393 protein-coding genes, 8 tRNA genes, 3 rRNA genes, 1 pseudogene and 2 riboswitches (2 of these 407 cut by a window edge) are annotated in these 457511 nt (G+C 73.5%); of the genes and pseudogenes, 238 read left to right on the forward strand and 167 right to left on the reverse strand.

Going from position 1 to position 457511, the window contains the following annotated elements; genetic code table 11:
• The 7 genes in view from pknB to ACZ2G1_RS15505 are tightly spaced (at most 3 nt apart) and all read right to left on the reverse strand, a layout consistent with a single transcriptional unit that may run on beyond the window.
• On the reverse strand, positions 1-1145 hold the 5' portion of the coding sequence (pknB, locus tag ACZ2G1_RS15475; protein ID WP_035930253.1) for a Stk1 family PASTA domain-containing Ser/Thr kinase. It extends 898 nt beyond the left edge of the window; the window shows 1145 of its 2043 coding nt (coding positions 1-1145); it begins with the start codon at positions 1143-1145; its stop codon lies off the left edge, out of view.
• A gap of 3 nt (positions 1146-1148) precedes the next feature.
• A complete protein-coding gene (locus ACZ2G1_RS15480; protein WP_035930249.1) occupies positions 1149-2906 on the reverse strand; it encodes a protein kinase domain-containing protein in 1758 nt (585 codons plus the stop codon).
• Positions 2903-4348, reverse strand: a complete 1446-nt coding sequence (locus tag ACZ2G1_RS15485; RefSeq protein WP_017834093.1) for a peptidoglycan D,D-transpeptidase FtsI family protein — start codon at positions 4346-4348, stop codon at positions 2903-2905. Before ACZ2G1_RS15485 ends, ACZ2G1_RS15480 begins: the two co-directional genes overlap by 4 nt.
• Entirely contained in the window at positions 4345-6105 is a 1761-nt protein-coding gene (locus tag ACZ2G1_RS15490) for an FtsW/RodA/SpoVE family cell cycle protein (protein ID WP_109243679.1), read from the reverse strand. The genes ACZ2G1_RS15485 and ACZ2G1_RS15490 overlap by 4 nt, the downstream gene beginning before the upstream one ends.
• Positions 6102-7598 (reverse strand): PP2C family protein-serine/threonine phosphatase, encoded by a 1497-nt coding sequence (locus tag ACZ2G1_RS15495; protein WP_017834091.1) that lies wholly within the window; start codon positions 7596-7598, stop codon positions 6102-6104. The genes ACZ2G1_RS15490 and ACZ2G1_RS15495 overlap by 4 nt, the downstream gene beginning before the upstream one ends.
• A 3-nt stretch (positions 7599-7601) precedes the next feature.
• Positions 7602-8099 (reverse strand): FHA domain-containing protein FhaB/FipA, encoded by a 498-nt coding sequence (locus ACZ2G1_RS15500; protein WP_017834090.1) that lies wholly within the window; start codon positions 8097-8099, stop codon positions 7602-7604.
• On the reverse strand, positions 8100-8876 hold the full coding sequence (locus ACZ2G1_RS15505) for an FhaA domain-containing protein (protein ID WP_176337969.1): 777 nt from the start codon (positions 8874-8876) through the stop codon (positions 8100-8102).
• A 172-nt stretch (positions 8877-9048) separates the two neighbouring features.
• On the opposite strand from ACZ2G1_RS15505, the gene ACZ2G1_RS15510 reads away from it, so the two are divergent.
• From ACZ2G1_RS15510 to rraA, 3 genes are read left to right on the forward strand one after another with little or no spacing between them, the layout of a single operon-like run.
• Positions 9049-9777, forward strand: coding sequence for a PepSY domain-containing protein (locus ACZ2G1_RS15510; protein ID WP_017834088.1), 729 nt, complete (start codon positions 9049-9051; stop codon positions 9775-9777).
• A gap of 4 nt (positions 9778-9781) precedes the next feature.
• Complete coding sequence (locus ACZ2G1_RS15515; RefSeq protein ID WP_368828362.1) at positions 9782-11344, forward strand: MDR family MFS transporter; 1563 nt, start codon at positions 9782-9784, stop codon at positions 11342-11344.
• A gap of 41 nt (positions 11345-11385) precedes the next feature.
• Entirely contained in the window at positions 11386-11865 is a 480-nt protein-coding gene (gene rraA, locus ACZ2G1_RS15520) for a ribonuclease E activity regulator RraA (protein ID WP_017834086.1), read from the forward strand.
• Between the two features lie 26 nt (positions 11866-11891).
• On the opposite strand, the gene ACZ2G1_RS15525 is transcribed toward rraA, so the two are convergent.
• The 4 genes from ACZ2G1_RS15525 to ACZ2G1_RS15540 all read right to left on the reverse strand — a co-directional run bounded on the left by ACZ2G1_RS15525 (position 11892) and on the right by ACZ2G1_RS15540 (position 16557).
• Positions 11892-13520, reverse strand: coding sequence for an amidohydrolase (locus ACZ2G1_RS15525; protein ID WP_470377118.1), 1629 nt, complete (start codon positions 13518-13520; stop codon positions 11892-11894).
• Positions 13521-13645: 125 nt separating this feature from the next.
• Positions 13646-15682: an NADPH-dependent 2,4-dienoyl-CoA reductase gene (locus tag ACZ2G1_RS15530; protein WP_017834084.1), complete on the reverse strand. Its 2037-nt coding sequence runs from the start codon at positions 15680-15682 to the stop codon at positions 13646-13648.
• 72 nt (positions 15683-15754) lie between these two features.
• Entirely contained in the window at positions 15755-16303 is a 549-nt protein-coding gene (locus ACZ2G1_RS15535; protein WP_470377119.1) for a hypothetical protein, read from the reverse strand.
• A gap of 29 nt (positions 16304-16332) precedes the next feature.
• Complete coding sequence (locus ACZ2G1_RS15540) at positions 16333-16557, reverse strand: hypothetical protein (protein ID WP_017834082.1); 225 nt, start codon at positions 16555-16557, stop codon at positions 16333-16335.
• Between the two features lie 225 nt (positions 16558-16782).
• On the opposite strand from ACZ2G1_RS15540, the gene ACZ2G1_RS15545 reads away from it, so the two are divergent.
• From ACZ2G1_RS15545 to ACZ2G1_RS15560, 4 genes are all read left to right on the forward strand, one after another.
• Entirely contained in the window at positions 16783-17346 is a 564-nt protein-coding gene (locus ACZ2G1_RS15545; protein ID WP_176337966.1) for a Dps family protein, read from the forward strand.
• A gap of 14 nt (positions 17347-17360) precedes the next feature.
• Positions 17361-18197, forward strand: a complete 837-nt coding sequence (locus ACZ2G1_RS15550; protein WP_470377120.1) for an endonuclease/exonuclease/phosphatase family protein — start codon at positions 17361-17363, stop codon at positions 18195-18197.
• Between the two features lie 307 nt (positions 18198-18504).
• Positions 18505-19230 (forward strand): DUF1028 domain-containing protein, encoded by a 726-nt coding sequence (locus tag ACZ2G1_RS15555; protein WP_017834079.1) that lies wholly within the window; start codon positions 18505-18507, stop codon positions 19228-19230.
• Positions 19231-19277: 47 nt separating this feature from the next.
• Positions 19278-20477 carry a CapA family protein gene (locus ACZ2G1_RS15560; RefSeq protein WP_368828373.1) on the forward strand — a complete coding sequence of 400 codons (1200 nt, stop codon included), beginning with the start codon at positions 19278-19280 and terminating at the stop codon, positions 20475-20477.
• A 3-nt stretch (positions 20478-20480) separates the two neighbouring features.
• Here ACZ2G1_RS15560 and ACZ2G1_RS15565 read toward each other — a convergent pair whose 3' ends face one another.
• The 3 genes from ACZ2G1_RS15565 to serA form a co-directional block, all read right to left on the reverse strand.
• Entirely contained in the window at positions 20481-21368 is an 888-nt protein-coding gene (locus ACZ2G1_RS15565) for an endonuclease/exonuclease/phosphatase family protein (RefSeq protein WP_017834077.1), read from the reverse strand.
• 157 nt (positions 21369-21525) lie between these two features.
• Positions 21526-24537, reverse strand: coding sequence for a glycosyl hydrolase family 65 domain-containing protein (locus ACZ2G1_RS15570; protein ID WP_470377121.1), 3012 nt, complete (start codon positions 24535-24537; stop codon positions 21526-21528).
• A 50-nt stretch (positions 24538-24587) separates the two neighbouring features.
• On the reverse strand, positions 24588-25784 hold the full coding sequence (gene serA / locus ACZ2G1_RS15575; RefSeq protein WP_017834075.1) for a phosphoglycerate dehydrogenase: 1197 nt from the start codon (positions 25782-25784) through the stop codon (positions 24588-24590).
• A gap of 271 nt (positions 25785-26055) precedes the next feature.
• On the opposite strand from serA, the gene ACZ2G1_RS15580 reads away from it, so the two are divergent.
• On the forward strand, positions 26056-27246 hold the full coding sequence (locus ACZ2G1_RS15580; protein WP_470377122.1) for a M14 family zinc carboxypeptidase: 1191 nt from the start codon (positions 26056-26058) through the stop codon (positions 27244-27246).
• 93 nt (positions 27247-27339) lie between these two features.
• Here ACZ2G1_RS15580 and ACZ2G1_RS15585 read toward each other — a convergent pair.
• Positions 27340-27426: transfer RNA gene (locus ACZ2G1_RS15585), tRNA-Leu, on the reverse strand.
• 147 nt (positions 27427-27573) lie between these two features.
• On the opposite strand from ACZ2G1_RS15585, the gene ACZ2G1_RS15590 reads away from it, so the two are divergent.
• The gene (locus ACZ2G1_RS15590; RefSeq protein WP_470377123.1) at positions 27574-28431 is read left to right on the forward strand and encodes a formate/nitrite transporter family protein; all 858 of its coding nucleotides are present in this window, start codon (positions 27574-27576) and stop codon (positions 28429-28431) included.
• 3 nt (positions 28432-28434) lie between these two features.
• Here the strand turns inward: ACZ2G1_RS15590 and ACZ2G1_RS15595 are convergent, their stop codons facing one another.
• Positions 28435-29217, reverse strand: coding sequence for a metal-dependent hydrolase (locus ACZ2G1_RS15595; RefSeq protein ID WP_017834072.1), 783 nt, complete (start codon positions 29215-29217; stop codon positions 28435-28437).
• Between the two features lie 181 nt (positions 29218-29398).
• Between ACZ2G1_RS15595 and ACZ2G1_RS15600 the strand changes: the two genes are divergently transcribed.
• Entirely contained in the window at positions 29399-29989 is a 591-nt protein-coding gene (locus ACZ2G1_RS15600; protein ID WP_109268591.1) for an alpha/beta fold hydrolase, read from the forward strand.
• Positions 29990-30014: 25 nt separating this feature from the next.
• Here the strand turns inward: ACZ2G1_RS15600 and ACZ2G1_RS15605 are convergent, their stop codons facing one another.
• Both ACZ2G1_RS15605 and ACZ2G1_RS15610 read right to left on the reverse strand, forming a co-directional pair.
• Positions 30015-30302, reverse strand: coding sequence for a hypothetical protein (locus ACZ2G1_RS15605; RefSeq protein WP_035925795.1), 288 nt, complete (start codon positions 30300-30302; stop codon positions 30015-30017).
• Between the two features lie 77 nt (positions 30303-30379).
• Positions 30380-31027 carry a YdcF family protein gene (locus tag ACZ2G1_RS15610; protein WP_115162264.1) on the reverse strand — a complete coding sequence of 216 codons (648 nt, stop codon included), beginning with the start codon at positions 31025-31027 and terminating at the stop codon, positions 30380-30382.
• Between the two features lie 211 nt (positions 31028-31238).
• Here ACZ2G1_RS15610 and ACZ2G1_RS15615 point away from each other — a divergent pair, with 211 nt between their 5' ends.
• A complete protein-coding gene (locus ACZ2G1_RS15615) occupies positions 31239-31712 on the forward strand; it encodes an acyl-CoA thioesterase (RefSeq protein ID WP_109222271.1) in 474 nt (157 codons plus the stop codon).
• A gap of 24 nt (positions 31713-31736) precedes the next feature.
• Here the strand turns inward: ACZ2G1_RS15615 and ACZ2G1_RS15620 are convergent, their stop codons facing one another.
• Together ACZ2G1_RS15620 and ACZ2G1_RS15625 are read right to left on the reverse strand one after the other, a co-directional pair.
• Positions 31737-33602 carry a bifunctional sugar phosphate isomerase/epimerase/4-hydroxyphenylpyruvate dioxygenase family protein gene (locus ACZ2G1_RS15620; RefSeq protein ID WP_426120783.1) on the reverse strand — a complete coding sequence of 622 codons (1866 nt, stop codon included), beginning with the start codon at positions 33600-33602 and terminating at the stop codon, positions 31737-31739.
• Positions 33602-35044 (reverse strand): MFS transporter, encoded by a 1443-nt coding sequence (locus ACZ2G1_RS15625; protein ID WP_470377124.1) that lies wholly within the window; start codon positions 35042-35044, stop codon positions 33602-33604. Before ACZ2G1_RS15625 ends, ACZ2G1_RS15620 begins: the two co-directional genes overlap by 1 nt.
• A 172-nt stretch (positions 35045-35216) precedes the next feature.
• Here ACZ2G1_RS15625 and ACZ2G1_RS15630 point away from each other — a divergent pair, with 172 nt between their 5' ends.
• Complete coding sequence (locus tag ACZ2G1_RS15630; protein ID WP_126349817.1) at positions 35217-35987, forward strand: IclR family transcriptional regulator; 771 nt, start codon at positions 35217-35219, stop codon at positions 35985-35987.
• 15 nt (positions 35988-36002) lie between these two features.
• On the opposite strand, the gene ACZ2G1_RS15635 is transcribed toward ACZ2G1_RS15630, so the two are convergent.
• From ACZ2G1_RS15635 to ACZ2G1_RS15645, 3 genes are read right to left on the reverse strand one after another with little or no spacing between them, the layout of a single operon-like run.
• Positions 36003-36959, reverse strand: coding sequence for an aldo/keto reductase (locus ACZ2G1_RS15635; protein WP_109222268.1), 957 nt, complete (start codon positions 36957-36959; stop codon positions 36003-36005).
• Complete coding sequence (locus ACZ2G1_RS15640) at positions 36956-37639, reverse strand: tetratricopeptide repeat protein (RefSeq protein WP_109222267.1); 684 nt, start codon at positions 37637-37639, stop codon at positions 36956-36958. The genes ACZ2G1_RS15635 and ACZ2G1_RS15640 overlap by 4 nt, the downstream gene beginning before the upstream one ends.
• Before the next feature lie 43 nt (positions 37640-37682).
• Entirely contained in the window at positions 37683-37946 is a 264-nt protein-coding gene (locus ACZ2G1_RS15645) for a PLDc N-terminal domain-containing protein (protein WP_035925812.1), read from the reverse strand.
• A 146-nt stretch (positions 37947-38092) separates the two neighbouring features.
• Here ACZ2G1_RS15645 and ACZ2G1_RS15650 point away from each other — a divergent pair, with 146 nt between their 5' ends.
• Positions 38093-39133 (forward strand): YsnF/AvaK domain-containing protein, encoded by a 1041-nt coding sequence (locus ACZ2G1_RS15650; RefSeq protein ID WP_207307502.1) that lies wholly within the window; start codon positions 38093-38095, stop codon positions 39131-39133.
• Between the two features lie 280 nt (positions 39134-39413).
• Positions 39414-41609: a catalase gene (locus tag ACZ2G1_RS15655; protein ID WP_470377125.1), complete on the forward strand. Its 2196-nt coding sequence runs from the start codon at positions 39414-39416 to the stop codon at positions 41607-41609.
• Between the two features lie 110 nt (positions 41610-41719).
• Here the strand turns inward: ACZ2G1_RS15655 and ACZ2G1_RS15660 are convergent, their stop codons facing one another.
• Positions 41720-43102, reverse strand: coding sequence for a TIGR01777 family oxidoreductase (locus ACZ2G1_RS15660; protein ID WP_017834386.1), 1383 nt, complete (start codon positions 43100-43102; stop codon positions 41720-41722).
• Positions 43103-43279: 177 nt separating this feature from the next.
• Between ACZ2G1_RS15660 and ACZ2G1_RS15665 the strand changes: the two genes are divergently transcribed.
• The 3 genes from ACZ2G1_RS15665 to ACZ2G1_RS15675 all read left to right on the forward strand — a co-directional run bounded on the left by ACZ2G1_RS15665 (position 43280) and on the right by ACZ2G1_RS15675 (position 50366).
• Positions 43280-43858, forward strand: a complete 579-nt coding sequence (locus tag ACZ2G1_RS15665; protein WP_017834387.1) for a histidine phosphatase family protein — start codon at positions 43280-43282, stop codon at positions 43856-43858.
• Between the two features lie 134 nt (positions 43859-43992).
• Positions 43993-48915 (forward strand): NAD-glutamate dehydrogenase, encoded by a 4923-nt coding sequence (locus tag ACZ2G1_RS15670; RefSeq protein ID WP_017834388.1) that lies wholly within the window; start codon positions 43993-43995, stop codon positions 48913-48915.
• Between the two features lie 8 nt (positions 48916-48923).
• Positions 48924-50366: a phytoene desaturase family protein gene (locus ACZ2G1_RS15675; protein ID WP_470377126.1), complete on the forward strand. Its 1443-nt coding sequence runs from the start codon at positions 48924-48926 to the stop codon at positions 50364-50366.
• Positions 50367-50373: 7 nt separating this feature from the next.
• Here the strand turns inward: ACZ2G1_RS15675 and ACZ2G1_RS15680 are convergent, their stop codons facing one another.
• Together ACZ2G1_RS15680 and ACZ2G1_RS15685 are read right to left on the reverse strand one after the other, a co-directional pair.
• Positions 50374-50982: a lytic transglycosylase domain-containing protein gene (locus ACZ2G1_RS15680; RefSeq protein WP_035925826.1), complete on the reverse strand. Its 609-nt coding sequence runs from the start codon at positions 50980-50982 to the stop codon at positions 50374-50376.
• Positions 50983-51067: 85 nt separating this feature from the next.
• Positions 51068-53704 (reverse strand): multicopper oxidase domain-containing protein, encoded by a 2637-nt coding sequence (locus tag ACZ2G1_RS15685; protein ID WP_470377127.1) that lies wholly within the window; start codon positions 53702-53704, stop codon positions 51068-51070.
• Positions 53705-53860: 156 nt separating this feature from the next.
• On the opposite strand from ACZ2G1_RS15685, the gene ACZ2G1_RS15690 reads away from it, so the two are divergent.
• Complete coding sequence (locus ACZ2G1_RS15690; protein ID WP_368828381.1) at positions 53861-54361, forward strand: DUF456 domain-containing protein; 501 nt, start codon at positions 53861-53863, stop codon at positions 54359-54361.
• A 70-nt stretch (positions 54362-54431) separates the two neighbouring features.
• On the opposite strand, the gene ACZ2G1_RS15695 is transcribed toward ACZ2G1_RS15690, so the two are convergent.
• The 6 genes from ACZ2G1_RS15695 to ACZ2G1_RS15720 form a co-directional block, all read right to left on the reverse strand.
• Complete coding sequence (locus ACZ2G1_RS15695; RefSeq protein WP_470377128.1) at positions 54432-55799, reverse strand: molybdopterin molybdotransferase MoeA; 1368 nt, start codon at positions 55797-55799, stop codon at positions 54432-54434.
• Positions 55799-56095: a DUF6457 domain-containing protein gene (locus tag ACZ2G1_RS15700; protein WP_109268599.1), complete on the reverse strand. Its 297-nt coding sequence runs from the start codon at positions 56093-56095 to the stop codon at positions 55799-55801. Before ACZ2G1_RS15700 ends, ACZ2G1_RS15695 begins: the two co-directional genes overlap by 1 nt.
• Before the next feature lie 39 nt (positions 56096-56134).
• Positions 56135-56728: a molybdenum cofactor guanylyltransferase gene (mobA, locus tag ACZ2G1_RS15705; protein ID WP_470377129.1), complete on the reverse strand. Its 594-nt coding sequence runs from the start codon at positions 56726-56728 to the stop codon at positions 56135-56137.
• A 4-nt stretch (positions 56729-56732) separates the two neighbouring features.
• A complete protein-coding gene (locus ACZ2G1_RS15710) occupies positions 56733-57002 on the reverse strand; it encodes a MoaD/ThiS family protein (protein WP_017834396.1) in 270 nt (89 codons plus the stop codon).
• A gap of 6 nt (positions 57003-57008) precedes the next feature.
• Positions 57009-58187: a GTP 3',8-cyclase MoaA gene (gene moaA, locus ACZ2G1_RS15715; RefSeq protein ID WP_470377130.1), complete on the reverse strand. Its 1179-nt coding sequence runs from the start codon at positions 58185-58187 to the stop codon at positions 57009-57011.
• A 112-nt stretch (positions 58188-58299) separates the two neighbouring features.
• Positions 58300-58629 (reverse strand): hypothetical protein, encoded by a 330-nt coding sequence (locus tag ACZ2G1_RS15720; protein WP_035925846.1) that lies wholly within the window; start codon positions 58627-58629, stop codon positions 58300-58302.
• 49 nt (positions 58630-58678) lie between these two features.
• On the opposite strand from ACZ2G1_RS15720, the gene ACZ2G1_RS15725 reads away from it, so the two are divergent.
• Together ACZ2G1_RS15725 and ACZ2G1_RS15730 are read left to right on the forward strand one after the other, a co-directional pair.
• A complete protein-coding gene (locus ACZ2G1_RS15725) occupies positions 58679-59911 on the forward strand; it encodes a molybdopterin molybdotransferase MoeA (RefSeq protein WP_035925850.1) in 1233 nt (410 codons plus the stop codon).
• Positions 59912-60073: 162 nt separating this feature from the next.
• Complete coding sequence (locus ACZ2G1_RS15730; RefSeq protein WP_017834534.1) at positions 60074-60460, forward strand: hypothetical protein; 387 nt, start codon at positions 60074-60076, stop codon at positions 60458-60460.
• Positions 60461-60464: 4 nt separating this feature from the next.
• Here the strand turns inward: ACZ2G1_RS15730 and ACZ2G1_RS15735 are convergent, their stop codons facing one another.
• Positions 60465-61310: an alpha/beta fold hydrolase gene (locus tag ACZ2G1_RS15735; RefSeq protein ID WP_035925853.1), complete on the reverse strand. Its 846-nt coding sequence runs from the start codon at positions 61308-61310 to the stop codon at positions 60465-60467.
• A 209-nt stretch (positions 61311-61519) separates the two neighbouring features.
• On the opposite strand from ACZ2G1_RS15735, the gene ACZ2G1_RS15740 reads away from it, so the two are divergent.
• From ACZ2G1_RS15740 to ACZ2G1_RS15760, 5 genes are read left to right on the forward strand one after another with little or no spacing between them, the layout of a single operon-like run.
• Positions 61520-65245, forward strand: a complete 3726-nt coding sequence (locus tag ACZ2G1_RS15740; RefSeq protein ID WP_470377131.1) for a nitrate reductase subunit alpha — start codon at positions 61520-61522, stop codon at positions 65243-65245.
• Positions 65245-66918: a nitrate reductase subunit beta gene (gene narH / locus ACZ2G1_RS15745; RefSeq protein WP_470377132.1), complete on the forward strand. Its 1674-nt coding sequence runs from the start codon at positions 65245-65247 to the stop codon at positions 66916-66918. The genes ACZ2G1_RS15740 and narH overlap by 1 nt, the downstream gene beginning before the upstream one ends.
• A complete protein-coding gene (narJ, locus tag ACZ2G1_RS15750) occupies positions 66915-67607 on the forward strand; it encodes a nitrate reductase molybdenum cofactor assembly chaperone (RefSeq protein ID WP_095651028.1) in 693 nt (230 codons plus the stop codon). The genes narH and narJ overlap by 4 nt, the downstream gene beginning before the upstream one ends.
• A complete protein-coding gene (gene narI, locus ACZ2G1_RS15755) occupies positions 67604-68464 on the forward strand; it encodes a respiratory nitrate reductase subunit gamma (RefSeq protein ID WP_017832127.1) in 861 nt (286 codons plus the stop codon). Before narJ ends, narI begins: the two co-directional genes overlap by 4 nt.
• A gap of 24 nt (positions 68465-68488) precedes the next feature.
• Complete coding sequence (locus tag ACZ2G1_RS15760; protein WP_470377133.1) at positions 68489-69736, forward strand: MFS transporter; 1248 nt, start codon at positions 68489-68491, stop codon at positions 69734-69736.
• A 95-nt stretch (positions 69737-69831) separates the two neighbouring features.
• Here ACZ2G1_RS15760 and ACZ2G1_RS15765 read toward each other — a convergent pair whose 3' ends face one another.
• Both ACZ2G1_RS15765 and ACZ2G1_RS15770 read right to left on the reverse strand, forming a co-directional pair.
• Entirely contained in the window at positions 69832-70299 is a 468-nt protein-coding gene (locus tag ACZ2G1_RS15765) for a pyridoxamine 5'-phosphate oxidase family protein (RefSeq protein WP_017832125.1), read from the reverse strand.
• Positions 70300-70381: 82 nt separating this feature from the next.
• Complete coding sequence (locus tag ACZ2G1_RS15770) at positions 70382-71590, reverse strand: globin domain-containing protein (RefSeq protein ID WP_035925871.1); 1209 nt, start codon at positions 71588-71590, stop codon at positions 70382-70384.
• Positions 71591-71760: 170 nt separating this feature from the next.
• Here ACZ2G1_RS15770 and moaC point away from each other — a divergent pair, with 170 nt between their 5' ends.
• The 8 genes from moaC to ACZ2G1_RS15810 all read left to right on the forward strand — a co-directional run bounded on the left by moaC (position 71761) and on the right by ACZ2G1_RS15810 (position 78230).
• A complete protein-coding gene (gene moaC, locus ACZ2G1_RS15775; RefSeq protein ID WP_017832123.1) occupies positions 71761-72258 on the forward strand; it encodes a cyclic pyranopterin monophosphate synthase MoaC in 498 nt (165 codons plus the stop codon).
• Positions 72255-72794, forward strand: coding sequence for a MogA/MoaB family molybdenum cofactor biosynthesis protein (locus ACZ2G1_RS15780; RefSeq protein ID WP_035925874.1), 540 nt, complete (start codon positions 72255-72257; stop codon positions 72792-72794). The genes moaC and ACZ2G1_RS15780 overlap by 4 nt, the downstream gene beginning before the upstream one ends.
• Complete coding sequence (locus tag ACZ2G1_RS15785) at positions 72791-73243, forward strand: molybdenum cofactor biosynthesis protein MoaE (protein WP_035925876.1); 453 nt, start codon at positions 72791-72793, stop codon at positions 73241-73243. The genes ACZ2G1_RS15780 and ACZ2G1_RS15785 overlap by 4 nt, the downstream gene beginning before the upstream one ends.
• A 5-nt stretch (positions 73244-73248) precedes the next feature.
• Positions 73249-74421, forward strand: coding sequence for a molybdopterin-synthase adenylyltransferase MoeB (gene moeB / locus ACZ2G1_RS15790; RefSeq protein WP_470377134.1), 1173 nt, complete (start codon positions 73249-73251; stop codon positions 74419-74421).
• A gap of 120 nt (positions 74422-74541) precedes the next feature.
• Positions 74542-75603 carry an acyl-CoA dehydrogenase family protein gene (locus ACZ2G1_RS15795; protein ID WP_470377135.1) on the forward strand — a complete coding sequence of 354 codons (1062 nt, stop codon included), beginning with the start codon at positions 74542-74544 and terminating at the stop codon, positions 75601-75603.
• A complete protein-coding gene (locus ACZ2G1_RS15800) occupies positions 75600-76958 on the forward strand; it encodes a bifunctional PIG-L family deacetylase/class I SAM-dependent methyltransferase (RefSeq protein WP_260987148.1) in 1359 nt (452 codons plus the stop codon). The genes ACZ2G1_RS15795 and ACZ2G1_RS15800 overlap by 4 nt, the downstream gene beginning before the upstream one ends.
• Positions 76952-77665 carry a glycosyltransferase gene (locus ACZ2G1_RS15805; RefSeq protein ID WP_035925884.1) on the forward strand — a complete coding sequence of 238 codons (714 nt, stop codon included), beginning with the start codon at positions 76952-76954 and terminating at the stop codon, positions 77663-77665. Before ACZ2G1_RS15800 ends, ACZ2G1_RS15805 begins: the two co-directional genes overlap by 7 nt.
• 106 nt (positions 77666-77771) lie before the next feature.
• Positions 77772-78230, forward strand: coding sequence for an SRPBCC family protein (locus ACZ2G1_RS15810; RefSeq protein ID WP_017832116.1), 459 nt, complete (start codon positions 77772-77774; stop codon positions 78228-78230).
• 68 nt (positions 78231-78298) lie between these two features.
• Here ACZ2G1_RS15810 and ACZ2G1_RS15815 read toward each other — a convergent pair whose 3' ends face one another.
• Positions 78299-78718, reverse strand: a complete 420-nt coding sequence (locus ACZ2G1_RS15815; protein ID WP_035925887.1) for a VOC family protein — start codon at positions 78716-78718, stop codon at positions 78299-78301.
• Positions 78719-78891: 173 nt separating this feature from the next.
• On the opposite strand from ACZ2G1_RS15815, the gene ACZ2G1_RS15820 reads away from it, so the two are divergent.
• Entirely contained in the window at positions 78892-79821 is a 930-nt protein-coding gene (locus ACZ2G1_RS15820) for an NADP-dependent oxidoreductase (RefSeq protein WP_017832114.1), read from the forward strand.
• Positions 79822-79845: 24 nt separating this feature from the next.
• Here the strand turns inward: ACZ2G1_RS15820 and ACZ2G1_RS15825 are convergent, their stop codons facing one another.
• Positions 79846-80517 (reverse strand): hypothetical protein, encoded by a 672-nt coding sequence (locus ACZ2G1_RS15825; protein ID WP_241975668.1) that lies wholly within the window; start codon positions 80515-80517, stop codon positions 79846-79848.
• 173 nt (positions 80518-80690) lie between these two features.
• On the opposite strand from ACZ2G1_RS15825, the gene ACZ2G1_RS15830 reads away from it, so the two are divergent.
• On the forward strand, positions 80691-81500 hold the full coding sequence (locus ACZ2G1_RS15830; RefSeq protein WP_109222255.1) for an SDR family oxidoreductase: 810 nt from the start codon (positions 80691-80693) through the stop codon (positions 81498-81500).
• A 66-nt stretch (positions 81501-81566) separates the two neighbouring features.
• Here ACZ2G1_RS15830 and ACZ2G1_RS15835 read toward each other — a convergent pair whose 3' ends face one another.
• Together ACZ2G1_RS15835 and ACZ2G1_RS15840 are read right to left on the reverse strand one after the other, a co-directional pair.
• Positions 81567-82301 (reverse strand): GAF and ANTAR domain-containing protein, encoded by a 735-nt coding sequence (locus ACZ2G1_RS15835; protein ID WP_017832111.1) that lies wholly within the window; start codon positions 82299-82301, stop codon positions 81567-81569.
• A 162-nt stretch (positions 82302-82463) separates the two neighbouring features.
• Complete coding sequence (locus ACZ2G1_RS15840) at positions 82464-83690, reverse strand: IS110 family RNA-guided transposase (protein ID WP_058857733.1); 1227 nt, start codon at positions 83688-83690, stop codon at positions 82464-82466.
• Between the two features lie 350 nt (positions 83691-84040).
• Here ACZ2G1_RS15840 and ACZ2G1_RS15845 point away from each other — a divergent pair, with 350 nt between their 5' ends.
• Both ACZ2G1_RS15845 and ACZ2G1_RS15850 read left to right on the forward strand, forming a co-directional pair.
• Positions 84041-85324 carry a glycosyltransferase 87 family protein gene (locus ACZ2G1_RS15845; RefSeq protein ID WP_272027118.1) on the forward strand — a complete coding sequence of 428 codons (1284 nt, stop codon included), beginning with the start codon at positions 84041-84043 and terminating at the stop codon, positions 85322-85324.
• Complete coding sequence (locus ACZ2G1_RS15850) at positions 85317-86531, forward strand: MFS transporter (protein WP_017832109.1); 1215 nt, start codon at positions 85317-85319, stop codon at positions 86529-86531. The genes ACZ2G1_RS15845 and ACZ2G1_RS15850 overlap by 8 nt, the downstream gene beginning before the upstream one ends.
• Positions 86532-86556: 25 nt before the next feature.
• Here ACZ2G1_RS15850 and ACZ2G1_RS15855 read toward each other — a convergent pair whose 3' ends face one another.
• From ACZ2G1_RS15855 to ACZ2G1_RS15875, 5 genes are all read right to left on the reverse strand, one after another.
• On the reverse strand, positions 86557-87309 hold the full coding sequence (locus ACZ2G1_RS15855; RefSeq protein ID WP_017832108.1) for a PIG-L deacetylase family protein: 753 nt from the start codon (positions 87307-87309) through the stop codon (positions 86557-86559).
• Positions 87310-87409: 100 nt separating this feature from the next.
• Complete coding sequence (locus ACZ2G1_RS15860; protein ID WP_470377136.1) at positions 87410-88102, reverse strand: signal peptidase I; 693 nt, start codon at positions 88100-88102, stop codon at positions 87410-87412.
• On the reverse strand, positions 88099-89082 hold the full coding sequence (locus ACZ2G1_RS15865; RefSeq protein WP_115162277.1) for a hypothetical protein: 984 nt from the start codon (positions 89080-89082) through the stop codon (positions 88099-88101). Before ACZ2G1_RS15865 ends, ACZ2G1_RS15860 begins: the two co-directional genes overlap by 4 nt.
• Before the next feature lie 23 nt (positions 89083-89105).
• A complete protein-coding gene (locus ACZ2G1_RS15870; protein WP_181821056.1) occupies positions 89106-89693 on the reverse strand; it encodes a hypothetical protein in 588 nt (195 codons plus the stop codon).
• A 98-nt stretch (positions 89694-89791) separates the two neighbouring features.
• Positions 89792-90397: an alternate-type signal peptide domain-containing protein gene (locus ACZ2G1_RS15875; protein ID WP_470377137.1), complete on the reverse strand. Its 606-nt coding sequence runs from the start codon at positions 90395-90397 to the stop codon at positions 89792-89794.
• 397 nt (positions 90398-90794) lie between these two features.
• On the opposite strand from ACZ2G1_RS15875, the gene fdhD reads away from it, so the two are divergent.
• The 10 genes from fdhD to ACZ2G1_RS15925 all read left to right on the forward strand — a co-directional run bounded on the left by fdhD (position 90795) and on the right by ACZ2G1_RS15925 (position 102148).
• Complete coding sequence (gene fdhD / locus ACZ2G1_RS15880) at positions 90795-91646, forward strand: formate dehydrogenase accessory sulfurtransferase FdhD (protein ID WP_470377138.1); 852 nt, start codon at positions 90795-90797, stop codon at positions 91644-91646.
• Positions 91647-91686: 40 nt separating this feature from the next.
• Positions 91687-92421, forward strand: a complete 735-nt coding sequence (locus tag ACZ2G1_RS15885) for a glutamine amidotransferase (protein ID WP_470377139.1) — start codon at positions 91687-91689, stop codon at positions 92419-92421.
• A 196-nt stretch (positions 92422-92617) separates the two neighbouring features.
• Positions 92618-93910: an ABC transporter substrate-binding protein gene (locus ACZ2G1_RS15890; protein ID WP_470377736.1), complete on the forward strand. Its 1293-nt coding sequence runs from the start codon at positions 92618-92620 to the stop codon at positions 93908-93910.
• A 64-nt stretch (positions 93911-93974) separates the two neighbouring features.
• Positions 93975-95096, forward strand: a complete 1122-nt coding sequence (locus ACZ2G1_RS15895) for a carbohydrate ABC transporter permease (protein ID WP_017832100.1) — start codon at positions 93975-93977, stop codon at positions 95094-95096.
• Complete coding sequence (locus ACZ2G1_RS15900) at positions 95093-95989, forward strand: carbohydrate ABC transporter permease (protein WP_017832099.1); 897 nt, start codon at positions 95093-95095, stop codon at positions 95987-95989. Before ACZ2G1_RS15895 ends, ACZ2G1_RS15900 begins: the two co-directional genes overlap by 4 nt.
• On the forward strand, positions 95989-97443 hold the full coding sequence (locus ACZ2G1_RS15905) for a GH1 family beta-glucosidase (protein ID WP_470377140.1): 1455 nt from the start codon (positions 95989-95991) through the stop codon (positions 97441-97443). Before ACZ2G1_RS15900 ends, ACZ2G1_RS15905 begins: the two co-directional genes overlap by 1 nt.
• Before the next feature lie 41 nt (positions 97444-97484).
• Positions 97485-98504 carry a LacI family DNA-binding transcriptional regulator gene (locus ACZ2G1_RS15910; RefSeq protein WP_081994343.1) on the forward strand — a complete coding sequence of 340 codons (1020 nt, stop codon included), beginning with the start codon at positions 97485-97487 and terminating at the stop codon, positions 98502-98504.
• Between the two features lie 73 nt (positions 98505-98577).
• The gene (locus tag ACZ2G1_RS15915; RefSeq protein WP_470377141.1) at positions 98578-99639 is read left to right on the forward strand and encodes a Gfo/Idh/MocA family protein; all 1062 of its coding nucleotides are present in this window, start codon (positions 98578-98580) and stop codon (positions 99637-99639) included.
• Between the two features lie 76 nt (positions 99640-99715).
• Positions 99716-100819 carry a lysostaphin resistance A-like protein gene (locus ACZ2G1_RS15920; protein WP_470377142.1) on the forward strand — a complete coding sequence of 368 codons (1104 nt, stop codon included), beginning with the start codon at positions 99716-99718 and terminating at the stop codon, positions 100817-100819.
• A 9-nt stretch (positions 100820-100828) separates the two neighbouring features.
• On the forward strand, positions 100829-102148 hold the full coding sequence (locus ACZ2G1_RS15925) for a M18 family aminopeptidase (protein ID WP_470377143.1): 1320 nt from the start codon (positions 100829-100831) through the stop codon (positions 102146-102148).
• 119 nt (positions 102149-102267) lie between these two features.
• Here the strand turns inward: ACZ2G1_RS15925 and ACZ2G1_RS15930 are convergent, their stop codons facing one another.
• Positions 102268-103725 carry a glyceraldehyde-3-phosphate dehydrogenase gene (locus ACZ2G1_RS15930; protein WP_470377144.1) on the reverse strand — a complete coding sequence of 486 codons (1458 nt, stop codon included), beginning with the start codon at positions 103723-103725 and terminating at the stop codon, positions 102268-102270.
• A 210-nt stretch (positions 103726-103935) separates the two neighbouring features.
• On the opposite strand from ACZ2G1_RS15930, the gene ACZ2G1_RS15935 reads away from it, so the two are divergent.
• From ACZ2G1_RS15935 to ACZ2G1_RS15955, 5 genes are read left to right on the forward strand one after another with little or no spacing between them, the layout of a single operon-like run.
• Positions 103936-104865, forward strand: coding sequence for a carbohydrate kinase family protein (locus ACZ2G1_RS15935; RefSeq protein WP_035925929.1), 930 nt, complete (start codon positions 103936-103938; stop codon positions 104863-104865).
• A 43-nt stretch (positions 104866-104908) separates the two neighbouring features.
• Positions 104909-105427 (forward strand): YbhB/YbcL family Raf kinase inhibitor-like protein, encoded by a 519-nt coding sequence (locus ACZ2G1_RS15940; RefSeq protein ID WP_035925930.1) that lies wholly within the window; start codon positions 104909-104911, stop codon positions 105425-105427.
• 14 nt (positions 105428-105441) lie between these two features.
• A complete protein-coding gene (locus ACZ2G1_RS15945) occupies positions 105442-106320 on the forward strand; it encodes an HAD family hydrolase (RefSeq protein WP_242630419.1) in 879 nt (292 codons plus the stop codon).
• Between the two features lie 10 nt (positions 106321-106330).
• Positions 106331-107155: a glycerophosphodiester phosphodiesterase family protein gene (locus ACZ2G1_RS15950; RefSeq protein ID WP_035925932.1), complete on the forward strand. Its 825-nt coding sequence runs from the start codon at positions 106331-106333 to the stop codon at positions 107153-107155.
• Between the two features lie 40 nt (positions 107156-107195).
• On the forward strand, positions 107196-108242 hold the full coding sequence (locus tag ACZ2G1_RS15955) for an enoyl-CoA hydratase/isomerase family protein (protein ID WP_035925933.1): 1047 nt from the start codon (positions 107196-107198) through the stop codon (positions 108240-108242).
• Positions 108243-108266: 24 nt separating this feature from the next.
• On the opposite strand, the gene ACZ2G1_RS15960 is transcribed toward ACZ2G1_RS15955, so the two are convergent.
• Positions 108267-108845 carry a hypothetical protein gene (locus ACZ2G1_RS15960; RefSeq protein WP_115162283.1) on the reverse strand — a complete coding sequence of 193 codons (579 nt, stop codon included), beginning with the start codon at positions 108843-108845 and terminating at the stop codon, positions 108267-108269.
• A gap of 271 nt (positions 108846-109116) precedes the next feature.
• On the opposite strand from ACZ2G1_RS15960, the gene ACZ2G1_RS15965 reads away from it, so the two are divergent.
• The gene (locus ACZ2G1_RS15965) at positions 109117-110472 is read left to right on the forward strand and encodes a phosphoribosyltransferase (protein WP_031282285.1); all 1356 of its coding nucleotides are present in this window, start codon (positions 109117-109119) and stop codon (positions 110470-110472) included.
• The gene (locus ACZ2G1_RS15970) at positions 110469-111794 is read left to right on the forward strand and encodes an erythromycin esterase family protein (RefSeq protein WP_470377145.1); all 1326 of its coding nucleotides are present in this window, start codon (positions 110469-110471) and stop codon (positions 111792-111794) included. Before ACZ2G1_RS15965 ends, ACZ2G1_RS15970 begins: the two co-directional genes overlap by 4 nt.
• Before the next feature lie 20 nt (positions 111795-111814).
• Here the strand turns inward: ACZ2G1_RS15970 and ACZ2G1_RS15975 are convergent, their stop codons facing one another.
• The gene (locus tag ACZ2G1_RS15975) at positions 111815-112333 is read right to left on the reverse strand and encodes a hypothetical protein (protein ID WP_147284769.1); all 519 of its coding nucleotides are present in this window, start codon (positions 112331-112333) and stop codon (positions 111815-111817) included.
• A 284-nt stretch (positions 112334-112617) separates the two neighbouring features.
• Here ACZ2G1_RS15975 and ACZ2G1_RS15980 point away from each other — a divergent pair, with 284 nt between their 5' ends.
• The 4 genes from ACZ2G1_RS15980 to ACZ2G1_RS15995 all read left to right on the forward strand — a co-directional run bounded on the left by ACZ2G1_RS15980 (position 112618) and on the right by ACZ2G1_RS15995 (position 114649).
• The gene (locus tag ACZ2G1_RS15980) at positions 112618-113034 is read left to right on the forward strand and encodes an Hsp20/alpha crystallin family protein (RefSeq protein WP_031282283.1); all 417 of its coding nucleotides are present in this window, start codon (positions 112618-112620) and stop codon (positions 113032-113034) included.
• A 163-nt stretch (positions 113035-113197) separates the two neighbouring features.
• The gene (locus tag ACZ2G1_RS15985) at positions 113198-113629 is read left to right on the forward strand and encodes a universal stress protein (RefSeq protein ID WP_035925940.1); all 432 of its coding nucleotides are present in this window, start codon (positions 113198-113200) and stop codon (positions 113627-113629) included.
• A gap of 76 nt (positions 113630-113705) precedes the next feature.
• Positions 113706-114134 carry a universal stress protein gene (locus ACZ2G1_RS15990; protein ID WP_017832081.1) on the forward strand — a complete coding sequence of 143 codons (429 nt, stop codon included), beginning with the start codon at positions 113706-113708 and terminating at the stop codon, positions 114132-114134.
• Positions 114135-114220: 86 nt separating this feature from the next.
• Entirely contained in the window at positions 114221-114649 is a 429-nt protein-coding gene (locus ACZ2G1_RS15995) for a universal stress protein (RefSeq protein ID WP_017832080.1), read from the forward strand.
• 9 nt (positions 114650-114658) lie between these two features.
• Here the strand turns inward: ACZ2G1_RS15995 and ACZ2G1_RS16000 are convergent, their stop codons facing one another.
• The 5 genes from ACZ2G1_RS16000 to ACZ2G1_RS16020 form a co-directional block, all read right to left on the reverse strand.
• On the reverse strand, positions 114659-116548 hold the full coding sequence (locus ACZ2G1_RS16000) for a heavy metal translocating P-type ATPase (RefSeq protein WP_470377146.1): 1890 nt from the start codon (positions 116546-116548) through the stop codon (positions 114659-114661).
• The gene (ppsA, locus tag ACZ2G1_RS16005) at positions 116545-118962 is read right to left on the reverse strand and encodes a phosphoenolpyruvate synthase (protein WP_336649961.1); all 2418 of its coding nucleotides are present in this window, start codon (positions 118960-118962) and stop codon (positions 116545-116547) included. Before ppsA ends, ACZ2G1_RS16000 begins: the two co-directional genes overlap by 4 nt.
• A 1-nt stretch (position 118963) precedes the next feature.
• Entirely contained in the window at positions 118964-119389 is a 426-nt protein-coding gene (locus tag ACZ2G1_RS16010; RefSeq protein ID WP_109222240.1) for a four-helix bundle copper-binding protein, read from the reverse strand.
• Between the two features lie 37 nt (positions 119390-119426).
• On the reverse strand, positions 119427-119828 hold the full coding sequence (locus ACZ2G1_RS16015; RefSeq protein ID WP_017832076.1) for a hypothetical protein: 402 nt from the start codon (positions 119826-119828) through the stop codon (positions 119427-119429).
• 149 nt (positions 119829-119977) lie between these two features.
• Positions 119978-121336, reverse strand: a complete 1359-nt coding sequence (locus ACZ2G1_RS16020; protein ID WP_017832075.1) for a uracil-xanthine permease family protein — start codon at positions 121334-121336, stop codon at positions 119978-119980.
• 182 nt (positions 121337-121518) lie between these two features.
• Between ACZ2G1_RS16020 and ACZ2G1_RS16025 the strand changes: the two genes are divergently transcribed.
• Together ACZ2G1_RS16025 and ACZ2G1_RS16030 are read left to right on the forward strand one after the other, a co-directional pair.
• A complete protein-coding gene (locus ACZ2G1_RS16025; RefSeq protein ID WP_470377147.1) occupies positions 121519-122580 on the forward strand; it encodes an iron-containing redox enzyme family protein in 1062 nt (353 codons plus the stop codon).
• A complete protein-coding gene (locus ACZ2G1_RS16030) occupies positions 122577-122894 on the forward strand; it encodes a CDGSH iron-sulfur domain-containing protein (RefSeq protein ID WP_470377148.1) in 318 nt (105 codons plus the stop codon). Before ACZ2G1_RS16025 ends, ACZ2G1_RS16030 begins: the two co-directional genes overlap by 4 nt.
• Before the next feature lie 3 nt (positions 122895-122897).
• Here the strand turns inward: ACZ2G1_RS16030 and ACZ2G1_RS16035 are convergent, their stop codons facing one another.
• From ACZ2G1_RS16035 to ACZ2G1_RS16055, 5 genes are all read right to left on the reverse strand, one after another.
• The gene (locus tag ACZ2G1_RS16035; protein WP_081994338.1) at positions 122898-123782 is read right to left on the reverse strand and encodes an ABC transporter permease; all 885 of its coding nucleotides are present in this window, start codon (positions 123780-123782) and stop codon (positions 122898-122900) included.
• The gene (locus ACZ2G1_RS16040; protein WP_115162291.1) at positions 123779-124960 is read right to left on the reverse strand and encodes an ABC transporter substrate-binding protein; all 1182 of its coding nucleotides are present in this window, start codon (positions 124958-124960) and stop codon (positions 123779-123781) included. Before ACZ2G1_RS16040 ends, ACZ2G1_RS16035 begins: the two co-directional genes overlap by 4 nt.
• Positions 124957-125688 (reverse strand): ABC transporter ATP-binding protein, encoded by a 732-nt coding sequence (locus ACZ2G1_RS16045; RefSeq protein ID WP_241482848.1) that lies wholly within the window; start codon positions 125686-125688, stop codon positions 124957-124959. The genes ACZ2G1_RS16040 and ACZ2G1_RS16045 overlap by 4 nt, the downstream gene beginning before the upstream one ends.
• Positions 125685-126776: an acyl-CoA dehydrogenase family protein gene (locus tag ACZ2G1_RS16050; RefSeq protein ID WP_052132862.1), complete on the reverse strand. Its 1092-nt coding sequence runs from the start codon at positions 126774-126776 to the stop codon at positions 125685-125687. Before ACZ2G1_RS16050 ends, ACZ2G1_RS16045 begins: the two co-directional genes overlap by 4 nt.
• 125 nt (positions 126777-126901) lie before the next feature.
• The gene (locus ACZ2G1_RS16055; protein ID WP_017832068.1) at positions 126902-127435 is read right to left on the reverse strand and encodes a DUF4242 domain-containing protein; all 534 of its coding nucleotides are present in this window, start codon (positions 127433-127435) and stop codon (positions 126902-126904) included.
• A 226-nt stretch (positions 127436-127661) separates the two neighbouring features.
• Here ACZ2G1_RS16055 and ACZ2G1_RS16060 point away from each other — a divergent pair, with 226 nt between their 5' ends.
• On the forward strand, positions 127662-128360 hold the full coding sequence (locus tag ACZ2G1_RS16060; RefSeq protein WP_052132863.1) for a metal-dependent transcriptional regulator: 699 nt from the start codon (positions 127662-127664) through the stop codon (positions 128358-128360).
• Here the strand turns inward: ACZ2G1_RS16060 and pgm are convergent.
• A complete protein-coding gene (gene pgm / locus ACZ2G1_RS16065) occupies positions 128350-129984 on the reverse strand; it encodes a phosphoglucomutase (alpha-D-glucose-1,6-bisphosphate-dependent) (protein ID WP_115162292.1) in 1635 nt (544 codons plus the stop codon). The genes ACZ2G1_RS16060 and pgm overlap by 11 nt on opposite strands.
• A gap of 174 nt (positions 129985-130158) precedes the next feature.
• On the opposite strand from pgm, the gene ACZ2G1_RS16070 reads away from it, so the two are divergent.
• On the forward strand, positions 130159-130350 hold the full coding sequence (locus ACZ2G1_RS16070; protein WP_017832065.1) for a hypothetical protein: 192 nt from the start codon (positions 130159-130161) through the stop codon (positions 130348-130350).
• Here the strand turns inward: ACZ2G1_RS16070 and ACZ2G1_RS16075 are convergent.
• Positions 130347-131858, reverse strand: coding sequence for an amidase (locus ACZ2G1_RS16075; RefSeq protein ID WP_272027109.1), 1512 nt, complete (start codon positions 131856-131858; stop codon positions 130347-130349). The genes ACZ2G1_RS16070 and ACZ2G1_RS16075 overlap by 4 nt on opposite strands.
• Positions 131859-131997: 139 nt before the next feature.
• Between ACZ2G1_RS16075 and ACZ2G1_RS16080 the strand changes: the two genes are divergently transcribed.
• The 3 genes from ACZ2G1_RS16080 (at position 131998) to ACZ2G1_RS16090 (ending at position 134909) form a co-directional block, all read left to right on the forward strand.
• Positions 131998-132420, forward strand: coding sequence for a hypothetical protein (locus tag ACZ2G1_RS16080; RefSeq protein ID WP_470377149.1), 423 nt, complete (start codon positions 131998-132000; stop codon positions 132418-132420).
• Between the two features lie 269 nt (positions 132421-132689).
• Positions 132690-133643: a hypothetical protein gene (locus ACZ2G1_RS16085; RefSeq protein ID WP_470377150.1), complete on the forward strand. Its 954-nt coding sequence runs from the start codon at positions 132690-132692 to the stop codon at positions 133641-133643.
• A 270-nt stretch (positions 133644-133913) separates the two neighbouring features.
• Positions 133914-134909, forward strand: a complete 996-nt coding sequence (locus tag ACZ2G1_RS16090) for an IS481 family transposase (protein WP_109222098.1) — start codon at positions 133914-133916, stop codon at positions 134907-134909.
• Here the strand turns inward: ACZ2G1_RS16090 and gabT are convergent.
• The 4 genes from gabT to ACZ2G1_RS16110 all read right to left on the reverse strand — a co-directional run bounded on the left by gabT (position 134906) and on the right by ACZ2G1_RS16110 (position 141312).
• Positions 134906-136249 carry a 4-aminobutyrate--2-oxoglutarate transaminase gene (gene gabT, locus ACZ2G1_RS16095; protein WP_336649958.1) on the reverse strand — a complete coding sequence of 448 codons (1344 nt, stop codon included), beginning with the start codon at positions 136247-136249 and terminating at the stop codon, positions 134906-134908. The two genes, ACZ2G1_RS16090 and gabT, sit on opposite strands and share 4 nt — an antisense overlap.
• A gap of 162 nt (positions 136250-136411) precedes the next feature.
• The gene (locus tag ACZ2G1_RS16100; protein ID WP_255250935.1) at positions 136412-137950 is read right to left on the reverse strand and encodes an NAD-dependent succinate-semialdehyde dehydrogenase; all 1539 of its coding nucleotides are present in this window, start codon (positions 137948-137950) and stop codon (positions 136412-136414) included.
• Positions 137951-138246: 296 nt separating this feature from the next.
• Positions 138247-139788 carry a PucR family transcriptional regulator gene (locus ACZ2G1_RS16105; RefSeq protein WP_470377151.1) on the reverse strand — a complete coding sequence of 514 codons (1542 nt, stop codon included), beginning with the start codon at positions 139786-139788 and terminating at the stop codon, positions 138247-138249.
• Positions 139789-139842: 54 nt separating this feature from the next.
• Positions 139843-141312: an APC family permease gene (locus ACZ2G1_RS16110; RefSeq protein WP_126349840.1), complete on the reverse strand. Its 1470-nt coding sequence runs from the start codon at positions 141310-141312 to the stop codon at positions 139843-139845.
• Between the two features lie 201 nt (positions 141313-141513).
• Here ACZ2G1_RS16110 and ACZ2G1_RS16115 point away from each other — a divergent pair, with 201 nt between their 5' ends.
• The 4 genes from ACZ2G1_RS16115 to ACZ2G1_RS16130 all read left to right on the forward strand — a co-directional run bounded on the left by ACZ2G1_RS16115 (position 141514) and on the right by ACZ2G1_RS16130 (position 144470).
• Positions 141514-142623, forward strand: coding sequence for an NYN domain-containing protein (locus tag ACZ2G1_RS16115; protein ID WP_272027103.1), 1110 nt, complete (start codon positions 141514-141516; stop codon positions 142621-142623).
• 42 nt (positions 142624-142665) lie between these two features.
• On the forward strand, positions 142666-143001 hold the full coding sequence (locus ACZ2G1_RS16120) for a rhodanese-like domain-containing protein (RefSeq protein WP_017832057.1): 336 nt from the start codon (positions 142666-142668) through the stop codon (positions 142999-143001).
• Complete coding sequence (gene pheA / locus ACZ2G1_RS16125) at positions 142998-143999, forward strand: prephenate dehydratase (RefSeq protein ID WP_426120579.1); 1002 nt, start codon at positions 142998-143000, stop codon at positions 143997-143999. The genes ACZ2G1_RS16120 and pheA overlap by 4 nt, the downstream gene beginning before the upstream one ends.
• 144 nt (positions 144000-144143) lie before the next feature.
• Positions 144144-144470, forward strand: a complete 327-nt coding sequence (locus ACZ2G1_RS16130) for a hypothetical protein (protein ID WP_017832055.1) — start codon at positions 144144-144146, stop codon at positions 144468-144470.
• 27 nt (positions 144471-144497) lie between these two features.
• Here the strand turns inward: ACZ2G1_RS16130 and ACZ2G1_RS16135 are convergent, their stop codons facing one another.
• Positions 144498-145439 carry a diacylglycerol/lipid kinase family protein gene (locus ACZ2G1_RS16135; protein ID WP_035925994.1) on the reverse strand — a complete coding sequence of 314 codons (942 nt, stop codon included), beginning with the start codon at positions 145437-145439 and terminating at the stop codon, positions 144498-144500.
• Positions 145440-145599: 160 nt separating this feature from the next.
• Between ACZ2G1_RS16135 and serS the strand changes: the two genes are divergently transcribed.
• Positions 145600-146904, forward strand: coding sequence for a serine--tRNA ligase (gene serS / locus ACZ2G1_RS16140; RefSeq protein ID WP_470377152.1), 1305 nt, complete (start codon positions 145600-145602; stop codon positions 146902-146904).
• A gap of 74 nt (positions 146905-146978) precedes the next feature.
• Positions 146979-147980, forward strand: coding sequence for an HAD family hydrolase (locus tag ACZ2G1_RS16145; RefSeq protein WP_017832052.1), 1002 nt, complete (start codon positions 146979-146981; stop codon positions 147978-147980).
• 10 nt (positions 147981-147990) lie between these two features.
• Here the strand turns inward: ACZ2G1_RS16145 and ACZ2G1_RS16150 are convergent, their stop codons facing one another.
• Entirely contained in the window at positions 147991-149415 is a 1425-nt protein-coding gene (locus tag ACZ2G1_RS16150; RefSeq protein WP_336649950.1) for a dihydrolipoyl dehydrogenase family protein, read from the reverse strand.
• A 149-nt stretch (positions 149416-149564) separates the two neighbouring features.
• Here ACZ2G1_RS16150 and ACZ2G1_RS16155 point away from each other — a divergent pair, with 149 nt between their 5' ends.
• Genes ACZ2G1_RS16155 through ACZ2G1_RS16170 form a run of 4 tightly spaced genes read left to right on the forward strand, consistent with a single transcriptional unit; the run spans position 149565 to position 153226 of the window.
• Positions 149565-150206 carry an ABC transporter permease gene (locus tag ACZ2G1_RS16155; protein ID WP_017832050.1) on the forward strand — a complete coding sequence of 214 codons (642 nt, stop codon included), beginning with the start codon at positions 149565-149567 and terminating at the stop codon, positions 150204-150206.
• 4 nt (positions 150207-150210) lie between these two features.
• Positions 150211-151440: an ABC transporter ATP-binding protein gene (locus tag ACZ2G1_RS16160; protein WP_095651067.1), complete on the forward strand. Its 1230-nt coding sequence runs from the start codon at positions 150211-150213 to the stop codon at positions 151438-151440.
• The gene (locus ACZ2G1_RS16165) at positions 151437-152249 is read left to right on the forward strand and encodes an ABC transporter permease (protein ID WP_229588695.1); all 813 of its coding nucleotides are present in this window, start codon (positions 151437-151439) and stop codon (positions 152247-152249) included. Before ACZ2G1_RS16160 ends, ACZ2G1_RS16165 begins: the two co-directional genes overlap by 4 nt.
• Positions 152246-153226 carry a glycine betaine ABC transporter substrate-binding protein gene (locus ACZ2G1_RS16170; RefSeq protein ID WP_017832047.1) on the forward strand — a complete coding sequence of 327 codons (981 nt, stop codon included), beginning with the start codon at positions 152246-152248 and terminating at the stop codon, positions 153224-153226. Before ACZ2G1_RS16165 ends, ACZ2G1_RS16170 begins: the two co-directional genes overlap by 4 nt.
• Here the strand turns inward: ACZ2G1_RS16170 and ACZ2G1_RS16175 are convergent.
• The 4 genes from ACZ2G1_RS16175 to ACZ2G1_RS16190 all read right to left on the reverse strand — a co-directional run bounded on the left by ACZ2G1_RS16175 (position 153184) and on the right by ACZ2G1_RS16190 (position 159171).
• The gene (locus tag ACZ2G1_RS16175) at positions 153184-153846 is read right to left on the reverse strand and encodes a hypothetical protein (RefSeq protein ID WP_470377153.1); all 663 of its coding nucleotides are present in this window, start codon (positions 153844-153846) and stop codon (positions 153184-153186) included. The two genes, ACZ2G1_RS16170 and ACZ2G1_RS16175, sit on opposite strands and share 43 nt — an antisense overlap.
• Positions 153847-153898: 52 nt before the next feature.
• Positions 153899-154561, reverse strand: coding sequence for a hypothetical protein (locus ACZ2G1_RS16180; protein ID WP_126349843.1), 663 nt, complete (start codon positions 154559-154561; stop codon positions 153899-153901).
• Positions 154558-158187, reverse strand: coding sequence for a TM0106 family RecB-like putative nuclease (locus tag ACZ2G1_RS16185; protein ID WP_470377154.1), 3630 nt, complete (start codon positions 158185-158187; stop codon positions 154558-154560). Before ACZ2G1_RS16185 ends, ACZ2G1_RS16180 begins: the two co-directional genes overlap by 4 nt.
• 456 nt (positions 158188-158643) lie before the next feature.
• Positions 158644-159171, reverse strand: a complete 528-nt coding sequence (locus ACZ2G1_RS16190; protein ID WP_017832043.1) for an inorganic diphosphatase — start codon at positions 159169-159171, stop codon at positions 158644-158646.
• A gap of 236 nt (positions 159172-159407) precedes the next feature.
• Between ACZ2G1_RS16190 and dacB the strand changes: the two genes are divergently transcribed.
• The 20 genes from dacB to ACZ2G1_RS16290 all read left to right on the forward strand — a co-directional run bounded on the left by dacB (position 159408) and on the right by ACZ2G1_RS16290 (position 179816).
• The gene (dacB, locus tag ACZ2G1_RS16195; protein ID WP_152609245.1) at positions 159408-160862 is read left to right on the forward strand and encodes a D-alanyl-D-alanine carboxypeptidase/D-alanyl-D-alanine endopeptidase; all 1455 of its coding nucleotides are present in this window, start codon (positions 159408-159410) and stop codon (positions 160860-160862) included.
• A 45-nt stretch (positions 160863-160907) separates the two neighbouring features.
• Positions 160908-162089, forward strand: a complete 1182-nt coding sequence (locus ACZ2G1_RS16200; protein ID WP_176337922.1) for a zinc-dependent metalloprotease — start codon at positions 160908-160910, stop codon at positions 162087-162089.
• 126 nt (positions 162090-162215) lie between these two features.
• Positions 162216-162695 carry a hypothetical protein gene (locus ACZ2G1_RS16205; RefSeq protein WP_017832040.1) on the forward strand — a complete coding sequence of 160 codons (480 nt, stop codon included), beginning with the start codon at positions 162216-162218 and terminating at the stop codon, positions 162693-162695.
• Positions 162692-163807 carry a tRNA lysidine(34) synthetase TilS gene (tilS, locus tag ACZ2G1_RS16210; RefSeq protein WP_095650868.1) on the forward strand — a complete coding sequence of 372 codons (1116 nt, stop codon included), beginning with the start codon at positions 162692-162694 and terminating at the stop codon, positions 163805-163807. The genes ACZ2G1_RS16205 and tilS overlap by 4 nt, the downstream gene beginning before the upstream one ends.
• Positions 163797-164348, forward strand: a complete 552-nt coding sequence (hpt, locus tag ACZ2G1_RS16215; protein WP_017832038.1) for a hypoxanthine phosphoribosyltransferase — start codon at positions 163797-163799, stop codon at positions 164346-164348. Before tilS ends, hpt begins: the two co-directional genes overlap by 11 nt.
• Before the next feature lie 194 nt (positions 164349-164542).
• Positions 164543-166663, forward strand: coding sequence for an ATP-dependent zinc metalloprotease FtsH (gene ftsH / locus ACZ2G1_RS16220; protein ID WP_035926025.1), 2121 nt, complete (start codon positions 164543-164545; stop codon positions 166661-166663).
• Positions 166664-166675: 12 nt separating this feature from the next.
• A complete protein-coding gene (gene folE, locus ACZ2G1_RS16225; protein WP_095650869.1) occupies positions 166676-167431 on the forward strand; it encodes a GTP cyclohydrolase I FolE in 756 nt (251 codons plus the stop codon).
• A gap of 4 nt (positions 167432-167435) precedes the next feature.
• Complete coding sequence (folP, locus tag ACZ2G1_RS16230) at positions 167436-168380, forward strand: dihydropteroate synthase (RefSeq protein WP_095650870.1); 945 nt, start codon at positions 167436-167438, stop codon at positions 168378-168380.
• The gene (gene folB, locus ACZ2G1_RS16235; protein WP_017832034.1) at positions 168377-168838 is read left to right on the forward strand and encodes a dihydroneopterin aldolase; all 462 of its coding nucleotides are present in this window, start codon (positions 168377-168379) and stop codon (positions 168836-168838) included. Before folP ends, folB begins: the two co-directional genes overlap by 4 nt.
• Position 168839: 1 nt before the next feature.
• Positions 168840-169370 carry a 2-amino-4-hydroxy-6-hydroxymethyldihydropteridine diphosphokinase gene (gene folK, locus ACZ2G1_RS16240; RefSeq protein ID WP_017832033.1) on the forward strand — a complete coding sequence of 177 codons (531 nt, stop codon included), beginning with the start codon at positions 168840-168842 and terminating at the stop codon, positions 169368-169370.
• Between the two features lie 12 nt (positions 169371-169382).
• On the forward strand, positions 169383-169952 hold the full coding sequence (locus ACZ2G1_RS16245) for a DUF3180 domain-containing protein (RefSeq protein WP_052132870.1): 570 nt from the start codon (positions 169383-169385) through the stop codon (positions 169950-169952).
• A 10-nt stretch (positions 169953-169962) separates the two neighbouring features.
• A complete protein-coding gene (locus ACZ2G1_RS16250; RefSeq protein WP_031282261.1) occupies positions 169963-170475 on the forward strand; it encodes a PH domain-containing protein in 513 nt (170 codons plus the stop codon).
• On the forward strand, positions 170472-171998 hold the full coding sequence (locus ACZ2G1_RS16255; protein WP_470377155.1) for a PH domain-containing protein: 1527 nt from the start codon (positions 170472-170474) through the stop codon (positions 171996-171998). The genes ACZ2G1_RS16250 and ACZ2G1_RS16255 overlap by 4 nt, the downstream gene beginning before the upstream one ends.
• On the forward strand, positions 171995-172951 hold the full coding sequence (locus ACZ2G1_RS16260) for a Rossmann-like and DUF2520 domain-containing protein (protein ID WP_017832029.1): 957 nt from the start codon (positions 171995-171997) through the stop codon (positions 172949-172951). The genes ACZ2G1_RS16255 and ACZ2G1_RS16260 overlap by 4 nt, the downstream gene beginning before the upstream one ends.
• Positions 172948-173835 carry a pantoate--beta-alanine ligase gene (gene panC, locus ACZ2G1_RS16265; protein WP_035926035.1) on the forward strand — a complete coding sequence of 296 codons (888 nt, stop codon included), beginning with the start codon at positions 172948-172950 and terminating at the stop codon, positions 173833-173835. Before ACZ2G1_RS16260 ends, panC begins: the two co-directional genes overlap by 4 nt.
• 44 nt (positions 173836-173879) lie before the next feature.
• Positions 173880-175403 (forward strand): lysine--tRNA ligase, encoded by a 1524-nt coding sequence (gene lysS, locus ACZ2G1_RS16270; protein ID WP_470377156.1) that lies wholly within the window; start codon positions 173880-173882, stop codon positions 175401-175403.
• Positions 175404-175478: 75 nt separating this feature from the next.
• Complete coding sequence (locus ACZ2G1_RS16275; protein WP_017832026.1) at positions 175479-175694, forward strand: hypothetical protein; 216 nt, start codon at positions 175479-175481, stop codon at positions 175692-175694.
• A gap of 260 nt (positions 175695-175954) precedes the next feature.
• Positions 175955-176287, forward strand: a complete 333-nt coding sequence (locus ACZ2G1_RS16280; protein WP_017832025.1) for a histone-like nucleoid-structuring protein Lsr2 — start codon at positions 175955-175957, stop codon at positions 176285-176287.
• 304 nt (positions 176288-176591) lie between these two features.
• Positions 176592-179156, forward strand: coding sequence for an ATP-dependent Clp protease ATP-binding subunit (locus tag ACZ2G1_RS16285; RefSeq protein ID WP_035926045.1), 2565 nt, complete (start codon positions 176592-176594; stop codon positions 179154-179156).
• 132 nt (positions 179157-179288) lie between these two features.
• A complete protein-coding gene (locus tag ACZ2G1_RS16290) occupies positions 179289-179816 on the forward strand; it encodes an amino-acid N-acetyltransferase (RefSeq protein ID WP_035926048.1) in 528 nt (175 codons plus the stop codon).
• Here ACZ2G1_RS16290 and ACZ2G1_RS16295 read toward each other — a convergent pair.
• Entirely contained in the window at positions 179800-180777 is a 978-nt protein-coding gene (locus tag ACZ2G1_RS16295) for an HhH-GPD family protein (RefSeq protein ID WP_470377157.1), read from the reverse strand. The two genes, ACZ2G1_RS16290 and ACZ2G1_RS16295, sit on opposite strands and share 17 nt — an antisense overlap.
• Before the next feature lie 120 nt (positions 180778-180897).
• Between ACZ2G1_RS16295 and ACZ2G1_RS16300 the strand changes: the two genes are divergently transcribed.
• Positions 180898-181569: a hypothetical protein gene (locus tag ACZ2G1_RS16300; RefSeq protein WP_470377158.1), complete on the forward strand. Its 672-nt coding sequence runs from the start codon at positions 180898-180900 to the stop codon at positions 181567-181569.
• Between the two features lie 16 nt (positions 181570-181585).
• Here ACZ2G1_RS16300 and disA read toward each other — a convergent pair whose 3' ends face one another.
• From disA to ACZ2G1_RS16315, 3 genes are read right to left on the reverse strand one after another with little or no spacing between them, the layout of a single operon-like run.
• Positions 181586-182662: a DNA integrity scanning diadenylate cyclase DisA gene (gene disA / locus ACZ2G1_RS16305; protein WP_470377159.1), complete on the reverse strand. Its 1077-nt coding sequence runs from the start codon at positions 182660-182662 to the stop codon at positions 181586-181588.
• Between the two features lie 7 nt (positions 182663-182669).
• The gene (gene radA, locus ACZ2G1_RS16310; protein WP_035926054.1) at positions 182670-184097 is read right to left on the reverse strand and encodes a DNA repair protein RadA; all 1428 of its coding nucleotides are present in this window, start codon (positions 184095-184097) and stop codon (positions 182670-182672) included.
• A 49-nt stretch (positions 184098-184146) separates the two neighbouring features.
• Positions 184147-184533, reverse strand: coding sequence for an ArsR/SmtB family transcription factor (locus ACZ2G1_RS16315; RefSeq protein WP_017832018.1), 387 nt, complete (start codon positions 184531-184533; stop codon positions 184147-184149).
• 84 nt (positions 184534-184617) lie between these two features.
• Here ACZ2G1_RS16315 and arsB point away from each other — a divergent pair, with 84 nt between their 5' ends.
• The 3 genes and pseudogenes from arsB to ACZ2G1_RS16330 all read left to right on the forward strand — a co-directional run bounded on the left by arsB (position 184618) and on the right by ACZ2G1_RS16330 (position 186571).
• Entirely contained in the window at positions 184618-185709 is a 1092-nt protein-coding gene (gene arsB / locus ACZ2G1_RS16320) for an ACR3 family arsenite efflux transporter (RefSeq protein WP_095650877.1), read from the forward strand.
• Positions 185687-186124 (forward strand): annotated as a pseudogene (locus ACZ2G1_RS16325) (arsenate-mycothiol transferase ArsC); the annotation flags it as partial. The gene arsB and the pseudogene ACZ2G1_RS16325, both read left to right, overlap by 23 nt.
• A gap of 18 nt (positions 186125-186142) precedes the next feature.
• Entirely contained in the window at positions 186143-186571 is a 429-nt protein-coding gene (locus ACZ2G1_RS16330; RefSeq protein ID WP_255219573.1) for an arsenate reductase ArsC, read from the forward strand.
• A 28-nt stretch (positions 186572-186599) separates the two neighbouring features.
• Here ACZ2G1_RS16330 and ACZ2G1_RS16335 read toward each other — a convergent pair whose 3' ends face one another.
• Positions 186600-187748, reverse strand: a complete 1149-nt coding sequence (locus ACZ2G1_RS16335; protein WP_368796919.1) for an aromatic acid exporter family protein — start codon at positions 187746-187748, stop codon at positions 186600-186602.
• Positions 187749-188051: 303 nt separating this feature from the next.
• Here ACZ2G1_RS16335 and pstS (ACZ2G1_RS16340) point away from each other — a divergent pair, with 303 nt between their 5' ends.
• The 4 genes from pstS (ACZ2G1_RS16340) to pstB all read left to right on the forward strand — a co-directional run bounded on the left by pstS (ACZ2G1_RS16340) (position 188052) and on the right by pstB (position 192248).
• On the forward strand, positions 188052-189167 hold the full coding sequence (pstS, locus tag ACZ2G1_RS16340; protein WP_470377160.1) for a phosphate ABC transporter substrate-binding protein PstS: 1116 nt from the start codon (positions 188052-188054) through the stop codon (positions 189165-189167).
• 175 nt (positions 189168-189342) lie between these two features.
• Entirely contained in the window at positions 189343-190278 is a 936-nt protein-coding gene (pstC, locus tag ACZ2G1_RS16345) for a phosphate ABC transporter permease subunit PstC (protein ID WP_017832013.1), read from the forward strand.
• Positions 190278-191411 (forward strand): phosphate ABC transporter permease PstA, encoded by a 1134-nt coding sequence (gene pstA / locus ACZ2G1_RS16350; RefSeq protein WP_017832012.1) that lies wholly within the window; start codon positions 190278-190280, stop codon positions 191409-191411. The genes pstC and pstA overlap by 1 nt, the downstream gene beginning before the upstream one ends.
• Positions 191412-191468: 57 nt before the next feature.
• Positions 191469-192248: a phosphate ABC transporter ATP-binding protein PstB gene (gene pstB / locus ACZ2G1_RS16355; protein WP_095650878.1), complete on the forward strand. Its 780-nt coding sequence runs from the start codon at positions 191469-191471 to the stop codon at positions 192246-192248.
• Between the two features lie 139 nt (positions 192249-192387).
• Here pstB and ACZ2G1_RS16360 read toward each other — a convergent pair whose 3' ends face one another.
• The 4 genes from ACZ2G1_RS16360 to glsA form a co-directional block, all read right to left on the reverse strand.
• Entirely contained in the window at positions 192388-193404 is a 1017-nt protein-coding gene (locus ACZ2G1_RS16360) for an inorganic phosphate transporter (protein WP_035926070.1), read from the reverse strand.
• 4 nt (positions 193405-193408) lie between these two features.
• Positions 193409-194023, reverse strand: a complete 615-nt coding sequence (locus ACZ2G1_RS16365; RefSeq protein WP_095650880.1) for a DUF47 domain-containing protein — start codon at positions 194021-194023, stop codon at positions 193409-193411.
• A gap of 291 nt (positions 194024-194314) precedes the next feature.
• Positions 194315-194959 carry a hypothetical protein gene (locus ACZ2G1_RS16370; RefSeq protein WP_017832008.1) on the reverse strand — a complete coding sequence of 215 codons (645 nt, stop codon included), beginning with the start codon at positions 194957-194959 and terminating at the stop codon, positions 194315-194317.
• 43 nt (positions 194960-195002) lie between these two features.
• Entirely contained in the window at positions 195003-196874 is a 1872-nt protein-coding gene (gene glsA, locus ACZ2G1_RS16375; protein WP_017832007.1) for a glutaminase A, read from the reverse strand.
• Positions 196875-197008: 134 nt separating this feature from the next.
• On the opposite strand from glsA, the gene ACZ2G1_RS16380 reads away from it, so the two are divergent.
• Positions 197009-197081, forward strand: a tRNA-Lys gene (locus tag ACZ2G1_RS16380).
• Positions 197082-197189: 108 nt separating this feature from the next.
• Here the strand turns inward: ACZ2G1_RS16380 and ACZ2G1_RS16385 are convergent.
• Together ACZ2G1_RS16385 and ACZ2G1_RS16390 are read right to left on the reverse strand one after the other, a co-directional pair.
• The gene (locus ACZ2G1_RS16385) at positions 197190-197474 is read right to left on the reverse strand and encodes a hypothetical protein (RefSeq protein ID WP_035926082.1); all 285 of its coding nucleotides are present in this window, start codon (positions 197472-197474) and stop codon (positions 197190-197192) included.
• Positions 197475-197639: 165 nt separating this feature from the next.
• Positions 197640-197894 carry a hypothetical protein gene (locus ACZ2G1_RS16390; protein ID WP_035926085.1) on the reverse strand — a complete coding sequence of 85 codons (255 nt, stop codon included), beginning with the start codon at positions 197892-197894 and terminating at the stop codon, positions 197640-197642.
• A 162-nt stretch (positions 197895-198056) separates the two neighbouring features.
• On the opposite strand from ACZ2G1_RS16390, the gene ACZ2G1_RS16395 reads away from it, so the two are divergent.
• Positions 198057-198281, forward strand: coding sequence for a hypothetical protein (locus tag ACZ2G1_RS16395; RefSeq protein ID WP_017832004.1), 225 nt, complete (start codon positions 198057-198059; stop codon positions 198279-198281).
• Here the strand turns inward: ACZ2G1_RS16395 and ACZ2G1_RS16400 are convergent.
• Positions 198278-199360, reverse strand: coding sequence for an ArsO family NAD(P)H-dependent flavin-containing monooxygenase (locus ACZ2G1_RS16400; protein WP_272027086.1), 1083 nt, complete (start codon positions 199358-199360; stop codon positions 198278-198280). The two genes, ACZ2G1_RS16395 and ACZ2G1_RS16400, sit on opposite strands and share 4 nt — an antisense overlap.
• A 23-nt stretch (positions 199361-199383) precedes the next feature.
• Positions 199384-200544 carry a phosphate ABC transporter substrate-binding protein PstS gene (pstS, locus tag ACZ2G1_RS16405; RefSeq protein WP_470377161.1) on the reverse strand — a complete coding sequence of 387 codons (1161 nt, stop codon included), beginning with the start codon at positions 200542-200544 and terminating at the stop codon, positions 199384-199386.
• A 120-nt stretch (positions 200545-200664) separates the two neighbouring features.
• On the opposite strand from pstS (ACZ2G1_RS16405), the gene ACZ2G1_RS16410 reads away from it, so the two are divergent.
• Complete coding sequence (locus tag ACZ2G1_RS16410) at positions 200665-201957, forward strand: DUF2254 domain-containing protein (protein ID WP_470377162.1); 1293 nt, start codon at positions 200665-200667, stop codon at positions 201955-201957.
• A 9-nt stretch (positions 201958-201966) separates the two neighbouring features.
• Here ACZ2G1_RS16410 and ACZ2G1_RS16415 read toward each other — a convergent pair whose 3' ends face one another.
• Positions 201967-203493 carry an MFS transporter gene (locus tag ACZ2G1_RS16415; protein WP_109222210.1) on the reverse strand — a complete coding sequence of 509 codons (1527 nt, stop codon included), beginning with the start codon at positions 203491-203493 and terminating at the stop codon, positions 201967-201969.
• A gap of 160 nt (positions 203494-203653) precedes the next feature.
• Between ACZ2G1_RS16415 and ACZ2G1_RS16420 the strand changes: the two genes are divergently transcribed.
• The 4 genes from ACZ2G1_RS16420 (at position 203654) to ACZ2G1_RS16435 (ending at position 211531) form a co-directional block, all read left to right on the forward strand.
• Positions 203654-205450 (forward strand): AMP-binding protein, encoded by a 1797-nt coding sequence (locus tag ACZ2G1_RS16420; protein ID WP_470377163.1) that lies wholly within the window; start codon positions 203654-203656, stop codon positions 205448-205450.
• Between the two features lie 579 nt (positions 205451-206029).
• On the forward strand, positions 206030-208216 hold the full coding sequence (locus tag ACZ2G1_RS16425) for a RecQ family ATP-dependent DNA helicase (RefSeq protein ID WP_470377164.1): 2187 nt from the start codon (positions 206030-206032) through the stop codon (positions 208214-208216).
• 54 nt (positions 208217-208270) lie between these two features.
• Positions 208271-209365, forward strand: a complete 1095-nt coding sequence (locus ACZ2G1_RS16430) for a glycosyltransferase (RefSeq protein WP_470377165.1) — start codon at positions 208271-208273, stop codon at positions 209363-209365.
• A 75-nt stretch (positions 209366-209440) separates the two neighbouring features.
• Positions 209441-211531, forward strand: a complete 2091-nt coding sequence (locus tag ACZ2G1_RS16435; protein WP_126349857.1) for an acyltransferase family protein — start codon at positions 209441-209443, stop codon at positions 211529-211531.
• Positions 211532-211559: 28 nt separating this feature from the next.
• Here the strand turns inward: ACZ2G1_RS16435 and ACZ2G1_RS16440 are convergent, their stop codons facing one another.
• The gene (locus tag ACZ2G1_RS16440; protein WP_017831995.1) at positions 211560-213026 is read right to left on the reverse strand and encodes a lipopolysaccharide biosynthesis protein; all 1467 of its coding nucleotides are present in this window, start codon (positions 213024-213026) and stop codon (positions 211560-211562) included.
• Between the two features lie 229 nt (positions 213027-213255).
• On the opposite strand from ACZ2G1_RS16440, the gene ACZ2G1_RS16445 reads away from it, so the two are divergent.
• The 4 genes from ACZ2G1_RS16445 (at position 213256) to ACZ2G1_RS16460 (ending at position 215524) form a co-directional block, all read left to right on the forward strand.
• Entirely contained in the window at positions 213256-214356 is a 1101-nt protein-coding gene (locus ACZ2G1_RS16445) for a glycosyltransferase (protein ID WP_470377166.1), read from the forward strand.
• Between the two features lie 62 nt (positions 214357-214418).
• A tRNA-Ser gene (locus tag ACZ2G1_RS16450) sits at positions 214419-214507 on the forward strand.
• 171 nt (positions 214508-214678) lie between these two features.
• Positions 214679-215101, forward strand: a complete 423-nt coding sequence (locus tag ACZ2G1_RS16455) for a spore germination protein GerW family protein (RefSeq protein WP_017831992.1) — start codon at positions 214679-214681, stop codon at positions 215099-215101.
• Between the two features lie 12 nt (positions 215102-215113).
• On the forward strand, positions 215114-215524 hold the full coding sequence (locus ACZ2G1_RS16460) for a phage holin family protein (RefSeq protein ID WP_017831991.1): 411 nt from the start codon (positions 215114-215116) through the stop codon (positions 215522-215524).
• Positions 215525-215537: 13 nt separating this feature from the next.
• On the opposite strand, the gene ACZ2G1_RS16465 is transcribed toward ACZ2G1_RS16460, so the two are convergent.
• Positions 215538-217655, reverse strand: coding sequence for a prolyl oligopeptidase family serine peptidase (locus ACZ2G1_RS16465; protein WP_470377167.1), 2118 nt, complete (start codon positions 217653-217655; stop codon positions 215538-215540).
• 64 nt (positions 217656-217719) lie between these two features.
• Here ACZ2G1_RS16465 and ACZ2G1_RS16470 point away from each other — a divergent pair, with 64 nt between their 5' ends.
• Positions 217720-219684, forward strand: coding sequence for an FAD/NAD(P)-binding protein (locus tag ACZ2G1_RS16470; RefSeq protein ID WP_170122823.1), 1965 nt, complete (start codon positions 217720-217722; stop codon positions 219682-219684).
• A 40-nt stretch (positions 219685-219724) separates the two neighbouring features.
• On the opposite strand, the gene ACZ2G1_RS16475 is transcribed toward ACZ2G1_RS16470, so the two are convergent.
• The 3 genes from ACZ2G1_RS16475 to ACZ2G1_RS16485 form a co-directional block, all read right to left on the reverse strand.
• Complete coding sequence (locus ACZ2G1_RS16475) at positions 219725-222352, reverse strand: ExeM/NucH family extracellular endonuclease (protein WP_470377168.1); 2628 nt, start codon at positions 222350-222352, stop codon at positions 219725-219727.
• Positions 222353-222407: 55 nt separating this feature from the next.
• The gene (locus ACZ2G1_RS16480; RefSeq protein WP_470377169.1) at positions 222408-224534 is read right to left on the reverse strand and encodes a bifunctional metallophosphatase/5'-nucleotidase; all 2127 of its coding nucleotides are present in this window, start codon (positions 224532-224534) and stop codon (positions 222408-222410) included.
• Positions 224535-224682: 148 nt separating this feature from the next.
• Positions 224683-224770 (reverse strand) — tRNA-Ser (locus ACZ2G1_RS16485).
• 95 nt (positions 224771-224865) lie between these two features.
• On the opposite strand from ACZ2G1_RS16485, the gene ACZ2G1_RS16490 reads away from it, so the two are divergent.
• From ACZ2G1_RS16490 to ACZ2G1_RS16505, 4 genes are all read left to right on the forward strand, one after another.
• Positions 224866-226302 (forward strand): cryptochrome/photolyase family protein, encoded by a 1437-nt coding sequence (locus tag ACZ2G1_RS16490; RefSeq protein ID WP_251355937.1) that lies wholly within the window; start codon positions 224866-224868, stop codon positions 226300-226302.
• 108 nt (positions 226303-226410) lie between these two features.
• Complete coding sequence (locus ACZ2G1_RS16495; RefSeq protein ID WP_136341124.1) at positions 226411-227394, forward strand: NAD(P)H-quinone oxidoreductase; 984 nt, start codon at positions 226411-226413, stop codon at positions 227392-227394.
• 129 nt (positions 227395-227523) lie between these two features.
• On the forward strand, positions 227524-227988 hold the full coding sequence (locus tag ACZ2G1_RS16500; RefSeq protein WP_470377170.1) for a hypothetical protein: 465 nt from the start codon (positions 227524-227526) through the stop codon (positions 227986-227988).
• A gap of 59 nt (positions 227989-228047) precedes the next feature.
• Entirely contained in the window at positions 228048-228368 is a 321-nt protein-coding gene (locus ACZ2G1_RS16505) for a hypothetical protein (protein WP_470377171.1), read from the forward strand.
• A gap of 25 nt (positions 228369-228393) precedes the next feature.
• Here the strand turns inward: ACZ2G1_RS16505 and ACZ2G1_RS16510 are convergent, their stop codons facing one another.
• The 5 genes from ACZ2G1_RS16510 to ACZ2G1_RS16530 form a co-directional block, all read right to left on the reverse strand.
• Positions 228394-229032 (reverse strand): glycosyltransferase family 2 protein, encoded by a 639-nt coding sequence (locus tag ACZ2G1_RS16510; protein WP_470377172.1) that lies wholly within the window; start codon positions 229030-229032, stop codon positions 228394-228396.
• A 220-nt stretch (positions 229033-229252) separates the two neighbouring features.
• On the reverse strand, positions 229253-229684 hold the full coding sequence (locus ACZ2G1_RS16515; RefSeq protein ID WP_017831981.1) for an ATP-binding protein: 432 nt from the start codon (positions 229682-229684) through the stop codon (positions 229253-229255).
• Positions 229677-230009, reverse strand: a complete 333-nt coding sequence (locus ACZ2G1_RS16520; protein WP_017831980.1) for an STAS domain-containing protein — start codon at positions 230007-230009, stop codon at positions 229677-229679. The genes ACZ2G1_RS16515 and ACZ2G1_RS16520 overlap by 8 nt, the downstream gene beginning before the upstream one ends.
• A complete protein-coding gene (locus ACZ2G1_RS16525; RefSeq protein WP_017831979.1) occupies positions 229993-231948 on the reverse strand; it encodes a glycosyltransferase family 2 protein in 1956 nt (651 codons plus the stop codon). Before ACZ2G1_RS16525 ends, ACZ2G1_RS16520 begins: the two co-directional genes overlap by 17 nt.
• A complete protein-coding gene (locus tag ACZ2G1_RS16530; RefSeq protein WP_017831978.1) occupies positions 231945-233042 on the reverse strand; it encodes a PP2C family protein-serine/threonine phosphatase in 1098 nt (365 codons plus the stop codon). The genes ACZ2G1_RS16525 and ACZ2G1_RS16530 overlap by 4 nt, the downstream gene beginning before the upstream one ends.
• Positions 233043-233121: 79 nt before the next feature.
• Between ACZ2G1_RS16530 and ACZ2G1_RS16535 the strand changes: the two genes are divergently transcribed.
• Positions 233122-234939 carry a sensor histidine kinase gene (locus ACZ2G1_RS16535; protein ID WP_470377173.1) on the forward strand — a complete coding sequence of 606 codons (1818 nt, stop codon included), beginning with the start codon at positions 233122-233124 and terminating at the stop codon, positions 234937-234939.
• Between the two features lie 758 nt (positions 234940-235697).
• On the opposite strand, the gene ACZ2G1_RS16540 is transcribed toward ACZ2G1_RS16535, so the two are convergent.
• Positions 235698-236384, reverse strand: a complete 687-nt coding sequence (locus ACZ2G1_RS16540) for a hypothetical protein (protein WP_426120605.1) — start codon at positions 236382-236384, stop codon at positions 235698-235700.
• Between the two features lie 386 nt (positions 236385-236770).
• Positions 236771-236843, reverse strand: a tRNA-Thr gene (locus ACZ2G1_RS16545).
• Between the two features lie 221 nt (positions 236844-237064).
• On the opposite strand from ACZ2G1_RS16545, the gene ACZ2G1_RS16550 reads away from it, so the two are divergent.
• A complete protein-coding gene (locus tag ACZ2G1_RS16550) occupies positions 237065-237784 on the forward strand; it encodes an HAD-IA family hydrolase (RefSeq protein WP_017831974.1) in 720 nt (239 codons plus the stop codon).
• A gap of 40 nt (positions 237785-237824) precedes the next feature.
• Here ACZ2G1_RS16550 and ACZ2G1_RS16555 read toward each other — a convergent pair whose 3' ends face one another.
• The 3 genes from ACZ2G1_RS16555 to tmk are packed head-to-tail and all read right to left on the reverse strand — an operon-like array spanning position 237825 to position 241313.
• Positions 237825-239414: an alpha/beta hydrolase gene (locus tag ACZ2G1_RS16555; protein WP_109243831.1), complete on the reverse strand. Its 1590-nt coding sequence runs from the start codon at positions 239412-239414 to the stop codon at positions 237825-237827.
• Positions 239415-239457: 43 nt separating this feature from the next.
• Positions 239458-240597: a DNA polymerase III subunit delta' gene (locus tag ACZ2G1_RS16560; protein WP_470377174.1), complete on the reverse strand. Its 1140-nt coding sequence runs from the start codon at positions 240595-240597 to the stop codon at positions 239458-239460.
• Complete coding sequence (tmk, locus tag ACZ2G1_RS16565) at positions 240594-241313, reverse strand: dTMP kinase (protein WP_035926139.1); 720 nt, start codon at positions 241311-241313, stop codon at positions 240594-240596. Before tmk ends, ACZ2G1_RS16560 begins: the two co-directional genes overlap by 4 nt.
• An 81-nt stretch (positions 241314-241394) precedes the next feature.
• On the opposite strand from tmk, the gene ACZ2G1_RS16570 reads away from it, so the two are divergent.
• The 3 genes from ACZ2G1_RS16570 (at position 241395) to ACZ2G1_RS16580 (ending at position 243738) form a co-directional block, all read left to right on the forward strand.
• Positions 241395-242564 (forward strand): trans-sulfuration enzyme family protein, encoded by a 1170-nt coding sequence (locus tag ACZ2G1_RS16570; RefSeq protein WP_109222194.1) that lies wholly within the window; start codon positions 241395-241397, stop codon positions 242562-242564.
• A gap of 10 nt (positions 242565-242574) precedes the next feature.
• The gene (locus ACZ2G1_RS16575) at positions 242575-242889 is read left to right on the forward strand and encodes a DUF2516 family protein (RefSeq protein WP_229587767.1); all 315 of its coding nucleotides are present in this window, start codon (positions 242575-242577) and stop codon (positions 242887-242889) included.
• 90 nt (positions 242890-242979) lie between these two features.
• Positions 242980-243738, forward strand: coding sequence for a phosphoglyceromutase (locus ACZ2G1_RS16580; RefSeq protein WP_017831968.1), 759 nt, complete (start codon positions 242980-242982; stop codon positions 243736-243738).
• Positions 243739-243843: 105 nt separating this feature from the next.
• On the opposite strand, the gene phoU is transcribed toward ACZ2G1_RS16580, so the two are convergent.
• Complete coding sequence (gene phoU / locus ACZ2G1_RS16585) at positions 243844-244542, reverse strand: phosphate signaling complex protein PhoU (protein ID WP_017831967.1); 699 nt, start codon at positions 244540-244542, stop codon at positions 243844-243846.
• Between the two features lie 220 nt (positions 244543-244762).
• On the opposite strand from phoU, the gene ACZ2G1_RS16590 reads away from it, so the two are divergent.
• Both ACZ2G1_RS16590 and ACZ2G1_RS16595 read left to right on the forward strand, forming a co-directional pair.
• Positions 244763-246031 (forward strand): sensor histidine kinase, encoded by a 1269-nt coding sequence (locus ACZ2G1_RS16590; protein WP_095650905.1) that lies wholly within the window; start codon positions 244763-244765, stop codon positions 246029-246031.
• Positions 246028-246708 (forward strand): response regulator transcription factor, encoded by a 681-nt coding sequence (locus tag ACZ2G1_RS16595; protein WP_017831965.1) that lies wholly within the window; start codon positions 246028-246030, stop codon positions 246706-246708. Before ACZ2G1_RS16590 ends, ACZ2G1_RS16595 begins: the two co-directional genes overlap by 4 nt.
• An 80-nt stretch (positions 246709-246788) precedes the next feature.
• Here the strand turns inward: ACZ2G1_RS16595 and ACZ2G1_RS16600 are convergent, their stop codons facing one another.
• The gene (locus ACZ2G1_RS16600) at positions 246789-247340 is read right to left on the reverse strand and encodes a hypothetical protein (RefSeq protein ID WP_017831964.1); all 552 of its coding nucleotides are present in this window, start codon (positions 247338-247340) and stop codon (positions 246789-246791) included.
• A gap of 155 nt (positions 247341-247495) precedes the next feature.
• On the opposite strand from ACZ2G1_RS16600, the gene ACZ2G1_RS16605 reads away from it, so the two are divergent.
• Genes ACZ2G1_RS16605 through glgX form a run of 6 tightly spaced genes read left to right on the forward strand, consistent with a single transcriptional unit; the run spans position 247496 to position 253996 of the window.
• Positions 247496-247978, forward strand: coding sequence for a CarD family transcriptional regulator (locus tag ACZ2G1_RS16605; protein ID WP_017831963.1), 483 nt, complete (start codon positions 247496-247498; stop codon positions 247976-247978).
• Positions 247979-247985: 7 nt separating this feature from the next.
• Complete coding sequence (ispD, locus tag ACZ2G1_RS16610; protein ID WP_426120609.1) at positions 247986-248816, forward strand: 2-C-methyl-D-erythritol 4-phosphate cytidylyltransferase; 831 nt, start codon at positions 247986-247988, stop codon at positions 248814-248816.
• 3 nt (positions 248817-248819) lie between these two features.
• The gene (ispF, locus tag ACZ2G1_RS16615; RefSeq protein ID WP_017831961.1) at positions 248820-249311 is read left to right on the forward strand and encodes a 2-C-methyl-D-erythritol 2,4-cyclodiphosphate synthase; all 492 of its coding nucleotides are present in this window, start codon (positions 248820-248822) and stop codon (positions 249309-249311) included.
• A 35-nt stretch (positions 249312-249346) separates the two neighbouring features.
• Complete coding sequence (gene cysS / locus ACZ2G1_RS16620) at positions 249347-250777, forward strand: cysteine--tRNA ligase (RefSeq protein ID WP_017831960.1); 1431 nt, start codon at positions 249347-249349, stop codon at positions 250775-250777.
• 35 nt (positions 250778-250812) lie between these two features.
• Positions 250813-251790 (forward strand): 23S rRNA (guanosine(2251)-2'-O)-methyltransferase RlmB, encoded by a 978-nt coding sequence (gene rlmB / locus ACZ2G1_RS16625; protein ID WP_095650907.1) that lies wholly within the window; start codon positions 250813-250815, stop codon positions 251788-251790.
• Positions 251777-253996 (forward strand): glycogen debranching protein GlgX, encoded by a 2220-nt coding sequence (gene glgX / locus ACZ2G1_RS16630; protein ID WP_470377175.1) that lies wholly within the window; start codon positions 251777-251779, stop codon positions 253994-253996. The genes rlmB and glgX overlap by 14 nt, the downstream gene beginning before the upstream one ends.
• Before the next feature lie 165 nt (positions 253997-254161).
• Here the strand turns inward: glgX and glgP are convergent, their stop codons facing one another.
• Positions 254162-256759, reverse strand: coding sequence for an alpha-glucan family phosphorylase (gene glgP, locus ACZ2G1_RS16635; RefSeq protein ID WP_031282231.1), 2598 nt, complete (start codon positions 256757-256759; stop codon positions 254162-254164).
• A 157-nt stretch (positions 256760-256916) separates the two neighbouring features.
• Here glgP and ACZ2G1_RS16640 point away from each other — a divergent pair, with 157 nt between their 5' ends.
• The 6 genes from ACZ2G1_RS16640 (at position 256917) to rrf (ending at position 271375) form a co-directional block, all read left to right on the forward strand.
• Positions 256917-259370 (forward strand): alpha-1,4-glucan--maltose-1-phosphate maltosyltransferase, encoded by a 2454-nt coding sequence (locus ACZ2G1_RS16640; protein ID WP_115162329.1) that lies wholly within the window; start codon positions 256917-256919, stop codon positions 259368-259370.
• A 109-nt stretch (positions 259371-259479) separates the two neighbouring features.
• Positions 259480-261246: a maltose alpha-D-glucosyltransferase gene (gene treS, locus ACZ2G1_RS16645; RefSeq protein WP_017831955.1), complete on the forward strand. Its 1767-nt coding sequence runs from the start codon at positions 259480-259482 to the stop codon at positions 261244-261246.
• A 53-nt stretch (positions 261247-261299) separates the two neighbouring features.
• Positions 261300-265238, forward strand: a complete 3939-nt coding sequence (gene glgB, locus ACZ2G1_RS16650; RefSeq protein ID WP_109269388.1) for a 1,4-alpha-glucan branching protein GlgB — start codon at positions 261300-261302, stop codon at positions 265236-265238.
• Positions 265239-265813: 575 nt separating this feature from the next.
• Positions 265814-267339, forward strand: a 16S ribosomal RNA gene (locus ACZ2G1_RS16655).
• A 586-nt stretch (positions 267340-267925) separates the two neighbouring features.
• Positions 267926-271054: ribosomal RNA gene (locus ACZ2G1_RS16660) — 23S ribosomal RNA — on the forward strand.
• A 204-nt stretch (positions 271055-271258) separates the two neighbouring features.
• Positions 271259-271375, forward strand: a 5S ribosomal RNA gene (gene rrf / locus ACZ2G1_RS16665).
• The 16S, 23S and 5S rRNA genes sit together here, the layout of an rRNA operon.
• 130 nt (positions 271376-271505) lie before the next feature.
• On the opposite strand, the gene ACZ2G1_RS16670 is transcribed toward rrf, so the two are convergent.
• Genes ACZ2G1_RS16670 through ACZ2G1_RS16680 form a run of 3 tightly spaced genes read right to left on the reverse strand, consistent with a single transcriptional unit; the run spans position 271506 to position 274790 of the window.
• Positions 271506-273179 (reverse strand): FAD-binding oxidoreductase, encoded by a 1674-nt coding sequence (locus ACZ2G1_RS16670; RefSeq protein ID WP_035930276.1) that lies wholly within the window; start codon positions 273177-273179, stop codon positions 271506-271508.
• A 40-nt stretch (positions 273180-273219) separates the two neighbouring features.
• Complete coding sequence (locus ACZ2G1_RS16675; protein WP_017832787.1) at positions 273220-274005, reverse strand: lysophospholipid acyltransferase family protein; 786 nt, start codon at positions 274003-274005, stop codon at positions 273220-273222.
• Positions 274002-274790 carry an SDR family NAD(P)-dependent oxidoreductase gene (locus tag ACZ2G1_RS16680; protein ID WP_035930281.1) on the reverse strand — a complete coding sequence of 263 codons (789 nt, stop codon included), beginning with the start codon at positions 274788-274790 and terminating at the stop codon, positions 274002-274004. Before ACZ2G1_RS16680 ends, ACZ2G1_RS16675 begins: the two co-directional genes overlap by 4 nt.
• 148 nt (positions 274791-274938) lie before the next feature.
• Between ACZ2G1_RS16680 and ACZ2G1_RS16685 the strand changes: the two genes are divergently transcribed.
• Positions 274939-277197 carry an HAD-IB family phosphatase gene (locus tag ACZ2G1_RS16685; RefSeq protein ID WP_470377176.1) on the forward strand — a complete coding sequence of 753 codons (2259 nt, stop codon included), beginning with the start codon at positions 274939-274941 and terminating at the stop codon, positions 277195-277197.
• 36 nt (positions 277198-277233) lie between these two features.
• On the forward strand, positions 277234-277809 hold the full coding sequence (locus ACZ2G1_RS16690) for a TetR/AcrR family transcriptional regulator (protein ID WP_095650814.1): 576 nt from the start codon (positions 277234-277236) through the stop codon (positions 277807-277809).
• A 22-nt stretch (positions 277810-277831) separates the two neighbouring features.
• Here ACZ2G1_RS16690 and ACZ2G1_RS16695 read toward each other — a convergent pair whose 3' ends face one another.
• Entirely contained in the window at positions 277832-279034 is a 1203-nt protein-coding gene (locus tag ACZ2G1_RS16695) for a DUF4032 domain-containing protein (RefSeq protein ID WP_095650815.1), read from the reverse strand.
• Between the two features lie 161 nt (positions 279035-279195).
• Between ACZ2G1_RS16695 and ACZ2G1_RS16700 the strand changes: the two genes are divergently transcribed.
• The gene (locus ACZ2G1_RS16700) at positions 279196-280017 is read left to right on the forward strand and encodes a MurR/RpiR family transcriptional regulator (protein WP_017832782.1); all 822 of its coding nucleotides are present in this window, start codon (positions 279196-279198) and stop codon (positions 280015-280017) included.
• A gap of 168 nt (positions 280018-280185) precedes the next feature.
• Entirely contained in the window at positions 280186-280389 is a 204-nt protein-coding gene (locus tag ACZ2G1_RS16705) for a hypothetical protein (protein ID WP_035930283.1), read from the forward strand.
• 80 nt (positions 280390-280469) lie between these two features.
• Here ACZ2G1_RS16705 and ACZ2G1_RS16710 read toward each other — a convergent pair whose 3' ends face one another.
• From ACZ2G1_RS16710 to ACZ2G1_RS16720, 3 genes are all read right to left on the reverse strand, one after another.
• A complete protein-coding gene (locus tag ACZ2G1_RS16710; protein WP_109222497.1) occupies positions 280470-281609 on the reverse strand; it encodes an ABC transporter ATP-binding protein in 1140 nt (379 codons plus the stop codon).
• A gap of 135 nt (positions 281610-281744) precedes the next feature.
• Complete coding sequence (gene otsB, locus ACZ2G1_RS16715) at positions 281745-282551, reverse strand: trehalose-phosphatase (RefSeq protein ID WP_470377177.1); 807 nt, start codon at positions 282549-282551, stop codon at positions 281745-281747.
• A complete protein-coding gene (locus tag ACZ2G1_RS16720) occupies positions 282551-284053 on the reverse strand; it encodes an alpha,alpha-trehalose-phosphate synthase (UDP-forming) (protein ID WP_017832778.1) in 1503 nt (500 codons plus the stop codon). The genes otsB and ACZ2G1_RS16720 overlap by 1 nt, the downstream gene beginning before the upstream one ends.
• A 165-nt stretch (positions 284054-284218) precedes the next feature.
• Here ACZ2G1_RS16720 and ACZ2G1_RS16725 point away from each other — a divergent pair, with 165 nt between their 5' ends.
• From ACZ2G1_RS16725 to ACZ2G1_RS16755, 7 genes are all read left to right on the forward strand, one after another.
• A complete protein-coding gene (locus ACZ2G1_RS16725; protein ID WP_109243225.1) occupies positions 284219-285082 on the forward strand; it encodes a DsbA family protein in 864 nt (287 codons plus the stop codon).
• Between the two features lie 175 nt (positions 285083-285257).
• Positions 285258-285334, forward strand: a tRNA-Thr gene (locus tag ACZ2G1_RS16730).
• Positions 285335-285778: 444 nt separating this feature from the next.
• Entirely contained in the window at positions 285779-286444 is a 666-nt protein-coding gene (locus tag ACZ2G1_RS16735) for a hypothetical protein (protein WP_251355611.1), read from the forward strand.
• A gap of 338 nt (positions 286445-286782) precedes the next feature.
• Positions 286783-289167, forward strand: coding sequence for an OpgC domain-containing protein (gene opgC, locus ACZ2G1_RS16740; protein ID WP_470377178.1), 2385 nt, complete (start codon positions 286783-286785; stop codon positions 289165-289167).
• Positions 289168-289399: 232 nt separating this feature from the next.
• The gene (locus ACZ2G1_RS16745; RefSeq protein WP_336650688.1) at positions 289400-290455 is read left to right on the forward strand and encodes a glycoside hydrolase family 26 protein; all 1056 of its coding nucleotides are present in this window, start codon (positions 289400-289402) and stop codon (positions 290453-290455) included.
• Positions 290456-290611: 156 nt separating this feature from the next.
• The gene (locus ACZ2G1_RS16750) at positions 290612-291259 is read left to right on the forward strand and encodes an RAD23 family protein (protein WP_095650820.1); all 648 of its coding nucleotides are present in this window, start codon (positions 290612-290614) and stop codon (positions 291257-291259) included.
• Between the two features lie 20 nt (positions 291260-291279).
• Positions 291280-293472, forward strand: coding sequence for a L,D-transpeptidase family protein (locus tag ACZ2G1_RS16755; RefSeq protein ID WP_109222501.1), 2193 nt, complete (start codon positions 291280-291282; stop codon positions 293470-293472).
• Between the two features lie 70 nt (positions 293473-293542).
• Here ACZ2G1_RS16755 and ACZ2G1_RS16760 read toward each other — a convergent pair whose 3' ends face one another.
• The 4 genes from ACZ2G1_RS16760 to ACZ2G1_RS16775 all read right to left on the reverse strand — a co-directional run bounded on the left by ACZ2G1_RS16760 (position 293543) and on the right by ACZ2G1_RS16775 (position 298381).
• Complete coding sequence (locus ACZ2G1_RS16760) at positions 293543-294145, reverse strand: TIGR03085 family metal-binding protein (protein WP_017832772.1); 603 nt, start codon at positions 294143-294145, stop codon at positions 293543-293545.
• A 102-nt stretch (positions 294146-294247) separates the two neighbouring features.
• Complete coding sequence (locus ACZ2G1_RS16765) at positions 294248-294703, reverse strand: DUF3817 domain-containing protein (protein ID WP_035926853.1); 456 nt, start codon at positions 294701-294703, stop codon at positions 294248-294250.
• The gene (locus ACZ2G1_RS16770) at positions 294690-296648 is read right to left on the reverse strand and encodes an ABC transporter ATP-binding protein (protein WP_115162338.1); all 1959 of its coding nucleotides are present in this window, start codon (positions 296646-296648) and stop codon (positions 294690-294692) included. Before ACZ2G1_RS16770 ends, ACZ2G1_RS16765 begins: the two co-directional genes overlap by 14 nt.
• Entirely contained in the window at positions 296648-298381 is a 1734-nt protein-coding gene (locus tag ACZ2G1_RS16775) for an ABC transporter ATP-binding protein (protein WP_470377179.1), read from the reverse strand. The genes ACZ2G1_RS16770 and ACZ2G1_RS16775 overlap by 1 nt, the downstream gene beginning before the upstream one ends.
• Before the next feature lie 227 nt (positions 298382-298608).
• Between ACZ2G1_RS16775 and ACZ2G1_RS16780 the strand changes: the two genes are divergently transcribed.
• The 6 genes from ACZ2G1_RS16780 to ACZ2G1_RS16805 all read left to right on the forward strand — a co-directional run bounded on the left by ACZ2G1_RS16780 (position 298609) and on the right by ACZ2G1_RS16805 (position 306038).
• Positions 298609-299400 carry a DeoR/GlpR family DNA-binding transcription regulator gene (locus tag ACZ2G1_RS16780; RefSeq protein ID WP_017832768.1) on the forward strand — a complete coding sequence of 264 codons (792 nt, stop codon included), beginning with the start codon at positions 298609-298611 and terminating at the stop codon, positions 299398-299400.
• A complete protein-coding gene (locus ACZ2G1_RS16785; RefSeq protein WP_017832767.1) occupies positions 299397-300371 on the forward strand; it encodes a 1-phosphofructokinase family hexose kinase in 975 nt (324 codons plus the stop codon). The genes ACZ2G1_RS16780 and ACZ2G1_RS16785 overlap by 4 nt, the downstream gene beginning before the upstream one ends.
• A 69-nt stretch (positions 300372-300440) precedes the next feature.
• On the forward strand, positions 300441-302564 hold the full coding sequence (locus ACZ2G1_RS16790) for a PTS fructose transporter subunit IIABC (RefSeq protein WP_095650825.1): 2124 nt from the start codon (positions 300441-300443) through the stop codon (positions 302562-302564).
• A 69-nt stretch (positions 302565-302633) separates the two neighbouring features.
• Positions 302634-304334, forward strand: a complete 1701-nt coding sequence (gene ptsP / locus ACZ2G1_RS16795; RefSeq protein WP_031282639.1) for a phosphoenolpyruvate--protein phosphotransferase — start codon at positions 302634-302636, stop codon at positions 304332-304334.
• An 81-nt stretch (positions 304335-304415) separates the two neighbouring features.
• Positions 304416-304694 carry an HPr family phosphocarrier protein gene (locus ACZ2G1_RS16800; protein ID WP_017832764.1) on the forward strand — a complete coding sequence of 93 codons (279 nt, stop codon included), beginning with the start codon at positions 304416-304418 and terminating at the stop codon, positions 304692-304694.
• A gap of 141 nt (positions 304695-304835) precedes the next feature.
• Positions 304836-306038, forward strand: a complete 1203-nt coding sequence (locus ACZ2G1_RS16805; RefSeq protein WP_109243236.1) for an ATP-grasp domain-containing protein — start codon at positions 304836-304838, stop codon at positions 306036-306038.
• Between the two features lie 12 nt (positions 306039-306050).
• Here the strand turns inward: ACZ2G1_RS16805 and murJ are convergent, their stop codons facing one another.
• Positions 306051-307601, reverse strand: a complete 1551-nt coding sequence (gene murJ / locus ACZ2G1_RS16810) for a murein biosynthesis integral membrane protein MurJ (RefSeq protein ID WP_035926867.1) — start codon at positions 307599-307601, stop codon at positions 306051-306053.
• Between the two features lie 303 nt (positions 307602-307904).
• On the opposite strand from murJ, the gene ACZ2G1_RS16815 reads away from it, so the two are divergent.
• Both ACZ2G1_RS16815 and ACZ2G1_RS16820 read left to right on the forward strand, forming a co-directional pair.
• A complete protein-coding gene (locus ACZ2G1_RS16815) occupies positions 307905-308987 on the forward strand; it encodes a lipid II:glycine glycyltransferase FemX (RefSeq protein WP_109222507.1) in 1083 nt (360 codons plus the stop codon).
• A 64-nt stretch (positions 308988-309051) separates the two neighbouring features.
• A complete protein-coding gene (locus ACZ2G1_RS16820; RefSeq protein ID WP_109222508.1) occupies positions 309052-311010 on the forward strand; it encodes a threonine/serine exporter family protein in 1959 nt (652 codons plus the stop codon).
• A 99-nt stretch (positions 311011-311109) separates the two neighbouring features.
• Here ACZ2G1_RS16820 and ACZ2G1_RS16825 read toward each other — a convergent pair whose 3' ends face one another.
• From ACZ2G1_RS16825 to ACZ2G1_RS16840, 4 genes are all read right to left on the reverse strand, one after another.
• A complete protein-coding gene (locus tag ACZ2G1_RS16825; protein WP_430888245.1) occupies positions 311110-312915 on the reverse strand; it encodes an HNH endonuclease signature motif containing protein in 1806 nt (601 codons plus the stop codon).
• Between the two features lie 214 nt (positions 312916-313129).
• A complete protein-coding gene (locus ACZ2G1_RS16830; RefSeq protein WP_109222564.1) occupies positions 313130-314080 on the reverse strand; it encodes a siderophore-interacting protein in 951 nt (316 codons plus the stop codon).
• A 30-nt stretch (positions 314081-314110) separates the two neighbouring features.
• Positions 314111-314788: a uracil-DNA glycosylase gene (locus ACZ2G1_RS16835; RefSeq protein WP_336650261.1), complete on the reverse strand. Its 678-nt coding sequence runs from the start codon at positions 314786-314788 to the stop codon at positions 314111-314113.
• Positions 314789-314902: 114 nt separating this feature from the next.
• A complete protein-coding gene (locus ACZ2G1_RS16840) occupies positions 314903-316012 on the reverse strand; it encodes a YihY/virulence factor BrkB family protein (protein ID WP_470377180.1) in 1110 nt (369 codons plus the stop codon).
• A 110-nt stretch (positions 316013-316122) separates the two neighbouring features.
• Here ACZ2G1_RS16840 and ACZ2G1_RS16845 point away from each other — a divergent pair, with 110 nt between their 5' ends.
• From ACZ2G1_RS16845 to ACZ2G1_RS16875, 7 genes are all read left to right on the forward strand, one after another.
• Entirely contained in the window at positions 316123-316830 is a 708-nt protein-coding gene (locus ACZ2G1_RS16845; protein ID WP_017832753.1) for an SDR family oxidoreductase, read from the forward strand.
• A gap of 14 nt (positions 316831-316844) precedes the next feature.
• A complete protein-coding gene (locus ACZ2G1_RS16850; protein WP_095650864.1) occupies positions 316845-317174 on the forward strand; it encodes a DUF3263 domain-containing protein in 330 nt (109 codons plus the stop codon).
• Positions 317171-317389 (forward strand): hypothetical protein, encoded by a 219-nt coding sequence (locus ACZ2G1_RS16855; RefSeq protein ID WP_017832751.1) that lies wholly within the window; start codon positions 317171-317173, stop codon positions 317387-317389. Before ACZ2G1_RS16850 ends, ACZ2G1_RS16855 begins: the two co-directional genes overlap by 4 nt.
• A 127-nt stretch (positions 317390-317516) precedes the next feature.
• Entirely contained in the window at positions 317517-318116 is a 600-nt protein-coding gene (locus tag ACZ2G1_RS16860; protein WP_095650833.1) for a GNAT family N-acetyltransferase, read from the forward strand.
• A 250-nt stretch (positions 318117-318366) separates the two neighbouring features.
• Complete coding sequence (gene groL / locus ACZ2G1_RS16865; protein WP_035926880.1) at positions 318367-319998, forward strand: chaperonin GroEL; 1632 nt, start codon at positions 318367-318369, stop codon at positions 319996-319998.
• A gap of 150 nt (positions 319999-320148) precedes the next feature.
• Positions 320149-320856, forward strand: coding sequence for an MgtC/SapB family protein (locus ACZ2G1_RS16870; RefSeq protein WP_232035338.1), 708 nt, complete (start codon positions 320149-320151; stop codon positions 320854-320856).
• Positions 320857-320916: 60 nt separating this feature from the next.
• Positions 320917-321939 (forward strand): RNase H family protein, encoded by a 1023-nt coding sequence (locus ACZ2G1_RS16875; RefSeq protein WP_095650834.1) that lies wholly within the window; start codon positions 320917-320919, stop codon positions 321937-321939.
• A 9-nt stretch (positions 321940-321948) separates the two neighbouring features.
• Here the strand turns inward: ACZ2G1_RS16875 and ACZ2G1_RS16880 are convergent, their stop codons facing one another.
• The 5 genes from ACZ2G1_RS16880 to ACZ2G1_RS16900 are packed head-to-tail and all read right to left on the reverse strand — an operon-like array spanning position 321949 to position 328247.
• A complete protein-coding gene (locus ACZ2G1_RS16880; protein WP_017832746.1) occupies positions 321949-323415 on the reverse strand; it encodes a sensor histidine kinase in 1467 nt (488 codons plus the stop codon).
• Positions 323416-323427: 12 nt separating this feature from the next.
• Positions 323428-324150, reverse strand: a complete 723-nt coding sequence (locus ACZ2G1_RS16885) for a response regulator transcription factor (protein ID WP_017832745.1) — start codon at positions 324148-324150, stop codon at positions 323428-323430.
• A gap of 36 nt (positions 324151-324186) precedes the next feature.
• On the reverse strand, positions 324187-325863 hold the full coding sequence (locus ACZ2G1_RS16890) for a DNA repair helicase XPB (RefSeq protein ID WP_470377181.1): 1677 nt from the start codon (positions 325861-325863) through the stop codon (positions 324187-324189).
• Positions 325851-327992 carry a helicase-associated domain-containing protein gene (locus tag ACZ2G1_RS16895; RefSeq protein ID WP_470377182.1) on the reverse strand — a complete coding sequence of 714 codons (2142 nt, stop codon included), beginning with the start codon at positions 327990-327992 and terminating at the stop codon, positions 325851-325853. The genes ACZ2G1_RS16890 and ACZ2G1_RS16895 overlap by 13 nt, the downstream gene beginning before the upstream one ends.
• Before the next feature lie 3 nt (positions 327993-327995).
• A complete protein-coding gene (locus ACZ2G1_RS16900) occupies positions 327996-328247 on the reverse strand; it encodes a hypothetical protein (RefSeq protein WP_081615734.1) in 252 nt (83 codons plus the stop codon).
• Positions 328248-328401: 154 nt separating this feature from the next.
• Here ACZ2G1_RS16900 and ACZ2G1_RS16905 point away from each other — a divergent pair, with 154 nt between their 5' ends.
• From ACZ2G1_RS16905 to ACZ2G1_RS16915, 3 genes are all read left to right on the forward strand, one after another.
• Positions 328402-328785 carry a cold-shock protein gene (locus tag ACZ2G1_RS16905; protein ID WP_017832742.1) on the forward strand — a complete coding sequence of 128 codons (384 nt, stop codon included), beginning with the start codon at positions 328402-328404 and terminating at the stop codon, positions 328783-328785.
• Between the two features lie 81 nt (positions 328786-328866).
• Positions 328867-329424 (forward strand): DUF3027 domain-containing protein, encoded by a 558-nt coding sequence (locus ACZ2G1_RS16910; protein WP_470377183.1) that lies wholly within the window; start codon positions 328867-328869, stop codon positions 329422-329424.
• Positions 329425-329477: 53 nt separating this feature from the next.
• Positions 329478-330698 (forward strand): MFS transporter, encoded by a 1221-nt coding sequence (locus tag ACZ2G1_RS16915; RefSeq protein WP_017832740.1) that lies wholly within the window; start codon positions 329478-329480, stop codon positions 330696-330698.
• On the opposite strand, the gene serC is transcribed toward ACZ2G1_RS16915, so the two are convergent.
• Complete coding sequence (serC, locus tag ACZ2G1_RS16920; protein ID WP_284562641.1) at positions 330695-331834, reverse strand: phosphoserine transaminase; 1140 nt, start codon at positions 331832-331834, stop codon at positions 330695-330697. The two genes, ACZ2G1_RS16915 and serC, sit on opposite strands and share 4 nt — an antisense overlap.
• A gap of 234 nt (positions 331835-332068) precedes the next feature.
• Between serC and ACZ2G1_RS16925 the strand changes: the two genes are divergently transcribed.
• The 4 genes from ACZ2G1_RS16925 to ACZ2G1_RS16940 all read left to right on the forward strand — a co-directional run bounded on the left by ACZ2G1_RS16925 (position 332069) and on the right by ACZ2G1_RS16940 (position 335510).
• Positions 332069-332755, forward strand: a complete 687-nt coding sequence (locus ACZ2G1_RS16925) for a metal-dependent transcriptional regulator (protein WP_017832738.1) — start codon at positions 332069-332071, stop codon at positions 332753-332755.
• Between the two features lie 358 nt (positions 332756-333113).
• A riboswitch (cyclic di-AMP (ydaO/yuaA leader) is annotated at positions 333114-333263 on the forward strand.
• Positions 333264-333268: 5 nt separating this feature from the next.
• A complete protein-coding gene (locus ACZ2G1_RS16930) occupies positions 333269-333934 on the forward strand; it encodes a C40 family peptidase (RefSeq protein ID WP_035926910.1) in 666 nt (221 codons plus the stop codon).
• Between the two features lie 272 nt (positions 333935-334206).
• Positions 334207-335112: a C40 family peptidase gene (locus ACZ2G1_RS16935; protein WP_144836492.1), complete on the forward strand. Its 906-nt coding sequence runs from the start codon at positions 334207-334209 to the stop codon at positions 335110-335112.
• A gap of 131 nt (positions 335113-335243) precedes the next feature.
• Complete coding sequence (locus ACZ2G1_RS16940) at positions 335244-335510, forward strand: hypothetical protein (protein ID WP_035926916.1); 267 nt, start codon at positions 335244-335246, stop codon at positions 335508-335510.
• Here the strand turns inward: ACZ2G1_RS16940 and ACZ2G1_RS16945 are convergent.
• Entirely contained in the window at positions 335428-336819 is a 1392-nt protein-coding gene (locus ACZ2G1_RS16945; protein ID WP_470377184.1) for a DUF4031 domain-containing protein, read from the reverse strand. The two genes, ACZ2G1_RS16940 and ACZ2G1_RS16945, sit on opposite strands and share 83 nt — an antisense overlap.
• 62 nt (positions 336820-336881) lie before the next feature.
• Between ACZ2G1_RS16945 and ACZ2G1_RS16950 the strand changes: the two genes are divergently transcribed.
• A tRNA-Arg gene (locus tag ACZ2G1_RS16950) sits at positions 336882-336954 on the forward strand.
• 95 nt (positions 336955-337049) lie between these two features.
• Here the strand turns inward: ACZ2G1_RS16950 and ACZ2G1_RS16955 are convergent.
• Positions 337050-337724, reverse strand: coding sequence for a hypothetical protein (locus ACZ2G1_RS16955; RefSeq protein WP_109222520.1), 675 nt, complete (start codon positions 337722-337724; stop codon positions 337050-337052).
• Positions 337725-337875: 151 nt separating this feature from the next.
• Between ACZ2G1_RS16955 and ACZ2G1_RS16960 the strand changes: the two genes are divergently transcribed.
• Together ACZ2G1_RS16960 and pcrA are read left to right on the forward strand one after the other, a co-directional pair.
• Positions 337876-338604 carry an NHL repeat-containing protein gene (locus tag ACZ2G1_RS16960; protein ID WP_109222567.1) on the forward strand — a complete coding sequence of 243 codons (729 nt, stop codon included), beginning with the start codon at positions 337876-337878 and terminating at the stop codon, positions 338602-338604.
• Positions 338605-338659: 55 nt separating this feature from the next.
• Positions 338660-341131, forward strand: a complete 2472-nt coding sequence (gene pcrA / locus ACZ2G1_RS16965; RefSeq protein WP_470377185.1) for a DNA helicase PcrA — start codon at positions 338660-338662, stop codon at positions 341129-341131.
• A 185-nt stretch (positions 341132-341316) separates the two neighbouring features.
• Here pcrA and ACZ2G1_RS16970 read toward each other — a convergent pair whose 3' ends face one another.
• Both ACZ2G1_RS16970 and ACZ2G1_RS16975 read right to left on the reverse strand, forming a co-directional pair.
• Entirely contained in the window at positions 341317-342765 is a 1449-nt protein-coding gene (locus tag ACZ2G1_RS16970) for a sugar porter family MFS transporter (RefSeq protein WP_426120336.1), read from the reverse strand.
• A 236-nt stretch (positions 342766-343001) separates the two neighbouring features.
• Entirely contained in the window at positions 343002-343751 is a 750-nt protein-coding gene (locus ACZ2G1_RS16975; protein ID WP_426120337.1) for a hypothetical protein, read from the reverse strand.
• 262 nt (positions 343752-344013) lie between these two features.
• On the opposite strand from ACZ2G1_RS16975, the gene sucC reads away from it, so the two are divergent.
• Both sucC and sucD read left to right on the forward strand, forming a co-directional pair.
• On the forward strand, positions 344014-345183 hold the full coding sequence (gene sucC / locus ACZ2G1_RS16980; RefSeq protein WP_470377737.1) for an ADP-forming succinate--CoA ligase subunit beta: 1170 nt from the start codon (positions 344014-344016) through the stop codon (positions 345181-345183).
• A gap of 39 nt (positions 345184-345222) precedes the next feature.
• A complete protein-coding gene (sucD, locus tag ACZ2G1_RS16985; protein WP_126349893.1) occupies positions 345223-346140 on the forward strand; it encodes a succinate--CoA ligase subunit alpha in 918 nt (305 codons plus the stop codon).
• A gap of 98 nt (positions 346141-346238) precedes the next feature.
• Here sucD and ACZ2G1_RS16990 read toward each other — a convergent pair whose 3' ends face one another.
• A complete protein-coding gene (locus ACZ2G1_RS16990) occupies positions 346239-346631 on the reverse strand; it encodes a tautomerase family protein (RefSeq protein WP_368796561.1) in 393 nt (130 codons plus the stop codon).
• A gap of 277 nt (positions 346632-346908) precedes the next feature.
• On the opposite strand from ACZ2G1_RS16990, the gene ACZ2G1_RS16995 reads away from it, so the two are divergent.
• From ACZ2G1_RS16995 to ACZ2G1_RS17025, 7 genes are all read left to right on the forward strand, one after another.
• Positions 346909-347868, forward strand: a complete 960-nt coding sequence (locus tag ACZ2G1_RS16995; RefSeq protein ID WP_017832725.1) for a sugar phosphate isomerase/epimerase family protein — start codon at positions 346909-346911, stop codon at positions 347866-347868.
• Between the two features lie 34 nt (positions 347869-347902).
• Positions 347903-348829, forward strand: coding sequence for a sugar phosphate isomerase/epimerase family protein (locus ACZ2G1_RS17000; protein ID WP_470377186.1), 927 nt, complete (start codon positions 347903-347905; stop codon positions 348827-348829).
• On the forward strand, positions 348826-349812 hold the full coding sequence (gene iolC / locus ACZ2G1_RS17005) for a 5-dehydro-2-deoxygluconokinase (RefSeq protein ID WP_035926933.1): 987 nt from the start codon (positions 348826-348828) through the stop codon (positions 349810-349812). The genes ACZ2G1_RS17000 and iolC overlap by 4 nt, the downstream gene beginning before the upstream one ends.
• Positions 349809-350747: a Cgl0159 family (beta/alpha)8-fold protein gene (locus tag ACZ2G1_RS17010; protein ID WP_109222525.1), complete on the forward strand. Its 939-nt coding sequence runs from the start codon at positions 349809-349811 to the stop codon at positions 350745-350747. The genes iolC and ACZ2G1_RS17010 overlap by 4 nt, the downstream gene beginning before the upstream one ends.
• On the forward strand, positions 350744-352699 hold the full coding sequence (iolD, locus tag ACZ2G1_RS17015; RefSeq protein WP_470377187.1) for a 3D-(3,5/4)-trihydroxycyclohexane-1,2-dione acylhydrolase (decyclizing): 1956 nt from the start codon (positions 350744-350746) through the stop codon (positions 352697-352699). Before ACZ2G1_RS17010 ends, iolD begins: the two co-directional genes overlap by 4 nt.
• Before the next feature lie 12 nt (positions 352700-352711).
• Positions 352712-354247 (forward strand): CoA-acylating methylmalonate-semialdehyde dehydrogenase, encoded by a 1536-nt coding sequence (locus tag ACZ2G1_RS17020; RefSeq protein WP_136340941.1) that lies wholly within the window; start codon positions 352712-352714, stop codon positions 354245-354247.
• 89 nt (positions 354248-354336) lie between these two features.
• Positions 354337-355374 carry a Gfo/Idh/MocA family protein gene (locus tag ACZ2G1_RS17025; protein WP_430888238.1) on the forward strand — a complete coding sequence of 346 codons (1038 nt, stop codon included), beginning with the start codon at positions 354337-354339 and terminating at the stop codon, positions 355372-355374.
• 102 nt (positions 355375-355476) lie between these two features.
• Here ACZ2G1_RS17025 and ACZ2G1_RS17030 read toward each other — a convergent pair whose 3' ends face one another.
• The gene (locus tag ACZ2G1_RS17030) at positions 355477-356484 is read right to left on the reverse strand and encodes a LacI family DNA-binding transcriptional regulator (protein WP_470377738.1); all 1008 of its coding nucleotides are present in this window, start codon (positions 356482-356484) and stop codon (positions 355477-355479) included.
• A gap of 195 nt (positions 356485-356679) precedes the next feature.
• Between ACZ2G1_RS17030 and ACZ2G1_RS17035 the strand changes: the two genes are divergently transcribed.
• Both ACZ2G1_RS17035 and ACZ2G1_RS17040 read left to right on the forward strand, forming a co-directional pair.
• A complete protein-coding gene (locus ACZ2G1_RS17035; RefSeq protein WP_336650252.1) occupies positions 356680-357858 on the forward strand; it encodes a Gfo/Idh/MocA family protein in 1179 nt (392 codons plus the stop codon).
• Complete coding sequence (locus ACZ2G1_RS17040; protein ID WP_426120341.1) at positions 357855-358862, forward strand: sugar phosphate isomerase/epimerase family protein; 1008 nt, start codon at positions 357855-357857, stop codon at positions 358860-358862. Before ACZ2G1_RS17035 ends, ACZ2G1_RS17040 begins: the two co-directional genes overlap by 4 nt.
• A 360-nt stretch (positions 358863-359222) precedes the next feature.
• Here ACZ2G1_RS17040 and ACZ2G1_RS17045 read toward each other — a convergent pair whose 3' ends face one another.
• From ACZ2G1_RS17045 to ACZ2G1_RS17055, 3 genes are all read right to left on the reverse strand, one after another.
• Positions 359223-360710 carry an MFS transporter gene (locus ACZ2G1_RS17045; protein ID WP_426120342.1) on the reverse strand — a complete coding sequence of 496 codons (1488 nt, stop codon included), beginning with the start codon at positions 360708-360710 and terminating at the stop codon, positions 359223-359225.
• Positions 360711-360718: 8 nt separating this feature from the next.
• A complete protein-coding gene (gene iolB / locus ACZ2G1_RS17050; protein WP_426120343.1) occupies positions 360719-361636 on the reverse strand; it encodes a 5-deoxy-glucuronate isomerase in 918 nt (305 codons plus the stop codon).
• 64 nt (positions 361637-361700) lie between these two features.
• Positions 361701-362441 carry a GntR family transcriptional regulator gene (locus ACZ2G1_RS17055; RefSeq protein ID WP_470377188.1) on the reverse strand — a complete coding sequence of 247 codons (741 nt, stop codon included), beginning with the start codon at positions 362439-362441 and terminating at the stop codon, positions 361701-361703.
• Between the two features lie 192 nt (positions 362442-362633).
• Here ACZ2G1_RS17055 and ACZ2G1_RS17060 point away from each other — a divergent pair, with 192 nt between their 5' ends.
• The 4 genes from ACZ2G1_RS17060 to ACZ2G1_RS17075 all read left to right on the forward strand — a co-directional run bounded on the left by ACZ2G1_RS17060 (position 362634) and on the right by ACZ2G1_RS17075 (position 366829).
• Positions 362634-363662, forward strand: a complete 1029-nt coding sequence (locus ACZ2G1_RS17060; RefSeq protein ID WP_426120345.1) for a substrate-binding domain-containing protein — start codon at positions 362634-362636, stop codon at positions 363660-363662.
• A 29-nt stretch (positions 363663-363691) separates the two neighbouring features.
• Positions 363692-364792 carry an ABC transporter permease gene (locus ACZ2G1_RS17065; protein ID WP_426120346.1) on the forward strand — a complete coding sequence of 367 codons (1101 nt, stop codon included), beginning with the start codon at positions 363692-363694 and terminating at the stop codon, positions 364790-364792.
• 9 nt (positions 364793-364801) lie between these two features.
• Positions 364802-365680, forward strand: a complete 879-nt coding sequence (locus ACZ2G1_RS17070) for an ATP-binding cassette domain-containing protein (protein ID WP_470377739.1) — start codon at positions 364802-364804, stop codon at positions 365678-365680.
• Positions 365681-365764: 84 nt separating this feature from the next.
• Positions 365765-366829 (forward strand): Gfo/Idh/MocA family oxidoreductase, encoded by a 1065-nt coding sequence (locus tag ACZ2G1_RS17075; protein ID WP_284562632.1) that lies wholly within the window; start codon positions 365765-365767, stop codon positions 366827-366829.
• A gap of 34 nt (positions 366830-366863) precedes the next feature.
• On the opposite strand, the gene purU is transcribed toward ACZ2G1_RS17075, so the two are convergent.
• The 5 genes from purU to ACZ2G1_RS17100 all read right to left on the reverse strand — a co-directional run bounded on the left by purU (position 366864) and on the right by ACZ2G1_RS17100 (position 376158).
• Complete coding sequence (purU, locus tag ACZ2G1_RS17080) at positions 366864-367730, reverse strand: formyltetrahydrofolate deformylase (protein ID WP_368796546.1); 867 nt, start codon at positions 367728-367730, stop codon at positions 366864-366866.
• 619 nt (positions 367731-368349) lie between these two features.
• Positions 368350-369495 carry a VIT1/CCC1 transporter family protein gene (locus ACZ2G1_RS17085; protein WP_035926957.1) on the reverse strand — a complete coding sequence of 382 codons (1146 nt, stop codon included), beginning with the start codon at positions 369493-369495 and terminating at the stop codon, positions 368350-368352.
• Positions 369496-369747: 252 nt separating this feature from the next.
• A complete protein-coding gene (locus tag ACZ2G1_RS17090; RefSeq protein ID WP_095650855.1) occupies positions 369748-370986 on the reverse strand; it encodes a benzoate/H(+) symporter BenE family transporter in 1239 nt (412 codons plus the stop codon).
• Positions 370987-371174: 188 nt separating this feature from the next.
• Positions 371175-372587 carry a TY-Chap domain-containing protein gene (locus ACZ2G1_RS17095; protein ID WP_470377189.1) on the reverse strand — a complete coding sequence of 471 codons (1413 nt, stop codon included), beginning with the start codon at positions 372585-372587 and terminating at the stop codon, positions 371175-371177.
• A gap of 208 nt (positions 372588-372795) precedes the next feature.
• Positions 372796-376158, reverse strand: a complete 3363-nt coding sequence (locus ACZ2G1_RS17100) for a DEAD/DEAH box helicase (protein ID WP_470377190.1) — start codon at positions 376156-376158, stop codon at positions 372796-372798.
• Positions 376159-376285: 127 nt separating this feature from the next.
• Between ACZ2G1_RS17100 and ACZ2G1_RS17105 the strand changes: the two genes are divergently transcribed.
• The gene (locus tag ACZ2G1_RS17105) at positions 376286-379411 is read left to right on the forward strand and encodes a hypothetical protein (RefSeq protein WP_470377191.1); all 3126 of its coding nucleotides are present in this window, start codon (positions 376286-376288) and stop codon (positions 379409-379411) included.
• A gap of 93 nt (positions 379412-379504) precedes the next feature.
• Here the strand turns inward: ACZ2G1_RS17105 and ACZ2G1_RS17110 are convergent, their stop codons facing one another.
• The 3 genes from ACZ2G1_RS17110 to betT all read right to left on the reverse strand — a co-directional run bounded on the left by ACZ2G1_RS17110 (position 379505) and on the right by betT (position 384827).
• On the reverse strand, positions 379505-381091 hold the full coding sequence (locus ACZ2G1_RS17110) for a GMC family oxidoreductase (RefSeq protein WP_095650858.1): 1587 nt from the start codon (positions 381089-381091) through the stop codon (positions 379505-379507).
• A 104-nt stretch (positions 381092-381195) separates the two neighbouring features.
• Positions 381196-382689, reverse strand: coding sequence for an aldehyde dehydrogenase family protein (locus tag ACZ2G1_RS17115; RefSeq protein WP_109222538.1), 1494 nt, complete (start codon positions 382687-382689; stop codon positions 381196-381198).
• Positions 382686-384827 (reverse strand): choline BCCT transporter BetT, encoded by a 2142-nt coding sequence (gene betT / locus ACZ2G1_RS17120; RefSeq protein ID WP_470377192.1) that lies wholly within the window; start codon positions 384825-384827, stop codon positions 382686-382688. The genes ACZ2G1_RS17115 and betT overlap by 4 nt, the downstream gene beginning before the upstream one ends.
• Before the next feature lie 176 nt (positions 384828-385003).
• On the opposite strand from betT, the gene ACZ2G1_RS17125 reads away from it, so the two are divergent.
• The 5 genes from ACZ2G1_RS17125 (at position 385004) to ACZ2G1_RS17145 (ending at position 386933) form a co-directional block, all read left to right on the forward strand.
• Complete coding sequence (locus ACZ2G1_RS17125) at positions 385004-385534, forward strand: TetR/AcrR family transcriptional regulator (RefSeq protein WP_035926976.1); 531 nt, start codon at positions 385004-385006, stop codon at positions 385532-385534.
• 3 nt (positions 385535-385537) lie between these two features.
• Positions 385538-385885: a DMT family transporter gene (locus tag ACZ2G1_RS17130; protein WP_017832153.1), complete on the forward strand. Its 348-nt coding sequence runs from the start codon at positions 385538-385540 to the stop codon at positions 385883-385885.
• Positions 385885-386208 carry a DMT family transporter gene (locus ACZ2G1_RS17135; protein WP_017832154.1) on the forward strand — a complete coding sequence of 108 codons (324 nt, stop codon included), beginning with the start codon at positions 385885-385887 and terminating at the stop codon, positions 386206-386208. Before ACZ2G1_RS17130 ends, ACZ2G1_RS17135 begins: the two co-directional genes overlap by 1 nt.
• A gap of 222 nt (positions 386209-386430) precedes the next feature.
• Entirely contained in the window at positions 386431-386637 is a 207-nt protein-coding gene (gene cspE, locus ACZ2G1_RS17140; RefSeq protein WP_017832155.1) for a transcription antiterminator/RNA stability regulator CspE, read from the forward strand.
• A 107-nt stretch (positions 386638-386744) separates the two neighbouring features.
• Positions 386745-386933 carry a hypothetical protein gene (locus ACZ2G1_RS17145; protein WP_017832156.1) on the forward strand — a complete coding sequence of 63 codons (189 nt, stop codon included), beginning with the start codon at positions 386745-386747 and terminating at the stop codon, positions 386931-386933.
• A gap of 102 nt (positions 386934-387035) precedes the next feature.
• Here ACZ2G1_RS17145 and ACZ2G1_RS17150 read toward each other — a convergent pair whose 3' ends face one another.
• Complete coding sequence (locus ACZ2G1_RS17150; protein WP_017832157.1) at positions 387036-387332, reverse strand: hypothetical protein; 297 nt, start codon at positions 387330-387332, stop codon at positions 387036-387038.
• Between the two features lie 417 nt (positions 387333-387749).
• Positions 387750-387875, forward strand: a riboswitch (SAM riboswitch).
• Between the two features lie 13 nt (positions 387876-387888).
• Between ACZ2G1_RS17150 and ACZ2G1_RS17155 the strand changes: the two genes are divergently transcribed.
• Together ACZ2G1_RS17155 and ACZ2G1_RS17160 are read left to right on the forward strand one after the other, a co-directional pair.
• A complete protein-coding gene (locus ACZ2G1_RS17155; RefSeq protein ID WP_095650861.1) occupies positions 387889-388116 on the forward strand; it encodes a hypothetical protein in 228 nt (75 codons plus the stop codon).
• Between the two features lie 11 nt (positions 388117-388127).
• Positions 388128-388511, forward strand: coding sequence for a PIN domain-containing protein (locus ACZ2G1_RS17160; RefSeq protein ID WP_017832159.1), 384 nt, complete (start codon positions 388128-388130; stop codon positions 388509-388511).
• Positions 388512-388514: 3 nt separating this feature from the next.
• On the opposite strand, the gene ACZ2G1_RS17165 is transcribed toward ACZ2G1_RS17160, so the two are convergent.
• Positions 388515-389690 (reverse strand): glycosyltransferase family 4 protein, encoded by a 1176-nt coding sequence (locus ACZ2G1_RS17165; protein WP_161976658.1) that lies wholly within the window; start codon positions 389688-389690, stop codon positions 388515-388517.
• A 115-nt stretch (positions 389691-389805) separates the two neighbouring features.
• On the opposite strand from ACZ2G1_RS17165, the gene ACZ2G1_RS17170 reads away from it, so the two are divergent.
• Positions 389806-391458 carry a cell division protein PerM gene (locus ACZ2G1_RS17170; protein WP_232035337.1) on the forward strand — a complete coding sequence of 551 codons (1653 nt, stop codon included), beginning with the start codon at positions 389806-389808 and terminating at the stop codon, positions 391456-391458.
• On the opposite strand, the gene ACZ2G1_RS17175 is transcribed toward ACZ2G1_RS17170, so the two are convergent.
• Positions 391347-391853: a hypothetical protein gene (locus ACZ2G1_RS17175; RefSeq protein WP_017832162.1), complete on the reverse strand. Its 507-nt coding sequence runs from the start codon at positions 391851-391853 to the stop codon at positions 391347-391349. The two genes, ACZ2G1_RS17170 and ACZ2G1_RS17175, sit on opposite strands and share 112 nt — an antisense overlap.
• A 60-nt stretch (positions 391854-391913) precedes the next feature.
• On the opposite strand from ACZ2G1_RS17175, the gene purN reads away from it, so the two are divergent.
• Together purN and purH are read left to right on the forward strand one after the other, a co-directional pair.
• Positions 391914-392495 carry a phosphoribosylglycinamide formyltransferase gene (gene purN / locus ACZ2G1_RS17180; protein ID WP_017832163.1) on the forward strand — a complete coding sequence of 194 codons (582 nt, stop codon included), beginning with the start codon at positions 391914-391916 and terminating at the stop codon, positions 392493-392495.
• A gap of 79 nt (positions 392496-392574) precedes the next feature.
• Positions 392575-394185 (forward strand): bifunctional phosphoribosylaminoimidazolecarboxamide formyltransferase/IMP cyclohydrolase, encoded by a 1611-nt coding sequence (gene purH, locus ACZ2G1_RS17185; RefSeq protein WP_109243268.1) that lies wholly within the window; start codon positions 392575-392577, stop codon positions 394183-394185.
• A 143-nt stretch (positions 394186-394328) separates the two neighbouring features.
• On the opposite strand, the gene ACZ2G1_RS17190 is transcribed toward purH, so the two are convergent.
• The 3 genes from ACZ2G1_RS17190 to ACZ2G1_RS17200 all read right to left on the reverse strand — a co-directional run bounded on the left by ACZ2G1_RS17190 (position 394329) and on the right by ACZ2G1_RS17200 (position 398498).
• Positions 394329-396551, reverse strand: coding sequence for an NADP-dependent isocitrate dehydrogenase (locus ACZ2G1_RS17190; RefSeq protein ID WP_109268812.1), 2223 nt, complete (start codon positions 396549-396551; stop codon positions 394329-394331).
• A 210-nt stretch (positions 396552-396761) separates the two neighbouring features.
• Complete coding sequence (locus ACZ2G1_RS17195) at positions 396762-397274, reverse strand: Hsp20/alpha crystallin family protein (protein ID WP_470377193.1); 513 nt, start codon at positions 397272-397274, stop codon at positions 396762-396764.
• A gap of 129 nt (positions 397275-397403) precedes the next feature.
• Entirely contained in the window at positions 397404-398498 is a 1095-nt protein-coding gene (locus tag ACZ2G1_RS17200) for a Gfo/Idh/MocA family protein (protein WP_470377194.1), read from the reverse strand.
• Positions 398499-398582: 84 nt separating this feature from the next.
• On the opposite strand from ACZ2G1_RS17200, the gene ACZ2G1_RS17205 reads away from it, so the two are divergent.
• A complete protein-coding gene (locus tag ACZ2G1_RS17205; protein ID WP_336650244.1) occupies positions 398583-399164 on the forward strand; it encodes a TetR/AcrR family transcriptional regulator in 582 nt (193 codons plus the stop codon).
• An 18-nt stretch (positions 399165-399182) separates the two neighbouring features.
• Here ACZ2G1_RS17205 and ACZ2G1_RS17210 read toward each other — a convergent pair whose 3' ends face one another.
• The 4 genes from ACZ2G1_RS17210 to ACZ2G1_RS17225 form a co-directional block, all read right to left on the reverse strand.
• Positions 399183-399719, reverse strand: coding sequence for a gamma carbonic anhydrase family protein (locus tag ACZ2G1_RS17210; RefSeq protein ID WP_017832169.1), 537 nt, complete (start codon positions 399717-399719; stop codon positions 399183-399185).
• A 35-nt stretch (positions 399720-399754) separates the two neighbouring features.
• Positions 399755-403078, reverse strand: coding sequence for a beta-phosphoglucomutase family hydrolase (locus ACZ2G1_RS17215; RefSeq protein ID WP_470377195.1), 3324 nt, complete (start codon positions 403076-403078; stop codon positions 399755-399757).
• A 196-nt stretch (positions 403079-403274) separates the two neighbouring features.
• On the reverse strand, positions 403275-404885 hold the full coding sequence (locus ACZ2G1_RS17220) for a sensor histidine kinase (protein WP_109243271.1): 1611 nt from the start codon (positions 404883-404885) through the stop codon (positions 403275-403277).
• A gap of 25 nt (positions 404886-404910) precedes the next feature.
• Positions 404911-405657: a response regulator transcription factor gene (locus tag ACZ2G1_RS17225; protein WP_017832172.1), complete on the reverse strand. Its 747-nt coding sequence runs from the start codon at positions 405655-405657 to the stop codon at positions 404911-404913.
• Positions 405658-405895: 238 nt separating this feature from the next.
• Here ACZ2G1_RS17225 and ACZ2G1_RS17230 point away from each other — a divergent pair, with 238 nt between their 5' ends.
• From ACZ2G1_RS17230 to ACZ2G1_RS17265, 8 genes are all read left to right on the forward strand, one after another.
• Positions 405896-407122: a heparan-alpha-glucosaminide N-acetyltransferase domain-containing protein gene (locus tag ACZ2G1_RS17230; RefSeq protein WP_470377196.1), complete on the forward strand. Its 1227-nt coding sequence runs from the start codon at positions 405896-405898 to the stop codon at positions 407120-407122.
• Between the two features lie 34 nt (positions 407123-407156).
• Positions 407157-408443: a serine hydroxymethyltransferase gene (glyA, locus tag ACZ2G1_RS17235; protein WP_470377197.1), complete on the forward strand. Its 1287-nt coding sequence runs from the start codon at positions 407157-407159 to the stop codon at positions 408441-408443.
• 2 nt (positions 408444-408445) lie between these two features.
• Positions 408446-409333 (forward strand): bifunctional methylenetetrahydrofolate dehydrogenase/methenyltetrahydrofolate cyclohydrolase, encoded by an 888-nt coding sequence (locus tag ACZ2G1_RS17240; RefSeq protein ID WP_031282328.1) that lies wholly within the window; start codon positions 408446-408448, stop codon positions 409331-409333.
• 125 nt (positions 409334-409458) lie between these two features.
• Entirely contained in the window at positions 409459-409986 is a 528-nt protein-coding gene (locus ACZ2G1_RS17245) for a hypothetical protein (protein WP_031282329.1), read from the forward strand.
• Between the two features lie 75 nt (positions 409987-410061).
• A complete protein-coding gene (locus tag ACZ2G1_RS17250; protein ID WP_017832177.1) occupies positions 410062-410898 on the forward strand; it encodes an exodeoxyribonuclease III in 837 nt (278 codons plus the stop codon).
• A gap of 57 nt (positions 410899-410955) precedes the next feature.
• Positions 410956-412020 (forward strand): tryptophan--tRNA ligase, encoded by a 1065-nt coding sequence (trpS, locus tag ACZ2G1_RS17255; RefSeq protein WP_470377198.1) that lies wholly within the window; start codon positions 410956-410958, stop codon positions 412018-412020.
• Between the two features lie 28 nt (positions 412021-412048).
• The gene (locus ACZ2G1_RS17260) at positions 412049-412612 is read left to right on the forward strand and encodes a 2'-5' RNA ligase family protein (RefSeq protein ID WP_017832179.1); all 564 of its coding nucleotides are present in this window, start codon (positions 412049-412051) and stop codon (positions 412610-412612) included.
• An 11-nt stretch (positions 412613-412623) separates the two neighbouring features.
• Positions 412624-413730, forward strand: a complete 1107-nt coding sequence (locus tag ACZ2G1_RS17265) for a YihY/virulence factor BrkB family protein (RefSeq protein WP_470377199.1) — start codon at positions 412624-412626, stop codon at positions 413728-413730.
• Positions 413731-413805: 75 nt separating this feature from the next.
• Here the strand turns inward: ACZ2G1_RS17265 and ACZ2G1_RS17270 are convergent, their stop codons facing one another.
• The 4 genes from ACZ2G1_RS17270 to sdhC all read right to left on the reverse strand — a co-directional run bounded on the left by ACZ2G1_RS17270 (position 413806) and on the right by sdhC (position 417511).
• Positions 413806-414777 carry a succinate dehydrogenase iron-sulfur subunit gene (locus ACZ2G1_RS17270; RefSeq protein WP_017832181.1) on the reverse strand — a complete coding sequence of 324 codons (972 nt, stop codon included), beginning with the start codon at positions 414775-414777 and terminating at the stop codon, positions 413806-413808.
• Positions 414777-416528 carry a succinate dehydrogenase flavoprotein subunit gene (sdhA, locus tag ACZ2G1_RS17275; RefSeq protein ID WP_017832182.1) on the reverse strand — a complete coding sequence of 584 codons (1752 nt, stop codon included), beginning with the start codon at positions 416526-416528 and terminating at the stop codon, positions 414777-414779. The genes ACZ2G1_RS17270 and sdhA overlap by 1 nt, the downstream gene beginning before the upstream one ends.
• A 108-nt stretch (positions 416529-416636) precedes the next feature.
• Positions 416637-417125, reverse strand: a complete 489-nt coding sequence (locus tag ACZ2G1_RS17280) for a succinate dehydrogenase hydrophobic membrane anchor subunit (protein ID WP_017832183.1) — start codon at positions 417123-417125, stop codon at positions 416637-416639.
• Positions 417126-417130: 5 nt separating this feature from the next.
• On the reverse strand, positions 417131-417511 hold the full coding sequence (gene sdhC, locus ACZ2G1_RS17285) for a succinate dehydrogenase, cytochrome b556 subunit (protein ID WP_017832184.1): 381 nt from the start codon (positions 417509-417511) through the stop codon (positions 417131-417133).
• A 224-nt stretch (positions 417512-417735) separates the two neighbouring features.
• On the opposite strand from sdhC, the gene ACZ2G1_RS17290 reads away from it, so the two are divergent.
• From ACZ2G1_RS17290 to ACZ2G1_RS17370, 17 genes are all read left to right on the forward strand, one after another.
• Positions 417736-418863, forward strand: coding sequence for a mannose-1-phosphate guanylyltransferase (locus ACZ2G1_RS17290; RefSeq protein WP_017832185.1), 1128 nt, complete (start codon positions 417736-417738; stop codon positions 418861-418863).
• Between the two features lie 39 nt (positions 418864-418902).
• Complete coding sequence (locus ACZ2G1_RS17295) at positions 418903-420150, forward strand: amidohydrolase (protein ID WP_017832186.1); 1248 nt, start codon at positions 418903-418905, stop codon at positions 420148-420150.
• 107 nt (positions 420151-420257) lie between these two features.
• The gene (locus ACZ2G1_RS17300) at positions 420258-421367 is read left to right on the forward strand and encodes a BMP family lipoprotein (RefSeq protein ID WP_470377200.1); all 1110 of its coding nucleotides are present in this window, start codon (positions 420258-420260) and stop codon (positions 421365-421367) included.
• Between the two features lie 118 nt (positions 421368-421485).
• Entirely contained in the window at positions 421486-423132 is a 1647-nt protein-coding gene (locus tag ACZ2G1_RS17305; RefSeq protein ID WP_095650476.1) for an ABC transporter ATP-binding protein, read from the forward strand.
• Positions 423129-424397, forward strand: coding sequence for an ABC transporter permease (locus ACZ2G1_RS17310; protein WP_336650239.1), 1269 nt, complete (start codon positions 423129-423131; stop codon positions 424395-424397). The genes ACZ2G1_RS17305 and ACZ2G1_RS17310 overlap by 4 nt, the downstream gene beginning before the upstream one ends.
• Entirely contained in the window at positions 424394-425782 is a 1389-nt protein-coding gene (locus ACZ2G1_RS17315; protein ID WP_336650238.1) for an ABC transporter permease, read from the forward strand. Before ACZ2G1_RS17310 ends, ACZ2G1_RS17315 begins: the two co-directional genes overlap by 4 nt.
• 7 nt (positions 425783-425789) lie before the next feature.
• Complete coding sequence (locus ACZ2G1_RS17320) at positions 425790-426218, forward strand: cytidine deaminase (RefSeq protein WP_109222556.1); 429 nt, start codon at positions 425790-425792, stop codon at positions 426216-426218.
• Positions 426219-426236: 18 nt separating this feature from the next.
• The gene (locus ACZ2G1_RS17325; RefSeq protein ID WP_017832192.1) at positions 426237-427544 is read left to right on the forward strand and encodes a thymidine phosphorylase; all 1308 of its coding nucleotides are present in this window, start codon (positions 426237-426239) and stop codon (positions 427542-427544) included.
• An 83-nt stretch (positions 427545-427627) separates the two neighbouring features.
• Complete coding sequence (locus tag ACZ2G1_RS17330) at positions 427628-429337, forward strand: hypothetical protein (RefSeq protein ID WP_470377201.1); 1710 nt, start codon at positions 427628-427630, stop codon at positions 429335-429337.
• Between the two features lie 32 nt (positions 429338-429369).
• Positions 429370-430494, forward strand: coding sequence for an adenosine deaminase (locus tag ACZ2G1_RS17335; protein ID WP_017832193.1), 1125 nt, complete (start codon positions 429370-429372; stop codon positions 430492-430494).
• The gene (locus tag ACZ2G1_RS17340) at positions 430491-431225 is read left to right on the forward strand and encodes a nucleoside triphosphate pyrophosphohydrolase (protein ID WP_017832194.1); all 735 of its coding nucleotides are present in this window, start codon (positions 430491-430493) and stop codon (positions 431223-431225) included. The genes ACZ2G1_RS17335 and ACZ2G1_RS17340 overlap by 4 nt, the downstream gene beginning before the upstream one ends.
• A gap of 185 nt (positions 431226-431410) precedes the next feature.
• Complete coding sequence (eno, locus tag ACZ2G1_RS17345; protein ID WP_017832195.1) at positions 431411-432694, forward strand: phosphopyruvate hydratase; 1284 nt, start codon at positions 431411-431413, stop codon at positions 432692-432694.
• A 124-nt stretch (positions 432695-432818) separates the two neighbouring features.
• Positions 432819-433655 carry an FtsB family cell division protein gene (locus tag ACZ2G1_RS17350; RefSeq protein ID WP_470377202.1) on the forward strand — a complete coding sequence of 279 codons (837 nt, stop codon included), beginning with the start codon at positions 432819-432821 and terminating at the stop codon, positions 433653-433655.
• 8 nt (positions 433656-433663) lie between these two features.
• Complete coding sequence (locus tag ACZ2G1_RS17355) at positions 433664-434266, forward strand: DUF501 domain-containing protein (RefSeq protein WP_017832197.1); 603 nt, start codon at positions 433664-433666, stop codon at positions 434264-434266.
• Between the two features lie 35 nt (positions 434267-434301).
• Positions 434302-435252: a Ppx/GppA phosphatase family protein gene (locus tag ACZ2G1_RS17360; protein ID WP_109222560.1), complete on the forward strand. Its 951-nt coding sequence runs from the start codon at positions 434302-434304 to the stop codon at positions 435250-435252.
• Between the two features lie 31 nt (positions 435253-435283).
• The gene (locus ACZ2G1_RS17365; protein ID WP_470377203.1) at positions 435284-436747 is read left to right on the forward strand and encodes a S8 family serine peptidase; all 1464 of its coding nucleotides are present in this window, start codon (positions 435284-435286) and stop codon (positions 436745-436747) included.
• Between the two features lie 75 nt (positions 436748-436822).
• Entirely contained in the window at positions 436823-438232 is a 1410-nt protein-coding gene (locus ACZ2G1_RS17370; RefSeq protein WP_035927034.1) for an NAD(P)/FAD-dependent oxidoreductase, read from the forward strand.
• Between the two features lie 131 nt (positions 438233-438363).
• Here ACZ2G1_RS17370 and ACZ2G1_RS17375 read toward each other — a convergent pair whose 3' ends face one another.
• Positions 438364-438609 (reverse strand): hypothetical protein, encoded by a 246-nt coding sequence (locus ACZ2G1_RS17375; protein WP_017832201.1) that lies wholly within the window; start codon positions 438607-438609, stop codon positions 438364-438366.
• 288 nt (positions 438610-438897) lie between these two features.
• On the opposite strand from ACZ2G1_RS17375, the gene ACZ2G1_RS17380 reads away from it, so the two are divergent.
• The 3 genes from ACZ2G1_RS17380 to ACZ2G1_RS17390 all read left to right on the forward strand — a co-directional run bounded on the left by ACZ2G1_RS17380 (position 438898) and on the right by ACZ2G1_RS17390 (position 440276).
• Positions 438898-438971 (forward strand) — tRNA-Leu (locus ACZ2G1_RS17380).
• 36 nt (positions 438972-439007) lie between these two features.
• Entirely contained in the window at positions 439008-439280 is a 273-nt protein-coding gene (locus ACZ2G1_RS17385; protein ID WP_035927039.1) for a hypothetical protein, read from the forward strand.
• Positions 439281-439470: 190 nt separating this feature from the next.
• A protein-coding gene (locus tag ACZ2G1_RS17390; protein ID WP_470376661.1) for an IS5 family transposase occupies positions 439471-440276 on the forward strand; the annotation gives its coding sequence in 2 pieces (ribosomal slippage) (positions 439471-439810 and positions 439810-440276; 807 coding nt in all).
• An 85-nt stretch (positions 440277-440361) separates the two neighbouring features.
• Here ACZ2G1_RS17390 and ACZ2G1_RS17395 read toward each other — a convergent pair.
• The 3 genes from ACZ2G1_RS17395 to ACZ2G1_RS17405 all read right to left on the reverse strand — a co-directional run bounded on the left by ACZ2G1_RS17395 (position 440362) and on the right by ACZ2G1_RS17405 (position 441713).
• Positions 440362-440706 carry a hypothetical protein gene (locus ACZ2G1_RS17395; RefSeq protein WP_035927044.1) on the reverse strand — a complete coding sequence of 115 codons (345 nt, stop codon included), beginning with the start codon at positions 440704-440706 and terminating at the stop codon, positions 440362-440364.
• A complete protein-coding gene (locus tag ACZ2G1_RS17400) occupies positions 440703-441272 on the reverse strand; it encodes a hypothetical protein (protein ID WP_470377204.1) in 570 nt (189 codons plus the stop codon). The genes ACZ2G1_RS17395 and ACZ2G1_RS17400 overlap by 4 nt, the downstream gene beginning before the upstream one ends.
• A 183-nt stretch (positions 441273-441455) precedes the next feature.
• Positions 441456-441713, reverse strand: coding sequence for a hypothetical protein (locus ACZ2G1_RS17405; protein ID WP_470377205.1), 258 nt, complete (start codon positions 441711-441713; stop codon positions 441456-441458).
• 183 nt (positions 441714-441896) lie between these two features.
• Here ACZ2G1_RS17405 and ACZ2G1_RS17410 point away from each other — a divergent pair, with 183 nt between their 5' ends.
• From ACZ2G1_RS17410 to ACZ2G1_RS17425, 4 genes are all read left to right on the forward strand, one after another.
• Complete coding sequence (locus ACZ2G1_RS17410) at positions 441897-442301, forward strand: hypothetical protein (protein WP_141246785.1); 405 nt, start codon at positions 441897-441899, stop codon at positions 442299-442301.
• 112 nt (positions 442302-442413) lie between these two features.
• Positions 442414-442926: a hypothetical protein gene (locus ACZ2G1_RS17415; RefSeq protein WP_470377206.1), complete on the forward strand. Its 513-nt coding sequence runs from the start codon at positions 442414-442416 to the stop codon at positions 442924-442926.
• 39 nt (positions 442927-442965) lie between these two features.
• On the forward strand, positions 442966-443535 hold the full coding sequence (locus ACZ2G1_RS17420) for a dihydrofolate reductase family protein (protein WP_470377207.1): 570 nt from the start codon (positions 442966-442968) through the stop codon (positions 443533-443535).
• A gap of 73 nt (positions 443536-443608) precedes the next feature.
• Complete coding sequence (locus tag ACZ2G1_RS17425; protein WP_272027254.1) at positions 443609-444040, forward strand: hypothetical protein; 432 nt, start codon at positions 443609-443611, stop codon at positions 444038-444040.
• A gap of 379 nt (positions 444041-444419) precedes the next feature.
• Here the strand turns inward: ACZ2G1_RS17425 and ACZ2G1_RS17430 are convergent, their stop codons facing one another.
• Positions 444420-444956 carry a hypothetical protein gene (locus ACZ2G1_RS17430; protein WP_035927081.1) on the reverse strand — a complete coding sequence of 179 codons (537 nt, stop codon included), beginning with the start codon at positions 444954-444956 and terminating at the stop codon, positions 444420-444422.
• A gap of 80 nt (positions 444957-445036) precedes the next feature.
• Complete coding sequence (locus ACZ2G1_RS17435; RefSeq protein WP_109243283.1) at positions 445037-445870, reverse strand: hypothetical protein; 834 nt, start codon at positions 445868-445870, stop codon at positions 445037-445039.
• A 274-nt stretch (positions 445871-446144) separates the two neighbouring features.
• On the opposite strand from ACZ2G1_RS17435, the gene ACZ2G1_RS17440 reads away from it, so the two are divergent.
• Entirely contained in the window at positions 446145-446576 is a 432-nt protein-coding gene (locus ACZ2G1_RS17440) for a DUF3592 domain-containing protein (RefSeq protein WP_470377208.1), read from the forward strand.
• Positions 446577-446745: 169 nt separating this feature from the next.
• The gene (locus tag ACZ2G1_RS17445) at positions 446746-447159 is read left to right on the forward strand and encodes a hypothetical protein (protein WP_470377209.1); all 414 of its coding nucleotides are present in this window, start codon (positions 446746-446748) and stop codon (positions 447157-447159) included.
• A gap of 89 nt (positions 447160-447248) precedes the next feature.
• On the opposite strand, the gene ACZ2G1_RS17450 is transcribed toward ACZ2G1_RS17445, so the two are convergent.
• The 6 genes from ACZ2G1_RS17450 to ACZ2G1_RS17475 all read right to left on the reverse strand — a co-directional run bounded on the left by ACZ2G1_RS17450 (position 447249) and on the right by ACZ2G1_RS17475 (position 452849).
• Positions 447249-448007, reverse strand: a complete 759-nt coding sequence (locus ACZ2G1_RS17450; RefSeq protein ID WP_470377210.1) for an MBL fold metallo-hydrolase — start codon at positions 448005-448007, stop codon at positions 447249-447251.
• A gap of 266 nt (positions 448008-448273) precedes the next feature.
• Positions 448274-448459, reverse strand: coding sequence for a hypothetical protein (locus ACZ2G1_RS17455; RefSeq protein ID WP_017832214.1), 186 nt, complete (start codon positions 448457-448459; stop codon positions 448274-448276).
• 290 nt (positions 448460-448749) lie between these two features.
• Positions 448750-449583 (reverse strand): hypothetical protein, encoded by an 834-nt coding sequence (locus tag ACZ2G1_RS17460; RefSeq protein WP_470377211.1) that lies wholly within the window; start codon positions 449581-449583, stop codon positions 448750-448752.
• Positions 449584-449743: 160 nt separating this feature from the next.
• A complete protein-coding gene (locus tag ACZ2G1_RS17465; protein WP_470377212.1) occupies positions 449744-452167 on the reverse strand; it encodes a S8 family serine peptidase in 2424 nt (807 codons plus the stop codon).
• Between the two features lie 139 nt (positions 452168-452306).
• The gene (locus tag ACZ2G1_RS17470) at positions 452307-452567 is read right to left on the reverse strand and encodes a hypothetical protein (RefSeq protein ID WP_035927104.1); all 261 of its coding nucleotides are present in this window, start codon (positions 452565-452567) and stop codon (positions 452307-452309) included.
• Between the two features lie 15 nt (positions 452568-452582).
• Positions 452583-452849 carry a hypothetical protein gene (locus tag ACZ2G1_RS17475; protein ID WP_470377213.1) on the reverse strand — a complete coding sequence of 89 codons (267 nt, stop codon included), beginning with the start codon at positions 452847-452849 and terminating at the stop codon, positions 452583-452585.
• Between the two features lie 213 nt (positions 452850-453062).
• On the opposite strand from ACZ2G1_RS17475, the gene ACZ2G1_RS17480 reads away from it, so the two are divergent.
• Positions 453063-453938 (forward strand): Bax inhibitor-1/YccA family protein, encoded by an 876-nt coding sequence (locus ACZ2G1_RS17480; protein WP_115162386.1) that lies wholly within the window; start codon positions 453063-453065, stop codon positions 453936-453938.
• A 103-nt stretch (positions 453939-454041) separates the two neighbouring features.
• Here the strand turns inward: ACZ2G1_RS17480 and ACZ2G1_RS17485 are convergent, their stop codons facing one another.
• Positions 454042-454644: a nitroreductase family protein gene (locus ACZ2G1_RS17485; RefSeq protein WP_470377214.1), complete on the reverse strand. Its 603-nt coding sequence runs from the start codon at positions 454642-454644 to the stop codon at positions 454042-454044.
• Between the two features lie 112 nt (positions 454645-454756).
• On the opposite strand from ACZ2G1_RS17485, the gene ACZ2G1_RS17490 reads away from it, so the two are divergent.
• Both ACZ2G1_RS17490 and ilvA read left to right on the forward strand, forming a co-directional pair.
• Positions 454757-456169 (forward strand): AI-2E family transporter, encoded by a 1413-nt coding sequence (locus ACZ2G1_RS17490; RefSeq protein ID WP_095650455.1) that lies wholly within the window; start codon positions 454757-454759, stop codon positions 456167-456169.
• Positions 456170-456271: 102 nt separating this feature from the next.
• Positions 456272-457511 carry the 5' portion of a threonine ammonia-lyase gene (ilvA, locus tag ACZ2G1_RS17495; RefSeq protein ID WP_017832418.1) on the forward strand. It continues 8 nt past the right edge of the window, so 1240 of the gene's 1248 nt are visible here — the first part of the coding sequence; the start codon lies at positions 456272-456274; its stop codon lies off the right edge, out of view.

Below are 457511 nucleotides of genomic sequence, written 5' to 3' on the forward strand. Positions count from 1 at the left end.
CGCTGGTCCTGGACCCACTGGAGGGCCACGACCCCGAGGACGGCGAGGACCGCGAGGGCGAGCAGGCCGATCAGCGCCGCGCGCAGCGGTCGCCGTCGGCGGTCCCGCGCAGGGGTCGAGCCGCTGCCGGGGTCGTCCGCCGGCACCGGCGCCGCGGCGACCGCCGTGCCCGCCGCCGTCGGCGGAGCGGCCGCCCCGGCGGGCACGGGGACGGGCGGGAGGGTCTTGGTGTCCTCGTCCCGCTGCCGCACCGCGTGCAGGGGCTGGGTGGCCTCCAGGTCCCCCGGCACCGCGGGGCGCAGCTCCCGCAGCGCCCGGCGCATCTGCCCGGCGTCCTGGAAGCGGGCGGAGCGGTCCTTGGCGAGGGCCTTCGCCAGGAAGTCGTCGACGCGCCCGCCGAGCCGCGGGTCCAGCTCGGAGGGCGCGGGGGGATGGTCCCGGACGTGCTGGGCGGCGATGTCCACCGAGGACCCGCCCACGAACGGCGCCCGGCCCGTGAGCATCTCGAAGAGCACGCACGCGGCGGAGTAGAGGTCGGAGCGGGCGTCCACGGACTCGCCCCGGGCCTGCTCCGGGGACAGGTACTGCGCGGTGCCGAGGACGGCCTGGGCCTGGGTCAGGGCCGGCGAGGTGTCCTCCACGGCCCGGGCGATGCCGAAGTCCATGACCTTGATCTGCCGCTCGGGGGTGACGATCACGTTGGCGGGCTTGATGTCCCGGTGGACGATGCCGGCCCGGTGGCTGTACTCCAGGGCGTCGAGGATGCCCAGGGTGATGTCCACGGCCTCCTGGGGCGTCACGGCGTTCTCGTGGATCAGCTCCCGCAGGGTCCGGCCGGGCACGTACTCCATCACGATGAACGGCCGGTCCACGCCCTCGTCGGTCGTCGCGAGGATCTCGCCCGTGTCGTAGACCGAGACGATCGAGTGGTGGTTCAGGGCGGCCACGGACTGGGCCTCGCGCTTGAACCGCTCGTGGAAGGTGCCGTCCCGGGCCAGTTCGGGGCGCAGCACCTTGATGGCCACCCGCCGGCCCAGCCGCAGGTCCCGCCCCAGGTGGACGGTGGCCATCCCGCCGCGGCCGATGGTCTCGCCCACCTCGTAGCGGTCGTTGATGAGGGAGGGGACGGGGTTCCGGCCCGGCACGGCTCAGCCCTCCTGGCCGGGCCCGGTCGGTGTCGCGGTGGGCGAGGGCGATCCGGTGGTGGGGGCGGTGGTGGTCTCGGGCGCCGCGGCGACCCACATCTCGATGGTGTCGCCGGGGCGGACGGTGGACCCGCCCAGGGGCTGGGTGCGCAGCACGGTCCCGGGCTCGGCGTCCTCGGTGGTCTCGTCGTAGCGGATGATGTTCACGCCCAGGAGCCGGATCTCGTCGATCAGCGGGTCGGCCGGGCGGCCGACCATCCCGGAGGGCAGCTCCACGGTGTCCGGGCCGGTCGAGTAGACCACCGTGATGGTGGTGCTCCGCGCCACCTGGCCCACGGGGTTCAGGGACAGGACGGTGTTCTGCTCCTCGTCCGCGGTGCGGCCCTGCCGCTCCACGGGGAAGCCCAGGTCGGAGAGCTCCTGCACCACCTCGTCCACCGGCCGGCCCTCGTAGCGGGCGGCGAGGACCTCCACGGTGTCCGCGCCGGGCTGCTCCGCCGCCGGGGGCGTCGGCTCGCCGGGCACCGTCGAGGTCGAGACGGTGCCCGTGGGGGAGGGCTCCTGGCTCACGGGCGCCGGCTCGCGCAGCAGGAAGAACCACAGCAGCCCCGCCACGAGGAGCAGCACCAGGAGCACCGGCAGCAGCCAGGCCCACACCGAGCGGCGCTCCCGGCGCTCCTCGGGACGGGCCGGACCGGTGCCGGGGTCCTCCCCGGGGCCCTCCCCGGGGCCCTCCGGGCCGTCGACGACGTCCAGCTCGGCGGTGATGGGCCGTGGCCCGCCGGCGGCGGCGGCTCCGGTCGCCGCGGCGGCCGCGGTGCGGTCCCGGTCCAGCACCTGCGTCGGCTCGTCGCGCACGGGCTCGAACGCCTGGGTGGCGTCGTCGTCGGGCAGGTCGAGGAAGGGGCGCATCCCCGGGACGGCCGCGACCGCCGCGTCCTCGTCCCCGCGGCGGATGGCGTCCACGGCGGTGGCCAGGGCGCCGGCCGTGGCCGGGCGGTCCTTGGGGTCCTTCGCCAGCATCGACATCAGCAGCGCCCGCACGGTCTCGGGCACGCTGTCCTTCAGCGGCGGCGGCGGGTCGTTGACCTGCGCGAGGGCGATCGCGATCTGCGACTCACCGGTGAACGGGCGGCGCCCGGCCAGGCACTCGTAGCCGATGATGCCCAGCGAGTAGATGTCCGAGGACCCCGTGGCGGTCTGACCCGTGGCCTGCTCGGGCGCGAGGTACTGGGCGGTGCCCATGACCTGCCCGGTGGCCGTGAGGGGCACCTGGTCCGCCAGGCGGGCGATGCCGAAGTCCGTGACCTTCACCCGGTTGTCCGGGGTGATGATGAGGTTGCCGGGCTTCACGTCGCGGTGCACCAGGCCCTGGGCGTGCGCGGCCGCCAGCGCCCGTGCGGTCTGCCCGATGTAGTTGAGCACGGTGTCCGGGGCGAGCGTCTTCTGCCGCTCGATGATGTTGGACAGCGGCTCGCCCGGGACCAGCTCCATCACGAGGAAGGCGGAGCCCTCCTCCTCGCCGTAGTCGAAGACGTTGGCCACCCCGGGGTGGTTCAGGAGCGCGGTGTGCCGGGCCTCGGCGCGGAAGCGCTGCAGGAAGTTCGGGTCCCCGTTGTACTCCTCCTTGAGGATCTTCACGGCCACGATCCGGCCCAGGACCCGGTCCTTGGCCTTCCACACCTCACCCATGCCGCCGATCGCGATCCGATCGGTCAGTGCGTAGCGCCCGCCCAGGACGGTGCTCGACGATGGTCTCACTTGTTCAACACCGCCTCGAAGAGTCGCTTGGCACCGGGACTGGTCAGGGAGGCGCCCGTCGCCACGTCCACGTCCTCGAAGACGACGGCGAGGGCCACCTGGGGGTCGTCGGCCGGCGCGAAGCCCGTGAACCAGGAGTCGTTGAGGCCTTCGTCCGAGCCGATCTCGGCGGTGCCCGTCTTCCCGGCCACCTCGACCCCCGGGACGGCCGCGCCGCGGGCGATGCCGTCCTCGACGACCTGCACCATCAGGTCCGAGACGGTCCCGGCGACGTCCGCGCTCGTGGAACGGCGCAGCTGCTCCGGGTTGAGCTCCTCGATCACGGACAGGTCGGCGGAGCGCACGGTGCGCACGAGCTGGGGCTTCATCTGCACGCCGTTGTTGGCGATCGTGGCGCTCATCATGGCCACCTGCAGGGGCGTGGTGCGCACGTCGTACTGGCCGATCGAGGACAGCGCGAGCTGGGCCTCGTTGAGCTCCTCGGGGAACACCGACGGGGTCACCTTGAGCGGCACCGAGAGGGGCTCCCCGTAGCCGAAGTTCCGGGCGGTCTCCCGGATCGCGTCCTCCCCGAGGTCCAGGGCGATCGAGGCGAACGGCGTGTTGCAGGACTGCTCGAGCGCGAACTCCAGGTCCGCCTCCGCACGGGCGGTGCAGCCGCCGCCCACGTAGTTGGGCAGGGTCACGTCGGTGGCGGGCAGGGGCAGCTCCTGGGGGTTCGGGATCAGGGTCTCCGTGGTGTAGTCCCCGGACTCGAGGGCGGCCACGGTGTCGATGATCTTGAACGTCGAGGCGGGGGCGTAGAGGTCACCGGCGACGGCCCGGTTGACGAGGGGCGCGTCGGGGTCCGCGTTGAGCCGTTCCGCGGCGGCGATCACGGAGCCCGAGTCGTGCGAGGCCAGCTCGTTGGGGTCGTAGCCCGGGGTGGAGACCATGGCGAGGATCGCGCCCGTCTCCGGGTCGAGGGCCACGATCGAGCCCTTCCGGCCCTCGAGCACCTCGGCCGCGGTCTGCTGCAGCACCGGGTCGATGGTGAGCTCGACCGACGCGCCCGTGGGCTGGTTCCCGGAGAACATGGAGACCACGCGGTCGTAGAACTGCTCGTCGGAGGCGCCGGAGAGCTCCTCGCCGAGGGCCGCCTCGAGCCCGGTGGCGCCGTAGACGAGGGAGAAGTAGCCCGTGAGGTGCCCGTACGTCAGCGGGTCCGCGTAGACGCGCTGGTACTCGAAGTCGTCCTCCGAGGGCACGGAGGACGCCTTCGGGTCCCCGTCCACGAGGATCGCCCCGCGGTCCGCGCCGAACTGGTCGTAGAGGCTGCGGTTGTTCCACGGGTGCGCCTCGAGGGTGCGCGCCGCGACGAACTGCACGTAGGTCAGCGCGAGGAGCAGCACGGTGAAGATCGCCACGCCGGCCACCCAGGTGTGTCGGATCGCCCGGTTCACGATGCTCCTCCGTTCTCGGTGCTCCGGGACCCGCCGGGGCCCCTGCGGTCCTTGTCGGTGAGGCGGGACATCGCCTCGGTGGGGGTGCCGCCGTGGTGGTCCGCGTCCTCGGCGTCCCGGTGCCCGTCGAGGCCCGCAGCGGCGATCGGCTCGGTGGCGGCGGTGTCGGCGGGCACCGCCGGGCCGCGGGCCGTGTCGGCCCCGGTGCCCCGCCCTCCGGCGGCGCGGTCCACCCCGTCCGCCTGCCCCGCGTCCTGCTCGGGCCCGTCCGGATCCGTCCCGGGACGGCGGTCCCGGCGGCGTCCCGGGCGCTCGGCGCGCTCCTGCTCGTCGCGCCGCGCCGCCTCGCGCAGCGCGGCCTCGTGGGCGGCGATCTCGGCGAGGTCGGCCTCGGTGGCCGGACCGGTGACCACGGGCCGGCGGGCCGTGTGGGAGATCGCCAGGATGATCGCCGCGATGATCCAGTTGGACAGCAGCGAGGAGCCGCCCGCGGACATGAACGGGGTGGTCAGCCCGGTCAGGGGGATGAGCCGGGTGACCCCGCCCACCACCACGAACAGCTGCAGCACGATGACCGCGGACAGCCCCGCCGCCAGCAGCTTGCCGAAGGAGTCACGGGTGCCCAGGGCGGCCCGGAAGCCCCGGGTGACGAACAGGAAGAACAGCACGAGCACGGCGCTCAGGCCGATGAGCCCCAGCTCCTCGCCGAACGCGGTCATGATCATGTCCGAGTTGGCGTAGGAGACGAGGTCCGGCCGGCCCTGGCCGAGCCCCTGCCCGAAGAGCCCGCCGGAGGAGAGCCCGAACAGGCCCTGGACGATCTGCCCGGAGCCGCCCGGGGCCCGGTTGTACACCTCCGGGTCGAACGCGTTGAGCCAGGAGTCCAGGCGTGCCGCCACGTGGCCGAAGGTCTGGCTCGCGAAGAACCCTCCGACGGCCACGAGCAGCAGCCCGATGACGATCCAGCTGAGCCGGCTCGTGGCGAGGTAGATCATGGCCAGGAAGAGGCCGAAGAACAGGATCGCGGAGCCGAGGTCCCGCTGGAACACCAGCACGCCGATCGCGATGATCCACGCCGCGAACATCGGCGCCATGTCCCGGAACCGCGGCAGGCGCACGGGGCCGATCTTCTTGCCGGCCAGCAGGATGAGGTCCCGGTTGGTCGAGAGGTAGCCGGCGAAGAAGACGGCCAGGGTGATCTTGGCGACCTCCCCGGGCTGGAAGGTGCGCCCGCCCACGGAGATCCAGATCCGGGCGCCGTTGAGCTCCAGGCCGAGACCGGGCAGGAGGGGCAGGAGCAGCAGCAGCCCGCTGAGCACCAGGCAGATGTAGGTGATCCGCCGCAGCACCCGGTGGTCCTTGAGGAACCAGAGCACCAGGCAAGCGGCGGTCATGGCGAAGGCCGTCCACACCACCTGGGAGCCCGCGGCCGTCTGGTCCGTGGTGAGGTCGATCCGGTGGATCATGGCGATGCCCAGCCCGTTGAGGGCCACCACGATCGGCAGGACATAGGGGTCCGCGTACTTGGCCCGCAGCCGCAGCACCACGTGCAGGACCAGCGCGCCGATGCCCAGGACCAGCCCGGAGACGAGGAGGTGCGGGTCCCCCGAGCCCACCTGGTCGGGGTCCACGAGGACGTTCGCGCCCACTCCGATGCCCACGGCGAGCACGAGCAGGAGCAGCTCGGTGAGCCGCCGCGGCTTCTGGCGGGGCTCGGCCTGCTCCTCCCGGGGGGAGGTCGCGGCGGGGGCGCTCATCCGTCACCCCCGGGAGAGGCCGCGGGCGAGGGGGTGGGCGAGGCGGTGGGGGAGGCGGTGGCCCGCTGGACGGTGCCCGTCGGGCGCGGCTCCGGGCCGGGCGTCTCCTCGGGCACGGACTCGCGCAGCTCGCCCACGATCCGCTCCGCCTCCTCGAGGCTGCCGGCGGGGATGGCGTTGCGGACCCGTTCCTGGGCGAAGCCCGGGAGGTCCTCGACCCGCAGGTCCGTGGCGCGCTCGAGGTCGCTGAGGCTCACGGGCCCCAGCGACTGCGAGACGCCGTTGTAGATCGCCACGTTGCCCTGCTGCTCGCCGACGTAGTACTGCGAGCTGATCCAGCCGCTCGTCAGCCAGCCCCCGGCCACGAGCAGCAGCCCTGCCGTGGCCAGCGCGAGCACGGCCACGGCGCGCCGGTGGCGGCGCCGGCGCGGGGACGGGACGGTGGCGTCGGCCCGGTGCAGCGCCGACTCGACGTCCCGCGGATCGGCCAGCGTGTCCGGGGCGGAGGTCTGCAGGAGGGTCGCGCGGCGCTCCAGGACGCTGTCGCTCACGGTGGGGATGCGCCCGGTCTGGGTGGCGTTGGCGGCGGCGCCCACCAACAGGTGGGGGCGCGCGGCGAGGTCGCGGCGCAGCGCGGCCGCCGAGGACTCGGCCTCGGCGGTCCCCTGCGTCCCGGCGTCCCCGGTGATCTCGTCCGAGGTGCGGGCGAACTCCGGGTCCGGGACGGCGCCGCGGGCCTCGCCGGCCTGCGGCACGGGGGCGGTGTCGTCGGTCTCGAAGACCTGGACGACCACCACGGTCACGTTGTCGGGGGCCCCGCGGTCCAGGGTCAGCTCCACGAGCGTGTCCACAATCTGGTTGAGGTCGTCGGTGGAGCCCAGCACCGAGTGGATGGTCTCCGGGCGGACCACGGCGTTGAGCCCGTCGGAGCACAGCAGCCAGCGCTCGCCGCGCTCCGGGCGGAGGGTCTCCACGTCGATCTCGGGGGAGGCGTCGACGTCCCCGAGCACGCGCATGAGGACGTTCTTGTGCGGGTGGGACTCGGCCTCGTCCGGGCGCAGCCGGCCCTCGTCGATGAGCCGCTGGACGAAGGTGTGGTCCTTGGTGACCTGGCGGAACTCGTCGCCCCGCAGCCGGTACGCGCGGGAGTCCCCGATGTGGGCCACGACGAGCTCGTCCTGGTCCGCGAGCAGGGCCGTGACGGTGGTGCCCATGCCGCCCAGGCGGGCGTTGCCCAGGACCAGCTTGGCGAGGTTCTGGTTGGCGTTCTGGATCTCGTCCGTGAGCACGGTGGCGCCGTCGCCGTGGTGGTCCGGGCGGTCGAGGCTCGTGAGGTCCATGACCGCGGAGGCCGAGGCGACGTCCCCGCCCACGTGCCCGCCCATGCCGTCGGCGACCACGGCGAGGTGACGGCCCGCGTAGGCGGAGTCGTCGTTCTTCGAGCGGACCCGGCCCACGTCGGAGCGCGCCGCGTAGCGGAAGGCGATCGCCATGCGTCAGGACCTCAGTTCCAGGACGGTCTTGCCCACCCGGAACGGGGTCCCGGGGTCGAGCGGCACGGCCCGGGAGAGGCGCTGCTGGCCGACGAAGGTGCCGTTGGTGGAACCGAGGTCCTCGAGGAACCAGCGGGAGCCCTGCGGGAACAGCCGGGCGTGGCGCCCCGAGGCGTAGTCGTCGCCGAGGGGCACGGTGGCCTCGGGGGAGCGGCCCAGCAGCACCGGGGCGTTGCCCAGCGGGTAGCTGCGGCCGCGGAGCGGGCCGTCGAGGACGACCAGGGTCTGAGGGCGGGAGCGCTGCCCGGTGCTGGGGCCCGCGGCGGGCGGCACCGGGTCCTCCACGGCGCCCCGGCGCTCGGCGCGGGACCTCGTGAGCACCGCCGGGAGCTTCCCGCCGACCGCCAGGTCACGCCCCTGGCTGGCGACGATGCTGAAGATGAAGATCCAGAGCAGCGCCAGGAAGCCGAAGCGGAGCAGGGTGACGGTGAGTTCGGACATTCAGCGGTTCCCCTTCGGGGTCAGGAGGCGGAACGTGATCCTGGTCCGACCCATGGTGATCACGGAGCCGTTGACCAGCTCGGTGCGGCCGATCACCCGCTCCCCGTCCACGTAGGAACCGTTGGTGGAGCCGAGGTCCACGGCCACGAAGTGCTCGCCCTGCCGCCGGATCTCGAGGTGCTTGCGGGACACGCCGGTGTCCTCCACGGTGATGTCCGCCTCGGCGGAGCGGCCCAGCACGATCGAGTCCGCGTTGAGGGAGTAGCGCGCGCCGTCGACGTCGAGCACCGGGATCCAGTGCGGCGCGGGCACGGAGCGCGTCGGCTCCCCCTCGTCCTCCTCCCGGCGGTGGCCGCGGGCGATCCGCTGCCCGCTCGGGGTGGCGGGGGTGTTGGGGGACTCGGCGGTGCGCTGGGCCGAGGAGTGGACGCGGAACTCGCCGGCCTCCACCTCCGGGTTGCGGGTGAAGGACACCTTCACCGCCCCCTGGAGCGTGTAGGCCTGGCTGCGGGCGTGCTTGATGACGACGTCGCACAGCTCCTCCGCGAGCGGCGTGCCCCAGTCCTGGGCGCGCGGGAAGTCCTCGTCCGAGAACTCCACGACGAAGACGTTGGGGGCCATGGTGCGGCCGGCGGAGATCGTGAACGCCTCCTGGTCGAGCTCCCGCCGGAGGGCACTGGCGATCTCGACGGCCTCCACCCGCTTCCGGGAGCCGGTGGAGAAGGTGGCGCGGACGGCCTTCTCGATGTTCTTCTCGAGGCTCTCGAGGAATCCCATGCCGCCTCCTTCCTGGCGTCGATCACGGTGCGCATGCACCCGGTCCCGGGTCAGGCGTTCTCCAGGATAGTAGACGCGACGCCTGTGAGCCCGGTGGGGGGTCCGCGCCGGGCGGGTCAGCGCCCCGGTCACGTCCTTGCCAGGGGGTCCGCAGGGGAGAAGAATCCCGGGTATGAAGCACACTGACCGAAGGCACCTGTCCCTGGCGGCGCTCGCCCTCTCCGCCCTGCTCCTCACGGGCTGCGGCGGCGACGGGGGTGACGGCGGCGCCGGAGGGGACGGCACCACCGCCCCGGCGGAGACCGGCGCCCCGGCCGACACCGCCACCCCCGACGACAGCGCGAGCCCGGACGACACCGCCACCCCGGACGACAGCGCGAGCCCCGACGACAGCGCGAGCCCCGACGACGACGGCACCGCCACGGCCTCCGGCTCGGCCTCGCCCTCGGAGAGCCCCGGCGACGACGCCACCGGCGGGTCCGGCGGCGAGGCGGCCGTCGTGGCCTCCGCGGTCGCCGCGGCCGAGGACGCGGTGGGCGGTGACGCCCAGGCCTTCGAGATCGGACGGGAGGACAGCCCGGCCAGCTGGGAGATCACCGTCGCCGCCGACGACCGCGAGCACCAGGTGTACGTCTCGCAGGACGGCGAGGACGTGATCAGCCAGGAGGAGGAGGGCGGCCTCGACAGCGACGACGGCGAGAAGCTCGCCCAGGTCCGGGTGCCCCTCGACGAGGGGCTGGCCACGGCGCTGGAGACGGTCAACGGCACGGTCGACGAGGCGCAGCTCGAGACGGAGGACGGCACGACCGTGTGGGAGGTCGAGATCGACGAGCCGGACGGCAACTCCGTGGACGTGTTCGTCAACGTCGAGGACGGCTCCGTGCTGAAGATCGACCGCTGACCCCGTGGTCGCGGACCCCGGCCGCACGGAGCGCCGCCGGCTGCGGCTGACGTTCCTGGGCCTGCTCATGGCGGTCCTGCTGGCCGCCCTCGACCAGACGATCGTGGCCACGGCGCTGCCCTCGATCGTCGGGGACCTGGACGGGCTCGACCGGATCTCCTGGGTGGTCACGGCGTACGTGCTCGCCGCCACCGTGGGCCTGCCGGTCTACGGGAAGCTGGGCGACCTCTACGGGCGCAAGCGGATCTTCCTGCTGGCCGTCGTGGTCTTCCTGCTCGGCTCCGTGCTCTCGGGCGCCGCCCAGGACATGACGCAGCTCATCGTCCTCCGCGCGCTGCAGGGCCTGGGCGGCGGCGGCCTCCTGATCGGGGCGCAGGCGATCATCGCGGACCTCGTGCCGGCCCGCGAGCGCGGCCGGTACATGGGCGTGATCGGGGCGGCCTTCGGTCTCGCCTCGGTGAGCGGGCCGCTGGTCGGGGGGTTCCTCACGGACCTCGTGAGCTGGCGGTGGGTGTTCTACATCAACCTGCCGCTGGGCCTGGTGACGCTCCTGTTCATCCCCCGCTTCCTGCACCTGCCGCACGTCCCCCGGGGACGGGTGCGCCTCGACGTGCTGGGCACGGCGCTGCTGGCGCTGGGCAGCGTGGCGTTCGTGCTCCTCACCACGTGGGCCGGCACGGCGTACGCGTGGTCGAGCCCGCGGATCCTCGGCCTCGCCGGGGCGGTCCTGGTGCTCGGCGTGCTGTTCGTGCTGGTGGAGCGCCGCGCCGCGGAGCCGATCATCCCGCTGCACCTGTTCCGCGTGCGCAACTTCGTGGTGCCCACCGCGGCGGCCGTCGGCATGGGCGTGATCATGTTCGCGACCATCACCTACCTGCCCACCTACCTGCAGATGGTCGACGGCGCCTCGGCCACCACCGCCGGCCTGATGATGATCCCCGTGACGGCCGGGATGCTCGTCGGCACGATCGGCACCGGCCGCCGCATCGCACGCACGGGGCGCTACAAGCACTGGCCCGTGCTGGGCTCCGCGGTGATGGCCGCCGGGCTCGCGCTGCTCTCGCTGATCGACGAGTCCACCCCGTACGCCCTGACGGCCGCGGGGATGGCCGTCACCGGTCTCGGCATCGGCTGCCTCATGCAGAACCTCGTCCTGATCGTGCAGAACGCGGTGCCGCCCGCGGAGCTGGGGGCCGCGACGTCGTCGTCGAACTTCTTCCGCCAGATCGGGGCGTCCTTCGGGATCGCCGTGTTCGGCTCCGTCTTCGTCGCCCGGCTCGACGACGCGCTCGGGGGCCGCGCCGTGCCCGCCCTCGACCTCGACGCCCTGAGCCCCCAGGTGCTCGCGGGACTGCCCGCCCCGGTGCAGGAGGCCGTCGCGCAGGCCTTCGCCCAGGCGCTGCCGCCGATCTTCCTGTGGGGTCTCCCGGTCGCGGCGGCGTGCCTCGTGCTGTCCCTGCTCATCGAGGAGATCCCGCTGGGCACGACCGTGCCCGCCGCGCGGGAGGAGGCGCCGGGGCCGGCCGCGGCGCCCGCCGGGGCCGAGCGCGGCGGTTCCGCTGGCTAGGCTGGTGCCGGAACCACCACCGGATGCCTCAGGAGCAGCTCATGACCGATCCGCGCCCGTTCACCACCGCCGACCTCTACGACGAGCGCGGGGAGCAGCTGATGTCCTGCCCGCGCCAGTTCCTCGACCTGGGCGGGACGGCCGCGTTCACCGGGCCGGTGCGCACGGTCCGCTGCTTCCAGGACAACGGCCTGGTGAAGGCCGTGCTCAACTCCCCGGGGGAGGGCGCGGTCCTCGTCGTGGACGGCCACGGCTCCATGGGCACCGCGCTCATGGGGGACATGATCGCCGAGTCCGCGGTGCGCAACGGGTGGGCCGGGGTCATCATCAACGGCCCCGTGCGGGACCGGGTCGCCCTGGCCGGGCTGCCCCTCGGGGTCAAGGCCCTGGGCTCCAACCCGCGCAAGTCCGCCAAGGACGGCGTCGGGGAGCAGGACGTGCCGGTCGTCATCGAGGGCGTGACCTTCCGCCCGGGCCGGACGGTGTGGGCCGACGAGGACGGGATCCTCGTGGAGGGCTGAGCGCTGTCCGCTCCGTCCGGCGCCGTTCAGCCGGCGCGGTGGGTGAGCCGGCCGCCGCGGTAGGTCGCGCGCACGCCGATGTGCTCCACCGACCCGCCCCGCCGGTGCACCTCGAGGGGGTTCTCCTCCAGCACCACCAGGTCCGCGAGCTTGCCCGGGGCGAGCGAGCCGATCCGGTCGAACATCCCCAGCGCCTTCGCGGCCTCGGACGTGTAGGCGGCGAGGGCCTGCAGCACGTCGAGCCGTTCCCCGGCGGGCCCGAAGCGCCGTCCGTCACCGTCGAGGCGGTCGGTCCAGGCCTGGACCGAGCGCAGCACGTCGCCGTCGGCGACCGGCCGGTCGGAGCTGCCCGCCAGCCGCACCCCGGCGTCCAGGAAGCTGCGGCCCCGGTAGGTCCAGTCCGTGCGCTCGGGGCCCAGGAGCCGGCGGAACTGGGCGGCCATGGGGCGCAGGAAGCCGATCTGCGGGGTCACCAAGATCCCCGCGGCCGCGAGCCGCGGCAGCTGGTCCGGGCGGGTGATGCTCGCGTGCTCGATCCGGTTGGGCAGCCGGTGGCGCCCGTGCTGGTCCTGGCAGCGGGTGATCACATCGATCGCGAAGTCGATGGCCCGGTCCCCGATCGCGTGGGCGGCCACCGACCAGCCCGCGCGGTACGCCGCGTGGATCGCCTCGGCCATCTGCTCGGGGTTCTCCTGGAAGTAGCCCGTCGAGTGGCCTCCGCAGAACGCCTCGGTCACGGCGGCGGTCTCCCCGAGCAGCGAGCCGTCCACGAACACCTTGACCGGTCCGAGCCTGAGCTCGTCGTCGCCGAAGCCGGTGCGCAGCCCGAGGTCGAGCCCGCGCTCGGAGCCGTCCCCGAGGCCGCTGATCCCGTGCAGGACGTCCAGCACGGGCATCACCTGGGCCCGGGCGTGCAGGACGCCGGCGTCCCGGGCCTGCTGGTAGGCCTGCAGCTCGGAGGGGTTGTGCCCGATCCACCCGGCGCCCACCCCCGCCTCGGCGAACGTGGTGATGCCCTCGGCGGCGTAGCGGGCGGTGGCGCGGTCGAGCGCCGCCACGATCCGGTCCACCGGGTAGGGGCGGAACAGCTCCTGCACCACGGCCTGGGCGGTCTCCTCGACCAGGCCCGTGGCGCGGCCGGTGTCGTCCCGCGCCACCCGCCCGCCCACCGGGTCCGGGGTCCCCGGGGTGAAGATCTCCGCCCGCCGCAGCGCCTCGGAGTTCACCACCGCCGCGTGGCCGGACGTGTGCCGGACGAACAGCGGCGTGCGGCCCGTGATGCGGTCGAGGACGTCGATGTCGGGCAGCGACCCGCCCACGGTGGCGGGGAGGAAGCCGGTGGCCATGAGCCACTCCTCGTCCCGCGGCTTCGCGGCCATGCCGCGCTCCAGGGCCGCGTACAGCTCGTCCAGGGATGTGCAGCCGGAGAGGTCCACCTCCGCCAGGCCGAGCCCGAACCACGCGGTGTGGCAGTGCGCGTCCACGAACCCCGGCAGCACGGTGGCCCCGCCGAGGTCCACGGTCTCGGCCGCCGGCACGTCCGGGTCGTCGAGGACCACGATCCGCCCGCCGTGCACGCCGAGGCTCGACGCCGTCGGGCGGTCCGGGTCCATGGTCAGGACCGTGGCGTTGACGAGCAGGAGGTCGAGCTGCATGGGGATCCTTTCCGCGGGAGTGACCCCATCGTGGCACCCGGGGCCCGGTCCCGCACATCGCCGCACGGCGCGGCCCGCTCCTGGCCCGGCCCTGCCCCGCCAGGCCGGGCCCGGGCCGGGAGCGGTCAGCCCAGGGCGGCGACGAGCTCCGTGGCCTGCCGGATCGCCCGCTTGGCGTCCAGCTCGGCCGCCACGTCCGCCCCGCCGATGAGGTGCACCGGTACGGCGCCGGTGTCGTGGCCGGTCCCCAGCAGCGTGTCGTGCAGCCGCCGCAGCGGCTCCTGGCCCGTGCACAGCACCACGGTGTCGACCGGCAGCACCTGCTCGACCGGCTCCGTGCCGTCGGGTCCCGGCGCGGTGAGGTGCAGCCCGTCGTCGTCGATCCGCCGGTACACGACCCCGCTCAGGGTGCGGACGCCGCCGGCCCGGAGCGAGGTCCGGTGGATCCAGCCGGTCGTGCGGCCCAGGCCGGCCCCGAGCTTGCCGGGGGAGCGCTGCAGCAGCGTCACCTCGCGCGCCGGGCGCCCGGGCCGGGGCTCGACCAGCCCGCCCCGGGCGGACAGCGTCGTGTCGACGCCCCACGCGCGGTAGAAGTCCGTGCCGGCGGAGTGCAGGAGGAACTCGGCGACGTCGAAGCCGATGCCCCCGGCGCCCAGGACCGCGACCCGGCGTCCCACGGGCGCCCCGTGCTGCAGGACGTCCCGGTAGCCCACGACCGAGGGGTGCTCCACCCCCTCGATCGCGGGCACGCGCGGTTCCACGCCGGTGGCGAGCACGAGCCGGTCGAAGCCGCGCAGGTGCCCGGGCCCGGCCTCCGTCCCGAGCCGCACCTCCACCCCCAGTTCGGCGAGCCGCACCCCGTAGTAGCGCAGCGTCTCCGCGTACTCCTCCTTGCCGGGGATGCGCAGCGCCATCAGGAACTGCCCGCCGATCCGGTCCGCCGCCTCGAAGAGGGTGACGGCGTGCCCGGCCTCCGCGGCGCCGACGGCGAAGGCCAGCCCCGCGGGGCCCGCGCCGACCACGCCGATCCGCTCGGCCCGGCGGGTGGGGCCGAGGCGCAGCAGGGTCTCGTGCCCGGCCCGCGGGTTGACCAGGCAGGACGCCGTGCGGCCCGCGAAGGTGTGGTCCAGGCACGCCTGGTTGCACGCGATGCACGTGTTGATGGTGTCCGCCCGGCCGCGCGCGGCCTTGACCACGAAGTCCGGGTCCGCGAGCAGGGGCCGGGCCAGGGACACCATGTCGGCGTCCCCGTCCGCCAGGATCCGCTCCGCGGTCTCCGGGGTGTTGATCCGGTTCACGGCGACCAGCGGGATCCCGACCTCGCCCTTGAGCCGGCGCGTCACCCAGGAGAAGCCGCCGCGGGGGACGACCGTGGCGATCGTGGGGATGCGCGCCTCGTGCCAGCCGATGCCGGTGTTGAGCAGGGTGGCGCCGGCGGCCTCGACCGCCCGGGCCAGTGCCACGACCTCCTCGAGCGTGGAGCCGCCGGGGACCAGGTCCAGCATGGAGAGCCGGTAGATGAGGACGAAGTCCGGGCCGGTGCGCTCGCGGACGCGGCGGACGATCTCCACGGGCAGGCGCATCCGGTTCGGGTAGCACCCTCCCCACTCGTCGGTGCGGTGGTTGGTCTCGGCGGCGACGAACTCGTTGATGAGGTAGCCCTCGGAGCCCATGATCTCCACGCCGTCGTAGCCGGCCTCCCGGGCGAGCGCGGCGGTGCGGGCGAAGTCCTCGATGGTCCGCTCGATCTCCTCCGCGGTGAGCTCGTGCGGCACCACGGGGCTGATGGGGGCACGCAGGGAGCTCGGGGCCACGGCGGCCGGGGCCTTGGCGTAGCGGCCGGAGTGCAGGATCTGCAGGGCGATCCTGCCGCCCTCGGCGTGCACGGCGCCGGTCACCAGGCGGTGCCGGGCCACCTCCTCGGGGGTGCGCAGGAGAGCACCCCCGGCCCGGGTGGCGCCCTCGGGGTTCGGCCCCACGCCGCCCGTGACGATGAGTCCCACCCCGCCCCGCACCCGCTCCGCGTAGAACTCCGCGAGCCGCTCGAACCCTCCGGGCAGCTCCTCGAGACCGGTGTGCATCGATCCCATGAGCACCCGGTTGGGCAGGGTGGTGAAGCCCAGGTCCAGGGGTGCGAGCAGGCGCGGATAGGGCACGGTCATCTGATACTCCTCGTCTCAGGTACTTGGTCACCGTAGGCGAGGAGTGAGCCGCCTCACAAGCGCGGCACGGGCTCAGAGCGCGGCCAGCAGGTCCTTCCAGGCCGCGCGCCACCGCACGACGTCCTCCGCGGAGGCCAGGCCGGTGTGCGCGAGGGCCACCGTGGCGCGGCCACCGGCCTTGGCGCCGATGTTCGCGGAGACCCTGGACCCGTCGGCGAGGCGAGCCCGCCAGTAGCGCCACTTCGCGGTGGCGGCGGTGGTGGGCGGCTGCTGGAACGGGACGCCGCCGACCTCCGTGCGGCCGGCCATGAGCGCGCTCCACCGGGCGAGCGCCTCCTCCGGGGTGCCGGTCACGGTGCGGCTCGCGCTCGCCCCGAAGGTGCCGTCCCCGGCCTGACCGGGCCGGCGGGCGCCCGTGTGCTGCTCGTGGGCCACCGCGACGGCCTGCGCCCACCACTCGTGGTTGTCGACGGCGCCCTCGAGCTGCTCGGCCACTCGGCGGGCGAGCTCGGCGTGGCCCATCGTCCGGGCGCCGAGCTCGTCGAGCCGGGCCGTCCAGGTCTCCCACGGGACGCCGGTGGCCCGCGCGATCCCGGCGGTGCTGGTGCTGCGGGTGCTCATGGGACCCAGGGCAGCGGCGGCGCGCCGGGTCAGTCCCCGGCCGTGGGGCCGGGGCCGCCTGCCCCCGCGCCGAAGTCCGGGTCGGCGGGGTCCGCGGCGTCCCCCGCGCTCGGCACGCGCTGGCCGGCGTTGGTCTGGCCCAGGGGGTCCGGGGCCGTCTCGAGGTCGCGCGCCGGGGTGTCGGGGACGCCGACGTCGTCGGCCAGGTGCGGGTCGTCGGGGAGCTGGTCGCCGGAGGCGGGAGTCGTGTCCATGGGCCCCAGCCAATCAGTGGCTCCGCGTCCTGGCAAGGCCCCGATCAGGCGTCCTGCGGCGGGCGCGCATCCCCTGGATATCGCGGACAGCGAAGCGAATGGACAGGGTGCTGACAGTGGGTGGGAGGCGTGCCATAGTGGGGGCAGAGGCCCGTCCCGCGGGCCGCCCGCAGTTGTCGAGCCAGGCCGCCGCCCCGCGGCGGCCGGAAACACGGAGACGAACTCATGGCCACCCCGAACCAGCGCACCGCCCCCTACACCGTGCCCGGCCTGTCCACCGAGAACGGTCACGAGGTCGCCCAGACGCTCCAGCAGCGCCTGCACGCCCTCAACGACCTCCAGCTCACGCTCAAGCACGCCCACTGGAACGTGGTGGGCCCCAACTTCATCTCGGTCCACGAGATGCTGGACCCGCAGATCGAGCTCGTGCGCGGCTTCGTCGACGAGCTCGCCGAGCGCATGGCCACCCTGGGCGTGGGCCCCTCCGGGCTGCCGGGCGATCTCGTCCAGGCCCGCACCTGGGACGACTACTCGGTCCACCGCGCCACCGGCGTGGAGCACCTCGCCGCCCTCGACATCGTCTACAACGGCGTGATCGAGGACCACCGCGACGCGATCCAGAAGGTCGGCGAGCTCGACCCCGTCACGGAGGACATGCTCATCGGCCACGTCAAGGAGCTCGAGCTCTTCCAGTGGTTCATGCGCGCCCACCTCGAGAACAGCGGCGGCGACCTCCAGCACGGCGGCGCCCGCACGGAGCAGGGCGCGGCGGAGTCCGCCGCCCAGTAGTCCGCCCCGCGACCGTGGCAGCCCACGCCCGCCCCGGCCCCGCCGACCCCCGTGGTCCGCGGGGCCGGGGCGCGTTCACGGCCATGACCTTCAACGTCCGGCGTCCCCTGCCGAAGTACGGCCGGACGGCGCCGGACGCGTGGTTCACCCGGGCCCCCGCCGTGCAGGCCGTGCTCCGGGCCCACCGGCCGGAGCTGGTCGCCCTCCAGGAGGTCCTCCCGGAGCAGCTGCACCACGTCCGGCAGGCCCTGGGGCCGGACCACGTCCTCCTGGGCGGGGGCCGGGACGCCGACGGCGGCGGCGAGCGGTGCCTGCTGGCCGTGGACACCGCCCGCTTCCGGATCGAGCGCTGGCAGCAGCGGTGGCTGTCCGCGCTGCCGGAGGTCCCGGGGTCGAAGGTGCCGGGGGACCTCTTCCCCCGCACCCTGGTGCTGGCCGACCTCACGGACCGGCGCACGGGAGTGGCCTGGCGGGTGGGCGCCACCCACCTCGACCCGTGGCCGGAGCGGGCGCGACTGCGCCAGCTGGCCGCGCTCCAGGGCCTCCTCCTCGGGTGGGACGGCCCCCTGGTGCTCCTCGGGGACATGAACGCGGCTGCCGGCCGCTCCCGCACCTGGGACGCCGCGCTCGCCGGCGGGCTGCGGGACACCCTGCCCCCGGACGCCGCGGGGACCTTCCCCCGCTACCGGGAGCCCGGGGCCAGGACGGCGCGCCTGGACTGGATCCTGTACGGCGGCCCGGTCCGCGTGCTCGACGCCCGGGTCCTGGCCGAGCGTCCGCGCGGGGTGTGGGCCTCGGACCACTTCCCGGTGCGGGCCGAGCTCGAGCACGACGGCGGCCCCGCCTCCTGAGGCCGGGACCGCCGTGCCCGGCACGCGGCGCTCCCCAGGGCGGCGATCCGTGCTCCGCGTGCCATCCGCCGCCTCCCGGTGGTAGGAATGAGCCGTCCGCCCGGGAGCACCCGGCAGGTGCTCCGTGCGGCCGCCCTGCCGGTGCGCACCCGGTCGTGGGTGTCGTCCCACCCTGTGCACCCGGGACGGCCCGCCACCAGCACCGCGGGCCCGGCGTGCCGGGGTGGAGGACGTCCCGCCCCGGTCCGCGCGGGGCATCCATCGACAACGAACCGGCCGGCACGGACGTGCCGGCCAGGAGGTGCTCGTGACCTACACCGTGATCGCCCGGAGCGCGGACTCCCGCCTGCTCGGCGCCGCCACGGCGAGCTGCTCGCTCGCCGTGGGCAACGCCGTGCCGGCCCTCGTGCCCACCGCCGGGGTGGTCGCCTCCCAGGCGTGGACCAACCGGCGGCTGCGCTTCGAGATGCTCCGCACCCTGCACCACGGGGGCACGGCCGAGGAGGCGATCGCGGCCCTGACCGACGCCGACCCGGACCTGGCGCTGCGCCAGGTGGCCGTCCTGCCCGTGGCGGGGCCCGGCGCCCACCTCACCGGCAGCCTGTGCACGCCCTGGGCGGGGGGCGTGGCCGGGGCCGACTTCGTGGTGATCGGCAACTACCTGACCGGCCCGGAGGTCGTCGAGTCGATGCGCGCCGCGATGGACGAGGCGCTCACGGGGTCCGGGCCGACCAGCACCGAGATGGCCGGCGCGCTCCTGGCCTGCCTGCGCGCGGGCCGGGACGCGGGTGGGGACAGCCGGGGGCAGCAGAGCGCCGCGGTGCTCGTGGCCGACACGCTCGCGGGCTTCCAGTACCCCGTGCTGCTCGACGTCGACCTGCGGGCCGACAACTCGCCCACCCCGCTGGAGGACCTGGAGGAGATGCTCGCGCTGAAGGGCAGGGCCCACCCGGCGCCGGCCGAGGTGGTGCCCAGCACCGAGGTCCCGCACCGTCCCGAGGACGAGGGGCTCTGGTCGACGGTCCTGTCCTGACCTCCCTCGGGTGGGCGGCCCCCGCCGGGGTGGCCTACCCTCGGTCCATGAGTTCTCGTCGTGTCCTCCCGCCGGTGCGCTACGGCCCCGCGGCGGGCCTGACCGCGGTCCTCCTGGCGGGGGCGACGGTCCTCGCCGGCTGCTCCCCGGAGCCGGCCGGGCCGCCGGCGAGCGCTCCGGACGGGACCGGGGCGGCGTCGTCGGCCCCCGCAGCGCCGGAGGCGGCCCCGGACCGGCTGGAGGTCGTGGTCACCGGCGACGTCCTGCTCCACCCGGGGCTGTGGGCGCAGGCCGAGGCGGACGGGGACGGGGAGCTGGACTTCGGCCCGCTCGTGGAGGGCCTGCGCCCGTTCACGGAGGACGCCGGCCTCGCCGTCTGCAACATGGAGACCCCGTTCGCCGCGGCCGAGGGCCCCTTCTCCGGGTACCCCTCGTTCGAGGTGCCGCCGCAGATCGTCCCGGCGCTGGCGGACCTCGGCTACGACGCGTGCACCACGGCCTCGAACCATGCGGTGGACGCCGGCCCGGAGGGCCTCGAACGGACCCTCGACGTCCTGGCGGACGCCGGGATCGCGACCACCGGCACGTACCGCGCCGCCGAGGACGCGCGGGAGCCGCTGGTCCTGGACGCGGACGGCGTGCGGGTGGGCCTGGTGACCGGCACCTACGGGCTCAACGGCAACGTCCCGGACGCCGCGTGGCGCGTGGACCTGCTGGACGTCCCCGAGATGGTCCGCAAGGCGCGCGCGGCCCGGGCGGCGGGGGCGGAGATCGTGCTGGCCGCGGTGCACGCCGGCGAGGAGTACTCCTCGGCGCCCGACCGGCAGCAGTTCGAGGTCACGCACGCGCTCGCCGACAGCGGGGAGTTCGACTTCGTCTACGGCCACCACACGCACTCGGTGCTGCCGATCGAGAAGCGCGGGGACACCTGGATCGTGCACGGCCTGGGCAACAGCGTCTCGGAGCACGCCACCCGGGTGCCGGTCAACAACGAGGGCCTGACGGTCAGCATGTCCTTCGCGCGCGAGGACGGGGAGTGGGTGGCCGGGGACCCGGTGTGGACCCCGCACATCCTCACCCTGGACCCGATCCGGTGGTGCGCGCTGCCGGCCGAGGACGTCTGCCGCTCCCGCGAGGAGGACGCGGCGTCCCTGGCGCGCACCGCGCGGACCGTGGGGTCGATGGGGGCGGAGGCCGACGGCGCCCGCCCGTGGCGCCCGCTCGCCCTCGGTCCCGCAGGGGAGTAGCGCTCAGTCCCGGTCGAGGGTGACGAGCGCCTGCACCGGGGCGTGGTCGCTGGGGTGGCCCCCCGCGAAGCGGGCGGTGTTGATCGCGGCGCGGCGCACCCGGACGCCGGGGCCGGCCAGCACCCAGTCGATCCGCTCCTCGCCCTCCACGGCCTCGCCGTAGTCCGGGAAGGTGCCCCACGCGGGGGTGAGCCGTTCCTCGGCGGCCGTCCAGGTGTCGGCGAGCACCCCGGAGCCCACGAGCGTCTCGTAAGCCCCGGAGTCCCCCGCCTCCGCGTTGAAGTCCCCGGTGACCAGGGTGGGGGTGTGCGGGTGGAAGCTGTGCACGAGCTCGACCAGGGCCTCCGCGCTGCGGTCCCGGGCGGTCTCGGAGTCGTGGTCGAAGTGGGTGTTGACGAGCACGAGGTCGGTGCCGGTGCCGCGGTCCAGGAAGCGGCCCCAGGTGACGATGCGCGGGATGTCGTTGCCCCAGGTGGTGGAGCCGATGAGCTCCGGGGTGCCGGAGAGCCAGAACTGGTCCCACTCCACCAGCTCCAGGCGCCGGGCGTCGTAGAAGATCGCGGAGTACTCGCCCTTGCTGCCCCCGGCGCGCCCGTAGCCGACCATCCGGTAGCCGGCGGGCAGCGCCCGCTCCACCGCCGGCAGCTGGTGGTGGAGGGCCTCCTGCACCCCGAGCAGCGTGGGCTGCTCGAGCTGCAGCAGCCGCGCCAGCCGGGGCGCGCGGTCGGGCCAGTGGTCCGGGTTCCCGGCGTGCGTGCCGCTGTGGTGGAAGCGGATGTTGTAGCTCATCACGTGCAGGGCGCGGCCCGTGGCGGGACCGATGAGCGGCACCGCGGGATCGGCGACGCCGGGGGTCGTGGAACGGTCGAGAAGGACGGTGTCTGAGGACATCACTGCTCCAGGGTGGGGGAGTGCGGGGGCGTCGTCGTCCCATGGTGGACCGGGCGGCCCGACCACGGTGCCACCGAGGGGGAACCCCCGGTGATCATCCGGTGAACTCGTGGGGTCCTCCACGGGGACCGCGGCCCCGTGGCCGGCGGTGCACGGCTCAGGCATCGGTCACCGCCACGGGGAAGTGCCGGATCTGCCCGGCGGCGAGCTCGTGGACCTCGCCGTCGACGTTCACGCGCACGGGCTCGGCGGGGCCGGGGGCGAGGTAGAGCCGCAGCCCGGCGCGGGTGACCTCGACCTGGATGGGCTGGTCCCGGTAGCTGATCGAGAAGGACACCTTGGGCAGCTGCGGGGGGATCGCCGGGTGCAGCCACAGCATGTCGTCCCGGACCTCCAGGCCCGTGTAGCAGCGGGTGAGGATGTCCACGGAGCCGGCCATGGCCCCCAGGTGCACCCCTTCGCGGACCGTGTCCCCCTGGGCATCCACGAGGTCGCTGTTGAGCGCCCGGGTGAGGAAGGACCAGGAGCTGGGGCGGTCCCGGCGGGCCTCGACCCAGGAGTGCACCACGTTGGAGAGCGTGGACCCGTGCGAGGAGCGGTCGCAGTAGAAGGCGACGGTGGCCCGGACCGCCTCCGCCGGGAAGTCGTAGCCCATCTGCCCCAGCAGCTCCCGCAGCTCCTCCGCGGAGAACAGGTACAGCAGCATCAGGACGTCGGCCTGCTTGGCCAGCCGGTAGTCGTTCGTGGAGCGCCCCTCGGCGTCGAGGATGAGGTCGAGGCGCCCGATGTAGCCGTAGCGGGTCCGGTAGTCCTCCCAGGCGAGCTCCGGCAGCTCCTCGTAGCCCTCGAACTGGGCGAGGACGCCGCCGGCCAGGAACGGCACCCGCAGCCGGGTGCGGACCCGCTCCCAGCGGGCCACCTCGTCCTCCCGCAGGCCCAGGCGCCGCCACAGGGGCCCGCCGTAGTCCTGGCCGAGACGCTCGACCATCTCGACCGCCCGCGCGAGCAGCCACGCCGTCATGACGTTGGTGTAGGCGTTGTTGCGCAGCCCCGAGCCCGGCGCGCCCGGGGCGCCGTCGTGGAATTCGTCCGGGCCCATCACCCCCGTGATCACGTACCGGTCGTCCTCGGGGTCGTGCACCGCGAGGCTCGAGAAGAACCGGGCGATCTCCACCACGAGCTCGGCGCCCTGCTCGATCAGGAAGCGGGTGTCGCCCGTGGCCTGGTAGTACTGCCACACGCTGTGCGCGACCGCCAGCCCCACGTGGCGCTGCAGCCGCGAGTGGTCCGGGATCCACCGGCCGGTGCGGGGGTTGAACAGCGCCCGCGGGGTCTCCTCGCGGCCGTCGCTGCCGCTCTGCCACGGGAACATGGCTCCCTCGTGGCCGGCCGCGCGGGCCGCCGCCCGCGCCTCGGGCAGGCGCCGGTACCGGTAGGCCAGCAGCGCCCGGGTCCACTCGGGCCGGCGGAGGGTGAGCATGGGGTAGACGAACATCTCGTCCCAGAACACGTGGCCGCGGTAGCCCTCGCCGTGCAGCCCGCGGGGCGGGACGCCGGCGTCCAGGTCCGGGTGCGCGGCCGCCACCGACTGCAGGACGTGGAAGGTGTTGAGGTTCACGGCCAGGCCCTGCTGGCCGCCGGCGTCGGTGGCCACGGCGAAGGCGGACCACAGGGCCTGCCACGCGACCACGTGGGCGGAGAGCAGCTCGTCGAAGCCGCCCGCCCGCTCCAGCAGCGTGGACGCGGCGTGCGCGGGCGTGGCGATCGCCCGGTCCTGCGAGGTCACGAGGGCGACGACCTTCTCGACCCGCACGGCCCGCCCCGGGTCCATCCGCAGCCGCAGCTCGTGGCCCACCACGCCGGGCGCGGGCCGGGACGGGACCCGGGAGAGCAGCCGGTCCTCCGTGCCGCTGCGGAGCACCCGGGTGCGGGCGGCCACGGCGATCCGGACGCCGGACCAGGACGTGGCCACCTCGACCCGTGCGGTCCCGTGGCCCAGGTCCTCGAGCCGGGCGTCGGCCAGGTGCCGGCCGGCCAGGGCGGCGTGCTCCGCGACGTTGCGGTTGCGGACGTCGGCGTCCACGAGGCTGCGCACGGTCAGGGTCCCGCTCCAGTCCTCGGCCTCGAAGACCGTCTCCTGCCCCGCCAGATGGCGCTGGTCCTGGGAGACGAACCGGCGGGTGGTCACGCGGGTGGTGCGCCCGGCCTCGTCCCGGAAGCGCAGGGTGCGGGTCAGCACCCCGGTGCGCAGGTCGAGGTCCTGGTGGTGCTCCAGCACGTTGTCCGGGGTGGGCTCGAACCAGTAGCCGTCCTGGACGCGGTACTGCACCAGCAGCCAGTTGGGGGCGTTCACGAGGTCCTCGTGCTCCAGGACGAGACCGGCGGCCTCGGAGCGCAGCCGGTTGTAGACGCCCGCGAGGTAGGTGCCGGGGTAGTGCGTGCCGTCGGCCCGGGACTCGCTCGCGGCGCCGCGCACGGCCATGTACCCGTTGCCGAGGGTGCACAGCGACTCCCGCATCCCCTCGCGCGGCGGGTCGAGGTCGGCGTAGGTCAGGTTCCACGGGCTGCCCCCGCCGCAGCCGCCGGCCCAGTCGGAATCCCCCGGGGCGGTGGCGACCGGGATGTCGAGGTCCGTGAGGTCGTCCACCACGAGGTGGGCGCCGGCGGCGAGCAGCCGGCCCCGCCGGCCCGCGCCGTCGAGCCCCACGACGAGCCCGAAGCCGTGGGTCACGGCGGTCCGCACCAGGCGGTCGCTGTCGCTGACCACCACGATGTGCTCGGGCTCCACCGCCAGCCGGCGGGAGGCGAGCAGCAGGGAGGCGGCCGGCGGGTGCGGGTCCGGCCCGTCCCGCCCCGCGGTGCCGTCCCGCGGCGGATCGGCCGCGACCACGATGTCCGCCGGCGGTCCCGCGCCCAGCTCCGGGTGGGTGGTGACCAGGGCCGTGAGCACGCCCTCGGCGCGCAGGCGGGCGAAGAGCTCGGCGGCCCCCGCCTCGTGGCGCGGGTGCAGGACTCCGCCGGTGGGGCGTATCGGGACCGGGGCGGCGTCGTCGCCGGCGCGGGCGGTGTCGGCGGGGCCCGGTGCGGCCCCCGCCGGTGCGAGGGCGAGCACCACCGCTCCGTAGGTGCTCCTGCCGTGGACGGCAGGCTGCTCCAGGACGCCGCTCATGCGGTCATTGTGCCACCTGCCTCCGTCAGGAGCCGGAGGCGGGCGGTGCGTCAGTTGATGGTGCTGAGACGGATGGTCTCGGGCAGCCCCAGGATCTGCTCGATGACCTCCCGGGTCACGCCGTTGCCGGCGTCCGTGACGAGGTAGCCGGTGTCCCCGCGGGTGGACAGCTGCTGGCGGTCGATGTTGATGCCGTGGTCGCCGAGCACGCTGTTGACGGTCGCCAGCACGCCCGGGACGTTGCGGTGCAGGTGCAGGATGCGGGTGCCGTTGACGGCGGTGTCCAGCTGGACCTGCGGCATGTTCACCGACAGGGTCGTGGAGCCCGAGGTCGCGAAGGACGAGAGCTTCCCGGCCACGAACCGTCCGATGTCCACCTGCGCCTCCTGCGTGGAGCCGCCGATGTGCGGGGTGAGGATCACGTTGGGCAGGCCCTGCAGCACCGAGGTGAACGGGTCCCCGGCCACCTTGGGCTCGTTGGGGAAGACGTCCACCGAGGCGCCGGCGATGTGCCCGCTGACCAGGGCGTCGCGCAGCGCGTTGTAGTCGACCACCATGCCGCGGCACAGGTTCAGGAACAGGGACCGGGGGCGCATCCGCTCGAACTGCTCCCGGCCGAAGAGGTTGTTGTTGCTGGTGCGCCCGTCCACGTGCAGCGAGACGGTCTCGACCCGTTCCAGCAGCTCCTCCAGCGTGTCGCAGCGCTGGGCGTTGCCCAGGGGCAGGCGGTCCACCACGTCGTAGTAGTAGACCCGCATGCCGAGGGTCTCGGCGAGCACGGACAGCTGGGAGCCGATGTTGCCGTAGCCCACGATGCCGAGGGTGCGGCCGCGGACCTCGTGGGCGCCCTCGGCGGACTTGTCCCACACGCCCTCGTGCATGCCCTTGTTCTTGTCCGTGAGGTGCCGGGCCATCGAGATGATCTCGGCGATCGCGAGCTCCACCACGGACCGGGTGTTGGAGTAGGGGGCGTTGAAGCACGTCACGGCGTGCTCGGTGGCGGCCGCCAGGTCGATCTGGTTCGTGCCGATGCAGAAGGCGCCCACGGACAGCAGCTGCGGGTGGGCCTCGAACACCTCCCGGGTCACGTGGGTCTTCGACCGGATGCCGAGCAGCTCGACGCCCTCGAGGGCGTCGACGAGCTCTCCGGTGTCGAGGGCGCCCTTGCGGGTCTCGACCTCGATGCCCTTCTCGGACAGGATGCGTTCGGCCTCGGGGTGGACGTTCTCCAGGAGCAGTGCTTTCACAGTCGCCCAGTCTATGGCTACGGCGCAGGGGATCGCGACGCCGGGCGTCACCCCGCGGCCGATGTGGTCCGGATCACCGGGCTCCGCGGGGGGCCGTCCCGCGCGGAGCCCGTGGACGTTCCGCCGGCGGACGCAGGCCTACCGAGCAGTACTTCCACTGTTGCGGGCCGGCCGGTGACGGACGTGTGCCATCGCGAATAGCATCGCGAGCACCCCCTCAGGCGCGGCCCCGGGCCGCACCGGCAGCCCCATCCCCCAGGAGGACCAGCACATGATCCCTCAGCACCGAGACCCCGCGACCGCACGCTCCTCGGGCCGCCCGCGCCGCCGGCGCCGGACCGCGGCGGCGCTCGCGCTCGCCGTCGCCCTTCCCCTCGGTGCGGCCGCACCTGCCGCCGCGGACGCGAACTTCCCCGCCACGGAGGGGAGGACCAGCATCTCGAGCATCCTGACCCCCGACGACGTGGAGCGGGAGCTGCAGAAGCTGGAGCGGACCAGCCGCCACGGTGTCGACGCCTTCACCCTGGCCGAGGCCGGCATGGAGGTGAGCACCTCCGAGCAGGGCCGGGACCTGTGGGTCGCGACCGTCGGCTCGGGGACGGAGCACGTGTGGCTCCAGGGCCGGATCCACGGCAACGAGCCCTACGGCACCGACGCCCTGCTGAGCCTGCTCAAGGAGCTCGGCACCGACGGCTCGTCCGAGTACGAGCTGCTGCGCTCGAGGTTCACCTTCCACATCATCCCCATGTACAACCCGGACGGCGCCGAGGCCAACATCCGGCACACCGTCCTGTGGGACCAGGTCTCCGGCGCGCCGGAGGGCGGGACGCCGCAGCGCATCGACCTCAACCGCGACTGGACGGCCGAGGGCTTCGCGGCCGACGAGTCCCGCGCCTTCTACGAGTACTGGACGACGGTCGACCCGGCCTGGGGCGTGGACATCCACCACCAGGGCCTCAAGACGCAGTACGGGACCGGCGACGACGTCACCCTGTCCCTGGGCATCTCCCTCGCTCCCGGCGGACCGACCCTGCCGGGGCTCGAGGGCGGCGCCTACGACCGGCTCACCCGGCAGATGAACGTGCACGTCTACGACGAGCTATCGAAGTACGGCTCCATCAACATCGACCGCTACCAGGTGGGCGGCAGCTACGAGATCGACATCAAGGGCGGTGTCGTCTCGGCGATGATGCTCGGCCTGGACCACGGCGGGCTCAACCCCGAGGGGCACTCCCACCCGGTGGTGTTCTTCGAGACCTCGGGCAACTCCTCGGACGGCAGCCTCGGCCAGAAGGCCCGCGGCAAGAGCGTGCGGCAGAACGTGCTCGCCGTGAAGGAGCTGCTGCTCGGCCTGGCCACCGGGGAGGTCCAGCAGGAGGACCCGGAGCGCTGGGACGAGATCCCGCACGCCCCGGTCACCGGCTACCAGACCGACTACGCCGGGGTGATCCCGGTCGGCTGAGCCCGGCCGCCGGGGCCCGGCTGCTCCGGCCGGTCCGGGTGCATCATAAAGAGACGAAGCGGGACATCCGTCGGATGTCCCGCTTCGCCTGTGTGGTGCGCGAGGGGGGAGTTGAACCCCCACGCCCTTTCGGGCACACGGACCTGAACCGTGCGCGTCTGCCTATTCCGCCACTCGCGCTGATGGATCACAGCGGCGGACCGCTGTGGGCAACGACGACAATCCTACCCACAGTCGCCCCCGTTGGCCAATCGTGGTCTCCGGCCTGCCGTCAGTAGGCTTGCCGCATCCCGGTCAGGGGTCGACGAGGGCACACAGGGGGCACGGATGGAACCCGACAGGGAGAATCTTGAGGAGAAGCGCAAGGAGCTGGGCAGGACGGACGAGCCGCTCGAGGACGAGCTGGTCGAGGAGTTCGAGAACACGGTCACCGAGGGCGCGGAACGCCTGACCCGCACGTGGCGGGCGATGACCATCACCGGACTCTTCGGGGGCATCGACGTGGGGGTGGGCATCCTCGCCTACCTGGCGGTCAAGGAGGCCACCGGATCGGACCTGCTGGCCGGCGCGGCGTTCGGCTTCGGGCTGCTCGCGCTCCAGCTCGCCCACTCGGAGCTGTTCACGGAGAACTTCCTGGTGCCCATCTACGCCGTCGTCTCCCGGCACAGCACCTGGTGGCAGCTGGCGCGCTTCTGGACGGTGACCCTGCTGACCAACCTCCTGGGCGGATGGCTGTTCACCTGGTTGATCGTGGCGGGGTTCCCGCAGTTCCACGACGTCCTTGAGGAGTCGGCGACCAAGTACCTCGAGGGGGGCCTCACCGTGGAGTCGGCCGCTCTGGCGCTGCTGGCCGGCAGCACCATCACGCTCGGGACGCGGATGAGCCAGGGATCCAGCAACGAGGTGGTGCACACCGCCATCGCGCTCATCGACGGCCTGCTGGTCGTCGGGCTGGGCATGCTGCACGGCGCACTGAACTCGGCGGTCATCTTCGGGGCGATGCACGCGGGCGCCGACATCTCCTACACGGAGTGGCTGGTGTGGATGCTGTGGGTCATCCCGCTGAACATGGTGGGCGGGCTCGTCATCATCACGATGCCGCGGCTCATCCGCACGCTCGAGCTGATCATGAAGGAGCGCGGGCAGCAGGTGCGCGAGCACGCCGCCGACGGGCGGGTGGTCTGAGGCTCAGGCGACCACGAGCCCGGTGGTCAGGGCGAAGGCCCCCCACAGGCCCGTCAGGGCGAAGAGGGTGATCGGGGCGAGCAGCGCGATCTCCGCGGCCGAGCCGGCGTTGCCGATCAGCGGCACCGTGAGGAAGGACCGGTTCTTGTACACCGACCGGGGCAGGGGCAGCGGCATCCGCAGCGGGTAGAGCAGGTGGATCCCGCGCGTGGTCACCAGGTCCCCGGCCAGGTGGGCGACCACCCCCGTGGCCACGGCCGCGGCGAACCACCACTCGTGGGCGGGCGGGTGCAGCCCCACCAGGACGCCCAGCCCGATCCCCACGACCCAGTTGAGCTTCGCGACCCGGTCCGGCACGAAGGCGAGCACCTGCACCGCGAAGGCGATGAGGAGCACGGACATCACCGCGGCGAGCGGCCACACCCAGCCGAGGCCCTCGACCGGGATCCCGATCTTCTGCGCCGCGGCGGCCAGGCCGGTGAACACCGCCACGCCCAGCACGGAGTGGGTGCCGCGCCGGTGCCCGCCGGAGAGCCGGCAGATCCCGCGGGCCAGCCAGGTGGACAGCGGGCGCAGGGACCGGGCCACGGTCCCGTCCGGGTGGTCGAGGTCCGGCAGCAGGGCCGCCCCGGCGGTGACGAGCGCCCCGGTGAGCACACCGGCGTCGCCGACGTCCAGGACGCCCCAGCCGATCGGGACGGTGAGGTCCTGGAGGTGCAGCTGGTAGTCGGCGGTCAGCGCCACCCATGCGGCCGCCCCGCAGGCCGCATGGCTCGGTCCCATCATGAGAGTGATGTCCTCCTCGGATTTTCGGTGCGGTGGGGTCAGGGCGACCTCACCAGCGGAAACACTAGGGTCCCGGCCGGACAGCACAGCGCCGGGGACTGCCCGACGGGCGCCCGGTGACACCGGATCCCCCGGGTCCGTAGGCTGACGGCCAGGACTCCGCCGACGGAAGGACAGCGCCGTGCTCCGATCCGATCGCTCCGGTTCGGGGGCGCCCACCCTGCTGCTGCTCCCGGGGCTGCTGTGCACCCAGCGGCTGTGGGACCGGGCGCGGCCGCTGCTCGAGGCCTTCCACGACGTGCTCACGGTGGACCTGCCGGGCGTCGGCGGCGGCGACCTCCCGGAGGGAGCCGCCGACCTGGAGGCGTACGCGGACCGGGTGTGCGAGGTGCTCGACGCCGTGCGGGAGCACGGCGTCGCCGCCTACGCGGACCGGCAGATGCCCCGGACGTTCCGGGAGGACGCCCGCGAGGAGGACGTCGAGGCCGCGCTCCGGCAGGCCCGGGACTGGCCGGAGGACGCCGTGGTCCGGGCCCTGGAGGCCATGCGGGACCGGCCGGACCGCACACCCCTGCTGCTCGAGCACACCGAGCTGCCGGTGCTGCTCATCCAGGGGGACGACGACCCCGCGATCGACGCGCTCGACCCGGAGGAGGGCCATGTCACGCGGATCGTCACGGACACCGCGCACATGGGCGTGCTCACCGACCCGCACACCTTCGCGGGCATCGTGCACGGCTGGGTGGCCGACGAGCTCGAGCGCTCTGCCTGAGCGGGCCTCGTCGGGGAGCGGGGCGTCAGGGGGCTGCCACGGACCGCCACCCCGCGGAGTCCACCTCGACGACGACGGGTGCCCGGCCGCGCACGCTCCGCCGCCGCAGCGCCGCCTCGATGTCACCCGCGGGGGCGGCGACCACGAAGGTCTCGCCGCGGAACAGGTCGGCCGAGTCCTCGACGAGCGAGACCAGCTCCTCGGCGCCGCGGGCCGTGAACCGCTCGGCCACGCGCAGGCGCGCGGTCCACGGCGGGGGAGGGACGGCGTCGTCGAGGAGGACGGCCGTGGCCGGGCACTGCAGGTCGGTCATGACCTCAGTCTTCCCCTCGCGCCGCGGCGGGGGAAGGCGGGAGCCGCAGAGCACGGCCACCGGTCCCGGCCGACCGCTCAGTCCAGGGACTTGGGCCGCCACGGCAGCTGCTGGTCGCAGCCGGGGGTGAGCCAGGCCTTCACGAAGCCGCCGGACTGGTAGATGAACTCCCGCAGGTGACCCCGCGGCACGGCCGGGTAGTCGAAGGAGAGCACGTCCAGCTCCCCGGCGTAGCAGCGTTCCAGCAGCAGGCGGGAGCGGGCGACGTGCTGACGGTAGGTGAGGGCGCTGACGTGCTCCCACCCTCGCTGCTCGCTGAGTGCGCGCAGCTCCATGGCCTCGCCCTGGGTGGTCGAGGGGTCGGGGCGGAAGCAGATCACCTCGTAGTCCTGCTCGCCGCCCCCCGCGCAGGTCTGCGCGGCCCGCGTGTAGTACACCCGGCCCGAGGCGTCGCCGAGGTCGCCGGTGCCGGGGTTCGCCACGACCAGCACGGGCGCCACCCCGGCGTCCATGAGCCGCAGCGCCTCGGCCATGCGGGTCCGGTCCGGCGGGCCCAGCACGAGCAGGGCGTCCGAGCGCGCCGGGACGTCGGTCCGGGGGTGCTGGAACGCCGTCCAGCCGGCGACCAGCCAGACCAGGAGCAGCGCGAGCACCGGGACGAGCACCCAGGTCGCCCGGGCAGAGCAGTGGACGGGGCGGCGGGTGGTGCGGGCACTGCGGGGCATCGGGGCCGCTCCTCGCCGGTCGTGGGGACGGAGTCCGGATCAGCCGACATTGTCGCACCCGCCGCTGGGCGCGGCCGCCGTGTGACGGGCCGAGACCGCCCGGGCGGGCCGGTGCGGGCCTACGATGTAGCACGCCGGTGCGGTGCGCGCGGGCGTGCCGCGCGGACGTGCCGTGCGCACGGCAGGTCGAGGACCGAGGAGGACGGACCGCATGACGGTGGAGGACGAGACCGGGGTGCTGTGCCGGGTGCCCATGCGCTGGGGCGACATGGACCCGTACGGGCACGTGAACAACGTGGAGGTCGTGCGGCTGCTCGAGGAGTCGCGGATCGCGGCCCTGGGCGTGCCCGTGGGCACCGGCGACCAGGTGGAGCCCCCGCTGATCCCGTTCTTCTCCGCGCTGCCGGAGGGCACCCAGGCGCTGATCACCGAGAACCGGATCAGGTACCTCCGCCCCCTCGAGTACCGCAACACGCCGGTGGAGGTCCGGGTGTGGGTCGTCTCCGCCCGCGGCGGGTCGCTGACGCTGGGCTTCGAGATCACCGACGTGGTCTCGCGCCGGGCGTGCGTGCGGGCCGAGACCCAGCTGGCGTTCTTCGTGCCCGCCACGGGGACGGTGCTGCGCATCTCGGCGGAGCAGCAGGAGCTCCTCGCCCCGCACGCGGGCCCGCGCGTCTTCCGCTGACCCGCGCGCCCCGCGGCGGGGTGCTCAGGCCTCCGTGCGCGCCCGGTGGGCCGCCTGCGAGCGCCGGTACTGCGCCGCGAGCCGGACCGGGGCGTTGGGCGCGCCGAAGCCGGAGTACCCGTTGCGGCGCTCGACCACCTCGAAGAACACCGTGCCCAGGGTCTCCGTGTAGAAGTGCAGGAACTCGCCCTCGGCGTCCCGGTCGTAGAGCAGGTGCAGCTCCTGCAGGGACGCCAGGAACCCGGCGTCGAGGTCGAAGCGGGCGTCGAGGTCCTCGTAGTAGTTCTGCGGCACGGGCAGGAACCGCAGCCCGCGCCGGCGGGCGCGCCGGGCCGCGGCGAAGACGTCCGTGCAGGACAGCGCCACGTGCTCGGGGTAGGCCGCGCCCACGAAGGAGCCCTGCTCCGCGGCGGCCGGGGCCACGTTGAGCGGCATCCGCACCGCCCCGTTGGCCGAGCGCATCACCTGGCTGCGCACCAGCCCCGAGGGGCCGGGGACGTCCTGGGCGGCCTGCGCCTCCAGCGCCAGCACCGAGGTGTAGAACAGCACGGCCTCGTCGTAGTGCTGCCACGGCTGGGCCATGTTGACGTGGTCCACCCCGGTGACCAGGGCCCCCGTGTCGAGCTCTTCGTCCGCGCCGAACTCGCCCAGCCACCCCGGGACCCCGTCCGCCGTGCGCTCGCAGAAGAAGATCTCCGTGCCGTCCGGGGCGAACACCCCGCGCAGGACCTGCTCGTCGTCGCGCTGGGAGCGGGGCACGGGCAGGGCCTTGAGCCGGGCGGCCCGGTCGACGGCGGCGTCCGGGTCGGCGACGTCGAAGCCGAGCGCGGCGACCTCGGTGGGGGAGCCGTCCGGGACCGCGTCGTTGACGACGACCCGCACCGGTCCCTGCACCCACACCTGCACGTTCTCCTTGGACTGGTGGTGCCCGCCCAGGGCGAAGCCGAGCTGGTGCAGGAGCCGGGTGGTCTCGCCGAGCCGCCCGGTGCGGATCTCCACGAAGTCGTGGCCGGCCGGCTCCTCGACCGCGGGCAGCGGCTGGAGCTCGAGCGTGTCCCGGGTCCGCTCCCCGGCCAGGGCCCGTCGGGTCTGGTCCTCGAGCCAGCGCAGGGAGCGCAGCCCGTCCACCGCCGTGCGGTTGACGTCGGCCTGGCGGAAGGCGTCGTTGAAGATCTCCAGGGACACGGGGCCGTCGTAGCCGGCGCGGACCAGGTGGGACATGAAGCCGACCATGTCGAAGTCGCCCTGCCCGGGGAACACCCGGTGGTGGCGGGACCAGGACAGGACGTCCAGGTGCAGGAGCGGGGCGTCGGCCAGCTGCACGAAGAAGATCTTCTCCGCCGCGATGTCCTCGATCGGGGCCGGGTTCCAGGCGCGGGAGAGGATGTGGAAGCTGTCGAGGCAGGTCCCCACGCTCGGGTGGTCGGCGAGGTCCACGATCCGCTGGGCGCGCTCGAAGTCGTTGACGAACCTCCCCCAGGCCAGTGCCTCGTAGGCCAGGCGCACGCCGTGGCGCGCGGCGAGCTCGCCGAGCCGGTGCAGCTGCCCCGCCATGACCTCGTCGTCGTCGATCTCGGCCGTGGCCACGTTGGAGCACACGAGCAGGGTCTGCGTGCCGAGCCGGTCCATCAGCCGGAACTTGGCCTCGGCGCGCCGCAGGTTCGCGGCCAGCCGCTCGGGGCCCACAGCGTCGAAGTCCCGGAAGGGCTGGTAGAGGTCCAGGCTCAGGCCCAGCTGCGCGGCGAGCTCCCGGATCTGCTCGGGGGAGGAGGGGGAGACGACCAGGTCCTGCTCGAAGACCTCGATCCCGTCGAACCCGGCGGCCGCGGCGGCGTGCATCTTCTCCTCGAGGGTGCCCGAGAGGCAGACCGTGGCGATCGAGGTGCGCATCAGCGTGCCGCCCCGGCGGCGGCCGGCTCCGCGGCGCCCTCGTTCTCGGCGCCCCGGCCCCGGGCCTCGAGGGCGCGCAGCTCGGCGGCCTCGGTGCGCGAGGTGTGCAGCGCGTCGATCTCGTCGAGGGACTTCCGCGCCGTCTCCTTCGCGGTGAGCGCGGCGCCGCCGGAGATCAGGCACGCGACCGTGACGAACACGGCCACGCCCAGCCAGTTGTCGCCGGCGGGACCGGCCACGGCGGAGGCGAGGACGGGCGCGAAGCCGCCCGAGACGGCGAAGCCGATCTGGGTGCCCAGGGCCAGGCCGGTGACCCGGACCCGCAGCGGCAGCATCTCGGCGTAGAACGAGGGCCAGATGCTGTTGGCCATCGAGTAGAAGCACCCGGACATGACGGCGCCGAGCACGAAGATGAGCGGCCAGTTCCCGGCGTGGACCGCCGAGAGGTAGGGGTACATCAGCACGGCGGGGCCGAGGACCCCCGCGAGGAAGACGGGCTTGCGGCCGATGCGGTCGGCGAGCACGGCCACGACCGGGATCACGAACAGGGCGACGGCGTTGGCCAGCACGGAGACCCACAGCATGGTGGAGCGCTCGAGGCCGACCACGGAGGTGGCGAAGGAGAGCGACCACACCGTGAACACCACGTTGACGGTGTTGATCATGGCGGCAGCGGCGATCCGGACCACGGCGGCCCGGTGGTGCCGCAGGAGCACGCGCAGCGGGGACTCCGGCTGCTCGGCGGGGGTCTCGGCGCGGGCCTCCCGGAAGGCCGGGGGCTCCTCCAGGTGGCGGCGGATCAGGTAGGCCACCACCACGACGACGGCGGAGAGCCAGAACGGCACGCGCCAGCCCCAGCTGAACAGCGCCTCCTCCGGCAGGAGGCTGAACGGGATGAACACGGCGGTGGCGAGCAGGGTCCCGAACTGGGTGCCCTGCAGGGTCCAGCTGGTGGTGTACGCGCGGCGGTCCTCGTCGGAGTGCTCGAGCGACATGGAGATGGCGCTGGCCTGCTCGCCCGCGGCGGACAGCCCCTGGACCACGCGGCACAGCACGAGCAGCACCGGGGCCAGCATCCCCACCTGGTCGTAGGTCGGGAGGCAGCCGACGGCGAAGGTCGCCCCGCCGATCATGAACAGGGTCAGCATGAGCACGAACTTGCGGCCGAACCGGTCGGCCAGCGGACCCATGACCAGGGCCCCCAGCGGGCGGACGACGTACGCCACGCCCACGGTGCCCATGGCGAAGAGGATGGCCACGCCGGGGGACGTCTCGGCGGGGAAGAAGAGGTGGTTGAGCACCAGGGCGGCGGCGGTGCCGTAGACCGCGAAGTCGTAGTACTCGAGGGCGCTGCCGATCCAGCTGGCCAGCGCGGCCTTGCGGGGCGTCCGGCCGGAGGGCGGCGGGGCCGTGGTCCCGGCGGTCGTCGCTGCTGAGCTCATGGAGGTCCTTCGGGTCGGTCCACAACGCCATCTGGTTCTCATATTGTGGAAGTCACTGCTACTGTGTGATCATGATCTCTGTGAGCTGGTCCACATGTCAACCGCAGGACGAACGGAGCGCTGCTGTGCGAACGTCGATCAGAACCGCCTTCCCCGGCGCCAGGGGCCCCCGGTGACGGCCCCGGAGCCGGCGGGGGCCGCCCGCCAGGACATGGTGGGCAAGGCCCTCCGGCTGCTCGAGCTGCTGGGGGAGCACCCGGACGGGCTGACCGCGGCCGAGGCCACCAAGATCTGCGGCTACCCCTTCAGCACCACCTACCGGCTGCTCAACGCGCTCGTCCGGGACGGCTTCGCCGAGCTGCAGGAGGACAGGCGCTACGTCCTGGGGCTGAAGATCTTCCACGCCGCCCACAGCGTGGCCCAGCGCCTCGGGATCACGGGGACGGTCGTGCCCGTGCTCCGGCGGATGGTCGAGCGCACGGGGGAGTCCTGCCTCTTCGCCGTCCTGGACGGCGACCGCTTCCACACCCTCGCCAAGGAGGACGGGCCGGACTTCCGGGTCACCTCCGACCCCGGCTACCGCGGCGCGCTGCACTCCTCGGCCCTCGGGCTGTGCCTGCTCGCGTTCGCCCCGGAGGACGTGCGCGAGCACCTGCTCGGCACCATCGAGCTCGAGGCCCGCACCCCGGCCACGCTCACGGACCGGGACGAGCTGCGCCGGCGGGTCGAGCGGATCCGGCGGGAGGGCTGGGCCACCCAGGACCAGGAGCACGACGTGGGGATGGTCGCCGTCGCGGTGCCCGTCCTGCGGCCGGGCGGGGGCTGCATCGGCTCGCTCGCGCTGTCCGCGCCGGTGTTCCGGCACCGGCTGGAGGACCTCGTGGACATGGTGCCCGCCCTCCGGGAGGCGGCCGGCGAGCTGGGTGCGCGGCTCACGGGCTGAGCGGCCGGGGCGGGCTCAGGGGACGGACTGGCCCCGCGCCGCCGTGAGCAGCGCGTACCAGTCCTCGTGGCCGAGCCGGGACGCGAGCTCCTCCGCCGCGGCGCACGCGGCGATCCGCTCCGGGTCGGTGGTCCCCAGCACCGGGCGGATCCCGCCGGGGTGCTTCATGAGCCACGCGAGGACCACCGCCTCGCCGGGGACGCCGTGCGCCGAGGCGATCCGGTGGACCGTCTCGGCGGTGGCCGCGGCGTGCTGGTCCTCGGGCGGGATCGGCGCACCGGTGTACAGGCCGCGGGCCAGGGCGCCCCACGCCTGCACCTCGATGCCGTCGGCCGCACAGTACTCCAGGAGCCCCTCCGGGAAGGAGTGCTCCGCGCCCTCGGGGTGGTTGGCCAGGATCTGCTGCTCCACGAAGCTCCGGTGCCGCAGGCTCAGCTCGAGCTGCACCGCGGTGACGGGCGTGCTGAGCACCTGCTGGTAGCGGGACACCTGGCGGGTCGACATGTTGGACAGGCCCACGGAGCGGATCAGCCCCTCCTTGCGCAGCTCGTCCAGGGTCCCCGCGACCTCCCGGGGATCGGCCAGGGGGTCCGGCCGGTGCAGCATGAAGCGCTCCACGGAGTCCACGCGGAGCCGGCGGAGGGACCCCTCGAGGCCGCGCCGGATCGTGTCCCGGTCCAGCCGGTAGTGGGTCGGCGCGCCGGGTGCCGCGGTGTTGCCCGGCAGGCGCACCCCGCACTTGGTCTGGAGGCGCACCCTCCGGCGCAGCTCCGGGTCCTCCGCGAGGAGCTCGCCGAAGACCTCCTCGGACTTGCCGTGGGCGTAGATGTCGGCGTGGTCGAAGTCGGTGATGCCGGCGTCCAGCGCCGCGTGCACCGCGGCCCGGGCACGGTCCACGGTCCCTGCGCTCGGCGGGGCGTCGTCCCACGACCCCCCGATGGTCATGCAGCCGTAGATCAGGCGCGAGCTCATGAACGGTCCTCTCCGTCGGGCACCCCGGCGTCCCGGGCGGGGCTCTGCTGCTCCAGGCGCTGCTGCTCGGCGGACCAGCGCAGGCGGGCGGCCGCCGCGTAGGCGGCCCCGGACTCCTTCATCCGGCCCGCGCGCTCGTAGAGCCGGCCCAGGGCGGTGAAGCACTCCGCCTGGTCCGTGGCCGTGGCCTCGGTCTCCTGGTAGAAGTCCAGCGCCCGGTTGTAGGCCGTGATGGCCTGGGTGTGGCGCTCGCCCAGCTCGTACACCCGTCCCAGGTTGACGTGGCACTGCGCCTGGTCCTGCGCCTCGTGCGGGGCGTCGAGGTACTGGCCCAGGGCGTCGAGGAGGTGCTCCTCCGCGTCGTGGGCGCGGTCCAGCTCGAGCAGCAGGCTGCCCAGGATCAGGTGCGTGCGGGCCAGGTGCTTGCCGCTGCCGGGGATGCGGCAGAACAGCCCGAGGGCGCTCTCGTAGGCGGTGACGGCCCGGCCGGGGCGGTTCATCCCCAGGTAGAGATGGCCCAGGTTGTAGTGGCAGGCGGCCTGCTCCTGGAGGGAGTCGCCCTCCTCCTCGAAGAGCACGATGGCCTGCTGGTAGGCGGTCTCGGCCTCGTCGAGCCGTCCGCGGTCCTCGGCGTCCAGGGCCCGGGTGAAGAACCCGTGCCCGTCCTGGGTGTAGCTCATGCGGAGTCCTTTCTCGGCCGGGTCCTGCGGGGGTGTCGGCGGGCTACGCGGGGTGCGGGTCCTGCGGGCGCGGGGCCCGGCGGCCCAGCGCGAACCACAGTCCCGCGCCGGCGACGGGGAACGCGAGGATCACGAGCAGCCACAGCAGGCGCAGCACGGGATCCAGGGCCGGGCTGCGCAGCAGGGAGACCGTGGCGGCCACCATCAGCACGACGACGACCGCTCCGGCCACCGTCGCACCGCTCTCCCACGCCCCCGTCCGCACGGCCTCGGCGCCGCCGGCCGCGAGGGCGGTCCAGGTGCTCATGCATCGATCCTCGCACCGTGGGCCCGGGCGGACAAGGGCGGGCGACCCGGCGCGCCGGTCCCCGGTCCCCCGTAGAGTGGAATGCGCCACAGCTCAGCACGCTGATAAAATGTGGCTGTCGACTGCAACCCCGAGGAGAGTCCACGATGTCCACCTCCGACGACCGCCCGTACGACCAGGAGTCCGCCCACGAGGAGCCCACCGCCGGGCGCGCCGGCGGGCGGGACGCGGACGACACCGGGGTGGAGCGCCACCCGCCCAGCTCGGCGACCGAGCTCTGGGACCACAACGCCTACGGGCGGGAGGACGGCGACATCGGCGGCTCCGCGACCTCGGGTGCCACCGACACCCGCGACCCGCGCGGCGGGGCTCCCGCCTACAACATCGACGCCGGGGACGACGACGCCGTCCGTCACGGCGACGACTCAGGCCGCGACGACGGCTCGCCCGTGCGCGGGACCGGCGAGTCGCTGACCGGGGCGGACGCCACGGCCGGCCACGACCGCGAGAGCGTGGGCGACGATCGGTCTGACGACCGGCGCGACCACGGCCGGCGCGACGAGCCGTCCGGCGCCGGCGGAGGGGCCTTCGACCAGGAGGCGACCGGCCGGGACGCCACCGGCCGGGACGCCACCGGCCGGGACGTCACCGGCCCGGACACCGCCGACCTGGACACCGTGGAGCGGGACGCCACCGGCCCGGACACCACGACCCGGGACACCACGGACCGGGACACCACGACCCGGGCCGGGGCGGAGCGCGGTGCCGGCCGCCACGCCGCCGGGGACGCGACCGGTGACCTCGGGGGCGGTGGTCGCCCCGGCGAGACCCCCTCCGTGGTCCGGCACGAGGAGCGGCTGCAGGTCGGGACCGAGCGCGTCGAGTCCGGGCGGGCCCGGCTGCGCAAGTACGTGGTGGAGGAGCCGGTGCGCGCGGAGCAGACCCTGGCGTCCGAGGACGTCGAGGAGGTCCGCACCCCCGTCACCGAGGAGGAGCGCGAGGCGTTCCTCGCCGGCCGGGAGCTGCCGGTGGGGGAGGACGAGGTCATCCTCTACCGGGAGGTGCCCGTGGTGCAGACGGTGCGCGTGCCCTACGAGCGGGTGCGCCTGGTGGTGCGCCGCACGGAGCGCACGGAGGTGGTCGAGGAGACCGTGCGCCAGGAGCGGGTCGACGTCGAGGAGGACTGAGCCCCTCCGTCCCGGACCCCCTCGGCCACGGCGCCGAGGGGGTCCGTTCCGCTCCGTCCGGGGAGTCCGCCCGGGGCGCGGTCGGCTGTTCACCCAGCGCGGAGGCGGGTCCGGTGACTTGTGCCCTGCCTCACGGGAGTGCACTAATGGTAAGTGAGCTGGTCGTTCCCGTCCGTCCGGACCGGGACCGGCCGGTGTCGACCGCACTTCGACGACCGGGAGGTCCATCATGCGCAAGAGGCTGAACAGGAAGAGGCAGAGGACCGAGGGGCAGGCGCCCATGGCTCCCGGCGTCCCCGGCAGCGAGACCGCCCCGCTCGCGGAGCCCACCACGCCCCGCCCGCCGCTGCCGCCCAAGCCGGACCAGGGCACGCCGGAGCCGGTGAGCCCCACGGGCCAGGACACCGGGATCGACCCGACCCTCAACGCCCAGGGCGGCGAGCACCTGACCACCGCCCACGGCTCCCGGCGCGCCGACACCGACCACTCCCTGAAGGCGGGCCGGCGCGGTCCCGTGCTCCTGCAGGACCACCACTTCCGGGAGAAGATCAGCCACTTCGACCACGAGCGCATCCCGGAGCGCGTGGTGCACGCCCGCGGCGCCGGCGCCCACGGCGTGTTCCGCTCCTACGGCACCGCGAGCAGGATCTCCTCCGCCGCCGTGTTCGGCAAGGACGTCGAGACCCCGGTCTTCGTGCGCTTCTCCACCGTCCTCGGCTCGCGCGGGTCCGCCGACCTCGCCCGGGACACCCGCGGCTTCGCCACGAAGTTCTACACCTCCGAGGGCACGTGGGACCTCGTGGGCAACAACATCCCCGTGTTCTTCATCCAGGACGCCATCAAGTTCCCGGACGTCATCCACGCGGGCAAGCCCCACCCGGACCGGGAGATCCCGCAGGCGCAGTCCGCCCACGACACCTTCTGGGACTTCGTCTCCCTGCACACCGAGGCGCAGCACCACACGATCTGGAACATGTCGGACCGCGGCATCCCCCGGTCCTACCGCACCATGGAGGGCTTCGGCGTCCACACGTTCCGGCTCGTCGACGACGCCGGCCGCAGCGTGCTCGTGAAGTTCCACTGGAAGCCGAAGCTCGGCGTGCACTCGGTGCTGTGGGAGGAGGCGCAGATCGCGATGGGCATGGACCCGGACGTGCACCGCCGGGACCTCGCGGACGCCATCGAGGCAGGCGCCCACCCCGAGTGGGAGCTCGGGGTGCAGGTCTTCGAGGACAACGAGGAGCAGGTCTTCGAGGGCATCGACCTGCTCGACCCCACGAAGATCGTCCCGGAGGAGCTCGCGCCCGTGGAGCCGGTCGGGCTGATGACGCTCAACCGCAACCCGTCCAACTACTTCGCCGAGACCGAGCAGGTCGCCTTCAACCCGAACAACCTGGTCCGCGGCATCGACGTCACCAACGACCCCCTGCTGCAGGGCCGGCTGTTCTCCTACCTGGACACCCAGCTCAGCCGGCTGGGCGGGCCCAACTGGACCCAGCTGCCGATCAACCGCCCGCACGCCCCGGTCAACGACATGCTCCGGGACGGGATGCACCAGACGGCCGTGCACAGCGGGGTGGCGCCCTACCACCCGAACTCGCTGGACGGGAACAACCCCTTCCCCGCCGACGAGCCGGCCCACCCCTTCATCGACCACCCGGCCCCGGTCGCGGAGTCGGTCAAGGAGCGCGGGAACCCCGTGACCTTCGAGGACCACTACACCCAGACCCGCCTGTTCTGGCTGTCGATGAGCGACGTCGAGAAGGAGCACATCGCGCAGGCGTACACCTTCGAGCTCGGCAAGTGCTGGGAGCAGGCGGTCAAGGAGCGCCAGCTGCAGGCCCTGGCCAACATCGACGAGAAGCTGTGCGCCGTGGTCGCCCAGGGCCTGGGCCTTCCGGCGCCGAAGCCGACCGTCAAGCACGGGAGGATCAAGCCCAGCCCCGCCCTGTCCCAGGTCGGCGGGCAGTGGCCCCTCGACGGCCGGCAGGTCGGGATCGTGGTGGGCCCCGACCCCGACGAGAACGACCTCCTGGCCGTGGTCTCCGCGATCGACGACGCCGGGATGGTGCCGCTGGTCATCGCCCCGCACGGCGGGCCGGTCGGGCGCGGCGGGAAGGTCGTGGCCCACCGGACCTACCTCACGGCGCGCTCCGTCGAGTTCGACTCGGTGCTGGTGGCCGGCGCCGTCCCGCCGGCCCCGGACGCCCGGCAGGGCCTCGACGCGAAGGCCGGAGCCGTCGCCCCCGGCGGCGTGGACCCGCGCGTGCACCTGCTGCTCGGCGAGGTGTTCCGCCAGGCCAAGGCCATCGGCACCTGGGGCGCCAAGGGCCAGGTGCTCGCCGCGGCCGGCCTGCCCGAGGGCGCGCCCGGGGTGGTCTCCGGCAAGGACGCCGCCGCCGTGGTCGAGCAGGTGGTCACGCTCATGAAGAGCCACCGCGCCTGGGAGCGGTTCCCGGTCTCCGGCCGCCTCTGACGGCCGTCCTGCCGCTGACCCACCACGTCGGCCCGGGCACCCCGCGGATCCGCGGGGTGCCCGGGCCGACGTGGTGGTCCCGGCGGTGGCGGCGGGCGGGCCGGGGCGGGTCAGAAGCGGCCCAGCTCCTCCCGCAGCGCCGAGCCGAGGTCGGGGTGGCGGAACCGGTAGCCGCGGTCGATGGCCCGGTCCGCCGAGACCCGCTGGTCCGCGAGCGCCATCAGCTCGGCGCCCTCGGAGCCGAGCACGAGCTTCGGCCCGAACCCCGGGGTGGGCAGCAGGGCCGGCCGGCCGAGGACCTTGCCGAGGGTCCGGGCGTAGTCGCGGCCCGTCACCGGCATCGGGGCCACGGCGTTGACGGGCCCGTGCAGGCCGGGGGAGAGCACCGCGTGGGCGAACAGACCCACCGTGTCGTCCAGCGAGATCCAGCTCAGCCACTGGTCCCCGGAGCCGAGCCGTCCCCCCAGCCCCGCGAGGAACAGGGGCAGCTGGGCCTTGAGGGCGCCGCCGGCGGGGCTCTGCACCACCCCGGTGCGCACCGTGACCACGCGGGTGCCGATGGCCTCGGCCTCCTGGGCGGCACGCTCCCACGCCGTGCAGACCTCGGCGAGGAAGTCGTCGCCCGGCGGGGACTTCTCCGTGACGCTCTCCCCGTGCGTGTCCGCCCCGTAGTATCCGATCGCGGAGCCGTTGACCAGCGCGGCGGGGGCCTCGTCGCCGAGCGCGACGAAGGCGCGGACGAGCAGCCGGGTGCCGAGCACCCGCGAGTCGTGGATCTGCTCCTTCGCGGCGTCCGTGAGCCGCCCCCCGATGCTGCGCCCGGCGAGGTTCACCACGACGTCCACCCCCCGCAGCGCGGCGGGGTCCAGCTCCCCGGCCGCCGGGTCCCACGAGATCTCGAGGGGGGTGCGCGCCTCGCGGCGCACGAAGCGCAGGACCGTGTGGCCTCCGGTGCTCAGCAGCGCGGCCAGCTGCACGCCGATGGTGCCCGAGGCCCCCGTGACGGCGACGGTCAGGGGCCGGCCGGGATAGCGGCTGTGGAGCTCGAGGTCGGCGGCCAGCCGCCGGGCGCGGGCCTCGAACTGGCGGCCCAGCGCCGGGCTCATCAGCCGGTCCCCGAACGCCCTGCTGCCCGGCAGCGCCGCGTACTCCACGGTGTCCGTGACCACGGTCCCGCCGTGCCCGTCGTCGTCGAACCGGTGGTGGTGCTCCCACGAGGCGAGCGGGCCCTTCACCATCCGGTCCCGGAACTCCCGGCCGGGGACGAAGCCGTGGTGCTCCGCGGTCCAGGGCACCGAGGCCAGCCCGTAGGAGCCCGGCACGGCCACCCGCAGCCGGGACCGCGTCCCGTCCTGCAGCGGGGGCGAGGACTCCTCCACCACGGAGCCCGTCCACGCGGGCGTGAGCCGGGTGAGCGCCCCCGGGCGGGCGTGCCAGGCGAAGACGTCCTCGACGGGGTGGGGCACGCGGGAGCTGAACGTGAAGGTGGTCATGCGTGCCACTCAACCCGCATTGCCCCGGTTCGTCCAGGACCTCGGGCCGCGGGCCGTCCGTGTCCTGGCCCGGAGGGCCGGCGGCGGCCGGGTGCGGTGCGGTGCCCGGGCCCCCGCGGACCGGGATTCCCGCCGTCCCGCTTGCCCCCCGGCGGGCCGTCGCCCAGAGTGGGGGACGTGAACACCCCCGGACGCATCGTGCTCATCCGCCACGGCCAGACCGACTGGAACCTCGAGGAGAGGCTCCAGGGCGCCACGGACGTCCCGCTCAACGACGCCGGGCGGGAGCAGGCCCGGGTCGTCGCCCGCCACCTGCACGCCGAGGCCCTCGGCTGGGACGTCCTGGTCTCCTCGCCGCTCGGCCGTGCCGTGGAGACCGCCCGGATCATCGGCGAGGCCCTGGGCCTCGAGCTGGCGGCGACCTACGACGAGCTCGTGGAGCGCAGCTTCGGCCCGCTCGAGGGCTCGCGCCTGGCGGGTCTCGAGGGCGCCGCGCGGGAGCAGGTGCTCTCCGCCGGGGAGCCGCCGGAGGCGGTCGTCCGCCGCGGTCTGGCGGCGCTGCGCCGGATCCGCGCCGACCACCCCGGGCGCCGCGTGCTGGTGGTGGCGCACGGCTCGCTCATCCGCCTGACGGTCTCCGAGCTCAACGGGGAGGCCCATCCCCGGGTCGGCAACTGCGAGGTGGTCCCCGTGCGGACGGAGGCCCTCGGCGCCGCGCGCCTGCGAGATGACGCGTCGGAGTCCACCGCACCCTGACAGTCCCGGCTTCGTTCAATAAGCTGGGACCACCAGGGACGGTCCCACGAGGTGCCGTCCACCCCCTGGGGCGGCGAGGGCGGCGCACGGACCGTGCCCCCTGCCGTCCACGGCGACGAAGGCGTGATGCGGCTGTGGCCTCTGACCAGTACACGATCCCCGACGAGGACCGGACCGAGGCGCTGCAGGTGATCCCGCGGGCCCCCGAGTGGTCCGGGGACCGGGCGTGGATCAACGAGTACTACCGCCACGTGCCCCAGGAGGACCTGCTCGCGCGCACCGAGGACCAGCTGCGCGAGCGGGCCGACCACCACCACGAGGTGGGCCGGGTCCGCGCGCCCCGGGAGATCGCCGTGGGCGTGCGCCAGGAGGACTCGACCTCCGTGGTCTTCGTGGTCACCGAGGACGTCCCCTACCTCGTGAGCACCGTGTCCGCGGAGATCGCCGCCAAGTGGGGCGGCGCCCGTCTGCTCATCCACCCCGTGCTCGTCGCCGCCCGGGACGCCGGGACGCACGAGCTGCGCGAGCTCCAGCAGGTCCCGGACTTCTCGGCCACCTCCAGCGGCGACACCACCGCGCTGCCCAGCCTGGCCGGGTTCCGCTCGGACGGGGGCACCACGCACGTGGTGGAGTCCTGGATCTCCGTGGAGCTCTCCCGGCAGATCTCGGACGAGACCGCCCAGGAGCTGGTGCACCGGCTCACGAGCCTGCTCGAGGACGTCCAGCGGGTCGACGACGACCAGGTGGAGCTCAAGGAGCGCGTCGGACGGCTCGCGGACGAGCTCGACCGGCTGCGGCGGCTGGACCTGCCCGAGGGCGGGCACCCGCCGCTGGTCGGACCGTCCCAGGAGTTCCTGCGCTGGCTGGTCCGGGGCAACTTCATCCTCATGGGCTTCAAGGAGTACGACCTCGAGGACTCCGGCGACGGCCTCTCCCTGGTCAGCCGTCCCGGGACCGGTCTGGGCCTGCTCGTGGAGCACGACCGCAAGCCGCACCGGCAGGTCCTGACCGGGCTGGGCCGGGAGCACGCGCGCGAGGCCGGCACGCTGTTCATCACGAAGGCCAACCGCCGCTCCTCGATCCACCGCAGGGAGTACCTCGACTACATCGGCGTCGCGAAGTACGACGACGAGGGCCGGATCGTGGGCGAGTACCTCGTGCTGGGGCTGTTCACCCGCCGCGCCTACAACACCCCGGCCCGCGAGACGCCGCTGATCAAGGACAAGATGGCCGAGGTCGCCGAGCGGTTCGGCTTCCTCGAGGACTCGCACTCGGCCCGGGACCTGATGGGCAACATCGAGGACTACCCGCGCGACGAGCTGTTCCACATGACCGCGGACGAGCTCTACGACATCATGCGCGGCGTCATGGGCCTGGACGAGCGGCGGCAGACCCGGCTGTTCCTGCGCCAGGACCACTTCGGGCGGTTCATGTCCGCGGTCGTCTTCCTGCCCCGCGACCGGTACAACACGTCGGTGCGCGGGCGGATCGAGGCCGAGCTGAAGCGCACCTTCGACGCCGAGTCCATCGACTTCGACGCCCGGCTCACCTCCTCGACGCTCGCCCGCCTGTTCTTCCGCATCCGGCTGCCCTACACCGGTCAGGTGCAGTCCTTCGACCGCTCGGGCCTGGAGGCGCGGCTGCGGGCCGCGGTGCGGTCCTGGTCCGAGGCGCTGGCGCGCGCGATCCACCGGGACTTCTCGGAGGAGCTCGCGCGGACGCACGCCGAGAACTGGGCGGAGGCGTTCCCGGACGCCTACCGGGCGGACTACGAGATCGAGGAGGCGGTCGAGGACCTCCAGCGCTGCGAGGAGCTGTGGGGACGGGACCCGGACCTGCCCGCGGAGGTGCGCGTCGTCGACGACCCCGGGGGCGTGCGGCTGAACATCTACCTCACCCGCTCCCTGTCCCTGACCGAGCTGCTGCCGATGCTGCAGAACCTCGGCCTGACGGTCCTGGACCAGAAGCCGTACGAGGTCACCCCCGCCGACGGCCGCCACTTCCAGCTCTACGACTTCGGGGTGCGGCTGCCGGAGGGCGTGGACGCGACCGGCCCGGAGGACGCCAAGACCGAGGACCTCATCGAGGACACCCTGTGCGCGGTGCTGTCCGGACGCTCCGAGTCCGACTCCCTGAACCGGCTGGTCCTGACGGAGCGCATGACGTGGCGGACCGTGGCCGTGCTGCGCTCCTACGTCCGGTACCTCCTGCAGCTGGGGCACCCCAACTCCTTCGACTACATCGCGGACACGCTCCTGGGCTTCCCGCGGGTCACCCGGGCGCTGGTCGAGTTCTTCGACGCGAGCTTCAACCCGGCGCTCGACGACGCCGTGCGCGGCTCCCAGCGCGACGCCGCGCAGGGGCGGCTCACCGAGGCCCTGGACGAGGTCCCCACCCTGGACGCCGACAAGCTGCTGCGGGCGCTGGCCGAGTGCATGGCCGCCACGCTGCGCACCAACGTGTACCGGCACCGCCCCACCATGGCGTTCAAGCTGGACCCGCGGCGGATCAGCACGGCCCCGCTGCCGCACCCCATGTTCGAGGTCTGGGTGTGGTCCCCGCGGGTCGAGGGCACGCACCTGCGCTTCGGGCCCGTGGCCCGCGGCGGCCTGCGCTGGTCGGACCGCCGGGAGGACTTCCGCACCGAGGTCCTGGGCCTGGTGAAGGCGCAGATGGTGAAGAACTCGGTGATCGTCCCCAACGGGGCGAAGGGCGGGTTCTACCCCAAGCAGCTGCCCGAGCCGGCCGCGGACCGGGACGCCTGGGTGGCGGAGGGCCGGGAGGCGTACAAGCTGTTCATCGCCTCCCTGCTGGACATCACCGACAACCTCGTCCGCGACGCGTCCGGCCAGGACGTCGTCGTGCACCCCGAGAACGTGGTGCGCCGCGACGGCCAGGACTCCTACCTGGTGGTGGCCGCGGACAAGGGGACGGCGTCCTTCTCGGACACCGCCAACGCGATCTCCGCGGAGTACGGGTTCTGGCTCGGGGACGCCTTCGCCTCGGGCGGCTCGGTGGGCTACGACCACAAGGCCATGGGCATCACGGCCCGGGGGGCGTGGGAGTCGGTGAAGCGGCACTTCTTCGCGCTGGGCGTCGACACCCAGGCGGAGGACTTCACCGTGGTGGGCGTGGGGGACATGTCCGGCGACGTGTTCGGCAACGGCATGCTGCTGTCCGAGCACATCCGGCTGCTGGCCGCGTTCGACCACCGCGACATCTTCCTCGACCCCGACCCGGACCCGGCCGTCTCCTACGCCGAGCGCGAGCGGCTGTTCGGCCGCCCGCGCTCCTCGTGGCAGGACTACGACCCGGAGAAGATCTCGGCCGGCGGCGGCGTGTACTCGCGCACCGCGAAGTCCGTGCCGATCTCCCCGCAGGTCCGCGAGGCCCTCGACCTCGACGACGGCGTCGAGGAGCTCTCCCCGATCGAGCTGATGCGGGCGATCCTGACGGCGCCCGCCGACCTCCTGTACAACGGCGGGATCGGCACGTACGTGAAGTCGGCGCAGGAGACCTCCACGGACGTGGGGGACAAGGCCAACGACCCGATCCGCGTCGACGGCGGGGACCTCCGGGCCAAGGTCGTCGGCGAGGGCGGCAACCTGGGCTGCACCCAGCTCGGCCGCGTGGAGGCCGCGCTGAACGGGGTGCTGATCAACACGGATGCGATCGACAACTCCGGCGGCGTGGAGTCCTCCGACCGCGAGGTCAACATCAAGATCCTCGTGGACCGCATGGTCGTGGCGGGCGAGCTCTCCGCGGCGGAGCGCGCCGGCTTCATCGAGGCCATGACCGACGAGGTCGCCGGACTGGTGCTCGAGACGAACGTGGCGCAGAACGTGCTGCTCACCACGGAGCGCTCGCGCGTGCGGGCCCTCAACGAGGCCTACATCCGGTTCCTGCACTGGCTCGAGGACGAGGCCGACCTCGACCGGGGCATCGAGTTCCTGCCCTCCGACGAGCAGCTGCGCGAGCGGGTCCGCACCGGCCACGGGCTCACGTCCCCGGAGCTGTCCGTGCTGGCGGCCTACGCCAAGATCCAGCTCTCGGAGGCGCTGGTCGAGGGCGGTCTCGCCGAGGACCCGTGGTTCGGGGAGGTCCTGGAGGCCTACTTCCCGGAGCAGATCACCCAGCGCTTCGGCGAGCTCGTCGGCACCCACCCCCTGCGCGCCGAGATCATCTGCACGATGGTGGCCAACCAGATGGTCAACTACGGCGGCATCCCGTTCGTCTACCGCGTGATGGAGGAGACCGGGTGCGGGCCCGTGGAGGTGGCCCGGGCCTTCGTGGCGGCCGTGCAGATCTACGAGATCGACCGCTACGCCCACCAGCACCGGGAGCTGCCCGCGGAGGTGCCCACCGAGGTGTGGGACCGGATGTTCCTGGACATGCGGCGCCTGCTGGACCGCGTGGTGCGCTGGCTCATCAACCGGGAGGAGACGGCCAACCCGGTGGCCGAGGTCATCGACCGCTACAAGCCCACCGTGGACATCCGGTTCCTCGAGGACCGGCTGCTCGGGGAGGACTCCCGGCAGCGGGTCGACTCGCGGGCGGAGGCCGCCGCGCGGCAGGGCGTCCCCGGGGCGCTGGCCACGGAGTGGTCGCAGCTGCTGGACGCGTTCGCGCTGCTCGACGTCGCCCGGCTCGCCCACGCCTCCGGCGAGGCGATCGCCGAGGACGGCGGCCTCGACGAGGAGCAGATCAAGACCATCGCCAAGGTCTACTTCCGGCTCTACGACCGCTACCGCATCGAGAGCCTGCTCAACCGCATCACCGGCCTGCCGCAGACCACCCGCTGGGAGAACCTCGCGCGGATGTCCATGCGGGAGGACGTGTACGCGACCCTGGTGGCCCTCGCCGACCAGGCGCTCGAGGCCCCCGGCCGGGACGCGCGGGAGAAGGTGGAGTCCTGGGAGTCCAGCAACGAGTCCCGCCTGGGCCGGCTGCGCGAGGTGCTGGGGGAGATCGAGGCCGAGGACACGGGCGAGGCCTCCGCGGAGCTCGCGTCCCTGTCCGTGGCGCTGCGGACCATGCGCAGCGCCCTGGTCGGCTAGGACGGCCCGTGCAGGGGACGGCCGCGGTCGTCGGCTCGGGGCCCAACGGGCTCGCCGCGGCCGTGGTGCTGGCCCGCGCGGGCCTCGACGTCACGGTCCACGAGGCGGCGGGCTCGGCCGGCGGCGCGGCCCGCTCCGCGGCCGTGCTCGGCCCCGGCACGGTGGTGGACCTCGGCTCCGCCGTCCACCCCTTCGGCGTGGCCAGCCCGCTGTTCGCGCAGCTGGGCCTGCACCGGCACGGCCTGGAGTGGCTGCACCCGCCGGTCGTGGCCGCGCACCCGCTCGACGACGGCCCGCCGGGCCTGCTGCACCGCTCGCTCGAGCGCACGGCGGCGGGGCTGGGCGCGGACGGCCGGGCGTGGTCCCTGCTGCACCGCGGCGTGGTGGAGCGCTGGGAGGAGACGGTCGAGTCGGTGCTGGGCCCGCTCGTGCGCGTGCCCGAGCACCCGCGGGCACTGGCGTCATTCGGTCTGCGCGCGCCGTGGCCCGCCGCGGCCACGGCGCGGGCGCTGTTCCGCACCGAGCAGGCCCGGGGGCTCTTCGCCGGGTCCGCCGCCCATGCGGTGCTGCCCCCGCGGCACGCGCTGACCTCCGCCTTCGGGACGCTGTTCGGCGCCGCCGCCCACGCCACGGGGTGGCCGGTGGCCCGCGGCGGCACCCAGGCCGTCGTCGACGCCCTGGTGGCCGATCTCGAGGAGCACGGCGGGCGGGTGCTCGTCCACTCCCCGGTGACGGACCTCGCCCAGGTGCGGCCGGCCGACGTCGTCCTGCTGGACCTCACGCCCCGGCAGGTGCTGGGCCTGCGCGGGCTCGAGCTGCCGGACCGGTACCGGCGGGCGCTCGCCCGGTGGCGCTACGGCACGGCCTCCTACAAGGTGGACCTGCTGCTGGACGGCCCCGTGCCGTGGCGGGACCCGCGCGTGGCGGAGGCCGGGACCGTGCACGTGGGCGGGACGCTCGCCGAGATCGGCGCCGCGGAGCAGCAGGCGCGGGCGGGCCGGCTGCCGGAGCGCCCGTTCGTGCTCGTGGTCCAGCAGGGGGCCGCCGACCCGTCCCGGGCGCCCGCGGGCCGGCAGGTGCTGTGGGCCTACGCCCACGTCCCCCACGGGTGCGACGACCCCCGGGCGGGGGAGCAGGTGCTCCGGCAGCTCGAGCGCTTCGCCCCCGGGGTGCGCGACCGGATCCGCGAGCGCGTGGACACCTCCCCGGCCGGGCTGGAGGCGTGGAACGCGAACCTCGTGGGCGGGGACATCGGCGGCGGCTCCCTGGACGGGCTGCAGCAGGTGTTCCGGCCGGCCGTGCAGGCCGACCCCTACGCCACCGGCGTGCCGGGGGTCTGGCTGTGCTCGTCGTCGACGCCCCCGGGCGGCGGGGTGCACGGCATGGCCGGGTACCACGCCGCCCGCAGGGCGCTGCGGGGCCTCGCGAGGAGCCGGCGGCCCGCCGGCTGACGAGCGCTCAGGCGCCGACCCCGGCGTACGTCGTGGCCGCGAGCTCGCGGATCTGCGCCACGTAGCCGCGGGTCTCCGCGAACGGGGGGATCCCGCCGTGCCGCAGGACCGCCGTGGGCCCGGCGTTGTAGGCGGCCAGCACGAGGTCGATCTCCTCCCGGGCCGAGGCGGGCGCCAGTCCCCGCACCATGCGCCGCAGGTCCTTGAGGTAGAGGCCCTGGGCCCGGATGGCGGCCCGCGGGTCGAACGGGTCGCCCCGGCCGTAGCGCTTCCACGTGTCCGGCATGAACTGGGCGAGGCCCTGCGCCCCGGCGGGGCTGACGGCCCGGGGGTCCCAGCGGCTCTCGACGTCCAGCTGGGCGGCGACGATCTCGGGCGGGAGCCCCGAGAGCTCGGCGGCGGCCAGGACGTCATCGCCCCACGGCTCCGGGACGGGCGCGGTGCGGATCGGCTCCTCGCCGAGGGACGCCCCGCAGCACCCGGGGGCGTTGGCGTGGAAGAGCCCGCCGGTGCCGATCAGGAGCAGCACCACGGAGGCCAGCAGGAACCACCGGGAACCGCGCGGGGCGAGTTCCTCGGTGCCGGGGCGCGCGGGGTCCAGGACGGTGGTGGCCATTTGTCCCAGGCTAGGGCGGCCCGCCCGCCCCGGTCTGCGGCCTCTTGGGGGGACAGCCTCCACGCCCGCCCGGTGGACGGGAGGGTCAGCCGGTGACCTCGATCAGGCCGCGGGCTCCTCGCTCGGCCTCCACGAGGGAGTGGTTCACGAAGGGATAGGTGCCGGGCTCGGAGAACTCCAGCTCCACGAAGCCGCCCTGGGCAGGGGCGAGGTCGAGGGCCTGGGCCCCGCCGGATCCCGCGCCGCCGCGCTCCAGGAGGTAGGCGCCCTCCTTGTGCACGGTGTCGAACTGAGCGCCGACCACGTGGAAGCTCAGCCCCGTGGACGGCCCGGCCGCGAGGACCCGGATCCGCACCCGCTCCCCGGCGCGGGCGGTCAGCGGCTCGTGCAGGTACTGGGTGGCGTGGCCGTTGAAGACCGTGAAGCTGGGGACCCCGCCCGGGATCCTGGCCGGGTCCACGGCGGCGTCCACCCCCGTCCCGTCGCCGGCGTCCTCCCCGGGCGGGCCCAGGTACGTCTCGTTCTGCACGAGGAGGTAGTCGCGGTCCACCTCCGGGAGCCCCGGCGGGTCTATCACCACGGCGCCGAACATGCCGGCCGCCACATGCGTGCTCATCGGCGCGGTGGAGCAGTGGTAGAGCCAGATGCCGGAGCGCACCGCCTCGAAGCGGTAGACGAGGGAGTCCCCCGGGGCAAGGGTGCGCATGTTCTCGTCGGGCGCCACCGTGCCCGCGTGGAAGTCCACCGAGTGGCCCATCGTTGCGCCGTTGGTCAGCGTGATCTCGAAGACGTCGCCGACCTCCCCGTGCAGCGTGGGCCCCATGTAGCGGCCGTTGTACGTCCACGCCCGCATGCGGACGCCGGGGGCGATCTCGTGCTCGCCCTCCGAGACGTCGAGGTCCACCCGGTGCACCCGCCGGCCGTCCTCCTGCACGCCCGCGCCGACGGGCTCGAGCACGGGGGAGCGGACCTCGACGCCCTCTCCCGGGGCGGCCCCGAGGTCCGCGCCGTCGGCCGGATCGGTGCCGGCGGGGACCACGCCGGGCGCCCCGCGCCGCTGGCCGGCCGCGGAGGGCGCGTCGAGGGGAGCGCCGTCCGCGCCGACGGCGACGACGTCGAGGGTCATCCCCATGCTGCGGTGCCCGACGATCGAGCACCACGCCTCCAGGGGTCCGTCGACCACACCCGCCTCCACGGTCACCGTCTGTCCGGGGCCGACGCGCCCGGAGCTCGTGCCGGAGGCCAGGACGAGGTCGTGCACGTTGGTCGGGTCGTCGTTCGTGAGCTCGATCACGAGCTCGTCGCCCAGCGGGACCTCCACGACGGAGGGCTCGAACCGCATCCCCTCCCGGGCACTGACCTGCACGGTGGTCGTCCCGCCCGTGGCCGGGGCCCCGGAGCCGCCGCCGCGCAGGTCGAACCCCGCCGCGGCGGGGTTCACGGCGATGCCCGCCGCGACGCCCAGGGCCACCACGAGCACCCCCGCCAGCGCCTCGCGGGCCGGCCGCGGAGGCGCGGCGGGGGCGACGGCCTCCGGCATGGGCACCGGCTCCCCGGCCCGGCGGGCCATGGCCGCCCGGCGCCCCGCCAGCGAGGTCCGGGCGGCGGAGACCATGAGCGGGACGAACGCGAAGAGCGCCGCCGCGCCCAGGACGGAGACCACGGCCCGGACCCAGGAGGGCACCGCGCCCGGTGGGAGCGCGAAGAGCAGCACGCACAGGTTGACGACCACCACGCGGAACGTCCCGGCGCGGTTGATGGCCCGGTGGGCCGCCCGCACGGTCGCCGGCCCTCCCCCCATGGTCACCGGCAGGAGGTAGGTCATGGCCCCCAGCAGCACCTGCACCAGGAAGCCGGCCACGAACGGGACGGTCAGCTGTCCCAGCGCCGCCGCGTCGAAGCAGTGCAGGGCCACCACGAGGACGGCGGCCACCACGGTGACCGTCCACCACAGGACGCCGGCGGCCACGGACCAGCCCGCGTAGTCGGAGGGACGGGCCCGCACCGCGGTCCGGGCCATGACCGCGACCACGGCACCCAGCCCCGCGGCGTAGACCGCCAGGCCCGCCGCGGCGAGCACGGGGGACCCGGCCAGTGCCGCCGTCCCGGTGAGCACCAGCCCCCCGGTCAGCACGGGCAGCGCCGCGGTGCTGACCCGGGTGGAGAGCTCCGGCATGCGCGTGCGCAGGATCGTGGGCCACAGGGTGAGCGCGGTCCCGGCGACGGTCAGGCCCACGAAGCCCAGGACGTTGGTGACCTCGTGGGCGAGGAGCAGGCGCGCGTGCCAGGCGCCGGCGGGGCCGGTGGTCAGGAGCGCGCCGAGGACCGCGCCCACCGGCAGCAGGAAGGCCGCGACCACGTAGTAGCGCACGGTCACGGCGAACCGGGACGGCAGCGCCGTGCGCAGCTGCCGGAGCAGGGCCGCCCCGTGCCAGGCCACCGCGGCGCCCACGGCGGTCGAGGCGACGAGCACCAGCACGTACCAGCCGGTGAGGAGTCCCACGACGAGCAGCACGGTGCCGGCGTTGAGCAGCCCGATCCGGGCCAGCTGCCGACCCCGGGCGTCGTCGGGCACCCGGTTCTTCAGCAGGGAGTCGGTGAAGTGCTGTGACCACACCAGGACCGAGTTGGTCACGAGCCCCAGGGTGACGAGGTGCACCAGCAGCCACCGCGTCTCCGGGAGCCAGCGGTGGAAGAGCACGACGAGGAGCAGGGCCGCCATCCACAGACGGACCGGTCTGCCGGCCCGGCGGTGCCAGGACGTCCGTCCCCGGGGGCGTGCGGATGCGTGCACGGAGCTCACCTGCCCATTTAATTTGCGTATCAGATACTAGTATACGGTGCGGCTGTCACCGGGTGTGCCGCCTACGATGAGGGCGTGACTGCCGAGATCATCGCGACCCTCATCACCGCCGCCCTGCTCGTCGTCGGGTGCCTCGGCATCATCGTGCCGGTGCTGCCGGGCTCGATCCTGATCGTGGTCGGCCTCCTCGTCTGGGCCCTCACGGTCCAGGCGGTCGAGGGCTGGACCGTGCTGGGGATCGGCTCCGCGCTGGCGATCGCCGGGATGGCCGCGAGCGCCGTGCTCACCGGCACCCGGCTCAAGCGCCGGCGGATCCCCAACCGCTCCCTCCTCTACGCCGCGGCCGGCGCCGTGGTGGGCCTGTTCGTGATCCCGGTGGTCGGGATCTTCGTGGGGTTCTTCGTGGGCCTGCTGCTGAGCGAGACCGCCCGCCAGCGGGACCTCCGGGCGGCGCTGGACTCCAGCTGGGCGGGTCTCAAGGCGGCGGGCCTGGGGATCGTCGTGGAGTTCGCGTGCGCGCTCGCCGCCTCCACGGTCTTCGTGCTGGGCGCGCTGGTCCTCTTCACGACCGCCTGAGCCCGCGAAGCCGGGGACGCCGAGGGCCCGGACACCAGCGGTGTCCGGGCCCTCGGCGTCCCACGGCGCGTCAGCGCCAGGGCAGGGGGACCACCTCGACGTCCTGCCCGGCGGCCACGCCGCCCGGCGGGACCACGGCGATGACGTCCGCGTGGGCGAGCCCGCGGAGCATGTTCGCGCCGACCCGGTCCCGGGGGGCGACCGTCCCGTCCCGGAGGTAGGCGGGCACCAGGGCGGTGACCTTCTGGCCCGGCAGGTCCTCGGCCGCCGGCAGGGTGCGCGTGGCCGGGGGCCGGTCGCTGTGCAGCTTGGCGAGCAGCGGCTGGGCCACCGTGAAGATGCTGGTCATCGCCGCCAGCGGATTGCCGGGCAGGCCCACCACGAAGGGGCCGTCCTCGGGCAGCCGTGCCAGGAACGTGGGGTGGCCCGGGCGCTGGGCGAGGCCGTCGAGCAGGAAGACCGCCCCGAGCTCCTGGAGCGCCGACCGGACGTGGTCGGCGTCGGAGTGCCCGGTCCCGCCGGTGGTGATGACCACCTCGGTGCGGGCGTCGAGCACCGACGCCATGCCGGAGGGCGCCTCGGTCAGGGCGGAGAGCATCGCCTTCGCGGTGTCCTCGACGCGCCGGAGCTGGTCCACGGACCCGCCCAGCATCTCCACGAACGTGGGCAGCTGGGGGCCGAAGGCGTCCCGGACCTGGCCCGGCTCGGGGATCCCGTCCTCGACCACCTCGCTGCCGGTGAGCAGGATCGTCACGCGCGGACGGCGGCGGACCGGGAGCATGTCGTGGCCGCTGACGGCGGCGAAGGCGATGTGCGCCGGGTTGAGCAGGCAGTCGGCGTGCAGGATGACGTCCCCGGCCGCGACCTCCTCGCCGGTGCGGCGGATGTTCTGCCCGTAGGGGATGTCCTCGGCCGAGGGGGCGTGGGCCGCGATCGTGAGCACGGTGCCCTCCTCGGACAGCTGCGCGTACTCGTCCCGCAGCACGGCCCGGGCCCCGGCGGGGACGAGTCCGCCGGTGACGATGCGGGTGGCCTCGCCGGGCTCCAGGTTGAGCACCGGGCGGTAGAGCTCCCGCGGCGGGATGGTCAGCATCTTGCGGGGGTCGGTCTCCACAGGCTCGGGGAAGACCACCGTCCACGGCTGGGGGCCGGCCACGGCGTAGCCGTCCATGGCGGAGGAGGCGTAGTGCGGGACCGGGATCGGGGCGGTGACGTCCTCGGCGAGGACCTCGCCGAGCGCCTCCTGCAGGGGCAGCCAGTGGCTGGGCAGCGCGGTGGCGATGTCGTAGGAGAACTGCCGGGCCCGGTGCCAGTCGGCCTCGTGGACGGTCTCGACCTCCTCGGGGGCGCTCTCGGGCGTGCCGCTGTCGTCCTCGATGACGGGCAGCGCGTGCGTGTAGGGGCTGTTGGTGTCGTGGGGCAGGGGCAGTCCGGACATCAGTTCTCCTCGGGGGTTCGGCGGGCGGCGGGGACGAGACCGTCGACGGTCTGCAGCGCGCGGTCCAGGACGCGGTGCTCGTCCTCGCCCGCGGCCGCGGCGCGGCCCACGTGGTAGCCGAGCAGGTAGGCGGTGGGCGGGACGGCGGGGCGCACGGTGCCGTGGGCGATCCTGCCGGTGAGTCCCAGCACGGCGTCCAGGGGGAGGCCGGCGTCGGGCACGTCCAGGGCCGCCCGCACGGCCTCGACCCACCGCTCCAGGATCTCGTGCTCGGACGGGCTCAGGTCCTTGGGCATGCGCCGCTCCTCCCGGGCGGTGGGGCCGCCCGCTCGTGGTCAGGTCAGGTGGTGCCTGTGCACATCGTCCCACGTATCGACGTCCGCGGTGGCGTCCTCGGGCACGGTGACGTCCCGGAGCGGGAGCTCGCGCACGAACGAGAACACGGACCGGTCCGCGGCGTCCTGCCCCGCGAAGGCCCGGCGCAGCACGGCGCTGCGGTAGAGGGCGGCGAGGGGCTGGCGGTGGCCGTCGGGCGGGACCGACACGTAGCCGGCGGCGCCGTCACCGGTCCGGGCCGCCTCCAGCAGGAGGGGCACGGCCCGCGACACCCCGGGCATGTCGCACGCCAGGGTCAGGGTCCACTGCGCGGCGGGCAGGGCGTCGAGGGCGCGCAGCCCGGCGGCGATGCCCGCGGCCGGGCCGGAGAACGGCGGGTCCTCCCGGGTGCGCAGCACGTGCGCGGGGACGGCCGGGTCCGCCGGGCCGACGACGACGACGCCCGCCGCCTCCCGGACCGCGTCCAGCGTGAGCTCCAGCAGGGTGCGCCCGGCTCGCCGCAGACCGGCCTTGGGCCGGCCGCCCAGGCGGGCGGAGCGGCCGCCCGCCAGGACCACGGCGTGGAAGACCGGGGCCGGTCCCGGGGCGCTCACGCGCTCATCCGCCGGAGAAGGGCGGCAGGACGTCGAGCACCGCCCCGGACGGGACCGGGGTGTCGGGATCGGGGCAGGCCACGCCGTCGAGCAGGAAGCTGGACCGGGCCAGCACCTGCGCCAGCGGAGGCTGTCCCGGCGGCGGCTCGGGGTGGGCCCGGGCCAGCAGGTTCTCCACGTCCCGGCGCGTGCAGGGCCGGTCGTCGGGGACCTCCAGGGTCTCGGCGTCGGTGCCGGCCGCAGCGCGGGCGGCGGCGAAGTAGCGGATCAGCATCCCGGCTCAGCCTCCGATCGCGCTCATCGGGCGTTCCGGCTGGACGTAGTCGGAGGAGTCCAGGCCTACGTGGTCCATGCCGTGGGCGGCCGGTTTCGCCCACATCGCCGCCCGCCAGCGCTCGGCCAGCTGTCCGTCGGTGGCACCGGCCCGCAGAAGCGGCAGCAGCTCGACCTCCTCGTGGGAGAACAGGCAGGACCGGATCCTGCCCTCGGCGGTGATCCGGGTCCGCTTGCAGTCGGCGCAGAATGGCTCCGTCACGGAGGCGATGACCCCCACCGTGCCCAGCGGCGGGTCCTGGGCGCCGGGGCGCAGGGCGGAGGACGCGGCGGGGGGCGCCGCGGACGTCGCGTCCGAGGTCGCGCCGGAGTCCACGAGGGCGGCGCTGGCCGTGCGGGCGTGCACGTCCCAGAGTTCGGCCGGGGCGCCCTCGCGCGGGCCCGGGTGCGGGGCCAGCCGGAACCGGCCGGCGAGCCGGTGGCGGATCTCGGCGGCGGTGACCATCTCCGCCCGGGTCCAGCCGTGGTCGGCGTCCAGGGGCATCTGCTCGATGAACCGCAGGGCGAAGCCGCGCGCCAGCGCCCACGCGAGCAGCTCCGGGGCCTCGTGGTCGTTGACCCCGCGCATCAGCACCGCGTTGATCTTCACCGGGGTCAGCCCGGCCGCGGCCGCCGCCTCCGCCCCGGCCAGCACGTCGGTCAGCCGGTCCCGGCGGGCCAGGGTGCGGAAGGTCGCCGCGTCCAGGGAGTCCAGGGAGATGTTGATCCGGCTCAGCCCGGCCTCGGCCAGGCCCTGGGCGCGGGCGGCCAGACCGATGCCGTTGGTGGTGAGCGAGACCGGCAGGTCCGGGTGGGCGGCACGGATCCCGGCCACGATCTCCTCGAGGTCGGCCCGCACCAGGGGCTCCCCGCCGGTCAGGCGCAGCTCGGTGACCCCGAGCTGCTCGACGCCCACGCGCACGATGCGGGTGATCTCGGCGGGGGTCATCAGCTGGGCGGCGGGCAACCAGGGCAGGCCTCCGGCGGGCATGCAGTAGGTGCAGCGCAGATTGCACTTGTCGATCACCGACAGGCGCAGGTCGGTGGCGCGGCGGCCGTGGCGGTCCATCAGCCCGGCCCCGGACGGGGCGCCGCTGGGGCCCGGACCGGTGTCGCGGAGCCGCGGCAGTCCCAGGGAAACGCTCATGTCACCGCCTCGGTGGTCGTCCCCGGCCCGCACGGTGCTCGGCGTGCCGGGATGGTCCGCCCAGTGTAATCAGTCCCCAGCATGCCGAGAACGCCCCGGGCGCCGTACGGCGTCACGCCGGCTCCGGCGGGGCCTGCTCGTCCAGCCGCGCGAGAGCATCCGTCCACCGGGCCTCCTGCTCGGCGGGCGACTGCTCCCACCACGGCGTGCCGCGCTCACCGAGGCCCAGCTTGGCGATCCCCACCCGGTCCCGCACGGCCCGCAGCTCCTCCTCCGTGCCGTCCCGCCGCACCGTGCGGACGGCCGCCCGGGCCCGGCCCAGGTGGGACGTCAGCCGGGCCGCGACGTCCTCGGGCAGCCCGGGATCCTGGCGGCGCCACCGCCGGCCGTCCACCACGATCCACCGGCCGTCCGGCGTGTGCTCCACATCCCGTTGCGTCATGGCCCCGATCCTGCCAGGACGGGCGCGCCCCGGCACCTACGCTGGAGGAATGAGCAGGCACGCGCAGCACCCGGTCCGCAGCGTCGACGAGCACCGCCGCGCGGTCACGGAGGCCCTGCGGGGCGTCCGCGCCCGGACGGAGACCGTGCCGCTGGCGGCCGCGGCGGGCCGGGTCCTGGCCGAGGACCTCGTGGCGCCCCTGAGCCTGCAGCCCTTCGACAACTCCCAGATGGACGGTTTCGCGATCCGTGCCGCCGACAGCCGGACGGCGCCCGGGGAGGACGGGCGCACCCCGTTCGTCGTCGTCGCCCCCGTGCCCGCCGGCCACGTCCCCGGCCCGCTCGGTCCCGGGGAGGCGGCCCCTGTCATGACCGGCGCGCCCCTGCCGCCCGGCGCGGACGCCGTGGTGCCCGTCGAGGAGTCGCTGCCGGGGGGCTTCCCGGCACCCGGGACGCACCTCCGGCTCCCGGCGGGCCAGCCGGCCGGGAGGTTCGTCCGCCGGGCGGGCGAGGACGTCGTCGCCGGGGACACGGCGCTGGTCGCGGGGCAGCGGCTCACCCCCGCCCGGATCGGGCTCGCGGCCGCGCTGGGGTGCGCGGAGCTGACCGTGCGCGCCCGCCCCCGGGCCGTGCTCTACACGACGGGCGACGAGGTCGTGGCGCCCGGCGCCGCGCGCGGCCCGGCCCAGATCTTCGACGCGAACGCGGCGATCCTGCGCGCCCAGCTCGCGGAGGCGGGCGTGGAGGTGGTCGGCGCCCACCTGCTCTCCGACGACGCCGGCGCCTTCGCGGCACGCCTGGCGGAGGACACCGCGCGGAGGCCCGACTTCTTCGTCTCCTCCGGCGGGGTCAGCGAGGGCGCCTACGAGGTCGTCCGGCAGGTGCTCGCGCCCCACGGCGAGTTCGTGCACGTCGCGATGCAGCCCGGGGGGCCGCAGGGCCTCGCGGCACCGGGCGGCGTTCCCTTCGTCTGCCTGCCCGGCAACCCCGTCAGCACCCTCGTGTCCTTCGAGATGTTCCTCCGCCCCGCCCTGACCGGGACCGTGGGCGCCCCGGCGCCGCGGGCCCGCCGCACGGGGCCCCTCGCGGAGGCCGTCCGGCCGCTGCCCGGGCGGACCCAGGTGCGCCGCGCCGTCTGGGACGGCGCCACGGTGCGGATGGCGGGCGGGCCCGGCTCCCACCTGCTGGCCGCCGCGGCCCGGGCCAACGCCCTCGCGCTCGTGCCGGCGGGCGGGGCCGAGCTGCCGGCGGGGACCCCGGTGGAGCTGCTGCTGCTCGACTGACCCGGTGCGCGCCCGGCCCGCGGGACCGCAGGGCCGCACCACCGCAGGACCCCACCACCGCCGGGGCGGCTCCGGCCGGGCCCGGGGCGCCGCGGCGGTGTCCCCGCCGCTCGCTAGACTGGTCCGCGCCCCCGCCCGGACGATCGCACAGAACAGGTCCCCATGACGTCCCTGCTCGCCCCGCTGCTCCTCGCCGCCACCGCCGTGATCCAGGCGCTCGGCCGCTACGAGTACCACCAGAACGGCATCACCGTGGTGGGCCAGATGCTCTTCCCGATCTTCTTCGCCGTCCTGGCGCTCTTCCTCGCCCGCCGCGGCGAGCGGGGCGCCTTCGGTACCGCGCACCTCGGGCTGCTCGTGCTCGGCGGCATCCTGTTCGTGCTCACCCTGGTGGGCTGGAACGGCACCGTCCCCCAGCTCTACCCCTCCGTGGGGATCTACTACGCGGCGTTCGCGCTGCTGGCGGTCCAGGCCGCGCTGCGCATCGCGGGGACCCCCCGGCGCCGGCGCGAGGACGCGCCGTCCGAGGGACCCTCCCCGCGGGGCTGAGCCGCTACGGGGTGTTCGCGGTCCCGCCGACGCGCTCGAGCACCAGTCCCGCCAGCTCCTCGGCACGGGTCTCCGGCAGCCAGTGGCCGGCGTCCAGCTCCACGAACCGGTAGGGCCCCCGCACGTGCTCGGCCGTGAGCTCCGCGGCCCGCCGGCCCAGGGCGGGGTCCCGGGCGCCCCACGCGTACGTGGTCGGAACGTCCACCGGTCCGGTGCGCAGCCGGGACAGCGGCAGGGCGCGGTACCAGTTCAGGGCGCCGGTGAGCGCGCCGGGCTCCCGCATCCGGGCCGCGTAGCGGGCGGCCTCCGCCGCGGGCAGGCCGGAGCGGCGCAGGAGCTGCTCGAGGCGCGGACCGAGCAGCGCCTCCGGGAGCCGGGGCAGCTGGAAGGCCCCGACGTAGGCCGAGCGCAGCGCCTGCGGCGAGCGGGTCAGGGAGCGGGCGAGCGCCCGGGGGTGCGGGACCGAGGCCACCGTCAGGGACGCCGTCCGCTCCGGCCGGTGGGCCGCGAGGGTCCACGCCACGATCCCGCCCCAGTCGTGGCCGACGACGTGGGCGCGCTCCAGCCCGGCGGCGTCCAGCAGCGCCACGGCGTCCTGGACGAGCAGCTCGAGCCGGTAGGCGCGGCGACCCCGGGGCCTGGTGCCGGGGGAGTAGCCGCGCTGATCGGGCACCAGCGTGCGCAGGCCGGCGCGCCGCAGCACGGGCGCGACCCCGGACCAGCTCGTGCCGTCCTGGGGGAAGCCGTGCAGCAGCAGGACGGGCTCCCCGTCCGGGGGCCCGTCGTCGCGCACGTCGAGGCGCACGCCGGGGCGGAGGTCACCGGGAGGGCGGAGGGTCGGTCGGTCCATCCGGCCAGGCTAGTCCCGGCCGGCGCCCGTCCGCGCGAGAGCCGGGGCTCGGTCATCCCCTTTCCGCCGAGAAAAACAAGGGTGCCGGAATTCTTGACGGAAAATGAATTCTGAAATTGATGTGTCATGAATTCTTTTCCACCGAATTGCCGTTCATTGGTCCACAAGAAAATCCTAATTCAGAATGCCGAATTCGATAGGTTGGCACCATGGTTGCCAGCTCCGTTCCGCCGGGCACCGATGGCCCCGCGTCCCACGCCCTGCTCAAGCTCGGGAAGTTCTTCACCCGCTGGGAGGAGTCCCCGGACGGCCGCGCGGTCTACCGCGAGGGCGGGCGGGCCGGTGACGCGTTCTACCGGAACCGGTGGAGCCACGACAAGGTGGTCCGCTCCACGCACGGGGTGAACTGCACGGGCTCGTGCTCCTGGAAGGTCTACGTCAAGGACGGGATCATCACCTGGGAGGCGCAGGAGACCGACTACCCCTCGGTGGGCCCGGACCGCCCGGAGTACGAGCCGCGCGGCTGTCCCCGCGGCGCCGCCTTCTCCTGGTACACCTACTCGCCCACCCGGGTCCGCTACCCGTACGTCCGCGGGGTGCTGCTGGAGATGTACCGCGCGGCCAAGGAACAGGTGGGCGGGGACCCCGTGCTGGCGTGGCAGGCGGTGGTCGGCGACCCGGAGAAGCGCCGGGCCTTCCAGCAGGCCCGCGGCAAGGGCGGCCTGGTGCGCTCGAGCTGGCAGGAGGCCCTCGAGATGACCGCCGCCGCCCACGTGCACACCGTGAAGACCTACGGCCCCGACCGGTGCACCGGCTTCTCCCCGATCCCCGCGATGTCCATGGTCTCCCACGCCGCGGGGGCCCGGTTCATCAACCTCATCGGCGGTGTGATGAACAGCTTCTACGACTGGTACGCGGACCTGCCCGTGGCCAGCCCCCAGGTCTTCGGCGACCAGACCGACGTCCCGGAGTCCGGCGACTGGTGGGACGCCACCTACCTCATGATGTGGGGCTCGAACGTCCCGGTCACGCGCACCCCGGACGCGCACTGGATGGTGGAGGCCCGCTACCGCGGCACGAAGGTCGTCTCGGTCAGCCCCGACTACGCGGACAACACGAAGTTCGCCGACGAGTGGCTGCCGGCCCAGGCCGGCACGGACGCCGCGCTCGCCATGGCGATGGGCCACGTGATCCTGCGGGAGAACTTCGTGGAGCGGCGGGTGCCGTTCTTCGAGGACTACGTCCTGCAGTACACCGACCTGCCCATGCTCGTCACCCTCGACGAGCGCGAGGACGGCACCGTGGTGCCCGGCAAGTTCGTCACCGCCGCGGACCTGGGCGGGGGCGAGGCGACGGCCTCCGACGCGGCGTTCAAGACCGTGCTGATCGACCGCGACGCCGGCACGCCGGTGGTCCCGAACGGGTCCATGGGCTTCCGCTACAACGAGCAGGACGAGGGGAAGTGGAACCTCGACCTGCAGGGCGTGCGCCCGGCGCTCTCGCTCGCGGACGCCTCCTCCTACGAGGGCTCGGTGAGCGCGGTGCACCTGCCCGCCTTCACCGACGCCACGGGGGAGGGCTCGGTGCTGCGCCGCGGCGTGCCCGTCACCGAGGTCGCCGGACGGACGGTCACCACGGTCTTCGACCTGATGCTCGCCCAGTACGGCGTGGGCCGCGAGGGCCTGCCGGGGGACTGGGCGGCCGGGCTCGACGACGTCGCGACCCCCTACACCCCGGCGTGGCAGGAGGAGATCACCTCGGTCCCGGCCCGGGCCGTGATCCGCACAGCCCGCGAGTTCGCGGCCAACGCGGAGAAGTCCGGCGGCCGGTCGATGATCATCCTGGGGGCCGGCATCTGCCAGTGGTACCACGGGGACGTCACCTACCGGGCGATCCTCGCGATGCTCATGCTGTGCGGGTGCCAGGGCCGCAACGGCGGCGGGTGGGCGCACTACGTGGGCCAGGAGAAGGCCCGCCCCATCACGGGCTGGGCCGCGATGGCCGCGGCCACCGACTGGACCCGCCCGCCGCGCTTCATGATCGGCACCGCGTTCTGGTACATGCACACCGACCAGTGGCGCTCCGACGGCTACTCGTCCGACTCCCTCCAGTCGCCCCTGGCGGAGGGCCACCTGAAGGGCATGCACACCGCGGACGTGGTCGCGAAGTCCACCCGGATGGGCTGGATGCCGTTCTACCCGCAGTTCGACCGCAACTCCCTCGACGTCGCGGACCTCGCCGCCGAGGGCGTGGCCCGGGGGGAGGCCCCCGACGAGGCCCGGTGGGTCGCGGACCGGCTGAAGTCGGGGCAGCTGCGCTTCGCCGTCGAGGACGTCGACGCCCCCGAGAACTGGGCCCGCACCCTGGTGCTGTGGCGCTCCAACCTGCTGGGGTCCTCCGCGAAGGGCGAGGAGTACTTCCTCCGGCACCTCCTCGGCACGCACCACAACGTCATGGGGCAGGACCACTCCGCGTCCCGGCCGCGGGACGTGACCTGGCACGAGCAGGCGCCCGAGGGCAAGCTCGACCTGCTGGTCTCCGCGGACTTCCGGATGACGAGCTCCACCCTGCTCTCCGACGTCGTCCTCCCCGCGGCCACCTGGTACGAGAAGCACGACCTGTCCTCCACGGACATGCACCCGTACGTGCACGCGTTCACCCCGGCGATCGACCCGCCGTGGGAGGCCAAGACCGACTACGAGCTGTTCCGGCTGCTCGCCGAGGAGTTCTCCCGCCAGGCGCGGACCCACCTGGGGGTGCGCAAGGACCTGGTGGCCACCGCGCTCACCCACGACACCCCGGGGGAGATCGCCCAGCCCGGCGGGCACGCGCCCGACTGGAAGCACACCGACCTGCCGGCCGTGCCCGGGAAGAACCTGCCCAACCTCGCGGTCGTGGAGCGGGACTACACCGCGGTCGGGGAGAAGTTCTCGGCGGTGGGGCCCCTGGCCGAGCGGCTGGGCTTCACCACGAAGCACATCACCTACGACGTCTCCCACCAGGTGGACCAGCTGGCGCGCCTGCACGGGGTCTTCGACTCCGGGGCCGCGGCGGGCCGCCCGGCCGTGGACACCGACGCGCGGATGGCGGAGGCGATCCTGCTCTTCTCCGGGACCACCAACGGGGAGCTGGCCGTGCAGGGCTTCGAAACCCTCGAGAAGCGCACGGGGGTGGAGCTCGCGGACCTCGCCCGCGGCTCCGAGGAGAAGCGGATCAGCTTCGCCGACACCCAGGCCGCCCCGGTCCCGGTGATCACGTCCCCGGAGTGGTCCGGCTCCGAGACCGGGGGACGGCGCTACGCCCCGTTCACCATCAACATCGAACGGCTCAAGCCCTTCCACACCCTCACCGGGCGGATGCACTTCTTCCTGGACCACGACTGGCTCAAGGACATGGGTGAGTCCCTGCCGATCTACCGCCCGCCCCTGGACATGCACCGCCTGTTCGGGGAACCCAAGCTCGGGCAGCGCGGGGAGCTGTCGATCGCCGTGCGGTACCTGACGCCGCACAACAAGTGGTCGATCCACTCGGAGTACCAGGACAACCTGTTCATGCTCTCCCTGGCCCGCGGGGGCACCACGGTGTGGATGAGCCCCCAGGACGCCGCACTGATCGAGGTCTCCGACAACGAGTGGGTCGAGTGCGTCAACACCAACGGCGTCTACGTGGGCCGGGCCATCGTGAGCCACCGCATGCCCGCCGGCGTCGTCTACGTCCACCACGCCCAGGAGCGCACCATCGACGTGCCGAAGTCCGAGGCGACCGGCCGCCGCGGCGGGATCCACAACTCGGTCACGCGCATCCTCGTCAAACCCACCCACATGATCGGCGGCTACGCGCAGCTGTCCTGGGCCTTCAACTACCTCGGGCCCACCGGCAACCAGCGCGACATCGTCTCCGTGGTCCGCAAGCGCTCCCAGGAGGTCCAGTACTGATGCGAGTCATGGCCCAGGTCGCCATGGTGATGGCCCTCGACAAGTGCATCGGGTGCCACACCTGTTCGGTGACGTGCAAGCAGGCGTGGACGAACCGCGCCGGCACGGAGTACGTGTGGTTCAACAACGTGGAGACCCGTCCCGGGCAGGGCTATCCCCGCCGGTACGAGGACCAGGAGAAGTGGAAGGGCGGCTGGGAGCTCAACCGCCGCGGCAACCTCAAGCTGAAGTCGGGCGGGCGCTGGGCGAAGCTCGCGGGCCTGTTCGCCAGCCCCGTCCAGCCGGAGCTCGACGACTACTACGAGCCGTGGACCTACGACTACGAGACCCTCACCAACGCCCCCGCCGGCACCGACTTCCCCGTGGCCCGCCCCAAGTCCCTGATCACGGGGAAGGACACCAAGATCGAGTGGTCCGCCAACTGGGACGACAACCTCGGCGGCGTCACCGAGGCCGGCCACCTGGACCCGATCGTGGAGAAGGTGCGCCGCGAGTCCGAGGACAGGATCAAGTTCGAGTTCGAGCAGACCTTCGCGTTCTACCTCCCGCGCATCTGCGAGCACTGCCTGAACCCCTCCTGCATGGCCTCCTGCCCCTCGGGGGCGATCTACAAGCGCACCGAGGACGGGATCGTGCTGGTGGACCAGGACCGCTGCCGCGGCTGGCGGCAGTGCGTCACCGGCTGCCCGTACAAGAAGATGTACTACAACCACAAGTCCGGCAAGGCCGAGAAGTGCACGTTCTGCTATCCCCGGATCGAGGTGGGCATCCCCACGGTCTGCGCGGAGACGTGCGTCGGCCGGCTGCGCTACATCGGCATCTTCCTGTACGACGCGGACCGGGTCACCGAAGCCGCCGCGACCCCGGACGAGCGGGACCTCTACGAGGCCCAGCTGGACCTGATGCTCGACCCGCACGACCCGGGGGTGGTCGCCGCGGCCCGCGCCGAGGGCGTCCCGGAGGACTGGCTCGACGCCGCGCGCCGGTCCCCCGTCTACACCCTGGCCAAGGAGCTGCGGGTGGCGCTGCCGTTGCACCCGGAGTACCGGACGATGCCGATGGTCTGGTACGTCCCGCCGCTGTCCCCGGTGGTGGACCTGCTCAAGGACCAGGGGCACGACGGCGAGGACGCGGGCAACCTGTTCGGCGCCATCGACTCGCTGCGCATCCCGGTGGAGTACCTCGCCGAGCTGTTCACGGCCGGGGACACGCAGATCGTCACGGACGTGCTGCGCAAGCTCGCGGCCATGCGCTCCTACATGCGGGACATCGCCCTCGGGGACGCCCCGGACGAGTCGATCGCCGAGGGCGTCGGGATGACCGGCTCCGAGATCCAGAAGATGTACCGGCTCATGGCCATCGCCAAGTACGACGAGCGCTACGTCATCCCCTCCGCCCATCTGGAGGACGCCCACAACCTCGAGGAGATCGGCTGCTCCCTCGACGTGGACGGAGGGCCCGGGATGGGCCAGACCGGCGTCTTCGGCGAGGCCTCCGGGCGCCCCACGCCCGTGGCCGTGGAGAACTTCAACGCCCTGCTGGCGCGACAGACCGGCGAGTCCGCCACCTCGGAGCAGCAGATGGCCGGGCGCGTGAACCTGCTCAACTGGGACGGCCGAGGGGCGCCCGCGGGGCTGTTCCCGCCGCGCTCCGAGGACGGGGACCGGCCGTGAGCCTGCTGGAGAGGCTGCTGGGCAAGGCCGGCAGGGGAACTCTCGACCCCGGGCGCTGCACGGACCGGCACCCGCGGCGCAGCGCGGTGGCCCGGCAGGCCGCCGCCGTGCTGCTCGGCTATCCCGACCACGAGCTCCTGGTCATGCTGCCCGTCCTGCGGGAAGCCCTCGAGGAGGTGGGCGCGCCCGTGCCCGAGGACCTCCTCGACTGGCTGCGCGCCCGCCCGCTCGACCAGGTGCAGGCCGACTACGTCCAGGAGTTCGACCTCTCCCGGCGGCACAGCCTGCACCTGACCTACTGGACCGACGGGGACACCCGGCGGCGGGGCGAGGCGCTCGCCGCCTTCAAGGAGGTCTACCGCTCCCACGGCGCGCAGCTGGACGGGGCCGAGCTGCCGGACTACCTGCCGCTCGTGCTCGAGTTCGCCGCGAAGGTCTCCCCTGAGGACGGCTACGAGCTGCTCCAGCGCTACCGGCCGTCCCTCGAGCTGCTGCGGCTGGCGCTGCGCGACGACGGCCTGCCGTACCACGGCGTCGTCGCCCTCGTGTGCTCCACCCTGCCCGGGGTCTCCCCGGAGGACCGGGACGCCGCCCTGCGGATGGCCGGCTACGGTCCGCCCACGGAGTCCGTGGGCCTCGACCCGTACGACCCCCGGCTGCTGCCCGTCACCGAAAGGAACAGCGCATGACCGCCACCGCCGCGAGCCTGCTCGCGCCCGGGACCTCCCTCCCCCTCGAGGCGGCGGCCCCGGCCGCCGCCTCCGTGGGGGTCGGCGACATCCTGCTCTGGGGCGTGCTGCCCTACGTCGTGCTGGCGGTCGTGATCGGCGGCACCGTCTGGCGGTACCGGTACGACCAGTTCGGGTGGACCACCCGGTCCTCGCAGCTCTACGAGTCCCGCATCCTGCGCATCGCCTCCCCGCTGTTCCACTTCGGCATCCTCGCCGTGCTCGCGGGCCACGTCATGGGTCTGATCATCCCGAAGACCTGGACCGAGGCCGTGGGGGTCACCGAGGGGATGTACCACTTCCTGGCCCTGAGCATCGGGCTCGTGGCCGGCGTGGGCACGCTGCTCGGGATCATCATGCTCATCTGGCGCCGGCGCACCACCGGACCCGTGTTCATGGCGACCACCAAGAACGACAAGTTCATGTACGTCATGCTCGTGGCCGCGCTGCTCACGGGGCTGGGCACCACCCTCATCTCGGTGTTCGACCACTCCGTGCCCGACTACCGCCAGACGGTCTCCCCGTGGTTCCGCTCGATCTGGATCCTGCAGCCGGACGTCGCCGCGATGACGGCCGCCGGGATCTCCTTCAAGGTGCACGCCCTGTGGGCCATGGGGCTCTTCGCCGTCTGGCCGTTCACCCGCCTGGTGCACGCGTTCACCGCCCCCGTGCACTACCTGTTCCGGCCGTACATCGTCTACCGCTCCCGGGACCACCGGTCCACCGGGTCCGTGCCGGTGCGCCGCGGCTGGGACCCCGTCGGGACCCAGGACCGGGACAGGAGCGCCCACCGCAACCGCGCCGGCACCCGCCGCTGACCAGCCCCATCTGCGAGGACCGCCATGTCATCTTCGTCGTCGTCCGCCGCCTCCCCGGGCACCGCGGCCCCGGACCTGCGCTCCGGCCAGCTGCGGAACCTGCTCCTCGCCACGCTGGCGTCCACCGCGGGCTTCTGGGCCTGGACCATCGTGGGCCCGCTGTCCAGGCGCTACGCGGAGCAGATGGAGCTCAGCTCCTCGCAGACCGCGTTGCTCGTGGCGATGCCGATCTTCGTCGGCTCCATCGCCCGGGTGCCCGTCGGCGCCCTGACGGACCGCCTCGGCGGGCGGGTGATGTTCACGGCGATCCTCGCCCTGACCGCCCCGCTGGTGCTGCTCACCGCCCTCGTGGGCCAGCTGGGCAGCTTCGGGCTCCTGCTGGTCGTCGCGTTCTTCCTCGGCATCGCCGGCACGGTCTTCGCCATCGGCATCCCGTTCTGCTCCGCGTGGTACGAGTCCCACCGCAAGGGCTTCGCCACCGGCGTGTTCGGCGCGGGCATGGCCGGCACCGCGGTCTCCGCGTTCGTCACCCCGCGCCTGGTCGCGGGCATCGGGTACCTGGGCGCCCACGCGGTCATCGCCGCGATCGTCGCGGCCATGGCCGTGGTCTGCTGGCTCGGGCTGCGCGAGTCCCCGGTCCGCGCCGGCGCCGTGCCGCAGCCGGTGCTGCCCCGGATCAGGCACGCCTTCACCCTGCGGGTGACCTGGCAGCTGTGCTTCCTCTACGGCGTGGTCTTCGGCGCGTTCGTGGCGTTCTCCAACTACCTGCCCACCTACCTGAACACCGTCTACGGCTTCGACGCCACCGCGGCCGGGACCCGCACCGCCGGCTTCGCCCTCGCCGCGGTGGTCGCCCGCCCGGTCGGCGGGATCCTCGCCGACCGCCTCGGCCCGAAGATCGTCACGATCACCTCGCTCGTCGGCACGGCGGTCCTCGCGATGGTCGTGGCGCTGCAGCCGATCCAGGAGGTGGCCTACGGCGCCACGTTCCTGGCCATGGCGGTGTTCCTCGGCCTGGGCACCGGCGGCGTGTTCGGGTGGGTGGGACGCGCCGCCCCGGCGAAGGACGTGGGCACGATCGGCGGCATCATCGCGGCCGCCGGCGGCCTGGGCGGCTACTTCCCGCCGCTCGTGATGGGCGCCACCTACGACGCCGAGAACAACAGCTACTTCGTGGGGCTGACCCTGCTGGCCGTGTTCGCGGTGACCGCCCTGGTGCTCACCTTCACCGTGCGCAACGGGGGCAAGGACGACGAGCGGGCCCGGACCTGACCGCCGTCCGGGCGCCGGACGCGCAGCCCGGACCGCAGCCGGCGGTCAGCTCGGGAGCGGGGCGGCCCGGCGGAGGAGCACGTCCCTGCGCAGGCTCACTCGTCGGGGGAGCGCCGCACCCCCGACAGCGGGGTGCGCCACACCTCCGGGTCCGCGACCGGGAACCGGCGGCCGGTCACGAGGGACGGCACGACCCGGACGAAGATGCCCTTGCGCCCCGCCTGCCACGGGAACAGCGGGAGGTCGAGGGTGTCCGTGAGCTCCTGGACCTGCTGGATGCGCTCGGCGCGGCCCTTGACCACCACGCTCCACGCCTTCCCGGCGGGCTCGTCGTACCCGTCGATCTCCACCGCCACGGGGACGTCGGTGAGGGCCCCGGCGACCTTCGTCCCCTCGGCCGAGCGGAAGACGAGGGTCCCATGGTCCACCACGAAGTTGATCGGGAAGATGTCCGGGTGGTCCTCCACCCACACGGCGAGGCGGCCGACGCCCGCGTCCCGGAGCAGGTCCCAGCAGCTGTTGACCGCCAGCTCCTCCACGTGGTTGCCGTGCGTGTCCGTCATCGTGTCCTCCGTCGTCGTCGTCCGGCCCTCGGGCCGTGTCCTGGTCCTGCCCCGGTCGTTCTCCCGGGGCCTGCACGGCCGGTCACTCGAAGTCGGCGAGCCAGAGGTCCGGGCCGAACACCTCGTACTGGATGTCCCGGGGCGGGACTCCGCGGGCGACGAGCGCGCTGCGCACGGCCTGCATGAAGGGGAGCGGCCCGCACAGGTAGTACTGCGCGTCGTGCGGCAGCTCCACGGCGCGCAGGTCCATGAACCCCTCGTACTCGTTCTCGGCGCGCTCGCCGGCCGCCCGCGGCTGCTCGAACCAGGCCTTCAGGGAGCCGTCCTCCAGGGCGGCGAGGTCCTCCTCGATCTGCCCGCGCAGCGCGAACGTCTCCGGGGAGGCGTCCGCGTGCAGGAACTGCACGGTGCGCTGGGAGCCGTCCTTCACCAGGTGCGAGAGCATGCCCGCCATCGGCGTGACGCCGATGCCCGCGCTGGCCAGCACCAGCGGCCGGTCCGAGTACTCCAGGACCACGTCGCCGGAGGGCACCGAGAGCACCACCTCGTCCCCCACCTGCACCGTCTCGTGCAGGAGGGTGGACATCTCGCCGGCCGGCGTGCCGTTGCCGCGCACCCGCTTCACCGCGAAGCGCCGGTGCTGTCCGTCGTCGGCGCGGGTCAGGCTGTACTGCCGGGGCTGCAGCACGCCGTCGGGCATCTCCATCCTGAGGGTCACGTACTGGCCGGGCAGGGACCGCTTCACCTCCCGCTCGTCGACGCGCTCCACCACGAAGGTCGTGACGTCCTCGGTCTCCGGGATCTTCTCGACCACCCGCCAGGTCCGCCAGACGGTCTCGGGGGAGAGCCGGACCGCCTCGTAGAGGCCGCGCTCCTGGTTGATGAGCACGTTGGCCATCAGCCAGTAGACCTCGTCCCAGGCCGCGGCGACCTCCGGGGTCACAGCGTCGCCCAGGACGTCCACGATGGCCCACATGAGGTTGTCGTGCACGATCTGGTACTGGTCCGGGTGCAGCCCCAGGGACACGTGCTTGTGCGCGATGCGGGACAGCAGGTGGTCCGGGAGCTCGGTCGGCTTGTTCACCAGGTAGCCGGCGAAGGCGGCCACGGACCCGGCCAGCGCCTGCTGCTGCCGGCCGTCCGCCTGGTTGCCGCGGTTGAACAGCCCGTCCAGCAGCTCGGGGTGCTCGCCGAACATGTGCGCGTAGAAACGCCGGGCGATCTCCTGGATGTTCTCCCCGACCACGGGCAGCGTGGCCTTGACGACGGGGTACGAGGTGTCTGACAGCACGGTGGCTCCTTCCGAGTGCCGGCGGCGTCGACGGCGCTCTGGTCGCGTTCCGTCAAGCTAGCACCGCGCCCCGGCACGGGACCAGACATGACGCGGCGGTGCGCGGCGCGGGGGTGGGCCAGAATGGGAGGGACGCACCATCCGGGAGAGCCGAAGGGGACCGAACCGACATGACCGAGCAGCAGCAGAGCCTCACGCACGTCCGGGCGGACGGGTCCGCGCACATGGTGGACGTCTCCGACAAGGCCGTGACCACCCGCGAGGCCACCGCGACGGCCACGCTGCGCACCCGCCCCGACGTCGTCGAGCAGGTCTTCGCCGCGGACCTCCCCAAGGGGGACGCCCTGCCGGTGGCCCGGGTGGCCGGCATCATGGCGGCCAAGCGGACCCCGGAGCTCGTCCCGCTGTGCCACCCGCTGCCGATCAGCAAGGTGACCGTGGACTTCGAGCGGCTGGCGGACGGCGTGCGGATCACCGCGACGGTGCGCACGCGCGGGGTGACCGGCGTGGAGATGGAGGCGCTGACCGCGGCCTCGGTGGCCGCCCTGACCCTCTACGACATGATCAAGGCCGTGGACAAGCTGGCCGAGATCGACCGGGTCAGGGTGCTCGCGAAGTCCGGCGGCAAGTCCGGGGACTGGGCGCGGACCGACGGGGACGCCGCATGAGGAGCGCCGCCGTCATCGTCGCCTCCACCCGCGCCGCCGCCGGGGTCTACCAGGACCGGAGCGGGCGGATCGCCGCCGACTGGTTCGGCTCCCACGGCTTCGAGGTCGAAGGTCCGTTCGTGGTGGCCGACGGCGAGGACGTGCGCGCCGAGCTGGAGCGGCTGCTCGTGACCCGGGCCCCCGCGGACCGCCCCCGGGTGGTCGTCACCAGCGGCGGGACCGGCCTCGGCCCGGACGACCTCACCCCCGAGATGACCCGGCCCTTCCTCGACCGCGAGCTGCCCGGCATCATGGAGGCACTGTGGGCGGAGGGCCGGAGGACCACCCCCCTGGCGGTGCTCAGCCGCGGGCACGCCGGGGTCAGCGGCGCCACCTTCGTGGTCAACCTCCCCGGCTCCACCGGCGGGGTCTGGGACGGGCTGAAGGTCCTCGAGCCGATCCTCGACCACGTCTGCGACCAGCTCGAGGGCCACCGCGACCGCGGGCACGACGGCCCCCGCCACGACCCCCGACCGCACGAGGAGACCGACCGATGAGCACACCCGGACCGATCCAGGCGGAGACCGCCGTGGTCGGCGCCTTCGTCACCGAGGAGCCCCTGGACCACGCCCGGGCCGTCGAGGCCGTGCAGGACGAGCGCACCGGCGCCGTGGTCTCCTTCAGCGGTGTCATCCGCGACCACGACGGCGGCCGCCCCGTCACCAGCCTCGACTACACCTGCCACCCCGGCGCGGACCGGGCCGTCCAGGACGTGGCCCGCCGGGTCGCCGAGGAGTTCCCCGGGGTGCGGATCTGGGCCGCCCACCGGGTCGGCCACCTGCGCGTGGGGGACTCCGCCCTGGAGGCCGCCGTGGCCGCCGCCCACCGCAAGCTCGCGTTCGCCGCCTGCGACGCGCTCGTGGACCGGATCAAGACCGAGGTGCCCATCTGGAAGGAGCAGCGGTTCGCGGACGGCTCCACCGAGTGGGTCGGACTGGACGCCTGAGCGCCGTGGACCTCTCCCCGCTCGTCGAGCCCGCCGCGGAGCTCACCGACGCCGAGCTGCGCCGCTACGCCCGCCACCTGACCGTCCCCGAGATCGGCGAGGAGGGCCAGCGGCGGCTCAAGAACGCCCGGGTGCTGTGCGTGGGCGCGGGCGGCCTCGGCTCCCCGGCCCTGCTCTACCTCGCCGCCGCGGGCGTCGGGACCCTCGGCGTCGTCGACGACGACGACGTGGACGCCTCCAACCTGCAGCGCCAGGTGATCCACGGCGAGGGGACCCTCGGGGCGCCCAAGACCGCCTCGGCCGCCGCGCGGATCGCCGACCTCAACCCGCTGGTGCGCGTCGTGGAGCACCGCGAGCGGCTCACCGCGGACAGCGCGGAGGAGGTCCTCGCCGGGTACGACCTCGTCCTGGACGGCACGGACAACTTCGAGACCCGCTACCTCGTCTCCGACGCGTGCGAGCTGGCCGGTGTCCCGCACGTGTGGGGCTCGATCCTGCGCTTCGACGGCCAGTACTCGGTGTTCTGGGGCGCGCACGGGCCCACCTACCGCGACCTCTACCCCGTGCCCCCGGCGCCGGGCACGGTGCCCAGCTGCGCCGAGGCCGGGGTGCTCGGCGTGCTGCCGGGACTGCTGGGCACCGCCATGGCGGTCGAGGCCGTCAAGCTGGTCACCGGGATCGGCACCACGATGCTCGGCCGGGTCGCCACCTACGACGCCCTCTCGGCGCGCTGGTGGGAGATCCCGCTGGTGCCCACGCCGGGCCGCGCGCCCGTGACCACCCTGACGGCGGCCGGCGGGGCCGCCCCCGCCTGCCCGGCGCCCGGCCCGCAGCCGGGAGGCGTCCCCACCGTGACGGCCCCCGAGCTCGCGGAGCTGCTGGCGGCACGGGAGCGCGGCGCCGCGGACTTCGAGCTCGTCGACGTCCGGGAGCCCTACGAGGCCCGGCTCGCGGCGATCCCCGGGGCACGGCTGCTCCCGCTGGAACAGTTCGAGTCCGGGGAGGCCCTCGCCCGGATCGCCCCGGGCCGCCGGGTGCTGCTGCACTGCAAGGCCGGGGCGCGCTCCGAACGGGCCCTGCACCTCCTGCGCGCCGCGGGCCGCACCGACGTCGCGCACCTCGAGGGCGGGGTGCTGGCGTGGATCGAGCAGGTGGACCCGTCCCAGCAGGCCTACTGACCCGGTCCGCCGAGGCCTGCTCGCGGGTCCTCGCCGGAGCGCTGCGGAGGGGGGCGCGAGCGGGCCCGGCGGGCAGGACGTAGGCTGATCGTCTCCCTGCCGCCGACCGATGGACACCGCATGCCCCCGCCGCACCCCCGACCCGCCGCCGGCCCCGGACGCGCCGAGGAGGCCGCGGCGGCCCTGCGCGCCGGCACCCCGGGCGCCCTGGACCGGGCCCTGGGCGTGGCCCGGGCGCTCGGCGCGGAGCTCCCCCTGCCCGGCGCCGGCCGCACCGGACAGCTGTGGCGGCGGCTCGCCGAGCTCGCCCGGCTCGACCTGTCCCTCGCCCGCGTGGTCGAGCCGCACCTGGACGCCCTCGCGATCCTGCACCAGGCGGGACTCGAGGAGCTCGCCGGTCCGCCCGCCGCCTGGGGCGTCTGGGCCGCCGAGGCCCCCGGTCACGAGCTCGTGGCCCGCCACGGGACCGGCGGATGGGAGCTCACGGGCACCAAGGCGTGGTGCTCGCTCGCCGCGCACCTCGACCGGGCCGTGGTCACCGCGAGCACCGGCGGAGGCCGCCGCCGGGCCTTCGCCGTGGACCTCGCCCACCCCGGGGTCGTCCCCGGGAGCACCGAGGACTGGCGGCCGGCCGGGCTGCGGGACGTGCCGACCGGCGCCGTGCGGTGCACGGCGGTGCCGGCCGTGCCGGTCGGCGAGGACGGGTGGTACCTGGAGCGCCCCGGCTTCGCCTGGGGCGGGATCGGCGTGGCCGCGTGCTGGTACGGCGGCGCGGCCGGGGTGGCCGACGTCCTGTGGGGAGACGCCGTGCGGCGCCGGGCCCCGGACGTGCGGCCGCTGGACCAGGTGGGGCACGCGGCGCTCGGCGTCGTCGACACCCTCCTGCACTCCGCCCGCACGGCCCTGCGCTCGGCGGCGGAGCAGGTCGACGCCGGCCGGGCCGGCGGGGAGCGCGGCGCGGTCCTGGCCCTGCGCACCCGCCGCGTCGTCGCCCGGACGGCGGAGGCCGTGACCGCGGAGGTCTCGGCCGCCACCGGGCCGGGCCCGCTCACCGGCGCCCCCGAGCACGTCCGCCGGGTGAGCGCCCTGCAGGTGTACGTCCGGCAGGAGCACGCGCAGCGGGACGCCGCGGCACTGGGCCGGGCCCTGCTCGAGGGCGCGGCGGGGGACCGCCCGTGGTGACGTTCGACCACCGGGACCCCGGCACCCCCGAGGCGGTGTGGGCGCGGGCGCCGCGCCTGCACGCCGCGCGCCCGCTCGAGCTCGACGGGATCGACCGCCTCGTGGTCCTCGCCGCCCACCCGGACGACGAGAGCCTCGGCGCGGGCGGCCTGATCTCCCTCGCGGCCCGGGCAGGCGCCCGGGTGCGGGTGGTCGTGGCGACCCTGGGCGAGCAGTCGCACCCGCGCTCGCCGACCCGGACCCCCGCCGACCTCGCCCGGGTGCGCCGGGCCGAGGCCTCCGCCGCCACGGACCGGCTCGCCGACGGCGTGGTCCCCGAGCTCCTGGGGCTGCCCGACGGGGCCCTGGCGTCGGCGGGGGAGGCGCTGCGCGCCCCCGTGGCCGAGGCCGCGGCGTGGGCCGCCGCGGGGCGGCGTGGCGTGCTGGCCGCCCCGTGGGGCGACGACGGGCACGTCGACCACGAGGTGCTGGGCCGGGCCGCCCGGGCGGCCGCCTCCGTCCACGGCGTCGAGTGTCTCGAGTACCCCGTCTGGCTGTGGCACTGGGGCGGGCCCGAGGACCTGCCCCCGCACGGGATCCGGGTCCTCGCCCTGGACGCCCCCGCGTGCGCGGCCAAGGAGCAGGCCCTGGCCGCGCACGCCTCGCAGGTCCTGCCGCTGTCCCCGGCCCCGGGCGACGAGGCCCTCCTGGGCCCCCACGTGCTGGCCCGGTTCCGCCGCCCGGCCGAGCACTTCTTCGTGCTCCCGCCCGCAGGACAGGCCCCGGACGCCGCCGCCGTGTTCGACGACGTCCACCGCGGCGCCGAGGACCCCTGGGACGTCGACTCATCCTGGTACGAGCGGCGCAAGCGCGCCGTGACCCTCGCCGCGCTGCCGCGACCCCGGTACCGCCGGGTCCTGGAGGCGGGGTGCTCCCTCGGCGCCCTCACCGCCGAGCTCGCGGACCGGGCGGAGTCCGTGCTGGCCGTGGACGCGAGCGGGGTGGCGGTCGAGCGCGCCCGGCAGCGGCTGGCGGAGCTCCCCGGCGTGCAGGTGGAGCAGCGCAGGCTGCCCGGGCAGTGGCCGCCCGGGCGGTTCGACCTCGTGGTGGTCTCCGAGACCGGCTACTTCCTCGACGCCGCGCAGCTGGGCGGGCTCCTCGACCGCGTGGCCGGGTCCCTCGAGCCGGACGGCCACCTCCTGCTGTGCCACTGGCGCCACCCGATCGAGGGCTGGCCCCTCGACGGGGCCGACGTGCACGCCGCCGTGCACGCGGACGCCCGCTTCGGGCCCCTGCTGCGCCACACGGAGCGCGACTTCCTGCTGGAGGTCTTCGAGCCCGTGGGGCCGCGGACCGCCGGCGCGGGCACGTGCTGACCGGGGTGGAGCGGGTGGTCGTGGTGGTGCCGGTCCGGAACGAGGAGCGGCTGCTCGGCCGGTGCCTGGCCACGGTGCAGCACGCCGCCGCCCGGGCGCGGGCGGCCCGGCCCCCGGTGCAGGTGGACGTCGTCGTGGCCCTGGACCGCTGCACCGACGGCAGCGCCCGGATCGCCGCGGCGGCGGGGGCGGACGCCGTCGCCGGGTCCTGGGGCACCGCGGGGGCGGCCCGGGCCGCCGCGGTGGCCGCCGCGGGAGCCGCCGGGGCGCGCACCTGGATCGTGTCGACCGACGCCGACAGCGCGGTGCCCGCGCACTGGCTCACCGGCCACCTGGACGCGGCCGGGCGCGGGGCGGAGCTGCTCCTGGGCACCGTGGAGCCCGACCCCGGGGACCTGGCCGCGGGTCTCCTGGCGCGCTGGCACGCCCGGCACCGGCTGGAGGAGGGGCACCCCCACGTGCACGCGGCGAACCTGGGCGTGCGCGCCGACGTGTACGCCGCGTGCGGGGGCTTCCCGGCCCTGCCGCACGGCGAGGACGTCGGGCTGGCTGAGGCGGCGCGGGCGCGCGGGCACCGGGTGCTCGCCACGGACCGGGTGCGGGTGCTGACCTCGGGCCGGAGCACCGGCCGGGTCGACCGGGGATTCGCCGGCTATCTGCGGGCGCTGGCGGGGGAGCCGCAGGGCCTCGGCGCGGGGCAGGGCTGAGCGCACGGGCCGGACCCGGCTACGCGGGGAGCGGACAGCCCTGGCCAGGGACCGGCCCCGTCTGCCTACGGTGGGGCCGTACCGTTGCCGACGAGAGGAACCACCCGTGTCCGAGAACAGCCTGTCCGCCAGCCGCGTCATCGACGCCCCCGCCGACGCCATCTTCGACGTCCTCAGCCTGCCCTCGCGCCACCGGCAGATCGACGGCTCCGGCACGGTCGTCTCCGGCGACGACCAGCGCATCCAGAAGGTCGGCCAGGTGTTCGTGATGAACATGAACGGCGAGCACATGGGCGGCGACTACGTCATGGAGAACACCGTCTCCGGCTACGACGAGAACAAGCTCCTCGCCTGGAAGCCCAAGCCGCAGGGCGCCGAGCTGGAGGGCTGGGAGTGGATCTGGGAGCTCGAGCCCCAGGGCCCCGGCGCCACGCTGGTCACCGAGACCTACTCGTGGGAGCACGCGACCCCGGAGGCCAAGAAGGCCGTGTCCTTCCCGCTCTTCGAGGAGGGCGCCCTGGAGCACTCCCTCGAGCGGCTCGCGGCGGCCGTCTCCGAGAAGTGAGCACCTGAGCCGCCGAGACGGGACGGAGCCCGGTCACCCGTGGTGACCGGGCTCCGCCGTGCCCGCGGTCACCGCCGGCGGGCGGCGCGGACGGAGGCCGCCGCGGGATCGACCCACAGGATCTCCCACTGGTGGCCGTCGGGGTCCCGGAAGCAGCGCGAGCGCAGGAAGCCGTAGTCCTGGGCGTCGCCCTCGGTCCCGCCGGCGCGGACGGCGCGGTCGACGATGACGTCGATCTCGTCCGGGGAGTCGACGCTGAGCGCGTTGACCACGGAGGCGTCGGCCGGGGTGCCGGGGGTCCCGGGCCCCACCAGGCGCAGGTGGCGGTCCTCGCTCAGGACCATGACGTGCTCGTCCTCGCGGATCTCGACGGTCCCGGCGCCGGTGCCCTCGAACGCGGGGTGCAGCCGCCAGCCGAGACAGGAGTAGAACCGTTTCGATCGCTCCAGGTCCGAGACGGGAAGGGTGATGAAGTCTGTCGGTGCCATGGTGCTCCCCTTCGTGGTGCGGCGGGACCCGCCCTCAGCATGGCCCCGGACCGGCGGGGCCGCAACGGTGTGACGGGATCCTCGCCCGCATGTCAGGACGGCATCGGAACGGCATCGTCACGGCATCGGCGCGGGGCCGGAATGGGCGCGGGCGCCCCGGGGTTGGAACGGGCATGCGAGTCATCGGAGTCGAGACGTTCGGAGGGCCCGAGGTCCTCGCCGTCCACGAGGTGCCGGACCCCCACCCCGGCCCCGGAGAGGTGCGGATCCGGGTCAGGGCGGCCGCCGTCAGCCCCACGGACACCCTGCTGCGCGCGGGCGGTCAGCCCGTGGAGCACCTGCGGCCGCCGTACGTGCCGGGGATGGACGCGGCCGGGGTCGTCGACGAGGTGGGGGAGGGCAGCGCCTGGCGGGTGGGGGACGCGGTCATGGCCATCGCCCTGCCGCGCGGGGAGCACGGGGGCGCCTACGCGGAGCTCCTGGTCGCCCCCGACGACTCGATCGCCCGCCTCCCGGCGGACACGGACTTCGCCACGGCCGCCACGCTGCCCATGAACGGGCTCACGGCCCTGCAGGTCCTCGAGGTGCTGGACCTCCAGCCCGAGCAGACCCTGGCCGTCACCGGGGCCGCCGGGACCCTCGGCAACTACGTGGTGGAGCTCGCCAAGCACGAGGGCCTCACCGTGATCGCGGACGCCGCGGAGCAGGATCTGGAGCTCGTCGACAGTCTCGGCGCCGACCACGTGGTGGCGCGCGGGGACGACGTCGCCGAGCGGATCCGGGAGTTCTTCCCCGACGGGGTCGACGCCCTCGTGGACGCCGCCGTGCTGAGCGAGAAGGCGGCCCCTGCCGTCCGGGACGGCGGAGGGTTCGCGACCGTGCGGCACTGGACGGGGGACCCGGGCCGGGGGATCACCGTGCACCGGATCAGCGTGCCCCAGGAGTACCACTCGGGCGCGAAGCTGGACCGGCTGCGCCGGTACGTGGAGGAGGGGGTGCTCTCCCTGCGCGTGGCCGCCGTCCTGCCCGCCGCGGACGCCGCCGAGGCGCACCGCCGGCTCGAGGCCGGGGGCGTGCGGGGGCGGCTCGTCCTCGAGTTCTGACCCGCCCCGGTCCCGGAAGCGGTCCTAGAAGTGCGAGCGGTACTGGTGGTCGATGCCGACCTGGTCCACCTTCCGGTGGAAGCGCATCCCGGCCAGGCCGCCGAGGACCGCCGCGAGCAGCGGGATCAGGACGGCGACCACCAGGGCGATGATGCCGCCCGTGGTCAGGGCGCCCTCGCCGATGGGGATGCGGGGGAAGCTGTTGAGCTCGCGCAGCACGTTGAACTGCTCGCCCGCCACCGCGCCCAGGACCGCCAGGACGATCGCGATGAGGACCGCCCACACCCACACGGCGACCCCCTGCTTGGCGCCGTCGAACCGGGCCATCCGCCCGGCCACGTAGCCCCCGGCGAAGTAGGCGACGAAGAGGACCAGGGCCAGGGCGATGCCGCTGACGAGGCCCACGGTGCCGGCGTCCTGCGCCACCTGCTCCGCGATCTCGCCCGGGTCCGAGCTGGTCGCCACCCCCACGCCCGCGCCGATCGCACCGAGCAGGGCGGTGAGCAGCACGGCGATGCCCGTGGCGGTCATCCAGCCGAAGAACGCGGAGCCGAACTTCACGCCCCCGAACTCCCGCTTCTCCGCGGCGACCACCTCCTGCCGCCGCCCCCGCGGGGTGGAGGCGCCCGGCCGGTCCTTTCCGCGCTCCCGGGGATCCTCCGGGACGGTCGATCCTGACGGGTCCTGGTGTGCCATGACGCTCTCCTCGTCTCCGACCATCAGCTTGCTCAAGAGCTTCCTCTCCTCGGTCGCGGTCCGCAACGGCTCCGGCCGGGGGGTGTGCGCCGCGTCACCGCCGGGAATAGGCTGGTGCCCCCGGGCCGTCCCGCACGGCGGTCCGCGCTCTGCACGGAGGGAAGGCGACGACCATGGAGCACGCTCCCGACTTCGAGCCCCGCACGGCCGTGGTGACCGGCTCCGACTCCGGCATCGGGCGTGCGACCGCCGTGGCGCTCGCGGCGGCCGGCATGGACGTGGGGATCACCTGGCACCGGGACGAGGAGGGTGCCGAGCGGACGGCGGAGGAGGTCCGGTCCTACGACCGCCGGGCCGTGGTGGCGCGGCTGGACACCACGGAGCTGGAGCGCTGCGGCGCCGTCGTCGATGGCCTCGTGCAGCGGCTGGGCGGCCTGGACGTGTTCGTGCACAACTCGGGCACGGGGGCGAACGTCCCGTTCCTGGAGACGTCCCTGGGCACGTGGCGCAAGGTGCTCGCCACCGATCTCGACGGCGCGTTCGTGTGCCTCCAGGCAGCGGCGCGGCATCTGGTGGCCGCCGGACGGGGCGGGCGGCTGATCGCCGTCACGAGCGTCCACGAGCACGTGCCCCGGGTCGGCTCGAGCGCCTACGACGCCGCCAAGCACGGCCTCGGAGGACTCGTGAAGACCATCGCGCTCGAGCTGGGGGAGCACGGGATCACCGCGAACTCGGTGGCCCCGGGGGAGATCGCCACCCCCATGACGGGGCAGGAGGACGAGAACCCGAGGGCCGCCCACCGTCCCGGCGTGCCGCTGGGCCGGCCCGGGGACGCCCGCGAGGTCGCCGCGGTCATCGCGTTCCTCGCGTCCCCGGCCTCCGCCTACGTCACCGGGGCGTCCTGGGTCGTCGACGGCGGCATGGTGCAGATGGGACCGCAGGCGGGCTCGCACCTGACGAGCGACGAGTGGCGGAAGGGGTAGCCGCTCCCGCACGCACGCGGCCCCGGTCCCTCCGCGGGAGCGGAGCAGTGCCCGCCGGAGGGGCCCTCAGCGGTCGAAGTGGGTGGTGGCCGGGCCCTGTCCGACGGTGGCGACCAGCTCCGCGGCCAGGTCGCGCAGCTTGACGTTGCGGTGGCTGGAGGCGGACCGGAGGATGTCGAAGGCCTGCTCCTGGGTGCAGCGGTTCTGGCCCATGACGATGCCCACGGCGAGATCGATGGTGGTGCGCGAGGCCATGGCCGCCTTCAGGTCCGCCTCGGCGTCCCGGTGCTTCTCCATCCGCACGGCCAGGCGCAGCGCGCTGGAGGCGGAGGCCACCTCGCGCTGGATGACCTCGATCGTCGCCCGGTCGAACTTGTGCGGACGGTCGGCGTAGACGTCCAGGGCCGCCGAGGCTTCGCCGGCGAGGTCCAGGGGCACCCCCAGGGCGGAGAGGATGCCGTGGGCGGCGGCGGCCCGGCCGTACTCGGGCCACCGGGGATCGGAACGGGTGTCCGGGACGTGGACCAGCCGGTTCTCGCGGGACGCCGTGAGGCACGGCCCGTCGCCGTAGTGGTACTGGATCTCGTCCAGGGCCTCGGCCGCGGGGCTCGAGGAGGCCACGGTGGAGGACCGCTTCGGCCGGAGCAGGGTGACCGCGCACCACACCTCGTCCCCGTCGGTGGACAGGGCCTGGGCGATGCGGCCCGAGAGGGCGTCGAGGAAGGACGCGATGTCCTCGCTCTCGAGCAGCAGCTCGTGCGGGGACGCCCCCGCCGGGCCGCCCGTCTGGTGCTCCGTCATGGTTCTCCTCCGGTGCTCGCGGCAGGCACGCGGTCCCGGTTGCCCGGGGGCCGTGCCGTCGCGGTGTCTCCGACGTGTCAGGGTCCATCATGCCGTGTTCCCGGGCCGTCGGTCCCGGCCCCGGGCCGACCGGGACGGGGGGGGGTGCCTCTATGGTTTCCGTCAAGCGGCCAGGGCCACCGGTGACGTGTTCTGGGGCTCGGTGGGGTCTTGGTAGAGGGTGCCGTCGCGCAGCATGGCGAACAGGACGTCGGTCCGTCGGCGGGCCAGGGCGATGATCGCCTGGTTGTGGCGTTTGCCCTGGGCGCGTTTCCGGTCGTAGTAGGCCCTCGAGGGTGGGTGGTTGAGTGAGGCGAAGGCCGAGAGGAACAGTGCCCGCTTCAGGCGTTTGTTGCCGCCCTTGGCGGCGTGCTCGCCGCGGATCGAGGTTCCCGACCTTCGGGTGACCGGGGCGATCCCGGCGTAGGAGGCCAAATGCCCGGCATCTCGGAAGTCCTTGCCGACGACCTCGGTGAGGATTCTCGCGGCGGTCCTGACCCCTATCCCGGGCATCGAGGTCAGGACCGGGCAAAGAGGGTGGGCCTCCACGAGGGCCTCGACCTGGGCGGCCACCGTGGCCCGTTGGTGGATCAGGCCGGCCAGCTGCCCGGCCAGGATCGGCACGACGGTGGCGGCGGCCTCGGTGCCGGCCACGACCACGGTCTGCTGCCCCAGAGCGTCGAAGATTTCCTCGGTGAGGGTCTCGGCCAGCCGGGGTGCGTGCTTCTTGAGCCTTGCCCGCACGTGGCCCCTGCCGGCCGCGGCGAGCTTGGCCGGGGTCGGGTAGCGGCTGAGCAGATCGGCGACCGCCGGGTGGGTCACCCGCGATCCCAGGACCCGTTCCAGGGCGGGGTGGATCTGGGTGAGCATGCCCCGTAGGCGGTTGGAGGTGGCGGTGATCTGGGTGGCGAGGTCGTCGTCGAAGCCGGCCAGCACGGCCAGTTCGGCGATCTGGGCCTCATCGACCTGGATGTCACGCAGGGTGTGCGGCATGGTCCGGGCGGCCTCGGCGATGATCAGTGCGTCGCGGGCGTCGGTCTTGGCCGTGCCCGGGTGCAGATCGGCGATCCGGCGCATCGCCAGCCCGGGCAGGTAGGCCACCTGTACGCCATCGGTGCCTTCGGCGACGGCCACCGGCAACGCCCCGATCGTGGCCGGCTGGTCCACGACCATCAGCACCGGCCCATGGGCCGCGGCCAGGTCGGTGAGGATGGCCCGCAGCCGGGTCTCGTCGTTAGGCAGGGCCTTGTCGTAGACCGTCTTCCCCGCAGCCGTCACCGCCACGGCGTGGTGGTCGGACTTGCCGACGTCGAGGCCGACGAACACCGCCGGTTGTGGTTGCTCTGACATGGCCGGGCCCCTTCTCATCCGCTGCTGTACGAGCATGCTGGCCGGCCGGATGGTGATCACGCTCGGCATCCACGTTACGAAGGCCCTAATCCAGCGGGCCCTGCCTCTATTAGCGATCCGCGATCACCGGACCGGTCCTCGGTGACTACACCCCCCGGATCATGGATGACTGGGGGCAAACGATCATGCCGAGGACCGGCCGGTCAGCACCCCTCCATCCTGTCGGACCGAGGAGTTGGGAAGAAGGTAACGGGGGGGGGGGGGGGCGGGACCGGGCGGGCTTAGAGTGGGTGCCGCAACCTCCGCCTGCGTCCGCTCCGGCACGCACCGACCCGAGAACTGAGGCCCTGGTGAGCGTTCCGTCCGCCGCCGTCGCGTCCCGCACCGGACGCTCGACGGCGCTGACCGGCCTGGTGTGGCTGCTGCTGGCGGGCGTGCTGGTGCGGTCCGTGTGGCTGGTCCTCGACAGCAGCATCGACCTGGACGTCTACCGGCTCGGCGGGATGGCCGTGGTGGACCGGCACGGCTTCGACGACGAGCTCTACGGCCCCGGGCTCAGCCCGGACGGCGACGGCGGGCTGCCGTTCACCTACCCGCCGTTCGCGGCGCTGCTGTTCGTGCCGCTCGCCTTCCTCCCCGAGCGGCTCACCGAGCTCGCCCTGGGGCTCGCCTCGATGGGCGTCGCCGCGGTCCTCTCGGCCGTGCTCCTGCGCCGGGCGGCCGCCCGCGGCCGGCCGCTGCCCCTGCAGGCCCTGCTGGGCCCCGCCACCGCCGTGGCCGCCGGCACCGCCGTGCTGCTGTGGTCGGGGCCGTGGATGCGCAACGTGGGTCTCGGGCAGATCAACGCGCTGCTCATGGCCCTGGCGCTCTACGACCTGCTGCGCACCCGCGACGACACCCTGCTGGGCCGGATCCCGCGCGGGTTCTGGATCGGCCTGGCCGCCGGCATCAAGCTGACCCCCCTCGCGTTCGGGCTGGTGTTCCTCGTGCGCGGACAGCTGCGGCCGATCCTCACGATGGGCCTCACCTTCGCCGCGACCGTGGTGATCGGGTTCCTGGCGCTGCCGCGGGACGCGGTCGTGTTCTGGACCGAGGCCGTGCTCAGCGACGAGCGCGTCGGCGACACCGCGTACGTCGACAACACCTCGCTGCAGGGGGTGCTCCTCCACCTCGGCGTCCCCGGGGGGCCGGAGCCCCTGCTGCGCGGGGTCCTGCTCCTCGCCGCGGTCGTGGGCGTCGCCCTGCTGATCCGGGTCCTCGCCGCCCGGGGGATGATCCTCTCCGTGGTGGCGGTCAACGCCCTCCTCATGCTCTACCTGTCCCCGGTCACCTGGTCCCACCACCACGTGTGGTGGGGGCTCGTGTGCACGGCGCTGTGGGTCGAGGCGTGGCCGGCGTTCCTCCGGGACGGTCCGCGCCGGCTCGCCCTGGTGCTGGGCGGGGTCGCGCTGGTGGGCCTGTACGTCGGGCCGATCCGCTGGGACGCGTGGCTGAGGCCGGTGGGGGTCCCCGGGCCGGCGATCGACGCCGTGGCCGCGCTGCCCTATCTCGCCCTGTTCCTGCTCCTGGGCCTGTGGGTGGTCACCGGGCTGCGGGCCGGGGCCCGGGAGAACCGCGGGGCCGGTCGTGGCTGAGCCCGGCGGCTGGACCGGCTACGACCGCGGCAGCCGGGGCTACCGCCGGGTGCTGCTGGCGCTGCTGTGCGCCGGCGTGGCGACGTTCGCCCAGCTCTACTCCGTGCAGGGCGTGCTGCCCCTCCTGGCCGCGGACCTCGGGATCGACGCCGCGCGGGCCTCCCTGGGCGTCTCCGCCGCGACCTTCGGCCTCGCCGTGGGCGTCCTGCCGTGGTCCGTGGTCTCCGACCGGTGGGGCCGGCTGCGGACCATGGTCATGGCCGTCGTCTCCGCCACGGTCCTGGGGCTCGTCATGCCCCTGGCGCCGAGCTTCGAGGCCGTGGTGGCGCTGCGCTTCGCGGAGGGCATCGCCCTGGGCGGGATCCCCGCCGTGGCCATGGCCTACCTCGCGGAGGAGCTCGACCGCCGGCACGCCGCCGTGGCCGCCGGCACCTACGTGGCGGGCACCAGCCTGGGCGGCCTCGCCGGGCGCATCATCGCCGCACCCGTGGGCGACGCGTTCGGCTGGCGGACCGGCACGATCACCGTGAGCGTGCTCGCCGCGCTCGCCGCCGTGGTCTTCGTCCTCATCGCCCCGCGCCAGCGCGGGTTCGTGCGCCAGACCGTCCGGCTCACCGGGCCGGCCGGGCTGCTCGGGCGGCTGGGGGCGAATCTGGCGGACCGCGGTCTGCTGGTGCTCTACCTGCAGGGCTTTCTGCTCATGGGCGGGTTCGTGGCGATCTACAACTACCTGGGCTTCCACCTCGGCGAGGAGCCGTTCGGGGTGTCCCAGACCGTGGTGAGCCTCCTGTTCCTCGCCTACCTCTCGGGCACCTGGTCCTCCGGGACGGCCGGCCGGATCGCGGCGGCCCACGGGCGCCGGGTGGTCCTCGCGAGCAGCGGGACCGTGATGCTCGCCGGGCTGCTGGCCACGCTGGTCCCGTCGATCCCCGTGATCGTCGTGGGGCTGCTGCTGTTCACCGCGGGCTTCTTCGCCGCGCACGCCGTGGCGTCCGGGTGGGTCCCGGTGCGCTCCCGCACCGGCAAGGCGCAGGCCTCGTCCCTCTACACGCTCTTCTACTACGCGGGCTCGTCCGTGCTGGGCACGGCCGGCGGGGTCTTCTACACGGTCACCGGCTGGGCCGGGGCCGTCGGCTTCGTGGCGGCCCTCGTGGTCCTCGCCGTGCTGCTGGTGCTCCTGGTCCTCCGGGAGCCCGAGCCGGCCTGAGCGCTCCGCGCCGGCGGAGCCGGGCTCAGTCCTCCGTGCCGCCCCACCGCAGGGGGAGCACCTCGAAGGAGCTCGCGAGCGGCACCCCGAGCCGCTCGCCCACGGCGGCGGCGTTGCCCCGCAGGAAGGCGTCCGGGTCGAAGTCGGTCCAGCCCAGGCCCTCGAGGTAGGCGCCGTGCGCGCGCAGGGACTCCACGCCGGCGTCGAAGGTCTCCGTGACGTCCGCCGCGTGCCGGGAGTCGGGCGAGGCCGCCGCCCACACCGCCAGCACGTCGGGCCACGGCTGCAGGCCCGCCTCGACCTGCTCCGGGAAGACCCACCGGTTGCCGGCGTCCCGCACGGCGTCCAGGGTGGCCCGGCCCGTGGCGATGTGGTCGGCCTGGTTCAGGTTGGTGGCGCCGTCCCAGGTGTCGCGGAAGTTGTTGGTGATGACCACGTCCGGGCGGTGCCGGCGGACCACCTCCGCGATCCGGCGCCGCAGCGCCACCCCGTACTCGAGCACCCCGTCCGGCAGGTGCAGGAACTCCACCTGCTCCACGCCCACGACCCGGCAGGACTCCCGCTGCTCCGCCTCCCGCAGCGGACCGCACTGCTGCGGCTCGAGGCCGTCGATGCCGGCCTCGCCGCTGGTGACGAGGCAGTACACCACGTCCTTGCCCTGTCCGGTCCAGCGGGCCACGGCCGCGGCGGCGCCGAACTCCATGTCGTCCGGGTGCGCCACCACCACCAGGGCGCGCTGCCAGTTCTCGTCGACGTGCGTGAGCGGGGTCTCGGTCATGGTCCCCATCATGGCCCCGCCGCCGGGGACCGGCAACGGCGGCTCGCCCGGCGTCGACGGTCCGGCAGGCCGCCCCGGCCCCGGGCGAGCGCTGCGCCGCTCAGCGGCCGGCGGCGGCGGGCACCAGCGGCAGCGCCTCCGTCGGGGCCTCCGCCGGGGACGTCTGCTCCCCGGCCGGGAACTGCTCCGCCACGCCGCCGGCGCCGTGGTCCCGCTCCGCGTCCCTGTCCGCGTCCGTGCTCTCGTCCGCGCTCTCGTCCGTGGGCCGGGCGCGGTCCCGGACGGCGCCCACGAGCTGCCACAGCGCGTAGCCGAACAGCGCCGCGGCGACCAGCACGATCCCGCTGCGCTTCTGCTCCGCGTCCAGGAGGGTGGCGGCGTAGCCGGCCCAGGGCACGTGGTACTTCACCAGGCCGCGCAGCTGGGTGGCGGTGACCGGCTCCGCGTCCGGGGCGGCGTTGGCGTCGCCCTGCGTCGTGAAGCTGCGCCGCCCCTCGCCGTCCACCGCGACGCCCACGATCCGGTGGGTCACGAGGGTCGGGTCGTCCGGACGGGGCATGAACGTCACGACGTCCCCGGTGCTCAGTCCCGCGGCGTCGTCCTCGCCCTCGAGCGGGGCGACCACGACCTGGCTGCCGGTCGGGACGGTCGGCTCCATCGAGCCGGAGAGCACCGTCAGGGGCACCCAGCCGAGCGCGAGCGGGAGGACGACGACGGCGAGCAGCAGCGCGGCCACCGCGGCCAGGGCGAGCACGAGCAGCGGGTGGAGGGTCTTGCGGAGCACGGTGGTCATGACGGGAGTCCTTCACAGTTGATGTTGTGGCTTGCGCCGGCCGTCCTGACCGTCCACGCATAGGCGCTGTCCACGTGGGGGATGGCTCCGCCCGTGAGCACGGCCCGGACGAGGACGTCGTAATCCTGATTCTTCTCGTGGCCCGCGACACTTCGGAGCTCGTCGGTGGACAGCCGGATCTCCCGTGCGGAGCCGTCGGTCAGCCGCTTCACCGGCGTGGGCGCCACGGTGCTGCCCCTCGGGCGGACCAGGAGGTGCCACTCCGCCACGGTCGGAGCGCCGGTCCAGGACCACCGGAGCTGTGCGGCGCTGGTGTCCGCACCGCAGCGCGCCGCGTCCTGGGCCGTCGGGCGGTCGGGCGCGGTCACGGGGGGCTGCTCCACGGGAGGCGCCTCCACGGTGAACGGCGCCGTCCAGGAGCGGGTCGTCGACCAGGTGCCGGCCCCGAGGGTGCTGGCCTCCACCACGGTGACGACCTGCAGCACCTGCCCGTCGAGCGCACGGAGCGCGTCCTCGGCGACGGCGTCGGTCGAGACGGTCAGGCACAGCCCGGCAGGCCGGTCGTGCTCCAGGGACGCCCGCGTCCCGCCGTCGACGCGGGCCGGGGCGGATCCTCCGGGTGCGGTGGCGGTCCACTCGGCCGGCGCCGCGCCGTCGTCGCAGGCCGCGCCGGTGCGGTACGCGAAGCGCATGCCCGCCGGCGCGGCCACGGACCGCCCGGCGGAGTCCACCAGGGAGACCTGCACCGGCCGGTACCGGACGTCGAAGCCGGACGTGCTGGTCAGGGTCGCGGCGCCTCCGGCGCCCTCGACCGCGGTGATCTCGAAGCCGATCCGGCCCGTGGTCATGGTGGGCACCTCGGCGAGGGCGGTGGCGGACCAGCGGGCGTGGGTCCCGCCGTTCGGGGTCGTGAGCACGATGACGGCGAGCAGGACGAGGACGCCGAGCACGTAGGCCGTGGGAGTGCGGTACTGGCTCATGGGAGCTCCTGGGGGAGGGGGGGTCAGTGCTGGGTGAGGGCGACCGTGAGCGGGCCCGGCGTGACGGTCGTGCCCTGGGCGGCGGGGTCCGGGGACACCTCGTAGGAGACGGTGACGTCGTAGACCGCGCCGTCGTGGGCCGAGGTCACCGTCCAGGAGGACGGCCCGGGCTGCGGCGGCGCGCCGGAGACCGGCACCAGCTCGACGCGGGGGACGACCGCGCCGCCGGCCGGCACGCCGGGATCGACCGTGAGGGTCGCGGCGATGTTCGCGCCCTCGACGTCGAGGACCGCGCGGGTCGTGACGACGACCGTGTCGCCGGGGGCCAGTGCGGACAGGGCGTCCGCCGCTCCGGTGAGGTCGGTGGATCCGCGCCGGAGGGCACCGGTCGTGGGATCGACGTCGGTGCGGTGGAGGGTCGCCCGCGCGGGCTCCAGCGCCACGTCGAGGGCGCCGGTGCTGACGGCCTGCGTCTCGAGCGGTGCCGTGTCGGACCAGCGGGCGGCCGTTCCGAGGCTGTTGCCCAGCAGGGTCAGTGCCAGGAGCGCGGCCGCGGCGGCGGCGAGGGCGCGGCCGGCGGTCGAGGGGCGGGAGCGGGAAGTGCGCGTCATGGGGGCCTCTGGGGGTGAGACGGAGCGAGACGGGGACGGGGCACCCCGGTGCGACATCGTCGCTACACCGGGGTGCCGTGGGGCCGGTCGGCCCCGCGTCACACGTTCTGCACGAGCGTGAGCTTCATGGCGTCCAGGGCGAAGTTCTCGTCCTGCATCGTCTGCCCGTTAGTGAGCTGCTCCGGCCAGGTGATCTTCGCCGTCACTGTGATCGGCTGACCGTTGTCCGCCGGCGTGACCCGGTACTTGCCGTCGCCGTCCGTGTCCTGGTCGGCCAGACCCGTGATCGTGACGTCGTAGCCCAGGGCGCCGTGGGCCAGCATCTGCTGGATGCCGGTCGGCAGCTCGGAGGTGTCCACGGAGAGGGTGCCGGTGACGTTCTTGCCCTCGGCGACCACGGAGCTGCCGACGGTGTAGGACAGCGAGTCGCCGGGGACCATTTCGAAGGAACCGAAGTCCTCGAGCACGCCGTGCTGATCGGACCACTGGGTCGTGGTGATCTTGCCGAGATGGAGCTTGCCGGTGGACACCGAGGTGCCGGCGGCGAAGATGTCCTTGTCGTCGGACCACTTGGAGAAGGTGCCGCCGCCGGCGGCGAGGAGGCCGACGGCCACGGCGCCGGCCAGGACGGCCTTGCCGGCGCGCCGGTTCCGGCCGGCCTTCGCGGTGGACTCGGACAGGGGGGTCTGCGCTGCAGTGTTCATGGTTCCGCCTTCGAGCGAGAGAGGGGTGAGAGGAGAGGCCGCGCGGGATCGGTGCGCGTGTGGTGCCGGGCATCCGGTGGGGTGTCCGCGGAGGCGGCGTGCACCCGGTCCCCCCGGATCACGGGGGACGGGGTGCTCGCTGCGACGGCCGCGCCTCGGCGCGCCGGCCCGTGGAACCGCAGTGGATCGCCCGGAGGATCCGCCGGCAGCCCTGCCGCCGAATTCCCTTGACACGTCAACTCTAGACAAAAGTCTATGAATAAGAACAGAACTTGCCTGTCCCCACTTCGCCCGACGTTACTGTTCGGTAATGCGGCTGCTTCGGCCGCCACGGGCCGCGCCCATAGGATGCCGGGGGAGGGCTCCCACCCGGTGGAGCCGGGACCGGAGGACCGCCATGACCCGAGCTTCCCAGCGGCGCCGCGTGCACCGGTACACCGCCGACGGCGGCGGGACCGGACGCGCGGACACCCTGGCCGGTGAGGAGCCCCTGGAGATCCGGCTCGACGGCAGGCCGTTCACCGTCACGATGCGCACCCCGGGTCACGACTTCGACCTCGTGGCCGGGTTCCTCGTCTCCGAGGGCGTGGTGCGCGCGCCGGCCGAGATCGTGCAGATGGACTACCGCAGCGGCATCGGTCCGGACGGGCAGCGGACCTACAACGTGGTGGAGGTGCGGCTCGCGCCGGGGGTCGCCCTGCCGGACACCTCCATGGAGCGGCACGTCTACACGTCGTCGTCGTGCGGGGTCTGCGGCACGGCGTCCATCGAGGCCGTCACCAAGGTCTCCTCGTTCGACCCCGCCGCGGACCGGACCGGGCTCCCCGTGCCCGCGCTGCTCGCCCTGCCGGACCGGCTGCGCACCGGGCAGAAGCTGTTCGCCACGACCGGCGGCGTCCACGCCGCGGGGCTCTTCCGCTTCCCGGACGGCCCCGGCGGCGACGGCGAGCCCGAGCTGCTGTGCGTGCGGGAGGACGTGGGGCGGCACAACGCCGTGGACAAGGTCGTGGGCTGGGCCCTGCGCGAGGACCTCCTGCCCCTGGGCTCCACGGTGCTGCAGGTCTCGGGCCGCGCCTCGTTCGAGCTGGTGCAGAAGGCGTACATGGCCGGCGTCCCGGCGCTCGCGGCTGTCTCGGCGCCCTCGGCCCTCGCCGTGGACCTCGCGGAGCAGACGGGCGTCACCCTGCTCGGCTTCAGCCGCGGCACCTCCTTCAACGCCTATGCGCACCGGGAGCGCCTCGTCCCCTGAGCGGTCGGGGGAGCGCTCCGCCGCTGGCTACGATGGGGTCATGAAGCCCTTCCTGCTGCTCGCCACCCGCGCCGAGGACGACGTCGCGGACGAGGAGTACGAGACCATCTGCCGCTTCAGCGGCCTGCAGGAGAGCCACCTCCACCGGGTCCGGCTGGAGGCCGGGCCCATGCCGCCGATCGACCTCGAGCGCTACTCCGGGGTCGTCATCGGCGGGTCCCCGTTCAACTCCTCCGACCCGCCGCAGCAGAAGTCCGAGGTGCAGCGACGGGCCGAGTCCGAGATGCGGGACCTGCTCGACGAGGTCGTCGCCCGGGACTTCCCGTTCCTCGGCGCCTGCTACGGCGTCGGCACCCTGGGCACGCACCAGGGCGGGATCGTGGACCGCACCCGCGGCGAGGAGATCGGCGTCATCGAGGTCACCCTGACCGAGGAGGGGCTGCGGGACCCGCTGCTCCGGGAGTTCCCGCCGGCGTTCCACGGGTTCGTGGGGCACAAGGAGGGCACGCGCACCCTGGCGCCCGCAGCCGTCCTGCTCGCGACCGGCGCGGACTGCCCCGTCCAGATGTTCCGGATCAAGCAGAACCTCTACGCGACCCAGTTCCATCCCGAGCTCGACGCCCCCGCCCTGCTCCGCCGGATCGAGGCGTACAAGGAGCACGGGTACTTCCCGCCCGCCGAGGCCGAGGACGTCAAGAACCGCATCCGCACGGGGCCGCCCGTGACCCAGCCCGAGAAGATCCTCGCCGCGTTCGTGGACCGCTACGCCCGCTGACGCGCCGCGGACGGGCCCGTCCCGTCGTCACCGCGCGACGCGGAGCGACTTCTCCGCGGTCTGAGAGAGCGCTCTCTTGACGGTGTGACCCGGGGCACATACAGTCGTGGCACAGCAGAGAGAGCGCTCTCTGGACAGCAGCTCCTCTCCAGCCCTTCACAAAGGAGTGACCGTGGGACACACGCGACTCAAGAGAATGACAGCCCTGGCGGGTGCGGCGGCACTGGCAGCCGTCGCCACGGGGTGCGGCGGGGGCGGAGGCGAGCCGGCCAGCGCCGACAACCCCGTGGAGCTCACCGTCACCACCTTCGGGACCTTCGGCTACGACGACCTCTACGGCGAGTACGAGGAGCTGAACCCGGGCGTGACCATCAAGGCCACGAACATCGACCGCGGCTCGAACGCCCGCACGGACGCCTTCACCAAGATCGCCGCCGGGTCCGGGCTCAGCGACGTCACCGCCATCGAGGAGGGCTGGCTCGGCTCGATCATGGAGGTCTCCGACCAGTTCGTCGACCTCAACGAGCACGGCGCCGCCGACATCAAGGACAACTGGGTGCCGTGGAAGTTCGAGCAGGGGACCGACCCGGAGGGCCGCGTCATCGGGTACGGCACCGACATCGGTCCCCAGGGCCTCTGCTACAACGGAAAGCTCTTCGAGGAGGCCGGTCTGCCCAGCGACCGCGAGGAGGTCGCGGAGCTCTTCGGCGGCGACGACGCCACCTGGGAGACCTACTTCGAGCTCGGCCGCGAGTACCAGGAGACCACGGGCAAGGCCTGGTACGACCAGTCCGGCTTCGTGTGGAACTCGATGGTCAACCAGCTCGACGAGGGCTACTACACCGCCGACGGCGAGCTGAACGTGGAGGGCAACGAGCAGCTGCGCGAGCGCTTCGACCTGCTCGCCGCGGGCACACTGGACGGCCTCTCCGCCAACCAGACCCAGTTCGACTGGGGCAACGGCCAGGCCTTCGTGGACGGCTCCTTCGCGACCTTCGTCTGCCCCGGCTGGATGCTCGGCACCATCGAGGGCCAGCTCGAGTCCGCCGGCGGCGGCGAGGGCAGCGGGTGGGACTTCGCCGACGTCTTCCCGGGCGGCGCCTCCAACTGGGGCGGCGCGTTCCTCTCCGTCCCGGAGACCTCCGAGCACCCGGAGGAGGCAGCGAAGCTCGCGGCCTGGCTCACCGCGCCCGAGCAGCAGGTCAAGCAGTCGGCCAAGGCGAACAACTTCCCCAGCACCATCGAGGCCCAGGAGAAGCTGGTCGAGGACGCCGAACCGAACCCCGTGTTCAACGACGCACCCACCGGGGTGATCCTCGCGTCCCGCGCCGAGGGGGTCGTCGCCCAGTTCAAGGGCCCGCACGACTCCGTGATCCAGGAGAACGTCTTCCTGCCGCCGCTGAAGCGCCTCGACGCCGGGACCGCCACGGCCGACGAGGCCTGGGACGAGGCCCTCGCGCTTCTCGACGACCTGGTCGTCAACAACTAGCAGGACCCGGCCACGGGGCCTCCGGAATCCGCCGGAGGCCCCCTCACGGAAGCGCGAGACCCTCATGACCACGACAGCCCACCGCCCCGCCGCCGCGGCGCCCGCCGCGCCGGCGCCGAGTCCGCCCAGGCCGACCCGCAGACAGCGGCTCATCGTCCTGGACCTGAAAGCCTCCCCCTACCTGTACATCGCGCCCTTCTTCGTCCTCTTCGGAGTGGTGGGGCTCTTCCCGCTCGGGTACACGTTCTTCGTCTCGCTCTTCGACTGGCACCTGCTCACCGGCCGGGGCGAGTTCGTGGGGCTGGGCAACTTCACCGAGGTGCTGCGGGACCGGTTCTTCTGGAACTCGCTGTTCAACACGGTGAGCATCTTCCTGCTCTCGAGCATCCCGCAGCTGGCGGCCGCGGTGCTGATCGCGGCGGTCCTGGACCAGAACCTGCGCGCCAGGACGCTGTGGCAGATGAGCGTGCTGCTGCCCTACGTGGTCACCCCGGTGGCCGTGGCCATGATCTTCACGAACATGTTCGGCGAGCAGTACGGGCTCATCAACAACATCCTCGGCAGCTTCGGGGTCGACCCGATCCTGTGGAAGAACGAGACGCTGCCCAGCCACATCGCCATCGCCGCCATGGTCAACTGGCGCTGGACCGGCTACAACGCGCTGATCCTGCTCGCGGCGATGCAGGCGGTGCCCCGTGACCTGTACGACGCCGGCGCGATCGACGGCGCGGGCCCTCTCCGCCGGTTCTTCAGCATCACCCTGCCGAGCATCCGTCCCACGATGGTGTTCGTGGTCATCACGACCACCATCGGCGGCCTCCAGATCTTCACGGAGCCGAGGCTCTTCGACCCCGTGGCCGCGGGCGGCACGCAGCGCCAGTTCCAGACCACGGTCCTCTACCTCTGGGAGATGGCCTTCCAGCGGCAGAACTTCGGCAAGGCCGCGACCATCGCCTGGCTGCTCTTCCTCCTCATCCTGCTCTTCGGCCTGGTCAACTACCTGGTCTCGCGCCGCATCGCGACGGCGTCCGACGGGGGGAGGCCGCCGCGCAGGACCGGGCGCGGGGCCGGTCGGCGGCGGAGGCCGCGTGCGGTGGACGCCGTCGTCCCCGACGCGGCGGCGAACACCGGCACCGGCGCGCCACGGGCGGCCGCAGCACCGACGACCACGAGGAGGACACGATGACCGTCACCGGCGCACCCACGAGGACCAGGACGCGGCGGCCGCGGGCGGTGCCCGTGCGCCGGCGGATCTTCGGGGACGGGCACCGCCCCGGCTTCCTCACCTACGGCCTGCTGTCCGCGTTCTTCCTGGCCAGCGCCTATCCGCTGTGGTGGTCGGTGATCATCGGCAGCCGCTCCAACGAGGCCCTCGGCCGCACCTGGCCGCCGCTGCTGCCGGGCGGCAACTTCTGGACGAACGTGGGCGAGGTCTTCGACACCATCCCCTTCTGGCTGGCCCTCGGCAACAGCGTGCTCATCTCGGGGATCATCACCGTCTCGGTGGTCACGTTCTCCACCCTCGCCGGGTACGCGTTCGCCAAGCTGCGGTTCAAGGGGCGCGACGGCCTCATGGTCGCGGTCGTCGCGACCATGGCCATCCCCACGCAGCTCGGCATCATCCCGCTGTTCATGCTCATGCGCGAGCTCGGCTGGACCGGCGAGATCGGGGCGGTCGTCGTGCCCACCCTCGTCACGGCGTTCGGCGTGTTCTTCATGCGCCAGTACCTCGTGGACGTCATCCCCGACGAGCTCATCGAGTCGGCCCGGATGGACGGGGCGTCGATGATCTCCACCTTCTGGCACGTCGCGCTCCCCGCGGCCCGCCCGGCCATGGCCATCCTCGGCCTGTTCACCTTCATGACGGCGTGGACCGACTTCCTGTGGCCGCTGCTCGTCCTCGACGCGAGCAACCCCACCCTGCAGACGGCGCTGAGCCAGCTGCAGTCGGCCCGCTACGTGGACTACTCGATCGTCCTCGCCGGCGCCGTCATGGCCACGCTTCCCCTCCTGGCGCTCTTCGCCGTCGCGGGCAGACAACTCATTTCCGGAATCATGCAAGGAGCAGTGAAGGGCTAATGCCGAACAACGCAGAAGACGCAGCCGTGCACCACCGCAGCTGGCCCGAGGGCTTCCTCTGGGGCTCGGCCACCGCCGCGGCCCAGGTGGAGGGCGCCGGGCACGAGGGCGGCAAGGAGGACTCCGTCTGGGACGCCTTCGCCCGTCTGCCGGGCGCCGTGGCCAACGGCGACACCCTGGAGGACGCCGTGCAGCACTACCACCGGATGCCCGAGGACGTGCGGATCATGAAGGAGCTCGGGCTCGGCTCCTACCGCTTCTCCACGAGCTGGGCGCGGGTGCGTCCCGGTGACCGGGCCCCGAACCCCGAGGGCCTGGACTTCTACTCCCGCCTGGTCGACGAGCTGCTCGAGGCCGGCATCCTGCCCTGGCTGACCCTGTACCACTGGGACCTGCCGCAGGCGCTCGAGGAGAAGGGCGGGTGGGCCCACCGGGACACCGCGCACCGTTTCGTCGAGTACGCCGACGACGTGCACTCGGTGCTCGGCGACCGGGTGCGGCACTGGACCACGTTCAACGAGCCCTTCTGCTCGTCGCTGCTCGGCTACGCGGCCGGGGTCCACGCGCCCGGCCGGCAGGACCCCCGGGCCGCCGTCGCCGCCGTGCACCACCAGCACCTGGCCCACGGCCTCGCGGTCGAGCACCTGCGGTCCCGCGGTGCCGAGCACCTGGGCATCACCCTCAACCTCAGCAACTCGATCCCCCGAGACCCCTCGGACCCGGTGGACCTCGACGCGGCCCGGCGGTTCGACTCCCTGCAGAACCGCCTCTTCCTGGACCCCATCCTGCGCGGCGCGTACCCCGAGGACACCCTCGCGGACCTGGACCGGTTCGGCCTCCGCGAGCTCGTCCGGGACGGTGACCTCGCGACCATCGGGGCGCCCCTCGACTTCCTCGGCGTGAACCACTACCACGACGACCTCATCAGCGGGCACCCGGAGTCCTCCGGCGGCGACGGCCACTCCGGCGGCGCCAGCCGCCCCACGTCCTCGTGCTGGATCGGCTCCGAGGACATCGCGTTCCCGAGCCGCGGCCTGCCGCGCACGGCGATGGACTGGGAGGTGAACCCGGACGGGCTGCGGAAGCTCCTGGTGCGCCTGGGCGAGGAGTACCCCGCGCTCCCGCCCCTGTACGTCACCGAGAACGGCGCCGCCTACGACGACGTCGTCGGCGACGACGGCGCCGTCCACGACACGGAGCGCACCGAGTTCGTCCTCGGCCACATCGCGGCCGTGGGGGAGGCCATCGACCAGGGCGCGGACGTCCGCGGCTACTTCGTGTGGTCGCTGCTGGACAACTTCGAGTGGTCGTGGGGCTACGGCAAGCGCTTCGGCGTGGTCCGGGTGGACTACGGGACGTTCGAGCGCACGGTCAAGGACAGCGGTCGCGCCTACGCCGGGGTCATCGCCGCCGCCGCGGACCGCACGCCGGTGGCCCCGTCCACGGGCGCCTAGCATTGATGCCAGCCCACCCGCCGAGAGCACCGGAGATGATCATGACGCAGCGCGCAGGCGGCCCCCGGCCCGTGCCGACGCTCGAGATGGTGGCCGCGCTGGCCGGGGTCTCGCGGGCGACCGTGTCCCGGGTGGTGAACGACTCGCCCAGCGTCGACCCCGAGCTGGCGCAGTCGGTGCGGAAGGCCATCGAGGCCCTCGACTACACCCCGAACCGGGCGGCGCGTTCGCTGGCGAAGCGACGGGCCAACTCGGTCGCCCTGATCATCCCGGAGTCCACGTCCAAGGTGTTCGCGGACCCGTTCTTCACGACCGTGGTCCAGGGCATCGCGATGTACCTGACGGACACCGACTTCACCCTGAACATGGTCATCGCGTCCGAGGCGAAGCCCGAGAAGACCCGCAGCTTCCTGCTCGGCGGCAACGTGGACGGTGCCCTGGTGGTCTCGCACCACAGCGGCGACCACTCGTGGACCCACCTCTCGGGGTCGCTGCCCATGGTGTTCGCGGGTCGCCCGCTCGTCGGCGCCGAGGACGCCTACTACGTGGAGGTCGAGAACGAGGCCGCTGCCTGCAGCGCCACCCGGCTGCTCACCGCGAGCGGGCGGCGGAGCATCGCGACCATCGCCGGGCCGCAGGACATGCCCCCGGGCATCGACCGGCTGGCGGGCTGGCGGACCGCGGTGCGGGAGGCCGGGCTGGACGACCAGCTGGTGGAGGTGGGCGACTTCACGCTCGCCTCGGGGGCCCGGGCCATGCAGCGGCTGCTGGACCGCGGCCGGCCGGTCGACGCCGTGTTCGCCGCGAACGACCAGATGGCGGCCGGGGCGTACACCGTGATCCAGGGCCGCGGCCTGCGCATCCCGGAGGACATCGCCGTGGTGGGCTTCGACGACGACTCCTTCGCGACGTCGGTGACCCCCGCGCTGACCACGGTGAACCACCCGATCGTCGAGCTCGGCCGGAAGATGGCCGAGACCCTCGTCGACATGATCGAGGGCCGGCCGACGGACCGGGTGACCATCATGTCGACCTCGCTCGTGCTCCGGGACTCCGTCTAGTCCTTCCCGCCCCGAGCCGGGCGACGCCCCGGCGCCGTCGTCGGCGTCCCCGGATCCTCCCCGAAAGGCCACCATGCCCCCTCCAGCCCTCCCCGCCCCGGTGACGGGCGACGACCCCGCGACGGCGACCGGCCGTCCCGTGCACTGGGGCGTCGTCGCCACCGGGTCGATCGCCGGCCGCGTGGTCCAGGACCTGGCGCTGCTCGACGACGCCGTGCTCTCGGCCGTCAGCTCCCGCTCCAGGTCCTCCGCCGAGGCGTTCGCCGAGCGCTTCGGCGCGGCCCGGAGCCACCACGACCACGACGGCACCACCGGCTGGGAGCGCCTCGTCGCGGACCCCGCCGTGGAGGTCGTCTACGTCGCCACGCCCCACGCCCAGCACCACGCGGTGGCCCGCGCGACCCTCGAGGCCGGCAAGCACGTGCTCTGCGAGAAGCCGCTGACCATGAACGCCCGGGAGGCGGGGGAGCTGCGGGAGCTCGCCCGGGCGCGCGGGCTGTTCCTCATGGAGGCGGTGTGGACGCGCTTCCTGCCGAGCTTCGGGCGCGCCCTCGACATCGTCCGTTCCGGCGAGATCGGACGGGTCCGCTGGCTCCAGGCGGACCTCGGCGCCCCGGTTCCGTACGACCCCGGGTCCCGGCTCTGGGATCCCGCGGCGGGCGGAGGGGCCCTGTTGGACCTCGCCGTGTACCCGCTCACCTGGGCGCTCGCGGTGCTCGGCGCACCGGCCGGCCTCACGGCCCACGGCGTCCTCCACGAGGACGGCGTGGACCTGCACAACGGCCTGACCCTCACCTGGGCGGACGGGGCGCACGCCCACCTCACCACGTCCATCGAGACGGACTGCCCGGGCACGGTGACCATCAGCGGGACGGACGGCTGGCTGCGCACCGGGGCGCCCCTGTACCACCCCGGTGAGCTCGTGGTCCGGTCCGGGGGAGCCGCGCCGCGGACCGAGCGCTTCCGGGCCGCCGGGCACGGCTTCGCCCACGAGCTGCGGGAGGTGAACCGGTGCCTCCAGGCCGGCCTGACCGAGAGCCCGCGCATGCCGCTCGCGGACACCGTGCTGGTGCTGGAGCTGCTCGACGACGCGCGCCGGCAGATGGGCCTGCGCTACCGCAGCGACCTGCCCTGACCGGCGGGCGCCACGACGGGGCGCCCCCGAACTGTCGCGTGTCCGGAAGGGACCGGCTGCGGATACCGTGGGAGGCATGACCACGCGCGCCGCCCCCTGGAGGCAGGGATCCCTCGACGACGACCCCTCGGGCCCCGGGCCCCGGCTCCTGCCGTACCACCGGCTCGGCCACGCCGACCCCGACCACCGGTGGTGGAAGCCGCTCGTGGAGCTGCTGCTCTTCGGCGCCTTCTACGGGGTGCTGGCCGTCGTGTTCGGCATCGTGTGGGCCGTGGGGCTCGTGGCCGTGCGCGGCGAGGAGGCCCTGGACGAGGTCTTCCTCGGGGGCACGGAGCTGGACATGATGGACCCGGCGATCTTCTTCATGCTGTTCTTCTCCCTGGTCCTCATGATCCCGGCGCTCCTCGCGGCCCGGGCCATCACGGGCCCCCGGCCCCTCGGGCTGCTGCTGTCGGTGACGGGACGGCTGCGCTGGGGCCTCCTCGGCCGGTGCCTCCTCGTGGCCCTGGCGGTCTACGCGGTGGGCCAGGCGGCCGCCCTCCTCGTGGAGTACGCGCTGCTCGGCTCGCTGACCGCCCCGCAGCCGGTGGAGGGCTTCTGGTGGCTGATCGCCATGATCGTGCTGGTGGTCCCGCTGCAGTGCGCGGCGGAGGAGCTCGTCTTCCGGGGCTACCTGCTGCAGACCGTGGGACGGTGGCTGCGCCGGCCCGTGTTCGCGATCCTGCTGCCGGTGCCCCTGTTCACGTTCGGGCACCTGTACGACGCCTGGGGGCTGCTGGCGGTCGCGGTCATGGCGGTCGTCGCCGGCTGGCTGACCTGGCGCACCGGCGGGCTCGAGGCGGCGATCGCCCTGCACGTGGTCAACAACGTCATCGCCACGCTCTTCGGCGCGCTCGGCCTGGCCGACCCGGACGCCGAGGAGTCGTCCTGGGTGGCCCTCGCCCTCTCGGCGGGCCTGCAGCTGCTCTTCGCGTGGCTCGTGGTCCGCGGTGCGCGCCGGCGCGGCGTGGAGGTGACCCGGACCGTGCACCCGCCGGGGCCGGCCCTCCTCCTCGCGGCCGGCCCCGGACCCGGTGGGGAGGGCCGTGGGCCCGGAGCCTGGGTGTGCCCCGGCCCGCCCGCCTGTCCCGGCCACTGGGCGGGACAGGTGCCCGGGCGAGCGCCCCAGCACCTTTCGTAGACTGACGGCATGGAACCCCGCACCACAGTCGACCCCCGGTCCGCCGTCGAGGACCTCGGCCGCTACGTGATGGAGTCGCCGAGCTCCTTCCACGCCGCGCACGCCGCCGCCGCCCGGCTGGAGGAGGTGGGCTTCGTCCGCCTCGACGAGACGGAGGACTGGGCCCGGACCGGCGTCCGCGGGCGGCGCTACGTGCTCCGCGACGGGGCTGTCATCGCGTGGGCCACCCCGGCGGAGGTCCCCCCCGCGGCGGGGTTCCGGATCCTCGGTGCGCACACCGACTCGCCGGGCTTCAAGCTCAAGCCGAGGCCCACCACCACGGCCCACACCTGGCACCAGGCCGGGGTCGAGACCTACGGCGGGGCGCTGCTGAACTCGTGGCTGGACCGCGAGCTGCGCCTGGCGGGCCGGCTCGTGGTCCGCGGGACGGACGGCGCCCCGGTGGAGCACCTGACCGCCACCGGCCCCGTGGCCCGCATCCCGCAGCTCGCCATCCACCTGGACCGCGAGGCCAACAAGGGCCTGCAGCTCGACCGCCAGCAGCACGTGCAGCCGATCTGGGGAGTGGGACAGCCGGAGGACGCGGACGTCCTCGCGCTGCTGGCCGAACACGCGGACGGCGGGCCCGTGGACCCGGCCCGCATCGTCGGCTACGACGTGGTGCTGGCGGACGCCCAGCCCCCCGCCGTGTTCGGGCAGGGCGGGACGCTGTTCGCCTCCGGGCGGCTGGACAACCTGTCCTCCGTGCACGCCGGGCTGAGCGCGCTCGCCCGCGAGGCCGAGGCGGTCGAGCAGGGCCGGCACATCGCGGTGCTCGCCGCGTTCGACCACGAGGAGATCGGCTCCCGCACCCGCTCCGGCGCCGCGGGACCGTTCCTCGAGGACGTGCTGGTGCGCATCGGTGAGGGCCTGGGCCGCTCCGCCGCCGAGCACCGGCGCTCCCTGGCCGGGTCCGTGTGCCTGTCCGCCGACGCCGGGCACCTGGTGCACCCCAACTACCAGGGCCACCACGACCCCGTGAACCGGCCGGTGCCGGGGGCGGGGCCGCTGCTGAAGATCAACGCGGACCAGCACTACGCCACGGACGCCGTGGGCGCCGGGATCTGGGCCGAGGCCTGCGCGCGCGCCGGTGTGGGCTACCAGGAGTTCGTCTCCAACAACCGGGTGCCGTGCGGGTCCACCATCGGGCCCATCACCGCGGCCCGGCTGGGGGTGCGCACGATCGACGTCGGCATCGGCCTGCTGTCGATGCACTCCGCCCGGGAGCTGTGCCACGTGGACGACGTCGCCGCCCTCGGGGCGGTCGCGGGGGCCTTCTACACCGCCTGACCCGCCGCGCCGCCTGCTCGACCTGCTGCGCGGGGGGTCGCCACTGAACGGTGCGAGTCGGTCGTTCCGTTCGGTGGCGACCCCTCGGCGCGGACGGTCCGCTGCCGGTGAGGGGCGGCTCAGCCGGGGATCGACGCCGTGCCGACCGCGACCCGCTCGGCCGGGAACTGCGGCATCGCGATGTCGGCCATCCGGGCGAGCACCCGCACGACCTGGCAGGAGTAGCCGAACTCGTTGTCGTACCAGACGTAGAGCACCAGCGAGCTGCCGTTGACGATCGTCGCGAGACCGTCGACGACGCCCGCGCGGCGGGAGCCCACGAAGTCGGTGGACACGATCTCGGGGGAGTCGGTGTAGTCGATCTGCTTGCGCAGGGACGAGTTCAGCGAGATGTCCTTCAGGTACTGGTTGACCGCGTCCTCGGACTCCGGGGCCTGCTCGAGCTGCAGGTTGAGGATGGCCATGGACACGTCCGGGGTGGGGACGCGGATCGCGTTGCCCGTCAGCTTGCCGGCCATCTCCGGCAGGGCCTTGGCCACGGCCTTCGCGGCGCCGGTCTCGGTGATGACCATGTTGAGGGCGGCGGAGCGGCCCCGGCGGTCGCCCTTGTGCCAGTTGTCGATGAGGTTCTGGTCGTTGGTGTAGGAGTGGACCGTCTCCACGTGGCCCTGCGCGATGCCGTACTTGTCGTGCAGGACCTTCACGACCGGGGTGATCGCGTTGGTGGTGCAGGACGCGGCGGACAGGATGGTGTCCTCCGGGGTGATGGCGTCGTCGTTGACCCCGCACACGATGTTCTTCAGGTCGCCCTTGCCCGGTGCGGTGAGCAGCACCTTGGCCACGCCCTTGGCCTGCAGGTGCTTCGAGAGCCCGGCCTCGTCGCGCCACACGCCCGTGTTGTCCACGACGATCGCGTTGTCGATCCCGTAGGCGGTGTAGTCGATCTCGGTGGGGTCGTTCGCGTAGATGAACTTGATGGCCACCCCGTTGGCCGTGATGACGTCGTTCTCCTCGTCGACGTGGATGGTCCCGTCGAACTTCCCGTGCACCGAGTCGCGGCGCAGGAGGGAGGCGCGCTTGACCAGGTCGTTGCCCGGCTTCTTGCGCACCACGACGGCGCGCAGGTTCAGGCCGGTGCCGTCGTTGCGGTTGATGAGGATGCGGGCGAGCAGGCGGCCGATGCGGCCGAACCCGTAGAGCACCACGTCCTGGGACTCCGGGGAGTTCTGGGCCCTGCGGTCCACCACGGGGGCGAGCTCCTCGCGCAGGAACGACTCGAGGTCCTGGTCCGACTCCTGGGCGAGCCGGTTGAGCTTGCCGAGGTCCACCGCGCAGGTGCCGAGGTTCAGCCCGGACATGGCCTCGAGCAGGCGGGTCGTGTCCTCGAGGGGCAGCTCCTCGCCGTCGATCCGGCGGGCGAAGCGGTGCGCCTTGATGATCTGGGTGACGGACTTGTGCACCAGGGAGCGGCCGTAGACCGTCGGCACGACCTTGTTCTCACGGTGCAGGCGTCCGACCAGGGGGACGATGCCCTCGGCGAGCGACTCGCGGTCGGCCCAGCTTTCAGGAGTGCTCAAGAATGACTCTCTTCCTCGGCCGGGGACGTCATCGTGTCCGGCCGTGACGTGCCGCGCCTCGTTGCGCGGTCGGGTGCGCGCCGCTGCGGTTCGCGCAGGACGCCGCCCTCCATTCTAGGGGCACCGGGGGCGGGAAGGGCTCCCGTTACGGGCCCGGCGGGCCGGTCCGGTGCCGGGGGCGGCGGGGCCGGCGGGTGCTACCGTGAGAGCATGCTGACGGTCATCGGTGAGGCGCTCGTGGACGTGGTCTCGAAGCGCGGCCAGGAGCCCCGCGCGCACGCCGGGGGAAGCCCCATGAACGTGGCCGTGGGCCTGGCCCGGCTCGGCCACGAGGTCCAGTTCCTCGGCCGCTACGGCGAGGACGAGTACGGCACGCAGGTCGAGGCGCACCTGCGGGACAACGGCGTGCTCCTGCCCTTCGACGCCGACACGCGGCCGACCTCCGTGGCCGAGGCCGTCATCGGGGAGGACGGCGCCGCGACCTACGACTTCCAGCTCGACTGGTCCCTGGACCTCTCGGACGAGCAGCTGGCCGAGCTGCTCCGGGACACCTCCCTGCTGCACGTCGGGTCGATCGGGGCGATGCTCGAGCCCGGCGCCTCGAAGGTCCTGCACGCCGTGGAGCAGGCCCACCGCTCGGCCCTGATCTCCTACGACCCCAACTGCCGGCCGTCCATCATCCCGGACTCCTCGGACGCCCGGGCCCGGGCCGAACAGCTCGTGGCCCTCGCCGACGTCGTGAAGGCCTCGGACGAGGACCTCCTGTGGCTGTACCCCCACCGCAGCGTCGAGGAGAGCGCGGGCGCCTGGCTCAAGGCCGGCGCGGAGCTCGTCGTCGTCACCCGCGGGCCCCTGGGGCCCTGGGCCCGCACCCGCGCCACCGGGCCGCGCGGGGTGGAGGTGCCCGCCGCCCGCACCACGGTCGTGGACACCGTGGGGGCCGGGGACTCCTTCATGGCCGCGCTGCTCGGCTGGCTCACCGACCACGGCTACACGGGCGCGCCGGCCCGCGAGCGGATCGACAACCTGGACGAGCAGCAGGTCGGCGAGCTGCTGCGCTACGCCGCCGCGGCGGCCGGCGTCACGGTCTCCCGCGCCGGCGCGGACCTGCCCCGCAAGGACGAGCTGCCCGCGCCCTGACCCGCCCCGACCCCACCCGTCCCGTCCCGTCCAAGGAGAGCCCGTGCCCGAGCGCGACCCGTACGCCGACCTGCCCGACCTGCCGAGCTTCACCCTCACCTCCGAGGACATCTCCGACGGCGGCCCGCTCGCCCCGGCCCAGCTCTCGGGCATCATGGGCGCCGGCGGCCAGGACGTGTCCCCGCAGCTGAGCTGGTCCGGGGCCCCGGAGGGCACGAAGAGCTACGTGGTCACGGTCTTCGACCCGGACGCCCCCACCCCCAGCGGCTTCTGGCACTGGTGCCTGTCCAACATCCCCGCCGACGTCACCTCCCTCGCGCGCGGCGCGGCGTCCGACCCTCCGGCCGGGGCGGTCAAGCACCGCAACGACGGCGGCACCGACGAGTACGTGGGCGCCGCCCCGCCCCCCGGCCACGGGCCGCACCGCTACATCGTGTGCGTGACCGCGGTGGGCGAGGAGCAGATCGACGTCGACGAGAGCGCCAGCCCCGCCGTCGTCAACTTCCAGCTCTTCAGCTCCGGGATCGCCCGCGCCTGCCTCACCGGGACGCACGAGGCCTAGGTGGCAGAACACCCGTGAGCCCTGATCCGGAGGTCCCCGGGACGGCGCCGATCCGGATGATCGCCAGCGACCTCGACGGCACCGTCCTGGGGCACGACTTCCGCTTCCGCCCGCGCACCGTCGACGCGATCCACGCCGCCCAGGACAGCGGCATCCACGTGGTGTTCGTGACGGGCCGGCCCATGCGCTGGCTCGACCCGCTGCGCGAGCAGCTCGGCCACGAGGGCGTGGTCATCTGCTCGAACGGGGCGGTGGTCTACGACCTCAGCGCCGACCTGGTCGTGGAGTCGAGCCTGTTCCCGGCCCGGGACGCCTTCGCGGTCATGGACGAGGTCGCGGCCCGGCACCCCGGCACGCTGTTCGCGGCGGAGACCCTCGAGGGGGTCTTCACGGACCACGGGTGGGCCAGGACCGACCGGATGGAGGTCGGCGCCCCCCTGGTCGGGGCGCTGCGGGACCGGCTGCCGGAGGACCAGGGGCTGGTGAAGTTCCTGGCCAAGCTGGACACCGCCGAGCCGCAGGAGTACTTCCGGGCGCTCGCCGAGCTCGTGGCCGGCCGGCTGTCCGTGACGCACTCCGTGGCGGCGGCCCCGCTCGTGGAGATGGGGCAGAAGGGGCTCACCAAGGCGCGCACCCTCGAGCAGTACGCGGCCGAGCGCGGCATCCGTCCGCACGAGGTGATGGCCTTCGGCGACATGCCCAACGACCTCGAGATGCTCACGTGGGCCGCCCACGGCTACGCCATGGCGAGCGGGCACCCCGCGGTCGCGCGGGCCGTGGGCCGCACGGCCCCGCCGTTCGAGGAGGACGGGGTGGCCCAGGTGATCGAGGCCCTGCTGCGCGGCGGCCGACCTGGCGCGTCATGGGCGGGACAATCCGCTACCACGGGGTAACAATAGGGGGGTGACCCCTCCAGCGCACCGGCGCGACGCCCCCGCAGCCCTGGCCCACCGCGGTTTCTGCCGGGACGGTGCCGAGAACACCCTCGACGCCTTCCGGGCGGCCCGGGACCTCGGCTACGAGTGGATCGAGACGGACGTCAACACGACGGCCGACGGGGTGGTCCTGTCCTTCCACGACGAGACCCTCGACCGCGTCACCGGCGGCAGCGGGAAGGTCTCCGCCCTGACCTGGGCGCAGATCAGGGCCGAGCGCGTCGCCGGCGTCGGGCGCATCCCCCGCTTCGCCGACCTGCTGACGGAGCTCCCCGAGCTGAAGTTCAACGTGGACGTCAAGGACGAGGCGTCCGTGGCGGCCCTGCCGGCGCTGCTCCACGAGCTCGGCGCCGTGGACCGGGTGCGGGTGACCTCCTTCTCCGAGAGCCGCCGGCGCCGCACGCTGCGGCGGATCCGCGAGCTGGACGGCCGGACCGTGCCCACGTCCTCCGGCAAGGAGGGGATGCGCCTGCTGCTCGTGTGCTCGTGGCTGGGCGGGCCCACCTGGCGTCTCGCGCGGCGGGCGGCCGCCCGGTGGATCGAGCCGTTCGACACCGTGCAGATCCCCCGCCGGTACCGGGTGCGGGGCGGGGCCGAGGTCCAGCTCGTGACCCCCCGCTTCCTGGACTTCGCCCACCGGCACGGCATCGACGTGCACGTGTGGACCGTCAACGAGACGGCCGAGATGGCGGAGCTGCTCGAGCTCGGGGTCGACGGGATCGTCACCGACCGGGCCGACCTGCTCGCCTCCCTCCTGGCGCAGCGTGGACAGTGGCCGCCCTCCGGCGTGTGAGCCGTGGCACGGCGGCGCGGCCCGTGGCAGGGTGGGAGCCATGACCGACACCGCCACGACCGGCACCGCGCAGCACGTCCTGACCGAGGTCCGCAACGGCACCGGACACATCGTGCTCAACCGGCCCCGTCAGCTCAACGCCCTCACCGCACAGATGTACCGGGACCTCAAGGCCGCGCTCGACGCGTGGCGGGACGACGACGCCGTGCGCCACGTGCTCGTCACCTCGGCCTCCCCGCGGGCGTGGTGCGCCGGCGGCGACATCCGGGAGGTCCGCGACGCCGTGCTCGCCGGGCGGACGGAGGAGGCCACGGGGGTGTTCGCCGTCGAGTACGCCCTCGACTGCCTGATCGCGGACTACCCCAAGCCCTACGTGGCGCTCATGAACGGGATCTGCATGGGCGGCGGCATGGGCATCTCCGTGCACGGTTCCCACCGCGTGGTGGGTCCCTCCACGGTCATGGCGATGCCCGAGACGAAGATCGGCTTCTTCACCGACATCGGCGCCTCCTGGTTCCTGCCGCGCGTCTCCCGGCCGGACCACCGCGGCGAACCGGGCCTGGCCGTGGGCCGCTGGCTCGCCCTCGGCGGGCAGCGGCTCGGCGGCGCGGACGCCGTCGCCCTCGGGCTGGCCGACGTCCTCGTGGCGGACGAGGACTTCGAGGCCCTCGCCGGGGCCGTGGTGGAGGAGGGCCCGGAGGACGCCCTCTCCCGCTTCGCGCGCGAGCCCGAGCCGTCCTCCGTGGTGGCGCGGTGGGAGGAGATCGAGGAGCGCTACGGCGCCCCGACCCTCGAGCAGATCGTCGCCGCCGCGCCGGAGGACCTCGCGGGGATGAGCCCCTCCTCGCTGGTGCGCACCTTCGAGCTGCTGGAGCGCGGCGCGGCCGACGACAGCGTGCGCTCCTGCCTCGAGCGGGAGCTGCGCCTCGCCGCGGACACGATCGCCCGCCCCGACTTCGCCGAGGGCGTGCGGGCGGTCCTCGTGGACAAGGACAACCGGCCGGCCTGGGAGCACGCCTCCGTCACGGACGTCGACGTCGCGGCCGTCCGGGCCGTGCTCGACGAGAAGCTGCCGCTGCCCCGCTGACCGGCCGGCACCGGCCCGGCGCGCTCAGCGGCGGGACGGGTGCTTCCCGTTGTCGCTGACCACCGGCCGGGGAGGACCCCACCGGTCACCGGCCGGGGTGGGGCGGTCCACGAACCGGCGGTAGCCGAGGTACAGCACCACGGCCAGCGCCACGGTGACCACGGCGAACGAGGCGACGGTGTCCTGCGAGACCAGGCTGCGGACCACGCTGTGCAGCAGCGTGAACAGACCGCCGAGCAGCACGCCGTGGGCGAGCACCGGCCGGCGCCGCTCCACCGCCAGGCTCGCCCCCAGCAGCACGACGGACGCGACCAGGGCGATCACGCCGACGTCGCGGCTGTACCGCATGTGCTCGACCTCCCACGCCCCCCGTTCGCGCTCGTAGGCCGCCCACTGCTGCTGCTCCTCCGGGGCGAGCTCGCGGGTCTCCCGCGCCATCGCGACCGCCGGGGGCGGCGCGGGCTCCTCCGGGCCGGGGTGGACCGTGGCGACGCCGAGACCCACGGACAGGGCCAGCAGCAGCCCCAGGAAGAACGTGTAGACCGTCCGCATGACCCTGCCGTCCGTGCGGTCCTCGGCGCTGTCCTGCGTGCGGTCCTTCATGCGGCGTGCTCCGTCTCCCCCGCCGGTGCGGGACGTCCGTCCAGGGCGCCCGGGTCCGCGGCCGGCCGGCCGCCGGGGCGTGCTCACATTGTGGGGCGGGCCTGCTCCGTTGTCCACGTCCGTCACCTGGCCCGCGGGCCTTCCACCGTGTTCCCCGCCTGCCTACGCTGGAGTCCTCCGCGGCGGCCCACGGGACCCGGGGGCGCGAACGGAGCCGGGCGAGCACCGGAGGGCGGTGGGCCGCGCGCCCGCCGGAGAGGCGGTGGGGACCATGGTGGTCTTCGAGAACAGGGTCGAGGCCGGGCGGCAGCTGGGGAAGCGGCTGAGGTCCCTGCGCGGGCAGGACGTGGTGGTGCTGGGGCTGCCCCGCGGCGGGGTGCCCGTGGCCCACGAGGTGGCCCGCATCCTGGACGCGCCGCTGGACGTCATCGTGGTGCGGAAACTGGGGGTCCCCTCCCAGCCCGAGCTGGCCATGGGCGCCATCGGGGAGGAGGGCGCCCGCGTGCTCGACGAGCGGACCCTCCAGTACTTCGGGGTGACGGACGCGCAGCTCGAGCAGATCGAGGCGCGGGAGCGGGCCGTGCTCGAGGCGCGGACGGCGCGCTTCCGGGAGGGCCGGGAGCGGGTCGATCTCACCGGGCGGACCGCCCTGGTCGTCGACGACGGCATCGCCACCGGCTCCACGGCCCGCGTGGCCTGCCGGATCGCCCGCCAGCTGGGCGCCGCGCGCGTGGTGCTGGCCGTCCCGGTGGCCCCGCAGGAGGCCCTGGGCCGGGTGGTGGAGGCGGACGAGGTGATCTGCCTCGCGACCCCGCCGTACTTCACGGCCGTCGGCTACCACTACCGGGACTTCTCCGCCACCGAGGACGACGAGGTGGTGGCCCTGCTGGACGCCGCCCGGCGCCGCCACCAGCCGGAGCTGCCCGCGCCGCCCCGGGCGGGGCCGGCCGCGCACGGCTATCCGGTCGACGCCGACGTGCGCATCCCGGCCGGGAGGGAGCAGCTCGAGGCGCACCTGCACCTGCCGGCGCCCGGCGCCGGGGTGGTGGTCTTCGCCCACGGCAGCGGCAGCAGCCGGCGCAGCCCGCGGAACCAGTACGTGGCCTCCGTCCTGCAGCAGGCGGGGCTCGGCACCCTGCTGCTCGACCTGCTCACCCCCGGGGAGGAGACGGACCGCGGCAACGTCTTCGACATCGGCCTGCTCGCCGAGCGGCTGCTCCTGGCCACGGCGTGGCTGCGTGAGCAGCCCGGTTCCGCGGCGTCCCCGGTCGGGTACTTCGGGGCGAGCACCGGCGCCGGCGCCGCCCTGTGGGCCGCGGCCGAGCCCGGCGCGTCCATCGCGGCCGTGGTCTCCCGCGGCGGCCGGCCGGACCTCGCGGACGAGCGGCTGCGCTCGGTGCAGGCACCCACCCTGCTGATCGTCGGCAGCGAGGACTCCGAGGTGCTCGGCCTCAACCGGTGGGCGCAGGAGTCGATGCGCTGCCCCACCCGGTTGGCCGTGGTGGAGGGCGCCACGCACCTCTTCGAGGAGCCCGGCACGCTCGCCGAGGCCGCCGCGCTGGCCCGGGACTGGTTCCTGCGCCACCTCTCCCCGGCCGGGGAGCACGGCGACGGGACGTCCCGGTGAGCCCGCTCGGGCGCGGCCCCTCCCGGGAGGCCGGGGTCCTCGCGGAGATCCGCTCCCTCGCCCAGCCGCTGGAGACGGCGCAGGACCTCGACCCGCTCGTGGAGCGCTGCGCCGGCGCCCGGTTCGTGTGCGTGGGGGAGGCGTCCCACGGCACGCACGAGTACTACCGGTGGCGGGCCCTGCTCAGCCGCCGGCTCATCGAGGAGCACGGCTTCACCTGGATCGGGGTCGAGGGGGACTGGCCGGACTGCTGGCGGATCGACCGGTGGGTGCGCGGCGAGGCGGACCAGGACCTCGACGCCCACGGCGTCCTCGCGGGCTTCGAGCGCTGGCCCACGTGGATGTGGGCGAACGAGGAGGTCGCCGAGTTCCTCGACTGGCTCCGGGAGGAGAACGCCCGCCGGGCCGGCCACGAGCAGGTCGGCTTCTACGGCCTGGACGTCTACTCGCTGTGGGACTCGCTGCGGGAGATCATCGGCTGGCTCGGGACGAGCGCCCCCGAGGCGCTGCCCGCCGCGCTGCAGGCGTGGCAGTGCTTCGTCCCCTTCCACGAGGACCCGCACCGCTACGCGTGGCGGACGCGGATCGTGCCCGAGAGCTGCGAGGCCGACGTCGTCGCCCTCCTCGCCGAGGTGCGCCGGCGCACCATGGACCGGACGGCCGGGGACCCCGCCGCGTTCGACGCCGTCCTCAACGCCATGGTGACGGTCGACGCCGAGCGCTACTACCGGACCATGGTGCGCGGCGACCAGCAGTCCTGGAACGTGCGGGACGAGCACATGGCGGACACCGCGGACCTGCTCTCCCGCCACCACGGGCCCGGTGCCAAGGGCCTGGTGTGGGAGCACAACTCCCACGTGGGGGACGCCCGGGCCACCGACATGTTCGACGCCGGGCTGGTCAACGTGGGTCAGCTGCTGCGCGAGCGCCACCCCGCGCACGAGGTGGTGCTGGTCGGCCTCGCCTCCTGGACCGGCACGGTGGTCGCGGCGGAGGCGTGGGGCGCGGCCGAGGAGGTGCTCGCCGTCCCGCAGGCTCGTGCCGGCAGCCACGAGGACCTCCTGCACCGGGCGCTGGAGGAGGACGCGGTGCTCGTCTTCGGCCGCGACCGCTCCGGGCCCTGGCTCTCCGGGAGGTTCGGCCACCGGGCCGTCGGGGTGGTGTACCACCCGTGGCGCGAGGCCGGCAACTACGTCCCCACCCGCATGGGGGAGCGCTACGACGCGCTGCTGTGGTTCGGGACGACCGCCGCCCTGCGGCCCCTGCACCACGAGGCCCCGCCCGAGGAGCCCGAGCTGGAGACCGAGCCGACGGGCTTCTAGAGGCGTCCCGGCGGAGCGGCTCAGACGCCGCTCTGCTCCCGGTGCGCCTCCTCGGGCGCGCCCGCCGGGGGACGGTCCTGGAAGAAGCGCCGGTGGCCGAGGACCAGCACCACCGCCAGGCCCACGCTCACGGCGACGAACGTCATGGTGGTCTCGCTGGAGGCGAAGCTGCGGCCGATGGCGTAGATCAGGGTGAACAGCCCGCCCAGCATCACCCCGTTGGTCAGCACCCTGTTGCGCTTCTCCAGCACGAGGCTGAGACCGAGCAGCACCACGGAGGCGCCCAGGGCCACGACCGCCACGTCGCGGCTGTAGCTCTGCTGCTCCTCCTGCCACTGCCGCCACTGCCGGTCGTTCTCCTCCATCTCCGCGCGCTGCTCCTCGGTCGGAGCGCCCCCCTCGGGCACGAACTCCATCCCCGCGGTCGACTCCGGCATCTCCGGCCCCGGATAGAACGTCTGGATCCCCAGGCCCACGAACAGGGCCAGCAGGGCCCCCAGGAAGAACGTGTAGACGATCTTCATCACGTTGTTGTCCACCGCGGACACCCCGCTCTCTCCCGGTCCCCGGGGTGGCCGCCGGACGGCGACAGAACCCGTGGGGATGCCCCGATTATCGCCCTGTCGCACCTGCGAATCCAGTGTCCCCGGGGGCCGGTGGAGCGGGCCCCCGTCATCATGCGTCCCGGACCCCGCGGCCCTTACGCGCCCGGTCGGCGGTGTCTACGCTTGAAGGGTCGAGGCGGACCGCACCGGTCCCGCCGGCCGTCCGGGACGACGTCCCGGACGGCCGCGGCACCGGTGCCACGGGAAGGAGTCAGGTCATGGCCGGATTGATGCGCAGGGAGGGGCTGGAGATGCTCGAGCCCCTCCGACGCCTCCTGGAGGGGGACGTCGAGGCCTCCTGGCCCCGTGTGGAGGAGTACCGGGACGGCGACACCGTGGTGATCCGGGCGGAGCTGCCCGGCATCGACCCCGAGCAGGACGTGGAGCTCACGGTGGCCGACGACGTGCTCCACCTGCGGGCCGAGCGCAGGGAGCGGACCGAGCACAAGGACAAGGGCGGTTACCGCTCGGAGTTCCGCTACGGCTCGTTCTCCCGCGCCCTGCCGCTGCCCGCCGGGTGCCGGGACGAGGACATCAGCGCCGCGTACCGCGACGGCGTGCTGGAGGTGCGCGTGCCCGTCGCCGGGCACGTCGAGCCGCCCGCGACCCGGAAGATCCAGGTCACCCGCGGCTGAGGACGCCGCGCGCCGCCCGTGCGACGGCAGGCGGGACGGGGCGGTGCCGCCAGTCGGCCGTCATGCGGGCCCCGGGACCGGGGATCCGTTGTGACGGACCTCACCGGGTCCTATCGTGGAGACAGGCGGACCGGCCGGCCCGCCGGAAACAAGGGGGAACACCATGGGCGAGCCGTCGTCCGGAGGCCGGATCGTCGTGGGAGTCGACGGGTCCGGGTCGTCCAAGGCCGCGCTCCGGGAGGGAGTGCGGCTCGCCGAGGCCCTGGGCGCACCGCTCGAGGCCGTCATGTGCTGGGAGGACCCGCTGCTCTACGAGAGCTACCGCGTGGTGGACCCCGAGGAGTTCCGCCGCGGCAGCGAGCAGCTGTTCGAGAGCACCCTCGAGGAGGTGTTCGGGGAGCAGCGCCCGGCCAACCTGACCACCCGGCTCCTGCGCGGCCAGCCCGCCGCCCGGCTCATCGAGGAGAGCGAGGAGGCCCGGATGCTCGTGGTGGGCCGGCGGGGAACGGGCGGGGTGCTGGGGATGATCCTCGGCTCCGTCTCCTCGGCCCTCGTCTCCCACGCCAAGTGCCCCGTCCTCGTGGTGCGGCACTGAGCGGTCCGCCAGGTTCCTGGCGGCCGGAGCGCGCCCCGGGCACGGACCGCGGGCGCCGGAACGAAGGAGCTCGGCCATGGAGACACCGTCACAGCAGCGGATCCTCGTCGGCATCGACGGATCGGACTCCTCGAAGGAGGCCCTCCGGGCGGGGGACAGGATCGCCCGCGCCCTGGGCGTCCCGCTGACCGCCCTCATGTTCTGGGAGGGGCCGCCCCTCTACGAGGGCTGGGAGACCGTCGACCCGGACCGGCCGCCGGCCGGCAGCGTGGAGCTGCTCCGCTCGACGGTCGCCGACGTGTTCGGCGCGGACCCCCCGGAGCACGTGCGCGCCGAGCTGCTCCACGGACGGGCCGCGGCCCGCCTGGTCGAGGAGAGCGAGAACGCCCTGATGCTGGTGCTCGGGCGCCGCGGCCACGGAGGCCTGCGGGGCTCGGCCCTGGGCTCCGTCTCCAACGCGTGCATCGACCACGCCCACTGCCCGGTGCTGGTCGTCCGGCACTGACCGGCCGGCGCCGGACCACCCGGCGCGGGCCACGCGGCACCGAAAGGCCGGCTCCCGGCAGCCGGCCCGGACAAGGAGGTTCGGTCATGAACGCACCGACGGACCAGCGGATCCTCGTGGGGATCGACGGCTCGGAGTCCTCGATGGAGGCCCTGCGGCTCGCCGCGAGGCTCGCGGAGGCCCTCGACGCCCCGCTCGAGGCGATCGCGTGCGCGGGGGACCCCACCGTGCTGGACGCCGAGCTCCTCGTCGACGAGGAGGCGCTGCGCGCCAACCACGAGCGGATCCTCGCGCGCACGGTCGCGGCCGTCTTCGGGGAGGACGTCCCCGGCCGCCTGACCACCACGGTGACGCACGGCCGCCCGGCAGGCCGGCTCATCACGGAGAGCGAAACCGCGCAGCTGCTCGTGCTCGGCCGGCGCGGCCGCGGCGGGCTGCTCGGCTCCTCCCTGGGCTCGGTCTCCCACGCGTGCGTCTCCTACGCCCACTGCCCGGTGCTCGTCGTCCGGCACTGAGCCGGCCGGTCACCGTTCGCCGCGGGGCCCGCGGAGGGCGCGCAGGGCGTTGAGGATGGCCAGGAGGTCCACGACCTCCTGGCTGAGGGCGCCGAAGATCGCGGGGATCGCCCCGGTGGCAGCCACGAGCATGAGCACCACGGACAGGGCGATGCCCAGCCAGATGCTCTGCAGTGCCACCTGCATGGTGCGCCGGCCGATCCGCACCGCCGTCGCGGTCCTGGCGAGGTCCTCGGTGAGGATCACGACGTCGGCGGACTCACTGGCGGCGGTCGCGCCCCGGGCGCCCATCGCGACGCCGACGTCGGCGGCGGCGAGCACGGGGGCGTCGTTGACGCCGTCGCCGACCATGAGCACCGGACGGTGCGGGGCGCTGCGGACGGTGCGGACCTTGTCCTCGGGCAGGCACTCGGGCAGCACCCGGGTGATGCCCAGCGCCGCGGCGACGTGCTCCACGGTGGCGCGGGCGTCACCGCTGAGCACGAGGATCTCCCGGACCCCGAGCGCGGTCAGCTCGGCCATCGTGGCCGCCGCGTCCTCGCGCACCTGGTCGCTCATCACCAGGGTGCCGGCGAAGCGGCCGTCCACGGCCACGTAGACGGCCAGCTCGCCCGGCCCGAGCGCCTGCTCGACCACGTCCGGGGCGGAGCGGGCCACGTGGGCGCGCTTGCCGACCACCACCCGGCGTCCCTCCACGGTGGCGGTGACCCCGTGGGTGGCCTCCTCGTGAGCCTCCTCGGCCGGGGCCGGCACGAGCCCCCGGGCGAGCGCGGCGTCCCGCACCGAGGCGGAGAGCACGTGGGAGGAGTACTGCTCGGCGGACGCCGTCAGGCGCAGCAGCTCCTCCTCCGGGAACGGGGGGCGGGCGTGGACGGCCAGCAGCTCGGGGCGGCCGTAGGTGATCGTCCCGGTCTTGTCGAAGGCCACGGTGCGCACCGCGGCGAGCCGCTCGAGGGTCCCGGCGTTCTTGATGATGACGCCGTTGCGCGCCGCCCGGCTCATCCCGCCCAGGAACGCCACGGGGGCGGCGATCAGCAGCGGGCAGGGGGTGGCCACCACGAGCACCTCCGCGAAGACCACCGGGTCCCCGTGGTACCACCACGCCAGCCCGGCCACGAGGAGGGCGAACGCGGTGAAGGGCACGGCGTAGCGGTCGGCCAGGCGCACCACCGGCGCGCGGGACTCCGCGGCCTCCCGCACCATCGCCACGATCTGGGAGTACTGGCTGTCCGCCGCGGTGGCGGTGGCCCGCAGCACCACGGCCTGCTGCTCGTTGAGGACGCCCGAGAGCACCGGCTCCCCGGCGCGGCGGGTCACGGGCAGGCTCTCCCCGGTGATGGAGGACTCGTCGAAGTCGGCCTCCGCGCCGACCAGGCACCCGTCCACGGGGACGACCTCGGCGGGGCGGACCAGCAGCTCGTCCCCGGGGCGGACCTCCTCGACCGGGACGTCCTCGACGGACCCGTCCGGGTGCCGCCGGTGGGCCAGCACCGGAGCCCGCTCGAGCAGCGCGTTGAGCTCCTTGCGGGCCCGGTTCGCCGCGTAGTCCTCGAGGGCCTGGCCACCGGTGAGCATGAGGACCACCACGAGGGACGCCAGGTACTCGCCGACCGCCACGGTCGAGCTGATCGCCGTGACGGCCAGCAGGTCCACGCCCCAGTGCCCGGCGACGACGTCCGCGACCATGCCCCACGCCACCCGGGCGGCCACGACCAGGGCCCACCCGGAGCCCAGCCACTGCGCCGGCCCCGGCTGCCCGGCGACCAGCAGTCCCACGACCACGGCGCCCACGGCCAGGGTCACGGCCACGAGCGGATAGCGCCGCGGGAACTCGAGCAGCCGTCCCGCGCGGCCGGGCTCGACGTCCAGGTCGGGGCGTGCGCCCACCGAGAGGCTCATGCGTCCATTGTGCCCCCGGGCCCGGCCGCGAGGCGCCGCTCGGTCTCGGCGATCCGCCGCGCGGTGCGCAGGAAGCTGTCCGGGTTCAGGGAGATCGAGTCGATCCCCTCCCGCACCAGGAACTCGGCGAAGTCGGGGTGGTTGCTGGGCCCCTGGCCGCAGATGCCGATGGGGATGCCCGCGGCGTGGGCCTTGCGGATCGCCTCGCTGATCATCCGGGTCACGGCCTCGTCCCGCTCGTCGAACAGCGCCCGCAGGGCCTCCGCGTCCCGGTCCACCCCCAGGACGAGCTGCGTGAGGTCGTTGGAGCCGATGGAGAAGCCGTCGAACCGCGTGGCGAACTGCTCGGCCAGGACCACGTTGGAGGGGATCTCGCACATCATGTACACCTTCAGGCCGTGCCGCCCGCGCTCGAGGCCGTGCTCGGCCATCGTGGCCAGGACCCGGTCCGCCTCGCCCACGGTGCGGCAGAAGGGAACCATGACCACCACGTTGTCGAAGCCGATGCGCTCGCGCACCCGCCGCAGCGCCCGGCACTCGAGGGCGAAGCCCTCCCGGTACCGGGGGTCGTAGTAGCGGGAGGCTCCCCGGAAGCCGAGCATCGGGTTCTCCTCGGGCTCCTCGAAGGCCGCCCCGCCCACGAGGTGGGCGTACTCGTTGGACTTGAAGTCGCTGAGCCGCACGATCACCGGCCGGGGGTGGTACGGGGCGGCGAGCTTGGCGAGGCCCAGCGCCAGCGTCTGCACGAAGTACTCCTGGCCGTCCGGGAAGCCCGCCGTCAGCTCCGCGATCCGCCGGCGGTCCGCCTCGTCCCGGACCCGCTCCGGGTGCACGAGGGCCATGGGGTGGACCTCGACGATGTTGTTGACGACGAACTCCATCCGGGCCAGACCCACCCCGTCGGCCGGCAGCCGCCACCAGCGGAAGGCCGCGGCGGGGCTCGCCACGTTGACCATGATCGCGGTGCGCGACTCCGGCAGCTCCCCGAGGTCGACCTCCTCGACGTCGAACGGGAGGGTGCCCTCGTAGACCGTGCCCCGGTCGCCCGCCGCGCAGGAGACCGTCAGCTCCTGGCCCTCCGGGATGGTCCGCGAGGCGTCCCCGGTGCCGACGACGGCGGGCAGGCCCAGCTCCCGGCTGACGATCGCCGCGTGGCTGGTGGTCCCGCCGTGGTCGGTGACGATCGCGGCGGCGCGCTTCATCACCGGGACCCAGTCCGGGTCCGTCATCTCGGTGACGAGCACCGACCCCTCCCGGAAGGACTCGATGTCCGCCGCGGTGCGGACCACGCAGGCCGGGCCGGTGGCCACGGCGTCCCCGACCGCGGCGCCCACCGCGAGCACGCGCCCCTCGCCCCGGAGGTGGTGGATCGTGAAGCGGGTCCCGCTGCGACCGGCCTGGACGGTCTCCGGCCTGGCCTGCAGGAGGAACAGCTCTCCCGTCAGCCCGTCCTTCGCCCACTCCAGGTCCATGGGGCGGCCGTAGTGGTCCTCGACGAGCACGGCCCAGCGGCCGAGCCGCAGGACGTCGTCGTCGCCGAGCACCCACGCCTGCCGCTCCGCGGGGGAGGTCTGCACGAGCCGGGTGGCGGCGGCCCCGGCAGGGGCGTCGTCGTCGTGGACGAGCTTGTGCAGCTTGGCCCCCCGGGTCCGCTCCACGATCGGGGCCTCCGCCACGTCGAGGAGGGGCTTGAACACGAGGTACTTGTCCGGGTCCACGGTGCCCTGCACGACCGTCTCGCCCAGGCCCCACGTCGCGCTGACCACGGCCACGCGCGGGAAGCCGCTCTCGGTGTCGATCGAGAACATCACCCCGGAGCAGCCGAGGTCCGCCCGGACCATCTCCTGCACGCCGACGGACAGGGCGACGGCGAGGTGGTCGAACCCCTTGAGCTCCCGGTAGGTGATGGCCCGGTCCGTGAACAGGGACGCGTAGCACCGCCGGCACGCCTCCAGCAGCTCGTCCTCGCCGACCACGTTGAGGAACGTCTCCTGCTGGCCGGCGAAGCTCGCGTCCGGGAGGTCCTCGGCGGTCGCGCTGCTGCGCACGGCCACGGACAGCCCGGCGCGGCCCGTGCGCGCGGAGAGCTCCCGGTAGAACTGCCGGATCTGCCGTGCCGTCCCCGCGGGGAACTCGCCGCGCAGGAACAGCTCGCGCACGGCGGCGCCGGTCTCCCGCAGCGTGGCACGGCCCGCGCGGTGGTCCTCGAGCCGGTCCCGGAGGGCGGGCCCGATCCCGTTGGCCTCCACGTAGGACCGGTACGCGTCCGCGGTGGTCGCGAAGCCCCCCGGCACGCGCACCCCCCGCGAGGCCAGCTCCCGGACCATCTCCCCGAGGGAGGCGTTCTTGCCGCCCACCCGGGGGACGTCCGCGATCCCGAGCTCCTCGAACCAGTGGACCTCGGGGGCGGCCACGTCAGCTCCTCCGGCTCAGCAGGTCCGCGCAGGCCTCGTCGCACCGCTCGCACGCCTCGGCCACGAGGGCGCAGTGCTCGTAGACCTCGGCGTGCCGCCGGCACACGTCCCGGCACGCCCGGGCCGCGGCCCCGCACGCCTCGAGCAGCGGCACCAGCACGGCCCGGCCGTCCCCGGGCTCCGGGAAGCCGAGGCGGGCCAGCACCTGGGCGGTGGCCGAGCCGATCACCGCGCAGTCCTGCTCGGCGCGCAGGCAGTCGCGGAGGTCCGCGACGGCGTCCTCCTCCACGCAGGCGTCGGCGCCGATCCGGCAGATCTGGGCGGCCTCGAGGCACGCCTCGATGCACCGGACCTCCGCCGCCCGCTCCTCGCGCGCGAGCTCGGGGGCGGCGGGGTGCGCCATCAGGGCGCGGCTGATCGTGCTCACGGGGTGTCCTCCCTCTGGTGGGACGGTACGGGCCGGTTCAGCCCGCGAGGCGGGACCGCGGGGCGGCTCCGCTCCGTGCCCCCCGGCGCGCGGGCTCGGGGGCCCCGGGGCGGCGGCGGGCGTTCGCCCACCCGGCGAGCCGGGTCACGGTGCCGTGGCCGGGGAGCTCGGCGGGGAGGACGAAGTCGACGGCGGGCGTGCCGCGCACCGCGTCCTCGTGCTCCGCGGCCCAGCGCAGCAGGTCCACGGCGACCGGTTCGACGTGGTGGGCGGTGGTGAGGTCCACGACCACGGCGATGTCCGGGGCGAGGGTGCGGGCACGGCGGACGAGGGGGCACAGGGCCCGGTGGTTGAGCTCGGTGACGCACCCGCTGACGACGAGCCGGATGTGCCGGCCGTCGAGGTCGACCTGGACGAGAACGGACGGTTTGTGGTGCATGGTCTCTCCCCTGCAGCTCGTGGTGCGCGGCCGGCTGCTCGGCCCTCCCGCACTCCACGCTAGGGGAAAGGAGACCTGGGTCACCAAGAAAGGCGGCCCCTCACCGGCACATTTCGTCTACCGACGAGTAGAGGGGTGTTCGGCGCAGCTCAGCCCAGGGGGGAGGGCAGCCGCGTGGTGTCGGGGGCGAGCGGGTCGCTGCCCACCGTCCCCCGCACGCGGGCCAGGAACGACATGAGGTGGTAGACCACGAGCGTGGCCGCCGTGCCGAGGGCGATGCCCGCGAACTGCAGCCCGGAGGCCTCCCACGTGTAGTCGGCGATCCCGATGATCATGGCCACCGCGGCGGTGGTGAGGTTGACCGGGTTCGAGAAGTCCACGCGGTTCTGCACCCAGATCCGCACGCCGAGCATGCCGATCATCCCGTACAGCACCGTGGCGGCGCCGCCCAGGACCCCTGCGGGGACCGTGGCCACCGCGGCGCCGAAGACCGGGAAGACGCTCAGCAGGATCGCCACCACGGCGGCGACCCAGTAGGCCGCCGTCGAGTAGACGCGCGTGGCCGCCATGACGCCGATGTTCTCGGCGTAGGTCGTGGTGCCCGAGCCGCCGCCCGAGCCGGCGATCATGGTGGCGAGCCCGTCGGACATGATCGCCCGCCCCATGTACGGGTCGAGGTCGTCGCCGGTCATGAGCGCCACGGACTTCACGTGCCCGATGTTCTCGGCGACCAGCACGAGGATGACGGGGACGAACAGGCCCATCAGGGGCAGGTGGAACTCGGGGGTCTGGAACGGGGGCAGCCCGAAGAGGCCCTGCTGCTGCCAGGCGGTGTCGATCCGGCTGAAGTCCACCTCGTCGCGCAGCACCGCGGTGACGTAGCCGATGGCCACGCCCAGCAGGATCGACAGGCGCCCGGGCAGGCCGCGGAAGAGCACCGAGACGAGGATGATGGAGGACAGCGTCACCAGCGCGGTGACGGGGGCCTCCATGAAGTTGTCCTTCGCGGACGGCGCCAGGTTGAACCCGATGAGCGCCACGATGGTGCCCGTGACCAGCGGCGGCATGAGCTTCTGGAGCCAGGCGGTGCCCGCGAACTGCACCACCAGGCCGATGAGGAACAGCGCCGCGCCGGCCATGAGGACCCCGCCCAGCGCGCCGCCGGGACCGTACTGGTTCATCGAGGCGGTGATGGGGGCGATGAAGGCGAAGGACGAGCCGAGGTAGGAGGGGACCCGGCCGGCGGTGACCACCAGGAACAGGATCGTGCCCACGCCGGAGAAGAACAGCGTGGTGGACGGCGGGAAGCCCGTGATCAGCGGCACCAGGAACGTGGCGCCGAACATGGCGACCACGTGCTGCGCGCCGATGGTGACCGTCCGGGGCCAGGTGAGCCGCTCGCGCGGCCTGACGACCTCCCCGGCAGTGACGGTGCGGCCGTCGCCGTGGAGGCGCCAGCCCAGGCCGAGGCGGGTGGCGATGGTGCGTCCGGGCACGGGGGAACTCATACGGGTCTCCTCGACGGCGGGGTGGGAGCCCGGATCCGGGCCTCCACCACTGTACTCGGTGCTCCGCCGGGCGGAGCGGGGGGCCGGACCCGGCGCTGTCGGAGGCCGTCCATATGATCAGCACGGTGATGGAAACTATGATGGTGGGCGATCACCCCCCGCGTCCGGACAGGAGTCGACACATGCGTCAGCCACAGCCACGAGGGCCGCTCGGCGAGGACCTCCTCGCGGTGCTCCGGGAGGAGCCCGGCACCCCCGGGGCCGAGGCCCGGGCCGGGGCGCTGCCGGCGGCCGCCCGCGCCGCCGTGTCCCGCGCGGACGGCGTGCTCGCCGACGACGACGTCCAGCTCAGCCTGTTCGTCCTGCACGCCCTGCACTACCAGGGCGTCGACGGGGTCGACGACCGCTGGGAGAGCGACCCCGAGCTGCTGCGCGCGCGGGAGATCCTCTCCGGCGCGCTCGAGGCCGAGCTGCGCGCGGAGCTGCCCGCCGACACCGTGCCCGGCACACCCCAGTCGGTCGCCGACGCCCTGTTCGCCATCGCCGCCGACGACGACGGGCCGAGCCTCGCGCGCCACCTCTCCGGCCGGGCGGACGCCGAGCAGGCCCGGGAGTTCCTGCAGCTGAAGTCCGTCTACCAGCTCATGGAGGGCGACCCGCACACCTGGGGCATCCCCCGGCTGAGCGGCCGGGCGAAGGCGGGCCTGATCGAGATCCAGGTCGACGAGTACGGCGGCGGCGACGCCGCGCGCATGCACTCGGCCCTGTTCGCGGCCGGGATGCGCGAGGCCGGCCTCGACGACTCCTACGGCAGCGCCGTGGACCGGGTGCCCGCCGAGTGGCTCGCCGGGGTCAACACCGTCACGATGTTCGGTCTGCACCGCCGGCTGCGCGGCGCGGTGGTGGGGCACCTGGCGATGTACGAGATGACGTCGTCGGTGCCCTCCAAGTTCCTGGCGCGCGGCTTCCACCGCCTGGGACTGCCCGCCGCGGCGGCGTTCTACGACGAGCACGTCGAGGCCGACGCCGCCCACGAGCAGATCGCGGCCCGGGACATGGCCGGCGGCCTCGTGGTCGACGAGCCCGCCGTCGCGGCGGACGTCTTCTTCGGCGCCCGCTGCGTCCTGCACCTGGACGCGCTCGCCGCCCGCCACGCGCTCGCGCGGTGGGAGGCGGGGGAGTCCGCGCTGCGCCCGGGCGCGGCGGAGCCGTCCCGGCGCGGCGCCGCGGAGCTCGTCCGGTGAGCGCCGCGGAGCGCCCCGAGGACGCCCGGGCGGCCCCGGGCCCCGCCCCGGCCCCCGGCACTGCGCCCGTGCCCGAGTCTGCGCCGGCGCCCGACCCCGGGCCGGCCGCTGCAGCCGGGTCCGGTGCGGCGGCGACGATCACCGTGTGCCCCGACGGCCCGCTGCTGGTGCGCGGGGGCTACGAGCTGCTGGACGGCGACGACCGGCCCATCGACCCCGGGCGCGCCACCGTGGCGCTGTGCCGCTGCGGGGCGTCGTCCATCAAGCCGTTCTGCGACGGCTCGCACAAGCGCGCCCGGTTCCGGGCCCGCTGAGGCTCAGCGGCGCGGACCCGGCTCGCGCAGCAGCCACTGGGCGAGCTGGTCCAGCGCCATGCCCAGCAGGCCGATGACGAGGATCACCACGAGCATCTCGTCGTAGGCCAGCCGGTCCCGGGCGTTGAGGATCTCGTAGCCCAGGCCGCTGCTGACCCCGAGCATCTCGGCCGGCACGATGACCACCCACGAGATCCCCAGGGCCAGCCGCACCCCGGTCATGACGAACGGCCGGATGCTGGGCAGCACCACGGTGCGCAGCCGCTCGACCGGGGTGGCCCCGAGCGTCTCGGCGACCCGCAGGTGCAGCGGGTCCAGGGCCTTGACGCCGGCGGCCGTGTTCATGGTGATCGGCCAGACCGCGGCGGCGGCCACGAGGAAGACGACGGGGGCGTTGCCCACCCCCAGCAGCGCCACGGCCACCGGCGCCCAGGACAGCGGGGAGACCATGCGCAGGAACTGCACCACCGGGGCGCTGGTCCACCGGAAGCGGCGGTAGGAGCCGATGAGCAGGCCCAGCGGCACGCCCAGGCCCGTGGCCACGGCCAGCCCGCACAGCAGGCGCCACAGGCTGGTCAGGCCGTCCTGGACCACCACCCCCCGCTCGGCCAGCGAGGCCACCGCACCGGGCATGCGCTCGGGCTGGAAGGAGGCGATCATGGTGTTCGCCCCGGCCGCGGCGTGCGTGAACGCCCACCACACGGCGATCGTGACCAGCACCCCGAAGGCCCCCCAGGCCGGGCCGGTCCAGCGGGACCCGGTGCGCCGGGGCGTCCGCGCCGGGGCGGGGCCCGCCGGACCGGTCCCGGCCGGAGCGCCGCGGGCGGCGTCGTCGAGGTCGGTGGGGGACGCCGGGGTGTCGTGCGGGGCGGGGTGCGGCGCGCTCATGCGCTGATCTCCTCGGTCCGGGTGGTGCCGGTCATGCCGAAGGCGGCGAGGCCGCCGGCCTTCTCGATGCTGCGGGTCACGAGCGTGTCGTCGACGAGCTCGCGGTGCACGAGCGCCGGGTCCAGTCCGTCGAGGAACCCCGCCGGGGCGTCGACGACGGTGTCCTGCATGGCGCGGACCAGCTCCTCGGTGAAGCTCGCGTACGGGTAGGGCCGGAAGTCCAGGCGCTCGCCGTGCCAGTCCGGGTGGTGCAGGGCGTCCCCGTGCGCGGCGGCGGAGTAGGTCAGGGCCTGCTCGATCACGGGCCGGGGCTGGGGGAGGTAGCCGGCGGCCAGCAGCGCCGCGGTCTCGGGGCGGTTCTGCCGGGCCCAGGCCTGGGCCCGGACGAGGGCGTCCATGAACCCCGCGGCGTGCGCGGGGCGGTTGCGGAGGAGCTCGCCGCGCATCATGGTCACGCAGCACGCGTGGTCGCGCCACACGTCGCCGAGGAACCGGTGGATGTGCCCCACCTGCCGCGCCTCGGCGGCGGCGTTGAACGGGTCGGCCACCACGTACCCGCCGATCACGCCGTTGTTCAGCGCGGGGAGCATGTCCGAGGGCGCCATGGGCAGCAGGGCCACCGTGCGCCGCGCCCGGGACGGGCTCTCGCGCATCACCGGGGTCAGGCCCGCGGCCCGCAGCAGCTTCTGGACCACCACGTTGTGCACGGACCACCACGCCGGGATCGCCACGGACTCCCCGGCCAGGTCGGCGATCTCCGCCACGTCCGGGCGGACCGTGAGGGCGGAGCCGTTGGTGTGGTTCCACGCGGTGATCCGCACGTCGGCCCGCAGCCCGTAGCGCATGTACAGGGCCATGGGCATCAGCAGGTGGATCGCGTCCACCTTGCCCGCCACGAACGCCTCGGACAGCGAGGACCAGCTGCGGAAGAGCACGGGGTCGGCCACCGGGACGGCGGCGTCCTCGTAGTACCCGTTGGCGTGGGCGACCAGCAGGGGGGAGGCGTCCGTGATCGGGAGGTACCCGATCCGCACCGGGCGCTCCGGGTCGGCCGCGCCGCGCGCCTCCTGCTGGCTGTCCGCGTAGAGGGAGCCCGCGCCCCAGCCGAGCCCGGTGAGGGCCGCGGCCCCCGCCCCGGCCCGCAGCAGGACCCGCCGGCTCGGCCCGCCGGCGCTCATATGACCCAGTTCCCGGAGCCGTCGTCGGCCCCGCGGTAGTGGGCGAGGATCTGCTCGGCCGTCGTGCCGTCCTGCGCCGGGACCCACTGCCGGCGGAAGCCGCGCGGACCGGCGAAGAAGCCGATCCGGTCGCCGAGGGTGATGGCCTCGTCGACGTCGTGGGTGACGAGGAAGACCGTCAGGTCGAGCTCCGTCGCGAGCCCGCGCAGCCACAGCTGGAGGTCCTTGCGGGTCGCCGGGTCCAGGGCGCTGAACGGCTCGTCGAGCAGCAGCACGTCGGGGCGCACCGCGAGCGCGCGGCCCACCGAGACCCGCTGGGCCTGCCCGCCGGAGAGCTCCTGGACGGGGGTGTGCGCGAGCGGGACCAGGCCGAGGATCTCGAGCAGGTCGTCCACGCGGGCGTCCTCGAAGCGGTCCCGGTTGCGCCGGTACCGGCCGCCGAGGGCGATGTTCTGGCGCACCGACAGCCAGGGGAACAGCCCGGGGTCCTGGAAGACGACGGCGAAGCGCTCGTCGGCGCAGCCGAACTCGATGCTGCCCCCGTCCAGGGGCTCGAGCCCCGCGATCGCCCGCAGCAGCGTGGACTTGCCGGACCCGCTGGGCCCCAGCACCGCGAACGTCTCGCCGCTGCGCAGGGTCAGGTCCACCCCGTCGAGGGCGGGCGCGGAGGCCCCCGGGTAGCTCTTGCGCAGCCCGCGGACGGTGAGCGCCGGCGCGGCCCGGCTCAAGCCAGGTTCTGCAGCACCCACCGCAGGTGACCTTCCGTGGGGGACTGCACGGGCAGGAACGCGGCCTCGCGGGCCCGGCGGGCGGTGGGGGAGGACATGGCGTAGCCGCGCCCGCCCACGACCTTCCCCTCGATCCGGGTCGCCCGGCCCGTGAGCAGCGCGGCGTCCAGCCGGAGGGAGAACAGCTCCCGGGGGGAGGTCTCCCGGGGCGCCTCCGCCAGACGCAGGAGGTCGGCGCGCAGGCGGCGGTACTCGGCGGTCGCCTCCTCGAGCTCCTCCCGGAACACCTCGGCGACGCCCTGCAGGGCCTCGTGCGCGGCGGTCAGCGCGGCGGCCGAGAGGCCGAGGCAGAAGGCGGTCTGCAGCAGCAGGAACGGGCCGCGGACGGCGGCGAGGAAGGCCGGGACGTCCTCGCTCAGCAGGTCCTCGGCGGGGTCGACGGCCACGCCCTCGAGGACGAGCACGCCCGAGGCCGTCGCGTTGAGCGCCATCAGGTTCTCGAGCAGGCGCACCGTCACCCCCGGTGCCGAGACCCGGGTCCGGACCACCACGCGGGTGCCGTCCTCCCGGACGGCGGGCAGGACCACGACGCCCTCGGGGTACAGGTTGGAGGCCCACGGCACAGTGCCGTCGAGGACCGGTCCCGCCGCGCCGGCGGTCAGCGTCACGGGGATCTCGCCGATGCCGGCGGCGTCCTTGAAGGCCGGCGCCATCGCCGAGCAGCCGGGCACGGCCCCGGAGCGCACGTCCGCGGGGATCTCCGTCCCGGTGGCGGCGAGGTACTCGACGGTCGCCCGGTGGGCCCACAGGGAGAACGCCGTGGCGGTGCACTCGGTGGCGAGGTCGAACACGACGGCAGCCTGCGGGGCCAGCGACCCGGTCAGGCCGAGGTCCAGGAGCCCCCGGGCGCCCAGCTCGCGCAGGGTCCCCAGCGGGGAGGCGGCGGCCGTGTCGACGTCGCGGGCCCGCGCCGCGGCGGTGCGGCGGACGAACTCGTGCTCGGGGTAGTCGACGAGCGGCGCGAGCAGGGGCCGGCTCTCGGGGTCCGGCCCGCCGGCCGTGGACGGGGAGCGCGTGGACTGGGTCATGGTCTTCCGTTCTGCCGGGGAGTGCGGGGCGGGGCTCGTCCGCTCGGCGGGCGGGCCCGGGCGTCGAAGCACCACGGCGGCCCCCGGCTCGCGGGGACCGCCGTGTCGTCGTGTGCTGCGGCCCGTCAGACGTTGAGCTTGAACAGCCGGTCGAACGGGGTGCCCACGGCCTGGCGGGCCCGCTCCACGGCCGCCTCGTCGGGGGCGTTGTAGAAGCACAGGCACTTGGCGGTGTCCTCGCGCACGTAGGTGCGCAGGAAGGAGACCTCGGGGACCTCGGCGTACTTCGGGGAGTTGGCCTTCTTGCGCGCCAGGTACTGCTCCATGGTGATCTCGGCGGGGATGTCCCACTCCACCAGGTACTGCGCGTCGCCCTTGAGCTTCTTGATGTCGTCGAGCTCGGCGCCCACGAGGCGGACGGCGTCGGGGCCGGTGACCTCCGCGGCGGCGTCCCCGGCGGCGGTGCGCACGGTCTGGGCGAGGCCCTCGGCGCTGTCGGCCTCCACGATCACGAACACCCGTCCGTGGTCTGCCGTGACCTGGGACTCGATGAACTCGGCGCCCGCCGCGGAGACGGCCTCGGAGACCGTGGCGATGAGCTGGGTCACGGCGTCCTTGGACGCGGAGGCGGGAACGATCTCGAGCAGGTGGAGCGACATGGGGGTTCCTTCCGTCGGGTCGGGGCGGCGTCGTCGCCGCTCGGGCACTCCTGCCAGGCTAGGCTCCTGCCCCCGGAAGGTCCCGGGATCCGTCACACTTCGCAACACGGGGCGTCCGGGCGGGTTCTCCTCGTGCCGGGGGCCCGCCGGGTGCACAATGCGCCCCGGTCCGCCCGCCCGGGGTCGGCGCCGGGCGGCGCCGCCTGCGGGTCGCTAGCCTGGGGGAGTGCGCGCGGAAGAAGTGAACCGGTCCGTCCAGGACTGCCTGAAGACGGTCTGGCTGGCCCAGGAGTGGTCCTCGGACGCCGTGACCACCACCGGGCTGGCCCAGCGGCTGGGCCTGTCCCCGTCCACCGTCTCGGAGGCCGTCAAGAAGCTCACCGCGCAGGGGCTGCTGAGCCGGCCCGCCCACGGCGGGATCGTCCTCACCGACCGCGGTCGGGACGTCGCCGTCCAGATGGTGCGGCGCCACCGGATCCTCGAGGCGTTCCTCACCGGCCACCTGGGCTACTCCTGGGACGAGGTGCACGAGGAGGCCGAGGTCCTCGAGCACGCGGTGAGCGAGAAGTTCGTCGCCCGGCTGGACGCCCTCCTGGGCCATCCGGAGCGGGACCCGCACGGCGACCCGATCCCGCGGCGGGACGGCACCGTGCCGTCCGCCCCGGCCGTGCTCCTCGCCGACGTCGCCCCGGGCAGTCCCGTGGTGGTGGCCCGGGTCTCGGACGCGGATCCGGCCGTGCTGCGCCGGCTCGGAACCGCCGGCATCCGGCCGGGCACCGAGCTCGTGCTCGGCGAGCACCGGTTTCGCGCGGTGCCCGTGGTGCTGGACGGGGACGTCGTCGAGGTGGACGTCCTCGCCGCGGAGGCGGTCTGGGTCCGGCCCCGGGACCGGCCCGGACCGCCTCCGGGGCCCGTCAGGAGATGACGCCGTCCACCAGCGCCTTGGCCTCCCGCTGGACCTGCTGCAGGTGCTCCTCGCCGAGGAACGACTCCGCGTAGATCTTGTAGACGTCCTCCGTGCCGGACGGCCGGGCCGCGAACCACGCGTTCTTCGTGGTGACCTTCAGCCCGCCGATCGCCGCGCCGTTGCCGGGGGCGTTCGTGAGCTTCGCCGTGATCTGCTCGCCGGCCAGGGTGTCCGCCTCGACCTGGGCCGGGGAGAGCTTCTTCAGGGCGGCCTTCTGCTCCCGGCTCGCCGGGGCGTCGATGCGCTGGTAGACCGGGGCGCCGAACTCCTCGGTGAGCTCCGCGTAGCGCTGGGACGGGGTCTTGCCGGTGCGGGCCGTGATCTCCGAGGCCAGCAGGGCCAGGATGATCCCGTCCTTGTCGGTGGACCACACGGAGCCGTCCCGGCGCAGGAAGGACGCGCCCGCGGACTCCTCGCCGCCGAAGCCGATCGAGCCGTCCATCAGGCCGGGCACGAACCACTTGAAGCCCACCGGCACCTCCACGAGCTCGCGGCCCAGCGAGGCCGCCACCCGGTCGATGATCGAGGAGGACACCAGGGTCTTGCCGACCCCGGCGTCCGGGGACCAGCCGGTGCGCTCGCGGAAGAGGTAGTCGATCGCCACCGCCAGGTAGTGGTTCGGGTTCATCAGCCCCGCGTCCGGGGTCACGATGCCGTGGCGGTCGGTGTCGGCGTCGTTGCCGGTGGCGATGTCGTACTTGTCCCGGTTGCCGATGAGGGAGGCCATGGCGTTCGGGGAGGAGCAGTCCATCCGGATCTTCTCGTCCCAGTCGAGGGTCATGAACGCCCACTGCGGGTCCACCTGCGGGTTCACCACGGTCATGTTCAGCCCGAAGCGCTGGGCGATCTCGCCCCAGTAGGCCACGGAGGCCGAGCCCATGGGGTCCGCGCCGATGTGCAGGCCGGAGTCCCGGACCACGTCGAGGTCGACGACCTCCGGCAGCGTCCGCACGTACTCCTCGAGGAAGTCGTAGGCGCCCGTGGTCTCCGCCGCCCGCGCCCGCTCCAGGGAGACCCGGCGGACCCCGGACATGCCGTTCTCGAGGAACTGGTTGGCCCGCTGGGCGATCCACTCGGTGGCGTCGGAGTCCGCGGGGCCGCCGTTGGGCGGGTTGTACTTGAAGCCGCCGTCACCGGGCGGGTTGTGCGAGGGGGTGATGACGATGCCGTCGGCCACCGCCTCCGCCCGGCCCGCGTTGTGGGTCAGGATCGCGTGGGACAGCGCCGGGGTGGGCACGTAGCCGTCCCGGGAGTCCAGCAGGACGGTGACCTCGTTGGCGGCCAGCACCTCGAGCGCGGTGTCCTGCGCGGGCCCGGACAGGGCGTGGGTGTCCTTGCCCATGAACAGCGGGCCCGTGATCCGCTGGCCGGCGCGGTACTCCACGATGGCCTGCGTGATCGCCGCGATGTGCTGCTCGTTGAACGAGGCCTTGAGGGACGAGCCGCGGTGCCCGGACGTGCCGAACGCCACGCGCTGGTCCGGGTCCGAGGGGTCGGGCACGACGTCGGTGTAGGCGTCGAGGAGCTTGCCGAGGTCGACGAGGTCACTGGGTTGGGCGACGGTGCCCGCACGATTGGTCATGGCGCCCAACCTACCGCCGGGCGGCGGGCCCGCGGAGGCCGGCACGCGATCGGGTCGCCAGGTTTCGTGCTCCGTGCCGCGCGGGAGGCCCGCGCGGGGGTGGAGGAATCGTGGCCGGTGGGACAGGATGAGGGCACCAGACAGGGCAGGACCGAACGAGGAGGCAGGGACACCATGAGCGACGCACCCGGCGGGACGACCGAGGGCTCGGGCAAGGGCCCGGAGGGCACCGTCCCGGACAACGAGCAGGGCGTCGGGCTGACCACCGACGAGAACGCGACCGGCTTCGAGCCGGAGGAGGACCCCCAGGCGGCCACCGATCCGGACGACCCCGACTCGGAGGAGGAGGCCCTGGGCCACTCCTAGGCGGTGGCGCGGGGGCCGGGGCGGCCCTGGTCCTCGAGCTGGGCGACGACGGCGAGCAGCTGCGCCTCCGCGCTCGGGCGGCCGATGAGCTGGACGCCCATGGGCACGACCGGCCCGTCGTCGTCGCTCGCCCCGCGTGTCCACAGCGTCGGGACGGTCACCGCGGGCAGGCCCACGACGTTCACGACCGAGGTCCACGGCGTGTACGCGCACTGGCGCCGGTAGTCCTGGTCCGCGCCCGCGGGGTCCGCGAGGTCGTAGCCCTCCCAGTACCAGCCCAGCGGCCGCGGTGTCATGGCGAGCGCGGGCGTCAGGACCACGTCCCAGGCGCCGTAGGCCCGGACCACGTCCTGCTCGATCCGGCGCAGGACGCCCACGGCCTGCGCCAGCTCGACCGCCGACCGGCGCAGGGCGCGGGCGCGGAAGGCCCCCGCGAGGCCGGTCAGCCTCCCCGCCTGCTCGTCGTCCAGCGGGGCCGTGCCCATCGAGGTGGTCCACACGTCGAAGAAGGCCCCCGGGTACTCGGGGTCGTAGGACAGCTCGGCCTCCTCGACCTCGTGCCCGGCGGCCCGAAGCCGGGCGACGCCCGCGTCGAGGGCGGCGCGGGCCTCCGGGGAGACCTCGATGTCCTGGACGGCGTCGAACGGGGAGGCGGTGCTCACCCCGATCCGCAGCGGCCGGTCCCCCCACGGGAGGTCGCCCCGCTGGGCCGCGCGCACGCCGTCCAGGAAGGACCCCTGCGGGGCGGCGCGGACCGCCCGCCGCACCACGTTGCCGTGCGCCGGGCCGGGCGCGGGGGCGCACAGGACGTCGAGCAGCAGCGCCGCGTCCTCGGCCGTGCGGGCGAGCGGGCCGTTCACCACAAGCTGGGCGGCGTCCGACTGCGCGTCCGCGGTGGGCACCCGGCCGCGGTTGGGCTTGAGCCCGACCAGCCCGCACACCGCCGCCGGGATGCGCACCGACCCTCCGCCGTCGGAGCCCGGCGCCACCGGGAGCAGACCCGCCGCCACGGCCGCCGCCTGGCCGCCCGAGGAGCCGCCGGCCCCCGTGGACGGGTCGTGCGGGTTCCGGGCGGGCGGGGCCACGAGGTTCTCGGAGTAGCAGTTGAGGCCGAACTCGGGCACCTGGGTCTTGCCCAGGCACACCGCCCCGGACGCGCCCAGCAGGGCCGCGAGGTCGTCGTCGTCCTCCGCCACGGGCGCGCCGCCGCGCCGCCCGGTCACGGCGGCGGAACCGTAGGTGGTGGGCATCCCGGCGACGTCGTGCAGGTCCTTCACCGCGAGCGGCACGCCGTGCAGCGCTCCGCGGGCGGCCCCGGCGGGCAGGGCGTCGAGCGCGCGCGCCCGGTCGAGGGCGAGGTCCGCAGCGACGTGGACGAACGCCCCCAGCGCCGGATTGCGCGCCTCGATCCGGGCCAGGAAGTGCTCGGCGGTCTCCACCGCGCCGAGCTCGCCGCGCGCGAGCGCGTCCCGCAGCTGCACGGCGCTGAGGTCCCCGATCGAGGTCACGGCAGGCTCCTGTCCGACGGTCGCGCGGTCCCCCTCCGGGGCTCCGCAGGGCGCTGAGCCCAGGCTAGTAGGCTGGCGGCTGTCCGGACGTGCCCGCGCGCCCCGGTTCCCGATCTTCTCCGACCCGCAGGAGTCCCCCGTGCCCACCGCCTGTGCGCCCCGTCCCGCGGCGATCCGCGCGGCGACGGCGTCCGTCCTGCTCCTGGCCCTCGCCGGCTGCTCGTCCTCCGCCGAGGGGGACGGCGCGGCCGGCAGCGGTCCGGACGCGACGGCGTCCGCCGCCGCGAGCGCCCCCACGGCCTCCGGCGGAGCCTCGCCGGCCACCGTCCAGGAGACGTGCGCCCGCGTGCTCGAGACCGTGCGCACCGCGCCGCAGCAGCTGCGGGACGATCCCGCCGGGCTGTTCTCCGACGTCGACGAGCTCGCGGCCACCGCCCCGGACGAGCTGTCCGGGCAGCTCACCTCGGTCCGTGAGGCCGTCGCCGGCTTCCGGCAGGGCGAGCGCTCCTTCATCAGCGTGGTCCAGGAGGTCAGAGGCCTGCAGGAGCGCTGTTCCGGCTGACCTCCCGCCGTGCGCGAGGGGTCGCGTTCGGCGCTCCCGGGGGCGCGAGGGGTCGCGTTCGGTGGGAAACAGCGCCGCGGAGGGTCCGGCAGCGACCCGTCGGTGATGGCGACGTGCAGAACCCGCCCCCTCGCCCTGGAGGGGCCGCAGAATGCCGGGCGGCGCAATCGCACTCCACCGGGGCACGATGACGGTCCGGGAGAGCAGGACTGCGCCACTCCGTGTGCTCGCGCCCTCCTCCGCCCGTCCCCGGCGGTCATGCTCCCGGCATGAGACACCCCGCACCCCTGCCGCCCGAGCTCCGTGGCATCGGCTTCTCACGTCGGGAGGCCCTCGCCCTGGGCGTCGCGGAGCACCGGCTCCGGGACGCCGACCTCACCAGTCCCGTCGGCAGGGGAGTGCGGGTCCCCGCCGGCTGTCCCGCTCCGCTGCTGGAAGCGGCACGGGCACTGACCCGCCGGTATCCGGGGACGGTGATCAGCCACCGCTCCGCGGCGCTGCTCCACCGGATGCGGGTTCCTGACCCCTGGCAGCGGTCCTCGCAGCTGTGGCTCACGCGCGCCGACGACTCGAGGGCCCTGAGGCGGCCCGGCGTCGTCTGCCGGAGGGGACGCCTCCGTCCGCACGAGGTGGTCCGCGTCCACGGGGTGGCCGTCACGTCACCGGTGCGCACGTTCCTTGACGTCTGCGCCGAGCTCACGGTGACGGAGGCAGTGGTGCTCGCCGACGGGCTGGTCGACGCCCACCGCCACGGGATCCGCCGGGCCGTGGCCGCGGTGTGCCGGCCGGACGAGCTCGAGACCGGGGTGCGGGCGCACGCCGGGCGGCGTGGCATCCGTACGGCCCGCGCCGCGGTCGAGCGGATGCGGGTGGGGTCGGACTCGCCCGGCGAGACACGGCTGCGGCTGCTGCTCGAGGACCACGGGATCCGGGGCCTGGTGCTCGACCATCCGCTGCCGGGGCCGGACGGGACGCTGCTGGCGCAGCCCGACCTCGCCCTGGAGAGCCACCGGCTGAGCCTGCAGTACGAGGGTGCCCACCACGACCGGGCGGAGCAGCGAGTGCTGGACATCAGGCGGTTGCGGGCCACGGAGTCGGCGGGGTGGCGGGAGCTCCGGATCTGCGCTCACGACCTGCACCGGCACACGACGACGACGCGGGGCCGGGTGCCGGTGGCGGTCGCCCTGGTGTGGGAGGCCATGGGGGTCGCGCACCGCCGGTGACGGGGCCGAGCCGGGGTGCGCGGGGCGAGGGGTCGCGACCGGCCGCCCGCCGCGCCGAGGGGGCCCGTCCGGACGGAATGTGACTGACTGACCGTGCGAACGAGACCCCTCGGCGTGAGGGGGATGCTGAACGAGACTCCTCGAGCTGGCCTAGGTGTGATGTCCAGGGAGGTTGTCCCGCCGCAAGGCGGTGAGTCGGGCTGACACGGGAAGGCCTCCGGTAGTGAAGTGGAGCTGTCTAGTTCACCGCTTCACCCACCGGAGGCCTTCATGTCCCACGTTAACGCCGTCCTGACCCCTCGTACACGCCTACGCCTGGCCCGGCTGATCGTCGAGGATCAGTGGACCTACGCCGCGGCGGCCAAGATGTTCATGGTCTCTGCCCGCACGGCCAAGAAATGGGCCGACCGCTACCGGGCCGAAGGCCAAGCCGGGATGGCTGATCGCAGCTCTCGCCCGCGCACCAGCCCGACCAAGACCGCCCCCGGGGTGGTCCGGAGGATCGTGGCCCTGCGGTGGCGACACCGGCTGGGCCCAGTGCAGATCGCCGGCCGACTCGGAATGCCGGCCTCGACCGTGCATGCGGTGCTGGTGCGCTGCCGGATCAACCGGCTCTCCCGCATCGACCGGGTCACCGGCGAACCCCTGCGCCGCTACGAACACGACCATCCCGGATCACTGATCCACGTCGACGTCACCAAGTTCGGCAACATCCCCGACGGAGGTGGCTGGCGCTACCTCGGTAAGCAGCAAGGCGACCGCAACCGCGCCACCACCGATACTCAACGCCGCAAAGGCCCAGTACGTGGCCCCCTGATCGGGACCGCCTTCGTGCATACCGTGATCGATGACCACTCCCGGATGGCGTACGCGGAGATCTGCACCGATGAGAAGGCTGCCACCGCGATCGGGGTGCTGCGCCGAGCCAGGGCGTGGTTCGCCGACCAGGGCGTCACCGTGGAGCGGGTGCTCTCGGACAACGGGTCCTGCTACCGCTCCCATGCCTGGGCCCAGGCCTGCGCCGAGCTGAGCATCAAGACCAAACGCACCCGCCCCTACCGGCCCCAGACCAACGGCAAGATCGAACGCTTCCACCGCACCCTGGCCGATGGCTGGGCCTACGCCCGGTTCTACCCCTCCACGGCAGAGCGCGACGATGCCCTACCGGGCTGGCTGCACTTCTACAATCATCATCGAGCCCACTCCGCACTTGGAGGCCAGCCACCGGTCACCCGCCTGACCAACCTCCCTGGACATCACACCTAGGCCGCCGCGTTGCGGACGGCCTGGGCGAGCACCTGCAGGCCGTCGCGCAGCAGCTCCTCACCGATGACGAGCGGGGGCAGCAGGCGCACGATGTTGCCGAAGGTCCCGCAGGTCAGGATGATGACGCCCTGCGCGAGGCACTCCGCGGCGATCGCCTTGGCGGCGTCGGCGTCGGGCTCCGTGCCGCCGGGCCGGACGAACTCCAGGGCCATCATGGCCCCGCGGCCGCGGATCTCGCCCACGGTGCCGGTCTCCTCGGCCACCGGGGCCAGCTCCTCGCGGATGATCTCCTCGATCCGGCGGGCGCGGGCCACGAGGTCCCACTCCTCGATGGTCTGCAGCGCGCCGAGGGCGGCGGCGCAGGCCACGGGGTTGCCGCCGTAGGTGCCGCCGAGGCCGCCCGCGTGGACGGAGTCCATGATCTCGGCGCGGCCGACCACGCCGGACAGCGGCATGCCGCCGGCCACGCCCTTGGCCACGGTGATCAGGTCGGGGACGACGCCCTCGTGGTCCACGGCGAACCACTCGCCGGTGCGCGCGATGCCGGACTGGACCTCGTCGACGACGAACACGGCGCCGTTGTCGGTGCACCACTCGGACAGCGCGGGCAGGAAGCCGTCGGCCGGCACGATGAACCCGCCCTCGCCCTGGATGGGCTCGATCACGACGGCGGCCACGTTCTCGGCGCCGACCTGCTTCTCCACCTGGAGCAGCGCGCGGCGGGCGGCCTCGGCGCCGGTCATGCCCTCCGGGTCCCGGAACGGGTAGGACACGGGCACGCGGTAGACCTCGCCGGCGAACGGGCCGAAGCCCTGCTTGTAGGGCATCACCTTGGCGGTCATCGCGAGGGTCATGTTCGTGCGCCCGTGGTAGGCGTGGTCGAACACGACCACGGCCTGGCGGCCGGTGTGCACGCGGGAGATCTTCACGGCGTTCTCGACGGCCTCGGAGCCCGAGTTGAACAGCGCGGCCTTCTTCTGGTGGTCGCCGGGGGAGAGCTCGGCGAGCTTCTCCGCGACGGCCACGTAGCCTTCGTACGGGGTGACCATGAAGCAGGTGTGGGTGAAGTGCGCCACGGCCTCCTGCACCTTGGCGACCACGGCGGGGGCGGAGGCGCCCACGCTGGTCACGGCGATGCCGGACCCGAGGTCGACGAGCTGGTTGCCGTCGACGTCGAGCACGATCCCGCCGTCCACGTCCGCGGCGTAGGCGGGCACGGAGGAGGCGACTCCGGAGGCGACGGTCGCGGCGCGCCGCTCGGACAGCTCGCGGGACTTGGGGCCCGGGAGGGCGCCGTCGAGGTGACGGACCTGCTCGAGCCGGTACTGGATCTCGGTCACGACGAGATCTCCTTTCGGTGGGGACGGGACGGTGGGGACGGGACGGTGGGGACGGGACGGAACGGTCGGGGGCGCCGGGCGGGAGTGCCCCGGCACGGGACGGCGGCCGCCGCAGCTGCCTGCGACGACCGCCGTCCCGGTGCGGGAACGCGGGTCAGGACCTCAGGCGGGGGTGCCGGTGCCGGGGTTCGGGACGTTGGCCCAGGGGTTCTCCACGCCGATGTACTGGGTGGTGGTGTACTCGTGGAGGCCCTCGGCCCCGCCCTCGCGGCCCAGGCCGGACTGCTTGACGCCGCCGAACGGGGCGGCCGCGTTGGAGATCACCCCGACGTTGAGGCCCATGAGGCCGAACTCGATGCGGTCGCCGATGCGCAGGCCGCGGGAGATGTTCTCGGTGAACACGTAGGAGGCCAGGCCGTACTCGGTGGAGTTGGCCAGGGCCACGGCCTCGTCCTCGTCCTTGAAGGTGACGACCGGGGCCACGGGGCCGAAGATCTCCTCGGTCACCGCGCGGGCGTCGACGGGGACGTCGCGCAGCAGGGTGGGCTGGAAGAAGTAGCCGGGCCCGTCCACGCGCGCCCCGCCGACGACGACCTTCGCCCCGCGCTCCACGGCGTCGGTGACGAACTCTTCGACGGAGTCGCGGGCCTTGGCCTCGACCATCGGGCCCACGCTCACGCCGTCGTCCACGCCGTTGCCCACGGTGAGCGCGGCCATCTTCGCGGCCATCTTCTCGACGAACTCGTCCACGACCGACTCGTGCACCAGCAGCCGGTTGGCGGCCGTGCAGGCCTCGCCCATGTTGCGCATCTTCGCGGCCATGGCGCCGGCCACGGCCTTGTCGATGTCGGCGTCCTCGAAGACGATCAGCGGCCCGTTGCCGCCGAGCTCCATGGAGGTGCGCAGCACGTTGTCCGTGGCCAGCTTCATCAGCTGCTTGCCCACCGGGGTGGAGCCGGTGAAGGAGACCTTGCGCAGGCGCGGGTCGGCCATGATCGGCTCGGAGACCGCCGCGGCGGACTTGGAGGAGACGACGTTGAGCACCCCGGCCGGCAGGCCCGCGTCCAGCATGAGCTGGGCGAAGTACTGGGAGGTGAGCGGGGTCAGCCGGGCGGGCTTGAGCACCATGGTGCAGCCGGCGGCCACGGCCGGGGCGACCTTGCGGGTGGCCATCGCCAGCGGGAAGTTCCACGGGGTGATCAGCAGGCACGGGCCCACGGGCTTGTGCGTGACCAGCATGCGCAGGTTGCCCTCGGGGGTGTCGAGGTAGCGGCCGTAGTCGCGCACGGCCTCCTCGGCGAACCAGCGCAGGAACTCCCCGCCGTACTTGACCTCCCCGGCGGCCTCGGCCAGCGGCTTGCCCATCTCCAGGGTCATCAGCAGCGCGAGGTCCTCGGCGCGCTCCTGCACGAGGTCGAACGCGCGCCGCAGGATCTCCGAGCGCTCCCGGGCGGGGGTGCGGGCCCAGGACTCCTGGGCGTCGGCGGCGGCGTCCATCGCGGCCTGGGAGTCCTCGCGGGTGGCCGAGGCCATGGTCGCGATGACCTCGCCGGTGGCCGGGTTCTCCACCTCGAAGGTCCCCCCGTCCGAGGCGTCGCGCCACCGACCGTTGATCAGCAGTCCCGTGGGGGTCTTGGCGAGGACCGCCTCGATGCGGTCCTTCATGCCGGTGGCCGCGGGGGCCTTGTCCGTGGTGCTCATGTATCAGCCTCTCTTCTCGACGCGCGCCGGGCCACCGGGCACCGGTGGCGCTGCGCTGCGTCAGGGGGTTCGTCGGACGGGCGGGCGACAGCACTGGGCCCGCCCGTCCATCGTAGGACTCCGGACGGGCTCCCCCGCGGGGACGTCGTCACCGGGTGACGCCGAGCCGGGGCGGAGCCGGCGCCGAGGGGCCGCCACGGTCCCCCGACTGCTCCAGGCTAGCGCCGGGGCGACCCAGCAGGATGCTGAATCTTCGTGACGTCGTCGTGCACAGTGCACAGAGGCACGACGGCGGGCTACGGCGTCGACCGGTCGGGCCGGTCGGACAGCCGCAGGGCGATCCACAGCTCCGCGCGCAGCTGCGGGTCGTCCACGGACCGGCCGAGCGTCTCCTCGATTTCCTGCAGCCGCTGCTGCAGGGTGTTGCGGTGGATCCCCAGGGCCTCGGCCGTCCCGCTCCGGTTGCCGTTGTGGGCGAGGAACGTGCGCAGCAGGGACAGCCGCCCGGCCCCGTCGAGGGGGCCCAGCAGCTGCCGCGCCCAGGCCCGGGCGGTCTCGGGCGGGAGGAGCCCGGCGACGCCGCCCGCCACGAGGTCGTCCCACGTGCCGACGCGCTGGCGGTCCGTGGTGCGCTCCAGCGCCTCGCGGGCCTCCCGGTCGCTCGCGTCCGTCTCGTGCACGGCCGCCGGGCCGCCGATGCCGGCCCGCAGCCCGGAGGCCTCGGCGGCGGCACGCACCTCGGCGAGCCGCTCCGGGAGGTCCTCCAGCAGCACCGCGACGGTCTGCTCGCCGCCGGGCTCCGTGGCCGGCGCCCCGACGAGCACCGGTCTCGCGCCGTGGGCGGCCTGCGCCTCGAGGTGCCGCACGCCGTCCCGCAGCTCCTCGGCGCCGCCGCGCAGGCGGGCCACCCGCACCCGGGGCGCCGTCGACCACGTCGTGTCGTCCGCCACCCCCAGCAGTGCGTCCGCCGAGCGCACCTCGCCGTTGAGCAGGAGGGCGAGGGCCCCCGCGCGGACCCGGCGGCGGAACAGCGCCTGCTCCGCCGCGCGCTCCGCGTGCAGCGAGAGCAGGGCCACGGCGGTGGCGATGACGCCGGTCCGGACGGGGTCGGCCGGGCCGGGCAGGACCACCACGAGGTAGCTCTGGGGGGCGCCGTCCACCCCGAGGGGGTGGACGACCACCGCGCCGGCCGGGCCGGACTCGCTCAGGGACCCGCGCAGCCCGGCCGGGCGCAGCCGGTCGAGGAGCTCGGGGAGCGTCCGGCCCGCGGGCAGCTCGGGCAGCCCGGGGCCGGAGCGCTCCACGATCCGGGCGTCCGCCGCGCAGACGCCGGCCCACCCGCCGCCGAGCACCGACACCAGCGTGCGCACCACCCGGGCCGGGCCGTTCCGCCCCACCGCGGCCCGGGTCAGGCGCCGCTGCTCGGAGAGCATCGCCTCGAGGGCGGTGCGCGCCTCCGCCGCGCGCATCTCGGCCGCGGCGCGGATGATGCCCAGGAAGGGCGTGCGCTCGGGGACCCGGAACAGGGTCAGCCCGGCGTCCCGGCACGCCGCGGCGAGTGCGTCGGGCACGCGGAGGTAGGACAGCTGTCCGCCCACGCCCAAGCCCAGCGCCACCACGCCCCGGTCCGTGAGCCGGCGGACGTACTCCGTCCAGGAGTGCGCCCGGGCGGAGGTGTGGAGGCCCGTCAGGAGGAGGACCTCCCCGCCCTCGAGGTACGGGGTGGGGTCGGCGAGCTCGCTGGTCACCACCCAGCTCACCGGCAGGTCGGTGGCCGCCTCGACGACGGGCTCCAGCCCGAGCCCGGGCAGGCCGAGCACCTGGGCGACCGTGACCATGGGCAGTCCTCCTCTTCCGCAGTCCTCGCTGTCCTTCCCGGCGCGGCGGCCGTCTCAGCTCCGCTGCCTGCGGCGCTCGACCTCGGCGACGAGCCGGTGCTCGGCGTCGGCGCCCGGCCGGATCCCGGTGGGGATGCGCAGCAGGAACACGAGCCCGAGCAGCCACCACAGCCCGAAGATGGTCCAGGCGGGCGCGCTGAGGAAGGCGGGCATCCCGGGCAGGTACAGGCTGATCAGGGCGAGGCACAGCACGACCGAGAGCACGCCGATCGCCGTTCCGCCGTGGCCGTGGCCGCCGATCCGGAAGGGGCGTTCCATGCCGGGCTCGCTCCGGCGCAGGATCACGAAGACCACGGAGACCAGGGCGTAGGCGATCACGATGGACGGGGAGCCGGAGTCCACGAGCCAGCCCAGCATCTCGGCGCCGAAGAACGGGGCCACGAAGGAGAGGGCGCCCACGAAGAGCAGGGCGTTGGCCGGGGTGCCGTACTTCGGGTGGAGGCGGCCGAACCACTGCGGCACCATCCGGGAGTTGCCGAGCGCCCAGAGCAGGCGGGACGCCCCCATGAGGAGCGAGTTCCAGGACGTCAGGATGCCGGCGAGGCCGCCGGCGATGAGCAGGTTGGCCACGGCCGTGCTGGAGAACATGGCTCCCATGGCGTCCGCGACCGCGATGTCCGCGCCGGCGATGTCCGCGCCGGACATCGCCGAGGACGTGGTGAGCACGACCATGACGTACCAGGCGGCGGCGAGCAGGACGGAGACGATGATGGTCCCGCCCAGCTGCTTGGCCGGCAGGTGCATCTCCTCGGAGACCTGGGGGATGACGTCGAAGCCGACGAACAGGAACGGGACGGTGACGAGCACGAGGAAGAAGCCGGCCGTGCCGCTCGTGAAGAACGGCTCCATGGTGTCGACCGAGCCGCGGGTGAACGCCCCGAAGATCATCATGAGTCCCACGATCAGCAGGAAGAGGATCACGAAGATCTGCACCATGGAGGCGTGCTTCACGCCGCGGATGTTGATCGCGGTGATGATGACGGCGGTCAGCGACCCCACCAGCGCCCAGGTCAGGTTCACCTCGAAGCCGGCCACGGTCCACAGCGGGATCTGGCTCAGGCCCGGGAAGATGTACTGCAGGGTGCGGGGGACCGCCACGGCCTCGAAGGCCACGATGGTGATGTAGCCGCCGGTGATGGCCCAGGACCCGACGAAGGCCCACCGGGCGCCCATGCCGCGCAGGAGGTAGTTGTGCTCCCCGCCCGCGTACGGCATGGCGGCGACGAGCTCGCCGTAGACGAGTCCGACGACGGCCATGATGAGCCCGCCGGTGACGAGGGCCAGCACGGAGCCCATGGTCCCGGCCTCGGCCAGCCAGTCGCCGGTGAGGATGACCCAGCCGAAGCCGATCATCGCGCCGAAGCCGAGGGCGATCGCGTCGAGGCGGCCCAGGACCTTCTTGAAGCCGTGGTCCTCGCGGTCCGGGGCGTCGGGCCCCGCGCTGCGGGGTTCGCTGGTGCTCATGGGAGTTCTTCCTTCTGTCGAGGACACCCGGACGAGGTGCCTGATCGGACCCGCCGCACGGCACTCCCGGCGGCGAGGGCACAATTTATACAGGGATTGTTTCGTCCCTGTGTGCCGCCTGGAAGCCCCCGGCCGCCCGCAGCTCGCTCGGCACCGTATCTTTGCGAAAGAGAATCTGTTCGCCGCTTCCCTGAGGATGCCATGACCCAGCGCCGGGCCGCCCTGTTCATCGATTTCGACAACTTCTTCGGCGGTCTGCTCGGCAGTGATCCGACGGCGGCCATGGCGCTGGCCGAGCGGCCGTCCGTGTGGATCCACCGGCTGGCCGCGGCGAGCGGCGGGGAGGGCGCCGACAGTACCCGGCGCTGGCTGGTGCTGCGGTGCTACATGAACCCGTCCGGGAGCGTCGCGCATCCGCTGAACCCGGGGCAGAGGCTGTACTTCTCGACGTTCCGCCCCTTCTTCACGCAGGCCGGCGTCGAGGTCGTCGACTGCCCCAGTCTCACCCGGGGCGCGAAGAACGGGGCAGACATCCGGATCGTGATCGACGTGATGACCGCATTGCAGCACCACGCCCACTACGACGAGTTCGTCCTGGCCTCGAGCGACGCCGATTTCACGCCGCTGCTCCAGGTCCTCAGGGCCCAGGACCGCAGGACCTGCATCATTGCGACCGGGGCCACGGCGGTGGCCTACGAGGCGCTCGCGGACCAGTACCTCGACGAGCAGGACCTCTTCGACCTCATGGCGCCTGCGCCGGCGGAGGAGCCCGTGCCCGGCTCCGGGGACCGGGTGCCGGCCCCCGGAGGGTGCTTCTCCCCGGGCGCCGCGCCGATCGCGGGCCCCTCGGAGGACCCGGGGGCGTGGCACGAGTTCTGCGCGGTCGTGCGCAGTGACTACGAGTCCTCCGAGGGGCCCGTCAGCCTCTCCCGCCTGGCAGGTCGGATCCACGCGGACATGGGAGAGGTCGTCACCCGTACCCGGTGGTTCGGCAGCGGCTCCTTCCGCCGGGCCGTGGAGCTGGTCGACCTGCCGGAGGTCGAGTTCTCGAACCTGCACTTCTGGCACCGCACGAGGCACCGGGCGCCGGGGCCGGCACCCGCGGCGCCGCCGGCTCCTGTCCGGCCGCCGCTGCCGGCGGCCGTCACCCGCTTCTGCGACGTCGCGAAGATGCCGCGGCTCTGCCGGGCGGTGCTCGCCAGCGTGCTGGAGCAGGCGGTCCTGGCGGGCTTCCATCCCTCCGCGGCGGAGCGGCAGGAGCTGGCCGCCTGGCTCGGGGCGGGCGCACCGGCACCCGTGCCCGCGGACTAGGCTGGTCCGGGACAGCCCGTTCCCGACGAGAGGACCCGGACCATGGACAACCTGGACAGCCTGCCGAGCGCCTCGGTGGAGGAGATCCCCGAGGGCGCACGCGTCCTGGACGTGCGCGAGGACGAGGAGTGGGAGGCCGGGCACATCGCCGGTGCCCAGCACATCCCGCTCCGGCAGCTCCCGGAGCGCTACGGCGAGGTGCCGGTGGACGAGGACGTGTACGTGATCTGCCGCTCCGGCGGCCGGTCCCTCAAGGCCACGGCGTACCTCCAGCAGTACGGCTTCGACCCCATCAACGTCCTGGGCGGCATGGGGGCGTGGATGGACGCCGAGAAGCCCATGGTGTCCGAGACGGGCGAGACCCCGAACGTCCGTTGAGGTACGCCTACCTGGGCCCCGCCGGCACCTTCACCGAGGCCGCGCTGCTGAGCGTGGCGGGCGCCCGTGAGGCGGAGCGCCTCCCCGTGTCCTCCGTGCCCGTGGCGCTCGCGGCCGTCCGCTCCGGCGAGGTCGACGCCGCCATGGTGCCCATCGAGAACTCCGTGGAGGGCGGCGTGACCGCGACCCTCGACGCGGTGGCCACCGGCAGCGAGCTGCGCATCGTCCGTGAGGCGCTGGTGCCCATCAGCTTCGTCCTCGTGGCCCCGCCGGGCACGGCGCTCGCCGACGTCCGCACGGTCTCCACGCACTCCCACGCCTGGGCCCAGGTGCGGGGCTGGATGGACGAGCGGCTGCCGGGCGTGGACTACGTCCCGGCGTCCTCCACGGCCGCCGCGGCGCTCGCGCTGCTCCCCGGCGGGGCGGGGCGCGAGGGGCCGGCGTCCCGGGCGGGCTTCGACGCCGCGGTCTGCTCGCCCGTGGTCGTCGAGCAGCACCCCGAGCTCGAGGTGCTGGCGGAGGACATCGGGGACAACAGGGCCGCCGTCACCCGGTTCGTGCTCGTGGCCCGGCCCGGGGTGCCCCTGCCGCCGCGCACGGGCGCGGACCGCACCACGCTCGTCATTCCCCTGTGGGAGGACCGCGCCGGGGCCCTCATGGAGATCCTCGAGCAGTTCGCGACCCGGGGGGTCAACCTCTCGCGGATCGAGTCGCGGCCCACGGGCAACTTCCTCGGGGAGTACTTCTTCAGCGTGGACGTCGACGGTCACATCCTCGACGCCCGGGTGGCGGACGCCGTCGAGGGTTTGCGCCGCGTCTGTCCCAGCACGCGCTTCCTCGGCTCCTATCCGCGGGCCGACCACAAGGTGGCGACCGTGGCCCCGCACCACTCCGACGACGCCTTCCGCGAGGCGGCGGCCTGGGTCGCAGCCCTGCAGGACAGCGACCGCCGGACCCCGGAGAACCCGCCGGCGCAAGGCGCACCGGGCGGCGCGTAACGCGAGGACGCGCACCGCACCCCCGCTTGTTAGCAATTGCGAATACATGCACCATGGGGAGTGCGGGCGCGTCCGTGCCCGCGATCTTCAGCCGGTGTCGATCGACCCCCCGGGTCGGGACCGAGCCCGACCGGAGGTGCCACCATGCCTGCTCCCGCCGTCCGCCGCCTCGCCCTCGCCGCCGCCCCGGCCCTCCTGGCCTGCGCGCTCGCCGCTCCGCCGGCCGCGGCGGCCGCGCCGCCCGAGCCGAGTCAGGTGGTCCGCGTCGAGATCGGCCCGAGCCCCGTCGTCGGGGACCCCCGGACCGCCGACGCCCTCGACCTCGTGCCGGCCTCCCGGGTCGTCCCGGAGCCGGTCGCCTCGGTCACGGACCGCGGGCAGGGCCCGCTCGTGGCCGTGGGACTGGCCGTGCTCGCCCTCGTGGCCGCGTTCGTGGCGGGCCTGAGCCGCCGGCCCGATCCCGCCGACTGACCCGCGGGGCCCGGGCGCCCGTGCGGGTCAGTCGCCCTGGGAGGGCGGAACCCGCACGGAGAGCGCGCCCGGGAGGATCTCGGACTCGAACCCGTTGATCAGCCCGGTGCCGTCCCCGTCCATCTGGGACTCGATGGGCTCGTGGAACTCCACGCGCACCTTCTTCGCGGCGAAGAACTCGATCACGGGCAGGTCGCGCCGCTGCCGGAACACGACCTTGGCGGCCATCAGCGCCCACTCCAGCGTGCTGCGCGGGGACATCACCACGAGGTCCAGCAGGCCGTCGTTGATCTTCGCCTGCGGCACCAGGATCAGGCCCGCGGTGAGGATCCCGCAGTTGGCGGCCATCACGGAGCGGACGCGGCGGCTCTGCCACTCGCCGTCGTCGATCCGGAAGCGGGCCCACCGCGGGGGCGCGATCAGGTGCCGGACCCCGGCCTCCCCGTAGGCCGCCCAGCCGACCAGCTTCTTCAGCTCGTCCCGGGTGTCCGTCATGATCTGGGCGTCGAAGCCCGCCCCGCCCATGACGCAGAACGCGTGGTCCCCCACGGTCCCGTCCTCGAGCTCCACGCGGAACGTGGCCATGTCGATGGCCCGCTCCGCGCCGAAGAGCGCGATGTCCACGTTGCGGTGGGGATCGCCCAGGTCGGCGCCCAGGTTGCGGGCCAGGAGGTTGCCGGTGCCCAGCGGGATGAGGCCCAGCGGGGTGTCGTGGCCGACCAGCGCCTCCGCCACGGCCCGGACGGTGCCGTCGCCGCCGGCGGCGATGACGAGGTCGGCGCCCTGCTCGAGCGCCTCGCGGGTCATCGAGGAGCCCGGGTCGTCCTCCGCGGTCTCGTAGAACACGGGGTCGGGGAACCCGCCCTTGCGGCACCCGATGATCACGGCGTCGCGGGCGACGTCCGCGTCGGCCTTGATGGGGTTGATGACGACGGCGACCCGTTTGGGGGCCACGGGAGTGGCGGTCACGGAAGGACTCCTCGGTTCTGCGGCGCCGGGGACCGGTGGCGCCGTGCGGTGGGGCGGTGGCGCCGCGGCACGGGGCCGCGGGCCCGCGGCGCCGGGCGGATCGCGACGGGCCTCCACCCTAACCCCCGTCGCGTCCGGAGGACTTGGGTACCCTGTCAGGGTGATCGACATCAACCAGCTCCGTGAGAACCCCGACGTCTTCCGCGCCTCGCAGCGTGCCCGCGGGGCGGACGACACCCTGATCGACCGGATCCTGGAGGCGGACGTCGAGCGCCGCCGGCTGATCACCGAGTACGAGTCCCTGCGGGCCGAGCAGAACGCCTTCGGCAAGCAGGTGGCCCGGGCCCAGGGCGAGCAGAAGCAGGCGCTGCTCGCCGAGGTCAAGGAGCTGGCCGCCCGGGTCAAGGAGGCGCAGGCGGCCGCGGAGGCCGCCCGTGCCGGTCAGGACGAGCTCGTCGCGGTCGTCGACAACCTCGTCCTCGACGGCGTCCCCACGGGCGGGGAGGACGACTTCGTCCTGCTCCGGACCGTCGGGGAGCCCCGCGACTTCGCCGCGGAGGGCGTCGAGCCCAGGGACCACCTGGAGATCGGCGAGCTCGTGGACGGCATCGACATGGAGCGGGGGTCCAAGGTCTCCGGCGCCCGGTTCTACTTCCTCAAGCGCGACGTCGCCCGGCTCGAGACCGCCCTGCTGCTCATGGGCCAGGACCAGGCGCTGGACAACGGCTTCGTCCCCATGACCACCCCGAACCTCGTGCGCCCCGAGATCATGAGCGGCACGGGCTTCGACGTCGCCCACTCCGACGAGATCTACCACGTGGGCAAGGACGAGCTGTACCTCGTGGGCACCTCCGAGGTCCCCCTGGCGGGCTACCACGCCGACGAGATCCTCGACCTCTCCGACGGCCCGCTGCGCTACGCCGGCTGGTCCTCCTGCTACCGCCGCGAGGCCGGCTCCGGGGGCAGGGACACCCGGGGCATCATCCGCGTGCACCAGTTCAACAAGCTCGAGATGTTCGTCTACTGCTCCCCGGAGGACGCGGAGGCGGAGCACGCGCGGCTGCTCGCGTGGGAGGAGGAGATGCTCGCCAAGTGCGAGCTCGCCTACCGGGTGATCGACACCGCCGCCGGGGACCTCGGCACCTCCGCGGCCCGCAAGTTCGACTGCGAGGCCTGGGTCCCCACCCAGGGCAAGTACCGGGAACTGACCTCCACGTCGAACTGCACCACCTACCAGGCGCGGCGGCTCAACATCCGGGAGCGGCTGCCCGAGACCACGGACGCCGCCGGCAAGGTCCGCAAGGGCGGCACCCGCACGGTGGCCACCCTCAACGGGACGCTGGCGACCACCCGCTGGCTGGCCGCCATCCTCGAGACCCACCAGCAGGCCGACGGGTCGGTGCGCGTCCCCGAGGCGCTGCGGCCCTACCTGCGCGGCCAGGAGACCATCCCCATCCGGCGCTGAGCCGCCGGGAGGCGTTCGGCTCCCGTTCATCTCACATCGACATCTCGGCCATCCTGTCGGTGTGATGTGGCACCATGTCCCGCATGACAAAAGAAAAGACCGCTGGCACCGAGGACCAGCACGAACTCGTCGGCATCAACTCCACCGTCCCGCTGAAGGTCGAGCACTCGGAGGACCTCAGCGACACGGCCGGCGGCACCACCGCGCCCGCGCGCTCCGCCGCCGACGTCCGGATCCCCCTCAAGGTCCAGCCTCCCCGCTCGAACGGGTGGAAGAAGGAGGCGGGGGTCCAGTACCTGGTGGCCCTCGACGTCGACGGCACGCTCGTCGACCACGACGGCCACATGTCCCGGCCGGTGCGCGAGGCGGCCCAGGCCGTGCTGGCGGCCGGCCACCACGTGGTCATCTCCACCGGCCGCTCCAAGGGGGCGACCCTGCCCGTGGTGGAGCTCATCGGCCAGGAGCGCGGCTACGCCGTGTGCTCCAACGGCGGCATGACGCTCGAGCTGGACCCGGAGCTGCCGGCGTACCACCGGGTGCTCGAGTGCGTCTCCTTCGACCCCGGCCAGGCCCTCGAGGCCCTCGAGCAGCGCCTGCCCACCGCGAAGTTCGCCCTCGAGACCGAGGACGGGTCCTTCTACTCCACGGAGCGCTTCCAGGACGCGTCCTTCGGCATCGAGGCGATCGGCGTGGACCTGCACCAGCTGGCGCGGATGAAGGCCGTGCGCATGGTGGTGTACAGCACGGAGCACACCCCGGAGGAGTTCGCCCGGGCGATCGACGAGGCCGGGCTGCACGGCGTCACGTACTCCGTGGGCTGGAGCGCCTGGCTCGACATCGCCGCCAACGGCGTCTCCAAGGCCAGCGCCCTGGAGCAGATCCGCCGCCGGCTCGGCGTGGACCCGTCCCACACGGTCGCCGTCGGCGACGGCCGCAACGACATCGAGATGCTCGACTGGGCCGCCCGCGGCGTGGCCATGGGCCAGTCCCCGGACGAGGTCGCGGCCGCGTGCCACGAGGTGACGCACACGGTCTACGAGGACGGCGTCGCCCGGATCCTGCGCTCCCTGCTCTGAGCCCGGCGGCTCAGAGCCCGTACTCCTCGAGCAGCCGCAGCCAGACCTCGCTGATGGTGGGGAAGACGGGCACCGCGTGCCAGAGCCGCTCCAGCGGCACCTCGCCGACCACGGCGACGGTCGCCGCGTGCAGCAGCTCCGTCACGTCCGGGCCGGCGAAGGTCGCGCCCACGAGGGTCCGGTGCCGGCGGTCGACCACGAGCTGGGCCCAGCCCCGGTAGTCGTCGCGGTGCAGGAGCGCCCCGGCCACGTCGATGGCGTGCTCCACGACGTCCACCTCGAGGCCGTCCGTGCGGGCCTGCTCGGCGGAGCGGCCCACGGAGGCCACCGCGGGGTCGGTGAAGACCACCTGCGGGACGGCGCACCCGTCGGCCGTGGACGCGTACGGGGACCACGGGGGCGCGGACGCCCCCAGCCGGCCGGCCGCGCGCGCCACGACCGCGTCCGCGACGGCGCGCGCCTGGTACTTCCCCTGGTGGGTCAGCAGGGGCCCGCCCGCCGCGTCCCCGGCGGCGTAGAGCCAGCCGCCCTCCGCACCCGCCACGAGGCCCGAGCCGTCGACCCGCAGCGCGGAGGGGTCCAGGCCGAGCTCCTCGAGGCCCAGGTCCGCGAGCGCGGGCCGCCGCCCCGTGCTCACCAGCAGCTGCTCCGCGGACACGGTCCCGCCGCCCTCGAGGTCGAGCTCGACACCGCCGCCGGCGGACCGGACCCGCTCCGTGGCCCGCCCCTCGACGACCGTGACGCCCTCGGCGTCGAGGGCCTCGGCGACCAGCCGCGCGGCGGTGGACGGGAAGGCGCTCAGCAGCCGGCTGCGGGCGACCACCGTGACCCGGGAGCCCAGGCGGGCGAAGGCCTGCGCGAGCTCCGTGCCGGCCACGCCCCCGCCGAGCACCGCCAGGGACCCGGGGACCTCCTGGGCGGCGGTGGCGTCGCGCGTGCCCCAGAACGGCACGTCCCCGAGACCCGGGACCGGGGGCACGACCGGCCGCGAGCCCGTGGCCAGCACCACGGCGTGCCGGGCCTCGAGCACCCGGACGCCGCCGTCCTCGGCGGTGACCCGGACCCGCCGGGGCCCGGCCAGCGCGCCCCGGCCCCGGACCAGGTCCACGCCGGCCCCGGCCAGCCACTCCGCCTGGCCGGTGTCGTCCCAGTGCGCCGCGAACCCGTCCCGGCGGCGCAGCACCGCCGCCGCGTCCGGCGGGCCGGTGACGGCCTCGGCCGCCCCGGCCACTCCGCGGGCGGCCTCGAGGGCCGCGCCCGGGCGCAGCAGCGCCTTCGAGGGCGTGCACGCCCAGTAGGAGCACTCCCCGCCCACGAGCTCCGCCTCGACGAGCGCGGCGCTCAGCCCGCCCCGCACCACGCGGTCGGCCGCGTTCTCGCCGACCGGACCACCGCCGATCACCACCACGTCGTACCTGTCCCGGGGCTCTGTCATGCCCCGAGTCTGCCAACGGGCGCGCCGCCCGACAACAGCCCCGACGGCGCTCGGGCAGGTGTGATCCGGGCCATCTCCATGAGAACGGAGTGCTAGCCTTCTTGCCAGGCCGGGTGACCACGTCATCGACGACGACCGAAGGGTGTGCCGTGATCGAGTACGTCTCCGACCGGTGGGAACAGATCCTCTTCGCCAGCTGGCAGCACTTCTCCCTGGTGGTCCAGTGCCTGGTCCTGGCCACGGTCCTGGCGGTGGCCCTCGCGGCGCTGTGCTACCGCTCGCCCCGGCTCACGACCGTGGCCAACAACGTCTCGGCCGTGGGGCTGACCATCCCGTCCTTCGCGCTCATCGGCCTGCTGATCGCCCCGCTGGGGTTCGGGGTGGCCCCCGCCGTCGTCGTCGTCACCTTCTTCGCCGTCCTCCCCGTCCTGCGCAACGCGCTCGTGGGGCTCGCCGGGGTCCCGCAGGCCACCGTTGAGGCGGCGCGCGGGCTCGGCATGAGCAGGGCGGCGACCTTCCTGCGCGTGGAGCTGCCGATGGCGTGGCCGGTCATCCAGGCCGGCATGCGGGTCTCGGCGCAGATGGTGATGGGCGTGGCCGCCATCGCCGCCTACGTGCTCGGCCCCGGCCTGGGCGGCTTCATCTTCTCGGGCCTGTCGCGGCTCGGGGGCGCCAACTCCTTCGCGTCGGTCGTCACCGGCGTCGTGGCCGTCATCGTCGTCGCACTCATCCTGGACGGGCTGCTCGTGCTGCTCGGCCGGCTCACCACATCGCGAGGTATCCGTGTCTGACTCCATGACCACCCCCCGCACAGACTCCTCCGTCACCGGGGCCCGGATCCTGCTGGAGAACGTCTCCAAGCGCTACCCCGGGCAGGCCAAGGCCGCGGTCGACGGCCTGACGCTCGAGATCCCCGCGGGCAGCATCGTCATGCTCGTGGGCCCCTCCGGCTGCGGCAAGACCACCACGCTGAAGATGATCAACCGGCTCATCGAACCCACCGAGGGCCGGATCGTCATCGACGGCCAGGACGTGACCTCGATGAACGGCGACGAGCTGCGCCGCGGCATCGGCTACGTGATCCAGGCCGGCGGGCTGTTCCCGCACATGAGCGTGGCCACCAACATCGGCATGGTCCCGAAGATGCTCGGCTGGGACAAGCAGCGCATCGCCGCCCGCGTGGACGAGCTGCTCGAGCTCGTCTCCCTCGACCCGGCCGTCTACCGCGACCGGTACCCGAGAGAGCTCTCCGGGGGCCAGCAGCAGCGCGTCGGGGTGGCCCGCGCCCTGGCCGCGGACCCGCCCGTGCTGCTCATGGACGAGCCGTTCGGGGCCGTGGACCCCATCACCCGCCAGCGGCTCCAGGACGAGCTCATCAACATCCAGCACGAGCTGCAGAAGACCATCGTGTGCGTGACCCACGACTTCGACGAGGCGGTCAAGCTCGGCGACTGGATCGCGGTCTTCGACGAGGGCGCCCGGATCGTCCAGTACGACGCCCCGGAGCGCGTCCTGGCGGAACCGGCGGACGAGTTCGTGGAGGACTTCATCGGCTCGGGCGCGGGGCTCAAGCAGCTCACCCTCACCCGGGTCCGGGAGGTCGACCTCGTCCCCGCGGTGACCACCCGCCCCGGCGAGGACGTCCGGGCGGTGCTCGGGCGGGTCGACGAGGCGGGCACCCGGGACGTCGTCGTGGTCGACGACCGCGGCCGGCCGCTGTCCTGGCCCTCCCGCCGTCAGCTCGAGCGCTTCGGGACCGTCCCCGGGGAGCGCAACGACCGCCTGCCCCTCGTCGGCACGAGTTCCACGCTCAACGACGCGCTGGACACCATGCTCGTCTCCAGCACGGGGGCGGCGCTCGTGGTGGGGCCGCGGGACCGGTTCGAGGGCGTCATCTACGTCGAGACCGTCATGGCCGCGATCACCGAGGCCCGCCGGGCCGTGGCCGCGGAGGACGCGCCCCTCGGCCACAACACGGGTGAGATGCCCGCGGTCAGCGCGAGCCCGGGAGGCGGGGACCGATGAGCGCACAGACCGAGCGCCCCGCCGCCGCGGAGCCGGAGCCCGCCGACGACCCCGTGTCACGCCCGGCCGCGGCCGACCCGGACCAGCGCACCTGGAAGGGCCTGCTCCTGCAGCCCGTGGCGATCCTCGCGGCGCTGGGCCTGCTCGTGCTCTGGCTGACCACGGCGGAGCTCACCGAGACGGAGGCCGTGACCCTGAGCCCCGCATCGCTGTGGGCCCTGACCCTGGAGCACCTGCAGCTGACGGTCGTGGCCACGGTGGTGGTCCTGCTCATCGCGATCCCGGTCGGCATCCTCCTGACCCGCAGACCGCTGCGCTTCCTCACGGGCCCGGTCATCGCGCTGGCGAACGTCGGCCAGGCCGCCCCGGCGGTGGGCCTCGTCGTCCTGTTCGCCTTCTGGTTCGGCTTCGGCTTCCGGGCGGCCGTGGTCGCCCTGATCGTCTACGCGATCCTGCCCGTCCTGAAGAACACGATGGTGGGCCTCGACGGGGTGGACCGCAGCCTCGTCGAGGCGGGCCGGGGCATGGGGATGAGCGCCGCCGCGGTCCTGTTCCGGGTCGAGCTGCCCCTGGCCGTGCCCGTCATGCTGGCCGGCGTGCGCACCGCCCTGATCCTGGTGGTCGGCACCGCGACCCTCGCCACGTTCATCAACGGCGGCGGGCTCGGGCTGCTGATCACCACCGGGGTCAACCTCAACCTCGTGCGGGTGCTGATCGCCGGCTCGATCCTCGTGGCGCTGCTCGCCCTCGCCATCGACTGGGTCGGCCGTGTCGTGGAGCACGTCGCGCGGCCGAAGGGACTGCGATGAGAACCTCCCGCGCCGCCGGCGGCGCCCTGCTGCTCTCCTGCGCCGGCCTGCTGCTGACCGGCTGCGGGCTCGAGCCGTCCACGGCCTACGTGCCCGACGCCGCGCCCGGCTCCATCCGGCCCGTCGAGGGCGCGGAGGGGACCGAGGTGCGGGTGACGTCCAAGAACTTCACCGAGCAGCTGATCCTCGGCAAGATCGGGGTGCTCGCGGTGCAGGCCGCCGGCTTCGAGACCGAGGACATCACCAACGTGCCCGGGTCCCAGCCGGTGCGCGAGCTCATGCTCTCCGGGGACGCCGATCTCACCTTCGAGTACACCGGCACGGCCTGGCTGACCTACCTCGGGCGGGCGGAGGGCATCCCGGACCAGCAGGAGCAGTGGCGGGCCGTGTACGAGGAGGACCTCGGCAACGGGCTGACGTGGGGCGCCCCGGCGGCCCTCAACAACACCTACGCCATGGCCGTGCGCTCCGAGTACGCCGAGGCCAACGACCTGGCGACCGTCTCGGACATCGCGGACCTGCCGGTGGCCGAGCGGACGTTCTGCGTGGAGTCGGAGTTCAACTCCCGCAGCGACGGGATGACCCCCCTGCTGGCCCACTACGGCCTGGACCGCGGCAGCGAGGTGCCCGAGGGCAACATCGGCATCTACGACACCGGCGCGATCTACTCGGCGACCGACGACGGGGAGTGCAACTTCGGGGAGGTCTTCTCCACGGACGGCCGCATCCCGGCCCTGGACCTGACCGTGCTCGAGGACGACCGGCAGTTCTTCCCCGCCTACAACGCCGCCCCCGTCTTCAGCACGGAGCTGCTGGACGAGTTCCCCGCGCTCGAGCAGGTCCTGGAGCCGATCGCCGCGGCGCTCACCGACGACGTGATGCAGGAGCTCAACCGGCAGGTGGACGTCGAGGGGCGGGACCCGGCCGACGTCGCCTACGAGTGGATGCTCTCCGAGGGGTTCATCGTCGAGCCCTGAGCCCCGCCCGCCGGGCCGCCCCGGGCCGGCTCGCACAGGCCCAGCAGCCGGGCCGCCGCGGGCCGGGCGTCCTGCTCCTCCTGCCACAGGGAGCGGGCCACCGCCTTGGACACCGCCTGCGGGGAGATGCCGAGCTCGGCGGCCACGGCCTTCTGCTGGCCGCGGGCCCCCGGCACGAGCAGGTCGACCACGCGCCACTCCGCGTCGCTGCGCTCCGCCACGATCCGGCCCAGCAGCCGCAGCACGGCCTGCGCCTGCGCCGCGGCGGGCGCGTCCTCGGCGACCACGCGCACCGGCACCCGGCCCGCGGCGGCCTCGGCGGCGGCGCGCGCGTGCGCCGTCCCGGGGCCGTCGGCGCGCAGGCCCGTCCGGCCCGCCGGGTCGGTCGCCGTCTCCAGCCGGACCGGCCCCACCCCGACCCCCACGCTCCAGGCCGATCCGCGCAGACCGGCGAGCGCGGCCGCGACCGCGGCGCCGGGATCGGCGGTGATGCCCTGCACCGCGTGCGCCCGGGCGCGCTGGAACGGCACCACGGTCTCGAGGTCCGCGAGGCGGCGCAGGAGGCCCGGCACGAGGTCGCCCGCCTCGCGGCGGCGCTGGTCCAGGGTCACGACGTACACGGTCCCAGTATCGGGCACGGGGGCCGCGGGGGAGGGGGGGCGCGGCGGGGACTCACTCCCAGAACCGCGGCTCGATGTCGACCCCCTGCACGATGAGCTCGTCCTCGAGGGGCTCCCGGCACACCACGGGCAGGCGCAGGCAGCCGATGCGGTCGTCGGGGCCGAAGTAGGCGGTGAGCCGGTCGAAGCCCTGCCGGAACGAGGCCAGCTCCTTGGCCGTGGCGGCGACCTCCGCCAGGTCGGCGTCGGAGCCGAGCACCCAGAAGGAGTCCGGGTCGGTCAGCTGGAGCAGTCCCACGGCCGCCCCGGCGTCGTTGTTCTCGGTCCCGGCCCAGCCCGGGACCCGCAGCCACCCGCCCGGTGCCGCCGCGCCCAGGGCCGGCGCCAGGGGGTCGTACTCCCACGCCCGGGCCTGCTGCAGCCACGCGGGCGGCGCCGGGAGGTAGAGCGGGCCGTCGAGGTCCACGGGCCACCGGGCGGCGGCGAACGCCCCGGCGTCCACGCGGTCCCAGAACTGCTCCGCGGTGAGGTCGGTGCCCACGCTGTTGAGCGCCGCCCCGGGATCGTCCTGGTGCATGCCGTGCCAGTAGGTGGGGCGGGTCCGGACGTCGGCGCGCCGCAGCAGGGCGTCCAGCTCCTCCAGGTGGGCCGGCTCGCCGAGCACCACCGTCCTGGACTCGAAGTGCAGGACGTAGGGCACGCGCTCGGTGCTCACGGCAGCCCCGCGGGCCGTCCGCGGCGGCACAGCCGCGTGAAGCGGCCGAGCACCTGCAGCGCCTCCGGGGTGGCGGGCAGGTAGTCCGTCAGGGCGGGGGAGCGCACCACCACGGCGCACCACTGCCCCCGGGAGACCGCCACGTTGAGCCGGTTGGGGGAGAGCAGGAACTCCATCCCGCGGGGGCCGTCGGCCGCGGAGGCGGCCATCGACACGATCACGACGGGGGCCTCCTGGCCCTGGAACCGGTCGACGGTGCCCACCCGGACCCCGCCGCCGTCCTCGTCCCGCAGGCCCGCGGCGGCGAGCTCCCGGCCGATCAAATCGACCTGGGCGTTGTACGCGGCCACCACGAGCACGTCCTCGGGCGCCAGCGGCACGGGGGGTGCCCCCGGACCGGAGCGCCACGGCGTCCCGGCGAACTCGTGCACCAGCTCCACGACGCGCCGGGCCTCCTCGGGGGAGGCCGTGCGGTTGCCGGTGTGCTCGACGTAGCAGGTGCGCAGGCCCGGGGCCACGCCGGTGAGCTCTCGGCGGCCCGCGGCCGGGGCGGACCCGAGCCGCCCGGCGTAGGAGAGCTCGGAGACCGGTTCGCACAGGGCCGGGTGCATCCGCCACGTGCGGTCCAGGAAGTAGCCGTGCTCGGCGGGCAGGGTGGGCGAGCCGTGGGAGAGCCAGCCCAGCGCCGACTCGTCCACGGGCAGGGGGTGGGTGCCCTGCGAGACCTGCGGCAGCTGCTGCGGGTCGCCCAGCAGCAGCAGGCGCCGCGCGGCCCGGGACACGGCCAGGGTGTTGGCCAGCGAGTACTGCCCGGCCTCGTCGACCACGAGCAGGTCCAGGGCCTCGTCCTCGAGGTGCTTGGCGTTGGAGAAGTCCCACGCGGTGCCGCCCACCACGGCGCCGCCGTCCGCCAGGAACGCGGCGAAGTCCTTCCCCGGGACGTCGCGCCACGGCGTCTCCCGGTCCGCGGGCCGGCCCGAGGGCGGCTTCTTGCCGACGCGCTCGGGGGCGACCCCGCCCTTCTCGAGCACCCCGGTGAGGAGGTTCTCGACGACGGCGTGGGACTGCGCCACCACGCCGATCCGCCAGCCGGCCTCCACGAGCCGGCCGATCACGTGGGAGCCGAGGAACGTCTTGCCGCTGCCCGGGGGCCCCTGGACGGCGAGGAAGCTGCGGTCGAGCGAGCGCAGGGCACGCACCACGGCGTCGATCGTGCCGTCGGGGCCGTCGTGCGGGCGGGGCAGGGGGCTGCCGTCCGCGGGCCGCGGCGCCCGGCGCTGCAGCAGCTCGAGGCCGGGCTGCCGCGGGAGCTCCGGCAGGGCGTCGGCCGTGCGGGCGGCGAGGGTCTGCAGGGACTCCTCGAGGGAGCGGGTGGCGATCGGCTGGGCCGGGCCCAGTGCGATCGGCAGCTCCGCCCAGGGCTCGGGGGCCGGGGCGTCCCGCGGCTTCTTGAGCCGTTCGCGCACGGTGAGCACCGCCGTGCCGTCCTCGTGCTCCTCGACGTGCTCGAGGGCGGCGGTCCAGTCCCCGGCGCGGCCGCTGCCGCGCGGGGCGGCGTCCTCGGCCAGGTGCGCGGGCACGGGGGCCCCGTACATCAGGAACAGCCCGGCGGTGCCGGGTCTGGGGGTGGAGCCCTCGCCGAACCGGCCCGCGAGGCGCAGGAGCCGGGTGGGTGCGGCGCTGCTGCGCTTGCCCGGGTCCTTCGCCCAGTCCTCCAGGACCTCCGCGCGCCGGACCACGAACACGTCGCGGGTGTCCTCCCAGTCCTCCACGGGGCCCTCGAGGCGGTCGAAGTGGGACCACCAGTACTGCTTGCGCTCGCGCCGGTGGTAGCCGGTGGCGGAGGCGACCATCGCGACGGCCGTGCGCTGCTCCTCGGTCAGGGCCTCCCGCGCGGACGGGTCGTCCAGGTGCTCGTGCAGGCGCTGCTCGGCACCGGTCATCCCGGCGTCCGGCAGCTCCTCGGGCAGCTCGAGCCGCTCCTGGGTGGGGCGCGGCGGGTGGTCCGCCGGGTCCGGGGAGATCCCGGCGAGGCCCAGCAGCCAGTCCCGCAGCCGCAGGGTCGAGAGGCAGTCGTAGGCGTTGTAGTCGGCGATCCCGGCCAGCAGCCGCGCCGCGTCCTCCTCCCGCCCGGCCGCCCGGGCCGTGCACCAGTCGGCGTAGGCGACCACCGACGCACCGGCGTCCACGACGTCCCCGGTGCGCAGGTGCTCGCCCATGTAGAGCGGCTCCAGCTTCTTGATGGAGTACGAGCTCTCCGACAGCCGCAGGCTTCCCCGCACGGTGTCGTAGAGGTCCACCAGCACGTTCTCGCGCAGCAGCTCGTCCACGGCGTCCTCGCCCACGGCGTGCACGAGCGAGAGCCGGCGCAGGGCCGCCTTCTCGTAGTTCGCGTAGTGGTAGACGTGCATGCCGGGGAAGCGCCGGCGCCGTTCGGCCACGTAGTCGAGGAACGCCCGGAGCGCGTCCCGCTCCTGGGCCCGGGAGTGCGCCCAGAACGGCCGGAAGACGGGGGCGGCGCCGGGCCCCGGGGGCTGCTCCACGACGCCGAACAGGTACTCGAGCCCCCAGGACGTAGGGTCCCCCGGGTCCTGCCACAGCGGGTCGCCCTCGAAGTCGAAGAACACGTCCCCGGCGTCCGGGGCGGGCAGCCGCCGCACGGGGTCCGTGGCCGTGACCCGGTAGGCGATCCGGCGGATCCCCCCGTCCTTCCGGTACTCGACCGAGCCGTCCTCCCCGCCCCGGCCGGTCTGCATGGCCGCCTGGTCCCGCAGCCGCCGCAGCGCGGCGGGGAGCCGCCGGTCCTCCAGCAGCGCGAGCTCGTCGACGGTGCGCACGCCGTGCCGGTCGCGCAGCGTGCGGCGCACCCGCACGGACAGCCCCGCCGTCAGCAGCAGGTCCCGGTGCTCGGCGACGGCCCGGGCGCAGTGCTCGCACCGGCCGCAGCGGGCGACGTCGTCGTCCTGCCAGTCCACGGGCCCGGTCCGCGCCCGGTGCGCGGCGGCGGCCGCGACGAAGCGCTCCCGGCGCTCGCGGTAGACCGCCAGGTGCTCGGAGACGGGGAAGACCGCCTCCCGCTGGTCGCCGAGGACCAGGGTGACCTCGGGGGCCACGTCCACCCCGGCCCGCTCGAGCTGGTCGGCGTAGGCGGCGAGCTGGAGCAGGGCGGTGACCTTGGCGTGCCGGGCGAGCTTGGTGTCGTGCACCGCGTACGCGCCGTCCGGGCGGCGGACGAGGAAGTCGGCGCGGCCGTGGAAGGCACCGTCGAAGAAGGAGGCCTGGAAGACCACGTCGGCGCCCGCGCGCAGGGCGTCCAGGGACTCGGCGTGCTTGGCGGTCAGCTCGTCCCGGTCCATCCGCCGGGCCGGCTCGACCTCGTGCACCCCCCGTCCGGTCGCCGCGTCCCACGGGCCGAACGCCGCCAGGTGCGCGGCCAGGACCCGGTGCTCGTGGGCGTCGCCCAGCTCGGCCGTGCGGGCGAGCATCGCGTCCCGCTCCGGGGCCCGGCGCGGCGCCCGCCCCAGCTTCTCGTCCAGGACGCACAGGCTCGCGTAGGGGCACTCGGCCGCGCGCACCAGGTCGCTCGCGGAGAAGACGAGGTCCGCCTCGGGGCCCAGCAGGAACATGCGCATCCTTCCGACGGCGCCGGGTCCGTCCCGGGTCCGCGTCCATCGAACCACAGGGACCGGACGTCACAAGGAGGGCGGGACCGGCAGCGCAGCACGGGGATCGGCCGGCAGGTCCTCGGACCTGCCGGCCGACTCCCGGGGGCCGGTGACCGGCCCGCCGGGATGGACCGGGAGAGATCGATGGGATGCGGCGCGGGTGGGGGGACCCCCGCCGCCACCGGGCACCTCGCGGGTGCGCTCCGGCGACCTCGATCCCGGTCGGCGGCCCGGATGCCGATGGGGGGATGCATCCTGGGGCCGTCGGGCCGGCTGAGCCGGCCGATCCCAATATAACGAAATTCATGGAATCCCTGTAGGGCGCACGTCACGCGCCGACCCGGGTCGGGCCCGGGGCCCCGGACGCGCGGGGGCCGGGGACCCTCCGGTCCCCGGCCCCCGCGCGTGCCCGTCCGCTCAGTCGGTGGACGGGGCCTTCTCCTCGGCCTCGGCGGCCGAGTCGTAGTGGGACTGCTCGAAGCGCTCGCGGGCCTCCTCGACGAGGCGCTCGGCGGTCTCCCGGCCCTCCCAGCCCTCGCCCTTGACCCACTTGTTGGGCTCGAGGTCCTTGTAGCGCTCGAAGAAGTGCTGGATCTCCTTGAGCTTGTACTCGTCGATGTCGTCGAGACCCTGGATGTGGTCGTAGCGCTTGTCCGTGGACACGCACAGGATCTTCGCGTCCCCGCCGGCCTCGTCGTTCATGTTGAACACGGCGATGGGGCGCGACTCCACGAGCACGCCCGGGACGATCTCGAAGTCCAGGAGCACGAGGGCGTCCAGGGGGTCGCCGTCCTCGCCCAGGCTGTCCTCGAAGTAGCCGTAGTGCGCGGGGTACTGCATCGACGTGAACAGGACGCGGTCCAGGCGGAGGCGGCCGGTCTCGTGGTCGATCTCGTACTTGACGCGCGATCCCCGGGGGATCTCGATGGTGACGTCCAACTCCATGGTGCTTCTCCTCGTGCTGGATGGGCCCGGAAGGGCCGGAAAGGGCTGACAGCGGCCGAGCGCGGCCGCACCACCCTGGGCGGGGTGGGGCAGATCCGAGACCCACGATAGCGGCGGCCCCGCGGGCGGCGGTAACCGTCCGGCCCGCCACGGGGCCGCGCCCGGCCCGCCGCGGCGCCGCTCCGGGGCCGGCGCCGGAGCCGCCGCGGCGCCGCGGACCGGGCCACAATGGGGGCATGAGCAGTCCCCGACGCCACGGTCCCCCCGCCGGGCGACGGCGGCCGCGGGCCCGTCCGGGCCCCGGTCACCGCGCCCTGACGGCGCTGCTCGCCGCCGGCTGCGTGGGCGTGGCGGGCTGGCTGCACCCCCACTGGGCCCCCGCGCTGGGCCTGGGCGGGGACGACCTCCCGGCGGCCCGCGTCCTCCCCGCGGAGGCGCCCGCCCCCGCCGGGGCCGTTCCCCCCGACCCGGCCGCCCCCGTGCCCGGCGCCGCCGAGGTGGCCGCGGCGGTGGAGCCCGTGCTCGCCGGCACCGCCGGACGGCGCTCCGTCCTCGTGGCCGACGCCCTCACCGGGGAGCCGCTGCTCGAGCGGGACGCGGACGCGCCCCTGGTCCCGGCCTCCAACCAGAAGCTCGTCACGGCGCTGTCCCTGCTCACCCACGCCGATCCCGGCCGGCGCCTGCGCACCACGGTGGTCGAGGGGCCGGAGCCGGGCACGGTGGTGCTGGTGGCCGGCGGGGACACCCTGCTGAGCCCGGGCGGCTCCGACCCGGACGCCGTGCTGGGCCGGGCCGGGATCCGGACCCTGGCGCAGGAGACGGCCGAGGCGCTCGCCGAGCGCGGGGCGGCCGGGCCCACCGCCGTGCGGTGGGACGCGAGCCTGTTCGCCGGACCGGACGTCAACGAGGACTGGGCCTCGGGGGACGTCGCGGCGGGGCAGATCGGGCCGGTGGCGCCCATGGCGTTCTGGTCCCACCGCGTGCCCGCGGGGGAGGGCCCGTCGGCGGAGCGGCCCGTGGACGCGGCGCAGGACGTCGCCGAGGTCTTCGCGGCCGAGCTCGCGGCCCGGCTCCCCGGGGGCGGGGCGCCCTCCGTCCCCGCGGTCGCGCCCGGCCGGGCGCCCGAGGGTGCGGCCGAGCTGGCCGCCGTCGAGTCCGCGACCCTCGCCGAGCAGGCCGAGCTCATGCTGCAGGACTCCGACAACCACCTCGCCGAGGTCCTCTCGCGGCTCGCGGCCCGGGCCGCGGACCGGCCCGCGAGCATCGCCGGCGGCCGTGCCGCCGCGGCCGCGGCGCTCGAGGCGCACGGCGTCCCGGCGCCGGGCGCCGTGCTCTCCGACGCGTCCGGGATGTCCCTGCGCAACCGCATCCCCGCCCGCGCGCTCGAGCAGGTCGTGCGGGCCATGGTCACCGACCCCACGGGGGCGCTGACCCCCGGCGCCCGGGCGCTCCCGGTGGCCGGCGGCAGCGGGACCCTCGCCGGCCGGTTCGACGACGACGCCGAGCGCCCCGGGCGAGGCCTGGCGCGGGCGAAGACGGGCACGCTGAACTCCGTGGTCGCCCTCAGCGGGCACGTCAGCACGGACGGGGGGCGGCTGCTGACGTTCTCCGTGGTGCTCAACGAGGTCGCCGACCCCGCCGCCGCCCGGGACGCCGTGGACCGCGCGGTGGCGGCCCTGGCCCTCCTGTGACGGCCCGCGCCGGGCGCTCCCAGACGCGTGTGGTTGCATGAGGCCATGAGCGCAGCACAACGACCGCCGGAGACGGACGCGCCCGGGATCGTCCGGTGGGACCTCGCGGCCTCAGCCGCCGCCCGGCTCACGCCGCCGGGGCCGAGGATGTCCGCCCGGGCCATGCAGGCGGCGGTGGCCTCCATGCGCCGCCACGCCGAGGCGTCCGTGGACCACGTCCACCGGATCACCGGGCTCGAGGCGGCGCGGGACCTGCGGGACTCCACCGTGCTGGTCGTGGACCGCGCCGGGTGGTCGAAGGCCAACGCCCAGGCCTTCGAGGTGCTCATGGAGCCGGCGGTCGAGGCCCTGCGCCGGCGCCGCCCGGAGCAGTTCGGCGCGGCCGCCACCGCCCTCGGCGGCACGGCCACCGCCATGGAGATGGCGGCGGTGCTCGGGTTCCTCTCCGCCAAGGTCCTGGGCCAGTACGACCCGTACGCCGGGCTGGTCTCCGCCGTGGCCGCGCAGCGGCACCCCGGCGGGCGGCTGATGCTCGTCGCGCCCAACATCCTCACGGTCGAGCGGGAGCTCAACGTCGAGCCGGAGGACTTCCGGCTGTGGGTCTGCCTGCACGAGCAGACCCACCGCGTCCAGTTCGCCGCGGCCCCGTGGCTGCGCGAGCACATGATCGAGCAGATCAACGAGCTCGCCGACTCCCTCATGGGGCACGCCGAGACCCTCGGGGCGCGGCTCACGGAGGCGGTCCGCGCCCTGCCCGGGCGCGGCGCGGGGGCGGAGGAGCCCCGGGCCTCCCTCGGCGTGGTGGGCCTGCTCATGGGGCGGCGGGAGCGGGAGGTGCTCTCCCACCTCACCGCCGTGATGAGCCTGCTCGAGGGGCACGCGAACTTCGTGATGGACGGGGTGGACGCCTCCGTGGTGCCCTCCGTGAAGACGATCCGGCGGCGCTTCGAGCGGCGCTCCGAGCTCCAGGGCAGCCTCGACCGCTTCGTCCGGCGCCTGCTCGGGATGGACGCGAAGATGCGCCAGTACAGCGACGGCCAGCGGTTCGTCACGACCGTGGTGGGGACCGTGGGGCTGGAGTCGTTCAACCGGATCTGGGAGGCCCCGGAGCACCTGCCCACGGAGGCCGAGATCCACGCCCCGGAGCGCTGGATCGAGCGCGTGCTGGGCCCGGGCGCACCGCCGCGCCGGCCCCTCCCCGCCCCGGAGCCGCCGGGAATGTGGTAGACACCACGCACCCCCGTTTGACATGCAGATTCATACACATTAGGGGTGGGGCGTCCCGCCTCGGAGACCTCGGTCACGGCGCGACACGCGGTAGGTCGGATCACCTTTGTGTGACAAAATCTTTACGTGAGCACAGAGAATATCGAACAGCAGGTCAAGCTGTACGGCCAGCCCCTGTCGGAGCGCTTCGGCACGGTCGTCCAGGCCTACGGCATCACGCAGCGGCGACTGGCCGAGGTCCTCGGCCTCTCCGCCCCCATGCTGTCGCAGCTCAACAGCGGCCGCCGGATCAAGATCGGCAACCCAGCGGTCTACGAGCGCCTGGTGATGCTGGAGCAGCGCATCGGCACCCCGGACATCGAGGAGGTCCTCGCCGCGGTCGAGGCCTCGCAGCCCGTGCTGTCGACCACGCAGATCCAGGCCGGCATCCACAGCGAGACCAACGCCGTCGCGGCCCTCGCGCACGTGGTCCCGCGGCACGAGCTCGAGGCCGCCCTGGACCTGCTCGGCGAGACCGCCCCGACCCTCGCCAAGGTCGTGCGCCTGGCCGTGCGGGAGTCGCAGAACCAGCAGGCCGCGAGCGACCGCGAGGACGCCCGCCGGTGACCCAGTTCGCCCGCCGCGGCCGACTGTCCCCGGACGTCGCCGCGGGGCGGCGCCGTGTGCTCGACTCCGTCCGGCAGCACGTCCCCCGGACCTCCGCGGAGCCCCCGCTCGTGCTGGTGGCCTGCAGCGGCGGCCCCGACTCCCTCGCGCTGGCCGCCGCCGCGGCCCACTTCGCCCGGCGCGGCACGCTGCGCGTGGGCGCCGTGGTGGTCGACCACGGCCTCCAGGAGGACTCCGCGGCGGTCGCGGCCCGCGCCGCCCGCACGCTCGAGCAGACCGGGCTGGCGCCCGTCGTCGTCACGGCCGTGACCGTGCGCCGGGACGCGGGCGGCCCCGAGATGGCGGCCCGCACCGCCCGCTACGCGGGCATCGCGGAGGTCGTGGGGCGCACGGGCGCCGACGCCGTGCTGCTCGGGCACACCCTGGACGACCAGGCGGAGTCCGTCCTGCTGGGCCTCGCCCGCGGCTCCGGCACCCGCTCGCTGGCCGGGATGCCCCCCGTGCGCGAGCTCGACGGCGTCACCTACCTCCGCCCGTTCCTCGACCTCTCCCGCGCGCAGACCCTGGAGATCTGCGCCGCCGAGCAGCTCGAGCCCTGGCACGACCCCACGAACCGGGACACCACCCTGATGCGCTCCCGGGTCCGCCACCGCGTGCTCCCGCTGCTGGAGGACGAGCTCGGCCCCGGTCTGGCCCGTGCCCTGGCCCGGTCCGCCGCGATCCTCGGCCCCGACGCGGACTACCTCGACGGCGCCGCGGGGGAGCTGCTCGAGCGCGCCCGCGCCGCCGCCCCGGAGCTGCCCGGCTCCCTGGCCCTGGACCTCGCCACGGTGCGGGCCGCGCACCCCGCGCTGCGCCGCCGCGCCCTGTCGGCGGCCGTGGTCGCCGCCGGCGGGCAGACCCCGGCCTACGAGCGGCTCGGCGCGCTGGACGAGTTCGCCGCGGGACACGGGGCCGCGGGGCCCGTGCAGATGGCGGGTAAGGTGTCGGTGTGGCGCCGCCGCCCGACGGCGGGCACCCGTGGCCCGGGGCACCTGGAGCTCGTCCGCCCGCGGCCCGCGAGCGCCACCCGACCCGCATCCGCATCACCCGAGGAGCGCCGTGAAGGCTGAGGACGTCCAGGGGGATCTCACCGAGGTCCTGTACAGCAAGGAAGACATCGACACGAGGATCGCCGAGCTGGCGGCCGCCGTGGACGCCGACTACCGGGGCCGGGACGTCCTGCTCGTGGGCGTGCTCAAGGGTGCGGTGATGGTCATGGCCGACCTGTGCCGGGCGCTCCAGGGCCAGTACCCCATGGACTGGATGGCCGTGTCCTCCTACGGCTCCGGGACCAAGTCCTCGGGCGTGGTCCGCATCCTGAAGGACCTGGACACGGACCTCACGGGGCGGGACGTGCTCATCGTCGAGGACATCATCGACTCGGGCCTGACCCTGTCCTGGCTGCGCGCCAACCTCGAGTCCCGCGGCACGGCCTCGGTGGAGATCTGCGCCCTGCTGCGCAAGCCCGAGGCCGCGAAGACCTCCATCGACGTCAAGTACGTGGGCTGGGACATCCCCAACGAGTTCGTGGTGGGCTACGGGCTCGACTACGCCGAGAAGTACCGCAACCTCGACTGCATCGCGACCCTGGCGCCGCACGTCTACGAGTGAGCCGGCGCCCCGGGCGGGCGTGCGCCGCGGCGGTTCCCGGGCCGGGTGTCCGCTGACAGGGAACTCCCGGCCCGTCCGGGGCCCGACCCCGAGTCCGGGCTGTACATTGTAGGTCTGCGTCCCCTGGACCTCCGGCCCTGGGCGGGCACGGGCTCGAGGGGGCCCGGACAACCATCCACGGGAGGATCAGCGGCTTGGCCACGGCGAAAAAACCCAACAACTTCTTCAGAGGACCCTGGTTCTGGGTCCTGCTGGCCGCTCTGATCCTCTTCCCCCTGGTGGGCACGCTCACCACGGGCTCCTCCGGGCGCGTGGACACCAACGTCGGCCTGCAGCTGCTCCGCGAGGGCCAGGTCGCCGAGGCGAAGATCTACGACGGCCAGCAGAAGGTCGAGCTCCAGCTGGAGGAGGACCTCTCCCTCGACGGCCGCGACCTCGGGCGCAGCGTCGAGTTCTACTACGTCACCCCGCGCGGGGAAGAGGTCGTCGACGCGATGAACGCGGCGGACCTCCAGGGGTTCACGGACCAGCCCGTCGAGTCGAACTGGTTCACCAGCCTTCTCGGCTTCATGCTGCCGTTCCTGATCATCCTCGCCATCTTCTGGTTCGTGTTCTCCCGGATGCAGGGGGGCGGGTCCCAGGTCATGCGCTTCGGCCGCTCGCGGGCCAAGATGTTCGACAAGGACAACCCCACGGTGACCTTCGCCGACGTCGCCGGCGCGGACGAGGCCGTGCAGGAGCTCGACGAGATCAAGCAGTTCCTGGTGGAGCGGGAGCGCTTCACCGCCCTCGGCGCGAAGGTGCCCAAGGGCGTGCTGCTCTACGGCCCTCCCGGCACCGGCAAGACCCTGCTCGCGCGGGCGGTGGCCGGCGAGGCCGGCGTGCCCTTCTTCTCGATCTCCGGCTCCGACTTCGTCGAGATGTTCGTGGGCGTGGGCGCCTCCCGGGTCCGCGACCTGTTCCAGCAGGCCAAGGAGAACGCGCCGGCCATCATCTTCGTGGACGAGATCGACGCCGTGGGCCGCCAGCGCGGCGCGGGCATGGGCGGCGGCAACGACGAGCGCGAGCAGACCCTCAACCAGCTGCTCGTCGAGATGGACGGCTTCGACGCCACCACCAACGTCATCCTGATCGCCGCGACCAACCGCCCCGACGTCCTGGACCCGGCGCTGCTGCGCCCGGGCCGCTTCGACCGCCAGATCGGCGTGGAGGCCCCAGACATGAAGGGCCGCCTGCAGATCCTCCGGGTGCACTCGCAGGGCAAGCCGCTCGCGGACAACGTGGACCTCGCCGCCGTGGCCAAGCGCACCCCCGGCTTCACGGGCGCCGAGCTCGCCAACGTGATGAACGAGGCCGCGCTGCTGACGGCCCGCTCCCACGCCCAGCTCATCGACGACCGCGCCGTGGACGAGGCGATCGACCGGGTCATCGCCGGTCCGCAGAAGCGCAGCCGGATCATGAAGGAGCTCGAGCGCAAGGTCACCGCCTACCACGAGGGCGGGCACGCGCTCGTGGCCGCGGCCCTGCGCAACACGGACCCGGTCACGAAGATCACCATCCTTCCCCGCGGCCGGGCCCTGGGCTACACCATGGTCATGCCCATGGACGACAAGTACTCGACCACCCGCAACGAACTGCTCGACCAGATGGCCTACGCCATGGGCGGGCGCGCGGCGGAGGAGATCGTGTTCCGGGACCCGTCCACCGGCGCGTCCAACGACATCCAGAAGGCCACCGACACGGCCCGCAAGATGGTCACCCAGTACGGCATGAGCGCCCGCGTGGGCTCGATCAAGCTGGGCGGGGACAGCTCCGAGCCGTTCCTCGGCCGGGACGCCGCCGGCTCGGGCCGGGAGTACTCCGAGCGCACCGCCGCGATCGTCGACGAGGAGGTGCGGGCCCTGCTGGACCAGGCCCACGACGAGGCGCACGCGATCCTCATGGACAACCGTCCCGTCCTCGACCGGCTCGCCCTCGAGCTGCTCGAGAAGGAGACGCTCAACGAGGCGCAGATCGCGGACCTCTTCCACGACATCCGCAAGCGGGACCTGCGGCCCGTGTGGCTGTCCAAGGACACCCGGCCGCTCTCCGAGGACCCGCCCGTGGTCACGCAGGCCGAGCGCGAGGAGGCCCGGCGGCTGCACGCCCAGGACCCCGCGACCCTGGCCCCGCAGGACCAGGCGGCCGCCGCGAAGCCGGAGCACCCCCTCGAGGTCCCGGAGCGCGGGCACTCGGTGCCCCCGGGGGAGGGGGCGGGCTCCTCGAGCACCACCGGACCCTCCGCGGAGCGCGCCCCGGGGGCCGGCACGGACTGAGCCGGGCCTAGGATGGAGCGACAGCCGGTCGCGTCCGCCGACTCCCGTCCCGTCCGGCAGACCCCGCCGCACCGGCAGATCCCGAAGGAGGGCGCGTTGCCCCACGAGGCCCGCACGAAGCAGACGAGCGCGCACGACCTGCGCGCGGAGGCGTTCGACCCGCCGTACCCCGACCCTGCCCCCGCGCTGGAGGCCGGCGCCGGGGCGGTCGACCAGCCGCGCGTCGCGGCGGCCGTGCGCGAGCTGCTGCTGGCGATCGGCGAGGACCCGGACCGGGACGGCCTGCAGGGCACCCCGGGGCGCGTGGCGCGGGCGTACGCGGAGATGTTCGCGGGCCTGCACCAGGACCCCGCCGAGATCCTCGGGACGACCTTCGACATCGGCCACTCCGAGATGGTCCTCGTCAAGGACATCCCCTTCTACTCGACCTGCGAGCACCACCTCGTCCCGTTCCACGGGCACGCCCACGTGGGCTACATCCCCGGCCACGACGGGATGGTCACCGGCCTGAGCAAGCTCGCCCGCCTCGTGGACCTCTTCGCCCGCCGGCCCCAGGTCCAGGAGCGGCTGACCACCCAGGTGGTGGAGGCGATCGTGGAGCACCTCCAGCCGGCCGGGGTGATCGTGGTGGTCGAGTGCGAGCACCTGTGCATGTCCATGCGCGGGGTGCGCAAGCCGGGCGCCAAGACCGTCACCTCGGCCGTGCGCGGACAGCTGCGCGAGCCCGCCACCCGCGCCGAGGCGATGAGCCTCATCCTGGGGCGCTGAGCACATGACGACCCCCCTCCGCACCGACCCCGCGCACCGGCCCTCCGGCTGGGGCTCCTTCGAGAACCTGCCCACCGGGCGCACGCTGGTCATGGGCATCCTCAACGTCACCCCCGACTCCTTCAGCGACGGCGGCGAGCACGCCGGGCACGAGGCCGCGATCGCGCACGGGCTGCGCATGCTCGCCGAGGGCGCCGACATCGTCGACGTCGGGGGCGAGTCCACCCGGCCCGGCTCCGAGCGGATCGACCCCGCCGAGGAGCGGCGCCGGATCCTGCCCGTGGTCGAGGCCCTCGCCGCCGCGGGCGCGGTGCTCAGCGTCGACACCCTCCACGCCGGGACCGCCGAGGCCGTCCTGGACGCCGGGGCGCACATCGTCAACGACGTCTCGGGGCTGCGCGCGAGCCAGGACATGATCGACCTGGTCGCCGAGCGGCAGGCCCCCTACGTCCTCATGCACGCCCGCGGCCTGCCCGACGTGCAGGACTCCCGGGCCGTCTACCACGACGTGGCCGGGGAGGTGCTCGGGGAGCTCGAGGCGCTGACGGAGCGCTGCCTGGCCGCCGGCCTGGCCCCCGAGAAGCTGGTCCTGGACCCCGGGCTGGGCTTCGACAAGCGCGGGGCGCAGAACTGGGAGCTGCTCCGGGCGCTGCCGCGCTTCACGGCCACCGGCCACAAGGTGCTCGTGGCGGCGTCCCGCAAGCGCTTCCTCGGCACCCTGCTCGAGCAGGACGGCGCACCGCGCCCCGCGGCCGGGCGGGACGCGGCGACGGCCGCGATCAGCGCGCTGTCCGCCCACGCGGGCGCGTGGTGCGTGCGCGTCCACGCCGTGCGCCCGAGCGCCGACGCCGTGGCCGCCGCGCACGCCTGGCGCGGCGTGGAGCCGGCCCTGCTGCGCCCCGCCGCCGACGCCGGCGTGCTGCCGGCGTCCTCCGGAGCGGACCGGTGAACCGCGTGCCGCGCGAGGACGCGGACGCCGCCCGGATGCGCGCCGGGGACCGGGCCGGCCGCCAGCACGTCCCGGTGTCCACCACCAGGGCCCCCGACCGCCGGGACCGGATCAACCTCCTGGGCATCGGCGCGGTGGGCTACCACGGCGTCTTCGACCAGGAGAAGCGCAGCGGCCAGCCCTTCTTCGTGGACCTCGTCATGTACCTGGACCTGGCCGCGGCGGGGGCCTCGGACGACGTCGCCCTGACCGCCCACTACGGCGAGGTCGCCGAGGAGGTGCGGGACATCGTCATCGGCCCCAGCGTCAACCTGCTCGAGACCCTCGCCGACCAGGTCGCCCGGCGGCTGCTCGCCCGCTTCCCGCTCGACGCGGTGGAGGTCACCGTGCACAAGCCCAAGGCGCCCATCGAGGTGACGTTCTCCGACGTCTCCGTCACGATCTACCGGGAGCGCTGAGGTGGGCACCCGGGCCGTCCTCGCCCTCGGCGCCAACCTCGGCGACCGGGAGGCCACCCTCCGCGGCGCCGCCCTCGAGCTGGCCGCCCACCCGCGGATCACGCTGGTCCGCGCCTCGCCCATCGTGCGCTCCCGGCCGGTCGGCGGACCGGCCGGCCAGGGGGACTACCTGAACGCGGTCGTCGAGGTGGAGACCGAGCTGAGCCCCTTCGGGCTGCTGCGGGCGTGCCAGGAGGTGGAGGAGCGCCACCACCGGACCCGGACGCAGCGCTGGGGCCCGCGCACCCTCGACGTCGACATCGTGGTCTACGGGGACCTGCGCCTGGACGAGCCGGACCTCACCGTGCCCCACCTGCGCGCCGGCACCCGCGCGTTCGTGCTCGTGCCCTGGGCCCTCATGGACCCCGGCGCGACGCTCGAGGGGCGCAGCGTCGCCGAGCTGGCCCGCCGGGCGGAGGACCTCGGCGGCCTGGGGCCGGACACGATCCCCCTGCTGCCCGAGGACCCCGCTCCCGGCGGGGACGGGGACTGAGGGGGAGCCGCCGTGCACGTGCTCACGGTCCCGGCGCTGCTGATGTGCGCCGCCGCCGCAGGCGCCGTCGGCTGGACCGCCAACCGGCTGTCCACGGGCGCGGGCGGGCCGCTGCTGATCCTGCCGTGGGCCTCGCTCGCGGCCCTCGCCGCCGTGGCCGCGGCCCTGCTGGTGCTGGGCGTGCGGGTCAAGCGGCACCAGGACGGAGCGCGCCCGGAGCGTTTCGACCCGCTCGTGGCCGCCCGCACCGCGGCCGGCGCGCAGGCGGTGGCCTGGGCGGGGGCGATGCTGACCGGCTGGCACGCCGCCGTGGCCGTCGAGCAGCTCGCGCTGGTGACCGTGCGCTCCGAGCAGGGCCCGCTGTGGGCCAGCCTGGTGCACGCCGGGGCCGGGCTCGTGCTCGTGGTGGTGGGCTGGATCGTGGAGGGCTTCTGCAAGCTGCCGCCGGACGATCCCGACGCGGAGGAGGGCGCCGAGTACCGTAGGGGGCGGCAGAAGGAGCTTCCCGAGGGAGAAGGTGGTTATGCCCGAGAGATCCGCCCACGGGCCCGTCGGCGGCCCCGTGGCGGGGACGCCCGGTGACCGGGTGCCCCTGAGCAACCCCGCGATCGACCCCGAGGGCCTGGCCTGGACCCGGGTCTCGCCCAAGCACCTCTCCGTGGTGGTGCTCTCCACCCTCCTCAGCACCCTCTTCTGGCTCGCCGCCCTCGGCTGGCCGGCGGTGCTGGCGGCCACGGGCGTGTGGTCCGGCGCCCCCCTGGGCCTGCTGCTGCTGCCGCCCGCGGCCGTCCTGGCGGCCGGGCTGCTCTCCGTGCTCCTGGCCCCGCGGCGGGTCCGGGCGATCGGCTACGCCGAGCGCGGCGAGGACCTGCTCGTGCGGCGCGGCCTGCTCTACCAGCGGGTCACGGTGATCCCCTACGGCCGGATGCAGTACGTGGACGTGTCGGTCTCCCCGCTGCAGCGCAGCTTCGGCCTGGCCACCGTGAAGCTGCACACCGCCGCCGTGGGCAGCCACGCCGAGATCCCGGGGGTGGAGCACGCCGAGGCGTCCCGGCTGCGCGAGCGGCTCACCGCGCGCGGCGAGGCCCTCCTGGCGGGCCTGTGAGCGCTGCCCCCGCCCCCGCGCCGGCCCCGCAGTGGCACCGTGTCCACCCGCTGACCCCGGTGGTCAAGGGGTGGCTCGCGATGGTCGTGATCGCGGGCGCCTTCGTCAACATCCTCCTCGACGACTTCCTCAACGCCTTCCTCGGCCGCGGGGACGCCGTGCCGCCCCAGGACTTCGACCCGGCCCGGATGGGCGCCGTCTTCTGGTGGGTGCTGGCCGGGCTCGTGGCGGTCGTGCTCCTCGTGTTCGCCGCGGCCGTGCTGGTCTCCTGGTGGTTCACCCGCTACCAGGTGACCCCGGAGCACGTGCGGATCCGCTCCGGGGTGCTCTTCCGGCAGGAGCGCCAGGCGCGGCTGGACCGGGTGCAGGCCATCGACATCCACCGCCCGTTCCTGCCCCGGCTGCTGGGGCTGGCGGAGCTGAAGTTCGAGGTGGCAGACGCCGGGCAGTCCGCGGTGTCCCTGTCCTACCTCACCCACCCCCAGGCGCGCGTGCTGCGCGGGGAGCTGCTGGGCCGGCTCGGCCTGGCCGCCCCGGGCCAGGACCCCGCCGCCCCGGCACCCGGTGCGGCGCCCGGCGCGCCCGTGCGGCGACCGGCCCCCTGGGCGGTCACCGGGGACCAGGAGCGCCCGGTGCTCGGCGTGCCGGTGCCGCGGCTGATCGGCTCCGTGCTCGCCTCGGGCTCGTCGGTCGCCCTGGCCGTGCTGCTGGCCGCCGCACCGGCCGCCCTGCTGGTGGACGCCCGTGCCGCCCCGGCGATGCTCGCCGCCTGGCTGCCCGGGCTGATCAGCTTCGGTGCGGTCTCCTACCGCCGGGTCGAGCAGGGCTACCACTTCCGGCTGCTGCGCGTCCCCGAGGGCATGCGCGTGCGCTACGGCCTGTTCAGCGTCCGCTCCCAGACCGTCCCGGCGGGGCGGATCCAGGCGGTGGGCGTGGACCAGCCGCTGCTCTGGCGGCCCTTCGGCTGGTACCGGGTGCGGGTCAACGTGGCCGGCTACGGGCCCGCGGCGGGGGAGGGCGACGCCATGCGCTCGACCCTGCTGCCCGTCGGCACCCTGCCCCAGGTGCACCAGGTCCTGCACCTCGCGCTGCCCGGCGCCCGGGACGGTGACCTCGCCGCGCTGCTGCGGGAGGGCCTGCACGGCCTGGGCGCGCAGGGCCGGTTCACCACCTCTCCGCGCCGGGCCCGGTGGCTCGACCCCCTCGTGCACCGCCGGACCGGCTTCGCCGCGACCGAGGACGTCCTCGCGGTCCGGTCCGGGCGGCTGAGCCGGCGCACCGCCGTGCTGCCGCACGAGAAGACCCAGTCGGTGGCCGTGAGCCAGGGCCCGCTCGAGCGGGCCCTGGGGCTCGCCGACGTCCAGCTGCACTCCACGCCGGGGCCCGTGAGCGTCATGGTCCCGCATCTCGACGCCGGGGACGCCCGGGCGCTCGCCGCGGCCCAGGCGGTGCACGCGGCCGGGGCCCGTAGACTGGCCGACGGCCCGAGCCACCCCCACACCCCCCGCCAGGAGAGACCATGAGCCACCCGTCCGACCGCCCGGGACGCCTCGGGGTCGGGGTCGTCAGCGCCGGGAAGGTGGGCGCCGTCCTGGGCGCCGCGCTGCGCGCCGCCGGCCACGCCGTCGTCGGCGTCAACGCCGTCTCCGAGGCCAGCCGGGACCGCGCCGAGGCCCTCCTGCCCGGCGTGCCCGTCCTCGAGGTCCCGTCCGTGCTCGAGCGCGCCGAGCTCGTGCTGCTCGCCGTGCCCGACGACGAGCTGCCCGGGCTCGTGCAGGGCCTCGCCGACGCCGGGCTGTGGCAGGCCGGGCAGCTCGTGGTGCACACCGCGGGCCGCTGGGGCACCCGCGTCCTGGACCCGGCCCGCCGGCTCGGGGCGATCCCGCTCGCGATCCACCCGGCCATGACCTTCACGGGCATGAGCCTGGACCTTGCCCGGCTGAGCGACTGTTCGTTCGGGATCACGGCCCCGGGACCGGTGCTGCCCATCGCCCAGGCGCTGGTGGTCGAGATGGGCGCCGAGCCGGTGGTCGTCGCGGAGGCCGACCGCCCGCTCTACCACGCGGCCCTCGCCCACGGCGCCAACCACCTGATGACCGTCGCCGGACAGTCCATGCAGGTGCTCCGCGACATCGGCGTCGAGCGCCCCGACCGGATGGTGGGGCCCCTGCTGCGCGCGACCTTGGACAACGCCCTGGCCGCGGGGGAGTCCGCGCTCACAGGACCCGTGGCCCGCGGCGACGCCGGGACCGTGGCCGCCCACCGGGACGCCCTCGACGAGTACGCCCACGGCCACGGGAGCGACGACGTCCTGCTCGCCTACCTGGACCTCGCCCGCGTCACCGCCCGCCGTGCCCTGGACCGCGGCCTGCTCGACCGCCCGCGCTACGACGCCGTGCTCGCCGCCCTTGAGCTCACCCGGGACACCGACGGCACCGAGGGCACCCGCGGCACCGGCGGAGAGGGCACCCTGTGAGCGACCCCACCGGCGCCCCCACCGGCGTCCCCCGCGTCTGCCGGGGCATCGAGGAGTTCCGGGCCGCGCTGGCCGACCGGCTCGGCGCGGCCCGGGACGGGGCGCCCGGTGAGCGGGCGTCCCTGGGCCTCGTGCCCACCATGGGCGCCCTGCACGAGGGGCACGGCCACCTGGTGCGCCTCGCCCGGCAGGAGAACACCGTGGTCGCGGTCTCGGTCTTCGTGAACCCGCTGCAGTTCGGCCCCGACGAGGACTTCGAGCGCTATCCGCGCACCCTCGGGGCAGACGTCGAGCTGCTCGGCCGGTTCGGCGCCGACCTCGTCTTCGCCCCGTCGACGGCGGAGATGTACCCGGACGGGGAGCCCCTCGTGCGCGTCACCTCCGGCCGGCTCGGCGCCGTGCTCGACGGCGCGAGCCGCCCCGGCCACTTCGACGGCGCCCTGACCGTGGTCAACAAGCTGCTCAACATCACCGCCCCGCCCGGGCCGGCCGCGTTCCGGGCGTACTTCGGGGAGAAGGACGCCCAGCAGCTGCTCCTCGTGCGCCGGATGGTCGCCGACTTCGACCTGCCCGTCACCGTCCGGCCCGTGCCCATCGTGCGCGACGAGGACGGGCTGGCCCTGTCCTCCCGCAACCGCTACCTCGACGCCGCTCAGCGCCGCTCAGCGCTCGTGCTCCCGCGCACCCTGCGGGCGCTCGCCGCCGGGGAGCTGGAGCTCGAGGCCGCCCGGCGGCGGATCGACGCCGAGGACGGGGTCCGGCTCGACTACCTCGTCGTCGTCGACCCCCGCACCCTGGCGCCGGTCGAGCCGGCGCCCGGCGCCCTCGCCCTCGTGGCCGCCCACGTGGGCGGCACCCGGCTGATCGACAACCTCGTGCTGTGAGCGCCCCGGCCGGGATTTGACCCTCCCCGTTATCCTGGACAACTGTGACCAACGCGCAGAACACCTCCCCGACCGCCCAGGCAGAGGCCGAGCAGGCCGAGCTCTCGGACCAGATGCAGTTCCGCCTCGCCAAGCGCGCCCGGCTCCTCGAGTCGGGCCGGGAGGCCTACCCCGTGGGCGTGGAGCGCACGCACACCCTCGCCGAGGTGCGGGAGGCCCACGGCCACCTCGAGCCCGGCGAGGAGACCGGGCAGTTCGTCGGCGTGGCCGGGCGCGTGGTCTTCGTGCGCAACACCGGCAAGCTGTGCTTCGCCACCCTCCAGGAGGGGGACGGCACCCGCCTGCAGGTGATGATCTCCCTGGCGAAGGTGGGGGAGGAGTCCCTGGGCGAGTGGAAGTCCCTCGTGGACCTCGGCGACTTCGTCGCCGTGCACGGCGAGGTGATCGCCTCCCGCCGCGGCGAGCTCTCCGTGATGGCCGACGCCTGGACCATGGCGTCCAAGGCGCTCCGGCCCCTGCCCACGCTGCACAACGAGCTCAGCGAGGAGACCCGGGTGCGCCGGCGCTACCTCGACCTCATCGTCCGGCCCGAGGCCCGCGACGTCGTCGTGCAGCGGGCGCGGATCATCCAGACGGTGCGCAACGTCCTGGTGGAGCGCGGCTACGTGGAGATCGAGACGCCGATCCTGCAGCTCGTGCACGGCGGGGCCACGGCCCGGCCGTTCGAGACGCACCTCAACGCGTTCGACCAGGACATGACCCTGCGCATCGCCACGGAGCTCTACCTCAAGCGCGCCGTGGTCGGCGGGATCGAGCGGGTCTTCGAGATCGGGCGGGTCTTCCGCAACGAGGGCGTCGACTCCTCGCACAGCCCCGAGTTCACCACCCTGGAGGCCTACGAGGCCTACGCCGACCAGTTCACGATGGCCGAGCGGATCAAGGAGATCATCCTCGCGTGCGCCGACGCCCTGGGCGTCGACACCATCGAGACGGACAAGGGCACGATCGACCTGCGCGGGGAGTGGCGCTGGCTGTCCGTCTACCCCGCCCTCTCCGAGGCCGTGGGGCAGCGGATCACCCCGGAGACCCCCGTGGAGACCCTGCACCGGATCGCCGAGGAGCACGAGGTCCCCGTCGGCCCGATGTGGGATGCGGAGAAGTACGTGCTCGAGCTGTTCGGCGAGATCGTGGAGCCCACCCTGGTCCAGCCGACCTTCGTGTGCGACTACCCGCCCTCGGCGCAGCCGCTCGCCCGCCAGCACCGCTCCGAGCACGGCCTGATCGAGGCGTGGGACCTGATCATCGGGGGGATGGAGCGCGGCACGGCGTTCTCCGAGCTGATCGACCCCGTGGTCCAGCGCGAGCGGCTCACCGAGCAGTCCCACCGGGCCGCGGCCGGCGACGACGAGGCCATGCGGCTGGACGAGGACTTCCTGCGCGCCCTCGAGCACGGCGCCCCGCCCATGGGCGGCCTGGGCCTGGGCCTGGACCGGCTCATCATGCTCTTCACCGACCTGGGGATCCGGGAGACCATCCTGTTCCCCCTCATGAAGCCCGAGCAGGACTGAGCCCGGGCCGCGGCCGTGCCGCGGCCCCTCGCCGTCCCCAGCCTCCGCCCAGATCTCCCCGGGAGAATCGCACCCATGGAATACATCGCTGTCCTGCTGCCCTCGATCAGCATCGGCATCATCTTCTGGTTCATCCTCCGCTGGATCTTCCGCGGCGACCGCACGGAGCGCGCCGTCGAGTCCCGCTCGCAGGAGGACGCCGAGCGCTGGTACGAGGAGCTCAAGCAGCGCGACGGCGAGGACCTGCCGTTCGGCCACTCCCCGCGCCGCGGCCGCCGGACGGAGCGCTGAGCTCCCGGCCCCCGCCGCACCGTCTTTCGAATGAATTCGAATTGGCGCCCTGTTTGTCCGCCTTTTCGTGCTGTTGAATTCCGCCCGGTAATTGTAGGATAAACTCGACGACGCCGGGTGTTCGGGTCCGTCGGAGTTCTCCGGAATTCACGATCAGGATCATCCGGTATCACACGGGGAATCAGCACCGCCTCAGGAAGCGCCGCTCTCGGCGCGGCCGGGCAGAGACGAGCGCCGAAAGGCGGAGGAGAGTTCCAGTTATGGCACAGACCGTGCAGATCATTCTCGAGGACGACCTCGACGGCGGGCCCGCGGAGGAGACCGTGCGCTTCGGCCTCGACGGCGCGCAGTACGAGATCGACCTCTCCGAGGAGAACGCCGCCAAGCTGCGCGACGCCGTGCGGCCCTTCATCGCCAAGGCCCGGCGCGCCCAGCAGGGCAAGCAGACGTCCAAGCAGGCCCGGCCCACCGGCAAGTCCAATCCGGACACCGCCGCCATCCGGCAGTGGGCCCGAGAGAACGGCCACCCGGTCTCCGACCGCGGCCGTATTCACCAGGACGTGCAGAAGGCGTACTACGACGCCCACAAATAAGAGCGCGCGTTCCGCGTCCGGCGGAATAGAGGAGGGGCCGGTCCGCCGGTCCCTCCTTTCCCTTTTCCTTCCGCCGGGCTCGTGCCCCTATCGGCCGCCGCGGGGCCCGGGCACGAAATGCCCCGGCATTCTTTTGATGACCTGCGCCTTTGCCGGTGCGGACGCGAACACCGGCATTTCCCCCGGGCTGTTCCGGGGACGGCCCGCGCCCCGGCCGTCCGGTCTTCTCGCCGGTGGCGAACAGCCCCCCGATCACCCCCTCGGGTGCGTAGCATCGGGTGCAGACATCGACTGAGGAGTATCCATGTTCGAACGCTTCACCGACCGCGCCCGCCGGGTCGTGGTGCTGGCCCAGGAAGAGGCCAGGATGCTCAACCACAACTACATCGGCACCGAGCACCTGCTGCTCGGGCTGATCCACGAGGGCGAGGGAGTGGCCGCCAAGGCGCTCGACTCGATGGGCATCACCCTCACCGGCGCCCGCGAGCAGGTCCAGGACATCATCGGACCGGGCCAGCAGGCCCCGTCCGGGCACATCCCCTTCACCCCCCGGGCCAAGAAGGTCCTCGAGCTCTCGCTGCGCGAGGCCCTCCAGCTCGGCCACAACTACATCGGTACCGAGCACATCCTGCTGGGCATCATCCGCGCGGGCGAGGGCGTGGCGGCGCAGGTGCTGACCAAGCTCGGCGCGGAGCCCCAGAAGGTGCGCTCCACCGTGCTGGAGCTGATCTCCGGCTACCAGGGCGGGGGCACCCCCGAGAAGGAGGGCGCCGGTGTGCGCTCGGCCGGCCAGTCCGAGGGCACGCCCGCGGGCTCGGCCGTGCTGGACCAGTTCGGCCGCAACCTCACCGCGGCCGCCCGCGAGGGCAAGCTGGACCCCGTCATCGGGCGGTTCCGCGAGATGGAGCGGGTCATGCAGATCCTCTCCCGGCGCACCAAGAACAACCCGGTGCTGATCGGCGAGCCCGGCGTGGGCAAGACCGCGGTGGTCGAGGGCCTGGCCCAGGCCATCGTGCGCGGCGACGTCCCGGAGACGCTCAAGGACAAGCACCTCTACACCCTGGACCTCGGGTCCCTGGTGGCGGGCTCCCGCTACCGCGGCGACTTCGAGGAGCGGCTCAAGAAGGTGCTCAAGGAGATCCGCACCCGCGGGGACATCATCCTGTTCATCGACGAGATCCACACCCTCGTGGGCGCCGGCGCGGCCGAGGGCGCGATCGACGCCGCCTCGATCCTCAAGCCCATGCTGGCCCGGGGCGAGCTGCAGACGATCGGCGCCACGACCCTCGACGAGTACCGCAAGCACATCGAGAAGGACGCGGCTCTCGAGCGCCGCTTCCAGCCGATCCAGGTGGACGAGCCCTCCGAGGCGCACGCCGTGGAGATCCTCAAGGGCCTGCGCGACAAGTACGAGGCGCACCACCGCGTCTCGATCTCGGACGACGCCCTCGAGGCGGCGGTGCACCTGGCCGCCCGGTACGTCTCCGACCGGTTCCTGCCGGACAAGGCGATCGACCTGATCGACGAGGCCGGTGCGCGCCTGCGCATCAAGCGGATGACCGCCCCGCCGGAGATCAAGGAGCTCGACGACCGCATCGTCGAGGTCAAGCGGCTCAAGGAGGCCGCGATCGACGGTCAGGACTACGAGAAGGCCGCCTCGCTGCGCGACACGGAGCAGAAGCTCATCGCGGAGCGGGACGACAAGGACCGTGCCTGGCGCGAGGGCGGCGACGAGCTCGCCGAGGTGACCCCCGAGGTCATCTCCGACGTCCTCTCCGCCTCCACGGGAGTGCCCGTCTACAAGCTCACCGAGGAGGAGACGGGCCGTCTCCTGCACATGGAGGACGAGCTGCACAAGCGCATCATCGGCCAGGACGACGCCATCAAGGCGCTCTCCCGGTCGATGCGCCGCACCCGGGCGGGCCTGAAGGACCCCAAGCGCCCGGGCGGGTCGTTCATCTTCGCCGGGCCCACGGGCGTCGGCAAGACCGAGCTCGCGAAGGCGCTGGCGGAGTTCCTGTTCGGGGACGAGGACGCCCTCATCACCCTGGACATGTCCGAGTACCAGGAGAAGCACACCGTCTCCCGGCTCTTCGGCGCCCCTCCGGGCTACGTGGGCTACGAGGAGGGCGGCCAGCTCACCGAGAAGGTGCGCCGCAAGCCGTTCTCGGTGGTGCTCTTCGACGAGGTCGAGAAGGCGCACCAGGACCTGTTCAACTCGCTGCTGCAGATCCTCGAGGACGGTCGCCTGACCGACTCGCAGGGCCGGGTGGTGGACTTCAAGAACACTGTGATCATCATGACCACGAACCTGGGCACCAAGGACATCTCCCGTGCCGTCCCGGTCGGCTTCCAGACCGGCGTGGACCCCGCGTCCAACTACGAGCGCATGCAGGCGAAGGTGCAGGACGAGCTCAAGGAGCACTTCCGGCCCGAGTTCCTCAACCGCGTGGACGAGATCATCGTCTTCCCGCAGCTCACCGAGAACGAGATCGTGCAGATCGTGGACCTGTTCGTGGCCCGGCTGCAGGAGCGGCTGCGCGACCAGGGCATGTCGATCGAGCTCTCCGACGCCGCGAAGCGGTGGGTCAGCCGCAAGGGCTACGACCCGTCCATGGGCGCCCGCCCGCTGCGCCGCACCATGCAGCGGGAGATCGAGGACCAGCTGTCCGAGAAGATCCTCTTCGGGGAGATCAGCACCGGGGAGAAGATCTTCGTGGACACCGAGGGCGAGGGGGACGCGGAGAAGCTGACCTTCTCCTCCACCCCGATGTCCGACCTCACCGGCGACGGCATGGTCGACCCGATGGGCGGCCTCGAGGACGTCGACGTCGCCCGCGGCGACGGTGAGAACCGCTCCGAGGGCTGAGCCGGCCCGGTGCCCGCCGAGGGGCCCGTCGCGCAACCGCGCGGCGGGCCCCTCGGCGTCCGCCCAAGTGGGGACGGTCACGGAGAGAGGCTCCGGCGGGCCGGCGGAGTTCGCAAGCGTACACTGGGGGTCGTGACCGACCTGCGCCTCCGACCCGCCCGCACCTCCGACGTCCCCGCCATCAAGGACCTCGTGGCCCCCCTGGCGCGCGCCGGGGTGCTGATCAACAAGGACACGGTCGCCTACTACGAGGGCATCCAGGAGTTCCTGGTGGTGGAGGCGGTCGGGGACGAGCAGGCCGGTCTCGTCGGCTGCGGCGCCCTCCACGTGATGTGGGAGGACCTGGGCGAGGTCCGCACCCTGGCGACCTCCGACGAGTGGCGGGGCCGTGGGGTGGGACGCACCCTGCTGGCCGGGCTGATCGAGCGGGCCCGCGCCGTGGGGGTCTCGCGCGTGTTCTGCCTGACCTTCGAGGTCGACTTCTTCAGCCGGCACGGCTTCGCGGTCATGCCCAACCAGAACCAGGTGCACCCCGACGTGTTCGCCGAGCTGCTGCGCTCGCACGACGAGGGCGTCGCCGAGTACCTGGACCTCGCCCGGGTGAAGCCCAACACCCTCGGCAACACCCGGATGCTGCTCCAGCTCAGCCCGGAAGACTGACCCCGGACGGTCCCGCGGCGGCCAGCCCGTCCCGCAGCAGCCCGTCCAGGGCGCGCCGGCGCTGCTCCTCCGGGGCGCCCAGCCCGTGCAGGGCGTCCAGGGCCCGCAGGGCCTCCGGCGCCAGTCCCGCGCCCGTGCCGACGTCCACGGGGCCCGTGAGGGAGGGCGCCGGCACCGGCGCGGACCCGGCCCGCAGCACGGCCATGATCGCCCCGCGGACCTGGCGGTCCGTGCCGTGCCAGGCCTGGCCGCGGGGCGCCTCGACGGGCTCGGGCCGGCCCGCGGCGACCCACGCGCACGCGTCCCGCACCGGGCACTGCTCGCAGCGGGGGGAGCGGGCCGTGCAGACGAGGGCGCCGAGCTCCATCACGGCCTGGTTCCAGCGCACGGCCAGGGCGTCGTCGGCGGGCATCAGCTCCTCCGCGAGGCGCAGCTCCGCGGCGGTCAGCGACCGCGAGGGCAGGGCCCGCCCCGTGACCACCCGGGCGTGCACGCGACGGATGTTCGTGTCCACCACGGTCTGCCGGTCGCCGAAGGCGAAGACCGTGATCGCGGCGGCCGTGTAGGCGCCCACCCCGGGCAAGGCCAGCAGCAGCTCGTGCGCGGCCGGCACCCGGCCCCCGTGGTGCTCGGTGATCTCGACGGCGGCCGCGTGCAGCCGCAGGGCCCGCCGCGGATAGCCGAGCCGGCCCCAGGCGCGCACGGCCTCCCCGGTGCTCTCCGCCGCGAGGTCCGCGGGCCGCGGCCAGCGCTGCATCCACGCCCGCCACACGGGCAGCACGCGCACCACGGGCGTCTGCTGGAGCATGAACTCGCTGACCATGACCCCCCACGGGGAGCAGGACGGGTCCCGCCACGGCAGGTCCCGGGCGGCGTCGTCGAACCAGTCGGTCACGGCCCGGTGCAGGCCCGGCGGAGCGGGCTCCGCGGCGGCGGTCGGGGCAGTGTGCGGGGAGCTCATCGCAGTCCACTGTAGCCTGGGAGCATGGCGCAGAAGGGTTCCGGGAGCACCCCCCACGGACGGTCGGGGAACGGTCACGACGACGACGGACGAGCTCCCCGCGACCCCGGATCCCGGCGCTTGAGCCCCGAGGTGTACCGGCGCCGCCGGCTCGTGGCGGCCCTCGCGGCGGGCGTGCTGCTGGTGCTCGTGGCGGTGGGACTGGTCTCCGCGGTCGCGGGCATGCTCGGCTCCGGGGAGACGGAGGACGTCCCGGCGCCGGAGGCCGCCACCGCCTCGGCCGCCGCGGCCTCGGAGGAGCCCTTCGCGGACTTCACTCCGCGGCCGGACGAGAGCGCGTCGGCGTCCGGGTCCGCGTCCGGGTCCGCGTCCGGGTCCGCGTCCGCGCCCGCCACGGAGGGGCCGGTCGAGGAGTGCGGCCCCGACCTCGCCGTGCGGGCGTCGACGGACCGGGAGAGCTACCCGGAGGACGTCGAGCCGGTCCTCGAGCTGACCCTGGAGAACACCGGGGAGGACCCCTGCCGCGTCAACGCGGGCACGTCCCAGATGGTCTACGAGGTGACCTCGGGGGCGGACACCGTCTTCGACAGCAGGCACTGCCAGGCCGGCTCCGAGGACGCGGAGGTGACGGTCGAGCCCGGACAGGAGAAGGTTGCCCGGCTGACGTGGAACCGCCTGCGCACCGCCGAGGGCTGCGCGGAGGCGGGGGGCGAGGCCCAGGCCGGGTACTACCGTCTCGTGACGTCCCTCGGGGAGCGCACCGCGGAGCCGGTGCCGTTCGTCCTGGAGTGAGCGCGCCGCGCGCGGCTCACATGAAGCGTTCGAGCAGGCTGGTCTCGGCCATCCGGGAGAGGGACTCGCGCACCGTGCGGGCCCGCTGCTCGCCGATGCCCTCGACCGCCTTGAGGTCCTCCAGGTTGGCGGCCATCAGGGACTGCAGGCCGTCGAACTGGCGCACCAGCCGGTTGGCGACCGCCCGGGGCATCGACTTGATGCCCTCCAGCAGCCGGTAGCCGTGCGGGTGCAGGTCCGTCTCGAGGCTGCCCTGCGGCTCGACGAGACCCACCGACACCGCGATCCGCTGCAGGTCGATGAGCTCCGTGGGCGTGAGCTCGGCGAGCCGCCCCAGCCCCTCCTCGATGCCCTCCACGGGGGTGCCGTCGGGCAGGTAGTCCCGCAGCACCACGTCCGGCCCCGGGCCGGTGCCCGCGGTGAGCTCCTCGAGCTGCAGCGCGATGAGCCGCCCGTCCACGCCGAGCTCGAGCACGTACCAGCCGATCTCGGAGGAGATCCGCCGGACCATCTCCATGCGCTGGAGGGTCAGGGCCACGTCCCGCACCGTCACGGACGCCTCGATCTCGAGCGAGGACAGGTTGCCGAGCACCTGCTCCATCCGGTGGCTGTAGTGCTCGAGGGTCTGCAGGGCCTGGTTTGCGCGGGCCATGATCGACTGGGAGCCCTCGATGGCGTACCTGGTCTCGCCCACGTAGATCGTGATGACGCTCATGGACTGGCTCACGGAGATCACCGGCACCCCGGTCTCCTTGGCGGTGCGCTCCGCGGAGCGGTGCCGGGTGCCGGACTCCGTGGTGCCGATCGAGGCGTCGGGGACGAGCTGCACCCCCGCCTTGAGGATGCGGGTGGCGTCCCGGTCGCAGATGATGGCGCCGTCCATCTTGGCCAGCTCCCGCAGCCTGGGCGCGGTGAAGTCGGTGTCGATGTCGAAGCCGCCGGAGCAGATGGCCTCGACGGAGCGGTCGAAGCCGAGCACGAGCAGCCCGCCCGTGCGCCCGCGCAGGATCCGCTCGAGACCGGTGCGCAGTTCCGTGCCGGGTGCGATGCGGGCCAGCGTCTTGCGCAGTGCGTTCTCAGGGGTCTTCGCCACGGTCACATCATACGGCCGCGGCGGTCTGCCGGTTCCGGGCGGGCGCGGCGGCGGACCGGGGGAAGAGCAGCTCCATGGCGTCGCTGATGGTGGTCACCTCCCGGACGGTGAACCCCGCCGGGACCGGGCCCGGGCCGGTGGGGCTCGCGGGCACGACCGCGTGGGTGAAGCCCAGCCGGGCGACCTCCTGGATGCGGCGCCCGATGCCCGGGACGGGCCGCACCTCGCCCGCCAGGCCCACCTCCCCGAAGCACACCAGGCGCTGCGGCAGGGGCCGGTCCTGCGCGGCCGAGGCCAGCGCCATGGCCACGGCGAGGTCGGTGGAGGGCTCCGTGAGCCTCACCCCGCCGACCGTGGAGACGTAGCAGTCCAGCCCGGCCAGGTTCACCCCGGCCCGCCGCTGCAGGACGGCGAGCAGCATGGCGACCCGCTGGGAGTCCAGGCCGGCGGTGGCCCGCCGGGGCTGGGCGGTGGAGGAGCGGTCCAGCAGCGCCTGCACCTCGGCCAGCAGGGGCCGCCGGCCCTCCAGGGTCACCGTGAGGCACGTGCCGGAGACGGGCAGGGCCGTGCGGGAGACGAACAGGCCCGAGGGGTCCTCCACGCTCGTGATCCCGGTCTCGGTGAGGTCGAAGCAGCCGACCTCGTCCGTGGGGCCGTAGCGGTTCTTCACCGCCCGCAGCAGCCGGATCCGGGAGTGCTTCTCGCCCTCGAACTGGCACACCACGTCCACCAGGTGCTCGAGCAGCCGCGGCCCGGCGATGGAGCCGTCCTTGGTCACGTGGCCCACGAGCAGCGTGGTCATGTTCCGCTTCTTGGCCGCGGCGATCAGGGAGGCGGCGACCTCCCGGACCTGCGTCACCCCGCCCGCGGAGCCCTCGACCTCGGCGCTGGCCAGCGTCTGCACGGAGTCGACCACGAGCAGGCGGGGGGAGATCTTCTCGATGTGGCCCAGCGCCGTGGCCAGGTCCGTCTCGGCGGTGAGGTACAGGGTGGGCGCCACGGCGTCGATCCGGTCCGCGCGCAGCTTCACCTGCGCCGCGGACTCCTCGCCGGTGACGTAGAGGACGTCGCGGGTGCCCTCGCCCGCGCCCTCCGCGAAGCGGGCGGCGACGTCGAGCAGCAGCGTCGACTTCCCGACCCCGGGCTCGCCCGCCATCAGCACGACCGCACCGGGGACCAGTCCGCCGCCGAGGACCCGGTCCAGCTCGGGCACCCCGGTGGGCGCGGAGGCCGCCACCGTGGCGTCCACCTGGGCGATGGGACGGGCGGGCTCGGCGATCGACCGGGCAGCCGTGGTGCGGGCCTTGTGCTCGCCGATCTCCTCGACCGTGCCCCACGCCTGGCACTCCCCGCAGCGGCCCACCCACTTGGCGGTGCTCCAGCCGCACTCGGTGCAGCGGTAGGCGGGGGAGTTGCGGCGGGTGCGGGTGCTCATGGCGTCCAGGCTAGCCGCCGCCTCGGACGGCCGAAGCGCCGCGGCCGGCTCAGCGCAGGTCGAGGAAGGCGCGCAGCTCCGCGAACGCCCCGGGCACCACGGAGTAGTGCGCCCACTTGCCCCGCTGCTCGCGGGTGAGCAGCCCGGCCTCGACGAGCTTCTTCATGTGGTGGCTGACCGTGGGCTGGCTGATGCCGAGGTCGTCCGTGAGGCTGCAGACGCACACGGTGTCGCAGCCCTGGGCGGCCACGTGGGAGAGCAGGCGCAGCCGGGTGGGGTCGGCCAGGGCCTTGAGCAGGCCCGCCACGCGCCGGGCGTCGTCGTGACCCATGGGCCCGCCCGAGAGCGAGCAGCACTCCGTGGCCGGCGCGCCGGGGGCGCACCGGTCGGCGGTCCCGGCGTCGGCCGTGCTGTCGAGGTCCGGAGCGGGAGTCATCCCCCCATCCTACATTGACGGGCGTCGATGTGACCCGTACTGTGCGGGATAGATGCCCGTCGATGTGAAGAGGTTCGCCCGCCCATGAGCACCACCACCGCCTCCGCTGCCTCCCACGGGGTGATGAAGGACCTGTCCTTCCTCGACCGCTGGCTGCCCGCCTGGATCATCGCGGCCATGGTCGCCGGCCTGCTGCTCGGTCGCTTCGTCCCGGGCTTGAACACCGCCCTGGAGGCCGTGCGGATCGGCGAGGTGTCGCTGCCCATCGCGATCGGGCTGCTGGTGATGATGTACCCGGTGCTGGCCAAGGTCCGCTACGACGAGACCCACCGCGTGGCCGGCGACAAGCGCCTGATGGGGGCGTCCCTGGTGCTGAACTGGATCGTCGGGCCGGCGCTGATGTTCGCCCTGGCCTGGATCTTCCTGCCCGACCTGCCCGAGTACCGTACGGGGCTGATCATCGTGGGCCTGGCCCGCTGCATCGCGATGGTGCTGATCTGGAACGACCTCGCCTGCGGGGACCGGGAGGCCGCCGCCGTGCTGGTGGCGGTCAACTCCGTGTTCCAGGTCATCGCCTTCGGCGCCCTGGGCTGGTTCTACCTCCAGGTCCTCCCGGCCTGGCTGGGCCTGCCCACCACCTCGGCCGAGTTCTCGGTGTGGTCGATCGTGCTGAGCGTCCTGGTGTTCCTCGGGATCCCGCTGGTCGCCGGGTTCCTCACCCGCACCCTGGGCGAGAAGGCCAGGGGCCGGGAGTGGTACGAGACCACGTTCCTGCCCAAGCTCGGTCCCTGGGCCCTGTACGGGCTGCTGTTCACCATCGTGCTGCTCTTCGCCCTGCAGGGTGACGCCATCACCTCCAACCCCTGGGACGTGGCCCGGATCGCCCTGCCCCTGGTCGTCTACTTCTTCCTCATGTTCGGGGTGGCCCTGCTGGCCTCCCGGGCGCTGGGACTGAACTACGCGAAGTCCACCACCGTGGCGTTCACCGCCGCCGGCAACAACTTCGAGCTCGCCATCGCCGTGGCCATCGGCACCTTCGGAGTCACCTCCGGACAGGCCCTGGCGGGCGTGGTCGGCCCCCTCATCGAGGTGCCCGTGCTCGTCGCGCTGGTCTACGTGTCCCTGTGGGTGGGCCGGAAGCTCTTCCCCGGCGATGCCACCGTCCCCACCCGCTGACCCCCAGATCCAGGAGCAACCGTTGAGCGAGACCACCCAGCCCTCCGTCCTGTTCGTGTGCGCCAAGAACGGCGGCAAGTCCCAGATGGCCGCCGCCCTCATGGAACACCACGCCCGTGGGGCGGTAGAGGTCCACTCCGCCGGCACGAAGCCCGGCAGCAAGATCAACGCCCTGTCCGCCGAGGTGGTCGCCGAGGTCGGTGCGGACATGTCCTCCGGAACGCCGAAGCCCATCGACCCCGAGCTGCTGCGCCGGGTCGACCGGGTGGTCGTACTGGGCGATGAGGCGAGGGTCGAGCCGGTCGAGGGGATGACCGGAACGATCGAGACCTGGCACACCGACGAGCCCTCCGTCCTCGGCATCGAGGGCGCGGAGCGGATGCGCCTGGTCCGCGACGACATCGACACCCGGGTCCGGCGGCTGCTGGACGAGCTGACCGCGGAGCGCACGGACCGGCCCAGCGTCCTGTTCGTGTGCGTGCACAACGCCGGGCGCTCGCAGATGGCCGCCGCCTACCTCAGCCACCTCTCCCGGGGGCGCATCGAGGTGCGCTCGGCCGGCTCCGCGCCGGCGGACTCCGTGAACCCGGCCGCCGTGGCGGCGATGGCCGAGGAGGGCATCGAGATGAGCGCCGAGACCCCCAAGGTCCTCACCGACGAGGCCGTGCAGGACTCCGACGTGGTCATCACCATGGGCTGCGGGGACGCGTGCCCGTTCTACCCGGGCAAGCGGTACGAGGACTGGGCGCTGGCGGACCCGGCGGGGAAGGGCGTGGAGTCCGTGCGCCCCATCCGGGACGAGATCAGGGCCCGGATCCAGCAGCTGATCGCGGAGCTCCTGCCCGGCGAGACCGCCGGCTGAGGGGCCTCGGGGCCGGGACCGTCCCGGCTCAGGCGCGGTCCCAGCCCTCGAGCCGGGGGAGCTGGTCCCGCGCCTCGTCGTGCGTCATCCCGGCCGCCTCCAGCAGGTCCACGACCATCGGGCGCATGTCCAGCACCAGGGTCTCACCCTCCATGGTGCGCACCCCCATCTGCCCGGGGTGCAGGCGCCCGGCCACGTTCGCCAGCTCGTTGCGGGCCTGGCGAAGGTAGCTCTCCCGGGAGCCGGGGGAGGCCACCGCGAGCGCGTTGCCCAGGGTGACGACGGCGTCCGCGAGGTCCTCGAGGGCGGCGCTCATGGCGGCCACGGCCTCGTCGGAGAGCGTCACGTGGTTGAGCACGGAGGCGAGGCGGCGGGCGAGCACCCGGGCGTTGCGCACGGCGAGGTCCAGGTAGCGGATGGAGTGGGCGATCCCCTCGACCTCCGCGCGGCGGCCGCGGTAGAGCGGCGAGGCCGTGGCGATCTCGAGGGCCGACTTCAGTCCGGACGTCACCGAGTCCACCAGCGGCTGGGTCTGCCGGGCACGCACGAGGGCGTGCCAGGCGGCGGTGGCGTCGTAGTCCTCCATGGCCCGGCTCGCCTCCCGGAGCACCCCGGAGAACTCGTCGACGAGCGCCCGCAGGCCCTGGCGCGGCTGGCTCCGCGGGTCCGTGGGCACGAAGTAGGCCATGGCCAGGGCGCACAGCCCGCCCACGACCGCGTCCGTGGACCGCGCGAAGACCCCGTCCTGGGACGGCGGCAGCAGGACCACGAGCACCGACTGCAGCCCCATCTGGGTGGTGAACAGCGTGCCGTTGTCCAGGAAGCGGGCGAGCAGGATCGAGGTCATCAGGACCACGCCGGCCTGCCAGACGCCCGTGCCCAGGACGTGGATCAGCGTGTCCCCCACGGCGATGCCGAGGGTGCAGCCGATCGAGACCTCGAGGACCCGCCGGTAGCGCAGCCCGTCCTTCGCGAAGCCCAGGGCCACCAGGGCCGCGGTGGCCGCGAAGATGGGCCCGGAGTGGCCCAGCAGCTGCTCCGCGATCACGTAGGCGCCGACGCTGGCGACCGTGATCTGGAAGCTCTGGAGCAGCCCCGTCCGGACCCGCGTCACACCGATCCGGGTGCGGCTGCGCACCGCGCGGGCCGCGGCTCGCGCACGGTTGCCTGGCTGCATGGGGCCATCCTAGGCGAGCAGCACGGGACCGCCGGTGCGGGGGGCCGGAGCCCCCGCGCCGGGCCGGGATCGGGTGGGCGCGGTGTGAGATGTGCAACGACGGCACGGCTGCGGGGGGCGGTGTTCACCCTCCGTTCACCTTCACGGGCCAATCTGGCCACCTGCGCTCCCTAGCGTCTCTCGGTGAGAGGTCCGCGGCCCGCCCGCAGATCCACCTCTCGCACCGGCCCGGAACTCTGTCGGCGCCACATCGAACGACGGCCCCTCGACGGGGCACCACTGTGATCTGAAGGGGCTACTCAAGTGAAGGTTTCCCACCTCGGCCGTTCCGCAGCCGTTCTCGCCATCGGCTCGCTCGCGCTCACCGCGTGCGGTTCGGACAACGCCACGGGCGAAGGCTCCGGCTCCACCGAGACCTCGGCCGCCGGCGCCGGCGTCTCCGGCACGCTGACGGGTATCGGCGCGTCCTCGCAGCAGGCCGCCATGACCGCGTGGCAGAACGGCTTCCAGGAGGCCAACCCCGAGGCCACGGTGCAGTACTCCCCGGACGGCTCGGGTGCCGGCCGCGAGGCCTTCATCGCCGGCGGGGCGGACTTCGCGGGCTCCGACGCCTACCTCGACGACGAGGAGTACGAGGCGTCGAAGGAGGTCTGCGGCCCCGACGGCGGCTTCCACGTCCCGGCCTACATCTCCCCGATCGCGGTGGCCTTCAACCTGCCCGGCGTCGACACCGTGAACATGGACGGCGAGACCATCGCCCAGGTCTTCACCGGCGAGATCACCGAGTGGAACGACCCCGCGATCGCCGAGCAGAACCCCGACGCGGAGCTGCCGGAGACCCCGATCACCGTGGTGCACCGCAACGACGAGTCCGGCACCACCGAGAACTTCCAGGAGTACCTGGCCGCGGCCGCCCCCGGGGTGTGGACCGAGGAGGTCTCCGGCAACTGGCCGTCCCAGTGGGCCGCGGAGAACAACAAGGGCACCGCCGGCGTGGTCCAGTCCGCCGGCGCCACCGAGGGCGCCATCACCTACGCGGACGCCTCCGCCGTGGGCGACCTCGGCACCGTGGCCGTGGGCGTCGGCGAGGAGTATGTGAACTACTCCCCGGAGGCCGCCTCCGCCGCCGTCGAGAACTCCTCCCCGGTCGAGGGCCGCGCCGAGTACGACATGGCGATGGACCTGGAGCGCGACACCACCGAGTCCGGGACCTACCCGATCGTGCTCGTGTCCTACGAGATCTTCTGCCCGCAGTACGATTCCCAGGAGACCGCTGACCTCGCGAAGGCGTTCGGCGAGTACGTCATCAGCGAGGAGGGGCAGCAGGCGGCGTCCGAGGCCGCCGGTTCCGCTCCCATGTCCGAGAGCCTGCGCACCGCCGCGCAGGAGGCGATCGACCAGATCACGGTCGCCGGCTGATCCAGTTCTGCTGGTCCCGTTCGGTGCGGGCCCGGGCCCTTCCGCCCGTGCCCGCGCCGAACGGGACATTCGTGTGTGAGGCGCCTTCCCCGTGAGGCGCGTCACCGGACCCACGCGCCGGGGCACCACCCCGTCCCGGCGCCATCCGTGTCAGGCAATCGAAGGGGCACCCGACATGTCCACCACCGTCACCACCAGGAAGACCGCCGCCGGCGGCAAGGCGGGCGACTCGATCTTCTCCGGGCTCAGCCTCGGGGCCGGCGTGCTGATCCTCGCCGTCCTGGCGGCCGTGGCGCTGTTCCTGTTCCTGCAGGCGCTGCCCACCTTCCAGGCCCCGGCCGAGGAGATCTCCGGCGGGGCCGGCTTCTGGTCCTACATCTGGCCGATGGTCATCGGCACGGTGATCGCGGCCGTGATCGCCCTGGTGATCGCCACCCCGATCGGCGTGCTGGTGGCCCTGTACATCTCGCACTACGCGCCGGCACGGATCGCCAAGCCCGTGGGGTACGTCATCGACCTGCTGGCGGCGATCCCGTCGGTGATCTACGGAGCCTGGGGCACCACGGTCCTGGCCTCCTCGGTGGTGCCCTTCTACGACTGGCTCTCGACCAACCTCGGGTTCGTCCCGATCTTCGGCGGCCCCGCCTCCCAGACCGGCAAGACCATGCTCACGGCCGGGATCGTGCTGGCCATCATGATCCTGCCGATCATCACGGCGATGTCCCGGGAGCTGTTCGTGCAGACCCCGAAGCTCCACGAGGAGGCGGCGCTGGCCCTCGGCGCCACCCGGTGGGAGATGATCCGGATGACGGTGCTGCCCTTCGCCCGCCCCGGCATCATCTCCGCGGTGATGCTCGCCCTGGGGCGCGCGCTGGGTGAGACCATGGCGGTGGCCCTGGTGCTCTCGAGCGGACCGCTCACCGCGTCCCTCGTTCAGTCCGGCAACCAGACCATCGCGGCGGAGATCGCCCTCAACTTCCCGGAGGCCTACGGCCTGCGGCTGTCCGAGCTCATCGCCGCCGGACTGATCCTCTTCGTGATCACCCTGGTCGTGAACATGATCGCCCGCGCCATCGTCGCCCGCTACAAGGAATTCTCGGGAGCCAACTGATGTCCTCCACCGCCTTCCGCAGTCCCACGCCCGTGCGCCCGTCCTCGCCCCGCCGGTCGATGCTCACCCGCAACCAGAAGCCGAAGTGGCTGGTGCCCGTGATCGGTGCCGGCGCCGTGGTGGTGGGCGCCGCCCTCGCGGCGCTCCTGGGCTTCTCCACGGCCCTCTGGGCCGTCCTCGCCGCCGCGGTCTTCCTGGTCGCCGCGCCGATCGTCGTCTCGATGATCGAGGGCGGGCGCAAGGGCGCGGACTCCCTGATGACCTACCTCGTCTACACGGCCTTCGTCCTCGCGGTGATCCCGCTGATCTCCGTGATCTGGACGGTGCTCGCCAACGGGCTCCCCGGGCTGACCTCCAACCTGCTGCTGACGTCCATGAACGGTGTCACCGGCGCCACGGACAACGCCGCGGCCGCCGGGGACGGCCCGGTGCTGGGCGGTGCGTACCACGCGATCGTGGGCACCGTGTCCATCACCTTCTGGGCCACCCTGCTGTCGGTCCCGATCGGCCTGCTGACGGCCATCTACCTCGTGGAGTACTCGCGGGGCGGCTGGCTGGGGCGGGGCATCACGTTCTTCGTGGACGTCATGACGGGCATCCCCTCCATCGTGGCCGGCCTGTTCGCCGCGGCCCTCTTCGGCCTCCTGTTCGGCCCGTCCACCCGCTTCGGCTTCGTCGCGGCGGTCGCGCTGACCGTGCTGATGATCCCCACGGTCGTGAAGAACACCGAGGAGATGCTGAAGATCGTCCCCAACGAGCTCCGCGAGGCCGCCTACGCCCTGGGCGTGCGCAAGTGGCGGACGATCCTCAAGGTGGTCATCCCCACGGCGATCTCCGGGATCGCCTCCGGCGTGACCCTGGCGATCGCCCGGGTCATCGGGGAGACCGCTCCGCTGCTCGTCACCGCCGGCTTCGCGACCGCCATCAACTGGAACTCGTTCTCCGGGTGGATGACCACGCTGCCCACGTTCATCTACTACCAGATCATGACGCCCACGTCCCCGACGAGCCCGGACCCCTCGCAGCAGCGGGCGTGGGCCGCGGCGCTGCTGCTGATCCTGATCGTGATGCTGCTCAACCTCGTCGCCCGACTGGTCGCGAGGGCGTTCGCCCCCAAGGTCGCCGGCCGCTGACGCGCCCCGCACCCCGATCCCGCACGCACCCCTGCGAGAAAGAAGCAAGGAACACACATGTCCAAGCGAATCGACGTCGACCACCTCAATGTCTACTACGGCGACTTCCTGGCCGTCGAGGACGTCGGCATGGGGATCGACGCCCGGTCGGTGACCGCGTTCATCGGCCCGTCCGGCTGCGGCAAGTCGACCTTCCTGCGCACCCTCAACCGCATGCACGAGGTCATTCCCGGCGCCCGCGCCGAGGGCCAGGTGCTCCTCGACGGGGAGGACCTCTACGGCCCCGGCGTGGACCCCGTGGTGGTGCGCTCCATGATCGGGATGGTCTTCCAGCGCCCCAACCCGTTCCCCACCATGTCCATCCGCGACAACGTGCTCGCGGGCGTGAAGCTCAACAGCAAGCGGATCTCGCGCGGTGACGCCGACGCGCTCGTGGAGAGCTCCCTGCAGGGCGCCAACCTGTGGAACGAGGTCAAGGACCGCCTCGACAAGCCCGGCTCGAGCCTCTCCGGCGGCCAGCAGCAGCGCCTGTGCATCGCCCGGGCGATCGCGGTCAAGCCGGACGTGATCCTCATGGACGAGCCGGCCTCCGCCCTGGACCCGATCTCCACGCTCGCGATCGAGGACCTGATCAACGAGCTCAAGCAGGACTACACCGTGGTGATCGTGACCCACAACATGCAGCAGGCCGCGCGGATCTCGGACCGGACCGCGTTCTTCAACATCCAGGGCACCGGCAAGCCGGGCAAGCTCATCGAGTACGGCCCCACCTCCGAGATCTTCAGCAACCCCCGGGAGAAGCAGACGGAGGACTACGTCTCCGGCCGCTTCGGCTGAGCCGCCCCGGCACCGACGACGACGGGCGCCGGTCACCTCCGCGGAGGCGACCGGCGCCCGTCGTCGTCGGTGCGTCCGCCCCGGCAGGCAATGCTCCGGGGCCGGCGGCCCGGGGCCCGCGGCGGCGCCGCCGCGGCGTCTAGAGCAGCGGTGAGAGGGCGAGCAGGAGCGTCCCGGAGAGCACGCCGCAGGCCGGGACGGTGAGGACCCACACCAGCAGGACCCGCCGCACCACCCGGACGTTGACCGTGTGGAAGCGCTGCTGCCGTCCCGCGCCCAGGATCGCGGCGGCCGTGGTCTGGGACGTGGACATCGGCACGGGGATCAGCGTCCCGCCCAGGAACAGCAGGGACCCGGCCACGCCCTGGGCCACCGCGCCGCGGAACGGGTCGATCGTGATCATCCGGGAGGACAGGGTGTAGGCGATCCGCCAGGCCCCGAACAGGGTGCCCACGGCCAGTCCGGTCGCCACGAGCAGGAACAGCCAGGGGCCGGCCCCGCCCGCCAGCGGGTCCTGGAGGCCGGCGCACAGCAGCAGCGTGGCGAGGACCCAGACGGCTCGGCGGCCGTGGTGGATGCCGTGCCCGAAGGAGACGGCCGCCGCCCCGATGGCCAGGACGAGCCGGGAGCGGAACGTGGTGGCGTCCGGCTCCGAGTGCCGCAGCAGGTGCAGCAGGGGGACCACGAGCACCCAGGCCGCGGCGTAGGCGACCAGCGGCGCCAGCACCAGGGGCACGACGACCTGGTAGAAGGCCGTGGCCGTGAGCGGGTCCACCGCCGGGAGCCCCACGGCGCGGGCGCCCAGCAGGGCGCCGAGCAGCCCGCCGGCCAGTGCCGTGGTCGAGGAGCTGGGCATGCCCCACCGCCACGTGAGCAGGTTCCAGCCGATCGTGGTCACCAGGGCGCAGACGATCGTCGCGGAGCCCACCACGCTGTGCGGCACGGGGACGCCCGTGATGACCCAGTCCGCGAGCAGGTACGCGGCGGCCCACACGCCGGCGACGTTGACGAGGGCGGTGAACACCAGGCCCACCCGGGGCGTGAGCGCGCGGAAGCGCACCGGCAGGGCGAGGGCGTTGGGGGCGTCGTGGAAACCGTTGACGACGGTGTGGGTCACGGCCAGGGCGATCCCGAGGACGGTCAGGGCCGTCAGCACGGGCTCAGGACTCCGCCACGACGATGCGGCCCACCTCGGTCGAGACCCGCACCAGGGCCCGGGCGGCCCCGGCGAAGCGCCGGACGGCGCGCTCGCGCCGCATCGCGGGGATCGCCTTGTGGTTCTCGAGCAGGTGGCCCATGTGCAGCTGGTAGATGCGCTCGGACTGCTTGCCCAGCCGGAGCATCTCGTACCAGTAGTCGTCCAGGCCCTGGAGGCTGCCGAGGTCGCGCATCGCCCGGGTGGTCAGCTCGGACATCCGCTCGATCACCCCGAGCTGGTCCGTGGCGTAGGAGGGCGGCCGGCTGAGGGCGTAGGCGACGTGCGCCTCCGCGACCGCCAGCAGCTCCTCCGCGGCCTTGTTGAGCCAGTGGCCCAGGATGTAGACGTCCTGCCGGGGGATGGGGATCACGAACGTGGAGCGCACCGTGGTCATCACGGAGAAGTACAGGTCGGTGGAGCGGGCCTCGCACTCGCGGATCGCGTCGAGGGTCGCGGTGTCCGTCTCGGGGGAGCCCATCAGCTCGGACAGGAGCCGCACGGTCTCCGTCACCTGTCCCGACATGTCGGCCAGCAGGTCCAGGACCAGCTCGTCCTCCGGGAAGATGCGAAGCGCCATGTGTTGACCGTCCTGGGCGTCGTGACCTGCGCCGCGGAGCACGGCGGATCCCACTGTACATGGGGCCGCCGGGCGGCCCGGGGGCGGCCCGTGGTCCCGGAAGGAGGAGGGGGCGGTGCCGGACCGGGAGCGCCTCTCGGCGGAAGGCCGCTCGTGGCGGCTATGTGATGGAGCCCGGGGCTGCCGCGGCCCGGCACCTGGGTTCCATGGTAGTCGACGTGCTCGTGGGGCCAAGTCCTGCGGCTGTGGGCTCCCGCACGGCGGGACCTCCGCACGCCCGGACGGCGGGGCTCAGTCGAGGTGGCCGCGGCGCCACTGGTGCGCCGCGGCCTCGAGCTCCTCCGCGGTCCGCTCGAGCCGCTGGGTGAGGGCCACGGTGCTCGGCGCCCGGGCCGCGTCCGGGTCCACGACCGGCATCTGCCCGGTGTCCGCCAGCCGGATCCGGCCGAGGGCGATCACGCGGCAGAAGGCCGCGAACCGGTCCAGGGCGACGTCGAACTCCCCGTTGAACGCGCCGGAGAGGATCGCGTCCGCCATCGAGGTGATCTCGTCCGCCCCGGGGGGCTCCGCGACGCCGGCCACCACGTGCGAGACCTGCGCGGTGCCCCGTCCCGCCGTGAAGTAGCGGCCCATCCGCACCGGGTCCTTGCGCACCCCCGCCCGCAGGGCGTAGAGCCGCCAGAGGGCCCCGGGCAGGGACACCGCCGGGGCCTCGGCCCACATCTCGGCGATCCCCTCCAGGCCCTGCTCGTCGGTCAGCTCGATGAGCCGCCGGCTGATCTCGGGATCGTCGCTGGCGCGCCCGCGGGAGACCAGGGCGTGGGCGGCGAGGTGGGCCGCCTCGGACACGCGGGCCGGGTCGGGGCCGCCCTCGTGCGCTTCGAACTGCTCCGGGGAGAACTTCACCGGCTTGTGGTGGCGGGGCGCGTCGCTCATGCGTCCAGCGTACGGCCGTGGCCCGCGGCGGGCCACGGAGCGCTCACCAGTCGCTGGTCGAGGCGTGCACCGCCGCGTCCCGCCACTGCTGGTCGGTCTGCTCGAAGCCGTCCCGGGCCAGCGCCTTCCACAGCCGCAGCCCCAGGGCGGGCTCCTCCTGCTCGAGCTCCGCGAGCGCCTGCGGGAGCAGCACCCGCGCGGTGACGTCGGTGACGGCGCTCAGGGTCGCGTGCTGCTTGTTCCCGGTGCCGAGGGCCAGCTCCCCGAAGCTCATCCCCGGGCCGAGGACCTGCAGCTCGATCCGCTCGCCGGTGGGCGTGCGCAGGGACATCGACACGCTGCCGCTGACGATGAGGTGGATGCCGGCGAAGTTCTGCCCCGTGCGCAGGATGTTCTCCCCGGCCGCCCACGTCCGCTCGACGGTCCGGGCGCGGAGGTCCCGGGCGTCCTCGGGGTCCAGCCGGGAGAACAGCTCGGACTCCACGGGCTTCACCCGGGACGGGGTGCACTCCGGGCCGCCGTGCTCCTCGAGCAGCCGGTCCTCGACCCACTTGATGGCCGCGGCCCGGCTGGGGAACACCTCGAGCGGCGGTTCGCCCCCGAAGGAGCCGGCGAAGCCCGGGTCCGTGGCCACCGCCACCACGGTGCGGCCCGCCGCCTGCAGCTCGGCCCGGGTCTTGGCCAGGAGCGGCATCGCGTACTCCGCGATCACGTCCACCCGGCGCATGTCCACCACCACGTACGAGGCCTCGTAGGCGACGTCGCGGACGGTGCGGATCGCGGTTTCCGTGCCCGTGAACAGCAGGTCGCCCTGGAGCTCCACGACGACGGCGTCCTTGCCGTGGTCGGCCAGCACCGCCTCGGCCTCGGCGTTGCGGCGGACCAGGGAGGGGGACTGGTCGATCGGGTAGCTGGCGCGCACCGTGGAGCGGGCCACGCGGGCGGTGTGGGTGAAGTGCAGGTCGAGGTCCTGGGAGAGCCGCTCGCAGGCGAGCACCCCGCGCACGCTGTTGCCGTGCCGGTCCAGCGCAGGGGAGAAGGTCGCCACGGCCAGCTCCCCGGGCAGGACGGCGATGATGCCGCCGCCCACCCCTGACTTCGCGGGCAGGCCCACCCGGACCATCCACTCGCCGGCGTCGTCGTACATGCCGCAGGAGCTCATCACGGACAGCACCCGGGAGACCGTGTCGACGTCGAAGACCTCGTCCCCGGTCAGCGGGTTGGTGCCGCCGTTGGCGAGGGTCGCGCCCATCAGGGCGAGGTCGCGGCACGTGATCAGCACCGAGCACTGGGCGAAGTAGTCCTCGAGGGCCTGGGTCGGGTCCCCCTCGATGATCCCGGCGGAGGCCAGGAGGTAGCCGAGGGCGCGGTTGCGGTCCCCGGCGGCGTGCTCCTGGGCGAGGACCTCGGGACTGATCGCCAGGTCCCGGCCCGCGCACCGCGAGTAGGCCTCGCGGATCCGGTCCCGGCGCAGGTCGCGGTCGCTGTCGGGGACGAGCCACGTGGAGGCGATCGCACCGGCGTTGATCATCGGGTTGGCGGGGCGCCCCGTGCCGGGCTGGAGGGAGATCTCGTTGTAGGCGTCCCCGCTCGGCTCCACGTCCATCTTCGCGTGCACCGCCTCCGCCCCGAGGTCGGACACGGCGAGCGCGTAGGTGAACGCCTTGGAGATCGACTGGATGCTGAACTCGTCCCGGGTGCTGCCGGCCTCGTACACGTGGCCGTCCGCGGTGGCGATGACGACGCCGAAGCGCTCGGTGTCGGCCTGTGCCAGGGCGGGGATGGAGGAGCTGGGCTCGCCGCCGCGGACGTCCCGCAGCTGCTCCACCACCTGCTCGAGGTACTCGGTGACGGCCGACGGACCGAAGAGCTCCGTCTCCGTGCGTGCTTCTTCCTCGGTGCTCGGGTGCGGCACGGTCGGTCCTCCGGTCGAATCGGCATGGGTGGCACGGGACTGCCCACCACTCTAGGCGTCCGGCTCCCGGGGGGACCGTGCGGTAGAGTGGTGCCCGCTCCGGACCGGCCGCCCCGCGCTCGCCGGTGGAGCACGGGCCTCTAGCTCAGCTGGTAGAGCAGTGGACTTTTAATCCATGGGTCGTGGGTTCGAGCCCCACGGGGCCCACCCGCGACAGAACCCCATCGCTCCCGGTGCGCCCGGGGCCGGTGGGGTTCTCTGCTCCCCCGCGGCGGGCGACCCGGTGCGCGGGGGCGCCCGGCGGCGCCGGTGGTGCTACCGGTCGAGCAGTGCGAGGGCCTCGCCGATGCGGTCGTGCAGGGCCCTGGCCTGCTCCACGGTCCACGCCTCGTGGCCGATGTGCAGGACGAGCCCGTCACGGTGGGCGTAGGAGCCGTCCGCGGTGGTGATGACCTCCCAGGTCTCCAGGAGCGCGACCGCCGACGGGCCGGCGAGGGACCGGGCGGGCAGCTCCCGCGAGTTGGTGACCGTCTCGGGGTCGGTCAGCTCCTGATGGGTGGCCCAGCGGGGGCGGGGAACGAGAGCGGTGTTCTCGTACATGGGGGAACCTTCCAGGGAGAGGGGGTATGCCCATGTTTATGCATGTGATAGCCCGGGGGCACCCGTGGCCCGCGCGTGTCGCCGAGGGATCGAGGTGTGGACATCCGTCGGCATCCCCTGCACTTTTGTCCGGCCGGACGCCGGCGTCCTCCCGCCCGGGCCGTGCTACGGCCCGTCGAGCTGCTCGGAGGGGGTGGGGACCGACTCGGGGCCGGGCGGGTCCGGGGCCGGAGCCGCGGACCCGGTGCCCGGATCCGTGGGCAGGCCGTCGGGCGTCGGGGTCGGCGTGGCGGTGACCGGGGGAGGAGGACTGAAGGAGGTGGGGGAGGCACCGGGGGTGCTCGCCACCTCCTCCGGCCGGTCGTCGCACCCGGTCAGCGTCAGCGCGAGCAGGGCCACGGCGGGAAGGGTGCGGCGCATCGGGGGAGCCTCTCTGTCGGGGACCTCTCCACGGTAGCCCGACGGCCCGCCGTGTCGGGGGAAGGGCGGCGGATGACGTTCCCGGACCGGAGTCCCGCAGGACGCACCCGTCCGGGATGTGCGAGGATCCGGGGACCAGGACGCCGACCGGCAGGAGCCGCCATGTCCGAGCGAAGCAGCGAGCGCACCGCGCTGATCCTGCTCTCCGCGACCGCGGTGCTGCTGCTCGCGGGCCAGCTGCTCACCTGGTCCTCGGAGGACGGGGTGTTCAGCGCCTTCGTGTTCGTGCTGCTGCTGCTCTGGGCCGGGGTGATCGCCGTCCGGGTGGTCCGCTTCGTCCGGCGCGACCGGCGACCGGAGGACCTCGGACCCGACGACCCGGTCTAGGGGGCGGCCGCGCGCTGGTCCCAGCCGCCGGCGAGCCGCTTCCGCACCGCCGCGACCGTGTCCCGCGCCGAGCGGCCGACACCGACGAGGGTTGCCGATCCCGGGCCCGTCCAGTCCCCGTACCCCACGAGGTACAGGCCGGGCACCCGGGTGGAGGCCGTTCCCTCGGTGCGGATCCGCCCGTCGTCCTCCCGCAGGTGCAGGGGCCGCAGGTGCCGGAGGGCCGGGCGGAACCCGGTGCACCACACGACGGCGTCCACGGGCTGCTCCCGGCCGTCCGTCATGACCACGCCGTGCGCGGTGAAGCGCGTGAACATCGGCCGGGGGTCGAGCACCCCGGCGTCGCGGGCGCGGCGCACGGAGGGAACGGCCACCACGTCGCCGAGGCTCGCCACCCCGCCGGGATCCGGCCGGCCCGCGGCGAGGGCCTGCGCGCGCAGCGTGGCCACGCGGAACAGCTCGCGCCCGTCGACCTCGTCGGGGAGGTAGCGGGGCGGGGCGTTGGTGCACCACGTCAGCTCGCACACCTCGGCGAGCTCGGCGGCGATCTGCGCCCCCGAGTTCGCCCCGCCGACCACGAGCACGCGGCGGCCGCGGTACCGCGCCGGCCCCTCGTAGTGGGCGCTGTGCACCTGCTCGCCGCGGTACTCCCGCTGCCCGGGGAGGGCAGGCCGGAACGGCTGCGACCACGTGCCGGTGGCGCTCACGACGGCGCGCGTCCGCAGCTCGCCGTCGTCCGTCACCAGGCGGAACCCCGCCCCGTCACGGTGCACGGCCCGCACCCGGACCGGTCGCCGGACGGGCAGCCCGTAGCGCTCCTCGTACCGGGACAGGTAGTCGACCACGTGCGCGGCGTCCGGGGCCGCCCCGGCCGTGTCCGGCATCGGGTGCCCGGGCAGGGACGAGTACGCGGCGGGGGAGAACAGCCGCAGCGACGGCCAGACGTGCCGCCACGCCCCGCCCGGCGCCTCCTGCTCGTCGAGGAGCGCGAAGGACAGGCCGGTGCGCCGGAGGTGGTAGCCCACGGCCAGTCCGGCCTGCCCGGCGCCCACCACGGCGACGTCGAGGACCTCGCCCACGTCCGTGCTCCCGTCCCGGCCGGTCAGCGGAGGGTGATCGAGTCGAGGGCGGCCTGCGCCTCGGCGGTCAGGTTCTCCGGCAGCGGGGCGCTCTTGACGGCCTCCGAGGAGGCCTGCTGGCCCTCCTCGCTGACCACGTAGTGTCCGAACTCCTTGGCCAGCTCGAGGACCTCCGGGTCCCCGTAGCTGCTGCAGTAGATGTGGTAGGAGACGAGGACCACCGGATAGGCCCCGGGCGCGTCCGGCTCGCGGTCCAGCTCGAGGGCGATGTCGTGCCGGCCGGTGCCCTCCACCCGGGAGGCCTCGCCGACCGCGGTGCCGGCCGCCTCGCCGGACACGGCCACGTACTCGGAGCCCACCTTCACCCGGGCCTTGCCGAGGGAGTCGTCCACGAGCGAGTCGTCCGCGTAGGTGACGGCGCCCTCGGTCTCGGCCGTGAGGCTCACCACCCCGGCGTTGCCCTGGGAGCGCTCCGTGGGCAGCCCCGCCGGCCAGCCGCCGTCCTCCTCGTCCGTCCACACCTCGGGGACCACCGAGTGCAGGTAGTCGGTGAAGTTCTCGGTCGTCCCCGAGTCGTCCGCGCGGGCGATGGGCGTGATCGGCAGGTCGGGCAGCTCCACGCCGGAGTTCTGGGCGGCGATGGCCGGGTCGTCCCACCGGGTGATCTCGTGGCGGAAGATGCCCGCGATGGTCGCGGCGTCGAGGTCGAGCTCCTGGATGCCGGGGAGGTTGAAGGCCACGCTGATCGGGGAGATGTAGACGGGGATGTTCAGGGCGCCACCGGGGCCGCAGAAGTCCCGGACCTCGGCCTGCTCCTCCTCGTCCAGGTAGGCGTCCGAGCCGGCGAAGTCGGTGCCGCCCCCCACGAGCGCGCTGCGCCCCGCCCCGGAACCCGCGGAGAGGTACTGCACCTGCGCGTCCGGGTGCATCGACTCGAAGCCGCTCCGCCACGTCAGCATGGCGGCGTTCTGCGCCGAGGAGCCCACCCCGGTGAGGATCCCGGACAGGTCCGAGCCGCCCTCTTCCGCGGCGCGGCGCTGCTCCTCGCCGAGGGGGTAGTCCGAGCCGCACCCGGTCAGCGCCGCCAGGGCCAGGACCAGGGCCAGGACCAGGGCCGGGGCCGCGCCGGCCCGCAGCGCACGGCCGGTCCTGTTCCGTCGGCGCGGTCGCGAAGCGTTGAGCATGGGGAGGTCTCCTCGAGGGCGGTCAGGTGGGGCGTCAGGGAGGTGGCGCGTCCGCGGGTGCGCGGGTCCGGGCGCCCAGCCTACCGCCACCGCCGGGAGGGGCAGGTCTAGGGTGGGCGCATGGACAAGCTCTCCGGCTCGTGGCGCCGGGTGTTCGACAGGTTCTGGTTCGTGCCCGCCGTGTGCGTTCTCGCCGCCGTCGTCCTGGCCCAGTCCGTGGTGGCCGTCGACCGGTGGCTGCCCGAGGACCTGGACTCCCCGTGGATCGCGTGGGTCTACGCCGTCGGCATCGACGGGTCCCGGTCGATGCTCTCCGCGATCGGCGGATCGATGCTGGGCGTGGCCGCCACCGCCTTCTCCATCACCATCTCGGTGATCGCCACGGCCAGCTCCACGTACGGGCCCCGGCTGGTGCGCAACTTCATGGCGGACCGCGGCAACCAGGTGGTGCTGGGCGTGCTCGTGTCCACCTTCATCTACGCGCTGCTGGTCCTGCGCACGATCCGCTCGGCCTCCGACGACCTCGCCCAGCCGTTCGTCCCGCACCTGGCGGTCAACCTCGGCGTGCTGCTGGCGGTCGCGGACGTCGCCCTGATCGTCTACTTCATCCACCACATCGCGGACTCCGTGCAGGTGGACACCCTCGTCCACGGCGCGCGCCGGCGCCTGCTGGACGTGATCGAGCGGTGGCACCCGGAGGAGACGCCGGAGGAGCTGGTCCGGACCGCGGGGCGCCGCAGCGGCGGGGGAGAGGTCCGTGCGGGCAGCGTGGGCTACGTCGTCGGCGTCGACTACGAGCGGCTCCGGGACCACGCCGCGGCCGGTGACGTCGTCCTCGAGCTCGTGCCGCGGGTGGGCGACCACGTCCTGGCGGAGGAGCCGCTGGTCCGGGTGTGGCCCGCGCACCGGGCCGGGGAGCTGGCGGACCGGCTGCGGCGCTGCGTGCGGGTGGGCGACTCGCGCTCGGCGCTCCAGGACGTCCGCTTCGCGGAGCAGCAGGTCGTGGAGCTCGCCGTGCGCGCCCTCTCCCCGAGCACCAACGACCCCTACACCGCGGTCAACGCCGTCGAGGAGGTCGCGTCCGGGATCGTCGCCGCCGTGGCCCGCCCGCTGCCGGGGAACACGGTGGTGGTCGACGGCGTGCACCGGCTGCGCTACGGGACGGTGGGGGTCGAGGAGATCGTGGACATGCCGTTCGACCAGATCGGCCCGCACGCCACCGGGCACGTCAGCGTCCTGCTGGCCCTCGTGGACCTCGCCGCCCGGATCGAGGCGGCCAGCGTCCACCCGTCCGTGCGGCGGCAGGCGCGCGAGCACGTCGACGTCCTGCTCGCCCGCTTCCGCGAGAGCGAACCCCACCCCCGGGACCTCGCCCGGGTGGAGCAGCACGTCAGGCTGCGCTCGGCCGACTGAGCGGATCCGCTACCGGCGCCGGAGCCGCGGGACCCGGCGCAGCAGCAGGCTCACGGCCACGCCGGTCCCGGCCAGCAGGGCGGCGCCGATCCCGGCGGACAGGTGCACGCCGGCCTCGAAGGCCGCCACGGACGAGGCCAGCAGCTCCCCGGACGCGTCCGGGCCGAGGGCCGCGGCGACGTCGACCGCCCCGCCGAGGGTCTCGGACGCGGTGGCGGCCTGCTCGGGGTCCAGGCCCGGCGGGACCTCCACCCGGGCGGCGTAGGTCGCGGTCACGGCCGTGCCCAGGACGGCCACGCCCAGCCCGGCCCCCAGCTCGTAGGCGGTCTCCGAGATCGCGGAGGCGGCGCCGGCCTGCTCGGGGGCCACCTCGGTGAGGATCAGGTCCCCCGCGATCGTCTGGGCCGCGCCGGAGCCCAGCCCGATGACCACGAGGGCCACCACGAGCACGGCCCCGCCGGAGAGGTCCCCGAGCAGGACGAGCAGGAAGCCCGAGGCCATGACCAGCAGCCCGCCGCCGAGCACGAGCGCGGGGGGCACGACGCCGACCACGTGCACCACCAGCAGCCCCGAGACGATCGTGACCACGGCCCCCGGCAGCAGTGCGAGGCCCGCCTCCAGGGGCGGCAGGCCCTCCACCAGCTGCAGGTACTGGGAGACGAAGAACAGGAAGCCGATGAAGGTGGTCGAGGCCACCAGGTTGTTGAGCAGCCCGCCGGTGAACGGGGCGTGGCGGAACAGCCGCAGGTCCAGCATCGGCACCGGGCTGCGCAGCTGGCGGCGCACGAACAGCGTCCCGGCGGTCACGGCCAGCACCGCGGCGGCCAGCACGCCGGCGGACGGGCCGTGGCCGCCGAGGTCCTTGATGCCGTGGACCAGCGCCACCATGGCGGTCATGATCAGCGCGGCGCTGGGCACGTCCACCGGGCCCGGGGCCGGGTTGCGGGACTCCGGCACCAGCACCGGCGCCAGGACCAGGAGCGGCAGCAGCACCGGGACCGCGAGGAGGAACACGGAGCCCCACCAGAAGTGCTGGAGCAGGAACCCGCCCACGACCGGCCCCAGGATCCCGCCCGCCGAGAAGCCCGTGGCCCACACCGCGATGGCCGCCCGCCGCTGCGTCGGGTCGTGGAAGATGTTGCGCAGCAGGGACAGGGTCGCGGGCATCAGCATCGAGCCGAAGAGTCCCAGCAGCGCCCGCGCGGCGACGAGGGCCTCCCCGGTCGGGGCGAACGCGGCGAGTGCGGACACCGCCGCGAAGCCCGTGCTGCCCACCAGCAGCAGCCGGCGGCGGCCCACCCGGTCCCCGAGGGCGCCCATGGGCACGAGCAGCCCGGCGAGCACCAGCGGATAGGCGTCCACCATCCACAGCAGCTGCGTGCCGGTGGGGCGCAGCTCGCGGGAGATCTCCGGCAGCGCGAAGTTCAGCACCGTGTTGTCCACCGAGATCAGCAGCACCGGAAGCATGAGGACCACGAGGGCGGCCCACTCGCGGGCGCCGGCGCGGACCGGGACGTCGGGTGCCGGGGACAGCATGGCGGGACGGGCTCCTTCCGGGCGGGGGTGCGGCCCCCATCCTTCCAGAGCCGGCACCGGGCCCGCCCCCGGGACGGGGGAGGGGCGCCGCACTAGACTGCACGGGATGGCCCGCCGGACGGTTCCGTCCGGCCCGCAGCGACAACCATGGAGGTCCCCGATGGCCGAGCCGGTCCCCACCAGTGCGACGTCCGACGCCGCCCCCGGCGTCTCCGAGCAGTACGAGGCGGCACGGGACCGCGTCCTGGCGCTGCGCGAGGACTACGACCGGGCCCGCGAGGAGTTCCGCTGGCCCCGGATGGAGCACTTCAACTACGCCCTGGACTGGTTCGACCACGTCGCCCGGGACCCGGAGCGCGGGGCCCGGGACGCGCTGTGGATCGTCGAGGAGGACGGCACGGAGCTCCGGCGGACCTTCCGGGAGCTCGCTGGGTCCTCGGCGCGCACCGCGAACTGGCTGCGGGGCCTGGGGGTGCGGCGCGGCGACCGCGTGCTGCTCATGCTCGGCAACCAGCTCGAGCTGTGGGAGACCCAGCTCGCCGGCATGAAGCTGGGCGCGCCCCTGATCCCGACCGCCGTGATGATGCCGCCGGCCGACCTGCTGGACCGGGTGCAGCGCGGCAAGGTCTCGTGGGTCGTCACGGACGCCGCCAACGCCCCCAAGTTCGCGGGCGTCGACGGCGACTACGAGCTCGTCGTCGTCGGTGCCGCCGCGGAGGTGGAGGCGGCGCGCGCACAGCTGCCCGGCCGTCCCGTGCACCCGTACGAGCAGGCCGCGGCCGCGGACGCCGTCTTCGTCCCGGAGGGCGTCACGCGCTCCCGCGACCCCCTGCTGCTGTACTTCACCTCCGGCACCACGTCCCAGGCCAAGCTCGTGGAGCACACCCACGCCTCCTACTCCTTCGGGCACCTGTCCACGGTCTACTGGATGGGCCTGCGCCCCGGGGACGTCCACCTGAACATCGCCTCGCCGGGGTGGGGCAAGCACTCGTGGTCCAACTTCTTCGCCCCGTGGATCGCGGAGGCCACCGTGTTCGTCCACAACCAGTCCCGCTTCGACGCGGCGGGTCTCCTGGAGCAGATGGGCCGGGCCGGGGTGACGAGCTTCTGCGCGCCGCCCACGGTGTGGCGGATGCTCATCCAGGCGGACCTGCACCGCGTGCAGGACCCGCCGACGTCCGCCGTCTCCGCCGGCGAGCCGCTCAACCCCGAGGTGATCCGCCGGGTGCAGGACGCCTGGGGCGTGACCATCCGGGACGGCTACGGGCAGACGGAGACCACGCTGCAGATCGCCAACACCCCCGGGCAGCCGGTGGTGCCGGGGGCCATGGGCCGGCCCCTGCCGGGCTTCGTCGTCGACCTCTTCGACCCGCAGACGGGCGCACCCGCCGAGGAGGGGGAGATCTGCCTGAAGGTCGACGACGACCCGCCCGGGATCATGGCCGGCTACATCGACGAGCCCGAGCGCACGGCCGAGGTCGTCAAGGACGGCTGGTACCACACGCGCGACATCGCCCGCCGCGACGAGCACGGCGTCTACACGTACGTGGGCCGCACCGACGACGTGTTCAAGGCCTCCGACTACCGGATCTCCCCGTTCGAGCTGGAGTCCGTGCTCATCGAGCACCCCGCGGTGGCCGAGGCCGCCGTGGTCCCGGCGCCGGACCCGGTCCGGCACGCGGTGCCGAAGGCCTACCTGGTGCTCGCCGCCGGCGCGGAGCCCACCCGGGAGCTCGCCGGGGAGATCCTGCGCTTCGCCCGGGAGAACCTCGCCCCCTACAAGCGGGTGCGCCGGGTGGAGTTCACGGACCTGCCCAAGACGATCTCCGGCAAGATCCGCCGGGTGGTGCTGCGCGAGCGGGAGGAGGCCGCGGACCGCTCCGGCCCCGCGACGCCCGGGGCCGACGGGTACGGCGTCGAGTACACGGAGGCCGACTTCCCGGGGCTGCGCGGCTGAGCGCCCGCAATGTGACGCCGCGCACGGCGCCCTGCGTGCGCCCAACGGGGGACGCCGAGGGCCCCGGATGTCCCCACTTCGTGCCACGCCCGCCGCCCCCCGAATACCCACCGGTAGCGAAAAGCCGCCACAGAACCCTCTGTTGACTAGTGCAAATAGATGAATCTGCTTGAGTGTCCCCCGGATCGAATGTGACTTCACGGTCCGTGACAGGTCACAGAAACCCTGCCACCATGGTGCCAATTGGTTCACCCGATGGGGCGGAACCAACCGATCCGCCGGGGGGGCGGATCGACTGTGGTTCATCGGGGGATGGGCCGCGTGCACGCAGGCATCGGGGGGTGCCGGTGCAACCGGTTCATCGGGGGGTGAACCGAATGGGAGCACCGCTGGGGGGCGGTACTCCCGCCAGGCGAGTCTCTGCTCGCCACCGGCCGCCAGGCCGGTCGATGCGCCCGCTGCGGGGGCCATCCGTTCGACGGATGGGCAGCGGGCGCATCGCTCTGTCCGGGCCCCGTCGCCACTGCACGCCCCGCCCTCCGGTCGGGCGGCGTCGGGGGGCCCTGGAAGACTGGGGCCATGACGACTTCCCCGGCCCACGACATCGCCGCCCACGACACCGCGCCGGACCCGGCCCTGCACGAGGACGCGCTCCACCTGCTGCGCGCGCTCACCGGCCGGCCGGACGCCGCCTTCCACCCCGGGCAGTTCGAGGCGGTCGAGGCCCTCGTGGGGCGCGGCCGGCGGGCCCTGGTGGTGCAGCGGACCGGCTGGGGCAAGTCCGCGGTCTACTTCCTCTCCGCCCTGCTCCTGCGGGCCCGGGGCCGCGGGCCCACCCTGATCGTCTCCCCGCTGCTGGCCCTCATGCGGGACCAGGTCTCCGCCGCCGCCCGCGCCGGGGTCCGGGCGGCGGCCATCAACTCCGCCAACGCCACCGAGTGGGGGCAGATCGCCGCGCAGCTGGAGGCCGACGAGCTCGACGTCCTGCTGGTCTCCCCGGAGCGGCTCAACAACCCCGTGTTCCGCGAGCAGCAGCTGCCGCAGCTGGTCGCCCGGCTCGGGCTGCTCGTGGTGGACGAGGCGCACTGCATCTCCGACTGGGGCCACGACTTCCGCCCCGACTACCGGCGCATCCGCGACCTCATCGCCCGGCTCCCGGAGCAGGTCCCCGTCCTGGCCACGACCGCCACCGCGAACGAGCGCGTGGTCGCCGACGTCGAGGAGCAGCTGGGCGTGCGGCCCGGCGGCAGCAGCACGGGGGAGGTCTTCACCCTCCGCGGCCCGCTCTCCCGGGCGTCCCTGCGCCTCGGCGTGCTGGACCTGCCCTCGGCCACGGCCCGCCTCGCCTGGCTGCTCGAGCACGTCGGGTCCCTCCCGGGCAGCGGGATCATCTACGCGCTGACCGTGGGGGCCGCCGAGGACACGGCCCAGGCGCTCGCCGACGCCGGGATCCCCGTGCGCGCCTACACCGGGCGCACCGACCAGGGCGAGCGCGAGGAGCTCGAGGCCGCCCTCAAGGAGAACAGGGTCAAGGCCCTCGTGGCCACCTCCGCGCTCGGGATGGGCTTCGACAAGCCGGACCTCGGCTTCGTGGTGCACCTGGGGGCGCCGTCCTCGCCCGTGGCCTACTACCAGCAGGTGGGCCGTGCGGGCCGCGCCACGGGCAACGCGGACGTCCTGCTGCTGCCGGGCACCGAGGACCGCCGGATCTGGGAGTACTTCGCCACCTCGTCGATGCCCACCGAGCAGAAGGCCGCCGCCGTCCTGGACGAGCTGGGGGCCGCGGGCGGCGCCCTGTCCGTGGCCGTGCTGGAGTCCCGCGTGGACGTCCGGCGCAGCCCGCTCGAGCTGCTCCTGAAGGTGCTCGCCGTCGAGGGCGCGGTGGAGCGCGTGCAGGGCGGCTGGCAGAGCACGGGCGTGCCGTGGCGCTACGACGCCGAGCGCTACGGCCGGATCGCCGCGGCACGGGTGGCCGAGCAGAACGCCATGCTCGAGTACGAGCGCACCACCGGGTGCCGCATGGAGTTCCTCGCCCGGCAGCTCGACGACGCCACGGCCGAGCCCTGCGGGCGCTGCGACAGCTGCGCCGGCCCCTGGTACCCCACGACCGTCGACGAGTCCGCCACCGACTCCGCGGGCGCCGCCCTGACCCGGGTGGGCGTCGTGGTGGAGCCGCGCGCCCAGTGGCCCACCGGGATGCCGCGCCTCGGGGTCGAGGTCAAGGGCCGGATCCCCGAGGAGGAGCGCTGCGCCGAGGGCCGGGCACTCGCCCGGCTCACGGACCTCGGCTGGGGCAACCGGCTGCGCGAGGTGTTCCGCACCGACGAGGAGGGCGCGCCGGTCGACGGACCGGTGGACCCCGCCCTCGGCCGGGCGTGCGTCCAGGTGCTCGCCGAGTGGCGCTGGTCGGACCGGCCCGCGGCCGTCGTCTCGATCCCGTCCCGCTCGCGCCCCCGGCTCGTGCGCTCCCTGGCGGAGGGCATGGCCGAGGTCGGGCACCTGCCCTATCTGGGGGAGCTCGAGGTCCCCGAGGGCTTCCCGTCCGGCGGGCACGGCGGCAACAGCGCGTACCGCCTCGCGGCCCTGTGGGAGAAGTTCCGGGTGCCCCCCGAGCTCGCGGAGGGGCTGGACCGGCTGGGCGGGCGCCCGGTGCTGCTGGTCGACGATCTCGTGGACAGCCGCTGGACGCTCGCCGTGGCCGCCCGCGCGCTGCGCCGGGCCGGGTCCGGACCCGTGCTGCCGTTCGTCCTGGCCTCCCAGGGCTGAGGCGCGGACCGCGCCGGGCGGCCGGGCCCGGCGCGGTCTTGTACGCTGGCCTGCGTGTCCCCTGCCCCCGCGCCGCTCGTCGACGTCATCATCCCGGTGCACACCCCCGCCCGGCCCGTGGACCGGGCCGTCGGCTCCGTGCTGGCCGGGGGGCTCCCGGTCGGCGACCACGGCGGGGTGCACATCACGGTGGTGTGCCACAACGTCGAGGCGGCACTGATCCGCGACCGCCTCGCGGCGGAGCACCGGCCGCTCGTGGAGCTGGTGGAGTGCTTCGACGGCACCGGCAACCCGGCCGGGCCCCGCAACCTGGCCCTCGAGCGCTCCCGCGCCCGGTACGTGTCCTTCGTGGACAGTGACGACACCCTCGCCCCCGGGGCCCTCGCGGCCTGGACGGCGACCGCCGAGCGCCACGGCTCGGCGGCGGTGCTCCCGCGGCTGGTCAAGGACTCCGGCCGGCCGGTGCGCACCCCCGTGCCGCGGCCCTTCCGCCGCGCGGACCTCGACCCGGTCAAGGACCGGCTCGCCTACCGGACCCACGTCTTCGGGCTGCTCCGCCGGGAGCTCCTGGTGGACCGCGGGGTCCGCTTCAACGGCCGGTACGCCACCGGGGAGGACCAGGAGCTGGTGGCCCGGGCCTGGTTCGGCGACGGGCGGGTCGACCTCGCGCCCCGCGGCGCCGGCTACCTCCTGCGGGAGGGGGCCGCCGACCGGATCAGTGCCGCGCCCCGGCCCCTGACGGACGACCTCGCCGCGGCGACCGACCTGCTCGGCGGCTCCTGGTACGCCGGGCTGTCCGTGGAGCAGCGGACGGCGATCGCCGCCAAGATCCTCCGGGTCCAGGTCTTCGGCGCCGTGCGCGCCCGGACGGCGGCCGGGCGCTGGACCCCGGAGGACGCGGACCAGGTGCGCGGCCTGCTCGCACTGGTCGGCACGCGCGCCCCCCGCGCGCTCACCGTGCTCTCCCGCGCGGACCGGGAGGTCCTGGACCTCGTCGTCCGGCGGGGGGCGACGGCGGAGGCCATCCTCCGGGTGGACAACGCCCGTCGCCGCTTCGGCTGGCCCAGCACCCTGCTCACCCGGGACCCGCGCAGGGTCCTGCGCCGCGAGGCCCCCCTGCGGTTCATGGCCGCGTCCCTGCTGGTGTGACCGGGAGACGCCACCGTCCAGTGTGACAATGGTGCCGAGCCAGTCGTCCGACCCCCCGCCCGACGAGAGAACTCCATGAGCCGCCTCCTCCCCGCCGACCCTTCCCCCGGGGTCGCGAACAGCACCGCGCCCCCGGCGGGCGCCTCCGCCCCCGCCCACCGCTTCCGCCCCGAGGTCCAGGGGCTGCGCACCGTGGCCGTCCTCCTGGTCGCCGTCTACCACGTGTGGATCGGCGGGGTCTCGGGCGGGGTGGACGTCTTCCTGTTCATCTCGGCGTTCCTCATGACGCTCTCCTTCGTCCGGCGGCTCGAGGCCGGGAAGGGGCCGCAGCTGGGCCGCTACTGGACCAGGACGTTCTCGCGGCTGCTGCCCCCCGTCGTCGTCACGGTCCTGGGCACTCTCGTCGTGGTGCGGCTCCTGTTCCCGTCCGACCGCTGGTACGCCGCGATCGAGGAGGCGGCGGCCACGGTGCTGTACTCCCAGAACTGGGTGCTCGCCCTCAACGCGGTCGACTACTACGCCGCGGACACCTCCGGGGCCAGCCCGTTCCAGCACTTCTGGTCCCTGTCCGTGCAGGGCCAGGTGTTCCTGCTGTGGCCACTGCTCCTCGCGCTGTGCGGGCTGATCGCCGAGCGCACCCGGTGGACCGTCACCACGGTGGCCACCGGCGTGTTCAGCGCCGTCTTCCTCGCCTCCTTCGCCTTCTCGGTGGTCTCCACGAGCAGCGAGCAGGCCTTCGCCTACTTCGACACCCGCGCCCGGCTGTGGGAGTTCGCCCTCGGCTCCCTGCTGGCCCTGGCCGTGCTGCGCGGCGTCACCCTGCCGGGCGCGCTGCGCCTCCTCCTGGGCTGGACCGGGCTCGTGGCCATCGCCGTGTGCGGACTCGTCCTCGACGTCCAGGGCTCCTTCCCGGGCTGGGCGGCGCTCTGGCCGCTGACCGGGGCGGCCCTGGTGATCCTGGCCGGGCACACCGGCGACCCCCGCGGGGCCGACGCCCTGCTCAGCCGCCGGCCCCTGCTGGTCCTGGGCGAGGCGTCCTACGCCGTCTACCTGGTGCACTGGCCGGTGCTCGTCACCTACCTGGTGGTCACGGACCGCGCCAAGGCCACGCTGGGGCACGGGCTGCTCATCCTCCTGGGGAGCATCGTGCTGGGCGTGCTGGTGCACCGGCTCGTCGAGCGGCCCCTCCGGCCCCGCACCGGACCCCGCGCGAGCCTGCACCAGCTCGGCCTCGTGGTGCTGTGCGTGGCCCTCGTGCTGGTCCCCGCCTCCGGGGCGCGGCTGGTCCTCGACCGGCACGCCCAGGAGGCCGCGGAGCAGGCCGCGCTCGAGAACCCGGGGGCCGCGGTGCTGACCGGGGACCTCGCCTGGGAGCAGGACCCGCAGGTGCCCACGATCCCGAACCCGCTGGTCCGCGAGGGGCAGTGGTCCGAGCTGCCGGAGTCCTGCGACGCCGCGACGGAGGAGTGGTTCGACGGCTACAAGGTGGCCTGCTCGACCCTGCCGGTCGACCCGGACGCCGAGGTCGACGCCATGGTGATCGGCAACTCCCACGCCGAGCAGTGGCTGCCGGCGTTCCAGCGCGTCGCCGAGGACCGCGGCTGGAACCTGGTCTCCGTCATCCGCGGCGCCTGCCGGTTCCAGCCCGTGGAGACCACCGACAACACCGAGTGCCAGGAGCTGATCGGGCTCACCGACCGGTACATCGAGGACCACGGGATCGACGTCGTGCTCACCACGTCCACCGTGACCGCCGACGAGGGGCCCGGCGAGCAGATCGCCCCCGGGTTCGCCCAGGTCCTGGCGGACCTCGGCGAGCGGGGCATCACGGTGGTCGGGATCCGGGACAACCCGCGGTTCCCCTTCAACATGGTCACCTGCATCGACCAGGACGGCCCGGACGCCGAGCGGTGCAACCCGCCGCGGGCGCAGAAGCTGGCCCCGCAGAACCCGGCCGACGCGCTGACGGGGCGGCACGGGAACTTCGTCAGCCTCGACATGAGCGACTGGATCTGCCCCGACGGCACGTGCCCGTCCCGGATCGGCAACCGCTGGGTCTACATGGACGACAACCACATGCCCCGCGACTACGTGGTCACGATGGTCCCGGCCTTCGCGGAGCAGTTCGACCGGCAGTTCGGGCAGCGGGCCCGGCCCGCCGGGTGAGCGGGGGCCGGGTGGGCGGGGGGCGTGCTCAGCGGCGGAGCCGGGCGCCCGCGGCGCGCAGGGCCGGCCGCAGGTCCCGGGCGCTGAGCCCGGCCCAGACCGCGAGGAACACGGCGGTCGCCCCGAGCGCCGGCAGCACCCGGAAGTCGGGGCCGAGCACCTGCAGCGCGACCAGGATCATCGCGTAGCCGGCCACGATCCGCAGCAGGACCGTGCCCCACCGCATCCGGTCGAGCCGCCAGACCACCAGCAGCGGCAGCACCGCGCTCAGCAGCGAGCCCACGAGGTATCCCACCGCGGAGGCGGTGATGCCGAGCTCCGGGCCCAGCAGGAGCATCGTCACCACGCCCACGACCAGACCCAGGCCGTTGGCGGCGGCGAGCACCTTGACCCCCCAGGGCTCGGTGCCGTTGAGCCGGGCGTTCGCGGCGTTGAAGCTGGTCGCCGAGACGGCCAGGAACAGCAGGACCAGCAGCGGCTCGGCCTCCGCGAACTCGGGGTCCCCGAAGTAGACCACCCGGAGCACCGGCTCCGCCCACAGGGCGCCCACGCCGAAGACCGGCAGGAACACCGTGACCATCGTCCGCAGGATCGTGTCCACCTGCCGGGTCAGGCCCGCGGTGTCCCCGGCGGCGTACATGCGGGCCACGCTGGGGGACAGCGCGGTGAGCATCGCCCCGGACAGCATGCTGGCGGGGGTGGCCAGGGACACCGCGGCGGCGTAGAGGCCGACCTCCGCCTTCGTGGCGAAGCTGTCGCCGATCACCAGGGACAGCTGCATCAGACCGCTCGCCGCCAGCAGGTGGGCCGATCCCCACGCGGTGAAGACCAGGATCTCCCGGCGCACCGCCGGGTCGAGGCGCGCCCCGGTGCGGCGGGGCCAGGAGGGCAGCGCGTAGACCGTGTAGCCGAGGATCAGGGGCAGCAGCAGGACCCAGTGCCAGCCGGCGAGCAGGACCAGCAGCAGCAGGGTGAGGGTGAGGAACGAGCTGATGGTGTCCCACGCCGTCGTGGTCACGAACTGGTTGTTGCCCGTGCGGACGCCGCGCACGAAGTTGTAGGCCGACAGGGAGAGCACGAGCAGGCCCGCCGAGAGCGCGAAGCCCCAGGAGAGCTCGAGCGCGAACGCGGCGTAGAGCACCGCCGAGACGGACAGCAGCGCCATCCCCGCGGACGCGCTGCTCGCGGTGAAGGAGGCCGTCGCCGCCTGCCCCTCGGGGTCCTGGCGGCCCCGGGCCATCGCGATGAACTTGGCGGCCCCCGTACCCGAGGCCTGGGGCCACAGCAGGACGAGGAAGAGGGCCAGCGAGATCGTCAGGTTGACCTCGGCGAGCGCCTCCTGGCCCAGCAGGTTGCCCACCAGGACGCTGTAGCCGAAGCGGGACAGCCCCTGGACGAACACGGCCACCACGGTCAGCGCGAACGCCGACCCCAGGGGGTTATCGGTGTTCGCGTGGTTGGGCGGCGGGAAGAGGATCGAGCGCAGCCGGGACATCAGGCGGCCGACCCGGGGACTGGGCTGGTCATCGCGCCCGAGTCTACTCGCGCCCCGGCGCGGTGCCCGGAGCGCCCCGGCCGTGGCCCCGCCGATAGGGTGGCACCATGATCGCCGTCCCCACCCCGTCCAGCACAGTGCCCGGCACCGCGTCCGGCCCCCCGTCCGGCACCGCGCCCGACGCCGCCCCCGGTCGCACCGGCGCGGTAGGGGGCTGAGCGCCGTGCGCGTGCTCGTCGTCAGCACCTGGTACCCGTCGGGGGAGCGCCCCGGGGAGACGCCGTTCGTCCCCCGGCACGTGCGCGCCGCCGCCCGCCACCACGACGTCCGGGTGCTGCACCTGCGGCTGCTGCGCACCGGGCCGGCCGTCCCGGAGGAGTGGGACGGGGTGCCGGTGCTCCGGCTGCCCTTCCACCCCCTGCGCCCGCTCACGCTGCTGCGGGCGTACGCCGCGCTCCGCCGCCACCTGACCGGGGCGGACGTCCTGCACACCATGCCCTTCTCGGCGGCGCTCGTCTGCCTGCCGCTCGCAGGACGCCGCCCGTGGGTGCACACGGAGCACTGGAACGGCGTGCTCACCCCCGAGCAGAACGGGCCCGTGTGGCGGCTCCTCGCCGGGAGCCGCCGGATCCTGCGCGTCCCGGACCGCGTCACCGGCGTGAGCACCATGATGTGCGACGTGCTGCGCCGCTTCGCGCCGGCCGAGCGGGTGGAGCGGATCGGCAACGTGGTCGACCACGCCGCGCACGTCACGGACCCGCCGCGGGGGCACACCCTGGAGCTCGTCGCGGTCGGCGCCCTGCGCGAGATCAAGGACCCTCTCCTGGCCGTGGACACCGTGGCGTGGCTGCGCGCCGCCGGCCACGACGTCCGCCTCACCTGGTGCGGCTCCGGCGGCCTCAAGCAGGAGGTCCGGGAGCGGGCGCGCCGGCTCGGGGTGGGGGAGCGCGTGCAGCTCCTCGGCAGCGTGGGGGCGGACGAGGTGCAGCGGCGCCTGGCCGCCGCCGACGTGTTCCTGCTGCCCAGCCGGTCCGAGACGTTCTGCGTGGCGGCGGCCGAGGCCCTCGCCGCGGGCCGGCCGGTGGTCATGGGCGCCCTCGGCGGGCAGGGTGACTTCGTGCACCCGGGCAACGGGCGCCTCGTGGCCGAGCGCACCCCTGAGGCCTTCGGCGGCGCCGTGCTCGACGTCGTGGCGGATCCCGGCCTGCTGGGCCCGGAGGCCATGGCGGCGGAGATCCGCTCCGTCTACGGGTCCGAGCGGATCGGGGCGGACCTCGACCGGCTCTACCGCTCGGTGCTCGCCGGGCGGCACGGACGCCGTCGGCTTTGACCCCGTGCCCGGTCCTCCCTTAAGCTGGCCCGTGTTGTCCACCCGCGTGGTGGGCCACGGATGGAGACGTGCCAGAGCGGCCGAATGGACTTCACTGCTAATGAAGGGTCGGGGTTAAACTCGACCGGGGGTTCAAATCCCCCCGTCTCCGCGCTCGTGACGTCCCAGGACGTCGGAAACACCCCGGACCCGCGGTCCGGGGTGTTTCGCGTTCCGAGCCCGCGCCCGGGCCCGTCATCTGCGGCCGCCCCGTGACCGGGGGCCGGCGGTTTCCTAGACTGGGGCTCAGCGCGCCGCCGGCGCCCGAGCCCAGGAGGCCACCATGCCGGAGCAGGACCGTCCGCAGACCACGCCCGCCGCACCCGGTGCGCCCCGCCCCGCCCCCGCCTGGCGCGCCGGGCTCACGGACCGCTCCGTCCTCGAGGAGGCCGTCGACGCCGTGACGGTGCGCCGGGTCTTCGGGGAGGCGTACGAGGCGTACGGCACCACGGTCGTGCCCGTGGCCCGCGTCAGGGGCTGGGGCGGCGGTGGCGGGGGCTCGGGCGAGGAGAAGGACAGCTCGGGCAGCGGATCGGGCGTGGGCTACGGCGTGCACGCCGAGCCGGCCGGGGTGTACGTGGTCCGGGGGGACAGCGTCACGTGGCGCCCCGCCGTGGACGCGGGGCGGATCGCCCTCACCCTGGGCCTGGCGCTGTGCGGCGCGGCCGCGCTGGTGGGCTGGGCCGCCGTCACCCGCCGTTCCTGACAGGATGGGGCCATGTCCTTCCTGCTCCGTGTCCTCGTCAACGCGCTCGCCATCTGGGTGGCCGCCTGGATCCTGCCCGGGATGGGCATCGCGGCGGACCCGTCCGTCGTCTCGGCCGTCGGGGGCGAGACCACGGCGTCGGTCCTGGCCTACCTGTTCGTCGGCCTGGTCTTCGGCGCCGTGAACGCGGTCGTGCGGCCCGTGCTGACGATCCTGTCCCTGCCGATCACCTGCCTCACGCTGGGCCTGTTCGCCATCGTGGTCAACGCGGCGATGCTGTGGCTGACGTCCTGGCTGAGCTCCTTCACGCCCCTGCGGCTCGAGATCGACTCCTTCCTCTGGACGGCGGTGCTCGCCACCCTGATCATCGGGGTGGTGTCCCTCCTGATGGGCTGGGCCGTCCCGGACCGCGAGCGCCGCTGACCCGCGCCGGGGCTCAGCCCCGGTGCAGCGCCGTCCAGAGGAACTCGTGGGACAACGCGTGCAGGCGGGCGGCCTGCTTGTTGTCGCCCGCGCCCGCGTGCCCGCCCTCGGTGGCCTCGTAGAACCACACGTTCTCGTAGCCCATGCCGAGCATCCGCGCGGCGGCCTTGCGCGCCTGGACGGGGCCCACGCGGTCGTCGCTCGTGGCGGTCCAGAACAGGACGTCCGGGTAGTCCCGCCCCTCCTCCAGCAGGTGGTACGGCGAGAACGTGCGGACGGACTCCCACTGCTCCGGGTCGTCCGGGTCGCCGTACTCCGCGATCCAGGAGTAGCCCGCGGACAGCTTCGTGTAGCGGCGCATGTCCAGCAGCGGCACCCCGCAGGAGATCGCCCCGAACAATTCGGGGTGCCCGGTGAGCATGTTGCCCACGAGCAGCCCGCCGTTGGAGCCGCCCGAGCACGCGAGCGTTCCCCGGGTGCACACCCCGCGGTTCTGCAGGTCCGCGGCGACGGCCGCGAAGTCCTCGTACGCCCGGTGCCGGTTCCCCTGCAGGGCGGCCCGGTGCCACGCGGGGCCGTACTCGCCGCCGCCGCGGATGTTGGCGAGGACGTAGACCCCGGACCGCCCGGCGTCGTCGGTGCGGGTCAGCCAGGACCGCCCGAGGGCCCCGGAGTAGGCGGGGGTCCGGGAGACCTCGAAGCCGCCATAGCCGGAGAGCAGCGTCGGGTTCCGCCCGTCGAGGACCGGGTCGGCGGGGCCCACCTGGAAGTAGGGCACCCGAGTGCCGTCCGCCGAGACCGCGAAGTGCTGCTCGACCGAGAGCCCGGTCGTGTCGAAGAACGCGGGGGCGGTCCTCGCCACCCGCGGCGGGGCCGTCACCCCGCCGCGGGCCGGGAGGGTGCCGCGGGACACGGTGGTCGGGGTGAGGAAGCCGGTCGCCACGAGCCAGTAGTCGTTGCCCGCCTCCGGGTCCTCGTCGTCGACGGCGTAGGCGTCCACGCTGTGCAGGGCCGGCGCCCCGGGCAGCTCGGACGAGGTCCAGGGGCCCGGCTCGGCGACGCGGACCACCGAGGAGACGTCCCGCAGCAGGTTGAGGATCAGCCGGTCGGCCGTCCAGGACCAGGACTGCAGCGACGTGCGCGCGTCCGGGACGAACACGGCGGTCACGGAGCGGTCCCCGGCCAGGAACGCCTCGAGCTCGGCCACGAGCAGGGACCCGGCCGGGTGCACGGTCCCGTCCAGCTCGAGCTCCTCCTGCGGGCGCAGCAGCAGCCACTGCCGGTGCAGGTCCACCGTCACCGAGTCGGGGACGTCGACGTGCACGAGCTCCTCCTCCCGCACCAGGTAGGTCCGGGAGGCGAAGAAGTCGACCACGTCCACGGCCACGTCCCGGACGAAGCCCGGGGTGTGGTCCCGCACGAGCACCGCCTGCACGTGGTCCTCGGCCACCTCGAACACCTGCCGGGCCTCGGCGAGGTCCTGCCCGCGGCGCAGGACGCGCACGGTGCGGGGGTAGGAGGAGGTGGTCATCGAGCCGGGGCCGAAGTCGGTGCCCACGTGCAGGGTGTCGGCGTCCACCCACGTCACGGTGGACTTCGCCGTGGGGACGTCGAAGCCGCCAGGCACGAACCGGCGCTCGTCGAGGTCGAACTCGCGCACCCGCTTCGCGTCGCCGCCGTCGGGGGAGAGGCTGAGCAGCGCCAGCCGGTGCTGCCCGCCGGTGTACTGCGGGCGCAGCAGCCGGGCCCCGCCCCAGACCCAGTCGACGCCCTCCACGGCGGCCAGCGCGTCGACGTCGAGCAGGACCTCCCACTCGGTGTCCCCGCCGAGCCAGGACTCCCACGTGGTGCGGCGGAAGACGCCGCGGGGGTGCTCGGCGTCGCGCCAGAAGTTGTAGTAGTGCGGCCCGTGCTTGGCGACCATGGGGATCCGCTCGGTCGAGTCCATGACCGCGAGCACGTCGGCCTCGAGGCGGCGCAGCCGCGGGCTCTCGAGCGCCGCCAGGGTGCGGGCGTTCTGCCCGGCGACCCACTCCAGGGGCGCGTCCCCCGTGATCTCCTCCAGCCACAGGTTCTCGTCGTGCGGCTGCTCGGCGGTCGGGCGGGCGGCGGTCTGCGCGGTCTCGGTCATGTCCGCCATCGTAGGCGCAGCCCCGTGCCCGTGGCCCGGCGGGCGGGTCGATATCCTGAGGGCCATGAGCGCAACGGGCAGGCCAGGTTCCGAACGACGTGTCACGGTGATCGGGGCGGGCCCGCGCGGGCTCTCGGCCGTGGAGCGGCTCGCGGCCCGCGCCGCGGCCTCGGGCGCCCGGGTGCGCATCGACGTCGTCGACCCCTTCCCGCCCGGTCCGGGGCACGTGTGGCGGACGAACCAGTCCCCGCTGTACCTCATGAACACGCCCTCGGTGTTCCCCACGGTGATCGCCGACGACGGCGTGCTGCCCGTGGACCCGCTCGAGCCGCTGCGGAACATGAGCTTCGAGCACTGGCGGCTCGCCGCCGTGGCGGGGACCATCGCCGTGGACCCCGACGACGCCGCGCACCTGACCCGGATGACGCCCCAGTCCTATCCGTCCCGGCGGATGTACGGGGTCTACCTCTCCTGGATCTTCCGCACGCTGCAGGACGCCCTCCCCGCCACCGTGCAGCTCGCCGTGCACCGGGCCGAGGCCGTGGGCGTGCACGTGCGGGAGCACGCCCGGCACCGCTACGACGTGGAGATCAGCGGCGGGCAGAACCTCCCGGCGGACGCCGTGGTGCTCGCCCTGGGCCACCTCGACGCCGACCTGCGCCCCGACCAGCGGGAGCTCGTGGACGGCGCCGCCGAGCTCGGGCTGACCTACTGGCCGCCCGCCGTGCCCGCCGACGTGCACTGGGACGACCTGCCCGCCGGGCGCACCGTGCTGGTGCGCGGCATGGGCCTGAACTTCTGCGACGTCCTGGCCCAGGTCACCGAGGGCCGCGGCGGGATCTACACCCAGGACGGGGAGCGCTACGTCTACCACCCCTCGGGGCGGGAGCCCGTGATCGTGGCCGGCTCCCGCCGCGGCGCCCCGTACCGCTCCAAGGCGGTGCTCGAGGGCTACTACGCCGGCTCCCTCGTCACCCGGTTCTTCACCCTCGACGCCGTGCGGGCGCTCGCGGCGCGGGCGGAGGGACCGCTGTCCTTCGAGACGGACCTCTATCCGCTGATCCGCAAGGACGCCCAGTGGAACTACTACTCCGTCCTGGCGCGGACCGCCCCGGACGCCTTCGAGACCGACCCGCAGGAGTTCCTGGCGCGCTTCGACGCCGTGCTCGGCACCGGCGACGACCACCCCGAGGGGCCCTGGACCTCCCGGGCCGAGCGGCTCATCGCGTCCGCGGTGGTCCCGGGACGGCAGCTCAACGCCCTCCGGCTGGCCCGCCCCTTCGAGGGGCTCAGCTTCGGCTCCCACGACGAGTACGCGGCGGCCTTGGTCCACCACCTGGACCGGGACGTGCACGGCGCGCTGGCCGGCGAGGACGACCCGCTGCAGATGGCCGTCGCCTCGCTCAACGCCGCGCGCACCGTGCTCAAGGCCGTGCTGGCGGACCTCGGGATCAGCGACGCCTCCTGGACCGACGAGCTGCGGCGCACGTTCGAGCCCTTCGTGGAGGGGCTCGCCTCCGGGCCGCCGGTGCTGCGGAACCAGCAGCTGGCGGCGCTGGCCCGTGCCGGCGTGGTGCGCTTCCTGGGCCCGGACCCGCAGTTCCTCGTGGACGAGGAGGAGGGCCGGTTCGTGGCGAGCTCCCCCTGGGTCAAGGACGAGCCCTTCCGCGCCGAACACCTCGTGGAGGCCATGTCCCCGCCCAACGACGTCCGGCGCAACATCTCCCCGCTGCTGTCCGCGATGCACCGGGAGGGCCTGGTGCGGGTCCGGGCCATGGAGACCCGGGACGGCGTCGCGACCGTGCCCGGCACCGGGCTGGACGTCACCCGGCCCCCGTACCGGGCCGTGCGCGTCGACGGCGGCGTGGAGCCCGGCGTCCTCGTGCTCGGCCTGCAGCTCTCGGCCGTCCAGTGGGGCGTGGCGATCGCCGCGGAGGCCGGGGCGTCCGCGGAGCTGGGTGCCCGGACCCTGGCGGACGCCGACCGCATCGCCGCGGCGGTGCTGGGCCCGGCCCCGGCACGCGACTGACCCCGGGGGCACCGGGGCCGGCCGGCGCGCCGCGGCCGGGTCAGCCGAGGCGGCGGTGCAGGACCTCGCGGGCCCGGTCGTCGGCGTGCTCCCGGAGGCCCTTGCCGGGGTGCTCGCCGGAGTTGCCCCTGCCCGGCTTCTGCGGGCCGGCGGGCTCGGCGCCGGCGGGGGCCAGGCCGACGATCTCCGGGTTGTGGTCCGAGGCCCGGTACGGGTCGGCCGCGTAGAGGTCGACCACGTTGTGGTTGTGCCGGCTGTACTCCAGGCCCACCGACTCGTGGGCGTTGATCTCCCAGATGTCCGAGCCCGTGACGGTCCCGGCCGCGGCGGGGGACGCCAGGACGTGGTCGAGGGAGCCGACCATCCCGCCGTAGGCGTAGGAGTGCTCGCCCGCCGGCGCCAGGTCCGTGTAGCCGGCCTCGTGCAGGACCCGCATCGGGTCCTCCTGGTCGTAGGAGTTGAAGTCACCGGCCAGGAGGACCCGGTCGGTGCCCTGGGTGGACTCCAGCCGCTCGGCGAAGGCCACCAGGGCCTGGGCCTGGGCGGTGCGGTCGGCGTTCCACGCCCCGGCGCCGTCCCCGGCGTCGGCGTTGGGGCCGGTGGAGGGGGCGGAGCCCTTGGACTTGAAGTGGTTGACGACCACCGTGAAGTCGCCGCCCGCGTCCCCGCCGGCGGGGCGGAACGTCTGGGCCAGCGGCTCGCGGGCGTTGTCGAAGTTCTCCTCGTCGTCCAGGATCACGGACTCGCCCACGGTCTCGAGTGCGGCCGGCTGGTAGATGAACGCGGTGCGGATGACGTCCTCGTCCTCGACGGCGGGTCGCTCGGCCGGTGACGGCACGTACGCCCAGACCTCGGAGCCGGCGGCGGTGTTGAGGGCCTCGACCAGGTCGGACAGGGCCTGGTCCCGGTCCTTGCCGAACTTCGCGGAGTTCTCGATCTCCTCCAGGGACACGACCTCGGCGTCCAGGGCATTGATCGCGGCGACGATCTTGGCCTGCTGGCGCTCCAGGTCCTCCTGTTCGGCCGCCCCGCGGGCGTCGCAGCCTCCGCGCACCGAGACCGGGTCGCCGGCGCGGTCCGTGTAGTAGGTGCAGCCGGTCAGCTCGTCGCCGGTGGTGGTGAAGTAGTTCAGCACGTTGAACGTGGCCAGCTGCACGTCCCCGCCGACGTCCTCGGGGGCGGCGGTGCGGGTGTTCTCGGCGACCACGGGGGCGTCCTGGGCGTTGTCCCCGGTCACCCGGGTCGTGGGCTGGAGGCGCCACTCCTCGAACGAGTAGCCGAGCACCACCGGCGCCACGAAGTCCACGGGCGCGCCGATCCGCATCGGGGTCGTGGGAGAGAGGTAGGGGAGGGGGACCGAGGCGTTGGCGAAGTTGCCGTAGTTGGTCGTGGCGCCGTCGTCGAGCAGGAGGCCCCGGGCCTCGTTGTCGGCGGCCTGCGCGGCGGCCTCGGGCGAGCCGGGCGCGCCCACGGCGGTGGGCTGCACGAGCGGGGTGGTGCCGGCCGCCAGGCCGATCTCGCCGTAGCCGTTCAGGGCGTAGTTGTCGGTGATCACGAACTCACCGGCCGGGTTGAGCAGCATGCCCTCGAGGTCCTCGCGCTCCGCCTCGTCCGTGGGCCAGCCGACGGCGGCGGGCTCGACCGCCTCGGCGGCCTCGTCGAGGACCGTGACCCCCTCCGGGTGCACGCTGATCTGGGTCTGTCCGTGGTACTCGGCGACCGTCCCGGTGACCTCGACGTACTGGCCGAGCTCCACGTTCGCCACGGCCGAGGGTGAGTACACGAAGACGCCGTCGGAGGCGTCGTGGGCGGCGGTGTCCAGGTCGCCACCGGTGCCAGGGGTCTGGAGGTACCAGCCGTTGAGCCCGCCGGTGGCGTAGACGGCGGTGACCACGCCGCGGGTGGTCACGGCCTGTCCGGCCCTGGGGGAGACGTCGCCGGTGCCCTGGATGTCCCGGATCGCCAGCTCCACCGGCGGGGCGGCGGGCTCCGGGCTCGGCTCGGGGACCGGTTCGGGGGCGGGCTCGCCCCCGCTGCCACCGGAGTTCTGCGGGGTCACCGCGGTCGTGGCGGTGAAATCGGCGGAGTTGTCGTCGGTGTCCACGCCGTCGGCGCGGGTCATGGACTTCGGGTCCGCATTCGCCGACGGGCCAGTGGCGGGCGCGGTCTCGTAGGTGTTGGAGGTGCCGTAGCCGAGCAGGTCCACGAGCCCGTCGGTACCGGTCACCGAGCCAGTGGGGGCGGCCAGGGGCTGCTCGCCGTCGGAGAGCACGATCGTCCCGGAGACGCCCGCCGGGTTGAACGAGGTGGCGAGGTCGGGGGCGGGCAACGCGGCACCGCTGCCCGCGTTGGACCCGCCCTGAACCAGGAAGTAGCCGCCCGGGGCGATGGTCCCGGACAGCGCCACCGTGCTGGTGACGGTTCCGGTGCCGGACGCGGAGCGGTACTGCAGGGTCCAGCCGGTGAGGTCCACCGGCTGGACCGTGGGGTTGTAGAGCTCGACGAACTTGTGGGTGTAGACGGCGTTGGCCGAGCCGCCGTTGGTGTAGGCCTCGTTGATGACCACGTTCGCCCCGTCCGGGGCGGCGTGCACGGGCACGGTCAGCGGCGCGGCGAGCAGGGCCGCGGCCAGAGCCCCGCTCAGGGGCAGGGAGAACAGCTTGTTCACGGTGGGGAGTTCCTTCAGTGGGGGCAGGGGGAGAAGGGGAGAGAACGATCGGGGCTCAGCCGAAGAGACGGCTGAGGACCTGGTGGGCCCGCTCGGAGCCGTGCTTCCAGTCGCCGCGGCCGGGCTCGCCCTGGCCGGGGTGCTCGCCGGAGTGGCCCGTGCCGGGTTTCTGCGGCTCGGTCGGCCTGTCGGTGGGCTCCGGCTCGGTGGCGCAGTCGGTGAGCAGGTCCAGGACAGCCTCCGGCACGCGGACCTGCGTGCCGGACGGCTCGGCGACCAGCCACACGGCGGCGTCGTCGGCCAGGCCGGTCGTGTCGAGGCTGACCGAGGTCGTGCCGTCGGTGACCGGTGCCGTGCCGAGTTCAGTGCCGTCCGGGTCGCCCGCGCGCACGCTCAGCCAGGTGTTCTCCGGTGCGCCCAGGGAGGTCATGTCCAGGGAAGAGACGTCGAAGGTCACGGTGCAGCCGTCCGCGGCGGCCCCGGTCAGCGCCACGGACCGGCGGTCGAACTCGGGGGACAGCGGGCTGTTGGCGGCGAGGTACTCCATCCAGGCGTCGCGGTCGATCCGGCCGGTGTCGGTGACGTCGGTGCCCTCGGTCAGGGCGGTGAAGTTGTCGCCGCCCTCCACCAGGAAGGACACCGAGCCGATCACGTACTCGGCGGCCGGGTCGACGGGCTGCCCATCGACCGTGATCGAGGTGATCCGGTCCCCGGCCGGGCGGGCGGCGTCGAAGGTGTAGGACACGTTCTCGGACAGCCCCAGCTGCAGGTACGGCCGGGACGATCCCTCGGGCTGCCACTGCTGCTCGAGGACCCGCTCGAACTGCTCGCCGGTGAGGGTCACGGTGGTGAGGTTGTTGGCGAAGGGCAGCACCTGGTTGGCCTCGGACTCCGTCACCACGCCGTCGCGCTCGCCGTCGATGGCCTGGCCGGGGTCGTCCGCCCAGAGGAGGTCGGCGCGCAGGCCGCCGGGGTTGATGAGGCCGATCTGCACGCCGTCCGACTCGTCCAGGCTGTCGCGGATGGACTCGGCGACCAGGTTGCCGAGGCTCGACTCGGCGCCGCGGTCGTCGCGGGCCTGCACGCCGTCCCGCAGACCGTAGGCGGTGGTGATGTCCCCGGTGATCTCGCCGACCGGGGTGCTGCCCCGCTCCAGGGCCACCGCCTCGGCGTCCGCGACGATCCCGGCGACCTCCGCGACGCGCGGATACCGGGCGACCAGCTCCTCCTCGGTCGCGGTGACGACCTCGTCGACGGCCAGCACGCCGGTGGTGAGGTCGACGTCGTCGGCGGCCTCGTCGTAGCTCAGGGAGATCCGCCCGAGGCTGCCGCCGTACGAGCCGGCCTGCAGGACCGCGCGGTCGAGGTCGCCGTCGCCGTCCACGTCGACGCCCTCGTCGTAGACCTGGTGGGTGTGCCCGTTGAGCACCACGTCCACGGTCGCGCTGGTGCCGGTCACCAGCCGATCGCCGAGGGCGTCGGCCGCGTCGGCGGCGCCCTCGTGGTAGACGGCCACCACGACGTCGGCCCCGTCCGCCTCGAGCCGCTCGGCCTCGGCGTTGACGGCCTCGACGGGGTCGCCGAAGGTGATGCCCTCGATCGCACCGGGCGAGACGAGCGTGGCGGTCTGCTGGGTGACGGCGCCGACCACGCCCACGCGCACGCCCTCGACGTCGAACGTCGCGGACGCCTCGGTGACGAGCTCGCCGTCCGGGCCGGTGACGTTGGCCGCCAGGTAGGGGAAGCCGGCGCGCTCGGTGATGCGGCCGGTCAGGTCGTCCGCGCCCCGGTCGAACTCGTGGTTGCCCACGGCGGAGGCGTCGAGCTCGAGCGCGTCGAGCACGTCGAGCGTGGGGTCGTCCTGCTGCACGGCCGAGACGTATTCGGAGGCGCCCACGTTGTCCCCGCCGGACAGCAGCAGCGTGCCGTCCTCGTTCTCCGCGCGCAGCTGCTCGATCGCGCCCGCGAAGAGGAGGGGGTCGGAGGAGAGCCGGCCGTGGTAGTCGTTGAAGTAGAGCAGCTCGACGGCCGTCTCCCCGGCCGCGGTCGCCCCCGCGCCCGGTGCCGGCGGGGGCGCCGTCCCCTGGGCGGACGCCGCGGGGAGGACCAGACCGGTCGAGGTGACCACGGCGCCGGCGGCGAGCGCGGCGAGCAGGGCAGGACGGTGCTTCTGGGGCGCCATGGGGGTCCTCCGGGGGATGCGGCGGTGCGTTGTCCCCATTTCAGCACGCGGAGGTGAACGGCGGACCACGACACCGCGACATTTCTCCGGCCCCGGGACGGGACGAGGCCCCCACCGGCCGGTTCGCGGTGGGGGCCTCGTGCGGAGGCGGAAGGTAAGGGATTTGAACCCTTGGTACGGGGTCACCGCACACCGGTTTTCAAGACCGGCTCCTTAGGCCGCTCGGACAACCTTCCCCGCGCCCGCCCGGTCCCCGGCGGGGGCGGCGGAGCGCGCAGCCCATTCTTCCACGGCGCCCGGAACGCCGCCAAAGCCCCGGTAGGGTGAGCGCGTGGACGCACCCGAGAGCCCCGACCGCGGGACGACGACGATCGTGTGGTTCCGGGACGATCTGCGCGTCACGGACCACCCCGCCCTCGACGCCGCGTGCCGGCGCGGCGCGGTGGTCGCCCTCTGCGTCCTGGACCAGGAGTCCGAGGGGGTCCGGCCCCTCGGCGCGGCCGCGAAGTGGTGGCTGGACGGGTCGCTGCGGTCCCTGCGGGAGTCGCTCCGGGAGCTGGGCATCCCCCTGGTGCTGCGCCGCGGCCCCGCCGGGACCGTGCTCCCCGAGGTCCTCGAGCGCACGGGGGCGGGCGGCATCACGTGGAACCGCCGCTACGGCGGGCCCGAGCTCGCCGTGGACGCCGGGGTGAAGCAGTGGTGCGCCGAGCACGGGGTGGAGGCGCACTCGTTCCAGGCCGCGCTGCTGCACGAGCCGTGGACCCTGCGCACCGGCGCCGGCGGCCCGTACAAGGTGTTCACCCCCTTCTGGAAGGCGCTCCGGGCGCTGGAGATCCGGCAGCCGCTCCCCGTGCCCGGGCCGGGCCGGGGGGCCGCCGCGGAGGTGGCGGCGGCCGCCGGCACCGAGGACCAGGTCGACTGGGACCTGGTGCCGTCCCCGGAGTGCGCGGCCGGGCTGGCCGCGGTGTGGACGCCCGGGGAGGCGACCGCGTGGGAGCGGCTGGACGACTTCCTGGACCGCGTCGAGGACTACGCCGAGGGCCACGACCGGCCGGACCGGGACGGCACGAGCCGGCTCTCCCCGCACCTGCGGTGGGGCGAGATCAGCCCGTTCGCGGTCTGGGACGCGGCCGTCCGGCACCGGTCCGAGCAGGGGAGCAGCCCGGGGCTGGAGAAGTTCCTGGCCGAGCTGGGCTGGCGGGAGTTCAACTGGCACCTGCTCCACCAGGTGCCGGACCTGCACGTGCGCCACGTCCGCCCGGCCTTCGACGCGTTCCCGTGGCGGGACGCGGCGGAGGCGGCCGGCGACGTCCGGGCCTGGCAGGAGGGGCGCACCGGCTTCCCGCTCGTGGACGCGGGCATGCGGCAGCTGCGGGCCACGGGGTGGATGCACAACCGGGTCCGGATGGTCGCCGGGTCCCTGCTCACCAAGAATCTGCTGGTCGACTGGCGGGTGGGGGAGCAGTGGTTCTGGGAGACGCTCGTGGACGCCGAACCGGCGAGCGGGCCCGGGAACTGGCAGTGGGTCGCGGGCTCCGGCGCGGACGCGAGCCCGTTCTTCCGGATCTTCAACCCGCTGACCCAGGGCCGGAAGTTCGACCCCGAGGCCCGCTACATCCGCCGCTGGATCCCCGAGCTGGCCGGCGACGAGGGCGTGGACCCGCACGAGCCCGGTCTGCTCGGACCGTCGGTCGGCTACCCGGAGCCGGTCGTGGACCTGCCGGCCAGCCGCGGCCGCGCCCTCGACGCCTACGCCTCGATCCGCTGAGGGCGGCGCCGGCGTCCGCCTGTTCGCCACGGGCCGACGCCGGGTGACCGGGTGCCCGCCCCGCGACACAATGGGAGCGACCGTCGCCCCCGACCGGAAGGCCCCACCATGCGCGCAGTGCTCGAGACCACCCCCGGCGGACCGGAGGTCCTCGCCGTCGCCGAGGTCCCCGCCCCGGAGCTCACGCCCGACGGGGTGCGGATCCGGGTCCGGGCCGCCGGGATCAACCGGGCGGACGTCATGCAGCGGCTGGGCCGGTATCCGGTCCCGCCCGGGGCGTCGACCGTCTTCGGCCTCGAGGTCTCGGGCACGGTGCAGGAGCTCGGCCCCGAGGTGCCCGCCGGCGCCGGGTTCGCCCCCGGCGACGAGGTCGTCGCCCTCCTGGACTCCGGGGGCTACGCCGAGGAGGTCGTCGTCCCGGCCGGCCAGGTCCTGCCCGCGCCCGCCGGGGTGGACCTCGTCGCCGCCGCCGGCCTGCCGGAGGTGTGCGCCACGGTGTTCTCCAACGTCTTCATGGCCGCCGCCGCCCGCGAGGGCGAGACGGTCCTGGTGCACGGCGGCACCGGCGGGATCGGCACCAACGCCCTCCAGATGTGCCGGGCCCTCGGCCTGCGCGTGCTCACCACGGTCGGCAGCCCGGAGAAGGCCGAGGCTGCACGGCGGCTCGGCGCCGAGGCGATCGACTACCGGCAGGAGGACTTCGTGGCGCGCGTGCGGGAGCTCACGGACGGGCACGGCGCCGACATCGTGCTCGACGTCGTGGGCGGCTCCTACCTGGGGCGCAACCTGGACGCGCTGGCCACCAACGGCCGGATCGCGGTCATCGCCACCCAGGGCGGCCGCACGGGGGAGCTGGACCTCGGCAAGCTCATGGCCAAGCGGGCCGCCGTGATCGGCACCACGCTGCGCCCGCGGCCCGTGGCGGAGAAGACCCGCATCATGGCCGCCGTGCGGGAGCACGTGTGGCCCCACGTCGAGTCCGGCGCCGTCCGCCCGGTCGTGGACCGCACCTTCCCCCTGGACGAGGTCGCGCGGGCCCACGAGTACTTCGACTCCGGCACGCACATCGGCAAGGTGCTGCTCGTCCCCTGAGCGCACCCCTCGGCACGGCCGCGGACGGCCCCGTCCCGGCCCGTCGCCGGGCCCGGCCCGCCCTCCGCGCGCACGGAGGGCGGGCCGGGCCGCCGTAGGATGGACTGTCTCCACTCGAAAGGACCGCCCGTGGCATTCCTGCGCGACTACCGCGCCGCTCGCCGTGACGAGGCCGAGCTCGGTCTGGGCGTGTGGCGCCGCGCCCACGACCGGTTCCGCCGGGGTCTGGACCGCTTCCACCAGATCCTCGAGAGCCTCCCGGACAAGACGCTCGCGCAGTCCGTGGTGCCCACCGCCAACGCGCTCGCCGATCTGCTGCCGGAGGTACGGGCCGTGTGCGCGGCGGTGCAGCGCACGGCGCCGAGCAGCAGCCACGACATCCCGGCCTCCGCGGGCGGCTACCTCAACGACGTCCACCGTGAGCTCTCCCGGGCCGGCAACGCGATGGCCCAGGCGGCGGAGGCCCTCACCATGGCCCGGTTCGTGCGGGCCGACGAGGAGTCGTCCGCCCACCGGCTGGACGCGGTCGTCCGCCGGGCCGAGGCGGTGCGGGAGCACGTGGAGCGCGCCGAGGAGCTGCTGCGCCGCGGCTGAGCCCGTTCCCGGCGGCGACGGGGTGGACCCGACAGCCTGCTGATGGTTTGATGGGCGGCATGAACCCCTCCGGATACGACTACCGCGCGGCCGACGGCGAGTTCGACGCCCGCTGGTCCCGCTCGCCCCTCGGCCGACCCGGCCGCGGAGGCCCCGGCCGCTTCGGCCCGGGCTACGACCTGCCCGGCCGCCGGGGCGGGGGGTACGGCCGCCGTTCCGGCTTCCGGATGCTCCCCTTCCCCGGGTACTCCACCCGGACGCGCCGGGGCACGAACGTCACGGTGGGCGGTTGCTGCCTGCCCCTGCCGATCGGCTGCCTGACCACCACGGTCCTCGCGGGCGCGGCGGCCGTCCTCGTGGGCCGCACCGCCCGCGGCTGAGCGTCCCGGCGGGCCGGGCGGCGGATCACGCGGCCGCCGGCTCCGCCCGCAGGACCTCGATCGGGACGGGCACGACGCGCTCGACCGGGGCGGGGACGGCGTGCTTCGCCGGGACGGGCGCGAGGTGCTCGACCGGGACGGGCCCGTCCTCCTCGGCCTCCAGCGGCGGGCTGAGGCGCCAGCCGACGGCCTCCAGGTCGAGGGCGAGACGCGTCTGGCCGGTCACGGCGCCCTCGTCGCAGTAGCGGCCGAACGACCGGTGGACGTCCTCGAGCGCCTGCCAGCGGATCAGCGCGGCCGGGCCGCCGACGGCGGTGGACCGGGCGGAGACGGCGCCCACGTTGCGGTCCCGGAGGGCGGCCAGGGCGCGGGCAAGGAAGCCCGGCGGCAGCTGGACGCCGGGGTCGAGGACCAGCACCAGGTCGTCCGGCTCCATCCGGACGGTGTCCAGGGCCTGGTTGAGCGCCCCGGCACAGTGGTGCCGGTTGTCGACGGTGAGCAGGACCTCGGCGCCGGCGTGCAGGGCGACCTCGACGGTGGCGTCGGTGGAGTCGTCCGACATGACGAGGATGCGCTCCGGCGGACGGGTCTGGCGGTGGAGGGAGACGACCGCGTGCTCGACGCGGGCCGCCTCGTCGTGGGCGGGAATGATCGCGGCGATCATGACGACTTCTCTCGGCGTGCCCGGCGTGCGTCCCGCCGCTGACGTCCCCCTGCGGCGGGGCGCCCGACCGGCCCCTGAACGAGTGTTCTCGGTGACAACGTGAGCCCCCTGACGTGTTGTCCTGGACCAAAGTCTAGGCACCGCGGCGGACACTTTACATCCGCAAATCAGGGGACGTCCGCCCCGGCCGGACGCGGGTCCGGCGCGTCCCCGGGGGGCGCTACACCTCGTCCCGGCCGCACAGCCGGCACAGCTTCCACACGTTCGTGTCCCCGTGCCGCTCGAACACCACCCGGCTGACCAGGGCCTGGATGAGGGCGAGCCCGCGGCCGGACTCGCGGTGCTCCTGCGCCATGGCCCCCGTGAGGTCGACCTGCGCCGGTGCGGCGCCGATCTCGTAGATCCTCGCCTCCAGCCGGTGGGGGTCCGCGACCAGGTCCACGGAGAGCTCGATCGGGTCCTCCGCCGCGGGTACCGCGTGCACCACCACGTTGCCGGCCGCCTCCACGACCGCGAGCGTGAAGGCCATCCGGTCGGTCTCGGGCACGAACGCGGCCTCCCCCCACAGCGCGTCCAGGTCCTCGTGCAGGGCGTCCACCGTCAGGGCGGTGGCCGGGCCCCGGCGCGAGCGGCGGGCCGTGGGCTCAGTCATCGGCGAAGGCCGCGTCGGCGGTGTCGTAGGGGGTCAGGACGCGGTGCATGCTGGTGAGCTCGAGGACCATGCGGACCTGGGGGCGGACGTTCGCGATCCGCAGGTCGCCGCCGGCCTGACGGGCCAGCTTGAGGCACCCGATGAGGGCGCCCAGACCGGACGAGTCCATGAACTCGGTGCCGCCGAGGTCGACCACCACGTGGTTGCTGCCCTCGTCGACGACCTTCGCCACGACCTCCCGGAGCTTGGGCGCTCCCACCATGTTGAGCCGTCCGGTGCCCGTGATGTGGGCGAACCTCGGCTTCTGCTCAATCGTGAACTGCATCGGCACTCCTCTCCTCGGGCTCGAAGCCCGTGTATCTCGCGGCGGTGACGAGCACGCTCAGCACCACCAGGTCGAAGGCGACCCAGGCCACGTTGACCAGGGTTCCCACCGGTTCGTTCAGCCCCACCGCCAGCCGGGCGGTCCCCACCAGGAGGGCCGCGGCCAGCAGCCCCATCACCACCAGCTGCGGGCGGATGAGGTGCCAGGCCGGGCCGGCGTCCTGCCGCACCTTGGGCGTGACGGCGAAGCCGAGGGGGCGGCCGAACCAGACGTTGCGGGCGGCCGTGGTGCACGCCCTGATCCAGATGGGGAACAGGGCCAGGCTGTACTGCTGGCCGCGCCAGGTGGGGATGCCCCGGCCCACCACGAGGAACAGCAGCTGGTTCACCACCATGAAGGGGATGAAGCGGACGAAGAAGTCCCAGCTGAGGCTCGTGACGGGGAGGATGCCCAGCACCAGGTACACGATGGGCGCGGCGAAGTAGACGACGGCCGCGAAGCCGGACAGGTAGCTCCACATCGTGGCGAAGTACATGAGCCGCTGGCCCCACCCCAGCCGGCGCTGCAGCAGCGGGTTCTCCCGGAGCAGCACCTGCACCGTGCCCTGCGCCCAGCGCAGGCGCTGGGTGAGCATGGTCTTCAGGTCCTCGGGGGCCAGGCCGTGGGCGAGGACCTCGTGGTGGTAGACGCTGCGCCAGCCCAGGCCGTGCAGGCGCATCGCGGTGGCCATGTCCTCGGTGACGGAGATCGTCGCCAGCGGCATCACCGGCTGGGCCTCGCCGGGCCGGTCCACGGAGACCGCCTCGAGCACCTCCCGGACCGGTTCCACGGCGGCCAGGGGGGACAGGTCGCGGCGGGACATCCGGTCCACGGCGGAGGCGAGCTCGTCCGGCCACACCATGCCGTCCTCGGGGGGCAGGTCCAGGGCGGCGATCGAGGCGAGGTCCGCCTCGATCTGGGAGAAGTCCTGCGTGACGGTGCGCCGGGCCGCCGCGTCCACCTCGCGCTGCAGGCGGTAGGTCAGCTCGGTCAGGGGGGCGCCGGCCTTCAGCTCGGCGCGGGCCCGCGCGGTGGCGGCCTCGACGTCGTCGAGCATGCCCGCGACGACGGGGTTCGCGGCCTCCGGGGACCGTCGCGCCCTGCGCAGGGCGGCCCGGGTGCGGGCGAGGGACTCCTTCACGTCCTGCTCGACCTCCTGGACGTAGCCGGAGAGGCCGAGCTGCATGAGCGCCTCGCGGCGCAGGATCGCGTTGGAGCCGCAGAAGAAGGCGGCGTTCCAGCCGTCCTTGCCCTGCTGGATGGGGCCGTAGAACAGGGGGGCCTGGCTGCCGAGCGGATCGTGGTCCGGCACGTTGACGAACCACTGCGGCGTCTGCACGAGCGCCACCCTGCGGTCGTTGAACCAGCCCAGGGTCCGGTCCAGGATCTCCGGGGCCGGGACCTGGTCGGCGTCGAGGATCAGCAGGAACTCGCCCTGGGTGAGCATCAGGGCGTTGTTGAGGTTGCCGGCCTTGGCGTGGCGCGGCCGGTCGGTCCAGTCCTCGCTTCGCGTCAGGTAGCCCAGCCCGTGCTCGGCGGCGAGCGCCTCGAGCTCGGGGCGGGCCCCGTCGTCGAGGATCCACGTGCTGTGCGGGTGCCGGATGGCCTGCGCCGCCAGGGCGGTGCCCATCACGAGGTCGAGGGGCTCGTCGTAGGTCGTGATGAACACGTCCACGGTGGCGCCCGCGGGCGGGGCGCCGGCCTCCCCGCGCCGCCGGAGCCGCCAGACGGTGAGCCCGAACAGCGAGACGTCGATCAGGCTGTACGTCTCGGCGAGCACCAGGGGAACGGCGATCCACCACGCCGACCAGTTCAGCGACTCGAGCCAGCGCCAGGCGATGTAGTTGACGCCCAGCAGGAGGGTCAGGACGACCAGGAGCCGGACGAGGAAGCGGTTCACGGGGCGGACCGGCGGCGGACGACCACGGCGGTGACGTCGTCGGTGCGGGTCTCCTCGCCGGCGAGGTCGAGGACCGCGGTGCAGGCGGACGCGGCGTCCTCGTGGCGGGAGACCACGTCCGCGACCGCCTGCACGGCGTCGTCGACGTCCTCGTACGCGTCGAGGAGGCCGTCGCTGACGACGACGAGGGCGTCGCCGGGCGCGAGCACGATCCGGCCGGGCACCCACTGCGTCCCGGGCACCGCCCCCACCGGGGGGCCGCCCGGGCGCAGCCGGTCGATCCCGTCCGCGCGCACGTGCAGTCCCAGCCCGTGGCCCGCGTCGACGTACTCCACGACCCCGTCGGCCGTGTCCAGGCGGGCGTGGAAGAGCGTGACGAAGGAGTCGGAGTGGGCGAGGTCGTGCTCGAGGTGCCGGCAGGTGTCGCCGAAGGCCTGCGCCATGTCCGGCTGCCCGGCCGCGGAGCGCAGCACGGCGCGCACGGTGGCGGCGATGAGCGCGGCCCCCATGCCCTTGCCCATGGCGTCGGCCAGCGAGACCTGGAGCCCGCCCTCGGTCGTGTACCAGTCGAAGAAGTCCCCGCCCACGCTGCGGGACGGCCGGCACGCCCCGGCCACGTCGTAGCCGGGCACGGCCGGGGCGGCGGCGGGCAGCAGGCTGCGCTGGACCTCGGCCGCGCGGCGCAGCTCCTCGGCGTCGGCCTGCTCCGCCCGGGCGCGCGGCCGGCGGAACATCGCCTCGATCCTGGCCTGCAGCTCCCGGGGGCTGAACGGCTTGCTGATGTAGTCGTCCGCCCCGCGCTCGAGGCCCTCCAGCCGGTCGATCTCGCCCGGGCGCGCCGTGACCATGAGCAGGTAGGCGTCCGAGAACTGCCGGACCCGCCGGCAGACCTCCAGCCCGTCGAGGTCCGGGAGGCTGAGGTCCAGGGTGATGAGGTCGGCGCCGTCGCGGCGCACGGCCTCGATGCCCTCGAGGCCGGTCGCGGCGGTCGTCACGGTGAAGCCGCGCATGCCGATGGTCTGGGCGAGGAGGTTGCGGATGTCGTCGTGGTCTTCGATCACGACGGCACGGCGACCCTGGGGGGAGGGGGTCATGGACCCATTAAGCCGCTATTCTTTGCAATTGTCATCCCGACCCCCCGAGGGTGACGCACCCAGTCGGAAGAGTTCTCCCGTGGACCGCTTGCTCACCGTCCTCTCCCTCGACCGGATCAGCTTCCACGAGCTGTCGATGCGCCGGCGCGTGCTCCTCAGCCAGCTGCCGCTGTTCGTCACGACCGTCGTCCTCGTCGCCGGGATCTGGGTGGTCCACGAGCCGCTGCGGGGCGACCTGCGGGTGCAGCTGGCCCTGGCGCTCACGGTGGCGCTGGCGGCCCTGTGCGCGCTGGTGCCGTGGGACCGGCTGCCCTACGGGGCGTTCCTGGCCGTCCCGGTCCTGGACTTCGTCCCCATCACCCTGCTGCGGGAGGGCACGCTGAGCACGGTGACCGGGGTGGGCATCATGGCCGCGTTCCCCGTCATCTGGCTCACCGGCTCCGGGCGGCTGCCCCGGGCGTCCGCCCCGCTGGGGTTCGTCCTGACCCTCGCCATGGTGTGGGTCCCGCTCCTGGTCCCGTCCCGGCCGCTGAGCGCGCAGCTGCTGACGGCCCCGCTGCTGATCCCCGTCATGCTGCTGGGCATCGGGCTCACCGTCCAGGTGCTGTCGAACAGCATGGAGCGCCAGAACGCCGAGCTCGAGGCCAAGGACGCCGAGCTGCGCCGGCTGCTGGGCGTGACCGCGCGGCGGGAACGGCTGCTGAACACCGTCCTGGACACGGTGGACGTGGGCGTGCTGGCGATCGACGAGCACGGCCACGACATCCTCATGAACCGCCGACAGCACCGGATCCACGAGCTCTCGCTGCCCGAGGGGGTGCGGGACGGCGCCGAGGCGGACCTGCGGGTCTACGCGGACGGGGACGGGACGCCGCTGCCCGTGGACCGGCGTCCCGCCCGCCGCGCGATCCGCGGCGAGTCCTTCTCCGACGCCCTGGTCTGGGCGGGGGAGCCGCCCCTGCAGCGGGTGCTCTCCGTGTCCGCCCGCGTGCTCCGGGACGAGGACGGCGGGACCGAGGGCTCCGTCCTGTCGTTCAACGACGTGACCGAGCTGGTGGCGGCGCTGCAGGCCAAGGACGACTTCGTGGCCGGCGTCTCCCACGAGCTGCGCACGCCCCTGACGTCCATCCGCGGCTACACCGAGCTCCTGGCCATGGACGAGCGGCTCCCCGGGCACGTCCGCTCCGGGCTGGAGGTCGTCGAGCGCAACGCCGACCAGCTGCTCGTGCTGGTCGAGGACCTCCTCCGCACCGCGGGCCCCGTCCTGGCGCTGCAGCCGGCGGAGGCCGACCTCGTCCAGGTGGTCCAGCAGTCCGTCGCGGCGGCCGGGCTCCGGGCCGTCGAGGCGGGGGTGGACCTGCGGGTGGAGGCCCCGTCCCGCCTCGTGCTGGCCTGCGACCCCGTGCGCCTGGGGCAGGTGCTCGACAACCTGCTCTCGAACGCCATCAAGTACTCCCCGGACGGCGGGCCGGTGACGGTCCGGGTGGTCCGGACCGGGACGACCGTGCAGGTGCAGGTGGCGGACCGCGGCATGGGGATGCGCCCGGAGGACGCCGAGCACGTGTTCGGCCGGTTCTTCCGCAGCAGCAACGCCCGGATGAGCGCCATCCCGGGCCTGGGCCTGGGCCTGGCGGTCGTGCACGAGATCGTCGAGCGCCACGGCGGCACCATCCGCTGCGAGAGCGCCCCGGGGGAGGGGACGGTCTTCACCCTGACCCTCCCCATGGCCGGACCGGCGGGGGCGGAGGACCCCGGCCGGGCGGAGCAGGACGGATCAGCGGCTGTACTCCAGGCGGACCGAGTTGTCGTCGGGCAGCACCAGGACCGTGCTGCCGGCGACCGTCCACTGCTCGGGCAGGAGGAAGTACCGGCCGCCCCGCAGCGTCAGGAGCCGTAGCCCGTCGTAGCGGTGGAGCGGGTCGTCGGGTCCGCCCAGCTCCTCCGCACGGACCCCGGGCAGGCCGATGTGCAGGGGCTTCTCGCTGTAGACGACCGTCCGCGGCATCGTCCCCAGCTCCTCCTCGAGGTCGTGGGCCAGGGCCCGTCCCATGGCCTCGGCCACCGACGACGTGCCCCAGAACACCAGGAGCGCGACCACGGACAGCAGCGCGAAGCTCCGCAGGAGCGGCCGCTCGGGCGCGGTGGGCCGCTCGTCACGGGCGGTGACGCGCCGCCGCAGACCGGCGGCCCAGGCGGCGGCGAGGACGCACAGCGCCATGGCGAATGGGATCACCCAGGCCTCCTCCTCCGGCACGGCGCCGCCCAGGAGCCGCACCGCGACCGCCAGCCCGATGAAGAACCACGTCCCCCGGCGCGCCCACCGCGCCACCGGGGCGCTCCCGGACCGGCGGGCACGGGCCTCCACGCGCTCGCGCAGCCGGCGGTCCAGCCAGATCCCGCCGAGCACGGCCACGGCGATCCAGAGGAGCTGGACGTACAGCGAGCCGATGCTCAGGAGCAGGTAGTCCTGGGTGGTGTAGCCGAAGAGGTTCGCGTCCAGGCCCATCTCCCGGGCCTGGGCGCCGGCGCGGACCCAGCCGAAGTAGACCAGCAGGGCCGTCAGCAGGCTCACCCCCACGCCCAGCTTCGAGACCGCCTGGAAGAGCCGCCCCCAGAGCGGGGACCCGTCCGGCTCCTGCTCCGCCACCGTGGCTCCTAGAGTGTGGGTGGAGCGGTGGGCGCGGGCGCCGGCGGGGGGTCGGGACAGGCGGCGGCCGGCACCTGGTACACCAGGTAGCCCTGCCCGCCGACCGGCCAGTCCGCGTCCGAGACGGTCACCGGGACGGGGCCGGCGACGTCCGACGGCGGGGCGCGGAAGAACAGGCTTCCATTGCCCTGCTGCACCGGCACGACCGCGGCGCCCACCGACACCGCGCGGATGCCCTCCGGCGGCACCCACTCGAGGTTGCCCTGCAGGAAGACCGGTGCGCCGCCGCAGGTGGACACGGGGATCTCCAGGCCCTCGACACCGGGGGCCAGCGGCGAGAGGAGGCCCTCCAGCACGAGGGGGCAGGCCGTGCCGTCGGGGACCTGCAGCTCCGGGACCGCCTCCGGGGCCCGGCGGTGGAACTCGACCAGCCGCCGCAGGCCCGCCACGGTCTCCTCCTCCCAGCAGCCGGCGGGCGCCGGGACGGCAGCCAGGGCGTCCTCGCCCTGCCGCCACAGCTCGGGGTCGTTGGTCGTGGCGGCCTCGCACAGGAGGGCGCCGGCGCGCGGGACGGGCTGGGCCCGGGACGCGAGCAGCTGCTCGTCGCCGCAGTCCCCGTCCTTCAGGGGGTCGTACCACAGCGGGGTGCCCTCCCCGGTGGGCCCCATGCGGAGCCAGGTCAGGATGCGGGACACCCGGGGCTCACCCGGTGCGGGCGAGGCCGGGGAGGCCGTGTCCGGGGGAGGAGCCGTCTCCGGCGGAGGACCGGGGGAGGGGCCGCAAGCGGACGTCACCAGGGCCGCTCCGGCGAGGACGAGCAGGCCGAGGCGCTGTCGCGAACGGAGTTGCATGGTGCACCGCCCAAGTGGTCCGTGGCGGCCGATCGCGCCCGGTTGCCTCAGCGTACGGCGGACCCCACCCGCCGAACACCACTGTGACCAGGGGGGACGCGACTGTGACGGCCGGTGCGCACCGCCCGTCGCGGGGTTCGAGGGGCGGGGGCAGGTGGCCCGGTGGACGGGCGCGGGGCGGGACGACGAAGGCTCCGGACCCAGGGGGTCCGGAGCCTTCTTCCGGTGGGAGCCTCCTGTCGGAATCGAACCGACGACCTTTTCATTACGAGTGAAACGCTCTACCGACTGAGCTAAGGAGGCGTGCACGCGGCCGTCCGGGACGGCCTCAGTGCAGGTGAAACTGTAGCAGAGAGCACGGGGGCGTCCCCAATCGGCGGGGCCGGGCGCGGTGCGCGCGTTCCCCGGGAGTTCACCGGCTCTTCGGCTCCCCGGCCTTACCGGCCCGCAGGGCCGGGGCGCAGCATGGACGGACACGACGACGGGGCCGGCCGCTGCGGTCCGCCCGGAACAGGAGCAGCCCAGTGCGCACACCGGACGGCGGCATCGCGCCGGATCTCGAACTGGCCTTCCTGGACATGTCCGGGACCGTGTTCCACGACAACGGGATCATGGAGCGGGCCTTCGAGCGCACCGTGACCGGTCTCGGCGTCGACCCCGGCTCGGAGCGGTTCCGGCAGATGCTCCACCACGTCCGGGACACGCTGGGCCAGTCGAAGGCGGGAGTGCTCGAGCAGCTGTTCGCGAGCGACCCCCACCGGGCACGGCAGGCGGTCCGGGACTTCGAGCGCCACCTCGACGAGCTGCTGGCCACCGAGGGGGTCATTCCCGTGGAGGGCGCGGAGCAGGCCGTCACGGCGCTGCGCGAGGCGGGCCTGCGGGTCTGCCTGGCCACCGGCTACAACCGGCACAGCCTGAACACGCTCCTCGAGCAGCTCGGCTGGACGGGTCTCGCGGATCTCAGCCTGTGTCCCTCGGACGCGGGGCGCGGACGACCCTGGCCGGACATGGTGCTCACCGCCGTGCTGGCGCTCGACCTCGGCGACGTCCGCCGGGTCATGGTGGTGGGGGACACCGCGGCGGACGTGCAGGCCGGCCTGCGGGCCGGCTCCGCCGCGGTCGTCGGCGTCCGCACGGGCGCGCACGACGCCGCGTCCCTGCGCGCGGCCGGCGCCCACGTGGTGGTCGACTCGGTCCGGGACCTCCCCGGACTCGTCCGCACGCCGGTGCCCGGCGCGCGCTGACGCCCACCGTGCCGGCACCGGTCGCCCGGGTCGCGGCGGATCAGGAGCAGGTCGTCCCCTCCGCGGGGAGCTCGCCCTCCAGCAGGTAGGCGTCCACGGCGTCCTGCACGCAGCGGTTGCCGGCCGTGTAGGCGGTGTGGCCGTAGCTGTCGTAGGTCAGCAGCCGGGCGCTGTCGAGCTGCTCCACGAGGGCCTCGGACCAGTGGTAGGGGGTCGCGGGGTCGTGGGTGGTGCCCACCACGAGGACGGGATCGGCGCCGGCGGCGTCGAGCGGCTCCGGCAGGCCCGCCGGGTCGACCGGCCATCCCTGGCACGCTGCGTCGCCGTAGCCCAGGTACGGGCCGAAGGTCGGGGCGACCCGCTCGAGCTCCTCCTGGTGCTGAGCCATCTGCTCCGCCGTGACCGTCCCGTCGGGCCGGTCGAGGCAGTTCACGGCCGTGAACGCCATGGTGGTGTTGCTCGTGTACCGGCCCTCGGCGTCGCGCCCGTGCGTGGCGTCCGACTGGGCGAGCAGCGCGGAGAAGTCGCCGTCGAAGGCGGCGCCCAGGGACTCGTTGAGCGTCTCGTAGCCGGTGGTCGCGTAGAGGGGCCCCAGGATGCCCTCGACCACGTTGGTGGCGGTGACCCGCCGGCCGTCGGCGGCGGTCACGGTCTCCTCCTCGACGGAGGCGATGAGCTCCTGGATCCGGGTCATCGCCTCGTCCGTGGAGACGTCGGCCACCACGCAGTCCCGGATCTCGAACTGGCACTGCTGCACCCAGTGGCGCAGGTTGTCCTCGAAGCCCTCGGCCTGGTCGGCGGTAGCCTCCATGTCGCTCAGGGTGGGGTCCACGCCGCCGTCGAGCACGAGCCGGCCGACCCGGTCGGGGAACAGGTCGGCGTACACCGCGCCGAGGTGGGTGCCGTAGGAGAAGCCCAGGTAGGTCGTCCGCTCGTCGCCGAGCACGGCCCGGAGCACGTCCATGTCCCGGGCGGCGCTCACGGTGTCCATCTGCGCCACGAGCTCGCCGGAGTCCTGCACGCACGCGGCGCCGAGCTGCTCGTACTCCTCCTGGATCTGCTCGACCGGCTGCTCCTCGGGGTCGAACATCGGCTCGGCGCGCCACGCGTCCAGCTCCGCGTCGTCGAGGCATTCGATGCCCTCGGAGCGGCTCACCCCGCGCGGGTCGAAGCCCACCACGTCGTAGGCCTCGCGCACGTCGCCGGTGACCGTGTACTGCGCGTAGAGCATCGCGTCCACCCCGGAGGCGCCGGGCCCGCCGGGGTTGAGGAGCAGGCTGCCGCGGGCGTCCCCGCCTGCGGGCAGGCGGGACATCACCACGGTGGTGGTCGCCCCGCCGGGGTCGGCGTAGTCGAGGGGCACCTCGACGTCGGCACACTGGAGGTCGTCCTGCGCGCCGTTGGTCTTTACCTCGAACGTGCAGTCCTCCCAGGCGACGGTCTGCGTGTAGTAGCGCTGGAGCTCCTCGGGGGTGCCCTCGACGACGGCGCCGGTGGCGCCCCCGGAGGTCGGCTCGCCCGTGGCGCCGGCCCCCAGGGACGAGCAGCCGCTCAGGAGCAGGCCGGTCGCGGCCAGCGCGGCCGTGACGGGCAGGAGGGCGCGGCGCGAGGGGGCGGCACGGCGGGTCATGGGGCTCCTCGAGGGGGTGGGGGGATGGGGGTCGGGGGCGGGGTCAGAGCAGGGAGACGGCCATGGCTTCGAAGGCCAGCTGCGCGCTGACGTTGGTGCGGATCCGGTCCCGGGTCCGGCTGATCACGTCGATGCGGTGCAGCGTCCGCTCGGGGGTCGAGTTGGACGCGTGGTCCTGCAGCTGCTGGGCCAGGTGCTCGTTGACCAGGGCGGAGCCCGTGCGCAGCTGGAGGGTCAGGACGTCGCGGTAGAAGGTGGTGAGGTCGATGAGGAAGCGGTCGAGGGTGTCCGTCTGGATCCGCCGGGACCGGCGCTTCTGGTCGGCCTCGAGCCGGTTGAGGGCGCCGCGGATGGCCGGCGGCACCCGTCCGGACTCCGGCGCGCCCAGGGCCACGAGCAGCTGCTTGCGCTCCGCCTCGTTGCGGGACTCGGCGTCCGCCTGGGACTCCTCCACGGCGATCTTGTGCAGCCGGTCCGCGGCGCGCACGGCGTCCGGCACCCCGGAGAGCTTCAGCGGCATGGACACGACCTCCTGCCGCCGGGTGCGGGCGTCGTCGTAGAGGGCGAGCCGCTTCGCGATCCCCACGTGGGACTGCGCCAGCCGGGCGCTCTCCTCCGCGCGCTGCCGGGGCCCCCCGTGCCGGCGGATCAGCAGCTCGGCCACATCCGCCACGGCGGGCACCTTCAGCGTGGCCGGGCGGCAGCGGGAGCGGATGGTCACGAGCACGTCCATCGGGCTCGGGGCGCACAGCAGCCAGATGGTGTTGGGCGGGGGCTCCTCGATGGCCTTGAGCATCACGTTCGAGGTGCGCTCCGCCATGCGGTCGGCGTCCTCGACCACCATGACGCGCCAGCGGCCCACCGAGGGCCGGTCCTGGGCGCGGACCACGAGCTCGCGGGCCTCCTCGATGGTGATCTGCGGGTTCTCCGTGACGAAGTGGGTGAGGTCCGCGTGCGAGCTGGCCAGGACCGTGCGGCACGCGTGGCACTGCCCGCACCCGCGCTCGACGGGGTCCTCCTGCTCGCACAGCAGGGCCGCGGCGAACGCGAGCGCCGCGTTGGAGCGCCCCGAGCCGGGCGGACCGGTGAACAGCCAGGCGTGGGTGGGCCGGTCCTCCTGGGCGGCGCGCCGCAGCTGCGCCACCACGGCGTCCTGGCCCAGCAGCTGGTCCCACACGCTCACGCGCTCACCTCCGCGGCCCGGGCGGAGCGGGCGAGCCCGGTGAGGCGCTCGCGCACGGCGGCCGAGAGCTCCCCTGCCGGCCGGGTGGCGTCGAGCACCAGGTAGCGCTCCGGAGCCCGGCCGGCGAGCTCGAGGAACGCCGCCCGGTTCGCGTCGTGGAAGGCGTCGGGCTCGGTCTCCAGGCGGTCGCCCGCGGTGCCGTCCCGGGCCTCCCGGCGGGTCCGTCCCGTGCCGGCCGGGACGTCGAGCAGCACGGTGAGGTCCGGGACGAGCCCGGCCGTGGCCCACGCGTTGAGCTCCGCGACGCGGTCCAGGCCGAGGCCGCGCCCGGCGCCCTGGTAGGCGGCGGAGGAGTCGGCGAAGCGGTCGCAGACCACGGTCCGGCCGGCGGCGAGCGCGGGGCGGATGAGCTGGGCGACGTGGGCGGCGCGGGCCGCGGCGAAGAGCAGGGCCTCGGCGCGGGCGTCGACGGGCCCGTGCGCCGGGTCCAGCACGAGCTCGCGCACCCTCTCGCCCAGCGGGGTCCCCCCGGGCTCCCGGGTGCGCAGGGTGTCGTGCCCCTCGGCGCGCAGGGCGTCCACGAGCAGGCCGACCTGGGTGGACTTCCCGGCGCCGTCCCCGCCCTCGAACACCACGAAGAGCCCGCGCCCGGACGGCGCGGGGGAGGACGCCGCGGCGGAGGCGGGCGGCGGGGCGGGGGCCGGTCGGGAGGTCACGGTCCCAGCCTATCCACCCGCGCGGACAGCGCCGCCGGTGCGCGCGCGGCTGGGGACGCCGCGGGCCGATAGCCTGGGGCCATGACTGCGCGCCCCGAGACCCCGCCCGCCCACGGCTCCGCCGACCTCCGCCCGGACACCGTGCTGGTCGCGGGCGGGCGGCCCGCACCGGAGCACGACGCGCCGGTCGGCCCGTCCATCGTCCTCACCTCCACCTACCGGGGCTCCGCCGGGCTCGACGCCGAGGACCGCACCTACGGGCGGTTCAGCAACCCCACGTGGGAGGACCTCGAGGACGTGCTGGCGCGGCTCGAGCGGGCGGAGCTCCCCGCACTGGCCTACGCCTCGGGACTGGCCGCCGTCGCGTCGGTGCTCTCGCTCGTCCCGGCGGGCGGTCGCCTGGTGCTGCCCCGGCACAGCTACCAGGGCTCCCTGGCCCTGGCCGCGGACCTCGAGGCCCGCGGGCTGCTCACCGTGCGGACCGTGGACGTCACGGACACCGAGGACGTGGTGGCCGCGCTCGACGCCGCCGACCTGCTCTGGCTCGAGAGCCCCACCAACCCCATGCTGGAGGTCGCCGACCTCCCCGCGCTGCTCGCGGCGGCCCGCGAGCGCGGCGTGCTCACGTGCGTGGACAACACCTTCGCCACCCCGCTGCTGCAGCGCCCGCTGGAGCACGGCGCGGACATCGTGGTGCACTCCGTGACCAAGTACCTGGCGGGGCACTCCGACGTCGTCCTGGGGGCCGCCGTCACCTCCGACCCTGCCCTGCGGACCCGGCTGAAGGGGCACCGCTCCCTGCACGGCGCGGTCCCGGGGCCGTTCGAGGCGTGGCTCGCGCTGCGGGGGATGCGCACCCTGGCGGTGCGGGTCGAGCGCTCCGCGGCCACCGCTGGGGAGCTCGCCCGCCGCCTCCAGCAGCACCCGGCCGTGCGCGAGGTCCGCTACCCGGGCCTGCCCGGGGACCCCGGGCACGCCCGTGCCGCCGCGCAGATGGACGGCTTCGGCTCGATCGTGGCGATCGTGCCCGCGGGGGACGTCGCGGCCGTCGAGGCGGCCGTGGACGCCCTGCGCGTGTGGACCCCCGCGACCTCGCTCGGCGGGGTGGAGTCGCTGATCGAGCGGCGGCGGCGGCACCACGAGGAGCCGCCCAGCGTCCCGGAGACGCTGCTGCGCCTGTCGGTGGGCATCGAGAACGTCGAGGACCTCTGGGAGGACCTCGACCGCGTCCTGTGCGCGATCGACCGGTAGGCTGGACGGCGTGGACATTCCCTGGGTCTTCTTACTCGTGCGCTTCATCGACATCGCGCTGGCACTGGTCGTCGCCGGTCTGGCCGTGTGGGCCTTCGTGGACTGCCTGACCAAGGCGCCGGTGCAGTTCCAGCGCGCCTTCAAGCGCACGAAGGGCTTCTGGCTCGCGCTCACGGGCGGCTCCCTCGCGTTCACGGTCTTCACGCTGATGCTGCTGCGGCCCAGCCTGTTCGTCCTGCTCATCGCGGGCACGGCCGTGGGGGTCTACCTGGCCGACGTCCGCCCGGCCGTGGGCCTGGAGTCCAAGGGCCCCAACAACTGGTGACCGCCGGGCGCGCGGCGCCCGGCCCCGCGACACGGGGCGCCCGTGACGCCGGCTTGTCCCGCGCCGCCGCCCGGGTGGAAGAATGGCCCCATGGCTACCGAATCAGCACCGCACAAGCTCGTCCTGCTCCGGCACGGACAGTCCGACTGGAACGAGAAGAACCTGTTCACCGGGTGGGTGGACGTGGACCTGACCGAGAAGGGGCGGGAGGAGGCCGTCCGCGGCGGTGAGCTGCTCGTCGAGAAGGGGATCGCCCCGGACGTCCTGCACACCTCGCTCCTGCGCCGGGCCATCACCACCGCCCACCTCGCGCTGGACCGGGCGGACCGGCACTGGATCCCCGTGAAGCGGTCGTGGCGGCTCAACGAGCGCCACTACGGTGCGCTGCAGGGCAAGGACAAGACCCAGGTCCGCGACGAGTACGGCGACGAGCAGTTCATGACCTGGCGCCGCTCCTACGACGTCCCGCCGCCCGAGCTGGAGGACTCGTCCGAGTTCTCGCAGGCCGGCGACCCCCGCTACGCGGACGTGCCGGACGCGCCCCGCACCGAGTGCCTCAAGGACGTCCTGGACCGCTTCATGCCGTACTGGGAGCAGGAGATCGTCCCCGATCTGCAGGCCGGCCGGACCGTCATCGTCGCGGCCCACGGCAACTCCCTGCGCGCCCTGGTGAAGCACCTCGACGGCATCTCGGACGAGGACATCGCGGCGCTGAACATCCCCACGGGCATCCCGCTCTACTACGAGCTCGACGAGAACCTCCGCCCGCTCGTGGCCGGCGGCGAGTACCTCGACCCCGAGGCCGCCGCGAGCTCGATCCAGGCGGTCGCCAACCAGGGCAAGAAGTAGTCCCGGAAGGCTCCCGCCCACGGACAGGGGCCGGGTCCACCGTGCTGGTGGACCCGGCCCCTGTCCTGTGCCCGGGCGCGGCTCGGCCGGCGCCCGGGCGGGGGCTCACTCGCCCCCGTCGCGGCCCACGTGGCCGTGGCCGGTGGGGCGGTCGGAGCTCGCCGGGACCCAGTCCCCGGTCACCAGGTAGGAGACCTTGCGGGTCACCGAGACCCCGTGGTCCCCGATGCGCTCGAGGTACCGGGAGCACAGGGTGACGTCCACGGCGGTGGGCACCGACGAGTCCCAGCTCGGCGCGGCGAGCGCGTCGAAGACGGACTGGTGCAGCTGGTTGACCTCGCCCTTGAGCGAGTAGATGTCGTCGGCGAGGGAGAGGTCCCGGGTCTGGAGCACCTGGATGACCCGGTCCAGGATCTGCAGGTCGAGGTCGAACATCCGGGTGAACGTCTCCACGAGCGGCTCAGGGATGACCGGCTCGGGATAGCGGATGCGCACCGCCTGGGCCAGGTGCCGGGCGAGGTCGCCGGCACGCTCCAGGGAGGCGCTCATCCGCAGCGCGCCCACGATCATCCGCAGGTCCGAGGCCACGGGGCTCTGCAGCGCCAGGATGTCGATCGAGCGCTCGTCGAGGTCGTTCTGCAGGAAGTCGATCCGGGCGTCGTTGGAGATGACCTCCTCGGCGAGCTGGATGTCCGCGTCGAGGAGCGCGTCCTTGGCGCGGGCGAGGGCCTCGCGCACCAGGGTCGCGATCTGGATGAGCTCCTCGCCGACCTGGTGGAGTTCTGCCTGGAAAACCTTGCGCACGGATGCGTCCTTTCGAGATGCGGCGGCGTCCGCGGCAGCCGCGGCCGGGGTGCGGCGCGGAGCGGGACGGATGACATGGGGGCCGGGTGCGAGCACACCCGCCGCCACCGTCACAGCCAGGAGTGAACTTTCGCTCATCTTAGGATGAACGTTGGTTGAACCTGTAGCTCGTGACGCCCGGCACGGGGTCCCCGCGCCCCCGAGTGCCTAAGCTGGTTCCGTGAGTCCAACTGCCATCGCCGTCGCCGCGGGTCTGCTCGGCTTCGCCCTCGGGGTGAGCGGTCTGATCGCCCTCCGGGTGAGCGGACGGGGCCGCCGCGCCCGCGCCGACGTCCAGGAGCCCACGCTGCCCGACGGCACCGCGGACGTGCTCGCGGTGATCGGCCGCGCCTACGTGGTGGTGGACGGGGTCGACGGCGTGGTGCGCGCCTCCCCGGCCGCCTACGCCTTCGGACTGGTCCGCGGGCACACCGTGGTGCACGAGCAGATGCTCGAGATGATCCGCCGGGCCCGGCGCAGCGGCGTGATCGAGGAGCGGCGGGTCGAGCTGTCCCGCGGACCGTTCCAGACGGGCGCGGTGGTGCTCGACGTCCGGGTGGCCCCCATCGCGGAGGAGTACATCCTGCTGCTCGCCGACGACCAGACGGAGATCGTCCGGGCGCAGTCGATCCGCAACGACTTCGTCGCCAACGTCTCGCACGAGCTGAAGACCCCCGTGGGGGCGATCGGGCTGCTCGCCGAGGCGATCGAGGACGCGGCCGAGGACGAGGAGGCCGTGCGCCGCTTCGCCCAGCGCCTGCACAAGGAGTCAGCCCGGCTGACCGCCCTCGTCCAGGACATCATCGAGCTCTCCCGCCTGCAGGGCGCGGACGTGGTCACCGAGGGCCGGCCCGTGGACCTCAACCAGGTGATCGCCGACGCCGTGGACCGCAACCGGTTCCCGGCCGAGAACAAGGGCATCGAGATCGCGGTGGGCGGGCGCGTCACCCGGCCCGTGTTCGGCGACCCCGACCTGCTCGTCACCGCGCTGCGCAACCTCATCGACAACGCGGTGCACTACTCCCCGGAGGGCACCCGCGTGGGCGTCGGCGTCCGGGAGCGGGACGGGATGGCCCAGATCTCGGTGACCGACCAGGGCCCGGGCATCCCCGAGGACGAGCAGGACCGGATCTTCGAGCGCTTCTACCGCGTGGACGCGGCCCGCTCCCGCCGGACGGGCGGCACCGGGCTCGGACTGAGCATCGTCAAGCACGTCATGTCCCAGCACGGCGGCGAGGCCACCCTGTGGTCGCAGCCGGGCCGCGGCTCCACGTTCACCCTCAGCATCCCCCAGATCGAGGGCGCCGACGACCCCGGGGGGACCGCACAGCCGGTCCCCGGCGCGACCGCCCGCCCGGTGCCGCAGCAGGCACCACCCCGCCCAGACGCATCGACCCCACGGCCCGCCGCCCCCGCGGCGCGCGCCGGGAGCACGGAGGACCGACAGTGACCCGCATCCTGATCGTCGAGGACGAGGAGTCCCTCAGCGACCCGCTCTCCTACCTGCTGGGGAAGGAGGGGTTCGAGGTGGCGGTCGTCGACAACGGCGTGGACGCCGTGGCGGAGTTCGACCGGTCCGGGGCCGACCTGATGCTGCTGGACCTCATGCTCCCCGGGCTGTCCGGCACCGAGGTGTGCCGGCAGGTGCGGCAGCGCTCCTCCGTGCCGATCATCATGCTCACGGCCAAGGACGCCGAGATCGACAAGGTGGTCGGGCTCGAGCTCGGCGCCGACGACTACGTCACCAAGCCGTACTCGTCCCGGGAGCTCGTGGCCCGGATCCGAGCGGTCCTGCGCCGGCAGGGAGAGCCCGAGGAGCTCGTCTCGGCGACCGTGCAGGCCGGTCCCGTGCGGATGGACATCGAGCGGCACGTGGTCAGCGTGCACGGGGAGCGGGTGGCCATGCCGCTCAAGGAGTTCGAGCTGCTGGAGATGCTGCTGCGCAACGCCGGGCGCGTGCTGACCCGAGGGCAGCTCATCGACCGGGTCTGGGGCTCGGACTACGTGGGGGACACCAAGACCCTCGACGTCCACGTCAAGCGCCTGCGCGCCAAGATCGAGCCCGATCCCTCCGCCCCGCGGCACCTCGTGACGGTGCGGGGCCTCGGCTACAAGTTCGAGGGCTGAGCCGGCGCCCCGGCAGACGGAAGGGCCCGGAACCCCGAGGGGTTCCGGGCCCTTCCGCTCGTGCGCGCCGGTGGGAGTCGTCAGTGGCCGCTCTCCTGGCCCACCATCTCCTCGACGGGCACGGGCGTGTTGGAGGGGTTCGCCGGGGTGCTCGGCGCGCCGCCGGGTATGAACTCGGCGTAGCGGGAGAAGGTGTGGTCCAGGACCGGGACCCGCTCGGTGAGGGACTCGCCGCCGGCGGTGAACTCGGTCTCGACCATGAGACCCGGCTCGGCGCCGGCACGGTCCACGGTCACGACCGGGTCGTCCTGGTCGAGGTCCACGGTGCCGCCGGCGGGGATCTGCACCTCGGCGGTGGCGCCGTCGACGTCCATCGACAGCGTGACGTCCTGGTCGCCGTCGTTCACCAGGGTGCCCAGCACGCGACCCTCCTGGTCGGCGCCGGTGGCCACGATCAGCACGTTGGCCAGCTTGACGTCCCCGACCTGCTCCACGATGCCGTCCGCGGCCGAGTACACCATGGTCGTGGCCGGCGGGTTGATGTAGGCGCATCCGGCGGTGGTCAGCAGGGCGGCCGCGGCGGCGGCACTCAGGCCTGCGCGACGCAGCTTCTGGCGGGCGGCGATCTTCACGGCGCGTACTCCTCGGGAGCTCAGGACGATGTCCCGACCAGCTTATCCGTTTGCCGACGGATCGTCCGCATCGACGGGCCCCCGGTCCCCGCCCGCCCCGGATCGGCGAATCCTACACCGTGTTAGAATGGAAGTTCTGAAAGGGGTATTTCCATATGGTTTTTGAGGTTGGCGAGACGGTTGTCTACCCGCACCACGGCGCGGCGACCATCGAGGAGATCAAGACCCGCACCGTCAAGGGCGAAGAGAAGATGTATCTCAAGCTCAAGGTGACCCAGGGGGATCTGGTGATCGAGGTACCCGCGGAGAACGTCGACCTGGTGGGCGTGCGCGACGTCGTCGACGAGGACGGGCTCAAGAAGGTCATCTCGGTCCTGCAGGCGAAGGACACCGAGGAGGCCAGCAACTGGTCCCGGCGCTACAAGGCCAACCTCGAGAAGCTCGCCTCCGGCGACGTGCTCAAGGTCGCCGAGGTCGTGCGCGACCTCTGGCGCCGCGACCGCGACCGCGGGCTCTCGGCGGGGGAGAAGCGGATGCTGACGAAGGCCCGCCAGATCCTCACCTCCGAGCTGGCGCTCGCCAAGAAGATCGACGAGGAAGAGGCCGAGAAGCGCCTCGACGACATCCTGGCGTCCTGACCGACCCGTGAGCGGGAACGCACCACGGTCCACCACGGCGAACCCGCCCTCCCCGGAGGGCGGGTTCGCCGTCGTCGTCGTGGCGGCGGGCTCCGGCACACGACTCGGGCACGGCATCCCCAAGGCCCTGGTGGCCCTCGACGGCCGCCCCCTCCTGGAGCACGCGCTGCGGGGCATCCGGTGCGCCGGGCTGACCGGGCCCGTGCTGGTGACCGTCCCGGCCGGGGACGTCGAGCTCTCCGCGACCGCCCGGGCGCACGGCGCGCGACCCGTGACCGGCGGCGCCTCCCGCGCGGAGTCCGTGCGCGAGGCGCTGACCGAGCTCGCGCGGTCCGAGCCCGCCTCCACCGCGGTGCTCGTCCACGACGCCGCCCGCTGCCTCACCCCGCCCGAGGTCTTCCGCACCGTCGTGGACCGGCTGCGCGCCGGGGAGCGCGCCGTGGTCCCCGTGCTGCCTGTGGCGGACACGATGCGCCGGGTGGACGACGCCGGACGGTCGCTCGGCACCGTGGACCGCACGGTGCTGCGCGCGGTCCAGACCCCGCAGGGCTTCGACCTCGCCCTGCTCCGGTCGGTGCACCGCGCCGCCGCGGAGGCCGGGACGGACCCCGGGTCCGTCACCGACGACGCCTCCCTCGTGGAGGCGCACGCCCCGGGGGCCACCGTGCTGACGGTGCCCGGCCACGAGCACGCCTTCAAGATCACCCGCCCGCTCGACCTGGTGCTGGCCGAGGCCGTCCTGCGCGGCCGCGCACCGGGCACGGACGCCGCGGTGCCCGTCACCGCCGCTCCTACCCCCGGCCCTCACCCCGATCTGCTCGACCCCGAGGAGCCCTGACCCGTGATCCTGCCCCGCACCGGCATCGCCGTCGACGTCCACGCCTTCGGGCCCGAGGGCACCCCGCTGTGGGTCGCGGGCCTCGAGTGGCCGGGGGAGCGCGGTCTCGCCGGGCACTCGGACGGGGACGTCGTGGCCCACGCCGCCGCCGACGCCCTGTTCTCGGCCTCCGGCACGGGCGACCTGGGCGCCAACTTCGGCGTGGACCGCCCCGAGCTGGAGGGCGCGTCCGGGGTGCGGATCCTCACTGAGGCGGCCCGCATCGTGCGGGAGGCCGGCTTCGAGATCGGCAACGTGGCCGTGCAGCTGATCGGGAACCGGCCGCGGTTCGCGCCGCGACGGGCCGAGGCCGAGGCCGTGCTCACCGCCGCGGCCGGCGCGCCCGTCACGGTCAGCGCCACGACCTCCGACCGGCTCGGGCTCACGGGCCGCGGCGAGGGCCTCGCGGCCGTGGCCACCGCGCTGGTCGTGCCCGCGGACGCGCGCCGGGCCTGACCGGGGCGCCACCGCCCGCCCTTATGATGGGCCGTGTGACTCTGCGCTTCTACGACACCGCCACCGCGACCGTGCGGGACTTCGCGCCCGCCCACCCCGGCGAGGCCCGTCTGTACTACTGCGGCGCCACCGTCCAGGGCATGCCGCACATCGGCCACGTCCGCTCGGCCCTGGTCTTCGACCAGCTCGCCCGGTGGCTCGCCCACCGCGGCTACCGGGTCACCACCGTGCGCAACGTCACCGACATCGACGACAAGATCCTCGCGAACTCGGCCGCGTCCTTCGCCCCCGACTACGCCGGCGACCACCCCCGCGAGCCGTGGTGGGCGCTGGCCTACCGGTTCGAGCAGGCGTTCAACGCCGCCTACGACGCCATCGGCGTCGGCCGGCCCACCTACGAGCCGCGCGCCACGGGCCACGTCCCCGAGATGCACGCCCTGATCCGCACCCTCGTCGACGCCGGGCACGCCTACCCGGCGCCGGACGGCTCCGGGGACGTCTACTTCGACGTCCGCTCCTGGGAGCGCTACGGCGAGCTCACCCACCAGTCGGTCGACGACATGCAGGACGCCCCCGACGCCGACCCCCGCGGCAAGCGGGACCCCCGCGACTTCGCCCTGTGGAAGGGGCACAAGGCGGGCGAGCCCGAGACCGCCCGCTGGGACTCGCCCTGGGGCGCCGGCCGGCCCGGCTGGCACCTCGAGTGCTCGGCCATGGCCGCGAAGTACCTCGGCGAGCACTTCGACATCCACGGCGGCGGACTGGACCTGCGCTTCCCCCACCACGAGAACGAGCTGGCCCAGTCGGCGGCGGCCGGGCAGCGGTTCGCGACGCTCTGGCTGCACAACGGGCTGGTCACCTACGCGGGCGAGAAGATGTCCAAGTCGATCGGCAACACCGTCTCCCCGGCGGAGATGCTCGCCGAGGCCCGGCCGCTGGCCGTGCGCTACTACCTCGGCCAGGCCCACTACCGCTCCGTGCTGGACTACCGGCCCACCTCCCTCGCCGAGGCCACGGCCGCGGTCGAACGGGTCGAGTCCTTCCTGCGCGCGGCCCGGGACGCCGGCGCCGACCTCGACGGGGCGGCCGGGGACGTGCCGCCCGCCTTCGGCGACGCCATGGACGACGACCTCAACGTGCCACAGGCCCTCGCCGTCCTGCACGAGACCGTCCGCGCCGGCAACTCCGCGCTCGCCGACGGCCTGGACGCCGCCGCGCCCGCCCGGGCGGTGCGCGCCATGACCGACGTCCTCGGCCTGACCGCGCTCATGGACCTCGGGGACGCCGCCGGGAACGCCGCCGAGCACGCGGCCCTCGACGCCCTCGTGCGCTCGCTGCTGGCCCAGCGCGACCAGGCCCGCGCCGCCAAGGACTGGGCCCGGGCCGACGCCCTCCGGGACGAGCTCGCCGCCGCCGGCGTCGCGGTGCGCGACGCCGCCGGCGGATCCACCTGGTCCGTGGCCTGACCGGGCCGCACCACACCGACCGAACAGAGGAACCCATGCCAACCCCCAAGCAACGTCCCGGCGCGATCCGCAAGAACAAGAAGGGCCCGCTGGTCGGCACCGGCGGCCACGGACGCAAGGCCCTCGAGGGCCGGGGCCCCACCCCCAAGGCCGAGGACCGCCCGTACCACAAGGCGCACAAGATGAAGAAGGCCGCCGACCGGCGGCAGGGCCAGGGCGGCCGCTCCCCGGCCCGCACCCGCGGCAAGGTCCAGGAGGACCTCGTCACCGGGCGGAACTCCGTGGTCGAGGCGCTGCGCGCGGACATCCCCGCCAAGGCCCTGTACGCGGCGAGCAAGATCGACGTCGACGACCGCGTGCGCGAGATCCTGCAGCTCTGCGCCGAACGCGGGATCACGATCCTCGAGGCCTCCAAGGGCGAGCTCGACCGGCTCACCAGCGACGCCGTGCACCAGGGCGTGGCCCTGCAGGTGCCGGCCTACGAGTACCAGGACGCCGTGGAGGCGGCCCGGAAGTTCATGACCCAGTGGGAGAAGCGGCACATCCGCCGCCCCCCGCTGATGGTCGCCCTCGACGGGATCACCGACCCCCGCAACCTCGGCGCCATCATCCGCAGCGTCTCCGCGTTCTCCGGCAACGCCGTGATCGTGCCCGAGCGCCGGTCCGTGGGCGTCACGGCCTCCGCCTGGAAGACCAGCGCCGGCGCCGCGGCCCGCGTGCCCGTCACCAAGGCGGCCAACCTCAACCGCACCCTCGAGGAGCTCAAGGCCATGGGCTACTTCGTGGTCGGCCTCGACGGCGGCGGCGACGTCGAGCTGCCCGGCCTCGAGCTGGCCACCGAGCCGCTCGTCATCGTGGTCGGCTCGGAGGGCAAGGGCCTGTCCCGGCTGGTCACCGAGAACTGCGACCAGGTCGTCTCCATCCCCATCGACTCCACGATGGAGTCGCTCAACGCCTCGATGGCCGTGGGCATCACCCTGTACGAGGTGTCGCGACGCCGTGCTGGTTCCTGAGCCCCGGCGGCAGGACACCGGTCGGCCGTACGTCTCCCACCCCTACCCCCTCGGGGTCCACCCCTCTCCCGAGCGCGACGGCAGCGCGAACGTGGCGGTCTACGCCCCGGGGATCCCCGACCTGGACATCGTCTTCCGGTTGCCCGGCGGCCGCTGGCAGCGGCGGCGGCTCACCGGCCGCACCGGCGGTGTGCACCACGGGACGATCCCGCCGGCCGAGCAGCAGCGGCTCTCGGAGACGGGCTTCGACTACCTGCGGCACCGGGACGAGGCCCCGGCCCTGCCCGCCGGCACGGAGTACGGGTTCGTGCCCGCCGACTCGCCGGTCGCCTCCCGCCACCGCTCCCCGGACCCGGCCGCCCAGCAGATCCTGCTCGACCCCTACGGCAAGGGGCTGCGCCGCGTCGCCCCGCCGCCCGGCGTCGTCGATCCCGGCCCCGACGCCTACGGGGGCCGCTACGTCTCCGTGGTCGTCCAGCAGGACTTCGACTGGGACGAGGACCGCCGCCCGGCCACCCCGTGGCGGGACACCGTCGTCTACGAGGCGCACGTCAAGGGGCTGACCGCCCTGCACCCGGACGTCCCGGAAAAGCTGCGGGGCACGTACGCCGGGCTCGCGCACCCCGCGATGACCGGGTACCTCACGTCCCTGGGCGTCACGGCCGTCGAGCTCCTGCCGGTGCACGCCCACCTGGACGAGCCGCACCTCACGTCCCTCGGGCTGAGCAACTACTGGGGCTACAACACCCTGGGCTTCTTCGCCCCGCACGCCGGCTACGCGACCGAGGCCGCCCGCGCCCGGGGACCGCAGGGCGTGCTGGACGAGTTCAAGGCGATGGTCCGGGAGCTGCACCGCGCGGGGCTCGAGGTCTACCTCGACGTCGTCTACAACCACACGGCGGAGGCCGGCCAGGAGGAGCCCGCCTACTGCTGGCGGGGACTCGGCGACGAGGCCTACTACCGCCACGGCGAGGACGGCCGCTACGTGGACGTCACGGGGTGCGGCAACTCCGTGAACTTCGGCAACCCGCGGGTGGTGCAGATGGCGCTGGACTCCCTGCGCTACTGGGTGGAGCGCTGCCACGTGGACGGCTTCCGCTTCGACCTCGCCCCCGAGCTGGCCCGGGACGAGCGCCACCGCTTCACCCGCAACCACCCCTTCCTCGTGGCCGTCGGCGCGGACCCCGCCCTGTTCGGGACGAAGCTCATCGCCGAGCCCTGGGACGTGGGCATGGGCGGCTGGCAGACCGGTCACTTCCCCGAGGGGTGGGCCGACTGGAACGACCGCTTCCGGGACACCGTCCGCGACTTCTGGCTCACCGGCCCGCGCAGCATGAGCCTGGGCGGGGACGGGGGCAACGCCGCCCGGCTCGCCGGGGCGCTCGCCGGCTCCTCGGACATGTTCGCCGCGTCCGGGCGCAGCGCCCTGGCGTCCGTGAACTTCGTGACCGCCCACGACGGCTTCACCCTGGCGGACCTCGTCTCCTACGACAACAAGCACAACCAGGACAACCTGGAGAAGAACCGGGACGGGACCAACGACAACCACTCGTGGAACCACGGGGTGGAGGGCCCGGCGCGCGACGTGCGGATCCGGGCCGACCGGGCCCAGACCATGCGCAACGTCATGGCCACCCTGCTCTTCTCCCAGGGCGTGCCCATGATCACGGCCGGGGACGAGTTCGGCCGCACCCAGCGCGGCAACAACAACGCCTACTGCCAGGACAACGAGCTGTCCTGGGTGGACTGGCGGCTCACGCCGGCGGACCGCGCCATGCTCGCGGCCACCCGATCCCTGATCGGCGTGCGCGGGGAGTTCCTGGCCGGACAGCCGTCCCACTTCCCGACGCGCCCCGACGAGGTGATGATGCACTGGTTCGGCCCCGACGGGTCGGCCATGACCGCCGCCGGCTGGCAGACCCCCGGGGCCCGGACCATCCAGGTGCTGATCGGGTCCCGCGGCGGCCGGGTGGCGGGGCTCATGGTGATCAACGGCGCGAGCGCCGACATGGCGATCACCTTCCCGAACCTCGCGGAGCTCCTGCGGCCGGACGAGCAGGGGCACCCCCTCGCGAAGGCCGACGGCGTCTACTCCCTGGTGCACAGCACGGCCTCCGTGCTGCACGGACGCTACGGGACGCGCTACCGGGCGGGCCAGGCGCAGGGCGTGCCCGCCGGCTCGGTGACGCTCTTCCGGGTGCTCTGAGCACCCGGGTGCGCTGAGGGGCCCGGTGCGCCGAGCTTTCCGGTGCGCCGAGCTTTCCGGTGCGCCGAGCTTTCCGGTGCGCCGAGCTGCGGCGGCCCGCGCGCAAGAGGGGCCGCACCCGTGGATCACGGGTGCGGCCCCTCCTGCGCGCCGCGCGGCGGCTGCTCAGGCGTTGGTCACCAGTCCCAGCTCGGCCTTGTCGGCGAGCTCGGGGTGGGCGGGCAGCAACCGGACGGTGTAGCCGAACGGGCCCGAGCGGTCCACGGTGATCGTGCCGCAGAACTTGTGCCGCCCCCCGCCGAGGTCGCCGACGGGGCTCAGGCCCGCGTACTTGCGCTCGTGGATGTGGTCCGTCTCCGAGACCCGGCCGTACCCGATCTCCGCGCACACGTCCTCCGGGCTCAGCGAGCCGAGGGACACGTAGGCGCACACCGTGAGCTCGTCCCCGATCTGGGGCTCCTGGGCCACGCCCTCGGCGTCCACGTGCTCGACCGCCACCTGGCCCCACGCCTGGCGCACGCGCCCGACCCACCGGGACTTCGCCCGGGCGGCCGCGTGGCCGTCCAGCGCCGCCCGGCGGCCCGAGACGGCGGCCGGGACGTAGAGGTGCTGCACGTAGTCCTCGAGCATGCGCTTGGCGGAGACCTGCGGGCCCAGCGTCGCCAGGGTGTGCTTGACCATGGCCAGCCACTGGTGGGGCACGCCGTCGGTGTTCGGGTCCGAGCCCTCCGCCGTCTCGCCGTAGAACCGCGGGGCCACGTGGTTCTCGATGAGCTCGTAGAGGGCGGCGGCCTCGATGTCGTCGCGCTCGTCCGGGTGCGCGCCCTCGTCGGCGGTCGGGATGGCCCAGCCGTTCTGGCCGTCGTACATCTCGTCCCACCAGCCGTCGAGCACCGAGAGGTTCAGCCCGCCGTTGAGGGCGGCCTTCATCCCGGACGTGCCGCACGCCTCGAGCGGGCGCAGCGGGTTGTTCAGCCACACGTCGCAGCCCGGGAAGAGGGTCCGGGCCATCGCGATGTCGTAGTTGGGGAGGAACACGATCCGGTGGCGCACCTCCGGGTCGTCCGTGAAGCGCACGAGGTCCTGGATCAGGCGCTTGCCCTGCTCGTCGGCAGGGTGGGACTTCCCGGCGACCACGAGCTGGACGGGGTGCTCCGGGTCCAGCAGGATCCGCTTGAGCCGCTGCGGGTCCCGCAGCATGAGCGTGAGCCGCTTGTAGGTGGGCACCCGGCGGGCGAAGCCGATCGTGAGCACGCCCGGGTCGAGGACCGAGTCGGTCCAGCCCAGCTCGGCGTCCGCGAGACCGCGCTTCTTCCACGACGCCCGCAGCCGGGCCCGGACGTCCTCCACCAGGCGGGTGCGCAGCTCCCGGCGGACGGCCCACAGCTCGGCGTCGTCGACGCCGTAGATCCGGCGCCACCGCGCCGCCCGGTTCAGGTCAGAGCCCATCGGGTCGAGGGCCAGCTCCGCCATGCGGGGGTCGATCCAGGTCATGACGTGCACGCCGTTGGTGATCGAGCCGATCGGCACCTCGTCGGCGTCGAAGCCCGGCCACAGCCCCTGGAACATGCCCCGGGAGACCACGCCGTGCAGCTTGGCCACCCCGTTGGCCCGCTGCGCCAGGCGCAGGCCCATGACGGCCATGTTGAACTTGGCGGGGTCGCCGCCGTCGTAGTCCTCGGCGCCCAGGGACAGGACCTTGGCCGTGGGCACGGACGGGGCGAGACCCGCGTTGAGGAAGTGCTCGATCTGCGCCTGCTCGAACCGGTCGATGCCCGCGGGCACCGGGGTGTGGGTCGTGAACACGGTGGCCGAGCGCACCGCGGTCAGGGCCTCGTCCCACGTCATCGGCTCGGTCCCGTCCGCCGGGTCCATGAGCTCCGCGATCCGTTCGACGCCCAGGAACCCGGCGTGGCCCTCGTTGCAGTGGAAGACCTCCGGGGCGGGCGCCCCGGTCAGCCGGGAGAAGGCCCGCAGCGCCCGGATCCCGCCCATCCCGAGGAGCAGCTCCTGCTGGAGCCGGTGGTCGCCGCCGCCGCCGTAGAGGCGGTCCGTGACGTTGCGGGCGTGGTCGTCGTTGTCCGGGATGTCGGAGTCGAGCAGCAGCAGGGGGACGCGGCCGACGTCGGCCCGCCAGATGTGGGCGGACAGGGAGCGGCCGTTGGGCAGGGGCAGGGTGATCCGGACCGGGTTCCCGTCCTCCTCCCGCAGCAGCGTCAGGGGCATGCCGTCCGGGTCGAGCACGGGGTAGGACTCCTGCTGCCACGCGTCGCGGGACAGGGACTGCTTGAAGTAGCCGTGCTGGTAGAACAGGCCGACGCCCACCACCGGCACGCCGAGGTCCGAGGCGCTCTTGAGGTGGTCGCCGGCGAGGATCCCCAGCCCGCCCGAGTACTGGGGGAGCACGGAGGTGACACCGTACTCGGCGGAGAAGTAGGCGATGGACCGCGGGGCGTCCTCCGCCTGCGTCTTCTGGTACCACAGGTCGTCGGTGAGGTAGCGCTCGAGATCGGCGTCCAGCTCCTCGATCCGGCGCACCGTGGCCGGGTCCTGGGCGATCTGCTGGATCTCCTCCCGGGTGAGGGAGCCGAGGAGCTTGACGGGGTCCCCGTGGACCGCGTCCCAGGCCTGCGGGTTCAGCTCGGCGAACAGCTGTTCGGTGGGCCGGTGCCAGGACCAGCGGAGGTTCCTCGCGAGTCGGCTCAGAGGGGCGATGGACTCCGGCAGCACGGTGCGCACGGTGAATCTACGGATTGCCTTCACGCCGTCAGACTACCGGTGCGGCGGCGCCGGACGGCGGTGCCGCCGCCCATCCGTCCCCCGGCGCGCCGCACCGCCCGACCGGGGCCGTGACACTGGGACGGCGACACCGTCCCACGGTTCGACAGCGGGCTTAACGATCGCCGGGTTTGTCGCTAACGTGGTCCAGGTGAGCCAAGCCAACACGCCGCCCCCGTCCGACCCGGCCTCGAGCCCGGCCGGCGCGCCCGCCCCCGACCCCTCGACGACGACGCCCGCCCTTCCCGGTGCCGGGACCGGTGCCGCCGCGGCGCCGGCCGAGCAGCCCGCGAAGAAGGCACCGGCGCGGCGCAGAGCGTCCACCGCCCGGAAGGCCCCGGAGCCCGAGGTCACGGCGCCCGTGGCCGACGAGCCCGGCATCGCCGTCGTCCCCGCGGCGGAGCCCAAGCCGCGTGCCAAGCGGACGTCCACGGCCAGGACGGCCGCGGCGAAGTCAGCCGCAGGGACGCCTGCGGCCAAGGCCGCCGGCACGAGGACGGCCACCGCCAAGAAGGCCACCACGCCGCGGAAGTCGACGACCACGCGCCGGAAGGCCGCCGGCTCGGCGTTCTCCCGCGAGGACCTGGTCTACGGCCGGATCCCGGTCGTCGGCGTGAGCCCCGTGGTCGAGGACGGCCGCTTCCCGGCGAAGGCCGTGCCGGGCGAGTCGATCCGCGTGGGCGCCACCGTGTTCCGTGAGGGCCACGACGCCCTGGGCGTGACCGCGGTGCTCTACGACCCGCAGGGCGCGGAGGCCGAGCGCGTGCCGATGCGCCTCACCACTCCCGGCACCGACCGCTACGAGGCGTGGCTGACGCCGTCGTCCGAGGGCGCCTGGACCTTCGCCGTGGAGGGCTGGGGCGACCTGTTCGAGACGTGGCGCCACGCCGCGGAGATCAAGGTGGGGGTCGGCCAGGACGTCGACCTCATGATGGCCGAGGGTGTCGTGCTCTTCGACCGCGCCGCCGCGGAGCCGGGCCGCCCGGACTCCGACGCCGAGCTGTTCCGCGCGGTCTCCCGCACGCTCGGCAACGGGGAGCTGCCCGCCGAGCACCGGCTCGAGGCCGGCACCTCCGCCGAGGTCCTGGCCGTGGTTGCCGAGCGGCCGCTGCGGGACCTCGTGACCGAGAGCCGCCGCTACCCGCTGAAGGTCGAGCGCGCCGCCGCCGGCCGCGGGTCCTGGTACGAGTTCTTCCCCCGCTCCGAGGGCGCCGTCTTCGACGCCGAGTCCGGCACGTGGGCCTCCGGCACCTTCCGGACCGCCGCCGAAAGCCTCGACCGTGTCGCGGCCATGGGCTTCGACGTCATCTACCTGCCCCCGATCCACCCGATCGGCACGGCGCACCGCAAGGGCCCGAACAACACCCTGGTGGCCGGTCCGCAGGACCCGGGGTCCCCGTGGGCCATCGGCGCCCCCGAAGGCGGGCACGACGCGATCCACCCGGACCTCGGCTCGTTCGAGGACTTCGACGGCTTCGTGGCCCGCGCCGGGGACCTGGGCCTCGAGGTGGCCCTGGACCTCGCTCTGCAGGCCTCCCCGGACCACCCGTGGGTCACCGCGCACCCGGAGTGGTTCACGACCCGCGCCGACGGCTCCATCGCGTACGCGGAGAACCCGCCGAAGAAGTACCAGGACATCTACCCGATCAACTTCGACAACGACCCCGAGGGCCTGTCCCTCGAGGTGCTGCGGATCGTGGAGCTGTGGATCTCCCACGGGGTGAAGATCTTCCGGGTCGACAACCCGCACACCAAGCCCCTGTGGTTCTGGGAGTGGCTGATCGGCACCGTCAACGCCAAGCACCCCGACGTCGTGTTCCTGGCCGAGGCGTTCACCCGCCCGGCCATGATGCAGGGCCTCGCCCGGGTCGGCTTCCAGCAGTCCTACTCGTACTTCACCTGGCGCAACACCAAGAAGGAGATCGAGGAGTACCTCGAGGAGATCAGCCACGAGACCTCGGCGGTGTACCGGCCGAACTTCTTCGTCAACACCCCCGACATCCTCACCGAGTACCTGCAGTTCGGCGGGCCCGCGGCCTTCAAGATCCGTGCCGTCCTGGCCGCCACTGGCTCGCCCCTCTGGGGCGTCTACGCCGGCTACGAGCTCTACGAGCACGTGGCCCGGGCCGGCGCCGAGGAGTACGTCGACAACGAGAAGTACGAGTACCGGCCCCGTGACTTCGCCGGCGCCGAGGAGCGCGGCGAGTCCCTCGCCCCGTACCTCACGCGGCTCAACGAGATCCGGCGCCGGCACGCCGCGTTCGGCGACCTGCAGAACCTGACGGTGCAGTCCACGTCCGACGACGCCCTGGTCGCCTACTCGAAGACGAAGACCGTCCGGCACGGGGGCTCGAGCTACAAGGACACGGTGATCGTGGTCGTGAACGTGGACCCGCACGCGACCCGGGAGGGCACCGTGTGGCTGGACCTGGAGACCCTGGACCTGGACGACGCGGACTTCAACGAGGACGGCAGCTTCTGGGTGGACGACCTGCTCAGCGGGGACTCCTGGAAGTGGGGCACGCACAACTACGTGCGCCTGGACCCGCACTACGACCCCGCGCACGTCCTGCACGTCCGCCGCAACGTCAAGTAGGGGCTCGACCGCACCCCGTCGGGGCCCTCCCGGGCGACGTCCCCGGGAGGGCCCCCTCCGCAAGCTCCGATGGCCTCCGACCCACCTGTCCGAAAGGCGGCACCCCCGCATGAGCATCTCGCCGTACTCGCTCAACGCCCCCGGCATCTCGCACGACCCCGACTGGTTCCGCAAAGCGGTGTTCTACGAGGTGCTCGTCCGGGCGTTCTCCGACGCCAACGGTGACGGCTCCGGCGACTTCTCCGGCCTGATCGACAAGCTCGACTACCTGCAGTGGCTCGGCATCGACTGCCTCTGGCTGCCGCCGTTCTTCGAGTCCCCGCTGCGCGACGGCGGCTACGACATCTCGGACTACTACTCGGTGCTCGACGAGTTCGGCACGATCAGCGACTTCAAGCGCCTCGTGGCCGAGGCGCACGCCCGCGGCCTGCGGGTGATCATCGACCTCCCGCTCAACCACACGAGCGACCAGCACCCGTGGTTCCAGGCCTCCCGCGAGGACCCCGAGGGGCCCTACGGCGACTTCTACGTCTGGTCGGACACGGACGAGCTGTACCAGGACGCCCGGATCATCTTCGTGGACACCGAGGAGTCGAACTGGACGTTCGACCCGATCCGCCGGCAGTTCTTCTGGCACCGTTTCTTCTCCCACCAGCCGGACCTCAACTTCGAGAACCCCGCCGTGGTGGAGGCCGTCCACGACGTGGTGAAGTTCTGGCTCGACATGGGCATCGACGGCTTCCGGGCCGACGCGATCCCGTACCTGATCGAGGAGGAGGGGACCAACTGCGAGAACCTCCCCGGCACCCACGACTTCCTGGTCGAGCTGCGGCGCATGATCGACGACCAGTACCCGGGGCGCGTGGTGATCGCCGAGGCGAACCAGATGCCGCACGAGGTGGTGGAGTACTTCGGGAGCGAGCAGGACCCCGAGTGCCACATGTGCTTCCACTTCCCGATCATGCCGCGGATCTTCTACGCGCTGCGGGACCAGAAGGCCGCCCCGATCGTGGAGACCATGCGGGAGACGCCGGACATCCCGCGCGGCACCCAGTGGGGCACGTTCCTGCGCAACCACGACGAGCTGACCCTCGAGATGGTGACCACCGAGGAGCGCCAGGCGATGCTCGGCTGGTACGCCCCCGACTCGCGCATGCGCGCCAACGTGGGCATCCGCCGCCGCCTGGCCCCCCTGCTGGACAACTCGCGGGCCGAGATCGAGCTGATCCACGCCCTGCTCCTGTCCCTGCCGGGCAGCCCGTTCCTGTACTACGGGGACGAGATCGGGATGGGCGACAACATCTGGCTCGACGACCGCGACGCGTCCCGCACCCCCATGCAGTGGACCCCGGACCGCAACGCCGGGTTCTCCAAGGCGGACCCGGGCAAGCTGTACCTGCCCGTGGTGCAGTCGCTGGTCTACCACTACAACCAGGTCAACGTGGAGGCGCAGCTGGCGTCGTCGTCGTCCCTGCTGCACTGGATGCGCCAGATGCTCGCGGTGCGCAAGGCGCACCCGGCGTTCGGCCTCGGCTCGTACGTCGGCGTGGAGACGGACCACGACTCCGTGCTCGCGTTCCTGCGCGTGCTCCCCGACGAGGAGGCCGACGACGGGCGCGGCGAGACCGTGCTGTGCCTGTTCAACCTCGCGCACACCCCGGCGTGCGCCCGGATCCGGTTGCCCCAGTTCGCGGGCCGCGGGCTGCGCGAGCTCTTCGGCGGCGACCTGTTCGGCGAGGTGGACGAGGCCGGGGAGTACCGCATCACCCTCGGCAGCCAGGACTTCTTCTGGCTGCGCCTCCGGGCCGCTCCCCGCGACGACGGCACGTCCCCCCAGACCACGGCCATGCCGATCATCACCGCCACCAAGTCCTGAGCGCGTCCGTGCGTCCGGCCACCTCCTCGCCCGTCCCGGAAGGACCCGATCCCATGACCGACCAGCACCCCCACGAGCTCCTCGACCTCCTGCGCCGGTGGCTGCCGCGGCAGCGGTGGTTCCCCTTCGCGGACGGCGGTGCGGGCACGGAGCTGCGGGTCGTCGCCCAGCTGGCCCTCCCGGACCAGGAGGGCGCCGGCGCCCGGCTCCTGCTGGTCGAGGCCTCCGAGGGGGCGCGCACCGAGCTGCTCCAGGTGCCGCTGAGCTTCCGCGCCGCGCCCCTGGAGGGCGCCGAGCGCTTCCTCGTCGGCGAGCTGGCGCCCGCCGCGGCCGAGGACGCCGGGACGGGCGTCCCGGCGGAGGAGACCGCCACCCCGCGCCGGGCCGCGCGCTTCCTCCGGGACCGGGCCGCCCGCGCCGGCCGTGCCGTGGCCCACCGCACCGGGCTGCCGCTGCCCGGTGCGGAGGACGCCGTGGCCGGCCCCTGGGTCTACGACGGGGTCGGCGACCCGGCGTTCGTCGGGCCGGTCCTGGGGCTCATGCAGCGCGCGGAGCAGCTCAGCTCGGGCCCGCTGGGGCTGACCGTGACGGGCGCGCACGCCGACGTGCTGCGCGTCCCCTACGCGGTCGAGACGCCCGCGCAGGTCCGCGTGATCTCGAGCGAGCAGTCGAACTCCTCGGTGATCCTCACCCCGCCCGCGGGCCGGGCGGACGCCGACGCCGTGATCGTGAAGTTCTTCCGCGTGCTGGGGGAGGGCGACAACCCGGACGTGGAGGTGGGTCGCGAGCTCACCGCGCTCGGCTGCCCCGCGGTGCCGAGCACCTTCGGGTGGCTCGACGCCCGCTGGCGCACCGGGCTGAGCACCGTGCAGGGCCAGCTGGCCGTGGCCACCGAGTTCCTCGCCGGCTCCGCCGACGCGTGGGGCCGGGCCGTCGAGGCCGCGGAGCAGGGCACGGACTTCACCGAGGAGGCCCGCGAACTGGGCCGCACCACCGCGCGCGTGCACCGCGACCTGGGCCGCGCGTTCGGCGCGGACGTCCCCGACGACGACGCCCGCGCCCGCCTCCTGAACGACCTCGGCGGACGCCTGCGCTGGGCCCGCACGGAGACCGGCTCCCTGTTCTCGGAGCACTCGGCCGCCCTCGACCAGCTGATCACCTCCCTCGACGACGTGCCGGAGCTGCCCCCGCTGCAGCGCATCCACGGCGACTACCACCTGGGCCAGGTCCTGCAGACCGAGGACGGGCAGTTCAAGGTGCTCGACTTCGAGGGGGAGCCCCTGCGCGCCATCGAGGAGCGCACCCGGCCGGACGTCGCCCTGCGCGACGTGGTCGGCATGCTGCGCTCCTTCGACTACGCCGCCGCCTTCGGCGCCCGTGCCGGCGCGGCGGACGCCGAGGCGTGGGGCCGGCGCGCCGGCGACGCGTTCCTGGCGGGCTACGAGCAGGGCGCCGGGCACCCGGTGGACCGCGGTTCCCCGCTGTTCCAGGCGCTGTGGCTGGACAAGGCCCTGTACGAGGTCGTCTACGAGCAGCGCAACCGCCCCGACTGGGTGGACGTCCCGGCAGCGGCGGTTCGCCGTTCACTGGAGAGCCTCCGGTCGCGTAGCGTGAACCCTGATACCGCCGGTGCGGACCCCGCCCCCGGCACCGACCACGACGACGACAGCTCCCGCTCCGCGCGGCTCATCCCTGCGGCAGCGGGAACGGAAATCGAGGACGCAGTGAGCGCCAGCACTCCGCAGGACCGATCCGACCCCGTCCAGAAGTCCCGCGCCGTCCCGGCCGGCCACGACGTGGCCCCTGCGGGACCGGTGCACGTGGCCGAGCACGTGCTGGCCGCCGTGTCCGAGGGCCGCCACCACGACCCGCACAGCGTCCTGGGCGCGCACCTGAACCCGGACGGCAGCGTCACCGTGCGCACGCTGCGCCGGTTCGCGACCGCGGTCGCGGTCGTGACGCAGGACGGCACCTTCGAGCTCGAGCACGAGTGGGGCGGCATCTTCACGGGCGTGGTCCCCGCGCACGAGCCGGGCCGGATCCCCGACTACCGCGTGGACGTGACCTACCGGGACCTGGAGCCGCAGCGGCTGGACGACCCGTACCGCTTCGGGCCGACCCTCGGCGAGCTGGACCTCCACCTCATCGGCGAGGGCCGCCACGAGACGCTCTGGACCGTCCTCGGCGCGCACGTGCGCCGCTACCCCTCCGCGATGGGCGACATCACCGGCGTGGCCTTCGCCGTGTGGGCGCCCAACGCCCAGGCGGTGCGGGTCATCGGCGACTTCAACGGCTGGGACGGCAGCGAGCACGCCATGCGCTCCCTCGGCTCCTCGGGCGTGTGGGAGATCTTCGTCCCGGGCCTGGGCTCCGGCGCCACCTACAAGTTCCGCATCCTCGGCCGGGACGGCGGCTGGCGCGAGAAGGCGGACCCCATGGCCTTCGGCACCGAGGTGCCGCCGTCCACGGCGTCCCGCGTCTTCGAGTCCGACTACGAGTTCCAGGACGACGCCTGGATGGCGCGCCGGGCGGCGACCGATCCGCACAACGCGCCCATGAGCGTCTACGAGCTGCACATCGGCTCGTGGCGCAAGGGCCTCGGCTACAAGGACCTCGCGAAGGAGCTCGTCGAGTACCTCACCTGGCAGGGCTTCACCCACGTGGAGTTCATGCCCGTGGCCGAGCACCCGTTCGGCGGGTCCTGGGGCTACCAGGTGACGTCCTACTACGCGCCGTCCTCCCGCTTCGGCAGCCCGGACGAGTTCCGCTACCTCGTGGACAAGCTGCACCAGGCCGGCATCGGCGTGATCGTGGACTGGGTCCCGGGCCACTTCCCGAAGGACGAGTGGGCACTGGCCCGCTTCGACGGCGAGCCCCTGTACGAGCACGCCGACCCCCGCCGCGGCGAGCACAAGGACTGGGGGACGCTGATCCCCGACTACGGCCGCAACGAGGTCCGGAACTTCCTGGTGGCCAACGCCTCCTACTGGCTCGAGGAGTTCCACGTGGACGGCCTGCGCGTGGACGCGGTCGCGTCCATGCTCTACCTGGACTACTCGCGCAACGAGGGGGAGTGGGAGCCCAACGTCTTCGGCGGCCGCGAGAACCTCGAGGCGATCGCGTTCCTCAAGGAGGCCAACGCCACCGCGTACAAGCGCACCCCGGGGATCGTCATGATCGCCGAGGAGTCGACGTCCTACCCGGGCGTGACCCGGCCGACCGACGCCGACGGGCTGGGCTTCGGGCTCAAGTGGAACATGGGGTGGATGAACGACACCCTCGAGTACATGGCGGAGGACCCGGTCAACCGGTACTACCACCACAACAAGCTCACGTTCTCGCTGGTCTACGCGTTCTCGGAGAACTTCCTGCTCCCGATCTCCCACGACGAGGTCGTCTACGGCAAGGGCTCCCTCCTGCGCAAGATGCCGGGCGACCGGTGGCAGCAGCTCGCCAACGTCCGCGCCTACCTGGCGTTCATGTGGGCCCACCCCGGCAAGCAGCTGATCTTCATGGGCACGGAGTACGCCCAGGAGTCCGAGTGGTCCCAGGAGCACGGCCTCGACTGGTGGCTCTCGGAGACCCCGCCGCACAAGGGCGTCCAGGAGCTGGTCCGCACCCTCAACGGGATCTACCGGGAGACCCCCGCGCTGTACGAGCGGGACAACAACCCCGCGGGGTTCGAGTGGATCGACGCGGCCGACGCCGGGCGCAACACGCTGTCCTTCACACGCTGGGACGAGCAGGGCAACCCGCTCGTGTGCGTGGCGAACTTCGCTGGCAACCCGCACGAGAACTTCCGGCTGGGCCTCCCGTGGGCGGGGGAGTGGGTCGAGGCGCTCAACACGGACTCCGAGCTCTTCGGCGGTTCGGGCGTGGGCAACCTCGGCAAGGTCACCGCCACCGAGGGCGCCCACAACGGCAACCCCGCCTCGGTCGAGCTGACCGTCCCGCCGCTCGCCGTCCTGTACCTCAAGCCGGCCGAGCACTGAGCCGGCCCCGGCCGTTCCCGCGGGAGCCGGCCGGAGTCACGGGAAGGGCCCGGGTCCTCGGATCCGGGCCCTTCCGCCGTCCCGGGACCGGATGCGGGGCGCCCGGAGAAACCGCCGGCGGGCGGCGGCGGCGGGTCCGGGAGGCCGGTTTGCACGGGCCGCGGAAACCGAGTAACTTCATCCAAGTCGTCGCGGCGAGGAACTCCTCCGGGAGATCCACGGGGCGGCATCCCCCACCGAACGGTCCCGACCGAGCAGCCAGCGAGTTGCACGGGAGCGGAAGAGTGTTAGGGTGGGAGATTGTGAGCTTCGCTGGAAGGCGGCGCCGTCACGATCAGGTAACCAAGAGTTCACCTGAGATTGACCGGGGTCGACCGGAAGGGCTAAGGTTGCAGAGCACTCCGGCAGCAAGGTGTCAAGCGAGACACGGCTGATCGGTCTGTTGTTTGAGAACTCAATAGTGTGCCATGTTTGTTGATACCGGATGTTTTATTCGGTTGATTGGTTGTCGCCGTCCTGCCTCCGTGGGGTGGTGGCGACATTTTCAGCCGGGGTTTGATGTTTTCGTTGTTTTTTTGACGGAGAGTTTGATCCTGGCTCAGGACGAACGCTGGCGGCGTGCTTAACACATGCAAGTCGAACGATGATGCCCAGCTTGCTGGGCGGATTAGTGGCGAACGGGTGAGTAATACGTGAGTAACCTGCCCTTGACTCTGGGATAAGCCTGGGAAACTGGGTCTAATACTGGATACTACCTCTTACCGCATGGTGGGTGGTGGAAAGGGTTTTACTGGTTTTGGATGGGCTCACGGCCTATCAGCTTGTTGGTGGGGTAATGGCTCACCAAGGCGACGACGGGTAGCCGGCCTGAGAGGGTGACCGGCCACACTGGGACTGAGACACGGCCCAGACTCCTACGGGAGGCAGCAGTGGGGAATATTGCACAATGGGCGGAAGCCTGATGCAGCGACGCCGCGTGAGGGATGACGGCCTTCGGGTTGTAAACCTCTTTCAGTAGGGAAGAAGCGAGAGTGACGGTACCTGCAGAAGAAGCGCCGGCTAACTACGTGCCAGCAGCCGCGGTAATACGTAGGGCGCAAGCGTTGTCCGGAATTATTGGGCGTAAAGAGCTCGTAGGCGGTTTGTCGCGTCTGCTGTGAAAGCCCGGGGCTCAACCCCGGGTCTGCAGTGGGTACGGGCAGACTAGAGTGCAGTAGGGGAGACTGGAATTCCTGGTGTAGCGGTGAAATGCGCAGATATCAGGAGGAACACCGATGGCGAAGGCAGGTCTCTGGGCTGTTACTGACGCTGAGGAGCGAAAGCATGGGGAGCGAACAGGATTAGATACCCTGGTAGTCCATGCCGTAAACGTTGGGCACTAGGTGTGGGGGACATTCCACGTTTTCCGCGCCGTAGCTAACGCATTAAGTGCCCCGCCTGGGGAGTACGGCCGCAAGGCTAAAACTCAAAGGAATTGACGGGGGCCCGCACAAGCGGCGGAGCATGCGGATTAATTCGATGCAACGCGAAGAACCTTACCAAGGCTTGACATTCACCGGACCGCCCCAGAGATGGGGTTTCCCTTCGGGGCTGGTGGACAGGTGGTGCATGGTTGTCGTCAGCTCGTGTCGTGAGATGTTGGGTTAAGTCCCGCAACGAGCGCAACCCTCGTTCTATGTTGCCAGCACGTGATGGTGGGGACTCATAGGAGACTGCCGGGGTCAACTCGGAGGAAGGTGGGGATGACGTCAAATCATCATGCCCCTTATGTCTTGGGCTTCACGCATGCTACAATGGCCGGTACAAAGGGTTGCGATACTGTGAGGTGGAGCTAATCCCAAAAAGCCGGTCTCAGTTCGGATTGAGGTCTGCAACTCGACCTCATGAAGTCGGAGTCGCTAGTAATCGCAGATCAGCAACGCTGCGGTGAATACGTTCCCGGGCCTTGTACACACCGCCCGTCAAGTCACGAAAGTTGGTAACACCCGAAGCCGGTGGCCTAACCCCTTGTGGGAGGGAGCCGTCGAAGGTGGGACTGGCGATTGGGACTAAGTCGTAACAAGGTAGCCGTACCGGAAGGTGCGGCTGGATCACCTCCTTTCTAAGGAGCCGTTGACTACCGTGTGGTGGTCGCCCCCGCCCTAGTGCCCGTCCGTGGTGCTGGTGGGGTGAGCTCATGGGTGGAATATCAACGAGCAAGTGGCCGCACTCCTCCTGTGCTTCCCGGGTTCCGATCCGGCGGGTGTGGGGGTTGCCGGCCGGGTCGGGTCCTAGTACCTGTCCCACCGTGGTGGGCCCTGTGGGGTTCCTCCGGTGTGGGTGGTGGAAGAGAGCCGGTCCGGTGGTGGGTGTGGTCCGTGGCGCACTATTGGGTCCTGAGACAACAGGCCCTGTCCCCTTTGGTGGGGGTGGGGGTGTTGTGTCGCAGGTTCCCGGCGTCCTGCCGGTGGTCGTGTTCCCGTTAGGGGGTGCAGCCACCAGTGTGCAGGGTGTGCGGGTTGTTGTTTGAGAACTGTATAGTGGACGCGAGCATCTTAAGAACAGGTGCCGCAGGCAGCCGGGCGTCGCTCCCTTCGCGGGGGGTGTGTCTGGTGGGTTGTGGTGCCGTGTTCGTGATTGATCGCCGAGATACCGCTGCCGTACCCCGTTGGGGTGTGGTGGTGGTATCGGTGTGTTCTGTGATCATGTGGCAAGTTTTTAAGGGCGCACGGTGGATGCCTTGGCATCAGGAGCCGATGAAGGACGCGGTAATCTGCGATAAGCCTCGGGGAGCTGATAAACGAGCTGTGATCCGAGGGTCTCCGAATGGGGAAACCCCACTACGTGTTATGCGTGGTGACCCGCACCTGAATTCATAGGGTGTGTGGAGGGAACGTGGGGAAGTGAAACATCTCAGTACCCACAGGAAGAGAAAACAACAGTGATTCCGTCAGTAGTGGCGAGCGAACGCGGAAGAGGCCAAACCGATGGTGTGTGATACCCGGCAGGGGTTGCATCATCGGGGTCGTGGGGCGTGTCGTCCCGGGTCTGCCGGCCCGGGCGTGTGAGTGCAGGGCGATAGTCGAACCGGTGTGAGTGCCGGACCGGAGAGGGTGAGAGTCCCGTAGACGAAATCGTTGCTGCCGCACGGTACGCGTACCCAAGTAGCACGGGGCCCGAGAAATCCCGTGTGAATCTGCCAGGACCACCTGGTAAGCCTAAATACTACCTGATGACCGATAGCGGACCAGTACCGTGAGGGAAAGGTGAAAAGTACCCCGGGAGGGGAGTGAAATAGTACCTGAAACCGTGTGCCTACAAACCGTCGGAGCCCTACAAGGTGACGGCGTGCCTTTTGAAGAATGAGCCTGCGAGTTAGTGTTACGTCGCGAGGTTAACCCGTGAGGGGTATCCGTAGCGAAAGCGAGTCTGAACAGGGCGAGTGAGTGGCGTGATCTAGACCCGAAGCGAAGTGATCTACCCATGGCCAGGTTGAAGCGCGTGTAAGAGCGCGTGGAGGACCGAACCCACTTCAGTTGAAAATGGAGGGGATGAGCTGTGGGTAGGGGTGAAAGGCCAATCAAACTTCGTGATAGCTGGTTCTCCCCGAAATGCATTTAGGTGCAGCGTTACGTGTTTCTTGCCGGAGGTAGAGCTACTGGATGGCCGATGGGCCCTACAAGGTTACTGACGTCAGCCAAACTCCGAATGCCGGTAAGTGAGAGCGTAGCAGTGAGACTGTGGGGGATAAGCTTCATAGTCGAGAGGGAAACAGCCCAGACCACCAACTAAGGCCCCTAAGCGTGTGCTAAGTGGGAAAGGATGTGGAGTTGCTTAGACAACCAGGAGGTTGGCTTAGAAGCAGCCATCCTTGAAAGAGTGCGTAATAGCTCACTGGTCAAGTGATTCCGCGCCGACAATGTAGCGGGGCTCAAGTACACCGCCGAAGTTGTGGCATTGCACCAATGATACCCAACCGGTCTTCGGGCCGGTTCAGGTGGTGCGATGGGTAGGGGAGCGTCGTGTGGGCAGTGAAGCTGCGGGGTGACCCAGTGGTGGAGCCCACACGAGTGAGAATGCAGGCATGAGTAGCGAATGACGGGTGAGAAACCCGTCCGCCGGATGATCAAGGGTTCCAGGGTCAAGCTAATCTGCCCTGGGTCAGTCGGGACCTAAGGCGAGGCCGACAGGCGTAGTCGATGGACAACGGGTTGATATTCCCGTACCGGCGAAGAACCGCCCCTATCGAACCGGGGACACTAACCACCCGAACCGGGCCATGCGGTGACCATTGGTCGCCGCCGGCTCCGGGGAGCGTGGGACCTGAACCGGGGAGGTAAGCGTATTAACAGGTGTGACGCAGGAAGGTAGCCGAGCCGGGCGATGGTAGACCCGGTCTAAGCGTGTAGGGCGATCCGTTGGCAAATCCGCGGATCATTGAGCCTGAGACGTGACGGGACCCCCATTCGTGGGGGGATTCGGTGATCCTATGCTGCCGAGAAAAGCATCGACGCGAGGTTCCAGCCGCCCGTACCCCAAACCGACACAGGTGATCAGGTAGAGAATACTAAGGCGATCGAGAGAATCATGGTTAAGGAACTCGGCAAAATGCCCCCGTAACTTCGGGAGAAGGGGGGCCCCGACCGTGGACACCACTTGCTGGTGCGAGCGGGTAAGGGCCGCAGAGACCAGGGGGAAGCGACTGTTTATCAAAAACACAGGTCCGTGCGAAGTCGCAAGACGATGTATACGGACTGACTCCTGCCCGGTGCTGGAAGGTTAAGAGGACCTGTTAGCCTCACGGCGAAGCGGAGAATTTAAGCCCCAGTAAACGGCGGTGGTAACTATAACCATCCTAAGGTAGCGAAATTCCTTGTCGGGTAAGTTCCGACCTGCACGAATGGAGTAACGACTTCCCCGCTGTCTCAACCATGAACTCGGCGAAATTGCAGTACGAGTAAAGATGCTCGTTACGCGCAGCAGGACGGAAAGACCCCGAGACCTTTACTATAGTTTGGTATTGGTGTTCGGTGTGGCTTGTGTAGGATAGGTGGGAGACGGTGAAGCGGGCACGCCAGTGCACGTGGAGTCAACGTTGAAATACCACTCTGGTCACTCTGGACATCTAACTTCGGCCCGTGATCCGGGTCAGGGACAGTGCCTGATGGGTAGTTTAACTGGGGCGGTTGCCTCCTAAAGAGTAACGGAGGCGCCCAAAGGTTCCCTCAGCCTGGTTGGCAATCAGGTGTCGAGTGTAAGTGCACAAGGGAGCTTGACTGTGAGAGCGACAGCTCGAGCAGGGACGAAAGTCGGGACTAGTGATCCGGCGGTACATTGTGGAATGGCCGTCGCTCAACGGATAAAAGGTACCTCGGGGATAACAGGCTGATCTTGCCCAAGAGTCCATATCGACGGCATGGTTTGGCACCTCGATGTCGGCTCGTCGCATCCTGGGGCTGGAGTTGGTCCCAAGGGTTGGGCTGTTCGCCCATTAAAGCGGTACGCGAGCTGGGTTCAGAACGTCGTGAGACAGTTCGGTCCCTATCCGCTGCGCGCGCAGGAAATTTGAGAAGACCTGTCTTTAGTACGAGAGGACCGGGACGGACGAACCTCTGGTATGGCAGTTGTACCGCCAGGTGCACCGCTGCTTCGCTACGTTCGGAAGAGATAACCGCTGAAAGCATCTAAGCGGGAAGCTCGCTTCGAGATGAGATTTCCAGACACCATTTGGTGTGAGAGGCCCCCAGCTAGACCACTGGGTTGATAGGCCGGAGGTGGAAGCACGAACCAACGACGTGTGCAGCCGACCGGTACTAATAAGCCGACAACTTACACCACACCCCCACCCCCAACACGTGTTGGGAACGAAGGGTGGGGTCACCACAGAACACCGCGTCCACTATACGGCTCCCAACCAACAACCCACCCGTCGCTCTGGCGGCGGGCACAGGGAACCGCAATTGAATACCGCCCACCACGGGCGGACAACCACAGTGACTTACCCACCCCCGCGAGCACCCGGCGGGGTCGGGCACCAGAGTTACGGCGGTCATAGCGTGGGGGAAACGCCCGGTCCCATCCCGAACCCGGAAGCTAAGACCCGCAGCGCCGATGGTACTGCACCCGGAAGGGTGTGGGAGAGTAGGACACCGCCGGACCACACCAAGGGTCGAGCCCCCGCACCACACGGTGCGGGGGCTCCCCGCATTTAACACCCCGAACAACAACAGAGCAGGCCCCCACCGGCAACGGTGGGGGCCTGCTCTGCTCTGTACGGACCCGGGAGGGTCAGCCGACGATCTTGCCGGGGTTGAAGTTGCCGCCCGGGTCCGCCGCGGCGAACAGGCTGCGCAGGAGCTGCACGCCCTCGGGGGAGACGTCCTGCTCCATCCAGGGGCTGTGCTCGAGTCCCACCCCGTGGTGGTGGGACAGCGTGGCGCCGGCGTCGATGAACGCCTGCTGGATCGCGCTCTTGATCACGGCGTACTCGGCGTGGGGGTCCTCGCCGATCTCGTAGCCGAAGGTGAAGTAGAGGCAGGCGCCGGCGTGGTACGAGTGGGACATGTGGGACATGATCCACCCGGTCTTGCCCTGCGCCTCGAAGGCCCGGTGCGCGGCGTCGTAGACAGCCTGGTGCACCGTGGTGAGCTTGGACCACGGTGCGGCGGTCTCGGAGACGTCGCCGATGGTGTTCTGCTCGAGCAGGAAGTCGCGCAGGTACGGGGTGTCGAACTTCTTCTGGTCGTAGAGCGCGCCGGGGCCCGCGCCGAGCACCAGGGCGCCCTGCTTCTTGACGATGCCGGCCACGGCCTTCTTCCGGCGTTCCACCTCGGGCTTGGCGCCCTCGAAGCAGACGTAGGCGATGCACATGGCGTCGGTGTCCCAGCCGCGGCGCCGCATCAGCTCCCACAGCACGTCCTGGCCCTTGGCCGTGACCTTCTTCTTCAGCGTGGCGGGGGCCTTCTGGGTGGAGAGCGAGAACGCGGTCTCGTGCGCGTCGGAGACGCGGGCGAACGTGGTGCTGATGCCGGACCGGGCGATCTCGCGCATCGCAACGAGCGCCTGCTGCCACGTGGGGAACATGTACGCGATGACCTCGCGGTGCTCGGCGATGCGGTGCACGTGCACGTCCAGCTGGGTGATCACGCCCAGCCTGCCCTCGGAGCCGATCATCATCTCCCGCAGGCTCGGACCCGTGGAGGTCGAGGGGAGGGGGCGCAGCACCACGGTGCCGCCCGGGCGCACCACGCGCAGCCCGCGCACGATGTCGGCGATGTCCCCGTACTTGTCCGACTGCATCCCCGAGGAGCGTGTGGCGGCCCAGCCGCCGAGGGTCGAGTGTGTGAAGGAGTCCGGGAAGTGGCCCAGCGTCCACCCGCGGGCGTTGAGCTGCTCCTCCATGTCCGGGCCCAGCACGCCGGCCTGGATGGTGGCCAGCCCCGACGTCTCGTCGAGCGAGAGGACCTGGTTCATCCGGCCCAGATCGAGGGAAACGATCGTTCGTTCCTCATGGGGATCCGGCTGGAGGCTCCGCGAGATGCTCGTGCCGCCGCCGAAGGGGATGACCACGAGGTCGCGCTCCACCGCGAGCCGCAGCACCTGGGCGACCTCCTCCTCCGTGCCGGGGTACACGACCACGTCGGGCACCCGCGCGAAGTCCCCGGCCCGGGTGAGCAGCAGCTCGGTGACGGACTTGCCGGCCCAGTGCACGATCCGCAGCTCGTCGTCGAGGGTCAGGTGCTCTGCGCCGGTGATGGCGGCCAGCGCCTCCAGGAGGGGCTCCCCGGCGCGGGAGGCGGGGACGCTGACCGTGGAGAAGTCGATGGTGTCGCGCTGCCGGGGCCGCAGGTCCACGTCCAGGGCGTTCTTGACGAACGGGGCGAAGGCGGGCTTGTTCGCGTACTCGAAGTGAACGCCTTCCTCGCCCCACCCCCACCACTTCATGTGCTTCACGTGTGCCATCTGCGCAGTACTCTCCTGGTTCTCGGGGGGTGACGGTGGTTCAGGCGTCGATGCGCGGGCGGTGCTCGGCGTAGAGCGCCCGCACCGAGGCCTCGATGCGGTCGTTGAAGGACGAGGTGGGCTCCTTCTCCCGGGCGACCAGCGGCTCGCCGACGGCCACCACCACGCGGGGGCGGCCGCGGCGCGGCCAGCGGGCGCCGCGGGGCATCGCCTCGTAGGCACCGATCAGGGCGACGGGGACCACCGGCACTCCCACGGCCTTGGCCAGGCCCGCGGCACCGATTTTGAAGGACCCCATCTTCCCCGTGCGGGACCGGGTGCCCTCCGGAAAGATCAGCAGCGGGACGCCGGCCTTCAGCAGCTGCTTGGACAGCCCCCGGTTCGCTCCGGTGCCCGTCCGGTCCACCGGGAAGGCGTTGAAGATCAGCTCGGTGAACATGCGCTTGTGCGGGGCGGTGAAGAAGTAGTCCGCGGCCACCCCGGTGGCGAGGTCCCGGCGGATGCGGCGGGGCACCGAGCCCAGGACGAGCGGCGCGTCGAGGTGGCTCGAGTGGTTGGCCACCACGATGCACGCCCCGTCCAGGGCGTCGGCCGCGGGGTGCGTCACCACGGTCCGGCGGACCGTGCGGTACGCGAGGCCCTGCAGGAACACCCGCTGGGCGATCCGGCGGGCGAGGCGGCGCCGCGGGTCACGGAAGCGGTCGGGGCTCAGCTGCGCGGATGACGCGGGCGGGGCCTCCGGCGCGGCCTCGGGGGAGGAGCCGGCGCTGCCGCCGTCGATGGAGCGCTGGACCGGGACCGGGTCCTGGGGGTCGCGGCGGGTCACGAGCCGGCCGCCCGTTCCTTCTGGCGGGCCGAGGCGACGAGCCCCGAGATCCGGCGCACCGCGGAGCGCGGCAGGTGCCGCAGGGCGAACCCGAGGAGCCGGTAGCGCTTGGTGGGCATCGAGAGCACCTTGCCGCGCGCGACGTCGTCGAGGGCCTCCTCGACCACGCGCTCGGGGCTGAGCCACATGAAGGAGGGGATCGAGGAGCCGCTGATGCCGGCGCGCTCGTGGAACTCGGTGCGCACCCAGCCGGGCAGCAGGGCGGTGACGTGGACGCCCGTCCCGTGGAGCTCCACGGCGAGGGCCTCGGTGAACGCGGTCGTGTACGCCTTGATCGCCGAGTACGAGCCCATCGTGACCAGGCCCGCGGTGGAGGAGACGTTGATGATCCAGCCGGAGCCGCGCGCCGTCATCGCCCGTGCCGCGGCCGAGGAGAGCACCAGGACGGCCCGGCACATGACCTCGAACGCGCGGTCGTGGGCGCCGGTGTCCGGATCGGCGAAGCTGGTCTTCACGGAGAACCCGGCGTTGTTCACGAGCACGTCCACGGGTCGCTCGGGGTCCTCGACCCGGGCGGCGACGCGGTCCACGTCGGTGCGGTCGGAGAGGTCCGCGGGCAGGACCTCGACCGGCACGCCGTGCTCCGAGCGCAGCCTGGAGGCCGTCTGCTCGAGGCGGTCCGCGTCGCGGGCCACCAGGACGAGTGCATTTCCCCGGCGGGCCAGGGCTTCGGCGAACGCGGCGCCGATGCCGGACGTCCCCCCGGTCACGAGAGCGGTAAGCATGAGATCTAGGCTACACTACGGTAGCCGTAGCGCAGCCGGGTGCGGTCCGCTCGAGGGGCGTCGTCGTCGCCCGCCGGGCAGGGCCCGCCCGCAGCCCCCCGCCCGCTCCGCACCGGCGGCGGACCAGCACACCACCGGAGGAACACCGTTGACCGAGACCCCCACCACGCGCGTCCTGCTGACGGGAGCCACCGGCTTCCTCGGGCAGGCGGTGCTCGAACGGCTGCTGTCCGCCCACGAGGGTGTGCACGTCACCGCCGTCGTCCGTCCCAAGGGCAGCATCAGCGGTGAGCAGCGGCTGCGGCAGCTGCTGCGCAAGCCCGCCTTCCGCACCTGGCGGGAGAGCGTGGGCGACGACGAGGCGAAGCGGGTCTTCGCGGAGCGCACCGCGGTCCTCGAGGGGGACCTGTCGGCACTCGCGGGCATCACGGAGCCGTTCGACGTGGTGATCCACTCGGCCTCCACCGTGTCCTTCGACCCGCCCATCCACGAGGCCTTCAGCACCAACGTCGGCGGCGCCACCGGTCTCTACGACGCGCTCCTGGCCTCCGGGCAGGACCCGCACGTCATCCACGTCTCCACCTGCTACGTCGGGGGGATCGCGAAGGGCCTGCGCCCCGAGGCGGCCGTGGACCACGAGGTCGACTGGGCCGCCGAGTTCGAGGCCGCCCAGCGGGCGCGCGAGGAGGCCGAGATGGCCTCCCGCACCCCGGAGCGGCTGCAGGCCATCATCGACGCCGCCACCGCGGACCACGGCAAGGAGGGGCCCAAGTCGGTGGCCCGCGCCGCGGAGGCCGCGCGCGAGGAGTGGGTCCGCACCCGCCTCGTCGAGTACGGGCGCACCCGGGCGCAGTCCCTCGGCTGGACCGACATCTACACCTTCACGAAGGCCCTGGGCGAGCGGGTCGCCGAGCAGAAGTGGGCGGGCGCCGGCCACCGCCTCTCCGTGGTGCGTCCGTCCATCATCGAGTCCGCGCTGCGCCACCCGTACCCCGGCTGGATCGACGGCTACAAGGTGGCCGACCCGCTGATCATGGCCTACGCCAAGGGCGCCCTGCCGGAGTTCCCGGGGCTGCCGGACTCCGTGCTCGACGTCATCCCCGTCGACTTCGTGGTCAACGCGATCGTGGCGCTGGCCACGGGCGGGCACCGCGCCCCGTCGGGCGCGGCCACCCCCGACGGGCAGGCGGACCCCACCCCCGCGTACTACCAGGTCTGCTCGGGCGCCTCGAACCCGCTCCCGTTCCACCAGATGTACGAGAACGTCCGCTCCTTCTTCCTCGCCCACCCGCTCGAGGACGCCGACGGCAAGCCCATCCGGGTGCCCGAGTGGAAGTTCCCGGCCAACAACGCCGTGGAGCGCTCGCTGGCGGTCAAGGAGCGGCTCTCCGCCGTGGGCGGCCGGATCACCTCCGCGCTGCCCGCGACCTCCCGCACCCGGGAGTGGTCGACCTCCCTGCACCGGATGCAGTCCGGCCTCGGCTCCCTGCGCACCTACGTGGACCTCTACCAGTCCTACACGCGCACCGAGATGATCTTCGACGACGCCAGCACGCGGCAGCTCAACGACTCGCTGCCCGCCGGCACGCCGGAGGACCGGACCTTCGACGTCCGGTCGATCGACTGGGCCGACTACTGGAAGAACGTGCACCTGCCGGCGCTGACCACGATGACCAAGGCCTACGGCCGGCTCCAGGCGGCGTCCAAGCGGCGCGGCACGACCCGGCGGGGTCTCAGTGAGGGCACGGACGTGCTCGCGGTCTTCGACCTCGAGGGCACCGTCCTGGACTCCACGGTCATCCGCCAGTACCTCCAGCTGCGCCGCCGGACGCTGCACCTGGCGAAGTGGCCCGCGGAGGTCGCCGACCTCGTCTCGAGCGCCCCGACCTACCTCAAGGCCGAGAAGCGGGACCGGGGGGAGTTCATCCGGGCGTTCATGCGCCGCTACCAGGGCGTGCCCGCCGGGACCGTGCGGGAGCAGGTGGCCGGGCCGCTCGGCGAGGACATGCGGCGCCTCCTGCGCCCCGGGGCCCTGAGCCGGATCGAGGAGCACCGCGCCGCGGGGCACCGCACGGTGCTGGTCACCGGGTCCATCGACCTGCTCGTGGAGCCGATCGCGCACCTCTTCGACGAGGTCGTGGCGGGCCGGATGGACGAGCGCGACGGCGTGATGACCGGCTACCTCGCCGCTCCGCCCCTGGTCGACGAGGCGCGGGCCCAGTGGCTCAAGAAGTACGCCGAGCAGGGCGGCTACGACCTCTCCCGCTCCTACGGCTACGGGGACTCCCACGCGGACGCCAGCTGGCTGCTGCTCATGGGCCACCCGTACACGGTCAACCCCGACCTGCCCCTGTACCGGCTGGCCCGGAAGAACCACTGGCCCATCGAGGACTGGAAGACCGCCTGAGCGCTCCGGCGGCGGACGGCGAGCAGGAGGGCACCGATGGGCGACGACGACCGGACCGATCCGCGGACCGTCACCACCGACAAGAAGATCACCGCGGCGGCACTGGCCCTCCTGCGCGAGGGCGGACCGCACCGGGTGACCATCGAAGCGGTCTCGGCGGCCTCCGGCGTGGCCAAGACGTCGATCTACCGCCGCTACGCGAACAGCCTGGAGATGCTCGAGGGGGCCCTCGAGGACGCCGTGGCCACGTACTCGCCGCAACGGCCGAGCGCCCCGGCGAGCTGGGACGAGGGCCTCGCCGAGGCACTGGACTTCCTGCTCCACGACATGGGCATCGGGGTGGCGGTCTCCCTGCTGAGCGACCCGGAATCGGAGACGTCCCGGATCCTGCGCGCGCACCTGGTCCGCCCGCGCGTGGAGCGGCTCAAGGAGCTCCTCGCGGCGGAGACGGCGGCGGGACGGCTGAGCCCGGACCTGGACGTCGACGTCGTGCTGGACTTCGTGCTGGGCTCCGCCTACTCGCACGTGGCCCGGTACGGGAGCCTGGGCGACGACTGGCCCCGGCGGGTGCACCGGACCCTGACCGGGGTCCTCGAGGCGCACCGGCCCTGACACGTGCGGGCCGGCTCCCGGCTCAGAAGACCTCCCGCTCGTCCGGGCGCTGGGCCAGCTCCGAGGCCACGTAGTCCTCGACCGCCGTGTGCGTCGCCACGTCCTTGCCGGCGCGCTCGGAGAGGAACCACCGGTGCTCGAGCACCTCGTGCACGATCTCGGCGGGCTCGAGCTTGCGGCGCATCGGCGGGGTGACCGCCTCCATGATCGGGGAGAACACCTCGCGCATCCACAGCTGGGCCACGAGCTCCTCGGGCAGGCCGGGGTAGAGGTCCTGCCCGAGCTGGGCGATGTCGGTCAGCAGCCGGCGCGCCTGGTTCTCGTGGGCGCCGAGGCCGGTGAGCCGCTGCAGGCGGCGGGTGTGGTGGCCGGGCTCCACGACCTGCGGGCGCAGCCGGATCCGCCCGTCGACCGTGTCCATGGACGCCTCCTCGACGTCGAAGCCGAGCTCGTTGAGGCGGCGCACCCGCTCGACCACGCGCCAGCGCTCGTCCATGCTGAAGGTCTCCTCGACCGTCAGCTCGCGCCACAGGAACTCGTAGGTGGCCACGAGCCGGTCGGAGACCTCGAAGGGGTCCACCACGTCCGCGATGTCGTGGCCCTCCTCGACGGCGCCCGCGAGCAGGTCCATGATCTCCCCGGCCACGTTGGTGCGGGCCAGCTCGATGTCGTACCCCCGCTGGCCGCGCGTGAGCTCCGGGTGGATCTCGCCGGTCTCGGCGTCCACCAGGTAGGCGGCGAACGCGCCGGCGTCCCGGCGGAACAGGGTGTTCGAGAGCGAGACGTCGCCCCAGTAGAAGCCCGAGAGGTGCAGCTGCACGATGAGGGAGGCCAGCGCGTCCACGAGCCGCTCGACCGTGGCGGCGCTGGGGCCGGCGGAGAAGATGGCCCGGTAGGGCAGGGAGAAGCTCAGGTGGTCGGTCACCAGGGCGGCGGGCAGGGGCTCGCCCTCGGGCGTGTACCGGTCCGTGACCACGGAGTCCGGTACCACGGACGGGATGCCCATGCGCTGCAGCCGGCGCAGGGTGGCGTACTCGTGCCGGGCGTAGTGGGGGACGGTCTCCTTGACGGCGACGATCTTCTCGCCGGCGTGGGCGAAGCGCACCACGTGCCGGGAGATGCCGCGGGGCAGAGCGGCGAGGACGTCCTCCGGCCACTGCTCGAGGGGGGTGTCCCACGGCAGCTCCAGGAGCACGGGGTCCGGGAAGGCCGTCTGGATGGACACGCTCCCGGACCGTCCGCCAGGGGCGGTACCGTCCTGGGGTGCGAGGGGGAAGTGTGGGGCCAGGGAACCCTTCATACCTGGTCATGCTAGCAACCGGCACAGGCCGGAAGTCCCCGCGGGGCCTCCGGCGCTCGATCCCGGCGGTCGCTAGGGTGGGGAGGGTGTCGATCGAACAGCGCATCCATGCGCACTACGCCGGGCTCTCGCCCCAGGAGCAGCGGGCCGCCGACCTGATCCTGGACCACCTGGACGACCTCGCCCTGTACAGCTCGGCGGAGCTGGCGCAGATGAGCGGCGTCTCCCGCGCCACCCTCTCCCGGCTGTACCGGCACCTGGGCTTCGAGTCCTTCACCGACCTCCGGGAGACGGCCCGCACCCTGCGCCAGCAGGGCGTGCCGCTCGGCCCCGACGCGGACCCGGAGCTGAGCCAGCACCTGGAGCAGGAGCTCAAGAACCTGCGCAAGGTCCTGGACCCGGCGGGGGAGGACCGCCCGGCCCGGGCCGTGCGCGCGCTCGCCGACGCGGGAACGGTCCTGGTCGTGGGCCTGCGCAACAGCTACCCGGTCGCCCTGCACCTGAAGCAGCAGCTGCAGCAGGCGCGGGACCGCGTCCGGCTCGCCCCGCTGCCCGGCCAGACCCTCGGCGAGGAGCTCGTGGACGTGGGCGAGGGCGACGTCGTCGTCCTGCTGGGCTTCCGGCGGCGCCCCCGCGGGTTCGAGCGCCTGGTGGAGGTCTGCGCGGCCACGGGGGCGCGGACCGTGCTCGTCGCCGACAGCACGGCCCGGCGCCACGCCTCGGCCGTGGACCTGTGGATCGAGTGCCCCCTCGACGGCGTGGGCCCGTTCGACTCCTACGCGGCGGCCATGAGCCTCGTGTCGGTGCTCGCCGACGGCGTGCTGGCCGCCGCGGGTCCGGACGGGCGACGACGGGTGGGCCGCACCGCCGAGCTCTACGAGGAGCTCGAGGAGCTGGACCTGCGCTGAGCGCCCGGCGGTGCCGAGGAAAGGGCCACCGGGCGCCGCGTCCACCACGGCGGTCCCGGTCCGACCCTGGGTCGGCAGTGCGCGGCCCCGCAGCATCCACTAGAATTCGTCAGTTGGCTGATCACTCCGGGTCCTGAGCGACCCGGTCCGTCCCGAGAGGAACCCGCCATGCATGAACCCCAGGCGCTCGCCCAGGCCGAGACGCACCTTCTCCACGTGCTGGAGCACTCCGATCCGCCGCGCGACGCCAGTCGCTACAACGTGACGGCGGCCGCACGGGACTACCACGACCGCACCGGCACCTGGGACGTGCAGGACGCCGACCCGGACCTCGTCGAGCAGGTGCTCGCCGCTCACCCCGCCGACGGCTGATCCGGCCCCGGACGCGCCACGGCGCCCTCCCCGTCGGGGGAGGGCGCCGTGGCGTCGGTGCGGTCGGTCGGCCGCTGGGGTCAGTCGGGGAGGCGGTTGCCGGTGGCGGTGTCGAACAGGTGCACGTGGTCGAGGTTCGGGGCGACCCAGATCGTGGCCCCGGCCCTCGGCGGGGTGCGGCCCTCGACCCGGACGATGATCTCGTGGGCCCCGGCGGCGTCCTCCTCCACGGTCCCGGTCGGGTCCACCGTCACGACCGTGTTCGCCGCGGTGACCGGGGCGAGGTGGCCGTAGACGAAGGCGTCGGCGCCGAGCTCCTCGACCACGTCGGCCTCGATCGGCAGCCCGGTGCCCTCGGCGGCCGGGTGCAGGTCCTCGGGGCGGATGCCGACGGTGACCTTGTCCCCGGTCAGGGCCGCCTGCTGCTCCCGGGTCAGTTCCAGGCGCATGGTGCCGAAGGTCGCCGCCCCGCCCGCCACGGGCACCCGGAAGAGGTTCATCGCCGGGGAGCCGATGAACCCGGCCACGAACTCCGTGGCCGGCCGGTCGTAGAGCGCCCGCGGGGTGTCGACCTGCATGAGGTGCCCGTCCTTGAGCACCGCGACCCGATCGCCCATGGTCATCGCCTCGACCTGGTCGTGGGTGACGTAGACGGTGGTGACCCCCAGCCGGCGGGTCAGGGAGGCGATCTGGGTGCGGGTCTGCACGCGCAGCTTCGCGTCCAGGTTCGACAGCGGCTCGTCCATCAGGAACACCTGCGGGGAGCGCACGATGGCACGGCCCATGGCCACGCGCTGGCGCTGCCCGCCGGACAGCGCCTTGGGCTTGCGGTCCAGGTAGTCGGTCAGGTCCAGGATCTTCGCCGCCTCCTCGACCCGGCGGCGGCGCTCCTCGGCGGAGATCTTGGCGATCTTCAGGGCGAAGCCCATGTTCTCGGCCACGGTCATGTGCGGGTAGAGGGCGTAGTTCTGGAAGACCATCGCGATGTCGCGGTCCCGGGAGGGGACGTCGGTGACGTCGCGGTCGCCGATGTAGATGTTGCCCCCGGTGACCTCTTCCAGCCCGGCGAGCATCCGCAGGGTGGTGGACTTCCCGCACCCGGAGGGGCCCACCAGGACGAGGAACTCCCCGTCGGCGATGTCCAGGTTCAGGTCGGTCACCGAGGGCCGCTCGGCCCCGGGGTACTGGCAGGTCACATTGGCGTAGCGCACAGAAGACATGGTTCAAGGCCTCTTTCCCGGCAGGCACGTGCCGGACGATCCGAAGGAGAAGAGCTGCCCCCTCAGGTGATGGGGGCCACAGTGATCCTAATCACCTTCGGGGCGTCTCCGCCATCGGCGCGCCGTCATCCGAGGTCACGGCAGCGCGCCCCGGCGCAGTTCGGACAGCCGGATCAGGGCCGCGGCCAGGTCCTCCGGGGACGCGACCCGGTGCGCGGCCACGCTCTGCCCCGTGCCCACCTTGATGCCGAGATCGGCGGGGCCGAGCTCGCGCATCGCGTTCTCGTCCGTCACGTCGTCGCCGGCGAACAGGGTGACGTCGGCGCCGGTGGCCTGCATGAACGCCGTGATGCCCTCACCCTTGGTCGCGGAGTGCACGGAGGACTCGACCACGTGCTGGCCCGGGGTGATCTTCAGCCCCTCGAGCTGCTCGAACTGCTCGACCATCTCCTGCTCCGCGCGGGCGCACAGGCTCTGGTCCGCCATCGTGCGGGTGTGGAAGGCGGCCCCCGTCGGCTTGAGCTCCAGCCTGGACCCGGGGTACCGGGCCACCTGTGCCTCCACGAGCGCGGTGGCCTGTGCCAGCAGCTCCAGCTGGGCCGGGGAGAGCTGCAGGGCGGTGTCGGCGGCGGCGTCCCCCAGGGCGTCGAGGAGCAGCTCCGCCCCGTGCGAGCCGGAGAGGAGCATCCGGCCGTCCGGGTCCACCACGGAGCGGAGGAACCGCATCGGCCGGCCGGAGATGACGGCCACGTACGTGCGGTCCAGCGTCAGGAGCTCCTCCAGCGCGGACCGGGCCTCCGGCAGCGCGCGGCTGTCGTCCGGGTCGTCCGTGAAGGGCGCCAGGGTGCCGTCGAAGTCGAGGGCGACCAGCAGGGTCCCGGCCTCCGCCGCGCGGGCGAGGGCCTCCTCGAGCGCCGGGCGGGTGTCGTCGTGCGGGGCCATCACTGCTCCTCCTCCTCGGTCGTCCCGGGGCGGGTGCGGGCGAGGTCCCGCAGGAACGCCTCGGACCAGTCGTTGACGTCGTTGCCCAGGACCTGCCGGCGCATCGAGCGCATCCGCTTCTTCGCCTCGGGCGCGGGCATGTCCTTGGCCCGCAGCATCGCGTCCTTGAGTCCGTCGATGTCGTGGGGGTTGACCAGCAGCGCCTGCTTGAGCTGCTCGGCGGCGCCGGTGAACTCCGAGAGGACCAGGGTCCCGGACCCGTCCGTCTTGGCCGCCACGTACTCCTTCGCCACCAGGTTCATGCCGTCCCGGAGGGAGGTCACGAGCATGACGTCGGTCGCCAGGTACAGCGCCACCATCTCCTCGAACGGATAGCCGTGGTGCAGGTAGCGGATCGCGGTGTGCGAGATGGTGTCGTGCTGGCCGTTGAGGTGGCCCACGAGGCCCTCCACGTCCTCCCGCAGCTGGACGTAGGACTCCACGCGCTCCCGGGAGGGGTTCGCCACCTGGATCAGCACCGACGGCCCCACCGTCAGCCTGCCGTCCTCGAGCAGCTCGCCGTAGGCCTTGATGCGGTGCAGGATGCCCTTGGTGTAGTCCAGGCGGTCGACGCCCAGGAACACGGTCTCCGGGTCGCCGAGCTCGTGCCGGATCTCCCGGGCCCGGTCCTTCACCTCCGGCCGGGAGGCCAGCTCCTGGATCGACTGCGCGTCGATGGAGATGGGGTAGGACGCCGCGCGCACGGTCCACGCGTCGTCGTCCGTGCCGAACCGGGCCGCTCCGTTCTTGAACGGCACGTCCAGGAACCGCCGCACGCAGCGCTGGAAGTTCTGGGCGTCACCCGGGCGCTGGAAGCCGATGAGGTCCGCGCCCGAGAGCCCGTCGAGGACGGCCCGCCGCCAGGGCAGCTGCGCGAAGATCTCCAGGGGCGGGAACGGGATGTGGTTGAAGAACCCGATCGTGAGGTCCGGCCGCAGCTCGCGCAGCATCTTGGGGACCAGCTGCAGCTGGTAGTCCTGCACCCACACCGTGGCGTTCTCGGCGGCGATCTCGGCGGTCCGCTCCGCGAAGCGGCGGTTGACCTGGCGGTAGCTGTTCCACCACGTGCGGTGGAACTCCGGCGGCGCGATGACGTCGTGGTAGAGCGGCCAGAGGGTCGCGTTGGAGAAGCCCTCGTAGTAGGCCTGCACCTCCTCGGCGGACAGCGGCACCGGGGCGAGGTGGAAGACGTCGTGGTCGAAGCGCTCGAGCGTCTCGTCAGGGGCCCCGTGCCAGCCCACCCAGGCGCCGGCGTTGCGGGCCATGACGGGGGACAGGGCGGCCACGAGCCCTCCGGGGGAGCGGCGCCAGGAGGACTGCCCGTGCTCGACGACGCGCTCCACCGGCAGCCGGTTGGAGACCACGACGAAGTCGTAACCGGCCTCCTGCGGCACGTCCGTCCGGGGTTCCGGCACCTCCTCCAGGTCGGCCGAGGAGGCGGTGGGGGGATGCTCTGCACTCACGGGATGTCCTTCCGGTAGGTCGTCGTCGTCCTCGTCCCAGTCTATTCATCAGCGTGCTCACGGTTCTGCCTGGGGATCTCCTGAGTCGGCGGCCCGGGAGGGGGTCCGATAATCTGGGCGACGACACCTCCCCGTCCACCCCCCAGGATCTTTCGAAGAGGACCCATGGCAGCCAGCAGCAGCACCACCCCCGATCCCCGGAACCGCGACGCCGCCCGGGAGCGGGCTCGGCAGGTCGCGGACCAGCACGCACGGCAGGACAAGCGCTCCCGCCGGATCCTGCAGCTGGGCATCCTCGCCCTGGTCCTCGTGATCGTCGCGGTGATCGGCGTCGTCGTGGCGCAGAACCGGGCCCAGCAGATCCCCGAGGCCGGGCCCGTTCCCGCCAGCGCCAACCAGTGGGGCGGCACGGTGCTGACGGCCGACGGGATCCGCACGGGCGAGTCCGAGGTCGAGGAGCGCGACCTCGCCGAGGTGCCCGAGGCCCCGGAGACCCCGGACGACTCCGCCGTCCCGCCGGGCGTCGAGGCCTCGGGCGACGGCGAGCCCGTGCAGGTCGTGATCTTCCAGGACTTCGAGTGCGTGCACTGCGCCGACTTCGAGGCCGAGAACGCCGATGCGCTCGAGGAGGCCGTGACCTCCGGCGACATCGTCCTCGAGTACCGCAACCTCAACTTCCTCGACCGCTCGACGCCGACGCAGTACTCCTCGCGGGCCGCGGCCGCCGCCTACGAGGTGGGCAACCAGTCCTCGACCGAGCAGTACCTGGCCTTCGTCGAGGAGGTGTTCAGCCACCAGGGCACCGGTGGGCTGGACGACGAGCAGCTCGTGGAGATCGCCTCCTCGCACGGCGCCGACATCGCGGGCGCGCTCGAGGAGGACACGTGGCGGCCGATGGTCAACGTCGTCTCGCAGGAGTCCCTCGCCAACGGCGTGTCCGGCACCCCGACCGTCTTCATCGACGGAGAGCGGCTGGGCAACGAGGCGTTCCAGGAGGCCCTCGACGCGGCCGTGGAGGCCAAGGAGTAGGGTCCCCGCTCCGCCGGAGCAGCGAGAAGGCGCCGTGTCCCCGCGCGGGGCACGGCGCCGTCGCGCTGTGCGGACCGTCCGGGCGCCCGGGGATTTCGGGGTCCTGCAACGCGTCCGATATCCTGAGGAACCGGCCGCCGGGGCCGCACCCGTGCGGAGGCCCGAGGGCCGATCCGCCTCCTTAGCTCAGCTGGCCAGAGCACCTGTCTTGTAAACAGGGGGTCACCGGTTCGAATCCGGTAGGGGGCTCCACCGGTCCGCGACGTTGCACTCGCGACCGCTCATGACGTCACATGTTGCGCCGCGGTCTCGGTGCGGGGTGTGCGCATGCTGATGTCCGTGTCCCGGCCGGGCTGCGGCGAACTCGCTCCTGACCCCCTCGGAAGATGTGCGGTGGCAAGGGGTGAGCCGGAGATCCGCGCCGTCACGGGGATTCTGCCGGTCCGGCTTCCGGGGTTGCCGGCGGCCCGACCGCGCCGGGACCGCACCGGCGAGGGTCCGGACAGGACATGCCGCTCCGGGGATGCGACGAGACGGAACCGTGATCGTGATCGCCCCGGCCGGAGTCTTGAACCGTGACTCAGCTCACTCCTACGGTGTTCCTACCTATCTCATAGGTGAGACCTCTTGCCCAGGTCTCGGAACATCTCGATCGCATGACGATCCCCATGTCATGCCCTCTCCACAGGAGCAGCAATGAGCAGTCTGCGGAAGACCCTCGTCGGCGCGGCCATGGCCGCCGCCCTCGTGGGAGGAACGGTTGCCACCCCGGCGGTCGCGGGGTCAGATCAGGATAACGGCAAGAGCCGTGGAGACCACAGTGAATCGCATGAAAGTCGTCACGACCGCGGCGACCGCGGCGACCGCGGCGATCGCGGCGACCGCGGCGATCGCGGCGACCGCGGCGATCGCGGCGACCGCGAGGATCGCAGGGACCGCGGTGACGACGAGGAGCGGAAGTACGCATACCATCGCGGCGGCAACGGCGACGACGACCGGGGTCGCGACGAGGAGCGCGACCGGGACGACCGGGACCGCAGGGAGCACCGGGACGACAAGTACGACCGGGACGACCACGACGGCAAGTACGACCGGGACGACAAGGACGACAAGGACAACAAGGACGACAAGTACGACCGGGACGACGAGGACGACCACGACGGCAAGTACGACCGGGACGACAAGGACGACGAGTACGACCGCGACGACGGCGATCACCAGGACCACTGGTGGTACTGCGAAGAGCACGAGAAGTGGCACTTCTACGACGACGACGACTGGAGGAGCAGGAAGCACCACGACGACATGAAGGACGAGGGCGAGCACTCGCACCAGAAGGGCGATGACGACGGCGAGCACTGAGCGGCCCGGCACCGACGGATCCCGCCGGCGCGGTCCGCACGAAGCCGGGGGATCCTGAGGGGGAGCCTCCGGGGACACGGCCCGAGCCTCCGCGCATCCGGAGCCGCACCGTGATGATATCGGTGGACGCACGCGGGGAGAGTCCTCCCGCGTGACGTCCGTCGTCCGCCGCAGGCCCCCCGGCCGCCTCGGCACCCCCGGGCGACGGTCCCCCCTGCGAGCGGACGACGCCGCACGCGGACCGACCCTGGAGGGCACCCTGGTACCCATCGTCCGAGGACGCGTGCGCCCCCCCGGCCACCGCGGCGCTGATCCTGCTCCTGCTCGCGCTCCTCCTCGTGCCGTCCGGGGCCGCCCGGGCCGCGGAGGACGAGGGCCCAGAGGGCCCGTACCTGGGGGCCCTGCTGGACTGGGGCACGGACACGGCGGCCGGCCACGCCGAGCGTCTCGGCGCGCCGGCGGCCGTCTACGGCAGGCCCGTCCCGCTGCCGATGGACGAGCAGGAGCAGGGCCACCTGCGGGACTACCTCTCCCAGGTCTCCGCGCAGGGCGCCCACGCCCTGCTCACCGTCCGCCCCGAGATCGCGCTGGACCGGGTGGACCAGGCGCAGGCCGCGGTCCTGGCAGGACAGCTCGCGGACGCCGCGGAGGGGTTCCCCGGCACGGTCTTCGTCCGCTTCGCCCCGCAGATGAACACCACCTGGGTGCCGTGGGGGCAGCAGCCCGAGGCGTACACGGAGGCGTTCCGCACGGTGGCGAGCGCGCTCGACGCCGAGCTCCCGGACCCGGTCATGGTCTGGTCGCCCACGGTCGGCACGGACTACCCCTTCCGGGACCCGTCCAGGGTCCCGGCGCAGGACGGTGGACCGGCCGCCCCGGACACGAACGGCGACGGCGTCTGGGACCGGGAGGACGACCCCTACGGTCCCTACTACCCGGGCGACGACGTGGTCGACTGGGTGGGACTGGTGGCCTATCTCGACGAGACCGGCACGGGTCCGGCCCGCAACGTCCTGCCGGAGGCCGGCTCGTTGGGCGCCATGCTGGGCTCCGGGGAGCCGGCCGGATCCGCGGGGCAGGACGACTTCTACGCCGCGTACGCCGTCGGCCGCGAGAAGCCGCTCATGGTGGAGACCGGCGCCTTCTACGATCCGGGGACGGACGGCCCGTCCGAGCGCGACATCAAGGAGGCATGGTGGGACCAGGTGCTCGCGACGGTCGCAGCCGGCGACCACGACCGCATCCGCGCGATCGTGTGGAACGAGACGGTCGAGCAGCGCGACGACGGTGCGGTGACCGTCGACTGGCGCGTCACGGCCGATCCCGGGCTGGCCGCGGCCGTCGGCGAGCGGCTCCGGGACTCCGCCCTGGTCAGCGGGCCGGTCACGGCGGCGGCGCCGCTCCCGGGCGCCGGTCCGGCGGCGGCGGGGGCCGTCCTCGAGGGGCCGGCCGCCTGGGGCGCGGCGGCGGCCGTGCTCGCCGCGGGCGCGCTCCTCTGGCTCCTGGCGCGGCGGGGGCCGGCCCGGGCCTGGGTGTACGCCGAGCCCGCCCCGCGCGACAGCCGGATCGACATGCTGCGGGGCCTCGCGATCGTGTTCGTCGTCGTCAACCACGTGGGCCTCACCTCGTTGTTCCAGCTGCTGACCCAGGAGACCGTGGGCGTGGTCTCGGGGGCCGAGCTGTTCGTCCTGCTCTCCGGGGCCGTGCTGGGGATGGTCTACGGGCCCCGGACGAAGAACGACCTGGGGACCGTCGTCGACCGCACCGCCGCGCGGGCGTGGAAGCTCTACGTCACCGCGCTGGTCGTCGTGCTGCTCGTCTACGGACTCAGCCTGCTGCCCTTCCTGGACGCGGGCGCCGTCACCACGTTCACCGACCAGGGCACCGGCGCCGCCGGCAGAGGGGCCTCCGGCGCCACGTACGACCTCTACGCGGGCATGGACGGGCTCCTCGAGTTCCCCGTCCGGGCCCAGCTGATCCCCGCCGTGCTGCTGCTGCAGGTGGGCCCGTGGCAGTTCAACATCATGGGTCTCTACGTGATCCTCCTCCTGGTGAGCCCCCTCGTGCTCGCCGCCCTGGCCCGGGGCTGGGCCTGGCTGGTCCTGCTGGTCAGCGCCGGGCTCTACGCCGCGGGCTCGGTCTTCCGGATCCGCCTTTTGCCCTCCCAGTTCGAGGACTCGTTCCCCCTGCTCGTGTGGCAGGTGCTCTTCGTGCTCGGCATGGTCACCGGGTTCTACCGGCGGCAGCTCGTCACGTGGTTCGCCGACCGGCGCCGCCGGCCGCTGCTCGTCGCCTGCCTGCTGCTCGCCGTCGCCCTCGCCCTGTTCTCCTGGTCGAGTCCCTACGCCAGCAGCGCCTACGACGTCCGGCTGGCCCTGCTGCCGGAGCCGGCGTTCCGCACGGTCTACGACGCCTACTTCGGCCGGACCTACCTGGGGATCGGCCGGCTGCTGAACGTGCTCCTCGTGGTGATCGCCGGCTACGCCGTCCTCAGCGCCTACTGGAGGCCGCTCGAGCGCGCGCTCGGGTGGTTCCTCGTTCCGCTGGGACGGGCCACCCTCTACGTGTTCATCGTGCACGTGTTCCTGATCCTGGCCGTGGCCAACGTGCCCGCTCTCCAGCAGGGGGACGTGTGGCTCAACACCGCCGCCTACGTGGTGGTCCTCGGCCTGCTGTGGGTCATGGTCCGGACCCGGTTCCTCTTCCGGCTCGTCCCCCGGTGAGATGCAGCCGGCGGACCCGGCCCGGCCCAGGCCGTGGTCCACTGCCGGCCCGCGTCGTTCCGTGACGGAGGGACCCCCCGTCCGGTCAGCGCGTATGACGCGGCCGGCGGGCGGGTGGGGGAGCGGCCGCCCGCGGGTGGTAGTTTGCGCTCGCTAATTCTCGTGGCCCCGTGCGAGACCCCCCAGCGCGCTCGCCGTCGGCGGGGAGCCCGCTCCCGTCGGAAGAACCCCCATGCCTGCTTTCGTTCCCCCACGTGTCCTGTGCTCCCTCACCGCGGCCGCCGCCGCCGTGGCCCTGGGGCTCGTCGCCGTGCCCGCGGCGCACGCGGCGCCCTCGGTCCACCTCCCGGCCGGACCGGCGGCGCTCGCCCCGGCCAAGAAGCCGGTCCCGACGGCCGCCGTCGTGCCGGCCGAGCCCCAGGTCCGCACGTGCCCCCTGCGCTTCGGCGTCGGCACGGCCGGTGGTCCCGCCGCCTCCACCGAGCTCGCCGAGGTGGCGTCCCTGGCCGGTGAGAAGCCGTCGATCGTCCTCTCCTACAAGGACTTCGCCCAGCCCGTTCCCTACTGGGAGCTCGAACAGACCCGCGCGGCCGGGGCCACCACCCTGCTGACCTGGGAGCCGTGGGTCTGGGGCGGCGGGATCGACCAGCCGGCCCACTCCCTGGACGCGATCGCCTCCGGCGCCCATGACGCCCACATCACCGACTGGGCCACCCGCCTGGCCGACTGGGGATCCCCGGTGATGCTGCGCTTCGGCCACGAGATGAACGGGAACTGGTACCCGTGGGCCGAGGGGGTCAACGGCAACGGCGCCGGGGACTACGTCGCCGCCTGGCGCCACGTCCACGACATCTTCACCCGCGCGGGGGCCGACAACGTCCAGTGGGTCTGGAACCCGAACGTGCCCTACTACGGGTCCACGCCCCTGGACGGGCTCTACCCCGGCGCCGACTACGTCGACGTCGTGGCCCTGGACGGCTACAACTGGGGCACCTCCCAGAGCTGGTCCAGCTGGCAGCAGCCGTGGGACCTGTTCGCCTACGGCCTGTCCGAGATGCGGCGCCTGGCCCCGGGCAAGGAGATCGTCGTCGCCGAGACCGCCACCGCCGAGGCCGGCGGGTCCAAGGCCGAGTGGAACGCGCACCTGGTGTACTACCTCGCGCAGCAGCCCGACGTCACGGGGCTCGTCTGGTTCCACCTCGACAAGGAGGTGGACTGGCGGATCAACTCCTCCACCGCCTCGGCCCAGGCCCTGGCCGCCGAGCTCGCCAAGCGCCCCTGCCCCTGAGCACCGCGGCGCCGCGCGCCACACCGGGTCATGCGAATCACAAAAGCAAACAGCGCGTGTAGCGTGACCCCCAACGACCGGCGCCGCGCCACCGCTCATCCGGAGGCGGCGCGGCGCCGGTCGGTCCCCCCCAGGACCGTGTCGAGGAGTCCCCCCATGGCAGTTCCCCTCACCCCGCCCCCCGGCCGCCGGCTCGGACCCGTCTGCGCGGCGCTGCTCGTCGTCGCGCTGGCGGGCTGCGCCGAGGACCGGGGGACCGGCACCACCGCGGCGTCCAGCGCGAGCCCGCCGGCGGCCACGGCCGGTTCCGCGCCCGCGTCGGGGGCGGACGGAAGCACGACGCCGGAGACGCCCCGCGACAGCCCGGCCCCGCCGGGCAACGACGTGGCCCCCTACGACGACACCGCCACCCGGGACGCCGCCGGATCCTTCGGCGCCGCCCAGCGGCTCGAGGACTCCCTCGAGGCGGTCGTGGAGGGCCCCCGCCCCGGCACCACCGGCGAGCGCCCCGTCCGGGCCGCCCCCGGCACCCCGGTGCAGGTGTTCACGCTGACCCTCACCAACACCGGGGCCGCCCCGGTCGACGCCGTGCCGTGGTCCTTCCCGGTCGCCGTCGACGGCGAGGCCCCGGCGCCCCCCGTCTTCGACGACTCGCTGGGCGTGCCGATGGAGACCTTCCCGACCATCGCCCCCGGCGGGAGCGCCTCCCTCGAGGTCGCCTTCTCCGCGGAGCACGACGCCGACCTGGCCGTCCGCGTCTTCGACAACACCACCCCCGACCACTACGTCGAGTTCACCGACTGAAGCCCAGCAAGGGACCCCCCATGAAGATCTCAGCTCTGCGCATCCCCGCCGCGGTCGCGGCCTGCTTCGCGGTCGTCCTCGCCGGTGCCCCGGGGGCGTCCGCGGCGCCGTCCGCGCCCGCCCCCGGCGTCTCGGCCGGTCCGACGACGACCCCCGGACCCACGGCGGGTGCCGTCGCGGCGACCGTGCGGCTCGAGCCGGTGGACGACGAGTCGACCGTGCCCGAGCGGGAGACCTCGCTCGTCGACGTCCTCGCCAACGACGGCCTCGAGGACCCCGCGACGGTGCGGCTCCTGCTCGTGGACCCCGCGGCCCGCGCGGCCGAGGACGAGCTCGTCGACGAGCTGCGCACGGATCTCGGGTCCCTGCGCGTGGTGTCCCCGGACACGGAGCCCGACGCCCTGCCCGAGGGCTGGGAGGTCCCGGACCACCCGGTCCTCGCCCTGACGCCCGCTCCGGACCGGCCCGCCGACGCCGCCTCGGTGGAGGTGGCCTACGCCGTGCTGGGCGCCGGGGGCGAGGCGGCCCGGGCCGTGCTCACGGTCGCCCCGGACCAGGAGGCCCCCGGGGCCTCCGCCGCGCCCACCGCCTCGGGGGAGCCGACGGAACCGGCGGTCCCGGCCGAGCCGACGGACGGCGCCGAGCCGACGACGGAGCCCTCCCCGGGCGCGGAGCCCGCCGAGGAGCGGCCGGCCGCACCGCGGCCGGAGTCGCAGGAGACCGCCGCCGCGGCCGCCGCGGAGAACGCGGACGTGCCCGCCGAGGTCCGGCAGGCCCTGGAGGCCGCCGCGGCCCGGGCGTCCGCCAGGACCGGGGAGCCGACCGGGGAGATGCGCCCCTGGAAGGGGGGCTGGGAGTGGCCGCACCAGAGGGGCGTGGTCCTCTGGTCCGAGGCGCACGGTGCGCACTTCGTGCAGCTGCGGGGCGCGATCGGGCACCGGTGGAGCTCCACGGGCGGCGTGGACGTGCTGGGCTGGCCCGTGGACGACGAGTCCTGCCTCCTGACGGGCGGCGGGTGCCGGCAGTCCTTCTCGAAGACCCGCACGATCTACTGGAGCTCCTCCACCGGGGCGCGGACCGTCAACACCCGGGGGGCGATCGGCCACCAGTGGGTGCTCGGCGGGCGCGAGGCCGGGGCCTACGGCTACCCCACGACCGACGAGGTCTGCGGGGCGGCCGGCGGGTGCCGCCAGTCCTTCGCGGGAGACCGGACGATCTACTGGACCTCGTCCACCGGGGCGCGGACCGTCAACACCCGGGGCGCGATCGGCCACAAGTGGGTCCTCGGCGGGCGCGAGGCCGGGAGCTACGGCTACCCCACGACCGACGAGGTCTGCGGGCTGGCCGGGGGCGGGTGCCGTCAGTCCTTCACCAAGGCGCACACGATCTACTGGAGCCCCGGGACGGGGGCCCGGGCGGTCAAGACGAAGGGCGCGATCGGGCAGCGGTGGATCGCCACGGGCCGCGAGCGGGGGTCGCTCGGCTACCCCGTCACGGACGAGGTCGGCACCGGCACCGTGCACCAGAAGTTCCAGCGGGGACTCGTCACCTGGAGCCGCGCCACCGGCGCCCGGACGCACCTGTTCCGCGGCGAGTGCCACCACCTCAACACGGGGCGCTCCGTGCAGCCGACCCGCAACGCGGCGCGCGTGTCCCTGACCATCGCCGAGGGCTACGGGCGCTCGCAGGCCACGTTCGTCAACTGCGTGCGGATCGGCGGAAGCTACGTCGAGGAGTGGCGGACGTCCGCCTACGTGGGGGCCAGCGGGTTCAAGCGGCCCGGGGTGCCCTCGGGGCACACGCAGTACCTGTTCTCCCCGCAGGGCTCGTACTCGGTCACGGAGTCCTTCGGGGTCTACAACCCGGGCACCGCGCTGCCCTACCGGCAGCTCAACCCCAGCTCCCGGTGGGGCGGCCGCCTGGGCACGCTCTACAACAAGTACTTCGAGTCCACCGGCTACACCTGGCCGGACGAGAACATGTGGTACTTCTCGCTGTCCGGCGACTACCGGCTCGGCGTGGTGATCAACTACAACCGCCCGCCCGACTCGTCCATCGTCCAGGGCAACGGCTTCGCGATCTTCCTGCACGCGAACAAGAAGCCCACGGCGGGGTGCATCGCCCTGCACGAGCACGAGGTCGCCCGGTACATGCGCACCGCGCGCCCCGGTGACCGGATCATCATGGGCGTCCGGGCGGACCTGTTCCGCTGACGGACCGGGGACGCCAGGAGGGGGACCGCGCGGCGCGCGGTCCCCCTCCGTCGTCGGTGCGGGTCACGGGCTACTCGACGGACTGCTCCACCCGGGCCTGCTCCCGGCGGCCCAGGGCCCACAGCACCAGCTCGCTCGGCACGGCGCGCAGCACGCGCACGGTCCCCGTCCTGCCGCGGCCGCCGCGCACCGCGCCGTAGGACGGGGCGATGAGCACCACGGTGTCCTCCTCGTCCTTGAGCACCACCTTGGCCAGCAGGCTCAGGGACCGCCACAGGGCCTGCTCCTCGTCGTGCAGCAGCGGGCGCTCGTGCCAGTCGGGCTGGGCCCGGCGGACGTCCTCGTGGTGGACGAAGTACTCCACGGTGTTGATCCGCTTGTCCACCGGTCCGAGCCGCGCGGGCGAGTACAGCGGCGGGTGCTCCACCTTCCGCACGAGCTCCTCCCAGGGCTGGCCGGCGACGGCCTGCTCGGCGCGGCGGGCGCGCTCGCCCAGCACGGGCACCCGCGGGAGCACCTGGCCGGCCAGGACGTCCGGCCGCCCGGAGCGCACGACGAGGTGCACGGCGAGGTCGCGGGTCCTCCAGCCCTCGCACAGGGTCGGGGCGTCGGGGCCCAGTCGGCGCAGGAGCGCGGCGAGGTGCCGGCGCTCGACGTTGGCGAAATTGGTCACGTGGATCCTCCTCGTGGCGCCGCCGTCGGTCGGCGGGGCCGTCCTGATGTCCACGCTATACCGGGTGCGTGCCCGCCAGGAACCGGCGCGGCCGGGCCGGGCTCAGCCGCGGGGGACGGGCGGGCCCAGGTACAGGAGCACCGAGGTGAGGCCCGCCACCACGACCGCGCCCGCCGCCACGGCCAGCCATGGGCTGCGGAGGGACCAGGCCTCCAGCCGCTCCGGCACGGTGGTGGGACGGTCGCCGCCGGGGGCCAGGCGCCAGCCGCCGTCGAGCCGGCCCGTGCGCTCGGCGCGGCGCTCGAAGGGGATCGTGGCCCAGGGGACGACCGCGCTGGCCAGGCCCAGGGCCCCGAAGCCCGCCGACCACCGCTGGTCCACCCAGACGAAGCAGGTCACCACGCAGTAGCCGAGGAACACGACCCCGTGCAGCATGCCGAAGACGGGCACGAAGGCATCCGAGACCCCCGTGTACTTCAGGACCATGCCGAGGATCAGCAGCGTCCAGGTCACCGCCTCGGCGAGGGCGAAGCGGCCGTAGAGCTCACGGGGTGTCATGGGTGGTGCTCTCCTGCACGTCGAGGGGCTGCTGGTCGGTGGGGGCGTCGTCGGGGACCGCCGGAGCCGCGAACTGGCTCGCGTGCAGCGCGGCGTACGCGCCCCGGGCGGCGAGCAGGTCGTCGTGGGCGCCCCGCTCCACGATCCGGCCGTCCTCCATCACCAGGATGATATCCGCGTCGCGGACGGTGGAGAGACGGTGCGCGATGACGAACGAGGTCCGGTCGCTGCGCAGCGCGGCCATGGCCTGCTGCACGAGCACCTCGGTGCGGGTGTCCACCGAGGACGTCGCCTCGTCCAGGATCAGCAGGGAGGGGTCGGACAGGAAGGCCCGGGCGATGGTGATGAGCTGCCGCTCGCCCACGGACACGTTGCTGCCCTCCGGGTCGATCACGGTGTCGTAGCCCTCCGGCAGCGCGCGCACGAAGCGGTCCACGAGGGTCGCCCGGGCGGCCTCGAGCACCTCCTCGTCCGTGGCGTCCAGCCGTCCGTAGCGGATGTTCTCCCGGATGGTCCCGCCGAACAGCCAGGCGTCCTGCAGGACCATCCCGACCCGGGAGCGCAGCTCGGCGCGGGAGAGGTCGGTGATGTCCACGCCGTCCAGCGTGATCCGCCCGGCGTCGAGCTCGTAGAAGCGCAGCACCAGGTTCACGAGCGTCGTCTTGCCGGCGCCGGTGGGCCCCACGACGGCCACGGTCCGGCCGGGGAGCGCCTCGAAGGTCAGGTCCTGGAGGAGCGGGGCCCCCGGGACGTAGGAGAAGGAGACGTGCTCGAAGCGCACCCGGCCGGGGGACCGTTCGGGCAGGCGGGCGCGGGCGGTGTCGGCATGCTGCTCCGGGGCGTCGAGCAGCTCGAAGGCGCGCTCCGCGGAGGCCACCCCGGACTGCAGGGTGTTGGCCATGCCCGCCATCTGGGACAGGGGCTGGGTGAACTCCCGCGAGTACTGGATGAACGCGGTCGCCGCCCCGAGGCTCAGCTGCCCGGAGGCCACGCGCAGCCCGCCGAGCACGGCGATGCCCACGTAGGAGAGGTAGGAGATGAACTGCATGACGGGCATGATCGTGCCGGAGACGAACTGTGCCCCGAAGGCCGCCCGGTACAGCTCCTCGTTGCGCTCGTCGAAGCGCTCGGCCATCTCCTGCTCGCGGCCGAAGACCCTGATCAGCTCGTGGCCGGAGAACGAGTCCTCGATGTGCCCGTTGAGGGCGCCGGTGGCGCGCCACTGCTCCGTGAACAGGCGCTGGGCGCGCACCCCGATGAACCCGGCGGCCCCCGCGGACAGGGGGAGGGCGACCAGGGCCACGAGCGCCAGCTGCCACGACACCACGAACATCATGATCACGATCCCCACCACCGTGAGCAGGGACTGGACCAGCTGGGCGAAGGAGTGCTGCAGCGCCGTCTGGACGTTGTCGACGTCGTTGGTCACCCGCGAGAGCACGTCCCCGCGCTCACGGGTGTCGAACCACCCCAGCGGCAGCCGGTTCAGCTTGTCCTCGACCGCGCTGCGCAGGTCGTGGACCACCTGCATGACCAGGCGGTTGAGCAGCCAGCCCTGCGCCCACATCAGCAGCGAGGCCACCAGGTACATGACCAGCACCGCCGCGATCAGCCGGGCGAGCGCGGAGAAGTCGATCCCCGCCCCGGGGACGACGTCCGCGGCGGAGACCAGGTCCGCGAGGTTCTGCTCGCCCCGGTCCCGCAGGTCCTGGGCCACCTCCGCCCGTGTCGCGCCCGCGGGCATGTCCCGGCCGAGCACCCCCGTGAAGATCACGTCCATCGCCCGGCCCAGGACGAGCGGGGCCCAGACGTTGAGCGCCACGGACACGGTCCCGGCCAGGAGGACGAGCACCAGCGCCCGCCGCTGCGGGGCGAGCAGGCCCAGCAGTCGTCCGGCGGAGGACCAGAAGCGCTGGGGCCTGCGCGGCGGGGCGGGCGCGGCCATCAGGCCACCTCCTCCGCGCGGGTCTGCGACTCGACGATCTCCCGGTAGGTGCCGGAGGTGGCCAGCAGCTCGTCGTGGGTCCCGCGCGCCGTGATCCGCCCGGCGTCCAGGACGAGGATCTGGTCCGCGTCCCGGACGGTGGACACGCGCTGGGCCACGACCAGGACGGTCGCGTCCCGGGTGGCCGGCACGAGGGCGGCGCGCAGCCGGGCGTCGGTGGCCACGTCCAGGGCGGAGAACGAGTCGTCGAAGAGGTACACCACCGGGCGGGCCACCAGCGCCCGTGCGATGCACAGCCGCTGCCGCTGCCCGCCGGAGACGTTGACGCCGCCCTGGGCGATCGGGGCCTCGAGCCCCCCGGGCATCCGGCGGACGAAGTCCTCCGCCTGCGCGGTGCGCAGCGCGGTCCAGAGCTCCTCGTCCGTCGCCCCGGCGTCCCCGAGCCGGAGGTTGGAGGCCACGGTGCCGGAGAACAGGTACGGCCGCTGCGGCACGAGGGCCACCCGGGCGGCGATCTGCTCGTGGGACAGCCGGGGCAGCGGGACGCCGTCGAGCTCCACCGTGCCCCCGGTGGGGTCCAGCAGCCGGGGGACGAGGTGCAGGAGGGTGGACTTGCCCGACCCGGTGGCGCCCACGACGGCGGTCGTCCGGCCCGGTCCGGCCCGGAAGCCCACGCCCTCCAGCACGGGCAGCTCCGCCCCGGGGTACCGGAACGTCACGTCGCGCAGCTCCACCGCGCCGGTCCGGGAGGCGGGGACCACGGGCGCGGCGGGCTCCCGAAGGGAGGGCTCGGTGCGCAGGACCTCGGTGATGCGCTCGGCGCACACCATGGCGCGCGGGACCATCATCACCATGAAGGTCCCCATCATCACGGCCGTCAGGATCTGCAGGAGGTACTGCAGGAACGCGGTGAGCGAGCCGACCTGGATCTGCCCGGCCCCCACCCGCTGGCCGCCGAACCACAGCACGGCAGCGGTGGCCAGGTGCAGGATCATGGTGATGACCGGGAACATCAGCACGAACAGGGAGCCGATGCGCACCGACACGTCGGTGAGCTCCCGGTTGGCGGCCGCGAAGCGGCGGCGCTCGTGGTCCTCCCGCACGAAGGCCCGCACCACCCGGATGCCGACGATCTGCTCGCGCAGCACCGCGTTGATCCGGTCGATCCGCCCCTGCATGAGCCGGAAGAGGGGCATGAGCAGGCCCACCAGCACGCCCACCGCGATCCCGAGCACGGGCACCGACACCCACACGAGCCAGGAGAGCCCGGCGTCCTCCCGGAGGGCCATCACGATCCCGCCGGCGCACATGATGGGCGCCGCCACCATGAAGTTGAGCCCCATGAGCACGAGCATCTGGATCTGCTGGACGTCGTTGGTGCCCCGCGTGATGAGGGTGGGGGCCCCGAAGCCGTTGACCTCCCGGGAGCCGAAGGAGCCGACCTGCCGGTGCACGGCGCGGCGGAGATCGCGGCCGGTGCCCATCGCTGCCCGGGCCGCGCAGTACACCGCGGCGACGGCGGCCGCCACCTGCAGGAGCGCGACGCCGAGCATCACCTCCCCGACGCGCAGGATCAGGCCGGTGTCGCCCCGGACGACGCCCTCGTGGATGATCCGGGCGTTGAGGCTCGGCAGCAGCAGCGCGGCGATCGTGGCGACCAGCTGGAGCGCGACGACGGCCAGGACCCACGGCAGGTAGCGGCCGGTGTGCTGCCGGACGAGACGGAGAAGCATGGGCGTCCGCTCCTGGTGGCGGGACGGGCGGGGCGGACCGGGCGGTCCGTGATCCAGGCTACGCCGGGACGCGGACACCGTGCCCCGCCCGGTCGGCCGGGGCCTCGCCGCCGATTGCGGCCTTTCGTGAAGTGGATCACCACAACCCCTGGTAAAACCACACGAACTCACATAAACTCAAGGGAACGCAAAGACAGTCCATCGTTCCCGTCCGTGAGGTGCACGCCATGTTCGCAGAAGAACGCCAGGCCGAGATCGCCGAGCTGGTGCTCACGACTCGCCGGGTCAACGGCGCGGACCTGGCACGCCGCTTCGACGTCACCATGGAGACGGTCCGGCGCGACCTCGCGGCCCTCGAGGCCGCGGGCAGGCTCCGCAGGGTGCACGGGGGCGCCGTCTCCGCGGACCAGTCGACGTCCGACGAGAAGGCCATCTCGTCCCGCAAGCACCTGAACACCCCGGAGAAGCGGCGGATCGCGCAGGCGGCGTTCGACCTCCTGCGCACCAGCGGGGCGGGGGCCGTCGTGCTCGACGCCGGCAGCACCGTTGAGGCCCTGGCCGACCTCATCGTCCGCACCGACTCCACCCTGCCGGACGGGCAGGAGCAGCTCATCATCACCCACGCCCTGCACATCGCCGCCAAGCTCGCCGACGCCTCGGGCATCGGGCTCGAGCTCGTCGGCGGGCGCGTCCGCAAGCTCACCTGGGCCGCCGCCGGCGGACGGGCCGCGGAGCACTACACCCGCCTGCGCCCGGACCTCGCGTTCGTGGGCTGCAACGGGATCCACGCCGCGTTCGGGCTGAGCACCCCGGACCCCATCGAGGCGGTCGTCAAGACCGCCATCATCCAGACCTCCCGCCGGGTCGTGGTCCTCTGCGACTCGGCCAAGCACGATCAGGAGACCCTCATGCGCTTCGCGTCGCTGGACGAGATCGACACCCTCATCACCGACCGGGCCCCCGGTCCCGAGCTGGCCGCCGCCCTCGAGGAGGCCGACGTCGAGGTGGTGATCGCGTGATCCTCACCGTCACCCTCAACCCGTCCCTCGACCGCACGGTCGAGCTCCCGGCGCCGCTGCGCCGCGGCGCCGTCCAGCGCGCCGACGGCGCCCGGCAGGACGCCGGCGGCAAGGGCGTGAACATCTCCCGGGCGCTGCGCGCAAGCGGCGTCCCGACCCTGGCCGTGCTGCCGGGCGACCCCGGCGATCCGCTGCTGGCGGAGCTCACCGCGGCCGAGGTCCCCTACGAGGCGGTCCCCGTGGGCGCCCCGATCCGCTCGAACATCACGATCACCGAGCCGGACGGCACCACCACCAAGATCAACGCCCCGGGTGCGCCGCTGGGCACCGAGCACGTCGACGCCGTCGTCGAGCTCCTGGTGGACCGCGGCGCGGACGCCTCCTGGGTGGTCCTGGCCGGCTCGCTGCCGCCCGGCGCCCCGGAGGACGTCTACGCCCGGATCGTCCGCCGGGTCCGCACGGCCCTGGGGGAGCGCTCGCCCCTGTTCGCCGTGGACACCTCCGGGGCGGCGCTGCAGGGCGCCGTGTCCGGCGACGACGCCCTGCCCGACCTCATCAAGCCCAACGGCGAGGAGCTCGCCGAGCTCGTCGGGACGGTCGACGGCGAACGGCTCGAGGCGGACCCCGACCTCGCGGCCGCCACCGCCGCCGCGCTCGTGGACCGCGGCCTGGGCGCGGTCCTCACGACCCTCGGGGCCGGCGGGGCCGTGCTCACCGTCCCGGAGGGCTCCTGGCACGCCGTCCACGCCCCCGTGGCCGTGCGCTCCACCGTGGGCGCCGGCGACAGCTCGCTCTCGGGCTACCTCATCGCCCAGGAGCGCGGGGACGCGGCGCCGGAGTGCCTGCGGCAGGCCGTGGCCTCCGGGTCCGCGGCGGCCGCGCTGCCGGGCACCCGGGTCCCCACCCTCTCCGAGACCACCCCCGAGGCGGTCACCGTGCGGGAGCTCCCCGCGCGCGCCGTCTCCGGCTGAACCGAACCACTCCACCCCACCTCATCCGAACCACCCGGGCCACCGGCCCGGCCGCTCAAGGAGGACATCGTGTCCGAGCTCATCACTCCCGACCTGGTCTCGCTCGACCAGGACCTGGGAGCAGACAAGGAATCCGTCATCGGCCGGCTCGCCGCCCTGGTGCAGCGCACCGGCCGCGCCGAGCAGCTCGACGGGCTGCTGGCGGACGCCATCGCCCGCGAGAACAAGACCGCCACCGGCATCCCCGGCGGCATCGCGATCCCGCACTGCCGCTCCGCCGCCGTGACCGAGCCGACCCTGGTCATGGCCCGGCTCGCGCAGGGCGTCCCCTGGGGCGCCAAGGACGGCCCCGCCGACATCGTCTTCTTCATCGCGGCGCCCGAGGGCGCCGACCAGACGCACCTGAAGCTGCTGGCCAAGCTCGCCCGCTCGCTGATGAAGAAGGACTTCGTGGCCGCCCTGCGCGCCGCGCGGTCCGAGCAGGAGGTCGTCCGGATCGTCGACGACGCGCTGGGGCTCGGCGGGACCGCCGAGGGCGCCTCCGCGACCGGCCCGGCGACCGCCGGCGCCACGTCCGCCGCCGCGGTGCCCGCCTCGGTCGACGCCCGGGCCGCGGACGGGGGCGCCGCGCCGGCGTCCGCCGCCCCGGCCGCGGGCGACGCCGGCCCGCACGCCGGCAAGAAGATCGTGGCCGTCACGGCCTGCCCCACCGGCATCGCCCACACCTACATGGCGGCGGACGGGCTGACCTACGCCGCCGAGGACATGGGGGTCGACCTCCAGGTCGAGACCCAGGGCTCCGCCGGCTTCACCAAGCTGGACCCCGCCACGATCGCCGCGGCGGACGCGGTGATCTTCGCGACCGACGTCGACGTCCGGGACCGCGCCCGGTTCGCCGGCAAGCCCTTCGTCGCCTCGCCGGTCAAGCGCGGCATCGACGAGCCGAAGGTCATGATCGAGGAGGCCCTCGCCAACGCCGGGAACCCGAACGCCCCGCGCGTGCAGGGAGGGGCCGGCGGGGACGCCGACCAGGGCGCCACCGGCGGCGCGAACGAGGGCTGGGGGACCCGCATCCGCAAGGCCGTGATGACCGGTGTCAGCTACATGATCCCGTTCGTGGCCGCGGGCGGGCTGCTCATGGCCTTCGGCTTCATGGTGGCCGGGGCGGACATCGCCAACATCGCCGACGACGTGCTGACCGGCTCCACCATCTGGAACCTCGGCGAGTTCACCCTCGCCCAGTACATCGGCGCGGTCCTGTTCAAGATGGGCAACCTGGCCATGAGCCTGCTGGTGCCCGCACTGGCCGGCTACATCGCCTACGGCCTGAGCGACCGTCCCGGCATCGCCCCGGGCTTCGCGGCCGGCCTGGTCGCGAACTTCATGGGCGCCGGGTTCCTCGGCGGCATCGTCGGCGGTCTGCTGGCCGGTCTCGCCGCCTACTGGCTGGCGCAGCCCCGGCTGCCCCGCTGGCTGGGCTCGCTGATGCCCGTGGTGATCATCCCGCTGCTCGCCACGATCTTCGCCGCGGGCCTGCTGCTGCTGGTCCTGGGCGGGCCGATCGCCACCTTCATGGCGTGGCTGACCGAGGTCCTCAACGGCATGACCGGTGCCAGTGCGCTGGCGCTCGGCGCGATCCTCGGCCTGATGATGGGCTCGGACCTGGGCGGGCCGATCAACAAGGTCGCCTACACGTTCGCCGCCGCCGGCCTCGGGGCCGCGACCGTCGCCAACACCGCCCCGCAGGAGATCATGGCCGCGGTCATCGCCGCCGGCATGGTGCCCCCGCTGGCCATGGCCCTCGCCTCGACGGTGGCCAAGCGCTACTTCACGGTGGCCGAGCGGGAGAACGGCAAGGCCGCGTGGCTGCTGGGAGCCTCCTTCATCTCCGAGGGCGCCATCCCGTTCGCCGCGGCCGACCCGCTGCGCGTGCTCCCCGCGTCCATGGTCGGCGGCGCCGTGACCGGCGCGATCAGCATGGCCACGGGCGTCACCTCCGCCGCGCCGCACGGCGGGGTGTGGATCCTGCCGGTGATCGGCAACCCGCTGATGTTCCTGCTCGCGGTGGTTGTCGGTACCGTGGTCACAGCAGGCATCGTCGTCGCCCTCAAGCACGTGGGCGGTGCGCACGGCCGGGTGGCCGACGCCACCCGCTCGCGCGAGGATGCCGCCGCTGTGCCGACCACCGCCTGAGCGGTGCGCACGGGCCCCGACCGGGGCCCGTGCGCACCGATCCGAGCCTTCTCGAGGAAGAGGAACACGATGCAGACACTGACAGGCGTGGGGGTGTGCGCGGGCCGCGTCATCGGCGAGCTCGTGAGCATGCCGGAGCCGGTCTCCGAGCCGGCCGCGGGGCTGATGCTGCGGGACGAGGAGCCCGAGGCGGCGGTGGCCCGGCTGCACACGGCCGCCGCCGCGGTCAAGGCCGAGCTCAAGCGCCGCGCCGAGGTGGCGACCGAGAAGGACGCCGCGGACGTGCTCAAGTCCACCGCGCTCATGGCGGGGGACAAGGCACTGCTGAAGAACGCCGCGAAGCTCGTCAACGGCAAGGGGCTCGCCCCCGAGCGCGCCCTGTGGGAGGCCGCGAGCGACTACGCGGACCAGATGCGCGCCCTGGGCGGGTACATGGCCGAGCGCGCCGCGGACATCGAGGACGTCCGGGCGCGGCTCGTGTCCCAGCTCCAGGGGCTGCCCATGCCGGGCGTGCCGCAGCGGGACGTCCCGTTCGTGCTGACCGCCGAGGACCTCGCGCCCGCCGACACGGCGACCCTGGACCCCGAGATGGTCCTGGCCCTCGTCACCTCCGGCGGCGGCCCGCAGTCCCACACGGCCATCCTGGCCCGCAACCTCGGGCTCCCCGCGGTCGTGGCGGCCCGGGGCGTCGAGGCGCTCGCCGACGGCACCCGCGTGTTCGTGGACGGCGCCACCGGTGAGATCCGCACCGAGCCCGGCGCGGACGAGCAGGAGCTCGTGGAGGCCTGGGTGCGCAGCGCCGCGGCGCGCGAGGCCTTCGACGGCCGCGGCGTGCTCTCGGACGGCACCGAGATCCCGCTGCTGGCCAACGTGGGCACCCCCGAGGACGCCCGCACGGCGGCCGCGGCCGGGGCCCAGGGCGTGGGGCTGCTGCGCACCGAGTTCTGCTTCCTGGGCCGGGACAAGGAGCCCTCGGTCGAGGAGCAGGTGGAGCAGTACACCGCGATCCTCGAGTCCTTCGCCGGCAAGAAGGTCGTGGTCCGCACGCTCGACGCCGGGGCGGACAAGCCGCTGCCCTTCCTCACCGACACCGCCGAGCCGAACCCCGCGCTCGGGGTCCGGGGCTACCGCACGGACCGCTCCGTGCCGGGCGTGCTCGCCCGGCAGCTCGAGGCGATCGCGCTGGCGGAGAAGGCCACGGACGCGGACGTGTGGGTCATGGCGCCGATGATCGCCACGCCCTCCGAGGCCCGGGACTTCGCCGTGATGGCGACCGCCGCAGGCCTGCGGGTGCCCGGGGTCATGGTCGAGACGCCGTCCGCGGCCGTCACCGCCGACCAGATCCTGCGCCACGTCAAGTTCGTGTCCCTGGGCACCAACGACCTGACCCAGTACACGATGGCCGCCGACCGGATGATGGGCTCCCTCGCGGAGCTCAACAACCCGTGGCAGCCCGCCGTGCTGCGGATGATCCGGTACACCGTGGAGGGCGCCCGCCGGGCCGAGTCCGAGGGCGCCGGTCCGCGCAACGTGGGCGTCTGCGGCGAGGCCGCGGCCGACCCCGCGCTCGCCGTGGTGCTCGTGGGCCTCGGGGTGCACACCCTGTCCATGAGCCCCCGCGGACTGGCCGCGGTCGCCGCCGTGCTGCGCAGCGTCGACCTCGCCACCGCCCAGGCCCTCGCCGAGGTCGCGATCGAGCAGCCCAGCGCGGAGGAGGCCGCCGCCGCCGTGCGGACCGAGCTCAGCGTGCTCGCCGAGCTCGGCCTCTGACCCACCGACCGCACCGTTTCCGCACCACCCCAACCACCGGGGCCCGTCACCCAGGGCCCCGCAACCCGAAGGAGCACCACCATGGCAGAACGCACCGCCACCATCGCCTCGTCCGTCGGCCTGCACGCCCGTCCCGCCGCGATCTTCGCCGAGGCCGCCGGGGAGTACGACCTCGACATCACGATCGCCGCCGAGGGCGAGCCCGAGGACGAGGCGATGGACGCCTCGAGCGTGCTGTCCCTCATGTCCCTCGGCGCCGGCCAGGGGGACAAGGTCGTCCTCCGCGCCGAGGGCGCGGGCGCCGACGACGCGCTCGACGCGCTCGTGCAGATCCTCGAGACGGACCACGACGCCGAGTAGGACCCCGCCGCACCGTCCAGCCACGGCGCCCGCCCACCGCACGGTGAGCGGGCGCCGTCGCGCGTGCCGACCCGCCGCACCGACCTCTCACGTGCTCCGACTACCGTGGAGGGGATGCCCGCACTCTCCGATGGAGGACCGATGACCGCCGATCGACCACCGCTCGACCACCGCCGCCGGGAGCCGGAGCGCGCCGCGCAGGCCCCGCGGCGGGCCCTCGTCGTGGGCACGGGCCGGGACCGGGGGGCCCTCGCGGCGGCGCGCGCCCTCGAACGGGCGGGCTGGCGCGTGGGCGTCGGCACCCCGGACGGACCGGGCATGCTCGGCGCCACGCGGGCGGCCGCGGCCCGCCACGAGGTGCCCCGCCCGCGCGGGGACGGCGCCCGCTTCATCGACGGGGTCCGCCGGGCGGTCGCGGAGGGGTCCTACGACGTCGTCTTCGGCGCCGGCGACGACTGGATGGCCGCGGTCTCGGCCTACCGCCAGCACCTCCCGGCGGCGGTGGCGCACCCGGGCCCGGACGTGGTCGCGGAGGCCCTCGACAAGGTCGGGCTCGCGGACCGGGCGGCCCGGGCGGGCCTCGCCGCCCCCCGGACGCTGGCGGCCACGGACGAGGCGCTCGCCGCCTGGGACGGCCCGCTCGTCGTCAAGTGCCGGGCGCACTGGGCGCCCGGGCAGACCCGGCCCCACCGCATCGAGGCCAAGCTCTTCCCGGACGCCCCCGCCGCCGCCGGACAGGTGCGGCGGATCCGCGAGGCCGGTGCCGAACCGGTGCTGCAGGTGCCCGTGCGCGGCACCCTCGGGGCCCTCATCGGGGTCCACCACGACGGCCGCCTGCGCGGCCGGGTGCAGCAGACCACCTCCCGGCTGTGGCCCACGCCCAACGGCGTCTCGGCCCGTGCGCAGACGGTGCCCGTCGACGAGGAGCTCGCGGCGCGCGCCGAGGTGCTGCTGCGCGACCTGGGCTGGTGGGGCCTCGTGGAGCTGCAGTTCCTCACCGGGGACGACGGCGTCCCGCAGCTCATCGACCTCAACGGCCGCTTCTTCGGCTCGATGGCCCTGGCCGAGGCCGCCCGCCCCGGGCTGGCCGACGCGTGGGGCCGGCTGGTGCTCGGCGCGCCCGTGCCGGAGCTGCCGGACGCCCGCCCCGGGGTCCGCTACGCCTGGCTCGCCGGGGACCTGCGGCGGGCCTCCGTGGAGCGCCGCGGCGGTCTGGCCGCGGACGTCGCCGACACCCTCCGCTGGGGCCGCGGCGCCCAGCACAGCGTGTGGGACCTGCGCGATCCCGGACCCACGTGGCACCTGGCCACCTGGCGGCTCAGGAACGGCGCCCGCTCCGGGTAGGGCGGCGCCGCGTCAGCGCCTCCGGCGCAGCGTCCGCAGCGTCTCGCCCACGAGCAGGCGCTCGGGAGCCCGCAGCACGACGAGCCCGAGCAGGTACGTCCCGCCCACCACGGCGGCGCAGAGCGCCGCGAGCACGAACGAGGGCAGCTCCGCCAGCGCCTCCCGCGCACCCAGCCCTGCGGCGCCGGCGACGGCCGCCAGCACGAGCGCCCGCGCCACCAGTGCCGTCGTCGCCCTGGCGTCCAGCCCGGCGTGCCGCCGGTGCAGCAGCCACGCGTTGAGCAGCGCCGCCACGACCAGGGACGCGGTCGTGGCCGCGGCGATGCCGGCGAGGCCCAGCACCGGGGCCAGCAGGACGTCGCCGACCACGTTGACGACCATCGCCAGCACCGCCACGACCACGGGCCCGCGGGAGTCGCCGATGGCGTAGGACGCGCGGACCACCACCTGGCGGAAGCCGAGCGCGAGCAGCGCCGGCGCGTACCAGGCGACCGCGGTGGCCGTCGCCGCGACGTCCCCGTCGTCGAACGCGCCGTGCCCGAAGGCCGTGGCGACGAGGGGTCCGGCCGCGACCACGAACACCGCGCACACCGGGGCGAGCACGGTGACGACCACGGACAGCCCGCGGTCGACGAGCCGGCGCAGCTCGGGCCGGTCGTCCGCGGAGGCGCCCAGGGCCGGGTACAGGGGGACGAGCAGGGCCGCGATGACGAGGGTCTCCGGCAGGTCGACCAGGCGCCAGCCGTAGGTCAGCGCCGTGATCGTGCCGTCCTCGAGGGTGGAGCCCACCGCCCGGTCGACGAGGGTGTTGATGTTGACCACGGCGTTGCCCACCAGCATGGGCGGCACGAGCCGGGCGATCTCCCGGAAGCCCGGGTCCCGCAGGTCCCACCGGGGCCGGAGCCGGGAGCCGAGCGCCCGCACGGGGGGCACCTGCATCAGCAGCCGCGCCGCCGAGCCCACCACGTAGCCCACGGCGAGCGCCGAGACGCCGTACCGGGGCCCGAACAGACCTGCCGCGGCGATCATGACGAGGTTGAACGGGACGCCCTGCAGGGAGGACCACGCGAAACGGCCGTGGGCCTGGACGAGCGAGGCCAGCAGGTCCGTGCCGGCCACGAGCACCGTCGCGACGAGGACGATCCGGGTGAGCGAGGCGGCCGTGGCGGTCTGGGCGTCGTCGAACCCGGGGGCGAGCAGGGCCGTCACCGGTTCCGCGAGCAGCCCCGTCACCACGGCGGCCAGGCCGAGGAGGACCACGGTGACGGTGAGGGAGACCTCGAAGCCGCGGTGGCCGCGGCACCCCGTGCCGTCGGCGCGCTCCCGGGCGGCCTCCCGCGAGGTCACGGGGGTCACGGAGCGCGCCATCGCCCAGGCGATCAGGCCGAGGACGACGTTCAGCACGCCTTGGGCCACCAGCCACGCGTCGAGCTCGGCGCCCGCGCCGAAGACGGCGCCGACGACGACGTCCCGGGCGAATCCCAGCACGGTGGAGACGGCGGTCAGTCCGGTCACGAGGACCGCGGCGCGGGCGATGCTCCAGCGCCCGCCCGGTCCACCCACGGCTCCCGCCACCTCCCTGGTCCGGACCGCGCCGGGGATCGGAGCGGACCTGCCGGTGCGCGCCGCGGACCTGCCGGTGCGAACCGCCTGAACAGAATACACAGCGCGGCACCCGGCGCCGCCCCGGGCCCGTCCCGGGCCCGCCGCGGGGACGGGAACGGGGGCGCGGCGCCCGACCGGCACGGCTCAGAGGCCCCTCAGGCCCGCGCGGTTAGACTGACCGGGGCCGGCCCCCGCCGGCGCACCGGCCCGCCGGCCACCCCCGGCCGGCCGGCCCCGACGACCCCGACGATTGAGAGAGCCTTGCGAGAGTTCACCGCACGCTTCGCCACCGCCCAGGAGATCGAGGCCTGGGACACCCACGTCACGGCGAACCCGCACGGCGGCAACCTGCTGCAGTCGGCGTCCTTCGCGGACGTCAAGGCGGACCACGGCTGGCGGCCCCTGCACCTCGTGCACGAGCCCGCCGACGGCGGACAGGCGTCCTACAACCTCGTCCTCGAAAAGGCGGTGCCCGCCCTCGGCAAGCTCTGGTACATGATCAAGGGCCCGGACGTCGCCTCCGTCGACGACATCCCCGGGATCGCAGCGGCCAGTGCCCGGCTCGTGGCCGAGCAGCGGCTGAACGTCTTCGCGATCAAGATCGAGCCGGACGTCCTGGACTCCGACTACGCCCGCGGCGTGCTCGCGCGGGCGGGGCTGAAGAAGTCCTTCAACATCCAGCCCAACGACTCCACGGCGGTCCTCGACACCGACCGGGACGAGGAGGCCGTGCTGAAGTCGCTGCACTCCCGCGGGCGCAACGCCGTCCGGCGGGCCCTGCGCGAGGGCTGCACCGTCGAACGCGTCGAGCTGACCGAGCAGAACATGCGCCGGATGTACGCGCTCATGGACACCGTGGGGCAGGGGGACGCGAACGTGAACCTGCGCTCCTACGAGTACTACGCGAAGTTCTGGACGGCGTTCGAGCAGGCCGGCCAGGGGCGGCTGTACTTCACCTACGAGGACGGCGAGCCCTCGGTGGGCGCCTACGTCATCGCCTACGGCACCAAGGGCACCTACAAGGACGGCGGCTCGAAGCCCCGGCGCCGCCAGTACGGTGACTCCCACCTGCTGCAGTGGACCGCGATCACGGACCTCATGCGGGAGCACGGGATCGTCGAGTACGACTTCTGCGGCACCCCGCCGAGCGACCAGCTCAAGAACAAGGAGCACCCCTACTACGGTCTGGGGCTGTTCAAGACGAGCTTCACCAAGACCGTGGTCGACTTCGTGGGCGTCCACGACCAGGTCCTGAGCCCCGCCAAGTACGCGGTGTGGACCAACGTGGCCGAGAAGGTCCAGCGCCAGCTGTGGGTCCGCCGCACGGGCCAGCCCTTCTACTGATCCGACCCCGACCCCGACCGCCCGCCGGGCCCCCGCCCCCGCGCCCCGGAAGGAGGAACGCCGCGTGGTGACCGACCAGCGCGCCCCCCTGCGCCCGTTCGCCGCCTACCCCTCGTCGGACGGGGCCGAGGAGCCCGACCTCCACGTCGTCGAGCCCTTCGGTCCCGGCGGGGACACGACGCTCACGGGCGCCGCCCGCCCGGTCGCCCGGCACGGCGCGGGCCTGCCCGCGGTGCGCCCCACCGAGGACCAGGCCCAGCACGCCCGGCGCCGCGCCGGGACCACCGTGCTCGACATCGTGCCCGACGCCCCGCAGGCGCTGCCCGTGCTCAGCACGAGCCTGATCCGCCGGCACGGGGACACCCCCGAGCCGGAGAAGCGCCGCGAGCTGCTCTCCGCCGCCGAGACCGTGCCCCTGCCGGCGTCGGCGCGCCGGCGGCGCCGCACCGGCACCGACACGGTCCCCGTCTCCCGCCCGGAGACGACGACGATCGGGCCGCTCCCGGCTCCCGGCAAGAGCTCCGACCGGATGCAGCGGGGCGCCTACCCGTCCACCCGGGCGCAGGGGGCCCGGCCCGGCGGGCGCGCCCGGCTGCGCTCCATCCTGCAGGGGGAGGCCGCCCCGACCGCCCCCATGCGCGTGGTGGAACGGCTCAACGCCTCGCCCTTCGCCAATCTGCGCCGGTTCGGGGAGTCCACCAGCCGGCAGGCCCGGCGCACCCTGAACTTCGCGCTGCGGCTCGCGGAGACCATGTTCCACTACGGCGCCGACGCCCTCGACGTCGAGAACGCCATCATCGCCGTGTGCGCCACCTACGGGGTCGAGAACGTCGAGGTGGACATCACCAACCAGGCCGTGACGATCAACTACATCGCCGACGACCAGCCGGACGGCGGGGACACCCGCACCCGCGAGGACGTCTTCAACGACCCGGACACCAACAGCCACACGGTCATGCGGGTCGTGCGCTCCTGGACGGACAACTACGCGGGGCTGGCCGAGACGCACCAGCTGGTCGCGGACATCACGGGCGGTGAGATGCCCCGCGGGGAGGCGGAGCGGCGCCTCGAGGCGATCAATGCCAAGCCCAAGCCCTATCCGCGGTGGATGGTGCGGGCCGCCACGGCCGCCGCGGCGATGACCATCACCGTCGGCATCGGCGGGGGAGTGCTGGGGGCGCTCGTGGCCGGTCTGTCCTCGGTCATCAACCAGGTCGTGGCGCACCGGCTGGGCGTCTGGCGGATCCCCGAGTTCTTCACCATGGCCGCCCAGTCGGGGATCCTCACCACGATGGCCCTGCTGATGTCCTGGGCCGGTGTCGACCTTTCCCCGGCACGGGTCATCGCGGGCGGGATCATCCTGCTCCTGCCCACCACCCGCATGGTCTCCACCATGCAGGACGCGATCAACGGGTTCCCCGTCACGGCGGCCGGGCGGCTGCTCTCCACGTCCATGGCGTTCCTCGGCATCGTGGCCGGCATCGCCGGTGGCATCTCCGTGGCCGGCTACGCCGGCATGCCCCGGGTCGACGTCTCGCAGAGCGCCTTCGACCCGGTGGGCCCGCTGACCAACTCCGTGTTCATGCTGATCGCCACCGGGCTCATCGCGGTCACGATGCAGGCCAAGCCCCGTCACGTGCTCTCGACCGTGGCCGCCGCCCTCGGCGGTCTCGTGGTCTACCACACCGGCATGGCCGCCGGCCTGGGCTCCCGCCTGGACACGGCGCTCGCGGCGATCACCAGCGGGTGCGTGGCGACCGTGCTCGCGGCCCGGCACCGGATTCCCCAGCTGGTCCTGGCGATCCCCGCGATGACCTTCCTGCTGCCCGGGCTGTCCATCTTCCGCGGCATGTACACCATCACCGTGGAGACGGACACCTACGGCCCCGGGATCGTGGGGCTCGTCAACGCGATGGCCTCGATCGTGGCCCTGGCCTCCGGGGTGGTGCTCGGCAAGTACCTCATGCGCCCCTTCGTGGGGCACCTCAACGGCACCAGTTCCCGGCGCAACCGGCGCCGCTGACACGCTGACCAGTGTCAGCACCGTAGGGCGCTGTGGGCCGGGCCGGCACCGTGGTGGGCTGTGGGCCGGGGCATCGCCGGGGTGGATCGTCGGTGCGGCTCAGAACGGGGGCGGGTCGTCGTCCTGCCGGACCCCGTGGGGGCGGACCTGGTGAGGCCGGGCGCCGGAGGGCACGGTCCTGCGGGGTGTCCACAGGACCGCAGCCGGTGACGGCTCGTCCGGTGCCTGCTCTGCCGGGGGGCCGCCGTCGACGGGCAGGTCGTCGGCGATCCGCAGCGGCGAGAGCACGGGGTGGTGGTGCTGCTGGGGGTAGGTCACGTGGACGCGTCCTGCCGGTGAGGTCCATTCCAGGACGCCCTCCGGGGACTCCCGGCGGCGGTGCCGGACCCGCCAGCGCCCGAGCGGGCCGTCCCGGTGCTTGAGGACGTGGTGGTGACGGCACAGATGGGCGAGGTTGTCCGCGGCGGTCGGCCCGCCCTCGACCCAGGCCACGGTGTGGTCGAGGTCGCAGCGCTCGGCACGGCGCCGGCATCCGGGGAACCGGCAGGTGCCGTCCCTCGCTCGCAGCCGGCGCTTGAGATCGGCCGGCACGGCGTACGTGGTGCGGTCGTGGTCCAGGACGGTGCCGGTGACCGGATGTGTCAGAACCCTCGACCAGGACCCGGCGCCGGCGGCGATCCGCTCGGCCACGCTCACCGGGATCGGCCCGTAGCCGGCCAGCTCCGCGCAGCCCGGGCTCCCAGCAGGCCCGCCGCCGGTCGTTCCGCCGGCGCTGCGTGATCGGCCGGGGAGCCCGTCTCCGTCGGGTGATCGGCCGGGGACCGCGTCCCCGTCGGGTGATCCTCCGGGAAGCCCGTCTCCGTCGGGCGACCGGCCGGAGGATCCGCGGCCGGGAGTCTGTGCGCTGTGCTCCAGCAGCGAGAGCACGGGAACGGTGACCGTGACCTGCCCGCGGATCCCGCGCAGGTGCTCCGGCATGCAGGAGGGCTCGCCGTCCAGCAGCAGTGCGGCGAGCACGTCCGCGCGCAGCTGCCCTGCCGTGCGCGGCCCGTCCTCCCAGCAGCTCCGGTCGTCGTCCGGGCCCCGGCCCTCAGCAACGCCCTGGCCGCCACACGCAGACTCCGCCAGGTCCGACGCCGGGCTGTGCGGATCCACCCGGGCGGCGACGGACGCGAGACGGGCGTGGACCGCGTGGGCGGTGGCCGCGTCCAGGAGCGCGCACAGCCGCGCCATGCCGTCCTCCTCGGGTTCTATCCACACCCTGCGCCCCCGGCGGGCCAGCCGGTGACGGTCCTCCTGGGACCCGGCCAATAGCCATGCCCGCCGCCGCCGGGCCAGCGCCCGGAGCTGCGACGCGGTGGCCGTCGGCGCCTTCTCCAGCAGCTCGTCCACGACACGGGACACGGCCTCGCCGAGTGGCCACGGCTCGGGCGGCCGACCGGTCGCACCCACCAGGTCCCGCCACAGGTCCACGATCACCTCGGTCTGGCGCGGGGCGATCGCCCCGGACTCGAGAGCCTGCAGGACCCGGGGCAGGCTCTCGGCGAGCAGGACCGCGTTCTCCACCCGGCGCACCGCCGTGCCCGCCGGCAGCCGCAGCGCCGGGCCGATCTCGTCGGCCACGTCCAGCACCGTGCGCTTCTCCGGTTCCGGGACGTGCTGCCCACGACTGCGGGCGCGCTCGTTCGACCAGCGTGCCCGGGCCGCCCGACGCCGATCGTGCGCCTGCTCCTGCAGCTGCCACATCCGGTGGATCACCCGCAGCTGTCGGCCCGCAGCGCGGGCCTCCGCCCGGGCGTCCTCGACCAGCTCCGTCACAGCACCGGCGTACTCGCGGTCGGCAACGGCCGTGTCCTCCCGGAGGACCTCCTCCGGGCTCCGCGGCCGGCCGGCGGTAGTGGTCATGTCTCATGATCCCCACCGGGTCCGACACCATAAGGACGGAGACGGAGACGGAGCCCGTGACCCGGACCGTGACCATGCCCTGGGACGGGGAGGAACGGCCGTGAGATGGGGAGGAACAACCCGGTTCTCGGGCGCGTCCGAGATCCGGGGCCCGATCTCGGGACGAGCAGCTCAGCGCCGCACAGTCCGAAGGATCACCGCTCGCGGGTCCGGCTCAGAGGATCTGGCCGACCGGCAGCTTCTTCTCCGCCTGGAACACGTCCTCGGTGCGGCCCCTCGCCCAGTAGCCGGACAGCGAGACCTGGTCCCGCTCCAGCCGACGGCGCGTGAACAGCTCCTCGCGCAGGGCCTTCATGACCTCCCGCTCGCCGTGGGCGAAGACCTGGACCCCTTCCGGGTCGGTGGGCCACCCGACCTCGCGCACGGCTCGCACCAGGGCAGGGTCCTCTCCGGGACCGCTGTCCGCCCGGAACACCCAGCGCACCGTCATCCCGGCCGGGGCGGACACCGGCTGGATGTCGGAGGGCGTGTCCACCTCCAGCAGCACCTCTCCCTGCGCGGAGGCCGGGAGGGTCTCCAGGACGGCGAGGGCGGCGGGGATCGCGGCGTCGTCGGCGGCGATCAGGGTCCACGCTGCGTCCGGGGCCGGCGCCCACTTGCCCCCGGGGCCGAGGGCGATGATGCGGTCCCCGGGCTCGGCGCGGGCCGCCCACGGGCCGGCGAAGCCGTCGTCGCCGTGCAGCACGAAGTCCATCCACAGCTCGTGCCGCTCCGGCACGTACCGGCGGATGGTGAGGTGGCGGGTGACGGGCTGCCGGTCGCCCGGCAGGGTCTCCTTGAGCTCCCAGTAGTCGGGGTTCCGGCCGGGCTCCGCCCCCGGCCGCGACGAGCCTGCGGTCTCGGAGTCCGGAGCGTCCGTGCCAGGGTTCGCGGTGCCAACACCTGCCGTGCCGGGGAGCGCGGTGCCGGCTTCGCCCGTGCCGGGCCGGAGGAAGACGAGCTTCACGTACTTCTCGGGCGGGACGATGTCCGCGTAGCGCTCGGGCTCGTCGATGCCCAGGACCACCCGGACCATCGACGGGGACAGCAGCTCGCGAGAGCGCACCGTTAGGTTGAGCTGCGGCTTGCGGGGTCTGGCGGGCCGGGCCCCGGGGGTCGTCGTCATGCCGCCCACCCTAACGGAGGCCTCCTGGTGTCACAGCCGCCAGTCGACCGGCTCCGCGCCCTGCTGCTCGAGGAGCTGGTTCGTGCGGGAGAACGGCCGGGAGCCGAAGAAGCCCCGGGACGCGGACAGCGGGGACGGGTGCGCGGACTCGACCGTGGGGAAGCCGTCCAGCCACGCGGCAGTGCTCCGCGCGTCCCGGCCCCACAGGATGGCCACCAGCGGGGTCCCGCGGCCGGCGAGGGCCTTGATGGCGCGCTCCGTGACCGCTTCCCAGCCCTTGCCCCGGTGGGAGGCCGGGGCCCCCTCGCGCACGGTGAGGACCCTGTTCAGGAGCATCACGCCCTGCCGGGACCACGCGGAGAGGTCCCCGTGCTCCGGCGGGTCGACGCCGAGGTCGTCCCGCAGCTCCTTGTAGATGTTCTGCAGGGAGCGGGGCACTGGACGCACGTGGGGCTGCACGGAGAAGGACAGGCCCATGGCGTGGCCGGGAGTGGGGTAGGGGTCCTGCCCGACGACCAGCACCCTGACCTGCTCGAGCGGCTCCTGGAACGCCCGCAGGACCGCCGGGCCCTCCGGGAGCGTGCGGTGCCCGTCGGCGTGCTCCTCGCGCAGGAACCGGCCCATCTGCCGGATCTGCGGTTCCACGGGGGCGAGGGCCTCCGCCCAGTCGGGGGCCATGATCCTGTCCAGGGGCTGGGGCTCGCTCACGGTGCTCCTCGGTGCGGGTGTCGTGCGGGTGTCGGCCGCCGGGACGGACGGCAGGTGCCGGTCCGGGCACCGGTGCTCCGGCAGGTGCGGACCCGGATGTGCCGGAGCACCACTCTAGGCCGGTGCGGCGTCGCCCGCGGTCCCGGTGTCCGACGGGTGGTCCGCACCGTTGCCCGGACCGGTGTGCCGGTGCCGGAGGGCACGGCCCTCCTCGACGAGCTCCTGCTCCTTCGCTTGCATCCGCCGCACGCCCCGGAGGTCCCGCGGCGGCAGCCGCAGGTTCTCCTCGGCCTCGATCCCGGCCTGGAGCTGGCGTCCGCGCTCGATCTCGGCGTTGAGCTCGGCGCCCGCGAGCAGCACGATGTTCATGATCCAGATCCACAGCAGCAGGACGATCACTCCGCCGATGGCACCGTAGGTGGCGTTGTAGTCGTTGACGTTGGACACGTAGAAGCTGAACCCTGTGGTCGCAGCGCTCATGACCAGGATGGCGACCACCGAGCCGATGCTGAGCCACCGGAACCTCGGCTGCCGGATGTTCGGGGTGGCGTAGTAGAGCAGGGCGATCACGAAGACGAGCAGCAGCAGCAGGGCCGGGATCCGGGCGGCCTGCCAGAGCCGGAGTGCCGCCTCGCCGAGGCCGATCAGCCCGCCGAGCCGCTCGGCGACCGGCCCGGAGAGCAGCAGGAGCAGCATCATGCCCACCACCAGGACCACCAGGGACAGCGTCACCGCGATCATCAGGGGGTAGAGCTTCCAGACGGGGCGGCCCTCCTCGACCTCGTAGATCCGGTTCATGGACCGACCGAAGGCCCGCACGTAGCCCGAGGCCGTCCACAGGGCGCCGACCAGACCGGTGACCAGTGCCAGGCCCGCGGACGGGAAGCCGGTGAGCTCGCCGATCGGCCCCTCGAGCACGGCCACGGCCCCCTCCGGGACCCCGAACTCGTCGAGCAGGCGCAGCAGGGTCCTGGTGGTCGCCTCGGCCTGACCGACGACGCCGAGCATCGACACCACCGTGAGCAGCCCCGGGAAGACGGACAGCACGGCGAAGAACGTCATCACCGCCGCCGAGTCCGTGCACTCGTCGCGGCGGAACTCGTGGACGGTCCGGCGCAGGATGTAGCTCCACGAGGGTCTCGTGATCTGTGCCGGCGACGAGGGCTTCTCCGCGCTGTCCGGGTCCGCCCCGGGATCTCCCGCGGCGTGGGGGTCGGCTGCCATGGGGCTCCTCCGTGTGGTCGGCTGCGGGCCAGGATACCGGGGCCGCCACCGCCCCGGCCCGTTCCGTCCGGGGCGGGCGGGACCGGCGGCGGACTGGCTAGAGTGGGCGCATGAGCGCTTCCTCCACCGAGACCCGACCCCTCGCCGTCGTCACCGGGGCCACCGGAGGCATCGGCCGCGCGTGCGTGGTGGACCTCGCCCGCGACCACGACGTCCTGGCCCTGGGCCGGGACGCCGGCCGGCTGGCCGAGCTCTCCGGCCTCCCGCACGTCACCGTCCGCGCCGCCGACCTGACCGACGTCGCGGCCCTGCCGTCCGTGGTGGCCGGCCTGGACCGGGTCGACGTCCTGGTGCACTCGGCGGCCGTGGCCGGGCGCACCACGGTGGAGGCCGCCTCCGTGGCGGACTGGCGGGCCCAGCTCGAGCTCAACGTGGTGGTCCCCGCGGAGCTGACCCGGCTCCTGCTGCCGGCCCTGCGAGCGGCCCGGGGGAAGGTCGTGTTCCTCAACTCCGGCTCGGGGCTCAACGCCCGCGCCGGGGACGCCGTCTACGCGGCCTCGAAGTTCGCCCTGCGCGCGCTCGCCGACTCGCTCCGACAGGAGGTCGAGGCCGACGGCGTCGTGGTCAGCTCGGTGCACCCCGGTCCGGTCGACACGCAGATGCAGCGGGACATCCAGGCGGGCCTGGGCCACGAGTACGTCCCGGAGCGCTACCTCCGGCCGGAGTCCGTGGCCGCGGCGGTGCGCGCCGTCGTGGACGCGGGCGAGGACGCGCAGCTGACCACCCTCTCCCTGCGGCCGCGGGCCGAGTCGCGGTGACCGGCGAGGACGCGGTGCCCGACGACGCGGTGCCCGCGGACGCCCGGGCCGACGACGCCGCCGTTCCCGGCGCGGAGCCGGTGCCCGACGGGGAGGCCGCCCCCGGCCGGGAAGAGCCCGGGGAGGGGGCCGGTCTGGACGCCGTGGACCGCGAGATCCTCTCGCTCGAGAACCTGCAGTGGAAGTACCAGGGGGCGAAGGAGATGGAGATCCGCCGCCGCCTGAACCTCTCGCCCACCCACTACTACCAGCGGCTCAACGTCCTGATCGACACCCGCGCCGCCCTCGAGCACGACCCGATGCTCGTGGCCAGGCTGCGCCGGCAGCGAGGAGACCACGGATGACCCAGTACCCGCACGACGAGTTCGACGACGTCCCCGAGGACGGGCCCCGCCAGGGCGCCCACCGCGGTGTCCGGCCGACCGTCCGCGTGGGCGCCCGGGAGCTCACCGCCATCGTCCTGGCCGGGGTGCTGACCCTCGGCGTCGGGGTGTTCTCGTTCCTCAACGCCCCGGGCGAGGCCGCCCCGGCGCCGGGCGCCACGTCCACGGGGTCCTGAGCCGGCCCGGTCCTCGAGGCGTCCCCCATCGGGCTCCGGTCCCGGAGCCCGACCGCTCCGACGTCGTCCACCACGACGTCGTCCACCACGACGTCGTCCACCCCTGACGCCACCGGAAGGAACCACCGTGCAGATCGAAGGAAGCCGAGTCCGCGTGCGCGACTGGACCGAGGAGGACCTCGTCGACTACGAGGCGTGGATCATGCCGCCCGCCGGCGGCGGCGAGCACGAGTGGCAGCGCACGGACGGCCCGTTCTACCCGAACTTCACCGCCGAGGGCGCCCAGCGCTGGCTCGGCACCCTCCGGGAGCACGTGACGGCCGGGGACTGGCCGGACCCGCGCGAGACGATGGTGATCGCCGACGCCGCCGACGACCGGTTCATCGGGCAGGTGTCCTGGTACTGGTCGGAGAAGCCCACCGAGGACCCCGGTGACGGCACGCACCTGCTGCCGCTGCGCTCCCTGGGCATCACCGTGTACTCCCCGGAGCACTGGAGCGGCGGCTACGGCACCGAGGCGATGCGCCTGTGGATCGACTACCTCTTCGCCCACTCCGACTCCCACCGCCTCGACCTGGAGACGTGGAGCGGCAACGCGGGCATGTGCCGCGTGGCGGTGAAGCTGGGCTTCACCGAGGAGGCCAGGATCCGCCGGGCCCGCAGGGTCGGCGGCGAGTACTACGACCGGATGGTCTACGGCGTCCTGCGCGAGGAGTGGCAGGGCTGAGCGGAATCGGCTCAGGGGTTTGCACTCTCCGGGGACGAGTGCCAAGATTGCGATTAGCACTCAGTCGTGTGGACTGCTAATGGCTCGGTCCCCGGCCCGACCCGGGCAGCCACCGGCACAGGAGTGACACCTCAACCACCACGGTGAGGTGCCGCACGGCGTCGGGAAGAGTCCGCCGTCGTGCGCGCCGTCCGTCGCGGGCACCGTGGAGGTCGACCGTTTGTCTACCGTCCAGGAGGGACGAAGTCACATGGCAAAGATGATTGCTTTCGACGAAGAGGCACGCCGCGGACTCGAGCGGGGCCTGAACACCCTGGCCGACGCCGTCAAGGTCACCCTCGGCCCGCGCGGCCGCAACGTGGTCCTCGAGAAGGCCTGGGGCGCCCCCACGATCACCAACGACGGCGTGTCCATCGCCAAGGAGATCGAGCTCGACGAGCCGTTCGAGAAGATCGGCGCCGAGCTCGTCAAGGAGGTCGCCAAGAAGACCGACGACATCGCCGGCGACGGCACCACCACCGCCACCGTGCTCGCCCAGGCGCTCGTCAAGGAGGGCCTGCGCAACGTGGCCGCCGGCGCCGACCCGCTGAGCCTCAAGCGCGGCATCGAGAAGGCCGTCGCCGCGGTCACCGAGGAGCTGCTGGCCTCCGCCAAGGAGGTCGAGACCGAGGAGCAGATCGCCGCCACGGCGTCGATCTCCGCCGGCGACCCCGAGATCGGCCGCCTCATCGCCCAGGCGATGGAGAAGGTCGGCAAGGAGGGCGTGATCACGGTCGAGGAGTCCAACACCTTCGGGCTGGACCTCGAGCTGACCGAGGGCATGCGCTTCGACAAGGGCTACCTCTCGGGCTACTTCGTCACCGACGCCGACCGCCAGGAGGCCGTCCTCGAGGATCCCTACATCCTCGTGGTCAACTCCAAGATCTCCGCGGTCAAGGACCTGGTCCCCGTGCTCGAGAAGGTCATGCAGGCCGGCAAGCCGCTGCTGATCATCGCCGAGGACGTCGAGGGCGAGGCCCTGGCGCTGCTGGTGCTCAACAAGATGCGCGGCTCCATCAAGTCCGTGGCCGTCAAGGCCCCCGGCTTCGGCGACCGCCGCAAGGCGCAGCTGGCCGACATCGCCATCCTCACCGGTGGCCAGGTCATCACCGAGGAGGTCGGGCTCTCCCTCGAGACCGCCACCGTGGACCTGCTGGGCCAGGCCCGCAAGGTCGTCGTGACGAAGGACGAGACCACCATCGTCGACGGCGCCGGCACCGCCGAGGAGATCGAGGGCCGCGTGGCCCAGATCCGCGCCGAGATCAACAACTCGGACTCGGACTACGACCGCGAGAAGCTGCAGGAGCGCCTGGCCAAGCTGGCCGGCGGCGTGGCCGTCCTCAAGGCCGGTGCCGCCACCGAGGTCGAGCTCAAGGAGCGCAAGCACCGCATCGAGGACGCCGTGCGCAACGCCAAGGCCGCCGTGGAGGAGGGCATCGTCGCCGGCGGCGGCGTGGCCCTGATCCAGGCCGGCCAGAAGGCGTTCGACAAGCTGCAGCTCACCGGCGACGAGGCCACCGGCGCGAACATCGTGAAGGTCGCCATCGACGCCCCGCTGAAGCAGATCGCGATCAACTCCGGCCTCGAGGCCGGCGTGGTCGTGGACAAGGTCCGCGGTCTGGCCCAGGGCCACGGCCTCAACGCCGCCACCGGCGAGTACGAGGACCTGATGGCCGCCGGCATCAACGACCCGGTCAAGGTGACCCGGTCCGCGCTGCAGAACGCGGCGTCCATCGCCGGGCTGTTCCTCACCACCGAGGCCGTCGTCGCCGACAAGCCGGAGCCCGCGGGCGCCGGTGCCGGTGCCGACGACGGCATGGGCGGCATGGGCGGCATGATGTGATCGACGGCTGACCCGTCGAGCGTGCCCAGCACGCATCCGGCACGGGCCGGGCACCTCGCGGAGGTGCCCGGCCCGTCGTCGTCCCGCACCTGGTGCCGCAGGGCCGGAAGTGGTGTTCAATCGTGAGCACCAGCTGCCGGAGGAGGTGCCGTGGACGTCGTCGTGTGGGACGCGGTCCCCGTCCAGGTCTCGCTCGTGCTGATCGCCTTCGGGCTCACCTCGCTGGTGGGCCTCGAACGGCGGCTGCGGCGCAAGAGCGCCGGACTGCGCACGCACGCCCTGGTCGGCACCGGGTCGGCGGTGTTCACCCTCGTGTCCGCCTACGGCTTCGGTGTCCTGCCCGGCATCGACGCCGGTCCCGACCCCTCCCGCGTGGCGGCCCAGATCATCACGGGCATCGGCTTCCTGGGCGCGGGCGTGATCTTCACGAACCGGGACGTGGTGCACGGCCTGACGACGGCTGCGAGCATCTGGCTCTCCGCGGCCATCGGGATGGCCTGCGGGGCCGGGCTCGTGCCGCTCGCCGTCGTCGCCACGGGCCTGCACTTCGTCTCCGCGATCCTGCTGACCCCGCTCTCCCGCCGCCTGCCCGGGATGGTGGCCCCGCAGGGACTCCGGCTGCGCTACGAGGACGGGCACGGCGTGCTGCGGGAGGTCCTGACGGTGGTCGACGAGCTGCAGCTGAGCGCCTCCGTGGTCTCGAGCCGGACGGTCGAGGGGTCCGAGGGCACCGAGGTGGAGCTGCTCCTGCGGCTCGAGGGCAAGACGGACCTGCGCACGGCGGCCGTGCAGCTGTCGAGGGTCGCCGGGGTGCGCGACGTCGCCCAGCAGCAGCTCGATCAGGAGCCCGGCGACTGAGCCGGGGGCGCACAGGACCCGTGGCGCACGGCGTCCGGGCGCCGTGAAAAGATGAGTGCCATGACGATCACTGCTGCCGCCGACGGCTCCGCGCTGGGCAATCCCGGTCCCGCGGGATGGGCCTGGTACATCGACGACAACACCTGGCGGGCCGGCGGGTGGCCGCACGGCACCAACAACATGGGCGAGCTCAAGGCCGTCCTGGACCTGCTCGAGGCCACGGCCCACCGCCCCGACGAGCCCCTGCGGGTGCTGTGCGACAGCCAGTACGTCATCAACTCGATCACGAAGTGGATGCCCGGCTGGAAGAAGAAGGGCTGGAAGAAGAGGGACGGCAAGCCCGTCCTCAACGTGGAGCTCATGAAGGCCCTGGACGCCGCGATGGCGGGCCGCGACGTGCGCTTCGAGTGGGTCAAGGGCCACGCCGGCCACGAGCTCAACGAGGCCGCCGACGTCCGTGCCCGGGCCGTGGCCACCGCGTTCCAGACCGGTCGCCCCGCGCCCGAGGGACCCGGGTTCGACGGCGCCGCCCGGCACCCGGACGGAGCGGGCACCCGGACCTCGGCCCGGGAGCTGCTGGACGCCCCGGAGCCGGTGGACGCCGCGCCGCTGGTGGAGGCCCCAGGGCCGGGGGAGGACACGGATCCCGGCGCGTTCGAGGACCGGCACGACCCCGATCTGCTGAGCGAGCTGCTCGCCCACGAGGAGGAGCTCGCCCGCGGCCGCACGGCGGGGGAGACCGTCCAGGAACTCGAGCGGGACCTGCTCCGCCCGGAGGTCAGGGCGGACCCGGGCCGGCTGGGCCAGCTGCTGCACGAGGCCTTCGCCGAGGTCGGTGCCTCGGGGTCGTGGCGCTCCCGGGCGGACGTCCTCGACCGGCTGCCCCGCGAACCCGGGCTCGGCGCGGTGGACGTGCACGTGCTGGAGGCCACCGAGCTCGGCCCCGCGGCCGTGCACCTTGTCTACCGGCTCACGGCGGGGGACCGCACGAGCCTGCGCAGCTCCCTGTGGGTCCGGGAGGACTCCCGCAACGAGCTGGGGCCCTGGCAGCTGCGCTTCCACCAGGGCACCGACGAGTCCTGACGGGCCCGCTCACACCTCCGGGGCGTCGTCGGCGGGCTCGATGCCCGGCACGCGCACGGTCATCGTCGCCCCGCCGCCGGGGGTCTCGGTGAGCCGCACCGTGCCGTCGTGCTGCTGGACGATCGCGGCCACGATGGACAGCCCCAGCCCCGTCCCGCCGGTCTCGCGCGTGCGGGAGGAGTCGGCCCGGTAGAAGCGCTCGAAGACGCGCTCCGCGTCCTCGCCCTGGATGCCCGGGCCGTGGTCGCGCACCTGCAGGACGGCGTTGAAGGAGTCGTCGACCGAGCGCTCCACGCCCACCGCGATCTCGATCGGCGTGCCCTCCGGGGTGTAGCGCAGGGCGTTGGTCACGAGGTTCGCCACGACCTGGCGCAGCCGGAACTCGTCGCCGTGCACCCATGCCGAGACCGGGCCCCCGCCCCCCAGGCCGCCGACCTCGATCCGCCGGTCGGGGGCGGAGGCGCGGGCGTCCCCTGCCGCGTCGAACGCGAGGTGGAGCAGGTCCACGTCGACGTTCTCCGCGGGCCGCCGCTCGTCGAGGCGCGCGAGCATCAGCAGGTCCTCCACGAGCTGCGTCATCCGCTTCGCCTCCGACTCGATCCGGGACATCGCCCCGGCCACGTCCTCGGGCTCCTGCAGGGCGCCGTGCCGGTAGAGCTCCGAGTAGCCCCGGATGGTCACCAGGGGCGTGCGCAGCTCGTGGGAGGCGTCGGCCACGAACCGCCGGAGCTTGGTCTCGGACCGCGTGCGGGCGTCGAAGGCGTCCTCGATGTGGCCGAGCATCGCGTTGAGCGACGCCGAGAGCTGGCCGATCTCGGTCTGCCGGTTGTAGCCCTCCATGCGCTGGGAGAGGTCGCCCTCGGCGATCCGGGCGGCGGTCTGCTCCACCCGGTGCAGGGGCGCGAACGCCCGGGTGACCAGGATCCAGCCGACCGCCATGGCCGCGAACAGGGTCGCCACCCCGAAGCTCAGCGTCAGGAGGGTCACCGCGCTGAGCATCGCGTTCATGTCGTCGAGCGGCTCGGCGACCGCCACCACGAGGTTCAGCCGTTCCGTCTCGGCCGCGACCACCCGCCACCGGCGGTCCGGGGCGTCCACGGAGCCCACGGTCGTCGGCTCGAAGGGGTTCTCCCGCACGTGCTCGAGGTCGACCTGCGACAGGTCCGGCCGCCGCTCGAGCACGCCCTCCGGGGTGTGCACCGCCTCGGCGAGGGTCTCGCCGTCGGCGTCGAGCAGGAACCCGGCGTGCGGCACCTGGACGCCCTGCGCCCCGCCCATGTCGGCGACCAGCACGGTGGAGACCGGCCGGACGGAGTCCCGCAGCCCGCGGTCGATGTCGTTCAGGAGCGAGGTGCGCAGCACCGAGATCGCCACGAAGCTCGTCACCAGGATGGACAGCGCCAGGAGCAGGCCCGTGAGCACCATGAGCTGCGAGCGCAGCGATGCCGAGCGCCACCGGGAGGACAGGGTGTGCATCCCGGGGCCGGGTCAGTGGTTCTTGTGCTGGGAGCGCAGGAGGTAGCCGACGCCGCGCTTGGTGTGGATCAGCGGGGGCAGCTCGGGGTCGTTGTCGATCTTCCGGCGCAGGTAGGAGATGTAGGACTCCACGATCGAGGCGTCCCCGTTGAAGTCGTACTCCCACACGTGGTCGAGGATCTGCGCCTTGGACAGCACGCGGTTCGGGTTGAGCATGAGGTAGCGCAGCAGCTTGAACTCGGTGGGGGACAGGTCGATCTCCCGCTCGCCCCGGAACACCTCGTGCGCGTCGTCGTCGAGGACCAGGTCGTCCACGCGCAGCCGGGAGTCGTCCTCCTCGGCGGGCTGCGTGCGGCGCAGGACCGCGCGGATGCGGGCGACGACCTCGTCGAGGCTGAAGGGCTTGGTGACGTAGTCGTCGCCGCCCACGGTCAGACCGGTGACCTTGTCCTCGGTCTCGTCCTTCGCCGTGAGGAAGAGGATGGGGAAGTGCTGCCCGGACGCGCGCAGCTTGCGGGTCACGGTGAAGCCGTCCATGTCCGGGAGCATGACGTCGAGCACCGCGAGGTCCGGGTTCTCGGACTCCGCCTTGGCCAGGGCGTCACGGCCGTTGGCGGCGGTGACCACCTCGAAGCCGGCGAAGCGCAGGGACGTGGCCAGCAGCTCGAGGATGTTGGGCTCGTCGTCGACGACGAGCAGTTTCGCTTCGGGGTTGTCGTTCTTCACGCCGCCCATTTTCTCGGAACACCCTGAACGCCGCCTGAACGGCGCTCACCGGTCCTCGGGGAGTTCGCCGGGGGCCTCGACGGCGGCGGCGTCGACGATCCGGTAGGCGTAGCCCTGCTCCGCGAGGAAGCGGCGGCGCCGGGCCGCGTAGTCGGCGTCCACGGTGTCGCGGGCCACCACGGTGTAGAAGGTCGCCGGGCGGCCGTCGTGCTTGGGCCGCAGCAGTCGGCCCAGGCGCTGCGCCTCCTCCTGGCGGGAGCCGAAGGCCCCCGAGACCTGCACCGCGACCGAGGCCTCCGGCAGGTCCACCGAGAAGTTCGCGACCTTGGAGACCACGAGCACCGGCAGCTCCCCGGCCCGGAACGCGGCGAAGAGCTTCTCCCGCCGGGCCGTGCCGGTGCTGCCGTTGAGCACCGGGGCGGCCAGCAGCGCGCCCAGCTCGTCGAGCTGGTCCAGGAACTGCCCGATCACGAGCACCGGCTCCCCGCGGTGGCGGGCCACGAGCCGGGCCACGACGTCGAGCTTGTGCGCGGAGGACGAGGCGAGGCGGTGCCGGTCGGCGTCCTCCGCGGAGGCGTAGGCCATCCGGTCCGCGAGGGGCAGCTCCATCCGGACCTCGACGCAGTCGGCGGGGGCGATGTGGCCCTGGGCCTCGATCTCCCGCCACGGCGCGTCGTAGCGCTTCGGGCCGATGAGGGAGAACACCTCGCCCTCGCGGTGGTCCTCGCGCACCAGGGTGGCCGTCAGGCCCAGCCGGCGCCGCGCCTGCAGCTCGGCGGTCATCCGGAACACGGGGGCGGGCAGCAGGTGCACCTCGTCGTAGACGATCAGCCCCCAGTCGTGCCCGTCGAGCAGCTCGAGGTGCGGGTGGATCCCGCCGCGGCGCGCCGTCAGCACCTGGTAGGTGGCGATCGTCACCGGGCGGACCTCCTTGACGGCTCCGGAGTACTCGCCGATCTCGTCCTCCGTCAGGGTGGTCCGGCGCAGCAGCTCGGCCTTCCACTGCCGCGCCGAGACCGTGCTCGTGACCAGGACGAGCGTCGTCGTCGAGCTCGCGGCCATCACCCCGGCACCCACCAGCGTCTTGCCGGCGCCGCACGGCAGGACGACGACGCCGCTGCCGCCCGCCCAGAAGTTCTCCACCGCGTGGCGCTGGTAGGGGCGCAGGGCCCAGGCCTCGCCCGTCACGGGGTCCGTCTCCGTCAGGGCGACCGGGTGGGGCGTGCCGTCCACGTAGCCGGCCCGGTCCTCCGCCGGCCACCCCACGGTGAGCAGCAGCTGCTTGAGCTGGCCGCGGGCGCTCGCGTGCACCACCGTGGTGGCGCCGTCGATGCGGGGACCGAGCAGCGGGGCGATCTTCCGATGCCGGGCGATCTCCTCCAGGACGGGGGCGTCGTGGCAGCGCAGCACGAGCCCGTGCACCGGGTCCTGCTCGAGCACCAGGCGGCCGTAGCGGGACATCGTCTCGTCGATGTCCAGGAGCAGGGCGTGGGGGACCGGGAAGCGGGAGCGGGTGAGGAGGACGTCGAGCACCTGCTCGGCGTCCAGCCCGGCGGCCCGGGCGTTCCACAGGCCCAGCGGGGTGATGCGGTAGGTGTGCACGTGCTCCGGGGCGCGCTCGAGCTCCGCGAAGGCCGCGAGCTCCCGCCGGACGTCGTCGGCGTCCTCGTGGTCGAGCTCGAGCAGCACGGTCCGGTCGCTCTGGACGATCAGGGGTCCCACGGGGTGGCTCCTCCGCTGTCGGTCGGGTCGTCGATCAGGTCCTCGGCCGGGTCGTCCGGCGGGCGCCGCGCGCGGTCCCGGCCGGTGAGCCGGTCCACCAGGTCCTCGATCTCCTCCGCGGAGGGGACGGGCAGGCGCGGGGTGGGCACCTCGAGCAGCAGGGTCGGGTCGGCGGGGACGTCCGGGAGGGCGAGGTCCGGCAGGGCGGGCTCCGCGGGGGCGACGTCGAGCGCCGGCTCCGTGCCCGTGGCCCGGACGGCCGCCGCGAGCTCCCGGAGCCCGCCCGCCCTGCCGGCCGATGCCCGGCCCCGGTCGGGCGCCTCCTCGCCGGCGTCGACCACGAGCACGCCCGGGGCGGGCCGGCGCAGCCGGCGCCCCGCGAGGTCCGGGGAGCCGGCGAGCGCCGCCAGCAGCTCCTCCTCACCGGTGAGCACCCAGTCCGCCCGGGTGATCCGGATCCGCCCGTGCGCCCGGCCGGCCTCCTCGACCAGGTACGCCAGGGCCTGCGGGACGGGACCCCGGCTGTGCTCCTCGAGCCACGCCAGGATCGAGGACGGCGTCCAGCCGGCGTCGAGGGCCCGGTGCAGGGAGCGTTCGCCGAAGCGGTGCCGCGGGACGGGTCCGTGGCCCTCCGGCTCCGCCAGCCGGTCCAGGGCGCGGGCCACGTCCGGCGCGAGGTAGCCGGTGGCCGTCGCCGTGAGGTCGCTCTGCAGCAGCACCGTCCGCGCGGGTGCGGGCAGCCACCCGGTCACGGCGTGGACCGCGTCCTCGGACCGGTCCTCCACGAGGGCCCGGCCGGGCTCCGTGAGGGCGTCGGCGCCCACCAGGCCGAGCTCGGCGGCCTCCGTCAGCATCCCCGGGCCCCACCGGTCCAGGGCGCGGGCCAGGCGCGGGCGCCGCCAGCGGGCGAGCGCCAGGACGTCCTCGGGGCCGTGGCCCCCCGGCGCCCGCTCGGCGAGCTCGGCGTGGGCGGCCAGCAGCGCCCGGCGCACCGCCGGCGCCTCCGGGGCGTGGGTGCCGCGCGTGAGGACCCCGACGACCGTGCCGTCCGCGAGGGGCAGTCCCACCGCGGAGGGGACCACGTCGGAGGCCAGCCACGTCCGCACCAGGTGCCACCACTGGTCGGGGCGCGCGGCGTCCTCGAAGGGCGCCGGCGCGGGGCGCCAGGACGAGGTGTCCGGGTCCAGCCGCACGAGACCGGACAGCTCGCCCAGGCCGAGGAGCCGGACGAGCTCGGGGTGCTCGATCCCCAGGGCGGAGCGCAGCCGGCGCAGCTCGCGCACGCCGACCCCGCCCGCCCGCAGGGTGGTCAGCGGCCGGGCCCGCAGCTCCGCGCGCAGGGCGGCGGTCCGGCGCAGCAGCTGCTCGACCGCGGCGGCGGCGGCGTTGTCCCGCAGCCGCCCGGGCACGCGCGCGGCGGGTGGGACGGGCGGCTCCGGGGAGGCCGTGGCCCAGGGGCCGGGCCCGCGCAGGAGCAGGCCGACCTCCCGGGGGAGCTCCACGTGGCGGGTGTCCACGGGCAGCAGGACGCCGCGGGCCAGGAGCCAGTCGAGCGGCCGGGAGTCCGCGTCGGCGGCCGGATCGGTCCGGCGCAGCGCGTCCGGCAGGGATCCCACGGGCCGGGAGCGGAAGCGTTCCAGGACCTCGCGCACGGAGGCGGGCCACCGGGCGAGCTCCTCGGCGGTCCAGGCCGGGCTCCCGGCTCCCGGCGCGGGCGGCGCCTCGCCGCGCAGCCGGGCGGCCAGGGCGGCGAGCACCGGCTGCGGGCGGCCGAGTCCCGCCGGGTAGCGGCCGAGGGCCTCGGCCAGTCCGGGCACCAGGCGCAGCGCCTCGCCGTCCCGGTGGACGAGGGCCAGGAGGTGCAGGCGGTCCCAGGGCGGGCCGGCCAGCAGCCGCGCGGCGGGATCCTCCGGCGGGCCCAGCAGCACGGCGCGCTCGACGGCGTCCAGCTCGGGCCGGGAGAGGGCGTCGAGGGCCCGGCGCAGCCCCGCCCGGGACAGCAGGGCCTCGGCGAGGTCCTCGAGGGACCTCGTGCCCGGGCGCGCGGCGTCGGGCCGGGCGGCGAGCAGCTCGCCCAGCTCGGCGGGGGAGCGGGACGCGAGATCCCGGAGCAGCCCGTCCGGGAGCACGGATCAGGCCCGGCGGCGGCGCAGCAGGGAGCGCACGAGGACCGCGCAGAACAGCAGGAAGGCCACCGGGAACGCGAACCACGGCACCACCGTGAGCCCGTCCCAGGGGTCCGCTCCGACGGCCGTGAGCACGAGCAGCAGGGCGAGGCACACGGCGCACACCAGGCCGAGCACCACCGCGGAGACGCCGAGGACGTCGATCCCGGGGCGTCGGGCGGTGCGGGGCGCGGGCGCACGGTCGTCGGAGACAGGCATGGCTCCAGGGTACCGAGCGCAACGGTGTGCCGCTGACCGCGCCCCGGCGGTCCCCGCCCCCGGAGCAGGGCTAGAATGGGAGGTTCCACAGGGTGGCTCGGCGGCAGGGACCGGCGGGCCGCCCCTCCACGAACACGAGGACGAGGGAGACAGCGTGCCCACCGGCAAGGTCAAGTGGTTCGATGCGAAGAAGGGCTTCGGCTTCCTGGCGGCCGACGACGGCCAGGAAGTGTTCCTGCCCTCCTCGGCGCTGCCCTCCGGTGCCACCACGGTGAAGCCGGGCACGCGGATGGAGTTCGGGGTGGCCCAGGGTCGGCGCGGCGCGCAGGCGCTCTCCGTCCGGATCCTCGACCGGACCCCGTCGGTCGCGAAGAACGTCCGCAAGCCCGCCGACGAGATGGCGGTCATCACCGAGGACCTCATCAAGCTCCTGGACGAGATGTCCAACGGGCTGCACCGGGGCCGCTACCCGGACTCCGCGCACGGGAAGAAGATCGCCGCCATCCTGCGCACGGTGGCCGACAACCTGGACGTCTGAGGCCGCCGCGCCGTTGCCGTCCACCGATCCCGAGCAACCACCCGCCGGCCCCCGCCGGCACCCACCCGAGGGAGACCAGCAGTGACCGAGGAGACCGTCCAGGACGCGCCCGCCGAGGCCGTGCCGCCGGCGCCCGAGCAGGCGGCACCGGTGGCGGCGGCGCCCCGCCGTCGCCGGGCCCCGAAGCAGGACCCCCTGCTCGTGGCCGACGTCGCCACGGCTCGCGCCGGGGTGGAGCAGATCGCGGAGCCCTCGCAGATCGGCGGCGGTCACCGGGTGACGGTGGAGGAGGACCGGCTGGTCGTCCACCACTTCGAGTGCACCCTGCCCGGGTACCGGGGCTGGAACTGGTTCGCGAGCCTGGCCCGCGCCCCGCGCAGCAAGGCGGTGACGGTCTGCGAGGTCGGCCTGCTGCCGGGGGAGGATGCCCTGCTGGCGCCCGAGTGGGTCCCGTGGTCCGCCCGCGTCAGCGCCGAGGAGAAGGCCCAGGAGGAGCAGGACCGGGCCGAGGACGAGGCCGGGGAGACCGCGGCGGCCGGCGGGCCCGAGGGCTCCGGCGGCGCCTCCGACGGCGAGCCGGCGTCCGGTGACCGGGCCGAGGACAGGCCGGTCCCGCCGCAGGAGGGCGAGGAGCTCTGACCGTCCCGCCGGGGACCGCGAGGACGGACGAGGCCCCGGAGCCCGCGCGCGGGATGTTCCGGTCCTTCCGGTTCCGCAACTACCGGCTGTGGTTCCTGGGCGCGCTCGTGTCCAACATCGGCACGTGGATGCAGCGCACGGCCCAGTCGTGGCTGGTCTTCGACGAGCTCTCGGACCACGACGCCACCGCCATGGGCGTGGTGACGGCCCTGCAGTTCCTGCCCCAGCTCTTCCTCGCGCCCTGGGCCGGCGTGCTCGCGGACCGGCTCGACCGGCGGCGCCTGCTGCTGTGGACCCAGACGGCCATGGCGGTGCTGGCGGCCGGCCTGGGGGCGCTGGTCCTGGCCGACGCGGCCACCCTGTGGCACGTCTACGGCTTCGCCCTCGCCCTGGGCGTCGTCTCCACCCTCGACGCCCCCGTGCGCCAGACCTTCGTCTCGGAGATGGTCGACGACGCATACCTCTCCAACGCCGTGGCCCTGAACGCGACCTCGTTCAACGCCGCACGGATGATCGGGCCCGCCGTGGCCGGCGTGCTCGTGGCCGCCATCGGCTCGGGCTGGGTGTTCCTCCTCAACACGCTGACCTTCGGCGCGATGCTCGCCGCCGTCCTGGCGATCCGCGCCGACGAGCTGCGCGGGATGCCGCGCTCCGGCCGGGGGCGGGGCCAGATCCGGGAGGGGCTGGCCTATGTGGCCGGCCGCCCCGACATCGTGGCGGTGCTGGTCACAATCTTCCTCATCGGCACCTTCGGGCTGAACTTCGCGGTCTTCCTGGCCGCCATGGCCGGACCCGAGTTCGGCCGGGGCTCGGAGACCTTCGGGCTGCTCAACTCGGTGCTCGCGGTCGGCACGGTGGCCGGGGCCCTGCTCTCGGCCCGGCGCCGCAGCGCCCGGCTGCGCTACGTCTACGGGGGCAGCGCCGTCTTCGCCCTCAGTTGCCTGGGCGCGGCGACGGCGCCCACCCTGCCGCTGTTCGCGCTGTGGCTGGTCCCCTGCGGGCTGTCCTCCCTGACCATCATGACCACCGCCAACGCGTACGTGCAGTCCACCACCTCGCCGGTGATGCGCGGGCGCGTCATGAGCCTCTACATGGCCATCTTCATGGGCGGCACCCCGATCGGGGCGCCGGTCGTCGGCTGGATCACCGACGCCCTCGGGGCGCGCTGGGGCATGGGGGTCGCCGTGGCGGCGGGACTCGGCGGGGCCCTGGTGGGCTTCGTCGTCTGGCTGCGGCTGCGCGCGGAGCGCTCCGCGCCCGAGAACTCCGGCTAGCGCCCGGCTCCTCCGCGGAGCTGCTCGACGACGTGGTCCACGCAGGCCAGCAGCCGGGCGACGTCGTCGGGCTCGATGGAGACGAACGTGGCGATCCGCAGCTGGTTGCGCCCCAGCTTGCGGTAGGGCTCGACGTCGACCACGCCGTGGGCGCGCAGGACCGCCGCGACGGCGGCCGCGTCCACGGCGGCGTCGAAGTCCACGGTGGTGATCACGGTGGAGCGGTCCTCGGGGCGGGCCACGAACGGGGACGCGAAGGACGAGGCCTCGGCCCACCCGTAGACCAGGTCCGAGGAGGCCTTCGTGCGGGCCGCGGCCCAGGTCATGCCGCCCTGGTCGTTGAGCCAGCGGACCTGCTCGTCGAGCATCACCAGCGTGGCCAGGGCCGGGGTGTTGTAGGTCTGGTTCTTCCGGGAGTTCTCCAGCGCCGTGGTCAGCTGCAGGAAGTCGGGGATCCACCGCCCGGAGGCGCCGATCCGCTCGATCCGCTCGATCGCCGCGGGGGAGAACGCGCCCAGCCACAGTCCGCCGTCCGAGCCGAAGTTCTTCTGCGGGGAGAAGTAGTAGACGTCCGCCGCGGCCACCTCCGCGGCCATCCCCCCGGCGGCCGAGGTCGCGTCCACCAGCACCAGCGCGTCGTCCGCGATCCCGGAGGGCCGGTGCACGGGCGCGGCGACACCGGTGGAGGTCTCGTTCTGGGGCCACGCGTAGACGTCCACGCCCTCCTCCGCCCGGGCCTCCGGGCGGGTGCCGGGGGCGGACTCCACGATCGAGGAGGGCTCCAGGAACGGTGCGCCGTCGGTGGCCTGGGCGAACTTCGCGCCGAACTCCCCGAACACCAGGTGCTGGGCCCTCCGCTCGACCAGCCCGAACGCGGCGGCGTCCCAGAACGCGGTGGCCCCGCCCAGGCCCAGGAGCACCTCGTGGCCGGCGGGCAGGCCGAGGAACTGCGCGAGGCCCTCCCGCACCGAGCCCACGAGCTCCTGCACCGGCGCCTGGCGGTGGGAGGTGCCGAGCAGGCCGGCCCCGGCGCGCGACACGGCCTCGACCTGTGCCGGGCGGATCTTGGAGGGGCCGGCGCCGAAGCGGCCGTCGGCGGGCAGCAGGTGCTGGGGGATGGTGACGTGTGCGGGCAACGGGCGCTCCCTCGTGGGTGACGTGCGGCGGGTGGTGCGCGACGGGCACGGCCGCCGCGGAGGCCGCTCGCGCCGTTCGCGACTCGGCCCATTCTGCCCCACCCGCGGACGGCGGGCCCCGCGGGCGCCTCCTCCCTCCGGGCGGCCGGAGGGCTCGCGCACTAAGCTCGTGCGGGAAGACCGGACCGGGCGGGATCCCCGGGCCGGGACGGCCGGACGAAGGATGACTGAGGCATGAGCGACCTGATCGACACCACGGAGATGTACCTGCGGACCGTCCTCGAGCTCGAGGAGGAGGGGATCACGCCGATGCGGGCGCGGATCGTCGAGCGCCTCGACCACTCCGGGCCCACGGTCTCGCAGACGGTGTCCAGGATGGAGCGGGACGGGCTGCTGACGGTGGGCCAGGACCGGTCGCTGCTGCTCACCCCTGCCGGCCGTGAGCGTGCGGTGCAGGTGATGCGCAAGCACCGGCTGGCGGAGCGGCTGCTCGCCGACGTCATCGGCCTGGACCTCGCCCAGGTGCACGACGAGGCGTGCCGGTGGGAGCACGTGATGAGCGAGCAGGTCGAGCGGCGGCTCGTGGACCTGCTGCACAGCCCCCGGTACTCGCCGTACGGCACGCCGATCCCCGGTCTGGCCGCCCTCGGGGTCGAAGAGAGCCCCGCAGCGGCGCACCCCTCCCTGCTCGACGCCGCCCGCCACGACCCGGACGGGTCGCACACCGTGGCGCTGCTGCCGGAGGTGGTCCAGGCGGACGCGGACCTCCTGGGCGTGCTGAGCGACGTGGGAGTGCTCACCGGGGCGGAGGTCACGGCCCGGGTGGACGGTCAGATCGTGCGCATCGAGGTGGCGGCCACGGGGCGGTCCGCGGAGATCGACCTGCGCACCGCCGCGGCCATCCGCGTCCTCGCTCCCTGAGGCGCCGCCGTCTCCCGGAGCGGGGCGGCGAACGGTTCTTCCCGGGTGTGGGGACGTTCACAAGCCACTTTCGGCCAGTCCGGCCCGAGCCGGACCCCGGAGGCGCGGCTTCCCTGGTGACAGGCGGATTCCCAGGGCGCTCGAAGACACTGCACAGCTCGTCACAGGTGCGAATTGATTCGACCTTTCCTCTCAATAGCTACTCATTGAGACCCGCGGCGTTGTCCGGCTGTTATCTGTCGTGATCAAAACGTGACACTTCCGTAATCTGTCATGTACTGTTCAACGCGTGCCGATCACTGGTCGGATCGGCGCCCTCGGAGCACATCGCCGAATTCTGCCGGTGCCCGTGGCCTCTACACAGAAACTGCTTGGCAGAAGCGGGGGAACCACTTTCGGTCCCGGTGATCCGGGTCCTTGGGGTTAAGTCGTCAGAGCGCGTGCGTTCTGCGGCCGGGTGTCTCCCACCCGAATCCGACAGCTCACCTCGTAGGCAAAGGGAGGAACTCAACCATGTCGCTTTTCACGCTGAACGCTGCCCGCCACCGTGCCGAGACCACCTCGCACGTCGTGCGCAACACCACCATCGCCGCCGCTGCCGGCGCCGCGATGATCGGCTCCGTCGCCCCGGCCCAGGCCTTCGCCCAGGCTCCCGTCGAGACCGGCGCGGCCTACTCGGCCCCGGCCTCCGCCTCGCTGGCCGAGTACTCCTCGTACACCTACCAGGCCCCGGTCGCCGCGCAGCCCGCCGCTCCCGCCTACGAGGCCCCGGCCCCGGCCCCGCAGCAGACCGCCGCCACCTCGAGCGTCACCCCGCAGTCCACCGCCACCACCGAGATCGCCCCGGCCGCCGGCGGCGTCGTGGGCACCGCGATGTCCGCGCAGGGTGCGGGCTACGTCTACGGCGGCACCGCCTACGGCGCCTGGGACTGCTCCGGCTTCACCCAGTGGGTCTTCGCCCAGAACGGCATCGACCTGCCCCGGACCACCTGGTCCCAGTTCGCGGCGGGCACCCCCACCGCCAACCCGCAGCCCGGTGACCTCGTCTCGCAGAACGGCGGCGCCCACGTGGGCATCTACATCGGCGGCGGCAAGATGATCTCCGCCCTCAACCCGACCCAGGGCACCCAGGTCCACTCCGTCAACGCCATGCAGCTGGACGGCTACTACACCTTCTGATCCGGTCCGCCGCCCGCGACGACCCCGCTCGTCGCGGGCGGCACCCGATCACCCCCCCACCCCGCACGCCGAGAACCGCTCTCCCGGTTCCCGGCGGTGCCTGCTGTCCGACCGGACGGCGCCCCCTCCTCCGCTCGCCGGCCGTCGTTCCCGATCCCGGAACGCACCCCTGCCGGACACCGGCCCACCCCGCGCACTGCCCGGGGCGATCCGTGCTGTCACCCGCGCCCTCCGGCAGGCCCGGCTCCGAAAGAAAGTCGTCTGAACTCCTCATGACCCGTGATCTGACCTCCTCGAACGGCATCGGCTCGCTCTTCTCCGGCAAGGCCCGCACCGTGGCCGCCGTGGCCGCCTTCTCCGGGCTGGCCCTCGCCACCACCGTCTCCGTGCAGGCCGCTCCGGCCCAGGACGCCTCCGCCGACGCCCCGCTGTCCGCCGTGGCCGCGGCCACCCCCGCCGCGGCGCCCGCCGTGTCCCTCGAGCCCGTCGCCCACGTGCAGAAGGTCGAGTCCGACCGGAAGTCCGAGAAGAAGGTCGAGAAGAAGGCCGAGCGGCAGAAGGTCGAGACCCCGGTCGTCGCGGCTCCCGCCGTGGCCGCTCCGGCGCCGAAGGCCGCCGCCGCGCCCGCACCGGTCGCCGCCCCGAAGCCGGCCGTGCAGGCGGCTCCGGCCCCGAAGCCCGCCGCCGCGCCGGCCCCGAAGCCGGCCCCGAAGCCCGCACCGGTCGCCGCGCCGAAGCCGGCCGTGCAGGCGGCTCCGGCCCCGAAGCCCGCCGCCGCGCCCGCCCCGAAGCCGGCCGTGCAGGCCGCTCCGGCCGCCCAGCGCACCGTCACCCCGCAGAGCTCGGCCTCCGGCAAGGGCGCGACCATCTCCTCCGCCGCCATGGGCCAGCTCGGCGTGGGCCAGGACTGCACCGCGCTCGTCACCAACGCGCTGCGCGCCGCCGGCATCAACCACCACGGCTGGCCGGCCTCCTACCTGAGCCTCGGCACGCAGGTCTCCGCCGGCCAGGCGCAGCCGGGCGACCTCGTCTACTACGCCGACGGCGGCATGGGTGCGGCCCACATCGGCGTCTACATCGGTGGCGGCAAGGCCGTCCACGGCGGCTGGAACGGCGGCACGACCGTCATCGACAGCGTCAACGTGGGCTCCGGCCCCGTCTACGTCCGCGTGCGCTGACCGCACGCGAGAGCACCGCTTCGGGTGCGCGGTTCCTGGTCGGCCAGACGGGAACCGCGCACCCGCTGTCGTCCCGCCGCCCACCGCGCCGGCCACCACGGCGCCCCGCCGGCGGCCGATAGACTGGGCCCATGTCCACCGACTTCAGCCGCAACGCCCGCACGAGCCTGGATCGCGAGTACGCCTACATGGCCTACGGCATGATCGGCGGCGCGGTGCCCGGCATCGTGGCCGGCTTCGTCGTCGCCGCGTTCGTGGGGCACGCCGCGATGTGGCTCTCGGTGTTCGGGGGCATCGGGATCGTGCTCGGCCTGATCACCGGGATCCTGCTCCACCGGAGGCGGCACGCTGCGGCCGTGACCGAGGACCGCCGGGAGCGCGGCGCAGCGCCGGAATGACGTGCTCCCGCAGCAGCGGGGCCAGGTCCGCGGGCAGCGCGCCGGGGGAGTCCTCGTCGACGGGCTGCCAGCGCAGCTCCTCGATCTCCGCGAGCGGCACCGGCCGCCCCGTGAGAGGTGCCGTGAACACGGTGCACCGCACCCACGTGCCCGCCTCGTTCGCGGCCGGCGCCACGAACACCCCGAGCGGGCGCAGCTGGGCGGCGTCCAGCCGCAGCCCGACCTCCTCCGCGGTCTCCCGCACGGCGGCGGCCGCCGGGGACTCGCCCGGGTCGAGCTTGCCGCCCACCAGCATGAAGCGCTCCGTGCCCCGCTTGCGCACCGTCAGCAGCGCCCCGTCGTCGTCCTGCAGGCACACGGCGGTGATGGTCAGCACCTCGGCGTCCGCCGGGGGAGCGGCCGGGGACTCCTCGGCGGCCGCGCGCAGCCGGTCGATCTCCTCGTCGAGGTTGCGGGCCGCCGCCGGACCCCACCGGTCCTGCGCCGCGGCGGTCCGGAACAGCGGATACCGGCCCCGGAGGTCCTCCAGCACCTCCAGCCGGGCCCGGGCGAACTCCGGTCCGGGCACGTGCGCGTACTCCTTCCGCACGCCCGCCGCGTAGGCGGCGTACCCGTCCGGGTCCGCGCCGAGCACGGAGAGGTCGGCGTCCAGGAGCACCCGTCCGGCGGCGTCCCCCTCGGGGACCCGGTGCCCGAGGGTGAGCAGGACGAGCCGCTCGACCTCCGCCACGAGCGGCGCGGCGAAGCCGGCGGCGCCCAGCCGGGTGCGGGCCAGCTCCGCCGACTCCCGTTCGTCCGCTCCGGGGCGGCCCCGGTAGACGGCGTCGTGGAACCAGGCGGCGAGGACCAGGGCGGCGGACCGGTCGGGATCGAGGTCGACGCCGGGCCGCAGCAGGTCGACGGCCTCGAGCACCGCCAGCAGGTGGGCGGGACCGTGGTAGTGCCGGTGCGGCTCGCCCCACCGGTCCACGAGCTCCTCGCCCAGCGCCGGGTGCCCCGGGAAGCGGGCGGCCCACCGCCGCAGCAGGACCCGGGCGATCCGGTCCGGGCGCGCCCGCGCCGGGACACGCAGCCCGCTGCGCACGAGCAGGCGCGTGAGCTGCCGCCCGTCGACCGGCACCGCGCCCGCGGCCACCGCCCGCCGGTACAGGTTCTCCGGCACGTCGTAGTGGTCCCGGTCGAAGGCGCGCCGGGCCACGCCCAGCCGGTCCGCGAAGTCGTGCAGCTCCTCGTAGGAGGTGCCGGAGACCAGGTGCGAGAAGTGCGTCCCGTGGGCGGGCCAGAGCGGCGGATCGATGTAGACGGGCATGCGACCGATCCTAACGGGGCCGGTTAGCGGGGGTCCGGGGGACCCCCTAGACTGTTCGCGTCGCCCTCGTAGCTCAGGGGATAGAGCACGGCTCTCCTAAAGCCGGTGTCGTTGGTTCGAATCCAATCGGGGGCACGCACGGACGCCCCGGACCGCACGGTCCGGGGCGTCCTTTTGTCCGGAACGGAACCGGCGGGGCCGGGCGGCCTCCGCGCGACCGGGAGCCGGGCTCACCCCCGCTGTCCGGAACGCGGGTCCTGCCGCGGGGCGCCGGCGGTCCTCGACCGGCGCCGCAGGGCCTCCACGGCCACGGCCCCGGTCACGGCGAGCAGCAGCACGAGCAGCACCCAGCGGGCGATCACCAGCACGGACGCCGTGGTCACGGCGGCGCCGTCCCCGGGGTCCGCGAGAGCGGCGTCGATGGCCGCGTTGCCGGCCAGGGACACGGCCGCGAAGCCGAGCACCACCGCCGAGCGCAGCCACCGCCGGGCGCGGGACTGCGTGTTGACCGCCACGAACAGCAGCCACGCCAGCCCCACGAACAGCGGCGCCAGCAGCCCGGAGGAGCCGTGCACCGCCTCGTACTGGGCGAGTCCCTCCTCGCCCAGCGCCGCGGCGAGCCGCTGGGCGTGCGCCTGGTCGAAACCGCCCGGCATCCACTCGGGCAGGGTCAGCCCGCCGGCCGCGGCGGCGCCGAACCGGGGGAGGACCCCGGCGTGCACCCAGAGCCACAGGAGCGCCGAGACGGACATGGCCACGCCCACCACGAGGCCCGAGCTCGACCTCGTGGGCTCGGGGCGGAGCTCACCGGGAGCCGCCTCGTGCAGGCGGGTGCCCCGGGCCGGTCCCGGGGGTGCCGCGGTGCCGCCGTGCTTGCGTGCCTTCTGTGCGCGTGTCAGTCCCATGCCCCCATTATCCGGCGCGCGCGCCCGCCGCCCAACGCCGGGACCGCGGGGTAGGCTGGGGCCACCCGCACCGGCCCTGACGGGCCGCACGGGGGGCGGACCGGCCGACGACGACCGGGCGCTCGACGAGGACGACACGGAGGTGCCGGTCATGGAACTGTCCATCGGACTCCCGGACGGCCTGCTCATGCGGCTGACCGAGGGCAACGTGCTGACGCTGTTCGAGAAGGACCACGAGACGGTGCGCCGCACGGTGGACTGCTCCGTCCTCGGAGGCGCCCCCATCGCCGACATGGTGTGGTCGCACAAGCTCTCGGCCGTGATCGTGGCGGTGCCCTCCCTGCACCGGCTCTTCCGCTGGGACCCGTACACCGACGTGCTGTACGAGTTCGCCGGCACGGGCGAGTCCGGGCGGCGGGACGGGAAGGCGGCGCAGGCGAAGTTCGCCGCGACCGTCTCCATCACCGAGGACGGCAACGGCACGCTGTGGCTCATCGACCGGGACTCCTCGTCCCTGCGCTGCATCGAGATCGACACCGACAAGCCCGACGGCTCCCCGCAGGTCTGCACCGTGGTCGGCCGGGCGGGCGCGGGGTTCGCGGACGGGCCCGCGGACGTGGCCCAGCTGGACCACCCCGAGGACCTGCAGATCCTCTACGACGGCTCCATCGTGATCGCCGACACCGGCAACGACGCCATCCGGCACCTCGACCCGGCCAGCCGGGAGCTCGACACCGTCTACGGCGGAGGGACCGAGGGCTCCGTCGAGTTCGACGACGACATCGAGCTGAAGCGGCCCGTCCGGGTCACGGTCGCCGACTCGGAGCTGTGGGTCGAGGACGACAACGGCCGGCACCGGCTCGAACTGCACTTCGTCTGAGGGCCGTTCCCCGGCCGGCCCGGCTGTCACCGGGCCTCGGTAGACTGGGTCCACGATGGACTACCTCTTCGACAACCCGCTCCTGCCCTCCGCCTCCGTGGCCCGCCCCGGCACCGACGCCCGTCCGAGGCGGGGCACCGTCTCCGCCGAGGCCCTGGTGGAGGGGCTCAACGACCCGCAGCGGGCAGCCGTGGAGCACTCCGGCTCACCGCTGCTGATCGTCGCCGGCGCCGGCTCCGGAAAGACCCGGGTGCTGACCCACCGGATCGCGCACCTGCTGGCCACCGGGCGCGCCCACCAGGGCGAGATCCTGGCGATCACGTTCACGAACAAGGCCGCCGCCGAGATGCGCGAGCGCGTGGTGGAGCTGGTGGGGGACTCCGCGAGGTCGATGTCGATCTCCACCTTCCACTCCTTCTGCGTGCGCGTGCTGCGGCGGGAGGCCGCCAGCGTGGGCCTGAAGTCGACCTTCTCCATCTACGACTCCGCCGACTCCCTGCGGCTGCTCACCCTCGTGGCCAAGCAGCACGACCTCGATCCGAAGCGCTTCGCCCCCAAGAGCATCCAGCACCGGATCTCCGCGCTGAAGAACGAGCTCGTCGACGACGAGACGTACCTGTCCCGGGTCTCCGAGACCGACCCCTTCGAGAGCGCCGTGGCCCAGGTCTACCGCGGCTACACGGAGCGGCTGCGCGCGGCCAACGCCATGGACTTCGACGACCTCATCGCCCAGACCGTGCACATGCTCCGGGCGTTCCCGCAGGTCGCCGAGTACTACCGGCGGCGGTACCGGCACGTGCTCATCGACGAGTACCAGGACACCAACCACGCCCAGTACGCGCTGGTCCGGGAGCTCGTCGGGACGGGGGCGGACGCCGCCGGGACCGGACCGGGGGCGAGTCCCGTGCCGCCCGCCGAGCTGACCGTCGTGGGCGACTCGGACCAGTCGATCTACGCGTTCCGCGGGGCCGACATCCGCAACATCGTCGACTTCGAGCAGGACTACCCCCAGGCCCGCACCATCCTGCTGGAGCAGAACTACCGGTCCACCCAGAACATCCTCACCGCGGCCAACGCGGTGATCGCCAAGAACAAGGGCCGCCGGGACAAGCGGCTGTGGACGGCTTCCGGCAGCGGCGAGAAGATCACCGGCTACGCCGCCGAGAACGAGCACGAGGAGGCCCGCTTCATCGCCGAGGAGATCGACCGTCTCCAGGACGAGGACGGGTACCGCCCCGGCGACGTCGCCGTGTTCTACCGCACCAACGCGCAGTCCCGCTCCCTCGAGGAGATCCTCATGCGTGTGGGCCTGCCCTACAAGGTGGTGGGCGGCACCCGCTTCTACGAGCGCAAGGAGATCAAGGACGCCCTGTCCTACCTGCGCGCGATCGTGAACCCGGACGACGACATCAACGTCCGCCGGATCGTCAACGAGCCCAAGCGCGGGATCGGCGACCGTGCGGAGGGCGCCGCCGCGGCCCTCGCCGAGCGTGAGCGGGTCTCCTTCATGGCCGCGCTGCGCCGCGCCGACGAGGCGCCCGGCATGGCCACCCGCTCCCTGAACGCGGTCAAGGCCTTCGTCCAGCTCATGGACGACCTCGCCTCGGTCGCCGAGGGCTCGGGGGCCGCCACGGTCCTCGAGGCCGTCCTGGAGCAGTCCGGATACCTCGCCGCGCTGCGCCAGTCGCAGGACCCCCAGGACGAGTCCCGGGTCGAGAACCTCGCGGAGCTCGTGGCCGTGGTCCGGGAGTTCGAGCGGGACCACCCCGACGCCGGGCTGCCCGAGTTCCTTGAGCACGTCTCCCTCGTGGCCGATGCCGACCAGATCCCGAACCGGCCCGCCGCCGGCACCGAGGGCGGTCCGAGCGCCGAGCAGATCGCGGCGGAGGTCGCCGAGGCCCGCGCCCAGGGCGTGGTCACGCTCATGACCCTGCACACCGCCAAGGGCCTCGAGTTCCCCGTGGTCTTCCTGACCGGCATGGAGCACGGGCTGTTCCCGCACCAGCGCTCCCTCACCGACGAGAAGGAGATGGAGGAGGAGCGGCGGCTCGCCTACGTGGGGCTCACCCGGGCCCGCGAGCGCCTCTACCTCACCCGCTCCGAGTTCCGCTCCATGTGGGGGCAGTCCCAGTACAACCCGGCCAGCCCGTTCCTCGACGAGATCCCGGCGGAGCTCCTCGACTGGAAGCGCGAGGGGTCCTCGGCCCCGGCGTCGTGGGGCTCCGCGCTGCACGGCGGCTCCGGGCAGCGGGACCCGATGCGGGGCTCGTACTGGGGCGCCGCCGCGGCGTCGAACGCGGCCTTCGAGCGGATGGCGCCGTCCCGGGCCACCACGGCGGGACGGGTCCAGCCCAATAAGGAGATCCCCAGCCTCTCGGTCGGCGACACCGTGGACCACACGGCGTTCGGGAAGGGCACCGTGGTGTCCCTCGAGGGCGCCGGCGACAAGACCGTGGCGAAGGTGCGGTTCGGGGCCGACGAGAAGCGGCTGCTGCTGCGCTACGCGCCGCTGACGAAGGTCGGCTGAGCCGCCCCGGTTCCCGGTGCGCCCCGGGACAGGCCGCGCCGGCAGGCGTCGCCCCGGTCCCGTCCGGGAGCGGGGCGGGGGCGGAACGTGCGGAGAGCCTCCGGCCGGACGTGGTTCCTGACCGCGTCCGGCCGGAGGCTCTCGGCACGACAGGGTGTCCCCGCCGCTGACCTCTCGGGCTGTTCCTAGGAGGACTTCGCCTTCACCGTGTAGATCGCACCGGTCGAGACGTCCTCCTCGAGGGCCTCGAGCGTGCGCCCTCTGGTCTCCGGGACCTGCGTGTACACGAAGATCAGCGCCAGCACACCCACCCCGGCGAAGAGGAAGAACGTGCCGGTGATGCCGACCGCGGCGACCAGGGAGGGGAAGTAGAGCGAGAGGACGCCGTTGGCGACCCACAGGGCGAAGATGGACACGCCGATCCCGAAGCCGCGCATGTGCAGGGGGAACACCTCGGAGAGGTACACCCACACGGCGACGTTGAGGAACGTCTGCATGGAGCCCACGAACGCCACCACCAGCGCCAGGATCACCCAGGGCCGCAGCGGGTTGCCCTCGTCCAGCGTCATCGCGGCGATCCCGATGAGCAGGTGGCAGGTGGTGGTGAGGGTGAGGCCGATCATGAAGGTCTTGCGCCGGTCGAGCCGGTCCATCATGTAGAGCGCGATGAAGCCGCCGACCACGGCGATGACCCCGGGGGCGATGTTGGCGATCAGGGCCGCGTTCGCGCTGAAGCCCGATTCGATCAGCACGATCTGCCCGTAGTACATGATCGAGTTGATGCCGGTGAGCTGCTGGGCGATGCCGAGGCCGATGCCGACGAGCATGATGCGGACCAGGTGCTTGTTGGTCAGGATCGCGCCCAGGCCGATCTGGTTCTCGGCGCGCTCCTCCTCGGTGATGTGCTCGACCTCGCCGAGCTCGGCGATCGCCCGGTCTTCGGAGCGCACCGTCTTGAGCACCTCGAGGGCTTCGGCGTGCCGGCCCTTCTCGACGAGCCAGCGCGGGGACTCCGGCATCCGGAGCATGCCGATGAACAGCGCCACCGCCGGCAGGGCGGAGATCGCGAACATGATCCGCCACACGCCGGTGACATCGCTGAAGACGTTGCCGATGATCGCGTTGATCACGAACGCCGAGAGCTGGCCGATGACGATGGCCACCTCGTTGCGGCCCGCGATCGAGCCGCGGATCTCGTAGGGGGCCAGTTCCGCGAGGAAGACGGGCACCACGCCCGAGGCCCCGCCCACGGCCAGGCCCAGGCAGATGCGCCCCACCACGAGGATCTCGTAGCTGGGGGTGAAGACGACGATCATCGTGCCGACGAAGAAGAGGACGGCCAGCAGGAGGATGGTCTTCCGGCGCCCCCAGGCGTCCGAGAGGCGACCGCCGGACAGCGCGCCGGCGGCGGCGGCGAAGACGAGCGAGCTGGTGACCACGCCCTCCGTGAAGGGGGTGAGGCCGAGCTCGGCCGACATCGGGCGGAGCGCGCCGTTGATCACCCCGGTGTCGTAGCCGAAGAGCAGTCCGCCGAAGCAGGCGACGACGGAGATGAGACCGAGGCGCTTGCGATGCGGTCCGGACGTGAGGGGAGGCAGCGCGGCGGCTGCTTCCCGGGGTGAGGAGGTGGCCATCGGGAGTTCCTTTGCTCGGGCGCAACCGGTGCGCTCTTCACGGTGGTGACGGGGCGGACGGGCCACACGAGGGGTGACGCACGTCTCAGTGGTCCTGATGTCATTATGTTAGGACATATGACCGGGGTGAGGAACCCCGGTGGGCAAGTTTTTGTGATCGCCGCAACATCCGCCCCCGAGGCCGGGCCGAGCAGGGGCCGGAGAGCCCTGCGGCACCGAGGGCCCGGTCGGCGCCGTCAGACGAACAGCAGCACCGCCACGGCCGCGGGGGCCGTCCAGCGCAGCGACCTGCCGGTGAGGTTGTGCACCACGCCCAGCAGCGTGCAGCAGACCACGGCCGTGGCGACGGAGGCCCAGCCGCCCAGGACCAGCCCGGGCAGGGCGAGCAGGAGCCCGAGGACGAGCCCGCCCACCGGGGCGACCCGTGTCCAGGGGGCCGGCCGGCGCAGCTCCACGGCCCGCTGCACGCACGTCAGGACCAGCGCGAGGAGCAGGGCCCGCCCCACGTGGTAGGCGGCGAAGCCCACCATGCCGAGCCACGCGCCCGCGCCGTACTCCGCGTAGAGGTCCAGGTAGAGCTGGATCGGCTGCACGCGCCACTCGCCCACGAGGAAGACGGGCAGGATCACCCCGAGCAGGACGGCCAGCACGAAGACGACCAGGGCCGTGGTGGTCCGCCGGTGGTCGACCGCGGACGAGGGGGAGGGGTCCGAGGGCGCAGGGACCGCGGGGTCCGCCGCCCGGTGGCGCAGCCACGCCACGAGGCCCCGCTGGATCCCGAGCCACGCCGCGCCGAGGGTCAGCCAGGTGACGACCTGCCAGCCCAGCGGGTAGACGTCGGGGATTCCGCCCGTGAAGGTGAGCACCGTGCCGTCGACCACGGCCTCCAGCCCGAGGGCCACGAACGCGAAGGTCGCGATCGAGACGAGGAAGCCGGCATCGGCGGGGGCGAACGCCCGGTTCTCGGGGGAGTCGACAGAGCTCATGGGGCCAGTCAATCAAGAATCGCCGGGCCGCACGCGCGCGTCCCCGGTTGTGGCCGCAGTTTCAGCATGCACTACAGTCTCGTACAGGGAGTGCACCGGTACGTCCCGCGCCCGGAACGGCTCCGCGGAACGGCCCGGACGCGTCCTGTCGGCCCCGGCCGGGAGGATGCGGAGTGCTCCGTTCACCACCAGGTCGGAGGACGACCCGCACACTGCCCGGGTCGCCGCCGCCCACGACTTCGACGAAGAAGGGCATTCACCCGTGGACCTGTTCGAATACCAGGCACGCGACCTGTTCGAGAAGCACGGCGTCCCCGTGCTCCAGGGCATCGTCGCGACCACCCCCGAAGAAGCAAGGGCCGCCGCCGAGAAGATCGGCGGGGTCACCGTCGTGAAGGCGCAGGTCAAGGTCGGAGGCCGCGGCAAGGCCGGCGGCGTCAAGGTCGCCAAGACCGCCGACGAGGCCTACGAGTACGCCCAGCAGATCCTCGGCATGGACATCAAGGGCCACACCGTCCACCGCGTCATGATCGCCCAGGGTGCGGACATCGCCGAGGAGTACTACTTCTCGATCCTGCTGGACCGCGCCAACCGCTCCTACCTGGCCATGTGCTCCGTCGAGGGCGGCGTGGAGATCGAGCAGCTCGCCGTCGAGCGGCCCGAGGCCCTCGCCCGCGTCGAGGTCGTCCCGACCGAGGGCATCACCGAGGCCAAGGCCCAGGAGATCGTCCGCGAGGCGAAGTTCGACGACGAGACCGCCGCGAAGGTGGTCCCCGTGCTCGTGAAGCTGTGGGACGTCTTCAAGAAGGAGGACGCCACGCTCGTCGAGGTCAACCCGCTGGTGAAGACCGGCGACGGGCAGGTCATCGCCCTCGACGGCAAGGTCACCCTCGACGAGAACGCGGAGTTCCGCCAGCCGGAGCACGCCTCCCTCGCCGACAAGTCCAGCGCCGACCCCCTCGAGGAGAAGGCCAAGGAGCACGACCTCAACTACGTCAAGCTCGACGGCGAGGTCGGCATCATCGGCAACGGCGCGGGCCTGGTGATGTCCACCCTGGACGTCGTCGCCTACGCCGGCGAGAAGCACGGAAACGTCAAGCCGGCCAACTTCCTGGACATCGGCGGCGGGGCCTCGGCCGCGGTCATGGCCGCCGGCCTGGACGTGATCCTCAACGACCCGCAGGTGAAGTCCGTGTTCGTCAACGTCTTCGGCGGCATCACCGCGTGCGACGCCGTGGCCAACGGCATCGTGAAGGCCCTCGAGATCCTCGGGGACGAGGAGGACAAGCCGCTCGTGGTCCGCCTGGACGGCAACAACGTCGAGGAGGGCCGGCGCATCCTGGCCGGCGCCAACCACCCGCTCGTCACCCTCGCCGAGACCATGGACGAGGGCGCGGACAAGGCCGCCGAGCTCGCCCACGCCGCCAACTGATCCGCCGACCGGACGAACACTTCTAAGGAACGAACAGCAATGTCAATCTTTTTGAACAAGGACTCCAAGGTCATCGTTCAGGGCATCACCGGCGGCGAGGGCACCAAGCACACCGGCCGCATGCTCGCGGCGGGGACGCAGGTCATGGGCGGCGTCAACGCCCGCAAGGCCGGCACCACCGTGGCCCACCAGGACAAGGACGGCAACAGCGTCGAGCTGCCGGTCTTCGGCACCGTCGCCGAGGCCGTCGAGAAGACCGGCGCGGACGTGTCGATCGTCTTCGTGCCGCCGGCCTTCACGAAGGACGCCGTGATCGAGGCCATCGACGCCTCGGTCCCGCTGGTGGTCGTCATCACCGAGGGCATCCCGGTGCAGGACTCCGCCGAGTTCTGGGCCTACGCGAAGTCGAGGACCGGTGCGGACGGCCAGCAGACCACCCGCATCATCGGCCCGAACTGCCCCGGCATCATCACCCCGGGCGAGTCGCTCGTCGGCATCACCCCGGCGAACATCACCGGCAAGGGCAAGATCGGCCTGGTCTCCAAGTCCGGCACCCTGACCTACCAGATGATGTACGAGCTGCGCGACATCGGCTTCACCACCGCCATCGGAATCGGCGGCGACCCGGTCATCGGCACCACCCACATCGACGCCCTCGAGGCGTTCGAGGCGGACCCCGAGACCGAGGCCATCGTGATGATCGGCGAGATCGGCGGCGACGCCGAGGAGCGCGCCGCGGACTTCATCAAGGCGAACGTCTCCAAGCCGGTCGTCGGCTACGTCGCCGGCTTCACCGCTCCCGAGGGCAAGACCATGGGCCACGCCGGCGCCATCGTCTCCGGCTCCTCGGGCACGGCGCAGGCCAAGAAGGAGGCCCTCGAGGCCGCGGGCGTGAAGGTCGGCAAGACCCCGTCCGAGACCGCCCAGCTGATGCGGGAGATCTTCGAGACGAAGTGATCCGGCGGGCTCCGGCCCGTCGACCCAGCACCCGGGAAAGGCCCCGTCCGCGAACACCGTGGACGGGGCCTTTCCCGTGCGCCGAGCCGGCCGAGGGGTCAGAGCCGGCCTTCGAGGAACTGCGCGACGCCCTCGCCGAAGGACCAGTCCTCGCGGGTGTTCTCGGTGACGGAGACGATGAGGTCCTGCGGGTCCAGCCCGGTGCGTGCGCGGAGGCGGTCGGCCAGGGCCCGGTACATGGCCTGCTTCTGGGCCTCGCTGCGGCCCTGCTGGACGACCTGGACGATGACGAGGTCGTCGGTGCGGGTGAGGCCGAGCCCGGTGTCCTCGGCGATGATCTGGCCGGGCCGGTGCTCGGTGATGATCTGGTAGCGGTCGCGGGGCGGGGCCGCGAAGGTGTCGAGCATGACGTCCTGGACGGTGTCGGCGAGCTCGCGGAGCTGTTCGGGGGTTCGACGGTCTTCGGTGACGTCGATGCGCACGAGGGGCACGGGTGGGTCCTTCCGGTGGATGACACGTGGTGGACGACTGTTCCACCGTGCTCGAAAGTATGTCAAGACATTACAACAAAGAAAAGACCTGATGGGCGTCCCTTCGCCCCTTCCGTGGCCCCGAACCGGGTGTCGGGGATCGCCCGGCGCGCAGTTAGACGGTATGTCTTTACAAACTGACCTGATGTCGTATTCTGGTTGTGATCCGGACCACTGATCGGCCGGGCGCACGGGATCCGCACCGTGACGCCGGTCCAGCACCAGAAAGCAGGTCACCATGGCGCAGCAGAGCGCGACCTCCACGACCGCCGGCGCGGCGGCACAGCAGCAGAACCCCGTCCTCATCGGCACCGCCCCCGACTCCTGGGGCGTGTGGTTCGCCGACGACCCGAAGCAGACCCCCTGGGAGCGCTTCCTCGACGAGGTCGCCGAGGCGGGCTACTCCTGGATCGAGCTGGGTCCCTACGGCTACCTGCCCACGGACCCCGCCCGGCTCGCCGACGAGCTCGCCCAGCGCAACCTGAAGGTCTCGGCGGGCACCGTCTTCACGGCGTTCCACCGCGGCGCCGGCCAGTGGCAGGAGGCGTGGGAGCCCGCGCGGAAGGTCGCCGAGCTGACCGCAGCCATGGGCGGCGAGCACATCGTGGTGATCCCGGCCATGTGGCGGGACGACGTGACGGGCCAGGCGCTCGAGAACGAGCACCTGAGCACCGAGCAGTGGAACGCGCTGTGCGAGGGCCACGACCGGCTGGGGAAGGTGCTGCGGGAGGACTTCGGTCTGCAGCAGCAGTTCCACTCCCACGCCGACTCCCACGTGTGCGGCCAGCCCGACATCGAGACCTTCCTGCAGCGCACCGACCCCGAGCTGGTCACCCTCTGCCTGGACACCGGCCACGCCGAGTACGGGGGAGCGTCCTCCGTGGACCTCATCCGCCGCTACCCCGAGCGGATCGGCTACCTGCACCTGAAGCAGATCGACCCCGTGGTCCTCGAACGCGTGCGCCGGGAGAACCTGACCTGGGCCGCGGCCAACCTCGCCGGTGTCATGGTCGAGCCGCCCGCCGGTCTGCCGGACCTCGCGGAGGTCATCGCAGAGGTGGAGAAGCTGGAGCGGCCGGTCTTCGGCATCGTCGAGCAGGACATGTACCCCGTCTCCTCCTTCGACGTCCCGCTGCCCATCGCCACCCGCACGCGCTCCTACCTGCTGGGCTGCGGCTCCCGCACCCGCGTCCGCTGACCCGTCCGCGCACCACAGACCTGGAGATCCGCCCATGAAGATCGCCCTCGATCCCACCCCGTTCCACTCCACCCACTCCCTGCTCGAGTTCCCGCAGCTCGCGGCGGACCTGGGCTACGACCACCTGCAGCTCACGCCGCACGCGGACTTCCTGCCCTTCTTCGGCCACCCCAAGGCCGACGACCGGCTCGTCGCGGACCTGCGGGCGGCCTGCCGCGCCGCCGGGGTGCAGATCGCCTCCGTGCTGCCCGTGCTGCGCTGGTCCTCCCCGGACCCCGACGCCCGTGAGGCCGCCGTGCGGTACTGGAAGCGCGCCGTCCGGATGACGGTGGACCTCGGGGTGCAGCAGATGAACACCGAGTTCTCCGGCCGGCCCGAGCTGTCCGAGGAGTCCGAGCGCGCGTTCTACCGCTCCATGGAGGAGCTGCTGCCGCTCGTCGAGGCGGAGGGCGTGCACATCGCGATCGACCCGCACCCCGACGACTTCGTGGAGCAGGGCCTGGCCGCGTGGCGGGTGATCCGGGGCGTGAACTCCCCGAACCTCGGCTTCGCCTACGTGGCCCCGCACACCTTCCACATGGAGGACGCGCCCCTGGACATCATGGCCGCGGTGGGCGACCGCCTGCGCGTGGTGCACGTGGCGGACACGATGGACCACCACCGCTCGCACGGGCTGCGCTACATCACCAACCCCCCGGGCAACGCGGCCCGGGTGCACCAGCACCTGAAGATCGGCGACGGCGACGTCGACTGGGACGAGTTCTTCGGCGGCCTCGCCACCAACGGCTTCGTCGACCGGGCGGACTCCGTGATGGTCTCCTCGGTCTTCGCCGAGGACGAGAGCGCGATGGAGGTCTCCCGCTACCAGCTGGAGCAGATGACCGAGCGCGCCGAGGCGGCCCGGAAGGCCGCCGCCGGCACCCCGCAGCACACCGAGCAGAGGACGGAGGCCCACGCGTGAGCTACGACGTCGTGACCCTGGGACGCATCAGCGTCGACATCTACCCCGACGACATCGGCGTCGGACTCGAGGACGTGACCACGTTCCGCAAGTACCTCGGCGGTTCGCCCTCCAACGTGGCGGTCGCCGCGGCCCGCCACGGCGAGTCCACCGCGGTGATCACCCGCACCGGCGACGACCCGTTCGCCACCTTCCTGCACCGCGAGCTCACCCGCTACGGCGTGGACGACCGGTTCGTGAGCGCCGTGCCGGGGCTGCAGACCCCCGCCACGTTCTGCGCGATCCGCCCGCCCGAGGACTTCCCGCTGTACTTCTACGGACGCTTCCCCACGGCCCCGGACCTGCAGATCCGGCCCGAGGAGATCGACACCGAGGTCGTGGCCGACACGCGGATCCTGTGGTCCACCGTCACGGGTCTGTGCCAGGAGCCGTCCCGGGCGGCCCACTTCGCCGCCCACGAGGCCCGTCCCCGCGAGCAGCTGCGGGCCGACCAGCACACGATCCTGGACCTCGACTACCGGCCCATGTTCTGGGAGTCCGAGGAGGACGCCCGCGCGCAGGTCCACGAGCTGCTCGGCCACGTGACCATCGCCATCGGCAACGACAAGGAGTGCGCGGTGGCCGTGGGGGAGGGCACCCCCGACGAGCAGGCCGACCGGTTGCTGGAGGCCGGCGTGCGGATCGCCGTCGTCAAGCTCGGCCCCGAGGGGGTCATGGCCAAGACCCGCGACGAGCGCGTGGTCTCGGCCCCCGTCCCGGTGGAGACCGTCAACGGCCTCGGCGCCGGCGACTCCTTCGGCGGGGCCTTCTGCCACGGCATCAACCAGGGCTGGAGCCTCGAGCAGGTCCTCGACTACGCCAACGCCTCCGGCGCGATCGTGGCCTCGAAGATCTCCTGCTCCGACGCCATGCCCACCCCCGCCGAGGTCTTCCAGCTGCTGCGCGAGCGCGGCCGCGCCGTACCCGAAGGAGCCACCCGATGACCACGACCACCCCCCTCGAGCTCGACACGGCGGACCCCCGCCGCTACGAGCACCTGACCCGGGTCCGGCTGGAGGACCCGCGCGCCGTCCAGCGCGCCGCCGACTCCCGCCGTCGTCACCCCGGACCCGTGCACGGGCGGCAGAACTTCGTCGTCGCCGCGGACCACGCGGCCCGCGGCGCCCTGCGGGTGCGCGGCGAGGCCGACGCCATGGCCGACCGGCGCAGCCTGCTCGACCGGCTGCAGATCGCCCTGGCGGACCCCCAGGTGGACGGCGTGCTCGCCTCCCCGGACGTGCTGGACGACCTGCTGCTGCTCGGGGCGCTCGAGGGCAAGCTCGTCTTCGGCTCCATGAACCGCGGCGGTCTGCCCGGCCTCGTCAACGAGATCGACGACCGCTTCACGGGGCACACGGCCGAGGCCCTGGACCGGATCGGCGCCGACGGCGGCAAGATGCTCACCCGCATCTGCTTCGAGGACCCGCACACCACCTCCGTCCTGGAGAACACCGCCAGGGCGGTGGACTCCCTGGCCGCCCTGGGGCTCATCGCGATGGTGGAGCCGTTCATCTCCCGGATCACCGGCACCGGCATCGTCAACGACCTCTCCGCCGACGCCGTGATCCAGTCCGTGGCGATCGCCCAGGGGCTCGGGGGAACCTCCGCGCACACGTGGATGAAGCTGCCCGTGGTCGAGGACATGGAGCGCGTCATGGCGGCCACCACCCTGCCCACGGTCCTGCTGGGCGGCGACCCGAGCAGCCGGCCCGACGAGGTCTTCGCGACCTGGGAGGCCGCCCTCGCGCTGCCCGGCGTCCAGGGCCTGACCGTCGGACGCACCCTCCTCTACCCCGAGGACGGCGACGTCGCCGGCGCCGTGGCCACCGCCGCGTCCCTGCTCAAGGGGCACACCGTCGAGGAAGGAGCCGCCCGATGAGGACCCGCACCCTCTCCGTCTCCCAGGCGCTCGTGGAGTTCCTGGCCAACCAGTGGACCGTCGACCGGATCGGTGCCGAGGAGTACCGGCAGCGCACGATCCCGGGCATGTTCGGCATCTTCGGCCACGGCAACGTGGCCGGGGTGGGCCAGGCCCTGAAGCAGTACCAGGCCCAGGACCCCGCCCTGATGCCCTACTACCAGGGCCGCAACGAGCAGGCCCAGGTGCACCAGGCCGTCGGCTACGCCCGGCACACCCGGCGCCGGGCCACCTTCGCGGTGTCCACCTCGATCGGCCCCGGTGCCACCAACATGGTGACCGGCGCCGCCCTGGCCACCACGAACCGGCTGCCCGCGCTGCTGTTCCCCTCGGACCAGTTCGCCTCCCGGCGCCCGGACCCGGTGCTCCAGCAGCTCGAGCGGCCCGACGCCAACGACATCACCGTCAACGACGTCTTCCGGCCGGTCAGCCGCTACTTCGACCGCGTCTGGCGGCCGGAGCAGCTCTTCTCGGCGCTGCTCAACGGCATGCGGGTGCTCACCGACCCGGCCGAGACCGGCGCCGTGACGATCGCGCTCCCGCAGGACGTGCAGGCCGAGCCGCTCGAGGTGCCCGAGGAGTTCCTCGCCCCCCGGGAGTGGCGGATCCGCCGGCCGGCGCCCGAGGAGGAGGACGTCCGCGCGGCCGTCGCGGCGATCCGCGCGGCCGAGCGGCCCGTGGTCATCGCCGGCGGCGGGGTGCACTACTCCTTCGCCACCGAGGCGCTGGCCGAGTTCGCCGAGACCACCGGGATCCCTGTGACCTACACCCAGGCGGGCGTGGGGGTCATGGACTGGGACCACCCGCTGTGCCTCGGGGCCGTCGGCTCCACCGGCTCCACGGCCTCCAACGCCGTGGTCGCCGAGGCCGACCTGGTGATCGGCATCGGCACCCGGTACGAGGACTTCACCACCGCGTCCCGCACCGCGTTCCAGCACCCGGACGTGCGCTTCGTCAACATCAACGTCGCGGCGTTCGACGCCTACAAGCAGGGCACCGCCGTGCCGGTCGTCGCCGACGCCCGCAAGACGCTCGTCGAACTGACGAGGGCGCTCGGCGGGTACCGGGTCGGTGCGGACCTCGCCGAGACCGTCGAGCGGGAGAAGCAGCGCTGGGACGCCACCGTGGATGCGGCGTTCTCCGAGCGGCACCTGCCGCTGCCCAGCCAGAACGAGATCATCGGGGCCGTCAACGAGGCCATGGACGACCGCGACGTCGTCGTGTGCGCGGCGGGCTCGCTGCCCGGTGACCTGCACAAGATGTGGCGGGTCAAGGACGCCTTCGGCTACCACGTCGAGTACGCGTTCTCCTGCATGGGCTACGAGATCGCCGGCGGGCTCGGGGTCAAGCGGGCCGCCGTGGCCGAGGCCCAGCGGGCCGGGACGCCGCAGGACGCGCGCGACGTCGTCGTCATGGTCGGGGACGGCTCCTACCTGATGATGCACACCGAGCTCGTCACGGCCGTGGCCGAGGGGCTCAAGCTCGTGGTGGTGCTGATCCAGAACCACGGCTACGCCTCGATCGGCGCGCTCTCGGAGCAGCTGGGGTCCCAGCGCTTCGGCACGAAGTACCGCTACCTCGACGGGCGGCGGCACAGCTTCGACGACGGCTCGACGCTGCCGATCGACCTCGCCACCAACGCCGAGTCCCTCGGCGTGCGCGTGCTGCGGGTCGAGCCCGGCGATGGCGTGATCGACCGGCTGCAGGCGGCCGTGGCCGAGGCCAAGGCCGTGCCCGAGGGCTCCGGTCCCGTACTCGTGCACGTGGAGTCGGACCCGCTGATCGACGCGCCCAGCTCCGAGTCCTGGTGGGACGTGCCCGTCACGGGCACCGCCACCCTCGAGTCCACGAACGAGGCCTACGAGGTCTACCAGCAGCACAAGGCCCGGCAGCGTCCGCTGCTGGGGAACTGAAGGAGGAGTCCCATGACCCAGCAGATCGACAGGACCGACCAGCAGATCCAGCACGTCGAGCACTTCATCGCCGGGGCCCGCACGCCCGGCACCGGTGACCGCACGCAGGAGATCTACAACCCCGCCACCGGGCAGGTGTCCGGCATCCTGCACCTGGCCACCGACGAGGACCTGCAGACCACGGTGGCCGCGGCGCGGAAGGCCGCCGACTCGTGGGGCGACGTGTCCCTGGCCAAGCGCACCGCCGTGCTGTTCAAGTTCCGCGAGCTCGTGGCCGCCCACACCGACGACCTCGCCGCCCTGATCACCGCCGAGCACGGCAAGGTGCTCTCCGACGCCAAGGGCGAGGTGGGCCGCGGCCTCGAGGTCGTCGAGTTCGCCTGCGGGATCGCCGAGCAGCTCAAGGGGGAGTACTCCGACCAGTTCTCCACCGGCATCGACGTCTACTCCTTCCGCCAGCCCCTCGGCGTGGTCGCGGGCATCACCCCGTTCAACTTCCCCGTGATGGTGCCGCTGTGGATGGCCCCCGTGGCGATCGCCACCGGCAACGCCTTCATCCTCAAGCCCTCCGAGCGCGACCCCTCCCCGGCCCTGCTGATCGCCGAGCTGTGGCAGCGGGCCGGCCTGCCGGACGGGGTGTTCCAGGTGCTGCACGGCGGCAAGGAGGCCGTCGACGGGCTGCTGACCCACCCGGACGTGGACGGCATCTCCTTCGTGGGCTCCACCCCGATCGCCCAGTACGTGCACGAGACCGCGACCAAGCACGGCAAGCGCGTCCAGGCACTCGGCGGGGCGAAGAACCACGCGATCGTGCTGCCGGACGCGGACATGGACTCCGCTGCCGACAACCTCACGGCGGCCGCCTTCGGCTCCGCCGGGGAGCGCTGCATGGCCGTGTCCGTGGCCGTGGCCGTCGGCGAGGCCGCCGACCTGCTCGTGGACAAGCTGGCCGAGCGGGCCAAGGACATCACCGTGGGCAACGGCATGGACGCCTCCTCCGACATGGGCCCCGTCATCACCCCCGCGTCCCGGGACCGCGTGCGCCGGATCGTCACCGCCGCCGAGCAGGACGGCGCCGCCGTCGTCGTGGACGGCCGCGACCTGATCGTGAAGGACCACGAGGACGGCTTCTTCGTGGGCCCCACCGTCCTGGACAGGGTCCGGAAGGACATGCAGGCCTACGAGGAGGAGATCTTCGGGCCCGTCCTCGTGGTGCTGCGCGTGGACACCCTGGACGAGGGCATCGAGGTCATCAACGCCAACCCGTACGGCAACGGCACCGCGATCTTCACCTCCTCCGGCGCCTACGCCCGCCAGTTCAAGCGGCAGGTGACCGTGGGCATGATCGGCGTCAACGTCCCGATCCCCGTGCCCGTCGCCTGGCACTCCTTCGGCGGCTGGAAGGCCTCGCTGTTCGGCGACCACCACATCTACGGGCCCGACGGCGTGCGCTTCTACACCCGCGGCAAGGCCGTCACCGAGCGGTGGCCCGAGCCGCACCACGCCTCGGGGGCGTCCTTCGCCTTCCCGTCCTCGTCCGACCACTGACCCGCACGCCACCCCGCTCCCGCCGGTCCCCGCACCGGCGGGAGCGCCCCGCACATCCCGCCCCGCAGGGGCGGCGGAAGGAGAACACCATGAACACCCCGCTGCGCGTAGCCGTCGTCGGAGCCGGCCGCATGGGCGCCGACCACATCGAGCGCATCCACCGCCGGATCAACGGCGCCGAGATCGCCGCCGTCGTCGACATCGACCGGGCCCGGGCCGAGGCCGCCATCGCCCACATCCCCGGCGCGGTCGCCCACACCGACTTCCAGGAGGTGCTCGACCGGGACGACATCGACGCCGCCCTCATCGCCACCCCCGGGTTCCTGCACGAGCAGGTGCTGCTGTCCGCGATCGAGCACGGGCTGCCCACGCTGTGCGAGAAGCCGCTGACCCCGGACGCGGAGTCCTCCTGGCGCGTGGTCGAGGCCGAGGTGGCCGCCGGCCGGCAGCTGATCCAGGTCGGCTTCATGCGCCGCTTCGACGCGGGCTATCTCGCCCTGCGCCGGATGATCGAGGAGCAGCCCTACGGGGAGCTGCTGACCCTGCACCACCAGCACCGCAACCCGACCACCCCGCCCGGGTTCACCAACGAGATGATCATCAACGACTCCGTGGTGCACGAGTTCGACGCCGTGCGCTTCTTCACCGGGGAGGAGATCACCTCGGTCCAGGTCCGGATCGGGCGCTCCACCCGCAACGCCCCGGAGGGCCAGAAGGACCCGCAGCTGGTGCTCATGGAGACCGAGTCCGGGATCCTCGCCCAGGTCGAGGCCTACGTCAACGCGCAGTTCGGCTACCAGGTCGCCACGCAGGCGTCCTTCGAGACCGGCGTGGTGGGCATCGGCGGCGACAGCGAGCCCTACGTCCGCACGGCCGGCACCTGGGGCGGCAGCGTCACCCCGGGCTTCGAGGAGCGCTTCGTCGAGGCCTACGACCGCGAGATCCAGGCGTGGGTCGACGCCGCGGCGCGCGGGCAGATCGGCGGTCCCTCGGCGTGGGACGGCTACGCCACGGCCGCGTGCTGCGAGGCCGGCGTCCGGGCGCAGGCCAGCGGGGAGATCGTGCCCGTGCGGATGCAGCCCAGGCCCGAGCTCTACAGCACGGCACCGGTGGCCGCCCGCGCCTGAGCGGCAGCGGGGGCCGGCGTCAGGGCGCGGCGGGGCGACGGCCCCACCGCGCCCTGACGCGTCTCCCCGGCGCGGCGGCGGGGCGCTCGCGGGGCCCCGCCGTCACCCGGTCGCGCGGGGTGCCGCCGTGGAGCCGCGGACGACCAGCTCCGGCTCGAGCAGGACCGCCGCCCCCGTGTCCGGGCCCCCGCCGATCCGGGCCACCAGCCGCTCGGCGGCCACCGCGCCGATCTCCGCGTTGCGGCTGTCGACGGTGGTCAGCCGCAGGAGGTGGGTGGAGGCGATGGGGGAGTCGTCGTAGCCGACCACCGAGAGCTCCTGCGGCACGCGCAACCCGCGCTCACCGGCCGCCGCGAGGGCCCCCATGGCCATGGTGTCGTTGGCGGCGAAGACCGCCGTGGTCTCCGGAGCGGCGTCGAGCAGGCGCACCGCGGCGGCGTAGCCGTCCTCCTCCGTGGTGGCACCGTGCCCGGCGACGGCGCGGGGCTCGAGGCCGGCCGCGGCCATCGCCGCCGCGAAGCCCTCCGCCCGCAGCCGGGCCGCTCCGCCGCCGCCCGTGAGGTGGCCGATGCCGCGGTGGCCGAGGCCGATCAGGTGCTCCGTCGCCAGGCGCGCGCCGAGCCGGTCGTCGTTGGCGACGACCTCCGCACCCGGTATCACGCCCTCCCGGTGGCCGGCCACCACGACGGGCAGCCCCTCGGGCACACGCATGGCCCCGGTCGGCTCGGTGGCGATCACCAGCCCGTCGACGCGCATCGACAGGAAGCCGTCCAGCGGGTGCGCCTCCACGTGCGCGTTGAGCGTGTGGTCGGCGACCGCGATGCGCAGCCCGTGCGGCGCCAGGCCCTCCTGCAGACCGCGCAGCAGCTCCACGAACCACAGGTTCCGCCAGTCGTCGATGACCACCCCGATGGTGCGCGTCGTCGCCCCGGCCAGCGCCGCGGCGGCCTGGCTGGGGCGGTAGCCCAGCCGCTCCACCGCCTCCAGGACGGCGGCCCGCCGGGCCTCCGAGACGCTGGGGGAGCCGCGCAGGACGAGGGACACCAGGGACTTCGAGACGCCCGCGCTCCGGGCGACGTCGTAGATGGTGGGCGGACGCGTGTTCACCAGAGCATTGTCTCCCGAAATGTGTCCTGACAAACCTCTTGACCCGGTTCGGGGGAAGACCCTACGCTCATTGGAGCGCTCCAATCGTGACCGGTGCCACAGTGCCCGGCGCGACGGTCGCTCTTCCTGCGTGTTCGTCCTGTTCCCGAACCGTCCTCATCCCGCCCCCAAGACCCGTCCCCAGACCAGGAGAGAAACATGACCGACAGCATCGGCATCGCCGTCATCGGCGCCGGCATGGCCGGCCAGGCCCACGCGGCCGCCTACCGCGTGGCCCCCACGCTCTACGACCCCGTCCTGCCTCCGCTGCGCTACGTCGCCATCGGCGACGTCAACGAGACGCTGGGGGCGCACGTGGCCCGCCGCTACGGCTACGAGAAGGCCCTGGGGTCCTGGGAGGCGGTCGCGGAGGACCCGGAGATCGACGTGGTCAGCGTCGTCATCGCGAACCGCTTCCACCGCCGGGCCGTCGAGGGCCTGCTGGCGGCCGGCAAGCACGTGCTGTGCGAGAAGCCGCTCAGCGACACCCTCGAGGACGCCCGCGCCATGGCCCGGGCCGCCGAGCAGGCCGAATCCATCGCCCGCATCGGCTTCACCTTCCGGCGCACCCCCGGCATCGCCGCGATCCGCGACCTGATCCAGGGCGGGACGCTGGGGAAGGTCCTGCACTTCAGCGGCCGGTACTGGACCGACTACGGAGTGAACCCGAAGGCGCCCATGAGCTGGCGCTACAAGGGCGGCCCGGGCTCCGGGGCGCTGGCCGACGTCGGCAGTCACCTGGCCTATGTGGCGGAGTTCCTCTGCGGGGACGTCCGCTCCGTCAGCGGTGGCCGGCTGGCCACGGCCATCTCCGAGCGGCCGCTGCCCCTGGGTGCGGTGACCGGCCACCACCTGGTGGAGGTCAGCGACGACTACGAGCCGGTCGAGAACGACGACTACGCCGCGTTCTCGGCGGAGTTCGCCACCGGCGCCGGCAGCCTGGAGGTCTCCCGGGTGGCGGCCGGGCACCCCAACACCCTGACCTTCGAGGTGTTCTGCGAGAAGGGTGCCGCGCGGTTCAACCAGCTGCGCCCGGCCGAGATCGAGCTGTTCCTCACCGACGGACCCGAGGCCACCAACGGCTACCGCACCGTCAACCTCGGCCCCGGCCACGCCTACCTGTCGCAGGGACTGGCCATGGACGCCCCCGGCGTCGGGTTCGGCCAGAACGACGCCTTCGGCTACCAGGCCCGCGCCTTCCTCGAGGAGGTCGCCGGTCTCGAGGAGTCGGCGTCCCTGCCCCGCAACGCCTCCTTCGCGGACGGCGTGCACAACATGGAGATCCTGGAGGCGGCCGTGGAGTCCGCCACCCACCACGGAAAGAAGGTCGTCCTGTGAAGCTCGGCGTCTACAACGCGATCCTGCACGACCGCCCGCTCCCGGAGGCGCTGAAGGTCATCGCGGACCTCGGCCTGACCGGCATCGAGATCAACACGGGCGGGTTCCTCCCGGCCGTCCACGTCCCGGACATGGACCAGATCCTGGAGAGCGACGCGGCCCGCGACGACTACCTGGGGCTCTTCGAGGGCACCGGCGTCTCGATCGCCGGCCTCAACTGCAACGGCAATCCGCTGCACCCCAAGCGGGCGATCGGCGAGAAGCACGCCGAGGACATCCGCCGCTCCATCCGGCTCGCACATCGCCTGGGCCAGGACCGCGTGGTGACGATGTCCGGGCTGCCGGGCGGGGAGCCCGGGGCCACGGTGCCCAACTGGATCGTCAACGCCTGGAACTCCGGGGCCCTGGACATCCTGGACTATCAGTGGGGCATCGTCGCCGACTTCTGGAAGGAGACCGACCGGATGGCCGCCGATCACGGCGTGAAGGTGGCCCTCGAGCTGCACCCGCAGAACGTGGTCTTCAACACCGCTGACGTCCGCAAGCTCATCGACCTGACCGGCGCCACGCACGTGGGCGTCGAGCTCGACGCCTCGCACCTGTTCTGGCAGCAGATGGACCCGGTCGCCGTGATCCGCGAACTCGGCCCGCTGATCTTCCACGCGGCCGCGAAGGACGTGCGGATCAACCAGGAGAACGCCGCGCTCTACGGTGTGCTGGACAACAGCTTCCGCCGGCTCTCGCCCGAGGAGGACCGCACCAACCTCGGCGGCGACGAGTGGGCCAACGAGTGGCCGAAGGACTCCGCCTGGGACTTCGTGGCGCTGGGCCGCGGCCACGACACCGCCTACTGGGCCGAGTTCCTCACCGCCCTGCACGAGGTCGACCCGGACATGGCCGTCAACATCGAGCACGAGGACGTCTCCCTGGGCCGCATCGAGGGCCTCGAGATCGCCGCCGGCGTCCTGAAGGACGCCGCCGCGTCCGTCGGCGCCCTGCGCTGACACCGTCCACGGACGACGACAGGGCCTCCTCCACACGGAGGGGGCCCTGTGTCGCGCCCCTGGGCCGGTGGAGCGGGGGCTCCGAACTCCTCATCCTCCTCGGGGTCCCTGCCCCGGATCCGACCCTGCTCCGACCCGTCGACGGCGGCCGTCTGCTCGGGAGGGGGTTCGAGGTCCAGCTTCCGGTCGACGCGGCGTCGCTCCGGGTTCGCGCAGGTGGGGATCGGGACGACCCTCGGCTGGAGTGCCGGCGCAGCACGACCTGCCCGGTCCCGACGCCGTGGGCGCGGGCGATCTCCTCCGGTGCCGGTTCGGCCGGCAGGGTCGTGCCGTCGTGGAGCGGGTGTTCGGGCTGGGCGGTCATGGTGTCCCCTTTCCTGAAGGGGTGCGGGGTGGCGCCGCGACGGTGGTGGCGTGCCCGCTGACGTGCTCGGCCACCGAGGGCGGGAGCCGCAGCGCACTGACCAGGGGCAGCAGGAGCAGGGCCGCCATGACGGCGAAGGCCGCCCGGTACGGGAGCAGGTCCCCGGCCTCGGGGAGAATGCCGGCAGCGGCCGAGGCCAGCTGCAGGACGAGGGCCCCCACGGCGATCCCCAGCCCGGTGGCCAGCTGAGCGCTGGTGGCGGACAGGGTGTTCGCCGAGGAGATCTGCGCCGGTTCCACGTCGGCGAACTGCAGGGAGTTGTAGGCGGTGAACCCGATCGAGCGCAGCGCCCCGCTGGTCAGCAGCAGCAGGGCGACGAGCCACAGGGGCGTGCCAGGGGCCAGGAGCAGGAACGCCGCGATGCAGACCGCGCCGCCGGACACGGAGGCGATGAGGACGGTGCGGAACCCGAACCGGCGCAGCAGCGGGGTGGTGGCCGGCTTGACGCCCACGTTGCCGAGGAACACCGCGGTGACGAGCAGACCGGACTCCACGGGCGACCGGCCGAAGCCGTCCTGGAGCAGCAGCGGCAGCAGGAACGGGACCGAGCTGACGACCGCCCGGTAGACGAAGCCTCCCGAGTTCGCCGCCCGGTAGCCGGCGATCCGGTAGACCCGCAGGTCCAGCAGGGGGTTCGCGGCGCGCAGCAGCCAGCGAACGGCGACGGCCCCGCTGAGGGCCGCGGCGCACAGCAGCCCGACCGCGGCGCCGGCCCACCCGGCGAGCGGGACGAGCTGCAGACCGGCGACCAGGCCGAACACGGCGACCGTGCACCACAGCAGTCCCGGCACGTCGAGGGACCGGCGTTCGGTCTCCGTGTCGCGGACGAGCAGCAACGCCGCGACGAGGGCCGCCGCGCCCACGGGGACGTTGATCAGGAAGATCCAGTGCCAGCTCGCCCAGGAGGTCAGCAGCCCGCCCACGAGCGGGGCCAGCACGGGCGCGAGCAGCGCCGGCCACGTGATCCAGGCGATGGCCCGCAGCAGATCGCGCCGGTCCGTGGCGCGCAGGACGATGAGCTGCCCGACCGGGACCATCATGGCCCCGCCGAGGCCCTGAAGGACCCGCGCGGCCACCAGTGCCGGGAGGCTGCCGCCGGCGGCGCACAGGAGGGAGGCGAGCGTGAAGACGACGATGGACGCGCAGAACACCCTCCGGGGCCCGAACCGGCCGGCGAGCCAGCCGCCCACGGGGATGAACGTGGCCACTGTGACGAGGTAGACGGTCATCGCGAGGCCGATCTCGGCGCTGCCGACGCCGAGATCGGCCGCGATGCTCGGCGCCGCGGTGACGAGGATCGTGCCGTCGAGGTGCTCCATGAACAGCACGGTGGACACGAGCAGCGCGAGCCGGCGGCTCCACGGGCGGGCGGTCCCGTCGTCCGGGGGACGACTCCGGGTGCGGTCGCCCGGACGGATCGGCACGGAACCGGTCAGCGACCGAAGGGCAGCCGGGGGTCGACCGCCGACTCGTCCCAGGTCCGGCGGATCCAGCCGTGGTGGGGGTCGTCGCTGATCAGCCACTCCCGCACCCGGCCCGGCCCGGCCATGACGTTGAGGTAGTACAGGTCGTAGCCGGGGGTCGCCATGGCGGGCCCGTGCCAGCCGTAGGGCACCAGGACGACGTCGCCCGAGCGCACCTCGGCGCTGACGTCGATGGGGCGGTCGTCCGAGGCGTAGACCCGCTGGTAGCCCATGGGGTCGGCGCCGCCGCCCGCCGGCACGGGCATGCCCGCGGCGAGCTGCGTCTCGAAGTAGTAGATCTCCTCCAGGGCGGTCTCCCCGTCCTTCTCCTCGTCGTGCTTGTGCGGCGGGTAGGAGGACCAGTTGCCGGCGGGGGTGAGCACCTCGCACACGATGAACCGGTCGGCCTCCAGCGCGGCGGGCGTGCCGAAGTTGTGCACCTGGCGCGAGCAGTTCCCCGCCCCGCGCAGCTCCACCGGGATCTCCTCGCGGGTCACGAGCCGCGTCGGGTGCTCCGCGCGGGCCGGCGCCGAGGCCACGGCCACCCGACCGCCGGTGGCGGTGGACACGGTCAGGTCCCGGCGGATCCCGGTGTAGAGGACGTCGGTGGGGCCGGCGAAGACCGAGGGGCGGCCGGCGAGGTCGTAGCTCTCACCGCCCGTCTCGGCCGTGAAGCTGCCCGCGAGGGGCACCACGATGCGCTCCTCCTCGGCGGCGTCCAGGGCGATCCGCTCGCCCGGGCCAAGGTCGGCCACGCGCAGGCCCGTGTGGGCCCAGCCGGGGACCTCGGCGGCGGAGTCGTGGCCGCCCAGGGAGACGAACCAGCCGTCCTGGGCGGCGGAGTCCTTGGGGTGGACCCATTCGGGGCGGGAGCTGTCGGTGTGCATGGGTCGGTGTGCCTTCCGGTGTCGTCGTCGTGCGTGGTCCCGGGCCGGGACGGTGGTCCTGCGCTCAGCGCTGGACGAGGGTCAGCTCGAAGGTGTACTTGTCGGCCCGGTACACGTGCCGGCCGGTCTCCACCTGCCGGCCGAGGTCGTCCATGGCGGTGCGGTGCATGCTGACCAGCGCGGCGCCGGGCTCGACGCCCAGCTGCTCCGCCTGGAACGCGTCGGCCGAGACGGCGCCCACCCGCTGGTGGGCCAGCTGGAAGTTGACGCCCTGGCCGCGCATGAGGGAGTACAGGCCCTCCTGCTCGAGCTGCTCGCGCGTGAGCTCGCACAGCGCGCAGGGGATCCAGTTCTCCATGAGGGCCAGCGGTTCGCCGTCCGTGCTGCGCAGGCGCACGAGGTGGTAGACCTCGTCGCCCGGCGCGATGCCCAGCAGCAGCGCCACCTCGTCGTCGGCAGGGATCCGCGCGAAGTCCAGCACGTCCGTGCTGGGACTGCCCCCGCTGCGCTGGAGGTCCTCGTGCAGGCTGGTCAGCTCGAGCGAGCGGCGCACCTGGCTGCCCACCACCTGGGTGCCCACACCGCGCTTGCGCACCAGCAGCCCGGCGCGCACGAGCTGGTCCATGGCCTTGCGCATGGTGGGCCGGGACAGGTTGAGCCGGTTGGCGAGGTCGATCTCGTTGTCCAGCTTGGTCCCCGGGGGCAGCTCGCCGCTGCGGATCGCGTCCTCGAGCCCCTGCGCCACCTGGTGGTAGAGGGGCACGGGGGAGGTCTTGTCGACCGTGAGACGGAGTGGGCCGGACATGGTGGACCTCCAAGGGGGTGGGACCGAGCGGGCGGGACCGCCGACTCCCTCCATTGTGAACGGCAAGATGTGAATATGTCCATACATTCTATTGACATCTGTGATCCGGGTCACCCAGGATGATCCCCAAGCGGACGGCCGAGGCGGCGCCCGGAGGCGCGAGGCCCCGCAACGACACGAGGAGAACTCCCCATGACTGCACGACGTCCTTCCCACGAGAGCCTGCGGCCGAGGGCGCCCCGGCGTCTCCTGACGGCCGCCGCTCTGCTGGTCCCGGCCATGGCGCTCGCCGGCTGCTCGTCCGAGGGCGGCCGGGAGACCACGGCCGCGGGCGAGGGCGGCGGTGGCCAGGTGGCCCAGACCGACCCCATCAAGATCGCCATGGTGACCCATGCCCCTCCGGGCGACACCTTCTGGGACACCATCCGGGCGGGCGCGGAGGAGGCCGCGGCGAAGGACAACGTCGAGTTCCTCTACGCGGGGGACGTCGAGGGCGGCCGGCAGGCCCAGCTGATCCAGCAGTACATCGACCAGGACGTCGACGGGATCGCCGTGACCTTGGCCAAGCCCGACGCCCTGCGGGACGTGCTGCAGCAGGCGGAGGACGCCGGCATCCCCGTCGTCTCCTTCAACGCGGGTGAGAACGAGTACGCCGAGATGGGGGCGTTCGCGCACTTCGGGTCCGACGAACAGCTCGCCGGGCAGACGGCCGGGGAACGGCTCAAGGAGGAGGGCATCCAGCGCCCGATCTGTGTCATCCAGGACCAGGGGCACGTGGGGCTCGAGGCCCGGTGCGCCGGCGTCAAGGAGCAGCTCCCCGAGACCGAGATCCTCTACGTGCAGGGCACGGACATGACCCAGGTGTCCTCCACCGCCACGGCCAAGCTGCAGACCTCCCAGGAGGCGGACGCCATCATCGGGCTCGGCGCGCCGATCACCATGACCCTGCTCGAGGCGAAGGAGTCGGCCGGCAGCGACGTCACCGTCGCGTCCTTCGACATGAACGGCGACCTCGCCCAGGCCGTCGTCGACGGGGACGTGCTGTTCACCATCGACCAGCAGCCGTGGCTGCAGGGCTACATGTCCGTGGACTCGCTGTGGCAGAACCACCGGGGCGCCTTCAGGATCGGTGGCGGCCAGCCGACGCTGACCGGCCCCGCCGTCGTGGACTCGTCCAACGCAGAAGAGGTCCTCGAATTCGCCAACGAGGGCATCCGCTGAGCGGGCCCTGGAACCAGGAGCAGAAGACCATGTCCTCCACCCGCACACCCGCCGCCGCACCGGCGCCGGACCGCGGCTCCTCCGGAGCCCCGCCCACGCCCACCGCCGGCGCCCCGGCCGACGAGCGCATCCAGACCAAGGGCCTGCTGGGCACCTTCCTGGCCCGACCAGAGGTCGGCGCCCTGGTCGGTGCGATCGTGGTCTTCGTGTTCTTCGCCGTCGCAGCTCCGTCGTTCACCCAGCCCCAGTCGATCTCCACCGTCCTCTACGGGGCGTCGACCATCGGAATCATGGTGGTCGGGGTGTCGCTGCTGATGATCGGCGGGGAGTTCGACCTCTCCACCGGTGTGGCCGTGATCACCTCCGCGCTGGCCGCCTCGATGTTCAGCTGGTTCTTCGCCGTCAACGTCTGGGTCGGTGTCCTGGTGGCACTCGTGGTGTCCCTGTCCATCGGCTTCGTCAACGGCTGGCTGCTGATGCGCACCAAGCTGCCGTCCTTCATCGTGACCCTGTCGACGTTCCTCATGCTCACCGGCCTCAACCTGGCGCTGACCCGGCTGATCGGCGGCTCGGTCTCCTCGCCCTCGATCAGCACCATGGACGGGTTCGACGCGGCGAAGGCGGTCTTCGCCTCCTCGGTGAGCATCTTCGGTGTCGACGTGCGGATCACGGTGTTCTACTGGATCGCCCTGGTGGTCGTCGCCTCCTTCATCCTGCTCAAGACGAGGATCGGCAACTGGATCTTCGCCGTGGGGGGGGACGAGAACGCCGCCCGCGCCGTGGGCGTGCCGGTGGCGAGGACCAAGATCGGTCTGTTCATGGGCGTGGGCCTGTGCGGCTGGCTGCTGGGCATGCACAACCTCTTCGCCTTCGACTCCGTCCAGTCCGGGGAGGGCGTGGGCAACGAGTTCCTCTACATCATCGGCGCGGTGATCGGCGGCTGCCTGCTCACCGGAGGCTTCGGGTCCGCGATCGGCGGGGCCCTGGGCGCCCTGATCTTCGGCATGGCCTCCCGGGGCATCGTCTACGCGGAGTGGAACCCCGACTGGTTCAAGTTCTTCCTGGGCCTGATGCTGCTGCTGGCCACCATCGTGAACATGTACGTGCGCAAGCGCGTCGAGAGGAAGTAGGTGACCACCGTGTCGACGCAGAACACGCCCACGGGCACCACCACCGCCGCGGCCCTGGTCGAGCTGGAGGACGTCGGCAAGCGCTACGGCAACATCATCGCCCTGCGCGAGGTCACCATGACCGTGGAGGCCGGGAAGGTCACCTGCGTGCTCGGCGACAACGGGGCCGGCAAGTCCACCCTGATCAAGATCATCGCCGGACTGCACCAGCACACCGACGGGACCCTGCGCGTCAACGGGGAGGAGACCACCTTCGGCTCCCCCCGGCAGGCCCTCGACGCCGGGATCGCCACCGTCTACCAGGACCTCGCCGTGGTCCCGCTGATGCCGGTGTGGCGCAACTTCTTCCTCGGCTCCGAGCTCACGAAGGGCTTCGGCCCGTTCAAGCACCTGGACGTGGCGAGGATGAAGGAGATCACCAAGCAGGAGCTCGCCGACATGGGCATCGACCTGCGAGACGTGGACCAGCCCATCGGCACCCTCTCCGGTGGTGAGCGCCAGTGCGTGGCCATCGCCCGGGCCGTGCACTTCGGGGCGAAGGTCCTCATCCTGGACGAGCCCACCGCGGCCCTGGGCGTGAAGCAGTCCGGGGTGGTGCTGCGCTACATCCTCCAGGCCAAGGAACGCGGCCTGGGCGTGGTGTTCATCACCCACAACCCGCACCACGCCTACCCGGTGGGGGACCGGTTCCTGCTGCTCAAGCGCGGCAAGTCCATCGGCTACTACGAGAAGAAGGACATCCTGCTCGGGGACCTCACCGCCCAGATGGCCGGCGGCGCCGAGCTGGAGGAGCTCACCCACGAGCTCGAGCAGCTCGGCGGGCACACCCAGCAGATGCAGCAGGTCCAGGCCGACATGGCCGAGTCCCAGGCCCGCCCCCGCGCCTGACCGGACCCCGGCCCCGCGCCCCCGGACGACCCGGGGGCGCGGGGCCGGTCCCACACCATCACCCCTGCGGAAGGACCCCTTGACATGACCGTCCGGATCGGACTGATCGGCGCCGGCCGCATCGGCGCCATGCACGCCGCACACCTGACCGCCCTGCGCACCCCTGAGGGCGAGCCCGCGGTGCGGCTGAGCATCGTGGACGCCGTGCCCGGGCAGGCGGCCGCCGTGGCCGGCCGGACGGGGGCGGTGCCGCTGCCCACGGTCGAGTCGCTGCTCGAGGACGGGGTGGACGGCCTCGTCGTGGCGACCGGCACGGCCACGCACCCGGGGCTGATCCGGACGGGCCTTGCCGCGGGGCTGCCGGTCTTCTGCGAGAAGCCGGTGGCGCTGTCCGTGGCGGAGGCGCTGCCCCTGCTCGACGAGATCGAGCGAGTGCAGGGCGTGGTCCAGGTCGGTCACCAGCGCCGCTTCGACCCCGGCTACGTCCGGGCCCGGGAGCTGTACGCCGCGGGCGAGCTGGGCTGGCTGCACACCGTGCGCGCGATGACCGGTGACATGACCCCGCCGCCGGTCGAGTTCCTCGCGACCTCGGGCGGGCTGTTCCGGGACTGCTCCGTGCACGACGTCGACGTCCTCCGCTGGATCACCGGCCGCGAGGTCGTCGAGGTGTACGCCCGCGGGTCCAACCGCGGGGACCCCCGGATCGGCGAGGTGGGCGACGTCGACACCGCGCTGGCCGTGCTCACCCTCGACGACGGCACGGTGGCCACCGTGGCCGCGACCCGCTACAACGGCGCGGGCCACGACGTGCGGCTCGAGCTGCAGGGCTCGAAGGGCTCGGTGGCCGTGGGGATGGACGAGCACATGGCGATGCGCTCGGCCGAGCCCGGGGTCGGGTTCCCGGCCGGGCCCCCGCACACCACGTTCCACGAGCGCTTCGCCGAGGCCTACCGCCGCGAGATGGCGGCCTTCGTGCGCGTGGTGCGCGGGGAGATCCCCAGCCCCTGCACGGCCCGCGACGCCGTGGCCGCCTCCCGGGTGGCCGACGCCGCGCAGCGCTCGCTCGAGACTGGCGCCCCGGTCCGGGTGGAGCCTCTCGGGACGTCCGACGGCTCGGCGCCGCCGGTCCGCCGGCCCGCCCGCGCGTGAGCGCGCCCGGCCGCCCCGGGGCGCGGGGGCCGGGTCAGACCAGGACGATGGTGCGGTTGCCGGAGAGCACCACGCGGCCCTCGGCGTGCCACTTCACGGCGCGGGACAGCGCCTGCATCTCGGCGTCGCGGCCCACCGCCACGAGGTCCGCCGGGGTGTGGGCGTGGTCCACGGGCATGACGCGCTGGGCGATGATCGGGCCCTCGTCGAGGTCCGCCGTCACGTAGTGGGCGGTGGCCCCCACCATCTTCACGCCCCGGGCGTAGGCCTGGTGGTAGGGCTTGGCGCCCTTGAACGAGGGCAGGAAGGAGTGGTGGATGTTGATGCACTTCCCCGACAGCTCCCGCGTCAGCTCGTCGGAGAGCACCTGCATGTAGCGGGCCAGCACGACCAGCTCGACGTCGTAGCGGTCCACGAGCTCGAGCAGCCGGCCCTCGGCCTGCGGCTTGGTCGCTGCCGTGACGGGGATGTGGTGGAAGGGAACCTCGTGCCACTCCACGAGGCTCTTGTGGTCGAGGTGGTTGGAGACCACGGCCACGATCTCGATGGGCAGCTCGCCGATCCTGGTGCGGTGCAGCAGGTCCGTGAGGCAGTGGGAGAAGCGGGACACCATGACGAGCACCCGGGTCCGGCGCTGCACGGGGACCAGCCGGAACCGCATGTCGTGCTGCTCCGCGACCGGGGCGAAGCCCTCGGTCAGGGACTCCACGGTGGCGGTGCCGGCCTCGCTGACGGTGTGGCAGCGGATGAAGAACTCGTCGGTGAAACGGTCCGAGAAGTGCTTCACGTCGAAGATGTCGCAGCCCTGCTGCGTCAGGTTGGACGTGATGGCGCTCACGAGCCCGTGGGCCTCGGGGCAGTGGACGGTCAGGACGTGTTCGACGGTCCCCTGGGCGGGCATGGGCGGGCTCCTCGGCGCTGATGACGGGTGCGCCGCGCGGTCCGGTCTCGACGACGGCGGGCGCGGCCCTACGATCCTAGCCCCAGCGGGCAGGGCGCCGGGACGGCGTGCGGAGCGGGACGACCGGGGCGGAGGTGGTGCGGTGTAGACCGATGGCCGCGGGAACGGGCGGTAGGAGTCCGCCCGGCGCGGGGAGAGATGCGCCTCCCATGGAGGACCCGCGGCCATCGGCAGGCGTTGAACGCCTCAACAGAGGAGAGCCGTGGGCTGAGCGGCTTTCAGAACACGGATGCCGCAGACGGTGCACCCCCCAGTGCGTCCGAATCGGTCCGATCCGTGCAATTTCCCCCATTGCTGTGGTTCTCACCACGATCGCAACCTTATCCGACGCGGTGCCGCGTCCGCACCCGGTTTCCGCGGGGAATTCGCGGGGCGGGCCCTGAGCCGCCGGCCGCCCCCGGAACGTGGGCCCGTCGGCGGGGCGCGGGGGCGGCGGAATCGGCAGGGAATCCGCTCCGACCAGGGGTTTCGCGGACGGCTGCGGAGCCGGGGGCTCCGCCGGCCGCCCGGGATGTCCCCTCAAGTGAGGACAGCCTCGGTTTGCCTTCGTGACGACCGGTCAGGCGACGCTCGTGTTGAAGAGCAGGCCGAGGAGATACGTGGCCAGGGCGGCGCCGTAGCCGATGGCCAGCTGGCGCAGCCCGCGCTTCCAGGGTGAGGCCCCGGAGAGCAGCCCGACCAGGCCGCCCGTCACCAGCAGGGCGAGCCCCACGAGGACGAGGGCCACGAGCATCGCGGGGACCCCGGTGAGGCCCGCCAGGTACGGCAGGATCGGGATGATCGCGCCGGAGGCGAAGAAGCAGAAGCTCGACGCCGCGGCCCCCAGGTCGGTGCCGAGGGCCACGGTGGAGTGCGGCGCCGGCTCGTCCTCGACGGTGTCGCGGAACGACCGGGAGGGATCGCAGTCGCACTCGAAGAAGCCCAGCCGCTCCGCCGCACGGTGCTCGGCGGCCTCCTCGCTCATGCCCCTCGCCCGGTAGATCAGCACGAGCTCGTTGGCGTCCAGGTCCAGGTTCGGCGCCACGTGCAGCGTCACCTGGGTCGGCTGGGAGGCGTCGAGCAGCTCGCGCTGCGAGCGCACGGACACGAACTCCCCGGCCCCCATGGACAGCGCTCCCGCGAGCAGGCCGGCGATGCCCGCGAAGAGCACCATCCCGGGGGAGGTGCCGGTGGCGCCCACGCCCATGACCAGCGCGAGGTTGGACACGAGGCCGTCGTTGGCGCCGAAGACCGCTGCCCGGAAGTTGCCGGAGAGCTTGTGCCGGCCCTCGGTGGCGAGGGCGCGGATGATCTCCTCGTGCACCGCCTCGTCGGCCGCCATGGCGTCGGACGCGTCCTCCTCCCGGTCGTAGGGGGAGCGGCTCTCGGCGCGCTGGATCAGGGCCAGGACGAAGACGGAGCCGAAGTGCGTGGCGAGGAAGATCAGCAGCCGGGAGTACAGGGACGGCCGGGCCTCGGCCTCCGCGTGGGGGCCGAGCAGCCGGACCCAGTGCTCGGCGTGGCGCTGCTCGGCCTCGGCGACCTGGTGCAGGATCTCCTGCTCCCGGCCGGTGCTGCGGGCGGCGAGGAGGCTGTAGATCCGCGCCTCGGCGCGCTCCTCCGCGAGGTACTTGCGCCAGCGGCGGATCTGTCCGCGCTCGGGCCGGGCCGGGCGGGCGGGGTCTCCCCGGGGCGTGGGGGCGTGGGCGTCGGGTGCGGGTGTCATGCGGCCTTCCTCGGGCCCGGCGCGGCCCGGGGCGGCACGGGGCGCGCGGGGTCCGACCGGGGTGCGGTGTCGTCCGGAAGGTCTCGTTCGCCCGCGGGCACGGGTGGGCTGCCGGGACTCCTCGTCGAGACCGGGATGGCGACAGACCGACGGGTGCACGGCACCCGGGAACTACTCCCCTTCGCTTCCCGACGAGTGTAGACCCGGGGCGCCGGCCCCGGGATTCGGTGCGCCGAAGCCGCGCGGGAGTGCTCAGCGGGTGGCGGCCGCCGCGGGGCGGCGCAGGATCGCGTACGACCCGATGCCCGCGAGCATGCCCCAGAACGGGGAGACGATGCCGTAGGGGGCGATGCCGGAGACCGTGACCACCAGGGTGATGAGCGCCGCCTCGATGACGGCCGGCTGGTGCCGGCCGGGGTGCATGCTGTCGAAGAAGGACCCCTGCAGGGCGCCCAGCAGGGCCACCCCCGCGAGGGCCGTGATCATCCCCGGGGGGATCGCCGCGAACGCGGCGACGAGGGTGTCCGCGAACAGGCCGAAGAGGACGTAGAAGACCCCGCACGAGATGCCGGCCACGTAGCGGCGGCCGAGGTCCGGGTGGGACTCGGGGCTGGTCGCGATGCCCGCGGTGACGGCCGCGAGGTTCAGGGCGTGGCTCCCGAAGGGCGCGAAGGCGACCGACGCGACGCCCGAGGCGCCGAGCAGCAGGCGGTCGCGGGCGGCGTAGCCCGCCGTGTGCATCATGGCCAGGCCCGGGGCGTTCTGCCCGGCCGCGGTCACGATCAGCAGCGGGATGCTGATCCCGGCGATCGCCTCCCACGAGAACGTGGGCACGGTCAGCACCGGCTGGGTGAGGGACAGGTCCAGGGCCACGGGCTCGATCCGGCCGCGGACGAGAGCCGCCAGCACGCCCAGGCCCAGCGCGGCGAAGACGGCGTAGCGGGGGAAGAACCGCCGGCCCAGGAGGTAGCCGAGGACGAGGGCGCCGGCCACCCACGGGTTCTCGACGACGGCCGCCGCCACCTTGATGGCGAAGGGGAAGAGCACGCCGGCCAGGACGGCGGCGGTGATGGGCTTCGGCACGGCGGCCAGGATCCGGCCGATCAGCCCCGTCACGCCCAGGACCAGGCCCAGGACGCCCGTGACCACGTAGGCGCCCACGGCGTCGGAGAAGGAGTAGCTGCCGAGCGAGGTGATGAGCAGCGCAGCCCCCGGGATGGACCACGCCACCATGACGGGCTGGCGCGTCCACAGGCTCATGAGGGCGCACGTGACGCCGGAGCCGACCGAGACGGCCCACAGCCAGGAGGAGGTGAGCTCCGGGCTGAGCCCGCCCGCCCGCGCCGCCTCGAGGACCACGAGCACGGGGCCCGAGTAGGAGACGACGACGGCCACGAAGCCCGCCAGGGCCGCCGACGCCGACCAGTCCCGCCGGAGGCCGCGGGCAGGCTGCCCGTCCTGCCGGGTGGTGCTCGGCACGTGGCGGCTCATGGGGTGCTCCTGGGGGCGGGGTCGGGTGACGGCGTCCGACCGCAGGACCGGACGGCGGCGTCAGGACCGGACGGCGCCACCCGGTGGCGGAACAGCGGACCGTGCCAGCCTAGGACGCCGCTCCCCCGGGGATAAATATCGATCCTGCATGATTCTCCGCCCCCGGCATATGAGTGGGCGGGCGGGGCTCAGGAGTCGACGGTGTCCGGGGCCGCCGGGGTGCGCCACTGCCGGCGCTCGGGGGCGATGACCGAGGCCTCGTCGCGGGTCTCCGCGGGGAAGGAGCCCACGCCCCAGTGGAAGCGGTACGGGTCGGCGCAGCCCCAGCCGAAGCGCAGGCCCTCGATGAGCTTCTGCGCCGCCTCCGGGAAGCCCAGCGGGGCCGTGGTCCACGGCTGGTCCCAGCCCGTGGGCTCGTTCCACTCGTCCTCGTGGAAGAAGGTGGCGTCCACGGGCCAGGCCGCGTGCGCGAGCTGGCCGCCCGAGAGCACGGCGCACTCCACGCCGTGCGGGCCGACCCCGGCCCACGCGACGGGCGCCTCCGACCGGTCGTCGTCGCGCTCGTACTCCACGACGAGGAAGTCGTTCCAGGGCAGCCGGGCGAGCACCGTGGCGATGAGCCGGCGCAGGTCCTCCCACACGTCCTCGCCGGCCACCGGGGCCGCCGCGTCCGGCAGGACCACGCCGATGCCGGCGCGGCCCAGCATCTCCTGGGCCTCCGGGGTGGCCAGGTCGGACCAGGTCCTCGTGTCGGCGAAGCCGTCCCCGACGGGCTCCCCGGCCGGCTGGCGGGCGGAGGCGAAGCGCATGGCCTCCTCCCAGGAGCCGAAGAAGCGGCGGACGCCGTCGAAGTAGGGGCGGCGGGTGCTGCCCGCCTCCTGCTCGACGACCCACCGGCCGTAGCGGGCGGTGGTCGGGTGGTGGCCGGTGCTGCGGCAGTGGGAGAGGAACGCCGTCACGGCGGTCGCGTACTCCTCCTCCGTGAAGACGTGCTCGAGGGCGGGCTCCGCGCCGGCCTGCAGCCCGATCCGCTCGAGCGCCACGTCCCACCGCCCGCCGCCCAGGCGCTGGGAGACGGTGCGCTCGGGAACGGGCCAGTGGTGGGCGAGCACGCACAGGAAGTCGGACTCCGTGCACAGGCCCAGCCGGGCGATCTCGTAGCTGTGCGCGCTGAGCGGGCGGCAGGAGGCCTTCTCGGCGCAGTGCTGCTGGGCCGCCCCGATCAGCCCCAGGGTCCGCCGGGTGAGCGAGCCGTCGGCGTCGGACGCCGCGAGCAGCCCCGTGACGTCGCGGACCAGGGCAGTGCTCAGGTTCAGCGCCGCGTAGTCCGGGGCCGGGACCAGGCCGAGGTGCTGGGCCATGACCAGCCACACGCCGGCGCCGACCGCACCGTCGTTGAGGTCCGGGGCCGAGGCGTCCTGCGGGAAGCGCTCGCCCAGGTGGGCGATCGCCGCGTCCAGCAGGGCGGTCGACTCCTCGGGGAACAGCAGCTGGAAGCGCATCCGCACCTGGCCGCGGGTCATCCCGCGGTCGGCCATCGCGTGGATCAGGGAGCCATAGCGCTGCACGAAGGCTGCGAGACCCGCCACGGCATGAGGCATGGAGGATCCTCCGGTCGGATGGTCAGATGGTCGGATCGGCTCGGGGAAGGCGCCCGGGCCGAGGGGGCCGCGCCGCCGTACGACACCACGCCGCCGCACGACACCACGCACTTCCGATGCTAGTGCCTGCTCCCCGGTCGTCGCGCGTGCGGGGGAATGTGACCCCCTGATGACGCGTCCAGCAACGGCCGGTGGACGAACCCGCAGGTCACGGCGTGAGCAGGCCCCGGATGTCCTCGGCGGTGAGGGCGCTGGAGAACATCCTGTCGTCGTCCAGCACGGCGGTGAACAGCCTGGCCTTGCGCTCCTTGAGCTCCATGACCTTCTCCTCGATCGTGTCCCGGGCCACGAGCCGGTAGACCATGACCTTCTTCTGCTGACCGATCCGGTGGGTCCGGTCCACGGCCTGCTCCTCGGTGGCGGGGTTCCACCACGGGTCCAGGAGGAAGCAGTAGTCCGCCTGGGTGAGGTTGAGCCCGAAGCCGCCGGCCTTGAGGCTGACCAGGAACACGGGGACCTGCCCGGACGTGAAGCGCTCGAGCACCCTGGCCCGGTCCGTCGTGGAGCCGTCGAGGTAGGCGTAGGGGATCCGCAGCTCGTCCAGGCGGGCCGCAGCCTTCTTGAGGAAGCTCGTGAACTGGCTGAACACCAGGGGCCGGTGGCCCTCCGCCACGATCTCGGGCAGGTGCTCGAAGAGCAGGTCGAGCTTGCTCGAGGAGACGTCCGCCGTGGGGTCCACGAGGGACGCGTCGAGACTGAGCAGGCGCAGGGTCGTCAGGGACTGGAAGATCGTGAACCGGTTGCGGTCGAGGTCGCGCAGCAGGCCCAGGACCTTCTGCCGCTCGCGCTGCAGGCGCGTGTCGTAGATGCGGCGGTGCGCGGGGGAGAGCTCCACCTCGATGGTCTGCTCGAGCTTGGGGGGCAGCTCCAGGTCCACGGACTCCTTGGTGCGGCGGAGCATGAGGGGCTTGACGCGGCGGCGCAGCCGGGCGAGGGCGGCGGCGTCCTCCCCGCGCTCGATGGGGCGCTGGTAGGTCTCCGTGAACTTCCGCCGGGACGGGAACAGGCCGGGCGCCGTCAGGGACAGCAGCGCCCACAGCTCCACGAGGCTGTTCTCGAGGGGGGTGCCCGTGATCGCCAGCTTGAACGGGGCGTCCAGGTCCTTCGCGGCCCGGTGCGCCTTGGTCCGCGGGTTCTTCACGAACTGCGCCTCGTCGAGGAGCACCCCCGCCCAGGGCATCCCCCGGTAGGCGGCCTCGTCCAGGCGCAGCAGGGTGTAGGAGGTCACCACCACGCGGGCGCCGGCGGCGGCGTCCACGAGATCGGTGCCGGCCTTGGCCTGGGTGTCGGTCACGCCCACGACCGGCATAGACGGGGCGAAGCGGCGGATCTCCGCCGTCCAGTTGGGCACCACGGAGGTCGGGGCGACCACCAGGAACGGGGGGAGGTCCGGGTCGCGCTCGACGGCGCGGCAGATCAGGGCGATGGCCTGCACGGTCTTGCCCAGACCCATGTCGTCGGCGAGGATCCCGCCCAGGCCGTGGTCCCACAGCACGCTCAGCCACGAGTAGCCGTCGCGCTGGTACGGCCGCAGCTCGGCGTGCAGGGTCGCGGGCACGGGGGGCGCCTCGAGGGTCCCGAGCTCGAGCAGGGAGCGCACCCCCTCCCGCCAGGCCTCGGCCTGGTCGGTGTCCGTCGCGACGTCCTCGAAGTCCTGCCACAGCCCGGCCTGGTGCCGGTGGATGCGCAGCGGTCCCTCGGGGGTCTCCTGCAACGAGCGGGCCTCGGCGATCAGCTCGCGCAGCCGGTCGAACTCGGGGCGGTCCAGGGAGAACCAGGACCCGTCCGGGGCCAGCATCACGTCCTGGCCGAGGTCGAGGGCGCGGAAGACGTCGGCGAAGGAGATGTAGAACTCGCCCACCTTGACCGTGACCCCGAGGTCGAACCAGTCGCGGCGCTCGGTGGCGGCGGTGCTGACGGTGATGGTGGGCGGGTCGGCGATCTGCTGGTACGCCATGCGCCCGCCGGTGTGCTCGATCCGCAGGTCCGGGACCTTCTCGAGGGCGGGCAGCCACTCCCGCACGAGCACCAGCGCGTCCTGCGCCACGTAGCTCGAGCGGCGGAAGTCCACCCCCGGCGCCCGGTGCCGGACGGCGGCGGTGACCGCCGTCTCCCAGGACGACTCGCGGTGGACGGGCTCGTCGGCGAGCGGGTCCTCGGGGCGGAAGGGCAGCAGGATCCGGTCGCGGCCCTTCTGGTACTCCCACTCCCAACGGGCGCGGATCGTGAGCTCCTGGTGCTCCAGGGTGAGCACCAGCTCGGGGTCCGCGACCTGCGGCAGCTCGATGGACCCGTCCCCGGTGTCCACGTCCATGCTGCGGTGCAGGCGCGGGAAGTAGCGGTCGAAGAACTCCTCGACCTCGTCCTCGGGGATCCGCAGACCGCCCGCCGTGTCCAGGAACCGCCGCTGCTCGCGGGTGAGCCGGGTGGCCAGGGGCACGAGGCGCAGCGGGAAGACGTTGAGGTCCTCGGTGTCGGCGACGTCCTGCGGGTCCCCGTCCGGGGCGAACAGCCCGTGCCCGGGGTCCCCGATGATCCGGGCGGTGCCCAGGGCGATCCGGCGGCCGCCGCTGTCCACCGTGGGCCGCAGCTCGAGGTCCTTCCCGGGCCCGCGCAGCACGTCCACGTGGAAGCGTCCGGGCTCCTCGACCGTCACGGGCAGCCCGTGCTCCCGGCCGACCAGGGTGATCCCGGCGGTCTCCGCCCGGGCGAGGATGCCCCACAGGAGGGGGGAGGCGTAGGAGTCGAGCCGGATCCAGTGCCGGTCGTGCACCGCGTAGGGGGAGCGGGTGGCGCTCAGCGCCCGGAGCTCGTCGAACCAGTCGACCTGCGCGGGGCTCAGCGACCACCGGCCGGCGTCGGCGGTGACGCTCTCCCAGTCCAGCCCGCCCTTGATCCACCCGCCCCGCCGGCCCCGGCGCACCGGGCGGACGTAGAGGTGCCACGGCGAGCCCGCCCGGCCCGTGCCGTGCACGTAGCGGTACGGCTCCCGGCGCAGGTCGAACTCCAGGGCCACCCCCTCGGGCTCCTCGGCGGGCGGATCCGCGGGGTCCGGCCCGCCCAGGATCTCGGTCAGGGCGTCCTTCCAGTCGGGGGCCCCGCCGCGTCGCCCGGGCGCGGTGCGCGCCCGGGGGGCGGCACCCTCGGGGGCCGCGGCGCCGGCCGGGGACGACGGCGCCGCGGTCCCGCCCTGCTGGTGGGCCCGGACCGCGGTCTCGAAGTTGTGGCGCAGCACGGTGGCCACCGCGTGCTTGCAGAACCCGCCGGCCGGGCAGCTGCACCAGGCCGGTCCCGGTGCGCCGCCGGCCCCGACCCGCACGGTGACCGAGTACACCGACCCGGAGCCCTCGACCTCGGCGGAGAGGCTGCCGGACCCCTCGGCGCCCGGGGACCAGCGCACGGCGCGCACGCGTCCGGTGCGGAAGTACTCCTGGCCGCGGCGGAAGACGGCGGGCCCGGAGGCGGCAACGAGCCGCCGGGAGTCCACGAGGGGACCGGGAGGGGAGTGCATCGTCCCACCGTATCGGGCCGGGGCGCCGGGCGCCGCGCGTGCGGAGCGGCCCCGCGGGCTCTCTATAATCGAGGCGACCCCTCGAACGACGACAGCGGCCCCACGTGCGGCCGCGGACGGAGGACTCGTGCCCGACACTGCTGGGCTCCGCCTCGGAGACCATGCCATTGCCGACAGTGCCGAGGAGCTCGCCTACCTCCGCTGGAACGACGCGGTCTGCGCGGCGTTCTTCGGCCCGGACCGGGCGGGAGAGCTGATCTACCTCGACCTCGACGACAAGACGCTCGCCGCGATCGGCGAGGAGCGCGGCCTCGACGGGCCCTCGACCCTGCGGGCGCTCGCCGACTCGGTGACGCCCCTGCTGGTGACCGAGGACGGGCGGCGCTCGGTGTTCGACGTGTTCAACCGGCTCAACGGCCAGTGGTACCGCGCCACCCGCCGCAGCCTGGACTCCATCGCGGAGATCCCGCCGCCGCCCGTCGTCGCCCTGCTCGCCCTGTTCGCGCTCGCCGGGCGGCACATGTCGACCCTGGCCGCGCGCACGGGCAACAAGTCCGTCTCCACGTTCTTCCTGCCCCTGACCGTGCTCCTGCAGGCCGGGCCGGAGAACGCGAAGGCCCTCGAGTCCTCCTTCAAGAAGGACACCGAGGCGTACTGGGACGCGCTGCGCTACTGGCTCGAGCTGCGCAACGGCGAGATCGGGCTGCCCACGGCGTACGCGGTGAACCAGCGGCCGGTCGGGCTCGCGCTGTCCCAGACGATGTTCGGCGAGGCCGAGCGGCGCCAGCTGCACCGCATGTTCGAGGACCTGGGGATGACCACCGCGCAGGGGCTCTCCGCCGCCGAGCTCGGGGTCTACCTCGACTTCTGGCTCGACATGGCCGAGACGAAGGCGTCCAAGGCCATGAAGCAGGTCTGGGCGAACCCCCTCACCCGCGAGCCCGGTCTCGAGATCGCGCTGGCGGAGCTCGCGGTCTGGGAGCAGTCCCGCGAGCAGGCCCGCGCCGAGGTCCGCGCGAACGGCCGGGGGCCCGGCCGCAGCGCCGTGAAGTCCTGCTCGCTGTCCCTCACGGACAGCACCGACTACGTGGGCAACCCCGTGTTCGAGCTCGGCTTCGTGGTGCCCAAGCGCTTCCTCTCCGGCCGGGAGGTGGAGCTCGAGACCACGGCGGGGCCCCGCACCGTGTTCCTGTCCTTCATCGGGGACGCCTTCCTGGGGGTCTCCGCCTACACCGCGCGGATGGACCCGGGGACGCTGCTGGGCGGGACCCTGCAGCTCAGCGCCGGGGACGTGCGCTTCGAGCGCCACCCGCGCCCCGTCGTCATCTTCGCGAAGGACGGGTTCTCGGACACCTTCATCTCCGTGGACCACATCCCCGCGGCCTGGCCGTGCCGGATCATGGTCCGGGACGAGCCGGAGTGGATCGCCCAGATCAAGCGGATCCTCGACGACTCCGCCTCCCCGGACTACCGCTTCGTGGAGGCCGGCAGCCACGGCCTCGCCGAGGGGTGGGTGATGTTCGACGACGTGCAGGTGCTGCGCGCGGGCAACCCGGAGCTGACCGCGAACGACAACTTCTCCGGCCTGGTGCCCCGTCTCGTGCCCGCCGTGACCCTCTCCGGCGGGCTGCGGATCCCCGGCGACGTGGTGCGCTGGTCCGCGCTGCGCCCGCCGCAGGTGACCATCACCTCGGACACGGACGCGCCCCTCACCGTGGAGTGCGAGTGGCGCAACCCGCACTCCTTCAAGCTGGAGAAGGCCAAGCTCGTGGAGGGGCGCGTGCCCCCGTTCCAGATCTCGCTGCACGGCACGCCGATGGCGCGGGCGGACCGGACCCTCAAGCCCAACGACTACACCCTCGTCCTCAAGGCGGGGCGCACGGTCCGGCAGCGCCGTGAGTTCAAGCTCCGGGACTCGTCCTTCCACCTGACCCAGCGCTCCCTCGGCTACGAGGGCGAGATGGTGCACGTCGAGGAGGAGCCCCTGTGGCCCGTCACCGCGGGCATCGTGGCGGAGCTGCCCGAGCGGTACGTGCAGGGCGCGTTCGACAACCTGCCCGCACGGGAGGCGGCCGGGGACCACGAGGTCCCCGGCGCCCCGGGCTGGCACTCCTCGGAGGGGCAGCTGCTGCTCGAGCGCACCAACGCGCTGCCCGAGCCGGAGGGGCGCTCCTGCCTGGCCACCGGCCGGCACCGCATCGTGCTGCCGGCCATGGAGCCCAAGGCGAAGGCGCCGTGGATCTTCGGGCAGTGCGCCCAGTGCGGGCTGCAGAAGCGCTATCCGGGCCGGCTCACGAAGCCCTCCGCGCTCACCTCCACCGGCTCCGTGGAGGCGCTGCGCTTCATCGGCCCGGACGAGGGGGAGTACCCGACGTCCTGGGCGCCGTTCCGTGACGCCCTCACGTTCCTGGGCGGCGGGAAGCGCTCGAGCCTGTCCATCGTGGCCCGCCAGCTCGAGGACTCCGAGCGGTTCGAGGAGTGGTTCGTGGGCCACCTGCAGGCCCTCGGCTTCCTCGAGGTGGTCCGCGACGAGCACTGGACCGTGCGGCGCTGGCAGGTCTGCGGGCCCTCCCTCACCCAGCTCGTGGACGGCTCCGTGCTGCTCACGGGCGGCTGGACGCCGGAGAAGGAGGCCGTGGTCGCGGAGGCTGCCGCGGCCCAGGACGCGTCCGTGGTGGTGCTCTCCCCGGAGGACCACGGGACCACCCTGCTGCAGGACGTGGACCTCGGGACGCTGCAGGAGGCGCTGCCGGTGGGGCTGTGCGACGTCGTCTTCGACGCCGGGCCCGCGATGCTGGAGACCCTGCCCCCGCTGTCCGAGGTCGAGGAGCAGCTGCGGCGCGCGGAGATGCAGTACAACGGGGTGGCCGAGCGCTTCGTCCCCGAGGACGCCACGTGGGAGCTCACCGAGGACCGGAACCGCCCGGGGCTGTACCGGATCAACCACCACCACCGGACCCGGTACGCGTTCCGCACCCCGGCCGACGTCGAGTCCGGCCACGCCCGGTTCGTGGCCTCGGGCATCGGCAAGCACTTCGCGGCCCGGCAGGCGGGGGTGCCGATCGTCTCCTACGACCCCGAGCTGGAGCTGCTCTCCGTGCCCATCGGCGCGGAGCTGGCCGGGCTCTACGCCCGCGCCGCCGTCCTGTGCTCCGGGCTGCTGCCCGCCAAGGTGGACGAGGACTTCTCGCTCAACTACGGGGACGTCACGCCCGAGTTCGCCCAGGCCCTGGTGGACAAGCTCATGAGCTGAGCGGGCGGCCGGTACGGACGGGCCCCGGGTCGGTGTGCGACCCGGGGCCCGTCCGCGCCCGGTCCGGCGGCGGGGGTGCTGCGCGGGAGGCGCTCAGGCGTCCGCGGCGATCAGCTCCGCCGCGCGCTCCCCGATCATGTAGACGGTGATGTTGGGGTTCACCGTGGTCAGCTCCGGCATCACCGAGGCGTCGGCCACGCGCAGGCCCGCCACCCCCTTGACCCGCAGCTGCGGGTCCAGCGGGGACATCGGGTCGTCGGCCGGTCCCATCCGGCAGGACCCGGCCGGGTGGTAGACGGTGTTGTGGGTGCGCCGGACGTAGTCGGCGATCTCCTCGTCGGTCTGCACGTCCGGGCCCGGGAACAGCTCCGCACCGGCCCACTCGGCCAGCGCCGACTGGGCGACGATCTCCCGGGCCCTGCGGATCCCGGCGGTCATGATGCGCAGGTCGTAGCCCTCGGGGTCGGTGAAGTAGCGGGGGTCGACCCGGGGCTTGTCCCGGAAGTCCCGCGAGCGCAGGCGCACCGTGCCGCGGGAGCGCGCGTGGGTGACGTTCGGGGTGAGGCAGAAGGCGTTGTCCGAGGTGGGGTAGCCCTGCCGGTAGGTGTGCAGGTCGAAGTTGACCGAGCCGTAGTGCATCATCAGGTCCGGCCGGTCGGTGTCCGGGTCCACCTGGGTGAAGATCCCGGCCTCCCACCACTGGGTGGACTCGGTGACCATGGGCCGGCGGGCCTCCCACTGGAGCACGCCCTCGGGGTGGTCCTGCAGGTGCTCGCCGACGCCGGGGGCGTCCACGAGCACGTCCACGCCGACCTCGCGCAGGTGCTCGGCGGGTCCGATCCCGGAGAGCATCAGCAGCTTGGGGGTGTCGATGGCGCCGGCGGAGACGACCACCTCGCGGCGGGCGCGCACGGTCCGGGACGTGCCGAAGGCGTTGTCCACCACCTCGACGCCGGTCGCCCGGCCGTCCTCGACGACCACGCGCTTGGCCTGGGTCGAGTGCAGGACCGTGAGGTTGTCCCGGTCGGCGGCCGGGTGCAGGTAGGACACGGACGAGGACGCCCGGGTGCCGTCGGCGCGGCGGTTGACCTGGAAGAAGTTCGCGCCGTTGACCACGGTCTTGCCGGTGTTGAAGGTGGTGCGCGGGATCCCCGCCTGCTCGCAGGCCTCGAGCAGGGCGACGCCGCAGGGGTCGTCGTCCGGGATCTGCATCAGGTGCACGGGCCCGTCGTGGCCGTGGTGGGCGCCCTCGTCGTCGTTGGTCTCGAGCTTCTGGTAGAGCCGGAAGGCGGTCTCGGCGTTCCAGCCCTCGGCGCCGTGGACCTCCTCCCACTCGTCCAGGTCCTCGGCCGGGGCCCAGAACGCGATGCACGAGTTGTGCGACGAGCAGCCGCCCAGCACCTTGGCTCGGGCCATGCGCATGTGCGAGTTGCCGTTCTCCTGCTCCTCGACGGGGTAGTCCCAGTCGTAGCCGGACTCCAGCAGCTCCATCCACCGGCTGAGGGTCAGCACCTCGTCGATGCCCCGGTCGTGCGGTCCGGCCTCGATCAGCCCGACGCTCACGGACGGGTCCTCGGACAGGCGGGCGGCGACGACGGCGCCGGCGGAGCCGCCGCCGACCACCAGGTAGTCGAACTCCTGCGGGGTCTCGGGCGCTGGGGTGGTGCTGGGCGTGGTCATGTCTCTCCTCGGGAAGGTCTCGGGAAGTTTTCGGGGCGTGGCAGTTCTAGGGGCGCGCCGGCGTCGTCGTCGTGCGGGCGACGACGACGCCGGGCGGGCGCGGGTCAGGGTGCGGCGAACCAGCCGGTCACGGCGGGGGCCGTGTTCTGGTAGACGTGCTTGAGCTCCTGGTACTCGCCGAGGCCGGTGGGGCCGAGCTCGCGCCCGACGCCCGACTGCTTCATCCCGCCCCACTCCGCCTGCGGCAGGTAGGGGTGGAAGTCGTTGATCCAGATCGTGCCGTGGCGCAGCCGGCTCGCCACGCGGTGGGCGCGGCCGGCGTCCGCGGTCCACACGGCCCCGGCGAGGCCGTAGATCGTGTCGTTGCCGATCTCGACGGCCTCGTCCTCGGTGCGGAAGGTCTCGACCGTGACGGTGGGGCCGAAGGCCTCGTCGTGCACGCAGTCCATCTCGCGGGTGCAGCGGTCGATCACGGTGGGCGGGTAGAAGAAGCCCCGTCCGAGGTCCAGCGACCCGTCGGCGGACGTCCCGGTGGAGTGCTCGCCGCCGGTGCGGACGCGCGCCCCCTGCTCGCGGGCGCGCTCCACGTACGCGTGCACCTTCTCGCGCTGGGCCGCCGAGATGAGGGGCCCGGTCTCGGCCTGGTCATCGAAGGGGCCGCCGAGGCGGATCCGCTCGGCCCGGCGGACGAGCTCGTCGACGAAGCGCTCGGCGATCGGCTCCTCGACCACCAGGCGAGCCCCGGCCGAGCAGACCTGCCCGGAGTGCACGAACGCGGCGTTGAGGGCGTTGTCCACGGCGGCGTCGAAGTCGGCGTCCGCGAAGACCACGTTGGGGTTCTTGCCGCCGAGCTCCAGGGCGACCTTCTTCACGGTGGGCGCGGCGGCGGCCGCGATCCGCCGGCCGGTCAGCACGCCGCCGGTGAAGGAGACGAGGTCCACGTCGGGGGAGGAGGACAGCGGCGCGCCCGCCTCGGCGCCGGCGCCCAGCACGAGGTTGGCCACGCCGTCGGGCAGGCCGACCTCCTGGAGGACCTGCATCATCAGGATCGCCGTGTGCGGGGTGAGCTCGGCGGGCTTGAGCACGAAGGTGCACCCGGCGGCGATCGCCGGGGCGATCTTCCACGCGGCCTGGAGCAGCGGGTAGTTCCAGGGCGTGATCATCCCGCACACGCCCACGGGCTCGGTGACGACCTTCGAGACCACGGTGGGGTCCCCGGCGTCGACGACGCGCCCGGCCTGCTCCGCGGCGGCCTTGCCGAAGTACGTGAAGCACGCGGCGATGTCGTCCATGTCGATCTCGGACTCGACCAGCCGCTTGCCGGTGTCGAGGGACTCGGCGCGGGCGAACTCGTCCTTGCGCTCGCGCAGCCGGGCCGCGACCCGCAGCAGCAGGTCCCCGCGCTCCGGGGCAGGCACGGACGACCAGCGGCCGTCGTCGAAGGCGCGGCGGGCCGCGGCGATCGCGCGCTCGGTGTCCTGCGCGGTCGCCTCGGCGACGGTGCCGACCTCGGCGCCGTCGGCGGGGCAGACGATGGTGCGGGTGCCGCCCTCGGCGGCGGCCTGCCACTGGCCGTCGATGAACAAGGTGCTGCTCACGGGTGTGCCTCCTTCGCCGCGGGGATCTGCCCCGTCGGCACGTCGTGGATGTCGGTGGACCAGTCGGGGTGGCCCTGCTCGCCGTCCTGGATGACGGACGGCCCGTCGTGGATGCTCAGGAAGGCCAGGTGCGCCTCCCAGCTGTCGAGGACGTCGTTGATGACCTGCTCGTGGCTCCAGTCCATGACGTCCGTGCCCTGGGAGCCGGTCTCGTTGAAGACCTCCAGGCGGTAGTACAGGTCGGAGTCCGGGTTGGTGCGGAACCCGCCGAAGGCCGGCACGGGTGTGGCCACCGGATAGATCTGGTAGCAGAAGTCCCGGTCCTCGCCCATCCGCACGGTCAGCGTGTGCTCGGACAGGTCCTGGTAGCCGACCACCGAGCTGGTGAGCTCGGCGTCGAGGCCCTGGGCCCGGAACTCCTCGACGACCTCCGCGAGGGCGGGGACGAGCGCCTCGTCCTCGTAGCGGCGCACGGCCTTCGGGCCCGGGAACGAGCCGGTCCGGGAGAGCCGCCGGCGCCAGTGGCTGTCCGGGCCGGGGATGCGGGACGCGGCCGCGGAGCGGCGGGTGGAGCTGCGCCCCTCGCGCTGGGAGCGCTCGGCGCGCAGGGCCTTCCAGAACCCGATCATGACCAGGTACATCACGATCGAGAAGGGCAGGCCGATGATCAGCGTGGCGGCCTGCAGGGTCGGCACCCCGCCCACCAGCAGCATCGCCAGGGTCAGCAGCCCGGTGGCGGCGGCCCAGAAGATGCGCAGCCACTTGGGCCCGTCCTGGGTGGGGTCCTGGTTCGTCGAGGTGAACGTCGACATCACGAGCGCGCCCGAGTCGGCGCTCGTGACGTAGAACAGCAGCCCGGCCAGCGAGGCGAGCGCGATGAGCACCGGCGCGCCCGGGTACTGCTCGAGCAGCGAGTAGAACGCCCGCTCGGGGGTGTTCATGGCGGCCTGGCCGAAGGCGTCGTCCCCGCCCGTGACGATCGCCAGGGCGCTGTTGCCGAAGACCGAGACCAGGATGAGGATGAACAGGAACGGCACGGTCAGGGTCGCGATCACGAACTCGCGCAGGGTGCGGCCCCGGGAGATCCGCGCCAGGAACAGGCCGACGAACGGCGCCCAGGCGATCCACCAGGCCCAGAAGAAGAGGGTCCACCCCGCCATCCACTCCGCCGCACCGGTGTAGGCGAACGTCTCCATGGTCATCCCCGGCAGCGAGGAGACGTAGTCGCCGAGGTTCTGCACCGTGGCGTCGAGCAGGAACGAGGTCCGGCCGGCCACGAGCACCCAGACGATCAGCGCCACGGCCATGAGCACGTTGAGCTCGGAGAGCCTGCGGATGCCCTTGTCCACGCCCGAGACGCACGAGGCGGTGGCCATCACCACGGCCACGACGATCAGCCCGATCTGCGCCGCGGTCCCCTCCTCGATCCCGAAGAGCAGGTAGAGGCCGTAGTTGAGCTGCACCACGCCGATGCCCAGCGAGGTGGCCACGCCGAAGATCGTGCCGAGCAGCGCCGCGATGTCCACGACGTCCCCCGTGCGCCCCTGCACCCGCTTGCCGATCAGCGGGTAGAGGGCCGAACGGATGCTCAGGGGCATGTTCCACCGGTAGGCGAAGTAGCCGAAGGCCATGCCCATCAGCGCGTACATCGCCCAGCCCGTGACGCCGTAGTGGAACAGCGTCCACACCACGGCCATGCGGGTGGCCTCGGCCGTCCCGCCCTCCCCGGCGGGCGGGCCGTAGTACTGGGTGACGGGCTCGGCCACGGAGAAGAACAGCAGGTCGATGCCGATGCCGGCGGCGAAGAGCATCGCGGTCCAGGTGAACAGGTTGTACTGCGGCTTCGAGTGGTCGGGGCCCATCTTGATGGTCCCCTCGCGGGAGAACGCCACGACCAGGACGAAGACCGTCACCACCGTGGCGGTGAGGACGTAGAACCAGCCCATGTTGGTCGCGATCCAGCCGACCACGGCGCTGATCACCGCGGAGGCCTGGTCGGGGGCGAGGATCGCCCACAGGGAGAACAGGACGATGGTGATGCCCGAGCCGGCGAAGACCGTCCGGTTCACGGCCGGCCGGGAGCGCCCGGCGGGTGGGGTGCCGCTCTCGGGCGGTGACTGGTGCAGGGCGGAAGTCATGGGACGAGTCCTCCTGGAAGTGGTGATCCGGGTCGGGGAGCACCTGCCGGGTCCAGCGCGGACCGGGCAGGGGCGGGACGTCGTCGTGCCCGCGGACCGGTGCGGCGGCCGAAACCCGCGCCCCGGGGATGCTCAACATCGTGTCACCACCCTTCCGGTTGGTAAAGTTCTTTCTCATGAGCACCTCCTCCCGCGAGCGCATCCTCGACGGCGCCCTCGAGCTGATCCGGGGCGGCGGCACGGTCTCCCTGGCGTCGGCCGCGCGGCAGGCGGGTCTGACCAAGCCCGGGGTGATGTACCACTTCCCCACCAAGGAGGCGCTGATGCTCGCCCTGGTGGACCGGGTGATGGACGGCTGGGACGCGCAGATGGCCCGCCGCCTGCCCGGCCCCCCGGAGCAGGTGCCCGCGGCGGAACGGCTGCGCGCCTACCTCGACTGGTGCCTGTCCGGGGAGGTCGACGAGACCGACCTCGTGATGCTCACCGACCAGCGGCTGCGCGCCACGCTCAAGGAGCGCTGGGTCGCGCGGGTGGAGCCGTGGGTGCACCTGCCCGCGGACCTGCCCGCCGAGCGCCGGAGCCGGCTGCTGGCCGTGCGGCTGCTCGCCGACGGCGTGTGGTTCGCCGACGCCGCGGGCGTCTTCGCCCCCGACCCGCAGGAACGGGCCCGGGTCAGGGCGGTCGCCGACGAGCTCCTGGAGGGCTGAGCCGTGCTGCGCCGGCTGCTGCTGCTCGCCGCCGTGCTCGCCGAGGTGGCGGCCACACTGTCGCTGAAGGCGGCTCTGGACGAGCCCGCCTGGTACGCGCTCGTCGTCGCCGGCTACCTCGCCGCGTTCACCCTCCTGGCGGCCGTGCTGCGCCGCGGCATGCCGGTGGGGGTCGCCTACGGCGTGTGGGCCGCCCTCGGGGTGATGCTCACCGCTCTGGCGGCGGCCGTGGTCTACGGTGAGCGGCTGAGCCCGGCCGTGCTGGCCGGGATCGTGCTGGTCGTGGCCGGCGTGCTCTGCGTGGAGCTCGGCTCCCGCCGCCCCGCCCCCGAGACCGAGGAGGCGGCCTGATGGCCTGGCTCTTCCTCAGTGTCTCGATCCTCACCGAGGTCGCTGGAACCCTGTCCCTGCGGATGGCCGCCCGGGGCCGCCGCCGCTGGTACGCCGCCGTGGCCGTCGGCTACCTGGTGGCGTTCACCTGCCTGAGCCTCGTCCTGGCCGAGGGCATGGCGCTGGGCGTCGCCTACGGCATCTGGTCGGCCTCCGGCGTGGCGCTGACGGCACTGGCCGGCCGGGTCCTGTTCCGCGAGCCGTTCACCTGGGTGACGGCGGCCGGGGTGGCCCTCATCGCCGGCGGAGTGCTCCTCATCGAGCTCGGCGCCCCGCCGGTCTGAGCGGTCCCCGGTGCCGGGCCGGGTCCGGCGCCCCGTCCCGGGTGGTGCGGCGCCGGATCTCGTGTAGAGTAGTCTGGAGTTGTTGAGGTTCGTTTTTGTCTTTCAAGCAGTTCGGCCCACTCGGGTGCAGCAGTTTTTCTGAGAAGACGTTTTCCATGCATCACAACTGTTTTGTTTCTCGAACGTCGGGAAACGTTCATCTCATGAAGGATCAGGTCTCCCATGACTACCGGTATCGTCAAGTGGTTCAACGCTGACAAGGGCTTCGGCTTCATCACCCCCGAGGACGGCTCCAAGGACGTCTTCGCCCACTTCTCCGCGATCAACTCGAACGGCTTCCGCTCGCTGAACGAGAACGACCGCGTCGAGTTCGAGACCCAGGACGGCCCCAAGGGCCCCCAGGCTGCGAACATCAACGTCATCTCCTAAGGATCTTCCGCGGGCTCCGGCCCGTTGATCCTCCAGAACCGTCGTCGGGCTGCGCCCGGCGGCGGTTCTGTCGTCGTACCCGCCGAGCAGCACCGGGAGGAAGCGCCGTGACCGTTCCCGATCCGCTCCCCGCCGCGGAGGAGCCGGAGGACCCCTTCGTGGTGAACCGGGTCTCCGACGCCGAGCTGGACGTCTCCGTGCCGTTCGAGGTCGAGGCCTCCGAGTGGGGATTCGACGGCTCCGCCGACGAGGCCGGCGGCGGCTGGGGCTCGGCGGGGGACTACGGCCTCGAGTGAGCACCCCGCGGGTCCCACCGGCGCTCCGGACGTCACCGTCCTCCCGCACGACGGAGGCCGCAGCCCGACGGGCTGCGGCCTCCGTGCGCTCCTGTCCGCCGGCTATGCCGACAGCGGGAGGGACGAGGGGTGGAGCTTGAAGAACGGGTGCCGTCCGGTCGCCGCGAGGGCTCCGGGAACGAGGAGCTGGCGGTACTTGGCGCACCATTGCGCCGTACCCTCCGTGTGCTCCGCCGCGGCGGCCAGGTCGTCGGCCTCGGGGCTCAGGTACTCCTGCACGTCCCCGTCGGTCGACGTGAGACGGACGAGGTGGAGATCGGGGAGGGCGGTGACGGTCACGTCGATCCACTCCTCGCGCTGGTCGGTGGTGATGGCTGTTCTTTCTTCGGACATGGTCATGTTTTCTCCTGACGTTCTTGCAGGCATCCGATGGCGTTGCCCGCCGCTTCGTCATCCGATCCACCCGGGAACATCGGGTTGGCGCGCAGCGGGTCGGAGCCCCTCCACGGTTCCGCCGGGGATCGTCGATCTCCGGCCGAGGGCGTGGACGCCGCATCTCGAGAAGCAGGTTCAGGCTACCCCGCGGCACCGACACCTCGACAAGCGAGTCGTGAGTTGTGTCACTGAAACGTAATGCGCGGGGCCGTCGCCTGCGCCGTCCCCGGTCCTACGGGACCCATTCCAGCGCAACGATGTGTCGTCGAGATGTCCGGGCGGTGACACCCCGGGGAAGGCCTGTGCACAGGAGGGGGCACCGGATCCGGCCAGGTCGCCGCACGCGGACACTGTTCGGCCGATGTGGTTCAATGGGGAGAGCTTCAAGAGACCCGGTCGGCAAGCTCCGACTTGACCGGGCACCAACCCCATGTTCACGGGTGGTTCGGATGACGAAGCGGCTCGCATCGCCGCAGCAGCGGTACCCGGTGCGAGCAAGAGCGCACGAAGGATCCCGGTCATGTCCGACCCCCGCCACTCCGCCGCCCGCACGGGCGCGTTCCCCCAGCCCTCCCACGCCGTCCCGGCCACCGGGGACGGGACCCGCCGCGACCCCGCGCCGAGCGTCCCGGCGATCAGCGTCTCCGCCATGAGCGTCGAGGACTACGCCCGCGTGGTGCAGGTCCGCACCGAGTTCGTGGACTTCCTGCTGGCTCCGGCCCGCGGGGAGCTCGCCGCCGCGGCCTGAGGCCCGCCGCCGTGGACCTCCTCCTGGACCGTTCCGTGCTGCTGGGGGTGCGCACCCCGGAGCGCTGCCCCGAGCTGGCCGAGGTCCTGCGCCGGCACGGACACCGGCGGCTGTTCCTGCCCGCCACGGTGCTCGGGGAGCTGCTCGCCGAGCGGCCCGACGAGACGCTGTGGGCGGAGCAGCTCGAGCTGCGCTTCCCGGGCCGGGTCCTCCCCGCGGACGCCGCCGTGGCCCGGGCGTGGGGAGCACTGGCCGCGACGGGGGCGGCCGACCCGCTCGCCGGGCTCACCGCGGCCACGGCCCTGGTCCACGGGCTGACCGTGCTGACCGCGGAGCCGGGGCGGTACGCCGGCACCGGGGCGCCCGTACTGGATGCGTCCCCCGCCCGCCGGTAGCCCTCAGACGGCCCGGCGGTGCCGGCGGCTGCGCCCCTGCCCCTGCGCCGAGAGCGCCACGGCGCGCTCGTAGTGCTCGAGCAGCTGCCCGACCAGCACGTCCCACGTCCGGCCCTGGACCGCCGCGTGCGCCGCGACGCCGAACGCGGCCCGCTTCGCCTCGTCGCCCAGGAGATCCGCCACGTACCCGCGCAGCGCCCCGAGATCGCCCGGGGGATAGAGCCAGCCGGTGCGGGACCGGTCCACGAGGTCGAGGGGACCGCCCCGGCCGGTCGCGACCACCGGCACCCCCGAGGCCATGGCCTCCTGGATCGTCTGGCAGAACGTCTCGAACTCGCCGGGGTGGACGAACACGTCGAAGGACGCCATGATGCGCGCCAGGTCGGCACCGCTGCGGCGCCCGGTGAAGTGGGCCTGCGGGAGCCGGCGGCGCAGGGCGTCCTCCTCCGGGCCCGAGCCCACGACCACCAGGCGGGTGCCGGGCAGGTCCGCGACCGCGGAGAGGTCCTCGACCTGCTTCTCCGGGGCGATCCGGCCCACGTAGCCGACGATCCGCCGGCCGCCGCCGACCTCCTCCCGCCACCGCTCGTCCCGGTGCCGGGGGGAGAAGCGGGTGGTGTCCACCCCGCGCCGCCACAGGTGCACGTCCTGGACGCCGTGCTCGGTGAGCTGCCGGACCGCCGCGGTGGACGGCGCGAGCGTGAGCGTGGCGAGGTTGTGCATGGAGCGCACGTGCCCCCACAGGAGCTGCTCGAGGAACGGGGCCCCGTACTTGGCCGCGTAGCCGGGCACGTCGGTCTGGTAGACCGCCACGCACGGCACCCCGAGCTGCTGGGCCGCCAGGATCGCCCGGCGGCCCAGCACGAACGGGGAGGCCACGTGGACCACGTCAGGCCGGAAGCGCTCCAGCTGCCGCCGCACCCGGGCCACGGTCCCGCCGGCCACCCGCACGGCGGGGTAGCCGGTGAGCGGAACGGCTGGCAGCCGGTGCACCGGCACCCCGTCGAGGTCCTCGACGACCTGCTCCGCCGGGCGCCCGAGCGGCGCGGGTTCGTAGGAGGGCGCCACGACCACGACGTCGTGCCCGCCGGCGACCAGCTGCTCGACGACCCGCAGCACCGAGTGGGTGACTCCGTTGAGGTGGGGGAGGAACTGCTCGGCGACCACGGCGACTCTCATGCTCCCGAGCCTGCCGGGGCCGGGCGACCGGACGGCGAGCGGGGCGTGGCCCGCCGGTGAAGGCGCCGTGAAGCCTCGGCCGGGGTGCCGCCCGGGCGTGGGAGGATGGTCGGTGATGAACTCCCAAGGCCTGTCCTCCCCCGCTGCACGCCCGGACCGCCGGGGTGTGCCCATGCCGCTGTGGCTGCAGGGCGTGCTGGAACTCGGCTCCGTGGCCGTGGTGTCCTACCTGCTGGTCCTGCTGACCGTCCTCATGGTGTGGCTCGCCGACGGCTTCGACACCCTCGGCCTGACCGGCGGGTTCGTGCTCTCCGGTCACGTGTGGCTGCTCGCCCACCTCACCCCGCTCCAGGTGGCCCTGGACCCGGGCGCAGGGCTGCCCGCGACCACCGGGACGCTCAACCTCGTCCCGCTCGGGCTCACCCTGGTGCCGTTCGCCCTCTCCTGGCACGCCGGGAGACGGCTGGCCCGCGCCTGCTGGGAGGGCCAGTTCTGGCAGCCGTACCTCAGCGGACTGGCCGCCTACTCCGCGTTCGGCGCCGCCGCCGCGCTGCTCTTCAGCGGAGGGGAGGTCTCGGCGAGCCCGGCCGCGGCCGCCGTCTTCCCGCTCGTCCCCGTGGCCCTGGGCGGCTTCGTGGGCGCGTACCGGGCCTCCCGGTCGCTGCCGGGACTGATCGGCGTCAACGCCGCCGCGTGGGTCGAGCGCACGAGCCAGTACTCCCGCTGGGCCGGGTCCTACGTGTGGGCGGTGCTGCGCGCCGGCTTCGTCGCGGCCGTGGCCGGGGTCGGGGCCGGGGCCGCCCTGCTGGCCGCCGCCCTGTTCTGGAACTGGAACGACGTGGTGGGCGTCTACCAGCGGCTGGGCACCGGCGTGCCGGGGGACACCGCGCTGACGGGACTCCAGCTCGGCTACCTGCCCAACCTCGCGGTCTACGCCCTGGCCTGGGCCACGGGCGCGGGCTTCGAGCTCGGCTCCGGCACGCACGCCTCTCCGCTGGGCACCGAGGCCGGGCCCGTGCCGCTGCTCCCGGCGCTCGCCGCGCTGCCGCCCGCCGAGCTCCCGGCCTGGGCGCTCGTGGTGGTCGTGCTGCCGGTCCTGGCCGGCGTCCTCGCCGGCTGGTGGTTCCTGCGCGAGGGGGAGAACCACCTGGACGACTGGATGGCGCTGCGGCTGCCCGCGCGCTGGATCACGTACCCGCTCTCGACGCTGCTGACCGGGGTCTTCGTGGGCGCCGTCGCCGGCGTGCTGGTGATGCTCCTGAGCTGGCTCGCGCACGGCTCGCTGGGGCTCGGGCGGCTCACGGACGTGGGACCGGACGGTCCCGCCGTGCTGCTGCTGTTCGGCGCCGAGGTGGCCGTCGGGGCGGCGGTCGGCTGTGTGCTGGGACCGTGGCTCGAGCACGAGCCGCCGTTCGCGCCGCCCCGCGGCGGCGAGGACGGCGAGGACCGGACGCCGGCCGGCCGGCGGGCAGCGCGCCGGCGGCGCCGGGAGGAGACCGCGGCCCGGCGCGCCATGCGCTCGGCCGGCCGGCGGAGGCCGCGGCCCGCACGCGGGCACGGGGCCGACCAGCACGGGACCGAGGGGCACGGCGCGGACGGGCCCAGGACCGGCCGCAGCACCGCGGACGGGCACCGGGACGCGGGCCCGTGGGCGGCTCAGGGGCCGGCCGTGGCGGAGACCGGGTCCGCGGAGGCGTTCGACGTGGACGCGGCCGAGGCACCCGCGGCGTCCTCCGACGCCGGCGCCGCCGGGCCGCCGGAGAGATAGCTCCAGATCCCGTCCTCGAGCTCCTGCTGGCACTGCGCCGCCCCGGAGAGGGTGAGGGTGCCGGCGACGCACTCCTGGTAGGCCTCGGCCACCGGCCACAGGGCCAGACGGGCCCCGCCGGTGAGCAGGCTCAGCGCGCCCAGCACGATCGCGGCGACCGCGCTCAGCACCAGCAGCCGGCGCCTGCCGGTCCCGCGGGAGCGCACGAGCGCCGCGACGCCCAGCCCGATCCCGAGGACGGCCAGCGCGACCCCGGCCACGGTCGGCCACAGGGCGGAGCCGACGAGCACCAGGGCGACCGCCGCGCACACCAGCGCGCCCCCTGCCGTGCGGGTCGCGGCGGCGCGTCGTGCGTCCGCGGGGGCTGCCTCGGGGGTCGGGCGGGGAGGGGTCATGCCCTTCACTCTAGGGCACCCCGGGGGCCCCTCCCCGCCCGCCCGACTAGACTCGGGGGCATGCGCATCGTGGTCATGGTCTCCGGCTCCGGCACCAATCTGCAGGCGGTCCTCGACGCCGTCCGGGAGGGCCGGATCGACGTCGAGATCGCCGCCGTGGGCGCGGACAAGCCCTGCACCGGCCTGGAGCGGGCCCGGGAGGCCGGCGTCGAGACGTTCCTCGTCCGGCCCGGCGACCACCCCGACCGGACGCGGTGGAACCGTGCCCTGCAGGAGGCGGTGGCCGCCCGGGAGCCCGACCGGATCGTCTTCGCGGGGTTCATGCGGATCGTGGACGCCGAGTTCGTCGAGGCGTTCGCGGGACGCATCGTCAACACCCACCCCTCGCTGCTGCCGTCCTTCCCGGGGGCGCACGCGGTGCGGGACGCCCTCGCGCACGGGGTGAAGGTCACCGGCGTCACCGTCCATGAGGTCGTGGCCGACGTCGACGCCGGTCCGATCCTGGCGCAGGCGGCGGTGCCCGTGGAGGAGGGGGACACCGAGGCGCAGCTGCACGAGCGGATCAAGGCCGCCGAGCGCGAGCTGCTCGTGCGCACGCTCGGCGCGGCGGCCCGGCAGGGAGCCCTGCACGACGCCCGGTGAGCAGGCCCGGCGAGGGTCCGTAAAATGGTTCCCGGCGGATCCCGCCGGCAACCCCAGTCCTCGAACGCTTGGAGAACCTGTGAGCCCCACCCAGCTTGACCGCGTGCCCCTCAAGAGGGCGCTGGTGTCCGTCTACGACAAGACCGGGCTGGAGGGTCTCGCCACGGGGCTGCACCGGGCCGGCGTCGCGATCGTGTCCACCGGCTCGACCGCACGGCGCATCGCCGACCTGGGCGTGCCGGTGACGGAGGTCGCGGAGGTCACCGGGTTCCAGGAGTGCCTGGAGGGGCGGGTCAAGACCCTGCACCCGCGGGTGCACGCGGGCATCCTCGCGGACCGCCGGAAGCAGGACCACATGGACCAGCTCGCCGAGCTGGAGATCGAGCCGTTCGACCTCGTGGTCGTGAACCTCTACCCGTTCGTGGACACCGTGCGCTCCGGCGCGGGCCAGGACGAGGTCGTCGAGCAGATCGACATCGGCGGCCCCTCCATGGTCCGGGCCGCTGCGAAGAACCACGCGGCCGTGTCCGTGGTCGTGGACCCGTCCTCCTACGACGCGGTCGTGGAGGCGGCGGCCTCGGGCGGCTTCGACCTGCGGGCACGCCGCCGGCTGGCCGCCGCGGCGTTCGCGCACACCGCCGCCTACGACACCGCGGTGGCCACCTGGACGGCCCAGCAGTTCGAGCAGGACGAGGACGCCAACTTCTGGCCGCCCTACGCCGGCCTGGCCCTGCAGCGCTCGGCCTCCCTGCGCTACGGCGAGAACCCCCACCAGAAGGGGGCGCTCTACGTGGACGACGCCGCGTCCCCCGGCATCGCCCAGGCCGACCAGCTGCACGGCAAGGAGATGTCCTACAACAACTACGTGGACGCCGACGCCGCGCTGCGCGCCGCCTACGACTTCGACGAGCCGGCCGTGGCCGTGGTCAAGCACAACAACCCCTGCGGGCTGGCCGTGGCCACCCCCGGCGCCGAGGACCCGATCGCCGACGCCCACCGCAAGGCCCACGCGTGCGACCCGCTCTCCGCCTACGGCGGGGTCATCGCCGCGAACCGGACCGTGACCCGGGCGATGGCCGAGACCGTGCAGGACATCTTCACCGAGGTCGTCGTGGCCCCCGGCTTCGAGCCGGCGGCCCTGGAGATCCTGCAGGCCAAGAAGAACATCCGCCTGCTCGAGCTGCCCGAGGGCTTCGAGCGGGACGTCCTCGAGTACCGGCAGATCTCCGGCGGCGCGCTGCTGCAGGTCTCGGACCGGCTCGACGCGGCGGGCGACGACCCCGCCGGCTGGACGCTGGCCGCGGGGGAGCCGGCGGACGAGCGGACGCTCGCCGACCTCGCCTTCGCGTGGACGTCGCTGCGGGCGGTGAAGTCCAACGCGATCCTGCTCGCCGACCGCGGCGCGTCCGTGGGCATCGGCATGGGCCAGGTCAACCGGGTGGACTCCTGCAAGCTCTCCGTGGAGCGGGCCAACGCCCTGGGCGAGGACGGCGCCGAGCGCGCGCGCGGCGCCGTGGCGGCCTCGGACGCGTTCTTCCCGTTCGCGGACGGCCTCCAGGTGCTCCTCGACGCCGGCGTGCGCGCCGTGGTGCAGCCCGGCGGCTCGATCCGGGACGAGGAGGTCGTGGCCGCGGCCGAGGCCGCCGGCGTGACGATGTACTTCACCGGGGCCCGGCACTTCTTCCACTGAGCCGTCTCCCGGGCGGCATGCCCCGCGCACGGCAGCGGCCGCACTCCCCGCGGGGAGTGCGGCCGCTGCCGTGCGTGCTGCCCGTGCCGGAGCGCGCGGTCGGCCCGCGCGCTCCGCTCAGGCGCTCAGCTCACGCGCTCAGCTCACGCGCTGAGCGAGGAGAGGACCCGGTTGAAGGTCTCCGAGGGGCGCATCACCGAGAACGTCTTGGCGTCGTCCGGGCGGTAGTAGCCGCCGATGTCGGCGGGACGGCCCTGCACGGAGAGCAGCTCCTCGTTGATCGCGTCCTCGTTGGCCGCCAGCTGCTCCGCCACGGAGGCGAAGGCCTGCGCCAGCTCGGCGTCCTCGTCCTGGCGGGCCAGCTCCTGGGCCCAGTACAGGGCCAGGTAGAAGTGGCTGCCGCGGTTGTCGATCTCGCCGGCCTTCCGGCTCGGGGACTTGTTCTCCTCGAGGAACGTGCCCGTGGCCCGGTCGAGGGTCTCACCGAGGATCCGGGCGCGCTCGTTGTCGGCCGTGGTCGCCAGGTGGTCGAGGCTCGCGGCGAGGGCGAGGAACTCCCCGAGGCTGTCCCAGCGCAGGTGGTTCTCCTCCACCAGCTGCTGGACGTGCTTCGGCGCGGACCCGCCGGCGCCGGTCTCGAAGAGCCCGCCGCCGTTGATGAGCGGGACCACCGAGAGCATCTTCGCGGAGGTGCCCAGCTCGAGAATCGGGAACAGGTCCGTCAGGTAGTCGCGCAGCACGTTGCCGGTGACCGAGATGGTGTCCTCGCCGCGGCGGATCCGCTCGATCGAGAACGCGGTGGCCTCCTCGGGGGACATGATCTCGATCTGCAGGCCCTCGGTGTCGTGCTCGGTCAGGTACTGCTCGACCTTCGCGATGAGGTTGGTGTCGTGGGCGCGGGTGCGGTCCAGCCAGAACACGGCCGGCGTCGCGGAGGCCCGCGCGCGGGTCACGGCGAGCTTGACCCAGTCGCGGATCGCGACGTCCTTCGTCTGGCACGCCCGCCAGATGTCCCCGGGGGAGACCTCGTGCTCGATGAGCACGGCGCCGGAGGAGTCGACGACCTGGACGGTGCCCTGCACGGGGATCTCGAAGGTCTTGTCGTGGGAGCCGTACTCCTCCGCCTTCATCGCCATGAGGCCGACGTTGGGCACGGAGCCCATGGTGGTCGGGTCGAACGCGCCGTGGGCGCGGCAGTCGTCGATGACCACCTGGTAGACCCCGGCGTAGGAGCTGTCCGGCAGCACCGCGAGGGTGTCCGCCTCCTCGCCCTCGGGACCCCACATGTGCCCGGAGGTGCGGATCATGGCCGGCATCGACGCGTCGACGATGACGTCGGAGGGCACGTGCAGGTTCGTGATGCCCTTGTCGGAGTTCACCATGGCGAGCTTCGGGCCCTCGGCGAGGCCCTTGTCGATCGCGGCCCGCACGTCGTCGCGCACGTCGGCGGGCAGGGCGTCGAGGCCGTTGAGGATCGCCGCGAGCCCGTTGGCGGGGGAGAGACCCGCCTTCTCCAGGGCCGCGCCGTGGGCGGCGAAGAGCTCCGGGAAGAACGCCTCGATGACGTGGCCGAAGATGATCGGGTCGGAGACCTTCATCATGGTGGCCTTCAGGTGCACCGAGAGCAGGACGTCCTCCCGCTTGGCGCGCTCGACCTGCTCCGCGAGGAACGCGTCCAGGGCGGCGGCCCGCATCACGGTGCCGTCGACGACCTCGCCGGCCAGCACGGGGACGGACTCCTTGAGCACCGTGGTGCTCCCGTCCTCGGCCACCAGGCGGATCGTCAGGGTGTCGTCGCCGTCCATGACCACGGACTTCTCGTTGTCCCGGAAGTCGTCGGCGCCCATCGTGGCGACGTTCGTCCTCGACTCCGCCGTCCACTCGCCCATGCGGTGCGGGTTCTTGCGGACGTAGTTCTTGACCGAGGCGGGGGCGCGGCGGTCCGAGTTGCCCTCGCGCAGCACCGGGTTGACGGCGGAGCCCTTGATCTTGTCGTAGCGGGCCCGGGTCTCCTTCTCCTCCTCGGTGCGGGGCTCGTCCGGGTAGTCGGGGAGGGCGACGCCCTGCTCCTGCAGCTCCTTGACCGCGGCCTTCAGCTGCGGGACGGAGGCGGAGATGTTGGGCAGCTTGATGATGTTGGCCTCGGGCTTCTTGGCCAGCTCGCCCAGCTCGGCGAGGGCGTCGTCCACCCGCTGCTCCGCGGGGAGGCGGTCGCCGAACGCGGCGATGATGCGCCCGGCCAGGGAGATGTCGCGGGTCTCCACCTCGACGCCGGCGGTCGAGGCGTAGGCCTCGATGATCGGCTTGAAGGAGTAGGTGGCGAGCAGGGGCGCCTCGTCGGTGCGGGTGTAGATGATCTTGGCCATGTGCGGGCTGTCTCCCAGGATGTCGTCGGATCGGTGGTGGTGCTTCCTGGTGCCAAGATACCCGAGGCGGCGCCCCGCCCGCTGGCCGGGCCCGCCGTCCGGCCGGAGGCCGCGGGCGGCCCGGGCACGGCGGCGGGCCCGTTCCCCGCGGGGAACGGGCCCGTGGCCGTGGGGCCCCGCCCGGGGGCGTGCCGGTGCCGGGGGCCGGGCTCAGCCCTCCGTGGACTGGGTGGACCCGGCGCCGTTGACGAGCTCGCCCTCGCCGATCACGCGGTCGCCGGACTCGTCCCGGCCCTCGCCCAGGGCCTGCTGCTCGCCCTGTCCGGAGATCACCTGGATCTTGCGCGGCTTGGCCTGCGCCGAGACGGGGATCGTGACCGTGAGCACGCCGTTGTCGTAGTTCGCGGCGATGTTCTGGATGTCGATGCCCTGGCCCAGGTTGAGCTGGCGGACGAACGAGGAGCTCTGCCGCTCCCGGGTGATCCACTGGACGTCCTGCACCTCGGGCAGCTCCCGCTCCGCGCGGATCGTCAGCAGCTGGCCGTCGACGTCGACGTCGACGCTCTCCGGGTCGATGCCGGGCAGGTCCGCCCGGAGGATGTACTGGTCGCCGTCCCGGTACAGGTCCATGGGCATCTCGCGCAGGCCCTGCCGGGCGAACAGCGAGGCGGCGAGCCGGTCGAAATCGTTGAACGGGGTGAACATCGTGGCCACGTCAATCATCTCCTCAACCATATGAGCAATGTCTTCGACATTTAGTTGAGTCCGATCAACTCAACTGTTGACCATGATAATCCCGCTCCCCGCGGTCTTCAACGGGTCCCGGCCCCCATCGCCCAGGGCGAACCGCCCTCAGCGGGCGTCGTGGGGATACCGCACGCCGATCTGCGCCCGCACCCGGTCGAAGAGCTCCACGAGCTCGAGGGAGTCGGCCCACGGCATCACGGGGGACTCGAGCAGGCCCTGCTGCACGCAGCGGGTGGCCTCGCGCATCTCGAACACGTATCCGGCGCCCGCCACGTCCACGCGCTCCACGACGGGGGCGGCGCCCGTGCGGGCGCCCTCGGCGGTCTGCAGCACCAGGGTGGTCGGGCAGTTGATCCGTCCGTCCACCCGCAGCCAGCCGTCCGTGCCGCTGATCGTCACCTGGTGGGGGACCGTGGCGGACAGGGTGCCGCTCACGTGCGCCCGGCCGTGCCCGAAGTCCAGGGTCAGGGCGGTGTCCAGGTCCACGTCCGTGGCGCCGAGCTCCGCGCGGGCGCTCCAGCGCTCCGGGGCCCCCAGGACCGCCGAGGTCCACGTCAGGGGGTAGACCATCATGTCCAGCAGCACCCCGCCGCCGTCGGCCCGGCGGAACAGGCGGTGGGCCGGGTCCAGGGCCCGGTGCGTGCCGATGGACCCCTCGACCGAGCGGACCCGGCCGAGCCGGCCCTCCCGGACCCAGCGCATCGCGGTGCGGAAGCCGGGGGTCATGCGGGTCCAGACGGCTTCCATGAGGAAGACGCCGTGCTCGCGGGCCAGGTGGAACAGGTCGCGGACCTCCGCCGCGGTCATGGCGAGGGCCTTCTCGCACACCACGTGCTTGCCGGCCCGCAGCAGCGCCGAGACGTCCCGGTGGTGGTAGCCGTGCGGGGTGGCCACGTAGACGATCTCCACGTCCGGGTCGGCCGCGAGCCGGTTCAGTCCCGTGCTCGTGGCGGTGCCGCCGTAGGCCCGCTCCACCCCGTGCCGGCGGGCGAAGTCCTCGGCGCGGTCCTGGTCCCGCGAGCTCACGGCCACGAGCCGGGCGTCGGGCAGCGCCGCGATGTCTGGGACCACCTTCTCCGCGATGTCGGCGGTGCTGACCACGCCCCATCCGAGCGTGCGGCCGGTCGCGGTGCCGGGGTCGTCCAGGTGGGCGGCGTCGAGGGAGGCGTCGACGAACGGGCTGAGGGTCTGGGCAGGCATGGGCGCATTCTGCCACGCCGCCCGCCGCCGGGGTCCCGCCCGCCGGCTCCGATCGAACGTCCGTTCGTGGCGTAGGCTGAGCCCGTGCCCCGGGTGAGCCAGCAGTACAAGGACGAGCGCCGCCGCGAGATCGTGGCCGCCGCCAGTGAGTGCTTCCTCGAGCACGGCTACGAGGGGGCGTCGATGCACCGCATCATCGCCGCCACGGGGCTGTCCGCGGGGGCGCTCTACAACCACTTCCCGAGCAAGCAGGAGCTCGTGGCCGCGGCCGCCCGCGCGGCCCTGGACCGGGTCCTCGCGGCCGCGGAGGACGAGCCCGGCGCCGACCCCGCGGCGTGGGTCGTGGGACTGCTGGAGCGGCTGGCCGCGGATCCCGCCACCACCCGCCTGCTGCTCATCACGTGGGGCGGGGCGGTGAGCGACCCCGGTCTGGCCGCGCTGGCCGGGGAGCACCTGGGGCGCGTGCGGGACCGGGTGGAGGAGCGCTACGGACGGTGGGCGGTCGAAGAGCTGGGCCTCGACGACGACGCGGCCCGCGAGTGGGCCGGCATGTTCGCCCAGGCCATCCTCTCGGTGCTGCAGGGCTGGGTGGTGCAGTCCTGCCTGCTGCCCGGCTTCGACCACGGCGCGTACCTGGACTACGCGCGCACCCTCGCGGCGCAGTGACGGGCCGCCGGGCCCGGCTCAGGCGGTGAGCCGGCGGTGCTCGGCGGAGAGCCGGACGTAGGTGCGCGCGTTGGCGCGGACCTTCTCCTGCTCCTCGTCCGTGAGCTCGCGCCGGACCCTGCCCGGCACCCCCGCCACGAGGGACCGGGGCGGCACCACGGTGCCCTCGAGGACGACGGCGCCCGCGGCCACCAGCGAACCCGTGCCGATCACGGCGCCGTTGAGGACGGTCGCGTTCATCCCGATCAGGACCTCGTCCTCCACGGTGCACCCGTGCACCACGGCGCCGTGGCCGACGCTCACGTCCGCGCCGATCGTGCAGGGGTGGCCGGGGTCGGAGTGGACCACCACGTTGTCCTGCAGGTTGGACCGCGCGCCCAGCCGGACGGGGGAGCGGTCGCCGCGCACCACGGCGCCGTAGAAGACCCCGGACTCCGGTCCCAGCTCGGCGTCGCCCACGACCGTGGCGGTCGGGGCCACGAAGGCGGAGGAGTCGATCCGGGGCTCGTGCCCCCCGTGCGGGAGGACCGTGCCGGGCGTCGTGGAGTGTGCCATGGGCCCAGCCTAGCGGCGGGCCCGCCGCCCGCGGCTCAGACGCCCTGCCGCGTGACGGCCGGCCGCGGGGCGCGCTGGTGCCCGTGCTGGATGGCCACGCGGATCTTCTGGCCGCCCTTGAGCACGTACTCCGCGCCGTGCACGTGGATCGTGACGTCGTCCGCGCGCCGGGAGGCCCCCTCGAGCTCCAGGACGTGGTGGTCGATGCAGACCCGGATCACCTGGCCGCGGTACAGCACCGTGAACGAGACGGTGTCCAGCTGGCTCGGCAGGGCCGGGTCGAACTCGAGCCAGCCGCCGCGCACGCGCAGCCCCGCGTAGGCGCGGGTCACGACGTCGACGGAGCCGGCCATGGCGCCCAGGTGGATGCCCTCGCCCGTGGTCCCGCCCTGGGTGTCGTCGAGGTCCACCAGGAGGGAGTCCTGGAACGCGGACCACGAACGGTCCGGGTTCAGCCAGGCGAGCACCGAGGCGTTGACCACCCGGGACAGGGAGGAGCCGTGCGAGGACCGCGCGATGTAGAAGTCGACGGTGCGCTCGATGGCGGCGTGGTCCACCTCGTAGCCCATCCGGCCGAGCTCCTCGACCAGGCCGTCGGGGCCGAAGAGGTAGACCAGCATGATCGTGTCGGCCTGCTTGGCCAGCTTGTAGTTGTTGGTCATGTCGCCCTCGTTCTCCAGCAGGAGGTCGAGGCGGCCGATGTTGCGGTACTTGGCCCGGTAGTACTCCCAGTCCAGCTCGTCGAGGTCGTCGTAGCCGTGGAACTGGCTGATGGTGCCGTCCGTGTTGAACGGCACGAACATCCGCTCGGCCATCCGCTGCCAGGTCCCGACCTCCTCGGCCGAGAGGTCGAAGCGGGCGGAGAGCTCCTCGCGCTGATGCTCCACCATGTCGTGGAAGATGTGCGCGCTGTGCCGGAACAGCCAGGCCGCCAGCACGTTCGTGTAGGCGTTGTCCTTCAGCCCGCCGCCGTGCTGGCCGCGCGGGCCGTCGTGGTACTCGTCCGGGCCCATGACGCCGGCGATGTGGTAGCGGCCGTCCGCGGGGTCGTAGTCGGTGAGGGACGCGAACAGCCGGGTGATCCCGATGATCAGCTCCGAGCCCTGCCCCGCCAGCCAGGCGAGGTCACCGGTGGTCTCGTAGTAGATCCAGGCGTTGTAGGCGATCGCGAGGCCCACGTGGAACTGCCGCCACGAGTTGTCCGGCAGCCACCGGTTGGAGTGGTGGTTGAACAGCTCCGGCGGGGTCTCCTCCCGGCCGTCCGAGCCGGACTGCCACGGGAACGCCGCGCCCTCGAGCCCGAACTCGGTGGCCCGGTGCTTGGCCATGGGCAGCCGGCGCCACCGGTAGGAGAGCAGGGCGCGCGTCACCTGCGGCTGGTGCAGGTTGACGACCGGGAGGATGTAGAGCTCGTCCCAGAAGATGTGCCCCCGGTAGCCCTCGCCGTGCAGGCCGCGGGCCGGGACCCCGGCGTCGCGCAGGGACATGTGCGGCGCCAGCGTCTGGGCCACGTGGAACAGGTGCACCCGCAGCGCCAGCTGGGTGATGGCCAGCTCCCCGGTGCGCTCCTCCGGGTCCGGGCACACGTCCACGTCGAAGCGGTCCCACAGCAGGGACCACTCGATCTCGTGCGAGGGCAGCAGGCCCCGGACGCCGCTGGGGTTGCGGTCGAGCTCCGCGAGGGCGCCCTCGCGGGGCGAGCCGATCGCGGCGTCGCGGCTCGTGACCACGGCCGTGGTCGAGTCGATGATCACCGGGCGGCCGTCGGCGATGTTGACCTGGTGGCGGCGGAACTCGGTGCCGCCGGGCCGGATCTCGCGGCGCTCCCGGACGTTCTGGCCGCCCTCGATGGTGGTGCGCTGGGCCGTGGTGATCTCGATCTTGGACTGGGTGGTGCGCACGTGCGAGAGCAGGGTCTCGTGGTCGTCGGGCAGCGAGGTCGACTCGAGGTCCACCAGGTGGTGGTCGTTGAGGTCCTGGTACTCCGCGACCCCGTTGTTGCGAACGCTGGGGTCGATGCCCGTGCGCAGGTGCAGCCGCCCCGAGAACCCCCGGGCGGTCACCGTGGTCTCCTGCGCCCCCAGGTGGCGGAAGCGCAGCGACACGAGGCGGCGCTGGACGATCTCCAGCCGGGCGTGGGCCCCGTCCTCGCCCCGGTCGCCGTTGAGGTCGGTGAGGATCAGGGACCGGATGAGCAGCCCGCGGCGCAGGTCGAGCTCGATCCGCTCCTCGGAGGGGCGCAGCCCGCCCTCCGACCACCAGTCGCCGCCGGAGACCCGCAGGTCCAGGTGGGTCCAGTTGGGGGCGTTGACCATGGACTCGTGCTCGACGTCGCGGCCGCTCAGGTGGCTCACCACCCGGTTGAAGATGCCGGCCAGGTAGTTGCCGGGGTAGTGCACCCCGTTGTCGGGGAACTCGCAGGCCGACCCGCGCACGCCCATGTAGCCGTTCGCCAGCGTCAGCAGGGTCTCCCGCCGGGCCTCGGTGGCCGGGTCGAAGCCCTCGAAGACCAGCTTCCAGGGGTCGTCGCGGCGGGCGCCGAGGTCGAGCTCGCCGACGTCGTTGAGCACGACCGTGGCCCCGGCCCGGTACAGGTCCTTGCGCTCGCCGTGGCGGCGGATCCCCACCACCATGCCGAAGCCGCCGGCGGCGGCGGCCTGCACCCCGGACACGGCGTCCTCCACCACCGCGGAGCGGGCCGGGTTCACCCCGAGCATCTTCGCGCAGGTCAGGAACGTGTCCGGCGCCGGCTTGCCGGGCAGCCCGTGCTCGGCGGCGAAGTGGCCGTCCACGATGATGTCGAAGGAGTCCTGCAGCCCGGCCGCCGCCAGCACGGGGACGCTGTTGCGGCTCGCGGTGACGAGACCCACCGGCACCCCGGCGGCGCGCAGCCGCTCGATGAGCGCCACGGTCTTCTCGAACACCCGGACGCCCTGGACCTGCAGGGCGTCCTGGAAGTAGGTGTTCTTCAGCACGGCCTGGCCCTGCACCGTCCACGCCCCCGGCGTCTCGTCGCCCTCCGGCAGGCAGGCGCCCCGGGCGGCGAGCAGGGAGCGGATCCCGTCCTCGCGCCGCCGCCCGTCCACGTAGTGACGGTAGTCGGCGTCGGCGTCGAAGGGTCGGCGGTCCACCGTGGTGCCGGCCTCGGCCGGCTCGAGCCGGTCGTCGGCCAGGATCGCGTCGAAGAGAGTCTTCCAGGCCGTCGCGTGCACGGCGGCGGTGTCCGTGACCACCCCGTCCATGTCGAAGATCACGGCCTCGTGGGGGATGCGCAGCTGGTCGACCGCCTGCGGCAGCGCGTCCGCGCCCTGGATGCGCGGCAGGGAGGCGGTGAACGGGGCGGTGGGCAGTGCGTTCACGAGAGTTCCTCCGGAAGGTGGGTGCGGCGTCCGCGACCCCTCGGAACCGCACGGAGAAACCCCCAGCACGCGGCACGCGACGGACCCCGGACGCGGCGTTGCGGTTTGGCACTGGAGCGGGGACGGCCGTCCGTGCCGACGGTTCCTGACCAGCTCATTAAACGGCCCGGGGGCCGCGGGGGCAAGCCGCGTCCGCTCAGCGGTCGGCCAGGGGGAGGCGGACGGTGAACCGGGTGCGGCCCGGGACGCTGCTGACGTCGATCCGCCCGTGGTGGGCGCGCACGATGGCGTCGACGATCGAGAGGCCCAGGCCGGCGCCGCGGGAGCTCGCGGCGCGGGCGTGGTCCTCCCGGGCGAAGCGGGAGAAGATGTGCTCGAGGAAGTCGGCGCCGATGCCGGGGCCGTCGTCGCCCACGGCGAGCACGGCCTCGCCGCCGGGCCCCGGTCCGGCGCCCGCCTCCGTCCCGAGCGAGGCCGTGACCGTCGTCCCCGCGGGCGTGTGCTGGTGGGCGTTGGCGAGCAGGTTGATGAGCACCTGGCGCAGCTGGGCCGGGTCCCCGCGCACGAGCACGGGCTCGTCGGGCAGCTCGAGGCGCCAGACGTGGCCGGGCGCCGCGACCCGGAGGTCGCTGACGGTCTCGACCACCAGCTCGAGGAGGTCGACGTCCTCGGTGACCACGGCCCGGCCCTCGTCCAGGCGCGCGAGCAGCAGCAGGTCCTCGACGAGCGCGGTCATCCGGGCCGCCTCGGACTCCACCCGGGACAGGGAGCTGCGGCCCTGCGCGCTCATCGGCTCCGTGAGCCGGATCAGCTCCGCGTAGCCGCGGATGCTGGCCAGGGGAGTGCGCAGCTCGTGGCTGGCGTCGGCCACGAACCGGCGCACGCGCGTCTCGCTGCGCTGACGGGTAGCAAGCGCGTGGGCGACGTTGTCCAGCATCCGCCCGAAGGCGTGGCCGAGCCGGCCCACCTCCGTGTCCGGGTGCGCGGCCGGCGCCACGGCCCCCACCGGCAGGACCACCTCCCCGTGGTCGAGGTCGAGCTCCGAGACGCGGGTCGCCACGTCGGAGAGCCGCTCCACGGGGCGCAGGGTGCGCCGGACGACGACGAGCCCGACCAGCCCCGTGGCGGCGATGGCGCCGGTCGAGATCGCCGCGGTGCTCACCCCGAAGCTGCGCAGGGTGTCCTCCTTGTCGGCCAGCGGCAGACCGGTCAGCACGAGGCCCCAGTCCCACGGGTCGTCGACCACCAGCACGCGGTAGCCGCCCACGGCCAGCTCCACGTCCACGGGGCCCCACTGCCGGCCCCCCTCCTCGTCCGACTCGGCGCCGAGCGCCGTCACGAGCTCCCCGATCCGCCGCCGGTCCTCGTCGGTCAGCTCCTGCCGCGTCCCGTCGGGGGCGAAGAGCCCGGCGCGGACCACCTCGCCGTCGACGACCCGGGCGTTGAGGGTGCCGGCGCCCTGCGCGGGGACGTCCATCATGGCCTCGAGCTCCTCCGAGGGCCCGGCGGCGGCACGGACCCCGTACTCGATCGTGCGGAACGAGGCGTCCCGGACCCGGCCGTCCAGCTGCTCACCCAGGGACACGTTGAGGACCGCGAGACCCAGGGCGCCCACGGCGGCGCACGCGACGGTCAGCAGCGCCAGGACCGTCAGCAGCAGCTTGGTGCGCAGCTGCAGCGCCCGTCCCGCTCCCCGCGGCCGGGCCCGCGCCCCGGTCGCCTCCGGGTCCGTGGGACCGGTGCCCGTCGGGCCGGTGGCGGTCGGATCGGTGCTGGTCGGATCGGTGCTCGTGGGACCGGTGCTCATGGGGCGGCACGTCCTCGGCGGGTGCTCACTCGGCCGGTTTGAGCACGTAGCCGGCGCCGCGCACGGTGTGGATCATGGGCGGGCGCCCGGCGTCGATCTTCTTGCGCAGGTAGGAGATGTAGAGCTCCACCACGTTGGTCTGGCCGCCGAAGTCGTAGCCCCAGACCTGCTCGAGGAGCTGCGGCTTGCTCAGCACCCGGCGCGCGTTCTCCATGAGGCAGCGGAGCAGGTCGAACTGGGTGGCCGTCAGCGCGATCTCGTCGCCCCCGCGGCTGACCTCCCGGGTGTCCGCGTTGAGCACGAGGTCGCCCACGACCAGCTCCGCGGCGTCCGGGTGGGCGATGCCCGCGCGCTGCACCAGGCGGTGCAGCCGCAGCAGCAGCTCCTCCATGTCGAACGGCTTCGTCACGTAGTCGTCCCCGCCCGCCGCCAGGCCGGTGATGCGGTCCTCGGTGCTGTCCTTCGCGGTGAGGAACAGGGCCGGGACGGTGGGGGAGAAGGAGCGGATCCGCTCGAGCACCTCCACCCCCGAGCAGCCCGGGAGCATGACGTCCAGCACCAGGACGTCGGGCCGGAAGCCGCGGGCCTCGGCCACCGCGGCGTCCCCGTCGTGGGCGGAGCGCACCTGCCAGCCCAGCATCGACAGCCCCATGGACACCATCTGGGCCAGCAGCGGCTCGTCGTCGACGACGAGCGCGCGCACCGGTGCCCCGTCGGGGTGCCGCAGGCGCGGGAGGTCCACGGCGGTGGGCCGCTGCACGGGCTCGGTCACGACGGAATCCCTCCTGGTCCCCGCCGGCGGCACCGGCGTCCTCGGACCGTCCTCAGCGTAGCGCCGCACCGGCCCCCGATCACCTGCGGATCGTTTGCGGACGCACTTCACAGCCCCGGCACAGGAACCCGATAAGAGCGCCACATCCCCGTCTGCTGGAGTGGATTCACGACCGGGCCCGGAGGCCCGGACCCCCGGGCAGGTGCCCGCGGGGCACCACGAGAGGGGAACCACCGCCATGCTGCACACCCGCCACCCCGCCGGACAGGCCCGGGCCGCGGCGCCGTCCGCGGGCCCACCCGCCCGCCGGCGCCTGGTCGGGATCGACGCGGCCCGCGGCCTCGCCCTGCTCGGCATGGTCTCCGTGCACATCCTGCCGTCCTGGGACCCGGAGACCTTCGAGGCCACCGCCCAGTGGACGCTGTTCTCGGGCCGGGCCGCCGCCCTCTTCGCCCTTCTCGCCGGCGTGGGCCTGGCCCTCGGCTCGGGCGGGACCCGGGTGCACGAGGGCCGGCGGGCGACCGCCGACCGGGCCGGCCTGCTCGTGCGCGCGGTGCTCATCACCGCGCTGGGGCTGCTGATCAACCAGCTCTCGCCCGGCGACCCGCCCGCCTACAACATCCTGGTCTACTACGGCGTGTTCTTCCTGCTCGCCCTGCCCTTCCTGCACCTGTCCGTGCGCGCCCTGCTCGCCTGGGCGGCGGGGCTCGCCGTGCTCGGTCCCGTGCTGGTGCACTCGCTCGGCCCCGTGCTGCCCGGGTTCACCGTCTACAACCCCGGCCTCGCCGAGCTCGTCACCGAGCCGGGCACCACCCTCGCCCAGCTGCTCGTGACCGGTTCGTACCCCGGGGTGACGTACCTCGTCTACCTCCTCGCAGGCCTGGCCCTGGGCCGGCTGGACCTCTCGGCCGTGCGCACGCAGGCCGGCCTCGCGATCGGCGGGGCCGCGCTCGCGGTGTTCTCCGCCGTCACCTCCTGGTTGCTGCTGCACCCCCTCGGCGGCATCGAGCGGCTGCTCGCCGCGAGCCCCTCCCTGGACCGGGGGGACGTCCAGGACGTCCTCGTGTACGGGCCGGACCCCGTCCTGCCCTCCGCCACCTGGTGGTGGCTGGCCGTGACCGGGCCGCACACCAACACCCCGCTCGCCCTGCTGAGCGGGGTGGGCACCGGCGCCCTCGTGCTCGGCCTGTGCCTCCTCGTGGCCCGCCGGGCCGGGCACGTGCTGCTGCCGCTGGTCGCGGCCGGCTCGATGACGCTCACCCTGTACTCGGCGCACCTGCTCGGGCTCTTCCTGGAGCTGCACTACGAGCAGCCGGTGCTGTGGTTCCTCGTGCACGTCCTGGTGGGCACCGTGTTCGCCGTCCTGTGGCACCGCGCCCGGGGCCAGGGACCCCTCGAGCGGGTCCTCGGCCGGGCCGCCCACGCCGGACGGGACCGGGTGCTCCGCCATCGCCTAAACTCGTAGACGGTCCACCCAGGTCCCCGACTTCAGGAGCGGCATGTCCACGAGCACGTCCCCGTCCGTCACCAACCAGCCCCTCGCCGAGGTCGATCCGGAGATCGCGGCGGCGATCGCCGACGAGCTCGGCCGCCAGCGCGGCACCCTCGAGATGATCGCCTCCGAGAACTTCGCGCCCCGGGCGGTCCTCGAGGCCCAGGGCTCGGTGCTGACGAACAAGTACGCCGAGGGCTATCCCGGGCGCCGCTACTACGGCGGCTGCGAGTTCGTCGACGTCGTCGAGAACCTGGCCCGGGACCGGGCCACGGCCCTGTTCGGCGCCGAGCACGCCAACGTGCAGCCGCACTCGGGCGCCCAGGCCAACACGGCCGTCATGCAGGCGCTCATGGCCCCCGGCGACAAGCTGATGGGCCTCTCCCTGGCCCACGGCGGCCACCTCACCCACGGGATGAAGCTCAACGTCTCCGGCAAGCTCTACGAGATCGCGGCCTACGAGGTCGACCCCGACACCTACACGATCGACATGGACAGGGTCCGGGAGCAGGCCCTCGCCGAGCGCCCGCAGGTCATCGTGGCCGGCTGGTCCGCGTACTCGCGGGAGCTGGACTTCGAGGCGTTCCGCGCGGTCGCCGACGAGGTCGGGGCGAAGCTGTGGGTGGACATGGCCCACTTCGCCGGCCTCGTGGCCGCGGGCCTGCACGCCAACCCCGTGCCGCACGCCCACGTGGTCACCTCGACCGTGCACAAGACCCTCGCCGGACCCCGCTCCGGCGTGATCCTGACCACGGGCGAGCTCAAGAAGAAGATCGACTCCGCCGTCTTCCCGGGCCAGCAGGGCGGCCCGCTCATGCACGCCATCGCGGGCAAGGCCGTGGCCTTCAAGATCGCGGCCACCGAGGAGTTCCGCGCCCGCCAGGAGCGCACGGTCGAGGGCGCCCGGATCCTCGCCGAGCGCCTCGGGGCCGACGACGTCGCCCGGGCCGGGGTGTCCGTGCTGACCGGCGGCACCGACGTGCACCTGGTGCTGGTGGACCTGCGCGACTCCGAGCTGGACGGCAAGCAGGCCGAGGACCTCCTGCACCGGGCGGGGATCACCGTCAACCGCAACGCCGTGCCGTGGGACCCGCGGCCGCCGATGGTCACCTCCGGGCTGCGGATCGGCACCCCCGCGCTGGCCACGCGCGGCTTCGGCGCACCGCAGTTCGAGGAGGTCGCCGAGATCATCGCCACCGCCCTGAAGCCCGGGGCCGACATCGACGCCCTGCGGGCCCGCGTGGACCGGCTGGCCGCGGACTTCCCGCTCTACGACGGCCTCGAGGAGTGGTGAGCGTGGGCGCACGGATCCTCGACGGACGGGCGGCCTCCGCCGCCATCAGGACCGAGCTCGCCGAGCGCGTGGCCGTGCTGGCGGAGCGGGGGGTCACCCCCGGCCTCGGCACGGTGCTCGTGGGCGACGACCCGGCCTCGCACTCCTACGTGGGCGGCAAGCACAAGGACTGCGCCGAGGTCGGCATCTCCTCGATCCGCCGCGACCTGCCCGCGGACGTCTCCCAGGAGGAGCTCGAACGCGTCCTCGACGAGCTCAACGCGGACCCCGCATGCACCGGCTACATCGTCCAGCTGCCGCTGCCCGGGCACATCGACACCAACGCCATCCTCGAGCGCATCGACCCGGACAAGGACGCCGACGGGCTGCACCCGACCAACCTCGGCCGCCTCGTGCTCAACGTCTCCGAGCCGATGACCTCCCCGCTGCCGTGCACGCCGAACGGGGTGATCGAGCTGCTGCGCCGCAACGACGTCGAGCTCGCGGGCCGGCACGTGCTCGTCGTGGGCCGCGGCGTGACCGTCGGACGGCCGATCGGGCTGCTGCTGACCCGCAAGGAGATCAACGCCACGGTCACCCTCGCCCACACCGGCACGCAGGACCTCGACGCGCTGCTGGCCCAGGCCGACGTCGTCGTGGCCGCCGCCGGGCGGCCGCACATGATCACGGCCGACAGCCTCAAGGACGGCGTGGTGCTCCTCGACGTCGGGGTCTCCCGCGTGGAGGACCCCGAGACGGGAAAGAAGAGGCTCACCGGGGACATCGACCCGGCCGCCGCGCAGAAGGCCTCCTGGATCTCCCCCAACCCCGGCGGGGTGGGGCCCATGACCCGGGCCATGCTGCTGCTCAACGTGGTGGAGACCGCGGAGCGGCACGCCGGCCTCCGCTGAGCGCCGTCCACCGCGCCGCGCCCCCGGGAGCCCTCGCTCCCGGGGCGCGGCCGTCCCCGGCGCCGGGCGGGGACGGCGCCCGCGCCGGTTCGTGGCCCGGGCCGGGATTTGAGACAATGGGGACCATGCGCTCCCTCGGATCCCCGACCCCGTCCACCGCCCCGGCCGCCGAGCCCGCCTCCCGCACCGCCCTGTGGGGCACGGTGATCGGACTGGCCGTGCTCGTGGTGATCTTCGTGGTGGCGCTGCTGCAGGCCGCGAACGCCAACTCGTGGCTGGGCTGGGCGCTCGCCGGCATCGCCCTCGGCTGGCTGCTGCTCGCCACCTGGGTGGTGCTCATGGTCCGCAAGGCCGCCCGCTTCGGCCGCCGGCAGGTCGACGAGGCCCGGGAGCAGCTGCGCACCGGCTCCGGCCGCGCCCCCACCGTCACCGGGTCCGCCGCCGCCGGCTCCATGCGGGACGAGAAGCTCTCCCACAGCTTCCAGATCGTCCTGGTCCAGTCCAAGGTGATCAAGCAGGAGCTCGCCGCGCTGCCCGTCGAGGGCCCCGAGCGCGAGGCGCTGGACCGCGCCCTCGACACCATCGACATCACGGCCGGCAACGGGATGAGCATGCTGCGCCAGGAGCCCCTCAGCGGCACCGTGGTCGACTGACCCCGACCGCCCCGCGGCACGAACCCCCGCAGCACGACCCCCGCTCACCACCACCCGGAAGCCAGGTGCCCCCGCATGTCCCGCCCCGAGAACGTCCTGCGCGTCGCCACCGTCAACGTCAACGGCATCCGCGCCGCCTACAAGCGCGGCATGGCCGACTGGCTGGCGGGCCGTGACGTCGACATCCTGTGCCTGCAGGAGGTCCGGGCCCCCGACCGGATCGTCCGGGACCTGCTCGACGAGCAGGTGTGGGACGTCCACCACGCCGAGGCCGCCGACAAGGGCCGGGCGGGCGTGGCCGTGGCCACCCGCCGGGACGCCCGGGACGGGTCCCTGCTGCCCGTGCGGCGGCGCGACTCCATCGGCCACGAGCACTTCGAGACCGCGGGCCGGTGGGTCGAGACGGACCACGACCTGGCCGACGGCACCACGCTCACCGTGGTCTCGGCCTACGTCCACTCCGGGGAGGTCGGCACCCCCCGCCAGGACGACAAGTACCGCTTCCTCGACGTCATGAGCGAGCGGCTGCCCGAGCTCGCCCGCACGCGGGAGCACGTGCTCGTCGTCGGCGACCTCAACGTGGGGCACACCGAGCTCGACATCAAGAACTGGAAGGGCAACGTCAAGAACGCCGGCTTCCTGCCCGAGGAGCGCGCCTACTTCGACCGCTTCTTCGGCGAGCACGGGTACAAGGACGTCGCCCGGGAGCTGGCCGGACCGGTCCCCGGGCCGTACACGTGGTGGTCGTACCGCGGCAAGGCCTTCGACACCGACGCCGGGTGGCGCATCGACTACCACATGGCCACCCCGGGGCTCGCGGCCCGGGCGGTGACCGCCGCCGTGGACCGCGCCCCCAGCTACGACACGCGCTTCTCCGACCACGCGCCCGTGGTGGTCGACTACCAGCTCTGACCCGTTCGCCCGCTCCGCGCCCCCGCCGGCGCCCGCCCGATCGAAGGACCCCGCACCGTGACCCCTGAGCCCGTACCGTTCGACGTCCCCACCGCCTCCGGCAGACCCCGTGTCGTCTCGGGGGTGCAGCCCTCGGCGGACTCCCTGCACCTGGGCAACTACGTGGGGGCCGTGCGCAACTGGGTGGACCTGCAGGACGACAACGAGTGCGTGTTCTTCGTGGCCGACCTGCACGCCATCACCGCCGAGCAGGACCCGGCCGCCCTGGCCCAGCGGACCCGTGTCACGGCGGCCCAGTACATCGCCGCGGGCATCGACCCCGAGCGCTCCACCCTGCTGGTGCAGTCCCACGTGCCCGAGCACGCCCAGCTGGCCTGGGCGCTCAACTGCATCACGGGCTTCGGCGAGGCGTCCCGGATGACGCAGTTCAAGGACAAGTCCGCCCGGCAGGGCGCCGAGAACGCCACGGTCGGCCTGTTCGCCTACCCGGTGCTCATGGCCGCCGACATCCTGATCTACCAGGCGCACCAGGTCCCGGTGGGGGAGGACCAGCGCCAGCACCTCGAGCTGACCCGCAACCTCGCCCAGCGCTTCAACACCCGCTTCGGGGACACGTTCGTGGTGCCGGACGCGAAGATCCTCGCCGAGTCCGCCAAGGTCTACGACCTGCAGAACCCCACCGCCAAGATGTCCAAGTCCGCCGCGTCCGAGAGCGGGCTGATCCGGCTGCTCGACCCGGCCAAGAAGAACGCGAAGAAGATCAAGTCCGCGGTCACCGACGACGGCACGGAGATCCGCTTCGACCGCGAGGCCAAGCCGGGCATCGCCAACCTGCTGACCGTGTACTCGGCGCTCACCGGCCGGCCCGTGGCCGACCTCGTGGCGGAGTACGAGGGGAAGCTGTACGGCCACCTCAAGGTGGGGCTGGCCGAGGTGGTCACCGAGACCCTGGACCCGATCCAGTCCCGCGCCCAGGAGCTGCTGGACGACCCCGCGGAGCTGGACCGCCTCCTCGCCCGGGGCGCCGAGAAGGGCCGCGAGATCACCGTCCGGACCCTGGCGGGGGTCTACGACCGGATGGGCTTCCTGCCGCGCCTGGGCGGGTCCGGGGGGCTGGGCTAGGCTGGGTCCCGTTCTGTGAGGAGTTGAGTTGACCCGAACGCAGCAGTCCCCCACCATCCGCCCCGGCCAGGTGTACGCGGGCGTGGTGATCGAGCTGCCCGAGCCCGTGGGCCGGGAGCTCCAGGACTGGCGCGCGTCCTTCGGGGACCCCGCCTCCTACGCCGTGCCGGCGCACATCACGCTGATGATCGCCCCGCAGGCGGAGCGCTGGGCGGACGTCGTGCAGCGGGTCGGGGCCGTGGCCCGCGAGTGGGAGCCGTTCCGGGTGGAGATCAACGGCACCGGCACGTTCCGCCCCGTGAGCCCGGTGGTGTACCTGCGCATCCAGGAGGGCGAGGAGCAGTGCCGCGCGCTGCACGACGCCCTGCACGAGGAGCAGCTCGTCTCGGCGTCCCCCTTCGAGTTCCACCCCCACGTCACGATCGCCCAGGCCGTGGAGGAGGAGGACCTCGACCGCGCCCAGGAGATGCTGCGGACCTACCGCGCCGGGTTCCTCGTGGACCGGATCGGTCTCTACGAGCTCGACGGCCGGGGCGTCTGGCGGATCCGCGAGGAGTTCCCCTTCACGGGGCGCGACCGCGACCGGCGCTGAGCCGCCCGGCCATGAGCACCCGCGCCGGCCCCCGCACCGGCCCCGCCCCCGAGCTGCCGCCGCGCGCGATCGACCGCCACGGCATGCGGCGCGAGGCCCTGCGCCAGCGGGCGCTGCTGCGCGAGAAGCGGGCCGCCGGCGCCGGCGCCCTCGGGCTGGCCGGCTCGGTGCTCGCCGTGGCGCTCGCCGAGACCTACCGGCGGATGCCGGTCCGCGTGGTCCTGCACTACCTCTTCCACGGCGGGCCCCTCATGGCGGCGGGCCTGTCCTTCGTGCTGATCTTCGCGTCCACCGCCCTGCTGGTGATGGGCTTCTCCGTGATCGGCGTGTTCCTCGGCAACGACCCCCTGGTGCGCGACGCCGTGGTGGAGGCCGTGACCGAGCGCGTCCCCGGCCTGCTGGACACCGGGGACGGGGGAGTGGTCCCCCTCGAGCTGCTCGAGGACACCCGGCCCTTCACCCTGGCCACGGTGATCGGCGCCGCGGTCCTGTTCTTCTCCGGCTGGCGCTGGGTCTCCGGGGTGCGGCTCGCGTTCCGCCGGCTCTTCGAGGTGCCCCCCGCGCAGGGCCTGCCCATCGCGGCCGTGCCGCGGGACCTGCTGGGGCTGCTGCTGCTGGGCGTGCTGCTCGCCCTCTCGGTCGTGGCCAACGGCGCGGCCTCGGGCCTCCTGGGCTTCCTGCTGGACACCGCCGGCGAGCTCGGCTGGGGCAGCGGCCCCGACTGGCTGCGCACCGGGCTGACCTGGGCGCTGAGCACCCTGCTCGTCGTCGTGCTGGACGCCCTGTTCGCCCTCGAGCTCGTGCGGGGCGTGGCCGGGCTGCGGATCACCCGCCGCGCCCTGACCGTCACCGTGCTCGCCGCGGCGGCCGGCAGCTTCGCGCTGCGCTACATCGGGGGCACGGTGGTCGCCGGGGCCACCACCAACCCGTACCTGCTCTCGGTCGCCCTCGTGGTGGGCGTGCTCCTGTGGTTCTACCTGTTCAACCAGATCCTGCTGTTCTCGGCCGCGATCGGGGCGATCGTGCACGCGGACCAGCGCGGCGGGCGGGTGCACCCCGACGGGGAGAACGTGGCGATCACCGTGGTGCCCATGGCCCCCCTGACCGGGCGCCGCTGAGCCGCCGCCGCGCACGGACGACGGCGGCCCGCCCCCTGCCGTGCAGGGGACGGGCCGCGGCGGCCTGGGGCACGCTCACATGGAGCGGCTCAGGATGGCGTTCTTGACCTCGGCGATGGCCTTCGTGACCTGGATGCCGCGCGGGCACGCCTCGGTGCAGTTGAAGGTCGTGCGGCAGCGCCACACGCCCTCCTTGTCGTTGAGGATCTCCAGGCGCAGGTCCCCCGCGTCGTCGCGGGAGTCGAAGATGAACCGGTGCGCGTTGACGATCGCCGCCGGACCGAAGTACTGGCCGTCGGTCCAGAACACGGGGCAGGACGACGTGCACGCGGCGCACAGGATGCACTTGGTGGTGTCGTCGAAGCGCGCCCGGTCCTCCTGGGACTGGTAGCGCTCCATGGTCGGCTCGTTGCCGCCGGCCACGAGGAACGGCATGATCTCGCGGTAGGACTGGAAGAACGGCTCCATGTCCACGATCAGGTCCTTCTCGCACGGCAGGCCCTTGATGGGCTCCACCGTGACGGGCTTGGACAGGTCGAGGTCCTTGAGCAGCACCTTGCAGGCGAGGCGGTTCTGGCCGTTGATGCGCATGGCGTCCGAGCCGCACACGCCGTGCGCGCAGGAGCGGCGGAAGGACAGCGAGCCGTCGATCTCCCACTTCACCTTGTGCAGGGCGTCCAGCACGCGGTCGGTGCCGTACATGGTCAGCTTGTACTCGTCCCAGCGGACCTCGTCGGAGACCTCCGGGTTGTAGCGGCGGATCTGCAGGGTGAGGTCGAAGGTCGGGATCTCGTCGCTGCCCTGCTGCTCCTCGGGCAGGTCCACGCGCGCGGCGGGCTCCCCGCCCTCGGCGTTCTCGGCGGCGGGGTCCACGGCCGGGGCCGCGGCCTCGTCGCGCTCGTCGACCGACCCGGCGTCCGCGTCGGTCTTGTAGCCGGCACGGTCGTCCTGGGCGTGGCCCGGGGCGTGGCCGTGCTCGGGGGCGCGGTCCTGGGGGTCGTCGTCGCGGCCGTCCTCGGGCCGGTCGGGAGTGTGTGCGGTAGACATCAGTACTTACGCTCCATGGGCTCGTAGCGGGTGAAGATGACGGGCTTCGTCTCCTGCCGGATCCCCGCGGTGGGGGAGGAGGGGTCGAGGTAGACCATCGAGTGCTTCATGAAGTTGGCGTCGTCGCGCTCCGGGAAGTCCTCCCGGAAGTGCCCGCCGCGGGACTCGGTGCGGTGCAGGGCGGCCACGGTCATGACCTTCGCGAGCTGCAGGAGGAAGCCGAGCTCCACGGCCTCCAGCAGGTCCAGGTTGAAGCGCTTGCCCTTGTCCTGGATGGAGATGTTCGCGTACCGGGCCTCGAGGGCGGCGATGTCGTCCAGCGCCGTCTGCAGGGTGTCGGCGGTGCGGAACACCTGGACGTTGAGGTCCATGGTGTCCTGCAGGTCCTTGCGGATCGCGGCGACCTTCTCGGTGCCGGTGCCGTTGCGGGCGTTGTCGAGCAGCGCCACGGTGCTGTCCAGGGCGGTGTCCGGCACGGGCACGAACTCGGCCCGCTGCGCGTACTCGGCGGCGTAGATGCCGGCGCGCTTGCCGAACACGTTGATGTCCAGCAGCGAGTTGGTGCCCAGGCGGTTGGAGCCGTGCACGGACACGCAGGCGACCTCGCCGGCGGCGTACAGGCCCGGGACCACGTTCTCGTTGTCCTGGAGCACCTCGGCCTTGATGTTGGTCGGGATGCCGCCCATGGCGTAGTGGCAGGTCGGGAACACCGGGACGGGCTCGGTGTAGGGCTCCACGCCCAGGTACGTGCGGGCGAACTCCGTGATGTCGGGCAGCTTCGCGTCGATGTGCGCCGGCTCCAGGTGGGTGAGGTCGAGCAGGACGTAGTCCTTGTTCGGCCCGGCGCCGCGGCCCTCGCGCACCTCGTTGGCCATGGAGCGGGCCACGATGTCGCGGGGGGCGAGGTCCTTGATGGTCGGGGCGTAGCGCTCCATGAACCGCTCGCCGTCGGCGTTGCGCAGGATCCCGCCCTCGCCGCGGGCGGCCTCGGAGACGAGGATGCCCAGCCCGGCCAGGCCGGTGGGGTGGAACTGGATGAACTCCATGTCCTCGAGGGGCAGGCCGTTGCGGAACGCGATGGCCATGCCGTCGCCGGTGAGCGTGTGGGCGTTGGAGGTCGTCTTGTAGACCTTGCCCGCCCCGCCGGAGGCGAAGACCACGGACTTGGCCTGGAAGACGTGCAGCTCCCCGGAAGCGAGGTCGTAGGAGACGACGCCGGCGACGCGGCGCTGGCCGTCGACCTCGGTCATGATCAGGTCCAGGACGTAGTACTCGTTGAAGAACTCCACGTTGTGCTTGATGCAGTTCTGGTACAGCGTCTGGAGGATCATGTGGCCGGTGCGGTCCGCGGCGTAGCAGGCGCGGCGCACGGGGGCCTTGCCGTGGTCGCGGGTGTGGCCGCCGAAGCGTCGCTGGTCGATCTTGCCCTCGGGGGTGCGGTTGAACGGCAGGCCCATCTTCTCGAGGTCGAGGACGGCGTCGATGGCCTCCTTGGCCATCACCTCGGCGGCGTCCTGGTCGACCAGGTAGTCACCGCCCTTGATGGTGTCGAACGTGTGCCACTCCCAGTTGTCCTCCTCGACGTTGGCGAGGGCCGCGCACATGCCGCCCTGCGCCGCGCCGGTGTGGGACCGCGTGGGGTACAGCTTGGTCAGTACGGCAGTGCGGGAGCGCTGACCGGCCTCGATGGCGGCGCGCATACCGGCACCACCGGCGCCGATGATGACCACGTCGTACTTGTGAACCTGCATACCGGTTGTTCTTTCTGTTGGGTGTTCCGTCGGATGTGCTGGGGCCCGGTCGCCTGTGACCGGACGGCGGAGACGGCCCGCCGCGGGGCGGGCCGTCTCCGGCAGGGATCAGCCCGCGGTGCAGAAGCTCGCTAGCAGCGCGGGGTCCGCGCCGGCCGGGCAGGGCTCGAAGGTGAAGATGACGAGGGTGCCGAGCAGGATCACGAAGGCGGACGTGGTGAAGAGGAAGACCTTCAGCCAGAACCGGGTCCGGTCCTTCTCCGCGTAGTCGTCGATGATCACGCGCAGCCCGTTCGTGCCGTGCAGCATCGCCAGCCACAGCAGGAGCATGTCGAAGACCTGCCAGAACGGGCTGGCCCACTTGCCGGCCACGAACGCGAAGTCGACGGCGTTCACGCCGCCCTCCGGGCCCACGAGGTTGACCCAGAGGTGGACGAAGACGAGCACCAGCAGGATCACGCCGGACAGGCGCATGAACAACCACGCGAACATCTCGAAGTTGTTGCGGCGGGACGAGGAGCGGTTGTACTTGATGCCGTTGACCTCGAGGTCCTTGCTCCGGGGGACCGAGATGCTTGCCTTGAGCGGAGTGCTCATAGTGATTAACCCCCGAAGACGTGGGACAGGTGACGGATGAGGAAGGGGATCATGACGACGACCCACAGGGCCAGGACGCCCCAGAGCATCTGCTTCTGGTACTTGGTGCCGCTGGACCAGAAGTCGACCATGATGATGCGCAGGCCGTTGAAGGCGTGGTAGACGATGGCCGCCACGAGGCCGGCCTCGCCCAGGCCCATGACCGGGTTCTTGTAGGTCGCCATGACCGCGTTGTAGGCCTCGGGGGAGACCCGCACGAGCGCCGTGTCCAGGACGTGGACCAAGAGAAAGAAGAAGATGGCCACGCCGGTGATGCGATGGGCCACCCAGGACCACTGGCCATGAGCCTGGCCGCGGTACAGGGTGCCCTTGGATGTCTTCGCCACTGAAAAACCTCCCTGAGTCGCTCGCCGTCGTGCGCTCTAGAAATGTTCGGGAATTCGCACTGCGCACGACGTGAGCGGAGCCCTCCGGCTCTGTGTCGGATGATGCGCGAGTTCCCTCCCACGATACCAGCACGACCGGTGTTTACTGACAGGCTGTCCCGCACGGGCGCACGGGTTCCGCCGCGCGCGCACGTCGTTTTCCGCGGGCTCCCGGGCGACGTCGTATGGTGTTCTCCGTGACCTCCCCACTCGCGCACTTCCACCCCTTCATCCCTGCCGGAGGGGTGGGCTCCCGGCTGTGGCCCCTCTCCCGGGCCGACGCCCCCAAGTTCCTGCTCGACCTCACCGGCTCCGGCTCCTCCCTGCTCCGCGCCACGTACGACCGGCTCGCGGGCCTGGGCGACGGCCCGGTCATGGTCGTGACCGGGCGCACGCACGCGGCCGCGGTCTGCCGCCAGCTCCCGGAGCTCTCCACCGGCGACCTCGTGCTCGAGCCGTCCCCGAAGGACTCGGCGGCGGCCATCGGCCTGGCCTGCATGCTCGTCCAGCGCCGCGACCCCGAGGCGATCATCGGGTCCTTCGCGGCCGACCACGTGATCGAGCCCGCCGGCGCCTTCCAGGACGTGGTCCGGGAGGCCGTGGCCGCGGCGGCCTCGGGGCGGATCGTGACGATCGGGATCCCGCCGAGCTCCCCGGCCACCGGCTTCGGCTACATCCGGGCCGGCGCCCAGCTCGGGCTGCCGGACGCGCCCCACGCCCTGCAGGTCGAGGAGTTCGTCGAGAAGCCCGACGAGGACACCGCCCGGCACTACGTGGCGAGCGGCAACTACACGTGGAACGCCGGGATGTTCGTGGCGCCCGCGTCCCTGATGCTGCGCCACCTCGCCGCGAGCCAGCCGGAGCTGCACGCGGGGCTCACCGAGATCGCCGACGCCTGGGGCACGCCCGCCCAGGACGAGGTGGTGGACCGGGTGTGGCCCGGGCTGCCCAAGATCGCGATCGACTACGCCGTGGCCGAGCCCGCGGCGGCCGCCGGGGACGTGGCCATGGTCCCGGCGAGCTTCACCTGGGACGACGTCGGGGACTTCGCCGCGATCCGGCGGCTCAACCACGTCGACCCCGAGACCGACCCCGACGTCACGGTCCTCGGCGACAACAGCCGGGTGCTCTCCGACAGCTCCAGCGGCATCGTCGTCTCGGACACGGGCCGGCTGATCGCGCTGATCGGGGTCGAGGACATCGTCGTCGTCGACACCCACGACGCGCTGCTGGTGACCACCCGGGAGCACGCCCAGCGCGTCAAGGACGCGGTGGCCTCCCTCAAGCAGAGCGGCAACACGGACGTCCTGTGAGCGTCGGGGGCGGCGCGCGCCCGGGAGTAGTCTGGACAGATGCCTGACGCGCCATCCTCCGCCGCGGCCCTGGAGGCCGGCCTCCCGCCCGCCATCGGCCCCCTGCTCAAGCGCTACCTGCCCGACCTGATCGCCTTCCGGCGGGACCTGCACCGCCACCCGGAGCTGTCCTACCAGGAGTTCCGCACCACGGACCGGATCGTGGGCGCCCTGGAGAACATGGGCCTGTCCCCGGTGCGGCTCTCGGACACCGGGTGCTACGTGGACATCGGGCACGGCCCGATCGGCGTGGGCCTGCGGGCGGACATCGACGCGCTGCCGATCCAGGAGGGCACGGGCCTCGAGTACTCCTCCGTCAACGACGGCGTGGCGCACTCCTGCGGGCACGACATCCACGCCACGGTGATGGTGGGCGTGGCGAAGGTGCTCGCGGACCTGCACCGGACCGCACACATCGCCGGGACCGTGCGGATCGTCTTCCAGCCCGCCGAGGAGCAGCTGCCCGGCGGCGCCCTCACCGTGCTGCGCCAGGGCGTCCTCGAGGGCGTGCCCCGGATGTTCGCCCTGCACTGCGAGCCCAAGGTCGACGTCGGCCAGGTCGGCACCCGGATCGGCGCGATCACGTCCGCCTCCGACACCGTGCGCATCGAGTTCACCGGCCGCGGCGGGCACACCTCCCGCCCCCACCTCACGCAGGACCTCGTCTACGCGATGGCCCAGATCGCCGTCAACGTCCCGGCCGTGCTCTCCCGGCGGATCGACGTGCGCTCCGGCGTGGCCGTGGTGTGGGGCCAGATGCACGCCGGCGTGGCGCCCAACGCCATCCCCGCCACCGGGTTCATGTCCGGGACGATGCGCTGCCTCGACGCCGACGCCTGGCACCGGGCGGGCACGCTGCTCGACGAGGTCGTGCACCAGGTGGCCGCGCCCTACGGGGTGGACGTGGAGCTGGAGCACATCCGCGGCGTCCCTCCCGTGGTCAACGGGGAGGTGGAGACCACCCTCATCGAGAACGCCGCCCGCGCCGAGCTCGGCGAGGACGCGGTGGTGCTGGTGCACCAGTCGATGGGCGGGGAGGACTTCGCGTGGTTCCTCCAGGAGGTGCCCGGGGCGATGATGCGGCTGGGCACGCGCACGCGGGGCGGGCACACCTACGACCTGCACCAGTCGGACTACGTGGCGGACGAGGCCGCGATCGGCTGCGGCATCCAGGTCATGACCAACACGGCCCTGCGCGCCATCCGGCTGCACTCCCGGCAGACACGGCCGGACGTCACCACGAATTAACGCGGGCCTCCGGCGCCCCGCCACTACCCGTGGGTAGAGTGGCACCACGTCGCGCTTGCCGCGTGACCGGGATCACCGCCCGGCCGCGCCCGTCTCCTGGAGGAACCATGACCTTCCCGCCCCGGACGTCCCGAGGAACCCGCCCGCTCTCCGCCGCCGCGCTGCTCGGCGCCTCCGCCCTCGTGCTCGCCGGCTGCGGCGCGGCCCCCGAGGAGGGCGGCGAGGCGCAGGAGCAGGCCACCGACTTCACCGGCTGCATCGTCTCCGACTCCGGCGGGTTCCAGGACCGCTCCTTCAACCAGAACTCCTACGAGGGCCTGCAGGCCGTCGAGGAGTCCATGGGCATCGAGGTCAACCAGGCCGAGTCCCAGGCCGAGACCGACTTCGAGCCCAACCTGACGTCCATGGTGCAGTCCGGGTGCGACCTCACGCTGTCCGTGGGCTTCCTCCTCGCCGACGCCACCCGGGCCGTGGCCGAGGCCAACCCCGAGTCCAACTTCGCGATCGTCGACGACGCCTCGATCGAGCTCGACAACGTCAAGCCGCTCGTCTACAACACGGCCGAGGCCGCGTTCCTCGCCGGCTACGTGGCGGCGGGCAGCACCCAGAGCGGGACCGTGGCGACCTACGGCGGCATGGACATCCCCACCGTGACGGTGTTCATGGACGGCTTCGCCGACGGCATCGACAACTACAACGAGACCAAGGGCGAGGACGTCCAGCTCCTGGGCTGGGACAAGGACTCCCAGGACGGCACCTTCGTCAACAGCTTCACCGACACCTCCGCGGCGAAGACCACCACGCAGAACTTCATCAACGAGGGCGCGGACATCGTGCTGCCCGTGGCCGGGCAGGCCGCCCTCGGCACCCTCGACGCCGTGGTCGAGGCCAACGGCGGGGGCGGCGACGAGGTCCGCTTCGTGTGGGTCGACGCCGACGGCTACGAGACCCTCGACCAGGGCCAGGAGTACCAGCTCACCTCGGTGCTCAAGCAGATGAGCACCTCCGTGCAGGACGTCGTCGAGTCGGCCGCCGAGGGCGAGTTCAGCAACGAGCCCTACGTCGGCACCCTCGAGAACGACGGCGTGGGCATCGCCCCGTTCCACGACCAGGAGGAGGCCGTGGGCGAGGAGCTCGCCGCCGAGGTCGAGCAGCTGCGCCAGGACATCATCGACGGCACGGTCACCGTCGAGTCCGAGAACTCGCCGCAGGCCTGATCCCGGACGACACCGACCACCGCACCCACCGCCGCCAGCGAGGGCCCCGGCCGCAGCTGGCGGCGGTGGCGTGCCCGCCCCGGGCCGGCGGACGGCCCAGGAGGAGGACCACCCCACCATGAAGCTGGAACTGCAGTCCATCACCAAGCGGTTCGGCTCCTTCGCGGCCAACGAGGACGTCGACCTCGTCGTGGAGCCCGGGCAGATCCACTGCCTCCTCGGCGAGAACGGGGCGGGCAAGTCCACCCTGATGAACGTCCTCTACGGCCTGTACCGGCCGAGCGGGGGGCGCATCCTGGTGGACGGCGCCGAGGTGTCCTTCCGGGGCCCCGGGGACGCCATGGCCGCCGGGATCGGCATGGTGCATCAGCACTTCATGCTGGTGCCGGTGTTCACCGTCGCGGAGAACGTGGCCCTCGGCGCGGAGAGTACCCGCGGCGGCACCCTCGACCTCGAGACCACCCGCCGCCGGATCCGGGAGATCTCCCAGCGCTACGGCTTCCACGTGGACCCGGACGCCGTGGTCGAGGACCTGCCCGTGGGCGTGCAGCAGCGCGTCGAGATCATCAAGGCCCTCGTGCGGGAGGCGCAGGTGCTCATCCTCGACGAGCCCACCGCGGTGCTCACGCCCCGGGAGACCGACGAGCTGCTCGAGATCATGCGCCAGCTGCGCGGGTCCGGGAAGTCGATCCTGTTCATCTCCCACAAGCTGCGGGAGGTCAAGGCGATCTCCGACGTCATCACGGTGATCCGCCGGGGCCGGGTGGTGGGCCAGACGTCCCCGGAGGCCTCGACCTCCGAGCTCGCGGCCCTCATGGTGGGCCGGGACGTGTCCCTGACCGTCGCCAAGGGCGAGGCCGAGCCGGGGGAGCGGGCCCTGGAGGTCTCCGGGCTCACCGTGGTCGCGGACAACGGCGTGAAGCTGCTCGACGACGTCGGGTTCGACGTGGCCCGCGGGGAGATCCTCGCGGTGGCCGGCGTGCAGGGCAACGGCCAGACGGAGCTGGCCGAGGCGATCCTCGGCCTGCGGGAGCGGGCCACCGGCTCGATCCGGCTGGGCGGCACGGAGCTGCTCGGGAAGTCCGTGCGCCAGGTCCTCGACGCCGGCGTGGGCTTCGTCCCGGAGGACCGCTCCACGGACGGGCTCGTGGGCCCGTTCACCGTCGCCGAGAACCTCGTGCTGGACCTCTACGGCGACGACCGCTTCTCCCGCGGCCCGTCCCTGCGGCTGGGCGAGGTCCAGGCCAACGCCCGCCGCGCCGTCGAGCAGTTCGACGTCCGCACCCCCTCCGTGGACGCCCCCGTGCAGACCCTCTCCGGCGGCAACCAGCAGAAGGTCGTCATCGCCCGGGAGCTCTCCCGGCCCCTCGAGCTCTTCCTCGCCTCCCAGCCCACCCGCGGGGTGGACGTGGGGTCCATCGAGTTCATCCACGAGCAGATCGTCGCCGAGCGGGACAAGGGCGTGGCCGTGCTCATCGTCTCGACCGAGCTCGACGAGGTGTACGCGCTCGCGGACCGGATCGCCGTGTTCTTCCACGGCCGGATCATGGGGATCGTGGGCCCCGACACCCCGCGCGACGTCCTGGGCCAGATGATGGCAGGGGCCACCGCCGAGGAGCTCGGCGCGGCCGGCGTCCGGCCCGACGGCGCGCGGCGGACCGGGGCGCAGCCGGCCGTCCCCCCGCAGACCGGCGCCCCACCGACCGATGCCCCGCAGGCCGGCGCCCCGCAGGCCACGGCGCAGCACCCGAAGGAGCAGGCATGAGTGCCACCGGAGCGGCCCCCGCGGCCGCCGACCAGCAGAAGGCGCCGCCGCCCACGGCCGTCGCCCCCGGGAGCTCCCGGCGGGACTGGACCGGCTCCGCGGTGCAGTCCGTGCTCGCGATCGTCGCCGCCCTGCTCCTGGGCGGGCTCCTCATCGCCCTGACCGACGACCGGGTGGCCGACGCCGCGAGCTACCTCTTCGCCCGCCCCGGGGACACGCTCGCGGCCATGTGGGCCGCCGCGTCCTCCGCCTACGAGGCGATGTTCTACGGCGCCGTCTACAACCCGAACGGCAGCACGTTCGCGCAGCGGGTCTACCCGCTCGCGGAGACCCTCACCGTGGCCACGCCGCTGATCCTGGCTGGGCTCGGGGTGGCCGTGGCCTTCCAGGCCGGGCTGTTCAACATCGGCGCCCAGGGGCAGCTGCTGATCGGCGCGGCGCTGGCCGCCTGGGTCGGCTTCTCCTGGCAGCTGCCGGTGGGCGTGCACCTGCTCGCCGTGATCCTCGCCGGGGCCCTCGGCGGCGCGCTGTGGGGGGCGGTCGTGGGCGTGCTCAAGGCCCGCACCGGCGCCCACGAGGTGATCCTGACGATCATGCTCAACTACATCGCGCTCAACCTCGTCGCCTGGCTGCTCACCCGCCCGGCGTTCCTGCGCCCGGGCTCCTCGAACCCCGTCAGCCCCCAGGTCGCGGACACCGCGATGTTCCCCAAGCTGCTGGGCGAGCAGTTCCGGCTGCACTGGGGGTTCGTGCTCGCGGTCCTCGCCACGGTGTTCGTCGCCTGGCTGCTCAGGCGCTCCACGATCGGCTTCGAGCTGCGGGCCGTGGGCGCCAACCCGCGCGCGGCCCGGACCGCCGGCATCTCGGTCACGCGCGGCTTCGTCGTCGTCATGGTCCTCGCGGGCGCCCTCGCGGGACTCGCGGGCGTGGCCCAGATCTCCGGCACCGAGCGCGCGCTGACCGCGGGCGTCGCCGCGTCCTTCGGCTTCGACGCGATCACGGTGGCCCTGCTGGGCCGGTCGAAGCCGTGGGGCACGTTCTTCGCGGGCCTGCTCTACGGCGGGTTCCGCGCCGGCGGCGTCACCATGCAGTCGATGACCGGCACGAACATCGACATCGTCCTGGTCGTGCAGTCCCTGATCGTCCTGTTCATCGCCCTGCCGCCGCTGGTGCGGACCGGGCAGGACCGGGTCCGCTCCCGCCGCGGCGGGAGCGCCACCACCACGGCCGCCACCGCCACCGCCACCGAGGGAGGCCGGGCATGAGCTCGCAGCATCCGGAACCGCGCCCCGAGCAGGCGCCCTGGGACTCCGGCGGCCCGGCCGGCGGTCAGGCCGGCGGCACGGCCGCGACGACCCTGCCCCCGCCGGCCGAGGCGGAGCTGTCCACGACCGCGGCCAACGAGGTCGTGGGCGTCACCAGCTGGCGCACCCCGGTGGTCCTCGGCCTCCTGAGCCTCGTGGCCCTGCTGCTGTTCGGGCTCAACGCCCCGGACAACACGGTGAGCTTCCGCGTCTCGGAGGCCGGCGACCTCTTCCGCGTGCCGGACCTCGTGGTGCACGGCGTGCTGTGGGGCTGGCTCACCGTGGCCGTGCTCGCCGGGCTGACGGTCCTCGCGGTCCTGCGCGCCCGGGCCGGGGCGCACCTGCCCCGGTGGGCGGTGCTCGTGTTCGGCTTCTTCTTCGTCAGCGGCTTCCTCGTGTGGGTCGTGGGCAGCGCGCGCAGCCCGGACGTGTCCCTGTCCGGGCTGCTGGCCGGGTCCGTGGCCCTGGCCATCCCGCTGATCTTCGGCTCCCTGGGCGGCCTGCTGTGCGAGCGCTCCGGCGTGATCAACATCGCGATCGAGGGCCAGCTGCTGTTCGGCGCGTTCTCCGCGGCAGTGGCCGGCTCCCTCTCCGGCAGCGCCTGGGTGGGGCTGCTCGCCGCCGTGCTGGGGGCCGGGCTCGTCTCGCTCGTCCTGGCGGTCTTCTCGATCACCTACCGGGTCAACCAGGTGATCGTGGGCGTGGTGCTCAACGTGCTCGTGTCCGGGCTGACCGGCTTCCTCTTCGCCACGGTGCTGGAGTCGGACCCGGGCGTGTTCAACTCCCCGCCGCGGCTGCCGCGCTTCGCCGTGCCCGTGCTCTCGGAGATCCCCCTGATCGGGCCGATCGTCTTCGACCAGTCCGTGATCGGCTACCTGATGTACGCCGCGGTGGCGCTCGTGTGGTTCGCGCTCTACCGGACGCGCTGGGGGCTGCGCACCCGGTCCGTGGGGGAGCACCCCAAGGCCGCGGACACCCTGGGCGTGAAGGTCAACGCCCTGCGCTTCCGCAACGTGCTGCTCGGCGGGATGGTCGCCGGTCTCGGCGGCGCCTTCTACACGCTGGTCTCCGTCTCCGCGTTCACCCGGGACATGACCTCCGGCGCCGGCTACATCGCGCTGGCCGCCCTGATCTTCGGCCGCTGGAACCCGGTCGGGGCACTGCTCGCGTCCCTGCTGTTCGGCTTCGCGTCCAACCTGCAGTCGATCCTGTCCTTCCTGGGCACGCCCGTGCCCAGCCAGTTCCTGGCCATGCTCCCGTACGTCGTCACGATCCTGGCCGTGGCCGGGCTCGTGGGGGTCTCCCGCGGTCCCGCGGCCATCGGCAAGCCCTACACCAAGGAGTGAGCGTCCCGTGAACGAGCTTCTGCGCCCCGGCGGCGAGGCGACCGACGACGGGCCCCGGATCGACTGGGACCGGCTGCGGGAGGCGGCCGTGGCCGCCCGCGAGCACGCCTACGTCCCGTACTCGCGCTTCCCCGTGGGCGCGGCAGCCCTCACCGAGGACGGGCGGGTGGTCTCCGGGTGCAACGTGGAGAACGCCTCCTACGGCCTGACCCTGTGCGCCGAGTGCGCCCTGGTGTCCGCGCTGCACATGTCCGGCGGCGGGCGGCTCGTCGCGTTCGTGTGCGTGGACGGGAACGGCGACGTCCTCATGCCCTGCGGACGGTGCCGGCAGCTGCTGCACGAGCACCGCGCGCCCGGCCTGCGGCTGCTCACCGTCTCCGGGGTGCGCACCATGGCCGAGGTGCTGCCCGACGCCTTCGGCCCCGAGAACCTCTAGTCCCCGAAAGGACCCCACATGACCGAGCAGTTCGACGCCGTGGACGTCATCCGGACCAAGCGCGACGGCGGTGCCCTCTCGCCCGGGCAGATCGCGTGGGTCCTGGACGCCTATACCCGCGGTGTCGTGGCCGAGGAGCAGATGAGCGCCCTGGCCATGGCGATCTTCCTGCGGGGCATGGACCGGGACGAGATCGCGGCCTGGACGCGGGCGATGATCGCCTCGGGCGAGCGGATGGACTTCTCCGCGCTCGTGCGCTCCGGGGCGCGCTCGGCCACCGCGGACAAGCACTCGACCGGCGGGGTGGGGGACAAGATCACGCTGCCGCTGGCCCCGCTCGTGGCCGTGTACGGCGTGGCCGTCCCGCAGCTGTCCGGGCGCGGCCTCGGCCACACCGGCGGCACCCTGGACAAGCTCGAGTCCATCCCCGGCTGGCGGGCGGCCCTGTCCAACGAGGAGATGCTGGCCCAGCTGCGGGACGTGGGCGCGGTGATCTGCGCCGCGGGCTCCGGCCTGGCGCCCGCGGACAAGAAGCTCTACGCGCTGCGGGACGTCACCGGGACGGTCGAGTCGATCCCGCTCATCGCGTCCTCCATCATGTCCAAGAAGATCGCCGAGGGCACCCAGTCCCTCGTGCTCGACGTCAAGGTGGGCTCCGGGGCGTTCATGAAGGACCTGGCCTCCGCCCGCGAGCTGGCCCGCACGATGGTCGACCTCGGCACCGGCGCCGGAGTCACGACCACCGCCCTGCTCACCGACATGTCCACGCCCCTCGGCCTGGCGGTCGGCAACGCCGTGGAGGTCCAGGAGTCCGTCGAGGTGCTCGCCGGCGGCGGCCCGGCCGACGTCGTGGAGCTCACCGTGGCGCTCGCAGCGGAGATGCTCGCCGCGTCCGGGGTCCCGGACGCCGACCCGGCGGAGGCGCTGCGGGACGGCCGGGCCATGGACGTGTGGCGGGCCATGGTGGCCGCCCAGGGCGGCGACCCCGACGCCCCGCTGCCGCGGGCCCGGGAGTCCGAGACCGTGGTGGCCGAGGCCGACGGCGTGCTCGCCGAGCTCGACGCCCACCGGGTGGGGGTGGCCTCCTGGCGCCTCGGGGCGGGCCGCGCCCGGCGCGAGGACCCCGTCCAGGCCGGCGCCGGCGTGCTGCTGCACGCCAAGCCCGGGGACGCCGTCCGGGCCGGGCAGCCGCTGCTGACCCTGCTCACCGACACCCCCGAGCGCTTCGCACGGGCCCGGGAGGCCCTCGAGGGCGCCGCCGTGATCGCCCCGGAGGCGCCGGCGTCCCGGCCGGACCGCGCCGTGGTCCTGGAGACCGTGCGGTGATCGCCGGCCGCTGAAGCGCCGGGGCCGGATGCCGGGCCCGCCTATACTGCGGAGAGAACCAGCGCGAAACGAGAACCGAGGGCGTGCGCACACGCTCGGAAGGGTGGGTCCAGTTGGGTCTGCGAGGCATTTTCCGGAAGAACACCGAGGACAGCACACCGCGCCACGAGACCGGACGGCCCGAGCAGCCGGCCGGTCCGACCGCCGGCCCCGACACCGGGACCCGGGAAACGGGCCGGGACGGCGACCGGGGCACCGGTTCCCGGGGTCCGGACGGGCACGGTCACGAGGAGCACGGCCCGGAGGAGGTCCGGCCGCTGCCGGACCGCGGACCGCTGCCCTTCCTCGTGGACCGGCTGACGTCCCGGGGGGCCGACCGCGCCGTGCTCACGCTCGTCCAGCGCGGCAACACCATGACCCACCAGACCCAGCAGTCCGTGGGGGACGCCGACCCGTCCGTGGAGTCCGGCACCGTGGACCAGGACTCACCGCTCTTCGACCCCGTGGCCGACCTCTACAGCGAGGCCATGTCCTCGCCCCGCGGCGCCTGGCAGAACGCCCGCATCGAGGTGGGCCCGGAGCAGGACGGGGTCCGCCCCGTGGTGACGACCTACGGCTTCGCCGACGGCAGCGAGGACGTCCGCACCTGGCGGTCGGGGCGGCCCGTGCCGGGCGCCGCTGCCGCGGGCACGCGGTCCACTGCGGAGACGAGCTCCGCCGAGGACCGGCCCGCCGGTGAGCGCCCCACCGGGGAGCGGTCCGACGACGAGCGCCGTCCCGCCGCATCGGAGCCGACGGGCCCGGCCGCGGAGCACTCGGCCGGGGGAGTCCCCGCCGCCGCGGCGGCCGCCGCTGCCGGTGGGGCCGGGTCCTCCGCGGCCGGCGCCGCCCGTGGCCCCGTCTCCGAGCCGACCGGCGTCCCAGTCTCCGCGCGGAGCGCTGAGCCGGCCGCCGAGCCGATCACCGAGCCGACCACCGGGGCGGAGCCCGTTCCCGGGGCCGCTCCCGCCACGGAGGCCCCCGCGGCCGGCCGGGAGCAGGACGAGCACCGCACCGCCGACCGGGAGGCCACCGCCCACGACGTCCCCGACCACGGCACCGCCCAGCACGAGGTCCCCGACCACGTCGACCACGAGGAGTGGCACGAGGACGTCGAGCCGGCCGCGCCCACCGGGGCGGCGGCCGCGACGGCCGCCGCGGCCGCCGCCGGCACCGCCGCCGGGGACGACCACGACTCCTCCGCCCCGGAGACCGCGGTCTCCACCGACGTCTCCCCGTCCTACCGGGCCCCGGCGGGGGCCCAGGACCGGCCCTCCCAGGACAAGCTGGCCGAGGGCAACCTCGTGCTCAAGGAGGTCGACGTCCTGCGCCGGCTCGCGGACGCCCAGCGGCGCCTGTTCGGCGAGGACGGCACGGCGATGGACGTCTCCACCGTGCTCGTGCGGGTGCGGGCCCTGGGCACCTACTACGACGCCCTGACCCACGTGCGGAAGAACGGCTTCTGGGACCAGCGCCGCACCTTCGACCTCGTCCCCGAGGAGCTGCTGCACGTGCAGGAGCTCAAGGACGAGTCCTACGTGGAGGGCAACGGGGCCCCGCTGGCGATGATGTTCCGCTTCCGGCCGGGCATCCCCCCGGAGGTGTCCTTCGACTACGCGGACGAGGAGGCCTTCGTGCGCTACGAGGACCGGCTGCCCGCGCAGAACTACCTCGAGGAGCTGCGCATGTACCCCCGCACCGGGGCGCACATCCCGCAGCACATGAACGAGGCCCTGCAGGACTGGAACTACTGAGACCGACCGAGACAGGGGCCGTCCCGACCGTGATGCTGACCTCCGCCGAACAGCACCCGGGCCGCGTGCCGGACCGGGTCCTGCGCGACCTGCCCAAGGTGTGCCTGCACGACCACCTCGACGGCGCCCTGCGCCCGGCCACGGTGGTCGAGCTGGCCGCCGCCGCCGGGCACCGGCTGCCGGCCGAGGAGCCCGAGGCGCTGGGCCGGTGGGTGCGGGAGAGCGCCGACTCCGGCTCGCTGCTGCGCTACCTGGCGACCTTCGAGCACACGGTCGCCGTGATGCAGACCCCCGAGGCGCTCGTGCGCTGCGCCCGGGAGTACGTCGAGGACCTCGTGGCGGACGGGGTGGTCCACGCCGAGGTGCGCTGGGCCCCGGAGCAGCACACCGCCGGCGGCCTGTCGATGGCGGAGGCCGTCGAGGCCGTCCGGCTCGGGCTCTCGGAGGGAGTGCTGGCCGCGGAGGACGCGGGCCACATCGTGTCCGTCACCCAGATCCTCTGCGCCATGCGCCACGCCGAGCGCTCCCTCGAGGTCGCCCGCCTCGTGGTGGACAACCGGGACCGCGGCGTGGTGGCCTTCGACCTCGCGGGACCCGAGGACGGCTACCCGCCCGCCCGCCACCGGGCCGCCCTCGAGCTGCTCGCGGACGAGCTGGTGCCCGTCACCCTCCACGCCGGGGAGGCCGCCGGCATCGAGTCGATCCGGGACGCGCTGGCCACGGGCCGCGCCCTGCGCCTGGGCCACGGGGTGCGCATCGCGGAGGACATCGACATCGACTACCTGGAGGACGTCGCCGTCGTCGACCTCGGCCGCACGGCCGAGTGGGTCCGGGACCGGGGCATCGCCCTCGAGGTGTGCCCCACGTCCAATCTCCAGACCGGGGCCGTGGCGGCGTTCGGCGGCGGTCCCGAGCGGCACCCGGTGGACATGCTCTACCGGACCGGCTTCACGGTGACCATCTCCCCGGACAACCGGCTGATGAGCGGGACCACGGTCACGGACGAGCTGGCCCTGCTCGTGAAGCACTTCGGCTACGGGCTCGAGGACCTGGAGCGGCTGCAGCGCAACGCCGCGGCCGCCGCCTTCCTCCCGCTCGAGGACCGCACCGCCCTGGACGGGATGATCACCGACGGCTTCGAGGGGATGCACGCATGAGCCAGGGGCACGGCACCGACGACGTCGCGGCGGGGCTCGGCGTCCCGGAGCGGACCGGGCAGCGCTTCGCGGAGCTCGTGGCGGTCATGGACCGGCTGCGCTCCCCGGGCGGGTGCGCGTGGGACGGGCAGCAGACCCACGAGTCCCTCGTGCGCTACCTCGTGGAGGAGGCCTACGAGGTCGTCGAGGCCGTGGAGGCCGAGGGCGGGCCGGCGGCCCACGCCGGGCTGCTCGTCGAGGAGCTCGGGGACGTCCTGCTGCAGGTGGTCTTCCACTCCCGGGTCGCCCAGGAGCGCCCGCGCGCCGAGGGCGGCTTCGACGTGGCCGACGTGCTCGAGGCCATCACCGCCAAGCTGGTCCGCCGCCACCCCCACGTCTTCGGCGCCGGCGCCACCGGGGACGTCGCGGGGGAGCAGACCCTCGAGCAGCTGCACTCCCGCTGGGAGGACCTCAAGCGGGCCGAGAAGCCCGAGCGGACCGGGCCCTTCGACGGCATCCCGCCGCACCTGCCGGCCCTGGCCCTCGCGGAGAAGACCCTCGCGCGGGCCCGCAAGCACGACCTCGAGCCCGCGGTCCCCGCCGCGGAGGAGCCCGGCGGCCCGCGCACCGAGGAGGAGCTGGGCGAGGCGCTGTTCGCGCTCGTGCGCTCCGCCTCCGCCCGCGGGCTCGACGCCGAGCGGGCCCTGCGCGGGGCCGCCCGCGCGTACGCCGCCGCCCGGAACGGGGACTGATCCCGTCACGGGCCGCCCCCGCGGCCGGCCACCGGCGCCGAGTCGCTAGGCTGGAGCCGCCGGGGGCGCCCGGCCCCGCCGGTGCGGACCCTCGGCCGGTGCCCCGCACCGGGGCCCCGACCGCCCCACCACGCACGTTCCACCCACGTCAGCGACAAGCTCAGCACCAACGTCAGGAGCAACCCATGGCCATGATCACCGCAGTGCACGCCCGCCAGATCCTCGACTCCCGCGGCAACCCGACCGTGGAGGTCGAGGTGCTGCTGGAGGACGGCAGCTACGGCCGGGCGGCGGTGCCCTCGGGCGCCTCCACCGGTGCCTTCGAGGCCGTCGAGCGCCGTGACGGCGATAAGAAGGTCTACCTCGGCAAGGGCGTCCTCGACGCCGTGAAGGCCGTCGACGAGGAGATCGCCGAGGCCGTGATCGGTCTCGACGCGACCGACCAGCGGCTGGTCGACCGCACCATGCTCGACCTCGACGGCACGGACAACAAGGGCAGCCTCGGCGCCAACGCCATCCTGGGCGTCTCCCTGGCCGTGGCCCGCGCCGCCGCCAACGCCTCCGACCTCGAGCTCTACAAGTACCTGGGCGGGCCCAACGCCCACGTCCTCCCGGTGCCCATGATGAACATCCTCAACGGCGGCTCCCACGCAGACTCGAACGTGGACATCCAGGAGTTCATGATCGCCCCGATCGGTGCCGCGACCTTCTCCGAGGCCCTGCGCACCGGCGTGGAGGTCTACCACTCCCTCAAGGGCGTGCTCAAGGAGCGCGGCCTGGCCACCGGGCTGGGCGACGAGGGCGGCTTCGCCCCGAACCTCGAGTCCAACCGTGCCGCCCTCGACCTCATCTCCGAGGCGATCGAGAAGGCCGGGTACACCGTGGGCACCGACGTGGCGCTCGCCCTGGACGTGGCCTCCTCCGAGTTCTTCGAGAACGGCAAGTACAGCTTCGAGGGCAAGCAGCTCAGCGCCGCGGAGATGACCTCCTACTACGAGGAGCTCGTGCGCGACTACCCGATCGTGTCCATCGAGGACCCGCTGGACGAGGACGACTGGGCGGGCTGGCAGGCCCTCACCGCGTCCGTGGGCACCCAGGTCCAGATCGTGGGCGACGACCTGTTCGTCACCAACCCGGAGCGGCTGGCCCGCGGCATCGACGAGGGCGCCGGCAACGCCCTGCTGGTGAAGGTCAACCAGATCGGCTCCCTCACGGAGACCTTCGACGCCATCTCCCTGGCCCAGCGGCACATGTTCCACTGCATGATCTCCCACCGCTCGGGCGAGACCGAGGACACCACGATCGCGGACATCGCGGTGGCCACCAACGCCGGGCAGATCAAGACCGGGGCGCCGGCCCGCTCCGAGCGCGTGGCCAAGTACAACCAGCTGCTGCGCATCGAGGAGGAGCTCGGGGACGCCGCGCGCTACGCGGGGGCCTCCGCGTTCCCGCGCTACACCGCGAAGTGACCACCGGCGGCTGACCGGCCCCGCCGGTCCGTCGTCGTGCGGGGGGAGCGGCCGTTCCCGGCGGCCGCTCCCCCCGTGAGCGCTACACTGGTCCCCGTCCCCGCCCTTCCCCCGTGAGGTCGCCATGCCCGATCCCCGCCCGCGCACCACCCGCCTGCTCGGCGGGCGCGACGCCGCGCCGGGCACCCGCGGGCGCGACGGCGGGACGGGCGGCGGCCCGGGCCACGGGCTGGGTGGCGGGTCCAGCGCCGTGGGGTCGCCGGTCCCCGCCCGCACCTTCAGCGGGCGGTTCCTGATCCTCACCCTCGTGGCCGTGCTCATCGTGTTCCTGGCGGCGCCGACCACCAAGATCTTCCTCGAGCAGCGGGCGGAGATCGCCCAGCTCGAGCGCGCCATCGCCGCCATGGAGGCCCAGCAGGCCTCCCTGGAGGACCAGGTGGACCAGTGGTCGGACGAGACCTACGTCAAGCAGCAGGCCCGGGACCGGCTCCTCTACGTGATGCCGGGGGAGCGGTCCTACCTCGTGGTGGGCGCCGAGGAGATGGACGGCGCCGTGGTGGACTCCTCGGCGGCGCAGGTCGAGGCCGAGAAGCCCGCCTGGGTGGACGCCCTCTGGCAGTCCGTGGTGGCCTCCGCCTACGAGGACGCCCGTCCCGCGGCGGGCACGGGAGCCGCCGGGGACACGGACGCCGCCGGGGACGCGGACGCCGACGGGGAACCGGCCGGCAGCGAGGACGCGGACACCGCCGAGGACGCGGACACCGCCGCCGAGCCGGGCGGCACCGACGAGCCCGCGGCCCCCGGACAGCCGGGCAGCACGGACGAGCCCGGCGCGGGCCAGGACCCCGGCACCACCGAGCAGGCAGAGCAGACAGAGCAGAGCGTCCCGGCCGCCCCGGCGGACGGGGCCGGCGCGCCGCAGGACGCGGCGACGGACAGCCGCGGCAGCGCCGCGGAGTGAGGAACGGCGTGAACCCCCAGCACGGACACGAGCCCGGCGACCGGCCGGCCCCCGCACCCCGGGGACTCGGCGTGACGGCCGCGACGGTCGAGCCCACGGCCCTGGACCTCCAGGTGCTCTCCCGGCAGCTCGGGCGTCCCGTGCGCGACGTCGTCGAGATCCCGGCCCGGTGCACGTGCGGGAACCCGCTCGTGGCGGCCACCGCGCCGCGGCTGGCCAACGGCACCCCGTTCCCCACGGTGTTCTACCTGGCCCACCCCGTGATCACCGCGGCGGTGTCCCGGCTCGAGGCGGCCGGCCTGATGTACACGATGACGGACCGCATCGCCGAGGACGAGGCGCTGGCCGCAGCCCACCGGGCCGCGCACGAGGACTACCTCGCCGAGCGTGCCCGGATCGGTGCCGCGGCCGGCACCGGACCCGTGCCCGAGATCGAGGGCATCTCCGCCGGCGGCATGCCCGTGCGGGTCAAGTGCCTGCACGTGCTCGCCGGCCACGCGCTCGCGGCCGGGCCCGGCGTGAACCCGCTCGGCGACGAGACCCTCACCGCCATCGCCGAGTGGTGGACCCCCGACGCCTGCCACTGCGACCCCGCCTGGCGCGAGGCCTGAGACCCACCCGCCCCCGACACCCCCGAGGACTCCCCATGCGCACAGGCGCCATCGACTGCGGCACGAACTCCATCCGACTGCTCATCGCCGACACCCGGGAGGAGCAGGGCCGCACGGTGCTCGACGACGTGGTGCGCGAGATGCGCGTGGTCCGGCTCGGCCAGGGCGTGGACGCCACCGGGTGGCTCGCCGAGGCGGCGCTCGAGCGCACGTTCGCGGCCACGGACGAGTACGCCCGGCTGCTGGCGGAGCACGGGGTGGAGCAGCTGCGCTTCGTGGCCACGAGCGCCACCCGCGACGCCGGCAACCGGGACGTCTTCCTCGCCGGGATCCGCGAGCGCCTCGGCGTGACCCCCGAGGTCATCAGCGGCGACGAGGAGGCCGAGCTGTCCTTCCGCGGCGCCGCGGCCGCCGTGGGCGGCGCGGATCCGGAGGACCGGGTCCTGGTGATCGACCTCGGCGGCGGGTCGACCGAGTTCGTGCTGGGCAACGCCCAGGGGGTGCGCGCGGAGCGCAGCGTGGACATCGGCTGCGTCCGCCTGACCGAGCGCCACCTCGGCTCCAACCCGCCCACCGCCGCCCAGCAGGAGGCCGTGCTGCGCGACGTCGACCACGCCGTGGACGTGGTCCTGCAGACCGTGCCCCTCGCGGAGGCGACCCACCTCGTGGGCGTCGCGGGCACCATCACGACCGTCACGGCCCACGCCCTCGGGCTGTCCGCGTACGACCCCGCGGCCATCGACGGCGCCGAGCTGCCCGCCGAGCGGATCGCGCAGGCGTGCCGGGAGCTCACGGCCATGACCCGCGCGGAGCGCGCCGCGCTGCCCTACATGCACGAGGGCCGTGTCGACGTCATCGGCGGCGGCGCCCTCGTGTGGCGGCGGATCGTCGAGCGGGTGGGCGCCGCCACCGGTGGACGGGTGGACTCGGCGATCGCGAGCGAGCACGATATTTTGGACGGGATCGCCCTGTCCCAGGTCGGCTGACCCGCCCGGACCCCCCGACCCGGAAGGACACATGTCTTCCAGCGCACCCCGCCCCCGCCCCCCGCGCCACCGCGCCCTCACCCGGTGGAGCGCGGTGGGGGCGGCCTCGGCCGTGGTCGGCGCCGGCGCGCTGGTCCTGCCCGGGACGGGGCCGGCGCAGGCCCGGCCCCCGGAGCCCGGCCCCGCCCCCAGCATCCCGCTCGAGGACCCCGTCAGCGTGGCACCCCCACCCGGTGACGGCGCCACCCCCGCCCCGGACACCTCCCGCATCGCCGAGGACGGGATCCGTCCGCTGCAGTACTGGCTGGACGAGTACGGCGTGCGGGAGGCCTGGGCGGAGTCCACGGGGGAGGGCGTGCGCATCGCCGTCATCGACACCGGGGTGGACGGCTCGCACCAGGACCTGGAGGGCGCCGTGGTGGCCGGCACCGACGTCTCGGGCGGCGGCTCCGCCGACGGCCAGGAGGGTCTCGGCACCGAGCCCGAGCACGGGACCCTCGTGGCGTCCGTGGCCGCGGGCCGCGGCCACGTGCCCCCGGGCGGACGGGACGACGACGCCCCGGGTCGGCCCGCCGGCATCGTGGGCGTGGCCCCGGACGCCGAGGTGCTCGCCGTGTCCACCTGGCTGGGCGACGAGAGCCCGGAGGTCCGCAGCGTCGACGAGCAGCTCCCGGACGCCGTCCGGTGGGCCGTGGACAACGGGGCGGACGTCATCAACATGTCGGTGGGCTCCAACGCCACCTCGTGGCCCGAGAGCTGGGACGAGGCCTTCCTCTACGCAGAGGAGAAGGACGTGCTCGTCGTCGCCTCCGCGGGCAACCGGGGGTCGGGGCTCGTCCAGGTCGGCGCCCCCGCCACCATCCCGGGCGTGCTGACGGTGGGCGGCGTGGGCCGCACGGGAGAGGCGAGCTGGGAGTCCTCCTCGCAGGGGATCTCGATCGCCGTGGCCGGCCCGTCCGAGGACATGGTGGGCGCCATCCCCGGCGACCGCTACGCTTCGTGGGCCGGGACGTCCGCGTCCGCCCCGGTCGTGGCCGGCACCGCCGCGCTGATCAAGGCGAAGTGGCCGGAGATGAGCTCCGCCCAGATCGCGAACCGCATCGTCTCCACCGCCCGGGACACCGGCTCGCCGGGCAAGGACCCGCTCTACGGCTACGGGGTGCTGGACGTCGAGGCCGCGCTCACGGAGGACGTCCCCGAGGTCGACCGCAGTCCCCTGGGCAGCATGGAGCAGTGGGTGCGGGTGCACCGCCGCAGCGCCGCGGCGACCCCCACGGCGGGCCCGGCCGAGAGCTCGGCGCCCGTCACGGAGGAGGTCGAGGCGGAGGTCGCCCCGCCCGAGCCCGTCGCCCCGATCGACGAGACCGGGCTGCTGCCCGTCGTGGTGCTCGCCGGGTTCGGGCTGCTCGTGCTGGGCCTCACGGCGGGTGCCGTGGTGCACATCCGCCGCATCGTGGCCGCCGACCCGGACGGGGGCCCGGGCGGCCGTCCCTGAGGCGTGCGCCGGAACACGGCGCGGAGGCCCCGGACGAGAACCGATATCGACAGCGTTCTGAGTAGACTCGGGGGCATGTCTTTCACTCAACTGGCCAAGGACCGTCCGCGCCTTCTGATCGTCGGCGGCGGCTACGTCGGCTTCACCGTGGCGCAGGAACTGCAGAAGCGGATCAAGGACTCCGGCGGAGTCGTGACCGTGGTGGATCCCAACCCGTACATGATGTACCTCCCCTTCCTGCCCGAGGTGGCCGGCGGCAACGTCTCCGCCCGCAGCGCGGTGGTGCCCCACCGGCAGCACCTCAAGGACTGCGAGATCGTCACCGGGCACGTGCTCGGCGTCGACCACGCGAACCGCACCGCGACCGTCAAGGGCATCGACGAGGGCGAGACCTTCGAGCTGACCTACGACGAGGTCGTCATCGCCGGCGGCTCCGTGACCCGCGCCTTCCCGATCGAGGGCCTCGCCGAGAACGGCATCGGCCTCAAGACCATCGAGGAGGCCGTGGCGGTGCGCAACTGGGTGCTCGAGCGCATCGAGGTCGCCTCCCTCACCACCGACGAGGAGGCCAAGCGCCGGGCGCTGACCTTCGTGGTGGTCGGCGGCGGCTACGCCGGCACCGAGACGATCGCCGAGATCGAGGACATGGCCCGCAGCGCCGTCGAGCGCAACGAGCGGCTCACGGTCTCCGACCTGCGCTTCGTGCTCATCGAGGCCATGGGCCGGATCATGCCCGAGGTCTCCGAGGAGCGCGCGGAGAAGGTCGTGGCGCACCTGCGCAGCCGCGGCATCGAGGTGCTGCTCAACACGTCGCTCGCCTCCGCGGTGGACAAGCACCTGAAGCTCGTCAACATGCAGGACAAGTCCCCGGCCGGCGAGTTCGGCACCGACACCCTGATCTGGACCGCCGGGGTGCAGGCGAACCCGCTGGTCAAGAGCACGGACTTCCCGCTCGACGAGCGCGGCCGCGTCCGTGCCGGGGCCGACCTGCGGATCACCGGCGACGACGGGCCCCTCGAGGGTGCCTGGGCCGCCGGCGACGTCTCCGCCGTCCCGGACCTCACCGGTGGGGGAGTCGGCGGGTTCTGCGTCCCCAACGCCCAGCACGCGGTGCGCCAGGCGCACACGATGGCCAAGAACATCATGGCCGCCCGCGCGGGCAAGCCGCTCGAGGACTACTACCACGAGAACCTCGGCGCGGTCGCCGGGCTCGGCCTCTACAAGGGCGTGGCCAGCATCAAGGGCCTCCCCGGTCTGCCGGCGAAGGGCCTGGAGTTCTCCGGCGTCGCCGCGTGGGCGATGCACCGGCTCTACCACGGCTACGCAATCCCCACCGTGGACCGCAAGGCCCGCGTCTTCACCGAGTGGGCCCTGAACTTCATGTTCGGCCGGGACACCACCACGCTGCGCCACGAGCGGGACCCGCGCACGCGGTTCCAGACCGCTGCCGGCAAGGCCCCCGCCCCGCGCAAGGCCAACCTCTGATCCGATCCGTCCACCGCTCGACCCCGTCCCGGCCACGTGCCGCGGCGGGGTCGAGCTGTTCCACGGGGCCGTGACGCCCCCGGCCCGGCCCCCGTGGCGCCTGCCCCGGGGGCCGGCAGGCCGCCCGTCCGTCAGTGGGTGTTCCGGGGGTGGGCGATCTCGCGGGCGTCCAGTTCCACGCTCAGCTCCTGGTGGCGCTCGAGCGTGACCGGGTGGGCGCCGGACGCGCTGCCGAGGTACTCGAGGTCGAGCTGCCGGCCGACCCTGCTGTGCAGGACGTGCAGCTCGGCCAGGGACAGCTCGGTCAGGTCGGCGGGGAACGCGTCCTCCGGCGCCAGGTAGGTCCTGCCGGTGGGCCGGGCGACGACCTCGCTCATGCCGCGGTCGTCCGGAACGGCATCGGGGTGCACCCGCACGGGGCGGGGACGGGGGGACGTCCGGATCCCGGCAGGAACCGGTGGGACGGGAGAGCGGGGTGGTGCACGGGAGCAGCCTCCTGCGGATGCGACGACATCGCGGCCGGCTGCTCGACCACCGTGCCAGCGTACTGGATCCTGCGCCCGGCCGACAGGCGCGGCTCCCGGCCGCGCCCCCGGCCCGTCCTGGTGGTGGGAGCGGGACGAGGCGATAGGGTGGACGGCGTCCCGGTGACGCGTCCGGGACCGGCCCCCATAGCCCAATCGGCAGAGGCAGCGGACTTAAAATCCGCTCAGTGTCAGTTCGAGTCTGACTGGGGGCACGAAGAATCGTTGGCAATCCGCCCAGACTGGCGGAGTTGCTCACCGTCACTTGGGGCCGATTCGACATTTGGCCTCCATTTCCGACATGGAATCTGCACCGGAGGCGGCCCGAGGTCCGGTGGGAGCGCGTTCTGCGGTCGCCATCCGACTGGCAGTCCAAAAAGCACTCCACCAGGCTCGACGCGAGGCTCGACGCCGACGATTTCCACCATGAGGTCATTCTGGCCGAGCATTGCTACCCGGTGCTGCTCGCCGTCTCGGCCGCGCTGTTCCTGGCCGCCGGCGGCTTCCTGATGTCCGGGGACTGATCGCCTTCGCCACGGGCGGCGCGCGCCGACAGGGGCGTTGCGTGCTGCGCGGCCACGCCCCCCGACGTGGCCTGCGCTGTGTCGGGCCGCTCGTGAGCTGCTCACCGACAGCTTCAGCTTAGAGGTCATTTCATAATGAGTTCGACGTAGCCCTTGAGTGCTGACGGGGTCCTCGGTGACCCTGGTGGGCATGATGGGGGATCTCGTACCGGACTCGCTGTGGGAGCGAGTCGAGCCGTTGCTGCCACCACGCCCACCCCGGCGCCACCAGCACCCAGGGCGCAAGCCCGCCGATGACCGGACAGCTCTGGCCGGGATCGTGTTCGTGCTCAAGACCGGGCTCGGCTGGAACCAGCTGCCCCGGGACCTGCTCGGCGTCTCCGGAGTGACCTGCTGGCGGCGCATGAGGGACTGGACCGAGGCCGGAGTGTGGCCGGCGGTACACGAAGTGCTGTTGGCTGAGCTGCGCGCGGCCGGGGCACTGGACCTAGACCGGTGCGCTGTGGACGGCTCGCACGTGCGGGCCCTCAAAGGGGGGACCACATCGGGCCCAGCCCCGTCGATCGCGGCCGGCCCGGTTCCAAGCACCACCTGATCGTTGAGGCGAACGGCATCCCGCTACAGGTCACCCTCACCGGCGGCAACCGCAACGACGTCACCCAGCTGTTGCCCCTGGTCGACTCGATTCCGCCGATCCGCGGGTTGCGTGGTCGGCCCCGCCGCAAGCCCCGGGAACTGTTCGCGGACCGTGGCTATGACCACGACAAGTACCGGCGGCTGCTGCGCGCCCGCGGGATCACTCCGCGCATCGCCCGTCGAGGCGTCGCCCATGGTTCCGGGCTGGGCCGGCATCGCTGGGTGGTGGAGCGCGGCTTCGCCTGGCTGCACTCCTACAAGCGACTCCGGACTCGGTGGGAACGCCGGGCCGACCTCCATCTCGGACTGCTGCAACTGGCCTGCGCGCTGATCTGCCACAGACGCCTCACCGCATTATGAAACAAGTTCTTAGAGAGCCTGACCGCACCCCGGCAGCCCCACTTCCGTGCACAAGCATGTGGTGCTGCGACGCCGATTGCCTGGACTACTTCGGCGCCTCGACGATCCGCAGGCCCGGAACATCCTCGGCGACTTGGTAGGCGACGGCCCGCCACCACCTGGCCGTGAGCGGCAACGGTGCGCCCGGCAGATCGAGGGCCGGCATGTCGGCGTCGCGGTCGTAGACCTCGAAGACCGGGTCGGGCCCGGTGTGCTCGAGCAGGTGGGCGGCCAGGTGATCTGCGACCTCGGCGGTATACGCCTCGATCCGTTCCACGTCCTCGCGCACGACCTTCAGCTCGATCGGCGTCATCCGCCCGTCGGCCGGCGACTGCACCGCGGGCACCGACTGCGGGCGGGACTGCGCCCAGGCGGCCAGGTCCTCGCTCACGAGCCCTCCACCGTCTGCCCGGTGTCGTCCTCGGGGTGGGCGGCGCCGAAGGCCCAGTTCCACGGGGTGGTCAGGAAGTCGTAGGCGTCCTGCGGGAAGCCGTCGGCGTCGATCAGGTCCCGGGCGGCGAGGGCGATCAGGGCGTGGGCCACGGGCATCTGAAAGCTGGTGGCGGTGGCTTCGGCGGCGCGCTCCAGGGCGTCTCCGGACGGGGGAGCGGAGTCGGGGCGGGTGTGCCGGTGCATCAGGAGGAACAAGTCGGTGGCAATCGCCTGCGACAGGCTCCGCCACGACCCGAGGATCTGGTCCAGGGCGTCCTGGCGCCCGGCGGCGGCCGCGGCGCCGACCGCCAGCTTCACGGCAGCCTGACCGAGCGCGTCGTAGTCCACCTCGACGGGGGTGTTGTCGGTGACGAACTTCTGGTGGAGCTCGGCGGCCTTGCGCAGCGCCTGCGACTGCTCGAGGCCGATGTCCGCAGCCTTCTCGAAGACGGCATGGACCTGCGGGCCCTGGGCGCCGGCCGCGGCGACGAGGATCTCAGGGTTCTGCCAGGTGGGGGTGCTCATCGCGCGGTGCTCCTCGGGGAGTCGGAGGCGGTGAGCGACGTGTTCGCCCGGTGCCTGCTGGTCGCACCGTAGCAGTCGTCCCGACGGCGACAACGAGCCTTCAAGAGCCGGTAAGCGTCTGGCCGCGTTAGCTGCTCGAGCCGAAGGCTTGCTCGAGAGATGTCCTCGAAACGCTTCCGGCCCCTAGGAGGCGCGGACCTTCAGCGCGTCCTCGGCGTTGAAGTCATCAGGGCCCACCGGCCAACGGCAAACCTCGCCGTCCAGGTCGGAACCGAGCCGGCCCAGCGGCAGCGGGTCCATCACGGAGAGCATCTTCGCCTCGGCGGCGAAGCGGGTGGGACCGGGGACGTTCACCGCGACGCGGCCCGTGGCCCGGATCTTCAGCACCAGCAACCTTCCGGTCTCGAAGCAGTACTCCCCATCCACCTCGACACCCGTCACACCTCCGCTACCGCGGCCGACCCGCACGACCTGAGGGCCGCGAGCAGGAGAGCATTTCGTGCTCGAACACCGGCGCGGAGACACCTGCCCTACCGGGCGTGGCCTCAGCCCCTCGGCGCGCCCTCCGTGAGACGGTCGAAGGCATCGGAGGCTTGTGTCGGTGAAGCGGAGGAGCAGCAGATGATGACCCGGTGCACGCGCGCGATGCTGGCGGTGACGATCGCTCTCGTCGTCGCTGGTTGCTCGCAGGACTCGGTCGACCTGTACGCCGGCGAGCAGACCGAGGACGACACGCTTCCCGCGGAGATCGATGCCGCGGAGTACGGCTGGGATGCCGACAGCTCTCGGTTGCTGGCCATCCACGAGGGCGCCGAGTTCTACCTCGTGGCCGGGGAGGAAGGCGACTGCCTGCTCACCTACGACCCGACGGCAGCCGGGGACTGGGTCGCTGGTTGCACTCCCGGCGGGCGCGTGGGCACCAGCGGGCAGTTGGGCATCAAGGCGGACTTCGCTCCGGCCGGCCTTCCAGGGGAGGAACCAGAGGGATGGGTGCGGCTCACCCCACAGCTGCAGATCGAGACCGGCTGATCCAGTCGCGTCGCGGCGACAGACTGCGTGCCGCCGGCGGCCGTGAGGGATGTCGGCCGTTGTTCCGGGGATCGGGTCTACCCCCGGCCGGTGTGGTCGGCGATCATGAGGCATGGCCGAGCGCGCAGACCCGGAGGAGACACCGCAGTTCGTCACGTTCCAGCCGTGGCGGATCCGGATCGCGATCGTCGTCGTGTTCCTCGTGCTGATCGTGGTCGCGGCCGCGCTCGTGCCGGAGGGACCGTATCTGCTGACGACCGGACCTGTCTTCGTAGTCGGCTACACAGCGCTCTCGTTCGTTGTGCATCGATCGGTCGTCCTCAGTCTGGGGGACCACGCCGTGGAGATCCGGCAGGGCTGGCGCAAGCAGCAGCAGATCCCGTACGAGCAGATCACCGAAGCAGCCGTCGGGCCGCGCACCGAGTGGTGGCGCATCGGCCGGCGTCGCCTGACGGGTGGGGCCACCGGCTACCTGATGGGCGGGCCCAGCGTGCGCATCAGCACCGGGGCGGAGTCGGTGGTGGTCTCGGCCGAGGAGTCCTACCGAGTCGTCGGGGCGATCCAGCGTCAGCGCGAGCACGTCATCGCCGAGCGAGCATCAGGCACGGAACCGACCGGGCGCTGAGACAACCGCGCCGGCGCCACAGCAAGGGAGAACAACGAGATGAGACCACTTCGATACTCGATCAACGTCACGCTCGACGGCTGCTGCCATCACGAGGCCGGGCTTCCCCCGGACGAGGAGTCGATGCGCTACTGGACCGCTGAGATGGAGCGAGCCGATGCCCTGCTGTTCGGCCGGGTGACCTACGAGATGATGGAGTCGGCGTGGCGGAGGCCGGCCACGGGCACGTGGCCTGACTGGATGGAGGAGTGGGAGATCCCGTTCGCCGAGGCCATCGACCGGGTGAAGAAGTACGTCGTGTCGAGCACGCTGAGCGAGGTCGATTGGAACGCCGAGCTGGTGCGAGGCGACCTGGGCCAAGCGGTTCAGCGGCTCAAGCAGGAGCCGGGCGAGGGTCTGTGGGTGGGTGGCGTGACGCTGCCGACGGCGTTGGCGGACCTGGGGCTGATCGACGAGTACGAGTTCGTGGTGCAGCCGGTCCTTGCCGGACACGGGTCGACGCTGCTCGCCGGTCTGCGCGAGCGCGTCCAGCTCGAGCTCGTGGACCGCCATGAGTTCCGGTCGGGGGCGGTCGCCCAGCGATACCGGCCCGCGCGAGTCACGGCCTGACGACCCGGACGAGGACAGTGGCCGGCCGATACCCGGGTACTGGGAGGAGCACCACGACCGGACACCCGAGCACGTGCCGCACCTGCCGGTCACCGGCGTCGTGCGCTCCGTCCAGGCGCTGCACTACGCCTTCGACGAGGGCGCGGACCCCGGCGAGCTGATCATCCGCCCCGACAGCGAAGTGGCCGTGGAGCTCGACGCCGTTCCCGGCGCCGCGACGCAGCTGCCGGGGCGCACGCGGGAGCACGAGGTGCTGGCCTACCGGGTGAAGCTGGAGGTCGCCGACGACGCGGAGCTGCCGGCCTACGTGCCGGACGAGCAGGCCTTGCTCGTTCCGGTCATCGGATCGTCGACCGGTGCGGCAGGTGCGCTATTCGGGAGCAGTCGTTGGTACGGCGGACACGCCCCAGAAGGCCTCGTAGCCCTCGGCTTCAGCTGCCACCGTGACCGTCTCCGGCGTCGTGTCGTCGGGGGCGCCGAGCTGCACGGTCGTGGTCACCGGTGAGCCCGCGCAGTCCCCTTCGCCGTAGGACCCGTGTTCCCCGCTCAGACTGATCCGTCCGGAGGATAGACCGGCGTCAGCCCCCCGGTCAGCCGGTGCGCACGCCATCGTGACCGCGTACCACCCGGGCTCCACATCGGTCGTCGAACCGGTGGCGCGACTGCCGTCGGTGCCGGTGCTGCCGGCGATGGAGAATCCTCCCTCGGCGACAGCAGGAAGGGTGTTGGCCGCCCACGTTTCGAGGTCGACCGAGGGAGCCGATGAGGACTCCGTTGACGGGCCGCAGGCTGTGATCATCAGCAGCACAGCGGCGGCAGCCAGGGCTGCGGACGTACGGCTTGTCATGTCCGTCACCCTAGTGCCCCGCCGGGGCAGCAGGCCGTCAGCCGGTGCGCTCGGCGGCGTGCAGGGCGTCCAGGTAGGCCCAGCCGCGGCGGGCGCGGAGGACCGGGACCACTGCGATCAGCATCATCAGGACGGCGGTCACCGCCCACCACGTCTCGGTGCGCAGGATCCAGACGGCGACGACGCCGGCGATCCCGGCCACGATCGTGGTCGCCGACTCCAGCTGAGTGCAAGCCAGCACCCCGGCGGCGACGCGGGTGCCCGGATCGTCCGGGACCAGACCGGAGGAGGCGGTGATCCCGATCGATCGGCGCAGCGCTCCCTTGTCCTGGTGGACGTCGAGGCGGGCACGGGGCGCCTGGACGAGGCGCTGCACGATGAGCGCCAGTCCCAGGAGCAGAGCCGGTCCGAAGGTGACCCAGGGGCTGCGTGCGGTACCGCTGTCGTCCAGTCCCCAGTGGACCAGGGCTGGGAACCCGACCGTGAGCACGGCGGCCGCCGGCACGGCGCGGGCGAGGACCTGGCCGCCGGTCGGCACGGGCACCTCGGCGGTCTGCTGGGCGGACTCGTTCATGGTGCCGAGGCTACCGGCCCCGTCCGGGCGCCGGCGCGCACGGCCACGAGGCCGGCGGCGGAGATCGTGACGCCGGCGGGTCATCGCAGGAGGTTCCGCTGCAGCCACAGGGTGCACCACATCTTCAGGCGCAGCTCGTCCCAGCCGGGGACGTCGACGATCAGGGCGGCGGGTCCGTACCGGTGGACCGATACGACGCCGTCGCGATCGCACAGCTCGGAGATCAGCAGGGGCACGATCTCCGGGCGCTCGGCCGGGATGTCTTCGCGCAGGCCCAGGTCGAAGCAGTCGAGCTCGGCGACGACCGTCACCAGCGGCTCGTCGACGGCAGCGGCCTCCGGTCCTCGCCCGTTCAGAGCGTCGACGGTCCGCTGGACGTGGGTGCGCATCTCGGTGCCGGACATCGGATCGCGGCCGTGGGCCGACTGGTAGACGCTGTAGAGCGGCAGGGCCGGCAGGAAGATCTGGTGGTGGTCCGAGGCGAGCACCGGGTAGTTCAGCAGCGGGTGGTCACTGATGCGGTGCTCACCGACCTGCCAGGACGCAGCGGGGACCGCGGCGGTCAGGAGCTGGCCGAGGTAGGTGGCGAAGCCGTCGACGAGTGCGATCGTGGCGGCCGGTGGGTGCGGGTCCACGAGTCGTCCGTGGCGTGCCCAGGACGGCCAGGAGGGGCGGGTGGCATCGTCTTCCAGTGACCGCGGGTCGACGCCGAGCCGCGCGGCTCGAGCGGTGAGCCATGCCCACAGCGGGGAGACGGAGTAGAGGGACCCGTCGAGCGTCTCGCGCGTGTCCAAGCCGGCGCCGGTCAGTGCTGCGCGAAGCCTCTCCAGGGCCGGTTCGCGTTCGGCGAGGTAGACGTCGAGGGCGTCGGCGGTCTGGCGCGCGTCCATCGATTCGTACGGCTGGTCTCCCATGGGCGTGACCCTACTGCCGGGTTCGCAAGCTGCGGAACCTCTGGTGCGCTTCGCGGCCAGCCGACCCGGCGGATCGTGCTGAAGGCCTCCCGGCTGCCACCCTCCGTGTGCGTGACAGCCCGGGGGTGCGGGGACAACGGCGGGTGGGAGGATAGCTTGAGACCATGGCCGACCCCCGACGAGCCCTCTGCTGCGCTCCCTGCGTCCTCGACTCCGGTCAGGCATCGACGATGCCCGCCGCCCCGCTGGTGCGCGGCGGTTCTGGGATGCCCGGGTGAGCACCGTGCTGTACGCGGTCTGGGCGCTGTTCGTCGCCGGGGCCGCCGGCTCCGTCGTCCACACGGTCCGGAAGAACAGGCGGCACGAGCGGCTGACCGCCCACTGGCCGAGGGCGGAGGCCACCGTGACCGGCAGCCGGGCCGGCTGGACCAGCGGCGTCGGCAGCACCAGCCGGTCACGCCGCTTCTGGCCCACGTACCGGTTCGCCGACCTGCACGGCACGGCGTTCACCGGGGCGTCGGAGATCTCCTGCGGCGCACGGCCTGTGCCGGGGACGGTCGTGGAGGTGGCCTACAACCCGGAGGACCCGACGGAGTCCTTCCAGGTCTCGAACCAGACGAGGGTCGCGTTGGGCTGCCTCATCCCGTTCTTCGTCGTCTTCGCCGCCGTCCTGTTCTGGTTCATCACCGTCCTCCCGCTGCCATGACCGCAACCTGTCCCTCGTGGAGGGGGCCGCTCTCCAGTCGATGGCGGCCCCGGCCGCCGAACCGATGAGCAGACGCGGGCGTCATGCCCGGGCAGCGGCGACCGGGGGAGAAGTAGCCGCTGCGCTTGCGCGCCCCACCGTTCATCCCACCCATCAGCGAGGACAGGCCATGATGCAGGACCGCCAGCGGCGTGATGACGTCACCCGGGCAGAGCACCAGCAGGCGCTGGCGAGAGGTGAGAAGCGGGTGCTCCGCACGACGGCCACCGGCGCGCTGCACAGCTACGCCGGTGACGAGATCGGGTTCACTCCGGGCCGCGGCCATGTGCAGGTCAGCACCTGGTGGGGCATGGGCATCGTGACGACGGTGCTCTGGTTCGGCCTCGTCTTCTCCTGGGTGCTGCTCTTCGCCCCCGTGGCGCAGGGCGAGCCGCCGATGTGGAGCGCCCTGTTCCTCACCGGGATCGGGGGGCTCATCGGCTGGTACACCCTCAGGATGGCCAGGGACGAGTACCGCGCGTCCAGGGTGCGCAAACAACGCGGCGTCCCCGAGCCCGGCACCAGCGGGAGCCTGCCCTCGTAGCGGATGACCGCAGGCCGCGGCATCTGCCGGCGCCGTCGAAGCTGTCGGGACCCGAGCGGACCCCCTCGAGCACACGAGGAGCGGGCGCTCTAGTGGATTGACAGACGCCGGCCGGCCGGCACTCGCAGGGGCGGGCCGTGGCCCGGTGCCAGGACGTCGAAGTCCGTGTCGGAGAGCAGCCGGACCGCGGTCCGCGATGCGGTCGGCAGATCGTGGTGGAACGGGTCGGCGAGAAGCTGCGGGACACCGTGCTTCTCGGCGACCATGTGGTCGGTGATCACCGCGTCGCCGGAGGCGAGCACCCCGGTGCCACCGATGAGGTAGGAGGTGTGCCCGGAGGTGTGTCCGGTGGTCGCCACCGGGCGCGGGCTCCCGGGGACGTCCAGGGCGGTCGCGTCGGGGGTGAAAGGAGTGAGCGCCTCGGGGTCCACGGTGACGTCCTTGAGGCCGCCGACCCGGATGGCGTGGATGCTCCAGGTGAGCCACTTCCACGAGCGGGCAGCGCGGGGGAGGGACTCCCTGGGCCCGATCTGCTCGCGGGCGGTGCCGGCCATGTTCGGCACCTCGGCGGCCGAGCAGTGCACCGGGACGCCGGCGGCGACGAAGCGGCCCAGGGTGCCGATGTGGTCGGCGTGGGCGTGGGTGATGACCACGGCGTCGGGCAGCCCGGGCACCCCGGCCGCCCGCAGGGAGGCGTCGACGAGCGTGCGGTCACCGGGGTAGCCGCAGTCGATCAGGGTGCAGCTGCTGCCTTCGCGCAGGATCAGCCAGTTGGCGGCGGGGCCGGTCACCAGGGTGGTGCCGGAGCCCAGGTCGTACAGGTTCTCCGCGGTGGTCCATCGGGTCATGCGGCTCGAAGCTCCTGGGGGAAGGCGGTGGCGGCGCTGTGCAACAAGCCTACCTGGATGGTTGCCCGCGGTCGGTGGGCCACCATGGCCGTGCCCTGACGGCGTACCCGGGCCGCCGGCTGCTCTGCCGGCCGGCACCGACCGGAACTGAGCGCCTGCTCGTGCGAGCACAGGACGATCATGGCGACCCCCAGTGGGCCGACCACGGGCAGCCGCCGCACCATGCGCCGGAAACACTCCGCCGCGACGACCTCGCCGGTCCTGCGTCATCGGGACGCCTCCATCCCCGGGTCGCGGCGGGGCCGGGCGTCCCAGGCCATCCGGGCCCCCAGGAACACGGCGCCGATGCCCGTGATGAGCCAGTCCCACTCGCCGAGAATCAGACGGATCCCGATGACCCAGGCGATGAGGACGACGACGTCCAGCGTCAGCAGCCTGGCCCGTCTCGACAAGGTGGACCTCCCGGATCGCCGTCGTGGTCCTCGCATCGTGCCACGCAGCAACCAGGACGGTCTGACCCCTCATTCGGGGGCGGCCGGCGCCGGCGGGATCCCGCGGAGGAGTCCATCGTCCTGGCGTGAGCGGACTCCGTCCGAGCACCCAGGATGAACGCCGTCCCGATGATGGGTCCGATCACCCAGGCCGAGTCGGTGACCGCGGTGTGCAGCGTCAGCGGGTCCAATTCCTCCCCGGTGGGGGAACGGGCGGTCCAGGCGGCCGAGCACCTGCCCGGAGGCGGGTCTCAGCGCGGCAGGTGGCGCTGCAGCCACAGCGTGCACCACAGCTTCAGCCGCAGCTCGTCCCAGCCGGAGACGTCCACGACCAGCGCGGCGGGCCCGTACCGGTGCACCGACTCGACGCCGTCGCGGTCGCACAGCTCGTCGATCAGCTGCTCCACGACCTGCGGGTGCAGGGTCGGGATGTCCTCGCGCAGCCCCACGTCGAAGCAGTCGACCTCGGCGACCACCGTCACCAGCGGCTCTTCGACGGCGGCGGCCTCCGGGCCCCCGCCGTGGAGGGCGTCCACGGTCCGGCGGATGTGGGCGAGCATCTCGGTCCCGGTCATCGGGGCGCGCCCGTGGGCGGACTGGTAGGCGCTGTAGAGCGGGATGCCGGGGAGGAAGACCTGGTGGTGGTCCGAGCCCAACACCGGGTAGTTGAGCAGCGGGTGGTCGGCGATCAGGTGCTCGCCGACCTGCCAGGTCGCCTCCGGTGCCGCGTCGCCGACGAGCTGCCCGAGGTAGGAGACGAAGCCGTCCAGCAGCGCGATGGTGGCGGCCGGCGGGTGCGGGTCCACGAGCTTGCCGTGCCGGGCCCAGCTCGGCCACGCGGGGCGGGTGGGGTCCTCGGCGAGCGGACGCGGGTCCACGCCGAGCTCGGAGGCCCGGGCGCTGATCCAGGCCCACAGCGGGGACAAGGAGTAGAGGGAGCCGTCGAGCATCTCGTCGGGCTCCAGGCCGTGCTCGGCCAGTGCCGCGCGCAGGCGCTCGAGTGCCGGACCGCGCTCGGCGAGGTACGTGTCGAGCGCGTCCGCGGCCTGGCGCGCCGTCATCCACTCGTACAGCAGAGTCCCCATGGGCGTGACTCTACTGCGGGGACGCCGGTGGCGGGACCGGTGGGGCGGCCGGCGCGTGGACTCCGGGACCTCGGCGCGTACGGTGCCCAGCAGGGCGCCGGACGCGCCGCGGCCCCGCTCCGACAGGACGGAGCGGGGCCGCGGCGGGACCGGTGCCGGGTCAGCGGTAGTCGATCCGGATGGATCCTCCCGGGCGCCAGGTGATGGAACCGCCCTGGTAGTACTGCACCACGGAGCGGTCGGCGCGGGTGATCTCACCCGTCCGGGGGAAGCCCAGGCGGCTCTTCGTGCCGCCGAGCGCCACGTAGGCGTTGCCGATCGAGCCCTTGGTCTCCTGGGCGTAGGTCCTGGGGCTCCAGTAGATCCGGCCCTTCTGGAACACCTGGTAGACGCCGCCCGTGCCGGTGGACGCCTCGTCGGTGGTGGGGTAGCCCAGGGCACCGGCCGTGCCGCCGGAGCGGTTGTGCTGGGCGCCGATCGAGCCCTTGAGGGCGTGGGCCCCGCCGGCGGCGCTCCAGACGATCCGGCCCTTCTGGAAGGACTGGGAGGTGCCACCCCGTCCGTCGGCGACGGCCCCGGACGTGGGGTAGCCCAGCGACCCGCGCTCGCTGCCGGCCCGTGAGTAGGCCGCGCTGGTGGCGCCGGTGATCGGGTGGGCGCCGTGGGCGGAGCTCCAGAGGATGCGGCCCTTCTGGAAGGTCTGGTAGAACCCGCCGATGCCGTTGCTCCGCCGGTCCGCGGTGGGGTAGCCCAGGGCGCCCTTCTCGTTGCCCGCCGCGGCGAAGACCGTCTCGATGTCCCCGGTCAAAGCGTGGGCCCCGGTGCGGGAGGACCAGAGGATCCGGCCGTTCTGGAACAGCTGGTAGGCCCCGCCGATGCCGTTGGACTTCTCGTCCGAACGGGGGAAGCGCAGGACGCCGGCGGCGGTGCCGTTGCGCTTGTAGGCGGTCTCGACGCCGCCCCGCACCCAGTAGGCGCCGGTGGCCGAGGACCAGTAGATGGTGCCCTTGGCGAAGCTCTGGCGGACCCCGCCGGCGACGGCCTGCTCGTGGGAGGTCGGGGCCCCGGTCTGGCTCTTGATCCGCTGGTACAGGGACCCGATCGCGCCCTTGGTGGTGTAGGTCGGGGTGGGCGCGGCCGGTGCGGCGGTGTCGGCGGCCTTCGTGATCCACAGCGCGTCGTGGGAGTTCAGCGTCTTGCCCCCGGGGAGGCTGTCCCAGGCGTCCCCGGAGTCGAGGATCAGCTGCTTGTACTGGTCGGAGCTCAGCGTCGGGTTCTTCTGCTTGAGCAGGGCCAGGGTCCCGGCCACGTGCGGGGTGGCCATCGACGTGCCGTAGTCGAAGCGGCTGTTGGGCGCGACCGGTCCCCGGGTGCCCGTGTTGCCCGCGGACAGGATGTGGTGGCCCGGGGCGTAGATGTCCACGGCGCCGCCGTGGTTGGAGTAGCTGGCCCGCACCCGGTCCGAGCCGATGGCCCCGACCGTGATGACGTTGTAGCAGTTGCCCGGGGCGTACTCGATCGCCGGGCGGCCGCTGTTGCCCGCGGCCACGGCCACCGGGATGTTCCGGAACCAGGCGGTGTTGATGGCGTTCTGCAGCGTGGCCGGGCACCCCCCGCCCATGGACAGGGACATGTTGATCACGTCGGCGCGCTTGCGCGGGGCGGGGGCCCCGGCCACGGCGTCGCCGGCCAGCCAGCGCACGGCGTCGGCCATGTCGGAGACGTAGCCGAAGCCGCACGCGCCCAGGGCCCGGGCGTTGAGCAGGGTGGCGTCGGGGGCGATGCCCACGGTGCCGTAGCTGTCCCGCTTGGCTGCGACGGTGCCGGCCACGTGCGTGCCGTGCCAGATGGAGTTGGTGGCCGCGGAGCCGGCGTAGCACTGGCCGGCCGTGGAGTAGGTGCCCGGGTCCCGCGGGTCCGAGTCCCGGCCGTTGCCGTCGTTGCCGAGGGCGGCCGTGGAGACGAAGTCGTAGCCGCCGATGGTCTGGGAGTCCAGGTCGGGGTGGTTGGCGAAGCCGGTGTCGACGACCCCGACGGTCACGCCCTTGCCGGTGGCGGTGTCCCACGCCTCGAAGGCGCGCAGGTTGGTGAGGGCCCACAGGGACGGGACGTCCGGGTCCGCGGCGGTCGCGGCGACGGAGCCCATGTCCTCCGGTTCCCCCTCGTCCGAGCCCGGGATCCGGGCGGTCGAGACGAGCCGGTCGGGCTCGGCGTAGGCCACGGCCGGGTCCTTGGTGAGCTCCTCGGCCAGCTTCTCGGCCTGGTCGGTCGAGACCTCGCCGGCCAGCTCGACGACGGCCGCACCGTCGCCGGTGGTCCGGACCTCGGTGGTGTCCTCGGCCTCCGGGACGTGGGCCTCGGCGGCGGCGTCCTCGACGACCTGCTCCGACTCGGCGTCGGTCACGGGGGTGCGGTACTTGACGATCATCCGGTCGGTGATCTCGGGCGGGGCCTCGGCGCTGACCTGCTGGGCGGACAGGGTCGTGGCGTTCTCGGCGGGGGCGGCGGTCGCGGGCGTGAGAGGAGCCAGCACGAGGGCCAGGGAGAGGGCGGACAGGGTGGGGGCGAGCATGGATCGTTGCATGGGCGAACTCCTGGGGGCTGGGGGGATCCCGGAAAAGGTTCTCACATGCAAATCAATGCGAACAGATCTAAAACAAGATCACGGCTTCATCACGAAGTGTGACGCCAGCCCCGTCGGCCCACGGTCCCGTCGGGGCGGTTCAGGCCGTCCCCACCAGCACGGCGAGCCACTCGAGATGGCGCAGCAGCGAGGGGACGCCCGCGGTCAGCAGGGCCACGGCGGTCGCGGACGTCGCGCGGCCCAGGTGCCTCCGCGCGGAGGCGCGGGCGCCGCGGGACCGGCGGCGGGCGGCCGGGGCCAGGTCGAGCGCGACCTGGACGAGGCTCCACAGGGCAGTGGCGCCCGCCCCGGCGACGACGAGGCAGCCGTAGAGGAGGACGGCTCCGGGCAGCGGGACCACGGGGCGTGCCGCCGCTCAGCCCGCGAGGACGGCGGCGGTCAGGCCCACGGCGAGCACCGCGGCCACCGCCCAGGTGAGCCTGTAGGCCCAGCGGTAGTGCTCCTCGCTGCGGAGCTCGAGCCAGGCGGCGGTCGCCGGGGCGGCGTCCGGAGAGGTCCGCGCGCGCTCCAGCTGGCCGATCGCCCCGAGGTAGCGGCTCCAGTGCAGGACGGCCAGGGCCCCGACGGCGAGCAGCACCGGGATCGCGGCCAGCGGCACCCAGTGGGCGGGGGACTCGGGCATGAGGGGCCTCCGGATCGGGACAGCGGTCGTTCCCACCAGCATGTGTGCAGGAGCAAAGACCTGTCTGTCCGCTCTCCTGGGGGCCGCCGCGGATCCTCGGCGAGCCGCCCGCACGCCCTCGGCTTAAGCACAGCAGTTCTCATGCTTTCGTCAGGCGGGCCTTGCTACGCTGGTCGCACATCTCGCACATCAGTGCCACGGAAGGACCCCTCAATGGCCGGCGGTAACCCGCTTCTCCGCGATCTCTCGAAGCCGGGCGCAGGCAGCGCCCAGTCCCACGGCAACCCGTACGGACAGAGCTCCTACGGAACCCCCTACCAGCAGCAGCCCGGCTACGGACGGACCGGCTACCAGCAGCAGGGCGCCCCGTACTCGGCCGAGCGCCTGGACTCGATGTACAACGCCCCGGCCGCCGGCACGAACCAGACCGGCCGGATGACCTACGACGACGTCATCATGCGCACCGCCACGGTGCTCGGCGCCGTGGTCGTCGGCGCGCTCGCCGGCTGGATCATGCCGATCCTCACGATCCCCGGCGCCCTCGTCGGTCTCGTGCTCGGCCTGGTCAACGCCTTCAAGCGCGAGCCCTCGCCCGCGCTGATCCTCGCCTACGGCCTGTTCCAGGGCATGTTCCTGGGCGGCATCTCGGGGATGTTCGAGGCCATGTACCCGGGCATCGTGGTGCAGGCCGTCATCGGCACCATCGCCGTGTTCGTCTCGGTGCTCGTGCTCTTCCGGTCCGGCAAGGTCCGCGCCTCCCCGCGCGCCACCAAGATCTTCATGGTCGCGCTCATGGCCTACGCCGTCTTCGCGCTGGTCAACCTGGGCGCGGTGCTGCTGTTCGGCTTCAACATCCGCACGGACAGCCCGCTCGGCCCCTGGCTGGGCCTGCTCATCGGCGCCGTGGCCATCCTGCTCGCGGCCTACAGCTTCGTGCTGGACTTCGACAACATCAAGCGCGGTGTCGAGGTCGGCGTCCCCGAGAAGATGGCCTGGTCCGCGGCCTTCGGCCTGACGGTCACGCTGATCTGGACCTACGTCGAGATCCTGCGCATCCTGGCGATCATCCGGGAGATGACCTCGAACTAGGTCCCCGCCCCGGCTGCGCCACCCACGACGGCCCGGCACCCGCGCACCGCGGGTCCCGGGCCGTCGTCGTGCCGCGACCCGCGGGCGGGCGCGGGGGAGGGGGTCAGTGGTACGAGATCCGGGGCCCGGGCGTGGGGCGGGTGGCCGTGTGCTCGGCGGCCGCGGCACGGGGCGGGCGGCCCACGAACAGCCAGCCGAGCAGCCTCTCCTCCTCCGTCAGCCCGTAGAACGCGCGGACCGCCTCCTCGCCCTCGCCGTCGCGGTGGGACCACACGGTGCCCCAGCCCGCGGCCCAGAACGCGGCCTCGAGCAGGGGGCGCGCCCCGTGCGCCGCGTGCAGCTGCTCCTTCCGGGGGACGCCCAGGGCGTCGTCGGGACTGAAGACGAGCGCGCAGCCCAGGCCGCCGGTGCTCGCCCACTTCAGGGCGCCCCGGAAGGCCGCGAGCCGGCGCAGCTGCTTGCCCTTGATCCGGGGGAAGGGCGCCGACATGTTGGGCACCCGGGTCAGCCCCGCCAGCGCGGCCGCGAGCTCCGGCGCGGAGCGGCGGGTGGTCACGGCCACCCGCCAGCTCAGGCCCGGATCGGCCGCCGCGGTCCCCGCGGCGGCGCGGAGCACGGCCTCCAGCTCCTCCCGCGGCGGAGCGTCCGGGGTCAGGCCGGGAGCCGGCCGGCGCTGGGCGAGAACGCGGAGGAAAGTGCGTGACATCCCGCCAGTCTTCCACCGCGCGCGCCCCGCGTGCCGGACCGGCCCGCGGAATCGTCGTCCGGCCCCGGCCGGGGGGCGCCCGGCGGTCGGACCGCCGTGCCAAGATGGCTCCATGCCTTCGACATCGCACGACGCCGAGCGGCCGCTGCGGCCGGGACCCGGCACCGAGCTCCCCCCGCTGCACGGCAACGCCGCGGGTGGCGTCGCGGTCTCGGTGCGGGTGGCCGCGGCGTGGTCGTGGCGGCTCATCATCATCCTCGCGGCCGTGGGGCTGCTCGGGTACATGCTGTCGACGATCACGGTGGTCATCATCCCCGTGCTCATCGCCGGCCTGCTCGCCGGGCTCCTGTTCCCGCTGGTGAAGTGGTTGCGCGGACAGCACGTGCCGGCGGGCCTGGCCTCGGGCACCGCGGTGCTCGTGCTCATCGGCCTCGTGACGGGTCTGCTCGTGCTCGCCGGCCGGCAGATCGTGCTGGGCTTCGCGCAGCTGTCCGAGAACGTGGTGGTCGGCACCCAGCAGCTGCTGGGCTGGCTCGAGGACGGGCCGCTGAACCTCAGCGCCGACAGCGTGAACGACTGGATCGACGACCTCGGCACCACGATCCAGGACAACAGCGAGGCCATCCTCTCGGGCGCCATGTCCTTCGGCTCGACGGCGGGCAACGTGCTGACCGGCATCATCATCATGCTCTTCACCCTGCTGTTCTTCCTCATGGACGGCGAGCGGATCTGGCTCTTCCTCGTCCGGCTGTTCCCGGTCAGCGCGCGGCGGGCCGTCAACGGCGCCGGCCGCCGGGGTTGGACCTCGCTCGTGCAGTACGCCCGCATCCAGGGCTTCGTGGCGTTCGTGGACGCCGTGGGCATCGGACTCGGCGCGGCGCTGCTCGGCGTCCCCCTCGCCCTGCCCATCGGCATCCTCGTGTTCCTGGGCTCCTTCATCCCGATCGTGGGCGCCGTGCTCACCGGCGCGGTCGCCGTGCTCGTCGCCCTCGTGGCCAACGGCTTCGGCACCGCCCTGGCCATGCTCGCCGTGGTGCTGCTGGTGCAGCAGATCGAGTCCAACGTCCTGCAGCCGCTCGTGATGGGCCGGGCCGTGTCCCTGCACCCCCTCGCGGTCTTCCTCGCCGTCGCGTCCGGCACCATCCTCTTCGGCATCGCGGGCGCCCTGTTCGCGGTGCCCGTGATGGCCTTCCTCAACACGGTGGTGCGCTACCTCGTGGGCGGGACGTGGAAGGCGGACGACGAGATCCCGTGGGAGCCGTACTACTTCCCGTGGGAGATCAAGAAGCACGCGCGCAAGAACGATCTCACCCGCGACCAGGTCATGGCCCAGCTCCAGCGCTTCCGCCGGACCCGCGCGAAGGAACGGCTGCAGGCCGCGCTCAAGCGCGGCCGACGGGACGACCGCGCCCGGGCCGCCGCCGGCACGGGTCAGGGCCGCGGCCGCAGCGACGAGCAGGGGGTCGGCCAGGGGGCGGGTTCCGGTGCTCCCGCCTCGCCGGAGCGCTCCCCGGGCAGCGACTAGGATGAGGACCGCGCCCGCCGCCGGCGGGCGCTCACCGTGGCACGACCCAGCGGGTCCCGCACGGCCCCGCACCGACGCACCGACCGGGAAAGAAGACGCACTGTGAGCCTGGCCGAACTGCCCGTCCGTCTCGCCGACATCCAGGACGCCGCCACGCTCCTCGAGGGCGTGATCGACCGGACCCCGGTGACCCACTCCCGGGCGCTCTCGCGGCTCATCGGCTCCGAGGTCAACCTCAAGGCCGAGAACCTGCAGCGCGCGGGCTCCTTCAAGGTCCGCGGCGCCTACGTGCGGATGGCCAAGCTCACCGACGAGGAGAAGGCCCGCGGTGTCGTGGCGGCCTCCGCCGGCAACCACGCGCAGGGGGTCGCCCTCGCCGCCGCCAAGCTGGGCATCACCGCCCGCATCTACATGCCGCTGGGCGCTGCCCTGCCCAAGATCGCCGCGACCCAGGACCACGGCGCCGAGGTGATCCTGCACGGCACCAGCGTGGACGAGGCCCTCGCCGAGGCCCAGCGCCACGCCACCGCGACCGGGGCGGTGTTCGTCCACCCCTTCGACCACCCGGACATCGTGGCCGGGCAGGGCACGCTCGGCCTCGAGGTGCTCGAGCAGGTGCCCGACGTCGACACCGTCATCACCGGGGTGGGCGGCGGGGGGCTGCTCGCCGGCATGGCCGTGGCGGTCAAGGCCCGCGCCGAGCAGCTCGGCCGGCCGATCCGGCTCATCGGCGTGCAGGCGGAGAACGCCGCCGCCTACCCGCCGTCCCTCGCGGGGGACGCGCTCGTGACCCTCGACCGGGTCTCGACCATCGCCGACGGCATCGCCGTGGGCAAACCCGGGCAGCTGCCGTTCAGCATCATCAAGGAGCTCACCGACGACGTCGTGACGGTCTCGGAGGACTCCCTCGCCCAGGCGCTGATCTTCCTGCTCGAGCGCAACAAGCTCGTGGTGGAGCCCGCCGGCGCCGTCGGCGTCGCGGCCCTTCTGGATGGCCGCCTGCAGGCCGCGTACCCGGACCTCGGCAACACCGTGGTGGTGCTCTCGGGCGGCAACGTGGACCCCATGCTCATGCTCAAGGTCATCCAGCGGGGGCTCTCCGCCGCCGGCCGGTACATGACCATCAAGATGATGCTCACCGACCGCCCGGGCGAGCTCGCCCGCATCTCCGAGCTCATCGCCGTCCAGGACGCCAACGTCACCGGCGTGGACCACACCCGGATCGGCGGCTCGCTCAGCCTGGGCGACGTGTCCATCACCATCGACATGGAGACCAAGGGGCACGAGCACTGCCGTCAGATCCTCAGGGCGCTCGAGGCGGAGGGCTACCACCCCGTCGTCG

The organism is Kocuria sp. KKT182 (assembly GCF_055635395.1).

Coding starts and splice junctions, on each gene's coding strand:
- ACZ2G1_RS15490 (WP_109243679.1), bottom strand. CDS start 6,105: ATGAGCGCCCCCGCCGCGACCTCCCCCCGGGAGGAGCAGGCCGAGCCC.
- ACZ2G1_RS15495 (WP_017834091.1), bottom strand. CDS start 7,598: ATGGCGATCGCCTTCCGCTACGCGGCGCGCTCCGACGTGGGCCGGGTC.
- ACZ2G1_RS15500 (WP_017834090.1), bottom strand. CDS start 8,099: ATGTCCGAACTCACCGTCACCCTGCTCCGCTTCGGCTTCCTGGCGCTG.
- ACZ2G1_RS15505 (WP_176337969.1), bottom strand. CDS start 8,876: ATGGGATTCCTCGAGAGCCTCGAGAAGAACATCGAGAAGGCCGTCCGC.
- ACZ2G1_RS15510 (WP_017834088.1), top strand. CDS start 9,049: ATGAAGCACACTGACCGAAGGCACCTGTCCCTGGCGGCGCTCGCCCTC.
- rraA (WP_017834086.1), top strand. CDS start 11,386: ATGACCGATCCGCGCCCGTTCACCACCGCCGACCTCTACGACGAGCGC.
- ACZ2G1_RS15525 (WP_470377118.1), bottom strand. CDS start 13,520: ATGCAGCTCGACCTCCTGCTCGTCAACGCCACGGTCCTGACCATGGAC.
- ACZ2G1_RS15530 (WP_017834084.1), bottom strand. CDS start 15,682: ATGACCGTGCCCTATCCGCGCCTGCTCGCACCCCTGGACCTGGGCTTC.
- ACZ2G1_RS15535 (WP_470377119.1), bottom strand. CDS start 16,303: ATGAGCACCCGCAGCACCAGCACCGCCGGGATCGCGCGGGCCACCGGC.
- ACZ2G1_RS15540 (WP_017834082.1), bottom strand. CDS start 16,557: ATGGACACGACTCCCGCCTCCGGCGACCAGCTCCCCGACGACCCGCAC.
- ACZ2G1_RS15545 (WP_176337966.1), top strand. CDS start 16,783: ATGGCCACCCCGAACCAGCGCACCGCCCCCTACACCGTGCCCGGCCTG.
- ACZ2G1_RS15560 (WP_368828373.1), top strand. CDS start 19,278: ATGAGTTCTCGTCGTGTCCTCCCGCCGGTGCGCTACGGCCCCGCGGCG.
- ACZ2G1_RS15565 (WP_017834077.1), bottom strand. CDS start 21,368: ATGTCCTCAGACACCGTCCTTCTCGACCGTTCCACGACCCCCGGCGTC.
- ACZ2G1_RS15570 (WP_470377121.1), bottom strand. CDS start 24,537: ATGAGCGGCGTCCTGGAGCAGCCTGCCGTCCACGGCAGGAGCACCTAC.
- ACZ2G1_RS15580 (WP_470377122.1), top strand. CDS start 26,056: ATGATCCCTCAGCACCGAGACCCCGCGACCGCACGCTCCTCGGGCCGC.
- ACZ2G1_RS15590 (WP_470377123.1), top strand. CDS start 27,574: ATGGAACCCGACAGGGAGAATCTTGAGGAGAAGCGCAAGGAGCTGGGC.
- ACZ2G1_RS15595 (WP_017834072.1), bottom strand. CDS start 29,217: ATGATGGGACCGAGCCATGCGGCCTGCGGGGCGGCCGCATGGGTGGCG.
- ACZ2G1_RS15605 (WP_035925795.1), bottom strand. CDS start 30,302: ATGACCGACCTGCAGTGCCCGGCCACGGCCGTCCTCCTCGACGACGCC.
- ACZ2G1_RS15610 (WP_115162264.1), bottom strand. CDS start 31,027: ATGCCCCGCAGTGCCCGCACCACCCGCCGCCCCGTCCACTGCTCTGCC.
- ACZ2G1_RS15615 (WP_109222271.1), top strand. CDS start 31,239: ATGACGGTGGAGGACGAGACCGGGGTGCTGTGCCGGGTGCCCATGCGC.
- ACZ2G1_RS15620 (WP_426120783.1), bottom strand. CDS start 33,602: ATGCGCACCTCGATCGCCACGGTCTGCCTCTCGGGCACCCTCGAGGAG.
- ACZ2G1_RS15625 (WP_470377124.1), bottom strand. CDS start 35,044: ATGAGCTCAGCAGCGACGACCGCCGGGACCACGGCCCCGCCGCCCTCC.
- ACZ2G1_RS15635 (WP_109222268.1), bottom strand. CDS start 36,959: ATGAGCTCGCGCCTGATCTACGGCTGCATGACCATCGGGGGGTCGTGG.
- ACZ2G1_RS15640 (WP_109222267.1), bottom strand. CDS start 37,639: ATGAGCTACACCCAGGACGGGCACGGGTTCTTCACCCGGGCCCTGGAC.
- ACZ2G1_RS15645 (WP_035925812.1), bottom strand. CDS start 37,946: ATGAGCACCTGGACCGCCCTCGCGGCCGGCGGCGCCGAGGCCGTGCGG.
- ACZ2G1_RS15650 (WP_207307502.1), top strand. CDS start 38,093: ATGTCCACCTCCGACGACCGCCCGTACGACCAGGAGTCCGCCCACGAG.
- ACZ2G1_RS15655 (WP_470377125.1), top strand. CDS start 39,414: ATGGCTCCCGGCGTCCCCGGCAGCGAGACCGCCCCGCTCGCGGAGCCC.
- ACZ2G1_RS15660 (WP_017834386.1), bottom strand. CDS start 43,102: ATGACCACCTTCACGTTCAGCTCCCGCGTGCCCCACCCCGTCGAGGAC.
- ACZ2G1_RS15680 (WP_035925826.1), bottom strand. CDS start 50,982: ATGGCCACCACCGTCCTGGACCCCGCGCGCCCCGGCACCGAGGAACTC.
- ACZ2G1_RS15685 (WP_470377127.1), bottom strand. CDS start 53,704: ATGGCGGCCCTGCTCCTCGTCGTGCTCTTCCACCGCTGGCTCCCGGAG.
- ACZ2G1_RS15695 (WP_470377128.1), bottom strand. CDS start 55,799: ATGTCCGGACTGCCCCTGCCCCACGACACCAACAGCCCCTACACGCAC.
- ACZ2G1_RS15700 (WP_109268599.1), bottom strand. CDS start 56,095: ATGCCCAAGGACCTGAGCCCGTCCGAGCACGAGATCCTGGAGCGGTGG.
- ACZ2G1_RS15710 (WP_017834396.1), bottom strand. CDS start 57,002: ATGCTGATCCGCTACTTCGCCGCCGCCCGCGCTGCGGCCGGCACCGAC.
- moaA (WP_470377130.1), bottom strand. CDS start 58,187: ATGAGCGTTTCCCTGGGACTGCCGCGGCTCCGCGACACCGGTCCGGGC.
- ACZ2G1_RS15720 (WP_035925846.1), bottom strand. CDS start 58,629: ATGACGCAACGGGATGTGGAGCACACGCCGGACGGCCGGTGGATCGTG.
- ACZ2G1_RS15725 (WP_035925850.1), top strand. CDS start 58,679: ATGAGCAGGCACGCGCAGCACCCGGTCCGCAGCGTCGACGAGCACCGC.
- ACZ2G1_RS15730 (WP_017834534.1), top strand. CDS start 60,074: ATGACGTCCCTGCTCGCCCCGCTGCTCCTCGCCGCCACCGCCGTGATC.
- ACZ2G1_RS15735 (WP_035925853.1), bottom strand. CDS start 61,310: ATGGACCGACCGACCCTCCGCCCTCCCGGTGACCTCCGCCCCGGCGTG.
- ACZ2G1_RS15740 (WP_470377131.1), top strand. CDS start 61,520: ATGGTTGCCAGCTCCGTTCCGCCGGGCACCGATGGCCCCGCGTCCCAC.
- narH (WP_470377132.1), top strand. CDS start 65,245: ATGCGAGTCATGGCCCAGGTCGCCATGGTGATGGCCCTCGACAAGTGC.
- narI (WP_017832127.1), top strand. CDS start 67,604: ATGACCGCCACCGCCGCGAGCCTGCTCGCGCCCGGGACCTCCCTCCCC.
- ACZ2G1_RS15760 (WP_470377133.1), top strand. CDS start 68,489: ATGTCATCTTCGTCGTCGTCCGCCGCCTCCCCGGGCACCGCGGCCCCG.
- ACZ2G1_RS15765 (WP_017832125.1), bottom strand. CDS start 70,299: ATGACGGACACGCACGGCAACCACGTGGAGGAGCTGGCGGTCAACAGC.
- moaC (WP_017832123.1), top strand. CDS start 71,761: ATGACCGAGCAGCAGCAGAGCCTCACGCACGTCCGGGCGGACGGGTCC.
- ACZ2G1_RS15780 (WP_035925874.1), top strand. CDS start 72,255: ATGAGGAGCGCCGCCGTCATCGTCGCCTCCACCCGCGCCGCCGCCGGG.
- ACZ2G1_RS15785 (WP_035925876.1), top strand. CDS start 72,791: ATGAGCACACCCGGACCGATCCAGGCGGAGACCGCCGTGGTCGGCGCC.
- ACZ2G1_RS15795 (WP_470377135.1), top strand. CDS start 74,542: ATGCCCCCGCCGCACCCCCGACCCGCCGCCGGCCCCGGACGCGCCGAG.
- ACZ2G1_RS15815 (WP_035925887.1), bottom strand. CDS start 78,718: ATGGCACCGACAGACTTCATCACCCTTCCCGTCTCGGACCTGGAGCGA.
- ACZ2G1_RS15820 (WP_017832114.1), top strand. CDS start 78,892: ATGCGAGTCATCGGAGTCGAGACGTTCGGAGGGCCCGAGGTCCTCGCC.
- ACZ2G1_RS15825 (WP_241975668.1), bottom strand. CDS start 80,517: ATGGCACACCAGGACCCGTCAGGATCGACCGTCCCGGAGGATCCCCGG.
- ACZ2G1_RS15830 (WP_109222255.1), top strand. CDS start 80,691: ATGGAGCACGCTCCCGACTTCGAGCCCCGCACGGCCGTGGTGACCGGC.
- ACZ2G1_RS15835 (WP_017832111.1), bottom strand. CDS start 82,301: ATGACGGAGCACCAGACGGGCGGCCCGGCGGGGGCGTCCCCGCACGAG.
- ACZ2G1_RS15840 (WP_058857733.1), bottom strand. CDS start 83,690: ATGTCAGAGCAACCACAACCGGCGGTGTTCGTCGGCCTCGACGTCGGC.
- ACZ2G1_RS15855 (WP_017832108.1), bottom strand. CDS start 87,309: ATGACCGAGACCCCGCTCACGCACGTCGACGAGAACTGGCAGCGCGCC.
- ACZ2G1_RS15860 (WP_470377136.1), bottom strand. CDS start 88,102: ATGACCACCGTGCTCCGCAAGACCCTCCACCCGCTGCTCGTGCTCGCC.
- ACZ2G1_RS15865 (WP_115162277.1), bottom strand. CDS start 89,082: ATGAGCCAGTACCGCACTCCCACGGCCTACGTGCTCGGCGTCCTCGTC.
- ACZ2G1_RS15870 (WP_181821056.1), bottom strand. CDS start 89,693: ATGACGCGCACTTCCCGCTCCCGCCCCTCGACCGCCGGCCGCGCCCTC.
- ACZ2G1_RS15875 (WP_470377137.1), bottom strand. CDS start 90,397: ATGAACACTGCAGCGCAGACCCCCCTGTCCGAGTCCACCGCGAAGGCC.
- fdhD (WP_470377138.1), top strand. CDS start 90,795: ATGACCCGAGCTTCCCAGCGGCGCCGCGTGCACCGGTACACCGCCGAC.
- ACZ2G1_RS15885 (WP_470377139.1), top strand. CDS start 91,687: ATGAAGCCCTTCCTGCTGCTCGCCACCCGCGCCGAGGACGACGTCGCG.
- ACZ2G1_RS15890 (WP_470377736.1), top strand. CDS start 92,618: ATGACAGCCCTGGCGGGTGCGGCGGCACTGGCAGCCGTCGCCACGGGG.
- ACZ2G1_RS15895 (WP_017832100.1), top strand. CDS start 93,975: ATGACCACGACAGCCCACCGCCCCGCCGCCGCGGCGCCCGCCGCGCCG.
- ACZ2G1_RS15900 (WP_017832099.1), top strand. CDS start 95,093: ATGACCGTCACCGGCGCACCCACGAGGACCAGGACGCGGCGGCCGCGG.
- ACZ2G1_RS15905 (WP_470377140.1), top strand. CDS start 95,989: ATGCCGAACAACGCAGAAGACGCAGCCGTGCACCACCGCAGCTGGCCC.
- ACZ2G1_RS15910 (WP_081994343.1), top strand. CDS start 97,485: ATGACGCAGCGCGCAGGCGGCCCCCGGCCCGTGCCGACGCTCGAGATG.
- ACZ2G1_RS15915 (WP_470377141.1), top strand. CDS start 98,578: ATGCCCCCTCCAGCCCTCCCCGCCCCGGTGACGGGCGACGACCCCGCG.
- ACZ2G1_RS15920 (WP_470377142.1), top strand. CDS start 99,716: ATGACCACGCGCGCCGCCCCCTGGAGGCAGGGATCCCTCGACGACGAC.
- ACZ2G1_RS15925 (WP_470377143.1), top strand. CDS start 100,829: ATGGAACCCCGCACCACAGTCGACCCCCGGTCCGCCGTCGAGGACCTC.
- ACZ2G1_RS15935 (WP_035925929.1), top strand. CDS start 103,936: ATGCTGACGGTCATCGGTGAGGCGCTCGTGGACGTGGTCTCGAAGCGC.
- ACZ2G1_RS15955 (WP_035925933.1), top strand. CDS start 107,196: ATGACCGACACCGCCACGACCGGCACCGCGCAGCACGTCCTGACCGAG.
- ACZ2G1_RS15960 (WP_115162283.1), bottom strand. CDS start 108,845: ATGAAGGACCGCACGCAGGACAGCGCCGAGGACCGCACGGACGGCAGG.
- ACZ2G1_RS15965 (WP_031282285.1), top strand. CDS start 109,117: ATGGTGGTCTTCGAGAACAGGGTCGAGGCCGGGCGGCAGCTGGGGAAG.
- ACZ2G1_RS15980 (WP_031282283.1), top strand. CDS start 112,618: ATGGCCGGATTGATGCGCAGGGAGGGGCTGGAGATGCTCGAGCCCCTC.
- ACZ2G1_RS15985 (WP_035925940.1), top strand. CDS start 113,198: ATGGGCGAGCCGTCGTCCGGAGGCCGGATCGTCGTGGGAGTCGACGGG.
- ACZ2G1_RS15990 (WP_017832081.1), top strand. CDS start 113,706: ATGGAGACACCGTCACAGCAGCGGATCCTCGTCGGCATCGACGGATCG.
- ACZ2G1_RS15995 (WP_017832080.1), top strand. CDS start 114,221: ATGAACGCACCGACGGACCAGCGGATCCTCGTGGGGATCGACGGCTCG.
- ACZ2G1_RS16000 (WP_470377146.1), bottom strand. CDS start 116,548: ATGAGCCTCTCGGTGGGCGCACGCCCCGACCTGGACGTCGAGCCCGGC.
- ACZ2G1_RS16015 (WP_017832076.1), bottom strand. CDS start 119,828: ATGCACCACAAACCGTCCGTTCTCGTCCAGGTCGACCTCGACGGCCGG.
- ACZ2G1_RS16020 (WP_017832075.1), bottom strand. CDS start 121,336: ATGAGTTCCCCCGTGCCCGGACGCACCATCGCCACCCGCCTCGGCCTG.
- ACZ2G1_RS16025 (WP_470377147.1), top strand. CDS start 121,519: ATGCGTCAGCCACAGCCACGAGGGCCGCTCGGCGAGGACCTCCTCGCG.
- ACZ2G1_RS16035 (WP_081994338.1), bottom strand. CDS start 123,782: ATGAGCGCGCCGCACCCCGCCCCGCACGACACCCCGGCGTCCCCCACC.
- ACZ2G1_RS16040 (WP_115162291.1), bottom strand. CDS start 124,960: ATGAGCGCCGGCGGGCCGAGCCGGCGGGTCCTGCTGCGGGCCGGGGCG.
- ACZ2G1_RS16050 (WP_052132862.1), bottom strand. CDS start 126,776: ATGACCCAGTCCACGCGCTCCCCGTCCACGGCCGGCGGGCCGGACCCC.
- ACZ2G1_RS16055 (WP_017832068.1), bottom strand. CDS start 127,435: ATGTCGCTCCACCTGCTCGAGATCGTTCCCGCCTCCGCGTCCAAGGAC.
- pgm (WP_115162292.1), bottom strand. CDS start 129,984: ATGACCAATCGTGCGGGCACCGTCGCCCAACCCAGTGACCTCGTCGAC.
- ACZ2G1_RS16070 (WP_017832065.1), top strand. CDS start 130,159: ATGAGCGACGCACCCGGCGGGACGACCGAGGGCTCGGGCAAGGGCCCG.
- ACZ2G1_RS16085 (WP_470377150.1), top strand. CDS start 132,690: ATGAGACACCCCGCACCCCTGCCGCCCGAGCTCCGTGGCATCGGCTTC.
- ACZ2G1_RS16090 (WP_109222098.1), top strand. CDS start 133,914: ATGTCCCACGTTAACGCCGTCCTGACCCCTCGTACACGCCTACGCCTG.
- ACZ2G1_RS16100 (WP_255250935.1), bottom strand. CDS start 137,950: ATGAGCACCACGGACAAGGCCCCCGCGGCCACCGGCATGAAGGACCGC.
- ACZ2G1_RS16105 (WP_470377151.1), bottom strand. CDS start 139,788: ATGGTCACGGTCGCCCAGGTGCTCGGCCTGCCCGGGCTCGGGCTGGAG.
- ACZ2G1_RS16110 (WP_126349840.1), bottom strand. CDS start 141,312: ATGAGCACCAGCGAACCCCGCAGCGCGGGGCCCGACGCCCCGGACCGC.
- ACZ2G1_RS16115 (WP_272027103.1), top strand. CDS start 141,514: ATGACCCAGCGCCGGGCCGCCCTGTTCATCGATTTCGACAACTTCTTC.
- ACZ2G1_RS16120 (WP_017832057.1), top strand. CDS start 142,666: ATGGACAACCTGGACAGCCTGCCGAGCGCCTCGGTGGAGGAGATCCCC.
- ACZ2G1_RS16130 (WP_017832055.1), top strand. CDS start 144,144: ATGCCTGCTCCCGCCGTCCGCCGCCTCGCCCTCGCCGCCGCCCCGGCC.
- ACZ2G1_RS16145 (WP_017832052.1), top strand. CDS start 146,979: ATGTCCCGCATGACAAAAGAAAAGACCGCTGGCACCGAGGACCAGCAC.
- ACZ2G1_RS16150 (WP_336649950.1), bottom strand. CDS start 149,415: ATGACAGAGCCCCGGGACAGGTACGACGTGGTGGTGATCGGCGGTGGT.
- ACZ2G1_RS16160 (WP_095651067.1), top strand. CDS start 150,211: ATGACCACCCCCCGCACAGACTCCTCCGTCACCGGGGCCCGGATCCTG.
- ACZ2G1_RS16165 (WP_229588695.1), top strand. CDS start 151,437: ATGAGCGCACAGACCGAGCGCCCCGCCGCCGCGGAGCCGGAGCCCGCC.
- ACZ2G1_RS16170 (WP_017832047.1), top strand. CDS start 152,246: ATGAGAACCTCCCGCGCCGCCGGCGGCGCCCTGCTGCTCTCCTGCGCC.
- ACZ2G1_RS16185 (WP_470377154.1), bottom strand. CDS start 158,187: ATGTTCCTGCTGGGCCCCGAGGCGGACCTCGTCTTCTCCGCGAGCGAC.
- ACZ2G1_RS16190 (WP_017832043.1), bottom strand. CDS start 159,171: ATGGAGTTGGACGTCACCATCGAGATCCCCCGGGGATCGCGCGTCAAG.
- dacB (WP_152609245.1), top strand. CDS start 159,408: ATGAGCAGTCCCCGACGCCACGGTCCCCCCGCCGGGCGACGGCGGCCG.
- ACZ2G1_RS16200 (WP_176337922.1), top strand. CDS start 160,908: ATGAGCGCAGCACAACGACCGCCGGAGACGGACGCGCCCGGGATCGTC.
- folE (WP_095650869.1), top strand. CDS start 166,676: ATGGAGCGACAGCCGGTCGCGTCCGCCGACTCCCGTCCCGTCCGGCAG.
- folP (WP_095650870.1), top strand. CDS start 167,436: ATGACGACCCCCCTCCGCACCGACCCCGCGCACCGGCCCTCCGGCTGG.
- ACZ2G1_RS16260 (WP_017832029.1), top strand. CDS start 171,995: ATGAGCCACCCGTCCGACCGCCCGGGACGCCTCGGGGTCGGGGTCGTC.
- ACZ2G1_RS16275 (WP_017832026.1), top strand. CDS start 175,479: ATGGAATACATCGCTGTCCTGCTGCCCTCGATCAGCATCGGCATCATC.
- ACZ2G1_RS16280 (WP_017832025.1), top strand. CDS start 175,955: ATGGCACAGACCGTGCAGATCATTCTCGAGGACGACCTCGACGGCGGG.
- ACZ2G1_RS16285 (WP_035926045.1), top strand. CDS start 176,592: ATGTTCGAACGCTTCACCGACCGCGCCCGCCGGGTCGTGGTGCTGGCC.
- ACZ2G1_RS16295 (WP_470377157.1), bottom strand. CDS start 180,777: ATGAGCTCCCCGCACACTGCCCCGACCGCCGCCGCGGAGCCCGCTCCG.
- radA (WP_035926054.1), bottom strand. CDS start 184,097: ATGAGCACCCGCACCCGCCGCAACTCCCCCGCCTACCGCTGCACCGAG.
- ACZ2G1_RS16315 (WP_017832018.1), bottom strand. CDS start 184,533: ATGACTCCCGCTCCGGACCTCGACAGCACGGCCGACGCCGGGACCGCC.
- arsB (WP_095650877.1), top strand. CDS start 184,618: ATGAGCACCACCACCGCCTCCGCTGCCTCCCACGGGGTGATGAAGGAC.
- ACZ2G1_RS16335 (WP_368796919.1), bottom strand. CDS start 187,748: ATGCAGCCAGGCAACCGTGCGCGAGCCGCGGCCCGCGCGGTGCGCAGC.
- pstC (WP_017832013.1), top strand. CDS start 189,343: ATGTCCACCACCGTCACCACCAGGAAGACCGCCGCCGGCGGCAAGGCG.
- pstA (WP_017832012.1), top strand. CDS start 190,278: ATGTCCTCCACCGCCTTCCGCAGTCCCACGCCCGTGCGCCCGTCCTCG.
- pstB (WP_095650878.1), top strand. CDS start 191,469: ATGTCCAAGCGAATCGACGTCGACCACCTCAATGTCTACTACGGCGAC.
- ACZ2G1_RS16365 (WP_095650880.1), bottom strand. CDS start 194,023: ATGGCGCTTCGCATCTTCCCGGAGGACGAGCTGGTCCTGGACCTGCTG.
- ACZ2G1_RS16370 (WP_017832008.1), bottom strand. CDS start 194,959: ATGAGCGACGCGCCCCGCCACCACAAGCCGGTGAAGTTCTCCCCGGAG.
- ACZ2G1_RS16385 (WP_035926082.1), bottom strand. CDS start 197,474: ATGTACGAGAACACCGCTCTCGTTCCCCGCCCCCGCTGGGCCACCCAT.
- ACZ2G1_RS16390 (WP_035926085.1), bottom strand. CDS start 197,894: ATGCGCCGCACCCTTCCCGCCGTGGCCCTGCTCGCGCTGACGCTGACC.
- ACZ2G1_RS16395 (WP_017832004.1), top strand. CDS start 198,057: ATGTCCGAGCGAAGCAGCGAGCGCACCGCGCTGATCCTGCTCTCCGCG.
- pstS (WP_470377161.1), bottom strand. CDS start 200,544: ATGCTCAACGCTTCGCGACCGCGCCGACGGAACAGGACCGGCCGTGCG.
- ACZ2G1_RS16410 (WP_470377162.1), top strand. CDS start 200,665: ATGGACAAGCTCTCCGGCTCGTGGCGCCGGGTGTTCGACAGGTTCTGG.
- ACZ2G1_RS16415 (WP_109222210.1), bottom strand. CDS start 203,493: ATGCTGTCCCCGGCACCCGACGTCCCGGTCCGCGCCGGCGCCCGCGAG.
- ACZ2G1_RS16420 (WP_470377163.1), top strand. CDS start 203,654: ATGGCCGAGCCGGTCCCCACCAGTGCGACGTCCGACGCCGCCCCCGGC.
- ACZ2G1_RS16425 (WP_470377164.1), top strand. CDS start 206,030: ATGACGACTTCCCCGGCCCACGACATCGCCGCCCACGACACCGCGCCG.
- ACZ2G1_RS16435 (WP_126349857.1), top strand. CDS start 209,441: ATGAGCCGCCTCCTCCCCGCCGACCCTTCCCCCGGGGTCGCGAACAGC.
- ACZ2G1_RS16440 (WP_017831995.1), bottom strand. CDS start 213,026: ATGTCCCGGCTGCGCTCGATCCTCTTCCCGCCGCCCAACCACGCGAAC.
- ACZ2G1_RS16455 (WP_017831992.1), top strand. CDS start 214,679: ATGCCGGAGCAGGACCGTCCGCAGACCACGCCCGCCGCACCCGGTGCG.
- ACZ2G1_RS16460 (WP_017831991.1), top strand. CDS start 215,114: ATGTCCTTCCTGCTCCGTGTCCTCGTCAACGCGCTCGCCATCTGGGTG.
- ACZ2G1_RS16465 (WP_470377167.1), bottom strand. CDS start 217,655: ATGACCGAGACCGCGCAGACCGCCGCCCGCCCGACCGCCGAGCAGCCG.
- ACZ2G1_RS16470 (WP_170122823.1), top strand. CDS start 217,720: ATGAGCGCAACGGGCAGGCCAGGTTCCGAACGACGTGTCACGGTGATC.
- ACZ2G1_RS16480 (WP_470377169.1), bottom strand. CDS start 224,534: ATGGCGCCCCAGAAGCACCGTCCTGCCCTGCTCGCCGCGCTCGCCGCC.
- ACZ2G1_RS16495 (WP_136341124.1), top strand. CDS start 226,411: ATGCGCGCAGTGCTCGAGACCACCCCCGGCGGACCGGAGGTCCTCGCC.
- ACZ2G1_RS16505 (WP_470377171.1), top strand. CDS start 228,048: ATGAACCCCTCCGGATACGACTACCGCGCGGCCGACGGCGAGTTCGAC.
- ACZ2G1_RS16510 (WP_470377172.1), bottom strand. CDS start 229,032: ATGATCGCCGCGATCATTCCCGCCCACGACGAGGCGGCCCGCGTCGAG.
- ACZ2G1_RS16515 (WP_017831981.1), bottom strand. CDS start 229,684: ATGACTGAGCCCACGGCCCGCCGCTCGCGCCGGGGCCCGGCCACCGCC.
- ACZ2G1_RS16520 (WP_017831980.1), bottom strand. CDS start 230,009: ATGCAGTTCACGATTGAGCAGAAGCCGAGGTTCGCCCACATCACGGGC.
- ACZ2G1_RS16530 (WP_017831978.1), bottom strand. CDS start 233,042: ATGACCCCCTCCCCCCAGGGTCGCCGTGCCGTCGTGATCGAAGACCAC.
- ACZ2G1_RS16555 (WP_109243831.1), bottom strand. CDS start 239,414: ATGACCCGCCGTGCCGCCCCCTCGCGCCGCGCCCTCCTGCCCGTCACG.
- ACZ2G1_RS16570 (WP_109222194.1), top strand. CDS start 241,395: ATGACTGCGCGCCCCGAGACCCCGCCCGCCCACGGCTCCGCCGACCTC.
- ACZ2G1_RS16580 (WP_017831968.1), top strand. CDS start 242,980: ATGGCTACCGAATCAGCACCGCACAAGCTCGTCCTGCTCCGGCACGGA.
- ACZ2G1_RS16605 (WP_017831963.1), top strand. CDS start 247,496: ATGGTTTTTGAGGTTGGCGAGACGGTTGTCTACCCGCACCACGGCGCG.
- rlmB (WP_095650907.1), top strand. CDS start 250,813: ATGCCAACCCCCAAGCAACGTCCCGGCGCGATCCGCAAGAACAAGAAG.
- treS (WP_017831955.1), top strand. CDS start 259,480: ATGAGCATCTCGCCGTACTCGCTCAACGCCCCCGGCATCTCGCACGAC.
- glgB (WP_109269388.1), top strand. CDS start 261,300: ATGACCGACCAGCACCCCCACGAGCTCCTCGACCTCCTGCGCCGGTGG.
- ACZ2G1_RS16670 (WP_035930276.1), bottom strand. CDS start 273,179: ATGGCACACGTGAAGCACATGAAGTGGTGGGGGTGGGGCGAGGAAGGC.
- ACZ2G1_RS16680 (WP_035930281.1), bottom strand. CDS start 274,790: ATGCTTACCGCTCTCGTGACCGGGGGGACGTCCGGCATCGGCGCCGCG.
- ACZ2G1_RS16690 (WP_095650814.1), top strand. CDS start 277,234: ATGGGCGACGACGACCGGACCGATCCGCGGACCGTCACCACCGACAAG.
- ACZ2G1_RS16705 (WP_035930283.1), top strand. CDS start 280,186: ATGCATGAACCCCAGGCGCTCGCCCAGGCCGAGACGCACCTTCTCCAC.
- ACZ2G1_RS16710 (WP_109222497.1), bottom strand. CDS start 281,609: ATGTCTTCTGTGCGCTACGCCAATGTGACCTGCCAGTACCCCGGGGCC.
- otsB (WP_470377177.1), bottom strand. CDS start 282,551: ATGGCCCCGCACGACGACACCCGCCCGGCGCTCGAGGAGGCCCTCGCC.
- ACZ2G1_RS16725 (WP_109243225.1), top strand. CDS start 284,219: ATGGCAGCCAGCAGCAGCACCACCCCCGATCCCCGGAACCGCGACGCC.
- ACZ2G1_RS16735 (WP_251355611.1), top strand. CDS start 285,779: ATGAGCAGTCTGCGGAAGACCCTCGTCGGCGCGGCCATGGCCGCCGCC.
- ACZ2G1_RS16745 (WP_336650688.1), top strand. CDS start 289,400: ATGCCTGCTTTCGTTCCCCCACGTGTCCTGTGCTCCCTCACCGCGGCC.
- ACZ2G1_RS16750 (WP_095650820.1), top strand. CDS start 290,612: ATGGCAGTTCCCCTCACCCCGCCCCCCGGCCGCCGGCTCGGACCCGTC.
- ACZ2G1_RS16755 (WP_109222501.1), top strand. CDS start 291,280: ATGAAGATCTCAGCTCTGCGCATCCCCGCCGCGGTCGCGGCCTGCTTC.
- ACZ2G1_RS16765 (WP_035926853.1), bottom strand. CDS start 294,703: ATGACACCCCGTGAGCTCTACGGCCGCTTCGCCCTCGCCGAGGCGGTG.
- ACZ2G1_RS16770 (WP_115162338.1), bottom strand. CDS start 296,648: ATGGCCGCGCCCGCCCCGCCGCGCAGGCCCCAGCGCTTCTGGTCCTCC.
- ACZ2G1_RS16775 (WP_470377179.1), bottom strand. CDS start 298,381: ATGCTTCTCCGTCTCGTCCGGCAGCACACCGGCCGCTACCTGCCGTGG.
- ACZ2G1_RS16780 (WP_017832768.1), top strand. CDS start 298,609: ATGTTCGCAGAAGAACGCCAGGCCGAGATCGCCGAGCTGGTGCTCACG.
- ptsP (WP_031282639.1), top strand. CDS start 302,634: ATGCAGACACTGACAGGCGTGGGGGTGTGCGCGGGCCGCGTCATCGGC.
- ACZ2G1_RS16800 (WP_017832764.1), top strand. CDS start 304,416: ATGGCAGAACGCACCGCCACCATCGCCTCGTCCGTCGGCCTGCACGCC.
- ACZ2G1_RS16805 (WP_109243236.1), top strand. CDS start 304,836: ATGACCGCCGATCGACCACCGCTCGACCACCGCCGCCGGGAGCCGGAG.
- ACZ2G1_RS16825 (WP_430888245.1), bottom strand. CDS start 312,915: ATGACCACTACCGCCGGCCGGCCGCGGAGCCCGGAGGAGGTCCTCCGG.
- ACZ2G1_RS16830 (WP_109222564.1), bottom strand. CDS start 314,080: ATGACGACGACCCCCGGGGCCCGGCCCGCCAGACCCCGCAAGCCGCAG.
- ACZ2G1_RS16840 (WP_470377180.1), bottom strand. CDS start 316,012: ATGGCAGCCGACCCCCACGCCGCGGGAGATCCCGGGGCGGACCCGGAC.
- ACZ2G1_RS16845 (WP_017832753.1), top strand. CDS start 316,123: ATGAGCGCTTCCTCCACCGAGACCCGACCCCTCGCCGTCGTCACCGGG.
- ACZ2G1_RS16855 (WP_017832751.1), top strand. CDS start 317,171: ATGACCCAGTACCCGCACGACGAGTTCGACGACGTCCCCGAGGACGGG.
- groL (WP_035926880.1), top strand. CDS start 318,367: ATGGCAAAGATGATTGCTTTCGACGAAGAGGCACGCCGCGGACTCGAG.
- ACZ2G1_RS16875 (WP_095650834.1), top strand. CDS start 320,917: ATGACGATCACTGCTGCCGCCGACGGCTCCGCGCTGGGCAATCCCGGT.
- ACZ2G1_RS16880 (WP_017832746.1), bottom strand. CDS start 323,415: ATGCACACCCTGTCCTCCCGGTGGCGCTCGGCATCGCTGCGCTCGCAG.
- ACZ2G1_RS16885 (WP_017832745.1), bottom strand. CDS start 324,150: ATGGGCGGCGTGAAGAACGACAACCCCGAAGCGAAACTGCTCGTCGTC.
- ACZ2G1_RS16900 (WP_081615734.1), bottom strand. CDS start 328,247: ATGCCTGTCTCCGACGACCGTGCGCCCGCGCCCCGCACCGCCCGACGC.
- ACZ2G1_RS16915 (WP_017832740.1), top strand. CDS start 329,478: ATGTTCCGGTCCTTCCGGTTCCGCAACTACCGGCTGTGGTTCCTGGGC.
- ACZ2G1_RS16925 (WP_017832738.1), top strand. CDS start 332,069: ATGAGCGACCTGATCGACACCACGGAGATGTACCTGCGGACCGTCCTC.
- ACZ2G1_RS16930 (WP_035926910.1), top strand. CDS start 333,269: ATGTCGCTTTTCACGCTGAACGCTGCCCGCCACCGTGCCGAGACCACC.
- ACZ2G1_RS16935 (WP_144836492.1), top strand. CDS start 334,207: ATGACCCGTGATCTGACCTCCTCGAACGGCATCGGCTCGCTCTTCTCC.
- ACZ2G1_RS16940 (WP_035926916.1), top strand. CDS start 335,244: ATGTCCACCGACTTCAGCCGCAACGCCCGCACGAGCCTGGATCGCGAG.
- ACZ2G1_RS16945 (WP_470377184.1), bottom strand. CDS start 336,819: ATGCCCGTCTACATCGATCCGCCGCTCTGGCCCGCCCACGGGACGCAC.
- ACZ2G1_RS16955 (WP_109222520.1), bottom strand. CDS start 337,724: ATGGGACTGACACGCGCACAGAAGGCACGCAAGCACGGCGGCACCGCG.
- ACZ2G1_RS16960 (WP_109222567.1), top strand. CDS start 337,876: ATGGAACTGTCCATCGGACTCCCGGACGGCCTGCTCATGCGGCTGACC.
- pcrA (WP_470377185.1), top strand. CDS start 338,660: ATGGACTACCTCTTCGACAACCCGCTCCTGCCCTCCGCCTCCGTGGCC.
- ACZ2G1_RS16970 (WP_426120336.1), bottom strand. CDS start 342,765: ATGGCCACCTCCTCACCCCGGGAAGCAGCCGCCGCGCTGCCTCCCCTC.
- ACZ2G1_RS16975 (WP_426120337.1), bottom strand. CDS start 343,751: ATGAGCTCTGTCGACTCCCCCGAGAACCGGGCGTTCGCCCCCGCCGAT.
- sucD (WP_126349893.1), top strand. CDS start 345,223: ATGTCAATCTTTTTGAACAAGGACTCCAAGGTCATCGTTCAGGGCATC.
- ACZ2G1_RS16995 (WP_017832725.1), top strand. CDS start 346,909: ATGGCGCAGCAGAGCGCGACCTCCACGACCGCCGGCGCGGCGGCACAG.
- ACZ2G1_RS17000 (WP_470377186.1), top strand. CDS start 347,903: ATGAAGATCGCCCTCGATCCCACCCCGTTCCACTCCACCCACTCCCTG.
- ACZ2G1_RS17010 (WP_109222525.1), top strand. CDS start 349,809: ATGACCACGACCACCCCCCTCGAGCTCGACACGGCGGACCCCCGCCGC.
- iolD (WP_470377187.1), top strand. CDS start 350,744: ATGAGGACCCGCACCCTCTCCGTCTCCCAGGCGCTCGTGGAGTTCCTG.
- ACZ2G1_RS17020 (WP_136340941.1), top strand. CDS start 352,712: ATGACCCAGCAGATCGACAGGACCGACCAGCAGATCCAGCACGTCGAG.
- ACZ2G1_RS17025 (WP_430888238.1), top strand. CDS start 354,337: ATGAACACCCCGCTGCGCGTAGCCGTCGTCGGAGCCGGCCGCATGGGC.
- ACZ2G1_RS17035 (WP_336650252.1), top strand. CDS start 356,680: ATGACCGACAGCATCGGCATCGCCGTCATCGGCGCCGGCATGGCCGGC.
- iolB (WP_426120343.1), bottom strand. CDS start 361,636: ATGCACACCGACAGCTCCCGCCCCGAATGGGTCCACCCCAAGGACTCC.
- ACZ2G1_RS17055 (WP_470377188.1), bottom strand. CDS start 362,441: ATGTCCGGCCCACTCCGTCTCACGGTCGACAAGACCTCCCCCGTGCCC.
- ACZ2G1_RS17060 (WP_426120345.1), top strand. CDS start 362,634: ATGACTGCACGACGTCCTTCCCACGAGAGCCTGCGGCCGAGGGCGCCC.
- ACZ2G1_RS17065 (WP_426120346.1), top strand. CDS start 363,692: ATGTCCTCCACCCGCACACCCGCCGCCGCACCGGCGCCGGACCGCGGC.
- ACZ2G1_RS17075 (WP_284562632.1), top strand. CDS start 365,765: ATGACCGTCCGGATCGGACTGATCGGCGCCGGCCGCATCGGCGCCATG.
- purU (WP_368796546.1), bottom strand. CDS start 367,730: ATGCCCGCCCAGGGGACCGTCGAACACGTCCTGACCGTCCACTGCCCC.
- ACZ2G1_RS17085 (WP_035926957.1), bottom strand. CDS start 369,495: ATGACACCCGCACCCGACGCCCACGCCCCCACGCCCCGGGGAGACCCC.
- ACZ2G1_RS17090 (WP_095650855.1), bottom strand. CDS start 370,986: ATGAGCCGCCACGTGCCGAGCACCACCCGGCAGGACGGGCAGCCTGCC.
- ACZ2G1_RS17095 (WP_470377189.1), bottom strand. CDS start 372,587: ATGCCTCATGCCGTGGCGGGTCTCGCAGCCTTCGTGCAGCGCTATGGC.
- ACZ2G1_RS17100 (WP_470377190.1), bottom strand. CDS start 376,158: ATGCACTCCCCTCCCGGTCCCCTCGTGGACTCCCGGCGGCTCGTTGCC.
- ACZ2G1_RS17110 (WP_095650858.1), bottom strand. CDS start 381,091: ATGACCACGCCCAGCACCACCCCAGCGCCCGAGACCCCGCAGGAGTTC.
- betT (WP_470377192.1), bottom strand. CDS start 384,827: ATGACTTCCGCCCTGCACCAGTCACCGCCCGAGAGCGGCACCCCACCC.
- ACZ2G1_RS17125 (WP_035926976.1), top strand. CDS start 385,004: ATGAGCACCTCCTCCCGCGAGCGCATCCTCGACGGCGCCCTCGAGCTG.
- ACZ2G1_RS17135 (WP_017832154.1), top strand. CDS start 385,885: ATGGCCTGGCTCTTCCTCAGTGTCTCGATCCTCACCGAGGTCGCTGGA.
- cspE (WP_017832155.1), top strand. CDS start 386,431: ATGACTACCGGTATCGTCAAGTGGTTCAACGCTGACAAGGGCTTCGGC.
- ACZ2G1_RS17150 (WP_017832157.1), bottom strand. CDS start 387,332: ATGACCATGTCCGAAGAAAGAACAGCCATCACCACCGACCAGCGCGAG.
- ACZ2G1_RS17155 (WP_095650861.1), top strand. CDS start 387,889: ATGTCCGACCCCCGCCACTCCGCCGCCCGCACGGGCGCGTTCCCCCAG.
- ACZ2G1_RS17165 (WP_161976658.1), bottom strand. CDS start 389,690: ATGAGAGTCGCCGTGGTCGCCGAGCAGTTCCTCCCCCACCTCAACGGA.
- ACZ2G1_RS17170 (WP_232035337.1), top strand. CDS start 389,806: ATGAACTCCCAAGGCCTGTCCTCCCCCGCTGCACGCCCGGACCGCCGG.
- ACZ2G1_RS17175 (WP_017832162.1), bottom strand. CDS start 391,853: ATGACCCCTCCCCGCCCGACCCCCGAGGCAGCCCCCGCGGACGCACGA.
- purN (WP_017832163.1), top strand. CDS start 391,914: ATGCGCATCGTGGTCATGGTCTCCGGCTCCGGCACCAATCTGCAGGCG.
- ACZ2G1_RS17190 (WP_109268812.1), bottom strand. CDS start 396,551: ATGGCCAAGATCATCTACACCCGCACCGACGAGGCGCCCCTGCTCGCC.
- ACZ2G1_RS17195 (WP_470377193.1), bottom strand. CDS start 397,274: ATGATTGACGTGGCCACGATGTTCACCCCGTTCAACGATTTCGACCGG.
- ACZ2G1_RS17200 (WP_470377194.1), bottom strand. CDS start 398,498: ATGCCTGCCCAGACCCTCAGCCCGTTCGTCGACGCCTCCCTCGACGCC.
- ACZ2G1_RS17210 (WP_017832169.1), bottom strand. CDS start 399,719: ATGGCACACTCCACGACGCCCGGCACGGTCCTCCCGCACGGGGGGCAC.
- ACZ2G1_RS17220 (WP_109243271.1), bottom strand. CDS start 404,885: ATGAGCACCGGTCCCACGAGCACCGATCCGACCAGCACCGATCCGACC.
- ACZ2G1_RS17230 (WP_470377196.1), top strand. CDS start 405,896: ATGCTGCACACCCGCCACCCCGCCGGACAGGCCCGGGCCGCGGCGCCG.
- glyA (WP_470377197.1), top strand. CDS start 407,157: ATGTCCACGAGCACGTCCCCGTCCGTCACCAACCAGCCCCTCGCCGAG.
- ACZ2G1_RS17245 (WP_031282329.1), top strand. CDS start 409,459: ATGCGCTCCCTCGGATCCCCGACCCCGTCCACCGCCCCGGCCGCCGAG.
- ACZ2G1_RS17250 (WP_017832177.1), top strand. CDS start 410,062: ATGTCCCGCCCCGAGAACGTCCTGCGCGTCGCCACCGTCAACGTCAAC.
- ACZ2G1_RS17265 (WP_470377199.1), top strand. CDS start 412,624: ATGAGCACCCGCGCCGGCCCCCGCACCGGCCCCGCCCCCGAGCTGCCG.
- ACZ2G1_RS17270 (WP_017832181.1), bottom strand. CDS start 414,777: ATGTCTACCGCACACACTCCCGACCGGCCCGAGGACGGCCGCGACGAC.
- sdhA (WP_017832182.1), bottom strand. CDS start 416,528: ATGCAGGTTCACAAGTACGACGTGGTCATCATCGGCGCCGGTGGTGCC.
- ACZ2G1_RS17280 (WP_017832183.1), bottom strand. CDS start 417,125: ATGAGCACTCCGCTCAAGGCAAGCATCTCGGTCCCCCGGAGCAAGGAC.
- ACZ2G1_RS17290 (WP_017832185.1), top strand. CDS start 417,736: ATGGTGTTCTCCGTGACCTCCCCACTCGCGCACTTCCACCCCTTCATC.
- ACZ2G1_RS17295 (WP_017832186.1), top strand. CDS start 418,903: ATGCCTGACGCGCCATCCTCCGCCGCGGCCCTGGAGGCCGGCCTCCCG.
- ACZ2G1_RS17300 (WP_470377200.1), top strand. CDS start 420,258: ATGACCTTCCCGCCCCGGACGTCCCGAGGAACCCGCCCGCTCTCCGCC.
- ACZ2G1_RS17305 (WP_095650476.1), top strand. CDS start 421,486: ATGAAGCTGGAACTGCAGTCCATCACCAAGCGGTTCGGCTCCTTCGCG.
- ACZ2G1_RS17310 (WP_336650239.1), top strand. CDS start 423,129: ATGAGTGCCACCGGAGCGGCCCCCGCGGCCGCCGACCAGCAGAAGGCG.
- ACZ2G1_RS17315 (WP_336650238.1), top strand. CDS start 424,394: ATGAGCTCGCAGCATCCGGAACCGCGCCCCGAGCAGGCGCCCTGGGAC.
- ACZ2G1_RS17325 (WP_017832192.1), top strand. CDS start 426,237: ATGACCGAGCAGTTCGACGCCGTGGACGTCATCCGGACCAAGCGCGAC.
- ACZ2G1_RS17335 (WP_017832193.1), top strand. CDS start 429,370: ATGCTGACCTCCGCCGAACAGCACCCGGGCCGCGTGCCGGACCGGGTC.
- ACZ2G1_RS17340 (WP_017832194.1), top strand. CDS start 430,491: ATGAGCCAGGGGCACGGCACCGACGACGTCGCGGCGGGGCTCGGCGTC.
- eno (WP_017832195.1), top strand. CDS start 431,411: ATGGCCATGATCACCGCAGTGCACGCCCGCCAGATCCTCGACTCCCGC.
- ACZ2G1_RS17350 (WP_470377202.1), top strand. CDS start 432,819: ATGCCCGATCCCCGCCCGCGCACCACCCGCCTGCTCGGCGGGCGCGAC.
- ACZ2G1_RS17360 (WP_109222560.1), top strand. CDS start 434,302: ATGCGCACAGGCGCCATCGACTGCGGCACGAACTCCATCCGACTGCTC.
- ACZ2G1_RS17365 (WP_470377203.1), top strand. CDS start 435,284: ATGTCTTCCAGCGCACCCCGCCCCCGCCCCCCGCGCCACCGCGCCCTC.
- ACZ2G1_RS17370 (WP_035927034.1), top strand. CDS start 436,823: ATGTCTTTCACTCAACTGGCCAAGGACCGTCCGCGCCTTCTGATCGTC.
- ACZ2G1_RS17375 (WP_017832201.1), bottom strand. CDS start 438,609: ATGAGCGAGGTCGTCGCCCGGCCCACCGGCAGGACCTACCTGGCGCCG.
- ACZ2G1_RS17400 (WP_470377204.1), bottom strand. CDS start 441,272: ATGAGCACCCCCACCTGGCAGAACCCTGAGATCCTCGTCGCCGCGGCC.
- ACZ2G1_RS17410 (WP_141246785.1), top strand. CDS start 441,897: ATGACCCGGTGCACGCGCGCGATGCTGGCGGTGACGATCGCTCTCGTC.
- ACZ2G1_RS17415 (WP_470377206.1), top strand. CDS start 442,414: ATGGCCGAGCGCGCAGACCCGGAGGAGACACCGCAGTTCGTCACGTTC.
- ACZ2G1_RS17420 (WP_470377207.1), top strand. CDS start 442,966: ATGAGACCACTTCGATACTCGATCAACGTCACGCTCGACGGCTGCTGC.
- ACZ2G1_RS17430 (WP_035927081.1), bottom strand. CDS start 444,956: ATGAACGAGTCCGCCCAGCAGACCGCCGAGGTGCCCGTGCCGACCGGC.
- ACZ2G1_RS17435 (WP_109243283.1), bottom strand. CDS start 445,870: ATGGGAGACCAGCCGTACGAATCGATGGACGCGCGCCAGACCGCCGAC.
- ACZ2G1_RS17445 (WP_470377209.1), top strand. CDS start 446,746: ATGATGCAGGACCGCCAGCGGCGTGATGACGTCACCCGGGCAGAGCAC.
- ACZ2G1_RS17450 (WP_470377210.1), bottom strand. CDS start 448,007: ATGACCCGATGGACCACCGCGGAGAACCTGTACGACCTGGGCTCCGGC.
- ACZ2G1_RS17460 (WP_470377211.1), bottom strand. CDS start 449,583: ATGGGGACTCTGCTGTACGAGTGGATGACGGCGCGCCAGGCCGCGGAC.
- ACZ2G1_RS17465 (WP_470377212.1), bottom strand. CDS start 452,167: ATGCAACGATCCATGCTCGCCCCCACCCTGTCCGCCCTCTCCCTGGCC.
- ACZ2G1_RS17475 (WP_470377213.1), bottom strand. CDS start 452,849: ATGCCCGAGTCCCCCGCCCACTGGGTGCCGCTGGCCGCGATCCCGGTG.
- ACZ2G1_RS17480 (WP_115162386.1), top strand. CDS start 453,063: ATGGCCGGCGGTAACCCGCTTCTCCGCGATCTCTCGAAGCCGGGCGCA.
- ACZ2G1_RS17485 (WP_470377214.1), bottom strand. CDS start 454,644: ATGTCACGCACTTTCCTCCGCGTTCTCGCCCAGCGCCGGCCGGCTCCC.
- ACZ2G1_RS17490 (WP_095650455.1), top strand. CDS start 454,757: ATGCCTTCGACATCGCACGACGCCGAGCGGCCGCTGCGGCCGGGACCC.